Origin of the sequence: Cellulophaga sp. 20_2_10, assembly GCF_023476645.1 — a bacterium.
GTDB lineage: Bacteria > Bacteroidota > Bacteroidia > Flavobacteriales > Flavobacteriaceae > Cellulophaga.
Map to the genome: position 1 here is coordinate 1 of NZ_JAMCOJ010000003.1, position 461,373 is coordinate 461,373.

Here is a 461,373-nt window from a genome sequence, read left to right on the forward strand (position 1 = left end):
GTCCATTTGTGGTATGGATTAGTACTAGAAAAGCAAAAATATTTAGAAATTTCATTGTTCTTATAATGTTGATTTAAATTGCTTACAACTAGTCAGTAACCTCATTTTATTGCGTTTATTTCGCCAATAGGGTTGTGTAAACGCACGTTTTGCATTCCTAGCTATTATTTGGTTGCTATTTTTCTTACAATATAAAAACATTTTTTGTACTAGAATTACGGAAATGTATAATTGTTTTAGTCCTAATTTTTATCAAACAAATCTATAACCAAAAAAGCCTCTAAAAAGAGGCTTCTTTGTGTACATAATTAACTTTTTCTATTCTCTATTCTCTATTATGTGTTATTGGTTTAGGTTCATAATTTCTAAATTGTTCTTACAACGCATTACTCTTCAATAAATAAATAATTTAACTTTAGGTTATTAAAGGCAGTATTAAAAGTAGTAATTTCATCATTTAACACCTTGTTAAAAGCAGTTAGTTGCGTATTAATTTTAGCTGTAAGCTCTTTTTTAACAGCAATATCCTGGTCTGTTGGCGGAAAATCGTCCAAACCAATTAAACTGTTTATATGTGCTAATTTGTTGGTGAGTTTTATAGGGAAATTAAGCGGATCTTGGTTGCTTCTGTTTTTTGTTTGGTACAGCTCTTTCTCTATATTTTCTAACTTTTCTCGCATTGTTTTGGCTTTTTCAACCAGTTCTTTTGTAGCTTCAGTATCCTTGTGTTGTTTTTCAAAAGCAGCAAGTTGTGCTGTTATTTTACGCATTTTTTTAATAGACGTATGTGCTTTGTCTACGGTAGCATTTACTTCACTTATAAATGTATATTGCTTTTGCATATCTGCAACACTAGCCTCTGCTCTTGGGTCTGGCAAAATAGTAAAGTCTTTGCTTTGTGTAGATCCATTAACCACCAATTGTACTTTGTAATTTCCAGGTACAGCTTTTGCACCGTTAAAACTAGCCCACCAAAAAATCATTCCTTCTAATTTTTCTGCGCCTTTGCCACGTGTATCCCAAACAAAAGTATTGCCGCCTTTTTTAGCAGTTAGCTTTTTGTTTTTCTCTTTTGCAGTAGTACTAAATGTAGCTAAAGTGTCTCCTTTTTTATTAAAATAGATAAGCTTAACACTGTCTTTTTCTTCTAATTTATTTAGATAAAAATGTGTAATTACACCATTTGGATGGTTGCTACCTGCCAACTTAGATGGCTTGCTGCTGCTACCACCTTTTGTTCTGTACGTGTCTTTTGGTTTGTATAAGATTGATGTTGCATTTTTGGCATCTTCGTTTAATTGATGCAATACAGACAAATCATCTAAAATCCATAAACTTCTACCTTGCGTAGCTACAATTAGGTTGTCGTTTTTAATGGTTAAATCTGTTATTGGTACAATAGGTAAGTTTAACTGAAAAGGTTTCCAATTAGCACCATCATTAAAAGAAATATACATTCCTGTTTCTGTGCCGGCGTATAACAATCCTTTTTGTTTTGGATCTTCGCGAACTACACGTGTAAAGTGCTCATTGTTTATACCGTTTGTTATTTTTGTCCACGTTTGTCCGTAATCTGTAGTCTTGTATAGGTACGGAGCAAAGTCGCCCAACTTGTATTTTGTAGCAGCTACATAACAGGTACCCTCATTAAAAGCAGAAGGTTCTATACTGTTTACCATAGACCATTCTGGCATATTTTTAGGCGTAACATTCTCCCAAGTTTCGCCTCCGTTTGTAGATACGTGTACCAAACCATCATCACTACCAACCCAAAGTAAACCTTCTTTAAGCGGACTCTCATTGGCTGCAAAAATGGTGCAGTAATATTCTACACTTGTGTTGTCTTGTGTAATTGGTCCGCCACTAGAAACTAGCTTACTGGCGTCATTACGAGTTAAATCATCACTTAATAATTTCCAAGACTGACCTTCATTTTCTGTTACGTGTACGTGGTTAGAAAAAGTGTATAGTTTTTTAGGGTTGTGTTTGCTAAATAGTATAGGAAAGTTCCATTGAAAACGATATTTCATACCGTCTGCACCATACCCCATAGGATTGTCTGGCCATACATTAATAGCTCTTGTTGTACCTGTTTCGTGGTTTTTTCTAGTTAAAAATCCGCCATAACTACCACCATACACAATATCGTTATTTGTTGGGTCTACAGCAATATGTGCAGACTCGCCACCTGCGGTTTCCTCCCAATCATTAGCGCCAATAGAACGCCCATCACTTCTGTGGTTTATACGTATGGTAGAATTGTCTTGCTGTGCCGCATAAATTCTGTACGGAAATGCATTGTCTGTAGTAACTCTGTAAAACTGTGCTGTAGGTTGGTTGCTGTACGTGCTCCAAGTATCGCCACCATCATACGTAATTTGTGCGCCACCATCGTCACCAATAATCATTCGCTTTGGGTTTTCTGGAGCTATCCATAAATCATGATGATCTCCGTGTGGTGCATTAAACGTATTAAATGTTTTGCCACCATCTGTAGATTTGTGGTACTGTACGTTAAGTACATAAACAGTATTTATGTCTTCTGTATCTGCATACAAACGGGTGTAATACCAAGCACGTTGCCTTAGTTTACGCTCTTGGTTTACTTGTGTCCATTTTTTGCCACCATCATCACTGCGGTACAAACCGCCTTTTTCTTTATTTTCTACAATAGCCCACACACGTTCCGAGTTTTTAGGCGAAACAGTAACACCAATAATGCCTAATGTGTCTTTTGGGAAACCTTCGTTTTTAGAAATCTCTGTCCAGCTTTCTCCGCTATCTGTACTTTTCCATAAAGCAGAGCCATTGCCACCACTGCTTAAGCTATAAGGCGTTCTTTTTGCGCGCCACGTAGATGCATATAAAACACGAGGATTATTGGGGTCTAGCATTAAATCTACAGCGCCTGCATTGCTATTTACAAAAAGTGTTTTACGCCACGTTTTACCACCATCTGTACTTTTATAAACACCACGTTCTTCTGTAGGTTTGTATATGTTGCCCAAAACTGCTGCATAAACAATGTTAGGATTTTTAGGGTGAATTTTTATACGCGGTATGTGCCTGCTTTTACTTAAGCCAGCAGAAGTCCAAGTTTTTCCTGCATCTTCAGTTTTCCAAACACCGTAACCTGATGATACATTACCACGAAGTGTTTTTTCTCCGCCTCCTACATAAATAATATTAGGATCGCTTTGTGCTACTTCTATAGCACCAATACTACCACCAAAGAATCCGTCAGAGATATTACCCCAACTTCTACCACCGTCTTCAGTTTTCCAAACACCACCACCTGTGGCACCAAAATAAAATAGGTTTGGCTTGTTAGGTACGCCGGTTACGGCAGCAGATCTACCACCTCTAAAGGGTCCAATTAAGCGGTATTGCATACTGCTGTATAACGCTTCTGGATATTGATCTACTGTAGATTTTTGTTTTCTTTTTTGAGCAAAAGAAATTTGAGAAATGCATAAAAGCAGCAACAAGAGTGTGCTGTTTTTTAAGTAAGTGAGTTTCATAATGTTCTTGGTTGTAATTAGTCTCTCTAAAAATAGGGAAAAACTACTAGCCAAGGAAATTAATAGGGGTAGATAGGGGCTAACTTGCTTGTTTTCAGTGTTTTTTAAGCATTGGGGTTTTTAGTTCTAATACGCTTGTATAGCTTAATTCCTAGCATTAAAAGTAAGGCTAAAGCAAAAATACCAAGTACACCATAGATCCAATTAATAGCGTTCCTTACAATAACTAAAAACACCACAGAAAAAAGAATAAGCGTAGAGGCTTCATTCCAAATACGCATAAATTTAGAGCTGTACCTTATTTGGTCTTTTTGTAATTGGTTTACTATTTGATGATTTTTTAAATGGTATAAAATCAATAAAAAAACAAACCCCAGTTTTACGTGCATCCAAGGCAGTTGTAAGAACGATGGGTTAATTATAAGTAATAATACAGCAAATAACACAGCTAAAACGGCAGATGGCCACGTAATAATGTACCACAGACGTTTGGTCATTAATTTAAACTGTGTTATTAATATTTCTTTTTCTGGTGATGGTTTAAAACTAGCTTCAATATGGTAAATAAATAACCTTGGTATATAGAACAAACCAGCAAACCACGTAATTACAAAAATTAAGTGAAGTGATTTTATATACAGGTAATATTCGTCCATAAGTACAATAGTTTATTTAGCTAGGTAAGCTACCGTCTTTTTCCCAGTTGTTAACCCAGTCTGCCATAACAGCAACCCAGTTTTCATCAGTATTTAAACAAGGTATATGTTTGTATTCTACACCACCAGCTTCTGTAAATTGCTCTTTACCTTCCATTGCAATTTCTTCTAGTGTCTCTAAACAATCAGCAACAAATGCAGGTGTAATTACAGCTAAGTTCTTTTTGCCTTCTTTGGGAAAACGCTCAAATTCAAAATCTGTATATGGTTTTAACCAAGGGTCGTTTGGTAAACGAGATTGGAAAGAAACACTTATTTTATCTTCTGGAATACCTAAATATTTGGTTACTCTTTTTGTAGCTTCATAACATTGGTGGCGGTAACAAGTGTTGTGAGCAACAGAGTTTGTGCTACAACAAGAACCATCTATTTTACAATGAAACTTAGTTGGGTCAGATTTTCTAATATGACGCTCAGGAATACCGTGGTAAGAGAACAATATATGATCGTAATTAAAACCTTCTAAGTTTTTAGCAATACTTTCTGATAGTACTTTTATATAGTCGTCATTCTTGTAGAAAGCCTGCAATGTAGTAATTTTCATTTCTGGAAAATACTGCTCTTTTTGTTCCATCGTTTTTACAACTACGGTTTCAAAAGAAGACATTGCATATTGTGGGTACAAAGGAACTAACAATACCTCGTCTACGCCTTTGTCTTTAAGTTCTTGCAATCCGTTTTTAATAGTCATACTACCATAACGCATACCCAAAGCAACTGGCATTTTTGTGTGTTCTTGTACTTTTTTGCTAAAACGTTCAGAGATTACAACAAGCGGAGAACCTTCTTCCCACCAGATTTTTTTATAGGCTTCGGCAGATTTTTTAGGTCTGGTACGTAAAATAATTCCACGTACAATAATATTACGTAACCAATTAGGTACATCTATAACTCTTTCGTCCATTAAAAACTCATCTAAATATGGTTTAACATCTTTAGCGGTGGGACTATCCGGTGATCCTAAATTTACTAATAAAACTCCTTTCACAATTGTATCTTTTTAGAAGTGCAAAAATAAGGCTTGTAACTCAACTTTAACACTTTTGGCTATAATTTATACTTATTCTTGAATAGTAGTAATAGTTTTAAAAATGTCTTATCTGCTAATGTAACGTTAATTAGTTGCTATTTTTTTTACAGTAAATTATTTTAATGCAACTTACGTAAGAATTTTACGTTGTTATTTTATAAAAAATAAATGTTTATGCGCATTTTAATTTGTTCTGTTTTACTAGTTTTTTCTTTTTTATCTGCAAGGGCACAAGAAGAAAATAGCTTGCTTTGGGAAATTTCTGGTAACGGATTAAAACAAACATCTTATGTATACGGAACAATGCACGTTAGTAAAAAGGTTGCTTTTAGGTTAGATGATGTTTTTTATGAGTCTTTGTTAAAGAGTGATATTGTTGCTTTAGAATCTGACCCAGCTACTTGGCTGGAAGAAGATTTAAAAGAAAATAAAACCTCTGGGTATAGTTATGTTCCAGACGGCTTTTATTCCAAATCTTTTTTAATGAATAATCCGCAAACCGAAGACTTAGGTGCTTTCTTGTCTTTGGAAGATAGAGTGCTTAACGGATTGTTATACAGAACCAACTCTAGCAACCAAGATTTTGAAGAAGAAACCTATTTGGATATGTTTATATACCAAGCGGGACAAAAATTTAATAAACAGATTGTAGCCTTAGAGGATTTAGAAGAATCGTCTACACTTGTAGGTAGAGCTAGTCTTAATTCTATGAAAGAAAAACCAGATGATTGGTTGCTTAAAAAGATGCAACAGAAAGGAATGGGTTTTTTATTGCAAGATGCATACAGACAACGAAATATAAATTTAATTGACTCTTTAGACTCTGGAATATATACCGACCATTATCTTAAAAATATGCTCTATATTAGAAACGAGAATATGGTTAAAAAACTAGATTCTCTATTGCCCAATAATAAGGTTTTTACAGGGATAGGAGCGGCGCATTTGCCAGGTGAAAATGGTGTTATAGCCTTGTTGCGTACCAAAGGGTATATTGTAAAGCCACTGACTTCTAAGGCAGGTGCTAAAGGCAAGCAACTTAAAGAAAAAATTGAAAGAACATTTAAACCAAATACATATATAGAGCAGTCACCTGATGATGCTGTTTTTACGGCATTGCTGCCAAATAAATTGTATGCCGTTAGAGATAGAAATACGACAAGTTATATTGTGCCAGATTTAGCAAATGGTAGTTATGTAATGATTACCCGTGTGCCTACTTTTTCGTATTTAAAAAAAGATAGAAGTTTCGATTTTAAAAAGATTGATGAGCTATTGTTTGAAAATATTCCTGGAAAAATTTTAGAGAAAAGTAGAAAAGAAAAGGATAGTGTTCCTTTTATTGAGATTAAAAACGTACTTAAAAATGGAGATCATCAGCGATATCAAATTTACATTACTCCTTTAGAAATTATTATTTTTAAAATGGGAGGTGAGGGTGCGTATGTTCAGCACTATTCAGATACTATATTTAATGCCATATCGTTTAAAAAAGATCTCTTAAAAAAGGTAAAGGTTACTTCCGGATTTAAAGATTTCTCAGTTCAAATGCCATCTAATTATACTTTCGCAAATAAGTATAGAAAAGGAAACAGGCTGGTGCAAGGGGTAGATGTAAAAACAGACGATTATTTTTTTCTAAGAAGAGTAACGCAGAACGATTTACGCTTTATTGAAGAAGATACGTTTGAGTTAAAGCAAATTCATAAACGTTTTTATCAAGAGCTAAAAATTAAACCAACATATAATAGTATAGAAAATAAGGCGCTTACATCTAATGCAATATTAGACGTGGTTACAGGTAAAAAGCTGTATTTAAAATCGGTTATAAATGGGGTTAATTACTATTTATTAGGAATGGTTGGTACAGATTCTGTTACTGCAAAAACCTTTTTTAATTCATTTAAAACAACACCTCCTAGTTATAAAAAAGAATTTGTTACAGTTAAGGATACAGCCTTGTTTTTTACAACAAAGACAATTGTAAAACCACCTAGTTTTTCAATAAATAATTACAATTATAGAGTAGGAGGTAAAAAACCGAAAGCATATGAGGCATACAAGAAAACCAATCTCTATGAAAATAGTAATGGCGAAGTAATACAGGTATCTGTGCACAAGGCACACGATTTTTTAATGTTGCCTAGTTTAGACTCTTTGTGGTCTTTGCGAAAAAAAATATATGCTAATGATAGTTTTATAATTACAAATGAAGAGCGTTCTGTAACTCCGGATGGTTACAATCAATTACAACTTGTTTTGGCAGATACGGCAAGTACAAGAGGTATTTTAGTAAGGAATCTTTCTAAAGATGGCTTGTTGTATGAAATTAAAACAGCTGTAGATGCAGATGAAAAGCCAAGTAAGTTTGTAACTGATTTTTTAAGTAATTTTAAACCGAAAGATACTGTTATAGGTAGGTCCTTTTTGGAGGATAAAACAGCTGAATTTTTTGCGGCCTTACGTAAAAATGATAGTATTGTTTTAAAAGGTTACAGCTATATAAATTTTGAGAATAAACATTTGGATTCGCTTCAGTATTATATCGCTAATTTTAAATTTAAAGAAGAGCAGAAATTTGTTCAGGCGCATTTAATACAGCAATTGGGTAAATTGAAGAATCCAAAGGTTGCGCCTTTCTTTTCTAATTTTTATGAAGACTCTTATAATAATTCTAATGCGCAGACAAAGATATTGCAAGCCGTTTCCTCTAAGGCAAATACTGCCTCTATAAATGAACTGTTAAGTCTAATGTCTAAAGACTTGCCTTTGGTTAGTAACAGCTTTGCTATTAGCAGTATTTTTAAACCTTATGTAGATAGTTTGTCTTTGGCAAAACACCTGTTTCCAGAGATTTTAGAATACAGCGCTATAGAAGAATATAAAGAGCCTATTTTTTCACTCTTGGCACGTTTGCAGTTACACGGATATTTAAAGTCCAATGGGTATAAAAAATATAAGAAGCAGATTCTAAATGATGCCAAAATTCAGCTTAAAAGACATTTAGGGAAAGATAAGAATAAACGAAACAATCTAAATTATACCAATAGAAACGTTACTTATAATACACTAGAAGACTATGCTATTTTACTTTTTCCGTTTCGTAAAGAAAAAGAGGTTCAGTGGTTTTATTCAAAGTTGTTGTTAAGTAAGGATGCCGCAGTTAAAACTACATATGCTGCTTTATTGGCTAGATCAAATTCAGCTATACCAAATGGTATTTTAGATTCATTAGCATCAGACCCTAAAACTAGAAAATTACTTTTTGATAAGCTAGAAGTCGCAAAGAAATTGCAGATTTTCCCTAAAGAATTTTACACAGCAGAAAGTCTTGGGGAGAGTATTGTCTGTTGGAGAAATATACATAATACCAATAAGTATAAAGTTGGTTTTATTCAGATGCAAGATATAGAATACAGAGGTAAGGACTATGTGGGTTATTTTTATAGATTTACTCAGGAGAGCATTTATGATAACGCTTCTAAATTATACCTAATAGTATATCCAAAAGGTGCCAAAATAGGAGGGAAACCATTTTATCAAAACAACGGAATTTCTATGGACGATATTTATACGGAACAAGAGTTATTAGATATGGCTATAGATGGGTTTATTTTAAAAGATAGAAAAAGAGCATCGATATTTAAGCCAAATGCCTATCACGGAAATTACAGACTTTATAATAATTAATTTTTGATTATTTTTGATGACGATGAAACAACTCTTCCTTTTTTTTAGCCTTCTATTTGTTACTGCAACTTTTGCGCAAAATATAAGCTGTTCTCCAGAAGATGGAATAGCGTTTAATAAGAAAACTAAAGAAATAAGTTTGTTGTCTCAATCTGTCAATTTTGGGGACTCTTTAACGTCAATAGGCAAAACGTTTTTAAAAATTCCTTACGTTGCTAAAACATTAGAAGTTGGAGAAAAAGAATCTTTAGTTGTAAATTTACGCGGTTTAGACTGTACTACTTTTGTAGAAAATGTACTTGCTTTTGGTTTAATTTCTAGAGCGGATAATTTAGAGTTTTCTTCTTTTACAAATGCTTTAGAAAAAATTAGATATAGAGACGGACAATTAAATGGTTATGGCTCTAGATTGCATTATTTTACAGAGTGGATTTCTAACAATGAAACCAAAGGCTTGGTTAACAATATAACCAACGACCTTGGTGGTAAAATTGTAAAAAAGGAAATTAACTTTATGGGTACCCACAGAGATTTGTATCCGTTTTTAAAAGATGATGCCAATTACAATACGATATTAAAGTCTGAAGCAGAACTAAAGCAAAATGAGTTTTGTGTAGTGTCTCAAGAAGATATTGCCGCTAACGAACACCTACTACAATCAGGAGATATTATTGCATTAGCAACCTCTATAAAAGGTTTGGATGTTACGCATACGGGTATTGCAATACGCGCAGAAGATGGTCGTATACATATGTTACATGCTTCTACAGGTTCTATGCAAGTAGAGATTACAAAACTGCCGTTGGTAGATTATCTTAAAAAGATAAAAAGTAATATTGGTATTATGGTGGCTAGGCCAATGTAGTTTATCTATTTACCCATTAGTTAAAGACATTAAGTACTTTTTTGGTGTTGTTCCGTATTTCTTTTTAAAGGCGGCAATAAAATGACTTGCGGTACTGTAGCCTACTTTTAAGCCAACTTCGTTTACGTTATGTTGCCCTGTTTCTAACATTTTGCGGGCATAATCCATTTTGTGTTCAAACAAAAAGCTGTAAACCGAATCCCCGTAGATTTGCTTAAAACCTTCTTTAAGCTTTTTTAATGACAAGCCAATTTCATCAGACAGTTCTGCTAATGTTGGTGGTTCTGCCATTCTTGCAATAACAATCTCTTTTGCCTTTCTAATGCGTTGTACGTTGTCTTCATCTACCAAAAACGGACATTGTTCTATATCTGCGTCTTCACTCATATTAAAATACAGCGCTATAAGCTCATAAACCTTAGCTTTTATGTATAAACCTTTAATGGATGAATGTAGATTGTAGTTCATAATCTGACTAAGAACAATTGCCGTAGCCGGACTCACATTTTCTTGTGAGTAGTATTTTTTATCTTTAAAATCCGAGCTTAAAAACGGAATATATTCTGCTTCTTTAGAAAATAAAGAGTGAAACTTGCGTATGGTCATTACCACAGAAACCATCCAAGAGTTAGGGCTTAACTCCAGGTTTAAAGGTAGATCTTTTTGAGTGTTGTATAGTAAAAGCGAATTTTCTTCAGAAACCTCTAATGCATAGCTGCTGTCATTAAAAATAAACTTTCCGTTGCCTTTTAAGCAGTAATGAAACTGAATAAAAGAACTGTCTATTTCGCGCTCAACTTTTTGATTTTCAATACTATCGTTTTGTATTTTAAGTACATAAAACCCATCTTCAATTAGCACTTCTTCAAATGAACCTTTAGCGGTATTTTTTGCTTCCATATTAAAAAATATTACAACACACATCTATTTAGAAAGGTTCTAAATAGATTTTTAAGAATCGTTCTTATTTCAACAAATATAGGCATTTAGCAGTTTTTAAGCGTCAATTATTAGGTAAAAAGCGGTAATCGACACTTATTGTTCCTCTAGCGTTACTTTTATTGTAATGCTAGAATTATTTTTGTAATCGATTTGAAAAATTCCCCATGAAGAATTATCATATTTCTAAATACAGTTCCTTTTACACCATAGGTCTTAATTACGAAAAGGCAGATGCAGTTGTAAGAGGTAAATTTAGTTTGGATGAAAAAGCAATGAATGCATTGCTGGTAGAGGCGGTAGAAGAAGGTATAGACGGTTTGTTGGTGACCTCTACGTGTAATAGAACAGAACTTCACGGTTTTGCAAAGCATCCATTTCAATTAATAAAATTGTTGTGTGATAATGCTTTGGGTACCGTAGAAGAGTTCCAAGAGGTTGCTTATGTATACAAAAATAACGACGCTATTAGTCACCTATTTAAAGTAGGTACAGGTTTAGATAGTCAAATTCTAGGCGATTTTGAAATTATAAGTCAGCTTAAACAAAGTTTTGTTCGTTCTAAAAAGCACAATTTGGCAAACCCTTTTTTAGAGCGTTTGTGTAATGCTGTTATACGTGCAAGTAAACGTATTAAAAACGAAACAGAAATATCTAGCGGGGCAACATCTGTGGCTTTTGCATCTGTTCAGTATATAATTAAAAACGTTCCTAATATATCAGAAAAAAACATTTTACTTTTTGGAACTGGTAAAATAGGGCGTAATACGTGTGAAAACTTAATAAAGCATACGCAAAACTCGCACATTACCTTAATAAATAGAACTAAAGATAAGGCAGAAAAAGTTGCTGGTAAGTTTAATTTGGTGGTTAAGGATTACGGAGATCTGCAAGCGGAAATTAGAAATACAGATGTATTAATAGTTGCTACAGGCGCTGCACAACCTACAATTTCTAAAGAATTAATTTATACAAAAAAGCCTCTTTTAATATTAGATCTTTCTATTCCTAAGAATGTTGCCGAAAGTGTAGATGAGCTAGATAATGTATCGCTTATTCATTTAGATCATTTGTCGCAAATGACAGATGAAACATTAGAAAAAAGAAAACAATTTATACCGCAAGCAGAGGCTATTAATGATGAAATTAAAGGTGAGTTTATAAAATGGTTAGAAACCAGAAAATTTGCTCCGGTAATAAAAGCATTAAAGCAAAAGCTAAACACAATTAAAGAAGAAGAGCTAGATTTTCATAGCAAAAAGGCTGCTAACTTTAACTTAGAAGAAGCAGATATTATAACAGATCGTATTATACAGAAGATTACAAAGCAGTTTGCAAATCATTTAAAAGATGAAAATACAGACGCTAATAATAGTTTAGATTTAATACAGAAAGTTTTTCAATTAGAATTGAATTCAATAAAATGAGCAAAATAATACGCATTGGTACCAGAGATAGTGAACTTGCATTATATCAGGCAAACAGAGTAAAATCTGAACTAGAAAAATTAGGTCACAAAGCAAAAATTGTTGCTGTAAAATCTGCAGGAGACTTAGAGTTAGATAAACCTCTTTACGAATTAGGAATTACAGGTATTTTTACTAGAACTTTAGACCTAGCTATGTTAAATGGCGATGTAGATATTGCTGTACATTCTTTAAAAGATGTGCCAACTGTTTTGCCAAACGGTATTGTACAAGCTGCTGTTCTAGAACGTGGTAATGTAAGAGATACTTTGGTGTATAAGAATAACGAAGAATTTTTAGGTGCTCGTGATGGTGTTATTGCTACGAGTAGTTTACGCCGTAAAGCACAGTGGTTAAACCGTTACCCAACGCACACCGTAGAGGATATACGCGGAAATATAAACACACGTTTGCAAAAACTAGAAGACAGTGAAACTTGGCACGGTGCTATTTTTGCAGCTGCAGGTATTGGACGTTTAGAGCTAAGACCAGAAGAAGCTGTAAATTTAGATTGGATGGTGCCTGCTCCAGGGCAAGGTGCAATTATGATTGCTGCTAGAGAAATAGACGAAGATATTTTGGCTATTTGTGCAGAAATTAATCATGAAGAAACAGAAATTTGTACTACAATAGAGCGTACATTTTTAAATAAATTAGAAGGTGGTTGTACTGCTCCAATAGGTGCTTTAGCTTACATAAAGAGTGAGCAAGTAGTTTTTAGAGTTATACTTTTAAGTCCTGATGGATCTAAAAAAATTGAGGCAGATAGAGTTGTAAAATTAGGGAAACACCAAGATTTAGCTGCTACGGTTGCAGAGTTTGTTTTAGATCGTGGCGGGAAGTATATTATGGAAGGTTTGCATAGTGAAGAAAAGAAAACTTCTGTTTTTTCTACAAAGCTACTTACCAACGATCAAAAGGATAGGTTTACAAAAGGTATTACAGTAGAAAGTAAAGACTTTATTAAGGTAAGTCCTAATAGATTGCCACCTCGTATCTTTAAAAAGGAAATCGAAAACGTAATTATTACCAGCAAAAATGCGGTAGAATCTATTGTTACAAATTTTCCTGGATCAGAATTGCAATTCAAGAATATTTACTGTGTTGGTCGTAAAACAAGACGTTTTATAAAAAACAATATTGGTCCGGTTGTTCACTTTGAAAAAACTGCAAAAGAACTGGCTCATTATTTAGTTGATAATTTAGAAACCAAAGAAGTAACTTATTTTGCGAGTAACTTAAGGTTAGATGAGTTGCCAACAATACTAGAAGAAAACAATATAACAATAAACGAGTTTGAAGCTTACCAAACTAAGTTTGATACTAAAAAATTAGACGATACTATAGAGTCTGTTTTGTTTTATAGTCCGTCTGGAGTAGAAAGCTTTTTGTTAGAGAACACACCTAACGTTATTGCATTTTGTATTGGAGATACGACAGCAGTAGAAGCTAGAAAAAAGTTTTCAGATGTTAGGGTAGCAAAATTACCAACAGTAGAAAGTGTTATAGATTTAGTAAATGAACATTATAAATAACAGTAGGCTTTTAGCCTTTAGGTTATTATAAAGTTGAGTATAAGTTAATACAAATTCCATCTCCAACGGAGAGGGTTAGGAATAGGATATGATAAAAAACGATTTATTTTTAAGAGCTTTAAAAGGAGAAACTGTAGACAGACCACCGGTTTGGATGATGCGTCAGGCTGGTAGATACTTACCAGAGTTTATGGAAATCAAGAAGAAATACGATTTCTTTACACGTTGTCAGACTCCAGAATTGGCATCAGAAATAACAGTGCAACCAATACGTAGATATGGTATGGATGCTGCTATTTTATTTTCTGATATTTTAGTTATTCCGCAGGCAATGAATATTGAGGTAGAAATGAAACCAAATTTTGGTCCGTATTTACCAAATCCTATTCGTACTTCTAAAGACTTAGAATCTGTTATTGTACCAGACATAAATAGCACATTAGGTTATGTTATGGATGCTATTAAAATGACAAAAGAGAAGTTAAATGATGATATTCCTTTAATTGGTTTTGCAGGTTCTCCTTGGACAATTCTATGCTATTGTGTACAGGGTCAAGGTAGCAAAACGTTTGATAAAGCAAAAGAATTTTGTTTTACAAATCCTGTTGGAGCTCACCAATTATTACAAAAAATTACAGACACTACAATTGCTTACTTAAAAGAGAAAGTTAAGGCTGGTGTTAACGCTGTTCAGGTGTTCGATTCTTGGGGAGGTATGTTATCACCAACAGATTATCAAGAGTTTTCTTGGCAGTATATGCAGCAAATTATAGATGCATTAAAAGACGAGGCTCCAGTTATTGCTTTTGGTAAAGGATGTTGGTTTGCTTTAGATGAAATGGCTAAATCTGGTGCGTCTGCATTAGGTATAGACTGGACGTGCTCTGCACGTAATGCAAGGTATTTAACAGGAGGTAACATAACGTTACAGGGTAATTTTGATCCATCTAGGTTGTTATCGCCACCTGCAGACATTAAAAAAATGGTACACCAAATGATTAATGAATTTGGTAAAGACAAATACATAGTAAATCTTGGTCACGGTATTTTACCAAACATACCACTAGAGAATGCTAAGGCATTTATAGATGCTGTAAAAGAGTATAAAGCCTAGTTCGTGAAGGTCTGGACCAGAATAAAGAAGTTAAGCATAAGACAGTTTTTTAAACTGTCTTTACTGTTTTTAAGAAACCCGTTTTTGCTGATTCCTAGTATAAAAGCTACAAAACAAACATTTGTACTTTGCAATACGTATTATCCTGGTGGCCATAGTAAAAGTAATATAGGAAACGCATTTAGACACGCTGTGTGGAATGCACTTTTGTGTACATATACCTTAAAACGTACCAAAGACAAGCAAAAAAGTGTTTTTTGGGCTCAAAAAGTAACCGATTTGTATGAAAAGGTTACAAATAACAATGAGTTAGATGAGCAAATGGATCTTCAAAATAATGCCGTAGGTAGATTGTATTTCTTTAATTACGCCAACAAACCTGAAGAAGAATTAATAGATTTTATTTTAAATAAAAGTAAAGTCGCAGAAAAAATTAATGTACAAAAAGACATTAAAACTTACCCCGCAAATATGGTGTATATCGTATCTTAGTTTTAGAAACTAAAAATGAATACTATATGTTAAAAAACATACTAAAAGGAATAAAAGCATACGGAGGTAGTTTTGCTTTAATTTCTAAGTTAAAACTTTGGAAATATTTTTTTGTTCCTATATTAATTAGTCTTGTAACAGCGGCAATTATTGGGTTTTTGGCTTATGGTTTGTCAGATAATATAGGTGCTTTTATAGCTCAAATTTGGGTTTGGGACTGGGGAAAAGAGGTGTTTACTACAGTATCTAGTTTTATAGGAGCAACAGCAATTATTGTAATAGGATTGTTGTTATACAAACATATTGTAATGGCACTTTCTGCACCATTTATGAGTCCTGTTTCAGAAAAAATTGAAGCACATTTAACGGGTATTCCTGCTCATAGTCATACAGACACATCTTTTAGCGAACAATTATGGCGTGGTATACGCATAAACGTTAGAAACTTAATTAAAGAAATTTTATTTACGATCCCAATTATACTTCTCGGTTTTATCCCTGTTGTAGGGGTAGTGTCTACTATATTATTATTTTTAATGCAAGCATATTACGCGGGTTTTGGTAATATGGACTATACTTTGGAGCGTCATTTAAAATATAAAGAAAGTATTCGTTTTGTTAAGAAAAATAGAGGCTTAGCAATTGGCAACGGTATAATTTTTATGTTATTTTTGTTTATTCCGTTGGTGGGTATTATTCTAGTTTTGCCCTTGTCTGTAACGGCAGCGACTTTAAAAACTGTTGAGGTTTTAAAGAAAGACACTTTAGTTGCTTCGAAATAAACAATCCGTATGCTTTTAAATTTTCAATCTTATTACATAACTCCTATTCAAGAAATAGATGCTTGGGCTTTGTGTAATTTTATGGTTGCAAATGAAGACAGGTTTAAATTGTATATGCCTAAAACATTGGAGCAGAATTTAACTCCCGGTTTATCTAAAATATTTGCGGCTAAAAAAGCAAAAGAATATAAATTAGCAACAGAACTTCTTTTTTTGGTAAAAGAGAAAGAATCAGATGCTTTGGTAGGTTTAGTGTATTTAAAAAACTTTGACAGGAATAAAAGAGAAGCCGAATTTGCTTACTGTGTTAGTTATCAGTTTAAAGGAAAAAGTGTAATTGCGCAAGCTGTTAAGGAATTGTGCTGTTATTCTTTTGGCGAGTTAAATTTAAACTCGTTGGTAATCATCACACATAAAACAAATAAAGCAAGTGTTACTATTGCAGAGACTAACGGTTTTATTTGGCAGAAAACACTAATTAACGAATTTACTCCAGTTGGCAGCTTGCCATTAGATATGGAATTATATAAATTAAATCGATAATATTTATGGTGAAAAAAATAATACTTACTCCAATTCAAAAATTTGTAAAAATTGAAAGCTCTAGTGGTATATTGCTGCTAATAGCTACAATTTTAGCTCTTGTTTTTGCAAACTCTCCTTTGGTAGAAAGCTACCAGTCTCTATGGGACTATAAAGTTGGTTTTGTAACGGATAATTTTGAGTTAAAAAAACCACTTATTTTATGGATTAATGATGGATTAATGGCAATCTTTTTTTTGTTAATAGGATTAGAAATTAAACGTGAATTTCTTATTGGTGAACTTAACTCATTAAAGAAAATTGCATTTCCATTGTTGGGAGCTATAGGAGGTATTGTTATTCCCGTTTTATTTTTTTTTATTTTAAATGATAATCCAGAAACAGCAAAAGGATGGGGTATTCCTATGGCAACAGATATTGCTTTTTCTTTAGCCCTTTTGAAGGTCTTGGGAGATAGAGTGCCGCTAAGTCTTAAAGTTTTTTTAACGGCCTTTGCAATTGTAGATGATTTAGGTGCTGTTTTGGTTATTGCATTATTTTATAGTAGCAACATACAACTAATGTTATTGGGAATAGCGCTTTTGCTTTTATTAGCATTATACCTAATTTCTTATGTTGGTTATTATTCTAATTTTATTTTAATTTTCTTAGGTATAATTATTTGGACTTTATTTTTAAAGTCTGGTATACACCCTACTTTAGCTGGTGTTTTGTTGGCTTTTGCTGTTCCAATTCGTCAAAAGATAACTACTCCAGAATTTGTAGATAACTTAGTGGAGATTACAAACAACATTAAAAAAGCATCTGTTTCTAAAAAACCAATTTTATTGAAAGGGCAGATAAGCGAGATTGATGATTTGGGAGAATGGACAGACAAATACCAATCTCCATTACAAAATTTGGAGCATAAATTACATAATTGGGTTGCTTATCTTATAATACCTTTGTTTGCTTTTGCGAACTCTGGGGTTGTTTTAAGTAGTGGTTTGGACTTGGAAACTGCATTAATAGTAAACATAGGTATTTGTTTAGTGTTGGGTAAAAGTATAGGGATAAGTTTAATTATTTTTGTGGCTAAAAAGATTAAATTGATAGAGGTTCCTTCAGATATTAGTAACCAACAAATTATTGGAGTATCGTTTTTAGCTGGAATAGGTTTTACTATGGCAATTTTTATTGCAAGTTTAGCTTTTGCAGACAGTCCTAAGTATATAGATTCCGCTAAAATTGGGATTTTAATAGGTTCTATTATTGCGGCAATTATTGGCTACCTTATTTTAAGATTTAAAAAGTAATAATGAAAGATAAATTTTATACATACATACAAGAATTACAAGATACGATATCTAATAAATTAGCGGCTGTAGATGGCGTAGCTACATTTAAAGAAGATATTTGGGAACGTCCAGAAGGCGGTGGTGGTAGAACTAGAGTTATAGAAAACGGTGCTGTTTTTGAAAAAGGCGGAGTGAATATTTCTGGTGTACATGGCGAATTGCCAGATAGTATGCAGAAGTATTTTGGTGTAGAAGATGCTAATTTTTTTGCGTGCGGTTTAAGTCTTGTTTTACATCCTAAAAATCCAATGGTACCTACTGTGCACGCAAATTGGCGTTATTTTGAAATGTATGATAAAGAAGGTAACATTGTAGATCAGTGGTTTGGTGGTGGACAAGATTTAACACCTTATTACTTGTTTTATGAAGATGCTACTCATTTTCATACTATATGTAAAACAGCTTGCGATAAACACAACCCAGAATTTTACGCTAAATACAAAGCACGCTGTGATGAGTATTTTTGGAATGCACATAGAAACGAAGCGCGCGGTATTGGTGGGTTGTTTTTTGACTATTGTAAGGCCACTGAGAGTATGTCTATGCAAGATTGGTACAATTATGTAACCGAGGTTGGTAATAGTTTTTTGGAGTGCTACGTGCCTATTGTAGAGAAGAGGAAAGACTTACCGTATACTAAGGAACAAAGAGATTGGCAAGAAATTAGACGTGGCCGTTATGTTGAGTTTAACTTGGTACACGATAAAGGAACCTTGTTTGGACTAAAAACCAATGGGCGTATAGAGAGTATTTTAATGAGTTTGCCACCGCATGTACAATGGGTTTATGATCATAACCCAATAGAAGATAGCGAAGAAGATAATTTGCTTCAGGTTTTAAAAACACCTAAGGAGTGGGTGTAAGATATAGGGTGATGTAAAAAGTATTGAAATGTAAAATGGTGTCTAAAGTAATTTAGACACCATTTTACATTTGGAGAAAAATCAATCAAACTAATAAACTATTTCATTGGTAAAACTACCGTATCTACTACGTGTATAACTCCGTTAGACTGGTTTACATCTGCGATTGTAACTGTAGATATAGTACCAGCAACATCTTTTAATTGTACTTTTCCTTTAGTAACCATTGCAGTTAATTTTTCGCCAGCAACAGTAGTAAATTCAGCTTTTCCTTTGCCCATTTTTATTGCTTTCATTATATCTGCTGCAGAATGTTTACCGGCAATAACGTGGTAAGTAAGTACCTTTTGTAATGTTGCTTTGTTTTCTGGCATTAATAAAGTCTCTACAGTACCTTTTGGTAATTTTTCAAAAGCCATATTTGTTGGTGCAAAAACAGTAAAAGGACCTTCTCCTTGTAAAGTTTCTACTAAATCTGCTGCTTTAACAGCAGCAACAAGTGTTGTGTGGTCTTTAGAATTTACCGCATTAGATACAATATCTTTTGTTGGGTACATTTCTGCACCACCAACCATTTTAGTTTCAGCCTTCATCATTTTATCTTGTGCAAATGTGTTTGCTCCAATTAAAAGTACAATAGCTAGTGAAGTCGATTTTAATAATTTAGCTAATTTCATTTTTGTGTGTTTTAATATTTGATTACGACCTTACCTACGGCAAAAAATAAAAGAGGGTTTTAAAAAAAGGTATTTTTTTTAGAATGATTTGTTTATGGTTCTAAAAATTAGAAAACAGACTACTTAGTTTATTTTGTTTAGTCGTTTTTACCATGTTTTAAACTTTTTGGCAGATATATTGGCCAATTTTAGGGCTAAAAAGTACTTTTTAGTACTGTTTGTAGCTATTGTGTAGCACGTAACAAACTAGGTGGTTTGTTGACTTAAAGAGTTTGTGAAAACAAAAACGCCCCAAAAGGAGCGTTTTAATAGCTGTAAAAGTATGTGTTTTGTTTATTCTAACACTTCTTTTAAGTTGTCACTAGACTTACGGTCTATTAATTTATTGTACGGATCTATACCTGCTTTTTCAGGCTTTTTGTCTGTTACAATTGTAAATGTATTGTCTCCTGGAGTCAGCCATTTTAATTCAAAATAATATGGATCCTTAAGAGTTACGTTATCTTCATTTTTAATGTCAGGTCCAAAAAGGCCAACATCAACTAAATTCTTTTTAGTATCTGTTTCCCTTTCTTTTCCTTTATCATCATAATAAATTTTAGAAGAGTTTACGGTAAATGTAGTTTCCCATTTTCCGTTGTCTAATTTTTTAGTTTTAGCATCTACTACTTTGTTTTCGTATAAAACAATTTCTTTAAAACCATCTGTCACCTTATACTTTAAAGAGTCTGGTGTAACAGCGTAAATAGCATCATATAAATTCTCTGATGTTGCATAAACACCTTTGTTAAAATACTTATACTCGTTTAAAAATTGTTTTAATGCACTATTAATCTTGTCTTCACCAATAACATCTTGCAGCTCGTACATAACCATAGAACCTTTACGGTACCAAATATGCTGACCAGTTTCTACATTAAGCAAAGAGCGTTCTGGTTTAAAACTAAATTGTCTACTTCTTAAATATTCATCTAATGAGTTTTTTAAGAACGATTTTATTCCGTTTTCACCATACTCATTTTTCATTGTCATTAAGGACACATACTCTGCTAAGGTTTCAGAAATAATATTAGCGCCAGATGTTTTACTTGGTGTTACAATATGTCCCCACCATTGGTGCGCAACCTCATGCGATGTTACTCTAAAGGCATAATTAAAATCTTCAGCTTTTGAAAAATCTGCCACAAAACCAAAATCTTCAGAATAAGGTATTGTTGTAGCAAAAGATTGTGCAAAAGTGGAGTATGCAGGGAATTCTACAATTCTAATAATAGAATACGGATACTCATAAAAGTTTTTAGAGTTGTAATCTAAAGATACTTTTACCCCATTTATAAAGTGTTCTAAGTTTCTTTTGTGTTTAGGAGAATGATAAACTTCTATAGCAACTTTCTTACCGCTTGGTGCAGTCCACGTGTCTTTTTTAACGTCATAGGCAGCAGAAGCAAAATTGAAGAAATAATCTGTTTTTTCTCCTAATTTATACGTAAAGTAGCTTCTGTTGTCTTTATCCCACTTTTTAATAAGCTTACCAGGGGCAATTGCTGTTTGCCCTTTAGAGGTGCTTACAGTAGCCTCAAAGTTCATGTAGTTCGCATCTTCATTAAAAAGGTTTTTACGTAATGCAATGGTATCTGTTCTAGGCGATAGTAAATAATCCATTTCTTCTAAATCATACTTTTTACGAGTACCATTATCGTTTAAAGCAATTTCATAATGAAAAGAAGGGAAAATGTCATCTCTAAAAAATGTACCGTTATTTAATACATTTGTCTCTAATCCGGTAGAAAACCCCTTAGTAATAGCTCTAGTATTTATAACTAAAGAAGCAGTATCCTTTGGTTGTAAAGGCTCTGGCAACTTGTATATAAATAGCCTGTAAATACTGTCTTTTAAAAATGGTTGTAGTTCTTTGCCATTGTAAACAACCTTTGTTATTTTAGTATCTGCCACACCAAATTTAACCTCCATTAAAAGCGTGTCTATTGGAGTGTCAAAGTTATTAACGGCAGTAAAATTACCTTCTGCATAAACGTCTCTTTCTTCTGGGTAAATATCTACTTTAGCCTTAAGATCTATAATTTGTATATGTGGTTTGTTTAAATACTTTACGTATTTTTTTTCTGCATCGGCAGCATTTTTATTGCTGTAATCTGCGCTTTCTATACTGTTTAAGATTTTTAAGTTATAATAACTGTAAGCGCCAACTGCTATAAATGCAATAGTAAAGACTAAGAATACAGCTATTGTTTTCCCTTTAAAACGAGAAACAGCTAAGCGAAATCTTTCTTTAAAAGAAGAATAAAATCCTCTGCTCCAGAAAACATAGCCCACTATAGCTAAAATACAACTAAATAAAATCCAATATAGATTTAACCAAAATCCGCCATTTAAGTAATGTCCAAAGCCATTTAAATCACTTAAAAAACTACTTGGTACACCACCGTATATAAATAGTGGGTTGTTTACTTTAAAAATTAATGTAATTAGTACAGGCAGGCCTAAAGCAATTACAATAACTAAAAAGTGACCTAAGAATTTATTATTTGCTAGTACGTGAATAAAAAAGGCAAGTAGTACCGTTGTTATGTACGCAGGAAATATATTGGCGAAATTAAATGTAAGGTACATTCCAATTTCATAATTAAAATACCCATTATATGTTTGGTATAACATACCTACGACTATGGTAATTATTGTAAGAAGTACTGCTACACCAACTAAAGATATAATTTTAGAAATGTATAGGGTTGCGTTGGTCACTGGCAATGCATCATAAAACTCAAAAGTTTTATTACTTCTTGTTCTGTGTACAGCTTCACCTGCATAAATAACAAGTATAATTATAGAAAAAACCAATAGGCCAGAACTTAACTCTTGTACCATAAAACGAGTTAGAGGTAAAGATGGAGTGCCATATGTTTGGGTAGATTGCGTAGCTAGAAATACAGAGAAAATAATACCAACTAGAATAAGAATTCTAAAAGCATTCTCTTTAACAATAGATAAAAATTCAATTTTACTTAAAGACCATAAGTTGCCCCAATTGGCTTTTTTAGTAAAAGCTTGTTTTATAGTTTCTATTGCTATAGCACTTTGTGGTGCTATGCTATCTTCTTTTAATTTTTTAGCTTTTTTAGGAATTAAAAAACTAGGGTATGAAAATTTAAATAATGTAAAAACAAAAATACCAATACTAATAGCAAACCACAAAACACGATTTAGTAAAAACTCACCATACATTGGTAAATACAAGGTGTTAACCTCGTTTATAGACCAATATTTTTTAATAAATTGATATGCCTGAGAACCAAACGGATCTAAATAAATACTTAGCCATTGGCTATCTAAATCGCCCAATAAAGTGCCAGCTATGTTGCTTAAAATGAATATTAAGATTCCTCCTAAATATAAAATAGACATCCTTTTAAAAAACGTCATTAAACTAAAGAATAATGCACCAATAAAAAGTGAATTAAGCGTAAGGTAAAATATAAAAGGAAGAAAGTATGCCGTAAAATCAAAGCCAGTATAGGTACCATAATCTGGCCTGTTTAGCATAGCGCCAATGGTAAAACCAATTATTGCGCCAAGTACAGCACCAATATTCATTATAGTTACAATAGTGAAACTACCTAAAAAACGACCTAAAATGTAATTTTTCTCTGTTATAGGAAACGTAAAATAGGTTTGTGCTGTTTTGTGTTCTTCATCTCTATACACTGGTACGCCCATAATTGCGGCATAGAAAAACAAACCAAGAATGCTTAAACTACCCAGTACGCCTGCAATTGCGTTAGGACTATTGGTAAACTGTGCTGTTCCAGAATCCTGAAAAACTGAAATTAGCAACGGAATTATAAACAACAGAAAAATGTAAATGTATGTTACGGGTCTGCGTAACCTGTATTTAAGTTCAAATAAAAATATCTCTTTCATAATTACACAGTTTGTTTAGCCTTTTGGTTAATACTGTAAAAATAAAAGTCCTCTAAAGTGTTGTTTATGACTTCAAAGCCTTCACCAGGGTTACTTTCAGCATACACATTTATATTTAAATTTCCGCTACGTAAATAAGAAGACAATACAGTGTGACTTTCTTCAAAAGCGGCAATTTCTTCTTTTTTAATACTTTTTCTAAAAACCTTGCCGTTTAAAGAATTGGTAAGTTCTATAGGATGGCCTTGTACTAGTACTTGACCCTCGTTAAAAACAGCCATATTTGTACAAAGGTTAATAACATCGTCTACTATATGTGTAGATAAAATTACCACAGCATCTTCTCCTAGCTCACTTAATAGGTTATGAAAACGGTTACGCTCTAAAGGATCTAAACCAGCAGTTGGCTCATCTACAATTATTAATTTAGGATTACCAATAAGTGCTTGTGCTATACCAAAACGTTGACGCATACCACCAGAATAATCACCTAAGTTTCTTTTTCTAAACTTGTATAAATTTACCTTGTTTAATAAGTCGGCAACATATGCTTTGCGCTCACCACTGTTTTGTATCCCTTTTATTTTTGCAATATGATTTAGCATCATTTCTGCAGAAACTTTAGGGTATACACCAAAATCTTGTGGTAGGTAACCTAAAGCCTTACGTAATTCTTCAGGCTCTTTAAATACATCTGTGCCATTAAATTCTATACTGCCACTATCTGCTAATTGTAAGGTAGCAATGGTTCTCATTAAACTAGATTTACCAGCGCCATTTGGACCTAAAAGGCCAAACATACCCTTGCTAATTTCTAAATTTACATTGTTTAACGCTTTTGTTCCGTTAGGATACGTTTTGTTCAGGTCTTTAATAGATAGCATATGTGATTTTTTTAGTTTTAGTGATGTTGCTAGGTTAGTAACTAGAAGTGTTAAATTGTTACACTTTTAAGTCATTATTTTAAGAATTAACCTACTATTTTATAAATTATCTCCAGGTAGTTGCTTTTTTAGATGCATCTTTAAACTCATAAACAATGTGGGCTAACCTTGCTTTAATTAATTGCTGTCTGCCGTATTTTGTTCTGGTATATACTAAGGAAGAATTGCCCACAAACTCTTCCCAATAAAAATGAAACTTTTTGGCTTCAGCCTTGCGTTTGCAAAAAATGGTTGGTACTACATAATAGGTGCGTAAGTTCCATTTTCTTTTTAGCCAAGAGCTGTTGTCTATTAGGTATTTTGGATTTTCTACTGGTGCAATAATCTCTTCTAAGGTTGCAATAAATAAAGAACTCTCATTAGTAGTTGCACCTGTTATATAAAATGTAAAAATGCCGTTACTGTAGCGGTCGGTTTCTAGTTTAATAGTATCTAAAGGAGTTGTAATTTTATCCAATGCAGCTAAAGAATGCAATACTGCTTGGGCAATTTTTTGTGTCTTGCGTTCCATATTGCCAAACAAAAAATAAAGCTTTAGTGCTTTGTAAGCCTTAGGTATAAAACCTAGAAAAACAGCGCCAAAAAATAACGAAATAAATTGCGTTATACCCTTACTTAAAAGTATGCCAATATTTTTTAAAATAAATTCTGGTATTATGGCAAACGTGCCAACTAACACTTCTAAAACAAGATACTTAGAAGCGTTTACACTTTTTAATTTTTTTTGCTTGGTATACGGTTCTTTATAAGGGTATAAAATGTTCAATTCTCTAATAAATACATCTCCTTTACCAATGGCTTTTTTCCATCTTTTAGCAATTAGATCTCTTTGGGTTGCAATTGCAAAAGTGTCTTTGTTTAAAGTGTCTAAATCTATTTCTGGTGAATATTGTAAAGGCAAACCTAGCCTGTCTAGGCCATTAACAATATAAGGTTCTCCTTTTAGGGCAACACCCATAAAAGCATTAAATCTGCGAGTTAGTTTCTCAAGATCCTTACCGCCTTCTGGGTCTGTAGGATCTATACAGGCTAAGTGCCAAATATTACCTGTTTTGCTTTTATTGCCAACTTGAGTTCTAATTGCTCTGCCTCGCATTTGGTTAGACGATACAAACGAACCAACATAAGATGCTAGCACCAATGTGTTAATTGCAGGAGCATCCCAACCCTCTCCAAGTAATGCTTTTGTGCCAATTAGTATTTTTACGGTTCCGTTTTCAAAGAGAGTTGTAACCGCAGAAACCACAGTGTTTTTACCTTTTGTAAACGATGTTATTATAACAAAATCTTCATCTACTTCTAAAGGTTTAGCCGTAAACTCTGTTTCGTTTACTATTTTTTTTAGATTGATGATTGCACTCTTATGTAGAATTACAATAGAGCCAGTTAAAACACCTAGTTGTTCTTTTTGTTTGCTTTGCGTACGTAAATATTGAAAGATAGAAACAACACCAAGTTTGTTTAATTCTTCAAGCGCAGTACTCGTAAAAGAAAGAAATTCTTTTCGTATAAAATCGGTTAAAACAACAGCCCTTAAATCTTCTTTTAGGTTGTTGCTTTCTTCAGTAATAATAGCATTTATACTTTTTAATTTACTGGGACTATTAGCTAGTGTTCTATACAAATCTTCTACACCAACAAAATCTACTCGCTTTTTATCAAAAGCACCAATTTTGCGTAAATCTCTTTCAATGGAGTGTAGTTTTTCTTCAAAAGGTAAAAGTTGCTTTTGTTCTACAACAAGTAGTTCTTGTAGTAAAACTTGTAGCCAGTTGTAGTTTAAGTTTGGAAACTCAATTTTGTCATCATTAAAACCTAAAATTGCTATTTTTTCTTTTGGCACGACTACTTTTGCCGCATTTAAAAATATAATGATAGAGGAATAAAATAATGGTTTGCCGTAAATATTCTCTAGCTCTTCTTCTGTGTTTTTGTAAAACGGATGCTCTTGTAAAATAGTGGCGAACTCGGCATCATCTACAAGTGTATTTGTGAAATTTAAAATGTTTTCGCGGTAGGTAACAATGTACTTTATCTGCTCTTTACCTGGCTTAGAAAAATGCACATAATCTTGGTGCGGACATAAGTCTCCGTTTTTAACTAAATCCGGAACCACAATCTCATCATCTATTGGTCCGCATAAATCAAAATACTTTTTTACCTCACTAGGTTCACTATCATAAGGTGGTGTAGCAGTAAGCGATATTACCGTAATATCTTCTGCCTTTTTAATTTCAAATAAACATTTCCACCATTCATTTTTTAGGTGATGTGCTTCATCTAAAACAATAGTTTTTATGTTATTTTTCTTTATAAAATTTACTAAAGTTTCTGGATTGTCTTCCTTTTTAAAATCTTTATGCAAAGCGTGTAAAGCTTGGTAGGTCGTAAATGTAATTTGCTTTGGCTTTTTAATATTTAGAGAATAGTTTGTGTACAAATCATCCTTTAAAAAAAAGGTGCGCATCCTGTCTTTCCATTGATTTCTAATGGTTAAAGAAGGTGATAAAACCAAGGTAGTTTGGTTTACACGTTTTAGCATTTCTAAGCCTAAAATGGTTTTTCCAGAACCGGGAGGTGCAACCACATGCAAATGTTTGTCGCTTATGTGTGTCTCAAAATTATCTAGGAATTTTTTCTGATAAGTACGCCAAGTAAACTTAAATTGTAAAATGTTGTTAATAGTACTCAAATGAAGGCTGTGGTTTCTTGATCTTTGGTTGATATTAAGTAACTTTGACTCTACTAAAGTAAACAAAATTATGTATCCAATTATTAGAAACAGAAGATTACGTAGTAATGAGGTAATCCGTTCTATGGTTCGTGAAACCATTATATCTCCAGATGATTTTTTAGTGCCGCTTTTTGTGGTAGAAGGTAAAGGTATAAAAGACGAAATACCGTCTATGCCAAATTACTTTAGGTTTAGTTTAGATTTATTAGAGAAAGAAGTAAAAGAGCTTTGGAAAATGGGCCTAAAGTCGGTTTTACTTTTTGCTAAAGTCCCAGATAATTTAAAAGATAATAAAGGAACAGAAGCTTTAAACCCAGACGGATTAATGCAACGCGCTGTAAAAACAGTAAAAAATGCGTGTCCGGCTATGTTGGTGATGACAGATGTTGCTTTAGATCCTTACTCGTCTTATGGTCACGATGGTATTATAGAAGATGGTTTGGTGTTAAACGATGAATCTGTTGAGGTACTTACAGAAATGAGTGTTTCCCATGCAGAAGCAGGTGCAGATTTTGTTGCTCCTAGTGATATGATGGATGGCCGTATTTTAAGCATACGTGAAGCTTTGGAAGATGATGGTTTCCATAACACCGGTATTATGAGTTACAGTGCCAAATATGCTTCAGCTTTTTATGGTCCTTTTAGAGATGCTTTAGATTCTGCGCCAGTAGATGTAAAAGACATACCTAAGGATAAGAAAACATACCAAATGGACTATGCAAACCGTTTTGAAGCAATTAGAGAAACAGAAATGGATATAGACGAAGGTGCAGATATTGTAATGATAAAACCGGGACTTTGTTACTTAGATATTGTACGTGAAATTAAAAACGAAGTAGATGTGCCAGTGGCGGTTTACCAAGTTAGTGGCGAGTATGCAATGGTAAAAGCAGCAGCAGAAAAAGGCTGGTTAGACCATGATGCAGTGGTTATGGAACAACTTACTGCAATAAAGAGAGCAGGAGCAAATATTATTGCAAGCTACTTTGCTAAAGATGCAATTCGTATTTTAGGATAAAAATATACCTTTTATGAAAAAACAACAGCAGACTAAAATAGTGTTAACAATACTACTTTTTAGTGTGCTGTTTTCATTTGCACAAGACTTAACTACGGGTAGTATAACTAAGGCAGGGTTAGATTCTGTTTTGGTTTATAAAAAGGTGGACTCTATTATGAAACTAGGAATTGACAATGACGCTTTTCCTGGTGCACAACTTCTGGTAGCTAAAGACTCTAAAATTATTTTTCATAAAGCATATGGGTACCACACGTATGACAGTCTGCAAAGAGTACAATTAACAGATGTGTATGATATTGCTTCGGTGACAAAAATAACAGCTGCTTTACCAGCATTAATGAAGCTTTATGATGAGGGTAAGATAAACTTAGACGTGCCATTTAGTACCTATTGGAAACCTTGGAAGCATAGAGCAGATAAAAAGCATATTACCCTAAGAGAGATACTAGCACACCAAGCAGGTTTAACCCCTTATATTGTTTTTTTAAATGATGTTTTAAAGAAAAACGGGAAGCTAAAACGTAGGTTTGTTAAAAATAAGCCTAGTAAAAAATTCTCTAAAGAAGCATATAGCGGTTTGTATGTAAAAGATAGATTTAAGAATAAAATGTATCGTAAAATAAACAGATCTAAAGTAGCAGAAGAAAAAACATACAAATACTCTGGGCTCACTTTTTTGCTATATCCAGAGCTAGTACAGCAAATCACTGGTGTTAGTTATAATACATATTTACAACAAAATTTTTATACTCCTTTAGGACTAAATACAATGGGTTTTCTACCCAAAAAGGGAGGACATAGTTATGCAATTGTACCCACTGAAATAGATACCGTTTTTAGAAAAGAACTTACTCGTAATTTTGTGCATGATGAAAACGCAGCACTTTTAGGAGGTATATCTGGTAATGCAGGTTTGTTTGCTTCTGCAACAGATTTAGCTAAAATTATGCAGATGTATGTGAATTACGGAGTGTATAACGGCAAACGCTATTTTTCTGAAGCTACGGTAAAAGAATTTACACGAGTACAGTACCCAGAGAACAACAACAAAAGAGGCTTAGGTTTTGATAAGCCTACATTGGGTAATGATACATTGCCATTAGCAAAAGCATATCCTGCACCAGAAGTTAGTAAAGAGAGTTTTGGACACGCTGGTTTTACAGGAACATTTGTTTGGGCAGATCCTAAAAACAAACTCGTTTTTATTTTCTTGTCAAACAGAGTATACCCAACCAGAACCAACAGAAATTTATATACACTAAATATTAGACCAGCACTACAGCAGGTTTTTTACACTTCAAAAAAAGAGACAAATTAGTCTGTTTTAACTATTAAAAATACTTGCGCTTACAACGAATAAAGGTTCAAGTCTACCAGAAATACATACACACTATAGTATTCTAAAAATATTATATAGTTTAGTTTTATAAATAACCTATTTAACCAAACTATATATGATACAGTTTTTAAGAAACATTCTAGGACTTGGTCCTGCAGAACCAACCAAATTGCGTAAAAAGCCAGAAGAGGTAGTAGTAAAGTCAGCAGTGAAGGAGATGGTTGAAGATGAGTTAGAAATGGATTTCACTAGTATTTATCCGTATTTGGTTTCTCAAAAAACACAAGAGCTAGATTTGGGAGGTGAATTAGTCTCAGTTTTTCATAAAACAGAAAATAGTTATGCTCCTATTGTTCAGGCTTTTGTTATGATGAATATAGGTAAGATTGATGAAAATGGAGAGGTAGATATTTTTCATTTAAAAACAAGTAATAAAACGGAAGATGATTACGAAATGTTTGATAAGCATAGTCTAATCAATTTAGATAATTTAGAATTACCTTTTGTGTTTTGGGATTTCTCTGATGAAAAAATAGAGTATGATATTTTATCAGTTAAAATAGCTGCACTTGCTAGTGAAAAAATACTAAGTAAAAAACACATGTTAGAGGCGCATAAAATGCTAAATTCTAAGGAACTTTTGGTTTCAATACCAAGAAAAGGACTCATTTTTGTGTGCTCTAATTTACTAGATAAAGAACATATTACACATTTTATGAATTTACATGCATACGCTATCTTATCTGATAAACATGACCTTGAAGTATTATGTGAAGATCTTTTTGTGGTTGAAGAAGGAGAGGTAGTCAATGTTATAGGTATTACTCAATTATCTGATGTTCTTAGAGAAGGGAACTCTTAATAATCCCGTTAAACAGGGTATAATTGTATAAATTATTCTTTTAATTTTACACTTTACTGCATCAACCTTAAAAATTATCTATGAAAAAAATATTACTACTATTAATTGTAATACTATTTAATAGCTGCTTTGGCGGAGAAAAAACAGATGAAGAGCTGTTGGCTATAGACAAAGAAATGCTTGCAGAGAGTATGGAATCTGATAAGGTTTTGTCTTATAAATTTGCGAAAATAATAATTAGGGCTTCTGCTGCAGAAGATTCTATTTCTCCTGAATTTACAGAGTTTAAGTCGGACTTAACCAAGATCTTTAATACAATTTCTGAGCATAATGTAGAGGGGTCAGAAGGTTTGTCTGTATTGGATTATATTTCTATTTACAGAGATTATAATAAAATGAAAGATTTTATAAAAGAGGCAGATGAAGATGATTTTCCAACCTTGTTAGAAGTTTTTAGTGCTGCAGATGCTAAGTCATCTGGACAAAAAATTAATGTGCCAAAAGGAATAGCTAAGGATTACCTGCAGAATATTGAACATTCCGTTTTAAGTGCAATTGTAGTATTAAGTAGGGATATTGGTAAAGATGTGTCTTTGTACGAGTGTTTTAAAACAAAACCAGAGTTACTTCCAGATTCAGAAGTAAAAACACTTTTACAGTATTTTAGAGGTTTTGTGTTTTTTGAAAAAAAATTACATTATTTATCAGAAGATGAAATATCTAGAAATATAGATTGGCTAAACGCTAATGAAGGTATAGACTTACCATTAACAAGACTAATGTTTCAATGGGGTAACTTAAGTAATAAAGAAACGTATACTGGACTTCATTCTTTAAATTATCTATTTAGAGGTTGTAATAGGTTAATGATGGAGCGTGATATTGATGAAGAACGTGCTTTAGAAGATTTTGAAGTCTTTTTAGACGATTCTAAAAAGATTGGATTGGATAACGAGGTTATATGGTCTGTAGAGTCTTATTTGTATCTTAAAAAAGAGAAAAACGATAAGGCAATTGCCGCTTTAAAAAAATTGAAAACTAGTGATTTACTTTCCTCAGATGAAAAAGAAAGGATAGATGAATCTATAGAATATGTAAAAAATAGAGAGTCCGGTAAAGTGTTAAACGGTTTTTACGATAAATATTTTTTAGGTAAAATAACTACAAAGTATATGCTATCTCTTTTAGCAGAAATAGATTGGCAAAAAATAATGGAGGAGCAAAACGTGCCGTATACTAAAGAAATGTTTGCCACTGTAGATAATTTTAAAAGCTTTATAGAAAACTACAATAAATACACAAGCTCGGAAAACCTAGAAAAGGCAGGAGACGAAATTATGAAGCAAGGAGAAGGACTTTGGGATAAAACCAAAGGTTTATTAGATTAGGTAACTATTTCCCTAATTCCATTTTTTATTATAAATGCCCAAAATGAGCTAAAAAACACATTTTGGGCATAGTTTTTTCATAAAAGTATCAATATCTCACCGAATATAACAATATAGTGTTTAGTAATATTTCTACTTTCGTAGGTGTTAAATTCTTCAATCTATTCTAAATTACACGGTATGAAAACTACTTTTTTAAAGTATCTAATCGCTTCTAGTATTGTATTTGCCTCTTTTGGTGGTGCTTCTTTTACGACAATAAAAATGGCTGGTAACACTGAAAAGTCAATCACAAAATTTAGTATAGATAGCACCGATAATTTTGATCCTAATTTTCATATTTACCTGTGTTTTGGACAATCTAATATGGAGGGTTCTGCAACAATAGAGGAGCAAGACTTAATAGGAGAAGATCGTTTTAAAGTATTACAATCTTTAGATTGTGATAATCTTAAAAGAGAAAAAGGAAAATGGTACACCGCTGTACCTCCTTTAACACAGTGCTACACAGGATTGTCTCCTGCAGATTATTTTGGTAAAACTATGGTTAAAAACCTGCCAGATAGTATTAGTGTAGGGCTAATAAGTGTAGCTGTTGGTGGTTCTGATATTAGATTGTTTGATAAAGATATTCATGCAGATTATGACGACACTTATAAGGAAGATTGGTTTACAGATAAAATTAAAGCTTACGGAGACAATCCTTATCAGCATTTAATACAACTAGCAAAACAAGCGCAAAAAAGAGGTGTTATAAAAGGCATTCTTTTGCATCAAGGAGAAAGCAACACGGGTGATGAAAATTGGCCATTGTATGTAAGTACTATTTATAATAATATGTTAGCAGATCTTGGGTTAGATGCTAGTAAAGTTCCTTTGTTGGCTGGTGAAATGGTACATAAAGAGCAAGGAGGTAAGTGCGCAAGTATGAACCCAATTGTTAATACGCTTCCACAAACTATACCAACAGCCTATGTAATAACCTCTAAAGGCTGTGAAGCAAGGAAAGACAGTGTGCACTTTAACTCTGCTGGAGTAAGAGAACTAGGAAAGAGATACGCACTTAAGATGCTTTCGTTAAAAGAAGAATATTAGTGTAAAAACCTTGTCGTACTTATCTAATATGTTAATCTAAAAAAATAACATACTTTTGGTTTTTTAGATTAACACAAGGACAGGTGGCATCAGATATACAAAAATACGGTTTTAAAGAGGGGTTGCCGCACGAGTTTGAGCTTGCTAACCTTGGTGAGTTGTATGCTAATTTCTTTGATGATTTAATTGTACCGCATAGAACAGATTTCTATCAAATTATATGGTTTAAAAAGGGTAAACCTAGACATATGGTAGATTTTAACCCAATAGAAATACAACCAAATTCCATACTGTTTGTAGATAAAAATAGCGTTCAATGTTTTGATGAAAATGAACCTATAGATGGTGAAGTACTTTTGTTTACAGATAATTTTTTCTGTAAAACAGAAGATGACACAAAGTTTTTAAGAAGTAGCATGCTTTTTAACGACCTGTATTCTATATCTACTATAGAGATTAAAGAGTTGAGGTCTATTTTTGATAGCTTTTTTAAACTAATGAAGATAGAGTTAGAGAACGATTTAGATAATTATCAGTCAGATATTCTTAGAAATCAGCTAAAAAATTTACTGCTAATATCAGAAAGAGAAAGACAAACTCAAAATAGTGCTATTATTAATAAAGGACCAGATTTAGATTGTGTAATTAAGTTTAGGGATCTTTTAGACAAACAGTTTCAGTTACAAAAATCTGTAGCGAAATATACAGAGCAGTTAAACGTTACTCAAAAACGTTTAAATTCTGCTACATTAAAGGTAATGGATATTACTCCAAAGCAAATGATAGACGCTAGAGTTATCTTAGAGGCTAAGCGTTTATTGGTGCATACTTTAGATAGTGTAAAAGAAATAGGGTATACACTTGGTTTTGAAGAGCCTACAAATTTCGTGAAGTACTTTAAAAAACACCAAACAGTTACGCCAATAGAATTTAGAAATAAGTTTGGCAACTAGTTTTTATGGCGCAAAAATACCATTTTAAACTGCTTTTTTATCATAATTAATTAATTGCCTTAACGCAAATTTGCTTCTTAGTTTAATCACAATAAAAGAAACAAATTTGAAGAAATGAAATTGTTAATAGATGTTATAGGGTGGTCAGGTTCTGGCTTTTTAATTCTTGCTTACGGACTAACATTAGTAGAGCATAATAAGTATGTTAATTACGCGAAATACTTAAATCTTTTTGGAGCGCTTTTAATAGCCATAAACTGTTATTACTATAACGCAATACCTTCATTTGTTTCTAATTTAATTTGGTCGGTTATGGCTACTTTAACCATATATAAAACAAAAAAGCGAGAACGTTATTTTGTTAAAGCTAAGTTTAAAATGTAAGTTCTTTTATTTAGTTAGTGCGCTGTTTATTAGTGAATTGTTCTTTGCTAAAAATTACCATACTATGGATTTTTTGTATCATCATATATCTTTTTTGTAGCAACATCTTTGCATCAAAATAAAAACAATTATGAAAAAATCTATACTTACAGGAACTGTGGTGTTGGCAATTTTAGCTACGTCATGTAAAACAACTGAAAACACCAATTCAGAATCTAAAAAAGAAGAAAAAACGATGGATGTATCTAATCAAGAAAAGACCTTAGCGGTTTTAAAAAGCATTGAAACAGGGGCTCAAGAGCCAGTAGCATACATTAACCCAACTACATATATTCAACATAATTTAGGTGTTGCAGATGGTTTAGCAGGTTTTGGTGCTTTATTGGAAGCGTTACCTCCTAATTCTGCTAAAGTGAATACAGTGCGTGCTTTTACAGATGGTGATTTTGTTTTTGCACAAACAGAATATGAGTTTTTTGGACCTAAAATTGGCTTTGATATTTTTAGATTTGAAGACGGTTTAATTGTAGAGCATTGGGATAACTTACAACTAAATACGGGCAAGCCAAACCCAAGCGGACATACCATGATAGATGGCGCAACTGAAATTACGGATTTAGATAAAACTGATGCGAATAAAGAAATCGTAAAAGGTTTTGTTACCGATATTCTTATGAATGGTGATATGACAAAAATTTCTGGTTATTTTGATGGAGATAACTACATACAACATAATCCAAATATTCCTGATCAGCTTTCTGGTTTAGGAGCAACCTTAGAAGCATTGGCAAAACAAGGTATTTTTATGAAGTATGACAGAATACATAAGGTATTAGGACAAGGTAATTTTGTATTAACAGTTAGTGAAGGTCACTTTGGTGAAGATCATAATTCTTTTTACGATTTGTTTAGAGTAGAAAATGGCAAAATAGCAGAGCACTGGGATGTTGTTGAAAAAATAGCACTTAAAGAAGATTGGAAAAATCAAAATGGGAAATTCAATTTTGCTAAGTAATTTCTAGACTAAACTATGAATCTAATTATACCTTAAAAGATGAAGGGTTATGAAGAAGATTTGGTGTAATTTGAATAGTAGTCTGTAAAAAATGCAGCCCTTGGGCTGCATTTTTTTATTTTCTAGATTCATTTTTTGTTTATTCGTCAAACAAAAACTCACCTTTTGTTTCTGCGGCGTGTAAACCCCATTCAACTATTAGGGTTAAAATAGGCGTAAGCGTTTGACCAAATTCGGTAAGGGTATATTCCACTTTTAAAGGTGGTTTTTTAGTGTAAACTTTTCTGCTTACAATACCATCAGCTTCTAGTTGTTTTAATTGCAAACTTAGGGTGCGTTCTGTAATACCCGGTATTTCTTTACGTAACTCGTTATACCGCTTCTTATTACTAGTTAAATGTGTAAGTATAACACTCTTCCATTTTCCACCAATAAGTTGCATAGCTGCGCTTGTTGGGCAAAAGGATATTTTATCGTTGATTTTAATCTTTGGTTTTTTTTCAAACAGTTCTTTTCTGTCCATTTCTAAAGTATTTAATATGGCACAAAGGTAGTATGCTTTAATTTAGTATGCAACTATACTTTTTATAGTAAAATATTTTTATTATATTTCATTGTATATCAGTGTTTTGTGTTTTTATGTTTGTGCTATACTTTATGACCGTTATTGCGCAATTGTTAAACTATATATACATTTGCGCTATAATTTTGATAGTATTAATAATCAGCAACTTAAAATATAAAGATATGAATCTAACAGAAGCCTTAAACAGCCGCTATACCGTAAAAGAATTTGATGCGACAAAAAAAATATCTAATGAGGATTTTGAACAAATCAAATCTTTGTTGCGTTTAAGTCCATCTAGTATAAACCTACAGCCTTGGCATTTTATAATTGCTGATACGGCAGCTGGAAAAAAGCGTATTGCAAAAGGCACAGAAGAAACCTTTCCTTTTAATACACCAAAGGTTTTGGATGCTTCTCATGTAATTGTAATTGCAGCAAAAACAAATGTCGATGAGAATTATATAAAAAGCATTCAAGATAAAGAAGACGAAGATGGGCGTTATGCAAAACAAGAATATAAAGACCAAGCTTACGCAGGACGTATGATGTTTGCAAATCTGCATCGCTATGATCTAAAGGATGTACAATCTTGGATAGAAAAACAAGTGTACCTTAATATGGGTTCTTTATTAACAGGTGCTGCAGTTTTAGGCATAGATGCTTGCCCAATGGAAGGTGTAGATGTAAAAGCTTTAGATAAAGAGTTTGGCTTACGTGAAAAAGGGTATACAGCATTAGCTGTTGTGTCTTTAGGATATAGAAAAGATACCGATTTTAATGCGAAGCTTCCAAAATCGAGATTTTCAGAAGAAACCATAATTACCAAATTATAAAATAAACAAGAACACTATAAAAACACATAATTATGAAAAGCACAATAGTAAAATTCACAGCAAAACCAGAACACGCAACTAGTTTTGCAGCAACCTTAAAAGAAGCACAAGCAGCAACACAAAAAGAAGCTGGTAATAAAGAAATTAAAGTATTTGTATCGAATACAGATGCCAATGTATTTTTTGTTTACGAACGTTGGGCAGACAAAGCAGCAATAACATCTCACGATAACGAGCCGCACACAAAGAAGTTAATGAAAGTAGGGCAAACAGCATTAGCAGGTGCTCCAGATTTTTATTTCTTAGGTGATACTAATCCGTTACCAGACCATTCTAAATCTGCAAATCCGGAAGATGAAGTATTTATCATATTCTTCATATTTAAGTTGAAAACAGAATTTAGAGCACAACTTTTAAATCAGTTTGAAGATCATATTACAAATACCAGAAAAGAGGAAAAAGGAAATATTCTTTTTGACTTATACACAGTAGACGACCAAGAAGATACATTGGCTGTTTATGAGCATTGGAGAAAAGAATCTGATGTTTGGGATATTCATTTTCACCAACCTTACGCAGAAAAAACAGGTAAACTTATGGAAGAAGCTGTTGTTGGAGATTTAAAACAGTATATGAATTTTGTAACTGAAATTTAAAATTTTTTTAAAATGAAAAATATAATTACAGCACTAGTTTACGGAATTATCGTTGCAGTTGGTATTCAGGAGATTTCTGCTCAAGAACCTAGTATGAGAACTTTTAATGAAAACACAAAAGCAGTACAATTAGATAAGGGTATGATGCAAATTTTTGATTACGGTGAAACTAAAGTTCACGTTTACGAAACCAAAGGTTTTTTTAATACACACGCTTTTTTTATTGAAAAAAACGGAAAAGGAGTATTGATTGAAACACCACCAATGAAAGATAATTACAAGGAGCTTGTAAATTATATTGTTGGTTTAGGTTACACAAATATTGATGTGATGGTTTCTTATCATTTAATAGGAAAGCACTTTTTTGATACGGATAAACTAAAATTTAACCATATATATTCTAATCAAGAATCTTTAGATTATATGACGAATTCTGGTAATGAATCGCTCTCAAAATTAGCAGAAGTTTCAGGTGAAGATCTAGACGAAACTACAATAGTACCAACCGATTTGCTAGAAGCAGGAGCACAAGAAATTTCAGGAATTCCTTTTATTATTACGCCAACTGGTTTTGGTTTTGATGTAGAAATGCCAGAAATAAAGGCTGTTCACTTGCATATGGTTGGGCACGATAACCATACTATGATTTTTAATTCAGAATTTATAGATACCGTAATTAACGAGCTTTCTGCTTTTCAAGAAAAAGGGTATACCACCTATTTTTCTTCACACAGTGCACCCGAAACTTCGGGAGATGTGACCATTAAAATCAACTATCTTAAAGAGATGAAAGCTATTCTTTCAGCTTCTAAAAATAGCGAAGAATTTATTCAGAAAATGGATAAAGCCTATCCTAATTTTGGATGGAGAAACTACTTATTAGGAAGTGCAAATATGTTGTTTACTGAAAACTAATTCAGTTAAACAAAAAAAACTACTATTATGAAAAAACTAATACTACTATTTTCGTTGGCGCTTTTAGCAAGCTGCGGAAATGAGACTAAAAAAGAAGCAACGTCAACTTCGGAAGAAGGACACGGACATTCACATTCTCAAGTTACGGACGAACACGGTTTGGCGCCTCATACCGAAAATACCATTCACCAATATGCACCAACGGTTGCCTTATTAAATAGTATCTACGAAGGTAATATTACGCCGCAACAAATGGTACAACAGGGTAACATTGGTATTGGAACCGTAAATCATTTGGCTGGCGAATTGGTTGCTGTAGACGGAGTTGTCTATACAATTGATGCCGAAGGCGGAATAGCAGAAGCACCGGAAGATTTAGAATCTCCGAATATGACGATGATAAATTTTCAACCGAAACAAACGGTAACTGTTGAAAATATTGAGTCTTATGAAGACTTAACTAGAGAACTTCAAAAGTATTCAACCTCTAAAAATAGCTTTTATGCTTACCGAATTAAAGGTGAATTTAAGCACTTAAAAATGGCTTCGGCGCATAAAGTAGAGAACGAAGATGTGTCTTTATTTGAATATTTAGACACACGTGTAATGTATACTAGAGACAACATTAAGGGGACTTTGGTTGGCTTATTTACACCAGATTATTTAGGAAATATTGTAATTCCTGGAATGCATTTTCACTTTTTATCAGACGATATAAAATTGGGCGGACATTTAGAAGACATCAAATTTGATAAACTTTCCATTGAAATTCAAGAAGTAAACCAAGTTAATTTACAACTTCCAGAAACAGAAAAATTCAGGAATAAAGATTTAAAACAAGGTGCAGCACCAAAGGCTACAGCAAAACAAAACGGAAAATAATAAGATTATGAAAAAGTACATAATTTTAGTTTTAGCATTGTTTTTCTCTTTTGCGAGTATTGCACAAAACACAAAAGAAGACAACTATAAAACAGGCGTAAAAATTGTAAATGAGGTAAATGGCGATGGCGCTTCAAAAGGTTTGGAAGCCGCTTTTAAAAGCGTGTCTCCAGATATGGCAGATTATATTATTCGTTATGGTTTTGGAGAAATTTATAGCAGACCGGATTTAGATTTTAAGACAAAAGAATTACTAATAATAGCTAGTCTTACTACACAAGCCAATGCAAAATCGCAATTAAAGTCGCATATGAAGGCTGCACTTAACCTTGGTGTAACTCCAAATGAGATTTCTGAAACGATGATTTTGTTGAGTCTCTATACTGGTTTTCCGGCTGCAAACAATGGAATCTTTGCTTTGAAAGAAGTTTTAGATGAAACTAATTATGTTGCCTCTTCTAAAATAAATTCTACGGATCAATTAATTAAAAATTGGGAATTAGAGGGTTTTGCTATGCCAGAATCTATAGTAGCTTCTCCAACTGAAGATTGGTTGTATGTTTCTAACGTAAATCAGAATGAAAAAGGATATATAAGCCGAATTACAAAAGCTGGTAAAGTAGATAATTATAAATGGGTAACAGGGTTAAACAACCCTGCTGGTTTAGCTTTATACCAAGACAAATTGTATGTAGGTGATGGTAAGGAACTTCATATAATTGATGTAAAAAAGGGTAAGCTGATAAATAGCTTTACATCAACAGATGTGGTTTCATTAAATGATGTTGTAGTTTCTAAAACAGGACAGGTTTTTATCTCTGATATTGCAGGCGGAAAAATTTTCACTTTAGAAAATAACAAACTAGTAGTTTGGTTTCAAACACCAGAAATTAAGCATCCAAATGGAATTTTCATCCAAGATGATAATTTAATTATTGCTGATTTTGGTGCAGAATTATCATTAGAGTTAACTCCAGATAAGTATGGTAGTTTGTATAAAGTCAACCTAAAAGACAAAACAGCTACGATGATTAAAAGTGCGTATCAATTAGGTGCTTTAGATGGTTTAGCAGCAGTTAAAGATGGGTATTTAGTTACAGGCGGTACGGTTAGCGATTTGTTTTTTATTAATAACGATACTCGCAAAAGAGTAGGAACATTTCCTAAAGGATTAGCAGATATAAGTATTGAAGGTAATACGCTATATGCGCCAATTCTTTTTAGTAATAAAATTGAATCTTTTTTACTTCCTATGGTTTACGATAAAAAGTAAGGCGTGCTTTGTTAATTAAATCATAAAATATTGATATTAAATAAATTACGGACACAATACACCATTAAAGGTACATTATTTACCATTACTAAACTACAAGACATTTATAGATTTGTAGTGTCATTAAAATTAACAAATAACTAAAATTAAAATTAAAATTATGAAAAAAGTACAACTAACAGTAGTCTTAATTGGTGCTATCTTATTAGCATCTTGTTCTGATAATTCTGGGGAATTAAAAAAATTAAATGAAAACATTACAAATTTGGAATCTAAAATAGAAGTTCAAAATCAGGAGCAAGCGACTTTAGAGGCAAACAAAAAAGTAGTAACAGATTTTTATCAAGACCTCTTCGGAAACCAGAATTATCAAAACATAGATAAATATGTTGGTCCGGTTTACATTCAGCACAACCCTAATGTTGCAGATGGTAGAGAAGCGCTTAAAGAAATGTTACCTATTTGGTTAAAAGATGCTCCTAAATTTAAACTCAACTTCAATCTTATTGTTGCAGAAAAAGACCTAGTTTTTGTACAAGTAATTACAAATAAAGAAGGTGATAGAACCTCTACAATGGATGTTTTTAGAATTACAGACGGTAAAATTTCTGAACATTGGGATGCGTTTAACACCTTCAATAAAGGAGATAAATCTGCGAACGATAATCCTTTATTTTAATCAAATTCATCAAATATAATTTTTTAAAAAACACACAATATGAAAGCTATAGTATTAACAAAAGCAGGAGGACCAGAAAACCTTCATTTAGCAGAAGTAGAAAAGCCAAGCATAAAAGAAAACGAAGTGTTAGTTGCTGTTAAAGCAATTTCATTAAACCCTGCAGATGTAAAACCAAAGTACGCTGACAAAATGTTGGATTCAATGTACGGTAAAAATCGTCCAGTTATTTTAGGATGGGATATTGCAGGAACAGTAACTGAGGCTGGTACAGCCGTTACCGATTTTAAAGTAGGTGATACTGTTTTTGGGATGGTAAACTTTCCAGGAGCAGGTAAAGCATACGCGGAATTTGTTGCAGCTCCAGAAGCTCATTTAGCACTTATGCCAAGCAACGTTTCTTTTGAAGAAGCTGCTGCGACCACTTTGGCTGCTTTAACTGCTTTGCAAATATTATCTGGTAAAGTTAATAAAGGCGATAAGGTATTAATCCAAGCGGGTTCTGGTGGCGTAGGTCATTTTGCAATTCAAATAGCAAAATGCTTCGGAGCATATGTAATTACAACTGCTTCAGCAAAAAACAAAGAATTTGTATTATCTATTGGAGCAGATGAAGCTATTGATTATCATACCCAAAATTTTGAAGAGGTGTTGTCTGATATAGACTTTGTTTTGGATACTCAAGGTGGTCAAGTATTAGTGAACTCCACTAAGGTTTTAAAAGATGGAGGAACAGTAATTACCACTTTTGGTATGGATATGCCCGAGGAAGCTAAAGCTATAGCAGAGAAAGAAAACAAAACGGTTTCTAATATTTTAGTGCATTCTAGCGCTAAAGATATGAACACTTTAAAAGGAATGTTAGAAAGCGGAGCTATTAAACCAAACATCTATAAAACGTTTGCTTTTGAAGCTATGGCAGACGCACATAGAGAAGTAGAAAAAGGAAGAACGGTTGGCAAAGTGATTGTTACTCTTTAGAATTAATCAATAATTTAAAATCAAGTAAGATGATAAAAATTATAGGTCAGTTTGAAGTAAAACCAGCATTCCGTTCTCAATTTAAAGAGGCTTTAATTGCTGTTAAAAAGGGAAGTGCTACAGAACCAGGATGTTTGGGCATTCGCTTGTTTGAAGACAAGCAAAACCCTAATATGTTTTTTGGATATGAATTGTTTACCGGAGAAGAGGCTGTGGCATTTCATCGTTCTCAACCCTACGAACTAAAACTAGCAGAATTAGCAAATGAAGCACTTGTAAACCCACCTAAAGCTTATGTTTTGGTTGGTGAAGTTTCCGAAGAAAAAGGAGTTGAAGAGTTTAGCAGTACTGCAAATTCAGCAGAACTACGTGTTATTGCTTTGTTTGATATTAAAGCAGATGAAAACAAAAAACTGATCGCACAATACGAGAAGCAAATTCCGAATGTGCGAGCACAAGATGATTGTGTTTCTTTCAATGTATACACGGTTTTAGAAAATCCAAATCAGTTGGTAGTTATTGAGGAATGGAAAACGCAAGAATTTGCACAAAAATTTTCTACAACAGACGCACTTTCTATGGAAACTGGTAAAGTGTTATCAGAAATAGTAGAACGTCCTATCCCAGAATATTTACATCAAGTAAACGAGATATAATAATTATTGGTTATTAAAGATAGTAATCAAAAAAAACACTAAAAATGAAAACACAAGAAGAATTACCTAATTACACCAAAAAAATATTTGTTGGTGGCGAATGGAAAGACGGAAAAGGACCAGTAATAAAAGATATTAACCCTTGGAATCAAGAGGAATTATTTTCTTTAAGTAGTGCAACAGAAGACGATGTAAATGAAGCTTTTGAAACAGCTGCTATTGCACAAAAAAAATGGGCTGCAGTATTACCTCCAGAAAAGAGCAGAATGATGCAAAAACTAGCTACGGTTGTTAGAAATCGTAAACAAGAATTTGCAGAATGGGCACGAAAAGAAGTAGGAGCAACTTTGGCAAAAGGCTATTTTGAAGCTGAGTTAGTAGCTAGTGTTTTTGAAAGCGCTGTGCATTTACCATTATTAGTAGAAGGTAAAATTTTACCAAGAGATATAGAGGGTAAAGAATCTATTGCAGTTAGAAAACCATTAGGGGTTATCGGGTTAATTTCTCCTTGGAATTTCCCAGGACAATTAACAGCTCGTACTTTAGGTCCTGCCTTAGCAGTTGGTAATGCAGTGGTTTTAAAACCAGCATCAACATCTATAGTTACTGGAGGATTAATTTTTGCTTCATTTTTAGAAGAAGCAGGTTTCCCTAAGGGATTATTAAGTGTATTGCCAGGTGGAGGAAGTACTATTGGTACTGCCATTACAAAGCATCCAATCTCAAAATTAATTTCGTTTACAGGTTCAACTCCCGTTGGTCGTCAAGTAGGGCAAAATGCGTTGAGTGCTGATATTATTAAAAATATCGAATTAGAATTGGGAGGTAATAGTCCGTTTGTAGTACTTGAAGATGCAGATATTGATCAAGCTGTAGAAGCTGCTGCTTGGGGTAAATTTATGAATCAAGGTCAGATTTGTATGGCGATTAACAGAATTATTGTAGAAGATAAAGTTTATGATGAATTCACAGAGAAGTTTATCGCCAAAGTAAAAACCTTAAAACGTTTAGATATGAATGATCCAGATACGTTTGTAGGACCAATTATCGATCAAGCACAATTTGACACCGTTAAAAATTTAATAGACGAAGCTAAAGCACAAGGTTATAAAATGGCTTTAGGTGGTGAAGCAGATGGTTTACATATGCACCGCACGTTTTTGTAGATACAGATGAAAACTGTCCGTTGTTTAAACACGAGATTTTTGGACCTGCAGTATCGATTACACGTGCTAAAGATATGGAAGACGCATTGCGTTTAGCTAATGCTACGGATTTTGGTTTGTCTAGTTCTGTATTTACACAAGATGAAGCTAAAGGAATGGCGTTTGCACAAGGCATTGAAGCTGGTATGACGCATATTAATGACCAACCGGTTAATGATAGTGCTTATGCACCATTTGGAGGCGTTAAAAACTCAGGATTAGGTCGTTTTAATGGACAATGGGGCGTAAAATCGTTTACTGTTGCACATTGGATTACTATTCAGAAAACACCAAGGAAATATCCTTTTAAAGCATCTGATTTTCAATAGAAACTTGTAAAATTTTATTTATAACATTAGATCGCTCTATTCTTGAATATCTACATCAAATAAGTGTATTGTAAACACTATTGAACATTAAATATAAGATCTTTTTTTACTAAACTGACTTATGTCATATGACATACTCTTTTAGGAGATTATTTTTACTAAATCAAATTGATAAAATAATTTAAAAAAGGTAAAATGAAAAAGATGTTTATGTTTCTCGTAATTACATTGATTTGTTGTAATTTATTTGCGCAGCAACTCCCACGTATTAAAATACTTGCCACAGGCGGAACAATTGCAGGAAAAGGTACGTCTCCTAATGCTGCGGGTTATCAAGCAGGTGTAACACCTATTAATGATATGATAGATGCTGTTCCAGGAATTGATAAATTAGCGACGCTAACAGCAGAACAAGTGTCTAACATTGGTAGTCAAGATATGACTGTTGCGATTTGGTTAAAGCTGGCGAAACGTATAGATGAAATTTTTAAAAATAATGAAGCAGATGGTATAGTCATTACTCATGGTACCGATACGATGGAGGAAACAGCCTATTTTTTGAGCCTTACCAACCGTTATAATAATCCGGTTATTTTAACCGGCTCAATGAGACCAGGTACAGCTATGAGCTCAGATGGCCCAAAAAATTTATACAATGCAGTTCAGGTTGCGGCAGACCCACTTTCGAAAGAGAAAGGAGTTATGGTTGTTTTTAATGGTAATATTTTAGACGCACGTGAAGTCGTAAAGACAAATACAACACATGTTGATGCCTTTACTTCACCAAATACTGGGCCTATGGGACAAGTGCTTGGTGAAACAGTAAAGTATTATACTAAAGAACTGAGAGATGCTAATAAAAATACACCCTTTGATGTTACAAAAATGGATAAACTTCCGAATGTTGCTGTAGTTCTATTATTTGCTGATGTATCAGATGTGGCTATTAATGCTTATGTAAAAGCAGATGTTGAAGGGATTGTTACTGCAGGATTGGGTGATGGAAATCTTAACGAGATAAATACTTCCGCAGTAATGAAAGCCACAAATAAAGGAGTTGCTGTCTGTCGAGCTTCAAGAGTCCCTACGGGAAGAGTTATTTTGAATGACGAAACCGATGATAAAAAGATTGGTTCAATTGTAGGCGACGATCTTAATCCACAAAAAGCTAGAATATTATTAATGCTTGGACTTACGCAGACTAAAGACAAAGAAACGTTACAGAGTTATTTTTTCAAATATTAAATCTAGCAATCTAAATTAAAATATTATGAAAAAATTTATATTTTTATGTGTTCTTATATTTATATCTATTGATGTGAATGCCCAGTTACATAAACAATCCGATACATTGAAATTTGGGTCTAAGCCAATCATATCAGTCGATAAGGCAAATATATTAGAAAATGTAGATGTTATTGCTAATATGCAATATGCAAATAACAATGATTTTCAGGATGGTAAATATACTAGCAGTAATTTTGCAATGAATCAATTTCGACTTGAAGTAAAGGGTATGGTTTTAGATAGTACTGTGTTTTTTAGGTTTCGCGATAGGTATACTCGGACCCCTACTGTTCAATCTGTAGATAATGTTGATCATTCAGTTGATATGGCTTTTGTGGGTATTAATTTATCAAATAGCTTTAGTATAGCTTTTGGTAAAATGTGTGCAGATTATGGAGGATATGAATTTGATGCGAATCCCATTGATATATATCAATATAATGATATTGTTGAGGAGGCAGATAATTTTTTGACAGGGGCACAGTTCACATGGAATACACATAATAATCAACAATTTACATTTCAAGTTCTTAATGCTAGAACTAAGACTTTTTCTGAATTGTATAATAGTGTTCCAGATGTTAATTCTACAAAATTTCCTGCTGCCTTTGTAGGCAATTGGAGAGGGAGTTTTGCAGATGGATTGTTTTCTACATTTTGGAGTTATTCCTTTATAACGGAAGCAAGTGAAAAGCAAGTACAGTATATTGCTTTGGGTAATCAATTAAACCTAAAAAAAGTATTGATTCAATATGATTTTAAGTATATGAAGGATGACCTTGATAGACTTGGTGTAATAACTAGTCTAATTCCAGAAAGCTACTCTCCCTATACAGCCCTGAAAACTAGTTATGTTGAACATTGGTTGCGAGTACAATACAATTTTTCTCCACAATGGAACTTCTCATTAATAGGTATGGTAAGTGATTCTTATTGGAAAGGTAATCCAGACGAAACTGTTAGTAATGATCATATTCGTACGGCATGGGGAGTAATACCATCTTTAGAATTCTATCCCTTTAAAAAATTGAATCTAAAATTTTTCGCATCATACGTAGGAAGGGATTATAACTATTCTAACACTGCTAAATCAATATATGATTTAGAAGATTCTACAACTGGTAAGGTGATGCTTGGTTTTATTGCACCACTAAAATTTTTATAAGAGTCTTGTAAACCTTATGAAGTAAGAATATGTTTAAGGAACTCTTAAGTCTAGGGTTTCTTAAACATATTTTAATTATTTAAATAAGAAAGACATTATGGATCTATAAATATCACGTAAATCAACAAGTACTTAGGGTTGATTGATATAAAGTTAGCGTTATATTCAGTGTTAATTACTATTACTATAAATTTTGAAAAGCAACCCAGCGCTATGATGGAAGCTTATTGGTGGTGGAAGTCAAAATAAATCAAAAGATAATGGTTTAGGAAATAGGGCTTAGTTCATGGCGATATACCACCTTTAATCCAACTACAAATCAGAACTAAAATTAAAATAAATTATGGAAATTATTTACGATACACTCAGAAATTTTCCTTATCTCACCTTGTTTTTAGCAATTGCTATTGGGTATTTTGTAGGGAAGTTTAAAATTGGAAAATTTACACTTGGTGGTGTAGCGGGTACATTAATTATGGCTGTAATTATTGGTCAAGTTGGCGGGTTTGAAATTAGTGGAGAAGTTAAAAGTCTCTTCTTTGCTTTGTTTATTTTTATGGTAGGTTATTTAGGTGGTCCGCAATTTTTTGCTTCATTAAAATTATCCTCCTTAAAGTTTTTAGTAGCCGCATTTTCAATGACCGTTTTAGGATTATTAGCTGTAGTCGGTCTTTCAATGTGGATGGGGCTTGACAAAGGTATGGCTGCCGGATTGGCTGCAGGAGGATTAACTCAATCTGCAATAATTGGTACAGCAGGAGAAGCGATAGATAAATTGGGATTAGCCACAGAGGCAGCTAAAATCATGAAAACAAACGTAGCTGTTGGTTATTCTATTACCTACATCTTTGGTTCTATTGGTCCAATTTTAATGGTCTCTTTTATTCCAATAGTAATGAAATGGGATATTAGAGCAGAGGCTAAAAAACTAGCAGCAAAACTTGGTGGTAGTAAAGAAATGGTAGAAGGCGAATTTGATCCGATCAAAAGAGTTGATACTAGAGTATTCAAAACTTCAAAAACATCAAAGTATTTGAGTAAAACGATTCAAGATTTTGAAGCTGAATTTAATTTTAATTTAACGGTAGAGCTTGTTATTAGTGATGGTAAAAACATAGAGCCTACTGCAGATTTTCAAATTAAAGAAGGCGATATTTTATTTGTAACAGGATTAATAACCGCCTTTTCTAATGCTAGTAATACTTTAGGTGAAGAGATTTCAGAAATTGGAGCAAACATTGATTTTACAGAAGAGCAAAGACACGTTATTATTTCAAATAAAAAACTACAAGGCAAGACTTTAGCTGAAATTCGTAAGCAATTAGGTCTAACTAAAACACACGGTGTTTATATAAATAGCATTGTTAGAATGTCTCATGAATTAGCGGTTTTAGATAATACTGAAATTCATGCTGGTGACGAAATAACATTGGTTGGTAAGACCAAAGACTTAGATAGAATAGAAAAAGAAATAGGATACAAGCCAACGTCAATCAATAGTACAGATTTTATAGTCTTTGGTTTAGGTATGGTCGTTGGTTATTTAATCGGCGAAATTAATTTTGATATTAATGGAACAAACGTTGCGTTAGGCTCAGGATTAGGCTGTTTAGTTTCTGGTTTAATCATTGGTTTTTTAAGAACAAAACACCCAAAAATGGGAGGTATAAACGTTGGTGCTGCTAGTTTTATTCAAACTTTTGGACTTGCTGTTTTTGTAGGTATCGTTGGTTTAAATGCTGGAGCACCTGCTTTTCAAGCTATTTTAAAAAGTGGTATTACCTTATTTCTTTTAGGAATTTTAGTGACAATGATACCTATGATTGTTCAGTTTATTATGAACTTCTATCTTTTAAAAATAAAAAATCCTGTAGAAGCTTTAGGTGTTCTTGTGGGTAGTAAAAGTGCCAATCCAGCATTCTCATCTCTATTAGATAAAACACAAAACGCAACATCAACGCCAACATTTACAATGACATACGCGGTGGCAAATATATTTTTAACACTTTGGGGTCCAATAATTATTGCATTGATGCCTTAATTTATAAAATGCATTATAATGAAAAAACAAGAAGAAGTAGAACTTAATACGTTAAGTCCGTTTGAAGTAAAAGATACACTAATAAAATTAGCGAAATCTAACCACCAACATTCTACGATTAATGCGGGTAGAGGTAATCCAAACTGGATTGCAACAAAGCCTAGAGATGCCTTTTTTCAACTTGGTCTATTTGGATTAGAAGAAAGTAAAAGACAATTTCAGGAACTAGATGGTTTTGGTGGAATTACAGATAAAGATGGTATTACCAAAAGATTTCAAGCGTATTTAACTTTAAATAAAAATGTTATTGGATTACGTTATTTAAATGACTTATTTCAATTTGCTGTCGCTAATTATAGTATTGATTCAGACGATTTAATGTTTGAATGGGTTAATGGTATTATAGGAAATAATTATCCAGAACCAGGACGTATGTTAAAGCATTCTGAAACCATTGCTCATGCTTATTTAATGAAAGAAATGAGCGCAGGAGCAACACCTCCAAAAACAAAATATGATGTATTTGCTACAGAAGGTGGTACAGCTGCAATGGTTTACATATTCAATTCTTTAAAAGCAAACAAGTTTTTAAAAGCAGGAGATACCATTGCTATTGGGACGCCTATTTTTACGCCTTATTTTGAAATGCCAGCGTTAAAGGATTACGATTTAAAAATGGTTTTGATTAATGCAGACGAAAACGATAACTGGCAAATTCCAGATTCTGAAATCGATAAACTAAAGGATACCAAAGTAAAAGCATTCTTTTTAGTGAATCCAAGTAATCCGCCATCAGTAAAATTAAGTGAGCCTACTTTAGATAAAATTGCCAAAATAGCTAAAGATAGAGAAGACTTGATTTTATTAACTGATGATGTTTATGGATCGTTTACGGAAAACTTTACATCACTAGCAATTAAAGCTCCAGAAAGTACCATTCTAGTGTATTCTTATTCTAAATATTTTGGAGCTACAGGTTGGAGACTTGGAGTAATAGCATTAAATGAAAATAATAATTTTGATAAAATGTTAGCCAAACTTCCTGAGGAAGATAAAGTAGAATTGCGAGAGCGTTATGGAACTATTTCATTAAATCCAGATGGCATAAAAATGATAGATCGTTTTGTTGCTGATAGTCGCAGTGTAGCTTTAAATCACACTGCTGGTTTATCTACACCACAACAAATTCAAATGTCTTTATTCTCTTTAGCAACTTTAATTGATACTGAAAACAAGTATAAAGAAGATGTGAAAAAATTGGTTAGAAATAGATATGATAAGCTCTATAAAGACTTACCTGGTAAACCATTAATATCTGAAGACAATAAGAATGCAGCATATTATTACACTTTGGTAGACTTCTTGAATTTAGCTAGAGATAAATATAATGAAGCGTTTAGTAAATGGGTTGGCGAGAATTATAACGCTTTAGATCCAGTAATTCGTTTGGCTGAAGAAGAGTCTATTGTAGCTATGCCAGGTGGTGGTTTTGATGGACCGGACTGGACGATTAGATTCTCACTAGCAAACTCTTATTCTGAAGATTTTGAAAAAATTAGTATTCTAATAAATAATATTATAGATGAATATTATAATGAATTTCAAAAAATTTAAAACAGTCTATTAAAATCATATAAAGCATACCGAAAAAGGAAATTTAAGACTAAGCTTTGCACATTGGATTACTATTCAAAAAACACCAAGGAAATATCCTTTTAAAGCATCTGATTTTCAATAGAAAAAGTTTAGTTGAATTGTTAGTTTTTCTGCGTGTTAAGGTTGCTATACGAATCAATTTTAATGCGCAGATTTTTTGTTTTAGTACAGATATCAATTTATATTGGCATATAATAGCAGTGAGTAGTACGCTTCTATAAGTTAATAACTTAGAACTGCTAACTTTTTGCTATTTTCGTACTTTAAATATATACTATGGGTCTATTATTATTTTATGCATTTATTTCAGTTTTCTTCTCTTTTTTATGTTCTATTCTAGAGGCTGTTTTATTAAGTGTTACTACTACATTTATAAACGTAAAAAAGAAAGAAGGTAAAAGCTTTGCTCTAGGTTTAGAAGCGTTAAAGAAAGACGTAGATAAACCACTAATTGCAATTTTAACGTTAAATACCATTGCACATACTGTTGGTGCAATTTTAGTTGGGGTACAAGCAAAAGTAGCCTATGCAGAAATGTATGGTAGTACAACAACAAGTGTGTTGGGAGTTACTTTTACAGAGGATTTAATGGTTGGTATTGTTTCAACTTTAATGACAATTTTAATATTAATTGCATCAGAAATTATACCTAAAACTATTGGAGCAACATATTGGAAGCAACTTGCGAATTTTACAACCAAGGCTTTAAATATTATGGTCTTAATTTTAAAGTGGACAGGACTTTTATGGATTCTACAAGTGTTTACTAAATTGGTAGGCAGCAAAGAACACCATGGTAGTGTATTAAGCAGAGAAGACTTTACAACAATGGCAGATATTGCTCATGAAGAAGGTGTTTTTCAGGAATCTGAATCTAAAATTATACGCAACTTATTAGAGTTTGATGAAATTTTAGCCAAACATATAATGACGCCACGTACGGTTTTAAAATCAGCGGCAGAAACAGCAACAATAGGTGAGTTCTATGCTGCTAATCCTAAAATGCGTTTTTCTAGAATTCCTGTATACAGTGGGTCTTTAGATAATATTACAGGTTTTGTTTTAAAAGATAATATTTTAGAAGAAGTTATTAGTAAAAATGGCGATTCTCCTTTATCTAGTATAAAAAGGGAAATTTTAGCAACAGAACGCAATACACCAATTCCGCAATTGTTTGAGACTTTTATAAAGAAAAGAGAGCACGTTGCTTTGGTTGTAGATGAGTACGGATCTGTTAGTGGCCTTGTTACTATGGAAGATGTTATAGAAACCTTGTTAGGAATGGAGATTATGGATGAGAGCGATCACATCGCTGATTTACAATCCTTAGCTAGAAAAAATTGGGAGACCAGAGCAAAAAAAATGGGGTTAATTGGTGAAGAAGATGGTAAAACTGATAGTTCTGATACAAAACCAGGTTCTGCCGAAGATATAAAATGATAGAAACAGCTTACATAAAGACTCCGTTGGGTATAGCCAAAATAGAAGGCGATGAAAACGGACTTTCTGTAATTTCTGTTTTAGATGATGCCGAAATAACGGAAGTAATTCCAGAAGTGCTTGAAGATGCTGTTTACCAACTACAAGAATATTTTAGTGGGGAACGAGCAATATTTAGTATAGAGTTAAATCCAGAAGGAACAGATTTTCAGAAAAAGGTATGGAAGGGCCTTTTAGAAATTCCTTACGGTAAAACGTGTTCTTATTTAGAGCTCTCTAAGGTTTTGGGAGATCCTAAAGCAATAAGGGCTGTAGCCGCAGCTAATGGTAAAAACCCCCTGTGGATTATTGTTCCTTGCCATAGAGTAATTGGTAGTGATGGATCTTTAACAGGCTATGCGGGTGGCTTACACCGTAAAAAATGGCTGTTAGAACATGAGAGTCCGGCTAAACAAACATCCTTATTTTAAAATATAAAAAAACCGACTTAATACGAAGTCGGTTTTTTGTTTTATACTGATAATTAACTCTTAGTTTTTACATGTAATTTCACTAGACTTTACATCATCTGCTGTAGCGTCAGACTGATTAACAGAGTCTTTAAAAAGAACAAACTTGTCTATGGCGTGGCCCGCAGAACGGGCAGATATTTCCATAGTATAAACTGCAGCTTTATCAAACGTAACAAAAATAGGGTGACTATCATTATCAGATGTGCTTGCTTGCCATTTAAAATCTAAATCACCACCGCTTCTGTATACTTTAAACCAGCCGTCTTTAGATGCGCCTTTTGGATTTGGTGTTTTGCCAGTATCTTGTGGGTATACAATACTACCGTCTTTCTCTCCAAAAAAGTCTTTTGCATCTGCAAAACGCAACCACGAGTCATTATGGTCAGCTCCATTGTTTCCTTTTTTAACGGCAGATTTCCATAAAAAACGATATGTTCCAGGACTATTTATTTTAATGCTATACGTTGCTAAACCTTCACCTGGTTTACCCAAATATTGATCGCCTTCCCAAACCATATATCCTTTTCCAGATATATTATTTCCATCTTTTTTTAATTTCCAGTTGTTGGTAAAAGCAGCATCTTCAAACTCAACGCTAACTAATCCGTCTTTTTCAACAAAGACAAAGTTTTCAACCTTATCACAGCTTGTTACTTGCTCCTCAGATTTTTCAGGATCATCAACATTGTTGTCATCTGCGCTGTCGTCATCACTAGAGCAAGAAAATATAGTAACTGCAATTAATGCTAACGGTAATAATTTTAATTTCATAGTAGTAATTTGTTTTTGTAGCTAACGGTATTTGTAGGATTTTATTGGTTGCGTATGTTGTATTTCGATAAACGGTAATTTATACTTATATTCAGTTTTCTTTTTAAATATTAAATCATTATTATGCTTCATAAAATTAATCTAGAACATATTCTTTTCTTAGATATAGAAACCGTGCCTGAGTATGAGGGTTATAGTCAGATGAGCGATGAAAAGAAAGAATTATGGGCGGGTAAAACAGCGTATAAAAGGCAAGAAGATTTTACGCCAGAAGAGTTTTATGATAGAGCAGGTATTTGGGCAGAATTTGGGAAAATTGTATGTATTTCTGTAGGGTATTTTAACACAAAAGGAGCTATGCGTAACTTTAGGGTCACTACTTTTTTTGGAGAGGAAGATACGCTGCTTAAAGAGTTTAAAAATCTTTTAACCACGCATTTTGCATCACCTAAATATGTATTATGTGCACATAACGGTAAGGAGTTTGATTTCCCGTACATAGCGCGTCGTATGGTTATTAATCGTATAGATTTACCTCCAAAACTTAATTTATTTGGAAAAAAACCTTGGGAAGTACCACATATAGATACTATGGAGCTTTGGAAATTTGGCGATTTTAAGCATTATACCTCATTAAAACTAATGACCAATGTACTTGGGATACCATCACCAAAAGAAGATATAGACGGTAGTATGGTTAGAGATGTTTTTTATATTGATAACGATATAGACCGTATAGTAAAGTACTGCGAATTGGATGTAATTGCAATAGCCCAAGTTTTTCTTAGGCTACGCAATGAAGAGTTGTTAGATGCTGATGAAATTAAACGAGTGTAAAACGGTTACTATTCGTTGTATTTAAATTGCAAAAATACAGGAAAATGATCACTATAACCACCAACATATTTACGACCAACATAAGTTCTAAATGGCGTGCCTTTAAACTTACCATCAAACTCAGTTAAAAAATGTTCGTCAAAAATATTAGCCTCTACAAAACTGTGGGTTCCTTTTTCATAATTTAAAAAACTATGAGATATAATTATTTGATCAAACAAACTCCATTTTCTTTTATAACTAGCGCTACCTTTTTCAAAAGTTAATAAATGGTCACTAGGGTTGTAAAGTACATTGGTGTCCATTAATACTTTTATACTATCAGATTTAGGACTATCGTTAAAATCGCCCATAATTATATAGTTAGGATTAGGATACTTTTCTTCAATTTTAGCCATAAAGCTAGTTAGTACTTTTGCAGCTTCAATTCTTTTATAGTCTGTAGCTATATTACCTTCTCTTTTAGATGGCCAATGGTTTACAAAAACGTGTACTTCTTCGCCATTTAATTTACCGTGTACATAAAGTATGTCTCTGGTATTGTCTATAGCACCATTCGTATTTATAATATGTACATGTATAGGCTCAGAATGTAAAACCGTAAAATGATCTTTGTTGTAAATAAGACCAGTATCTATACCACGCTCATCCGGAGAATCGTAATGTACATATTCATAATTTATATTGTCTAAATTACTATTGTTCACAAGATCTTTAACTACAGTCTCATTTTCTACTTCTGCAATACCAATAAGTACAGGAGGCTCATCAGTGTTGTGAGTTCCTATTTCTGATATGGTTTTTGTTAATTTAAAAACCTTCTTTTTGTATCTGTTGTTTGTCCATCTTTTTTCTCCTTTAGGCGTAAAATCGTCGTCTAGAGTTGTAGGATCATCAATAGTGTCAAATAGGTTTTCTAAATTATAAAAGGCAATTGTAACCAAATTAATTTTATTTTATTATTTTAAAGTAGTAAAAAAAGCGCTCACTTTTTAATATTAGATGCTAAAATACAAAAATAGCTTAGCAAGTATTGATTAGATTTGCATTATAAATTAAACATATGCTAGAGAAGATAGTCGTAGAATATGAAAAAACTGTTCTTATAGGAGTTATAAGTAGCACACAAACAGAGCAAAAGGTAACAGAATACTTAGATGAATTAGAGTTTTTAACCTATACAGCAGGTGGCGAAGTATACAAGAGATTTGTACAGAGAATAGATAAACCAAACCCTAAGACATATATAGGAAGTGGTAAAATGGATGAGGTTGCTCTTTATGTTGAAGAAAATGAAATAGGTTCTGTTATTTTTGATGATGAACTTACACCAGGGCAACAACGTAATATAGAGCGTCATTTAAAATGTAAAATAGTAGATAGAACCACACTAATTCTAGATATTTTTGCGCAGAGAGCACAAACAAGCTACTCACGTACACAGGTAGAATTGGCACAATATCAATATCTACTGCCAAGACTAACAGGTTTGTGGACTCACTTAGAGCGTCAAAAAGGGGGTATTGGTATGCGTGGACCTGGAGAAACGGAGATAGAAACAGATAGGCGTATTGTACGCGACCGTATTACATTACTTAAGAAGAAGCTAGGTAAAATAGACAGGCAAATGGAAACCCAACGTGGTAACCGTGGTGCTTTAGTTAGAGTAGCTTTGGTGGGGTATACCAACGTAGGTAAATCTACTTTAATGAATGTAGTTAGTAAGAGTGAAGTATTTGCAGAAGACAAACTTTTTGCAACTCTAGATACAACTGTACGTAAAGTAGTTTTGGGGAACTTGCCGTTTTTATTAAGTGATACTGTAGGTTTTATTAGAAAACTACCTACGCAATTGGTAGAGAGCTTTAAAAGTACATTAGATGAGGTGCGTGAGGCAGATTTACTGTTGCATATAGTAGATATATCTCACCCTAATTTTGAAGACCATATAGCTTCTGTGCTAAATACACTTGAAGAAATAAAAGCACAAGACAAAAAGACAATTATTGTATTTAATAAAATAGATCAATTTACACACGAAACTATAGATGAAGATGATTTGGTAACAGAGAAAACTAAAGTACATTTTACGTTAGACGAGTGGAAAAAATCTTGGATGCAAAAGGTAGGCGATAGGGCTTTATTTATTTCGGCATTGAATAATGAGAATTTAGATACGTTTAGAAAAAGGGTTTATGATGAGGTTAGGGATATTCACGTAACTCGTTTTCCTTATAACAATTTTCTTTATCCAGAACACTTAGATGAGTACTAAATAATAACGTGAATAGTTTACTATTCATCTATGAAAGTGCACTTTATCGAAGAAAAGTGACAACTTATTTTTTATACAACAGAATAGGGCAGGTTCACAACATAAATTGTTAGAGTTTTAAGTTACCTCATATATTTGCATTGTAATTAGGAAATAACGATTGTAAAATCCGAATTAAATAATTGCAAAAACGATATTAAAACGCCTTTTTTCCCAAATCTGGCATTTTCATAAAATGATATAAAATGATATAAAAAGATCCCAAATCTTATTATCAAATTTGACCTATGAGCCCTCTTTAGAGGGCTTTTTTTATTTTATGCGATTCCTTACATATTTTTTTACTGTTTACTAGAAATATTTTTATAGTTTTGAGGCACTAAAATTATGAGAATGAAACAGATAATTACGGCAGTTGTGTTGCTTTTTGCTTTAAGCATAAGTGCACAAACAAAAAGTGACTTGTTAACGCACTATGAAGCATTTTACAAGCAAATGAAATCTCAAGGAGATACTCAAGGAATAATTAACGCAATAACACATTTAAATGTATTAGCCCCGAACGAAGCACGTAAAGATACTCTTGCTTATTTATATGTAAACAACAACCAAAATATGCAAGCATTGCGCACTATTGGCGTAGATACTAAAGATACAGATTCTGATATGGCTGTACAGGTAAGAGCATTGGCTTTAAAAGATCTTGGTGATTTAAAAAGGGCTATTGCTCAGTTCGAGATTTTAAATAAAAGAGCACCTAATGCTTTTTTAGCATACGAGTTAGCAGATTTAAAAATACAAACAGGAGATAAAGCAGGAGCTAGTACTAATATTGAGTATGGTTTAACAAACGCTAAGGATGATATGAAGTATGCTTTCTATGAAAGACAACAACCTTACGAGGTGTCTTTAAAAGCAGCATTTTTACATTTAAAAGCTTTGGTACAGTACAATAACGACCAGGCAAACCCTGATGCTGCATTGGCTATTATTAATGAAGCTCTGGCAATAGCACCTAATTTTAATTTAGCTAGCCTAAGCAAGCAAGCTATAGAGGCTAGAAAAACAGAGGCTGCTGAGCCAAAAAAATAATTGCTATTTACTACAAAACTAAAAAAGGAGCGCTTTTGCGCTCCTTTTTTAGTTTTGTTTTAATTCTTCCTTTAACAGTTGGTCTTTCTCTTTTTTTAAGTCAACCACCTTGTCTACGTTTTCATTTGGTATGGCAATAGAAAGTACATAATGTGCAATTTTCCATTCTCCTTTTACTTTTTTTAGAACTCCAGAACCACGACAAATTTCCATTTGGGTGTCTAGTAATTCATCAAACCAAGCAATTTTTTTAGATTTATCTATATAAATGTTTCGTTCTAATGCTGTAAAGCTCCACGCTTTTCCTTTGTCAAAATAAGGTTTAGAAAAAGCTTTAAAGTCTTTGTTTTGCCAGTTTTCTGTGGCTTCTGTGCCTATAAACACACCATCCTTAGTCATAAAACCAAAGTACGCGTCAAAATCTGCATCCGATGCCGCTTTGTGCCAAGCATCTACAACCGTGTTAATTTCTGTTTTTTGTGCAGTTAGCTGTAAAGTTGCAACAAGCGTAAAAAGAAAAATAAAGGTCTTATTCATTTTGTAAAATTAAGTTAGTGTCTAAAGTGTTATTTGCAATAATATTAAACTGATTTCTAAAATTATTGTAAGCATCTATCATCTCTGATGCAGGTTCTAAAATAACTAAACTATATTCTATAGCTGCTTTAGTTTTTAAAGTATATGTTTTTATAACCGTTAATCTGCTTTTAATATGCGGTTTATTATATTCTTCAGGAAAAGTAGATGCTTCTAGCTTTTTCTGAGCTTCTATAATTTGGTCTAGTGTTAAGCGCAGATCTTCATCATTTTCTGCTTTATACATACCATCTATAGCTGTGTTAAAATTCTTGTACTCTTGCCAGTTTTCTAGAACAGCTACTACTTTTGGATCTAGTTTATTCTTTTTAGGAAGCTTTTTAGCGTTAAAAGTAATTTTACTAGCTACGAGCTCTTCTTTTACGGCTTCTTTCTTTGTTTTATCACAAGAAATAAAGGTAAAAATCAATATAAAAAAAAGGGAAAATCTTTTCATAAGACGAAAGTATAAAAAAAGAATAAGATAAGAAGTTTGTTCACTTTGTATTCATCTATAAAATTAGTTAAATAAGTAGTAAATATGTAATTGACACTAAAGTTAATTTAATAAATATATCTTTGCAGTCTAATTTTAGAACACCAATTATTGTGCAAAAATCTATCTTAATTATAGGTGCCTGCGGGCAAATAGGAACAGAGCTTACATTGGCTTTGCGAGAAAAACACGGTAACGATAATGTAGTTGCTAGTGATATAAGAGAAGGAAGTGAAGATCTTATGGCAAGTGGCCCTTTTGAACTTTTAGACGCTACAGATTATAAGGCTATAGAAAATGTAGTAATGCATTATGAAATAGATGAGGTGTACCTTATGGCAGCAATGTTAAGTGCTACTGCAGAAAAATTTCCTATGCGTGCATGGGACTTAAATATGGGGTCTCTTTTTAATGTTTTAAATCTTGCTAAAGATAAAAAGATAACTAAAATATTTTGGCCTTCTAGTATTGCGGTTTTTGGACCTAATACACCAAAAGAAGATACGCCACAAAATACGATTATGGAACCGAGTACAGTTTATGGTATAAGTAAGCAGTCTGGTGAACGCTGGTGTTCTTATTACTTTAATAAATATGGTGTAGATGTACGTAGTTTGCGTTACCCAGGTTTAATTAGTTGGAAAACACAACCAGGTGGTGGTACTACAGATTATGCTGTAGAAATTTACCATAAGGCTTTAGAAAATAAAGAATACACTTGTTTTCTGTCTGAAAACACAAAGTTGCCAATGATGTTTATGGACGATGCTATTAGAGCAACTATAGCCGTTATGGAAACTGGCGCAGAGAAGATAAAAGAACGTTCTTCTTATAACTTAGCAGCAATGAGTTTTACACCAACCGAAATTGCAGCAAGTATACAAAAACAGATACCTGAGTTTAAAATTGATTATAACGTAGATTTTAGACAAGAAATAGCAGATTCTTGGCCGCAAAGTATTGATGCTTCTGTAGCAGAAAAAGATTGGGGTTGGAAAGCAGAATTTGATCTAGAAAAAACTACAGAAACAATGTTGAAGAATTTGGCTAAATAAATTAGTCATCATCATCTGTATCTAAACTAATGTCTGGGATGGCTGTGGGGTCATCATCTTTAAAATCCTCATAGTCGTCCTCGTCATAGTTTTCCATAGTATACTCTAACTTGGCGCTAATTTTAACAAGATACTTTGTGTCTTCTGTAATTACTTCTACAGCCTCAATAGTTTCCTTTTTGGCATTTTTAAAAGTAAAAATATCTTTATCACCATATCCGGCAGGATATTTTTCGACCAAGAGTTTTAATACTTCTGGAGTAAGTTTTTTAAAATCTACAATTACCCGTTTAAGATTGTCCATAGTAGCTATTTTTTAGAGAATTGTAATACACGCAATATGCGAGTTATTAAAATTAGTTTATTCTCTTAAAAACGCAAAACCAATAAAGTTAATTGCTTGTAAATTATAAAAAATAATATTTTACTTATTGGTAATATCAGACTTACCACCTGTTTTCTTTAAAAGCTTTATACGGTGTATCTCTATGCCTTTGTCTATTGGTTTTAGCATATCGTACATATTTAGTGCAACAACACTTGCGCCATGCATAGCTTCTACCTCTACGCCAGTTTTGTAGTTTGTTTTTACAGTAATGAGAACAGTAATCTCTAAGTCGTTAATTTGGTATGTAATATCTGTATACTCAATAGGTATAGGATGGCAATCTGGTAATAAATCTGGTGTTTTTTTTACACCAAGTAAACCTGCAGCTTTGCTCATAGCAAAAACATCTCCCTTAGGAACAGTTTTGTTATTTATAGCATCTATAGTTGCTTGTGTACTTACTTTTACAACAGCTTGTGCAATTGCAGTTCTTAATGTAATTGCTTTTTGTGTAATATCTACCATTGTTATTTGTTTACTTTCCATTGATAAGAGCTGTCTTCAAAAATTTCTTTGCCAAAAACAGGAACTTGGGCTTTAATTTCTTCTACAACATAATTAAGTGCATCAAAAACTACTTGTCTGTGTGGTGCAGAAACAAAAACGAACAAACAAATTTCGCCAATATTTACAATGCCTTTACTATGGTAAATGTGCATGCAAGTAATATTAAACTTAGAGAATGTTGCTTCTTTTATTTCGTGAAACTTAAGGTTTGCCATTTCTTCATACGCAGTATAATCTATAGCTTTTACAACTTTATCGTCTATTTTATCTGCTCTAACCTGACCTAAAAAAATATTATGTGCTCCTATTTGTGTTTTACTCTGGTGCTTGGCAATTGCTTCGCCTATAAAAGCACTAGAAATAGCACCTTCTTTAAACACATTTTTTATTTTATCGTTCTTCATAAATCTTATTCTACGTCTGTTCTTGACTTAAAAAGTAAAAATACCATTTTTTTAATGATAGTAAATACTGTTTTAACCTTTGTTAGAACTAATAAGTATTGAAAATACCCTTGTAAAATATAATGTTTTGGAACTAAAAATGTAATTAACACACAAAATGAAGCTTTATTTTATCTTTTCCTTATTTTTGTGTAGAGACTAAGTCAATTAGGATCAAAGACTAATTTAACAATTTAAAAACTGAACAATGAAAATTACTAACAAATCACTACTTATGGTAGGTTTAGTTGGTGCTCTTGCGGTTACCTCTTGTAAAGAAGGTAAAAAAGAAGCGGCAACAACTGAAACAGAAACTAAAGAAGTAGTAAAAATTCCTGGTATTGCACTAGAGAATATGGATACTCTGGTTAATCCTAAATCAGATTTTTACAACTATGTTAATGGTAGTTGGATGAAAAATACAGAGATTCCTGATGACAGGTCTAGCTGGGGTGGTTTTTCTGTATTACGCCAGTCAACAGATGCAGATGTATTAGAGATTATTGCAGAAGCTAAGGAAAGTGGTAAGTACGGTGCAGATACAGACCAAGCCAAAGCATTGGCTATTTTTGAAACTAAGTTAGACACCGCTGCTAGAAACAAAGCAGGTTTAGCACCAATTAAATCAGCTTTAGAGGCAATTGCAGGGGTTAAGAACTTGGCAGATTTACAAACAATTTTAGCTAAAAACCCAGCGGTTTCTTCTCCGTTTATTGGGTTTAGTGTACGTGCAGATTTAAATAATTCTGCAATGAATGCGGTTTATATGGGTGGCGCTGGTCTTGGTTTACCAGATCGTGACTTTTATTTAGAGCAAGATAGTAAGTCTAAGGAAATTAGAGAAGAGTATAAAAAGTACATCTCTAAAATGTTACAAATGTTGGGCGACTCTGAAGAGGTTGCAAACAAAGCAGCTGTAACGATTTTAGATCTAGAAACTAAATTAGCAGAGCCACGTTTAGACAAAGTGCAAAGTCGTGATGCAAGAAACTTTAATAATCCTAAAACTGTTGCAGAGGCAGACGCTATGCTTACTTCTTTAGATATTAAAAAGATGATTGCTGATTTGGGAATGACTAAAAAGTTTGATACTATTTTGGTTACACAATTAAAGTACACTGCTGCTTTAGATAAGTTATTGAAAAACACACCTATTGAAGATTTAAAAACACTTGTAAGGTGGGACACTTTTAATGGTGCAACAGGTAGGTTAACTACGGCTACGGATGTTGCTAGCTGGGAATTTTATAGCAAATATTTAAGAGGCGATAAGAAACAACGTCCTGCAGATGAGTTAGCATTGGCTACTGTAAATGGTACTGTTGGTGAAGCTTTAGGTAAATTGTATGTAGACGCTAAGTTTCCGCCAGAAGCTAAAGTAAAAGCAGAAAAAATGATTGCGAATGTAATTACAGCTTATAAAAACCGAATTAAGAAATTAGATTGGATGAGTGCTGATACAAAAGTAAAAGCAATTGAAAAGTTAGATAAGTTTACTGTAAAAATAGCTTACCCAGATTCTTGGGAAGATTATTCTGCTATGGAAGTAGCAGCAGACAAGTCTTACTTTGATAATATGATGGCTGTTGGTAAATGGGGTAGAGCTAAAAACTTTTCTGAAATTGGTGAGCCTGTAGATAAGAGCGAGTGGGGAATGTCTCCACAAACTGTTAATGCATACTTTAATCCAATGAATAACGAAATTGTTTTTCCTGCTGCAATTTTACAACCTCCTTTTTACAACTATACTGCAGATGATGCTGTAAATTATGGTGGTATTGGTGCTGTAATTGGACATGAAATTTCTCATGCTTTTGATGATAGTGGTGCTCGCTTTGATGCTGAGGGTAACCTTAAAAACTGGTGGACAGATGAAGATTTAGCTGCTTTTACAGAAAGAGGTGATGCTTTAGCTGCACAATACAGCAACCTAGAAGTTTTAGATAGCGTTTATGTAAACGGTAAATTTACTTTAGGTGAAAATATAGGTGATTTAGGTGGTGTTTTAGGTGCTTATGACGGTTTGCAATTGTTATTTGAAGAAAACGGAAGACCTGAAGATATTGATGGGTTTACAGCAGAGCAACGTTTCTTTATGTCTTGGGCTACAGTTTGGAGAACTAAGTCTAGAGATGAAGCTTTACGTAACCAGGTAAAAACAGATCCGCACTCTCCAGGAATGATTAGAGCGGTACAACCATTACTTAACATAGATTATTTCTACGATGCTTTTGATATTAAAGAAGGAGATAAAATGTATGTTGCTCCAGAAGAAAGAGTGCGTATTTGGTAGTTTTAAACGAACAAAGAACATTATTTTATAAAAGAAAGGCTGCTCCAAAAGAGTAGCCTTTCTTTGTTTCTAACAATCAAAAACTATAATTTTAGTTTTTTAACTATAAAAATAGTTGCGTAACTAAAAAAATAGGTTTAAGTTTGATTTCTGATACATACGAGTTGTAATACATACAAGATGAAAAAGTTAACAAACAAAGAAGAAGAAGTGCTTAAGATTTTATGGAAGCTTGAAAAAGCTTTTGTAAAAGATGTCTTGGCAGAATTTAAAGAAGATAAGCCGCATTACAATACGCTATCTACAATGATTAGGCATTTAGAAGAAAAAGGATACGTTAGTCATACTGCATATGGTAATACACACCAATATTACCCTATAGTAGAGAAAGAAGTATATAGAAAAGGATTTATGAGTAGGGCAATTACAGACTTTTACAGCAACTCTTACAAAAGTTTGGTATCTAACTTTGTTACTGAAGATAAAATTAGTTTAGATGAGTTAAAAGAGATTATCAACCATATAGAAAACAAGAAATAATGGAGTATTTAATTTTTGTTGCTAAAAGCAGCTTGGTAGTTGCGCTGTTTTTTGTTTGTTTTCAGTTGTTTTTGCGTAGAGAGACTTTTTTTAAAGCAAACCGATGGTTTTTAATAGTGGGCGTGGTTGTAGCTCTAGTATTTCCGTTTTTAATTATTACTAAGGTTGTATTTGTAAATGCTCCTGAAGTAGATTTTAGTTCATTAGAACAAATAGTTGCTAATAACCCTACAGAAAATATAAATTGGTGGTCGGTAGTTTTTGCTATCTATGGCATAGGTTGTGTGTTTTTCTTAGGTCAGTTTTTAGTGCAATTGGCGTCTTTATTTAGTTTAATAAAAAAAGGGACAACTAAAAGAGTAGGTCGTTTTAAAATGGTTGAGGTTACGGAAGATACAAGTGCTTTTTCATTTTTTAATTACATTGTGTATAACCCAAGTTTGCATACGGCAGATGAGCTTAAAACAATTATTAAGCATGAAGAGTTACACGCCATACAAAAACATTCTTTAGATATGTTACTTACACATTTGTTGTGTATTTTACAATGGATAAATCCATTTGCTTGGTGGTACAAAAAAGTGGTTTCTGTAAACCTAGAGTACCTTGTAGATGATGCAATTGTGTCTCATCAAAATAAAAAAGAATACCAGTATTTATTGTTGCAACAATCTGTACATAGTGTAGCATCTTTATCGCTAACCAATACATTCTTTAACTCATTAGTGAAAAAACGTATTGTAATGCTTAATAAAAGTAAGTCTAGAAAAGAAAGTATATTAAAAATGGGGTTCGTAATACCTATGCTATTTTGTGCTGTTCTTTTATTCAACACAAAAACAATTGCGCAATCTAAACCTGTTTCTAATAACTTAATTAATGGTATTCCTAAAATAACTATTGTAAAAAATAGCGAAGCCGTAATTACAAAAGACACTATTAAAACAATAGTAAATGAGGCTAAAAAACCAACTAAAACTGTTGATACACAATCAAAAGAAAAACAAGAAAAAGTAAGTGATACATATAACTTTCAAATAGAAAATAATGCATCGGCTACTATTACCCCTGTTTCTATGACCACACCAATTGGTACTGTTTCTGCTAAAGGTTCTAATTTTAGCAGTAAAAAACCACTAATAATAGTAAATGGTGAAGTAATGCCGAGCTCTTTTGATATGAACCTTATAATTCCAGAAAATATTGAGAATATATACGTCTTTAAAAATCAATCCGCGATAGACAGGTTTGGTAAAAAAGGGGAGAATGGCGTAATAGAAATTAAAACAAAAAAATAAATATCAATCTTTAATCAATAAAAAAACGATCAGTTATGTTACAAAAAATGAAATCGGTAAAAATTAAAATTAATGCAGCAGTTATTGCATTATTACTTTGTATGTTAAGTGCAAATCTACAAGCACAATCCAATAGCTTTACATTTTCTAAAAAAGAAGGGAATGAAAACTTTAAAATTTTAAAGCTAGATATTAATTCTGCTACTACAGAAAATGATTTAGCGAGTTATATTGCTGATGCCAAAAAGGAAAAGGTAGACTTATCTTTTAATAATGTTGAGCGCGATACTAAAGGTAATATAACAAGCATATCTGCAGTGTATAAAACAAAAGATAATAAAACAGAAACACATAAGGAAGAAAGTGCAATAGCAATTAATTCTTTTTATTTTTATGTGACTACCTCAGAAAAATCTAATGCAATTGAAAAAATTGGCTTTAGATTAGAGAACAAGAAAGGAGTAGAGAAAGCATTATTTGTTGTAAATGGACAAGAAATAGATAATCAGTTTAATTTAGATATGATTGATCCTGATGAAATTGAGTCTATTAATGTTTTGAAAAATGAAAGTGCGACAGCAAAATACGGTTCTAAGGGTAGAAACGGTGTTATTGAAATAACTTTAAAGTAAAAAATGAAGATAGTATGTAATACAGTACAGAAATATATTTGTGTTTCTGTACTTTTTTTATGTTTTGTATGTAGTTTTTCTGTCTCTGCACAAGATAAAAACGTAGTAAAACCAAAAATGATTTTTATTGTAGACGGTCAAGAGGTCACTGAAGAATCTCTTACGGTTTTACAAAAAGAGAATAGAATAAAGGCTATGCATAATGGCGTTTCTAAAAAAGAGAAAAAAGCTATTGTAGAACGTTTTAAAGAAAGATTGGATAACAACTTTGTAATGAAAATTGAAATATTTTCTGAAGAAGAAATGTTAGCCAATAAGAACAAGCAACCAATTAAAGATAAGTCTAAGACTAAAGACGTAAAAATTATAAAAAAAGAAGCAGTAGTTGCTTCTAAAATTAAAGTTGGTGATACGATCGCTGATTTTGCACTAGAAGATATTCATGGGGACTTATTAAAAAAGTCTGACTTAAAAGGAAAAGTGATTTTGCTAAATTTTTGGGCAACATGGTGTGTACCTTGTTTGCGTGAGTTTTATGAGATTTCAGAAGTAATTTTGGAGCCCAATAAAGGCAAAGACTTTCTGTTTATTCCTGTCTCTGTAGGAGAAAAACGCTCTACGGTACTTAAAAAAATGGATGAGTTAAAGGGAAGAGGAGTGGACTTTAATGTGTATTTAGATCCTAAAAAAGAGCTTTATAGTGCTTACAAAAAGCAAGGTATACCCCTAAATTATATAATAGATAAAAACGGGGTAGTTGTTTATATTTCTATGGGGTATAATGAAAAAAATCTAAATAAATTGGCAGCTAAACTTAAAGAATTAGTGGACTAATATTTTAATATAAAAAAGCTTCAAACTATTAGGCAAACCTTTAGTTTGAAGCTTTTTTTAGGTCTTTTAAGATGTATTATTTAATATAAACGGTCTTTTTGTTTACAAACTCTAACATTCCTTCTTTGGATAACTCTCTACCATAACCAGATGCTTTAGTTCCTCCAAAAGGTAATCTTGGGTCAGATTTTACCATTTCGTTTACAAAAAATGCGCCATCTTCTATCTGGTCTATTGCTTCTCTTGCAGCATCTATATCTTCGGTAAATAACATAGCTCCTAATCCAAATCTTGAATTAGCTGCTAGCTCTAAGCTATGTTTTTTATTTTTAGCTTTTATTATTGTTGCTACAGGTCCAAACGTTTCTTGACTAAAAACGGGCATATCTTCAGTAATGTTTGTAAGTATTGTGGGAGCGTAATTCGCATTTGTAAGCGTATTACCCATGAGTACTTTGGCTCCTTTTTGCACCGACTCATCAACTTGTTTCTTTAATTCTTCAGCTAAGTCTGTACGTGCCATAGAGGCCATAAAAGTATCTTCTTCTTCCGGATTTCCAATTTTTAAAGATTCAACCTCTTTCTTAAATTTTTCTAAGAACTCCTCATATATGCTGTCTTCAACTATAAATCGTTTTGCTGCAATACAACTTTGTCCTGTATTTTGGAATCTTGCTTTTACCATTGTAGGTATGTAAGTATCTAAATCTGCATTATCCCAAACAATACAGGAATTGTTACCGCCCAATTCCAATACTGATTTCTTTAAGTTTTTACCAGCAATACCGGCAATCGATTTACCAGCTTTTTCACTACCGGTAACACTAACAGCTTGTATAAAATTACTTTCTAAAACTGTCTCTGTTGCTTTGTGGTCTGCAATAATTGTCTGAAAACAACCCTCTGGATAGCCAGCATCTGTAAATAAATCTTGTATTGCTAACGCACAACCAGTAACATTTGCAGCGTGTTTTAAAATACCAACATTACCAGCGGTTATTGTTGGTACTGCAAATCTAAATACTTGCCAAAAAGGATAATTCCAGGGCATTACAGCCAATACCCCACCAATAGGGTCATAACTAATAAAGCTTTCTTGTGCTTCTGTATCTATAATTGCATCGCTTAAAAAGTTGTCTGCGTTTTTAGCGTAAAAGTCGCACAACCAAACACATTTATCTATCTCTGCTCTACTTTGTACTATTGGTTTGCCCATTTCTGCAGTCATTAAAGCAGCTAAGTCTTCTCTTTTATTCTCTAACTGTTTTGCTAATTTTTTTAATAAAGAAGTGCGCTCTTTTATACCTGTTTTTCTCCAAGTTTTAAAGGTCTTTTCTCCTGTTAGTAAAACAGAATCTATTTCTTCTTTTGTATGTAAATTGTATGTTTTTATGTCTTTTCCGGTATACGGATTTACTGTTGTGATTGTAGTGCTCATATTGTGATTTTTTTAATTGTACTATATTTCTCGTTTTCAAAAATACCCAAAGGTATCAAAGTAGTTTAATGCAATCCATTAAATTATTAACTGTACTAAAGTTACTTGTTTTTCTTCTTTTTGTTGTTCTCATCCGCACCTTTTTCTGCATCTTTAAAAGTTACGTTGTCATCTACTCTACCTTTAAAGGCAGATATCCAGGCGTTTTTAAAAATATTAGTTACAGTAGGAAAAATTTTGGTTTTAACATTGGTTAAATCTCCTTGAACAGGAATTTTAGTAGCTAGCGTATTTTGCTTTTGGTTTTTAAGAATAAACTTAAAAAAGCCAACAAAGCCTTCCCATATAGTTTCAAAAAAACTATCTTCTTTATTAATAAGTTTTGCATCCTTTAAAATAGGTTTAAAGTAGCCTGTTAAATACCCGTCTGCAATGGCAATTTCACTATACAGTCCAAAATTACCTTTGCTAAAGTCTATGCCTGCATAATGGTTTGTAAAACTGTTTAGGGCCTTTGCATCTGCATTTTCTAGCGATAAAGAGATATCCATATCTGGAATTTCTTTTACCAAATCCATTTTGCCATCTAATTGTACTTTTCCGTTACCTATAGAAACAGCAGTAGCCGTTAGGGTAGAAGGTAAATTTCTACTCTTTTGTGCTATGTTTTTTAAGTTTGTTGCTTGTAAATTAATAGAGTTTAAATGTAAGTCTATGTTTGGGTTTGTGTTTATTTCTACAAAACCAAGCTTTCCGTTTTTAATAGTTAAATGGTTTATGTCTATAGGGACTAAATCTGTTAAGGCTTTAGACCAATCATCTATATTTGTGCTGTCTTGTTCTTCGTGGTCTTCAAAAACATAGATAAAACTAGGCTCATCCAAATTTACCTCACTAACTATTTTTCCATTTAAAAGTGCTTTCCATTGTATAGAAATTGCTGTCTTTTTTATGGCAATAAAGGGCACTTGAGATTTAGCTTCCTGTTTGTTTAAGTACAGGCCATTAATTACATAGGCGCCCTTAATTAAGGAAATGTCTATATCTTTTACTTGTCCGTAATACCCAGGTATGTCTGCTAAAACATTGTTTACATAATTTTTTACAAGCGTAGGTAAAAGCAAGCGTGCTACAAAAACAATAACTAGGATTGCTATTGGTATGGCGTACCTCTTCTTTTTATATATTTTACGCTTTTTCATTTTTTACTGATTGTTAGTATTTGTTTTTGTGTCTAAATGTTTTAATACATCTGATGGTGTTTTTATCAAAGCAAAATCATTACCATTAATTAAAATTGCATACGCCAATGTTTCTGGCTTGTTTTGCAGCACTTTAATGCAATCTTCGTTAGATATGTTAACCTCCTTATCTCCATATTCTTTTGTGAAATTTGGATGGTTTTGATCTACTAAATCACGTATATCCATTTTTAATTTATCAGCAATTTCTGCCCATTGAGTGCCTGTTATTTTTGTTTTAGAAGAATCTATAGTTAAAATATCTTCTGTAGCAGAAGATATATAGCCAAGTGTTTGTTTGCCTATAGAATTCTCTGCACTATAAATTAGTGTTATTTTATTGTTGTCTGTGGCAATTACTCCCATATTATTTGTTTTTATGTGTTAAACTTTATTTTTGTGGTGTTTTACTCTTCTTTAATTCCTTTGCCAGTTAACGCATCTAAAAGTCCGCCCTTAATGCTTATCCATAGATAATTAAAGAACGATTTTGTGGTGTCTCGTTCAACTTTAATTTTACCATATCTAAAATTTTTAGGGTTTGATTTAGAGCCTTCTTTAATAATTAAATTACCCAGTTTGGTCAAGAGTTTATTAACTCCTAAACGGTCTTTTTTTAGTATTTTAAATTTAAAATTGTTGTACTTAATTTTTAAATCTCCTGTAGCTGTTTGTTTTGTGCCGCTAAATGTAAAATACATACGCTGCATATCTCCTTCTGCTGTTACACGTAAGTTTGTATTTAAAAACGGATTTATACTGGCTATATCTAAGTTTGTGAAACTTCCCCAGGCAGTAAAAGAATCAGATTTTTTATGTATGTCAAAACTCCAATTTAACGCTAGCGGAGTTTTATTCATTAACAAAGAGTTTGTGCGTACTATAGTTCTTTTGTTACTGTCGTTATTTAAGTTACTTATGGATGCATTTACTTTGTTAAAACTCAATTTTTCCGGCTTTATATGTTGCTCTAACTTTTCTTGGTACGCAATTTGGCCTTGTTTTATTAGAACAGAGTCTACGCTTATTTTTAGGGGCAACTCTCTTAGCATTTTACTGTACATTGGCTTGTAACTAAGGTCATCTGCAATCAGTTTATCCCTGTATACTTCTAAATTGGGTTCTATTATACTTATTAAGGGAATTCTTAAAATAGAAGTTGATTTGGCATAGTTAAAAGATGTGTTTTCTAACTTTAATTCTTCAATTTTTAGATTGATAAAATCTCTTTCTGTTATTATATTTTTTGATAATTCTTCTTTGGTATATTTTGTTTTTAGTTGAAGATTATGAACCATTACTAATTCATTTTTTACGACTAAACTTTTTGCATAAAATGCTTCAAACTTTCCTAAATTACTATATAATTTTTGAGCAGTAATGGTGCCGTTGCTATACTTTATGGGGTTGTTATTTTCTTTTTTGTCAGTTTTAAAAGCAACATCTTTTAAAGTAATAAAAATGTGTTCTGCGCTAGCAACAGTTTCTTCTTTATCATTTAAAAAGATAATGTTGCCGTTTGTACTTTTAAATTCGCCAATAGAGATTATGTTTTCTAAAGCACCTTCTTTTTTATGCTTAAGGTGTGTCTCTAATCCTGTGTAGTATGTAAGCTCTGGATTGTCTATTTCTAGCTTACCTAAACTTATTTTGTTGTGGAATAAAAGAGGTATATAACCAATGTTTTTAACAGCGATTTTATCTGCTTTTACGACTGTTTTAGCCTTGTTATTTGTACTAAACTCTTTAAAAACAATTTTATCTAAGCTAACATTACCTACTAAGAGATTAAGGGAAATGCTGTTGTAATTTATATTTAAATGTTGCGGTAAATTTTCTTGTAAATGTTGCTTTATTTTATATTTAACAAAGCTGTGAGCGCACAACAAACTAAGTAAGCCTAGTACAACTATAGCTATGCTAATTTTAAATAGATTACTTTTTTTTAGAACCATAATTTGTAGTGATATTGGCAACTATTTTACCACTACTAAATTCCGTTAAAAATTGAAAAAGGTGTAACGCATGCGATTAAATCTTTGACTTATTCAAGAATTAGCACATAAAAAAAGCCCTTTAAAAAATTTAAAGAGCTTCGTTATTTCATAATATAGAGACTACATTTTTATAGTAAAACCATTTGCATGTTCAATAGTGTAGTATGTATGGTCCGGATTATCTCTGTTTAACTTTAAAGTCCCTTTTACAGAAATAAGGTCGTCCATAGAAAAGCTAGGTCTAGAATCAAAATACAATTCTATAATAGTTTCTGGTCCGCCGTTACCACAAAAGAAGCAAGATGCCATAGGATTATTAGATAGCATAAAAGAATCTTTTTGCCCCTCTAGAACTAAAAAATAGCCAGTAATAGATATTTCTTGTCCTTCTAAATCTAACATTTTTTTCTTGTAAGTTGGTGTTAAAAATTCACCTAACTCAGCTCCGCCTTCTGGAGTTGTATATGTTACGCCTTGTATCATATCTTCCCAGTCTAACAATGCTTGTGCAGATGTAAGCTGAGCAAAAAGAGCAAAAAACAATAAGAGACTTAACTTTTTAACCATAGTATTAATTTTTTTCAAAGATAGCAATCCAATAATTGTTCCAAATACGTTTTTATTTTTCTGCTGATAGAATTTTAGAGACATTCAGTTTAAAAACGGATAAGGACGCCAAGACAGAAGCTAAAACAGTAATGCCTAAAGTAGCGAGTAGTAGTAGGGCTTCCCATTTAGTAGGTGTTGCTAAATTAAAGGTATAACCATAACTATTTTGTGCGTAGGTAGATATTACCCATAGTCCTAACCTGCCAATTAACCAACCTAAAACGTATCCTATAAAACCTAGAAACAGACCTTCTAAGAGAACTAACCATAATAATTGTCCAGATGTTGCGCCATAAGTACGTAACAGTGCAAGCTCTTGTCTACGTTCTCTAATCGCTTTTAAAAGACTAATAAATATACTTAAACCAGAAACTAATAATATTGCAATAGCTATAAGTTGTATGGTTTGTACGCCAACACCTAGTAGCTTAACCAAACGATTAATCTCTAGAGAGGGTAGTGCCGCTTGCATATTGGTTTTGTCGTTAATATATCTAGGCAACTGCATCATTGCCATTGGGTTGCTAAATTGTATAAGTAAAGAAGTTACTTCTAAATCGTCATCATGGTGTTCCTCTCCTGGGTGACTATGAACATCCCAAATACTTTCTAAACTCGTAATAATTAAATTGTCTACTACGCTGCCCGTTGTTTTTAAAATACCGACTACTTTAAATGGGTGTCCGTGATGTTCTTCTAAACTTTGGTCTGCCAAACCGTGAGAACTTAAAAAGGTGTCACCTAATTTTAAGTTTAATTTTTTTGCGGTTGCACTACCTAAAACGACCTGATGAGATGTATTAAATAACGTGCCGTTTTCTAGCTCGGCATGGTATAATTTTAAGTAACTAGTTTCTGTGCCTAAAATGCGAACTCCTTTGTAGTTATCGCCATAAGAGACAGGAACGGCCGCTTTTACAAGTCTACTTTTTCTTAGCTTTTCGGCGTCTTTTAGTTTAATGTTTCCTGTAGGTGCATCTATATGTAAGACGGATGAAAGCACTAGTTGCAACGGGCTTCCTTTTGCGCCAACAACTAAGTCTACCGGTTTTATGTTTTTATCTAAATTGCCTTTAACCTGTGCGCTTAATTGAAGCATAAATGTAACTAAGGCTACACTTAAAACTAAAAGTAACAGGCTTAATACAGCATTAAGAGGTTTAGAAATTAGATTTTTAAAACTGAGCTTTACAAGATTCATAAATACAAATGGTTTTTGAACATTGTTTTTACTCTTTGGTCGTGCGTAATTATAAGCAAATTAGCATTGCTGTTACTTGCTTCTTCTTTTAAAAGGGCAATAACTTTTTCGCAGTTTTTATCATCTAGACTGGCTGTTGGTTCGTCTGCAAAAATAATTTTCGGCTTGTTTATTAAGGCTAAGGCTATAGATAAACGTTGGCGTTGCCCTTCGCTTAAGGCCGTAACTTTTTTAGGTAGTAATTCTAAAATCCCGAGTCTTTCTGCTAATTCTTTTATTCTTGTAGGATCTTTTTTCTTGTCAGGAAAATACAGGCGTAGCGCTAGATTTTCACCAACAGAAAGCGCATGTATAAAATAATCGTTCTGAAAAATTATTCCCATTTGTCTGCCTCTGAAAGCATCTAGTTTTTTTCTAGATAATTGCTCTAAAGCAGTATTGCCAATAGTAATATTGCCAGAACTTGCAGGCAATAAACCCGCTAGTAAATGCAATAAAGTTGTTTTGCCAACACCAGAAGATCCTAATATTAAAAGGTGTTCTCCTTCTGGTAAAGAAATATCTGGAAAACCAAAAGTGTTTTCAGTAGAATAAGAAAATTGAAGTTTACTTGTTTTTATCATAAGCCTACACACAAATATAACAAGTAGATAAATACCGTTTTTATATTTGTGAAATTATTATGAAACCTACAGTAATATTTAAGATATCAAAAGTGCAGAAACCTAAGCCATAATAGCTCTAACCTCTATACTTTCTTTAAATTCGCTAGGGCTAATATTATACTTGTTTTTAAATATTTTAGAAAAATAACTTCTACTACTAAAACCAATAGTGTACACAATTTGTGATATGTTCATTTCTGTAGTTCTTATATAGTCTCTAGCTTCTTCTAAACGTACATGTCTTATGTACTCTGTAACGGTACGGGTGTATAATAACTTAAAGCCTTCTTGTAGTTTAGCCTGCGATAGCCCAGATTCTGCACTAAGCATATCTAACGAATAATCTTTAGATACGTCTTTAAGAATCATTTTAGACATATTTCTCACAATTTTAAGCTCACTTTTAAGTAATGTGGTTTTTGGAGCTTTGTTTTTTAGAGCTCTATCATACTGTGAAATATGCATAGAAAGTATATGGTATACCATACCTTCTATTTGCATAATACGGATCATTCCTTTTGTTTTTGACTTACGTAAAGCACTAATTTTATCTGCTAACCTTAGATTGTAATTTCCAAAGTAACGGAATGTGTTTTCGTGGTCTGTATCTAAAAATACCTCGTATAATTTTTTATTAAGTTCGTCTACATTATTAAGACGCTTTTTTAAGAATTTTTTTCTTGTAATCTGTATTACGTTTATAGCTAATTTAACTCCTTTTGGAAAATAACCATAGTTGTAGCCACCGTCTTTGCTTGTGATTATTACAGATTGAAACTGCTCCATTTGTCTTCTTGTGGTTTCTTCTTCATAACCAAAACGATGAAAACAATGGCCCTCTAAACAATAAGTAAAGTGTATAGGGTTGTATTCTGATGCATCCATTTCTATGGTAATATCATCATGAAAAGTAATGTCGTATTCTAACAAATTTACACCCCAATCAAATGTGATAAAACGGATATTTCCTGTGGCTAATTTAGAATCTACGTGTAAGACATATTCTCCCCAACGTTCTTCTATATTTCCACCAATTACCTCTTGGATTTGCCTTACAGTACCTTCTGTACTTTGAGCATCAACAATAATTTTAATCATATTTTTTTTGGGTTGACCCATAAAATTGTGTTTTAAAAAAGACAGTCAACAGTCAAAGGTAATAAATTAATTTTTATTTTTTGTAGCGTGTGCTAGGGCTAGGCTGTTATTTTAAAGCAAAAAAAGGCCTCTTTATAAAAAAGAGGCCTTTTTAGTCACCACAAACCAAACAAATAATATTGAATAATTTCTTATTCAACAACAATAATATTGTTCATTTTTTTGTGTCTCGTAGCGTTCATGTCTGCTTCCTAGTTTTTAGAGGCAAACTCTCCGTTTTGTGTATTATTTACATTAAGTTTATTGTTAAACTCAAGGGTTCTAATAGGGAACGGAATATTTATATTATTTGCGTTAAAAGATTTTTTAACTGCCTTTATGGCAACACTTTTAGCGTCTAATTTATTTTTTGCGTTTTCTGCATCGACCCAAAATCTACATATAAAATTTATAGAGCTGTCTGCAAATTCTGTGTAATAAAACTCTATTTCAGAATCATCATCAGATTTATAAAGGCCAGCAACAGCTTCACGTGTTAACTTTTCTACCTTTTCTAAGTCCGACTCATAACCAACTCCGCATTCTACTACAATTCTCATTTTAGATGTTAGAGAGTAGTTTTTAAAAGGGTTTTCTATTATAGTTTTATTGGGTATTACCACTAAATTGTTATCGAACTCTTTAAGTACTAGACTACTTAAATTAATGTCTATAACTTCACCGGAGAAACCATTTGTTTCTATCCAGTTTCCTATTTCTATCTTTTTTCTAAAGGACAAAACAACACCAGATAGTAAGTTAGATAATGTGCCTTGTAGTGCCAAACCTATAACTAAACCAGATATACCTGCACCTGCAAGTAAGGTGTCTAAGGTTTTGCTTAGATCCATTGCGCCTAAGGCTAAAAATAAACCAATGGAAACTACAATAATGGCGCACATGCGCCCAATTAAGTTAGATATACTACTCTGTGGTATGCGTTTAGATGCTAGTTTTGCAGCCCATTTGTTTACAAAACGGGCAATGTAAAAAGAGATAACCATTACAATAATGGCTACAATTAAATTGGGTAAGTTTTCTATAAAAGAACTTACCCAACCTTCTATTTTGTCTATAATATCAACAAAAGAGGTTTGTATTTTATTATTCATAATTTGGATTTTTAAGGTTCATAAATGTTTAAAACATTTAACCTTAAGAAATCATCTCCTTAGATCTAATTTTTAATTGATCTTCTGTGTTTTTTCTCCAAGCATCTAGCATCCAACTAGATTTTTCTAGTTCTGCAATATAAGAGCCCATCATATCTATAGTACCTTCATCACCTGCTTCTTCTGCTGCGTCTATAGTTACTTTCATTTGCTTCAATATTTTCTGGTGGTCCCCTAAAATTTCGCTAACCATTTCTTTGTCATCTATTAACGGAGATACTTCTTCTATAGAAGATATTTTTAAGTACTTACTAAAGTTACTTACTGGGTGGTACCTTAGAGTTAATACTCTCTCTGCAATGTCATCTACTTTTATTCTTGCATCTGTATATAATTCTTCAAATTTCTCATGTAAATCAAAAAAGTTTTGTCCTAATACGTTCCAGTGAAAACTTCTTAACTTCTGGTAATACACGCTGTAGTCTGCTAAAAGCATATTTAACTCTCCTACTACAGGTACTAATTTGTTATCACTAATATTTAAATAATTCATAATGTTTGTGGGTTTTAAATTATTCTTGGGATAGACTGTCTATTCCTTTTCTATTATTGTTCCACACAAAATTACTTAAGCTTTACTGTCGGCCTTTGCTCATTTAAAATGATTCTTGACTCAAATACTACAGTCAAAAATTTATACCTATTATATATACCGAGGCTTGTATTTATTTGTTTTTAAATGAGTTAATGTTTACAGCATTTGTGTTAAAGCTACTCGTAAACAAGTCACATCTTTGTAGTATAGAATTTAAGTATTCAAAAAATAATAATAACCTTTAAATTAAATAGTATGTTAAGATGGACAGTTACATTTGTGGTTCTAGCAATAATTGCAGGAATCTTCGGATTTGGAGGTATTGCAGCAGGAGCTGCCAGTATCGCAAAAATTTTATTCTTTTTATTTTTAATACTCTTTGTAGTATCATTATTAACAGGAAAGAAAAAGAATATTTAGCCTAACACTACCACAAACAGTTAAGCGAGAATAGTAATACATAAAAAACAACAATATGAAAAAGATATTATATTTAGGATTATACATATTTGCAATGGGCGTAGCCTTAACAAGTTGCAGAGATACTAGGACATCAGGAGAAAAAGTAGAAGACGGAATTGAAGAAGTTGGCGACGGAATTGAAGAAGGAGTTGAAGAGGTTGGAGATGAGATTGATGATGCCACCGACGATAACGAATAACTAAAATTAACATAATTTTAGTACAAAAAGACAACGTCATAGTTGTCTTTTTTTGGTGTTAACACCGTATATTTAATAATTAAAACAACAAACAATGAAAAAGATATTAGGTTTATTTTCAATTTTAGCGCTTACTGTATGTAGTATGCAGGCGCAATCAATTTCTGAAAATGCAATTGGTTTACGTTTAGGAGATAATGATGGTTTTGGTGGTGAGATTTCTTATCAGCGTCATTTATCTGACAACAACAGACTGGAGTTTGACCTTGGTTGGAGAAATTCTAATGATGTAGATGCTTTTAAATTAGTTGGTTTGTACCAATGGGTAATGCCTATAGAGGGTAATTTTAACTGGTTTGTAGGTGCAGGTGCAGGTTTAGGATCTTTTGATGCTGGTGAAAACGATGGTACTTTTGCTTTGGTAGCAGGTGACATAGGTATAGAATATAACTTTGATTTTCCTTTAATCCTATCTCTAGATATGAGACCGGAATTAGGTTTTAATGACGAGTATTCTGATGACTTAGACTTAGATATAGCATTGGGTATTAGATACCAGTTCTAAACTGATAATAACACATAAAAAAAGGAGGCAATTAACTAATTGCCTCCTTTTTTATTTAAAATAAGTGCTTTACTTTTTCTACAAGTTTTAATGGTAAATTATAGGGCGGATAACGCAATGGTGCATCTAGCCAGTTTGCTCTTTTTATAATTGCTTTTTGATGCGAAAAAATATCAAAAGACGTTTTCCCATGGTATGCACCAATACCACTAGAACCAACACCTCCAAACGGAAGCTTTTTATTGGTTATATGTATAACTGTATCATTAATTGCACCACCGCCAAAACTGTATTTATGTATTATTTTTTGCTGAAATTTTCTATTAGTAGAGAATACATAGGTTGCTAACGGTTTGCCATATTGCATAATGTATTTTTCTATGTCTGCTTCTGTGTTGTATGCTATAATAGGAAGAATAGGCCCAAAAATTTCGCCTTGCATTAATTTACTATCCAGGCTAGGCTCGTTTACTAGAGTAGGAGCTAGGTAATTATCAGTTTTGTTACTTTGACCGCCAAAAATTATATCTTGACCAACTAACATCTCTTTTAAATTATTAAAATGATTGGCACTAACAGTACGTGCGTAATCTTTAGAAGCTTCTATATCTGTGCCATAAGCATCTTCTATACTTTTCTGTAAAGCAGCCACCAATTTAGCTTTAACGTCTTTGTGTACCAAAATATAATCTGTGGCAATACAGGTTTGTCCTGCATTTAAAAATTTACCCCAAACAATACGTTTTGCAGCTAGTTTTATACTGGCTGTATTATCTACTATTGCTGGGTTTTTTCCGCCAAGTTCTAAGGTTACTGGTGTTAAGTGTTTAGCAGCACTTTGGTAAAATATTTTACCAACATTGGTGCTTCCTGTAAAGAAAATATAATCCCATTTTTGGTCTAATAAACTTTTAGAGACTTCTATGCCACCTTCTACAACAGCAACATATTCTTCTTTAAAAGTAGTAGTTATGATTTCTGAAATTATTTTTGATGTATTAGGTGTTATTTCTGATGGTTTTATAACAGCTGTATTACCAGCAGCAAGAGCGCCAATTAAGGGAGCAATTGCTAATTGAAAAGGATAGTTCCAAGGGGCAACAATAAGTACGGTGCCATAAGGCTCTTTATACAACCAATCTGATGACGGGAAGTTTAATAGTGATCCAGATACTTTTTCTGGCCTAGCCCATTTTTTTATATTTTTAATAACATAGTTAAGTTCGGCTAAAACAAACTGTGTCTCTGCCGCCATAGACTCAAACCTAGGTTTTTTAAAATCGGCATAGATAGCATCACAAATGTCTGCTTCTCTTTTTATAATTTCTTGTCTAAGTTTTTTTAAAAATTCTCTTCTGTAGGTAACATCCTTAGTCTGCTGAGACTTAAAAAAAGCGTGTTGCTTTTGTAGTATTTCCATCATATTATGCAATATAATAATAAGAGATTTAGCGATGTATTAAATAAGTTAGTTGTCTATACTTTGCGTATTCTCTATGTCTTTATCTGTAAAGTTCTCGTCTGTTAGCTCTAATACTTTTCTTAGCATTGGGTCCGACTTACTTTTAATTTTAGCATATGCATTAGCATCAAACAACTGATCTGCTAATGTGGCTTTTAGAAACCTTTTTATGCTAATCTCATATTTGTAAAAGTCTAAATTTACATTACTCTTTTTGGCGTAAGAAATAAAATCTGTAAACAAGTTGTCATCAACCTTAAAGCCGTTTATAAACTCTTCACGAGTAAACATATTGTATTTAGATCTATCCTTATCTAAGTGTTCAAAAATAAAGTACGACATAAATCCGTAGCTATCTAAGTCTAAAATAGCTTCTTGTTCGTTATCTCCAATAGGCACAAACTCATCTGGTATTATACCGCCGCCGCCGTATACAATTTTACCCTTAGGTGTTGTATATTTTAACGAATCTGCTACTTTAATACTATCTGCTTCTCGCATTTCTCCTCGGGCGTAACGTTTCATTAGCTCTTGGTAGTAATCTGCATTTCCTTTTTTGTAATCGCGTTGTATAGATCTTCCTGTTGGTGTATAATACCTAGATATGGTTAAGCGAACAGCAGAGCCATCACCTAAATCCATCTCTCTTTGTACCAATCCTTTACCAAAAGAACGTCTGCCAACTATAGTCCCTATATCATTATCTTGTAGCGCACCAGCAACAATTTCACTTGCAGATGCAGAACGCTCATTTATAAGGACAAAAACTGGTTTGTCCTCAAAACTACCTTTGTCTGTAGCAAATGCTTTTTCTACTTTTCCTTTTTTATTTTTGGTAAATAATATAAGTTTTCCATCTTTTAAAAACTCATCTGCCATTTGCTCGGCAATACCTAAATAACCACCTGGGTTATCTCTTAAATCTAGAGTCAATTTTGTAGCTCCTTGTTTTTGTAAATCTTTAAGGGCAGTTTTAAACTCTTTGTAGGTAGACTCTGCAAACCTGTTTACTTTTATATAACCAATATCTTGGGTAAGCATGTAATAACTATCTACACTTTTAAGAGGGATAGTATTTCTTTTTACTGTTACAGTAAAAGTACGATCTTCTTTTTTTCTGTAAATTTCTAAATCTACGGTAGAACCTCTTTTTCCTTTTAATTGATCTACAACACTACCACTCGCTAAATCTTTGCCAAATAATTTGTTTCCGTCTGCGCTTAAAATACGATCGCCAGCTTCTATACCTTTGTTATAACTAGGACCATTTTCTACCGTTTTTATAACCGAAATTGTATCTTGGTACATGTAAAAATTCACGCCAATACCCACAAAATCACCTTTCATATTTTCAGATACTTCTGCCATTTCTTTTTTAGGAATGTAAACAGAGTGTGGATCTAATTTACCTAAAATGTTATTTACGGCGATATCTACAATACTATCTGTGTTAACCTCGTCTACATACTCGTAATCTATGTAATCTATAAGTCTGTTAAGTTTGTCTTTTTTAGAATTGGTAGTAAAAAGACGTTCAGGAGAGTCATTAAAATTTAATTTACCACCAAGTAAAATCCCAATTGCTAACGCAAGAGCAATTACAATTGGCCATATGTAATACATTTTATTTTTCATACTGTCTTTACAATGGCAAATACGTTAGTTTTATGCCTGCTTTCTCTAAAAATCGTAATCCGGAATCATCTTTGTACGCATTTTGATATACAACACGTACTATGCCAGATTGGTGAATAAGCTTACTACATTCTTTACAAGGTGATAATGTAATGTATAAAGTTGCTCCGGTACAAGATTGTGTAGAAGATGCTACTTTAGATATTGCATTGGCTTCAGCATGTAAAACATACCATTTTGTATAACCTTCTTCGTCTTCGCAGGTATTTTCGAAACCAGTTGGTGTACCATTGTATCCATCAGAAATTATCATTCTGTCTTTTACAACAATAGCGCCTACTTGCTTACGTTTGCAATACGATAGTTTGCCCCATTCCTGAGCCATTCGTAAGTAAGCTTCATCGTATTTTTTTTGTTTACTGTCTTTCATTTTTAATGTAATGGCCACAAGATACAGGCTTTAGCTAAAGCACACAATCAATAAAGGATAATTTTAACACTGCGTCTTAATAAGGAAACGTGTCTATAAGCATTGGTATTGTAATGGCAAGTACAATTACAGAAGCTATAACTACATATAACCATTGTTTTAGTTTTAGTAAATGCACCATAATAAAAGTTAACCCTAAAGCAAATACTAAAATTAATATCTGAGACATTTCTATACCTGTAGCAAAACCAAGAAGCGGTAAAAATTTGTTTTCTTCTTCTGCCATTAACATTTTAAAGTAGTTAGAAAAACCAAAACCGTGAACCAAACCAAAAAATGCAGTGGCTATAACGTGTAGTTTTATAGATGCTAAAGTTTGCTTGTTTTTAGCAGCGTAAATATTAAATAATGCAGTTATAAAAATAGTTACGGGGATTAAAAACTCTATTAAACCTACATCTGGTGTTACGTAACCATAACTAGATAAACCTAAAGAAAAACAGTGAGTTACAGTAAAAACAGTTGCTAATAATAATATTTTGGGCCAATCTTTAAATGAAAACGGAATTGCCAGTGCTGTTAAAAACAAAATATGATCATAAGCACTAAAATCTAAAACATGATCTAAACCTAAACCAACGTAAAATAAAAACTGTTCCATTTGCTGTAATTTAATTAATGTATAACTCTGCTTTAAGGTAAGCTTAGCCTATTCCTCTTTCTTTTTGTATTGTTTCGTAGGCTTTTTGGACTTCTTTAAATTTTTCTTCAGCACCTTTTTTTATAGCTTCATTTTGGGTAATTACCTTATCTGGGTGGTATTTTTTAGCCATTGATCTGTATGCTTTTTTCACCTCATCATCGGTAGCAGTTTTGGCAATCTCTAAAATTTTATAAGCGTTATCTGCAGATTCTACAAACATTGCTTTTACGCTCTCATAATCTTTTTTCCCTAGTTTAAAGTATGCGGCAATATCTCTAATAACTTCTACTTCTGATGTGGAAACATTACCATCTGCTTGTGCTATACCAAATAAGAAATGCACTAATTGTAAACGCACCTCGTAACGAACCCGTTGGTTTAGGTAATAACAAATACGTTTTGCAGAGATCTCATGCTTTTTATTTACCTCGTTAAACGTTCTAAAAATGGCATTTGCTTTTTCTTTACCGTATGTCTGTACAAAATATTGGCGTACATAATCTAGTTCTGACTGGCTAACTTTACCATCTGCTTTAATAACTATAGAGCAGAGCGATATTAGCTGCATTTCAAAATCTGCAGGAGATACTTTTTGACGCGTCATATCACTAAAAACAGTGTTTCCGCTTCTGTTACGGCTACTTCCGCTAAGATTATCTAAAAGGCTACCAATAAAAAAACCGGCAATACCTCCAGGGATTTTAAAAAATATGCTGCCCAGTATAGCAGCGATCCATTTTAACATGCTTTTTATAAATTTTTTCAAAGATAAAGGTTAAGATTAAATGAAAAGTTAAGGTTTACAGAAAAATGCGACAAATTGGTTACTTTTGTAAAACGCTTATTAACATAAAAATATAGAATATATGTACCCAGCAGAATTAGTAAAACCAATGAGAGAGGATTTAACCTCTGTAGGTTTTGAGGAATTATTTACAGCAGAAGCTGTAGAAAAGATAGTAAATGCAGAAGGTACTACTTTAGTAGTAGTTAACTCTGTTTGTGGTTGTGCTGCTGCTAATGCAAGACCAGGCGCAAAAATGAGTTTATTAAACGATAAAAAACCAGACAATACTGTTACAGTTTTTGCTGGAGTAGATACGGATGCAGTTAACGCAGCAAGAGGATTAATGGTTCCTTTTCCTCCTTCATCGCCAAGTATGGCTTTGTTTAGAAACGGAGAATTAGTACACATGATAGAACGTCACCACATTGAAGGAAGACCAGCAGAAATGATTGCTGAAAATCTTAAACAAGCGTATGACGAATTCTGTTAATTAATAGAATTAAAATTATCTTTGAAAACCGCTCTAAACATAGGGCGGTTTTTTTATTTTTGTAGCATGCAAAAAATCTTATCATATCCGTTAACGGCGTTGTATTTTTTCTTTTTTGGGTTATCACTAATTGTGTTTCATCCAATACAATGGATCTGTTTTAACGTCTTTGGCTATACCGCACACAAAAAAAGTGTGAGTATTTTAAACTGGTTTTTAATGCGTAGCACTCATTTTTTGGGTACGCACTATGCATTTAAAAAAGAAGTAGAGATACCAACAGATAGACCAATTATTCTAGTGGCAAACCACCAGAGTATGAATGATATTCCGCCACTTATTTGGTTTTTTAGAAAGAACCACCCAAAATTTGTAAGCAAAAAAGAATTAGGAAAAGGCATACCAAGTGTATCTTATAATCTAAGGCACGGTGGCTCTGCTCTAATAGACCGTAAGGATGCTAGGCAAGCACTTTCAGAGATAGCCAAGTTGGGTAAATACATAGAAAAGAATAACCGTTGTGCTATCATTTTTCCAGAAGGAACAAGAAGTAGAACAGGTCATCCTAAAAAGTTTCAGCCAATGGGACTTAAAATTTTAATGAAAAATGCGCCATCGGCCTTAATTGTTCCTATTAGTATTAATAATTCTTGGAAGCTTTTAAAATATGGTAAATACCCATATGGTTTGGGGAGTCACTTTACTATAGACGTGCATGCACCTATAGAAATTAAGGGCAATGCAGACGATATTATAGCACAAGTAGAACAGACAGTAACCAAAGGTGTAACTTCTTTTAAATGATAAATTCTGATATAATTGCACAAACTAAAGTCTTTGTAAAAAAAACCTTAGAAGGTGCAGAAGGTGGTCACGACTGGTTTCATATAGAGCGTGTATATAATAATACAATGCTTTTGGCTAAGGATGAAGCTGTAGACCAATTAATAGTTGCTCTTGGTGCTTTGCTACACGATATTGCCGATGCTAAATTTTATAATGGCGATGAAACTGTTGGTCCTAAAATGGCAACAGAATTTTTAGAATCTATAGAGGTTGATGCAGAAATTATAGATCACGTTGTGAAAATTATAAATAATATTTCTTTTAAAAGTAGTTTAAAGGTTGATGGTGCAAGCGTAGCAAAACCTTTTACTTCTCTGGAGTTGCAAGTGGTACAAGATGCAGATAGGTTAGATGCTATTGGTGCTATTGGTATAGCGCGTGCTTTTAATTATGGCGGATTTAAAAATAGGGAAATGTATAATCCCGAAATTCTTCCTAATGTAAAAATGACCAAGGAGGAATATAAAAAATCTACTGCCCCAACAATTAATCATTTTTATGAAAAATTGTTACTTCTCAAAGACAAAATGAATACCGAAACAGGTATAAAGCTAGCGGCACAAAGGCATTTGTATATGGTGGCTTTTTTAGATCAGTTTTATAACGAGTGGAACGGTAAAGAATAATAGGTTTTACTACAACGTTATAGTTCTTCTTTTAACATATTTGGTAAAAGTGTTGGTGGTATTTTTTATGTATCTTCAACCAGTAAACTATAAGCAACCTTTATTATGGAAAGAAGAAAATTTATAAAAAATGTAGCTGCATCATCTGCTGCATTTTCTATTGTTCCAAGTTTTGTACTTGGTAAAAATCACGTGCCACCTAGTGATACACTTTACATAGGAGCATTTGGAGTAGGAGGAAGAGGATCATCTGTTATTAAAGAACTTACAGATACGGGTAAAGTAAAGTTTGTTACCCTTTGTGATGTAGATGAAAGAGGCGTTGCTGCTAGTCATAAATTACACCCCAAAGCAAAAAGATATAAAGATTTTAGAGAAGTGTATGATAAGCATTTAAATGAAATGGATGCTATTATGGTGGCAACACCAGACCATACACATGCTACAATTGCATTGCCATTTATGCGTGCTAAAAAACACGCGTATGTAGAAAAACCTTTGGCACACAATATACAGGAGGTGCGGTTAATGACTAAAGTAGCTAAAGAAAATGGAATTATTACTCAAATGGGAAACCAAGGAGCATCTAGCCCAGGTAGTAGAACTGCCAAAGAGTGGATAGATGCCGGAGTAATTGGAGCTGTTACTAAAGTAGATTGTTGGACCAACAGACCTGTGTGGCCGCAAGGTGTAAAAACACCAGCAGGCGGACACCCAATTCCTAAAGAGTTAGATTGGGATTTGTGGTTAGGGCCAGCTGCAATGAGAGATTATAATCCTGCTTATTTGCCATTTAAATGGCGTGGTTGGTGGGACTTTGGAACAGGAGCCTTAGGTGATATGGGTTGCCATATTATGGAAACTCCGTATAGCGTTCTAGGACTTGGATCACCAACAGAAGCAGAAGCAAGTTGTACAACCACTTGGATAGGAGACTTTGTAGAGGCAGATTACTCTAGCTCTTGTCCGCCTTCATCTGTAGTGCGTTTAAAAGTAGATGCACCAAACCAGGGAAGTATAGATTTAAATTGGTACGATGGCGGAATTATGCCAGATATACCAAGTGAATTAGCCGATGGAGAAAAATTAGGAAACGGCGATGGTGGTGTAGTTTTTCACGGAACAAAAGGCATTATTGTAACAGATGTGTATTCTGCTAACCCTAGATTATTACCAGCAGATGTTAATAGTATGTTTAATAAACCAAAAGAAACATTGCCAAGAATAGTAGGTGGTTCTTCTGGACACCAAAATAACTGGGTAGAAGGTTGTTTAAATGGTACTACAGCATCGTCTGATTTTGTAACTAAAGCCGGACCATTAACAGAAGGTGTGCTTATGGGTAATTTAGCCATAAAAGCATACCAATATAAAACATTAAAAGCCGGTAAAAAATCAGGAGATTGGGATCCTTATAATTATCCTGGTAGACGTACCATAAAATGGGATGCTGCCAATATGAAAGTTACAAACTTTGATATGGCTAACGAGTGGGTTTCTCGTGACTATAGAAAAGGATGGGAACTAAAATAAAAGTATTTTAAAGTACAAAAGGCGCTATAACAATTGCTAATAGCGCCTTTTTATTTGTTTGAAATTGTAAATTAATCACAATTGCCATCTACATCACAAGATTCTCCGCCTGTTGTAGGTAAAATTGTTAACGACTCTTTTTGGTGTTTTTCCCAAGCTTGTTCTAAAGCCTCAGTAAAAGCTTCTACTGGTTGTGCTCCAGAAACTCCGTACTTGTTATCTAAAACAAAAAAAGGAACGCCGCTAACGCCTATATTACGAGCTTCCATTTCGTCTTGTCTAACTTCATAGGTAAAAGCATCTGTTTTGTATATTTCTTCAACAGAAGACTTATTCATACCAACAGAAACTGCTGTGTCCACTAAAAACGCTATATCATCTATATTTTTACCATCTTCTAAATGTGCTTTTAATAATGCTTCTTTAGTGGCATCTGCAAAATTTACTGTTTTTGCATATTGTAATAAGCGGTGCGCATTTAAAGAATTTGCGGTAACAATGTCTTCAATTTTAAAATTAAGACCAACACCACTTGCCATTTCTGTAACCCTGTTAAACATACCTTTGGCATTAACCTCGTCTACACCTTTACTTTGCATAAACTGGTCTATAGCATTAATGTCTGTTTGCGTTTTTAAGTTAGGGTCTAACTCAAAACTTTTCCACTCTACAGTAGTTTTATCTTTGTGCGGAAATTTATCTAATGCAGCTGTAAAGTTACGTTTACCAATGTAACAAAACGGGCATCTAATATCTGACCATATATGTATTTGCATAACTATTTTATCTTTTAGTATTAATGTATTGTTAGACGAAAATACGGTAGAAAACTTTCAAATTAATAAGTCGTTAACAGATTTTTAGGAGTTGATTAATTCACTTGTATTTCTTCTACAGTACATTTTTTTTCAAAACCATCTATAAAACCATTTGTGCTAATGATTTCTAATGGGTAGTATTTGTCTAAAACTTCAGATAAATTTATAAATGGGTGATACTTAAATTGTATTTCCTCTGTAACATAAAGTATTTGTTGGGAAGTAGGCTCTAAATAATCTATATATTTTTGTTTAAATTCATTAGAAACATAATCTTCTATTGAGTTAAAAGGTTTAAAAAAAGGCTCTGTTCTTGTAACTATTATTTTAAAACAGTTAAAACCTTTAATATTTTTTGTAACCTCTCTGTACTCTTTTATTTTGAGATTTTTATTACTATCTTTTACAGGTACACTAATGGTAAACTCATCCAGGACCAGAATAGAATCTTGTAGCATATAATTTTTTTGTATGCCAGTACTTCTGTTAATTACCGTAACCTGATTATTTTTATCTAAAGGAGAAGTTTTTATTTGATATTTTATTATAGAGTCTTCTAATTTATAAATGTGCTTCTGAGCAGGTTTTATTGTTTTTCTGGGATCTAAAATAAGGTCTAATGAGGGTAATATTTTTGTCTCAATACTTTTGTTTAAAGCTATTGTATCAGGCGTAAGACCTTGTGATAAAGAAATTTCATTGTACATTTCTTTAAACATATTTATAATTACAGGCTTTTTAACTTGTATTGAAGAATCTAATTTTTGATTGTTGTATACATTTTGTTCAACAGAGAAAATTATTTTCCCGTTTTTAGGACTAGTTTTTTTGTTTTGTCCTTGTAAGAAAGTAAAAGTGAATAATACAACAAGATATAATGTTTGCTTCATAAAATAAAGTTTAAAGTCAGATTACAAAATAATCTGACTTTTTATTTTTAACGGTTTTACAAGTTAATCCATTTCCCATCATCCCCCATTATTTTTTCAGGTTGCCAATGGTCTATGAATAATTCCTTTAATTTTTCCTTGTTCTCCTTTATTAGATAATGCTCATAAATTTCTCCTTCATAAGGAAAGGATAGAGAACAGTTGTTGTTTCCGAAATTTGTTTCCTCACGCCCTAAGGAAGCCCTAATTCCAAAAGCTTCTGAATCTTTTTTTGCGCCATTCCATAAGGCTATCCGGAATGAATGCTCAGGGTATTCATCATCTTTACATGTTTTACATATTTCATTTTTAATGGCATCATATTCCAGAGGGATTTTTTGTTCTAAAGCTTCTTTTTTACTCCATCCTTTTTTATACCATATGTCAAAACGTGAATCTAATAGCTTAAGCCTCTCCATAAAAATGATGAATGATTCTGTACATTCTTTTAATGTTTCCCTTCTATTATACCAGCTTACCCCTATGTCTTCTATTAATATCATTAATTTCTTGGTGTGTGTATTAGAGTTAAATTATAAAGTAATCTGACTTGTTATATCCTAAATAAGTTTACTGTTAAATGCTATTTTCTTTTTTAACTTCTAAAAAAATAATCTATTTAGCTTTCAGATAAGTTAATAGAAGAGACTATTTGCCACGTTCCACTTTTCTTTTCTAAGCTAAATAAACTTGTATAACCAGCTAGTTCGTGAGTATAAGATCCAAAAATTAATGTAGCTTTGTTTAATTTTTGATTAAAATTTATATCCGAAACATATACTTTACCCATTACGTTATACTTCTTTTTTATCTCTTCTATTTTTAAAATATTCTCCTTTTCAATTACTACAATTCTATTACCGTTTACATCTTTTAAGTTTGACGGAAGTATATTTTTGAATGAAAATATGTAGGAGGGATTAATTTGTATATTTTTGTATTCCTGTGCTGTAAAAACCTCCTCATTTTTAGGATTATCAGTTGATTTAAAAAACGAAATCACATACTTGTTTTTAAGAAATTGTTTATCTGTTAATTGTTTTTCAGGATGTTCAATTTTTGAACTACCATCAACTGGTGGTAACGGAACAGGGAACTTGTTTAATTCATTATTATATAACAACCTAATAATAGACATACTTTCCAACTCAAGGGTAGTTTCTTTATTCTGACAAGAAACATAAAGAACAGTAACTACACTTATTAAGAATAATATTTTTATCTTTTTCATAGTTTAATATTTAGTCACATATTTCACTTTTAATGGCATCATTTCTTGTGATATTATTTTATTATTGGTTCTAAAGTCACCAACTTTCATTGCTTCTTTACTTTTTTTATGACTTTCTTCTATTACTATTAGAGCTTCTTGGGGGCTAGTAAAATTCATATTTTATTCAATTTTTATGACTTCAATTTGTTGTCAACTACTATGATTAAGTTTTTTTGATAAATTATACTTAATAAGCCTAGATATTTCATTCCCATCAAAACTTTTTACGCCTTTGATTACCATATTCATATTAAAATGAAAAAAATAAGGTAGATGGTTAATGTAGCAATGTATATGTTACTTCGCTTGAATTACTATTGTATCTAAAAAAGAACTTTATTTCATAATCTTCTTTTGTCCAAACTATAAATAATGGGTTTTCATCAAATTTTCCTTCCCTTAATTGTATATTGTTTTTCCTTAGTTTTTGATTAAATGGCTTACCTTCCAAAAATCCTTCGCTTGTAGTTTCTGAAGCTTCAATAACTAGAATATTATTTGGTTTCTTATAATCTTCAATAAAAGATTCATAAAAATATTTATTTATGGTTTTATCAAAATGAATACTTATTGATTTAATGTTATCTTTTTCATCAGTTAAAACAGTTACTGAATTATATTGCATTCCATATAAATTCTTTTTTGTTGATTCATTTTTTATGTAATAAAAACTACTATCAAATAGTTCGTTTTCAAACTCTTCACCAATAATTTTACTCAATTTTGAAATATTTTTTCCAAGTAAATTCTCTAATTGTTGACTCTTCATCTGGTATGAATGATTAAATGCTATAACGAACACTAAAAATTTAAAAATATTATTCACAATCATACGGGGTGCTTAATCCTAAAATACTAGTAATGTAAGGTGCTGGACTTGGGATGTTAAAAGGAGGGGGAATAGTATTAACCTCCCTAAAAGTAATCTAGCTTTGTTTTTTATTATTGCGTTCTTGTTAAATTCATCACAATATTACTAAATTAAAGCAGGAGAATACATTATAAAAACCTTTAAAAAAGTGAGGTTTTGGTTTTAATTGTATATGTAAAACAAAAAAAATCCTCTTACTAGAAAGCAAGAGGATTGTAATATATAAGATGTGTTTGTTTAAAAAGCTACTTCTACCAACTGCTTTTTTGTACCTCGTTTTGCGTAAAACAAAACATTATTTTCGTTAACCAAAGGTTTAGAAATCATTAGTGGTAATCTGGCAGTTTTGCTGTCTATAATTTTATCGTACGTCATAAAGCCTTTAGCATCTAACTTAATTAAAAATATGTTTCTGTTTCTGCTTAAACCTTGTCTAAAAACAATACGTTCGTTATTTATTAATTGTGGATTTTCTGCAGCTGTACTAATAAAAAAGTAAGTGTTGTCTCCTTTTGTAAACGTACTGTAAGATGCATAGGCAGCGTCACCCTGTGTAACCTCTGACTTATTAATGTTACGCACCCAAATAAGGTCGCCATCATCACTTAGTTTAGCACCAACCATATCATTGTAATGGTACCTGCTAATTTTAACTCTAGAGCCACCACCAGGATTACTTTGGTAACCAGAGGTTACAAAATACTCCTCTGCATTAAATAAGATAGAGCCATCATCAGCAATTTCTGCATTTTTAAACACTAAGTTTTTAACTTCTTTACTATCTTCTTCTTTACCAAATTTATCAGCCATAAACTGTGCAGAAAACGGAATAAACTTCTTGTCTTTAATGTCTAAAGAACCTTCATCTAGCTTAAAATAACTAAGGCCGTTGTACCTATTGTCTTTACGTGTAGCATAAAAGCCTACGCAAATAAATTTTTCATCTGTAAGTATTGGCTTTAATGCTTCTAAAAATTTACCTGGCTCATCAAAAGTTTTCATAACTCTTTCTTCTTCAGAAACCTTAAGCAACTCGTACTGGTATCTACGCTCTAAGGCAGAAAAACGTCTTTTTTTAAAGTAAGCCTTGGCAACAAGAAAAACTTCTTTTTTGTTTTTAGTAATTTCTACACTTTCAAATGCATAGTTTTTTTCTTCAACTTCAGCAGAAAAATCGTGCGTAATTAACAAATCTAGGTTGTTATCAAAAACATAAATAAAATGCTGATTATCTTTCGCTTTTTTAAAATGAGCACTTATTACAAAAGCATCTTTACGTTTGTTAAATAATACAGAGGTTGTAAAACCAGATGCAAAATTACGGTTGTAATAATTCTTGTCTAACGGACTTTCTACAGGCTTAGATGCTACAGACAATATTACTTTTTGGGTAAAAGCAAAATTATCTAACGGGCTTTGGTGTGCAACATAATCGTATGTTCCTTTTGCATTGTTATATTCTAAAAATATAAGGTACAACTGTCCGTTACTAATAAAACCATTTACAAAATCTTTGTCTTTAAGCTTGTAATTAAACTCGCTTACCAAATCTAAATTCTTATTGTAGTGTTCTATGTAGTATCCTTTAGGTTTTAAAATTAAACCGGTATAGTAAGAGCGTACAAGTATTGAACCATTATCACCATCACTATCTATGGTAAGTAAATTAGAGTATTTATACCTGTCACTATGTTTTTCGCTAAACTTGTATGTTACTTGCATTTTCTGCGCTGTGGCGGTAAAGCCCACAAGTAACAAGAGTAGCATTGTAATTTTTTTCATCATGTGTTCCTTAAGATTTACCTAATAGTAACGCTTTGTATTGGTAATTGTTATTTATTAAGTAAATATATTATTTGTAAAATAGCAATTGTTGTTGATTTATTTTAAAGTATAAGTTGAACTACATCGTTTTCGGTTGAATTTATAATAAAAGATATATAAATGATGTCTGTGTTATTTTTTAAACAGAAATTAATCCAATATATTTATGAACTTAATCCAAACTTATTATAACTATGTTCTTAACGTTAGCGTCTTTTGTGGGCTTTACAGTTTTGGTAGCCGTTGTTTCTTATTTTGCTACAAGAAAAACAAATGAAAACTCTTCTGATGGATATTTTTTAGGAGGAAGAAGTTTAACTGCTGGTGTTATAGCGGGTTCTCTTTTATTAACGAACCTTTCTACAGAGCAATTAGTAGGTTTAAATTCTGATGCTTATACAGACGGCTTGTCTGTTATGGCTTGGGAAACGTTAGCAGCAATAGCAATAGTTATTACCGCTATTTTTTTATTACCAAGATATTTAAAAGGAGGTTTAACAACTGTACCACAGTTTTTAGCTGAACGTTTTGATGTTGCTACTAAAACAATAACCTCTGGTTTGTTTTTAACAGGCTACGTGGTTGTGTTGTTACCTGTAATTTTATACTCTGGATCTGTAGCAATTAGCGGAATGTTTAATGTGCCAGAAAACTTGGGAATTAGCCATACTGCATCTATATGGTTGTGTGTTTGGGGTATTGGTATAATTGGTGGTATTTATGCCATTTTTGGGGGCTTAAAGGCCGTTGTGGTTTCAGATTCTATTAATGCAATAGGGTTGTTAATCGGTGGTATTTTAATTCCTATTTTTGGATTAATGTATATTGGTGATGGTAGTATTATGGATGGTTTATCTATTTTAACTACACAGAACCCAGAGAAATTTAACTCTATGGGAACAAAGACAAATTCAGTTCCTTTTGCAACTATTTTTACAGGGATGATGTTGGTAAACCTATTCTATTGGGGAACAAACCAACAAATTATACAAAGAGCTTTAGGAGCTAAAAATTTAGCAGAAGGACAAAAAGGATTGCTATTAGCTTCTTTTATTAAAATATTAGGTCCGTTAATATTAGTACTACCAGGTATTATAGCATATCACGTTTTTGAAGGAAAAATAGAAGCAAAAAGTGCGTATCCAGAATTAGTAGGCTTAGTGTTGCCAGATTACTTAGTTGGCTTTTTTGCAGCTGTTTTATTTGGTGCAATCCTAAGTTCTTTTAATAGTGTTTTAAACAGTTCTGTAACATTATTTGGTTTAGATATTTACAAACAGCATATCAATAAAGATGCTAGTGAGATGAAAGTTGTTAAGAATGGTAAAATATTTGGAACCATTTTAGCTTTTGCAGCAATGTTTATAGCTCCTTTTATTGCCAATGCAGATAGTTTATTTGGATACCTACAAGAGGTAAACGGTATTTATAGTATTCCTATCTTCTCTGTAATTGTAATAGGATTTTTAACTAAAAGAGTACCAGCAATAGCGGCAAAAATTGGTATTATATCTGGTTCTGTATTGTATATAATAAGTCAGTTTTTTATGCAACCTTATTTTGTAGGTTCAGCCTTAGATAAGGCAAAAGCGGCTGGCATTATGGATGCAGATGCATTGGCTGTAATTAAAGCAGATGCTTATCCGCACTTTTTACACGTAATGGCAATATTGTTTGTAATAAACTTTGTAATAATGCTAGTTATTGGCAAGTTTATGCCACGCGATACACCATTTAAGCAGAAATACACAGAGCAGGTAGAAATTAAACCTTACAAATATGTTAACCAGATAGGTATTATGGTTTGTTTAATTGTAGTAGCAATCTATGTATATTTTGCAAACTAAGTAAATACATACGATAATAAAAAAGAGGCTAGTTTTTACTAAACTAGCCTCTTTTTTATTACAAGTTTTTTGCTTGTATGTTATGGAAAGCATCAGTTTGTTGCTTTAACAATTTTTCTGCTTGTTGTTTTTTATAAGTATAAATTTCGTTTTCTTGTTCAATATCATCGTACACTTTTTTATGTATAGCGGCATCAGTTTGCATTAAAGTGTTGCGTTGCGCTACTTTTTGTGTTACCCATGTTTTTATTACGCTTTCCTCTTCTTCTAATTTATAATCGTACATAGCTTTAGGTGCGAGTAACTTTGCTATTATGGGAGACGTTTCAATAGCTAAAAACAATAAAAATATAAAGAATGATGGCAACCAAGGCAATTTGTTTAAAGCGGTAATACGTGCCATTAAACCGTCAAAACCATCAATAATTGGTTGCGACTCTCTAACAGTTGTAGCATATTGGGTATCTAGTATGGCAATCTCACGTTCTAAAGCTGTAATTTTTATGCTATTATTTTCTTTTAAGGTTTGTAATTCTTGTAAAGCAGCATCGTGTTTTTCTCTTTTTTCTTTGTAAACCGGGCCTTTGCCTAATAATTTAGTGCCTTCTCTACCTTCAGCTTCAGCAATAAATGTATTGTATAATGCATCTGTTTCTTCTTCTTTAGAAGTTATTTCTTGTTTTAATTTTTCTATAGATTGATGAATGCTTTCCTTTTTTGGATTGTACTGTAACGCTAACTGATCTTTGTTTGCAAGCGTTAAGTCATTCTTTTGTTCTAGTAAAACCTGATTGATTTCTTTTTCAAAAATCTTCATCTCTAAAGGTTTTGAAATTACAATAGCAATAATAACAGCTAAAATAATACGCGGTGTAGCCTGTAACAATTCACTTTTAAAGTTGTCTCTTTTTTTAATGGTTGAAACAATAAAGCGGTCTAAATTAAAAATTAATAAGCCCCATATAAGGCCAAAGAATGAGGCGTAATAAACATTGTCAAAAACAGTATAAAGTGCATAAGAACTAGCAATAAAAGCCATAACAGCTGTAAAAAATACAGTTGCCCCTATACCAGCGTATTTGTTCTGTTCTCCGTTAGAGCAAGTTTCTAGTATAGCAGTATCTGCTCCGGAGCAGAGTATAAAAAAACGTTTAATCATAATGTGTTCTTTTTTTGATGATTGATGTACCTATAAGAACGCATTTTGCAATGATTTGTTACAGAAAAAGCCTCTAAATGAGGCTTTTTATTACTTTTTTAAGACATTATTATGAAAACTATTCCTTTATTGGTGGAGCAGGAGGTGGCGGTGGTGGTAACGGAGCTGCTCCTTTTTCTTTTTTAATTAGAGCACTACATTTCTCATAGCTCTTCATTGTTTTCTTATACAACTTATTTAATTCTTCTTTAGTTCCTTTTCCTTGTTTTCTGTATTTACTAACGGCAGTACCATATGCATTAGCATCTTTTTTAAAAGCAGCTCTGGCTTTTGCAAGTTCTTTAGAATCTTGTTTGTGATTTGATGCTGGTAATGGTGGTGGTGGTGGCGGAACTATATTAGACCCTATTTTTTCTTTTTTTGCTATGGCATTGTATATAACCAGAGTCTTCATTGTTTTGTCATACAATTTTGTTAACTCTTCCTTGGTTATTTTTTCTCCTTTAGAATATGCTTCAACAGCAGCACCATATTCAGTAGCATCCTTAGTCCAATCTGCCCAAGCTTTTTTTAGCTCTTTAGAGTTATGTTTTAAACTAGCATTAGCTGCAGGTGGCGGTGGTGGTGGTGGTAATAGTTTTTTGTCTTCTGCCGTTAACTCGCTTCTTTTTTTGTATTCTGTTTTACCATTCTTAATCAGCATAACGTATGGTAGAATAGGAGGATTAGCTGTTTTAACCTTAGCTCTATCTTCTTTGCTTAAGCTAAAGTACAGGCTTCCTAAAAGTGTAAAAAGATCATCTATTTTCTTTTTCTCAGCTTCTGACCTATGTATATAATGTGGCTCTTGTTTAGTTAAGGTTACATATGTATTGTATTCTTTTTTATAGGTTTCTAAAGGATCTTGTTTTTCTTCTTTTATAACTAAGCCTAACTGTTCAGAATTTTTAACGGGGATACTTTCCGGGAAAACAATGTTGTGTTTTTCTATTTCTTCTTTGCTAAACTCAGCATAAAGTTTTTTTAATTGAACATTTTTTATCTCTAAATCATCGTTATAAATTTCGCTGTTATTTTTAAATACATGTAACTCGCTATTATAATTTTGCAGTATACTATTATAGGTATTTACATCAGCTTTAATGTATGTATTGGTAAATCCTTGTTTGGTAAATAAATTTACTTGATGCTCTTGCGGAAATTTTGAGCTGCGTGCATTTTTGTACACATAGCTATTGTTAAAATGTACAATATCTGATGCCGTATATTTGTTTAATACAGAATTAGGAACGTATTTGTTATCTATCCAAATGGCAAAGTTTTCTTTGTTTTTCCAAGAATTAAATTCTGATGGTGTTGGTGCTTTTTTTGTAGTATTTTTTAAATCTATACTAGGAAATTTAAGAATTGTTTTATGGTCTGTAACGCTTGCACGTTGTTCTTCTGTCATTAGATCATAAATGGAAACTATACGCTGATAGTACGTCATATCTATTACTTTCTTCTTTGCATTGTTGTATTTTTTAAAAAATGTACGATATTCTTGCATCATTTTTTCTGAAGCACCTTTCCCTATATTTTTATTGGTGTGTGAGGCTTGATTGTCTACTAAGACTTCTTCTGTTTTTTGGTTGCTAAAACTGTAAAAAAGCAATGCTGCTAAAGGTATAAGTAGCATACTTCTTAATACAACCGACCGTTTTGAGGTTCTTTTTTTCATAACTGTAAATCGTTTTTTGATTGATGAATAATTAATTGAGTTTGCCATATGTGGCTCTGTGGCATTTGATGAAAATGCGAGTAAAATTTTTCTGTAATTAATAGTGTCCGCACCTTGGCTTAATACGGCTTGGTCTGCTAAAAATTCGTGATTTAATTTAATAGCGTGCTTTATAAAATAGATAAGCGGATTAAACCAGAATGCAACTTGTAAAACCTCTATAAGTAACACATCTAAAGAGTGTTTTTGCTTTGCGTGCGTAATTTCATGCAGCAACACTTCTTTTGGTATTTTTTTATGTTGATAGGCTTCTTTATTTAAAAATATGTAACTTAAAAAAGTATGAGGTGTCGTTTTTTCAGACAACAATACATTGGTATGGTTTTGTAACCTTTGCTTAGGATTTTGCTTTATCTTGTTGAATAAATTAGTGCTGTTTTTAATGAATTTTATACTAAAAATTAAAACGCCTAAACCATAAATACTCCAAATAATATATGGCCAGTAATTGGTAGGTTCTGCACTAATTTCTGCAGTGTTTATGTTGCTATACTTCAATGGTGTTTGGTACATTGTTATTGGTACTTGTATGTAAGTAATAAACGTTACTAACGGTATAGCAAAACTTAACGCAATAGCTGCAAGAAGATAAAAACGTTTAAACTTGTGCATATTTTGCTCCTCTAAAAACAGTTTGTAAAAGACAAATAAAATGGCTAAGCAAGCAGTCGACTTTAATAGGTATATAAGCATAACTATTTGTTTTTAAGTTCTTGATCTATTAACTCTCTTAAATGTGCCAACTCTTCTTTAGTTAGGTTGGTTTCTTTGGTAAAGAACGATGCAAATTGTGATGCGCTATCGTTAAAAAAGTTCTTTATTAATCCGTTTACGTGCTTAGAGAAATAGGCTTTCTTTTTTACGAGCGGATAATATTCTCTGGATTTGCCGTATAGATTGTAGGCTACAAAATTCTTGTCTGCCATACGTTTTAACATTGTGGCCACAGTAGTGGTTGCAGGTTTAGGGTCTGAATACTGATCCAGCAAGTCTTTTAAAAATGCTTTCTCTAATTTCCAGAGGTGGTTCATTAGTTCTTCTTCGGACTTTGATAACTGCATAGTTCTACATTGTTAGAATGTTCTCTACAAACGTAGAATAAAAAAATGAATTCTACAAGTGTAGAGTATATTTATTTTGTCTTTTAATTTTTGTTAAGGTCTTAAATCGTGTGCTTTAGGTTGTTTTTGTTGGCTGTTTAAGTTGTTTTGTAAACATAAAAAAAGTCCGTTTCTGTATTAGAAACGGACTTTTTAATATGGTAAATAGTAGCTTTATGCTGTTTCTTTCTCGTCTTCGTCTTTACCAAAGTAGCTAGAATATATTCCGTAAAGAACAATTAAACCTATTAGGCCTAAAATTATTTTTCCACCTAAACGGTCAAAAAACGATGCAGATGCAGTTTCCGGAATTTCTACCTTTGCTACTTCTGCTATTTCTTTTAAGTTTTCTGCAGTTAACTCTACATACGTATCATCATCTACGTAACCTGTTATTATAGGTTCTGTATTGCTATAAGGTAACCATACAATGTGACTTATGGTATACATTTTACCTATGTCAAAATAAGTACCGTCGTCTAACTGAAAATCTTCTGTGTCTGGTAGGTCTACTATTTTAACTATTTTTTGCTCTTCTCCGTAAGGTATTGGAATTCCTCTACCGATAAGATTACTTATTCCGAATATCGAAATAGCTAAAAGAGATAATACTTTTAATTTCATAATTTAATTTTAAAGGTTGGTTTGTAAATGTACTATTTTATTTGAAAGTAATTACGTTAGTTTTTGCGTTAGGGATAGTAGTGAAAAGCCCACAGCGCAGCGAGGACTTGCAGCGCATAGCCTGCCCGTAGGAACGCCCTAAAATAATTGTTAGCATAAAAAAAGTCCGTCTCTGCTAAAAGAAACGGACTTTTTAAGTATTGTTTTTATAGGTGTTAAGAATTCATTTCTGTAAAATTCTTGTAAAAATAAGGAATGGTTTCTATGCCTTTTAGGTAGTTCCAAACTCCAAAATGTTCGTTAGGCGAGTGTATAGCATCACTATCTAGACCAAAGCCCATTAGTATGGTTTTGCTTTGTAATTCTTTCTCAAACAAAGCAACTATTGGTATACTACCGCCACTACGTTGTGGTATTGGTGTTTTGCCAAATGTGGTTTCGTATGCTTTAGATGCTGCTTTGTACCCAACGCTGTCTATTGGTGTTACATAACCTTGACCACCGTGGTGTGGGTTTACTTTTACTGTTACGCCTTCTGGAGCTATATTTGTAAAGTGTTTAGAGAACAATTCTGTTATGTTTTCCCAGTCTTGGTTTGGAACCAAACGCATAGATATTTTTGCGTATGCTTTACTTGCAATTACTGTTTTTGCACCTTCGCCAGTATAGCCGCCCCAAATACCGTTTACGTCTAATGTTGGGCGTATAGAGTTGCGCTCGTTTGTGGTGTATCCTTTTTCTCCGTAAACAGAGTTTATACCTATAGATTTTTGGTAGCCTTCTAAATTAAAAGGTGCTTTCGCCATCTCTGCACGCTCTTCTGTAGATAACTCTTCTACATTATCATAAAAACCAGGAATGGTAATATGGTTGTCCTCATCATGTAAAGAGGCAATCATTTTTGTTAGTATGTTTATTGGATTGGCAACTGCGCCACCGTATAAACCAGAATGTAAATCTCTGTTTGGACCTGTAACTTCTACTTCTACATAGCTTAACCCTCTTAAACCTGTTGTTATAGATGGTACGTCTTTAGAGATCATACCCGTGTCACTAATTAAAATAACATCGTTTTTAAGTTTTTCTCTGTTTTCTTTTACGAATATAGAAAGGTTTACACTACCAACTTCTTCTTCGCCCTCGATCATAAATTTTACATTACAAGGCAATTGGTTGGTGCTTACCATAAACTCTAATGCCTTTACGTGCATGTACATTTGACCTTTGTCATCACAGGCACCACGAGCAAAAATTGCGCCTTCTGGGTGTAGTTCTGTTTTTTTAATTACAGGCTCGTATGGTGGCGAGTCCCATAAGTTAATAGGATCTGCTGGTTGCACGTCATAATGACCATAAACCAAAATTGTTGGTAATGATGGGTCTACTAGTTTTTCTCCGTAAACAATAGGGAAACCTTGTGTTTCGCAAATTTCTACTGTATCACAACCTGCTTTTTCTAAAGCAGCTTTTACGGCATCTGCAGTTGTAAGTACATCATGTGCATAAGCTGGATCTGCACTAACAGACGGAATTTTTAGTAGTTCTATAAGTTCGTTTAATAATCTGTCTTTATTGCTATTTATAAAGCTTTTTACGTCTTGCATAGTATGTTTTTAGAAGGTATAAATGTACAAAAAAAGAAGTTTTTATAATTAAGTATTTCAAAATTGATTTTTTGCATTATATTTGCAACCCAATTAACAAAATTGTTAGTTGCCTAATGCAAGCGTGGTGCCCCCGAATGGTCGGGATGTAGACACGTAAGACTTCTAAAATTTATTTTTCTTAAGTCGATAAAATGCAGGCGTGGTGGAATTGGTAGACACGCTAGACTTAGGATCTAGTGCCGCGAGGTGTGAGAGTTCGAGTCTCTCCGCCTGTACAAACAAAAAGCCTTTCAGGAAACTGAAGGGCTTTTTTATTTTAAAAATCTTCGGTTATAGTACTCTTAATGACCACTTGTCTTTTTAAGTAAACTAATATTAACATTTTTTAACAAGGGGGCAGTTGGTTAAAATGCTTCATGGTAGTAAACGTATAAATATATTATTACAAACTAACTCACTTAACTTTTAAAAAAGTTAAACAAATAACTACCTAACAATATGAAAAAAATAGCAGTATTACTTTTATTTGGTTTAATGACCGTTACGGTATTCTCTCAAGGAATTAATTTTGAACACGGTACTTTGCAAGAAGCTTTAGATAAAGCAAAAAAAGAAGATAAATTGGTTTTTGTAGATACATATACTACTTGGTGTGGACCTTGTAAGTGGATGACAAAGGAAATTTTTCCGCAAGAAAAAGTAGGGGAGTATTTTAATGAAAACTATGTAAGTATAAAAATTGATTGTGAAAAAGGCGAGGGTATTGGCATTGCAAATAAATACGGTGTTGCTGCTTTTCCTACTTTATTATTTTTAGATCCTAACGGAGAAATTGCGCATAAAATAGTTGGAGGTAAAGAAGCCGATGATTTAATACAAGGAGGTAAAGATGCCCTTGATCCTAATAAAAGAATTACAAATATTGCCGCTCGTTACGCAAACGGAGAAAGAGATTTTGATTTTGTTATAGGATACATTAATACATTGGATGCCTCATACAATAAAGGAAAAAGTGCAGAAGTGTCTAAAGAATTGTTAGGGACTATGCCTATTGAAAAATTTGCAAATAAAGATTTATTTGTAGTTGTAGCCAATGCCAAAGTAGATTACAACTCTAAAGAGTATAACTACATTTTAGATAATAAGGAAGCTATTTTACAAAAAGTAGATTCTACCTTATATTTTAGAACCTTAGAGTGGGCAATACAAGGACACTTAAATACGTTGGCAGAAACTACTACTAGTTTAGTTACTTTAGAAACTGAAATTAAAAAATGCAAGCAAGACTTTGTCTCTAAGTATCAAGAAGATTTGGAAAAGGGGTTAAAGTATTCTTTTTTCTTAGCTCAAAAAGAATATGATACCTGGTTTGATTTAAAATTAGCAGAGGCAGAAAAATCTAAGGGAGAGCAGAACTATTTGTATCAAATATACGACATAGGAAATGAGGTTTATATAAATCCTAAGTTTAATGGTTCTAAAGAATCTTTAGATAGAGCTATAGCATTAGGAGAAAAAATGATAGCCGATACTGATGGTCTAATAATGGGTAATTTGTTACTTTCTAAATTGTATTTAAAAGCAGGTAATAAAGAAAAGGCATTAAAACATTTTAATGTATTTTTTGAAACAAATGAAAAGTCTGGAGGCTTAAACGATCATCCTTCTGTAACGAGTATTAAAAACGGAATAGATAATTTATAGAGCTTAAACTTTAAGTTTTAATAGATGATTAAAAAGCCTTTTGGGAAACTAAGAGGCTTTTTTTATGCTAATTTTCTATAGTTCTAAATGTTAAGTTTATTCTTGGAGTGCTTACTTTTTTAGTTGGTGGCAGCCTATGTAGCCAGTTGTATACCGACTGGTTAATAGTTTGTTTTCAAAATAATAGTAATTATTTAATCTATGTTATCGTTTTCATAAACTTCTTATCTGCACAGTTGGGCATATGTATATGTTGATTATAAAAAGTATGGGCTAATTGCAAACTGGGACACTTAAAATAATGTACATAAGGTTATATTGTAGTAAGGCGCTGTTTTAGTTTTATTGCAATTCAGAAAAATGATTAAAAGATTATCCAAGTTTATCACAGAAAAGCCAAAAAGTATTTTTTTTGGAAGGAATGAAATGGAATAGAATTGCGTTGCAAATAAAATCAATAGAAAATTGAATTATTAGGATTGTAAAGTTTATTTAAATAATCGTTTTAGTTTTTCTTATTTTTTAATCTGCTTCCCATCGATTGTAAGAGATAATTTAAAATTTCTCCTTGTTAATAGGGTATTTTGCATATTCTATAATACATCATGCACGTTTTTTGTTATTGGCTTATTGGGTTTAAAAGTAATTTTATTACTCGATTAAAGGCTTAAGAATTATAAATTGTGTTAAGCCGTTTTTTTTAACTTAAAAACAAGAAGGTTTGTATTATTTAGGATTAGACATTGGGAGTTCTTCTATAAAAGTGGCTTTGGTAGACGTAGAAACAGGAAAAAGTTTAGGAGTTGTACAAGAACCTAAAGAAGAGATGGGGATGTTTGCTCAAAAAAATGGTTGGGCAGAGCAAAAACCAAACGATTGGTGGCTGCATATTTGCAACGCAATTACTAAGCTAAAAAAAGAATACAATATAAGTAGAACCCAAATTAAAGGTATTGGTATTTCGTATCAAATGCACGGTTTGGTTTTAGTGGATAAACAAGGAAATCCACTTCGTAAAAGTATTATTTGGTGCGACAGTAGAGCTGTAGAAATTGGTCACAACGCATTTGCTGAAATTGGAGAAGAAAAATGTGCGGCACATTTATTAAACTCCCCGGCCAACTTTACAGCATCAAAATTAAAATGGGTTAAAGAAAATGAACCAGATATCTACAGCAAGATTCATAAATTTATGTTGCCAGGAGATTATGTTGCTTATAGATTTTCGAACAAAATAAATACCACAATTTCTGGTTTGTCAGAAGGTATCTTTTGGGACTTTAAAAATAATTCGGTTGCAGATTTCCTTTTGGAATATTACGGAATAGATGCATCTTTAGTTCCGGATATCGTAGACACCTTTGGAATCCAGTCTTTAGTTGATGAAAAAGGGGAAGAAGAAAGTGGTATTGCCGCTGGAACTCCAATTTATTACAGAGCAGGAGATCAACCCAATAATGCACTTTCATTAAACGTATTTAATCCAGGAGAAGTTGCTGCAACAGGCGGAACATCTGGTGTTGTGTACGCAGTAACAGATAATTTGTCGGGTAAAGAGAGTACCCGAGTTAATAATTTTGCACACGTAAATTATTCCAAAGAAAATAAAAGAATTGGTAAGTTATTAAACATTAATGGAGCAGGAATCCAATATCGTTGGTTGCTAAACAATCTTGCTGTAGACTCTTATGAAGAGATGAATAACTTGGCATCAGAAATTTCTGTTGGTTCAGATGGTGTTTGCTTAATTCCTTTTGGTAATGGAGCAGAACGTATGTTAAACAATAAAGAAATTGGAACTCGTATTGTAAATATGAACCTAAACAATCATCATAAAGGACACATGTGTAGAGCGGCTTTAGAGGGCATTGCTTTTTCTTTTGTATACGGAATGGAGATTTTAAAATCAGACGGTATTCAGCCCAGTGTTATTAGAGCAGGAAACGATAATTTATTTCGTTCAGAAATTTTCGCAAATACAGTCGCAACTTTAATTCAGCAAGAAATAGAGATTTACAATACCACAGGTGCCATTGGTGCTGCAAGAGCGGCAAATTTACATAAAGGAGATTTTCAAGCTTTCGGCAAAGCTATTATGGACAATGATCACGTTATGACATTTATGCCTTTTAAAGACCAAAAGCCATATTTAGAAGCCTATGCAAATTGGAAGAAAGAACTAGAACTCGTATTAAATAATCAATAAAAGTTTTTGAGCATTCCCTAAAAAGGTCGGGCTTTACGCACTCGCTTTTTTTACTTAAAAAAGTAAAAAAGAGCTCAAACAGATGCTTCAATCCCTAACGCAGCATAGCGTAATAAAATAAGTACACGTATAAACAATTAAATAACATTTTAAGATGGCAAATAAAGAATATTTTAAAGGAATTGAAAAAATTCAATTTGAAGGAAAGGAATCAGATAATCCATTAGCATTTAAATACTACAATCCAAACCAAGTAGTTGCAGGAAAAAAAATGAGCGAATGGTTTAAATTTTCAATAGCATATTGGCATACATTCTGCGGACAAGGAGGAGATCCTTTTGGACCAGGAACACAAAGTTTTGCTTGGGATAAATCTTCAGATGCAATTCAAGCAGCAAAAGATAAAGCAGATGCCGCTTTTGAGTTTATTAATAAAATGGGCTTCGATTATTTCTGTTTTCATGATTACGATTTAGTGCAAGAAGGCGCAACCTTGGCAGAATCAGAAAAAAGATTAGATACTATTACAGATTACATTAAAGGTAAGCAAGCAGAAAGTGGTGTAAAATTATTATGGGGAACAGCAAACTGTTTTTCTAATCCACGTTACATGAACGGTGCTGCTACAAATCCAGATTTTAATGTAGTTGCAAGAGCAGGAGGTCAAGTAAAATTAGCTTTAGATGCGACCATTAAATTAGGCGGTGAAAATTACGTTTTTTGGGGCGGAAGAGAAGGTTACATGTCTTTATTAAACACAGATATGGGACGTGAATTAGACCATATGGGACAATTCTTAACCGTAGCAAGAGATTATGCAAGAGCACAAGGTTTTAAAGGAACTTTCTTTATTGAGCCAAAGCCTATGGAACCAACAAAACATCAATATGATTTTGATTCTGCAACGGCAATTGGATTCTTAAAAGAGTATGGTTTAGACAAAGATTTTAAATTGAATATTGAGGTAAACCACGCAACCTTAGCACAGCACACTATGCAACATGAAATGGCAGTTGCAGCTAAAGCGGGAATGTTAGGAAGTATAGATGCAAACAGAGGGGATTACCAAAACGGTTGGGATACAGATCAGTTTCCAAATAATATTCAAGAAACAACCGAAGCTATGTTAGTTTTCTTACAGGCAGGAGGATTACAAGGAGGTGGAGTTAATTTTGATGCAAAAATCAGAAGAAATTCTACTGATATGGATGATGTTTTTCATGCACATATTGGTGGAGCAGATACATTTGCAAGAGCATTATTGACTGCAGATAAAATTATGACTTCTTCTGCTTATAACTCTTTAAGAGAGAAGAGGTATAACTCATTTGATGCCGGTAAAGGTAAAGATTTTGAAGGAGGTAAATTAGATCTTAAAGATCTATATAATATTGCTCTAGAAAATGGGGAATTAGCATTACAAAGCGGCAAACAAGAATTATTTGAAAACATTATCAATCAATATATATAAAAAAAGCCTTTCAGAGTTTAAACTCTGAAAGGCTTTTTTTATAAGCTTCTATTTAATAGTATAACTTTAAACTAACGAAACACACTGTGGGGAAATCAATAAATTCAGGATATCTTATTAAATTGACATTAGTGGCTACTCTAGGCGGATTGCTATTTGGATATGATACCGGTGTAATTTCAGGAACTGTAGGTTCTCTAGATAGTTTTTTTGTAACTCCCAAAGGTTTATCAGAAACAGCAGCTAGTGCTTTTAAAGGTTTCTTAGTTTCTAGTGCATTAATTGGTTGCATTATTGGTGGTGTTTTTGGAGGGTTAGTTAGTAAAAAACTAGGCAGAAAAAAAGGATTAATACTTGCGGCCATTTTATTTTTAATATCTGCTTTGGGTTCAGCAATGCCAGAAATGTTTATTGGTACTTTAGGAGAATTAGATCATACTTTTTCATCCATTTTTATTGTGTATAGGGTTATTGGAGGAATTGGAGTAGGTTTAGCATCTATGTTATCCCCGTTATATATAGCGGAAATTGCACCAGCAAAAAGTAGAGGTAAATTGGTGTCGTTTAATCAACTGGCTATTGTTGGAGGTTTTATGGTAGTTTATTTTGTAAACTATTTTATCTCAAGAAGTGGAGGTTCAGATGCTTGGTTAAATGAAGTTGGTTGGAGATGTATGTTTGGTTCAGAAGTAATACCTGCAGGTCTGTTTTTAATACTTTTATTTTTTGTTCCGGATACACCTCGTTCTTTAATGTTACGAAAAAAACCAACAGAAGCCTTAGATGTTTTAGTGAAGGTAAACGGCCAAGAAGAAGGGAATAGAGTTTTTAAAGAAATTGAAAGCTCTATGAATCAAAAATCTTCAGGGCATATTTTGTCTTTTGGCTGGCTGGTAATTATAATTGGTGTTTTCCTTTCTATTTTTCAACAATTTGTGGGCATAAACGTAGTGTTGTATTACGCTCCTGAAATTTTTAAAACCATTTCATCTGGTACCGATAGTGCCTTATTGATGACTATTATTGTAGGTGTTGTAAATTTCTTATTTACTATTGTCGCTGTAAGAACAGTAGATAAATATGGTAGAAAACCATTAATGATTATTGGAGCAGCAGGTATGGCAGTAGCTATGGTAAGCTTAGGTTTTGTTTTTTATTTAGGAGCAACAGGCTATTTCGCATTATTTTGTATGATGTTGTATGTTGCAAGTTTTGCTATGAGTTGGGGACCTGTTACTTGGGTTTTATTAGCAGAGATTTTTCCAAATAAAATTAGAGGTAAAGCTTTGGCAATTGCAGTTGCAGCACAATGGATTTCTAACTATTTAGTGTCCTTAACATTCCCCGTGATGAATGATAATTCTTATTTAACAGAACTATTTAATCATGGATTTGCGTATTGGGTATATGGTGTAATGAGCATTTTAGCGATGTTATTTATTATGAAATACATACCCGAAACTAAAGGAAAAACTTTAGAAGAGATGGAAGGTCTTTGGAAGAAAAAATAAGTATAAAATCAATTTAATAATAATAAACCCAATTGATGACCTTTTTTGTGAATTGGGTTCATTTATAAATAAGTAAAAATGAATAAAAAAATAGACCAACAATCAGCAGACAATATTAGAGCCTTAGCTGTAGCGATGGTAGAAAAAGCAAATTCAGGTCATCCAGGAGGACCTATGGGAGGAGCAGATTTTATGCACATCTTATATTCAGAATTTTTTAATTTTGATCCTTCAGATATGACTTGGGCATTTAGAGATCGTTTTTTTATGGATGCAGGGCATTTATCAACCTTAATGTATGCACAATATTATCTTTTAGGAAACTATAAAAAAGAAGATGTAGCCAACTTTAGACAATGGGGCTCTATAACTCCTGGACACCCAGAAGTAGATGTTGCAAGAGGAATAGAAAATACATCTGGACCTTTAGGACAAGGCCATACAATGGGAGTTGGTGCAGCAATTGCAGCGAAGTTTTTACAAGCTCGCTTTGGAAATTGGATGGATCATAAAGTTTATGGTTTTATTTCAGATGGAGGAGTGCAAGAAGAAATATCACAAGGAGCAGGAAGAATTGCAGGTCATTTAGGACTGAACAATTTTATTATGTTCTACGATTCTAATGACATTCAATTATCTACACCAACTGATGAAGTTACTTCTGAAGATACAGCTATGAAGTACAAAGCTTGGGGTTGGAAAGTAGTTACTATTGATGGTCATAATCATGATGAAATAAGAAAAGCATTAAAAGATGCGAATGCAGAAACTGAAAAGCCAACCTTAATTATTGGTAAAACAATCATGGGTAAAGGTTGTGTAACATCTGATGATAAAATTTTTGAAGGTGAATGTGAATTACACGGACAACCAATTGGAGCTTCAGGTGCAGATTACATAAAAACTTTATTAAATTTAGGTGCAAATCCAGAAAGTCCTTTTGATATTTATGAAGATGTTAGTGTCTTTTATAAAGAATTATTAGAGAGAAAAATAATTGAAGCAAAAGAGAAAAAAGTAGATATTTCTATTTGGAGAGAAGCAAACACAGAATTAGCAACAAAATTAGATTTCTTCTTATCAGGAGAATTACCTGAATTAGATTTTGAAGGTATTGAACATAAAGCAGGTTTAGCTTCGAGAGCAGCTTCTTCTGGGGTTTTAGGGTATTTGGCTGAAAATGTAGAAAATATGATTGTTTCCTCTGCAGATTTATCAAACTCTGATAAAACAGACGGATTCTTAAAGAAAACACATGCGCTTAAAAAAGGTGATTTCAGTGGATCCTTTTTACAAGCAGGAGTTGCGGAGTTAACGATGTCTTGTATTGCAAATGGAATTGCATTACATGGAGGAATTATTCCCGTAGTAGCTACTTTCTTTGTGTTTTCAGATTATATGAAACCAGCTATTCGTTTAAGCGGTATTCAAGAATTAGGAGTAAAATATGTGTGGACTCATGATGCTTTTAGAGTTGGTGAAGACGGACCAACACATCAACCCGTAGAGCAAGAAGCGCAAATTCGTTTGTTAGAAAAATTAAAAAACCATAGTGGAAATCCAAGTTTCTTAGCTTTACGTCCTGCAGATTCTGCAGAAACAAGTGTGGCTTGGAAAATGGCTTTGGAAAATAAAAATTCGCCAACAGGTTTAATTTTATCAAGACAAGGAATTAAAGATTTACCAGCCAAAGGCGCATCATCAAGATATCAAGAAGCATTAGCTGCTGAAAAAGGAGGTTATTTGGTAAAAGAAGTTGAAAATCCGGATATTGTTTTAATAGCAAATGGATCTGAAGTAGCAACTTTAGTAGCTGCAGCAACCATATTAGAACAAGAAAACGGATTAAAAGTAAACATTGCTTCAGTAATTTCTGAAGGAGTATTTAGATTACAGTCTAAAGAATACCAAAACAGCATCATTCCAAAAAATAAACCTTTATTTGGTTTAACAGCAGGTTTACCAGTAAACTTAGAGGGTTTGGTTGGGGATACAGGAAAAGTGTTCGGGTTAGATCATTTTGGGTATTCAGCTCCGGCATCTGTACTGGATGAAAAATTTGGATTTACAGGAGAAAAAGTAAGTATACAAGTATTAGAGTATTTAAAAACAGTATAAAATTAAAAACAAATGAAATTTTTTATAGATACAGCAAACCTTAATGATATTGCAGAAGCAGAAGCGTTAGGAGTTTTAGATGGTGTTACAACCAACCCATCTTTAATGGCAAAAGAAGGAATTACAGGAGCAGAAAATATTTTAAATCATTATAAAAAAATCTGTGATCTTGTAGAAGGAGATGTTTCTGCAGAAGTAATTGCTACTGACTATGATGGAATGATAAAACAAGGAGAAGAATTAGCTGCTTTACATCCACAAATTGTAGTGAAATTACCTATGATTGCAGATGGTGTAAAAGCATGTAAATATTTTTCTGATAAAGGAATTAAAACGAATGTAACCTTAATATTTTCTGCAGGTCAAGCATTATTGGCTGCAAAAGCTGGGGCAACGTATGTTTCTCCTTTTCTAGGAAGATTAGATGATATTTCTACAGATGGATTAAATTTAATTTCGGAAATGAGATTAATATATGATAATTATGGGTTTACATCTAAAATTTTAGCGGCATCCGTAAGAAACACAATGCACGTTATCAATTGTGCAAAATTAGGATCTGATGTTATGACAGGTCCATTATCTTCAATTACAGGTTTATTAAATCACCCATTAACAGATAGTGGTTTGGCAAAATTTTTAGAAGATTACAAGAAAGGAAATTAGTATTGACTGTTCTGTTAAAAAAAAAGTAAAGGGTGAATTCTATTTAGGGTTCACCCTTTTTTTATGGAATAAATAATTAAGGAGTTGGTTTTAGTAATATTTGCAGAATCTATAACATATCATGCACGTTTTTTGTTATTGGTTTTTTTAGTTTAAAAGTATTTTTATTCATAATAGAAATTCTGAAGAACTATTTATTTTCGAGTCATGAAAATAGTTTTTTACAAAATCAAAATTTAATTTTATGTCAGTAAGTAAAAGGAATTTAATTTTATTTTTTTTAGTGTCCATTTCAAATTTCACTATGTTTTCTCAAGTGAAAATTGAGGGAAAATTGGAGGAGTGGAACAAAGTAACAATTAGTTTTAATTATGAAGAATTTCATGAAAACGATGAAGACAATCCATTTTTAAATTATAGATTAAATGTTACTTTTAAAAATGGTGATGAAGAAATAATTATTCCTGGTTTTTTTGCTGCTGATGGAAATGCTGCTGAAACTAGTGCTAAAAAAGGTTTGGTTTGGCAAGTGCGTTTTATGCCAAATAAAATTGGAAAATGGACGTATAAAGCTTCTTTTAGAAAGGGAAATGAAATAGCCATAAATGATGATGAAATAGCTGGGAAATCTGTTGGTTTTGATAATGAAACTGGAAGTTTTGTAGTAAAAAGGAGTGAGAATAGAATCGATGGACGATTAATTTATAAAGACGAACGTTACTTACATTATTCTAGATCTAATAAACCATTTTTAAAAGGTGGAGCAAATAGTCCAGAAACTTTTTTGGCATATTATGAGTTTGATGAAACACCAGCGACTCACAAATATCAACCGCATTTTAAGGATTGGAAAAAAGGAGATCCAACTTGGAAAAATGAAAAAGGGAAAAACATTATTGGAGCACTAAATTATTTGGCTTCTAAAGGAATGAATTCTGTCTTTTTTTTAACAATGAATGTACAAGGAGATGGTGATGATGTTTGGCCTTGGACGACTAAAAATGATAGAACTCGTTTTGATACAAGTAAATTAGATCAGTGGGAAATTGTTTTTGATCACATGGATAATTTAGGTTTGATGATGCATATTGTTACTCAAGAAACAGAAAACGAATTGCTATTAGATATTGGTGAGTTAAAAACGCAACGTAAATTATATTACAGAGAATTAATTGCAAGATTTTCGCACCATTTGGCAATTACTTGGAATCTAGGTGAAGAAAATGGACCCGTACATTGGTCTCCAAAAGGACAAAGTGATGCGGATAGAAAAGCGATGGCTACCTATATTAAAACACATGATCCTTATCATAATTTTGTGGCTTTGCACACTCATTCTCTTGCAAAAGAACAAGATTTGTATTTAGAACCTTTATTAGGTTTTGAATTTTTAGATGGACCGTCTATGCAAACTAATAGTCTAGATTCAATTCATAATATCACAAAAAAATGGATTTCTGAATCTCAGTTAGCGGGCAAAAATTGGGTGGTTTCTCAAGATGAAATAGGACCTGCAGATGCGGGTGCAAAACCAGATGTAGATGACCCAAATCATGATACTATAAGAAACGAAGTTTTATGGGGAAATTTAATGGCTGGAGGAGCAGGAGTAGAATGGTATTTTGGTTATAAATATGCGCATAACGATTTAAATTGTGAAGATTGGAGATCAAGAGAAAATGTTTGGAACCAAACAAAACACGCATTGGACTTTTTTAATAAATACTTGCCTTTTGATAAAATGTATGCTGCAGATGGTTTAACAGATAACCCAGACGATTATGTTTTTGTAGAAAATGATAAAATTTATGCGATATACTTACCGGAAGTAAAAGAAACTAAAATCAATTTATTTGGTTCAACAAAAAAATACACTGTTAAATGGTATAACCCAAGAACTGGTGGAAAACTGATAAATGGTTCTATTAAAAAAATTATAGGTGGGTATGAAAAATCAATTGGTTTTCCACCAAATAAAGATAAAGATTGGGTTGCACTTATTACATCAATCAAAAATGAAAAAGAAAAGTTTAATAAGAAGGACCAAGAAGTCATCAGTTTAAATGGAATTCAAGATTTTGATTTAGTAAAAAATCAAGGTTTTGGGTATTACAAAGATTATACAAACAATGTATTAGCAATTAATGCATCAGAAAGAGATAATAGAGCTAAATTTGCAACCGCAACTACTAAATTTAAAGGTGCTACAGGTGCATATAATTTTACTTTTGTTACAACTGCAGAAAATGATGGTGAATCTACTTACGTTATAAAAATTAATGGATTAGCTTTAGATACTATCAAAAACCCTAGAGTTTCTGAGTCTTTTAAAAGTATTAGACATCTAGTTAATAGTGTTTTTTTACATGAAAATGACATTATAGAAATAACATCTAAAGCGGTTACTAATGGTTTAATACCAGAAGGAAATGAAACGGCTTGGTCTAGAGGAAGATGGAATTCTATCACTTTTACACCTAAAAATTATTCACTATTAAAAACGTTAGCGGATACAAAGCCATTTGAAGAAAAAGAAGGCATGTTAGAAATTGAAGCAGAAAACTATCATTATAAAAATAATAATAGCACAAAAAGAAATTGGGTTGTAAGATATTTAAATGATAAAGTAAATAAAAATTTATCTACTACAAATTATAGTAAATCTGCGAATAAAAATAGTTATATTGAAGCTTTGCCAGATACTAGGGTTACCCATGATGATGCACTTATTTTAGGTGAAAATTTTTTCCCTGTTTCTGGTACAGGAGGTATTGTTTCGTATAAAATTAAAATAAATGATCCAGGAAAATATTATATTTGGGTAAATGCACTTTCTACAGGTACAGAAGATAATGGTGTACATGTTGGTTTTAATGAAAATTGGCAAGAAAGTGGAGCAAGAATGCAATGGTGCGATGGTAAAAATGAATGGACTTGGTCTTCTGCACAAAGAATGACAGATAACCATTGTGGTAAAGAAAAAACTGTTTACTTAGAGTTTGATAAAGTAGGTGAATATGTTTTGTCTTTTTCTATGAGAGAAGACGGTTTTAAAATGGATCGTGTTATTCTAACAAAAAACAAAAATTTTAGTCCTAATTAAAATCCCAAATTATGCAACTTAAATGGTGTATTGCTTTTATGTTGTCTTTATGTACATTTTTCTGTGTACCTATTGAGGCGCAAAATAAAACGCAAAATTTTAATTTTGAAACCATAAAAGAAGGTATTTCTAAGGTTGGTATTTATACCATTATTCAAGATAATAATGGGTTTATTTGGATAGGAACCAATGGGTCTGGTTTGTATAAGTTTGATGGTCTTGATTACATTTCTTATAAGTTTAAGCAAGGAGATTCAACATCTATAAGTAGTAACTTGGTTTTTTCTTCATATTTAGATAAAGATAATAACCTTTGGGTGGGTACTGAAGATGGTTTAAATTTGTATGATAGAGATTTAGATCAGTTTAAAAAAATATCTATTGGAGAATTAAAAGGCGTTAATATTTCAGTACTAAGCATTTTAGAGCATAATGGAAATTTATACATAGGAACTAGAAATTATGGGCTTTTTAGTTTGAATTTGAAAACTAGAAAAATTAAAAGATTACGAATAAAAGATGATAGTAGCCCCGCTATAAATAGTATACAAAAAAATAAAAGCGGAACTATATTTCTTGGTACAAGTTTAGGGTTAAGGAAATTAGATACTTTAAATTCTTTAATTGTAAAACCTAAAAAGTTAGAAGGTTTTAATACCTCAAATTTTGAAATTCCTATTCAAACTTTATTGGTAGATAGTAGCGATAATTTATGGGCAGGAAGCTATACAAAAGGTATTTTTAAGTATCAACTTCAAGGCAATAATATTATTGGTTTCTCACAATTTTCTATCACTGAAAAACGCATATTATCTTTAGTGGAATTAGCAGATAAAACCTTTTTGTTTGGTTCAGAAAATGATGGTCTTTTTCATTTGGATTCTAATGGAGTTTTAATAAAAAACTACCTCTATAATAAAAAAGACAAAAATAGTATTCGTTCAAATTCAATTTGGTCATTGTTTGTTGATAATAATCAAAGAATCTGGATGGGATATTATAATAGTGGTGTTGTTGTTAGTGATCATTTGTTTGATAAATTCGGCAACATAGAAAGTTTAGAAAATAACCCTAATTCATTACAAACGGGTTCTGTTACAGGTATTATAAAAGGCAATTCTAATAAGTTATGGATAACAATGGATGGCGGAGGTGTGGATGTTTTAGATATGGAAACATCTGTAGTAAATCATATTAATATTTCAGATAGCACTTTTTATAAAGGTTTAACAAGTAACTATATACAAACTATTTTATTAGATAGTAGAGGTGATATTTGGGCTGGTAGCTGGGATAGTGGTATTTATATTTTGAAAAAAGGAGAAAAAATATTCACAAATATTAATATTCAGAATTCAAAAGGGAAATTATTGTCTAATGCCATTTTAAGTATTGCAGAGGGTAAAGATGGCGTAATTTGGATTGGAACTTTTTATACGGGGTTATATTCTTTTAATCCAGATACAGAAATCTTAACGCACCATAATTCACAAGAATTTTTAGAAAAAGGTTTAGCTACTAGCGATGTTAGAAAAATATTAATAGATTCTAATGAGACTATTTGGGTTGGTACAACTGCAGGTCTTTTTACCATAGATAAGGATATTAACGGTAAATTAGGTATTACTTCGTTTGTAAAACCTATGGCTAAGGCTAATAATAACCAAAAAAGCTCAATTCATATTTTATCATTATATGAAAGTAAGGACAATTATATTTGGATAGGAACAAGAGGAGCAGGTCTTTGTAGGTATGATAAAAGAAATAAGGAATTTAAGTGGTATAACAAGTCTTCTGGTTTAGAAGAAGAAAATGTTGCAAGTATAATAGAAGACAATTCAGGTAATATTTGGGTTAGTGGAAATTCTGGAATTACAAAATTAGATTTAAAATTTAACAAGGTTATAAATTACAGTACCAATGATGGTTTATTATCTGATGATTTTAATTTTAATGCAGTTCTAAAAGACGAAGAAGGAAAACTGTTTTTTGGTAATTACAAAGGTATAGATTACTTTAATCCTAAAGATTTAAATACAAATTCTAGTAAGCCTTCGTTGTACTTAACAGGCTTAAAGATTTTTAATAAAGATGTTATTCCTAAAGAAGAGAACTCTCCTCTTTTTAAAACAATTACAGAAACAAAAAGTATAGAGTTTAATTACAAACAGTCTGTATTTACTATAGATTATACGGGTATTAGTTACACTAGACCAGAAAAAAATCAATATGCTTATTATTTAGAAGGATTTGAAAAATCTTGGAATTATGTTGGAAACCAAAGAAGTGCAACATATACGAACTTAGATTATGGTGATTATGTTTTTAAGTTGAAAGCAGCAAATAATGATGGTCTTTGGAATGAAACACCTTTAGAATTAAAAATAAAAATTTTACCGCCTTGGTGGAAAACAAATTGGGCGCTAACATTATATGTCTTACTATTTATTCTAGGAGTTTTACTTTTAAATAAAATAACAAAGAATAGAATAAAAGAGAAAGAACTTATAAAAAATGAAAGAAACCAGAGAATTCAGCAAGAAGAATTAAATAAAAAAAAGTTACAGTTTTTCACGAATATTTCTCACGAATTTAGAACGCCATTAACACTTATTCTAAATCCTTTAAAGGATATAATGAGGGATGAAACTTTAAATTTACCTGAAAAAGTTAAATCTAAACACAGTACTATTTATAGAAATTCTGATAGATTATTTAGGCTTATAAACGAGCTTATGGATTTAAGAAAGTTAGAATTTGATAAAGTAAGAGTAAGAGCATCAGAATTAAACTTGGTAGATTTTACTAAGAATATTGTTCTTTTCTTTAAAGAAGAAGCTTCAAATAGAAATATATTTTTGACTCTAGATACAGAAATGTCGTTGATAAAAACATGGGCGGATCAGAATATGCTTGAAAAAATTATTTTCAATATTTTGGCAAATGCAATGAAGGTGACTCCAGATGATGGTGTGATTAATGTAAATTTAATTGATAATGATGAAGACTATATTTTGCCTCTAATTTCATCAACCGAAGCTGTAAAAGTAGTCGAAATTGTAATATCTGATACAGGTAAAGGGCTTGAAGAAGATCAGGTTGATAAAATATTTGAAAGATTTTATCAAGTAGAAAGCCTTAATAAAACGTATTATGGAGGGACAGGTATAGGATTAGAAGTAGTTAGTAGTTTTGTTAACTTACATAAAGGGAAGATAGAAGTAACTAGTAAAATAGATGAAGGAACTACCTTTAGAATAATTTTGCCAAAAGGAAAAGAGCATTTTTCCAAAGATGAAATTAAGAGTTTTAAATTAGAAGAAGATCTTCCTAAAAAAGAGATAAATTTTATTCCTGAAAATAAAATTTCAAGAAAAGAGGAGGAAGATGAGAAGGAAAAAACAACCTCTAAAAAGTATACTATCCTTGTTGTTGAAGATAATACGGAGTTAAGAAATTATTTAAAAACAGAATTAAGTAAAACCTACAAAGTTTTAGTAGCAAATAATGGTTTAGAGGGTTTAAGTGTAGCAGAAAAATCTTTTCCAGATGTTATTTTAACAGACGTTATTATGCCAGAAATGGACGGTTTTGAGTTTTGTAAACGTATTAAAACAGATATTAAAACGAGTCATATTCCTTTATTAATGCTTACTGCAAAGGCTAGGATAGATGATCGTATTGAAGGAATAGAACATGGTTCCGATGCTTACATGACCAAACCATTTGACATGCGCTTACTTACTTTAAGACTGTCTCAATTAATTACCAGTAGAAAATTAATTTTTGATAAATACTTTAGTGAAGTTAGTGGTGGAAAAGAGAACACAAATGCTACTTCTATAGACAAAGAGTTTATTAATAAAGTTTTAGCATACATAGGTGAGAATATTAGCAATTCTAGTTTAAGTGTAGAAGAATTAGCTAATGAATTAAATCTAAGTAAAAGTCAATCATACAGAAAAATAAAATCCTTAACAGGCCAAACTCCAAATGAACTGTTAAGAAGAATTAGATTAGAAAGAGCATATCAAATATTAGAAACCGGTTCAGCATTTATAAGTGAAGTAGGTTTTAAAGTTGGTTTTTCTTCTGCATCCTATTTTACAAAATGTTTCAAAGCACATTTTGGAAAACTACCAACCGAGGTTGTAATCAAGGAAAAATAATAATTCTTTTCATTTTCCTTAACAGGACAAACTCCAAATAAACTGTTAAGGAGAATTAGATTAGAAAGAGCATATCACATATTAGAAACAGGTTTAGCATGTGTAGGCCAAGTTGGTTTTAAAGTTGGTTTATCGTCTATATCTTATTTGCAAAATGATTCAAAGCACATTTCGCATAACTAGCAGTCAATGTTGTCATTAAAGAAAATAATACCGTTTTTCACTTTCCTTCTTAAATGTAAAATTAGCGACTAAAAGCTAATTCAGATAGTGCGTATGTGCTATTTTACCCCAAAAAGAGCCAAAATTAACATCGCATGCATTCTTTCTTTTACTCAATAGCATATCAACTTTCTATATTTGAGATGTAGTAAGAGTTAATTATGCAGAAAAAATATCCAATAAGAAATATCATTATAGAAATCTTAATCGTAGGTATTTTATTACTGTTACTAATTTTAATCTTTAATTAATGACCTTGAGGAAAAGTAAAATAAATATCAAAAAGCTAAAATCTAATGTTGCATTTAAAATATGCCTCGTTTCATTACTTCTTGTTTTTTCGTGTGGTAAAGAAAAGACTGAATTTAAATTTCAAAATCAATCTTTATCAATAGAAGAAAGAGCGGTAGATTTAATTGGTCTAATGACATTGAAAGAAAAAATATCTCAAATGAGATATGATGCACCCGCAATAGAAAGATTAGGTGTGCCAGAATATAATTGGTGGAACGAATGTTTACACGGAGTAGGTAGAGCTGGCGAAGCAACTGTTTTTCCGCAAGCAATAGGAATGGGAGCAACCTGGAACCCAGATTTAATTTTTAATATGGGAACAGTTGTTTCTGATGAGGCAAGAGCAAAATACCATAAGTTTATAAGTGAAGGTAAAAGAAGAATGGGACAAGGTCTTACTTTTTGGACCCCGAACATTAATATTTTTAGAGATCCACGTTGGGGAAGAGGACAAGAAACTTATGGAGAAGATCCTTATTTAACAAGTAGAATAGGGGTTAATTATATAAAAGGTTTACAGGGTGATGATGAAAAGCATTTAAAAGTTGTAGCAACGGCAAAGCATTTTGCTGTTCATAGTGGTCCAGAAAAATCTAGACATCAAGACAATTATGTTACTACTAAGAAAGATTTGTACGAAACTTATTTACCAGCTTTTGAAGCTGCTATAAAAGAAGCAAAAGTACATTCTGTTATGTGTGCTTATAATAGGTATAATGATAAGCCTTGTTGTGGTAGTGATTTATTGCTTCAAAAAATATTAAGAGAAGATTGGGGCTTTAAGGGATATGTGGTTTCAGACTGTTGGGCAGTAACAGATTTTTGGGAAGAAGATAAGCATGCTGTTGTAAAAACACCAGAAGAAGCAGCTGCATTGGCAGTAACAAGCGGTACCGATTTAAATTGTGGTAGTGTGTATGATCCTAACTTAAACGAAGCGGTTTTAAAAAAGTTAATAAATGAAGAAGAATTAGATGTTGCTTTGGTAAGATTGTTCTCTGCTCGTTTTAAATTAGGAATGTTTGATGATCAAAACAATGTTAAATGGTCTAAAATACCATACAGTGTTGTTGCTAGTGATAAACATTATAAATTATCAGAACAAATTGCCAAGGAATCTATGGTGTTGTTAAAAAATGACAATAATATATTGCCTTTAAATAAGAATATCAAATCTATCGCAGTAATTGGGCCAAATGCAGATTCTAAACAAGCATTGTTAGGTAATTATCATGGAACACCAAATAACTTTATTACGCCGTTAAAAGGATTGCAAGAGAAATTGCCAAACACAACTATTAATTATGCATTGGGTTCTTATATAGCAAAAGAATGGCCAACATTAAAGGCAATACCTAGAGAGGTTTTAAAAAATGGAAATGGTACAGGTCTAAAAGCTGAATATTACAACAATAGTAATTTAGAAGGAGAACCTGTATTGGAAAGAAACGATCAAACTGTAAATTTTATTTGGACGCCAGTTAGACCTATCAAAGATTTAAAATCGGATGATTTTTCAGTACGATGGTCAGGAGAAATTGTGCCAGAAGAGGCTGGAGATTATAGAATTGGTTTAAAGGCAAGTAGCTATGCAAAGCTATATATTAATGATTCTTTAAAGGTTGATTACAGTGCAGATTATGAGCCAAAATTAGAATATTTTGAAGTAAAATTAGAAGCGAAAAAAGCTTATAAAATAAGAATAGAATATAGCAATACACTTTCAGATCCTCAAGCCCATTTAGTTTGGGCAAAATTAAATGAAGATTTATTGTCACCAGCAATAGAAGCCGCAAAAAAATCTGAAGTTGTAATTCTTTGTTTGGGATTATCACCCGAAATAGAGGGCGAAGAAATGTCAGTTGCTATAGAAGGTTTTGACAAAGGAGATCGGTCTAAAATTACATTGCCAAAAACACAGTTAGAATTAGTTAAAAAGATTCAGAAATTAGGCAAGCCAACAGTTGTAGTTTTAATGAACGGAAGTGCTTTAGCTATTAATTGGACGGCAAAAAATATTCCTGCCATTTTAGAAGCATGGTATCCTGGTGAATTTGGTGGTCGTGCAATTGCAGATATTCTTTTTGGAGATTATAATCCATCGGGGAAACTGCCAGTAACTTTTTATAAATCGGTAAAAGATCTGCCAGATTTTAAAAATTACGATATGGAAAACAGAACTTATAAATACTTTAAAGGAGAGCCGTTGTTTCCTTTTGGTCATGGTTTAAGTTATGCTAAATTCGAGTATTCAAATTTAGAAATATCAGATAAGATTGCTAAGAATGAGGATATTGTAATTTCTGTTAATGTAAAAAATAACAGTAAGTATTCTGGAGAAGAGGTTGTACAATGTTATGTTACGCATAAGAACAAAACAATTAAAAACAACCCAATAAGAAGTTTGGTAGACTTTAAGAAAGTACTTATAAAATCTAATGAAACTAAAAGAATAACATTTAAAATTCCGTCTGCAAAATATGCAAGAATATCTGAAGAAGGAAAAAAAGTAATAGAATCTGGAACGATGAATATTAGTATTGGTGGCAAACAACCAGATGTAAAGTTGTCATCAGAAAGTAATGTATTAGTAACTAATGTTCTAATTCAATAAATAAAACCAATTCAATTAATTTAAATTACTCAAAATGATGAAAATGAAAATCGCTATCATAGCCTTAGTTATGATATGTTCTCAGAGTATTTTTTCACAATCCAAGACCGTTAGTGGGTCGGTGAAAGATAATTCAGGAGAATTATTACTTGGTGTAAGTGTAATAGTAAAGGGAACCCAAAGAGGAGTACAGACAGACTTTGATGGTCTTTATAAGATTGACGATGTTCAGTCTACAGATGAGTTAGTCTTTTCTTATATTGGTATGACAGGTAAAACTGTTCTTGTAGGTGAAAGTACAAGAATTGATGTTGTTCTAATAGAATCTTCAGAGCAACTTAACGAAATCGTTATTGTAGGTTATGGAAAACAAAGTAGAACAACAGTAACAGGGGCAATATCTACCGTAAAGTCTGAAGACATTTCGGCATTACCAGTAGCAAATGCAGAATCAGCTTTGCAAGGTAGAGCAGCTGGACTTACAATTACTAATAGTGGTGTTCCAGGGTCTTCGCCATCTGTATTAATTAGAGGTTTAGGTTCAGTAGGTAATAATAGTCCACTATATGTAATTGATGGTGTTATTGTGGGGAACCTGTCTGGTATTAGTCCAAATGATATAGAGACAGTATCTATATTAAAAGATGCTTCTACTACAGCAGTCTATGGTGCACAAGGTTCCAATGGTGTAGTGGTTGTTACCACAAAGCAAGGTAAAAATGGAAAAGGAAGATTAAGTTTTAATACTTATACAGGTTTTCAAACAGTAGCAAAAAGATATGATGTTTTAGAAACTATAGATTATTTAAAATATGCGGGTGAATTAGGGGTGTTTCCTAATAGACCTTTGTCAGCTTACAAAACCAATACAGATTGGCAAGATGAAATCTTTAGAGTAGGTATGATTCAAGATTATAATTTAAGTTATTCTGGAGGTACAGAGAATTCATCACATCTTTTTTCTGCTGAATATTTAAAACAAGATGGAACTTTAATTGATTCAGGTTTTGAAAGATATTCCTTTAGAGCAAATAGTAGTGCTCAATTTGGAAAGGTTAAAGTGGGAGAATCTATGTCTATTTCTTTTGGGAAGCAAAATCCTGAAAGAGATGAAGAAGGCAGATCACTTATAGAGCACGCTATTAAATCGGCACCCTATTTATCTGTATATAATTCAAGTAACTTAGGTGGTTTTCAAGGGCCTTCTTCATCAGCAGATGGACAAGATGCTGTAAACCCAGTAAGAGCTCAAACAATTGGTAATGCAATAAATAAAACATTAGGAATTATAGGTAATGTGTATGCAGAAGTAGAAATTATGGATGGATTAAAATTTAAATCTCAAGTAGGTTTAGATTATTACTCATACGATAATAGTAGTTTTAAACCGTCATATAGTGATGATAGTGTAGAGGGAAGTACAACACACGCACAAAATTACGCAGCAATTACACGTAATACTGGTAGCGGTCAAACAATCATACTTGATAATAGTTTAACATATAATACAACAATTGCTGATAAGCATAATATTGAAGCATTACTATTGGTTGAAAAATATCAAGGTCAAAATAAAAACCTAAATGCAAGTAGTAGAAATGCTGTTACCGATGAAGTAAATCAAGTTTCTAATGAAGATTCAAGTATTAGCTCTGGTTCTTCAGAAGTTAATAAAATTGGATACTTAGGACGTGTAAACTACAATTTTGATGGTAAATATATTGCATCTGCATCTTTGAGACGTGATGCTTCATCAAGATTTGGAGCAAACAGACGTTGGGCTAACTTTTACTCAGCATCTGCTGGTTGGAATATTGCAAAAGAATCTTTTATGGAAGATTCTAATTTCAGTAACTTAAAATTAAGAGCTAGTTACGGTACTGTAGGTAGTGATGCTATTGGAGATTATTTATATGCACCGTCTTTAACTGGTGGTTTTGAATATCCTATTGGTGGTGCAGTTGCATTTGGTGTAACAGCTAATGGTGGTTCAAATCAAGATTTACAATGGGAAACCAAAGAAGTTGTGAACATTGGTTTAGACGCAGGTTTATTTAATGAAAAATTTACAGCTTCTTTAGAGTACTACCAAAATACAAGTAATGACTTATTAATTTATATACCTTCTGTATTATCTAGCGGTATTAATGCAGGTAGCTTACCTGTAAATGCAGGTTCAGTAGAAACTAAAGGTTTTGAATTAGTATTAGGATTTAATGATTATGAAGGAGACTTTACTTGGTCTGCAAACTTAAACTTAGGAACTTCTAAAAACGAAGTATTAAGTTTAGGAGCTAGAGATGAGATTACAGGATCTCAATACAAATTAGGAGGAGGAGATGTTACACGTACCGTAGTAGGAGAATCATTATTCCATTTTTATGGTTTAGAATCTGACGGAATTTACCAAAATCAAGATGAGGTAGATGCTGTATTTACTGCAAACCCAAATCAACCTATTGTAAAGCCAGGTGATGTTCGTTTTAAAGATTTAAATGGTGATGGAACAATTAATTCTGAAGACAGAACAATTATTGGTAATCCATTTCCAGATGTAACATATGGTTTAAATTTAGATGCCAAATATAGAAACTTCGATATGAACCTATTTATTACAGGTGTTGCAGGAAACGAAATTTTTAATACAAATACGTACGATTTAGTTGGTGGAGCAAACAGATTATTTAATGTAAGTCAGTCTTATTACAATAACAAATGGTCTGCAGCAAACCCAACAGGGACAGAACCTAGAATTTTAGGAGCGCCTCAAAACAATGGAGTTTCTGATCGTTTTGTGGAAGATGGATCATATACTCGATTAAAAAATATTTCTTTAGGGTATACATTGCCAAGTGAAATGTTTGAAAAATATTTTTCAAAGTTACGTCTGTATGTTAGTGGTCAAAACTTAGTAACTATAAGTGATTATTCTGGTTTAGATCCTGAAATTGGAGGCGGTGAATTTGGAATTGATAGAGGTAGATATCCACAGCCTAAATCTTTTTTATTAGGCTTACAAGTTTCATTTTAAAAATTAAACAATTATGAAAAAATATATATTAATAGTTTTAGCACTTTTCGGAATTACTTTAATTAATTCTTGTTCCGAAGATGATTTGGAGTTGTCAAATCCAAATCAATTATCACCAGATACTTTTTTCTCAAATGAGTCTCAGGTAGAATCATCAGTAAATGCAGCGTATGCCAATTTGCAACCATTTGGATTGTATGGTAGATTAATATTTTACATGATGGACAACATGTCTCACGAAAATTCTGGTAACGGACAACAAGAAGGGGATAAAGTAACTTTTTCGGATTTTTCTTTTGATTCAAGCCTGCCTTCTATTAAAGATTATTGGGATGGATGTTATAGAGGAATTAACAAAGCAAATTTTGTAATTGCTAATACTGAAAAAATTAATGCATTGTCTGAAGGTGCATTAACTGACGCTAAAAAAGCAAAATACATTGGTGAAGCACGTTTTTTAAGAGCACATTATTATTGGCTTTTAGTAAATCGTTATGGAGGAGTTCCTATTTATTTAGGTGATGGTACTGATAATGCAGAAGGGCAACCAAGAAGCACAAAGGCGGCAGTGATTGAATTAATTATAGACGATTTAAAATATGCGGCTACTAATTTATTAGATAAAAATGCTGAAACTCCAGGTAGAGCAACTAAAGGAGCAGCTCATGCTTTTTTAGGAAAAGTATATTTATATCAAGAATCTTATGACTTAGCTTTAGTAGAGTTTAATAAATTAGTAGGATATGATCTTGAAACTAACTACTTCGATAATTTCAAGGAAGAAACAGAGCATGGTATAGAATCAATTTTTGAAGTTGAATACGATATAGCTTTAGGAACTGAGCAATTTTGGTGGTCTCCAGTTAATGGAACAGGTCCAAATCATGCAACTAAAAGAGGTCAAGATTATGGTGTGTTAGATTGGTTTAATACATATCCATCAGATGATTTAGTAGCTGAATTTGAAACAGGTGATAATAGATTTGCTAATAGTTTTTACATAGCAGGAGATACGTATAACAATGGTGATAATACGTTTATAGCATCTGATTTTGCTGAAAACGGAGGTAATATTAGACCAGCTGCTTGGAAAAAATATCAAAATTATTACAAACAACCTTCAGAAAATGGAGAATCAGGAATAAACGTAAAAGTACTTCGTTTTTCAGATGTTTTATTGATGATGGCAGAGTGTGAAAATCAAAGACCAGGTGGTTCTCAGTCAACTGCAGTTGGTTTTGTAAATAGAGTCAGAGCAAGAGCAGGAGCAACAACCGGAGGTACTTTTCCATTGTTATCAACATCACTTTCAAAAGAACAAGTTTTTAACGCTATTGTGCATGAGCGTAAGGTAGAATTGAGTGGAGAACAAGTTCGTTTTGATGATATTTTACGTTGGGGAATTGCAGGAACAGAATTAGCTGGTACTAATTTTCAAGTAGGGAAAAATGAATTGTGGCCAATACCAGATGCTGAGATTAGTTCAAATGTAAATATTAATTCAGAAGATCAAAACCCAGGTTTTTAATACTCGAGTTCATTAAAGTAAAGTTTAGTTTAGTTCAGTTTTAGTTTAGATAATGGTGTGTGTAACAATGCACACCGTTATTAAACTAATTAAAGTTAGTCGTTTATAAAATAGATTGTATTGTAATTAGTTGACTTAAAGCAACTTACAATTTTATTTTACAGTATTAAAATAATTATAATAAAAATACAATTATGAAAAAAAATAAAATATTAGGTTTATTATGTTTGTTCATGGCCTTTTGTTCATGTACAAATAAGGATGAAGATGTTGCAGTATTAACACAGCCAACATTTACAGTAACAGAATCTACTGACAATTCAGGTATTTATTATTTTGAAAATACAACACCAAACAAAGACGAATTTTATAGCTACTGGGAGTTTGAAGTTGCAGGAAGTAAGGGAACAGATGGAGCAGGTGCCGTAGAATACACATACAAAGAGTCTGGAAGTAAATATGTAACACTTACAATGGTTAGCGAAGGAAATGCTTTGCAAACGTCCAAGACTGTTGAAGTAACTGTGCCAGTAGATGAAGTATTTTTAACAAATCCAGAAAATTTATTGGTAAATGGCTATTTAACCGAAGGTAGTGGCGATGATTTTACAAACTGGAGTGCATATAATGGAGAAGATAATATATTCTCTACAACAGATGCACTTGTAGGAGGTAGAGCAGCTACCATATCAAATTCTGCAGATTCAGATCCTTGGAGTGTTCAATTTGTAAGTGATGCTATTGAAACCGTAGTAGGAGATGAGTATACTGTTTCATTTTGGGGTAAAGGAAATGGAGAAGTAGTTCGGTTTTCAACAAAACCAGATGCATCTGCTCAATATGGGCCAGATTATACATTAACATCAGAATGGCAACAATACACTTGGACAATTACTGCAAATGAAGCCGCAACTAATATCTCTTTGGATATGGGTAAATCTGCAGGTACATTTGTAATAGATGTTATTGAAGTTGTAAAAGGAGACACAGCACCAGCACTTCCTTCTGATTCTAGTTTAATTTTAAACGGTGGTTTTGAAGATGGTTCTGGTAATGAATTTACAAATTGGGGAAAATATAATGGAGGAGATAATATTGTTGAGGAAACAAGTGATGTGTTAACAGGTTCTAGGGCAGTTAAAGTATCAAACTCAGCCGCTGGAGATCCTTGGAGTGTACAATTTGTAAGTGATGCTATGGAAACAGAAGTAGATGCTGAATATGTAGTGACTTTATGGGCAAAAGGAGATCCTGCGGTGATTCGCTATTCTACAAAACCAGATGCAACGGCAAAATATGCGCCTGACTATACAATTACTGAAGATTGGGAGAAATATACGTGGACTTTTATAGCAAATGAAGCAAGTACAAATATATCTTTAGATATGGGTGCGTCAGCAGGTACATTCATTATTGATGATATTAAAATGGAAAAAAAATAATAATAGAACCTTAGTTAACGAAATATAAATATTATGAAAATAAATAAACTAATACTATTATTAGTCTCAGCGCTATTCTTTTTCTCTTGTTCAGATGATGATGAGATTATCAATAGGTCTGAAGTTGAAACTCCAATTACTGTCAAAGCTTCATTTAATTATACAGTTTCAACAACCGATCCTTATATCGTAGTATTACAAAGTACTACAGAAAGTTCGGTTGAATATCAAAGTTTTTGGGACTTTGGTTTAGGAGGTGGAGTTGTAAGTGATGACGCAGGTATTGATGAGGTTAGGTATAATGAAGCGGGAGAATATACTGTTACATATTACACTATATATGATGGACTTACAACAATAGCAACTCAAACAATTATAGTTGATGAAAATGGAGTGTGTCCAGATGGATTTTGTGGTTCAGGAGAAACAGGAAGCTTAAAGGATGCCGCAGCTACTTTTTCAGTAGGTACAATCACTAGAGCATCTTGGGTAAAAGCAGGAGGAAAACATACAGAAATCTTAAAAAAGGAGTTTAATAATATTACTTCAGAGTATGAGATGAAAATGAATGTGATGTATCCATCGCAAGGAAACTATGATTTTAGTGCAGCAGATGCTATGGTTAATTTTGCGCAAGAAAATGATATGAATGTTCACGGGCATGCATTAATTTGGCACAATGCAACACCTTCTTGGGTTGACGATTTTGCAGGAACTAATGAGGAATTTGAAGTAATGGTGAAAGATTATATTACAACCACTTTAACAAGATTCAAAGGAAAAGTTCGTTCTTGGGATGTTGTAAATGAAGCTTTTGAAGATAGATCAGGTAATCCACTTAGAAATTCCGTTTTTAGACAAAAAATGGGTGATGACTACATTAAAAAATGTTTTCAATGGGCAAGAGACGCAGATCCAGATGTATTGCTTTTTTATAACGATTACAACATGGCTTCTAGTACAACAAAAAGAGCAGCAATGTTTAAATTGGTAGATGAACTAGGTGATTTAATTGATGGTGTTGGGGCACAAATGCATATTTCTTATGAAGGGCCATCAAAAGCTAATATCCAAGCAGTGGCAGATGGTACTGTATCTAGAGGATTAAAATTACACTTTGCTGAATTAGATATTAGAGCAAATCCAAACGAGGATATCACTTCTTTAACAAATGATAGAGCTCAAGAACAAAGAGCAAAATATAAGGAAGTGGTTCAAATATATAATTCAATTCCTTTAGAAAATAAATTTGCTCTAACAGTTTGGGGAGTCCGAGATAACGAATCTTGGTTGATAGATTTCTGGGGAAATGCAGATTGGCCTTTATTGTTTGATTCAAATTATAATAAAAAAGCTGCTTATTTTGGCTTTTTAGAAGGATTGCAATAAGTAATTATTAATTGAAGTTTTGAATTGGAAAGCAGTTAAGCATCTAAAAATGTTTAACTGTTTTTTTATCAAAAATAACTAGCTAATATTTTAAAATTCATACTATGAACTATAGTCAATATTTCAACTCAATAGTTATAATTATAACCATTTCTTTTTTGTTTTCTTGTAATAGTGGTGTAAAGAAGGAAGAATTAAAAGGGTTGAAAATTTATGCGGATTTTCCTATAGGAACTGCTATCAAAATAAATACATTATTAAAAGATACTGTACTACAAAAATTACAAAAGAAAAATTTTAATAGCATTACTTCTGCGAGTGATATGAAAATGAATAGCATTATGCCTAAAGAGGGTGTGTATTCTTGGAAAATAGTAGATAGTATTGTTAATTATGCGCAGGAAAATAATCAAAGGTTATTTGGACATAATTTAATTTGGCACAGTTCTACACCAAATTGGGTTCAAGAAAAAGCATCAAAAGATAGTCTGTGGTTGGGTGTTTTTATGAAAGAATACATAACAAATTATGTTACAAGATATAAAGGAAAAGTTGCTGCTTGGGATGTAGTTAATGAAGGTTTAGAATCTCATGGAGGTGAAGTTAGAAAAACAATTTGGTACAACGCAATTGGTAAAGATTATATCGCAAAAGCATTTCAATATGCGCATGAAGCAGACCCGGAAGCTATTTTATTTTATAATGATTTTAATATTGAAAGAGATACGCTAAAATTGAACAGTACTCTTAATATGATTAAAGAATTACAAGCAAAAGGAGCTCCTATATCTGGTTTAGGATTTCAAATGCACATTAGAATGGATACCCCTGATGAAGTAATTGCTAATTCATTAAAAAAAGCAGTAGAGACGGGTTTACAAATTCACATATCTGAGTTAGATATAATTTTTAATAAACACGATGATACTAGAGAAGGAGGTATACAGGTTTATGAAAATCTAACGGAAGAAATGAGAAAAGAGCAAGCCGCGAAATATAAAAATTTGGTTAAAATGTATAAGTCAATTGTACCGAAAGAACAACAATACGGAATTACTTTTTGGGATTTTACAGATAGAGATACGTGGATTAAAGGATTTTTTAATATAAATGATTGGCCAACTATTTTTGATGAAAATTTAAAGCCTAAACCTGCATATTTTAGTTTCTTAGAAGGACTAAAAGAAACTTTATAAATTACATTTTTACTATGACAAAGATAATCAAATGGGGGATATTGGGTCTTGGGAATATTGCTCAAAAATTTGCAGAAGACTTATCTTTAATAGAAGGCGCAGAGTTGGTAGCTGTAGCCTCTAGAAGTAAGGTTAAAGCCAATGATTTTTCTTCTAAATTTAACGTAAAACAGGCATATGATTCTTATGCAAATTTAGCAAAAGATCCAAACGTAGAAGCTATTTATATTGCTACTCCTCATTCTTATCATCAAGAGCACGCTATTTTATGTATGAAGCATAAAAAGGCCGTTTTATGTGAAAAACCTTTTGCAATGAACCTAAGTGAGGTTAATAAAATGATTACGGTAGCCAAAGAAAATAATGTGTTATTAATGGAAGCTTTATGGACATTTTTTCTACCACATTATAAGTACTTGTTAGACACCATAAAGAACCAATCTTTAGGGAAATTAGAAAAATTAGAAGCAGATTTTGGTTTTAAAGCAGCTTATGATTTAGAGAGTAGATTTTTAAAAAAAGAAATTGGTGGAGGAAGTCTATTAGACATAGGGATCTATCCAATTTTTGCGGCTTTATCTACTTTAGGTTATCCAAAAAGTATAGAAGCAAATGCTTCTTTTTATAAAACCGGAGCAGATTCTGAATGTAATATGTTTTTTAATTATGATGATGCAACTGCGGTTTTAAAAAGTACATTATTACAAGAAACAAAATCTGAAGCTATTTATACATTTACTGATGGAGTAATAAAATTAAATACTAGGTTTCATGAACCTACCGCAATTACAATAACTAAAAATGGTAAGGAAACTACAAAAGATATATCCTTTAAAGGTTTTGGATATTATTATGAAATTTCACATTTTAATCAGTTATTAAGAGACAATAAAAAAGAGAGTGATGTTATGAATTTTGAGTTTTCTAGAGTTTTAATTAAAACTATAGATAAGGTTAGGAATTTAATAGGATTGGAATATTGATGGTAAAGAAAATAGTTATATTAATTTCTCTTATACTGTTTTTTAGTTGTTCTTCTAAAAAACAAAATAAAGATGTTTTAAAAAGGGCTACATTTTCAAATCCTGTTTTAAAAGGCTTTTATCCAGATCCAAGTATTTGTAAAGTAGATAGTAGTTATTATCTAATAAATTCAACATTCGCTTATTTTCCAGGAATACCTATTTTTAAAAGTGATGATTTGGTAAACTGGAAACAAATAGGAAATGCTTTAGACCGATCAGAACAATTAGATTTAGAAGGTTTAGAGGTTTCTCAAGGTGTTTTTGCTCCTGCAATTTCCTTTAATAATGGTGTGTTTTATATTATTAACACAATTGTTGGTGGTAAAAATAATTTTATTATTTCTGCTACTAATCCATCAGGACCTTGGTCTAATCCAACTTGGTTGCCAAAAGTGGAAGGTATAGATCCTTCTATGTTTTTTGATCCAGATGATAAAACGTATGTTATTTTTAATAGCACTCCTCCTAATAATTCGCCAGAATACGACGGACACAGAACCATTAAAATTATAGAGTTAGACGTTGAGAATCTAAAAACAGTGGGAGAACCAAAAATAATTATAAATAAAGGTGCAAAACCAGAAGACAAGCCTATTTGGATTGAAGGGCCGCATATTTATAATAAAAATGGGTTTTACTATGTAATGGCCGCAGAAGGTGGTACAGCAGAAGATCATTCTGAGGTTGTTTTTAGAAGTAAAAATATTTTAGGCCCTTATAAAAGTTTTAAAAATAATCCGATTTTAACACAAAGAAATTTACAAAGAGATAGAAAAAATCCAATTACATCTACTGGCCATGTAGATATAATTGAAGATAATTCAGGAAATTGGTGGGGCGTTTTCTTAGGATGTAGACCTTATGATGTTGATAACCACTTTAACACGGGAAGAGAAACTTTTATGGCTCCCGTAAAATGGAAATATGATTGGCCAGTTTTTGATTTAGGAGGAGATGCTGTAAGAGATAATTATCAAATAACATTAAGAAAACCTCTTACAAATGTAGAGTCTGTTAATTCAGATTTTATAGACGAATTTAATACGGATACCTTAGCTTACGATTGGCTTTTTTTAAGAACACCAAAAGAAAAATGGTATTCACTTTTAAACGGTGAATTAACTATAAATACACGTTCAGAAACTACCTCAGGAATATCAAACCCGAGTTTTATTGGGTATAGGCAAAAACATTTGTTTGGAAATGTAACTACAAATCTATCTTTTAAAGCAGTTGCAGAAAATGAAAAAGCGGGTTTAATTGCTTTTCAAAATGAAACGCATTATTACTATTTATGTAAGAGTTTAAAAAACAATACGCCGGTGGTTCAATTATTAAAATCTACAGAAAACGGAACAGAGGAAATCACCTTTAAATCAATAAAAGAGCGGGATGAAATATCTTTCAAGATAGAAGCCAAAGGAGCATACTACAATTTTTACTATTCAATAAATAATACAGATTGGCGAGTTCTAAATGAAAATGTTGATGCTCGCTTTTTAAGTACCAAAAAAGCAGGAGGGTTTGTTGGAACAATTTATGGTATGTACACAACTTCTTCAGGTGAAAAAAGCACAAACAAAGCCGTTTATCATTGGTTTAGAAACAAGAATATAAATTAATAATAATCTGTAAAGTAGTGTGGAACAAGCTCAATAATTACTAACATTTATGTTGATTTAAAACACTATTTACAATAAATTTTAAAAAATGATAAAATTAATAGGTTCATTATTTATACATAAAGCAAGTTTACTAATTCTTTTGTTTTTTTTACAAAATGGATTTAGCCAAGAGGTAAAACCTCGTTTTAATTATAATGCTAAATACGAACCAGAAACAGGAATTTACCATGGTGCTGGTCAGGATAAAAATGGATTTGATGATTATGTAAATGCTTTAGGTGATGATAAAATGCCAGCAATTTACATGACGTATGTTAATATAACGTCATCTGTAAAAAGGATTGAACGTTGGGGGAAAGATTTAAAACAGGTTTTAGATAGTTTGCCCAAAGGGATAATGCCCCAAATTGGTTTAGGATTTACTGGCGGTAAGGATACCGGATCGGGTTTGGATAAAGAAGTAGCTGATGGGAAGTATAACAAGCAATTACAAGCATTTTATAAAGTGCTTTTAGATTTAGACAGATCCTCTTTTACTAGAATTGGTTATGAGTTTGAAGGCGATTGGAACGGCTATTCACCTGAAAGTTTTAAAAAAGTATTCATCACTATTTCAAAGGCATTTAAAGAAAAAAAGATAAAATCGGCTACGGTTTGGTGTTCTGGTGGTGGCTCTGCAGACTTTATAAGTCTTGATAAGTTGATGGAATACTATCCTGGTGACCAATATGTAGATTGGTGGGGTATTGATATTTTTAGTCCTGAAGAATTTGATCATATTGGCTTGCAAAACTTTTTTGATGCAACGCATATGCATAAAAAACCAGTGATGATTGGCGAAGCTACACCACGATATGTGGGTGTTTTAGATGGTAAAACTTCTTGGAATAAATGGTTTAAACCTTTTTTCGAAATGATTTATTCAAATCCTGGTATAAAAGCATTTTGCTACATCAATTGGGATTGGGAATATTGGTCTAACAGAAATGGTTTTCCATGGCATGATTGGAAAGATGCACGTATCGAAAAAAATCCATTTGTATTAGAGGCTTATAAAAAAGAAATGGAGAAGCCATTATTTATTCACCTTAATAATAAATAAGTAAAGATGAAAAAGGTTATATTTTTAGTTATTTTTCTAATGACATTTGTCGGTTTTGCTCAAGAAAACTACAGTATTACTTCTCAAAAAGATCGACTCATGCAATATTCTGGTCAATGGGTAAGTGCTATGAATCCTAGTACAGATAGTGTCGCAAAATTTCCAGAGATAAAAATGAGTAGTTTGAGTAATTTCAATAATCATTCGCTCTCAGTTAAAGTTTTACAAAAAGATAGTAGCAATCAATACAATTCGATACTTCAAGAAATTATTGGTTATGATAGTGTTACTGATACTATTTTTGCTGCAGGTCATAATGCACAAGGCGCCTTTTTCACTGGAAAAGGAAGTTTTGCTTCAGAAAAAAAATGGACGATGCAAGATAAAGATCTCAACGGTAATAAAACAATGAAGGTTGATTTTAACTTTCAAAATTATACGGATGTTATATTAGAAGGGTTTGATACTAACAACAAATCCTTATGGAAAACTAGATACATTAAAAATAATCCTAAAGACAAAAACATTGGTGTTCAGCTCGTTTCTGTTCACAAAGAAATGCTTAAAAACCCAGAGCAAACCTTAATTCAGTTAGGCAGAATTGGGTACAGCTATGTGGAAACCTTTGTATATAAAAATGGCGGTTTTTACGGACAAAGTCCAACGCAATTTAAGAATATGGTTGAAAAAGCAGGTATGAAATTTTTGGGTTCTATGACTTTTTTCGATCCGGAAGATAAAAATGATGATACCGCAATAAATACATGGTGGAATAAAACGATAATAGACCATAAAAAAGCGGGTGTAGCATATCTATCTACCTCAAATAGTAAATTAAAAGGCATCAAGACCATGAAAGAACTTCAAGAGTATTCTAATTATTACAATAAAGTTGGAAAACTATGTAAAGAGAACGGACTTAAGTTTGTGTATCATAATCATGCTGATGAATTTCTAAAGGTTGAAGGAGTAACTATTTATGATTATTTCCTTAAAAATACCAATCCTGAGTATGTCTATTTTCAATCGGATGTATATTGGATGCAAATGGGAGGTGTAAATCCTGTTCATTATTTTAAAACCTATCCTAAACGTTTTATTAGTTGGCATGTGAAAGATTATAAAGAACTAGGCGAAAGTGGTAAAATAGATTTCAAGGATATTTTTAATTATCAAGAAATGGCTGGAGTTCAATATATTTTGTCTGAAGTTGAAGACTATAGTTTTCCTCCTATGTATAGTGTTAGTTTAGCATGGGAATATATTTATTATGAATTATTAAAATAAACGTTTGATTATGAAACCTTTTACAATGAAGTATCTTTTAGTAACTATATTTTTTCTTACAATGCTCAAAACAAATGCGCAAGACCAGTTTAGTGTTTTATTGTTTACCCAACATGATACTTGGCATTACAATACAATCCCGGTTGCAGTTAAAGCTTTTGAAGATATGGCAGTAGAAAATCAATTTAAGTTTGATTGGACACAAAGACCAGATGATCTTATAACTAAATTACCAGAATATGATGTTGTACTATTTATGAACGCCAATGCCAATTTTTTGAAGCCAAAACATATGGATGCTTTAAAGGCATTTATGAAACGAGGCGGAGGCTTTGTTGGTATACACGGAACAGCAGATGGTGAAAACGATAATGCTTGGTTTGATGGTCTTGTAGGGGCAAAATTTGTGAATCACCCAAAATTACAAGCAGCAATTGTAAAGGTGGAGAATAGTGATTTTCCAGCAACATATCATCTGCCAAAGAAATGGCTTCGTAGTGATGAGTGGTATAACTTTAAAAATATGAATTTAGATAAACTAACTATTCTAATGACTGTTGATGAAGCTTCTTATGATTTTACTGCTGGTTATGATGATATTCCGTTAAAAGGTATGGGAGAGAAACACCCTATTGCATGGTGTCAAGAATATGAAGGAGGGAAATCGTTTTACACTGCTTTAGGGCATAAACCAGAATCGTTTAAAGACAAAAACTTTTTGAATCATATTTTTGGTGCAATATACTGGACAGTTAGTAAATAAATTATTCATAAACTTTGTTAGAACCTATTTACAGTATCTAATGCAAGATATGTTTGATAATATGCCTATTTAGTTTTATCAATAATTTTCAGCAAATGATATATTTACTTTAAAATATTTATTCAAAAAAACAAAACAAACAATTAGCTCTACTTAACTAGAAAACCATTTGTTTAAGAAAAAATGTTTTAAAATAAATAAGATATGATAAAAAATATTACGATCATTTTAATGGTCCTTTTTTGTGCTATTGGCTATAGTCAAACGAAACAAAAGGCAAAATATGTATTTCTGTTTATTGGAGATGGTATGGGAGCAAATCAAGTTTATGCTACCGAAATGTTTTTAAATGCAAAACCGAACGAGATTAAATCTAATAAACTATTAATGAATAGTTTTCCGGTTAACTCGAATATGACTAACTATTCAGCTAGTTCTTATGTTACTACATCTTGCGCAGCAGCAACAGCAATGTCAACAGGATTTAAAACTAGTAATGGTATTATAGGAAAATCACCCGACCAAAAAATAGCATATGAAAACATCTCTCAAAAAGTAAAAAAAGAAGGTTTTAAAGTAGGGATATTATCTAGTGTAATGATAGATCACGCTACTCCAGCGTCCTTTTATGCGCATCAAAATTCGCGTAATATGTATTACGAAATTAGCATGGAGTTACCCAATTATAATATTGATTATTTTGGTGGCGGAGGCTTTCACTATCCTACCGGAAAAAAAGGAGATCAACCGGATTCATATCAAAATGCTATAAATAAGGGCTATACCATTGCAAACTCACAGGAGGAAATTAGAAATTTAAAAAATGGAGATGAAAAAATAATTGCCATAAATCCAGACATGTATCCTTCAGGAGAATTTCACTGGGCTATCGATCAAAAAGAAGAAGCGCTTTCTCTTGCCGATTTTACAAAAAAGGGAATTGAAGTGATAGATAATGACAAAGGTTTTTTTATGATGATAGAAGGCGGTAAAATTGATTGGGCATGTCATGGAAACGATGGTGTATCTATGGTTCATGAAGTACTAGCTTTTAATGATGCTATTCAAGAAGCCTATGAGTTTTATAAAGAACGACCAGATGAAACATTAATTATAGTTACTGCAGACCATGAAACTGGTGCCCTGTCTACAGGGATAAATTATGCCACATATCCTGAATTGTTGAAATATCAAATAATTTCAGTTCAAGAGTTCAAAAGAAAAATGGAGGAACTTAAAAATACGAACCCAGAAATTTCTTTCAATATTATTTTAGATGTAGTACAGGCAGATTTTGGCCTGGGAAATAGTGATATAGGTTTGTCTTTAGATGATAAAGAATTGACTCTATTAAAATCTGCCTACAGGAAACAATTTAAAGGACATAATAAAGTAAATGCAGATGCCGATTATTTAAGTAAAACCGAGGTAAAATCTATTGCAGAAACAGCAGCCTATATTTTGAATAAAAAAGCAGGATTAAGTTGGGGTTCTGGCGATCATTCTGGCACACCAATTCCCGTTAGAGTTATTGGCAAAGGGCAAGAAGAGTTTTCGGAATATTTTGACAATACCGATTTACCAAAAAAAATCCTGAAACTTATGGGTATATAAATGAATCATTTTAGATGAAATTCTTTTAAGAGTATCCTCAGTTAATAGGTTATAAAAAGTAATAAAATTTCATTATTGAAGTTCTACTATACTTTTTGTCAGATAACAAAATCAGAAGCATTAATTTAATAAATACATAATAAATACATAATAAATCTAAAATTTATAAAATATGAAATACTCATTATTTATCGCATTATTCTTATTCCATATCATAGGTTATTCCCAATCTGCTGATGTAAAAACTAGTTCTGAAAAAGTTGATGACAAGCTGTTGCTCACAGTTTTTCTTAAACATGATCAAAGTATGAATTTAAATGAGATTGAAAAGATAAGGACAGGTCAAGGGTTTTATGAAAACTTTCCGCCAGAAGGTGTTTCTGTAGTTAATTGGTTTGTGGTTATGGGAATTGGCCAAATGGTTGTATTGGAACTGCCTGCTTCAAAATTATCAGCTGTAAATCTAGCGATTGAAAGAACAGCATGGAAAGCTTTTAAATCAGAGATGTATCCAACCTATGATCTATACCCTATTATGGAAAAAAAGTTAAAGAATAAGTCAAAGGTAACTTATTAGCATTTTTGTTGTTGAATTGCGTATTCTGAATGCTCTTTTTTAATGCGGAAAAAATAAAATAAAGGTTTAATAATATATCACTAAAAATAAATATGAAACATAAAATAATATTATTAGCTATTGGCTTAATTTGTTTTCTTGCTGCAGATGCGCAAAACATTGTTTATGTATATGGAGATGTTGCTGCTGATGGTACGTTACCATCCGGAAATAAAGAACCATTTCACCAAATGCGTTTGAATGATGAAGGTGATTTAGGTATGAGCGGTTTTAAAAAAGCATTGGAAGCTGTTGGGTTTACTGTAAGCGAAGTTTACGATCAAGAAATCGTAATTAATGCCGAATTTCTAAAACTGATTGATGTTTTAATTTTAGGCTCAAATCAGCGAGTTTTTCTTGAAGCAGAAGCTAAAGCCTTAAAGCGCTGGGTAAAAAGTGGAGGCGGAGTAATTACTTGGTCGGATAGTGGATTTGGCGGAGAGTATAGCATTGTAGGTGTAGATAATGAAGTAGGGCGAATTTCTGACAATGTTTTAATGGCGCAATTCGGTATGTATTTTTTAACTGACAATGGAGCTGGTAATTATTTGGTGAATGAGTATACACAAGATCATTTTATTAATAAAAACAACAAACATAAAGGCGTTGCTTTTAGGGGAGAAGGCGTAAGTTTTGTTCGTGTTTCTAAACCAGCAGTAATTTTGGCTAAAGCGCAAGAAGGTGGATTAGGCGGTAGGTTAGTTGTAAATTCAAATGATGGTAAATTTAATGAAAATACCGATGTAGCTTTGGCAATAGCCGAAGTAGGTAAAGGTCGAGTAATAGGTGTTTTTGATCGTAATTTATTTTGGAATGCCGGTGCTGGTACCCGTTTAAGTCATTCGGATAATAGGTTGTTTGCACAACGTATTGCACTTTGGGCAGCAGGTATTGAGGAAGAGAAACGCTTTGAAAATGATACCAATGCTTTAGTTTCTGCAATAAATACACCTCCGACTATTACTATAGATTATACCTACTCAAAAGCGGATAACACTCTTGCAGTTATCACTGTGATTACTGATGAGGATAAAGATGCCATTAGCCCGGAAATAGTATGGTATCAGGTAGAAGGTCCTGCTAATTGCGAGTTCGAAAATAATAATCCCAATACTACAACACCACGTATTTTTATTCCCAAAGCAGGGAAATATGTTTTTAAAGCAAGTGTTTTAGATGGTGAGTTTGAAATTATTAAATTCTTAAACTATGAAAGGGAGTAAATGTTTTTAGAACCTTTTTAGACTTTAAAAATATCATTTTGTTTATAGTCTTATCTGTCACAAATATTATTATGATGCTATTCCCTTAAAAGGTGTAGGAGAGAAACATCCTATTTTGAGCAATCAAGATTATGAAGGAGAAAGGTTGTTTTACTGAATCAATTTGTTAAATGAAATATGAAATAGTGAAATATTTAGCTTCTAAAATGAAAAGAATAAATACAAATGAATTAGAGAGTAGATCTTCAAAAATTCTGATAAATGCCGTAAATCTCTTATACTTATGTGTTTTTCCTTTTCTGGGATTTGGCCAAGACAACAATGAAGGTAATAATTCAAAGGAAATAATTGCGCATTCGCTCAATGGCAAAGAGCTTTATTTGGATGGTGTTGTGGATGAAGAGTTTTGGTTGAAGAGTTTTGGTTGAATATTCCTGCCAAGGACGATTTTCTAATGCAAGAACCTAAAGAAGGAGGTCAACCAACAGAGCAAACACAAGTAAGAATCGCATTCGATAACCAAAACCTTTACATTTCAGTAATTTGTTACGATAGTAATCCATCAGGTATAAAGGCTTTCCAAAAAAAGAGAGACGCATCCCTTGAAACAGACGATGGTTTTAAATGGATTTTTGACACATTTATGGACAAACGAAGTGCTTATTTTTTTGAAATCAATCCATTTGGATTGCGGGGTGATGCCCTCATTTCTCCTGGTCAGAGTGGAACCTTTAACAAAGACTGGGATGGTATTTGGAAGGCATGGACCCATATTGGTGATTTTGGGTGGTCGGCAGAAGTAAAAATTCCCTTTCGAAGCATAAATTTTGATTCTAAAAAGGACGTCTGGGGAATTAATTTTCAAAGGACTATACGACGTAAAAATGAAGAGCTATTATGGACAGGTCATCGTCGTAATTAGGGATTGTTTCGGCCCCAGAATGCAGGTGTTTTAACGGGTCTTACAGATCCATCGCAGGGCTTAGGATTAGAAGTCATCCCCTTTGCCATTACTCAATTTAGTAAAGAATATGATATGGAGAACGATGACTCTATGAGTACTACTTCTGCCGATCTGGGGTTTGATATTAATTATAATATTACATCTCAATTAAAAGCCTCTTTTACATACAATACTGATTTTGCGCAAGCCGAGGTAGATAATCGACAAATAAATCTTACTCGTTTTCCATTGCGTTTTCCTGAACAAAGAGATTTTTTTCTAGAGGGGTCCTCTATTTTACAATTTGCACCATCAAGTGGAGTTGATCCTTATTTTAGTCGTAGGATTGGTTTGGTGAACGGAATGCGTGTACCTATAAAGTATGGCGGACGTATTATAGGCAATGTAGGTAAGAATAACATAGCACTACTCCACGTACGAACAGGAAAGGAGGGAGACCTTAATTCAGAAAGTTTTACTGTAGGTAGGTATAGGCGAAATTTTTGGAAGGAGAGTTCTATTGGTGTATTGTATACCCATAGAAGCACTGAAGATGATATGTTACTTGGTAATCCAGTCCAGGATAGGAAAACATGGGGAGCCGATTTAAACTTAAGTACTTCAGAATTTTTGGGTAATAAAAGACTGCAACTTTCCGCCTTTTTTGTTGCTCACAACCCTGTTTCCCCTTTTGATAATTCTACTTCTATATAGGATAGATCAGTCCGGGGTTTTCGTCTTAATTTCCCGAACAAACCGTGGTCTGGTAATGTTTCGTATAGGGAATTTGGAGATGAGTATGATCCAGCCGTAGGGTTTAACCAACGTAATGGTTTTAAAAGGTTACAACCAGGAATAGGATATGCTCCTCTGTTTGAAAACAGCAAATTCATTAGAGAAATAGAATGGGGTATTGAATATGAATATCTCACTTCTTTAGAAAATAAACTTCTTACCGAGAACCTTACCTTTAACCTGGGGACTATCCGACTTGAATCTGGAGATAAATTAGGTGTTCAAGTATCTAGGGGTTTTGAATTTTCGGATAAAGATTTTGACATACTCAATGATGGTTCTGTTGTAGTACCTACAGGTGAATATGTGAACTGGGGCTACCAATTGGAGGCATCATCTGCATCCTTTCGTATGGTATCCGGATCAATTGGTTATGAAGCCGGAGGGTTTTGGACAGGAAATATTTCTAGCTTGGTGTTAGGTTTAACCATTCGTCCAGTGCCCGGAATTAATCTGAGCAGTGGATACACACATAGCAAAGTAACAGCTGAGAATAGTGGGTTTAATACAAATTTATTCCAGTTAGATCTTGGCCTTGATTTTACGCCTGATATTTCGTTTTCGTCAAACATTCAGTTTGATGATGTAAGTGATATTCTGGGGTCCAATACCCGTTTTCGATGGATTATTACACCTGGCACCGATATTTATTGTGTGTACAACCACAATTGGCTGAACAATTCGACATTGAATAGAAGACTTTTTACGATACAACAAGGAGCGATAATGAAGATAATTTATAACTATCGTTTTTAGATATATTTAGATTTTTACCTAAATCAAATAAATGATGTTATTTTCTGGGTTCAGTTTATCGATTAAAGGAGCAGACGGAAAATTATGATTACTCTTAGAGGAGATGATTTTTAAAGCTATTTTTTTAACCATATTTTTTCAGACATAATGTTGGTCTTGAAAATAATAGTTTAGACGATAAAAAGAATATGTTGTATAAGAAAAGAGCAGTGTTTTTGTTTAGAAACACAACATTTTTCAAATAGTCCTAATCCAACCAATTTTTCATCAACTTTATTATTACTAGAAGAAAAATATTTTTCAAGAACTATTTATAAGTTTAGTGTTTATAAGTGATTGCTAGAATTTAGTATCACTTTTAAAACATGAATTAGTTCTTGTTATGCAAGAATTGTTCTACTAAAAGCAGTATTTGTTTTATAGGAATCTACATATTACAGTTAATTTTAGTCCAATAACAAGTGCTTTTTTTTAAAACTACCTATTGGTGAATTTATTAAAAAAAACTCACGTAATAGCGGTAAGTGGCATTCATAGAAATTTACAAATAAATACAATATAAACATGTTTAATAAAATAAATACGACTTTACTCTTATTATCAATTTGCTTTCTAAGCTGTAAAGAGACAAAAAAAGAAGCTGTTAAAGAAACAACTCAAGACAAGACATCTTTAAAAGATAGTTTTAAAGAAGACTTTTTACTAGGAACAGCACTTAATACAGGTCAAATTAAAGAAGTAAATGCAGTGCAAACAGCTTTAATAACTAATGAGTTCAATGCTATTACTCCAGAGAACGATTTAAAATGGGAGCAAATTCATCCTAAAAAAGATACATTTAATTTTGAGGTATCAGATGCTTATGTTGCTTTCGGGAAAAAAAACAACATGCATGTTGTAGGTCATACCTTGCTTTGGCATAGTCAACTTGCTCCTTGGGTACACGAAATTACAAATAAAGATACTTTAGTAAACAATATTACAAATCATATAAATACAATTGCAGGTAGATATAAAGGAAAAATTGATTCTTGGGATGTTGTAAATGAAGCTTTAAATGAAGATGGATCTCCAAGAGAGTCTATTTTTTATAAAATTTTTGAAGGAGAAAGCTATTTAGAATTAGCTTTTAAACTTGCTGAAAAAGCGGCGCCAGATGCAGATCTAGTTTACAACGACTACAATCTTTGGAAACCAGCAAAAAGAGAAGGAGTTATTAGAATTGTGAAAAATTTACAAGCAAAAGGTATTAAAGTTGATGGTGTAGGTATGCAAGCACATTGGAGTTTAGATGGCCCATCTTTAGAAGACATTGAAAACAGTATAATTGCATACTCAGACTTGGGTGTAAAAGTAATGTTTACAGAGTTAGATATTACGGTTTTGCCAAATCCTTGGGAATTGGATGGAGCTGCCGTAGAGCAAAGCTATGAAAGATATGAGAATGACCCTAAAATGAATCCTTATCCAAATGGATTAACAGAAGATATTAAACTAAAAATAGCAAAACGTTATGAAGATATTTTTAATCTTTTCTTAAAACACAAAGATAAAATTAGTCGTGTAACTTTTTGGGGAGTTAATGATGGTCAATCTTGGTTAAATGATTGGCCAATTAAAGGGAGAACAAATTATCCATTACTTTTTGGAAGAGATGATAAGCCTAAAGAGGTATACAATAATGTAATTGCACTTAAAAATAAGGCAAACTAATAACTCCTAAAAATGACAACTATTTCACACAAATTATCTGTAAAAGAAAAAGTAGGTTATGCTCTTGGAGATTTAGCAGCCAATTTAGTTTTTCAAACTTTAGTAACCTATCTCGCCTATTTTTATACAGATATTTATGGTTTAAAGCCAGAAGATGCTGCACTAGTAACTTTAATAGTTGGTCTTATAGCTGCGTTTGGTTTTAACCCTATTGTAGGTGCTTTAGCAGATAGAACAAATACTAAAATGGGTAAGTTTAGGCCATGGATTTTATGGACGGCAATACCTTTAGGAGTAACTGCATTATTAGCTTTTAGTACGCCAGATTTTGAGTATCAAGGAAAGGTTATTTATGCTGTAATTACCTATACTTTACTGTTGTTGTTATACTCAGCAAATAATTTACCGTATTCTGCTTTAAGTGGTGTTATTACAGGAGATATGAAAGAGCGTAATAGCTTATCTGCATATCGATTTGTAGGTGTTTTAGGAGCACAGTTTTTTGTGCAAGTTTTTATGTACGATTTAATTTTAAAAGCAGGTCATGGCAACAAAGCAGCGGGTATGGAAACTGTAATGACCTATTTGGCGATTATAGGAACCATAATGCTAATGATTACGTTTTTTACAACAAAAGAAAGAGTAATACCTAAGCCAGAACAAAAATCTAGTTTAAAAGAAGATTTATCAGATCTGTTTAAAAATAGACCTTGGGTAATTATGTTGGTGCTTACCACTCTAATATTTATCACATTAGCAATGAAAGGTGGTTCTTATGTTTATTATTTCGAAAACTTTGTCAATGAAGATAAATTAAGATTGTTTTTAGATCCGTTTAGATCAATTCTACCCACATTTGAAAATGAAACTTCTTTTGGTTTAGGAGTGTTTAATGGAGTAGGTATTTTAGTTGGGTTAATAGGTATCGTTCTTTCTAAACGTTTGGCAGATAAATATGGGAAACGAAATGTTTTTGCCATTTCGCTCTTTATTTCAACCCTATTTATCATTGCTTTTTATTTTTATCAACCAGAATCGATAGAGCTTATATTTATTACTCAGATTTTGCACATGTTTTTTTACGGAATTGGTACCCCAATCCTTTGGACTATGATAGCCGATGTAGCGGATTTTTCTGAATGGAAAACAAACAGAAGAGCAACTGCCATTATTTTTTCTGCAATGATGGTTGGATTAAAAGGAGGAATTAGTATTGGTAGTGCTTTGGTTTCATCAATATTAGGTTTTTATGGCTATGATTCTCATTTAGAAATTCAAACAGAAGCAACCGTTAATGGAACTAAACTATTAATAAGTATGTATGCTGCCATTCCCTTTTTAATAGGTGTAGGTTTATTATATTTTTATGAAATTGATAAAAAAATGGAATTGAAAATAGAAAAAGAATTAAACGAAAGAAGAGCAAATTAAACAAGATAATAATGCCAGAAAAAAGTACAGAACACATCAACTTTGAGGAATTAAATAAAAAAGCTGTTTCACAACCATTAGTATCACATATGTATACAGCAGATCCTTCTGCCCATGTATTTAATGGTAAAATATATATATACCCTTCCCATGATATAGATGCAGGCGAAGCTTTTGACGATTTAGGAAGTCATTTTGCAATGGAAGATTATCATGTAATTTCTATGGATACTATAGATGGTAAAGCCGTAGATAATGGTTTGGCCTTACATGTTAACGATGTTCCTTGGGCAAAACAACAAATGTGGGCACCGGATGCAAACCAAAAAGATGGCGTTTATTATTTGTTTTTTCCTGCAAAAGCCCATGACGGCATCTTTAGAATAGGAGTTGCAACAAGTACCTCTCCAACAGGACCTTTTAAAGCAGAACCAGAAGCGATTAAAGGAAGTTTTTCTATCGATCCAGCGGTTTTTAAAGATGATGATGGAAGTTATTACATGTATTTTGGTGGTCTTTGGGGAGGACAACTGCAACGCTGGCGAACAGGAGAATTTAATGCAGAACAACCAAATAGTCCAACAGCATTTATTCCAGAAGAGAATGAGCCTGCCTTATTGCCTTTTGTAGCAAAAATGACAGCTGATTTGTTAGAATTTGAAGAAAAACCAAAGGAAATAGAAATTATTGATGAAAAAGGAAAATTATTATTAGCACAAGATATAGACAGACGTTTTTTTGAAGCAGCTTGGTTACATAAGCATAATGATAAATATTATTTTTCTTATTCTACGGGAGATACTCATTTTATTTGTTATGCTATAGGAGACAATCCTTATGGGCCATTTACATATGCTGGCAAAATTTTAGAACCTGTGGTAGGTTGGACTTCGCATCATTCTGTTTGTAATATTGATGGAAAAGATTATCTATTTTACCATGATTCTAGTTTGTCTAAAGGAGTAACTCATTTGCGTTCTATAAAGGTTGTAGAAATTAATTATAATTTAGACGGTACAATTCAAACCATAGAACCTTACAAGTATTAATTTTGAGAAGTTGCAATTTTTTGACCAACAATAAACTATCAGATGTAGCCTTTGTAATTGAATTTTTCAGTTTAAAATAACGAATTATCACTTAGTTATAAAAATTTTATAGAAGTATTTAGTAGAACATAGGTTTATAATTTATGAACTTTTTTACTTAGTATACGATGTCGTTCATTAAATAATTTATTATAAAAAAGCCTTTTGGGAAACTAAGAGGCTTTTTTTATGCTAGTTTTCTATAGTTCTAAATGTTAAGTTTATTCTTGGAGTGCTTACTTTTTTAGTTGGTGGCAGCCTATGTAGCCAGTTTTTTTGAGTAGTTCCTGTCATAATCAACAGACTTCCTCTGTCTAAATTAATGTCTAATCTTTGTTTGTTTTCTTTATGTTTAAAAGAGAATTTGCGTTCTGCACCAAAGCTTAAAGATCCTATTGCTCCGTTTTCTTTTAAATCTTTTTCACCATCACTATGCCAAGCCATACCTTCTTCTCCGCTATGGTATAAGTTAAGTAGACAAGAATTAAATGTTTCTCCAGTCTTTTCTTCTACAAGTTTTTTTAATGCTACAAGCTCTTTGGTCCAAGGTAAAGCCGTTTTAGTAATTTTAGAGTATGTGTATGTAAATGGTTTGGTAGCGTACCAGGCAACTTTACGTTTTGTAGTTATCGTTTTCCCAAAAATAATGGCTTTATCGTGTTGCCATTCTATGGTACTTAAAAGTGCTTTGTAATATTCTTGGGCTTTATTAATGGACATTATTCCACCGTAATAATACACTTCACCATCATAAGGAAGTATGTTTTTGTAGGTATTTGTATTAAATAAGTCCATTTTTTAATAAAAGTTACAGATAATAAGAAAAAGTCATTTGTTACAATTGTAATATACAACTTTGCTAGTTGTGATAAAAAAGCACTTTTTAACTTTTATTAACAGTAAAATGTTGCCTAGTAAATTTGTGTCGCATTATTTTGCAAACTGTATGAAAGTAGCGTATAAAAATAGTTTTATTTTAACTTTAGTGTTGTGTATTGCAACACTGGGTAATTTATATGCGAATGTTACTACAGAAAGCACAAACTTAAGTGAGCTATATGCTATTGGCTCAGAAAATAGTTTAGATTTTAATACCAATGATAATTTAGGATTATCTATCTCTGTTAGAGATAAACATTTTGCAACTGAAATTTTAGAAGGAAATGAAGAAGAGTTTGCAGAAAATGTTGCAGCAAGAAAAATAGATACAGATAATGGCGATTCTAAAATTGCCTTTTTTTATGCTCAAAATTTCGGTTCTTTCTATGCAGAACCTAAAAGCAGACTGCAGCTTAAGCACATTATTTTAAATAATGCAGCAAAAATCTATATAAGGCATCAAGTACTACTAATATAGAAAATTAAAGAAGCAGCACTATCTAAAACCACTGCTTTTACACCACACTTTTATTTATTTTGTCCAAGGACAACGGCTTCGTTCGTTTAGTATTTCTATGCGTTTGTGCCACACTTTTAAACAATCAATTATTTAAAAAAATCAATCGTATTATGAGGAGAACTTCTACACTCATAGGTTTACTACTTGTGCTTTGTTTTGCCAGTTGTGAGTCTAAAAAAGAAGAAAAGAAAGAGGAATCTACATTTCTTGTTACCAATCCTATTCAAAAAGACACCATTATTAAAAAGGACTATGTGTGTCAAATTCATTCTATTCGACACATAGAATTAAGGGCTTTAGAAAAGGGGTATTTAAAACATATCTCTGTAGATGAAGGTCAGTTTGTTAAAAAAGGCCAACGATTATTTAATATAATGCCAAACGTATACCAGGCCGATTTGGCTAAAGCGAATGCGGAGGCAGAAATAGCAGAAATTGAATACAAAAACACAAAACTATTAGCAGATAGTAATGTCGTTTCTACAAATGAATTGGCAATGTCTAAAGCAGAATTAGATAAAGCAAAAGCAGAGGTTTCTTTATCACAAACACATTTAGGGTTTACAGATATTAGAGCTCCTTTTGATGGTATTATAGATCATCTAGAAGTTAGGGAAGGTAGTCTTTTAGATGAGGGTGAAAAACTTACTACTTTATCAGATAACAGTAAAATGTGGGTGTACTTTAATGTGCCAGAAGCAGAGTATCTAGACTACATTACCAATACTGGAAAAGCTAGAGCTAAGCAGGTAGACTTAGTTATGGCAAACAACAAAATGTTTAATCAGCCTGGCGTTGTAGAAACAATAGAAGGTGAATTTAACAACCAAACAGGAAACATTGCCTTTAGAGCAACATTTCCTAATCCAGATAAAATTTTAAGACATGGAGAAACAGGTAGTGTACTAATGTCTGTTCCTTTTAATGATGCTTTGTTAATTCCGCAAAAAGCAACCTTTGAGATCCTAGATAAAAAGTTTGTGTATGTAATAGACGCTAATGGCATTGTTAAGCAAAGAGAAATAGAAATTGAAGCAACTTTACCTCACTTATTTATAATTAGCAAAGGCCTTTCTACAAAAGATAAAATATTGTTAGAAGGCCTGCGTATGGTAAAAAACAACGAAAAAATACATACAGAATTTTTAGAACCAAATACTGTGTTAAATAAATTAGATCTGTACGCAGAGTAATTACAAAATGTAACTATAAAAAATATGTTTAGTAAATTTATACATAGACCGGTATTGGCTATTGTTATCTCTGTAATTATCATTTTTACAGGGTTATTAGCAATAAACCAATTGCCTATATCACAGTTTCCACAAATTGCACCTACCACGGTAAATATTTTTATTGCTTATCCTGGAGCAAGTGCAGATGTGTTGGTAAAATCGACCTTAATTCCCTTAGAGACATCAATAAATGGTGTACAAGGAATGCGTTATATCGCTTCTGATGCAACAAGTGCTGGAGAAGGAACTTTACGTGTAATTTTTGAACCAGGTACAGACCCAAGTGAGGCTGTAGTAAAGATAAAAACACGTGTAGATCAAGTTATGCCTTTGCTACCAGAATTGGTACAGCGTGAAGGTGTAATTATTACACCAGTACAGCCAAGTATGCTTATGTATGTTAACTTATACAGTAACGAAAAGCATACAGACGAAAAGTTTTTATACAATTATGCTTATACCAAAATGGTGCCCGAAATACAGCGTATAGACGGTATTGCAAGTGCTAAAATTTTGGGTAGTCGTAAATATGCTATGCGTGTGTGGTTAAAGCCAGATCGTATGCGAGCATACAATGTATCTGCCGAAGAGGTTTTAAAGGCAATGGAAGACCAAAGTATTTTGGCTAGACCAGGTAGAATTGGTAGAAGTTCTGGTAAAAAATCTCAAGCTTTAGAATACACATTGGTCTACCAAGATAGGTATAGTGAACCGGACCAGTACAAAGACATTATAATTAAAGCCAATGAAGATGGTGAAATGCTTCAGCTAAAAGACATTGCAGATGTAGAGTTGGGAAGTGAGTTTTTTGATATTTATTCTAATCTAGATGGTAAACCATCGGCATCTATTGTATTAAAGCAAACCTTTGGTAGTAATGGTAGTGATGTAATAGCATCTGTAAAAGATAAACTTAAAGAACTTAAAGCAGATTTGCCTCCGGGTATAGATTATAAAATTAGTTATGATGTATCTAATTTCTTAGATGCTTCTATAGAGCAAGTATTGCATACACTTAGAGATGCATTTATTCTTGTTGCAATTGTAGTATTCTTATTTTTAGGAGATTGGAGATCAACTTTAATTCCAATTATAGCCGTACCAGTTTCTTTAATAGGGACCTTCTTTGTAATGCAGTTGTTTGGGTTGTCTATAAACTTAATTACCCTGTTTGCTCTGGTGCTCGCCATTGGTATTGTGGTAGATAATGCCATTGTGGTGGTAGAAGGTGTGCACGTTAAAATGGAAGAAGAGAATCTAACGCCATTTAAAGCATCTTATGCCGTACTTGGTGAGCTTGGTGGCGCTATTGTAGCTATTACACTGGTAATGACATCGGTTTTTATACCAATTTCATTTATGAGTGGCCCAGTAGGTGTTTTCTATAGACAGTTTTCTATAACAATGGCTGGGGCAATTGTAATTTCTGCAATTGTAGCACTTACATTAACTCCGGTTTTATGTGCTATGATGCTTAAAAATAACCACGGTAAACCTAAAAAGAAATCACCCGTAGATAAGTTTATAAATTGGTTTAACAATGGTTTTGAGAAATTAACAGGTAAATACGTAGGGATTTTAAAATACATTGTAAACAGAAGGGTTGTTACTTTTGGTATTCTAATTGCTTTTTGTGTAGGTATTTTTATAACTAATAAAGTGTTGCCAGCAGGTTTTATTCCTAATGAAGATCAAGGGATGATTTATGCCATTATACAAACACCTCCTGGAGCAACATTAGAGCGTACCAATGAAGTTGCTAAAAAGTTGCAAGCCATTTGTGAAGAAGTAGAAGGCGTTGCATCTGTTTCTTCTTTAGCGGGTTACGAGATTATGACAGAAGGTCGTGGCTCTAACTCTGGTACGTGTTTAATTAACCTTAAGCCGTGGTCAGAAAGAGAAAACTCTGTGCACGATGTAATGGAGAAATTAGAAGAGGAAACAAAAAATTTAGGTGCGGTTATAGAGTATTTTGAGCCACCTGCTGTTCCTGGTTTTGGTTCTTCTGGTGGTTTTTCTATGCGTTTGTTAGATAAAACTAACGGTACAGATTATCACGAGTTCGAGAAAATAAACAACAATTTTATGGAGGCTTTAGGCAAACGTAAAGAGTTAAGTGGATTGTTTACTTTTTATGCTGCTAACTATCCGCAGTATAAACTTAATATAGATAATAAAGCAGCAATGCAAAAAGGAGTATCTATTGGTGCTGCTATGGAAAACCTAAATATTTTAATAGGTAGTACGTACGAGCAAGGATTTATTCGTTTTGGTAGATTTTTTAAAGTCTATACACAGGCAGCTCCAGAGTACAGAAGTATACCGTCAGATCTAGAAAAGCTTTTTGTTAAGAGTGAAGAGGGTAAAATGGTACCGTATTCCGCTTTTATGAAGATTGAAAAAGGTCTTGGTCCTAACGAAATTACCAGATATAACTTGTACAATTCGGCGGCAATTAGAGGACTTCCTGCTCCTGGTTATACTAGTGGTGATGCTATTAACGCCATAAAAGAAGTAGCTAAAGAATCTCTACCACGTGGGTATGATGTTGCTTGGGAAGGATTGTCTTATGATGAAGCTAGTAGAGGTAACGAATCTATCTACATTTTTGCTATTGTTTTGGTGTTTGTATACTTAGTATTAGCAGCACAGTACGAGAGTTTCTTACTTCCATTGGCGGTAATTCTATCGTTACCAGTGGGTATTTTTGGTTCTTTCTTTTTATTAAAAGTGATGGGACTTTCTAATGATGTTTACGCGCAAATTGGTATGATAATGCTGGTCGGTTTATTAGGTAAAAATGCCGTGCTTATTGTAGAGTTTGCTGTGCAAAAACGCAGAGAAGGTTTGTCTATTTTAGATGCGGCCATTATAAGTTCTAAAATGCGATTTAGACCTATTTTAATGACATCTTTTGCCTTTGTAGCTGGTTTAATACCCTTGGTAATTGCAAATGGCGCTGGGGCTATTGGTAACAGAACAATTGGTGGTTCTGCTTTAGGAGGTATGCTTATAGGTACCGTGTTTGGCGTACTTATAATTCCTGGGTTATACTATGTTTTTGCGAAAATGGCAGATGGTCGTAGTCTTATAAAAGATGAAGATACTGAGCCATTATCTGAAGAGCTTATTGAAATGTCTGAAGGAGAAAGTCAAACAAAAGCCAATACAGAAAGCATTAACAAGCTTAGAAGGATCCTAAATAAATTAAGAAAAAACAATAAAAATGAGTAACATCAAATTATTAAAAATAAGGTTTGAGCATTTATTTGTGTTGGTTTCATTTTTAGGAGTATACTCTTGTGTACCAACAAGAGAAATAAAAAATGAAAACACCACAGTGCCAAATGCATATACTAATGCAACTGCAGATACTATAAATTCTGCGACAATGAAATGGGATCAGTATTTTTCTGATCCCAATTTAAAATCGATTATAGATACTGCTTTGGTTCATAACCAAGAACTTAACATTATGCTACAAGAGGTACAGGTAGCAAAAAATGAAATTAGGGCGCGTAAAGGTGAGTATTTACCATTTGTGAACCTGCAGGCAGGTGCAGAAGTAGAGAAAGTTGGACGATACACTAGTCAAGGTGCTAGCGATGCTAATACAGAAATTAGAGATGGTAAGGAATTTCCGGAGCCATTACCAAATTATTCGTTTGGAGCGGTAGCTTCTTGGGAATTAGATGTTTGGAAAAAGCTTCGAAATTCTAAAAAAGCCGCTGTTTTAGAATATTTAGCATCAGAAGAAGGTAAAAATTTTATGGTTACTAATTTGGTTTCAGAAATTGCATCTTCCTATTATGAGCTTTTAGCACTAGACAATCAACTTAAAATAATAGAACAAAATATAGCCATACAGCAAAATGTACTAGGTATTGTTAAGTTGCAAAAGCAGGCAGCTAGAGCTACAGAATTGGGTGTAAAAAGATTTCAGGCAGAGGTGCTAAAAAATCAAAGTAGCAAGTACAAAATTCACCAACAGATTACAGAAGTTGAAAACAAGATTTGTTTTTTAATGGGCTCTTATCCTAAGCATGTTAAAAGAACAACTGCGGCTATTGTAGATATTGTTAACGATCCTGTTTATGAAGGTATTCCTAGTCAATTATTACTAAATAGGCCAGATGTTAGACAGGCGGAGTATGAGTTGGCTGCACATAAGTTAAATGTAAAAGTAGCAAGAGCTAATTTTTATCCTTCTATTGGAATAAAAGCAGGTGTAGGTTTTCAAGGTTTTAAGCCTCGATTCTTAACTAGAACTCCAGAGTCTGTTGCGTATAACTTGGTAGGCGATGTTGTAGCTCCTTTAATTAACCGAAATGCTATTAAAGCAGCTTATAAAAGTGCAAGTAACAAGCAAATTAAGGCTGTTTACGAGTACGAGAAGGCTATTTTAAATGGATATATGCAAACAGCCAATGAATTGTCTAACATAGAAAACCTTAAAAAGAGTTTTAATTTAAAGCAGGAAGAGGTTAATGTGTTAACAGAATCTATAGCTATTTCTACGCGTTTGTTTAGATCTGCTAGAGCAGATTATATGGAGGTATTGCTAACCCAACGTGATGCGTTAGAAGCAAAAATTGAGCTTATAGAAACCAAAAAGGAACAAATGCTAGCGCATATAAACATATACCACGCTTTAGGTGGTGGTTGGAATTAGTTTTTTTAATTGTTTTGTTTTTTAGTTCGTTGTTAAAGTTTTTTAGTTCTCTACTTTTTCAACGAAAAAGCCCTTCAGGAATGAAGGGCTTTTTTTATTATAAATTGCAGATAAATTATTAATATTAGCATATGGAAAAAATATTACAACTTATAGACAAGTATAAATATTTAGTTTTTGCTTTTCTTTTACTGTGTGTCATTATATCTCCTTATTTATTTACAAGGGAAAGTTTTTTAGGAATCTCTTTTGATGAAACAGGTGCTATAGGTGATACAATAGGAGGTATTACAAGTCCTTTTGTTAATTTACTGGCTGCTTTTTTGGTTTATTTGTCTTTTAGGGAGCAAACAAAATCAAATAAAGAGCAAATAGAGAATAATAACCAAAGCTACATTTATAGATTGTTAGATGATGTTTTGAAAAATAAAATTTATACTGAAGAAAATTTTTTTGAAGGTTATAAAAATGCATTGAGTTCGGTTAATCTCCAAACAAATAGTCAGTCTTCAGATGACCTTAAAAATATTCATTTTCATAAAGTTGATGATTTAATAAATAGTGTAAATTTTTTAATTTTTGAAATAGAAAACAAGCTTAAGGATGAGAAATTACAGAAGTTTTATCTTTCTAAAATTTCTTTATTTTTATCTCGGATGAAAGTAAACGACTTGATAGACGAATTTAAGAAAATTAAGAAACAAGAAAATAAGAATTCTGATTTTCATAAGTATATAAGCAGAATTGATACTGAGCTTAATAAGTTAAATGAAAAATTAAAATTTTCAAAAGTTTCTAATACCTTTTTTACCTTTTGATATGAAAAAAGCCCTTCAGGAATGAAGGGCTTTTTTTATTATAATTTATAGCTTTTTAAAACTAAGTTCAAAAACAAGACGTGGGGAAAGTGCTTTCTGTCTTTTACAAGACGCCAACGGCGGTCAAAATTAAGCATCCTACTACGGCAATTAATATTGCAACAAGTACAACAACCATTACTGATAGGAAACTATTTAAGACCTTTGTGCCTAAAGTTAATTCTCTCATAATCCAAATAGTTTCTATTAAAGTACAAATTATTTTTTACTTTAACAATTATTAGGTATTGAAAATCAATGAATTAGATTTTATTTTAAAGAGTTCTAGAGCGCATTGTGTCTAATTCTTCTTTTTTTGTTAGCTTTTTGGGTACAACGTTTTGGATGGAGTCGTTCTTCTTAAGTAATTTTTCTAGGCTGTCTATTTTATGATTGATAATTTTTTCTTCAGGACTAGCCTTTGTTTTAGATGTATTTGTACAAGAAAGTACAAATGCAGTAGCAGCTGCTATGAGCAGTACATTAGGATTAAATTTCATATTGTAACAAATTTAGGGTTACAACAATGTACGTATGTATGTCACTATTTGGATGCTTGCACCTATGTTCTTGGCTACGTAACTTTTGTTAATCTCAGCTGTAGTTTTATAAAAAGTATCCTGTGAAAGTAGTTGGTTTAGCTTCTCTGTAAACTCTTCTTTGTTTGCAGCTGTTAGGACACCTTTTAATTGTACTAAATCCTCGGCCTCTTTAAAACCTTTGTAAATTGGGCCAATTATAATTGGTACACCAAAAACTGCAGGTTCTAAAGTGTTGTGTAACCCTCCTTTAGTAAAGCCGCCACCAACATATGCTATGTGCGCATAGCTATAGATTTTGGTTAAAATACCAATAGTATCTACAATTAAGACATCAAAAGAAGAAATGTCTCTCTTGTTAATTTCGGAAAATAGAACGACTCTTTTTGTTATGCTTTTCTTTAATTCTTGTATTTGCGTTGGTATTATATTGTGCGGGGCAATTACAAATTTTGTGTTTTGGTAACTGTTGTTATTTATAAAGTTGGTCAAAAATAAATGACCTTGTGGCCAAGTGCTACCCGCTACAATACAGGTTTTTCCATTTGTAAAATTAGACATAAAGTCTAATGTGTTATCCCGCTCTAAAATTTTAGAAACCCTATCAAATCTAGTGTCGCCACCAATGGTACAATTTGTATAGCCAATACTTTTAAGCAACTCTTTAGAGTTAGTATCTTGCACAAAGAAATGGGTAAATGCAGTTAAGCTATTTCGCATAAAGCCGCCATACCATTTAAAAAAAGATTGTTCTTTTTTAAAGAAAGCCGAAACCAAAAGTGTAGGTATTTGTTTCTCTTTTAAAACTTTAAGATAATTAGGCCAAATCTCGTATTTTACAAAAATAGCAAGTTTAGGATGTAATGTTTGTATAAACTGTTTAGCGTTTTTTACTGTGTCTAAGGGTAAGTACACAATGGCATCTGCAATAGGATCATTTTTTTTAACCTCGTAACCAGACGGAGAAAAAAAAGTAACAACAATCTTATAATCAGGATACTCAACTTTTAATTTTTCTATAACAGGTAAGCCCTGCTCGTACTCACCTAAAGATGCGGTGTGCACCCAAATAACGTTGTCATTTTTAGAGATGCTGTTAGTAAGCCTGGTGTATATGTCTTTACGACCTTGTACAAAGAGTTTAATTTTTGGACTAAAATTGGCTATAATTTTAACCAAGATAGCGGCAATATGTACTACAATGTTATATAAAAGATGCACCTAATGTTTATTTGTCGTAAAAATACGTTTCTTTCCCTAAATTAATTGTTGTCCAAGGGTATTTTTGTAAATTTACGACTCAAATTACGGCAATGAAAAAAATTCAGATGGTAGACCTTAAAGGTCAATACCAAGATATAAAAGAGCAGGTGAATACTACTATCTCTCAAATATTAGACACATCAGCATTTATTAACGGTCCAGAAGTACACGCACTACAAAAAGAAATGGAAGACTATTTGGGTGTTAAACATATGATACCCTGTGCTAATGGTACAGATGCATTGCAAATTGCAATGATGGGCTTGGGATTAAAACCCGGTGATGAGGTTATTACAGCCGATTTTACCTTTGCAGCTACTGTAGAAGTTATTGCGTTATTACAATTAACTCCTGTTTTGGTTGATGTTGAAGCAGATACATTTAATATAGATCCTATTGCTATAGAAAAAGCAATTACGCCAAAAACTAAAGCAATTGTACCAGTACATTTATTTGGGCAGTGTGCAAATATGGATGCTATTTTAGAAATAGCAGAAAAGCATAATTTATACGTAATAGAAGATAACGCACAAGCTATTGGAGCAAGTTATATAGGTAAAGACTGTAGCAAGAAAAAAGCGGGTACAATGGGACACGTTTCTGCAACTTCTTTTTTTCCTTCTAAAAACTTAGGTGCTTATGGTGATGGTGGAGCTATTTTTACAAATGATGATGAATTAGCACACACATTAAGAGGTATTGTAAATCACGGTATGTACGAGCGTTACCACCATGATGTGGTTGGCGTAAATTCTAGGTTAGACTCTATACAAGCGGCAGTTTTAAGAGCTAAATTACCGCATTTAGATACGTATAATCAAAAAAGAAGAGCAGCAGCATTAAAGTATTCTATGGCTTTAGCAAACCATAAAGATATTATTACACCAAAAATGGCTGTATGTTGTTCTTCTGATACTTGTGTATGTGATTGTCACGTTTTTCATCAATATACATTACAAATAAAAAATAAAGATAGAGATGCGCTTGTAAAGTATTTACAATCTAAAGATATTCCTTGTGGTGTATATTACCCAATTCCGTTACACTTACAAAAAGCATATAAAGACAGCAGATACAATGAAGCAGATTTCCCAGTAACAAACCAATTGGTAAAAGAGGTTATTTCTTTGCCAATGCATACTGAGTTAGATGATGAGCAAATTACATACATTACAAATGCTATTTTAGAGTTTTTAAATAACTAACCATAATAAGAAATAGATGAAAATATTAGTAACAGGCGGATTAGGCTTTATTGGTTCGCATACTGTAGTAGAATTACAAAGCAAAGGTTTTGAGGTTGTAATTATTGATGATTTATCTAATTCTTCGGAAAAAGTAATAGATGGTATTGTTGCAATAACAGGTATAAAACCAACATTTGAAAAGTTCGACCTTAAAGAAAAAACGAAAGTTCAAGATTTTTTTAAGCGTCATTCTAATATATCAGGTGTTATACATTTTGCAGCATCTAAGGCAGTAGGTGAAAGTGTAGAAAAGCCACTTTTATATTATGAAAACAACATAGGTACGCTAGTATATATGTTGCAAGAGTTATCTGCAATGCAAAGCGCTAATTTTATTTTTAGTTCTTCTTGTACCGTATATGGGCAAGCAGATAAAATGCCAATTACAGAAAGTGCTCCCGTAAAAGAGGCCGAGTCTCCTTACGGTAACACCAAGCAAATGGGTGAAGAAATTATAAGAGATACGTGTAAAGTTGTACCTGCTTTAAATGCTATTGCGTTGCGTTATTTTAACCCAATGGGGGCACACCCAAGTACAGAAATAGGAGAGCTGCCAATAGGAGTGCCTCAGAATTTAGTGCCTTTTATTACGCAAACAGGAGCTGGTATTAGAGAGCAGTTATCTGTTTTTGGAGGCGATTACCCTACGCAAGATGGTACGTGTATTAGAGATTACATACATGTTGTAGATTTAGCAAAGGCACATGTTGTTGCTTTAGAACGATTAATCTCGGGTAAAAACACTGAGAATTACGAAGTTTTTAATGTAGGTACAGGTACAGGAAGCTCTGTATTAGAAGCAATACAAAGTTTTGAACGTGTATCTGGTAAAAAACTGAATTATAAAATTGTAGATCGTAGAGCTGGTGATATTACAGCTGCTTATGCAGATACTACAAAAGCAAATACCGTTTTAGGCTGGAAAGCAGAATCTACTTTAGATGAAGCTATGAAATCTGCCTGGGATTGGGAGCAGAAAATTAGAAAATAATGTTAAAAACAGTAAAGTGTGGTTTAGAAATAAACCATACTTTATTTTTTTGCGTACATAAAAGAGATGACTTTTAATTACCCAGACAGTACAACTCTTTTAGCCTCTGTAGAAGGCAAAAAACTATATACTAACTTAGTTGTGCAACTACAGAAAGACTTTGGTCTTGCTAATATAGAATTTAGCTTATTAGATGACAATACATCTATAGCGCCGCAAGACTTAGTGGCTGCTTTACGAGAGAAAATTTATCAATTACTTTTAGAACGTTTTACAGAATATTTAAATCTGTTATATATTATAGATGTTCCTGAACAAATTTTTAGAAAAATAAAAGCGACAGATGCAGTAGATGTTGCAGATCAAGTAGCTTTTTTAATTTTAAAAAGAGAGTGGCAAAAAGTTTGGTATAAAAATGAATACTCTAGTGAATGAACTTGCCTTTTAAGAAGTAATCTTAGCTGTTAAATTTGGCGTAATAATTGCTATATTTGAAGGTAAATATTAGATTCTTGTTTAAAAAATTATCACTTAGGTCGCGTATCTTTATTACTATGATGTTTTTGGTGCTTATGGCATCAGTATTAATCGCAGGGGTAACTATTTATCAATATAGAGAACAGTCTAAAGAATACAACAGAGATAGACTAGACCGTAAGGAGGCACAGATAAAAGAAAGTGTAAACCTTACCATTAGAAAAACATCTTTTGAGCGTATTACAGAAAAACTTCAGCTTATTTTTAAAGAAGAGATTTTTGAAATAGCAGAAATTCAAAATGTAAATTTTAGTATTTATGATTTAGAAGGGCAGTTAATTATAGATTCACACCCTTTATTAAATAAAGTCTCTGTAGTAACATGTTTAGATGCTTTGGTGTTGCAAAAGCTAAAAACTAGTGATAATCAACGTTATGTAGAAGAGGTAAGTCATATAGAAAAAACATCTAATCAGGAAAAGGTGTTTAGATCATCTTATACATTTATAAAAGATTTAAAATTTAGAGATATTGGTATTCTAAAATTAGAATATGTAGAGGATACTTCTTTTGAAGATAAAGAATTGCCAGAGTTTTTATTGCGTTTAGGTTTGGTGTATGTTTTTATGTTTGTAATTGCTATTGTGTTAGCATACTTTACATCAAAATATATAACAAGATCTTTAAAAACAATTTCTGATAAACTTAATCAGACCGATTTAAGTATAAGAAACCCTAAAATTTTTATCGATAACCCTAGTGAAGAAATTGGCCGTTTAGTAGATGCTTATAACGGTATGATTGATGAGCTAGAGCAAAGTGCTGTAAAATTAGCAAAGAGCGAAAGAGAACAGGCGTGGCGAGAAATGGCCAAACAGGTGGCTCACGAAATTAAAAATCCGCTTACACCAATGCGATTAAGTGTACAGAGCTTTGAACGCAAGTTTAATCCTGAAGATCCAGATATTAAAGAAAAATTGGCAGAATACTCAAAAACACTTATACAACAAATAGATACTATGAGTAGTATTGCATCTGCGTTTTCTAATTTTGCGCAAATGCCAGCGCAACAAAACGAGACGTTAAACGTAGTTAAAATTGTTAAATTAGCTGTAGATATCTTTAATGAAAGTTATATTCACTTTATAGCAGAAGAGGAGCATATTGTTGCGAAATTAGACCGTACCCAATTGGTGCGCGTAGTAACTAATTTGGTGAAAAATGCAATACAAGCGGTGCCAGAAATAGTGAATCCAAGAATTTTGGTATCTGTTGCTTCAGACGGAGATTTTGTAAAAATATCTGTAGCCGATAATGGTATTGGTATTGCAGACGAGTTTAAAGATAAAGTTTTTGAACCCAAGTTTACAACCAAAACTAGTGGTATGGGCTTAGGTTTAGGAATGGTGAAAAATATTGTAGAAACGTATAAAGGAGACATTACACTTACATCGCAACCAGACAAGGGAACAGTGTTTGTAGTTCGGTTTCCAAAAGAAAATAAATAAAAATTAAGGATATGGAGTTTGATACTATTTTAGTTGAACAGGTAGAAAGTACAGCAATTGTAACTATTAACAGGCCAAAGAAATTAAACGCTTTAAACAAGGCTACTATTTTAGAGTTACACACAGCTTTTACAAATTTAGGAGCAGATAAAAGTGTAAAAGCCATTATTTTAACGGGTAGTGGTGATAAGGCTTTTGTTGCAGGTGCAGATATATCTGAATTTGCACATTTTACCGAAGAAGAAGGAGCTAGATTAGCAGGTAAAGGACAAGATGAACTTTTTAATTTAGTTGAAAATTTAAGTACGCCAGTTATTGCGGCCGTTAATGGTTTTGCACTTGGTGGCGGATTAGAATTGTCTATGGCTTGCCATTTTAGAGTAGCTAGTGATAATGCAAAAATGGGATTACCAGAAGTATCTTTAGGTGTAATACCTGGGTATGGAGGTACACAACGTTTACCACAATTAATTGGTAAGGGTAGAGCAATGGAACTTATAATGACAGCAGGGATGATAAGTGCAGATAAAGCACTTAGCTATGGCTTGGTTAATTATGTGGTTACACAAGAAGAATTAATGCCGCTTTGCCATAAGTTAATAGGTAAAATTACAAATAACTCATCTGTTGCTATTGCTGCAGCTATTAAAGCCGTAAACGCAGGTTTCTCTACAGAGGGGTATGCTGCTGAAATTGAAGCTTTTGGTGCTTGTTTTGGAACAGAAGACTTTAAAGAGGGTACTTCTGCGTTTTTAGAAAAAAGAAAAGCAAACTTTCCAGGAGCCTAAGTCAATGCAAAATTATTTAAAATTAAGTTTTTTATTACTTCTAGTTAGTTGTGGTAATTACGGGCAATTAAGTGTTGTTGCCAATATTCCTGATGAGTTTAAGGAAACCTCTGGTTTGGTTGTTTTAAATGAAAAAAGCATTTGGTTAATTGAAGACAAAGGAAATGAGGATGAGATCTATAAGATCGATGCTAATGGGAATTGGCTAAAAACATTAAAAGTAAAGAATGGTAAAAATCACGATTGGGAAGATTTAACCAAAGACAAAGAAAATAATGTTTATATCGGTGATTTTGGAAACAATAGTAGTGATAGGGATAATCTTAAGATATTAAAAATTCCCAATCCAGATAATGAATCAGGAGATACTATTGAGGCCGAGCAAATAGAATTTAGTTATCCGGAGCAAACAGATTTTTCACCAAAGAAAAAAGGACTGCTATATGATGCAGAATCAGTTTTTCACTGGAAAAACAGTTTGTATATTATTACAAAAAATAGAGCAACACCATTTACGGGAGAAGCTTATATTTATAAGGTCCCTGCTATTAAAGGAAAATACAAGGCCAAACTAGTTGGTAGTTTTATGGCTGGCACGGACGAGCGTACAAGTAGAGTAACTTCTGCAGCTATTTCTCCGGACGAAAAAACCATTGTGCTTATTGGTAATGGTATGCTTTGGAAGTTTACAGACTTTAAGTCTGATAATTTTACAGAAGGAACCGTAAAGTCTATAGATTTAGGTGTTAGAACACAATTAGAATCTGTTTGCTTTGTAACTAATACGACCTTGTATTTAGCTGATGAACAAAGCAATAAAACTGGCAATAACCTATATGTTTACAAACTAAACTAGGGTTTAAAAACCAAACCCTAGTCCAAATGTAAATCTTGGTCCTTCGTCAGCGTAAAACAAAGCAATTCGTGCAGATATTACGTCTGCTCCGTTTAAAAATAGGCCACCACCATAAGATGTTTTCCATTGATCAGAATCTTCTGTTGGTAACCAAATACGTCCGTAATCAAAACCAGAATAAACGCCTAAAGATATAGGGACAATGTTGGTTTTCATTTTTCTAAGACTAAAACGTATATCTGTATTTTGGTAATATGCTTTTTTACCCGTAAAACGTTGGTTTCTGTAGCCTCTTAAGCCATCTATGCCACCAACTGTTGCTCCTTGGTAAAATTCATAATCGTCTCCTATATTAAAATGTGCTTTCCATTTTGTAGCTAATACTAATCTGCCGCTAGGTATTAGTTTATAGTCAAAAGCAAGACTTGGAATTATATAAGCATAGTTTTGACTATCATTTACTAAAGATTGTTTGTAGCCAGCTTTTATCATTGTAGACATTCCCATTGTAGGAAAAGCAGCATTGTCTTTATTTTCATAGGTGTATGTAGCGTCTAAACCTAAAAAAGTATTACGAACGTCTTCATTATTTGCCACATAAAATGTGTTTATAAATCTGTCTTCTGTTTCTTCTACCTCTATAGTTTCTAGACCAATACCAGCTTTAAATTTACCGCCTAATTGGCCATTGTAAACAATAGATGGGATAACTTTTATTTGTTCTAGTTTAACACGATTATAATCCATTCCTAGATTGTCATCATCATTAATACTTTTGTTTCCAAGTCCAAAAAAGTTAACACTAAAGTTGGGACTTGTAAATCTTGTTTCAACTTCAAAATTCCAATTGCCAAATATGTTGGCAAACTCACCCGTATAGCCAAAATCAAACCCTTGCGTAGCAAAATAGAAAGATGCGTTAAACGTGTGTTTTTCTGTAAACGGATTTAGTCTAAAGCCATTGTAGGTATATGTGTTTGTGAATCCAATTTTTAAACCATCATCCGGGTTAAAACCAATTGTTGGTATAATTTGATTAACGCTATTGCGAATGGCTAAAGGATTGTAAACATTTGTGTTGTAATCATCCGTAAGTTTTATTCTAGCTTTATTAGTTTCTTTAAACGTATTTTTTTTAGACTTATGGTCGTAAATAGTTATTTTTTGTCCTTTTGTAAGGTTGTAAATATCATTATTTTGTCCACCAATAATTCTAATTCTTATGTTGTTACGGGCGGTGCCGTTATCTTCAAAATAATCATCGTCGTCTAAGCCGTAAATCCAAATTTCTCTTGTGACATCACTACTAAAAGTTTTATCAAAAAACAGTTTGTCTTTTTTACCTTTAATATTACGGTAAACTTTTATTTGTACTTCTTTTTTATTTAAGTGATTAATCTCAAACCAATCATCCTTATCTGTACCCGTAACTACAGCAAATTTGTTTAATATTCTGTGGTATTCCTTAGCGTATTCTTGTAGGTGAGAAATACGAGATAATAATATTTTTTTAAGTTTGGGTAAAGAGCTGTCTTGTATTTCTATAGGAAAATCTTTAAAAGATGCATCTATAACTTCTGCTGTTAAGTTGTTTTGTATGTATTCTGCTTGTTCTAGCCAATCGTCTAAGTTTGTTTCGCTTAATAAAGCTATATCTAAGACGTAAGTTTTAGGAGAAGAGTTAAATCCTCGTACGCTTCTTATTTCTTCGTTAAAACCTTCCATTAAGCGTAAAGAAGGAACAATTCTGGAAGCTAAACTCATTAAAGGCCCGTCTCCCATATTAGAAAAAACTTGATCTCTATCTCTAGGTACTGGCTTGTAAATTATTTTCTTCTTTTCTTTGTTTTCTGCCCAACGCCATTGGTCCGTGTGTCTGTCCCAATCGCCAATGGCCATATCAAAAAGACGTGCTCTTAAGTACAGTTTATCGTCAACAGTATATTTTTCGTCATCACGCAAATCTTCAAGCATGCTATCTGTACTTTTAAGTTCATTAGCATAACCAAAACTTTTTAAATCTCCATGATTATCTCCAGCATGTTCTTCAAACATATATAATTCATCTCCATAATTTACATTAAAATCTCCTAATGCTTTTTGCTTGGGAATGTAATATAATTTAGGGTTAGTGTGGTAAATATCTATGGCGTCTGATAGTTTAGAAACAATATATGGTGCATACGGGTGTGAGCCTGTATAGAAATCCATTAATAATTTCTCTATGGCAGTATCTTCAAATTCACCAACAATGTATTGTTCTTTAAAGGCCATAGACTGCAAATACAATTCTGCACTTTTACGCATAGAGCGCATTACGTATTCCTTACCGTCTTTGTCTGCTAAACGCAACGATTTAGATTGGTGTCCGCCACCCGCTCTAACGGGAGTTAGTCCACCGTAAATAGTATCTAAGCTCAATGTTGGTACGGTAACAGGTGTGCCGTAGTACTTGCGGTAACGATCTCCCCAAACAAAATTGTGAAAACCTGTTTTTTTAATTTCATCCTGCGTGTAAATAGAGGCGGTTGTAGTAGCCGGAAAAGTACTTTCTAATTCTTTAGTAAATAGTTTTTTGTCTTCTGGTAATACTTCCGAAGTAAATAAAAATTTCTCATCATTATTTTCATCTAAACCAAAATAACGTACTCTAGAGGAGCCGTCTTTATAAACTTCTAAAGTGGCATAGCCTTTTTCTCCAGTAGAAAATTTACTACCATTAATAAGTCTTGTTTCTCCACTTTTAGCACCTGCACCACTAACAATTTGCGGTGTGTTTTCTTCTACAATATATTGTAAAGAATGTTCGTGACCAGATACAAAAATTACTTTATTGGAGTATTGGGCTAGTGTAACCACGCGGTTTCTTAATTCTCGGTATCTTTTTCCTTGTAAATCTTCAGAAGAAGGTCCTGCCGTTTTTCTAAGGATATTTAAAAAAGTGCCTAAAATTGGTACTGGGCCAACACCTGGTTTTGGATAAAAATGCTTTTTAAATGAATATTGTCCGCCGTGAGAACCGTAACTGAACATAGGGTGGTGCATTGCAATTACCGTAGTTTTTTGTCTGTTTTTAGAAATTAGACTTTCTAGTTCTATTAAAAATTTTTCTCTACTTTTTATATCGCACTTATCATTAATATCTGGGCGTTTGTTCCAGTTGGTTAAATACCACTCTGTATCTATTGCAATAACTATAAGATTATCATTAATCTCTATAGTTTCTAGTGGACAACCATCCTCTGGTAAAAACACATCTTTGCTGTCTAATGCTTCTTGTATGTATTTTTGTTCTCTTTCTAGTCCCACTAATCCTTCTGTATACCAATCGTGATTACCAGGAATAAATAGTGGACTTCCTTTGTAGTTTTCTAATGTTTTTAGCTGTGCATCTAAATGACTTTTTGCTACTAAATATGCAGCAGTAGAATCTTTAGGGTCTGGCATTCCTGCAGGGTAAATGTTGTCACCCAAAAAGAAAACAGAGCTATTTTTCTCTGCTTTGTCAATTCTTTTTTTGAATGATTTTAAAACAGGATTCATTCCCTTAAGAGGAGATTTCCCTGCATCACCAATTAAATAAAACGTATGTTCAATTTCTTTTTTAGTTGTAACGTCTATGCTTTGCTCCTTATTATCGTATTTGGTTTTTACTGTTGCACAGCCCGTAAGGATAAAAATACTTAACGACCAACAATATTTACTAATAGAAGTATTCATAAAGATTTTAATTTTGTAATTTGTGATGCATCTTATATTAAAGCTATGGCAAATATTATACAAGAAACAGAAAGTTATGTTATTAGTCTATTAACTAATGAGTTAGATTCCAATTTTTTGTACCATAACATTAGGCATACCCAACGTGTTGTCAAAAGTACGCAAGAATTATTAGATTTTTATACGTTAGACGCAAAAGACGCGGAAGACTTACTGTTAACAGCATGGTTACATGATACGGGCTACACCAGAAGTGCAAAAAATCATGAGGAAGAAAGCTGTGTTATTGCGCGCCAATTTTTAAGTGGAAAAAATTTAAGTGAAGACCGTATTAATAATGTTTGTGACCTAATAATGGCTACAAAAAAGGGGTACGATCCTAAAAACCTAAATGAAGAAATAATTGGAGATGCAGATTGCTCACATTTAGGAAAGCAAAGTTACTTAGAAACAACGGAAATGCTAAGGGAGGAATTGGCTTTGTTGGGGATAGCAGATTACTCTGCTGCAGATTGGAGAAATGCTAATATTAAAATGTTTCAGACGGAACATCGGTTTTATACTGAATTTGCTATAAATAAATGGCAAGAGAATAAGGACAACAATTTGTCTAAGCTTATTAAGGCTAGGAAAAAGATGAAGAAGTTGGAGAAAAAAGAGAAAGTAAAGGCGCAATATAAAGCACAAATAAAGGATAAGAGTCCGGAAAGGGGTGTACAAACTATGTACAGGGTTACTATGCGTAACCATCTAAAATTAAGTGATATTGCAGATACTAAAGCTAATATTTTATTGTCTGTAAATGCTATTATAATTTCTTTAGTGCTAGCAGATCTAATGCCTAAATTGGATAGTCCTTCTAATAAATATTTAATATTGCCAACGGCTCTTTTTATGTTTTTTAGTGTAATTTCTATGGTCTTGTCTATTATCGCTACAAGACCAAATATAACATCTGGAGAATTTACCAAGGAAGATGTGAAAAATAAAAAAGTAAATTTATTGTTTTTTGGAAACTTCCATAAAATGAAATTAGAGGATTACGAATGGGCAATTCAAGAGCTTATTAAGGATCAGGCTTATGTGTATTCATCTCTAACTAAGGATTTATATTTCTTAGGTCTGGTGTTAGATAGAAAGTATAAACTACTAAGGATAACTTACGCTATTTTTATGGTTGGGATGATTGTCTCTGTATTGTCATTCTTTTTGGCTTTACATTTTTATGGACCAAGAGAAGCAGTACTGCTATAAGGCTAAATTAAAGCATAAAAAAAGGCGAATTTTTAAAATTCGCCTTTTTTTATGCTTTATAATTAACGATTCAATTCGTGCATTAAATCATCATATGTATATGTTTCTTTTGCTTCTTTGTCCTTTTTGTATAGAATCTCTACACGTATCGCTTTTAAGCCAGAAACACCTTGTAGGCCTTCTAGTTCTAGTACCTCTACATTTTTAGAGAAGTACCCTTTAGATCGTAAAAAACGTATGTAGCGTAAATACTCTAACTCATCTTTTTTCTGAGAGTAAACAATAGAGAGTTTGCCTTTCTGGGTTAATCTCTCATTAGTTCCTTTTATGTAAGACTTGTCTATACGTTTTTTAATAACCTCGTATCTAGCATTGTATGTACCATCTACATCAAAGCGTTTTTCATCCATTCTAAATCTAATAGAAAGAGATGTATTGTATACAAGTAATAGAGAAGCTACATCTAATTGTACTGGCAACTTTGGTTTTAGGTTGTAGTATTCATTTTCCATATCATACATTACCTGCAACTGCCACAATCTCAAGTTTTTTAAATAAAACGGATTGTATTCTTTGCTTTGCGATATAGATTCACCTATGTATATGTTATGCTCTATACCATCAGTCTTATAGCGCTCAAAATAATGAGGAAACATTTCTTGTGCTTCTACCTGTTTCTTGTCTAAAACCTGAGCAAGTTTTTCATTAATTTTCATTACACTACTATCATAGTTTTTTCTATGATCGTAATAAGAACCTGTATTAGGGTCTATACCCGCTTCGTATGCTGTTATTAAATCTACAACTTTAGATTCTGTGTTTTTTAAATGTTTAAATACAGGAGAAATCTCATCCTTAATAAACTCTAAAATTGTTTGCTCACTGCTAGTGTTTAAAATTTCTTTAACGTCATCTAAGTAGCTATTACTTCTAAACAATAATTCTTCATAAATATGAAGTTTATTAATTTCCCAAGCTTTAGTAAGTATTTTATTTGCTTCAGATAATTGAATTAATAAATCTTTCTGAATAGAATTATTTCTAAACGCAGATGAATCTTTTATGTCTATTTGTCCGTAAAGTGGGTGTACATCTTTAAAAACAATTTCTTTAAATGTAGGGTCTAAGCCTTCAGCATTTGCTCTAATAAAGCGTATTGCTTCATTTTCAAATTTCCATAGAACAGAAGAGTGTACTGTTGTACATTCTTGTTGTATAACAGCTTCAATAAGATTTTCTTCTTCAGTCTTAGATCGTAGTACAGCAGTAACGATGTATGGCATTACATCCTGTAGCTTTTGAGCGTTTACATTGTTTAAGTTGTATCTTTTTGTAGAAGCTAGTTCTAAAACTCCCAGCAATTGTTTCCCGTCAGATATTGGTGCTATAATAGCACTTTTAATATCTTGTTCTGCAAGTGTAGCGTATAAATTATTTTCTGGAGCTTGTTTGGCATATTTATCTATGTCTGAAATTACATAGTATTTATGCTCTTTTAATATAGCGTCATAAGAGTTTTTACACAGTGCGGTTTTACAATCTACATTTGCGCTTTTGTTAAGAATAAAACTTTCCATTCCTATTCCATGTACTCTCTCAAATGTATCTTCTTTACTATTGTGAACAGAGAAGCCAACTTTTAAATTAGGAAGACCAAATAACGATTTAAACGTATTTTGGAAGTCTTCCATAAAAAAGTCACTACCTCTTTTGTCATTAGAGATAAGACTAGACTTTATTTCTGATATAGAATGTTCAGCAGTAACATCAAACATATTAGAAATTACAAACCCTTTTGATGTAAAACTATTAGGCGGAATTTTTTGTTTCCATAGTTCTAAATTATCAAAGTTTTCTAGTAACTCATCAACATCTTCTTGCGTTAATTCCTTGGCAGTTTCATTAGGTATAATGTCTATAAAATCTGCATTGTATAAAATTCGGTAATGTTTCATAACTCCATTTTTATCTGGAATTTCATAAAACATTGGTCTTCTAAAATCTAAATTAAAACCATAATGAAAGTTTAATATTACGGTACTGGCCATAATATAATTTAATCTTTCTTCTACATTTTTAATCTCAAGCTCAAAACCTTCACCGGCATCTTCAATAATTTTTTTAAATCTTTCAGAAGAATTAAAAATTACATTTGCGTATGGTAATGATGCTGCTTTAATTTCATTCTTGGTTAATACTTCAGAAAAAGTATCTTGTAGAATTACATTAATAACATCTTTGTGTTTTTCTAATAAGTCTAAATCCGTAAAACCATCTCTTAGTTCCGGGTAAGATTTTTGGTAGTTTAAGATAAATCTAGCTTTTTGGGCAAGAAACAAGTCATTACCAACAGCCATTTTATCGTACTGTCTAAGTAGCTTGTCAAAACTAACAAGGCTTTTAAGCGGTAAATCTATTTCGTGTTCAAATTTCATTGTCCTTGCTTAGTCTTAAGATAGCGTACAAAATTACAAAATTATTATGACTTTTTATTTGGTAAGAGTTCAACTATTGAACCCTTTTTTAGATATTTATACAAAAATTAAAAGTATGTCCTCTTTTACAAGGTTAACCAGAGCGTATAAAAAGTCTAAAACTGTACCTTTTGATGATAGTTCTAAGTTCATACTTTTTAGCGATTGCCATAGAGGTGATAATAGTTTTGCTGATGATTTTGCAAATAACAGAAACATTTATTACCACGCGCTTCAGCATTATTTTAAGGAGGGTTTTAGTTATTTTGAGTTGGGTGATGGTGATGAACTTTGGGAGAATACATCGTTTGATTCTATTTTTACGGCACACAAAAATATATATGGTTTACTAAGGGAATTTCATCTGCAAAACAGGTTGTATATGATCTGGGGTAATCATGATATGGTGTACAAAGATCCTAGTTATGTAAAAAAACATTTATCTAGTTATTTTGAGCCTATAGATGGTAAAGACAAAGACTTATTTATGGGCATTACTTATCATGAAGGCATAGTACTTAAACATAAAAATACAGAACAAGAGTTATTTTTAACACACGGTCACCAAGCGGATTGGTGGAACTATACTTTTTGGCGTGTAGGCAGGTTTTTAGTGCGTGTACTATGGAAACCATTACAGGTATGGGGAATTGCAGATCCTACTAGTCCCGCTAAAAATCATAAAGAGCTTATAAAAGTTGAAAAAAGAATTAAACGTTGGATACTGCGTAATGATGAAAAACTCACAATAGTAGGGCATACACATAGACCGCGATTTCCAGAACCAGGTGATATTCCCTTTTTTAATGATGGAAGTTGTGTGCACCCTAGAAGTATAACGGGAATAGAGATTGAAAACGGTAAAATTTCATTGATAAAATGGCAAATTTCTACAGCAGAAGATGGTACGTTGCGAGTAGTTCGAGTTTTGCTAGAAGGACCACAAAAGTTAATAGATTACCAGAAGGCAAAGAACTAGTGTTTTAATTTTTATACTTTTACACCACCATTAACTATAAAAACACATATGAAAAAGAGTATTGCACTATTGGCATTATTACTAACCGTATCTTCTTGTTGGAAGAATAAAAGCCCAGAAGATTTAATTAGGTTAAAAGAGAAATTTAAATCGCAAGTGTCTTCTTTTGAAAAGAAAAAGATTACTGCTAATAAAAATGTAACGAAAGGATTAACCTCTTTAAGTGCTTTAAAAGGAGCTTTGGAAGAAGCTAAGAATGAAGATAAAGAGTTTGCTAAAGTTTATGGCGACTGGGAAAAAGTAAATAAACGCGTAGAAAACTTAAATAAAGAGTACGAAGATTTAAAAACTAAGGCTTCTAACTTGTTTACCGCTATGGAAACCCAAACCAATAGTTTAAGCGATGCTCAAAGTAAAAAAACGCTACTAAGTGCTATTTCTAAAGCACGTACCAAATACAATGCAACTTTAACGAATACATCTAAGGCAATTGCGAAGTTACGTTTATTGCACGGGGATGCAGTAGAAGTGGTAAAGGCACTAGAGGTGGCTGCAGCATTAAATTCTTTTGATAACATAAACAATCAAATGGAAAGTATAGAAGGCCGTGTAGAGGGTATTATGCAAGAGTTAAATGTTGCTGTTGTTGAGAGTAAAAAACTATACGAAAAGAAAATTACAGAATTAGGAGAGTAATCTAAACTATGGTAGTAAAAGAACAATTGTTACGTATTGAAGATGTTGCATTAGAATTAAATGTTTCCCAGAAAATTATTAGGAAACATATACATTCTGGTGCGTTAAAATCTACAAAAACAGTTGGTGTACATTACTTAAGTCCAAAAGATGTAAAGGCTTTTGCAAAAAGCAATGTACTTACTAAAGCACCTAAGAAAGAGGTGAAAAATATAATTTCAAAGTCAATAAAAACAGATGATGTAAATTGGATAGCTATTGTTGATAGCTGGGAAAAGCCGTCTAAGACGGAGCTTACATCTGCAGATTTGTTTTGCGGTGCTGGTGGTATGGCAAAGGGTTTTGAAATGGCAGGTTTTAAACAGGTTGGGGGTTTAGACTGGTTTAAAGAAGCTGGTATGACCTACCGAGAAAACTTTAATCACCCACATATTTTAGGAGACATTACTCAGAAAGAAGTAAAAGATAAATTTATAGAAACCGTGCAAAGCTCTTTAAAAGGGAAGTCTTTAACAGTATTGTCTGGTGGCTTTCCTTGTCAAGGTTTTAGTATGTCTGGTAGTCGTATTGTAGAAGATGATCGCAATTCTCTTTACAAAGATATGCTGGAGATTATTGATGCTTTGCAACCTGAATTTATAGTAGCAGAGAATGTAAAAGGTTTGCGTTCTATGCTAAAAGGTAAGGTAGAGGATAAAATAAAAGAGGATATAGCAAAACTTGGTTACAATGTAAATGTTACGGTTTTAAATGCAGCTAATTATTATGTGCCTCAAAAAAGAGAGCGTATTATTTTTGTTGCAAATAGAATAGGGAAGAAGAACTACCATCCTAAACCATTGTTAACACCAAAGAATTACGTAACCACAAAGCAAGCAATACAAGATTTAGTAAAACACAAAGACGATGTTAATTTTAACCACGTGCGTACCAAGCATAGTGATGATATGAAAAGTCGTTTAGCTAAAGTTGAAGAAGGTAAAAGTTTGTATGATAATTATTCTGATTCTTGGAAAAAGTGTCCTTGGAATGAAGCTAGTTGTACTATAAAAGAAAACCACGGAGGTGTTAATATACACCCTATAGAACCAAGAGTTATTACGGTTAGGGAAATGGCTAGATTGCAGTCTTTTCCGGACGATTTTATTTTTAAAGGTGCTAAAGGAAAACAGATGATGCAGATTGGTAATGCCGTACCACCATTATTAGCTAAGGCAATTGCTTTGGCGGTAAGAGAAACCCTGGCAGTGTAGTTTATTGGTGTAATCGTCAAAATTCTAACAGTGCGTTTTAATCTTAATAGCTATTACAATGAACGCATTAGAATTTGATAACCTTAGTATAGAACTGCAAAAACTTGCTCCAGAAATACCACTTCAATGGGGGAAAATACAAAACAATAGTACAGATAAAAAAGTACATCTTTTTAGGTGTAAAACACTTAGCTCTTTAGAAGCTGAGATTGATTCTCTAAATCTAGAAGATAAAAACTATTTTAGACGCAGATGGTTTTTATGGCAATGCTCTAGATGCGATGAATATCTTTTTTACATAAATGATGAGGTTACTAGAAACCCGAATAGTAAAGATCAGAATTACGATATTGAATTTTATAATAATTTAGATTTGCGGTTTGATGTAAAAGGGACTTTAGTGCCAAAAGAGCTTAGAAGTAACTTTAGTTTACAACACCCAGAAAAAATTGTAAATTTTTATTACAGTAAGCAAAGTACAGGTAAACGTAGTCATTTACAAAACCGATTATTTATAGTGCATCATTCTTTTAGGGAAGCTAAAAGAGCTTTGGAGTTGCGATGTGCTTGGGATTACAAGCGCATAGTGTACCGTGCTCTTATTCATCGACTTAAAACAAATAAAAAATTTATTAGTTATCTAAATGTATCTGCAATAGTGGTGTTTGTTATAGAAAAACAAGACGGATCGCTTTGTTATAGTATTGCGTAGCTTATTTTAAAATCTGATAAGCAATAAGTGCAACTATGTAAGCAAAACTACTCATAAAAACCAGTTGAGCAGCAGGCCATTTCCAGCTGTTAGTCTCTCTTTTTACAACGGCAAGAGTACTCATACATTGCATTGCAAAAGCATAAAACAATAATAAAGAAACACCAGAAGCTAAGTTAAATAAAGGTTTCCCGTTCCAAGGGTTTACCTCGGCAGCCATACGGTTTTTAATAGTTTCTTCTTCGTCATTACCAACACTGTAAATAGTGGCTAGTGTGCCCACGAAAACCTCACGAGCAGCAAATGATGTAATTACTGCAATTCCAATTTTCCAATCGTACCCTAATGGTTTAACAATAGGTTCTATTGCTTTACCGGCATAGCCAATAAAAGAGTGTTCTAATTTAAAACTTGCAATTTCTTCATTTTCTGCTTTTTGGTGGAGTGCAGCAGCACGCACGGTAACAGAGTCTTTTATGTTTGCAATGGATAATGTTGGGTTATTTGTTGTTAATATTTCTTTGTAGCTTGTAATTTCTTCTTCAATATGATTTTGGTTAAACTCAGAAAAACCAGCGGTTTTAATTCTAGTTTTAACAATGTCTTCCGCATTTTTAAAATTATCAGAAAGGCCATAAGACCCCAGTACCCATAGTATAATAGATATTGCTAAAATAATTTTACCAGCTCCATATACAAAACTTTTTGTTTTCTCCCAAACGGTGTAAGCTACGTTCTTAAATAATGGTAGTTTGTAGCTTGGCATTTCTATGACAAAGAATGTTCTACTATTAATTTTTAATATTTTATGTAGAACCATCGCAGAAAATATAGACATACCAAAGCCAAGTAAATACAATAGCATTAAAGTTAAAGCTTGGTAGCTAAGACCTAAAAAGGTGCCTTCTGGTATAACAAGAGCAATAATTATTAAGTACACAGGCAAACGAGCAGAGCAAGTTGTAAAAGGTGTTACTAGTATAGTTATAAGTCGTTCTTTCCAGTTTTCTATGGTCCTAGTGGCCATTACAGCGGGTATGGCGCAGGCTGTACCAGAAATTAGCGGCACAACACTTTTTCCACTTAACCCAAACGGACGCATTAGCTTGTCCATTAAAAATACGACCCTACTCATATATCCACTTTCTTCAAGCAGCGATATAAACAAGAATAAAAATGCAATTTGAGGAATAAAAATAACAATACCTCCAATACCTGCGATAATACCTTCAGCAAGTAAATTTGTAAATGCACCAGGTGGTAAGGTGTGCTTTGTCCACTCGCTCATTTGAGCAAAGCTTTCGTCTATAAAATCCATTGGGTAGCTACTCCAAACATATATGCCTTGAAAAATGGTTAGCAGAATTAAAAAGAAAATAAGGTAACCGTAAACTTTGTGGGTAAGAACTTTATCTAGTGTAGCTCTAAATCCCTTTGCAATAGCTAGATCTACCTTATAGGTTTCTTTTAAAATGTTATTTATAAATTGATATCTTAAAACAGTTTCTCTGTGCTGAAGCTTTTTAAGTTCGGTATTAGATTTTGTAGAGAATGAAGTGGCGTCTTTTATTTTCTTCTTCTCTATGGGCATAAAGTTTACATCTTGTGTAATAACTAGCCATAGCTTATAAACTTCTTCTTTAGGGAAGGCAGTTCTAAGTTTATTAAAATATTCTGGGGCAATTGTAGTGGTGTCTATATTTGGTTTAATAGACAGGTTCTTGTAATCTGCTATAAGTTCTTTTAAGGTGTCTATACCAGTTCCTTTTCTTGTGCTTACTAGTGCAATCTTTGTATTAAGTTTAGCTTCTAATAAAGAGATATCTAGTGTAATCCCTTTTCGGGTCATACGATCTGCCATATTAATGACTAAAATAGCAGGTATTTTAAGGTCTTTTATTTGTGTAAATAAAAGTAAGTTACGTTTTAAGTTTTCTACATCTGTAACAACAACTGCAACATCTGGAAAATCTTTATCGTTTTTGTTTAATAGTAATTCAACAACCACACTCTCGTCTAAAGAGGTTGTGTTTAAGCTGTAGGTTCCTGGTAAATCTATTATGTGTGCCTTAACACCACGAGGTAATTTACAAATACCTTCTTTTTTCTCTACGGTAATACCTGGGTAATTACCTACTTTTTGTTTTAATCCTGTAAGCTGATTAAAAACAGATGTTTTTCCGGTATTTGGGTTACCAATTAAGGCTACATTAATATTCTTGCTCATACTCAATTACATTCATTCAATTAAATCTACTTCTATTAAGCTTGCTGTAGATTTTCTTATCGCTATATGTGAGCCATTTACATTAATGTAAATAGGGTCTTTTAGAGGAGCAATCTGTACTAGTTCTATGATGTTACCTGGTAAGCAACCCATTTCTAGGAGCTTTATAGGTAGCGTGTCCTCGGAGAAATCTTTTATAATTCCTCGTTGACCTTGTTTTAGTTGTGTTACAGTAATGCCCAATTTTTATTTAGATTGATTTTAAGTAAGAGCAAAAGTACGGGAAAAAAAGTAAACGAATAGAACTCTATATTAATTTTTTAAAATCTTTAACACAGGGTAATTATTCTGCGTATGAAGCTTTTAGAATTTTAATATCTTCTAGTAATTTTTCAATCTCTATAGGATCTGTACCGTCGTAAGTACCACGGATTCGTTTTTCTTTATCAACCAAAACAAAATTCTCTGTATGTACCATACTGTAAGGGTTGTTTAAATCTGTTTTTGCCGCCATATAAGATTTTCGGGCTAAGTCGTATATTTCTTTTCTGTCACCAGTAACTAAATTCCATTTACGGTCTATAACACCTTTTTCTATAGCGTACTTTTTAAGCTGAGCAACAGAATCTATTTCTGGAGTAACAGAATGAGATAAAAGCATTACCTCTTCGTCATCCTTAATAGACTCTTGTACCCTTGCCATATTTTTTGTCATTACTGGACATATAGTTTGACACGTGGTAAAAAAGAAATCGGCAACATAAATTTTATTGGCGTAATTATCTTGAGTAATAATTTCACCGTTTTGGTTGGTGAGTTTAAAATCTGCTACAGTGTGGTACTTTTTTTTGTGTAACAGTGTAACATCTACTAATTCTGCATTAAAGTCTGCAGGTTGGTAAATTGGTAGTTTTACTTCTGGTTTTAGCGCACTATAAAAGAGCGTAATAATAATGGCAGAGATTATTAAAAGAACAATGCCAAAAACTTTAAATCTACTAAAAAACGACCCCATACTTTTTTATGCAAATTTACAATAGACACGGGTAATAATCAATACAATAAGATATTAAATAATTCATAAAAATGATCCTGTTAGAACTATAATTTTTTGTAAGAACTCGTAAAAGTGTACTTTTGGACGATTTTAAAAATTAAAAAAGATTTAATGGAATTATTTATTCAGATTGTTCAGTTTATATTAATTATATCAGTGCTTGTTATATTACATGAGCTGGGGCATTTTATTCCTGCCAAGTATTTTAAAACCAAGGTAGAGAAGTTTTATTTGTTTTTTGATGTAAAATTTTCGCTTTTTAAAAAGAAGATAGGCGATACCGTTTATGGTATTGGATGGCTGCCTTTGGGTGGTTATGTTAAGATTGCAGGTATGATAGACGAAAGTATGGATACTGAGCAAATGAAGAGCGAACCACAACCGTGGGAGTTTAGAAGTAAGCCGGCTTGGCAACGTTTAATTATTATGTTAGGTGGTGTAACTGTAAACTTCTTTTTGGCTTGGTTTATTTATACTATGCTGTTATTTAATAATGGAGATACATATATTCCTGCAGATAATTTAAAGCACGGAATTTTAATAGATTCTATTGGTGAACAATTAGGTTTAAAAACAGGAGATAAGATTTTAGCTATAGACGGTAAAAAGAGTAAGAAATTTACAGATGCTGTTTTAGATATTATTTTAGGTGATGATGTTACTGTAAATCGTGACGGAAAAGAAATAACTGTGCCGCTAAGTCCAGAAGGTAAAGAGGCAGTTTTTAGTACACAAGGAAGAAACTTTTTAGGATACAGACAAAAGGCTATTATAGATAGTGTTTTACCTGGTTCGGCTGCGGATAACGGTGGTGTGGTTAAAGGAGATGAAATTGTAGCCGTAAACGGAAAAAAAGCAAGTTATTGGAACGAGTTTGTTGGTGTAATACAAGCGTCTCCAGAAAAAGATATAAAAGTTGAGGTCTTACGTAACGGACAAACTAAAAACTTAAATATTACAGTACCTAAAGAGGCTGCGATAGGTGTTGTTTTAAGTAAAAAAGATTTATTTGTTACAGATGAGTATAGCTTTTTTGGAGCTATACCAGAAGGTTTTAATAAAACTATAGCTGTGTTAACTATGCAGATTAGACAGTTTAAAGTCATCTTTAATACTAAGACAGGTGCTTATAAACAAGTTAAAGGGCCAATTGGTATTGTAGAAATGATGCCTAAACAATGGGATTGGACTTTTATTTGGTCTTTTATGGCAATGTTCTCTGTTTGGTTGGCTTTTCTTAATATTTTACCTATTCCAGCATTAGATGGCGGACACGTAATGTTTTTATTATACGAAATTATTTCTGGACGCCCACCAAGTGAAAAAGTGTTAGAGAAAGGGCAAATAATTGGTTTTGTAATACTTATGGGTCTTATGGCAATTGTCTTTGGAAACGACATCTGGAATATTATAAAGAAATTTATATAAGTTTTAATTTTTTGTTTGCAGATATTAAAAAAACTTATATATTTGCACCCGCTTACAGATGTTATGTCTGTTAACATTCCTCCTTAGCTCAGTTGGTTAGAGCATCTGACTGTTAATCAGAGGGTCCTTGGTTCGAGCCCAAGAGGGGGAGCAAAACAAACCTCAACTAGAAATAGTTGAGGTTTTTTGCTTTTATAGAGTTAACAAACTAACTATTTCTTTCTATCCCTAATTTTTCCTTTATCTTTTCGGTCTTAAAAGTAAAACTATGTTCGCAATTATTGGTTGGTTAGGCGCATTGCTATTTATAGTGTCTTACTTGCTATTAAGTATGGGGAGACTATCTTCTAAGTCTAGACTATACCATATTTTAAACATACTAGGAGCTGTTTGTTTAATAGCAAATGGATTTGCTTTAAACGACTTTCCTAATATTGTGGTTAATGCTGTATGGGCTGGTATTGGGGTTTATGCTATCTTAAAAATTGTTAAGTAATAGTTTTCTAGCTTTTAAACTCTAATATATTTAACGCATACTTAATGTAAACAGCCTCTTTCTGTTTGTAGTCTTCCGTTTTTTCATTAAAAAGTCCCAAATAATAGTAAGCCCCATCTATTAAGGCAAATATTATTTCTGTTACCTCATTGATGTCTGTGTTGCCAATAACATCATTTTCTTTTGCCTCGGTTAGCTTTTTGTTTAAAACGCTGTGTAGCGCCTGTAAGTAGCTCTTAAAGCTCTCGTTAAAGTCTTTTTTTCTATAAATTAAAGCATAACAACTGTAGAAAACACCATCATCAAAATACGTATTCCAATTTCTAGAGAAAAGTGAGGTTATTAGATTGTGAAGTTTTTGTTTGGAGTCTATTACATCAATTTCATTGTTTTGTACAATATTTAAATGCTGTTCTAGTATAAATTCATTTAGCCCAAGTAGTAATTCGTCTTTGGTTTTAAAATAGTGCATTATTAATCCATTGCTTATGCCTAGATGCTCTGCCACCTTTGCTATAGAAGAGTTTTCTAGTCCAATTTCTTTTGCTACTTTATAGAACGCTTTTATTATTTCTTTTCTTCTTTCTACAGATACACTTTTTCTTCCCATGTAAGATTTTTATTTAGACAAATGTAACATTTTAAGATAATTACACTCCTGCCAATCCTTTTGCAAGTTAACGTTTATTTAAAGTTTTATTAATTGAACATTCATTCAATTTATAATTTATAAAAATACTTTTGACGCAGATTTTAAAGTAACCAATCAACCTTAGAAAAATGCGACTTCAATTTAAATACGTTTTACTTCTTTCATTTTTAATAGCTCAACTATGTGTAGCGCAAAAAAATGAAAACACTTCAAAAGAAAAGAAAGTAGTTTTTATTATAGTAGATGGTATTTCTACAGATATGCTACAAAAAGCACCAACACCTTTTTTAGATAGTATAGCTGCTAGTGGTAGTTATTCTAAAGCTTACGTTGGTGGCAAAAAAGATGACTATTCTGAGACCCCTACAATTTCTGCAGTAGGTTATAATAGCTTACTTACGGGTACTTGGGTAAATAAACATAATGTTTATGGTAACAGTATTAAGAAGCCTAATTATAATTACCCAACAATTTTTAAGGTTTTTAAAGATCAATACCCGGAAAAAAGGACAGCTATTTTTTCTACTTGGTTAGACAATAGAACAAAACTTATTGAGGGTGAGGGAGAAGTAAAAAATGTAACTCTTGATTATGCTTTTGATGGTTTAGAGGTTGATACAATTAATTACCCGCACGATGCTTACAAACAATACATAAAAAAGATTGATAATGATGTAGCTGTTGAGGCTGCCAGATATATTACAGCTGAAGGGCCAGATTTATCTTGGGTGTATCTAGAGTATACAGACGATGTAGGTCACGGTTTAGGAGATAGTCCACAATTAGACGCAGCAATTACCTATGAAGACGCTTTGGTTGGTAAGATATGGAATGCCATTAAAGAACGCGAAGCAAATTTTAATGAAGATTGGTTGTTGGTGGTTACTACAGACCATGGTCGTAGTCCAAAAGATGGGCGTCACCATGGCGGACAAACAGATCGCGAGCGTGCTACATGGATTGTAACTAATGAAAAAAACACCAACAATTACTTTGCTAAAGAAACAGTGGCAATTACAGATATCTATCCTTCAATGTTGCGTTTTTTAAATATAGATGTTTCAAAAGAAGTACGTTTTGAAATGGATGGAACTGCGTTTATAGGCGAGATAGATGCTTACGATTTATCTGCTACTCAAGAAAATGATAAGATTGTCATCCGTTGGAAAAATAACTCAGAGAAAAACCTAAAGGGTACCATCTACACTTCTAACACCAATCAAATTAAAGAAGGAAAAAAAGAAATTTATAAGCGTGAAGCTAAAGTGAGTTTGGCTAATGAAGAGACTACGCTATTGCTTAATCAGCATACAGGCAAGATGTTAAAAATAGTATTAGAAACTCCAAACAATGTACTTAATACGTGGTACATAAACAATAACTAAAAACCAATTTAACTTAACATTAAAAGAAAATGAATCTTAGAATTACTTTGTTTGTATTACTGTTTATATCTTATTTAGGATATGGGCAACAACCTATAAAAGGTAAGGTTGTAGACGAGAATAACATACCCTTAATGGGCGCAAGTATTGTTGTTGCTAATACTACTAATGGCACAACAACAGATTTTGACGGGAACTATACGATTACCGTAGCAAAAGGGGAGACACTAACGTTTTCTTCTATGGGTTTTAAAACAAAACAGTTTACGGTTGCAGATGCTACTACTATAAATATTACGCTTATAGAAGATGCTGCTGCATTAGAAGAAGTGGTGGTAACTGCATTGGGTATAAAAAGAGAAAAAAAGGCGCTAGGTTATGCAGTGCAAGAGGTACAAGGTTCGTCTTTAGAAAAAGCAAAAGAACCAAATTTAGTAAACTCATTAACGGGTAAGGTTGCTGGCTTAAATATTAAGAACTCCACAGATTTGTTTCAGAGTCCGGAAATTAGTTTAAGAGGTGCTAAACCCCTGGTGGTTATAGATGGTATACCAGACCGTTCTGCAGATATTTGGAAAATTAATTCTGATGATGTAGAAAATATTAGTGTGCTTAAAGGAGCTACAGCTTCTGCGTTATATGGTTCTGCAGGTAGAAACGGAGCTATAATGATTACCACTAAAAAAGGAGAAAAAGGAAGACTGACTGTGACGATTAATAGTTCGGTACTTTTTCAGCCATCTTTTATTAAAGTGCCAGATGTGCAAACAGTTTATGGTAATGGTAACCAAGGACAATATGCATACATTAATGGTCTAGGTAGTGGTTCTGAAGGTGGTGGTTGGATCTGGGGACCTAAAGTAGATCAGTTAAACCCAAGCACAGCAAGTGGTTTTTTTGAAACTCCGCAATACAATAGTCCTAAAGATGCTGCAGGAAATTTAATGCCGCTTCCGTTTACATCAAGAGGAAAAAATAATATTAAAGATTTTTTTCAAACGGGGTCTATACAAACCAATAACGTAAGTGTAAATTGGGGTAGCGATAAGGCTAGTTATAGGATGTCTGTTTCTAATGTGTACCAAAAAGGGATAGTGCCAAATACAGATTTAGGAAATACATCTTTTACAATTGGCGGTACATTAAATCCGTCTGATAATTTTAAAGTAAGCTCTAACCTAACTTACAATAAGCAGTACACAGATAATTTTCCTGAGGTTGGTTACGGACCAACAAACTATTTGTACAATTTGGTTTTATGGACAGGTGTAGATGTAGATGTTAAGGATTTACGTAATTATTGGAGAGAAGATCAAGAAGGCTACCAGCAAAGACATTTTAATGTGTCTTATTATAACAATCCATATTTTCAGGCATATGAATATGAGCGTGGCTATGATAAAGATAATGTGTTTGGTAATATTGCATTTGAATATAATATTACACAAGAGTTTAGTGTTAAGAGTACAAGTGGTATAAATGTAAATAGTTTAAATAGAACCTATAAAGAGCCTAAGAGTTATGTGGGTTATGGTAATAAATCTTTGGGTAATTTTACAAATGCAGATAGTAAGTATTTTGATATTATTACAGATTTAGGGTTAAAGTACGAGAAGAATTTTTCTGATGATTTTACATTAAAAAGTGAAGTTGCTGTCTCTAATTATTATCGTAATTCTAAATGGGCTAGTACACAAACAGATGGTTTAAATATTCCTGGTTTTTACAATTTAGCAAATAATGCAGGAGCTAGCTATATAGCTTCTAATAGAGAAGAAGAAGAGGCAATAAAAAGTGTTTATGGTTTTGTAGATATGTCTTTTTATAATGCATTTTATTTATCTGTAACTGGTAGAAACGATAAGGTGTCTACCTTACCAAAAGAAAATAATTCTTTCTTTTATCCGTCTGTATCTGGATCTTTGGTTTTATCTAGTCTTTTTGATATGCCAAATGCTATAAGCTTTGCTAAATTAAGAGGTTCTTGGTCTAGGGTGTCTGAAGGTAAAATAGGCAGCGATCCATATAGTTACATACAGGCTTACGATAAAGGCACTACTTGGAATGGTAAAACATCTGCGTCTTTTGGATCTAGTTTATTAGCGCCTGGTTTAGAGCCAGAAACATCAGACACTTGGGAAGTTGGCGCAAACCTAAGATTGTTTAACAATCGTTTAGGTCTAGATGTTGCTTATTTTGAAGCTAGAGATTACAATAACTTAATTTATAGTCCAATTTCTGATGGTACAGGGTACGAGAGTATGTTGTTAAATGGGGATGAATACAAGCGTAAAGGGATAGAATTTGTTTTAAATGCTAAGCCAATTGAAACAGCCAATTTTAGCTGGGATATGCTAGTTAACTTTAGTAAATTTCGAAGATATCAAGAAGAAATTTACGGAGATAGAGAACAAACAGAAGGTTTTATAAAAGTAGGGGAACGTACAGATAAAATTTATGCAGATGTATACCAAACTAATGAAAACGGAGAAGTTGTTTTTGAGAATGGTTTCCCTGTAAGCGATCCATACCAAAGATATATTGGAGAAGACGATCCAGATTGGACATACGGTATTACAAATACATTAAAATATAAGAATCTTAATTTATCTTTCTTATTTGATGGTAGAATAGGCGGATTGTTATATTCTACAACAAACCAAAAAATGTGGTGGGGTGGTAAGCATAAAGGAACTGTTAATCAATTTAGAGATGATGCTAATGATGGTGTTAGTTCTTATGTAGCTCCAGGAGTTAAAGTAGTTAGTGGTGCGGTAGCTTATGATGTTAATGGTGTAATAACTAATGATACTAGAGTTTATGCTCCAAACGATGTTGCTGTAAACTATATCAACTTTATGCAAACTACAAGTAATGGTCATACTAAAAACTATCATTATTATAAGGAGTCATTTGTAAAGCTAAGAGAGGTTACACTTACCTATAATTTTCCTAAAAAAGTATTAGACCAAACGCCAATACACGAGTTTAGTTTGTCTTTAATAGGTCGTAATCTTTGGTTAAATTCAGATGTTCCTAATATAGATCCGGATTCGGGTGTAGATGCATTACAGGCACCATCAACTAGGAATATTGGACTTAACTTAAATGTAAAATTTTAAATAAAAAATAAAAATGAAAAAGTATAGTTTATATTTTCTGTGTGCCCTTTTCTTTACGGTAAGTTGTACTAAAATAGAAGAGTTACAAGACGATCCTAACAGGGCAACTTCTGTTAGTCCAGATTTGTTATTAACAAATATAGAAACAAAGGCTTTTGATAATGTTAGCTTAAATAGCGCATTAGCGAGTAGGTATTTAACATTTACCGATGGTGTTAATGAAAATCAATACTACAACTGGCAACAAGCATCATTTGCAAATTATGACAATATAAAGCAGGTGCATAAAATGATAGAAGAAAGTAAAAATGCAGAAATAGAGGTCTATGCAATTTTAGGGAAATTCTTTAATGCTTATTTTGCTACGGAACTTACATTAGTCTTTGGAGATGTTCCATTTAGTGAAGCCGTTTCTGTAGAAAAGGAAAATTATACTCCTGCTTACGATTCTCAAGAAGAAATTTTTCTAAAGGTTTTGGGAGATTTAAGGTCGGCTTCAAATGAGCTTGCAGCTAATGATGAGCTTATTCTTGGAGATGTAATTTATGATGGTGATAAAACAAAATGGCGTAAATTAATTAACTCGTATTATTTAAGAGTGTTAATGCTATTGTCTAATAAAACAGATGTTGCGTCTTTAGATGTTATAGGTAGGTTTAAAGAGGTTATAGAAAACCCAACTAAATATCCAATTTTTAGCTCTAATGCAGATAATGGTGTATTGACTTATGTAAACATTCAAGACAACAGATACCCTTTATTTAATAATAATAGTTTGCAAACGGCTTATTATATGGAAGCGTCTTTTGTAGACAGACTTAAAACATTAGGGGACCCTAGATTATTTGTGTTTGCAGAAAAAACTCCTACATCATCAGCCTTGGCAAATGATGACTTTACTGCTTATGACGGCCTGTATGGCAGTGCAATTTTTAGTGATAACGCCGCGAAAGCAGTTGCGGGTAATGCATCTAGAATAGCACCAAGATTTTATAATGACCCCGTAAATGAGCCTAGCTTGCTAATTGGGTATTCTGAGCTACAGTTTATTTTGGCAGAAGCAGTCGCTAGGACGTGGATTTCTGGAGACGTAGTAGTGTATTATAAAGAAGGTATTAAGGCTTCAATGACTTTTTACGGTATTACAGACTCAGATACTTATATAGCAAAGTCAGAAGTTCAGTTAAGTGCAAGTAACCCAATCAAAAGTATTGCTACGCAAAAGCATATTGCTTTATTTCTAAATACAGGATGGCAAATGTTTTACGATCAGCGCAGAACAGGATTCCCAGAGTTTAATGTAGATGGTGGTGGAACTTTAAATGAAGGTAGAATACCTAAAAGATGGTTGTACCCTTCTAGCGAGGCTATAAATAACGGAACAAGTCTAAGCGAAGCTATAAACAAACAGTTTCCTTTAGGTGATGATATAAATTCACAAATGTGGATTTTAAAATAAGGGTATTTACAGTTTAAATATCGTTTTTTAGTTTGTTTAACTAGCGCCCTAGGCGCTAGTTTTTCATTTTCAAAAGGGATTACATCCTGTTTTTAATTGTAACTATTTGTTTTTTAGTCAATTACTATATCGTTGTAGTGGCGGTTTTGGGGTGATATAACAAAATTTTAACACTTTTAACTTGGAATTGGACGCTAATAATGTATGTTGTAGCAAAACAATTTCAATATGAAGATTATACAAGTCAAAAGAAAAAGCAAAGTAGAAAAGAGGTACACCAAGAGAATGGGACAGCTTGCAGCTAAAGTGACTTACGTTAAGAAATACGTTTTTGGAGTGCCTATAAAAACACTATATAAGTACAGACAGACTTATTATGGTGAAATTAAAGATTGCAAAGATTGTCATCTGTTTGTTTAAAATAGAGCAGTTAGCTACAACTAAAAAATCCCAGTGTATTTAAATACACTGGGATTTTTTTATAACTAGTTTGGTGTGTTATTAGTTCTTTACTAATGTACCTTCACTTTTCCATTTTGTTACATTAGCAATTTTGCTGCCTTCAAAGTCAACTTCATTAAGTGCTGTGTCATTCCAAAAAAACCATTTACCAACTTTTTTTCCTTCAGCATAGTTTCCTTTTGCAACTTTTCTTCCTTCTACATTAAACATTGTCCATTCACCATCTAACTTACCGTCTAAAAAGTAACCAACTTGCGATACTTCTCCATTAGTATGGTAGTATGTAGCTTTTACTTTGTTGTTTTCTTTTTCAAAAACTGGTTTTGTATTTTGTGCATTAACTAGTGCTATAGAGAATATAAATGCGAATATTAGAGCTGTCTTTTTCATTATATGTAGGTTTTAATTATTATTTACTTAACATTAACGTTATAAATATACGTTTTATTTTACGATAAATACGCATTAAGTTAACATTAAATTTACATTACGAATATAAATTGCTCTTTTTCAGTAATTTAGTTATTTCGATTAATGGTGTTACGGTATAAAAAAAAGCGACCCTAGGGTCGCTTTTTAAAAAAGTAATAAGAAATTTTATTAGAATTGGTAGTTCATTCCTAAGCTAAAATTCATTCCAAATTGTCCTCCTTGTTGTACCTCAGAAGAGTATACAAATCTATTTCCGGCTTCGGCTGTATTTGTGGTAGCTAAAGTTTTGTCTGGATAAACATCAAATAGGTTATTTATAGTACCCGTAAAACTAAGCTTGTCTGTTATTTTGTAGCTTAGGTTTAAATCGGTAACCAACATTGAAGATAATTCTTGATCTATACCACCAGTTTCTGGAGCAGTAACGGTTACCTTACCAAAAAGAGTGTTATTTAGGCCAATATTAAATTTATCAGTATCATAATCCATTCCTAAGATAAATTTAGATTTAGGTCTAGAGTTTATAATTAAACCTTTTTCTTCTCTTGTAAAAATGTTGTATCCATTATCTGCAAGTACCTGTGGTGTGGCAACAGCATCAATAGTAGTTTTGTTTACGTTGGCAGCAAGGCTAATGTTAAATCTGCCTGCTTCACCCATATTTATACCTCTGTAGTTAAGTACAAAATCTGCACCTGTAGTTTTGGTATCTCCTGCGTTAATAAAATATTGTACCGCTACCACATTGTTGTCTATAAGAATTTGTTCTACAGGATTTATATCTTGTAATAACTCATCACCTTCTACATCACCATCAGCATCAGTATCTACATCTCCTGGATCTTGTTGGTAGCCTTGTTGAGAAGAGAATAAAACTCTATCATCTACTTGTATTTGGTAGAAATCTATAGAAGCAGAGAATTTAGGGTTAATTTTATATGTAAAGCCAGCAGAAATGTTTCTAGAAGTTTCAGCAAATAAACTTGGTACGCCTAAATCTTTAACGGCTTGGTTGTCATTCGCTAAAGTACCTTGTAATAATGGTTCAGAAGAACCAGGTACTATAATGTATTGACTGTTTGTTAGGTAACGTTGGTGTAATGTTGGGGCTCTAAAGCCAGTACTATAAGAACCTCTAATTGCTCCTTTGTCTCCTAATTTGTAACGTCCAAATACTTTCCAAGAGAAGTTATCTCCAAAATCAGAGAAATCTTCATATCTACCTGCAACACCTAAAAGTAACTCTTCTGTGATGTCAAAATCTAAACCAGCATAAAAAGCTAAATTGCTTCTATTCCATTTACCAGCTTCATCTGGTTTAATACCCGCAAAAGAATCTGCTCCTCCTTTATAGTAAGAAAGAGGGTTACCTTCTCTAGCTTCGTAGTATTCTTTTTTGTATTCTAAACCAAAAGAAGAAGATAGTTGATCTGAGTATACGTTAGCAAAGTCTAAGTTAAATACAACATTACTTAAGCTGTATCCACCTGGTTTAAAAGTTGTTGGAGAAGTTCCGTTATCTGCTAGATAATCTCTGTTTACAGAGTTGGTTATGGTGTAATCTACGCTGTTAGACCCATAAGTAACACTAGCATCTCCATTAAAAGAGTCAGTAATATCAAACTTAATACCTAAAGCGTTAATGTGGTCATCAATTTGTGCTTCAAAACTTGGTTGGTACCCAACAAAGTCTTCTGTTCTTGTTAAAAATTCAGAATCTGCAATATCTCTTCTCCAATAAGGAGCTCTGTAATACGCAAAACTACGTCCTTTTCTAGTTGAGTAACCGTGAAAAGAATACAGTTCAGCATTATCTCCCAATGGGTGTCCTAAGTTTACAAACAAGTCGCCTTTTTCCAAATCTGGTTGTCCAACGTGCATTCCTAATTCAGGATTATCAGTGGCCCACTGTGTTTCATAAGGTCTAGCATCAGCAGGTAAATCTGCAATACCTGGTGAACCTGCTCTGTTTGTAAGTTGTTGGTTGTAGTATCCTAATGTTAGGTTTATATAACCGCCATCTCCAAAGTTAAAAGAAGAATTCATATCTGCTGCAAAATTAAAACCATCACCTTCAGAGGTAATACCTGTTCTTGCAGATACTGTTGTGTATTTTGCATTCTTTTTTAATACCATGTTAATTACACCAGCAATGGCATCAGAACCATATTGTGCAGATGCACCATCTCTTAAAACTTCTACTCTTTCTATAGCAGCAGTTGGGATACTTTTTAAATCTACACCAACTTCACCTTTACCAGGTGTTCTGTTAAGGTATACTTGAGCACTTTGATTTTTACGTTTACCGTTTACTAAAACTAAAGTTCTACTAGGGCCTAATCCACGTAGATCTGCAGGATCGTAATGTGCGGTAGCATCAGAAATAGCTTGTGTTTGTGCGTTAAAAGAAGGTACTTTAAAGGTAAGCATTCTGTCTACCGTAGGTTTGCCACTACTAGTAAGTTCTGCTACGCCTATATTATCTATTGGCACAGGAGAATCTAGAATAGTCCTAGGTTTAGATCTGTTACCTGTTAATACCACTTCATCTAAAGCTAATCCTTCTTGCAAAGACATATTTACTTTTCCTGCAGCATTTACAGTCATTTCTTTAGTGTTAAAACCAACTGAAGAAAATATTAAGGTCGCCGGGAAACTTTGTGCCGTTATGGTGTAGTTGCCATCAAAATCGGTTGTAGTGCCCGTTGTAGTTCCTTTAATTACAATGTTTACTCCAGGTAAAACGTCATTGTTTTGGTCTGTAACTGTTCCGCTTATTTCACCCTGAGCCATAGCAAACAGTGGTGTTATAAGGAAAATTAAACCAAGTACTTTTCTTGATAAATAATTTTTCATTTAATTAAGTGTTTTATTAGTTATATGACAAGATAATAACATTTAAACGATAAAAGCAAATAAAAAATTAACAAACGTTAGTTTTTAACATACAAAAATTAAGTTTTTCTTTATAATATTTTTCTTACTAAACTCTCTGGTTTTTAATAGTGATATAGTTTTTAAGTTAATGAGATACTTTTATACCTTTGCTTTTTTAAACTTTAGCTAAAGAAATGTACAGAAGTCATAATTGTGGAGAATTAAATGCAGGCCATATTAACAAAGAGGTTACTCTTTCTGGTTGGGTGCAAAAATCAAGAGATAAGGGGTTTATTGTTTGGGTAGATATACGTGATAGATACGGAATTACTCAGTTGGTTTTTGATGAGGAACGTACAAGCAAAGAAATGTTAGAACGCGCTCAGAAATTAGGACGCGAATTTGTAATACAAGTTAAAGGTAAGGTAATTGAAAGGGCTTCTAAAAACCCTAATATGCCAACCGGCGAAATAGAGATTTTAGTTTCTGAGTTAACTATATTGAACAAGGCTTTAGTGCCACCATTTACTATTGAAGATGAAACTGACGGTGGTGAAGATGTACGTATGAAATATCGTTACTTAGATATTCGTAGAAATCCAGTTAAAAACAATCTTATTTTTAGAAGTAAGGTTTCTATGGAGGTTCGTAATTTTTTATCAGGTAACGGATTTATAGAAGTTGAAACTCCTTATTTAATAAAGTCTACTCCAGAAGGAGCAAGAGATTTTGTTGTGCCTAGTCGCATGAACGGGGGGCAGTTTTATGCGTTGCCACAATCTCCACAAACTTTTAAGCAATTGCTTATGGTTGGTGGTATGGATAAATATTTTCAAATTGTAAAATGTTTTAGAGATGAAGATTTGCGCGCAGATCGTCAGCCAGAGTTTACGCAGATAGATTGTGAAATGGCTTTTGTAGAGCAAGAAGATATTTTAAATATTTTTGAAGATTTAACACGTCACTTACTTAAAAATGTGAACGGTGTAGAGGTTGACAAATTTCCGCGTATGTTATATGATGATGCTATGCGTTTGTACGGGAATGACAAGCCAGACATTAGATTTGGAATGGAATTTGGCGAGCTTAATGATATTACACAACACAAAGATTTTAAGGTCTTTAATGATGCTGAATTAGTTGTTGGTATAGCTGTTCCAGGAGGTAATGCATATACAAGAAAAGAGATAGATAAATTAATAGATTGGGTAAAGCGTCCACAAGTTGGTGCTTTAGGTATGATTTATTCTCGTTGTAATGATGATGGTTCTTTTAAATCTTCTGTAGATAAATTTTATGATCAAGACGATCTTGCTAAATGGGCAGAAAGAACAGGGGCTAAATCAGGAGATTTAGTTTGTGTATTATCTGGATCTACAAATAAAGTGCGTGCACAATTAAGTGCTTTGCGTATGGAGCTAGCAACACGTTTAGGTTTACGTGATCCTAAAGTATTTGCTCCATTATGGGTTATAGATTTTCCTTTATTAGAGTTAGATGAAGAAACAGGTCATTACCATGCAATGCATCATCCATTTACGTCTCCAAAACCAGGTCAGTTAGAATTGTTAGATACAGACCCAGGAGCAGTAAAAGCTAATGCCTATGATTTAGTTTTAAATGGAAACGAAATAGGAGGTGGTTCTATACGTATACACGATAAAGAAACACAGGCTACAATGTTTAAGCATTTAGGCTTTACACCAGAAGAGGCAAAAGAACAGTTTGGCTTTTTAATGGATGCTTTTCAATATGGAGCGCCACCACATGGAGGTTTAGCTTTTGGTTTAGATAGATTAGTTTCTATTTTAGGCGGACAAGAAACTATTAGAGATTTTATTGCATTCCCTAAAAATAATAGTGGTAGAGATGTAATGATAGATGCTCCTGCTCAGTTAGGCCAAGAGCAACTAGATGAATTAAAATTACAGCTTAAAACAAAATAATTAAGAATATTAAAACACCGCGTAATGTTTAATAAAAAATTGCTTAAACGAATATTAGTCTGGAGAGCAAAACACATTACAAATAGGCAATTTATATACATTCTTAGTGTTATTGTAGGTATAACATCTGGTATTGGCGCAGTGTTGTTAAAAAATGCTACGCATTTTATACAACATGCTTTAGAAGGTAAGTTGGTGGCTAATTACCACCATGCATTTTATTTTTTATCGCCAATACTAGGTTTTTTCTTAGTATACCTATGTGTAAAATATATTATTAGAAATAAAGTTAGTCACGGTATACCATCTACTTTGTATGCTATTGCTAAGCGGAAGGGACTAATGAAGAGGTACCAAATGTTTGGTTCTTTAATTACAGCACCCATAACTGTTGGTTTTGGTGGTTCTGTTGGTTTAGAAGGGCCAACGGTAGCAACGGGAGCTGCAATAAGTTCTAACTTGTCTCGGTTTTTTCATTTAGACCAGACTACACGTAATTTACTTATTAGTTGTGCTGCGGCAGGTGCCCTCTCTTCAATATTTAAAGCGCCTATTGCAGCAATTGTTTTTGCTATAGAGGTTTTTAGTTTGGATCTTACCATAGCTTCTATGTTGCCTTTACTATTGGCATCGTTATCAGCAATAATTACTTCTTATTTTTTCTTTGGTGATGATGTATTACTTCCTTTTAAAATAGAAGATAAATTTGTTATTGCTGATGTGCCTTTTTATATGGCATTGGGTGTAGTAGCAGCTTTAGTTTCTATGTATTACACAGAAGTTTATGATCGTATTCAGCAATTTTTTGATAAAATAGAGTCGCCCATAAAACGTGTTTTAATCGGAGGTGTATCTATTGGTGTCTTGGTTTATTTTATTCCACCACTTTATGGTGAAGGTTTCGATGTTATAAATCACCTTATAGCAGGGCATCCAGAAAAAGCACTGGCAATTAACTCGCTACACTTAGATCTAGAAAATGTTTGGGTTATAATTGCACTTTTAGCCGGATTGGTCTTTTTTAAGGTTATCGCAGGTTCGCTGACTTTTGGAGCTGGTGGTGTAGGTGGTATTTTTGCCCCAACCTTGTTTATGGGCAGTATTATGGGGAACTGTTTTGCAAAGATTATTAATAATAGTGGTTTAGTTAATGACCCTGTGTCCGAGAGTAATTTTACACTTATTGGTATGGCCGGACTTATGGCTGGAGTACTGCATGCGCCATTAACTGCAATATTTCTTATTGCTGAGGTGACGGGTGGTTATGAGCTTTTTGTACCGTTAATGATTACTTCAACATTATCTTTTGGTATTACGAAGTACTTTTATCCGCATTCTGTATATACTATGGAACTTGGGCGTAAAGGGGAATTGTTAACCCATGACAAGGATCATGCGGTACTTACATTAATGGATATAGATACGGTTATAGAGACTAATTTTATTCCGTTAAATAAAAAAATGACTTTAGGTGATGTTGTACATAGTGCTATTGTTAAGTCTAATCGTAATATTTTTCCTGTTCTTGATAAAAAAGGACATGCGTTAGAAGGTATTCTACTTTTAGATGATATAAGAGACGTTATGTTTAAACAAGAACTTTACAAGACGCTAAAAGTAGCAGATTTTATGCGTAGTGTGCCAGATGTAATCGTTTATGAAGAGGATAATGTACAAGCGGTAATGAATAAGTTTCAACTTTCTGGCGCTTGGAATTTGCCTATAATTAAAGAAGGTAAGTATATTGGGTTTGTTTCTAAATCTAAATTGTTAACCGCTTACAGGAAAAAATTAATAGATTTTACAAAATAATAAGTATGATGAAATATAGTAGTGGTATAGTGGCGCTTATATCTATTGGTTTAATAATCTACGGTTTTACCTTATTAGAGACCAATGAGCTTGTAGCTCATAAATGTATTGGCTTTGGAACGGTTGGAATATTTTTTATAGCAATGCCTCTTTTTTTAATCAGAGTTAGTAAGGGAAAGAAGGTTAAAGATTACATGTTAAACGAAGAGAATATTAGAAAAATGCAAGGAAAGCACCTGGAAAAGACTAAGGATCAGTGATTTTATGTCGATTTTAAGTTCTGTTTACATTGCTCTAATTAAAATATGTTATATTTGAGTATTAACATTTTTTATAACTTATTTTAATGACTGGAACAGTAAAATTTTATAATGACTCTAAGGGATTTGGATTCATTACAAACGACGAAACAGGAAAAGATATTTTTGTTCATGCAACTTCATTGAACGGAACTGAATTAAACGAAGGTGACAAAGTAGAGTACGTAGAGGAAGAAGGAAGAAAAGGAGTGGTTGCTGGCCAAGTGCAAGTAATCTAATAAAGTATATTTATTTTGATTAAGAAAAAAGCCTTGCAATTTGCAAGGCTTTCTGTTTTATAGGCTTTTCTAATTTAAGTTTCGTTTTTGTATAAAGAAGCGCTTTAATAGGTCGGAAGCCTCTTTTTCTAGCAAGCCACCTGTCATTTTTGTTTTTGGGTGTAATTTTGTACCCATAGCTCCACAGCCCCTTTTAGGATCGTTTGCAGCATATACTATTTTAGAGATCTGACTCCAATATAACGCCCCTGCGCACATTTGGCAAGGTTCTAAGGTTACATATAGCGTGCAATTTTCTAAGTATTTTCCGCCTAAGAAATTTGCTGCAGATGTAATAGCTTGCATTTCTGCATGTGCAGTAACATCGTTTAGTTGTTCTGTTAAGTTGTGTGCTCTAGCAATTATTCTGTTGTCAATTACAATAACGGCGCCAACGGGCACTTCACCTTTATCAAAAGCTGCTTGTGCTTCTTCTAAAGCTTTTTTCATAAAGTAATTATCGTCAAAAGGATTTATCATAAAATCAAAAGTATAAAAATTAGCAACACCGCTTGTTATCTAATTCACGGTTTTTATCCACTTTTAAAAAACAAAATACATGCTTTATGTATAACAATTGGCTGTAAACGTATAACTCTTTACTTATTTCTTTATTTACTCATAAATACCATTTAAATTTGTTATTTAAATGACATATTTAGACAACATTACAACTCCTGAAGATTTGCGTAAAATACCTGCGCAAGACTTGCCTATTGTGGCGCAAGAGTTACGAGATTTTATTATTGATATAGTAGCAACTAAGGAAGGTCATTTAGGCGCTAGTTTGGGTGTTGTAGAGTTAACCATTGCATTGCATTATGTTTTTAATACACCTGTAGATAAGTTAATCTGGGATGTTGGTCATCAAGCATACGGACATAAAATACTAACAGGGAGAAAAGCTGTTTTTGATACCAATAGAAGACTAAATGGTATAAGTGGTTTTCCTAAAAGAGGAGAAAGTATATACGATGATTTTGGAACAGGACATAGTTCTACATCTATTTCTGCTATTTTAGGTATGGCAATTGCTTCCAAGTTAAAAGGCGAGACTATTAAACAGCATATTGCAGTAATTGGGGATGCGTCTATAGCTAGTGGTATGGCTTTTGAAGGTCTAAATCATGCGGGGGTTACAAATGCCAATGTATTAATAATTTTAAACGATAACGCTATTGGTATAGATCCAAGTGTTGGCGCTTTAAAACAATACCTTACCAATGTAAAAAAAGGTAAGGCAAAACAGGATAATATTTTTGAAGCTTTAAATTTTGATTATTCAGGTCCAATAGATGGTCATAACCTAACGAAACTTATAGCTGAGTTAGAACGATTAAAATCTGTTTCTGGACCTAAGTTTTTGCACATTATAACAACAAAGGGAAAAGGACTTAGAAAAGCGGAAGAGAACCAAGTTGTATATCACGCTCCAGGTAAATTTAATAAGCTTACGGGAGACTTATTGCCTAAAAGTAATGGTGATGGTATTCCAAAATATCAAGATGTTTTTGGGTTAACTATTGTAGAGTTAGCTAAAAAAAATAAGAATATTGTGGGTATTACACCCGCAATGCCAACAGGAAGTTCTTTAAAAATTATGATGGAAGAAATTCCGGATAGAGCTTTTGATGTTGGTATAGCAGAGCAACACGCAGTAACATTAGCAGCTGGTATGGTTGCAGAAGGTTTAATACCGTATTGTAATATATATTCTACTTTTTTACAGCGTGCTTATGACCAAGTTATACATGATGTAGCCTTGCAAAATTTACCAGTAATATTTTGTTTAGATAGAGCTGGGTTGGTTGGTGAGGATGGAGCTACACATCACGGAGTTTATGATTTGGCGTATTTACGTTGCATACCAAACTTAATAATATATGCTCCTATGAACGAGTTGGAGCTAAGGAATATAATGTATACAGCTCAATTAGGTTTGTCAAACCCAATTGCTATTAGATACCCTAGAGGAAGAGGTGTAACCAAAGATTGGAGGCAACCTTTTAAGAAAATTAAAATAGGAGAAGCACAAGAATTAAAAAAAGGCACAGAAATTGCGGTCTTGTCGGTTGGGCACATCGGTAATATGGTAGCGTCTGTTTTAGATAATTTGGGTAATGTTACAATTGGCCATATAAATATGGGTTTTGTTAAACCTTTAGATATTAGTAAATTAATGTCTATTTTTGACAATTACTCAAAAATTATTACTATTGAGGATGGCTGTAGAATAGGTGGTTTTGGAAGTGCAATTTTAGAGTTTGCAAACACCTATAATTTCGACAATAAAATAACAGTTTTGGGTATAGAGGATGTTTTTGTGCAGCACGGTAGTGTAGCGCAATTGCATGAGCTAAATAATATAGGAGAAAAAAGTTTTAGAAATTATATAGAATCATTGTATACTAATGAATAGGAATATGTTTAAAAGGGTGATTGTACTTTTGGTTTTGGTCTTCTGTTTTAAAAGTGTTAATGCGCAAGTTAGGAATCCTTTAGAAGTGGACTCGGTAAAAGTAGATACCACTATTGTTGGTACTATTGTGGTTAGAAGAAATCAAGATAAAATAAAGCAAATTCCAAGAGGGGTTAAGTTAGCTAACCCACGTATTACGTATGAAGCTAGCCCAAGAAAAGAAAAGTTCGATTGGTTTAAAATACCTTCTTTTTGGGATAAAACAAACCATTTTGGAGTTGCAATTAATGAAGTTGCTTTTGTTAATTGGAAAGCAGGTGGTAATAACTCTGTCTCCGCTATTGGTGATGTTAAGTTTGTTAGAAATTATAAGTTTAGATACGTACAATGGAACAATAGTTTGGATCTTAGATTTGGACTAAGTGCAATTGAGGGTGAAAAGCTTAGAAAGGCGGATGATGCCATACGTTTTAGTTCAACTTTTGCATATAGAAGAGATACTATAAGTAATTGGTATTATTCTGTTAAGGCTAATTTTAATTCGCAATTTGCGGATGGTTATAAATACCCAGACACGGAAAATCTAATTTCTAAATTTATGGCTCCTGGTTATCTATTTTTAGGTGTAGGTACATCGTATATCCCAGAAGGAAAAAAGTTTAATTTATATATTTCTCCAATAACTCAAAAAGCAACATTTGTTTTAGATGATAATTTGGCAAATTCGGGTGCTTTTGGTGTTGAAAAAGCAGAAAGGGATGCTGATGGAAACATTACTAAAAAAGGGGAGAAATCATTAATGGAGCTAGGCTTCTTGGTAACTAATACTTGGAAAACAGAAATATATACAAATATGACATTGGAGCATGAGGTGTCTTTGTATACAGATTACCTTAATAGTTTTGGCAATGTAGATGTAGATTGGGAGCTACGACTTGGTATGAAAGTAAACGAGTATGTAAAAGCAACCATTGGCACCAATTTGTTATATGATGATGATATACTTTTTGATGAAGTGGTGACAGATGGCGTAGTAACTACACGCGGAAGGCCTAAAATACAGTTTAAGCAATTACTTGGTGTAGGTTTATCTTATGATTTTTAAAGTTGTTTACCCATAATCTTATTATGTATGTGTACTGCACTACTGTCTGATAGACTTGCAACATAACAGCACGTATTTAATAAAATAGAATACAAAGATCCATTTATTTTTTGATAACTTTCTGGTAGTGTTTGTAGTATTATTTTGTCGTAATTAGAGGCTGTACCGTCTGCTGTTTTTACTAATGCATTTGCGTAAACATCTAATATATCTGATATTATTTTGTAACCTGCTATTTCTTTTTCTATTACCTCTTGTGACTTATACACTTTAGATATGCTTAAAGAGATAATATCTTTTATCTGGGCAATGTAACTGCTTTTGTCTAATAATGAAACGCTAAAAGAACCGTCTAAAATAGCTTCTTCGTTTTCTAAGAAAATGGCAACAGCATCTGTTATTAATGTGTTTATAGCAAGAGCTCTTAAATAACTAAGACGATCTTGCATATAGAGCATTTCGTTGTATTTTTTAGTGTTAATTTTGTCTTTAACCAGTTTTATTAGATATTCTAAAGCGTAGTCTTCAGATATTAACCCAAGGTTAATGCCGTCTTCAAAATCTATTATTGTATAACAAATGTCATCTGCCGCTTCAACTAAATGAGTAAGTGGGTGTCTAGAGAATGAAATGTCTTTACCATCGCGAGTTTGCAAGAGGCCAAGTTCTTCTGCTACTTCTGCAAAGAATTCCTTTTCAGTCTGAAAAAAACCAAACTTTTTGTCTGCAATATGTTTTGTTGGCTTCTTTGGTAATGACTCTTTTGGGTATTTCATAAACGTACCTAGTGTAGCGTAACTTAGACGTAAACCGCCTTCTGCGCCAACTCTAGACTCGGTTAAAAGCTTAAATCCGTTTGCATTACCTTCAAAATCTATAATATCTTGGTATTCTTTAGCAGAAAGTTGGTCCTTGTATTTTTGTCCGTTTCCTGTTTTAAAATATTCGCCTATCGCTTTTTCTCCACTATGCCCAAATGGTGGGTTACCAATATCATGCGCAAGAGATGCAACAGCTACAATAGCGCCAAAATCGTTGTAATGATATCCGTGAACTTCTTTTAAGTGCGGATGTTTTTCTAGTATTTGTTTGCCAACAATACGACCTAAACTACGGCCAACAACAGAAACTTCTAAACTATGCGTAAGTCTGGTGTGTATAAAATCTGTTTTAGAAAGTGGTATAACTTGGGTTTTGTCTTGCAAACTTCTAAAAGAAGAAGAGAATATAACACGGTCATAATCAACTTCAAAGCCTAAACGAGTTTCGTCTTGCTCTTTGCGTAACCTTTTGTTGGTGTCTCCAAATCGTTTTAAAGATAATAATTGTTCCCAGTTCATGCTGCGTAATTTAGAGTTGCAAGATACTTAAATAGCTTTTTAATAAAGTGTAGAGCATTAAAAAAAACAAACCAATTCTTAATGATTACTTAAAGATAAGGTTACAGTAGTTTTAAGTTTAAAGCTTTTATTTGTGTTTACTGGATTACATATCATTAGATATTGGTTTTTGTCGACTTATCTTCAAAATTATGTTTCCAATGGCTGCCTCTACTAAGGGGCAGCTTTTTAGTATAGTTATTTCAAAGATAATATTATAGAAACATTAACTTAACATTAAGATTGGTTATTTGCAATGACAAAAATCAATACTTATGAAAGTTAAGTTTATAATCCTTGGGTTATTCTTATGCGTTTCTGCGTCTTCGTTGGCACAAGAAACAAATGCGCCTAAATTTGGGAAAGGTATATTAAACCTTGTAGGGCAAGATAGTACTTGGACTATGAAGGTGGCTGCGCGTATGCAATTTTTAGGAATAGGGCAGTGGGGAGAAAACGAACAAGGAAATTTAGCTTCTGTTGGTTCTAATTTTTTAGTAAGAAGAGCAAGGTTAAAATTTAATGGATTTGCCTATTCTCCTAAATTTAAATATAAGATAGAGTTAGGACTATCTAACCGAGATATTTCTGGGGCATCTGAGTTTACACACGATGCGCCGCGTTATATTTTAGATGCTTTTGTAATGTGGAATTTTCATAAAAATTTTGAATTATGGATTGGGCAAACTAAACTTCCTGGTAATATAGAGCGCGTTGTATCTTCAGCTAATCTTCAGATGGTAGATAGATCTTTATTAAATAATAGATTTACAATAGATAGAGATATGGGTGTGCAACTACGACATAAGTTCAATATTTCAGAAAAATTTATAGTAAAAGAAGTTTTGGCGATATCGCAAGGGGAAGGACGTAATGTCACTAAGGGTAATTTAGGTGGATACCAATATACTGCTCGAATAGATTTTTTGCCTTTTGGAAGCTTTACGGGTAATACGGAGTTTGTTGGAAGCGATTTAAAAAGAGAAGTAAAACCAAAATTAATGATTGGTGCTGCTTATGATTTTAATAATAATGCGGTTAAAACAAGAAGTAATCAAGGAAGTTATATGTTTACGGATACGGGTTTTTATGAGACAGATGTAAAAACGTTATATATAAACTCTATTTTTAAGTATAATGGATTCTCTTTTATGGGCGAATTTGCAGATCGAAATGCAGGTAATGCTGTAGCAAGGAATGAAGATGGTACAGCTACAGGGGATATTGTGCAAGTTGGATATGGTTTAAACGTAATGTCTGGCTACTTATTTAAAAACAATTGGGAAGTGTCTGGTAGATACACGTCAGTTGAGCTAGATAAAAGTATTACAAATAAAAATAAAGAAACTCAATATACATTGGGAGTATCTAAGTATATTGTGGGGCATAAGCTAAAGGTGCAAACAGATGCTACTTATTTAAATGAAATTAATGGTCCAGAAGGACTTATATATAGACTACAATTAGAGGTTCATTTTTAATCAAAAAAAATAACCTTAACATAACGTTAGACAGTTTAAAACAAAGCATATTTGCAAATTGAATTTTTATAAATTATGGAGAGTAATATTTATTTAATAATGATCATAGCTTTAGCTGTTTTGGCTATTGCAGATCTTGTGGTTGGTGTTAGTAATGACGCAGTCAACTTTTTAAATTCAGCTATAGGATCTAAAGCTATTTCTTTTAAGACTATAATGATTGTTGCCAGTGTAGGTATTGCCTGTGGAGCTATATTTTCTAGTGGAATGATGGAGGTTGCTAGAAAAGGTATTTTTAATCCAAGTGAGTTTTACTTTAATGAAATTATGTTCATTTTTATGGCCGTAATGATTACTGATATACTGCTGTTAGACTTTTTTAATACCTTGGGTATGCCTACGTCTACAACGGTTTCTATTGTTTTTGAGTTGTTAGGAGCTGCTGTTGCAATGGCATTAATTAAAATATTACAAGCAGGAGGTAGTGTATCAGACGTAGTAAATTATATTAATACTTCTAAAGCTACAGAAATTATAGTAGGTATTCTCCTCTCTGTCGTCATTGCCTTTTCAGTAGGTGCAATGGTGCAATGGTTTTCTCGTTTGCTTCTGTCTTATGATTTTCAAAGAAAAGCAAAATGGGTAGGTGCAGTTTTTGGTGGTATTGGGTTATCTGCTATTACGTACTTTATTTTTATGAAAGGAATTAAAGGGACTGCTTTTGCGGGTGAGAGTATAGACTTTATTGGTGATATGACTATTAAGCACTTTTTGGAGGTTAAATGGTTTCCTATAGTGCTTGTAAATTTTGTTATCTGGTTTGTGGTATCCTATATATTAACTGTTTTTGCTAAGCTTAATATTTACAAAATAATTATAGGAGTTGGTACTTTTGCACTGGCATTAGCTTTTGCAGGGAACGACTTAGTAAACTTTATAGGTGTGCCAATTGCTGCATACCAATCTTACACAGAGTGGTCTGCTTCAGGTGTTGAAGCCTCGGCATTTAGTATGTCTATATTGACAGAAAAAGTGCCTACACCAACCTTGTTATTATTTATTTCAGGGATGATTATGGTAGCAACATTGTGGTTTTCTAAAAAAGCACGCTACGTTGCGGAAACTGAAATTAATTTATCTAGGGAAGGTGAAGGTAAAGAACGTTTTGAGCCAAACTTTTTATCTAGAGGAATTGTTAGAATAGGAATGGCTATTTCTGCATACACATCATCTGTAGTACCTAAATCTATTTCAGTTAAGGTAGAAGAGAGGTTTCAAAAGCCACAAATAGCGCTTGCTAAAGACAAGACATATGATATGCCTGCTTTTGATATGGTAAGAGCCGCTGTTAACTTAGTCGTTGCTGGTATATTAATATCTGTGGCAACATCATTTAAATTGCCACTATCTACTACATACGTAACTTTTATGGTTGCTATGGGTACTTCATTAGCGGATAGAGCTTGGGGTGCAGAAAGTGCTGTATATAGAGTGGCTGGTGTTTTAAATGTTATTGGCGGATGGTTTGGTACTGCAATTATTGCATTTACGGCTTCTGGTATAATATTAACCTTGATTAACTTTGGAACAGGTGCAGCAATTGCAATACTATTGTTTGTAGCAATATTGTTATTGGCAAGAAACTATATCTCTTACAATAAAAAGTCTAAAGAAATTAAGGCGGAAGATAGTTTAAGAAGAGCAGAAAGTAGTTCTATACAAGGAGTTATAGTTGAAAGTGCTAAGAATACAGCGAATGTTGTTAAAAGAACAAATAAAATATATACTAACGCCATAGATGGTTTGGCTAAACAAAATCTAGATATTCTTAAAAAGAATAAAAAGGGTGTTGTAAAGTTAACAGATGAGGTAGACGATTTAAGAGATCATATTTTTTACTTTATTAAAAATCTAGATGATGCAAGTGTAGGTGCTAGTAATTTTTATATTAATATTTTAGGCTCGTTACAAGATATGACTCAGTCATTAGAATATATTACTAAGATATCATACAAGCACATTAACAATAATCATAAGAAATTAAAATACAATCAAATTAAAGAATTAAAAGAAATAGATTACAAGCTAGAGCATATTTTTAATGAAACTCAGACTGCTTTTGAAAATCATTCTTTTGATAAAATTGGAGCTATTTTAAGTGAGAAAGATGAGTTGTTTGCATTATTATCACAAAAAATACAAAAGCAAGTAGAGCGTACTAGAACAGAAGAATCTAGTCCAAAGAATACTACGCTTTATTTCTCTCTACTGCTAGAGACAAAAGATTTAATGACGGCTACAATGACCATGTTAGAGTTGTATTACAATGAGCACGACAGTAGTGTGCCACCAGCAACAATATCATAAGTAGTTAAAGGATAAATAAAAAGCCCAGCACTAAGTGCTGGGCTTTTTTGTTAAAGGCAGTAAAAAATACTTTTTTATACATAAAGCTTTTATTGTAAATTGAAGAAAAATATAATTAAATGATAAATAGATTTTTACTGTTGTTTTTATGCCTTTTTACCTTTGTAGGTGTGTCGGCGCAAGATATTAGCGCTTCAGAATTTTTAAATACGGTAATTGCGCGTCATGATCCAGGTAATAATTGGGAATCTTTTAAAGGAGATTTAGTGGTTACTATGAGTACGCCAAATAAAGAAGATCGCGTTACAGATCTGCATATAGACTTGCCAGCAAGCACCTTTGTTTTGTCTAATGTTGTAAAGGGAAAGAAACACACAACGAAGGTTGTTAAGGATAGTGTTAGCTTTTTTGTTTACGATAAAGAGATTAAGGATAAGGAAGAGCAAAAAACGCTCAAGTTTAACAAAGAACGTGCGCTCTTTATGAGAAACTATTATACATATTTGTATGGTTTGCCAATGAAATTAAAGGATAACGGTACCATTATAGATCCAAAAGTAGTATCTAGAAAATTTAAAGGAAAAGGTACATGGTATAATGTTATAAAGGTCACGTACAATAAGGAAGTAGGCAAAGACACTTGGTACTTTTATTTTAATCCAAAATCATTAGATATGGAAATCTATCAGTTTTTTCATGATGAGTCTAAAAACGATGGTGAATACATTATGCTGTCTAATACAGAAATTATAAATGGCGTAAGAATGCCTGCAATTAGAGCTTGGTATACCAATAAGGAAGATAAACTTTTAGGTACAGATGTTTTAACTGCTAAATAAAAAAGAAGGGTAATAAAAAAGCACAATCTTTGGTAAGATTGCGCTTTTTTTTGTTTTGTAATGACTCTTATTTAGGGTCTAATGCTTGCTCTATTTTTGCAATTGCATCTTCATAATGGTAACGAGTTATTGTGTTCACGTTTCCATTTTTAGCAAGTTTTAATTTAGAACGTAATGTTTTTAATTCACCACGAACCAAAGCGCTAACATCAGATGTTGAGACATCAAAACTAGATCTTCTGTCATTTTCAGCAGTTAATAAAGCTTCCATACGTTCTATGTATGTGCGTTGTATGTTTCTGCGGTAAATATCCGCACTTTTACCTGTGTATGCTTCTTTCCAGATACCTTTGCGTAAATCTGAAAGCATTTCTAATGCGCTATAGTACGTTTTGCTCGTAGTTTCTGCATCTAATAAACGTCCAATGCGGTCTGCATTTAAAAGGCTTCCTAAGTGTCTAGCTTGCACTTTGCGTAGGTTTTCTGGATAACCAGCATAATCTATGTTTTGTAAAATACTATTATCTACTAACCAAGACTGAGTGCTAAACACATTGTCTTGTAGCCATTGCATAGATTTTTTTTGTTTTGCTTTGCTTAAAGGTGTGTAAATAGATCCTTCTTGTTCTGGTGTTTTTAAGTTTTCAAAAACGCCGCCAATATTAGTTACTACGTGTCCAGTATATCTGCTATATACGCTTAATAATTCGCCGTATAATTCCTCTAGGTCATCATAATTATTTGTTTGGTCAGATGTCCAACTACTAAGATTATTTGCCACATACTTTAAGTTTTTAACTCCGTAAGTACTCGCTTTTACGGGGTCGTCTCCTAAACCTTCGGTTTGCGACTGAGGATCAAAACTACTAGACTGCTTTCCAAATTTATAAATAGGATCATTTGCTTTTTCTAAAACCCATTTGTTTAGTGTTGCAACTTCTGCTTCTGCAGAGTTAGCTGCTAAATAACGGTAACCCCAGTTGGTTACGTAATGGTCGTATGGTCCCATTTGTCTAATAAAACGAATTCCTTTGTCTCCTGGTTGTGCTATGTAATTGTAACGAGCATAATCCATAATACTAGCAGCAATACCATTTTTTTGTGTAAACTCTCCGTTTCGTAAAGAATCTACAGGGTATGCGTAACTAGCAGCCATATTGTGAGGAAAACCCAATGCGTGTCCTACTTCATGGGCAATTACCATTCGCATCATATCTCCTATTTCTTTTGGCGCTGTTTTAAGAGTTCTAGCACTTGGGTTAGCAGCTCCAGTTTCTAGTAGGTATCTGTTTCTATAGCTACGCAAGTGGTTGTGGTACCAAATAATATCACTTTCTATAATTTCTCCACTTCTAGGGTCAGACACACTTGGTCCTACAGCATTTCTTGTTGTGCTGGCTACATAGCGTATCATAGAATATCTAATGTCTTCTGGGCTAAATTCAGGATCTTCTTCTGGAGTAGGAGCATCGCGAGCAATAATTGCGTTTTTAAAACCTGCAGTTTCAAAAGGTTTTTGCCAATCTTCTATACCTTGCTTAATATATTCTTTTAAGTTTTCAGGAGTACCTGGATCTAAATAGTAAACTATAGGTTTAACAGGTTCTACTAATTCTCCTCTTGCGTATGCAGCAGGGTCCTTAGGTTCTAATCTCCAACGGCGTATATATGTTTTTTCATCTGCCTTTAATTCATCGCTACCAAAATCAAACTGACTAACAGTAAAGAATCCAACTCTAGGATCAAAAATACGTGGTTGCATTGGTTGTTCTGGTAATAAAATCATAGACTGGTTCATCTGCAAGCTAATAGATTCTGTAGACCTTAAAGTAGACGGTTCAGATGCAGAATAGGTAAAATCTTGTTTTACTTCTATGTTTTCAGGAAAACTCCTAACGCTGTTTATAAAACTACGTTGCGGGTCTAACCTTTTTACTTTGTATGTTTTTCTTAGTCTACTAGATAATCCGCTTATTGCAGGTACATCTGTACTAAATAAGGTAGTTACATCGATAACAACGCTAGTAGAATCTGTACTAAAAGCTTCAATATCAAAAGCAAATAAAGTAGGTTCGTAATTGTTAACACGTACAGATGCGCTAATAGCTTTGGTGCTGTCTGCAATGTTGTTGTACGATTTTACTTTTAATAATATCTTGTCTTGAAAACGTACCCAATGTACCATTTGTTCATTGGTCTTAGAGCCGGCATTCATATAACCGCCGCCTAAACCAGTTGGTATTTGCGAAATTCTGGTAACCCAAAGCATATCTTTTTCTAGCCTGTTAAAAGGAATTTCGTAAAAGTATTTTTTAGCGACCTTATGTACTTTAAAAAGTCCTTCATCTGTAACAGCATCTTTGGTTACTACGTCACTATAGTTTTTAATGTCTCCTTTTTTGGTTTTCTTAGCAGGAGCTACTTGTTCTGTTTTGCCTTTTTTAGATTTTTTCCTTTTTTGGGCAGAAATGCTTTGAGCAGACAAGAAGGTGACTGCTAAGCTAAATAAAAGTATTTTTTTCATTAGTGGTTTGTTAGCTTCACAAGATAATAAATGTATAATGGGGAATTTGTTAGTGAAAAGTTAATAAATAGCAGAATTGTTTATAATAACCTAAATTATCACGGTAAGTCGTGATAGTTAACGCAATAACTTTGTTTATTTTTGCACGACACTAAAAAAAAAATATGAAGAACTACCTTGTACATACCTATTTAATTGCTTTTGTTTTTGTGAGCTGCAAAGATGTAAAGCAAAAAGAGGAGGACAAGGAGTTGCATACATTTACAAGCTCTTTAGAGCCTTTTTCTTCTAAAGAGAAAAATATTAAGGTTGTAGATGAAGAGGTTTTTTATAATTCTACTGCATTTGTAGCAAAATACAATACGTACATAGATTTTTTTAATACCTATGATGATAAAGTTCGTAAGTCTTATGCTAATTACCTAAGTTGGCAAAGTCTTAGTGATGAACTTAAAAGAAGCAACAAGCTTATAGGTAAAATAAGATTGCCTTTAAAGCCTTTAAACCTGCTAAAATCTGCTATTGTTCAAAAACCAGCAATAAAAAAGGTTGATGCTAATATGCTTATGGTTTATAGAACATCAGAAATTTTAAATAAAGAAATTAATAATTTAGAGACTTTTTTTAATAAAGACAAATCACAAGAAATAGATTTAAATTCTAGCCAAAAAGCCAAAATTAGTTTGTTAGAGGCTTATAGAAATTACTTTGTAGCTTTTGATACTATGTCTGTAGCTTTTTATAGATTACAAGACAATGTAGAGAAGTATGAAAAAGATAAGTATAAAGCACAAGAACTTGTTGTGCAATACAATCTTTTTACTGCAATAAACGCTACAGAGGCTATTTTAAATGAAATAGGAGGTAGAGATGTAGATCAGTTATTGACGTTGGAGTTTGGTCTTATAAATGAAAAAATAAAAGAACTTAGAAGCGCTTATGTAGCCTTGGAAGATTTAAAAAGTAATCAAGATTTAATAGTAAAAGAATTTGGTAAACCAATGCCTGTTATCTCTAAGTTTAGTAGTCATCTTGGTAACATACTTCAAGGTTTAACTAGTTTAAAACTACGTATTGCGAATAACGATTTTGATTATGGGGATGCGCATCCAGAAGTTGCGGCAGAAGGGTCACCTCTTAAATTAGAGTTAGAATTTATAGCAATGGTTAATGAATACAGAAGTATTAATTAAGCACTTACCTATAGAAATTCATCTCATCCATATATTTAAAAACAGCCTTAGGTAATAATGGGGTAATGTTTTTTCCTAGTTTATGATTTTTACGAATAAAAGTTGAAGAAATTTCCATAATAGGGGCATCTTCTACAATTTTTATTTTAGAATGATTCTTAAATTGATGCTCGATATTACCACTAGAAACTCTTGGATACACATAAATGTCGTGGTTATTTAAGATAACTTCGTAGTTTTTCCATTTATGAAAACTCTTTAAGTTGTCTTCACCCATAATTAAGGAAAAATTATAACCGCTAGGGTATTTCTCTAACAAATGAACCAATGTATGGGTAGTGTAGTTTGGCTGCGGTAAATTAAATTCTATTGTAGAAGGTTTTAGCTTTGGATATTCTTCCGTAGCCTCCAAAACCATTTGATGTCTATGATGGTTGTCTAGTAAGGATTGTTTTGTTTTAAACGGACTTTGAGGTGTTATTACAAACCAAACTTCGTCTAAATCTGTAAACTCCACTAAGTGGTTTGCAATAACTAAATGTCCTATGTGTATTGGGTTAAATGTCCCAAAATACAACCCTACTTTTTTCATATTATGCTTCTTTTTCAGGGTTTGGTTTACTAATAAAATCAGCAACCAATTTTTCTGCTTCAGCTAAAGCTGTATCTAAGTCATAGTTTTTAATAACAGAATCAAACTGTGGCGCTGTAGCTAGTTCTACAGATGCTTTTGCTATGCGCATGTTTATTTTGTCATCGCTTTCTGTGCTTCGTTTTTTTAACCTTATTTTAAGCTCATCTATACTTGGTGGCTTAACAAAAACAGCTAGAGTTTGTTCTGGAAATTTCTTTTTTATACGCAGGCCTCCAACGACATCAATGTCAAAAATGACATTTTTCCCCTCAGCCCATAAACGTTCTACTTCTGTTTTTAAAGTACCATAAAAATTATCTCTGTATACTTCTTCCCATTCTAAAAAGTCATCATTTTTAATGTGATTTTTAAACTGAGATAAAGAAAGGAAATAGTAATGCTCTCCGTGTTTTTCTTTACCTCTTCTTGGTCTGGACGTTGCAGAAACGGAAAAAGCTAAGTTTAGTTCTTCTTTTCCTAATAAATGTCTTACAATAGTTGTTTTGCCACTACCAGATGGCGCTGAAAATATAATAAGTTTGCCACCTTTCATTATAAAACATTTAGCATTTGTTCCTTGATTTTTTCTAGCTCATCCTTCATTTGTACAACCAGTTGTTGCATAGGTGCATAATTAGCTTTAGAGCCAATTGTATTAATTTCTCGTCCTATTTCCTGAGAAATAAATCCTAATTTTTTACCATTAGAATCCTCCGAGTTTATAGTTGTAGTAAAATAAGTAAGGTGGTTTGCTAAACGTACTTTTTCTTCAGTAATATCATACTTTTCTAAGTAGTAAATTAGCTCTTGCTCAAACCTGTTTTGGTCTACTTCTGTTTTTAAGTCGGTTACAGCCTTATGTAATCGTTCGCGTAAAGCAGTTTGTCTTTCTGGGTCAATTGCAAGTACCTGTTCTAATAAGCTTTCTAAAGAAGAAATACGTTGTTTAAAATCTTGTTCTAAAACAGAACCTTCTTCGGTTCTAAAAGTATTAATTTCCTTTAAAGCTTCAGTAAGTGTATCTTGTATGGTTTTGTATTCTTTTGCGTCAATCTCATCACGTTCAGTTTTCATAGCATCTGGTAAACGTAAAGCCATTTCTAAAAGCTTAACATCATCACCATTAGCAATGTTTTTTAACTGTTGCATATACTGCTTAACAACTACTTCATTAATCTGTGAAGAAGTATCTGCGCCAGTACTTTCAATATAAAGATTAAAGTCTATTTTACCTCTTTGTAAACCGTTGGCAATAGTTTTGCGCAACTCTAATTCTTTCTCTCTGTACGCAGATGGCATACGAGCGTTTAGGTCTAAACTTTTACTGTTTAAAGATTTAATTTCAATGGTAATCTTTTTTGTTGGAAGTTGCACTACGTGTTTTCCAAATCCGGTCATGGACTGAATCATATATTGTAAATTTTATGCAAATATAAATAAACTATACTAGTTGAAGCTAAGACCTTATTTTTATAGCTTTTTTTGTCACTTTTTATATAAAAGGTCTTATGGGGAGTTTAAATGTTTTTTTTTAAAATAAAAATTCTGCCTAAATGTATAGGCAGAATTTTAGCTTAAACGTTGTATTTGTATCATAAATACATTACAATTCTCTTACCCATATATTTCTGTAGCTAACTCTACTGTTGTCTCCGTGATCTTGTAATCTAATAGGAGCTTTGCCATGTGCTTCGTTTTTAGGCCATCCAATATAAGGTGTCGTTCCTTTAATTTCTACATGGTCTAAAACAAGAATTCCGTTATGTAAAAGTGTTATTGTACCAGATTTTATTTTGTTTCCATCTTCGTTAAATACAGGTGCATGGTACACAACATCATAGGTGTTCCATTCTCCTGTAGGTACAGATGCTTTTGCAAGCGGAATGTGTTGCTTGTATATAGAGCCAACTTGTCCGTTTACATACGTATCATTGTTATTGTTATCCAGTACTTGGATCTCGTATCTGTCTTGAAGAAATACGCCGCTATTTGCACGATTTTGCCCGTCTCTTAAAACTTCGGAAGGTGATCTCCACTCTATGTGTAACTGTATACTTCCAAACTCTTTTTTTGTTTTAATATCTCCAGATTTATCCTTTACAGAGAAAAAGCCTTCTTTTTCTACAATCCACGGAGCCGGTTCTTCCTCGGCATTTGTCCATTGGTCTAAGTTGGTGCCATTAAATAAAACAATAGCATCACTAGGTGCAGCATTGTTTTTTGCAGGTGTTACTGTTGGGGGAACTGGTTTGTATAATTCAGTTTCTTCAGGTTTTGTAGGTTCTGTTCCATTGTATTCTTCATATACAATATAGTCTACTTCTTTTGGTGCTTCTGCAGTTTTATCTGTTGCATTTGTTGCTTTTTCCTGACAAGATAAAAACAATGTTAAACCCAAAACGGATAGTAAAATCTTTTTCATTCTTAATCTAATTCTTTAATTTTTATATTTCTGTAAGCCACTACATCTCCGTGATCTTGTACACCTATTTTCCCCGTTTTGTATGCAGCATAGCCATCCCAACCATTAAATTTAGAATTTTTTAATAGACTATTCCAATCAGCTCCATTTAAAGGAAATTCTGCGACAGTAACACCGTTTAATACGGAACTTCCGGTATTGGTTTTGTGGTTAATTGTGATTACAGCAGTGTTCCATTCGCCAATTGGTTTTGTAACATCTTTGCTTGGTGCAACCATGTCATACAAAGCACCTGCTTGGCGATCTGTACCATTTTTGGCATCAGGGTGTTTTTGGTTGTCTAGAACTTGTACTTCTAAGCCCGTTTCGTAAGGCTGCCCGTATGTGCCATCGTCTTTAATTCCCCAGAAAATACCACTATTTCCTCCTTCAGATATTTTCCAATCTATAGAGAGTATAAAACTGGTGTATTCTTTTTTAGTAACCAAGTTGTAATATGTATCTTTTGGGCGTTCTGTTGGTGGATGGAAAACTAACGCATCTCCTTCTATTTTCCAATTCTCTATAGAATTATCGTTTCCATATAATTGCAAATTATCTAGGTTGGTGCCGTCAAAAAGTACAGTCCATTCGTTTTCTTTAAGTTCTTCCTTTGGGGCAACTTCTGCCGTTTCTTTTGGGTTTTCAGAAGAATTCTCTGCTTTTTCTTTACAGCTAAATGCCAGCACGGAAAAGGATAATAATAAAAGATATTTTTTCATAAGTAGTAATTGTTTGTTATTATATTAAATGCCTAACATTTTTTTAAGCATTTCTTTATCCGTTTCAGTTCCAGCAAAATCATCAAATGTTTTTTCTGTAGCTTCTATAATATGATCCTTAATAAATAGAGCGCCTTCTCTTGCTCCTTGTTCAGGACTTTTAATACAACATTCCCATTCCATAGTTGCCCATACGTCGCAACCATACTGTGTTAGTTTAGAGAAAATAGTTTTAAAATCTATTTGTCCGTCTCCTAAGGAACGGTATCTCCCAGCTCTATCTATCCAGTCATTATAGCCTCCAAAAGCTCCTTTTTTTCCTGTCGGATTAAATTCAGAATCTTTAACGTGAAACGATTTTATGTAGGGATGGTAATGATCTATAAATGCAATATAATCTAGTTGTTGTAGTATAAAATGACTAGGATCATATAAAATATTTACACGTTTATGGTTGCCAGTAGCTTCTAAAAAACGTTCAAAAGTATCACCATCATGCAAGTCTTCTCCTGGGTGAATTTCATAACAAACATCTACACCTTCTTTGTCAAAGTGGTCTAAAATTGGAAGCCATCTTGCCGCTAGTTCTTCAAAACCCAGTTCTACCAATCCAGGAGGTCTTTGTGGCCAAGGGTGCATTGTGTGCCAAAGTAAAGAGCCAGAAAATGTAGCGTGCGTTTTTATACCTAATCTTCTGCTAGCAGTACCAGCTTTTTTAACTGTTTCTATAGCCCATTCTGTTCTTGCTTTAGGGTTGCCCTTTACATGTTCTGGTGCAAAACCATCGAACATAACATCGTATGCAGGATGTACAGCAACTAATTGTCCTTGTAAGTGCGTAGATAATTCTACAATTTCTAAACCATAAGAATTTACTTTTGCTTTAAGATTATCACAATATTCTTGACTTTCAGCAGCTGTATCTAAATCTATTAGAAAAGATTCCCATGTTGGTATTTGTATTCCTTTGTATCCTAAGTTTGCAGCCCATTTGCAAAGTCCCTCTAAGGAATTAAAAGGCGCTTTACTATCTACAAATTGTGCTAAAAAAACTGCTGGACCTTTTATTGTCTTCATTTAATGTGTTTATATTATGTAATTTAATGCTATATTTAACGTTCAGTTTTTATGGTTCTTAAGAAGAAGAACTCAAGTCATAAATATAATAATTAGTAAACGATTTGGAGTATCTTTTTATACGAATTGAGTGGTTTTGTGCGACGAACAACATAAAATCTTAAATAGAATAAAAATATAAATGTATATCTGTGGAAAACAATAGATCGGCTAAAAGTTTATGGGGAGATTATTTAGATAAGCATTTGGAAGATGCTTTTGTACAAGCCCCGAAAGTGGAACATTTTTGTGACAATGAAAAAGACGCGAATGAATGTGTTGCTCTTGTTGAAAAAGGTGTAAAAAAAGCAACTACTCATTCTTTATTGGGTTTGCAATTGCGTAAAGAATCTTTGCCTAAAATAGGGGATTTTAGGGTTGTTACCGATTGGGACGGACAAGCAAAATGTATAATTCGTACTACGGCGGTAAAACTAAAACCTTTGTTTAGTGTAGATGAAGTATATGCGCAAAAAGAAGGAGAGGGCGATAAAAGTTTAACATATTGGAAAACGACCCATTTAGAATATTATAAAAGAGAATTAGCGGAATTTAAACGCCAACCAACAGAAAGTATGATTGTTGTTTGTGAAGAGTTTGAGAAAGTTTTCTAACTAAAATAAGTTTTATTTTCATAAAAAAAAACCACACTTAACTAAGTGTGGTTTTTTGTTTTTAGTATGTGGTAGTTTTAATCTAAATCTACCCAAACATTTCCTTGGTTATGAGAAGCTACACTACTTTCTATAAAATTAAGACTTCGTACACCATCTAACATAGTTGGGAATTCGCCATCATTATATTTTTCACCTCTAATGGCTCTAGATACGCCTAAGTAAATATTTGCCATTGCATCAAAAATACCTTCTGGATGTCCTGGTGGTAATTTTGTGCCGTCTAAAGATAAATCAGAATTGTAAGCGTGTCCTGGCTTGTATATTTGTAACGGTTTATCTTCACTTAAAACATATAAATAATTAGGGTTTTCTTGTTCCCATTTTAAGCCGCCTTTGTTGCCGTATACTTTTATAACTAATCCGTTTTCTTCACCCGTAGCAATTTGACTTGTTCTTATAACACCTTTAGCGTTGTTATTAAAACGTATTAGTGCAGTGCCGTCAATATCCATCTTGTTGTCATCATACAAATAATTTAAATCTGCCAGTAAAGATTTAATTTGCATACCAGTGGTGTATTCTATCATGTTAAATGCGTGTACACCTATATCACCCATACAACAGCTAATTCCAGATTTTTCAGGATCTAGACGCCAGGTAGAAGTCCTTTTGTCTTTTTCGTGTATAATTGGGTTAATCCAACCTTGGTAATATTGAGCATCTACCTTTTGTATGTTTCCAATTGCGCCAGTTTTAATCATTTCTCTCATTTGGCGTACCATTGGGTAGCCTGTATAAGTATGAGTTACGGCAAATACGGTCCCAGCTTTTTCTAGGGTTGCTTGTAATATCTTAGCCTCTTCATAAGTGGTTGTCATTGGCTTTTCACAAATAACATTAAATCCATTTTCTAATAGTTTTTTTGCCATCGGAAAATGTAAAAAGTTAGGTGTTAGCACAGAGCAAACCTGTATTCTTTCTTCTTTAGGAAGCTTTAATTCCTCTTCAATAAGAGTGTCAAAATCTTTATAGATTCTGTTTGTAGGAATGTCTATTTTTTTAGCGAAATTAACACTAGATTCAAAATCTGGATTAAAAACAGCTCCTACTATTTGATAGTTGTCGTTAATAAAAGAAGCTACTCTGTGTAAAACTCCAATTAAAGAATCTCCACCGCCACCAAGTATGCCTAGTCTAATTTTTTTACTCATAAAAATTTCTTTTAGTGTATCTTCTTACTTTAAGTTTTTTGCTGCGTTAACTAGTAAATCTCTAGTTGCAATAATACCATCTTGTTCGCTTTTTTCATCACCTTCATATTCAACGCCAATAAAACCAGTATACCCTGCATCTTTTACAATTTGCAACATTTTGGCGTAGTCTATTTTAGTCTCGTTTCCGTCAGCATCAAAGTTATAAGACTTAGCGCTTACAGCTTTAGCGTATGGCATTAACTCTGTAACTCCTTTGTAAATGTCATACATCTCATCGCAGCCAGTTTCAGATTTTTTAATACAGAAATTTCCAAAGTCAGGCAATGTGCCAACGTTGTCCATATTAACTTTGCTCATAACGTTAGAAAGTAATTTTCCGTTAGATGATAGGCCGCCGTGGTTTTCTACAATCACATTTATATTGTGTTCTTTTGCAAAAGTCCCAAGTTGTTTTAATCCATCCACAGAATTAGCAATCCATTCTTGCTCTTCAGATGCACCAGCAAGATTTACTCGTATTGCATGGCATCCCATTTCTGCAGCTGCTTTTACCCATTTAAAATGGCTTTCTACTGCTTTTTTACGCTCTTCAGCATCTGCTAAAGCAAGATCTCCTTGTCCGTCTATCATTATTAACACGTTCGTCATTCCGTGTTTTTTGGCTTCTTCATTAGATTTGGTAACAAAATTAGCCATTGCTTCATCAGAATAGTTTGCTTCTTTTACGTCTTTGTAAAGAGCGCTAACATATTCTAAACCAGAAAATCCTAGTCCTTTAGCTTTTTCAGCAAAAGAATATGGGTCAGCACCATTATCAAACACTTCTTTATGTAAGGACCATTGTGCTAGAGATAATTTGAAGAAAGGTTTTTTGTCTGCCTCTGCATTGGTTGCAACTTCGTCTTTTACTTCTTCAGCTTTTTTTGGAGCATCCTTACAAGACGCAAAACAGAAGACAAGTAAAATTAATGGGTATTTTACACTTTGATTAACTAGGTTTTTTACTCTCATTTTTTAGGTATTTAATTTTTAGGAATTTACATCAACTATAACGTTATAGTACGTTACCCTCAATATTTACAGGGTTTAAATGTAGAAAATTTATTTTATATTTGAGAAAATTATGAAATAAACAACGCAAAGAATGGGCAAATTTTATTATAATGAAGAACAGGAGTCTTATGATGCTATAGTTGTAGGAACTGGTATAAGTGGTGGTTGGGCTGCCAAAGAATTATGCGAGTTGGGATTAAAGACTTTAATTCTGGAAAGAGGTAGAATGGTAAAACATAGAGATGATTACCCTACTGCGTTTAAGGAATCTTGGGATTTTCCGAATAATGGAGCTGTTTCTCCAGAGGAAAAAGCTAAGCAGTTAAAACAGTCTAGAACCGGTTACACTACAAATGCAGATACAAAGCATTGGTTTGTTAATGATTTGAAACATCCTTATAATGAAACGAAGCGTTTTGATTGGATGCGTGGTTACCATGTTGGTGGTAGATCTATAATGTGGGGTAGACATAGTTACCGTTGGAGCGATTTAGATTTTGAAGCCAATAAAAAAGATGGTCACGGTGTAGATTGGCCTGTTCGTTATAAGGATATTGAGCCTTGGTATACTAAAGTTGAAACTTTTATAGGTGTTTCTGGAGAAAGTTTAGGCTTGCCACAGTTACCAGATAGTACGTTTGAGCCAATGATGCCTCTTAATTGCGTTGAGGAAAAATTAAAAGAAAGCGTTGCCGAAAATTTTAATGGCCGTGTCATTACCGCTGGTAGAGTTGCCCACATTACCAGTGATAAAAAATTTGGAGGTGACGGAAGATCTAAGTGTCAGTACCGTAATCGTTGTAGTAGAGGTTGCCCATTTGGAGCATACTTTAGTAGTAATTCTTCTACGTTACCTACTGCAGAAGCAACAGGTAATTTAACACTTAGAACAGATGCTATAGTTAGTGAGGTTATTTATGACCCAAAAACCAAAAAAGCAACTGGAGTTAAAGTTATAGATAAAGAAACTAAAGAAGAAATAGTGTTTAAAGCCAAAGTGGTTTTCTTATGTGCTTCTGCTATTGCTTCTACGGCTATATTAATGCAATCTAAGTCAGATACTTTTCCTAATGGAATGGGTAATGAGTCTGACCAGTTGGGTAGAAATATTATGGATCACCATTTAGGTTGTGGGGCAAATGGTAAGTTAGATGATTTTGAAGATAAATATTATTCTGGACGAAAAGCAAATGGAGTTTATATTCCAAGGTTTAGAAACTTAGGAGGAGATACAGATCGTAAAGATTACATAAGAGGTTTTGGTTACCAAGGAGGAGCAAGTAGAGGTAATTGGGAAGAGGTAATTGCAGAAACAGCATATGGTAAAGATTTAAAAGAAGCGGTATTAAAACCTGGTGGATGGACAATGGGTATTATGGGCTTTGGTGAAGTTTTGCCTTATGAAGAGAATAGATTTACGCTAGATTATAATAAATTAGACGACTGGGGATTGCCAACAGTAACTTTTGATGCAGAGTTTAAAGAAAATGAACTTAAAATGCGAGAAGATATTAAGGAGCAAGCAGCAGCAATGTTAAAATCTGCAGGACTTAGAGATGTAAGCGTTTATGATAATATAGGAGCTTTAGGTTTAGGTATTCATGAAATGGGTACTGCTCGTATGGGTAAGGATCCAAAGACATCTGTACTTAATAAACATAACCAAGTACATGCTGTGCCAAATGTATATGTTACAGATGGCTCTTTTATGACATCGTCTTCATGTGTTAATCCATCATTAACATATATGGCTTTTACTGCAAGAGCAGCACACCACGCTGCAGAACAACTTAAAAAAGGATTATTATAATGGATAGAAGATTAGCACTTAAAAACCTAGGTTTGTCGTTAGGCTATGTTGTAGCTGTGCCAACCCTAATTAGTATAGTACAAAGTTGTAAGAACGATACCGGAATTGCTTTTACTCCAGAATTTTTTTCGCAAGAAGAGGGTAATGTTGTGGTAACTCTTATGGATATTATACTTCCTAAAACAGATTCTCCATCTGCATCAGAAGCAAAAGTTCATCTTTTTGTAGATCAGTACATCAATGTTTCTAATACTCAAGTTGAAAAAGACCTTTTTAAAGCTAAAATGGCTAGTTTTATAGCTTTAGCAACTAAAGAAGCGGGAAAAGAAACAGTGTCTGACGTAACTGCAGAAGAGCTTGAAAAAACGTTGGCTAGCTGTTTAAAACTTACAGATGCACAAATAGAAGCTAAAGACTTGGCGTTTAAGAATTATAACAAAGCGATATCCAATGGAGAAGTTGCCAAGTTAGATGATAATTCTGCCGCTATTGCATTTGCACAAGAACTTAGGGGGTGGACAATTCATGGGTATAAAACTACTGAGGAAATTGCTAAAAACTTTTTAGATTTTGATCCAATACCGGGTAAGTATGTTGCTTGTGGTACTGTTGAAGAATTAACAGGAGGTAAGGCTTGGGCTTTATAATTTAAAATAGCTAAAAATGAAGAGAAGAAGTTTTATTCAGAAATCGGCATTAACTACTGGTGCAATTACTTTAGGTAGTGCCTATGGTTATGCTTCTTCTTCTGATAGTTTAGCTAAACATAAATTTAATTTAAAGTATGCGCCACATTTTGGAATGTTTGTTGGTCATGGAGATAGTCTAGAAGAGCAGTTGCGTTTTATGGCAGATGAAGGTTTTACTGCTTTAGAAGATAATAATATGCGCAAGCGCGATGTGGCTACTCAAGAAAAATTGGCTAGAACAATGCAGCGTTTGGGTATTGATATGGGGGTATTTGTAGCGCATGAAATTTCTTGGAAAAAACCAAGTTTGGCTTCTGGAGACCTAGCTATTAGAGAAAACTTTTTAGAAGAGATTAAAAGTTCTGTAGAGGTTGCTAAGCGTGTTAATGCCAAGTGGATGACTGTAGTGCCTGGTCACGTAGATTTAAGGCTTTCTATGGGGTATCAGACAGCAAATGTTATAGAGTCTTTAAAGCAGGCTGCTGCCATTATAGAGCCGCACGGTATAACTATGGTGTTAGAGCCTTTAAACTTTAGAGATCATCCAGGATTGTTTTTAACAGAATCTCCGCAAGCATTTGAAATTTGTAAAGCTGTAGATTCACCATCTTGTAAAATTTTGTTTGATATTTATCATCAACAAATACAAGAAGGTAATTTAATACCTAATATGGAGGCTAGTTGGGACGAGATTGCATATATACAAATAGGTGATAATCCAGGGAGAAAAGAGCCAACTACAGGTGAGATAAACTATAAAAATGTATTTAAATTTATTCACGAGAAAAAGTTCAAAGGTATTTTAGGTATGGAACACGGTAACTCTAAGCCTAATAAAGATGGAGAGCGTGCCGTTATAGATGCTTATAAAGAAGTAGATTTGTTCTTGTAGACTATAATATACATCCTATATAATATAAAGCTATGCCATACGGTGTGGCTTTTTCTTTTTCCTTTAAACTTGAAAATGGGTTAAAAAGAGTGAGCAAAAGTTAAATTTTGCTAAAATTTATCGATTAAGTGCGGTTTTGTTTGGTTGTATGTAATCTTTTTGTATTTTCATAACGAATATTTAACCTGTTGTTAACTTGATACCTGAATTAGCAACATTAAAGACCTACTACTATGGAGAATTATTTTATTTTATTAATCGTTTACACGTCAGCTTTGGTTTATTCTACAATTATTAGACCTAGATTGAAAAAAGAATAGCAATAGCAACTGCTTAGCTTTTTATATAGTTATAAAAAAAGCGTTATTAAAAACTACTGTTTAAGTGGTTTTTAATAACGCTTTTTGTTTTCTGCTTACCACCTTAAGGAAGGTGAATAAAAAACCTCAAGCTATGCTTTATAGGGGGAAGAGCATAGTTGAGGTAATTCTTTTCTCGTCCATAACGAGAGGTGTTCATAGATCTTTAGATATTAAGAGCCACACATTAGACAGTCGTCATCTGCTTCGCCTGCTTTAGCTTGTTCTATAAGCGCCTTCATTTCTGCTGCGCTCATAGGAGCTACATCTACGTCGGTTGCAGTTGCTGTTGGGCTAACTTTTACTTCTGTAGCAGTGGTAACAGGTGTTGGTGCAGGAGCTGTAACAGCTGTTATTTCAACTTCTTCAGCAACGCTAATTGGCATCTCTTTTTTCTTGCTGTTATCTAGTGTAAACTTAATTGCATCTACGGCAGCTTTAGTTCTTAAGTAGTACATACCTGTTTTAAGTCCGCTTTTCCAAGCATAGAAGTGCATAGAAGTTAACTTAGAGTAGTTTGCATTCTCCATAAATAAGTTTAAAGACTGACTTTGATCTATAAAATATCCACGGTGTCTAGACATATCAATAATATCTTTCATGCTTAGCTCCCAAACAGTTTTGTAAAGCTCTTTTATGTCTTGCGGTATAATGTCTATGTTTTGTACAGATCCGTTAGCACGCATAAGCTCTTGCTTTAAGTTTTCGTTCCAAAGTCCCAGTTGTACTAAGTCTTCTAGTAAATGCTTGTTTACAACGATAAACTCTCCAGATAATACTCTACGAGTATATATGTTAGATGTATACGGTTCAAAACACTCGTTGTTCCCTAGTATCTGAGAAGTAGAAGCTGTAGGCATAGGTGCAACTAAAAGAGAGTTTCTAACTCCGTTTTTCATCACACTTTTACGTAATTTTTCCCAATCCCAACGACCAGATAATTCGTCATCTTTAATACCCCATAAGTTGTGTTGGAAATCTCCTTGAGAAATTGGAGACCCTTCATAACTAGAGTATGTACCTTGTTCTTTGGCCATTTCCATAGAAGCGGTAAGTGCAGCAAAGTAAAGAGTTTCAAAAATTTCTTGATTCAACTTTTTAGCTTCATCACTTGTAAAAGGCATACGCATTAATATAAATGCATCTGCTAAACCTTGTACGCCTAAACCAATTGGTCTGTGACGCATGTTAGAGTTTTCTGCTTCTTTTACTGGGTAGTAATTACGATCTATAACTGTATTTAGGTTTCTAGTTACGTGTTTTGTTACACGGAAAAGTTCTTTATGATCGAACTCGCCATTTTTAACAAACATAGGTAATGCAATAGAAGCTAGGTTACATACAGCAACTTCATCTGGAGCTGTGTACTCCATAATTTCTGTACATAAGTTAGAAGAACGTATTGTTCCTAAGTTTTTCTGGTTACTCTTACGGTTAGCTGCATCTTTGTACAGCATATAAGGCGTACCAGTCTCTATTTGAGATTCTAATATTTTCTCCCAAAGATCACGAGCTTTTATTGTTTTTCTTCCTTTTCCTTGTGCTTCAAAAGCAAGGTAGGCTTCTTCAAACTCTTTGTCGTGTTTTTTGTATAAATCAGGGCATTCGTTAGGGCACATAAGTGTCCATTCTGCATTGGCCTCAACTCTTTGCATAAATAAATCTGGAATCCACATTGCATAGAAAAGATCACGCGCACGCATTTCTTCTTTACCGTGGTTCTTTTTAAGGTCTAGGAACTCAAAAATATCTGCATGCCATGGTTCTACATAGACAGCAAAACTACCTTTACGTTTTCCTCCTCCTTGATCTACATAACGAGCAGTATCATTGTACACACGTAGCATAGGAACAACACCGTTAGATGTACCGTTTGTACCTGCAATATAAGAACCTGTTGCTCTTACGTTGTGTATAGACAAGCCAATACCACCAGCAGACTGAGATATTTTTGCAGTTTGCTTTAATGTGTCATAAATACCATCTATACTATCATCTTGCATTGCTAATAAAAAGCAAGAAGACATTTGTGGTTTAGGTGTTCCTGAGTTAAACAATGTTGGAGTAGCGTGAGTAAAATATTTTTTAGACATTAACTCGTACGTCTCTATGGCAGCATCTAAATCGTTTAAATGTATACCTATAGAAACACGCATTAACATATGCTGTGGACGTTCAGCTATTTTACCGCTTAATTTTAATAAATAAGAGCGTTCTAATGTTTTAAAACCAAAATAATCGTAGCCAAAATCTCGGTTGTATATAATAGTAGAATCTAATTTTTCTGCATTGTCTTGTATCACTTTAAAGACTTCGTCAGATAAAAGAGGGGCTTCTTTTCCTGTTCTAGGGTTTACATATTCATATAAATCTTTCATCACCTCGGAGAAAGACTTTTTGGTGTTTTTGTGTAAGTTGGATACAGAAATACGCGCAGCTAGTTTTGCGTAATCTGGATGAGACGTTGTCATTGTTGCTGCAATTTCTGCTGCTAGATTGTCTAGTTCCGATGTTGTAACACCATCATATAAACCTTCTATTACACGCATAGCCACTTTTAATGGGTCTACTAGTGCATTAAGTCCATAACAAAGCTTACGAACTCTTGCCGTAATCTTGTCAAACATTATTAATTCTTTTCTGCCGTCTCTTTTTACTACATACATGCTACAATTGTTTTTAGTGATACGTTGGTTAGGTCAAGTCGTGTGGGGCTCAACAATTTGGTTATTTATATATGGTTTTTAGGGGTAAAGCCTAAAATATTTTGATTAAATCTAAAAGTCTGCGTCGAAACTAATTTTCTGTGCGTCGTCGCCATCTTTATTGTTAGCAACACCAGATTTTTGGTATTCAGCTACTCTTTTTTCAAAGAAATTTGTTTTCCCTTGAAGAGATATCATATCCATAAAGTCAAATGGATTTGTAGAGTTGTACACTTTATCACAGTTTAACTCTACTAGCAAACGGTCTGTTACAAATTCTAAATATTGTGTCATTAATTTAGAGTTCATACCAATTAAACTAGCAGGTAAAGATTCTGTAATAAATTCTCTCTCTATGTCTAAGGCATCTATAAGTATTTCTGTAATACGTGCTTTAGGTACTTTATTTATTAAATGGTGGTTATGCAAGTGTACTGCATAGTCACAATGTAAGCCTTCATCTCTAGAAATTAATTCGTTAGAAAATGTAAGTCCAGGCATTAAACCTCTTTTCTTAAGCCAGAAAATAGAACAGAAAGATCCTGAAAAGAAAATTCCTTCAACAGCAGCAAAAGCAATTAAACGCTCTGCAAAACTTGGAGATTCTATCCATTTTAAAGCCCAATCCGCTTTTTTTCTAATAGCAGGGAAGTTTTCTAATGCGTGAAATAAGATATCTTTTTCTTTTTCATCCTTTACGTACGTGTCAATTAATAACGAGTATGTTTCAGAATGTATGTTTTCCATCATAATTTGGAAACCATAGAAGAACTTAGCCTCTGCATATTGTACTTCGCTAACAAAGTTTTCTGCTAAGTTTTCGTTTACGATACCATCAGAAGCAGCAAAAAATGCTAAAATATGTTTTACAAAATAACGTTCATCGTCATTAAGTTTATTATTCCAATCGTTAAGATCTGCGTGTAAATCTATTTCTTCAGCGGTCCAGAAACTAGCTTCACATTTTTTGTACCAGTCCCATAAATCGTTATGTTTTATAGGGAAAATTACAAATCTATCTTCGTTTTTCTCTAAAATAGGTTCTATAGCTGTTGACATAATTTAAATCTGGATTATAACTGTTTTAAAATTTAAGGAGAATATTTCCTTAACCTTGGGGGACTACAAAGATTGTAAAATATGGGCACATATTAAAGGTGTTTTTGTTGTTTTGGACTCAAAGTTTTTAACACCAATTGTTGACATGTGTGCTCGCTAGTGATGTTTGTTGCCTTTGTAGAAATTATATATTTTTTCAGTTTTTTAAACTTAAAAATGGAGTAAAAAAATAAACCAAAAAGTATATTATCTGGAAGTGTTGTTTGTTAGTGAAGTAGCAATTTATGACGCACCAAACTTTACGATTCCGCTCTAAAATGAAAATGAAAATTAATATGATTCAGGTAGTTCCCCCCGAAACCTTTAAACCATTTGCAATAAAAACCATTTAACACTTATAATTAGAGTCAGGCTGCTTTTACGCAGTTTTATGTTCTGTTTTTTAACATAAACCCCTAAAGAATCGTAAACTCTTAGTTTGGTGGTATCATACTTTTATTTATTTGTATTTGCTAATAAAGAATCTAAACTGCTATTTGTTGTCTTAAATACAGTTTCCTCTTTAGTTACTTTATTTTTTTTCTCTGTTATAGAAGCAATAACTATTGTTACTATTAATAGACTAAACATAAGAACACACTTTTTCATAACATTCTAATTATTAATTTTTGATAGAAACAAGACCATTGTCTAATTTTAATGCTAATTTATAATCATTTGTTAATTTTTATGTTGACAATGTATAAATGGCTAGAAAAAATGTGTGAATTGTATGTTTTATACATTTTTTCATACAAATGATACTTTATATCTGTCCAAGCACACATAAATAAATTTGTTTTAGGGAATAGATTGTACTTTTACTTTTATTAAATCCTACCGAATATGATTGAAGCTGTTATTATTGACGATGAAATAAAAGCGATCCAAAGTTTAACATGGGAATTAACCAACTTTAGTAATGAGATTAAAGTTGTTGCGTCTTTCACAGATCCTTATGAAGCTTTAAATTATTTAGAGACTAGTAATCCGGATTGTCTTTTTTTAGATATTGAAATGCCTGTTATGGATGGTTTTCAGTTTATGCAAAAAATAAAGGAGAGAGATTTCCCCGTCGTTATTACCACAGCGTATAACCAATATGCAATTAAGGCACTTAAAAACGAGGCTATTGATTATCTTTTAAAACCTATAGATACAGATGATTTAAATGATACCATTGCTAAAATAAAAAAACACAACCAAAAGAACGGGACAATAGATAGATTAGAACGTTTACTGTTAGACTTTAATTCTAATGTGATAAACAAAAGAATTACCTTGAATACAGATGGCAAATTATTGTTTTTAGATAGTGATGAGATTTTGTACGCTGAGTCTGATGGTAATTATAGTACAATATATTTAGAAGAAGGAAAAAAAGTGGTAATTACCAAAAAACTGAAAGAGGTTGATGAGTTGTTGCCCTTAGATAATTTTTTTAGAGTTCATAATTCTTATATCGTGAATATTAATAAAATAAAAGAATATGTAAAGACTGATGGTTATTTAGTGCTAAAGTCTGATGATCAAATACCTGTTTCTAGACAGAAGAAATCTAATTTTTTAGATCTGATTTAAATTTTTATGAGTGTTAATTTAGTGCACAGTTTAAGGTTTTCCTTTTTTTGTAAGCCACAAAGGCTAGTCTTGTTCTTTCTGTTTTTTTGCTGTTTGTCTATGTTTGGGCAAGCAACAATGCAAGAATATAAAGTTAGAGTAGATAGTCTTATTGTTAACCAACCTAAGACATATGAAGAAATTTCTAGTGTTTTAGGCGCGAAAAAGAATGATACTTTATTACTTAACTATTTTATTAAAGGAGCACAAGAAAAGAACTATTTAATAGGCTTGTCATTTGCGTATAACCAATTAGGAAGAAAATACAGAAAGCTATCTAAATATAATAAATCTATAGCGTTACATAAAAAAGCGTTAGAGATTGCTAACGAGGTTAATAATATAGAGTTTAGAGTGTATAGTCTAAATATGTTAGGTGTAGCTTATAGAAGAATAGATGCTGTACGTACAGCTTTGAATTACAACCAACAAGCGTTAGAGTTAGCAGAAAGTATAGTAGAACCTAGTGCGGGTCTACAGCGGGGTATGTATGTGTCGTTAAATAGTATAGGTAACCTTTACCATACTTTAGAGCAGTACAATTTAGCAATAAATAGGTATGAAGCTTCTTTAAAATTGCAACAAGAGCTAGGTGATACATTAGGCCTTGCTATTAATAATCAAAACATAGGAGAAGCTTTAGAAGCTCAGGGTAAACTGGAGGAAGCCTTAGAAAAATATAAAATTTCTTTGGCATATAATGAATCCATAAACTCTGATAAAGGACGAGTTATTTGTACCAATAGTATTGCTCAAATTTATTTAAAACAAGATAAGGCAGAAGAAGCAATTGTTTTGCTAGAACCAGCACTTAAAAAATCCATAGAATTAGGAGATAAATTTACAACGGCTTTTATAGAGGCCAATGTGGGCTGGGCCTATATGCAATTAAATAGGCTTAAAGAGGCAGAAGAACATATTAGTCGGAGTTTATCTATTGGTAAGGAACAAAACATTTCTAGAATAATTTCTTTGGGAGAAAGGCATATGTCCGATTTGGAATTGTTAAAAGGAAATTACAAAGAAGCATTAGATTATTATAAGAAGGCAATAGATTTAGAGAAGAAGATTGCCAGTACACGTAACTTGCGTTATGCTAATGATGTAATTTTAAGGTATGAAAGTGAGAAGATTAATAATGAAATTGAGAGTTTAAGAAAGGATAATGAAATTGTAAAACTTAAACTGAAGAAAAACAGAGCTACGTTGTTAATAATATGTATTTCTTTAGTGCTGTTGGCTGTGGTACTTTTTGTTTTTTACCGTCAAAGTCAACTTACTAGCGATAAAAAATTACTTACACTAGAACAGACGATGTTGCGTAGTCAAATGAATCCGCATTTTTTATTTAACTCACTTAATTCTATTAAATTATATATTATTAATAACGAGAAAAAGAATGCCGTACATTACCTTAACAAGTTCTCTAAATTAGTGCGTAAAATACTTGAAGCATCATCTTTAAAAGAAATATCGTTAGCAGATGAGTTAGAAACCGTAACCTTGTATATGCATATAGAAAACATACGTTTTTCTAATAAAATACACTTTGCGGTAGATATAGACCGTAGGGTAGATGTTAATCACGTAAAAATACCATCACTAATTCTTCAGCCTTTTTTAGAAAATGCGTTATGGCACGGGTTGTCTTCTAAAGAGGGAATTAAAAAAATAAATCTCTACATAACTAAAGAAGATGAAGAGTTTATTAAAATAAGTATTAAAGATAATGGTATTGGCAGAGCAGCATCAGAAAAAATAAAAGAAAACAAAGTTCTTAAAAGAAAATCTTTAGGTATAAATATAACCAAAGAACGTTTAAAAAATTTCTCTAAAGATTACTTAAACTCTTACAATGTAGAATTTATAGATATAAAAGATGATAAGGATGTTGCTCTGGGGACAGAGGTTGTGTTAACTATTCCTATTATTTAATTTATGGTGTTCTTGCGCAACTATTTCTAACTCGCTATACCACTCTTCTCCAAATTTACGCACTAAAGCTTCTTTTACAAATTTATAAACAGGAACCTTTAACTCTTCTCCTAAAGAACAAGCAGGATCGCAAATTTCCCATTTATGGTAGTTTACACCAGTAAATTCTGAATATTCTCTAGTTCTAACAGGGTATAAGTGACAAGAAACAGGTTTTTTCCAGCTCGTAATACCTTCGTTGTAAGCATCTTCTAAGCCACATTTTGCAGTTCCGTTATCAGAAAAAACTACATAAGCACATTCGCTACCATTTACCAAAGGAGTTTCCCATTCACCATCCTCACCTTTAACAAAGGCACCTTGTTCTTCTATCGCAGCAATACCTTCTGGTCTTAAAAAAGGTTTTATGTCTTGGTAAATGTCTACCAGTATCTCTGTTTCTTTATCTTCTAGCGGTGCGCCAGCGTCACCATCTATACAGCACGCGCCTTTACAAGCACTTAGGTTGCAGACAAAATCATTTTCAATAATTTCTTCAGATACTATGGTTTTTCCTATTTGAAACATATGCTAATTATAAGGGTGCAAAGATACTTCTTTAACGTTAATAAGCTATTAATTTTGATTTTAGTAATTTAAAACTGTTTTAGAAAGTGTAAGTTTGCACCGATTTTTAAAAAGTAGTGTCGTATGTTTTTAAGTTTTTTTAATTTTAAAGAAATTGCAACAGCAAGTATGATTCTTTTTGCTGTGATAGATATTATAGGTAGTATTCCTATAATAATAAGTTTAAGAGCAAAGGTTGGACACATACAATCTGAAAAGGCATCTCTTGTGGCAACCTTAATTATGGTGGCTTTTTTGTTTGTGGGTGAAGAAATCCTGAACCTAATAGGTATAGACGTTAATTCTTTTGCTGTAGCGGGTTCTTTTATTATTTTCTTTATGGCAATAGAAATGATTTTAGGTATAACCTTATATAAAGATGATGTTCCAGAAACAGCATCTGTTGTGCCAATTGCTTTTCCTCTAATTGCAGGTGCTGGTACAATGACTTCTTTATTGTCTTTAAGGGCAGAGTATCAAGTCCAGAATATAATAGTAGCAATAGTAATAAACATCCTATTTGTTTACGCAGTGTTAAAATCCTCTAAAAAGATAGAGAAAGTACTAGGAAAAAGTGGATTAAGTGTAATTAGAAAAGTTTTTGGCGTAATTTTGCTGGCAATAGCGGTAAAATTATTTGCGGCAAATATTAATGAACTCTTTTAAAAAGTAGTTAAAATGAATAAAATAATATTTATCATCTTATTTTTGATAGCGGGATTGCTAATTGGGTACAATGTTACTCAGATAGATTTTAATGATCCTTTAAACGGACAAAGTACAATAGCATTAATTTGTATAGTAGCTGCTTTATGTGCAATTGTATTGTTGGTAATTTTTATGATTTCTAAAAAGATACAAGAAAAAATAAAAGAATAACTTTTATAAAATATTAAAAAACGAAAGAGGCGCTATATAATATAGCGCCTCTTTTGTTTTTATACGGTTTAGCTTTATGCTTCACTTTCTATAGTAGCAGGCTTTTTTGCAAACCTTATTTTTAGTCTGTATGTAATATTAAACAGTGCAGGTACTATTATAAGCGTAAGGAATGTAGCTACAATTAATCCAAAAATAACTGTCCAGGCTAAAGGTCCCCAGAAAATTACGTTATCACCACCAATGTAAATATGAGGATTAAACTCAGAGAATAGAGTAAAGAAGTCAATATTTAAACCAATTGCCAACGGTATTAATCCTAATACAGTTGTTATAGCCGTTAAAAGTACGGGTCTAAGTCTAGCTTTACCACCGGTTACTATTGCTTCTGTAGCTTGCTCTCTAGTTAAAACATCTGCTTCGTCTAAGTCTAGTTTCACTTTTTTGCGATCTATTAAAATCTGGGTATAATCTAGCAATACCACACCGTTATTTACAACTATACCGGCGAGCGATATAATACCCATCATTGTCATCATAATAACAAAAGACCAGCCAGTTACCATTAAGCCGCCAAATACACCAATAAAACTTAAGAAAATAGCTATCATAATTATTATTGGTTTAGAAATGCCACCAAATTGAAAAATTAAGATTAACATAATTAAACCCAAACCAGAAAAGAAAGCACCTACTAAAAATGTCATTTGCTTGTTCTGTTCTTCTATTTGCCCAGTATAATCGATCTTTACAGTAGAAGGTAGATTTTTATACTCTTCCATTTCTTTTTGTATCTCGTCTACAATTGCAGCTGCATCTGTAAATCCTGGTTCTAAGCCAGAGTAGATAGTAACAACTCTTTCATTATCTCTGTGTTTAATTGCGCTAAAACCAGATGTGTTTTTAACACTAGCAACGGCAGATACGGGAATCTCTTTTATTTGTCCGTTAGAAGGGTCTCTAAAAATTATATTCTGATTAAACAATGCATTTGTATTGTAACGCAAGTCTTCATTAAAACGAATGTTAATATCAAAATCATCTCCATCTTCTTTATAAACTCCTGCTTTTTCTCCAAAAAGAGCTCTACGCAATTGATTGCCAACCTGACTAACAGATACCCCTAATTCACCAGCCTTTTCACGATCTACAGAAACTTCCATAGAGGGCTTACTTTTATTTACATCAATCTTTATTTCTTCAATACCAGCAATATTTTTGGTGTTAATGAAGTTTTTAATGTTTTCTGCTGTGGCAATTAATTCGTTATAGTCCTTACCTTCAATCTCTATATTTATAGGGTAACCCACAGGTGGGCCATTGCTATCTTTTTCTACAGAAATGTTTACACCAGGGTAAATACCATTTAAAGCACTCTGTACTTTAGCACGTATTTCTTCTGTATTAACTCCTCTTCTAAACTTAAACTCACTAAAGTTTACTGTTATTTTTCCTTTGTGTGGCATTTCTGCGCTAGAACCACCATCTGTTTGTGGGTTTCCAGCTCCTTCACCAACTTGAGAAACAGCAGAAGAAACAATAAAGTTTTTTCCCTCGTGTTTGTAAATGTCATCGTCTAAAAGTTCGTAAACTCTTTTTTCTATAACCTTAGTAATAGCATTTGTTTTTTCTATGGCGGTACCTTCTGGGTACTCTACGTATACGTTAATTTCGTTAGGAATGTTGTCTGGGAAAAATTCTATTTTAGTTCTCTTGTTGCCAATAGACATACCAAATAACATAAAAACAACGATTAGTAGTAAAAAAGTAATACTTACATACCAATATACATTTCCGCCACGTAATGCGTGTTTTAGTCTGCGCTCGTACCAGTTTTCAAAAGAAACCATTGTGTTTTTCTGAAAACGAATTGCCCATTTTTTAATAAAATATTTGTATGCCCAGAACATTACGGCTGTAATTATCATTACAGTTCCTAGCCCTTTCATAGCACCTCCAAAAATTAGAATTAAACCTCCAAAACCACAAAGAATAATACTTAAACGTATTAACTGTTTTAGGGTTAATTCTTTTTCTCCTAGTTCCATGAATTTAGAAACTAACATAGAATTCATTAATATGGCAACTAGTAAAGAAGATCCCAATACTACAGATAGTGTTATTGGGAAAAATTTCATAAACTGTCCCATTACTCCAGGCCATAAACCAAGAGGTACAAAAGCAGCTACTGTTGTTAGTGTGGATACAATAATAGGAAAAGCTATTTCGCCAACCCCTTTCTTTGCGGCCTCTACTTTAGATAAACCTTCATCCATTAATCGGTATACGTTTTCTACAACCACAATACCGTTATCTACAAGCATACCAAGACCCATAATCATCCCAAACAAAATCATAGTGTTTAGAGTGTAGCCAAGCCATGATAAGATCATAAAAGACATAAACATAGACATAGGTATAGCAAAACCTACAAATAAGGCGTTTCTAAATCCTAAAAAGAACATTAAAACGGTTACTACTAGTATAATACCAAAGATAATATTGTTTACAAGATCGTCTACTTGGTTTAATGTTTTGGTAGATGAGTCGTTTGCTATTGATATTTTTAAATCTGGCGGAAAATAATTAGCCTTAGCCTCTTTAACTAATTCTTTAATTTTTTCTGATGCAGAAATAGAGTTTTGTCCGGCTCTTTTTTTAACGTCTAGCATTACAACGCTTTCTCCAAACTCTCTTGCAAAGGTAGTTTTATCTTTTTCTGAAAATGTAATTGTAGCTATGTCTCTTAAGTACGTAGCCCCATTTTCTGACTTAACAACAAAGTTATTTAATAATTGAGGGTCTTTTACTTCTCCTAAAATACGTATTGTTCTTCTTTGTTCTTTGGTCTTCAGGTTACCAGCAGACATTGTAACGTTGCCGCCTCTTATGGTGTTTAAAACATCATCAAAGCTAATTTTAGCAGCCATCATTTTATACACATCTACAGCAATTTCTACCTCTTTTTCTTGGGCACCGCGTATATCTGCTTTTTTAATTTCAGGTAAATCTTCAATTTCATCTTGTAAATACTCGGCAAAATCTTTCAGCTTTTCTACAGGGTAATCTCCTGTAAAATTAATATTCATGATAGGCACTTCTTCAGAAATGTTAAGATCAAAAACATTAGGTTCTACTTTTGCACCGTTAAAAGTAGGCCAATCTTCACTGGCTTTTTCCGCATCTACTTCATCTTTTATTTTTTGTTTTGCCTCTTGTACAGAAATAGCCTCGTTAAACTCTACTACAATCATAGCATAGTCTTCTTGCGATGTTGAGGTAACTTCTACAACATTACTCACGTTCTTTATCTTGTCCTCTAAAGGATCCGTAATTAAACGCTCTATATCTTCTGCAGTGTTGCCAGGGTAAGGAGTGCTAATGTATATTTTAGTCTCTATAACCTCAGGGAAATCTTCTCTAGGCATAGCTATGTATGCAGAAAAACCAATCCATAAGAATAAACCAATTAATACATAGATAACCGAGGGGTTGTCTATTGCCCACGAGGAGATTTTAAATTCCTTGTCGGTGCTTTTTTGTAATTTACTCATAGAACTATTGGTTTAAAATTTCTACTTTTTGTCCGTCTTTAACACTTCTAGCACCTTCTTTAATTACGTGCTCATCAGCTGTTAATCCTTCTAGAACTTCGACTAGAGCACCTTGACTTTTTCCTGTTTTTATAATTTTCTTATGGGTCATTGCGTATTTATCTTCACTCGTTTTTTCGGCTACATAAACATACTGTTCGCCATCTGCATTTTCAGAAATTACACTCTGCGGTATAAGAATAGCTTCTTGACTTGTATAATCGTTTAATTTAACTTTAGCTGTAAGGTTAGGTTTTATGTTTCCGTTTTTATTAGCAACAGGAATTTCTACTGTGAAAGAACGGTTGCTAGGGTTAATAAAATTACCTGTTTGGCGAACTTTAGTTGCAATACTGTCGTTAAGAATAGGAAAGTAAACCATTGCTTCTTTACCGTTTTGAATACTTTTTAGATATGTTTCTGGCACCTCTACATCGATATACATGTTAGATAGGTTTACTATTCTAAAAACCTCTGCGCCCATACCAGGGGCAACAACAGTTCCTTGATCTTTAATTACATCATCTATGATACCAGAAAAAGGAGCTCTAATTGTAGATTTTCCTAACTGACTTTCTCCTTGTTTAATAGCATTTACTTGAGCTTCGTAGTTTGTTTTTGCTTGTAAGTATTGTATTTCTGACCCTATTTTTTGTTCCCAAAGTCTTTGCTGTCTTTCAAACGTAGTTTTAGCTAATTCTGCTTGTGTTTTAAGTTGCGCAAGTTGGCTGCTCATACCTCCGTCATCTATTCTCGCAAGTAGTTGTCCTTTGGTTACTTTTTGACCTTCTTTTACGTATACTTTTTGTAAAGTACCTGCCATTTCTGGGTAAATCAGAACATTTTGTTTTGTTTGCACATTCCCCTGCAACTCTAAAAAGTGATTAAAAGTTTCGGTTTTTGTGGTGAACGTACTTACTAATGGTAGATTTTTGTTTCCTTGTATTTTTGCAATCGTAGAGTCTAATAGGCTCATTTGCATCTCTAATTTTTTATGTTCTTCAGAGATGCTACTTTTTTTAGCTCTAATCTTTTCTAAATTTCCTTCAGAAATAATACTCTCTACAGAAGTGTTTTTACTTCCGCAAGCAGCTAAAACTGCTGTTAGGGTTACTATGTAGAATATTTTTTTCATATTATTTATGTTACTATTTGTTGTGTTGGGGTTAGTTATTTAGAATTACTTCTAATGCTGTTTTTTTGTTAATTACATTTACCATAGACTGCAAGTACTCTTGCTGTACACTGTAAAGCTGAGTTTGCGCTTGTCTCAAATCAAAACTGGTAGCTAAACCTTCAAAATACTTTACTTGGTTTTTTTTCTCTATACGTTCTGCTAAACCTAAATTATTTTGGTTTGTTTGGTATTCTTCAATAGCAAGTGTGTATTCACTTTTTGCATTTTCCCATTGTAAACGTAGAGACTCTTCTGCTTCCGTTTTTTGTGTTTTAGCTTTGTCTAATGCAATTCTAGCACGTGACGTAGATGCACTTCTGCCTAAAGAACTAAAAATAGGAATATTAAGATCGAACCCTAAAATTGAAGAGTTGAACCATTCTGTTTCTCTTTGTAAAAAATCAAACTTTTCACTATAACCCGTATAACCAAAATTTATAAAAGCATTTAAAGTAGGTAGCGCTTTACTTTTTTCTAATTTTAGCTCTAGTTCTCGTTGCTCATTTAAATTAAGCGCCATTTTGTAGTCTACATTCTTCTCTAAGTTTAATTCAGTTTGTAATAAATTTAAATCTATCTGCTTCTGAGTTAAAACATCTAAATCTTCAGTTAATATAGTTTTGTGCTCTAGTTCTAGGCCCATAACTAGATTTAACATTTGTAGCGTTATTGTTTTTAGTCTAATTGCATTTTTTAATTGGTTGTCTACAGATGATAGTGTAATTTGTAACTGCTCAACATTTTCTTCTTCGGTTAAACCGTTATCAAAAATCTTTTGAGTCTCGTATAAGTTCTTTTCTAATGCTGCTTTATTTTTTTCTAAGATTAATGTGCTTTCTCTAGCTAAAAGAACATTCCCGTAGGCTTCTACTACAGATTTACGAACATCAAGAGCTGTTTTTTCTTTGCTGTTTGCACTGTAATCTATAAATGTTTTAGTGGCTTGTACACCAACAATGTAAGAACCATCAAAAATTTGTTGTCGTAATGTTGCTGTTGCGGTGGCAGATTGTTTTTGGCCAAAAACAACAGGGATAAAAGTTCCCGGTGCACCACCTGCTAACTCTCCAGGTATTAAAGAAACGGGCTGCTTTAATTGGTTTTGATACCCTATTGCACCATCTATTTGTGGTAATCCGCCAGCAATAGTTTGCCATTTTTGTTTTTGGGCATCTTCAATATCACGATCGGCGTTTATAGCACTGTAATTGTGTTCTAAAGCATAATTAATTGCTTCCTCTAACGTGAAGCTTGAAGGTTTGTCTTGCGAAAATCCCATTTGCAAGCCCAAAAGCAAAATTAGTAATGTTAAACTTCTTTTCATTTATGATTGATTTGATTTGATAATATCAGTTAATATTTTTTCTCCTTTTATGGTTACTATTCCTCTTAAGTGGTATTCTAAATAATTGTCCATTAATTTAATTTTAGAAAAATTTTCTGGCGGAAAAAAATCATCATCCTTAATAGCCGTCATTCCAGAAAAGTATATTCTAGAAATAAATTCGGTATCTAAGTTTTCTCTAAATAAACCTAGTTCTATGCCTTCTTTTAAATTAGCTACTACACATTTTTGCATAAAAGCAAATTGCTCTTTTTTTAAAGATTGATGTATTTTAGGGTAATACTTTTGTAATTGATAAATTGGAGAAGAACTTTCGTCTTTTAAGTTTGCGATTATAAATTTTCTAATCTCAAACATTTCTTCAATAGGGTTGTGGTCTAAAGCGCAAATGTTATTTATGCCTTCAGTTATATTGCAAAACAAATGAGTGGTGCTTTCTTCAATTAACTTTGTTTTATTGTCAAAGTAGGTGTAAATGGTTTTTTTAGACATACCCAATTCGTTGGCTAAATCATCCATTGTGACACTTTTATAACCTAGAGTTAAAAATAAATCAGAGGCCTTTTCTAAAATTTTTTCTTTCATAATAAGCGGCAAAGATAAGTTAGGAAACTTAGAAAACAAAAAAAGTTTCCGAAGTTTTAAGATTACTTAACCTAAGTTTAAAATGAATGTTACATTTATAATTGCTTAAAAAGTATTTCATGTATTTTTGAAAAAAAATTATAGATGCATTCCATTGACCAGTATAGAGACGCTTTTTTAAAAGAATTAAGTGAAATAGCAATAGATAAGGAGCCTAAAAACTTATACCAACCAATAACGTATATATTAAATTTAGGTGGTAAACGTTTGCGTCCAATATTAGCATTAATGTCTGCTGATATTTTTGGTGCAGACTTTAAAAAGGCTATTCCTGCGGCAATGGCTGTTGAGGTTTTTCATAATTTTTCTTTAGTCCATGACGATATTATGGATGATGCACCTTTACGTAGAGGTAAGGAAACCGTGCACGAAAAATGGGATATAAATACAGGTATATTATCTGGTGATGCTATGTTAATTGAAGCATATAGGTTTTTAGAAACGTATGACGGAAACCAATATAAAAAGCTAAATTCTCTTTTTAGTTTAACTGCTTTGCAGGTTTGTGAAGGTCAGCAATATGATGTAGATTTTGAAGTTAGAGATGATGTTACCATAGCAGAATACTTAAAAATGATAGAGTATAAAACTGCGGTTTTGGTTGCGGCAGCTATGAAAATGGGTGCGGTAATTGCAGAAACTACAGTAGAAAATGAAGATTTGATTTATGATTTTGGTAAAAACTTAGGTATTGCTTTTCAATTACAAGACGATTATTTAGATGCTTTTGGTGACCCAAAAACTTTTGGGAAACAAGTTGGCGGAGATATAATTGAAAATAAGAAAACATACCTATACCTCAAAGCATTAGAGTTGTCTTCTAAAGCAGAGCAAAACTCATTAGATCAGCTTTTTTCTATACAACCAACAAATACCGATGATAAAGTAGCAACCGTTAAAGCTATTTTTCAGGAATCTAAGGCAGATATTGCAACAAAGCAAGCTATAGAGGAATACACCAATAAGGCTTTTGTTGTTTTAGATAAGTTAGTTATATCTACAGATAAAAAAGAAGCTTTGAAGCAGTTTGGTCTATGGTTAATGAATAGAAAGGTTTAGCCTTTCTATTCTACTAAATAAGGTTGCTTTTTTGTTGTAATTATAGGTTTGCTTAAAAGCTGTTCTATAGTTTGTTGTGTTTCTGTAATGCAGATTATTTCTATACCTATATGTATACCGTAAATATTGTCTGGGTTGTTTAAACCAAGATAAAGTATATTGTTTGGAGAGTTTTTTACATTAACAATTCCAGATTTGTAGTTCTCTCTAGAGCCAAACAAAAACGGACTGTAGTCTTCTTTGTTTTTAAAAAGCAATGCATTTTTCTCATCCAATAAGTAAATGTCGCAAATGTTTGCTCCTGGAGGTGGATTCAAATTTTCTACAGCACCAGAAAAAGAGTTTTCGGTATCTATGTAATTAGATAATGTAGATGCTAGTCCAAAACTTTTTATAGTATTTTTAATGTCTTTCTCTTCTCTGGATGCAGTAAATGCATAATACCAAGAAACTGTATTTTCTGGTAATGCAATTGGTACTAGAACTCTGCTTTTTCCTCCTTTTAATAAATCGTTAGACTTACTATTTAAGTAAAAATTATCTTGTTGAAGTGTAACTGTTTTTAGCTTTCTTACTTCTGTTTCAGTTTTTTCAGGAGTGGCATATGTAGTGTCTGCGACTTCTTTATAAGCGATTACCGGTGCTTTTTTGTTAAAAGAATTTACATTAAGTTTTATGCTTATTTTACTCTCTTTGTCACTAGTGCTTTTTATAACTAGCTCGTAAATATCCTTTTCAGGGGCTATCAACCATAAAGACTCTTTCTTGTTTAGTTTTTTAAAGATTGGTTCTTTATCGTTATAGTATTTACCAAGAGTGTAAACTATATTTTCTTTTCCTTTTGACTTAATGTAAAGGTGAATCTCGTCATTTTTATTTGCCGTAAATACCAAAGAATAGTCTTTGTCTTTGGTGCTTACAATAGTAGTGTCTTGTTCTTGTTGTGCTTGTATTGAGTTAATGCAGAACAGTAGGGTTAAAAAACAGACAATTTGTTTCATAGTTTTTTTTGGTAAATGTAGTAAAAGTTACTTTTTTTAAACGAAAGAAAGTGTTATTGTATTGTCTTTAAAAGTTGTTTAGCATCTAAATATTGAAAATACCTTGCAGTAGCAGTGAAATTTTCATCTAGTATAACAATTGCAGGTAAAGAAAATGATTTGTTTTTTCTGCTCGCCATTAGTAAAGGTATTTGATGAATAGAATTTATTTTTTTCGCATTTTCATTTTCATAAGTTGTACCACCAAAAGTTATTTTATCTGTTGTTTCAATATTCATTTTTACAACATAGTAGTCTTTGCTTAATGTGTTAATTACGTTAGAGTTTTTGTATGTTTTTTGGTCCATTGTATGACATAAGCCACACCAATCTGCATAAAAATGAATAAAAACCTTTTTTGGTTTTATGGCTAAGGAATCTTCAAGCTGATTAAAACTTAACCAGTTTACCTCATTGTTTTGCGCTGCTAACTGGCCACAGTTTATGTAGCCAATTAACAAGCAAATAATTATTTTTTTGTAATGTAATTTCATTCTTATTACAAGCTTTTTATTCTTAATCCCATAAAAATAGTTCTTGGTAAAGATGGTCCATAAACATAGTTGCTATCTCTGTTTTTGCCTAGGTCAAAATCATCTTGATACGCATTTGTTATATTTTTTACGCCACCAAAAATTTCCAACCCTGTTTCTAACTTTTCACTTTTAAAAGTGTAACCTAATCTAAGGCTGGTTTCTAAAAAAGACGGAGTCTCTTTGTATTCATCTATAGCCTGACCTGTATTTTCTCCTCCAAAATGTGCAATATCCATACGACCTGTATATACCAAGTTTGCAGAGGCATTAAACCTTTTTGTTGGTGTGTAGGTTAGTGTTGCAAAACCATAGGTATTTGGTGTTCTTAAAAATTCTTTTTTGGTTGGCAAACCTTCAATATTTTCTACTGCCTCTGTAAACTTACTAGACTGTAATGTAATACCAGCATCAACCTGAAAAACATAATCAAAATTTGCTCTTGTTTCTAATGTTAGTCCCTTTACAATGGCCCCATCACCATTTCTTTTCTCAAATAATTCACCAAAACTATCTTCTCCTAAAGGAAAAAGATAAAAGGCATCATTTAGTTTTGTGTAAAAACCTTCTACGGTAAAACCAGCAATTAAATGCTCTGTAGCTTTGTCATAATTAAAAGATGCTGTGTAGCTGTTAGAGCGTTCTTCAAATAAATTATCAGATAAAGAAATCCTAGAAATTCCTCCTCCTGCAAAAGCAATGTGCAAATCCGTGTCAAAAGCTTGTGGTGCTCTAAATCCTGTTCCCCAACCTAATCTAAACTGCGATTCTTTATTCATTTTATACAATAATGATAGTCTAGGACTTGCAATTACATTATCTAACAGGTTGTGTTTGTCTATTCTTATTCCTGATAAAAAATTAATTTTAGGCGTAATGTCCCAATCGTTTTGTAAAAATGCGCCCCAATTTCTGGTGGTTTGGTCTATTTCATAGTTATACGCCTCTATTACATCTAAAACATCATCATAAACATACTCGGTACCAAAAGTAAAAATTGCTTTTCCGCCTATAAATGAATCTACTTTATGGTTTAGTTGTACGCCAGCTTGGTGGGTTTCTACTTTAGAGGTTCCGTATGGTGGGTGTATCAAAAAAGAGTTTAGTTCATCTTCATCATCAGGTTGTATACCTGTATAGTGGTCTCTGTCTGTAATTTGTCCGCCATAGTAAGCAATAAAACTATTTTTGTCTTCATTAAAATTAAGCTGATAATCTAAGCTACCCATTAAAACATTATGTGTGCGTTCTTCAGATTGTTTTGCTAAATGTGCTGCTTTGTCTACTTGTTCACCGCCATATCTATATTCATATATACTACTAATACTAGCTTCTATTTTTTCATTTTCAGAAGGTAAATAAAATAAATTAGCACCAAAAGAATTGTTTTTTAAACTAGGTAATTCAGAGTAATTGTCTCCGTTATCATCATACGTATCTCTATCTCTTTTATTGATAAAAAAAGTAGCGCCAGCAGTTCTGTCTTCATTAACCACAGTAGCATTACCAAGTAAAATATTGTCAGATGCGTTGTTGTTTATACTTTGGTATGTATAGGTTAAATTGTATTCGTTTTTAATAGGTATTTTGGTAATTACGTTAACTGTTCCGCCAATAGCACTAGAGCCGTAGAGAGCAGATACGCCACCTCTAACAACTTCAATACGCTCTATCATATTCACCGGAATTTGCTCCATACCGTAAAGACCTGTTAACGGACTAAATATAGGTCTTCCGTTTATTAGTATTTGGGAATAACCACCCTGTAAACCATTTATGCGTAATTGGGTATAGTTACACGTTTGGCAATCTGTTTCTACTCTTAAGCCTGGCTGAAAACGCAACCCTTCAGATAAATTTGTTGCGACGACGTTATCTAGTGTTTTGCTATTTATGAGGTTGACTATTACGGGAGAATCTGTTCTTCTTTTTTCTGTTTTAGTACCAGTAACTACAATTTGATCTAGTCCTAGTACATCTTCTTTTAAGTTAAAGTTAAGTGTTTGATTGTTATTGTTTACAGTGATTTCTTTTTCAATTGTTTTGTAGCCTATGCTTTTGCATACTAGCGTATACTCGCCTTTAGAGAGTTTCAATGTATAGAAACCATCTTTTTTAGATACCGTTCCGGTTGTTTTTCCTTTTATATGAATAGATGCATATTCCAGGGGGCTATCATCTGTGCTCACTTTTCCTTCAATCAATATTTCTTGAGAAAAGAGGAGTGTTGGTAAAAAGTATATTATATAAAATATTTTTTTCATTAGTGTAAATTTAAATTTAGACAAACCTAAAACTTTATTTTTAGAAATAAAAATGTATTTTTGATAAAAATTAAAATTGATGACGCATTCTGAGGAAAATTATTTAAAAGCAATTTTTCATATTGGAAAAGGAGGAGCTAACGAAATCTCTACAAATGCTATTGCAGAACAGATGGAAACGAAACCGTCTTCTGTAACAGATATGATGAAAAAGCTATCAGAAAAAAACCTGGTAAATTATAAAAAATATAAAGGTGTTTCATTAACGGCTATAGGTAAATCTATGGCGTTGTCTATTATTAGAAAACACAGATTGTGGGAAGTTTTCTTAGTAGAAAAATTAGATTTTTCTTGGGATGAAGTACATGATGTTGCAGAACAATTAGAGCACATAGAGAGTGAGAAGCTAATAGATAAGCTAGATAAACTTTTAGATTACCCTAAATATGATCCACACGGAGATCCGATACCAGATAAGAATGGTAATTTTAAAGTGATGGATAAAAAGTTATTGAGCGAACTTTCTGTAAATGATAAAGGTATTTGTGTTGGGGTAAAAGATTCTTCAAGTCAGTTTTTAAAGTTTTTAGACAAGAATAAAATTGCTTTAGGAGATATTATAGAAGTTATTGATAAAGAAGATTTTGATGGATCTTTTCAATTAAAAATTAATGCTAACAGTTTTAACGTGTCTAGTCAAATTGCTTCTAATTTGTATGTACAGATAACAGAATAAATACTAAAATGAAAAAAATAACATATACAATTGTGGTAGCCGTAATACTTAGTTTATCTGCGTGTAAAACGGATGCTAAAAAAGCAGATAACGGCAAACTAAATGTAGTTACAACAACTACTATGATAACAGATTTACTACATAATATTGGTGGTGATGCTATTAATGTTGTTGGTCTAATGGGGAGTGGTGTAGATCCTCACTTGTATAAAGCGAGTGAAGGAGATGTTACCAAGTTGGTAGATTCCGACGTTGTGTTCTATGGTGGTTTGCACTTAGAAGGTAAACTTGTAGAGGTTTTTGAGAAAATGGAAAAGACCAATAAAAAAACGGTCGCTGTTTCTGATGCTTTAGATAAAAAAGAACTTATTGGGTCAGAATATTTTGCATCTAATTATGATCCGCATATTTGGTTTAATGTTATATTTTGGAAACAAATAACTACTTACGTAGCAAATGAGCTTAAAAAGTTAGATCCTAAGAATGCTGCCGTTTATGAAGAGAATAGTAAAGTGTATTTAGAAAAGTTAACCAAGTTAGACTCAGATTTAAGAGAAACCATTAGTCAGCTGCCAGAAGAAAAAAGGGTTTTGGTTACTGCGCACGATGCCTTTAATTACTTTGGAAAATCATATGGGTTTAATGTTGTTGGTTTACAAGGTATTTCTACAGCAACAGAAGCAGGTGTGCAAGACGTGCAAGAATTATCTAAATTTATAATTGATAACAAGGTGAAAGCTATTTTTGTAGAAACTTCGGTTCCTAAAAGAACAATAGAAGCACTACAAGCATCGGTGCAATCTAAAAATCATAATGTAACTATTGGCGGTACGTTGTATTCTGATGCTTTAGGGGATAAAGGTACTGTAGAGGGTACTTATATTGGAATGTTTAGATACAATGTTACAACAATTGTAACTGCATTAAAATAATAATTTATGGAAACAAAATATGCTATTACAGTAGATGACCTTACGGTTGCTTACAACTATAAACCAGTTTTGTGGGATATAGATTTGGCCATACCAGAAGGTGTGCTTATGGCTATTGTTGGTCCTAATGGGGCAGGTAAATCGACCTTAATAAAATCTATTTTAGGCATTATTAAGCCTATTGCTGGTAGTGTAAAAATATTTGGTAAACCATATAAGAAACAGTTTAAAGAAGTTGCCTATGTACCACAAAAAGGGAGTGTAGATTGGGATTTTCCTACCACTGCATTAGACGTGGTGATGATGGGGACTTATGGTAGTTTAGGGTGGATAAAAAGACCCGGCCAAAAAGAGAAAAAAGCAGCATTAGAGGCTTTAGAAAAAGTAGGAATGTTGTCTTTTAAATCGAGGCAAATTAGTCAGCTTAGTGGTGGCCAACAACAACGTATTTTCTTAGCAAGAGCTTTGGTGCAAAATGCTAGTATTTATTTAATGGATGAGCCTTTCCAAGGAGTAGATGCTACAACGGAAAAAGCTATAATTAATATTTTAAAGGAATTGCGTAAAGCTGGTAAAACACTAATTGTTGTACACCATGATTTGCAAACGGTACCCGAGTATTTTGATTGGGTTACCTTTTTAAATGTGAAAAAGATAGCAACTGGGCCAGTTAAAGATATTTTTAATGATGGTAACCTTACCAAGACTTACGGTATAAACTATAAGGTAAGTGTACAGGAGTAAATTTTAGCTAAAACAATTGGATTGTGGAAATAACAGAATATTTTAATCTTCTTTTTACAGATTACACCTTGCAAACCATAACATTGGGCACTGCTGTTCTAGGTGCTTTGTGCGGTATGTTAGGTAGTTTTGCTGTTTTACGTAAGCAGAGTTTATTGGGAGACGCAATATCGCATGCGGCATTGCCTGGTATTGCTTTGGCTTTTTTAATTACAGGTTCTAAGGATAGTAATACATTGCTAATTGGCGCTTTAATTAGTGGGTTAATTGGTACTTTTTGGATTCGTGGAATAGTTAAAAAAACGCATTTAAAATCTGATACAGCTTTAGGTTTAATCTTATCCTTGTTTTTTGGATTTGGAATGTTGTTGTTAACCTTTATTCAAAAGATGCCTAATGCTAATCAGGCTGGTTTAGACAAATATTTATTTGGTCAAGCTGCTACTTTAGTTAGTAGTGACGTTTGGACTATGTGCATTATTGCTGGCTTAAGTTTGCTTATTTTGTTGGTATTTTGGAAAGAGTTTAAACTACTTCTTTTTGATGCAGATTATACCAAGTCTTTGGGCTTTAATGTAAAATTTTTAGACGTTTTAATCACCTTTTTTATAGTAATATCTATAGTCGTTGGGTTACAAACTGTAGGTGTTGTTTTAATGAGCGCTATGTTATTGGCACCGGCAGCAGCAGCAAGACAATGGACAAATAGTTTAAGTGTAATGGTGCTTTTGGCTGCTATTTTCGGTGCTTTTTCAGGAGTATTAGGAACTGCAATTAGCGCAAGTTCTAACAACTTATCTACAGGGCCAGTAATTGTTTTAATAGCAGCAGTTTTTGTATTGTTTTCGTTTATTTTTTCGCCAAAAAGGGGATTGTTGTTTCGTGAAATTAGATACCAAAGCAACCGTAAAGATTTGGAGTTGCATAAAACATTAGCATTTATGTATCATATTGTAAAAACGCATGATAATATAAATCATCCACATGCAATTAAAATTTTAAATAATTTTCACGGATTTACACGTAAATCACTTCAGAAATTAGAAAGCAGAGAGCTAATAACGGTAACTAAAACAATGTGGTCCTTAACTGAAAAAGGATTTAGTACGGCCGCAAATTTGTATAATCAACAAGAAGAAAATGAGTAGTGCACAAATAGAAATACAACTTATTGCTTGTCTGGTAGCTATTGCTTGTGCTATACCTGGTACTTTTTTAGTGTTGCGAAAAATGGCAATGATTAGTGATGCTATTAGTCATTCTATACTGCCAGGATTGGTTATAGGTTTCTTTATAACAGAAGACTTAAATTCACCTTGGTTAATTTTATTAGCAGCTGTTACTGGTGTAATTACTGTAATCATGGTAGAATTTATACAGAAAACAGGCTTGGTAAAAGAAGATACAGCCATAGGCTTAGTTTTTCCTGCATTGTTTAGTATTGGCGTTATTTTAATCGCTAAAAATGCCAATGATGTACATTTAGATGTAGATGCTGTTTTGCTAGGTGAGCTTGCTTTTGCGCCCTTTGATAGGTTGTCTGTAAATGGTGTAGACTTGGGAGCTAAATCTATTTGGATTATAGGAACCATAGTTGTTATAACACTAACGCTATTAATTACATTTTTTAAAGAATTAAAGGTTAGTACGTTTGATAAGCAATTGGCAGCAACATTAGGTTTTTCACCGCTTGTAATACATTATGGTTTAATGTCTATAGCCTCTGTAACTACGGTTGGTGCTTTTGATGCCGTTGGTGCTATATTGGTGGTTGCATTAATGATAGCTCCCGCAGCTATGGCTTATTTGCTAACGAACGATTTAAAAAAGATGCTAATTATAGCAATTTTAGCGGGTATTGCATCTGCCTTAATAGGGTATTGGGTTGCACATTATTTAGATGCTTCTATTGCAGGATCTATGACCACCGTTTTGGGATTCTTATTTTTATTGGTGTATTTATTTGCGCCTAGTAAGGGTTTAATCTCTGTGTTGTATAGGCAAAAAAGACAACAAGTAGAAGTGTATTTGCTTACTTTTATGTTGCATTTGCAAAATCATTCTGAAGAGTCAGAGCGACATATTAACCACTTAGGAGAACATATTAATTGGGGTAAAATGCAATCTAAAACCGTTGTGGATTTGGCCCTAAAAAACAATATGATTGTAATTGATAATAATATTATATCGTTAACAGAAAAGGGTCAGGGATTTACGCAAAAAGCGATAGATTATATTACAACCAATAGTACTGTGGCTATAGAAGAAATGAAAGATGATTTCTTTTTATTTAGAGGTTGATAAGTGTGTAATATTTTTCTAGAAATCTATTCTGTTGTACATTCGCGTTTAAGATGAAAAATAAAACAAGACATTGGCTTTGGAATATAGCAATAGCATTAACCCTAGTTTTGGTGGTAATTGCTTTTTTAGCGCATTATAAAAACTGGATAAAGGTTGAAAATGATGAGTTTAAAATATTATCTGGTATATATTACAAGGAACTTAATTTTACAGATGTAAATACGGTAGAGATGGTAGATAAAATACCATCTTTAGAACGTTTAAATGGTTTTTCTGTTAAAGAAACAGAAAAGGGTATCTTTAGAGATTCTATATATAATACAGAGGTTTATATTTTTGTAGATAAATTATCTAGACAAAAAATAAAAGTTACCTACAACGATTCTCTACAGTTGTTTTTTAATGTTTCCGACTCTTTAGAAACGGAGAAAATGTATACTTTGTTTTCAAGTAAATTAGATAGTTTATCTCGTTTAAAATAACCCTCTATTTAATTCTATCATTTTATGATTATCACAATAAAAGTATTTGCTGCCTTATACGGTATGTTAGCCGTTATATTTGGTGCTTTTGGTGCTCATGCACTAAAAAAGATATTCACAGACGACCAGCTCAAGAATTTTGAGACTGGCGTAAAGTATCAAATGTATCATGCTATTGTATTGTTAGTATTAGGTTTTAATTTCAATTTTACAACTACTCAAGAAATAGTAATGGGTTACGCTTTTATAATCGGGATTTTCTTATTCTCATTTAGTATATATGGCCTCTGTATATCATCAGCTAAAGGAAAAAAAATTAAATTTCTTGGGCCAATAACGCCCCTAGGAGGTTTAGGATTAGTCCTAGGTTGGGCGCTTTTGTTGCTTAACTTTCTTAAATTATAGTCTTAAATTTTATTCTTCTGCAGTAAACTCTCTTATAGCTTGGTTAGGCTCTATAATGTTATATCCTTTCCAAAATTCAGGGTCGTACTTTTTTAAGTATTCTGGTTTAATAATCTTTTTTTGCTCAAAATTGTCGTACGTGCTTTTTGTTATGTTTTCGGCATCAAAAACAACAATTTCGTATTTAGTTACACTTGTAATTGCCATGTCTAACTTTACATAAAGCTCGTTTTGTTTATTTCTTCCTTTTACAACCTTGTTCTTTTCAATTATTTTTAAAGGTCTTCTTATACCTGCTTTACTTCCTGCTTCTCGTTCTAAATATTGTAGGTCGTAGGTGTTATTTTCATTTTTAGCAAAAATCATTTTACCTCTAGATAAGTGTTCTTGGTAAGAAATTCCGAATAGCTTAATACTTTTTAGTGTTTTTACATTGTCATAATCTATACGGATAACAGCAAAATCATCTGCGTTTACATATATGGTACCCTCATAATCTGCACCTCTCTTAGGTTCAAAATTTAATATATACACAGGTATGTTTCCCCAGTACGTGTAGTCTTTTATAGTAAAGTTGTAACGTCCAGATTTTGTTATCACGTTTAGTTTAGCATCATCCATATAAAATAGATTATTAAACTGATTGCCTATAGTTGTTTTTTTATAATCGGCATAACTAGCTCTGCGTGCTTCTTCTAATTTTTTCTTTTCCTCTAGCTCTTTTTTTAATGCTATACTGTCTTTTTTTACGTCATTAGGGTTGTTTAATGCGCCATCAACTTTAACACCAACAAGACCCGATTTTATTTTAAAGTACGAATCTGGTTTTACATTGTTTTTAATAATCTCGTTAAATTTTTCTTCAAGCTTAGTAATATCTAACTCAGAGTTTTTATCGTATAATCTACATGCTTTTATAGGATCTATTTTTAATGTTTCTTTATCGTAATTTCCGTAAATATCACATAAAACCTCAGAATAACTATTGTCTCTTTTTGGCAAAGCAGTTATAACGCTATCTAAAAAAGGCTTATTTAGTTCCTCTATAGTAGATTTCATAAATGTATAGTTTGTTTTATCTAATCCTTGGTAATTAGACTCTCTAAGGAATATTTTTTTCTTAGTTAGGTCTTTGCTATAGTTTTTGTCTAAACTATCTTTAACCATATCTATAATCTCTTCTCCGGTGTAATTTTTATTTGAAACCAAAACCTCATTAAGTTCTATGGTCTTTGGTTGCATGTAAATAATACTATCCTTAAAAGTGTGTATGGGTTGCGCTATTGATTCGTAGCCAATACAAGAAATAAAAATTGAATCTATTGCAGTTGTGTTTGTAGTGCTTAATGAAAATTTACCTTCACCATTTGTAATTACTCCTTTTTTATTAGAGAGTACAACCGAAACATACGGTATTGCTTCTTTATTAGCTGCATCTTTTATACTAGCATTAAGTTCTTGTGCTGTTGTGATATTGCTTGCAATTAAAGTGATGATTAAAATTACAAGTTGAGTCGTTTTACGCATAATTAGTTTTTTGGTTTTTGTTTCTTATTAGTATAGACAACATAAACTTGGTTGTTGTTGCCTGCTGTTGCTAAAAAAAATGAAAATAAAACGTAAAACTTTGATTGCTAGATTTTTGAGTCGTTTTATTTTAGAGTTACTTTTTTAGCCGCTGGCTAAATAAAGTAATCTAAGTACTACAAGAGAGGGTTTTTGGATAACTTTAGTATAGTATTCTTATTTCTTTAACGAAATTGTGAATACTTTAAGATAATGTAGCAAGAATTATAAAGAAGAATTAGCTGCAACCACAGTCGTCAGAGCCACATGATTTTTTATTCTTACTATTAGCAAAAAGAGATTTAGGAAGAAAAAATTTCTTAGCTACATAACCAAATGCTACTGCAGCAGTAATAAATACTAGGATGTGTTGTAACGTTTCCATAACCTTAATAGTTTTTATAAAGGGTTGTTTTTGATTGCAACCCTTATTTAGACTATGTAAAGATAAAGAATTAATTATTATTTAAAGGCATTAAGACCGGTAATGTCCATTCCTGTAATAAGTAAGTGTATATCATGCGTACCTTCATACGTAATAACACTTTCTAAGTTCATCATATGTCGCATAATACTGTACTCGCCAGTGATACCCATAGCACCTAAAACCTGTCTTGCTTCTCTGGCAATGTTTAAAGCCATATCTACATTGTTACGTTTGGCCATAGATATTTGTGCAGTTGTTGCTTTGCCTTCATTCTTAAGCTGTCCTAAGCGTAATGCTAGTAACTGTGCTTTTGTAATTTCGGTAATCATTTCTGCTAATTTCTTTTGTTGCAATTGGTATGCGCCAATTGGCTTACCAAATTGTATGCGTTCTTTTGCATAACGTAAGGCAGTATCATAACAATCCATTGCTGCGCCAATTGCACCCCAAGCAATACCGTAACGAGCCGAATCTAAACATCCTAATGGAGCGCCTAGTCCGTTTTTATTTGGTAATAGGTTTTCTTTAGGAATTTTTACATTATCAAAAATAAGTTCACCCGTTGCAGATGCTCTTAAAGACCATTTGTTGTGAGTTTCTGGAGTAGAAAAACCTTCCATTCCGCGCTCAACAATAAGTCCGTTAATTCTACCTTCTTCGTTCTTAGCCCAAACAACAGCTACATCGCAAAAAGGAGAATTAGAGATCCATAGTTTAGCACCATTTAAAAGGTAATGGTCTCCCATATCTTTGTATTTGGTTTCCATACCGCCAGGGTTAGATCCGTGGTTTGGTTCTGTTAAACCAAAACTACCCATAAACTCCCCGCTAGCTAATTTAGGTAAGTATTTTTTACGTTGTTCTTCTGTACCGTAGGTATAAATAGGGTACATAACCAAAGAAGATTGTACAGATGCAGTAGAACGTACGCCACTATCACCACGTTCTATCTCTTGCATAATTAAACCATAACTTATTTGGTCTAAACCAGCACCACCGTATTCTTCAGGAATGTATGGGCCAAAAGCACCAATCTCTGCTAATCCACTAATTATTTGCTTAGGAAACTCAGCTTTTTGAGCGTATTCTTCAATTATTGGAGATACGTCTCTTTTTACCCATTGGCGGGCGGCATCTCTCACCAATTTATGTTCTTCGGACAATAAATCGTCTATATTGTAATAATCTGGTGCTTCAAATAAATCTGGTTTCATAGCTATGTATTAGGATATGTAACCAAAGATAGGCAAAGAAATATAACAATACAAAGAGTAAATGTTACATTTTTAAATAAAAATCTTTTGTTAGGTTGATGTATTCTTCCGTGTAGATATGTCTATCTTTCTCTATAACAAGCTCTTCAGTTTTTAAGTTTGATGAAGGCTCTTTTGTAAACTCCAACAGACTTCGTTTTATCGCTACGTCAGCGTTACCTTTAACTCTCGTAATTCGTTTTGGATATAGTTGAAAATTTTTGGCAAGTTTTATAAATTCTTCTTCTTCTTTAAACGGAATTATAGTTGAAAATACGCCATCTTTAGATAGTAATTTTGATGCGCCACTAAGCAGCTCATTAAATGGTAAAGATGTGTTTTGGCGAGCATTATCTCTAGCTTCATTACCAGTAGTAACATCTTCCGTGTAAAAAGGAGGATTGGATACTATTAAATCATACAACTCATCTTGATCAGTTTCGTCTGTAGCATATTCATCTACAAACTCATCAAAACCAGCGTGAAAACAAAACAAGCGATCTGCCCAGATAGATGATTCAAAATTTTCTGTGCATTGTTCGTAAGCAGCATCATCTAACTCAATAGCCTCTATATTATCTGCAATGCTACGTTGAGCTAGCATTAAAGAAATAATACCAGTACCACTACCAATATCTAAAATAGAGTAGGGGTTGTGGTCTATAGATGCCCATGCGCCCAATAAAACACCGTCTGTGCCTATTTTCATAGCGCAACGGTCTTGGGCAATAGTAAATTGTTTAAATGTAAAAGGTTTGCTCATGATATAAGTTTAAAAAAGAAGAGGCAAGCTTGTAAAAAAAGCTTGCCTCTTACGTTTGCAAAATTAAGGAGTTTATCTTACTCTATTTCTAATATTTTGTAAAGAATCATCTACAAGTAATTTACCATCTTTAAATACTACTTTTAGTTCTCCTGTTTTTTCTTCGTCCCAGGAAACACTATCTGTAAGTGTAAATACGCCGTTTTTCTTTTCAACTTTAAGTAATCCTTTAGCAGATTTTTTAGTTCCATCGTCAGTAATAGGATCTTTAAAAATTTCTCTTCCTTCTCCGTTTACTTCTCCGTATGTTGCTTTCATTGCAAAACCAAAAGTATCTCTAGTGTTGTATTGGTAAGTAAAAGAGCCAATACCTAAAACTACGTTTGTAGATGCAAACCCTTTTTGTTTTAGGCGCTCGCAAATATCTGTAGCACGGTCTGTAGTAATGCTGTCTCCATAAATAGCACCAATATGACTGTCTAATTCTTTGTATCCTTTATCGTTTGTTTTTCCGCCAAAGATCTCCCAAAGCAGTTCTATAACACCTTTTTTCTCTTCTGCTGTTTTTCCATTAGGATTGCCACAAATAATATCTGCAGGATCTCCACTATCTGGTCTAATAACAACCTTACCATCTCTTGCTAAAACTTCTTCTTTTAGGTTGGGTAAGTACTCTGTAAGTACTTTCCATAAGTCCCAAGTGTCAGACACAATAGAAACAATGCCATTAGGGTATACTTCTGTAATTAGCCTTTTAAAAGTTTCTTCTTCGCCTGTGTTTGTGCCCATACACATAACAGAGTGTTCTGTAGCTGCAACTGAACCACCAATAAGTTCTGTGTCAGAATTTGCATTGTAGTATTCTTCTAAAAAATCTATACATGGTATAGTGTCTGTGCCAGAGAAACTAAGTAAGTGAGCAGATGCACTCATTACTGCAGCTTCCATACCAGCGATGCCTCGCATAGAAAAATCGTGTCCTTGCCAGTCTACAAATTCTGGAGTAGAAGAAGTTTCGTCAGCATATTTGTCTAGAATTCCTCTGTACTGTTTTGCAATAGTTGCAGAAGTACAAGGCATCCAGATGGTTGTACTTAATATAGTTTCAAAATAATTAGTTAGCCAAAAGAATTCTGGTAATGTGTTGTACATTGTCATCATAGGGACACGTATAGGAACAGATGAACCTTCTGGTAGTGCTTTAATTACCATTGGCAAATAACCAAGATCATGTAAAGCTTCTATATGTGCTATGCCAACAGCATTTTCTCCTAAATAATTATTTATTCTTCTGCTATATTTTTTAGCAATTTCTTCTTTGGGTTTACCAAAAAAGTTAGCGTTAAAATCTTCTATAATGTATTTTTTAATAAAATACTGAAGTCCAAAAAATACGATTTCATCAATAGCTTCTATTCTACTTTTTCTTGGTGTCCAGTTAGAGTATACTAATGTTGTGCCTTCTGGATATTGTCTTCTGTGATCTACCTTGTAGCCGTCTGTATATAGTAATGGATTCATAATATCTATATTTTGTAATTATTATCTTAGTCTAGTAAGTCTGCTATTTTTATTTGTGTAATCTTTGGTTGTTCTGTAATGGTGTTAAAAGAATCGGTTGTAAAAATGCCATCGTAATAGCTGCTTAGACTCTCCAAACCTTTACTAAAAATACCGTGGCTAACAGCAAGGTATAAATTGCCGGCATTCTTGTTTCTTAATTCTTGTGCTAAGCCATTAAAAGTTCCGCCACCATCGCAGATATCATCTACAACCAAACAATCTTTACCTTGAAGGTCATCTGTATATACTTTAAACCCCGATAATTTACCAGTCTTTACGTCTCTAGACTTAGAACATTCTACAACCTCTTTACCTCCTAAATATTCAGATACTTTGTATATTTTTTTAAGAGCACCTCCGTCTGGAGAAATTAAAACTATAGTGTTATTTAAGGTCGATAGTACTTTTTCTATAAACGTGTAATTTGTAACGGTAGTACAGTTGTTTAATAGGGCAGGAGTAACCTCTGAGTGTGGGTCGTAAACAGTAACTTCATCTAATTGAAGGCTATTTATAAGATCTGCATATACTTTTACAGATAGTGATTCACCAGAGACCATTAATCTGTCTTGTCTAGCAGCCGGAAAATATGGGATAAAAACTTTTATAATCTTTACGCCCATACGTTTTAGTGCATCTACGGTTATTAGCAGTAAGCCTACATCGTTAAAAGATTGGAGTCTGTGTGTTACTGTTGTAGTTTCTTGGATATTAAAATTGTCTTCAATTTTAATATGTGGCTCTCCACCAGAAAATAAAAACGACTTATATTCGATGCTTTTCTGATTTGGAAACGGATTAAACTGTGGATCTAAATTTAGTATCATTTGCGTTATTTTTACACAAAGTTAAATAAGTAAATGGATTAGCAAAAACATTTTGTGTTAAAGTTACGCAAACTTAATTTCAAAATGCATCCCTTTCTTCTCTAAGGCTTTGTATTTGTTAGTGTCAAAGGTGAATAATTGTGCGGGTCTACCACTTCCTGCTTTTTGTTTTTCATCGGATTTTTTAATAAAATCGAAACTTAATATCTTTTTTCTAAAGTTTCTTCGATCAATTTCTTGTTCCAAAATGGTAGCATATAAATGCTCTAAATCTGAAAACGGAAACTTTTTTGGAAGCAAATCAAAGCCAATTGGTTGGTAGTGTAGTTTAGCTTTTAATCTCTTAAAAGCAGTGTTTATAATTAAATTATGATCGAACGGTAAAGCTGGTGTATTGTTTATGTTTTGCCATTTTACATCTTGCGCATCTGTGGCTGCACTTAATTTAAATTTCTCTGGATTAACTAGGGCAAAATAGGATACAGATATTACCTGGTTTCTTTGGTCACGATTAATATCGTCTCCAAACGTATATAGTTGTTCTAGGTAGTTTACAGTAATACCTGCCTCTTCTTGTAGTTCTCTGTGTACTGCCGTGGTTAGTGTTTCACCATTTTGTACTAAGCCTCCTGGTAAAACCCATTGGTCTTTGTAATGGCCATATTTTTGTTGTACTAATAAAATATAAAGTGCGTTATCTTGATAGCCAAAAACAACAGCATCTACAGCTATTTTTATGTTCTGATTGTTCTGCATAATATGTGTAGTATATACGCAAAAATACAGGTTTTATTATCTGAGAAAAAAATAAAGAATACTTTGTTTAAAAATAGGTTGACTTTAATGTGCAGTGCTATTTGAAAAGAAGTTCATTATAATAACACCAGCTACAATTAAGCTTATCCCTAAAATAGCAGGAAAATCTAAAGTTTGTTTAAAAATTACAACCGAAATTATTGCTGTAATAACAATACCTAGGCCTCCCCAAATTGCATATGCAACTCCTAGCGGAATATATTTTAATGCCTGTGAAAAAAAGAAAAAAGAAATAACATACGATACTATTGTTACAATAGTCGGTATTGTTTTTGTAAACCCGTTTGAGGTTTGCATAAAGCTAGATCCAACAATTTCAAAAACAATTGCTAGTGCTAAAAATAAATATTTCATTATTTAACCTAGGTATAAGTCTACTAAGCCTGTTGGAGTGGTCACAAAAATAGTTTTGTTCTCGCGATCTACTTTTGTAATAATTTCGTCGTTAATAGGTATAAGAAGCTGCTTGTCTCCTTTTTCAACTTCAAAGAGTGCTTGTGATGTGGTGTCGTTAACACTGGTAATTTGTCCAATGTCTCCGTGTACATCATCTTGTAATGTAAAGCCTATAACTTCGTGGAAGTAAAATTTGTCACCAGATAATTTAGGTAACATTGTAAGTGGTAAGTAGAGTTTGGATCCCATTATTCGGTCTGCGTCAGACTCGTCTAAAACATCTTCAAACCTAATACGTAATAAACTAGACTTGTGTAATCTACATTTATCAATAAAAAATGGAACCAGGTTATTTCCTAAAGAAATAAACACTGATTCCATGTTTTCGTAAACTTCAGGTTCGTCAGCATCAACTTTAATTAATACTTCGCCCTTAAAGCTATATTTAGAAACGATTTTACCTAAGTAGAAACAATCTTCCTTTTGCATATCGTTCTTTATATAAATTTATTCTTCTTCAGAAGCTGCTGCTTCTTCTACTGCTGGAGCTTCTTCTGCTACTGGAGCTGCTGCCGCTGCTGCATCTGCAGAACGTTTTTCGTTAATTGCTTTTTCAGATTCAAAAATCTTAGCTGCTTCATCAGCTTTAACTTTATCTAATCCTTCAACTTTACCAGCTACAGATTTTTCTTTTTCAGCGATCCAAGCGTTAAACTTTTCAGTTGCTTGCTCTTCAGTTAATGCACCTTTACGTACACCACCTTGTAAATGATGCTTTAATAAAACACCTTTGTAAGATAAAATTCTTTTAGCAGTTTCTGTTGGTTGTGCACCATTAGATAACCATTGTACAGAACCATCAATATCTAAAGTAATTGTTGCTGGGTTTGTGTTTGGATTGTAAGTTCCTAATTTTTCTAAGAATTTACCATCTCTTTTAGCACGAGAATCCGCTGCTACTACCCAATAGAAAGGTTTTCCTTTTTTACCGTGTCTTTGTAATCTAATTTTAACTGGCATATCACATTAAATTTGTAGGGTGCCCGACCCTTGTTATTAATTCTTTCGTTTGCTTTTGGCTTAAAAGCGGGTGCAAATATACAATTTCTGTTTAATTGACACTACTTTGTGGTGTAAAATTATCTTTTTTAAAGAATAATTTTCAATTATTCTTTTCAGCTAATTTTTTTGACTTCGATAAATTGAAAATTATTCCTAATAAATATACAATGCTAAAAATAAAAGGAAAGAAAATAATAATCAATGTCCAGAATAATTTTGAATTTCCACTCTCATCACGAAAAACAAAATAAATTGATGAAATGGTTACTATTAAGTAAGTAATTATTAATGTAATTACACTGTAAGGGCCAAAAAATAATCTTATTATCATCTTTTTAATGGAATTTGATTCAAAAATAGGATTTTTATCCAAGCGAAAAAAATTTACTTTTTATAGGTTTTTTCTTCACAAAAATAGCAGGCAATTTATCGTTTGCATAAGCAAAGGAAAAAATAACAACTTAACATTTATTAAGAATTGGCGTTAAACTTAGGCTAAACCGCTTTATTATTTTGTAATTGGTTCCTTATCTATCTAATTTAGAGGAGCAAGATTGTTGATAATCAGCAAGGTTACTTAATTTAAATGATAAGAGATAGTATGAAGTATACAGAAAAAATTACAAACAGATTGAACAGTTTATTAGAGAAAACGTACGATGCGGAAAAGGGATATAAACTTGGAGTAGAAAAAGTAGAAAATCCTTCTGTAAAACGGTTTTTAGAAAACAAAATAGAACAACGTTATAATTTTGGACATCAACTGAAGTCAGAAATTTTAGCGTACGGAGAACTACCAGAAAAGGGTGGTAGTTTAAAAGGCGATTTACATAGAACTTGGATGAACCTAACGGCTACTTTAGCTTCTAATGAAGATGAGACTATTTTAAATGAAGTAGAGCGAGGAGAAAAATCTTTTATTGAGGAGTATGACGAAATTTTAAAAGATAAAGATATGGTGCTTGCACCGTCTACAGAAAACCTGTTAATAGCACAGCGTGATAGTGTGCAGTCGTCACTAAATACCGCTAAAGTGTATCAGGAGATGGTTTCATAATTATCTTGTATGTTTGGTTAATTGTTGAGGAAGCAGGGCAGATGCCCTGCTTTTTTATTTTAACCATTTATGTAAAATATTGTTATTGTTTTTTTAACCGAAGGTTATGATTTAAACAACTCGTTAGCATTTACATTCTCTTGCTGTTCTTTTGTTGCATATTGCCATTGGTAGTTTTTAAATCCAAATAGCTTGGCTACAGTATTTGCAGGGAATGTGCTAATAGAATTGTTATAATCTGTGATAGAAGAACTAATGTATCTTCTGCCTGCTGCAATTTGTTCTTCAGACTCGTTCCAACTATACTGTAAGTTCGTAAACTGGGTATTGGCTTTAAGTTCAGGATAATTTTCTACCTGGATCATTAAATTTTTTAATGCCTGACTTCCTTCCTTTTCCATCGCTGGGTCAGAGTTAGATTTAGAAGTTCTTAGCGCCGTTATTTTTTCTAGGGTGCCTTCTTCATACGTCATATATTGCTTAACTGTTGCAACCAAATTTGGTATAAGATCGCTTCGTTTTATGTATGATGCGTCTAATGATGAGATTGAATTTTCAATCTGGTTTTTAGCCCTTGTCATTTTATTGAAAATTGAAATAAATGCAATGACTATAATTGCAAGTACTACTACTGTTACTATTATTCCTGTTCCCATTTTAGTTGTTTTTATTCCAGATGTTAATATTTAATTTTAAATCGTCTATAATTGATAGTTGATTGTGTAAATCGGTATAGAAATCTAACAATAGCTTATTGTCATTTTTGCTTATTGAATTAAATTGTCCTGGTTCAAAATTATTAATACCACTATTGTTTAAAATAGAAATTCTATTATTTTTAAAAGACATAAATAAATCTCCTTTTGTTCTTGTTGCTAGTGTTTTTATTCTTTCCATTAAAGCTGGAGTTAAAATATATCTAGCTTCAGTCTGATCATAACAATACACATTAAATAATTTAGAAAATTCGGGGTCTTCTAATATTACTTTAGGGCCAAAGTCATTACTGGTGTACATATCTATATCTGTAGTTCTTGTGCCAGCTAATCCAAGAGTTAAGGTTTCGGACACAGAATCCATTACCTTCTTTTTGGTGGTTTTCTTAGGAACTAAGTATAACTCAGAGCTAAAATTTTTATTAAACTTAGCAACAAAAGCTTGTCCAAAAAATACTTGATCTGGACCCTCTTTTTCACTAGAGAAATTTCTTTTATACTCTATATCAAGATCACTCATTTGAAAAGGAACTCCTTTGTGTGACCCCATTATTTGGTCATTACCAGTTATAATATATTGTTTGTTTTCTAATAGGCCAGTTTCTAATACTTCTGGTAAACTAAGATGTCCGTGAAGTACAAAATGAAAATTAGGGTTTATAAATGCAATCATAGGTTTTAAAATTTTGGTTTTAAAACTATTTCCAGAGTTCATTGCAATTCCTGGTTGCCCCTTATGCTTGCCCAAAGCATAGAAAAGGGTATAAAAAAGTCCAAAACCTCCAAACACAACATAAATCAGATATTCTGATTTAAACGCAATATCGGAGAATTGTAAGTATACATAACCGCCTACAAAAAGAAGAATAACTAATACCGAAAATATAAGATATTTTATATAGTTGGTTTTACCAACACTTCTCTCTTGGTCTAACTTATTAATGTCGTTAAAAAGCGTTGTGTCTATAAATTTCTTGAACTCTTCTTTAGGTTTTAATGGGTACTCTTTTTCTTGGGTTTTAGTATCAGAACTACTATATAGCTCATCCCAAGCTTTGTTTATCTGTTCTGTATTAGCACCACTTAACACTCTTTTTAGATCTGGAATTACATAAGCCTCAATTGGTAAGTCATACGGTTTGTATTTGGTGTCTTCGTCTAAAACTATAGTGACATATTCTACAGGAGCCAATCTTATATTGATTTTTAATAGCGGAATAATAATTTTATATACAGTTCTTTGGTCAATAGAAGACGCTATAGACCCTTTATCAATCTTTAAAATAAGTTCGTCTATTAACTTTGGTCTTTTTGTTAATTTAATAATTTTTAGAAGCGGAAAAGAGAGCATTGAAAGTAGTACTGCAGGAAAAATTAACTTATAGTAAAAAGGAGTTTCTTCACTATTTAACATTCCTGTAATTCCACTAAAAGCATTTTTAATGTAATTAGATACGGCTTCAAAAGCATAAACGTAAATTAAAGTCGATACAATGGCTATAAAAATTATAATTAAAATAAAGCCTAGTATGGAAAGCTTTTTATCTCTTTGGTGTGCACTTAGCAATTGCTGTTTTAGTTCGGCTGTTGTCATTAGTCTAATAGATAGTTTTTAATTAATAGTTGGTGTATGTTGCTTTATTTTTATAATATATGTTCGTCTCAAAATCGTACGTAAATACGTGATTTAAATAGTGGTTTTACTGTAGGGTAATTTAGAGCTATTTTTTTACCTAGCCAAGAACTGAATAAGTTTTGCTCTCCTTACACAATACAAAAAAGCCAGTCTTTCTTAATTCAGATCTATGAGTGATGATTGCCTCAGTTAGATTTGAGAAATAACCTTAGTTTCTAATAAATTAACTCTTGATTTAATTGTGCTGTAATTCTGTGTATATGAAATTAAGCACATAAAAATAACGTCGACTATAGATAACTACGTCATATGAGTTTAATGCTATTGTATCTTTATAGATATAGGGATTAAAAATCTTTATAAGTTTATTCTTGGTTCTCTTCTTCTTTTTTTCTCCAAACAAAATAACATACGCCAGCCCATATTAGGTTAACGGCTACTATTGAAACAAAGAAAACATCTTTTCCCGAGTCTAAGGAGTAATCTGCAATGCCTAATATAATATAAGCAACTAAAGCAAATGATGCTGCTAAGCCAACAAAATAAGCTATTTTGCCTTTTTTTGTTAAATGTTTTAATAATAATCTCTCTAACATCTTCTATTTTTTTAAGTTGATATAAAACCATTCTTCGGTTTTATTTGTGTTAAAAGTAAATAAGTTAGTCTTTAAGTGAATTACCAAATGCATAAGTGTAGCTGTAAAATATATATTCGTTAAAAATTTGAAGACTTGTGTAAATAGCGAATAATGTTTTAGATAAAGAATCTAAATAAGGAGTTAATTACAGATTGTTGTAGGCTGCTGTTTGCTTTAGCAAGGAGACTAATATCTATACGATATTAGTTTTCCGTTTTTGAGGAATAGAAACTTAATACCTAATTAAAATAGGATTTTTTCATTACAGTTGGCCGTTGTTTAGTATAGCGGTAATTTCTAATTTAAGGCTATTAAGTTTTACGGTATTTCTCATGTCTTCTACTGGTACATTATTTAATTTGTCATTAACTTTAAAAGCCATAGATAACTGTGTGCTCGTGTATATAAAATAAGAACTTTGTCTTAGAACGTAAAAACCTTTAAAAACATCTAAATTGAATTTTTTTTTAAGCAATCCCATATAGTGAGATGTAATTAAATGGTTGTTTTTTATATTAATTTCAATTTTAGTGCTTGCACCGTAAAGCCAAAATAAAGGAACTACAATAGACATTATTCTATAGATAATGGCATATTGTCCTAAAGCATTATTATTGTAATAAAAGTTAAACACAAAGCCAAATAGTATAAGGAGAACACAGAATACTGAAAGTATTTTCTGTTTCAAGGGGAAATATATAAAACCAGTTTCTGTAGCTTTAAAATAGGTGAGGTTTTTCATAAATCCTATATTGTTTTAGTATTGATGTAGCTTTTAAGTCTAATTAAAATTTTTTGATTAAACTCTTCTAATTGTTTTTGATCAAAGCTAGTTTTAGAGTATTTAGGAGATATTATTTTATGTTTTCCTAATGGATCTTTTTTTAAAACCATTTCATAATAGGTTAGATTATTAAGGGAAACAAGTTGCACACGCTCTATTGATTTAAAATCAATGGTATATAATTTAATGAACCAGCTTCTTTTAATAATAGTTTTAGAATTAGCGTTAAAAGTTATTTTTATATCACTTAAAAACCAACACGGAACAAAACCAATTAATAAAGAAATAAAATATACTTTAAACAGAATAAGCCCCTCTAATAACGTAATAGAAAGTGTAGGGAACAAAAAAAATAAAGACAAAAAGAGGAATGAAAATGAGAGTAGTACTAGTATTCTAATTTGCAAACCTGTTTCTATTGTAATTTTTTTATTTTCGATTAAAAATCTATTCTTCTTTATTTTAATCATTATAATTTTGACTATTCTTTGTTCTTAGATATTTTTACAGTAGTAGCAAACATAAACCCTTTGTGTACATCTTCAGTCATATTCAATTGCGGACAAGGCGCGCCATTTACAATTGCCAACGTATCTTTTTCACTAAAAGATACAGACCTATGTTCACAACCAAATATTTCGGTAGGCTACTGTTTTCTAATCATCCAGTCATTAGTTGATTTTAAAAATAGATCTGCATTAAATCTTCCGTTAGATTTATAATCATCTAAGGTGTCTTTTGCGAACATTGAATTTTTTAGAAGAGTTTAAATTTAATCAAATATCCCTAGTACTTTTTCTACAAAAGAAGTTGATCCAGATAGATCTGAAACACCTAAATCTTTAAGAATTTTAGTTGCCTCTGCCTTTACACTTAACTCGTCATTAGCTGCTAAGTCTTTTATTGGGTTAATCCAGTTGTTAAACTCTAGAATGTCATCATCTTTATTTACTTCTATTAAATAATAATCTATAACAGATAAAAGTTCAATTTTGTAATTGCTGTCTGGGTTAGACGAAAGATTTTCAGTTAAAAAGTTCATTATTTTTATATAAATATCTAGAGACTTTAAATAGATACCCTGCATATCAATATCTGTAAGTATATTTAAATTTTCAGAATCAATTTTGTTATTTATGGCAAGGTTAATTACCCTCTGTATTTCCTCATATAAAAACTCATTGTGGTCTAAAGAGAACTCAGATAATGACTCATATACAATGCTTAAGCTTGAAAAATCTGTAGGTTGTATCTGTAGACAGTATTGTTTTATTTCGTCAAAATTATCTTTGGCATAACTTGCTATATCTCTTCGGAATTTACGAGTCGTTTTATTATCGGTATCTAACCACTTGTCTAGTTGGTTATCTTCATGGTATTTTAATTTTTCAATGATATTCATAATCTCGTACGATGTTATTTAATTAAGATTTACGTTTCTGAAAAGATGCACTATTGTCTTTTCAATTCTTAAAGTGCGTTGCATTCATCTAAAACCTTTCTTTTGTTTTAGCTCCTTGTGTGCGGTAAAAGTATCGTAATTGAGACCGTCCTAATATGCTGAACATATAACTGTAGCTGTAAAATATATATTCGTTCAAAAAAACAGGAGTTAATAGCGTATTGCTATAGTGTCTTTGATTTGTTTATTGGTAGGTTTTTAGTTCCAAGCCGAATAAACGCCCCATTTATTTCCTTTTTTCTCAAGAATATGAAGTATAATAAAATCTCCGTATTTACGTGGGGAGTCTTCTTTTGGAATGAAACAGACAAAATATCTATTCTCAGTTAATTCTATTTTAGGGTTCCATTTTTCAATAACAGCCTGTCTCATTTTTTTATGATTATTGGTTTTGTTGTACCCTTTTTCAATATCTTCTTTCGTAAAAATAAGTAGGTTAAAATCGTTGTAAAATTGTTTGAATGGTGTAGCCATTACTCGTTCAAAACTAAAATAGTCTTCCTCTTTTTTTAATTTTAGAGCTTTTTTTCTTAATCTCATAGAACGTCTAGACACCCTTCTACTTCTGTTAATTTTTTCATCTTCAAACATATTTACAAATTCATCTCCATTGTAAAATCTTCCATAATATTTTTGGAGCTTAAGCTGGCGTAAAGATTTAGCTTCCTTTTTTATGAACGTATGTATTTCTGCCTCGGTTTTAGCATCTAGTTTTTGTGCTTTACATAAAAAGGAGCACAAGCTAAACAGTATAATTAGTGCTGTTTTTTTATTCATCAATTTAATTTTTCAATTTGCTCATTAATTTCTAGATGTATTTGCTCTAGTTGTTGATCGTAAATTGCTGTATCTTCTTTAATTGCTTTTTTATATAATTCAAAAGCTTTTAGTCTTAATTCTGAGTATTTAAGTAAGATCTTATTTTGCTCTAATAACTCAGAAGGTAAGTTTTCTATAGTATTAGAATTTTTTATTATTTCAATATTTTCTTCCCATTTAGGAATTGTACTGTTTTCTAATTCTTGAAGAAGCGAATTGTCTGTTTCTGTTTCATAGTGTTCAAAAAAGAGTAATGATTCAGTTTCGTTTTTAGAAAACTTAGCAATTTCAGCATCATATTTTTCATATTCATCTCCGCCTACCGAAAGATATGCATATCCAAAAATTCCAATTAATAGTACAATTAGAGATACAAAACCAACCCCTGCTGCTTTCCATCCAGAGTAAAAATTATTCTCATTTTCTTTATGCTCATTTAATATTTTTCCGTGGATTTTTTCAACAATTGAATATATTATTGCCGTATAAATTGCAGGTATAACAAAGCTTGGAATTTTTTCAATTATCGCCTCAGGAATCATAAAAATTCCTGTAAACAAAAGGATAGTAGCTACAAATCCTATTAATAAAGATTTTTTTCCTTCATCAGGTTTATTTAGGCTTAGGTAATTTTCTCTAATTAAATATCCTGCGGCTAATGGCCCGCCAATAAAGGTTGCAATTGCTATGGATTTTTGAGAATAAAATCTTAAGTCTTTAGTGTCTTCTTCTTTTTCAATCATAATTTTTTAATCAATTCAAAGATGTTCTTTGGTCTTTGTATCTCATAAAATTATAATAATTGATTCTAGTTTAGAATACTAAACCTATAACTGTAGTGGTTAAATCTATATTCGTTTAAAAAAAATGAAAACGTATATGAGTAGACCATGCATTTTTTATGCAAAGTATATCATCGTATATTTTTATATGTATAGTTAGTATTGGTGCCTCTAAACCTTTCTTCAATAGAGCACAATAAAGTTTTGCTTTTTCTTATTAATTCTAATGTTTTTTAAAGACGATGCAATCTTTATTTTTTTGGAGTCATAATTCCGTCACTATTTTTATTCAGCTTCATTTTTACCAATATCTCATGTAGTGTTTCTGCAGAAAGACCATGTAAAACCAATCTGTAGGCTACACTGTACGTAGTTGCAGGTACCATAGGGTGTTTGTTATTAACTAACCCTAAATGACCAGGAGTATTTAAAATTTGTGATGTATAAATAGCTATTGTTTCATCTAATTGCAATGAGTTTGATGCTCTTATAAAATCATTAGAGGTTAAAAATAGTTGGTAAAAAGGTGTAAAAAGCTCAATAGCTGAGCGTAAGTCTAAAAAGTTAGTCCATTTATTTGGGAAGCTGATATGATTAAACTGATCTTCAGTAATCATATCTAAGTTTATATTTTCGGGAGAAGAAATTGTTATATTTTTCTCTTTTAACTGACTGTTTAAGTGAATAACAAAATTATATAAGTTTAAATCATGCTTTAGGAATAAATCATCTTTTACGTCTTTAAAATCTTTAGGTTTTAAAGGGTTTCCTTTTACGTCTACATTGGGAATATTACCTGCTATAAACTGTAAAATCTCTGTGCCTATATGAAAATGACGAAATATAAGTAAGTTGGCATCTGGGCTAACAAACCTTTTAAGTCCCCATGCTAAAATATGATGTAAAACCTTTGATGAGTTGATTAACTTAGGAAAGAAAAATTTGAATATATGAATAAAAAACATGGTCATTTTAGACCAGAATTGCACCATTGGTAAAATGTATTTTACCGACCTAGACGAGTTATCTCTCATCAAGGCTAATTTTGTTGTTTGGTTAATAGGAATACTATCATCTAAAAATAACGCTAGCCAAGGATTAGGGTCCCTTTCATCGTGTGCAGATATGTCCATGTTTTCGTTTATCATATTTTTGTTTAATAATTACCTAATTCTTCTAACTGCATTTTGTATAATTTGGCTGTGGTTTTAGCTGTCTTCACTATTTTTTTAGCCACTTCCATATTCATCTTTGGATGATTTAATGCTTTTTCTAAGTTATGAAAATGATTTTCATCTGCTACGCCATGATAAGTAAAAAAAGATACTTGGTTATCCTTTAGGTTTAATTGATCCTTAATCATTTCTCCCCAATAACCAGATAGTCGCTTGCCAATACCTTCTATAATAAACATAGAGCCTAACAAATCTATAGGGTTAGCTTTGCTTGCTTGTTGAAACATAAAATTGGTTAACGCCATACTACCTATGTTTTTTTCGCCAGTTCTTATGGTGTTTATATTTTCTCCTAAGGCTTCAAAATTTTTCTCTAGCATTTGGTAATCTTTGTGCTCTGCTGCTGTATGTTTTATAAAAGCAGATCGTAGCTCAAACAAATCTATATCTATGTTTGATGCTGCACGAGATATCCACTGAGAGCCATCTATTACTTGTTGTCTAAGGTCTAGTAGTAATAATTTATAATCAGAAAGACTTAGCTTGCCATCATGTATTTTTGTAACAATAGGTACTTTAAGCAATTCTGTTTCAAAGTCGATCCAGATTTGAGAAAGGTTTCTAATTAACCATTCAGAAGTTTCATTTTTATTAATAACTAACTCAGGAGGTTCAATTTCTCGCAATGGATAACTCTTGGTAGCCGTGTTTGTATTTCCCGTTACAGTTAACTGCATAAAAGATGTAACAAAACGACCACTTTCTGGAACCATGCAAAGTATTTTGTCGTCTAATTTTAACTTGCCAGAATGCATTAATTCATCTAACATTATAAAAATAGAAGCTGCTCCTGTATTTCCTTTTGATGTAAGGTTGCTAAACCATTTCTCATCTGTAATTTCTCCGCCTCCTTTTAGCATTAACTCTTTTATAGGTTCTTTAAAAACCTCAGAAGAATAATGACAGCATAACCAATCTACTTGGTCTTTGTTAATTTTACCTTGGTCTATGAGATCAAAATAGTGCGCTACGCCAGTTTTAATTACCTTGTCTAATAGTCGTGTGTCTTGCTTTAAATTAATTGCGCCTGCTTTAGAAGCTTCCTCGTAACTAGGATAATCTAGCCAAGTTTTTTCGTCTTCATTTTTATTGTCAGTTTTTCCTGTGTACATACAAACAGGAAACTCATTTGCATGCGATTTTATATCAATCCAATCAATTTTTAAAGAAATTCCGTTTTCGTTTTTCTTATTTTGAAGTACAAACGCACCAGCGCCATCAGACAACATCCATCTTAAAAACTCGGTATCAAATGGTAATGAGCTCGTATTCTGGGCTTCAAAACGCGATGCCTTAAACAATCTACTTGCTAACTCGCTACCTACGCAAACTGCATTTTGCTTTTCATCACTTTTAATTTGAGCATATGCATTTTTCAAGGCCATTATTCCACTAGCACATACACTTTGGAAACTAGCAACTTCACATCTATTAAAATCTAAACCTGCGTGTACCATACTTGCAAAACCAGGGATGGGTAAATCTGCTTGTGTGGTTCCAGTACATAATAATTCTACATCTGTACTTCTTAAACTACTGTTCTGTAACGCATCGTTTACAGCATGTACGGCTAACTGTGCATTAGAGTGTGTTGTTTCTTGGTTTTTGTTTATAGCATAGTGTCGCGTTTTAATACCATTTTGTTTTAATACACGCTCTTTTGCTCTACTATCTTTGCCGTTTATGCGCCCCAAGAAATCTTCCATTTCTTGATTAGAAACAGGCTTGTTTGGTAAAAAAGTTCCAGAACTTGTTATATATACCTCGTTCATTTATTATTTGTTATGCTTGGAAAATAATTTATCCAAGAAGTTAAGAGAAAAGCCATAATTTTTTCGGCCTCTACTATGGTGTTCGTTATGGTATGTTCCAAAAAGTCTCCAACTAGTACCTTTGCCTTCTCCAAATCTATAATTGCAATGTCCTGCAAAATTTAATAGAATACTTACTAGTGGATATATAAAGACCGCTACGATAGAGAAAGGAATAAACGGAACAATTGTTAGTGGTATGGTGCTTAGTAAAAGAGCTTCTATCCAATGAAAACTGAAAACAGAATACACTGTAGAAACTCTAGATTTATGATGTATATAATGTACGTTTTTCATCATAAATTTTTGGTGCATTATTCTATGTACTATATAAAAATGGACTTCGTTCCATAGTGTTAGTAACGTAACTCCTGCTGCTATATTAAACCAGGTATTTGGGACTAGTTCTACAACATTAATCCTAATTAAATAAATAATGGGCATAATTGAAAACCCAAAAACAACTATTGATTTTATAGAGTGTTTTATTTCAAAAGCAATCTGTTTTTTAGATACTTCTTTCGATTCAATTTTATTAAGGAAGTGCTTTTTTTCTAAGGTTTTACAGATAAACAAGAACAAGGATCCTACTCCAAAATATAGAAATATAAAGTACCCAAAAGTCAGCCAATATAAAGTAATATAGGAATAGTTAAATAAGATGTCTTTAATAAGAAAATCCAATGTAATTATTTTAGTTATAGTTAGTTGAGTTTTTATAACGGTTTATGTATAAGCCGTAGTATGTTAAAAGCTCTATTTCACCTATAAACATAGAGCTAAATCTTTATATGTTTTAAAAGTAGATGAGTTTTTCTTAAAATAGATTGCCAAACGTATAAGTGTAGCTGTAAAATATATATTCGTTAGAACTTGAAGACTTGTGTAAATGGAATAAATAATTTTAAAGAAGAAGCCAAAAGAGGAGTAGTTGGGGGTTCCTTATTAAGCGTTTTGGTGGTTATTTAATTATCATGTTGTACTTTGTGTATATGGTATTTTTCCAATCTGTACAACTTGCTGTGGTACTATTATCCAAGTCGTTTTCTATGCTATTTAAAATCTCTTCAACCCATTTTAAGTTTAAAACATCTCCATATTCTAAAATTCGGTTTTTTTCAACATCGCACTCCCACCAAAAAAGAATGTCCGATACAAAAATTCCGTCCCAAGTAAAGCGTTCCGTTTTTTCAATTGCATCAGGTGACTCAATATCAAAAGTTAAAAACCCATTTCTTGTAGTGTCGTAAGCGTAAATTTTATAGAAACTTGGGTCAGATAAAAAGGGAATTATAACATCAACATTATAATGGTCTTGCTCATTTTTTGTCATTAAAAAATATTCAGAGGGACACCGGTAGAAATCATCTAACTCTAATTTTTTAGATTTCTCATTTTCCACAAACAAGTCATTAATTATTGCAGGCAATTCTATTTTCTTTAATAAAGACAAGACATCTTCTTTTTTTAATCTTTGGGTATCCATTTCCCATTCGGTTTTTTTTGAAGCCATTTTTTGGATAGTAGCATCTGGTAGTTTAGGGAACTTTTTCTTGTAAAATTCAGTATACTTTTCGGTGAAATCACTTTTTATTTTTTCCTGATTCTTTTTTCTCTTAAAAATTCCGAACATTATGCCTGTTTAAGTTTATACTATATTGATACAGATTTGGTAAAGAATGATAATTTTCTCTATTTAAATTTAGTAATAAATTGTCAGCTTTCTTGATGAGGTTTTAATTCTTCTTAAAAGCTTAAATATTTATTTTATATTTTTCCTTTAATACCATTGCAGCTCTGGTATATCCGCTATTTCCACCATCAATAAAATGAATATGTTTTTCACTTCTATTTTGTACATAACAAGACATTATACTTCTTTTGCTAACATGAATGCCGTAAACAATTAATCCATTTTTTTCTAAATCATCTAGATATTCAGTTAGCAACTGTCTTTGTTTTGGGCTGCCAGTGATAACCATATTTATACGCCCATCCATCACTAGGATATCAGATAATTGTTTTAGCTCATTTAAGTATTTTTGACCTTTCTGGTTGGGCAAATAGACATATTTACCAATTACTCCATTTACCCATACTTTCAAAAAGTTTATAATTCCAATTTTCTTATTACTTGCTTTTAGCTCTGTTTTAATTTTTTTGAAATTAAATTTTAACTCTAATTTATCTATAGAAATAGGGTTTCTATTGCTTAAAGAACCATATATTTCATCTGTTTTCTCTAATATTTTTTGAAAATTAAATGCCTGTTTAGATTCACTAATTGAATTAATTAATAAAGAAACTACCTCATTTGAATTTTGTGGCGGTGCAATTTTATTCCATCTGCACTCCATACCCTCTAAATCTAAATTAACATCTTGTTTATTGGGGATAGTAAAATCTACATCTTTAGATTTTATTATTTTTTCGGCAAAGAGTAGGCCATTACCTAATACTACGGGGATCGTATGCAGCTTATTAATACGTACCTTGATAATTTTTAACTCTTGTTTGTTTTTATAAACATTAGAAATAGGCATATTTCCAACCCTTAAATTAATATTAAATTCTTTTTTAATGTTTTTCTGATATAAGACTAAAGCCTCCATAGTTTCTTGTAACAAAATAGGAGGTATTAATAGCGTTGCACCATCTCCACCAAAGAAGAAAGGAATGTCAATAGTATGTTTTTTAGCAATATTTAACGAGGCGATAATACTTCCTGTTGCTATTAAATTTACTATTTCAGATAATCCTTTTTCTACAGACGCTGTTGAGCCCTTTATATCTGTTACTATAATGTACCATTCATCAGGGATGCGTTTAAAAAGATCAGTTTTTGAAAGTAATTCCGTAACTGGTTTCTTATAATTTATGAGGTTGTTGTAAAATAAAGTGCTTTCCATAAAATTGTTATTTGGGAACTATTTTAAGTAGGCTAATTGTCTTTTGCATTAAAAATTATTGAGAGAAAAGTTGTATATCCTAAGCTTAAAATTGATTTGGTTTAGCCCTTCTATGGTTCGTAGGTACTTATTTTTAATTTATTGTTTTTATGTTCTCTATGCTAAAAGCCAAGTTTAAAAGATTTTGCGGACCTTATAAAAATACACAGAACTTTTGATTTATTCCTTAAGTCTGAATTATGTATAGGTTTTGTTGTGGTGCGTTTTTATTTCATTAACTTTTTTAGTTCAATGATATCTTTTTCCGAGTATTTAATATGACGCGACCTATCTCCACAATAAATATAAGGGTCGGAATGTCCCAAAAACCTTTTTGCCCGTTTTGATACTTTTTTTGCATAAATCAAATATTCTTTGTCCAAAATTAATAAGGGAGAAGTACTGCTGTAAATTCTTGCGAATACTTTGATTCGTTTTTTATTCTTTCCTTTAAATTGTTCAGAAACTTCAAAAACATACCAGTAATTTTGAATTGGACGAAAATCAGTTGGTCCATTTTCGTCAATATCGGAATATTTTAAAGTCTCTTTTCTGATGATTTCAATTACTTTTCCAGTGAAGACATATTCAGATTTTTCAAATTCATCTGAAACTGTTGGAATACCAACTATTCCTGGGTATGCAACACATAATCTTTTTGAGTGAATACTGTCAATTACTTCTCTTTTTCTTTGACCGTAACCAAGAAAAGAAATTAGTAATATGAATAATGTAATGTTCTTCATCTACTGTATGGTAACGGTTTGTGTTATGTTTTGTAGCGTGTTTAAGTACCTAATTTAATAAATAAAAACTGAATAGAAAGTCCGTTAGTCCCGACGCTTCGGGATTCGTAAGTAGGCGAGAACTAGCAATAAATTATTTACGGAGTTACCTGCAGGCTTTATTCGTTCATTACAGATTTCGTTTGTTTTTCTAAATCGTCAATTCCATTATATTTTCTAAATTCTAAATTTTTTTCGAGCGTTTTCAATTCAGTTATTAGTTCTAATATTAAGTCTAAAGGTTCAGATTCAAATCCGAACATATTTTGGTCAAATTGAGTTCCGATTAAAAGTCCGTCATTTTCCATTCCAACACAAAAGTTTTCCATAAATTCAGACAATTTAATTTCAGCAACTTGATATTTTTTCCAACCATCTTTTATGCAAGATTTAGCTCTAGCTTTTTCCGCCCAAAAACAAATCATTCCAATTGGTTCTCCATCTTCGTCATCAGAATGTACAGAACTTGAAGTCGCATATCCGTTTTTGTTTTCTAAAGCGTAAACTATTTCAGATTCGCATACAGTTTTTACGAATTTCAAATGTCTATTTTTAACTGTAATATGGTTTTGTATCATAGTGGTTTTTCAGCTTGCAGGTAACGGTTCGGCTCGTATGTTTGTCTTATAGTTTGAAGATAGTATTTTTTTTGGTGATTATTTTTCTTTTTTAATTGCCAAATCCAAAAGATTTGGGGGACTCAACAAATACGCCCAAGCTATTAAGTTATTAATTTTTTGCCCTATTTTCTATAGCCATTGTTGTGCTTAGTTTTTCTATTTCCATTCTGTTTTTGTCCAGAAATGTAATTTTGAACCTCTTGTAAGGTCTTGGATTATGAATTATTAAATCAGGATGTTCTTCTTTTACTTTTTCCCAAAATTCTTCTTTGAAATTCTTTGGGTAGAAAATTTCCGCTATTCCGGATTTACTGTTGTAAGTCCAAGTGGCTTCAACAGTCTTATATATTACGGGACAAAGTGCATCTTGAATAACTGCTTGGAAAATACATTTGTTACCGGCTAGTAAAGTAATTTCAGAATTCCTTACCTCAATTTTTCTATTTGATTTTTCGCATGAGTTATAAATCCTTTTTTTTATTCCATTCTCTTTTTTATTACGTTCTAATTTCCAGCAGCCGTATAAATCGTATTCCAAAATTGGTTTGTCCTGTCCATTTGCAATTGGTCCGACCGCAAGAAAAATAAAGAGTAAAAAGGTTAGTTTTCTCATATTAGTTGAAGTAGCAAAAATTGCTCCAAAATTAAGCACAACGGTTCGTATATGGTTTGTTGCGATTGTCTCGCAACTAATCTAGTAAGAATAAACCGAACGTTAGGGAAATCCATAGGATTTTCCGAGTACACACAGACCCAAGCGATAAATTATACATTGTTGTCAAACGTTTTTTAACTTGTTCCGAATAGATTTTGAAAGACTGGTTCTAAAACACTTCCAATTATATATCCTAGAATTGACATTATTATTAAAAGCCAAGGTGTTTCTTTAATTAAAGTTACTATTCCAGAAAAAGTCAAACCATAGATATGTTTTTTCTTTGCATTAACCTTTAGTTCTTCATTTTCTACTAAAGAAATTATAGTTTCTATAATATCAACTTTTCTTAATGTAGACATATGAAGTTTTAGATATTCTTTATTTTCAAATGCTTGCGCTTCTTCGGCTCCTGTCATTGCATTTACTGTTGAAATATTATTTCTACTTGCTAAATTTAATAATCTTCCTTTAGGTCTGTTTTTTTTCATAGCCGTAAGTATAAATTCGTCCTAGAATTCTTGGAAAGTCATATTTAAAATCATCGGGAATTTGAAATGGTGTTCCTTGTAGAATTCTAATTCTGTTGTTTATAGCTTCAAATCCGTAGTTAGAGTCTCTCATATTCCAATGTATCCATTTATGAGTCGCATTCAAAGCAACAAATGCAGAAAAGTCTTCCAGCATTATTTTTTCTAAATTATCATATTCCGATGAAGACAAATTATTAAAATCCAAACCTGAAAATTGTGCTTGTAAATGAATTGAGAATGACTTTGTTTGAGATGTTCTTAAATTCATAACACAAATAGAAGTCACTCTTGGTGTGTTTCCGTGATTAGTGACAAAAGATTCACAAGAATAATGTATGATATTACACTTTACCTTTTCTTTTAAAAGTTCATTCAGTAAATCAAATCCTTGTTTTCTTTCTCTTATTCTAGGTGAGTTGAATATATTCAATTAGTTTGGTTTTTAATGTTTGGCAACTAGTTAAGAAACGCAATTTATTGCATTTATTCCGCCAATATGGGTGTATAAACACAGTTTTGCCGTTTTTAAAATTAAGTCTTGTTCCTAATTTTCTTACAATGTAAAACTATTTTTTAGACTGCAATTACGTATATGTGTAATTGTATCTGTATTTTATATAGTTGGTGTAAAAACGTGTGTAGTTGCTTTTCGTAATCAAAAAAGCCTTGAGTTTTACGTCAAGGCTTTCTCTGTTGTATGGCTACAATTGAGCTTGGAAAAACCAAGCATTCTTTTTTATTTTTTAAGGCTAAAGCTAAACTTAGCTCCTTCATTAATTTCTGATGTTACTTCTATGGTGCCACCAGATTTTTCTACAATCTTTTTTACTGTTGCCAAGCCTATACCATTACCACGAACACCGTATTTGTCTTGGTTGGCATTTACTTCAAAAATTTTAAATACTTGTTCTTGTTTTTCTAATGGTATGCCTGGGCCATTGTCTAAGACATAAAATTGGTAATGCGTATCTGTACTAGATACACCTAATTCTATTTTAACTTGTTCCTTGTCACTGTATTTAATAGCATTGGTTACAAGGTTAATTAATATTTGGTCTAAGGCTGTTTGGTTTACAGTTAAGTCGGTTAGACTGCTTTTTAACGTAAAGTCTATATTCTTCTCAAAAGAGAATAGGCTAGAGATGGTGCTTTTTACAGCCTCTACCTTAATCTCTACTTTGCTTTTGCTTAAAATAGTATCGCTTCTGCTGTAGTCTAATAAGCCTTCAATTAGGCCTTTTAGCTTGTCAGACGAGTCTACTATCATCTTTAGTATCTGTTTGCCTTCTTCATCTATTTTAGCATCGTACATTTCTAAAAAGAGAGATGTTAAGCTAGATACATTGTTTAAAGGCGATTTTAGATCGTGTGCTGCTATAAAAGCAAAGCGCTCTAGATCTAAATTTTTATCTTCTTGTTTTGCTAATTCTTCTTTAAGTCTTTTTTTGCTTTTTCTAAGGTTAAGCAAGTTCATTACTTGATTAGACAAAGCTGTTAAAGATTTAATTTGGTGGTCTGTAAGTGTATTTGGTTTTTGATCTGCAACACATAAAGTACCTAGCGGAAAACCATCTTCTGTAACAAATGGTACGCCAGCATAAAAAAGAATGTTTGCTTCTCCTGTAACAAAAGGGTTGTCATGAAAACGATTGTCTAAACGTGTATCGTTCACCATAAAAGCTTTGTCCTGGCTGTTTATGGCGTGGCCACAGAAAGAGACAGCCCTATCGGACTCAGAAATGTCTACACCTATAGTAGATTTAAACCATTGTCTGTCTTTGTCTATTAAGGTAATCATAGCAATAGGCATATTGCATATTTCTGCAGCAATTGCGGTAATATCATCATAGTCCGACTCTGGTAGCGAATCTAAAACAGAAAAAGAATTTAAAGATTCTAGACGTTCTTTTTCGTTTATGTATTCTTTAGGTGCTATCATGATAAGACGCTTTTATTGTTCTATTAAATATAGAACAAAGATTATATTTGTGTATTTCACGGAATTTTACTTACACTTTAACGGTGATAATAAAAATAAATTGCACAAAAAACCACTAATTTTTTAGTAGTACACGCTTGTTTCTGTTTTAGATTATGGGCATTAACTAGGAGTTAAAAAAATGTTCTTATATTCTTTATACTCATCTGTTCTACCTTGTTTTAAATACAGACGTAATAATTTTTGTAAAGATCCTTTAGATGCAATGTGATTTTTGCCAACGGCAGATTTCCAAACTTTTTCTGCGTTTTTTAAATCTCCTTTTTGGTAGTACGCTTCGCCTAGTAAGTTTTTTGTAAAAACAGAGGTAGAGTCTTTGGTAAGGTATTTTATGGCCTCATCGTACTTTCCTAGGTTTAAGTATGCGTCTCCTAAATTGTAGATTACGGCTAAATTTCCGCTATCTGCTAGTTTTTTACCATACGTAATTGTGCCTTGGTAGTCATTATTACTGGCGCATAAAGAAGCTAAAATCTGAGCTGCAGATTCGTTGCCTTTTTCAAAACTCATTTGGTAGTACTTTTTGGCCTCGTCTAATTTATGGTTGTTTACATATAGTAAAGCCAATTTGTTCATAGATTTTACGCTACCTTCTTCTATTGCTAATTTGTAGTGTGCAATAGCTTTTTCTGTGTCTCCGTTCTTTTTGTATGTATCTGCTTTAGACTCGTTAGATGGGGTACAACAAGTTAACAGAAATACAAAGACGGAAGCCTTTAGTAAGTTGTTCATTTTCATAGGTTATGTTCTTAGGTTTGTATTTCAATAATTTCTTTTTAAGTGCTATATAGTGTTCAGTTATATCATCTTGGGGCAAAGACGTATACTTTTAAAAAGAAACTTTATTTTTTATTTCATTTAGTCTTTTGTTTTAATGGTTGTTAAATTTAAAAGGTTAGCTGTAAGTTATTTAGAGTGCAAAAATAAGTTAATTCTTTCAAACCAAAGAATTCTTCTTAATTAAATAAGGTACAGTATATTAGGTTTAGTTGTTTTAACATATTTTTCTTAATTCTTTGTTTTTTTGTGCCAAAAAACAATAAAAATCAAAAAAAACGCATTATACTTTACCTAAAATACAAAGCATTTTTAACATAAACCAGTTAATTACTAGTTATTTAGCGCTTCTGATACTATTTTAAGGTCTATTATTTACTCAAAACTAACTATTTTCTTCTTTTCTAGTGTCCAAAGGTTTGCCACACGTGTACTAAAAATAGTGTCGACTTTTTTGTAAGTTCCTGTGTACGTTGCAATAACAACAATAGTATTGCAATCTGTAAACAAGTGTCAGAAGTAAATGTATAGTGTACCTACGCAGTGCCTAATCTTTTAAAACATTTTTTGAATTTCTTCTAGACCAATGTAAGCGCTATCGTAAGGAAAATCTTTAGCTTCTGGCTGTTTTTGGTATTTGGAAAATACGTATCCTTTGTTGTACTAACTACTCTTTTGTAGAGAGCGTGGAGTTATTGGATCTATTTTGTTTTAAATACAGTCGTATTAATTTTTGGAAAGAACTTTTAGATGCAATATGATTTTACCAACTGGAGATTTTTAAACTTTTTCCGTCTCTCTGTTCTTTTTGTATGTCTCTTCTTTACACTTGTTAGCGGGAGCAACAAGTTAACAGAAATACAAAGAGGTAAGTCTCTAGTCAATTATTTATGTTGATAGTTAGTTCTTCATATATTGGCAATAGAGGTGAAACTTATATCTTATTTTTATACAAGTTTTTAAACATTATAACTTTTTGGTTCTGTGTGTTTGTTAGTTTTTTGTTTGATAGAAACCAATACACACGTCTTGCTGTTAAAAAATCTGCGTTTAATAAAGGAATTAGATTGTTTGCCGTTTGTTCTGAAAAATGCTTTTTATCTTCAAGCATATTTAGTAAAGCGACTACTTCTTGGTAAGATTGTAATGTATTGGCATAACTGCTAATACGATCTAAATAAAGGGGAGTTGTAGGACTGTCTGTTTTTGCAATAGATTTTAATGCAGCTATTTTTTGCTCTACATTCCCTTGGTAAAACAATTTTTTTATATACTTTAAATAGTCCTTTTCTGTTGCCGTTTCTAAGTAATTAATTGTCGGTTTTGTTGGACTTTTTTTGCTTTTAAGAGTTTTAAAAATGGCTTCTAAATATTTTTTTTGATATAAATTTCTCTGTGTAAGTTGCTCTAAGGCTAAAGTGTAATGTGTGGTACTCTTTGTGTTTATAAAAACAATTAATTGTTTATTGGTAGCAGTAGTAGCTGTTAGTTGCTTTATTATTGGTGTTATTTCTCCGTTAGCCCAATGCCAAAGTGTAAAACAAGTTAGTGCAGCCCCCGGTACAGTATCTTCAGGATCTAATTCTAAAGCCGTGGCACCAGATATGGCATCTACGTTATCTGCTATTTCATTTTTTACGGTGAGTATATCTTCTATATACACCTCTTTAAAAGGCGAATTTTTATTTTGAAGTATAGTATGTAGTTTTTTGTAATCTTCTGTTGCAAATACATCTGCTTCATACTTTTCTAAAGTTGCTCCTTGTTCTAAAGTGTACCGTTGGTATTCTCCTATTTCATTCCAATACAAACGTACAGGAATTATTTTACATACATTTTCTAAGCATATTACAGATTCTACGTCCATAAAATATCCTGTAGTAAAACCAGTCTTATCTTTTACTTGCGTTAATAACGCCTTAACCGGCATTTTTTCACCAGGATGATGTAGTACAACCTTATGTTCTATGTTGTTATCGTTATCTTGATAACTGTGATTTTCTTTTTGCAAAATAGACAAAAAGAAAATCACAATACACATATGTATGTTTAGTTTGCCTAGCATAATTAGGCGTAACAACGAACCTCAAATAACTTTACGTCTTTGGCTCCGTAGGTTTCTGTTATTGTTATTTTAATGGCCGTTACTTTGGTGCTTAAAAACTGAAATTTAATTAATCTTGTTTTGTTTAATTCTATAGTGCCTAAGTCTTTCCAGGTTCCGTTTACTCGTCCTTGTATACGAACTGCTTTTACCATTTCTTTTGGTACTCCATTTGCGTATAGCTTATCATTTCTACTGTCTTTACGCATCATTATATTACGTTTTACATTAGTATCGCACTTTAATTCTACCGCAGAAACCATTATTGGTGTGTCCCATTCTAGCTGCAATTCTGCAGGTAAACCTTTAGACATCCAATGGTTTATTTGGCCATCTATATCTCTGGATATTCCGTTAGTAAGTAGTTTTACATCACCGGAAGAAGTTGTAGAGGCAAAAATTAAATTTACTTTTTTAGCTAAATCATTAGGGTCGTTTGCAGGTCTTTTAGGGATGTAAACATCGTCTCTTAATAATTGTTCTTGTAACTCATTTATGTGTTTTTTACCAACCTCTTTTGGTGTTACATTTTTTTTGATGCAAATAGCTGCTGCGGTCCCTACCGCCTGACCTTGCAATGCACAAGTGGCCATAATTCTTGATGATGATAATGCAATGTGAGTTTGACTAGCATTACGCCCTGCAAACATTAAATTAGAAATGTTTTTAGAGTATAAACTTCTAAAAGGGAATTCATAAATATCATCAAAATGATGATGAAAATACGTGGGTTGTTTACTAATGCTATCTATACCTCCTGGAACATGCTCATCTATGGGCCACCCGCCATAAGCAATTGCATCGGGGTAGTGTTTGTGTTCTGTTAAATCTTTTTCAGATACAATGTAGTCTCCCATAAATCGACGAGATTCTCTACGACAAGGCAAAGAACCTACCCAGTCTAATGCTAAGTTTTCTGCTTCTGGAAATTTACCCGAGTTTTTTATAAAATCCCAAACACCATGTAAATACCCCATTAATCGATGTCTGTTTTCTTCAAAACCTGCAATAATATCATCGTCACTACCTAACTCAATCCACCAAATTCCGTCTTGGAAACCTGCAAATTTTCGTTTAGGATGTGCCCTCTCAAAATCATACTTTATAGCAAAAGAAGGTGCAGTATACTTCATAGGTCTGCCCATATCTTTAGAAGACATAAGTAGGGTAGCACCCATTTGCCAACCGTCGGCAATTTTTGGGGCATAAGATTCATTAAATTCTGATGCAGCTTCTCTCCCTGTTCTGTATTCGGCTCCTGCAGTTGCTGCTAATAAGCCATCGCCAGAGCAGTCTATAAAAATTGGAGCATTTAATGTGTATAACATTTCTGTTGTAGCTTGCCAACACAGTGCAGATTTAATTTTAGAGCCAGACATAACGGCTTCTATGGCTTGCGTATTTAGCATTAATGTTAAGTTGGGTTCACGAACCACATACTCATACAAAACGTGATCAAAAACAGGAAAAGCTTCTTGCTCGTTATCAAACCTATTTAAAAGTAGCATTTCCTCAATAATGCCAGTTTCTCTTTCTGCTTTACCGCTATTTAATCTGTTTACACCATTTAAATGCACGCGCATTTCGCTAGAAGCATTTCCGCCTAAAACAGGTCTGTCTTGTACTAAAACAGTTTTAGATCCATTTCGGGCAGATGAAACCGCAGCACTAATACCAGCTGCGCCGCCTCCAATTACTACAACATCATAGTCAGCTGTTTTTTTACGGTTTGGTATTCCCGTTTTTCCACTGCCTAAATTGTACCATTTGTCTGTGTCTCTGTTGTAAATAATATCTTTTGGTCCTGCGTGGGCGGTTGTGATCATAGGTATAACACTTGCAGCAACTGCTGCTTTAGTACCTTTTTTAAAAAAATCTCTTCTTTCCATAGTATTGTATTTTGTAAATGGTTTGCTTGGCTTTATTTGTTTTTTGGCACGTTTCCTTACCATCCTCTATTAAATTGTAACATTAATTTTTTTACTAATTTGGGTTTTGTGCTAGCAATATTTATAGTTTCTGATGGGTCTAATTTGTGATTGTATAATTCTATAAAAAGAGGATTTTTTTTAGGCTCATTTCTATCTTTCCATACAATTAAGCGGTACTGTTTTGTGCGCATAGCATACCCCATAAGTGTGTTTTCAAACAATTCTCTATTCCAGTTATTTTTTTGTTGATGAATTATTCTGTCTTCTACATCTTTAATTAGCGGTCCAAAAAAAGTTTCTCTCATCGCTGGGCGTAGTGGGTAAGCTCCCCATTCTCTTAGGGCTGGTGTAGGAAACTGACTAAAAGCAGCAGTTTTCCATTTTTTAGAAGGGTTTTCTACTAGTGGTTTAAAGTTTTGGCCTTCTACATAATCTGGCACTGGTATATTTGCATAGTTGCATAAGGTTGGGTAAATATCTACTAACTCTACTAGAGCATTGGTTTTTTTACCTCGACTTTTTTTAGGCATATTTGGAGTCCAAATTACTAAAGGTACGCGAGTAGCAATTTCATAATTGGTAGCTTTGCCCCAAATTCCCATATCACCTAAATGGTAGCCGTGATCACTCCAAAGGATTATAATGGTATTGTCTCTTAACCCTTCTTTTTCTAGCTCATCTATAATTTTTCCTATTTGGGCGTCTACATAACTTACGCAAGCCAAATATGCTCGTTTTAATGAAATAGATAAAGTTGTATCTATTTCTCCTTCTTTTGGAATTCCGTATCTAGTTCTAAGTTCAAAAGAAGCGTGTAGCCCCATTTCTGCACCTCCTTGGGGGCCTTCTTTTTCTAATGCTAACTTTATTTTATCAGCACTGTATAAGTCCCAGTATTTTTTTGGTGATGTCCAATTTAAATGTGGCTTATTAAATCCTAGTCCTATAAAAAAAGGTTTGTCACTATTTGCATTCATTTCTTTTATGGTGGCGATCGCTAATTCGGTATTATATCCATCTAAATATTCATTGTCTGCTACATCTGCGTTTTCATAAGCTGGCCCCATTGCTAATCCGTATTTGGCAACTTCACCATATTTGGCAATCATTTTAGCTCTTTGTTCTTTTTTATTTTCATTATTTTCTGCTAGAGCAAAACCGCCAGGTCTTTTAATGTTTTTTGCAAGCATACTATCTATTGCAGGCTGTCTGCTCCATGATAAGTCATCGTCTAGATCGCCATGATGAAAAATTTTGCCACAATACACAGTTTCGTAGCCGTTATTTTTAAATTGTTGTGGTAACGTAATTACATCTGGATTTACATCTCTAAATTTTATGTAGTTATGATAAATACCACTTGTCTCTGGCCGTATGCCTGTTAGTAAGCTTGCTCTAGATGGTCCGCATATAGCTTGTTGGCAATACGCATTGTTAAAAAGTAAACCCTGACTTGCCAACTTGTCTATATTAGGGGTTATAGCAATGTTAGATCCATAGCATCCTAACTCTGGTCTTAAGTCATCTACTGAAATAAAAAGGATGTTCGGTTTTTTTTGAGAATAACAGCTAGTAGTTATCAAAATAAAGCAGATTACTTTAATTAGCTTTTTCATTTTAAATTTAGTTTTTGGATCTTCTCAAATTTAGAGTAAACTCATATTAAATAAGTGATATATGACCTTACAAAAACTTAACATTGTTATTTTAGTGCCTTTTTTTACTTAACTTTAGAATAGTTTTAATTAGAAATGAAATAACATTAAATAAATGATTGTCAGATTGTTAAACTATAATTCGAAACGTGTTCTTCTTTTGTTTTTGCTTAACGTCATTGTTTTTAGCACCTTACAGGCTCAACAATTTATGTCTTTTAAAAAAGAGGCAATGCGCATAGATGATTTGTCGAGTAATAGTTTGGTTCTGCTTAAAGAGAGTTATGCTTCTTCTTTAAAAAACAAAGATTCGTCTAAGGCAGTACAAAGCCTTTTAGATTTGTGTTTTTTAGAGCGAGTTAATTTAAATTACAGTAAGGCATTTAAGTATGCCGGCAATGCTTTGTTTATGTCAGAAGAGTTAAAAGACACTCTTTTAATGGCTAGATCTAATGAAGAAATGGGCTATTTAAATTACCTTTTTAAACAAGATGACTTAGCGGGACAAAACTTTATTACAGCGCATAATTGTTTTAAAATTTCATATCAGAAAAATCAGATTCCTTTTTCTGACTTATATAGTTCTAATTATAATTTAGCATTATACTACCAGCGAATATCTAATGAAAAATTGCTTCAAAAGTATATTTATAATTGTAAAGCAATTGCAATTAAGGCGGGTATAGATCCTATTTATACTGTTTATTTAGATGAAAAAAGGGCATCTATTTTAGAGCAAAATAATAAAATTGATGAAGCAATAGTATTGTTAAATAATAGTATTAATACTATAAACAAGGAGCAAAAATTAATACATAAAAGTTTTTTAATTGTGCTGTATGCTAGGTTAGGTAAAATATACAGGAATACCGATAATTTAAAACTAGCGAAGGAAAACTACGAAAAAGCTTTAGCTATTAAAGATGTTCAGGGTGAGTTAACATTTTATAGAAGTTATGTTTTTTCTAGATATGCAGATGTTTTGTATAAACTTAAGGAGTACAAAAAGTCTTACATGAATTTAGCTGAGGCTAATACTATTAATGAACGTTACCTTAACCCAAGAAACGATAATAATCAGGGGTTTTTAACAATACACAATCATTATAAAGAACAATTAACTACGAAAAATAGGCAATTAAATATTCAAAAATTTGAATTGGCGAGTCAGACCCAAAAAATACTTCGTTTTAGGATTTTATTTTTTGTAGTTCTATTTTTAGCGATAATAGCATTTTTGATAATTAGATCAAAAATTAGGTCTTATAAATATGAAAAAAGACAAAAAGACTCTAAAGAACAACTGAATATAAAGAATAGTGAACTAACCATAAATACGCTGCAATTAATAGAAAGAGAGAAGGTAATAAAAGAACTAAGTGATTACATAAAAGAAACAGTCCCTAATACTCGAACAATTTCTGTTTTAAAATCTATAGATAAGCGTTCTGTTTCTCTTTGGAAGTCTTTTAATAAAAGGTTTTTGGCTCAGAATGAGGGATTTTATGATCGCTTAAAGACTAAAGTGCCTAATTTAAGCTCTGCAGATTTAAAAATTTGTGCTTTAATTAAACTAAATTTTAGTGGAAAAGAGATGGCCTATTTGCTTGGGATATCTATCGGTAGTGTACACGTAGCAAGACATAGGTTGCGTAAAAAAATGAAAATAGAGAGAGATATTAACTTGGTGAATTATATAAATTCTATATAGAATAGTGTAGAAAAGCAAAAGAGCCGTACTATATGTACGGCTCTTTTTACTTGCAAATAAACTAACTCAAACAATTGTAAACTAAACGAACTTGTGTTATTAATAGCCAAAGTTTTGAGACATTGTTGGTGCCTTTTCTACTTCAGAAGCAGGTAGTGGCAGGTAGTAATGTTGTGTTAACCATGGTCTTTCTACTACAGTAACTTCTTGGCTAATTTCTGTGCCATCTATAGCTTTATTCCATTCTAGGCCTTTAACATTAAATCCTAAATGACTTTCATTCATCCATCTTCTTTCATCAAAAAAGTTATGCCCTTCAAAACAAAGTTCTATACGTCTTTCTCTTTTTATAGCTTCTAATAAATCTGTTCCAGAAGCAGTTATTGTTGGCTGTAAAGCTCTGCTAGAAATCTTATTTAAAAAGGTTGTTGCAACACCTTCATCACCCAAATGGTATTGTGCTTCTGCGTAGTTTAAATATATTTCTGATAATCTGTATAAAATATATGGACGCTCCGGGGATATACCTGTTAAACCGTCTACCATACCTTCTTCATTTAAAGTTCCTATACTTTCGTCTTGAAACTTTCTAATGTTATATCCAGTTTTAGATGAATGTTGTTTGTTACCTAAACCTTCCTCTGAATCTAATCCATGTGGATTTACACTTACGTCATCAGAATTAAAGTATTGTACCTTACGGCCTCTAAACTCTGCTCCGTTATAATTAAGATCTGCATAGTATCTCATTTCTCTACCATCATTAGGGTTGGCGGCATCAAAAGTAGCATCGTTAGTTGTGGTACCATCAGCCATATTAAACTGTAATGCAAAATTGTGTGTTGGTGCAGCTAATGCCCAACCACCGTAACCACTAGGTGAAAAGGTCTGGTCTGGAAGCGAATTAGCATCTGTACCAAAATCATAATAAAGAGCACTATAAGGTCTGGCAAAAAGAATATCATCATTAGGAGATAAAAATAATTTTTGATATTCCGTTGCGTTTGCAACAGCGATTAAATCTCTAGCGCCAACTATATCTATTACTGCTTTTGCTGCATCGGCGGCATCTTGCCATTTGTTTGGTTTTGTGTATATATAAAGCGGATCGTTACTTGGTGCAAATGCAGGATCATGTAATTTACTAGCAGCATATAATAATGTTCTAGATTTTACTGCTAAAGCCGCTAATTTTGTAGCTCTGCCAAATTCCCCTCCAGGTCTTGTTTCTGGTAAAACTACAGCAACATCATTAAGTTCACTTACAATAAAATCTACGCACTCTTCATAACTGTTACGCGTTAATGCAAAATCATCATCTAAGCCTAAAGCATTTTCTAAAATTGGCACACCACCATAAAAGCGAATTAATTTACTGTAAATATTTGCACGTAAAAAACGCATTTCTGCCTTTAAAAGGGTTACAGTCTCTGGGTCTTTTTCCATTGCAGCACTATCATCTACTTTGTCTAAAAACTCATTAGCTAAACGTACATAATCCCAATAGTTATCCCATTTTCCGTTTAGCATACCAACAGTACCAGGCGTCATCCCTGCTCTAAGTCTAAATTGGTCTAACAGTTTAAAGTTAAAAATAGCCTCGTAAGAACCTACTTCTAAGTTAAATCTACGTCCCCACCATTGTCTTTTGTTTACGCCCCAGCTTTCTGTACTGTTATAAACAGTGTATACTAGTCTTTCTAGTTGCTCTGGATCATTGTATATTAGATCTTCTGCAAAAGCATCTCTAGCTTCTACATCTAATACATCATTACAACTAGATAAGCTAAATACGGCAATTGCCAATAACGCGTATATTAATTTTAAATTTTTCATATCTGTATTTTTTTATATTAGAAACTAAAGTTTACACCTAACGTATATGTTTTTAAAGAAGGGTATGTACTTTCTCTAAAGTTGTTGTACCCTGTTGCTTCTGGATCTAACCCTAGTTTATGAACATCAGAGAACATTGTAATTAGGTTAAGTCCTCTTGCAAAAACTTTTATATCACAAAATTTAATTTTGTCTTTAGGTATAGTGTAGCCAACCTCTATTTCTTTAAGTCTTAAGAATGATGCATCATGTAAGTATAAATCTGCTCCCTGAAAATTAGCAGGGTCACCACTTTGGTTTCCGCTAAATTTATCATCTTGTCCAAAAGCTCTTGGATATTTAGAGTCTCTGTTTGTTGGTGTCCATCTTTGGTCAAATACATATTCTGGTTTAGCCCCAGTTTGGTCAAAAAACACTAACATTTTAGCTTCTGCTTGTCCTTGCAATAAAAAGCTCATATCAAAATTCTTGTATTTAAATCCTCCAAAAACACCAAATTGTATTTGTGGTATGTTAGAGCTAAAGTCACGAACTCTATCGTTAGAATCTATTTTTCCGTTACCATCTGTATCTACATAAATAGGTTCTCCTTCTATAGTGCCATTTAATTTTACTGGTGTAGCATCTACTTGTGCTTGGTCTCTAAAAATACCCGAAGTAGGGTAGGTAATATAAGAATCTATAGAATATCCTTCTCTTTTTCTCCATTCAGGGACATCCTCTGCTTCGGCTAAATAAACAACCTCATTTTTAGCTTTGGTAACGTTACCACCTATGTTATAACTAAAATTATCATTTACTTGTTGGCTCCAACCTAATTCTAATTCCCAACCAAAGTTGTCTACCTTACCAATATTTTCTTGTGGTAATGTTAAACCTGCTGCATCTGGTATAGCAGCTGCTCTTGTAACCAATATATCTTCTCTGTTTTGGTAGAAATAATTAAAATCACCTGTAAGTTTACTATCGAACATAGAAAAAGCCAAGCCAATATTTTTCATATAAGCTGTTTCCCAAGTAATGTCAGGGTTAGGTACGTTGTCTGGTGAATAACCATTGTAACTAACTCCAGGTGCGCCAAATACATAGAAATTAGGATTAGCAGTATTTGTTGGTCCTCCATAATCAAAACGAGTTAAATACTGGAAAGCTCCAATACGGTCATTACCCATTTTAGCCCAAGATCCTCTTAATCTTAAATCTGTTAGCCAATCTACATTGTCTAAAAAAGATTCTTTGTTAATTGCCCATGATGCAGCAATACCAGGGAAGGTACCATATCTTTTACCAGGACCAAAGTTACTAGAACCGTCATGGCGAATTGTAAAATCTACAAAATATTTCTTTTTGTAATCGTAAGAGAAAGACCCAAAGTAGTTAACTCTTCCCCATTCTTGAGAGGTTCCAAAAGATTGTTGTCCGTCATCGCTACCAGCAAACAACTCCGTATGTTCTTTTGTTGGAAACCCTTGACGCTCTGCCCAAAACTGTCTTTGTTCAGACTGTGCTTGCTCATAACCTACAAAGGTGCTTATAGAATGGTTTTCTCCTAGTTTTTTCTTGTAATATAAAGTGGCGTTTGCTTGTACTTCATCAAACTTCCAGAAACCTTCTCTAAGTATTCTTTCTCCACCTCTTTGAGATTTACCTGTAGATGGTACGTATTCTCCTGTATCTCCTTGGTATGTGTATATTGTCCATGGGGTATACCATGATTTCTGATCGTTATTTTGTCTGCGTATACCAACAAAAGTTTTAAATGATAATCCTGGAGTTATCTTTTTTAAATCCCAGTCTAAAGAAAAACGACCGCGTAATGTGTTGTCTATTCTTTTTACAAAACCAGATTCGTTACTAGACATTACGTATGGGTTTGCTCCGTTTTCACCACCCCATCCTGGTAACCCATTTGGGTAAATACCTACTTCTGTAGGCTCATTGGTATAAATATGCTTGTATATAAAATTGGCATCTATACCTGGTTCTTGGGTGTTTCCAAATCTTCCAGAAATATCTACACCTATTTTAATATCATCTGTAAGCTTAATATCTAAGTTAGATCTAACTTGGTTTTGTTTAAACTTTAAATCACCAGACTTAAATAAACCTACTTGCTTTATAAAATCACCACTAACAAAGTACTTTACATTTTCACTACCACCAGAGATAGAAATTGTATTTCTAGATTCTGGAGATGTTTTAGCAAAAGTTAAATCGCTCCAATCTGTACTTGGAAAGTTTATAGGGTCTGTACCTGCGGCATAATTATTTATTTGTTCTTGAGAAAAACGAGGAGCTTGTCCTAATCTGTCTGTAATTTCATTCTCGTAAATTGCATATTGCTCAGACGACATAAGGTCTGGTCGTACAGAGAAAGACGATAAGTTGTATGATGATGAGATGTTAATTTTTGGTTTCCCTGATTTACCTCTTTTTGTTGTAACTAAAATTACACCGTTTGCTGCTCTAGCACCATAAATTGCAGCTGCACCATCTTTTAATATTGTTATAGATGCAACATCTTGTGGAGATAGTTGAGAAAAAGATCCTGATACAACACCATCTATCAATATTAATGGTGAGTTGTTGTTTAATGTAGATTTTCCTCTTATTAATAAAGATACGTCTCCTGTAGATCCAGGATAGCCACCTCTATCGTTCACAATTAAACCAGAAACCTTACCAGCTAAAGACTTTGCTAAATCTTTGTTTGATGTTTTTTCTATGTCTTCACTTTTAATAGAACTAACAGATCCTGTAACTTCTCCCTTTTTTCTAGTTGTATATCCTAAAACTACAACCTCTTCAAGGTTTTCTGCATCTGCAGCCATTGTTAAGTTAATGGTACTTTTACTACCAACAGTTACTTCTTGTGCTTTATAACCGATATAGGTAAATACTAAAACAGTAGCATCATTATCTACTGCGATACTATAATTACCATCAAAATCTGTGGTTGTACCAGTAGTTGTTCCTTTTACAACAATACTAACACCTAGCATTGGTCCCATTTCATCAGAAACTGAACCTGTAATAGTTCTTTGTTGTGTATCTATAGGAGTGTTCTCTTTTGCACTTGCGTGTAAAGGTATAGCCAAAAGGCTACATAGTATAAGTTGTATTGAGAACAACTTATTAAGCATGGAAAAATAATTTCCATTTTTTTTACTTTTTGGTTTTTTCATAATTCTGAGTTGTTACGTTAGGAGTTTTTAGTGACATAGTGTTCTGTGTTTAGCATTAGGAGCTTAAACATTTTTTCTTGTAGTTTTTTCTTTAAGATGTGATGCACTTGTTCTTTTAAAAAGTATAAATGTTAAAGGAAAAAATGCGGACATCGTAAAAATTAGTTTCATATCCCAAAAGAAACGTAAAAAACAGGGTCTCTATTTATCAATTTTACCTTTCGATAACATTATTTTAACCTTTTTGGTTAAAATGACTCGTATTTTGGGTAATGAGATGTGTTTTGGGGTAGGTGGCCTTTATAAGTTGATTTTTTCATCCTTAAAAGCTTTGGTTCTAGCGCTTAAGGATGGGCATAAAAAAAACTCCTTAAAAATAAGAAGTTTGGTAATTAAAATTTTATGTGGTTACTATTTAGGTAAGGAAAATGTGTTATTAAAAGTAGCCATTGTACTGTCTTTCCATATTTTTTGTAAATACGTAGGGTCAAACCAAAGTGGTTCTACATGTGTTTTACTCCATTGTTCTGCATCACCTACAAGTCCTTTTAATATTTCTGGATGTGTAGAGCTTAAGTCATTTTCTTCACTAATGTCCTCTGTAATTTTAAAAAGCTTCCAAGGTTGTCTGCTTACTTTTAGTGCTTTCCATTCATTTTTTCTTGCAGATACATCTGTGTAACCTTCTCTATGGCGCATAGCAAATAAAGTTTCTTTTGCGTGCGGATCTTCATTGGCTAATATAGATTCCCATACGTTTTTACCATTTAAAATTTTGTTACTAGGTAGCTCTGCTTTTCCTATATGAGCCAAAGTTGGGTAGAGGTCTAAGCTGTTAATAGGGTAGTTGTTTTTTTCTCCTTTTGTAATGTGCTCTGGCCAATACATAAACATGGGTACACGATAACCACCTTCCCAGGTATCTCCTTTTCTTCCGTGCAGAGGGAAATTGGTTGCGCCGTGATCGGTGTTTCCGCCATTATCACTTAAAAAGATAATTAAAGTATTTTTTAATTGATTTGTTTCTTTTAGTGTGTTTACAATAGCGCCAACTCCTCTATCTACGGCATAAACCATAGCGGCATAGGTTCTTCTGTCTTTATCTTTTATGTCTGCAAATTTTTCTAAATCTTCTTCTTTAGCTTCAAGTGGTACATGTGGTGCATTGTAAGCTAAATATAAAAAAAATGGTTTCTTTTTGCTTGAAGCCTCTTTTACAAAACGAGAAGCTTCTCTAGAAAAGGCATCGGTTAAATATTCTGTTTCTTTTACTTCTTTACCATTATGCTCTAATGGTAAAATGTAATCCCTAATTACTTTTTTATTGGCTTTTTTTTGTTTCTCATATTGAGTTCTATATTGCTCTGGGAAGTAATTGTGTCCACCTGCTAAAAAACCATAGAAGTCCGCAAAACCGCGTTGGTTGGGGTGAAATTCTTGCGTTGCTCCTAAGTGCCATTTTCCAATTGCACCGGTGTAATAACCGGACTCTTGCAATGTTTTAGCTATAAATTGTTCATTGGTAGAAATACCTTGCCCGGTAGATTTTCCGTTAGCTGCTAAGTTAAATTGGGATCCAATTGTATGCGGATACCTACCTGTTAATAATGCCGCTCTACTGGGGCCGCAAAACGGATGCGCTACATAGGCAGAGGTAAACATAGTGCCTGCGCCGGCTAGTTTGTCTAGCTCGGGTGTTCTAATGTCTTGGCTTCCGTTAAAACCAACATCGGAATACCCTAGATCATCACAAAGAACAAGTAAAATATTAGGTTGCTTTGTTTCTGTTGTAACTTCTGGTGCTGCTTGTGCTACTTTTTTAGGCTTGTTCGTACAGCTTAATACTAATAGTGACGTTGCAAGAAAAATAGCCTTGGTGTTTTTATATAAAATCATATGTTTTAAGAACTAGTTAAGTTGCGCTAAATTGCCTTTCCAACCTTTGTTAAATTGCACTAATAATTCAGATACAATTTCGGGGTTTTCTTTTGCGATATTTACGGTTTCAGTAGCGTCGTTATTGTGGTCGTAAAGTTCAATGAAAATAGGATCAGCATTCTTGTCAGTGTAATCTTTCCAGACTATAAATCTGTAGTTTTTAGTTCGCATAGAGTATCCCATTAATTTATTTTCAAATAGGTCTCTATTCCATTTATCTCCCTGTTGTTTTTTAATTCTCCCTTCAACTTCCTCTATTAAAGGACCAAAAGATGTTTCTTTCATTCCTTTAGATAAAGGGTTTGCTGCCCATTCTCTTAAAGCAGGTGTAGGAAACTGACTAAATACTGCGGTTTTCCAGTCTTTTGCAGGGTTGCTTAATAAAGGTTTAAAGCTTTGTCCTTCTACTGTGTTAGGTACAGTTACCTCTGCTAAGTCACAAAGAGTAGGGTACATATCTACCAATTCTACTAAGGCATTTGTTTTTGTGCCTCTAATTTCTTTATCCATATCTGGAGTGGTAATTATTAAAGGTACTCTAGTTGCAATTTCATAATTGGTTGCTTTTCCCCAAATGCCCATATCTCCTAAGTGCCAACCGTGATCGCTCCATAATATAACTATAGTGTTGTCTCTTTGACCAGACTCATCTAATGCTTTTAACATGCGACCTATTTGTGCATCTATGTAACTAACGCAAGCTAAATATGCGTGTTTTAATTTAATAGCTTGCTCGTCACTAATAGCTCCTTTTTTAGGAATATTAGCTCTTGCTCTTAATTCAAAAGAGGCGTGTAGGCCCATTGCTGCGCCATCTTTAGGGCCATTTTTTTGCGCAGCTAACTTTATATCCTCTTCATTATATAAGTCCCAGTATTTTTTTGGAGCTTGCCAATCTAAGTGTGGTTTTTTCATTCCTAAACCTAAGAAAAATGGTTTGTCTGGATTTTTACTTAGCATATCTTTTAAGGTAGCAATTGCTAAGTCCGTATTGTAACCGTCTTCATATTCATTGTCGGGATAGTCTGCAAATTCATAAGCAGGACCTTTTCCTAGTCCGTTACGTAGTGCATTTTTACCGTATTTGGCAATCATTGCAGCACTGTTTTCCTTTTGCATCTTTATATTTTCTGGTAACTTGAAACCAAATTTCGGTTTTTTTTCACTGCTCATTGCACTATGCGGCACAGGCTTTCTACTCCATGACAGCTCTGGATCATTGTATTTTCCGTGAAAAATTTTACCAGTATGTACGGTTTCATATCCATTGGCCCAAAGGTTTTGTGGTAAGGTTACAATATCTGGGTTGGCTTCTCTAAAGTATGTAAAATTTTCAATAACCTTAATGCTTTCTGGTCTTGCACCAGTCATTAAGCTAGCTCTAGAAGGGCTACATATTGCTTCTTGGCAATACGCATTGTTAAATTGTAAACCATTACTGGCCAAGGTATCTATGTTTGGTGTTATGGCAATCTCAGAGCCATATGTGCCTAATTCTGGACGTAAATCATCTACAGCAATAAATAGAATGTTAAGCTTTTGTTTGGGTTCTTTTATTTTCTCTTTTTGTGATTGGCAACTGCTTATAAAGAAAAGTAGTACTATTAATTGCGCGTATCTCATTGTATATATCAAAAAAGTTAATATTAAGTACTATCAAAATAACCTAAAATGAACAACTAAATATTCTTTTAATTTATCCATACCATACACTATTTTACCCTATTTGTAAACGCCGTTGCTATTTTGGAGTATAGTAATTGGTTTTAGAACGAATAAAATCCTCTTTAAAACAAATTTGTATGATGTATTATAGATAAAATAAAGTGTTAATAGGTTAAGTATAGCGGTTTGTTGTCCTTATTTTTGCGTAAATTGAAAACTTAGACATCTTTATAAAACTAAATAAAAGATTTATGACCAAGCTAAAAATTAATGGAGAAATACACACTATAGATGTAGATCCGGATATGCCTTTGTTATGGGCAATAAGAGATATTATAGGTTTTACTGGGACTAAATTTGGTTGTGGTAAAGGTTTTTGTGGTGCTTGTATGGTTTTAATGGATGGCAAGGCAGTAAATTCTTGTCAGCTTCCTGTTTCTTCTGTAGGTGAAAATGAATTAATTACTGTAGAAGGAGAAACAGAAAATCTTCAGTTGTTACAAAAATCTTGGGAAGAGCACAATGTCCCTCAATGTGGGTTTTGTCAGTCGGGTCAATTAATAACGGCAACAGCTTTGTTAAACGGTAATAGCAACCCGTCAGAAGAGGATATTAATAATGCTATGGTGCGTAATATTTGCCGTTGTGGTACATACCCTCGTATAAAAAAGGCTATTAACCATTCTGTAGAATTAAAAAACAAAGGCTAGTATGAAAGATGTAAAAAATGTAAGTCGTAGAAGCTTTTTAAAAGGTTTAGGTTTGGCTTCTGGAGGATTAATAATTGCTTCTGGAACAACTCTTTTTGTTGCTTGCGAGCCAAAAGATATAGTAGAATTTAATCCTAATTTATTTGTTCAGCTTAATTCTGATGGAAATCTAATTTTGGTGGCATCAAGATCAGAAATGGGACAAGGGGTGCGTACTTCTTTAACATCTGTAATTGCAGATGAGATGGAGGCAGACTGGGATAGAGTTAGTATTTCTCAGGCAGTAGGTGATGTGAAATATGGCGATCAAAATACGGATGGTTCTAAAAGTGTACGTCTTCTGTTTGAAGAAATGCGTAAAATAGGCGCAGCTACAAAAGCAGTACTAATTGCTGCTGCAGCTAAAAAATGGGAAGTACCTGCATCAGAATTAAGAGCAGAAAATCATTTTGTTATAAATGCTAATGGTAAAAAAATAGGATTTGGAGATTTAGTAGAAATTGCTAAAACACTAGATGTACCTAAAGATGTACAGCTAAAAGACCCTAAAGATTTTAAATATATAGGTAAGTATTTACCAAGTAAAGATGTTGTAACATTATCTAATGGTAGCGCAGTTTTTGGTTTAGATAAGCGTGTAGATAATATGAAGTTTGCAGCAATAAAACGTTGTCCTGTTGCTTTTGGAACTGTAAAATCTTATGATAAAACAGCTGCCTTAAAAATAAAAGGTGTTATAGATGTTGTAGAAATTCCTATGTTGCGTAAGCCTTTTGGTCCTTTAGGAGGTGTTGCTGTTGTAGCAACAAATACTTGGGCAGCTTTTAAAGGCAAAGAAGCATTAAAAGTACAGTGGGATCTGGGTGATAATAACACTTATGATTCTGAAGAGTATATGAAGCAATTAACAGCTAACGTACATAAAAAAGGAAAGGTTGCAAAAACGGTTGGAGACGTAGAAGACGCATTTAAAAAAGCATCTAAAACCATAGAAAGTACATACCAATTGCCACATTTAGTACATGCGCCAATGGAAGTTCCAAATGCGGTTGTTTGGGTTCAAGGAACTACCTGCGAAGTATGGGCGCCAACGCAAGAGCCGCAGCGAACAAGAACAGAAGTTAGTGCCTTTTTAGAAACTGGAGAAGAAAATGTAACAGTTAATGTTACCTTTTTAGGTGGTGGATTTGGTAGAAAATCTAAGCCAGATTATATTGTAGAAGCTGCAGCTGTTTCTAAAGCCATTAATGCTCCTGTGCAAGTTGTTTGGACAAGAGAAGATGATATACAACATGGTTACTACCATACCGTGGCGGCACAATATATGAAAGGCGGTTTAGATAAAGAAGGTAAGGTAACTGGTTGGTTGCATCGTTTTGCATTGCCTTCTATAGCGTCTACTTTTGCTCCAGGTACTGTAGATCCTGCTCCTTTTGAATCTGCAAGTGCTACAAACGTACCTTTTGAGATTCCTAACATGCAAGTAGAAACAGGTGAAGCGCCAGCACACGTTAGAATAGGTTGGTTGCGTTCTGTAATTAATATTCCACACGGTTTTGCTATAAATGTTTTTGCTGATGAATTAGCGAATGAAGCAGGTATAGATCCGTTAGAGTTTAGATTAAATCTTATTGGTAGCGACCGTATTGAAGAGACAAAAAATGAATATAAATACGATACTGCTCGTTTAAAACATGTGCTAAAGCAAGCTGCTAAAAACGCAGAATGGGGTAAAAAATTACCAGAAGGTCATGCAATGGGACTTGCAGTACATTACAGTTTTTTATCTTATGTAGCTTCTGTAGTTGAGGTATCTGTTATAAACAATAGAGTAAAAGTACACAATATACATTCTGTTATAGATTGTGGTTTGGCTGTAAACAAAAATACAATTACGGCGCAAATGGAAGGTGCTGCTATTTTTGGTATGTCTCTTGCTTTTTATGGTAAAATAACGGCAAAAGACGGAGCTATAGAACAAACCAATTTTGGTGATTATCAAATGTTACGTATGCCGCAAGCACCAAAAATACATGTAGAGATTGTTGAAAATAACGAAAAACCAACAGGTGTTGGTGAGCCAGGTGTGCCAGTTATTGCACCCGCAATTGTAAATGCAATTTTTAAAGCAACGGGTACTAGGTACAAAACATTGCCACTTAAAGATCATAAGTTAGTTTAATACACTAGAATTAATACAAATTAAAAAGGGGATAAGTTGTAAAACTTATCCCCTTTTTTCATAAAAATTAACTTATTTTTTATTCCCAAACAACTGGTAAAAACACAGTCATTTCGCTTTCTTTTTCATTATTTCTGTTAGACCAAGCGTAATAAGGAACAAAGGTAGTATTGTATGTTTCCCATTGCGGTTTGTTTACTTTGTGGTACATTTTATCAGCTTTACTGGCATCTTTACGTAATAAAACGTTTCCTGTGATGGCAGACACACCGCCTAAGAAATCTGGTCTGTATTCAGATGTAAGTTGTGATGCATCACCTTTAATAAACACATCTAAAATACTAGTATCCTTAGGTAAATCTGCAGATTCTACGCAGTATACAAGAGGACCTCTTTTTATAGCTACCTGGTTACGTACTTCTTCAATACGCTCATGGCCTTCTACAAAGTTTATGTCTAATGGCATTGCAATGCGTAGTACATCATCTTTTTTCCATTCGCGTGTAATCGTAGTAAACTCACCAGCTTTTATAGTGGCATCAACTTCTTTACCATTTACTAAAACCTTTGTGTTTTCTGCCCAATCCGGAATTCTAACAAGCATATCAAAAGGAGTACTTTTACAGGCTTGCATTGTTATTTTTACATCTCCATTCCATGGGTACGCCGTTTCTTGTTTCAATTCTATTTTAGAACCATCTGTAAGTGTCGATTTTAGTGTGTTGCCACCATAAAGGTTAACGGCAATACCATTTTTAGATTTGCTGTATGCCCAGCCAGATACTTTTGCAATGGTACGCACAAGGTTAGGAGGACAACAAAAACAATCTAAATACGCTTGTCTTGTAGGGAATTCCGTGTTCATTTTATCATAATCTCTAGAACCGTGAATTACTCTAAGTGGGTTGGCGTAGTAATACCTATCTCCTTCTAAATTGATACCAGATAAAGCACTGTTGTACAATACCGTTTCCATAATGTCTGCGTATTTAGATTCTCCATGTACGCCTAACATACGGTAACTAAACATTGAGTTACATACATTAGCGCAAGTCTCGTTATACGCGGTCATATTAGGCATCATATACTCGTCTATAAAGCCTTCTTCTATTTTATCTCTGTTGGTAGATGCTCCGTAGTGAGTTTGACCTACAGCACCAGTTACATACATTTTTTTAAGTGCAACATTCATCCATAGTTTGTCTAAAGCATCAATTAAAGCTTGTTCTCCGGTTTCAGCATAAACATCTGCCGCTCCTGCGTAATAATACAATGCTAACACAGCATGGCCAACAGCTTCGTCAGACTTGCGTAAAGGTGTGCGTTCTTGTACCATATCTCCAATAGGATACCCTTTTGTTTCTGCTGTTTCTGCAACTTTGTAAGATCCTCTGTTGTTAATAAATTTCTCTGCTAACTCTAAATAGCGTTTGTCATTTGTTGTTCTGTACAATTCTACCAAGCCCATAATTTGGGTTTGGTTAAATCCAAATCGACCATAACGCTCATCATCTGTCATAAATAACGAGTGCAATAAGTCTGCGTGTTTAACAGCAATGTCTAAAAAGTTAGTCTGACCAGTAATTCTGTAATGAATACAAGCACTAGTTAATAAGTGTCCAGAATTATACATTTCATGAAACTTTCGGTTTTCATACCTAGAACGATCTTTGTTTAATTGTATCTGTGTTTGTAGGTAGCCATCTTTTTCTTGTGCTTTTCCAATGATATCAATATAACTATCTATTTCTTTTAATAAAGCCTCATCTTTATTTTGAGCGTAAACATACATTGTAGCTTCCATAAACTTATAAAAGTCACCGTCATGCCAATGCATTCCTTTGTGCTCACCTTCTTTTAAGCCAGCAGCAATTTTAAAGTTGTTTAAGGCGTGGCCAGTATCACCAGTCAACAGACTACGCATATAGGGAACCATTTTTGTTTCGGCAATTTTAAATTTATCTGCCCAAAAGCCTTCTGTCCATTGGCAATCTCCCATATCTATGCTTTTAAAAGCAACATGCGGACTATTGGCATTATTTATAATACCTGCATTAGGATCTAAGTTTAGAGCTAGATCTTTACTTTCTGTATTTGCAGTTGCTTCCGGAACCTTTGCTTTTTTATCTTGTCCACAAGAGGAAAGTACCAGAGTACTAAAGGCTATAAGTGTAAAGTGTTTCATATTTTTAAATTGAGTATAAGTTAGTTTGTTATTTGTTGTCTTTTTCAAATTGACGCTTCTCTTTTAAGGGAGTAGTGTATTGTTCCATTTCTTTTTTTACCATTTCTGGAGTTCTATAACGATCCATACGGTCTATATCGTAATTCTCAAAACTTCTTTTTAACATCCAAAGTGGTCGCTGTAATGTAGACTCCCATTCAAACATTTTTTTAAACATAGATTTTACTTTGTCTGGATGTTTAAATGCAATATTGTTTTGTTCTGCAGTGTCTTTAGATAAATCATATAACTCTGCGGGTCTGTCTGCAAAGCGTATTAATTTCCAATCGCCCTCTCTGTAGGCAAGTCTTACTTCTTTTTTCCAAAATAGAGTATTGTGCGGTCTAGCATTATTTTCGCCATTTATAAAAGGCAAAAGATTAACACCGTCTATATCTTTTAAATCTTCAGTTTTTCCACCTCCTGCTGCGTAAAAAGTAGGTAATAAGTCTAAAGTGCTAACAGGGTAATTGTATTCAGATTTTGATTTTATCTGTTTTGGCCAACTGATTAAATAAGGCACTCTTATGCCGCCTTCTAGATGGTTAGATTTTGTACCGCTTAACGGTAAGTTTAAAGATGCATTTTTATCTGTTGGTCCGCCATTATCGTTAGAGAAAACTATAATTGTGTTTTTATCTAATCCAAGTTCTTTTAATTTGTTTATTACTTTGCCACAGGCTCTGTCGAGTGCTAAGGTCATAGCAGCTAACTCTTTTCGTTTACCGTATAAGTTAGGAAACTTTGCTAAATCTTCTTTTGTTGCTTGCATTGGTGTGTGTACAGCATTAAAAGCTAAGTATATAAAAAAAGGATTGTTTTTGTTTTTTTGAATAAACGAAACTGCTTCGTTTGCCAAGGCATCTGTTACGTACTTTGTTGGTTCTTGGTAATTGCCAAAACCTCTTTCCATTCTGTTATCTAAATTGGCTTTAGAAACATCATTGTAGCCAAAGTAACTACGCGCGCCACCTCTAAATCCGTAAAATTCATCAAAACCTCTTTTTGTTGGGTGGTAACGGTCGGCATCACCTAAATGCCATTTGCCGTACATAGCAGTTTTGTAACCTAATTTTTTTAGGTAATCGGCAATCGTTAATTGGTCTAAAGGCAAACCCATATCGTCTGCTACATACTTAGAGTTGTTGCTCATGTACCCAGGGACATTTATTTCTTCATATCCAAAACGTTGTTGGTATTTACCTGTAATTAAGCCCGCTCTAGATGGTCCGCAAGTGGCATCTGTAACATAGCCTTGGGTAAATTTTGCCCCAGACTTTGCTAATTTATCAAGGTTTGGAGTCTTCATTACTGTACTGCCTTGAAATCCGAAATCTGCATAACCAGCATCATCAGAAAACAAGAAAACAATGTTTGGTTGTTTTTGTGCTTGTAGCTGTATAGCAACAAAAACTAATAATAGGTATAAAATACTTTTCTTCATTTGTGTGTGTCTCACTGTTAGGAATGAGTGAATTACAACAAATTAAAAGAAAAATATGATAAAACGATTAATGCAAATTACCTTGTTGTGGTATTATTTTAACTGTATTGATATGTTAAATAGATAAATTGGAGTTATTTAAACGTAGTTTGTTAATCTTTTATCTCCATAAATTCTACTGGTGCACCGTTGTGTTTTATAAAAGCTACACGCACGCCTTCGCCAGGAGAAAAAGTATCAACTAAAATATCTTTGCCTTGTAAAGCATCTTCCATGTTGTCTACAAAGTAAGCTATGTGTGGTACGGTACGCATTAACTCTGGCATTGGACTGTCAGCATCAAATTTCACCCATTCTATACTGTACTCGTCTTTATCAAACTCTGTGTAATGTATTTTTCCAGGTTCGTAAAAACCATCCCAATCTTTTTCTTCTGTAGTTGGTATTCCAATATGACTAAATTTATATTCCATTTTATTTTTATTAAAATTATTTAATCGATTTAATTAAGAATTGAAAATTGTATTCGCCAGATTTAAGCCTGTATTCGGGTAGTAAATGCGATAATGTTCCGCCTAAACCTGCTTGCGCATAATCTATATTAAGTGTGTAGAAGCCTTCTTCTTTTAACTCAAATGGATGCTTTGCTTCTTCTATATTATTTGCAGAATACGGCCAAATTGAAAAATTAAATTCAGGAGTTCCCGTAATTTGTAAGCCTGTTTTTTGGTTATTCGTTAGTTGTAGCCAACTTGTTTCTGTTCTGTTTCCGTTTTCTTGTGGTAATACATAATTTGTAAACATAGCATCTGTTTTAGAGTGGTATTCTCCTATTTCTGAATTTCGTTTGCGATCACTATAGTTTTCAAACGGACCATTGCCATAGTAAACAGTGTTTTTTAGTTGTTTACTAACGCCCATTGTTAAGCCAATTCTAACTGGTTCTGGTAGGCTAGTGTCTGCTTTTATATTAAAATTAACTGCTATGGTTGCATCACTATAAAAAGTGTAATTAGTATTAAAACTAAGTTTTTTATTCACAAATTGATTGGTTGTAATTGTTATAAACGTTTCGTTTTTAGAGCTAATTTTAGTTTCAGTAGTTTTTATACTATCTGCTATATTTTTCCAAAACATTCTTCCTTTTTTTAAGGTTTTACTGCTGGCACCTCGTATGTCGTTATCTATTGGGGGTCTGTAGAAATTAGGTTTTAAAGGAGAACTAATTTGCTCTACTCCTTTAATTTTGTATGAGCTTAGTAGCCCTTTATCTTTGGTTATTATAGCCGTAAAATTAGAACCGGTAATAGTAAAAGCGTTGTTGCCTTCTAAAGCGTTAATACTTTTATTAGAGGTTGATGTGTAATTTAGAATAGGTTTTTTAGCTTGTAATAGTAATTGTTCTTTAGCTACTTCGTATCCTTTATTTGCCCATAAACGATCTGTTTTTTCGTGAAGTGAAATACGCAGCCAATAATCAGAATTAGAATTAAATTTTTTATTGCTAAATGGTATTGCAACTATTGCAGATGATGACGCGGCAATATCTTGTTTTGGGAGTTCTCCAGATTGAAGCTCTTTTCCGTTTTCTGATAATGTCCATTTAATAACGTACTTGTCTAAATTTGTAAAAGCAAACCGATTTATAATTCGCACTTGCTTATTTTGTAAGTCTGCAGCTTCAAAAGCAACTGGTTGAAAAACATATTTTGCTTCCCAAGCGTGTGGGTTTGGAGTTCTGTCTGAAGCAAAAACACCGTTAATGCAAAAGTTATGGTCATTAGGAGTGTCTCCATAATCACCACCATAAGCGTAAAAGGTATTGCCATTTGGGTCTTTTTTTTCTAAGCCTTGGTCTACCATATCCCAAATAAAACCGCCAATTAAGTTTGGTTTAGCTCTAATAACATCCCAAAATTCTCCTAAACCACCCATAGAATTTCCCATAGCGTGCATATACTCGCACATAATTATGGGTCTGTTTATATGTGCACTGTTTGCAAGATTTTCTAGTTGAGATTGATCTGGATACATTCTGCTAATGACATCAACAAATGGTGGGTCTGTTGGGTTTGCCATAGACGGCCAATTGTTAGATTGGTACCCTGCGTTTTCTATATAAGCAGGATCGTTTGGATCTCCTTGTGCGCCTTCGTAATGAATAAATCGAGACGCATCATAATCTTTTACCCAGGATGCCGCAGCGGCAAAAGCCGGACCAGTACCAGACTCGTTACCTAGAGACCAAGAAATAATACTAGGGTTATTTTTATCGCGTTCTACCATGCGGTATACTCTGCTTAAAATAGGAGCAGCCCAAGAAGGTGAGTAGGGAATAAAACTACCTAAATGGTGGCACTCTATATTGGCTTCTGCCATTACATAAATTCCGTACTCATTACAAAGCTCTAAAAAGTATGGGTCGTTAGGGTAATGAGATGTACGTACGGCATTAAAATTAAATTGTTTCATTAATTCTACATCCTTACGTAAATCTGCTCTGCTTAGTGCTTTTCCGTTTTTTGGGTGATGGTCGTGCCTGTTTATACCCATTATTTTTATGGGTTTGCCGTTAATAAGTAACTCATTTTTGGCACTAAATTCTACAGTTCTAAACCCTATTTTTTGACTTCTAGATTCTGTAATATTCCCGTTAGGATCTTTTAAGTTTAAAACAACGGTGTATAAATATGGGTTTTCTGCTGACCATTTACGGGGTCTTTTAATGTTGGCTTCTAATAAGGCAAATTTAGGAATGTCTCTAGGTGGCCAGCGTTCATTGTAAATAGTATTTACGTCTGCAGATAAGTCCTTGTCTAGTACTTTTTTGTTATCTGCATTATACAGCATTGCTGTAATTGTATAACCTTTTAAGTTATCTTGGTTTTCTTTAATCCAAACTTTAGGTCTAATTTGTAATTTGGCATCTTCAATATTGGCATCGAACTTAGTTTTTATATAAAAATCATTAATGGCAATTTTTGGTTGTGCTAATAATAAAACCTCACGGTGTATACCGCTTAGTCGCCACATATCTTGATCTTCCAAGTAGCTACCATCACTCCACCTAAAAACTTGTACGGCAACTCTATTTTTAATGCCTTTTTTTACGTAATTGGTAATGTCAAACTCTGCAGCCAAACGGCTTCCTTGACTATAGCCTACTTTTTGGCCGTTTAACCATACATAAAATGCAGATGAAACACCGCCAAAATGTAATATTATAGACTGATTATTCCACTCTGTAGGAACTTCAAAATCTCTGTAATAACTACCAACGGGGTTTTCTCTGTATATTTTAGGTGGTTTAGGTGGTTGTGGCCCTTTCCAGTCATACTTTAAATTGGGGTCTTGTATGTTAGGTGTAAAAGGGTATGTAATGTTTGTGTAAATAGGTTGCCCGTATCCTTGCAATTCCCAGTTAGAGGGTACAGGGATATCTGCAAAGTCTTCACCTTTAAAATTAGTAGCAATAAAATCTGTTGGTCTATCTGTAGATTTTGCTGTGTATTTAAACTTCCAAGTTCCGTTTAAAGACTTTATTCGGGCTGTTTGTCTATCGCCTTTTAAGGCATCATTATCATTTTTATAAGAATAGCTAGCAGCCCGAGCTTCCATTTTGTTAATTTCAAAAATATGCTCGTTTTCCCAATCATTTTGGGCTGTTATGTTTTGGCAAACTACAAAAAGTAGAAGCGCAAGTAATAATCTTTGTCTCATAAAAATGCTTAAAAATGCCTTAATAATTTAGTCTTCTAGCAAGCTAACTTGATAGCTTCCTTTATTAATTTCACCATTTTCTCTGGTAACGTAATAGCCATAACCAGGAATCGTTTGTCCGTTTTCAATTTTCTGATCTACATTACCTACGTTAACAATTACAGTAGTGCCATTAGAAAATTTTGTGCGCTGTACTTTAAAATCTTTGCTTAGGTATTCGTGACTAACTAATTCTGCATAAAATGTTTCTTTGTGTATTGGTGCTACTAATTTGTTGGCCATTTTAATCATACTAGCCATGCCATTAAACTCATATGGAGCAAAGAAAATAGTTGTTCCTCTACCAAAAAGTATGCTACGTAATGACTTTATTCTAAAATCACCATTGTTAGTAACCTCGTTGTCTGGATCTTGTATTTTGCCAAATACGGCAATAGCATCATGATACACAAGACTAAAAAGTGGTGCTTTTTTGGATATATTTCCAAGTGGAGGATTACCTAAATAAGTCATACCTTCAAACATATCAAAATAAGGAATCCAAGCCTCTTGTCCATGTTCTGTCCCGTTTACAAGGTTTAAAGAATCTATATATTGAGCTAGTGCAATACGTCCCTCTTTCCCTTTTTCTCTGTACGCAGCAAATGTAATATCTGTAATATCTGCTTTTAAGTTTAACGCTTTTATTTCTTCAGTAATGTGTTTTTTTGCTAAGCCTAATTGATATTTACTATCTACACGTGCCCATCTGCTATTGGTTTCTTGCAGGTTTCCTTTAGCATCTTTCCACATAAATTCTGTTGAAAAATTTGGATCGTTCTCTAACAAAGCAGAGTAGGAGTGGTATGATGAGTATAAGTAACCATATTTGTTAGTTAAGTCTACTGCTTCTTTAAGTTTTTTAACGCCACCAAGTTCTTCACTTATTGGCCAATTGTTAGGTACGTAGTTAGAGAAAGTTCCCCAAGCGTGTATAAAAGCATTGTCTACTTTTAATGTGTCATGTATTGTAGTAATCATATCTTTTAAATCGTCAAAAGTAAAAGCCATACCAGGCATATTTACATAATGAGGATAGCCACCGTAAATACCAAAATAGATAGAACCCGGTAGTTTATCTACATCTGGGTTTCTTGCTAGTTTATCTTTTAAAGAAACAAAATGACCACGTTTTTTAGCTTCTTTTCTGTATTCTTTAGCCATATCTACGTAATCTCCATTTGGAATAAAAGAGTAGGTTATACCGCCAATTGTTTGGTTGGGTTTTGATATGTCCCATACAGGATCTAAAAACTGTATTCTTTGGTAGGTAGACATTTTACCATCTGCATTAAATAAATACTGACCGTTATTATTAATGTTAAAAAATAGTTTTGGTCTTACGTCTTTATCAATAATACCAACAACAGCAGATTTTTTATTGTAGGTTCCCCACCAAGGCATAGATAAACCAGTGCCATTGTTAAAAAGATCTAAAGTGCCAATAGATTTACCGTTATATGTGGTATCATCCCACTTACAAAATCGACCTCCGTTCATTGGAAAAATATAAGACGGACAAATAACGCCTTGCTTTTGTGGTATTACTGCAGCTCCTATATCTTGGTCTGTTTTTAAACTAAAGTGACGAGATGGATACCTTAAACTTATTAGTTTGTGGTTGCTAGAATTGTAGCTTATAATTTCTGCTCTTAATTTAGATGTTTTGGTGTCTAAACTTAATCTAGTTTGTAGTGTTACACCTTTGGCTATAGAGCCATCGTTAAAAGTAGGATTGCTAAATGTGATGACAACCGTATTCTTATCTTTTTTAGTCAGTTCAATTTTTTTACTGTTAGATATGTTTACTGTTTGCTTGGCTTTTTTGCTATCTAAAAGTGTTAATAGACCAGCAGCATTTTCCCAAGGATCTGGATTCCAAACTTGACCTGAATTTTTTTCAACCACGGTAAAATTTCCTGTAGTATTATCTACGGTAACTTTAACTTTGCTATCTTCTAGTACTACTGGATTTTGTGCATGTAAAAAACCTGAATGTATCAATAAGATAATGGAGGTTAAGAGAATTTTTTTAATAATTTTCATAGTTTGGTTTTTGTAGTTCTCAATTGTAAGTATGCTTTAATCTCTGCTTTAATATTTTTAAAATGTTCTGCTAAACCATTAAAATCATTGTTTTTGATAAGCTCTTTGTCTAGTAGGGAGCTGCCCATGCCAACACCAGTTGCACCTGCGGCAAAAAATGAAGCAATATTTTCTTTAGTAACACCACCCGTAGGTAGTACTTTTATTTTATTTAATGGTGCTAGTATGTCTTTTACAAAAGTAGGACCTAGCTGTGTAGCAGGAAAGATTTTTACCTCGGAAGCACCCAAAGACCAAGCTTTGTAAATTTCTGAAGGAGAGTAAGCGCCCGGGAAAATAGGAATACCATCTGCTACTGCTTTTTTTATAACTTCTTCATTAATTATAGGGGTTACAATAAATTGTGCCCCTGCAGAAATAGCATTGTTATAATCTTCTATAGAGCAAACTGTACCTGCGCCAACATTTAAATTTGGAAATTTAGATTGTATTTCTGTAATAATTTCTGTAGCGCCAACAGTGTTCATTGTTATTTCTATGGTAGATAAACCAGCTGTAACGTACGCGTTGGCGATACCTATAATTGTTTCTAAAGGTAGGTTTCTAACAATACCTACAATTGGTGCTTTGTTGTGTAATTTCCAGTTAAAGGGTTTGTGCGTTTTCATATTGTAATAAAATTTTCTTTTGACCTAATAACAATGCATTCTCTAATATTTTATCATCTAAGAGAATTAGGTGTTTTGGATTAATTATTTGCTTTAAGGCTATTTTGTATAGGCTAAAAACGGGATCGGGTGCTACTAAAAATATGTTTTCGGTAGTTTCTTCTAAGTAGCTAATTTCATCACCAATTAAAAGTCCACTTAAAAAATAATAATTTTCTTCTTTTGTTCTAATTTGAAGTAAATCCTTAGCTCTAATTGAAAATAAACTAACACTTAATTGTGCTTGTAGTCCAAGTTGAACACCTTCTAGAAAAGGTTTTTCTAGAACAGTTGATGAGGTAGTGCTAACCGAATTAACTAAGATGCTTTTTTTAGAAAGTATCTCAAATAATTCACCAGTCATATAGTTCTTTAATTCAGTGTAAATTCCGTTGTTGTATGTAATGTGTTTACTGTGTGTTCCTGGTAGTAAAAGAACTCCTTTTTTGTATTTTTTTAATTCTTGTTCTAATCCTATGGCCTGTATTTCTTCGCCACGCATCATTCCGGAACTGGTTTTAGCTCCAGAAACTAAAAGTACTTCTAGGTGGTTGTTAAAAATTAAATGTTTCCAAATTAAATTATTTCCTGAAGCATTTAAAGGAAAATCGGCATAGTTAAGCTCAAACAAACCAATATTGGCAGATGCCATACCTGCGGCAACAATTAAATGTTTTTGATGCTCCTTAGGTAGGCTAGATACTTGTTCTTTTAAGTAATCTGCAAAAAACTGTGTTTGCTCTTTTTCTCGTTGTTTGGAGAATTTTTCATAGAGAGATTTTATTCCACAATCTGTTTTGTGCTCTACAATAATAGTAAGCGTATTTGTTTCTATAACACGCAACCTAAAGTTAGATGTTCCCCAATCGCAACTAATAAAATAATCTGGTAGTGCCATTTAGTTTAATGCTTTAGTAACTCTTTTTTTAATTAAATAATCATCTAATGCATAGGTAGAACAGTCTACACCAATACCGCTGTTTTTTACACCACCGTGTGGCAAGTAAATATCATACTTAACTCCGTTTAGTTGTACTTCTCCAAATTCTAATTTGTTTGCAAAGTAGGCAAGAGTTTCGTCGTTTTTAGAAAATACATACGATGCTAAACCTGCATCTGTATTGTTAGCTAATTCTATAACTTCTTCTTTTGTCGTAAACGGAACAATAAATGCTACAGGCCCAAAAACTTCCTGTTGTAGAATTTCTGGATTAGAGTTTTTAAATGTTATTGCTGTAGGTTCAAAATAATAACCAGGTTGGTCTATTGTTTTACCACCGTACTGTATTTCTCCGCCTTGTTTAACAGCTTCGTTAACTATGTGTTGTACTTTAACTACAGATTGCCTGTTGGTTAAAGGTCCCATTTGTGGCTTATTTTCTTTACCAAAACCAATAGTTGTATTTTTAAATTTATCTACAATACCTTCTGTGAATTTTTTGATCACAGACTTGTGAATGTAAAACCTGTTTGGAGCAACACATATTTGTCCTGTATTGCCAACTTTTAATGCTGCACCTATATTAATTGCAAGTTCTAAATCTGCATCGTCAAAAACAATAAAGGGGGCGTTGCCACCACACTCCATACTGTATCTTTTTATAGACGTTTTACTGCTTTGCTCTATTAATTTTTGAGCAGTTTCTGTAGAGCCAATCATTGTTATTAAGCGCGGAATTTTACTTTCGCAGAGCGGAATGCCTACGTTAGATACATCACCACAAATAACTGTAACGACACCTTTTGGAAAGTCAATTTCGTGACAAATTTCTCCTATAATATATGCAGATAGTGGTGAGAATTCTGAAGGTTTAAGTATCACACTACAGCCAGCAGCTAATGCAGGTCCTAGTTTAAAACCTAAATTTAATAAAGGAAAGTTATAAGCTAAAAAGGCAACGCCAACACCAAGAGGTTGTGAAACAATTTTATGTTCGTGTGAGCCTTCTTTGTCTTCTATTTCTATATCGTGGCGTTTTGCAATTTCTTCAGAATAGTATTCTAGAGAATTGGTAATACTTGTTAGGTCTTCTTCACTTCCTTCCCAAGTTTTCCCCATTTCATGCATTATACTACTGCGCAGTACATCACTTTTTTCTAGAATTTTAGTTCGTAGTTTGCCTATCCAATTTAAGCGTTCTGTTAAAGGTAGGTTAGACCAGTATTTAAATCCTTCTTGTGCAGTTGTTAAAGCTAATTCTGTATCTTCTTTGCTTGCCCAGGCAATGTTTGCAACAGGTTTTTCATCAGCAGGACATATTACATCAAAAGATGCCCCATTAGAAGCATCCCTTAATTCTCCATTTATATATAATTTTTTATTACCGAATTCCAAATCTTTTTTCATTGTAGTGAGTTTCTTTGTCAAGGTATTTTTCTAATTCGTCCATATTTACATCCACACCTAAACCAGGAGTATTAGGAACGGTTAATAATCCGTTATCTACCGTAAGATCGCATTTTGTAACTATATCTCGCAGTGCATTTTCAGACCTATCTAATTCCATTGTTGGCAGATCATTGTACATTCTGCCAGGATTCTTATCTAGATTACCAACAAAATGAGCTGCAGCACTAATAGCAATCCAGGTACCCCAAGAATGTGGTACAATATCTTTATTAAATGCTTGGGCAAGAGTCGCAATTCTTTTGGCTTCTGTTAAGCCTCCGGAAGCACAAATATCAGGTTGTGCAATGTCTACACATTCATTTTCTAATAATCTTTTAAATCCAAATTTTAGATACTCGCACTCGCCGCCAGCAATTGGTATTGTTGTATTTTCTCTTAGTTTTCTGTATCCTTCGTAATCTTCAGGAGATACTGGTTCTTCAAACCAAGAAATATTATATTTTTCTACTTTTCTGCAAAGTTCTATGGCTTCTTGGTAGCTATAGGCGTGGTTGGCATCTATCATTAATCTAATATCATTGCCAATTGCATTACGTATTGCAGCTACATATTTTACATCTTCTTCAATGCTTAAGCCAACTTTCATTTTTATCGCTTTAAAACCTTGAGACTTGTACAGCTTTGCTTCTTCGATTAAAACTTTTTCTAAATTATCTACGCGAGTAAAATACAATCCGGTAGCGTATGGTTGTATAATAGGGTTTTTTAATCCGCCTAAAAGAACGGCAACAGACTTATTTAGTATTTTTCCTTTAATATCCCATAAAGCAACATCAATAGCACTTAGCGCTGCTTGTAGGCTTCCGCTTCTGGCATAATCCATAGATCTTCTATACATTTCTTGCCATAAAACCTCGTGTTCAATGGCTTGTTTGCCTATTAAAAAAGGTTTAAAAAACTCTATACCTGCTTTAATTACGCCTGCAGGCCCATAGCCTTCTCCCCAACCATAAGTGCCGTCTTCTAATGTAATTTTTACAAGACATATTTTCCTAGTGTTGTACTGCCATTGCGAAAAGTAAAAGGGAGTATCCAACTCATGGCTGATTACGTAAGGCTCTATGTTTTTTATCTTCATACCAAAGTGGATTTTTGTGATCCTAAAAGTTTATAAAACGATTAGGGCTGTGTTTTTATAATTATGGTTAATGTGTATTGTCTTTAATAATTGGCGTATCCTAGAATACATATTGCTGTAATAAGGACTGCTAGTCCGCCCATAAGAATTTTAAAAGGGCCTTTCGCATTTTTCCATTCTCCTGCTCTGTATGCCCAGATATTACTTATTATAAGAGCTAGGCCTAATAGAATTGGCCAGCCAATAACAGGACCTAAATCTCCCATTAAAGCTGCGCCTTGGCCATATACGCCAAGTGCCGCAAACCAGAAAACACCAGTGGCAATGGCCCACAGATATGCTTTTTTACTATTTTTTACTTTAAAAGAACTCCACGTATTGTTTTTTGCTAATCTGTAAATAGCATAACCGCCATTCATTGCAAATGCTCCTATTAAAACAACAACCCAAGATGCTAAACTTGCATTTTGTGCACTTGTTCCATAATTGTCTACAGCTATTTTTGCTACTGGAGCAGCATTAGAGAAGCCTACATTTAAAAAGGCAGATAGTACACCCGAAGCAACAGCGATTAGTACGCCTATTTTTATAGATTTATTATTAGAGTCTGTGTTCTTATTTTTAAGTTTGTCTCTTTTTACGCCAGCAATTGCGGTGATGCCCACGCCAATAAGAAGTAATAGAACACCTGTTAATATAATTGGAAATGATGGCTGAGAAAAAGCACCTTCCATTTGAAATAATGGAATAATACAGCCCATTGAAGCCGCTAGTCCCATAACAATACCATAGGTAATAGATATTCCTGTTTTTTCTACGCTAACACCAAAAAGAATACCTCCAATTCCCCATAGGAAACCATATAGAGCAGCTGTCCAAAAAGTGCTAGAATCTGTGCTGGCTATAACGCTAAATAAATCTGGAATAACAATTAAAGCCCATACAAGAGGAATAAGAATCATAGCAACAAAAGCTTGTATAAGCCACCAAGCCTCCCATTTAAGTGGAGCCATATATTTCATTCCTAGTCCAAAAGTTCCTTGAAAAAAACTTGCAAATACAACGAGTATAATTGCTAGTGAGTATGCATCCATTTTAATGTGGTTTTTTGTGTTAGTTGAAGGTATGGCAAGCGTGTGAGTAAATAACTCGTCATCCTTGTATCACAAAGAAACCCTAATATTAAATGTGCGTATTGAAGAATTTTACCTTAGAGCGGCATTATTTTACCCTATAAGCACAAAATTGACAATTGTTTTAGTCTCTTAGAAGTATGTGGGCAATAAAAACCATTAATCCGCCTGACAGCGAAACGATAGCTGTAAGTAGGCTAAAAGATTTTAGTAGTTTTGGAACGGATACATTGTGTATTTCTTTAAATAACCAAAAGAAGCTACTATTTACGTGTATAATTCCTAGCGATCCGGCACAAATTGCAGCTGTTGTAAATGTAGGGTCTAGTGTGCCGTTGCTAATTAGTGGTGCAACAATAGAGGCTGTGGTGATTAGAGAAACGGTAATTGAGCCCGTAACAGTTGTAAAGAGCATGCTGAGTAGAAACGGTACAATTATACCCATGGAAGAGATTGACTCTGCATTGGAGAATAAAGAGCTAACAATGCCAGTGTCTTTTATTACTTGTCCAAAGGCACCACCTGTTCCCGTAATTAAAATAACGATGGCTGTTTTAGAACCTGCACTATTAAAATACGAATTTAATTTGGTAGAGAAGTTCTGTTTGCCAAGTAATGGTAATGCAAAAAGAATTCCGATTAGTAAGGACCATATTGGGTTTTTTATAAATGCTATAAAAGCATTTTCTTCTGTAACAATTGCTCCTATAGACATTAATACAAGCGGAACTAATAAAGCGGCAAAAGGCAGTATCTTTTTATAGCCAGATAATTTCCTGTGTTCTACCTTGTTTATTTTGCTGCTATCTATGTCGCTGGCAGTTTGTAGATTTTTTTTATTGAATTTTAACCAAGTTAATCCTCCAATTATAGCTGCAATGGCTACAGCAACATTTAGGGGTATAATTTCGCCTACATTTATGTTAAAGGCAGATGCTACGGCTAATGGTCCAGGTGTTGGTGGTATTAGGGCGTGTGCAACGGTTAAACTCATGGCTAAAGATAATCCAAGGACTAAAATAGAGTGTCCAGATTTTTTAGATAGTACGTGTAAAGTGGGCAGTAGTGTTAGGTAAGCAACATCCATAAAAACTGGAATCCCAATTAAAAAGCCTATTGCGGCCATACTTAATGGAAGGTATTTAGTTCCGAAAAGGTTAATTATACTATCTGCAATTACGTCAGATCCGCCAGTGTTAGATAATATTTCCCCGAGTAAAGCACCAAAAAGGATAATTAAACCAATCCATTTTAGTGTATTACCAAATCCATTTAGTAAGCTTTCTGTTACGGTCGTAACCGAGCCTCCAGAAGCTAAGCCTAGAATTAGACCAAATACAAGTAAAGCAGGTATTGGGTGTATTTTAAAAACAGTAACTGTTACAATTAATAGAACTATACAGATTACTAAAATAATTAAGGCATGCATAAGTTGGGGCGATTGTTATTTGTTTTAAATAATCAAATGTAATTTTTTAAACTAGATTTTGGTATTTGTGTTTTTATCCTATGTTAGCATTATTATACCATCTTCTTATCAACTATTTTATTGAATTAAATAGCTGTTATTTTTTGATTGTATTTTTCCATGTACTCAGAAGGAGTAACCTTCATTAACGTTTTAAATTGTCTGTTAAAGTTGGTTAGAGTGTTAAATCCGGATTGATAACAAACTGTAGATATTTGCATTTCGCCCTCTATTAATAGTTTGCATGCGTGTCTTAGTCTAATTTCGTTTAGGTATTGTGTGAAGGATTTATGTGTTCTTTTTTTAAAGTATCGGCAAAATGCATTTGGAGTCATAAAAGCTATAGATGCAACCTCTTCTAACTCTATCTTTTTCTCAAAATTTTCAGTTAGGAATAAAATTACCCTAGCCATACGATCTTTTTCATTTTTGTTATAAGTGTTGGTTATAACTTCTGAGCACAAAGGCTTGTGATTTTCACTTACAGATAAAATGTCTAATATTTTTAATAAGCCAATTATTCTAGAAAGACCCTGATTGCCCACTAGTCCTAGGATGTGGTTATGAGCTAGGTAGGTTGCTGCTTTAGAAAATTGAAGTCCCATATTTGCTTTCTGAAAAAGAGCTTGTAAACGTTTGGCTTCTGCTAAATCTAAGAAGTTTTCGCCTAAAAAATTATGTTCAAACTTAATAACAACTAAATCAACAGCTTCGTCTTCTAACTTGTCTGCATAGTATTCTTTGTGATTTTTAAATAAATGAGGTACGTTACTTCCAATTAAATAAAGCTCTCCAGGAGCAAAATTACCTATGGAGTTACCAACATAACGTGTCCCTGTGCTTTTTATAAAGTATATAAGTTCTAATTCTTTATGAAAATGCCAATTTTGTTCTATACAAGGCATTCTGTCTTGGCGCGCAAGAAAAGAATTTTCAGGTCTTTTTTCTGTTTGTTTGTATGTTAGTTTCATAGCTCCTTAGTTTTTTATATAAAAAAGTATAGGCTTTTTCCTTTTAGTCGGGTTATAAATATAGAAAAATTAACCTTAAATGTATTCAATTTGACTTTTTTAGATAAAATAGTGCTACTGTGTGCGTCAAAATTAACACACAACCCTTTTAAGGAGTATTTTTTAGTTTTAATAAAAAGCCTTAGTTCTTACGGTAATTTTGCGTCTATGCTGTTCACTTGGTTAAAAAATTGTAAATTTCGCCTAGAATTCAATTTTTATGCAAAGAGCAGCTTTATTTCTTATGATATTTCTTTGTGTTTCTTGTGATTTTTTCGATTCTAGAGCAGTTAGGACTCAGAAGTTAATAGAGCAAGAAATGGAAGGTATAGATTGGAATACCGTAGATCAATTTCCGTTGTTTGAAGGGTGCGATGAGTTAGCGTCAAAAGAAGAACAAAAAAAGTGTTTTGAGGAAATGCTACTATTGCATTATTCAGAGATACTGGGAGATTTTGAATTTGTATTAGATAGAAGTATAAAAGATACCATACGTATAGATTTCTTGATAAATGATAAAGGTGTAATATCTATCCTAGATATAGAGCAAGATTCTATAATTACAAATCAGATACCTGGATTTAATGGTATTATTTCTCGTGGCATTAGAAGTTTGCCAAAAGTGAGACCTGCATTAAAAAGAGGAATACCTGTAAGGGCAAAATTTAGAATTCCGTTAATCATAAATACCAAATAACGTTTTAGTGTCTAAAGAGAGAATAATTTTAGGGGTAGATCCTGGAACTACAATTATGGGTTTTGGACTTATAAAAATTGTAGGTAAAAAAATGGAATTTTTGCAAATGAACGAGTTGTTGTTGCAAAAATACAAAGACCCGTACACTAAGTTGAAATTAATTTTTGAGCGTACTATAGAGCTTATAGATACATATCATCCTGATGAAATGGCGTTAGAAGCTCCTTTTTTTGGTAAAAACGTACAGTCTATGTTAAAGTTAGGTCGTGCGCAAGGTGTGGCTATGGCTGCGGGTTTGTCAAGAGAAATACCAGTAACAGAGTACATGCCAAAGAAAATTAAAATGGCAATAACGGGTAGTGGTAATGCAAGTAAAGAGCAAGTTGCGGGTATGTTGCAAAATCTGTTAGGTTTAAAAGAGTTGCCTAAAAATTTAGATGCAACAGATGGGTTGGCAGCTGCAGTTTGTCATTATTATAACAGCAATAAAATAGAAACGGGTAAGAGTTATTCTGGCTGGGATTCTTTTATAAAGCAAAACCAAGATAGAGTAAAAAAATAAAATTTAATGGCAGGCATTTATATTCATATTCCGTTTTGTAAGCAGGCGTGTCATTATTGCGATTTTCATTTTTCTACCACAATGGGGAAAAAAGAAGAAATGCTAGAGGCTATTTCTAAGGAGCTTGTTTTGCGTAAAAATGAGTTTGCTAATACCAAAGTAGAAACTATATATTTTGGTGGTGGTACACCATCTGTTTTAGAGACTGAAGAAATTAATAAACTTATAGAAACGGTGTATGCAAATTATGCTGTAACTGTAGATCCAGAGATTACTTTAGAGGCAAATCCGGACGATTTATCAACCCGAAAAATAAAACAATTAGCAGCTTCTAAGGTGAATAGGCTAAGTATAGGCGTGCAGTCTTTTTTTGAAGATGATTTAAAATTGATGAATAGAGCGCATAGTGCGACAGAAGCAGAGAGTAGTATAGCAGAAGCTACTACTTATTTTTCTAATATATCTATAGATCTAATTTACGGTATTCCAGGAATGTCTAATAAAAAGTGGTTGCAAAACATACAGAAGGCATTGTCTTTTGGATTGCCGCATATTTCTAGTTATGCGCTTACTGTAGAGCCAAAAACGGCATTAGATAAGTTTATTAAAAAAGGAGAAATAGCACCGGTAAAAGATAGTGTTTCTCAAGAGCATTATAAGATATTGGTAGAAGAGTTGGCTAAAGAAGGATTTGTAAATTATGAGTTTTCTAATTTTGGGAAGCCAGAATTTTTCTCTAAAAATAACACCGCCTATTGGTTGGGTAAAAAATATATTGGAGTGGGGCCGTCTGCACATTCTTTTGATGGAGAAAAGAGGAGCTGGAATATAAATAACAATCCTAAATATATAAAGGCTTTAGCCAAAGGGGAGTTTCCAAGAGAAATTGAAGAGTTGTCTGTTGTAGATCGATATAATGAATACGTAATGACAGGTTTGCGAACTATTTGGGGTGTTTCTGTTGCAAAGGTTGAAGTAGATTTTGGTGAAGATTATGTTGCTTATTTAAAAAAAGAAGCAGAAGGTAAAATTAAAAAGGGTTTGTTGGAGTTTCGTGATAATACACTTTTTGTAACTGCAAAAGGAAAGTTTTTGAGTGACGGAATTGCGGCAGATTTATTTATTGTTAATGTGTAAGGTTTAATATAGAAAGAGATAGATGAAGGCAGTTATAAAAGTAAGAACAAAGAATTATACTATTAATTTAAGTGAAGGTTTAGATATTTCTATGCCTTTACAGGGCAGTGAGTCTAATGTAAATGCGTGGTATGTAGATGCACCTGTTATAGAACCGCATACAGAAGAGGGTTTTGTAGGAGCTGTTAAGCAGGGGGCATCGGTTAATTTTAATAATATTAGTTTTAATCCGCATGCGCATGGTACACATACAGAATGTGCTGGTCATATTACAGAAGAGTTTATGTCTATAAACCAAAAGCTAAAACAGTTTTTCTTTTTAGCAGAGGTAATAACTATTGCGCCAGAAAAAATAGGAGACGATTTTGTAATTTCTAAAAAGCAATTGCAATATGCGTTAGGTAATAAAAAGAGAGAGGCTTTAGTTATACGTACAATCCCTAACTTGTCTGATAAAATTAGTATGCAATATTCTAATACAAATCCACCTTATTTATTAGAAGAAGGTGCTACTTTTTTAAAGGAAAAAGGAGTAGATCATTTGTTAATAGATTTGCCTTCTGTAGATAAAGAAAAGGATGATGGATTGCTAGTTTCTCATAGGGCTTTTTGGAATTTTGGAGGTAAAATAAGAGAGAACGCAACGATAACGGAATTTATATATGTTGCAAATACCATAGTAGATGGTTCTTATTTTTTAAATTTGCAGGTAGCTCCTTTTGAGAATGATGCAAGTCCTAGTAGGCCAGTTTTGTATAAAATTGAAGAATAAAACAGTAAAACAATGCTGTTTTTAATACGAGATTATAAATGAATGGTATTATAGAAGTTTTTTTAGGTTTAATATTAGGTGCAATATTAATGTATTGGGTCTATTCTTTTTTTAGAACCAAAAAGACAAAAGAGGTGACGCACAAACAGTCTACCGTGTTGTTAGAAAAAATAAAGAGAGTATGTAAGCTAATTTCTGTAGAAGGAGATTTTGCTGAGGTTTATCAGTACCATAATACTAAGGAGCATTTTATGAGCTTGGTAAGTAGTAAAAAGAAAGCATTGGTTATTATAAATGCCAAAGTACAGATTGGGTACGATCTTAAAAAGATACTTTTAAACGCAGATGATGTAAATAAGAAAATTGTACTTACTAATTTTCCTGAGCCAGAAGTACTGTCCATTTCTCCAGAGTTGCAATTCTACGATATTAAAAACGGGTTATTTAATTCTTTTTCTCCAGAAGATTTAACCAACGTAAATAAAGAAGCAAAAGAGCATATTTTAGATAAGATACCTGTAAGTGGTCTAATGGAGACAGCTCGTAAAGAAGCTATGGAAACTATACTTTTAGTAGAAACTATAGTGGAAACTATTGGTTGGAAGCTAGATTATTCTGCTTTAAGGATTGAAGACAAAAAAGAAGTAAAGCAAATAGAGCAAGAAATTAATAGGTAATATATTTTTATGAAGGTTGATACTAATAATTTTGAACCAGTATTTGTACACACTGTATTCTTTTGGCTAAAAAACCCTGATAGAGCAGAAGATCGGGAGGCGTTTGTGGCATCTCTTCGTAAATTTTTAAACGCTTCGAAATATGCACATACTAATTTTATTGGTACACCGCCAAAAGCAACAAGAGACGTTGTAGATGGTAGTTTTACTTTTAGCTTGTTGGTGTCTTTTACGTCTGTAGAAAATCAAAATAAGTACCAGGCTGAAGATGTTCATTTAACATTTGTAGATGAGGCATCTCATTTGTGGAATAAGGTTGTGGTATACGATTCTAATGAGGTGTAAACGTAGTGAACAATGAATATAGAAGACTTTAGGGAGTATTGTATTTCTAAAAAAGGAATAACGGAAGAATTTCCTTTTGATGAGCATACTTTGGTTTTTAAGGTGATGGGAAAAATGTTTGCTTTGGTAGCTTTAAGACGTCTGCCATCGCAAGTAAACTTAAAATGTGATCCGGAGTATGCAGAAGAACTAAGAGAGACACATGATGGTGATGTTATTCCTGGGTATCATATGAGTAAAAAGCATTGGAATACAGTTTTAATAGAACGTATTTCCCCTCAATTAACAAAGAAATTTATAGACCACTCTTATGATTTAGTGGTGTGTGGTCTTACTAAAAAACTAAAAACAGAATTAGAGAATTTGGAGTAATAACTAATATCTTTACATTTTTCTGTTTACACAATTTTACGCAACAATACATGGAAGAGCTTACTGCATTTTATACAAATAACATTGCCGCATATAAAGAAGAATCTAAAAAGGTTAAGTCTAAGTTGTTAAGGTCTAGTTTGCTTAGGCTGGCTGTTTTTTTAGTGGCCGCTTTTGGAATTTATTTTTTTATGGGTAATGCTAAAATTGTAATGGCAGTTATATTAGGTGCTATTATATTGTTTGTGTATTTGGTTTCTAAGCACTCGGATTTACAATATGTATATCATAAGTTTCTAGCGTTAATTAAAATTAATGAAATAGAGATAGATGTTCTAAATCGTAAATTTCATAACCTTCCAGATGGGGAGGAATTTAGTAACCCCATACATTTTTATAGTCAGGATATAGACTTATTTGGTAAGGGGTCTTTTTATCAGTTTAGTAATCGAACTGCATTAGAGCAGGGCAGTGAAACCTTAGCAAAGCAGTTTACAGATAATAATATAGACAACATAGAGCAAAAACAAGATGCGATCAAGGAATTAGCCTCTAAACCTAAGTGGAGACAACAATTTGCTGCCATTGCAACACTTGTAAAAGCTGAGGTTTCATATAAGACTATTGTTTCTTGGGTGGAGAAACACACCTCTTTTATTCCTCAGGTAATGCAATACATACCAACTGTATTTGCAATAGTTTCTGTAGCTACTTTTGTATTGTACTTTTTGGGTTTAATTTCTGGATTTGTTATCGCAATTTGGTTTTTTGTTGGGATACTAGTTACTGGATTTTTCTTTAAAAAGGTAAGTAAACTTGCAGCTGATATGGGAAAAATACAAAGTACTTTTCAGCAGTATCAAAAGCTAATTGTAGAGATTGAAAACATAGAATTTACGTCTAATTTGCTCAAAGAAAAAAGGAATGTTATTGTAAAAAACAGCAAGAAAACATCAGTTGTACTTCATGAGTTTTCAAGGATTTTAGGAGCTTTGGATCAGCGTAATAATATGATTTTTGGATTTCTAGGCAATGGTTTTTTACTGTGGGATATTCTTCAATCTTATAAGATAGAACAATGGATAGCTAAGCATGGTAGTTCTGTAGAAGAGTGGTTTAATGTAATTGCGTTTTTTGATGCGTACAATAGTTTGGGTAATTTTGCTTTTAATAATCCATCTTATGTATACCCTAGAATACATGATGCAGGAAAAGTTCTTAAAGTAGAAAATGCTGCTCATCCTTTATTAGATCCTGCAAAAAGCGTAAAGAATAATATAGATATAAATAATGCAGAGTTTTTTATAGTTACAGGAGCTAATATGGCTGGTAAAAGTACTTTTTTACGTACAGTGTCTTTGCAAATTGTAATGGCTAATATGGGATTACCTGTTTGTGGTACTGCGGCAGAATATTCGCCTATTAAGTTAATAACAAGTATGCGTACAACAGACTCACTTACAGATGATGAGTCTTACTTTTTTTCAGAATTAAAACGATTAAAGTTTATAGTTGATGAAATACAAAACGACCGTTACTTTATTGTTTTGGATGAAATTTTAAAGGGTACAAATAGCACCGATAAGGCTATTGGCTCTCGTAAGTTTGTTGAAAAACTGGTAGCCTCTAAATCTACTGGAATAATTGCAACACATGATCTAAGTTTATGTAAGGCTGCGGATGAATTACCAGGTGTTAAAAATCATTATTTTGATGCCGAAATTATTAATGACGAGCTGCATTTTGACTATAAATTTAAAGATGGTATTTGTAAAAATATGAATGCTTCCTTTTTGCTGAAAAAAATGGAAATAGTAGATTAAAAATAGACTCGAACAAAAGGCATTAAAGCATCAAAATTTATACTTTTTTCATCGTCATGTAAAACATCATAACGTACACCAATTGTAACATTTTGGTTGCTGTAGCCTAATCCTAAATATAAGGCAGGGTTCCAGTAGTCATCATCTATTGTGCTGCCATTAAATCCAAATTCTCTATTTATTCTAAGTTCTTCAAACTCTGCAGATAGTTGTATTTGTGGTATTACATTAAATAGCGTTAATGCGCTTGCTCCATAGGCTATAAGCTTAGAATCTCCATATTTAGAGTAGTTAAAGCTTAGCCCTGTTCCAACGGCAAGCATTGAGTTTACTTGGTATATTGCACTTGGTGATACTGCGGCATTAAAAGAGTCGTTGCCAAAGCCAACACCTAATCCACCTCCAAAATGTACATTCTCCCAAAAGTCTGAAGAGGAATTTGTTAGCTGAGATGTTGCTTTATTCGTAGTAAAAGCGGTTATCAAAATGCTAAAAACGAATATTTTTGAGAAGAAGTAGTTGTTTTTTATCATTCTTGTTATTTTTTTTCATTATTACGCACTAAGATATGCTTATAAAAGCTAAAAGTTGTATTTTTGAATAAATTTTGTTTAAAAGACAGAGAAGAATTTTCAATGGATAAATATTCGTTTTTAAACGCAGCGCATACATCATTTTTTGCGACCTTATATGATAAATACTTAATTAGCCCTGATAGTGTAGAGCCAAGTTGGCGTGCCTTTTTTCAAGGTTTTGACTTTGGTCAAGAGACGGCACTAGAAGAGTTTTCTGAAAATGGACCGGCAGTAGAAGCTGCAATGCCACAATCCCTTCAGAAAGAATTTAAAGTAATTAAGCTAATAGATGGGTACAGAAGTAGAGGGCATTTGTTTACTAAAACAAATCCTGTTCGCGAAAGAAGAAAATACACACCAACATTAGAATTAGACAACTTTGGTTTATCTGAAGCCGATTTGGAAACTGTTTTTACTGCAGGAGAAATCCTTGGTATTGGTGCAGTATCTCTAAAAGAAATTATAAGACACTTACAAAATATATACTGCGAGGCTATTGGCGTGGAGTATATGTACATTCGTAAGCCAGAGAGAGTGGAGTGGATTCAGAATTGGCTAAATGTCAATGATAATCATCCGCGCTTTAATGCAGATAGAAAAAAACATATTCTTAAAAAATTAAATCAAGCTGTTTCTTTTGAGAGCTTTTTGCATACCAAGTACGTAGGTCAAAAACGTTTTTCGATTGAAGGAAACGAGTCTTTAATACCTGCTTTAGATGCCGTTGTAGAACGTGCAGCAGAAATGGGAGTAGAGCAGTTTGTAATGGGTATGGCTCACCGTGGTAGACTTAACGTGCTTACCAATATTTTTGGTAAAGCGGCTAAAGATATCTTTAGCGAGTTTGATGGTAAAGATTATGAGCAAGAGATTTTTGATGGTGATGTAAAATATCACTTAGGTTGGACGTCTGAACGTAAAGCTAGTAATGGCAATAAAATAAAAATGAATATTGCGCCAAACCCATCTCACTTAGAGACTGTTGGTGCGGTAGTAGAAGGTATTGCTAGAGCTAAACAGGATGCGCATTTCCCTGAAGATTTTTCAAAAGTATTGCCAATTGTTGTACACGGAGATGCTGCTATTGCGGGTCAAGGTTTGGTGTATGAGGTTGTGCAAATGGCAAACTTGGATGGGTATAAAACAAATGGTACTATACATATTGTTGTTAATAATCAAATTGGTTTTACAACAAACTATTTAGATGCGAGATCTTCTACATATTGTACAGATATTGCAAAGGTAACTTTAAGTCCAGTATTACATGTTAATGCAGATGATGCCGAAGCTGTAGTGCATGCGTCTTTATTTGCATTAGAGTATAGAATGCGTTTTAATAGAGATGTATTTATAGATTTATTAGGCTACAGAAAATACGGTCATAACGAAGGTGATGAACCTCGTTTTACGCAACCTAAATTATACAAAGCAATATCTAAGCACGATAATTCTAGAGACATCTATGCAGAGCGTTTGCTTGCAGAAGGAGTTATAGAAAAAGGTTTTGTAAAAGAATTAGAAGATGAGTATAAGGCTTCTTTAGAGGAGGAATTAGAGGATTCTAGAAAAGAAGATAAAACCATTATTACGCCTTTTATGGCTGATGAGTGGAAAGGTTTTGACTCTGTCAGAGAATGGGAGATGATGAAAACTGTAGATACCACTTTTGATAAAGGTAAGCTTACAGAAATAGCTAAGGTGATTACAGAATTGCCAGGTGATAAAAAGTTTTTACGTAAGGTTGAAAAGTTGATAAGAGATCGTAAAAATATGTTCTTTGAAACTGATAAGCTGGACTGGGCAATGGGTGAGCTTCTAGCTTACGGTACATTGTTACAAGAAGGTTACGGCGTAAGAATGTCTGGGCAAGATGTAGAGAGAGGTACTTTTTCTCACCGTCATGCAGTTATGAAGGTTGAAGAAAGTGAAGAGGAGATTATCTTATTAAATCACTTGTCTAAAGAGCAAGCTAAGTTTCAAATATACAATTCACTCTTATCTGAATATGGTGTAGTTGGTTTTGATTATGGATATGCAATGGCAAGTCCAAGAACACTAACAATTTGGGAAGCGCAATTTGGTGACTTTAGTAATGGAGCGCAAATTATGTTAGATCAATATATTTCTGCTGCTGAAGATAAATGGAAACTGCAGAATGGTTTGGTAATGTTATTGCCTCACGGTTATGAAGGTCAAGGTGCAGAACATTCATCTGCTCGTATGGAAAGATATTTACAGTTGTGTGCTAGAGATAATATGTTTATTGCAGATGTATCTACGCCGGCTCAAATGTTCCATATTTTGCGTCGACAAATGAAAGTTAATTACAGAAAACCTTTGGTTATATTTACACCAAAGAGTTTGTTAAGACACCCTAAAGCGGTTTCTTCTGTTGAGGAATTTGCAAACGGATCTTTTCAAGAAGTTATAGATGATGTTTCTGTAGATGTAAGTAAAGTAAAATCTTTAGTTTTCTGTACAGGTAAATTCTATTACGATTTATTAGCCGTAAAAGAAGAACAAAACAGAGAAGATGTTGCTTTGGTAAGGGTAGAGCAATTATTCCCGTTACCATCAGAAAAAATGACAAAAATTATTGGTAAATATACAAATGCAGACGACATTGTATGGGCTCAAGAAGAACCAAGAAATATGGGGGCTTGGAGTCATATAATGATGCATTATGGAAATGCTAATAAATTAAGGGTTGCTTCTAGACGTTTTTATGCATCGCCAGCTGCTGGTAGTGCAGTACGTTCTAAACGTAGACACCAACAAGTAATAGATTATGTCTTTGATAAAACCAAAGACAATATGACAAAAAGATAAACACAATAACACATCAAATAAAGTAGGATGATTTTAGAAATGAAAGTCCCTTCACCGGGAGAATCGATAACCGAAGTAGAAATAGCGGAATGGCTAGTGCAAGACGGAGATTATGTTGAGAAAGATCAAGCTATTGCAGAGGTAGATTCAGATAAGGCTACCTTAGAGCTTCCAGCAGAGGAAAGCGGAATTATTACATTAAAAGCAGAAGAAGGTGATGCTGTTGCAGTAGGTGCCGTTGTTTGTTTAATAGATACGTCTGCCGCTAAACCAGAAGGTTCGGCTGATGCTCCTGCTAAAGAAGAGAAAAAAGAAGAGGCTGCGCCTAAAGCAGCAACTCCTAAGCCTGCAGAAGCAGCAAAAACATATGCAACAGGGACAGCGTCTCCTGCGGCAAAGAAAATATTAAGTGAAAAAGGAATAGAAGCATCTACTGTATCTGGTACAGGTAAAGATGGTAGAGTTACTAAAGATGATGCGGTAAATGCCGTGCCATCTATGGGTACGCCAACTACTGGTGGTAATCGTGGGGAAACTCGTTCTAAATTATCAATGTTACGTCGTAAAGTGGCAGAGCGTTTGGTTTCGGCTAAAAATGAAACTGCAATGCTTACTACATTTAACGAGGTAGATATGTCTCCTATTTTTGCATTGCGTAATCAATACAAAGAAGCTTTTAAGGCAAAGCATGGTGTTGGTTTAGGATTTATGTCTTTCTTTACTAAGGCTGTTGTTCGCGCATTGGAGATGTACCCATCTGTAAATGCAATGATAGATGGTAAGGAAATGATTGCTTACGATTTTGCAGATATTAGTATTGCTGTTTCTGGTCCAAAAGGATTAATGGTACCGGTAATAAGAAATGCAGAAAACTTATCTTTTAGAGGTGTAGAGGCAGAAGTAAAACGTTTGGCTATTAGAGCTCGTGAAGGTGAAATTACTGTAGATGAAATGACAGGTGGAACATTTACGATTACAAATGGTGGTGTTTTTGGTTCTATGTTATCTACACCAATTATTAACCCTCCACAGAGTGCTATTCTAGGAATGCACAATATTGTAGAGCGCCCAATTGCTAAAAATGGCGAGGTTGTAATTGCTCCTATTATGTATGTTGCTGTATCTTATGATCACAGAATTATTGATGGTAAAGAATCTGTAGGTTTCTTAGTTGCTATAAAAGAAGCGTTAGAAAACCCAGAAGAATTATTAATGAATAATGATGTTAAGAAAGCGTTAGAAATGTAATTTTAATAATATCTTAAATAAATAAAAAAGGGCCAAAGTTTTAACTTTAGCCCTTTTTTATTTTAGTATCCTTTTGTTAGTTGCAACCCATATCTGTTTTGGATTCGCTATCTGCGTTAGGAAAACAATTTCCAGAAGGCAAACTTTCTGGCGTATATCTGCTTAAATTAGAATCGTAAAGTGCATTTTCTACAAAAGTAGTTAAGTCGTTAATTTCTTCTGTTGATAAATTAAGGGGAATAAAATTATCTGATAATTGACTTTTTGGTACATCAATATTTTCAGGAATGCCCTTATTTTTGTATTCTATAACTTCTTTTATGCTTGTAAAACTTCCGCCGTGACCAAAGTTTGCTGCGTCTTTTAAATTGTATAGTGTTGGTATTTTAAATTTATAGTTGTCTTCAGTTTTACCTGTAAATCCGCCTCTACCCTTTTTTGTAGCTTCATCAATAGTAATATGAGAGCTACTAGGATCTAAATCCTTCATGCCTAATGCATAAAAACCAGTTTTGTTTAATCCTGGTCCGGAATGACATGTGTAGCATTCAGCTTTTCCAAAAAATAAATTTGCACCTTTTAATTCATTGGGTGATAGTGCATTTTGGTCTCCTCTTAGCCATTCTTGAAAAGGTGCTTTGCTAGAGAGTACAATTCTTTCATAAGCTGCAATAGCTAAGCCTGCGTTAATGGTAGAATACCTGTTGCTTTCTTGGATTTCAGGGAAGGCGTCATCAAACATAGCTTTGTATCCATTGTTTTCTAAAAACGCTATATCTATTAATAGACGGTGAACTCCTAGTCCTGCAATTGCTTGTGTTTCTATGCCTTCAAATCCAAGAGTGTTTCTTTCTTTAGGTGTGTTTGGTGTCCAGTTGCTTTCTGTGCCTGTATTTTCTGATGTTCCACCAAACTGACCATTCCAAAGCATTACTTTTTGGTAGGCTGTATTTAAAATAGTAGGGGACTTTATAGGTTGTACGTCTAAGTCTGTCTCTAAGTAATCTATAGACATATGTCTTGTTTCGCCTTTTGCTCCGTAGCCAAAACCACCTTCGCCAATACCTTGTAAATTCCCGCTTTGAAAACCTGCTGCTGCGTGGTGACAACTAGCGCAAGAATAGGTGTTAGTTCCAATTTCTTTTATTGGATTAAGGGCAAGTCCAGTTTCGTGAAATAATAATTTACCCAATGCTACCTTTTCTGGTGTTAAAGGGTTTTTAGGGTCACTTGGTATGTTGTTTAAGTCGTTTTCTAAGGGTATTTGTAGGGCTTCTAAGGAGCCATAAAGAGAGGTTATATTTTCTTGTAAAATGCTTTCTTCTGCTTTTTGGTAGTCATTATCGTCGTTAGCGCAGCTGGTTGTAAATACTATAAATACTGAAGCTAAACAGTATAATATTATTTTTTGAATTGTCATGGTTGTAGTATTTTGTGCGCAAAAATCTACATTTTAATAAAATCGAGCTTCAATTAATCGTTACAATGCGAATAAAAAGGATGAGATTATCTTATAATTTAAAGTACACACATTTCTTATCGTAATCTATAATCGCTTTTGTTTTCTTTAATATATCTGCTCCAATAATACCATCTACAGGCAGCGCATTGTGGTTTATTAGGGCTTGGTTAACGTGCACAAGATCAAATAAAACAATTTTAAGTTTTTTATATTTCCAAGCTCCAATTTTTATGGTGTTTTTAGTCGAAATTTGAGTTTCCATTTCTGTGGCGCCTGCACCGGCAGCTTTTATTTCTGACTCTTCAGGAATTAGCTTAAAGTTTTCAATTTTATCTATGCCTATGCAAGTGTTAGATGCTCCTGTGTCTAGAATAAACCGACCTGAAATAGTGTTGATCTTTCCTTTTATTTCAAAATGATTAGTTGGGGTAAGCGTCAGGTTAATTTTGGTATACCCTTTTTTAAGTAGAATTTTTTTTAAGCTAGACATGTATTCAGTTTTTGTACAAATATATATCAATCTTTAAGAGATAAAGGAAAATGAAACTATATCGTTTTAAAAACAATAAAATCTATAAGATAATTCTATTTTTGTGGTATGATTTTAACAGATACACATACACATTTATATAGTGAAGCTTTTGATGAAGATAGGGGTGAAGCTATAGAAAAGGCAATACAAAGTGGGGTAAAGCGTTTTTTTATTCCTGCAATAGATTCGACTTACACAAGTGCTATGCTTACTTTGGAAGAAGCTTATCCGGATAACGTTTTTTTAATGATGGGACTTCATCCAACGCATGTGAAGGAAAACTACCATGTAGAATTGGTACATATTGAAGAAATGTTAGCACAACGAAAATTTTATGCCGTTGGGGAAATAGGAATAGATTTGTTCTGGGATAAAACGTTTTTAAAAGAACAGCAAGACGCCTTTAGGCATCAGATTCAATTGGCTAAAAAGTATAAATTACCTATTGTAATTCACTGTAGAGATGCCTTTGAGGAGGTTTTTGAAATTTTAGAAGAACAAAAAGGTGATGATCTACGGGGTATTTTTCATTGTTTTACGGGTACATTGGAACAAGCAAAATTGGCTATATCTTACAATATGAAGTTGGGTATAGGTGGTGTAGTTACTTTTAAGAATGGTAAAATTGATAAATTTTTAAACGAAATAGATATTGAAAACATTGTTTTAGAAACCGATGCTCCTTATTTGGCGCCAACACCATTTAGAGGAAAAAGAAATGAAAGTGCTTATATCGTAAACGTGGCGCAAAAACTTGCTGAAATATATAATAAGGATATAGCCGAGATCGCAGAAATAACAACAAGGAACTCTGAGTCGGTGTTTGGAGTGTAAAAATGAAGATGACTATGGCAAATAAGACAAAAATATTACTTGTCTATACCGGAGGAACAATTGGTATGGTAAAAGATTATAAAACAGGAGCTTTAAAGGCTTTTAATTTTAATAATCTAATGAAAAGTATACCAGAATTAAAGCAGTTGGATTGCTCTGTTGATAGTGTTTCTTTTGATGAGCCTATAGATTCGTCTAATATGAGTCCGTCTCATTGGGTATCTATTGCTACTATAATAGAAGAAAATTATGATGCTTTTGATGGTTTTGTAATTCTGCATGGTAGTGATACGATGAGTTATACAGCTTCTGCTCTAAGTTACATGTTAGAGCATCTTAGTAAACCGGTAATTTTAACAGGTTCTCAATTGCCAATAGGCGACTTGCGTACGGATGCCAAAGAAAACTTAATTACGTCTATACAGGTAGCAGCTTTGAGAGATGGTGATAGGGCTGTTATACAGGAAGTGTGTTTGTATTTTGAATATAAGTTATATAGGGGTAACCGTACTACAAAAATTAATGCTGAACATTTTGAAGCTTTTGCTTCATTAAATTATCCAGAATTAGCAGAGTCTGGTGTTCATTTAAAAGTAAATACAGAATATTTAAGGAAAAAGAGGTATCAGAAACCGCTAAAAGTGCATAAAAATCTAGACGATAACGTTGTTATTCTTAAATTATTTCCGGGATTAAACAAGAATGTACTAAAAAGTGTGTTAAATATTCCCGATTTAAAAGGTGTAATATTGGAAACATATGGAGCTGGTAATGCGCCTACAGAGAAATGGTTGTTAAATGACATAAAAAATGCAATAAAAAGAGGATTGCATATTGTTAATGTTACACAGTGTTCTGGAGGTAGTGTTTTGCTAGGGCAGTATGAAACCAGTGAGGAGTTACAGAGCTTGCAAATTATTAATGGTAAGGATATTACAACGGAAGCAGCTGTTACTAAGTTAATGTATTTATTGGGTGCAGGTGTGTCTCCAAAACTATTTAAAACACTTTTTGAAACTCCTTTGCGAGGAGAATTGCAATAAAAATAACATATATAATTTCTTTAACTAATATTTTTTTTGTTATTTGGACCCGTTAAACTTATGAATAGAGAGGTGGCCGAGTGGTCGAAGGCGCACGCCTGGAAAGTGTGTATACATCACAAGTGTATCGAGGGTTCGAATCCCTTCCTCTCTGCAGATAAGTTTATTTTAATTTTATTATAACATTTTTTTTTTATCTTTAACCCTATTAACTAACTAAATTAAGTTTCGAAAATGAAAAGATTATCATCTATCCTAGCTGTAGCTGGGTTGTTTGTTTTTAGTACAAATACAGTAAATGCAGCTACTTTATTACAAGAAGCAGCAGAAAAAGACGCTCCAAAAGGATTTGTTCAAGTTTTAAAAGAACAATTTATTACTGGTGGCCCTGCATTTATGGGTATTGTACTTTTATGTTTAATTCTTGGTCTTGCAGTGGCAATAGAAAGAATTATTTATTTAAACATGGCAAGCACAAACACTGCTAAATTAAAGCAAAGAGTTGAAGACGCTTTAGCATCTGGTGGTGTAGAAGCAGCTAAAGAAGTATGTAGAAACACAAAAGGACCTGTAGCGTCTATTTTCTACCAAGGATTAGATAGAGCTGGTGAGAGTATAGAGTCTGCTGAAAAAGCAGTTGTAGCTTACGGTGGTGTACAAATGGGTCAGTTAGAGAAGAATGTTTCTTGGTTGTCTTTATTTATCGCTATTGCACCAATGCTTGGTTTTATGGGTACGGTAATTGGTATGATCCAAGCCTTCCAGAAGATTGCAGCAGTAGGTAACTTAAGTGCATCTTTAATTGCAGGTGATATTCAGGTTGCATTATTAACAACTGTATTTGGTCTTGTTACTGCCATTATTCTTCAGGTTTTTTACAATTACATCATTGCTAAAATTGATAGTATTGTAAATGATATGGAAGATTCTTCAATCTCTTTGATTGATATGTTGGTAGATCACAAAAAATAAGTCGGACCTTAATACAAAAGCATTATGCAAAAAATAATTAAAATAGCCTTAATCGTAATAGGCCTTATATCGGCTGTGCTATGGTATTTTTTACCATCGGGGGATTTTACTATTCCTGAGGTAGCAGCTGAGGCGGCGAACAGTAGTGCAATGAACTTTATGTTTATTATTACATATATCTTGTTGGGTATAGCAGTAGTGGTAGCTTTGGTTTACACACTTAAAAACTTGTTTTCAACTCCAGAGAACCTTAAAAAAGCCTTATTTGCTTTAGTTGGTTTTGCACTTGTAGTAATTATTTCGTACTTTTTATCAAACGGAGAAGATTTAGATCCTCAGTTTTTAACAGATATGAATGCTACAACTAGTACAGTTAAAAATATTGGAACTGGTATTTACACGTTCTTAATATTAGCAATAGTTGCTGTTGTACTAATGATTGTACCAAGTGTAAAAAAATTAATCGGTAAATAAAAAACAATAATTATGGCAAGAAGAGGTGGAGCACCAGAAGTAAGTGCCGGTTCTATGGCAGATATCGCTTTCTTACTGCTTATCTTTTTCTTAGTAACTACTACTATAGAAACAGATGCAGGATTAGATCGTATGTTGCCTCCTAAAGAGCCGCCTACTGACGAAGAAATAATTCTTAAGAAAAAAAATATCTTTACCGTTCAAATAGGTAAAGATGGTCAATTGCTGGTAGAAGAAGACCTTTTAGATATTAAAAAGCTAAGAGAAAAAGCGGTTGCTTTTTTAGATAATGGTGGGGCAGTAAAGGGAGATCCTAATTATTGTGACTATTGTGAAGGAGAAAGGAGTCCAGAGTCTTCTGATAATCCAATCAAAGCAGTTATTTCATTAAAGAATGATCGTGAAACTAAATATTCTGTATACATAACAGTTCAGAATGAGTTAGTGGCAGCATATAATGAATTGCGTAATAGAACGGCTAAAAAGTTAGGTTATAATATGTCTTTTACAGAAATGGAAGCGGCATATGCAGACCAAGAAACTCCAGATGAAACTAAGGAAAAGTTGAAAGTTAGAATTAAGAAAATTCAAGATCTTTATCCTCAGAAATTATCTGAAGCTGAAACTAGCACAAATTAATAACATTTAATACAAAGGAATATGTCAAAATTTAAAAAGAAAAAAGACGGAGAATTACCTCCAGTTTCTACGGCTTCTCTTCCGGATATTGTATTTATGCTTTTGTTTTTCTTTATGACGGTTACTGTAATGAAAGATAGCGAACCAATGGTAGCAAATGAGTTGCCAAACGCTACTGAGTTAAAGAAGTTAGAAAAGAAAGATAGGGTAGTTTATATTTTTGTTGGTCAACCTACAGAAAAATATCAAAATGCTTTTGGTAAAGAGCCTAAGATACAGTTAAACGATAAGTTTGCTAATGTTTCTGAAGTAGGAGATTACGTTTTAGAAGAAATTGCTAAAAAACCACAAGAGGTTCAAAGTTCTATAACAACTGCTTTAAAAGTTGATAAGAATGCCAATATGGGTATTATTATGGATATTAAAGAAGAGTTAAGAAAAGTAAATGCTTTAAAGGTAAATTACACTACATATGATGGTGATGCTTTTAAAAACTTACAATAATTTAGATAGTTAAACTATTATAAGCGCTTCAGATAGGTAATACTATTTGGAGCGTTTTTTTTGTACCATCATTTTAAATACTTATTTATGTTACGCAATAGCTTTCTTGTAATTTTCTTCTTGTTTTTCTTAGGTATGTCGGCTCAAAATAGTACTGTAGATAGCCTTTATTTAGAAGATCAGTTTTATCTTGGTTTAACCTACAATACTTTTGGTAGTTTACCATCTGAAATGACGCAGCGGAACCTTCCCTTTGGTTTGCAATTTGGATTTATAAAAGATATGCCTATTAATGAAAGTCGCACTGTATCTATTGGTGTAGGATTGGGGTATGCTTTAAATAATTATTACTCTAACCTAGTAGCTACAAAAGAAAATAATGTGATTTCATATTCTTTTGCAGATGATGATACGGATTATAAGCGTAGTAAAATTGAAACTCATTTAGTTGAGTTGCCAATAGAATTTCGTTGGAGAAAGTCTACACCAACAGATTATAAGTTTTTAAGAATTTATGGAGGTGTTAAATTAGGGTATGCATTTTCTGCCAGGTCTAAATTTATTTCAGATGATTTAAAAGAATCTTTTTCTAATAAGGATATAGATAAAATTAGATATGGTTTGCAGTTTAATATGGGTTATAATACGTGGAATGTCCACGTCTATTATGGTTTAAATAGTTTATTAGATGGAGCAACAGTGAATGGGGAGGATTTAAGTTTAAAACCGATAAGGGTTGGTTTTAACTTCTATATTTTATAACCAGTACTTTATTGTAATCAGTTGAGAAACTAAACCGATTAAAAAACCAACTATAATTTCTGCACTGTTATTTGCTTTAAGGTAGAGTCTACTTGTCGCTACAATTCCTGTGCAAATTATTGCGGTAGCAATTGCAAAAATAATATTTACTTCAAAATGAACGCTAAGGTTTATTAATAGCATGGTTAATGTTCCTAGTCCCATTAAATGCATACTACTCTTAAAACGCATAAAAAGCAGCACTAAGGTGCTGAATGTTGCTGCAACTAAACCTAAAAAGAAAAAGAATAGTTCTTTTGAGTAGTTGTTGGGTATTACTTTATATACAATAAGTAATAAAAGGCCTAGGCTTATGTATAATGGGTATTTTCTTTCCTCTAATGAAGGTGCCGAAAAAGAGGATAATGCACCTATGCTTCTTAATATAATGTAACACACTAGTGGTACAATAACTGTTAATATAAGAATAGGTAATAGGTTGCCCATAAATAGATTGGCAGTGTAATATTGCGGTGTAATTTTAAAGTAGCACAAAGTACCAATTACAGGAGTAAATAAAGGGTGAAAAATAGAGGATGCTAATTTAGAAAATCCTTTCATTAAATTTGTTTTCTTAACCTTGCTACAGGAATGTTTAGTTGTTCCCTGTATTTAGCTACTGTACGGCGAGCAATAGGGTATCCTTTTTCTTTTAATATAGCAGCTAGTTTGTCGTCCGTTAATGGTTTTCTTTTTTCTTCTTCGCCAATAACAGTTTCAAGTATTTTTTTTATTTCCTTTGTAGAAACATCTTCTCCTTGCTCATTTTTCATAGACTCAGAGAAGTATTCTTTTATTAATTTTGTGCCGTAAGGAGTGTCTACGTACTTGCTATTGGCGACCCTAGAGACGGTAGAAACATCCATACTTATGGTGTCTGCAATATCTTTTAAAATCATAGGTCTTAACTTGCGCTCGTCCCCTGTTAAAAAATATTCTTCTTGGTAGTTCATAATAGCGCTCATTGTAATAAAAAGCGTTTGTTGCCTTTGTTTAATAGCGTCTATAAACCACTTTGCAGCATCTAGCTTTTGTTTAATGAAAAATACAGTGTCTTTTTGAGATTTAGATTTTGTTTTAGAATTTTTATATCCTTCAAGCATATTGTTATACTGTCTAGATACGTGTAGCTCTGGAGCATTTCTTCCGTTTAAGGTAAGTTCTAATTCACCATCAGCAATTTTTATAGAAAAATCGGGAACAATGTGTTCTATCATTCTTGTATTGCCTGCGTAAGATCCACCTGGTTTTGGATTCAATTTTTCAATCTCAGAAATAGCACCCTTAAGTTCTTCTTCTGTTATATTGTGTTTCTGTATTAATTTCTTGTAATGTTTTTTTGTAAACTGATCAAAAGACTTCTCTAGAATTAATGTAGCTAATTCTATTTCTTTATTTTCTTCTTTTCTAGATAGCTGTATAATTAAGCATTCTTCTAAGGATCTAGCAGCTACGCCAGGTGGATCCAAATCTTGAACTAGTTTTAAGACCTTTAGTATGTCTTTTTCTTCAGCAAATATGTTTTGTGTAAAAGCAAGGTCGTCCATAATATCAGTTATGGGTCTACGTATGTAACCACTCTCATCTACACTACCAATTAAAAATTCTGCAATAGACCAATCTTGATCGTCTAAATAAACAGTGTTTAATTGTGTCATTAAGTATTGGTGAAAAGATGTTCCTGCAGCATATGGTATGCTCTTTTCGTCATCATCTGCACTATAATTATTAGCTTGGGTGCGATAGTCAGGAACTTCATCATCAGAAAGATATTCATCTATGTTTATATCTTCTGCTTCAATTTTTTCAGTATCATTATCATACAAATCATCAAATTCATCCTCTATAGAATCGGCTTCATCTTTACCAGTTTCTAAAGCGGGGTTTTCTTCTAACTCTTGTTTTAAACGTTGTTCAAAAGCTTGAGTCGGAAGTTGAATTAACTTCATAAGTTGTATCTGTTGTGGAGACAACTTTTGAGATAACTTAAATTGTAGGTGTTGTTTAAGCATTAATGTTAATTCTTTTTATGACTATTTTTGTTGTTAATACTACTAAAATTCTGCGTTTTGTGGTGTTCTTGGAAAAGGAATAACATCTCTTATGTTGCCCATTCCTGTAGCAAAAAGCACTAAGCGTTCAAAACCAAGACCAAAACCACTGTGTACAGCGCTACCATATTTTCTTAGGTCTGTGTACCACCATAGTTCTTTTTCGTCTATGTCTAAGTCTTTCATTTTTTCTAAAAGAACATCTAAACGCTCTTCTCTTTGCGAACCGCCAACTATTTCTCCAATGCCTGGAAAAAGAATGTCCATTGCTCTTACGGTTTTACCATCTTCATTTAAACGCATATAAAATGCTTTTATTTTAGCAGGGTAATCAAACAAAATAACGGGACATTTAAAATGCTTTTCTACAAGAAAACGTTCGTGCTCACTTTGTAAATCTGCTCCCCATTCGTTTATAGGGAACTTAAACTTTTTCTTTTTGTTAGGTTTGCTGTTTTTTAAGATATCTATAGCTTCTGTATAAGTAACTCTTTTAAAGTTATTTTCTGTAATGAACTTTAACTTTTCAATTAACGGCATTTCACTACGTTCGGCAGCAGGTTTTGATTTTTCTTCATCTAATAAACGCTTTTCTAAAAATTCTAAATCGTCTTTACAGTTTTCTAAAACGTAAGATAATACGCTTTTTATAAAGTCTTCTGCTAGATCCATGTTTGCATCTAGATCATAAAAAGCCATTTCTGGTTCTATCATCCAAAACTCAGCAAGGTGTCTAGAAGTGTTAGAGTTTTCTGCTCTAAAAGTTGGTCCAAAAGTATATACTTTTCCTAAGCCCATTGCATAGGTTTCCGCTTCTAATTGTCCGGATACAGTTAGGTTTGTTTCTTTTCCAAAAAAGTCTTTTGAGTAATCAATAGTACCATCTTCTGTTAAAGGTGGGTTTTTGCTATCTAGTGTAGATACTTTAAAAATTTCTCCAGCTCCTTCAGCATCAGATCCTGTTATTATTGGGGTGTGAACGTGAAAAAAACCATTTTGTTGAAAATATTGGTGTACCGCAAAAGATAACGCAGAACGCATACGCATTACAGCAGAAAAAGTATTTGTTCTTACACGTAAATGTGCCTTTTCTCTTAAAAACTCTAAAGTGTGTTTTTTAGGTTGAATAGGGTATGTTTCTGGATCTGCAGTACCGTGAACATCTAAGGAAGAAACTTGTATCTCCATAGATTGCCCTTTTCCTTGACTCTCTACAAGCGTTCCTTTAACTTTTATAGCGGCTCCTGTAGAGATTTGCTTTAATAGGTTTTCGTCTAACTTTTCAAAATCGACAACACATTGTATATTTTGTATCGTGGAGCCATCATTTAAAGCAATAAATCTGTTGCTTCTAAATGTTTTTACCCAACCATTAATGGTTACTTCTTGTAAAAGTTGTTTCCCTGACAGTAAGTCTTTTATGCTGTTTATGTTCATTTCTTGTAAAATATACTTCTTATTTTAAGTGATAAAGATAACTTTTTTGAATTGTCTTTAAAATACTCAAATTAATTTTGATTATTGATTTGATTTTTTTTCTTGATTTTTACCTCGTCTTTTGGCAAAATATCTATTTGTGGCTTTTTTAAAACCTGTTTGTTTGCAATACTACGCTCCAAAGATAATAGTAATGATGGTAATAAAATTAAGTTTGCTAGCATTGCGAATAATAGCGTTGCAGAAACTAATGCTCCTAATGCTACTGTACCGCCAAAGTTAGATATAACAAATACAGAAAAACCAAAGAACAGCACTATAGATGTGTAAAACATACTAACTCCTGTTTCTCTTAAGGCTGCATAAACAGATTTTTTAATGGCCCATTTATTTACTACGAGTTCTTGCCTGTATTTGGCTAAAAAGTGAATAGTGTCATCTACAGATATACCAAAAGCTATACTAAATACTAATATTGTAGATGGTTTTATTGGGACACCCACAAAGCCCATTACACCAGCTGTAATAATTAAGGGTAGCAGGTTGGGAATTAAAGAAATTACAATCATTCTAAAAGACCTAAATAAATAGGCCATAAATAGCGCAATAAGTGCAATTGCCAAAGCTAATGATAGTACAAGGTTATTAACTAGGTATTTTGTTCCTTTTAAAAATAGTAGAGCCTTGCCTGTTAAAAAGGTATTGTATCTTTCTTTCGGGAAAATTTTATCTAAATTCTCTTGTAATTCACCTTCTATATCTTGCATCCGCTCCGTATCTACATCTCTCATAAATGTAGTGATATGAGCTGTTTGTCCTGTAGAGTCTACAAAGCTTTTTAGTAAATCACCCTCACCCTTGGAGTTGCGAACAACGTCCATAATAAAATTATTCTCTTGTGTGGTAGGTAATTGATAGTATTTAGGAATGCCATTGTAAAACGCTTGTTTAGAGTATTTTACTAAGTTTACAATAGAAATTGGTTTCGATAATTCCGGAATTTCATCTATAACATCGCCAAGCCTGTCCATTCTTTTTAATGTGGCTGGTTTTAATACTCCGTTTTTTCTTTTGGTGTCTATTACAATTTCAACGGGCATTATACCATTATACTCTTTTTCAAAAAATCGAATATCCTTAAAGAATTCTGCTTTCTTGGGCATATCTTCTATAGGACTACCAGATATTTTTATCTGATAAATTCCAATGATACTTATAGTTAATAAAAGTACAGAGACAATGTATACTGAGATTCTTTTGTTTCTAACAATATTCTCCATCCAACTTACAAACGTGTCAATCCATTTGGTATTTAAATGCTTTAAATGCTTGTCTTTTGGCATTGGTAAAAAGCTATAAACAATAGGGATAATTAATAATGAAAGAATAAAAATACCAATGATGTTTATAGAAGCAACAATTCCAAATTCTTTTAATAATTGACTGTCTGTAATTATAAATGTTGCAAATCCTGATGCCGTTGTAATGTTGGTCATTAAGGTGGCATTTCCAATTTTAGAAATAACACGCTGTAAAGACAGTGCTTTGTTTCCGTGTTTTTTTACTTCTTGCTGATATTTATTTATCAAAAAGATACAGTTAGGTATACCTATTACAATAATTAACGGTGGTATTAAGGCTGTTAAAACTGTAATCTCATACTGTAGCAATCCTAAAATACCAAAGGCCCACATTACGCCAATAATAACGACGCACATAGATATAAATGTGGCTCTAAAACTTCTAAAGAAGAAAAAGAATATTAGCGAAGTAACACCAAGCGCAGCAAGTATAAACTTATTTATCTCGTCTATAATGTTCTTAGAATTCATTGTGCGTATATATGGCATTCCAGATATATGCAAATTCATCTTAGTTTCTTCTTCAAATCTGTCTGTAAGGTGTAAAAAATCTTTTAAAATAAAATCTTTTCTAACAGAGGTGTTTACGATGTCTTTGTCTAAGTAAACTAAAGTTCTAATTGTTCCTGTTTCCTTGTTGTAAAGCAGGTTTTCATAAAACGGCATATTTTCAAAAAGATGCTGCTTTAAACTATCTATTTCTGCTTTAGTTCTAGGTTTGGACTTTATAAAATTTTGAAGTAAAAATTTCTGCCCATCTTCAGACTTTACCAGCTCTTTAAGGTTGTCTGTAGATAATACAAAATCTACCTCCGGAAAAGCATCTAATTGTTTGCTAAGTTTGTTCCATCTATTAAATTTTTCAGGAGTATATAGGGTACTGTCTTTTGCAGCTATAGCAATAACGTTACCTTCTTCTCCAAATAATTTTAAAAATGATTGGTACTTAATATTAACCGGATGATGATCTGGTAATAAGTTAGCTTCTGAGCTAGAGAACTTCATGTTTTTCCATTGAAATCCAAGGAAAACTGTAAAAGCTATGATGAGTAATATAATGAGAATTCTATTTCTTAGAATTATCCGAGCGGTTTTAGCCCAAAAACCTTGCGTAATCTTTGCAACCATTATAAATAATTAAGGTGCGCAAAGGTAAAGAATGTATGTTAGTGTTCCCAAAAAATGGGGTTTAAATACGGATTAATGGTAAAGAAACATTAATCTTCTATTTTGATATTGTGTTCTTTGCAGAAATTCACAAATTCTTTAACTGTTTTATTCAGTTTATAGAGGTTTAGGTCTCTGTGTTTTCCGTTAGCAAGTTGTAGTTTGTACTTTTTGACGTTGAGTATTTTTGTTGTTTTAAAAGACTTTATTTCTTTAGAGGTATAAAACTCTTTGTAAGATTTTTTGGTTAGCATGTAATATGCGTAGCCAATAGCACAAATAATTAGTGCTAATGACATATAAAAAAGAATATTGCCTTGGTTGTTGAAGATGTTTAAGGCGGAGCTTAGTATTATAAGTACAGAGAAGGTTTTAGCATTACTTAGTTGACTTTTAATATCGTCTATAAGTTGTATTTTGCCTAAATCTTCTCTGTATAGTACTTTCATTAATGATTCATTTTTATTAAACTTTCATTATCTCAACCTCTTTTGTAGCTAGTAAAGTATCTATTTTTTTAGTGTAAGAGTTTGTAAGTTCTTGTACTTCTGCTTCTGCGTTCTTTTTTAAATCCTCGGATGCATCATCTGAAGATCTTATTTCTTTGTTTGCTTCTTGTCTAGCATTTCTAATGCCAACTTTTGCATCTTCTGCTTCTCCTTTAGCTTGTTTCGCTAAATCTTTTCTTCTCTCTTCTGTTAATGGTGGAACATTGATAATAACAAAGTCTCCATTGTTCATAGGATTAAATCCAAGATTGGCATTCATAATAGCTTTTTCTATTTCGTGAAGCATATTTTTTTCCCATGGCTGAACAGATATAGTTCTAGCATCAGGTGTATTTATATTTGCAATTTGAGCAAGAGGTGTAGATGAGCCATAATAATCTACCATTACGCTAGATAGCATAACCGGACTAGCTTTACCTGCTCTAATTTTAATAAAAGCTTTTTCTAAATGGCTAATTGTACCATTCATACTTTCTTTTGTGCTGTCTATTATAAAATTAATTTCTTCGTTCATTGTGTTAGTCTTTAGTCTAGGTACGTCAGAAATTGTACCACTATAAGTTTACTTCTGTTCCTATATTTTCTCCTGATACTAATTTAAGTAAATTCCCTTTTGTGTTCATATCAAAAACTACAATAGGTAATTCGTTTTCTTGACTTAGCGTAAAAGCAGTAGTATCCATAACTTTTAAGCCTTTGTTAAGTACGTCTTGAAAAGATATTTTGTCAAATTTAGTAGCGTTAGCATCCTTTTCAGGGTCAGATGTGTAAATCCCATCTACTCTTGTCCCTTTTAATATTACATCAGCTTCAATTTCTATTGCGCGTAAAACTGCAGCAGAATCTGTTGTAAAATACGGATTTCCTGTCCCTCCACCAAAAATTACAACACGACCTTTTTCTAAATGTCTCATTGCTTTTCTTCTTATGAAAGGTTCGGCTACTTCGTTAATTTTAATTGCTGTTTGTAATCTTGTTTGTATTCCTGCATCTTCAAGAGCACTTTGTAATGCTAGGCCGTTTATAACGGTAGCTAACATTCCCATATGATCTCCTTGTACGCGGTCCATACCGTTACTTGCTCCAGAAACACCTCTAAAGATGTTTCCGCCACCAATAACAACTGCTACTTGAATACCTTTATCTACGACTTCTTTGATCTCTGAAGCATATTCTGCAAGTCTAATAGGGTCTATCCCGTATTGTCTGCTGCCCATTAAGGCTTCTCCACTAAGTTTTAAAAGTATTCTTTTATAATGCATATTGGCGTTGTTTATGGTTAGCAAAAATAATCAAAAAAATCAACGGTATTGTATCTGTTAAATTTAATTCTGACATTTTGTTAGTGTAACTAGTTTTGTAAAATAAAAAAGCCGTTTTCTTGAAAAAGAAAACGGCTTTAAATAGACTTAATGTCTTATGTTCTTGTTATCCAAGAGCAACTCTTTTAAAAGATGTTACAGCTACATCGCCGTAAGAAGAAACGTAAGTTGCTACGTTAATTTTTTCATCTTTAATAAAGTTTTGATCTAATAGACACTGCTCTTGATCAAGAGTCGTGTTGTCAGATACAAATCTTTCCATTTTTCCTGGTAAAATTTTATCCCATATTTGTTCTGGCTTACCTTCTGCTTTAAGTTGTGCTTTAGCATCTTCTTCTGCAGCAGCCATAACTTCTGGAGTTAATTGAGCCATAGAGATGTATTGAGGTACGTTTTTAAGAGTTTTTCCTAAACGACCTAACTCAATATTATCTTTTTCAATAACTGCAATTCTAGCTTCTGTTTCAGAAGCTACGTAAGCTGAATCAAAATCTTTGTAAGATAATGTAGTTGCACCCATAGATGCAATTTGCATAGCTACATCTTTACCTAAAGTTTCGATGTTATCTACTTTAGCAGAAAAACCTACTACAGCAGCAAGTTTATTAATGTGAACGTAAGAACCAACGTAAGGAGCCTCTACAGTCTCAAAAGCATTAATTTCTAATTTCTCACCAATTACACCAGTTTGTTCAACCAATTTTTCAGTAACTGTCATACCATCAAAATCAGCAGCTAAAAATTCTTCTTTAGAATTGTAGTTAAGTGCTAAATCTCCTAATTGGCTAGCAAGAGCTAAAAAGTTATCGTTTTTACCAACAAAATCAGTTTCACATGCTAATACGAATGCGACCCCTTTGTTAGCTTCTGCGTTAACTTTAGCAACAGCAGCACCTTCACTAGAGTCACGATCTGCTCTTTTTTCTGCTACTTTTTGACCTTTTTTACGTAATACGTCAATCGCTTTGTCAAAATCACCTTCAGCTTCAACTAATGCTTTTTTGCAGTCCATCATTCCTGCGCCAGTAGCTTTTCTAAGCTTGTTAACTTCTGCAGCTGTAATTTTTGCCATTTTATGTAAGTTTTAAAATTGCTCTAAGAAAATACTATTTTCTTAGAGCGATGTTAAATTAATATTTTGTTTTTAATATGTAAAAGGTTGGTTTTAGATTACTCTATACCACCTTTAGTATTGTCTTGCCATACTTTAAGCTCATCCCATTTACCTTCAGCAGCCATTTTAGCTTGCTTTGGCCAAGAACCAGGATTTTTAGATGCAAAACTAGAACCAGCAGCAGTTAAAATTGTGCTTAATTCTTCAACAGACTTAGCAGCTAAATCAGCAAAAGTGTTAATTCCTTCTTTTTGGAAAATCTCTCCAATTTTAGGACCTATTCCTTCAACTTTAGTTAAATCATCTGTAGCTACAGCTTCAGCTTTTGGAGCTTCTTCTGTTTTTGGAGTTTCTTCTGTTTTTGGAGCTTCTTTTGCTTTTGGAGCAGCAGTTTCTTTTCCTTCTTTTTCAGCTTGTTTGTCAGACTTACGATCTGCTAAACCTTCTATAATAGCATCAGAAACATGAGATAATACAGCTTCAATAGATTTAGAAGCATCATCATTAGATGGGATTATGTAATCTATAGGTCTAGGGTCAGAGTTTGTATCTACCATAGCAAAAATAGGAATGTTCAATTTTAAAGCTTCTTTTACCGCAATGTGCTCTCTCATTGTATCAACAATAAATAAAGCTCCTGGTAAACGAGTCATATCAGAGATAGAACCTAAGTTTTTCTCTAATTTAGCTCTTAAACGATCTACTTGTAAACGTTCTTTTTTAGATAAAGTTAAAAAAGTACCATCTTTTTTCATTCTATCAATAGAAGCCATTTTCTTAACAGCTTTACGAATAGTAACAAAGTTAGTTAACATACCACCTGGCCATCTTTCTGTGATGTAAGGCATATTTGCTTTCCCTGCTTTGTCTGCAACGATATCTTTTGCTTGTTTTTTAGTAGCTACGAAAAGTATTTTTCTACCTGATGCTGCAATTTTCTTAAGAGCTTCATTAGCTTCTTCAATTTTTGCAGCTGTTTTGTACAAGTTAATAACGTGTATACCGTTACGCTCCATATAGATGTATGGGGCCATATTCGGGTTCCACTTTCTTGTAAGGTGTCCAAAGTGTACACCTGCTTCTAATAAGTCTTTTACTTCAATTTTGTTTGCCATTTTGTTTGTAATAGTTTACGTTCCGTTTTACTTAGCAATGCTAAAGTAGTGCGTATGCAGTCTTTAACATTTAGATGCTAAACTAGTGCCATCTATTATGGTAATAGAGGACAACGACAACTTGTTTTAATTTTATGCTTTAGATAAATTCTAAAGACTATCAATGAACTTGTTTTGTTGGCAAAGCCAACGGGTATATAAATCAGAAAAAATCTGATGTAAAAAAACCGGAACAAAGTTCCGGAATATATTCTTAACGTTTAGAGAATTGAAATTTCTTACGGGCTTTTTTCTGACCGAATTTCTTACGCTCTACCATTCTTGGATCTCTTGTTAAAAGACCTTCTGGCTTAAGTATTAATCTGTTTTCTGCATCTACCTCGCACATTGCTCTAGATATTGCTAACCTAATAGCTTCTGCTTGTCCAGTGATACCTCCTCCGAAAACATTTACTTTTACATCAAAGTTTTCTTCATTGCTAGTTAAAGCAAATGGTTGTTTTACTTTGTATTGTAAAGTAGCTGTAGGGAAATAATCGTTTAAATCCTTTTTGTTGATTGTGATATTACCGCTTCCTTCAGAAACGTATATACGTGCAACAGCAGTTTTACGTCTGCCTATCTTATGAATTATCTCCATTATAAGTCCTTTAAGTTTATTGCTCTTGGTTTTTGCGCCTCTTGGTTGTGATCAGGACCTACGTAAACTTTAAGGTTACGAAAAAGTTCTGCTCCCAATTTATTTTTAGGTAACATACCCTTAATAGATTTTTCCACTACACGTGCTGGGTTCTTCTCCAGCATTTCAATAGCTGTCTGAGACCTTTGACCACCAGGATAACCTGTATGTCTTATATAAGTCTTAGTTTGCCATTTATTACCGCTAAGGGTAACTTTTTCCGCATTGATAACAATTACGTTATCCCCACAGTCCACATGTGGTGTAAAATTAGGTTTGTTCTTTCCTCTTAAGATTTTTGCAACCTTAGAAGCGAAACGACCTAATGTTTCTCCTTCAGCATCTACCAATAACCATTCCTTAGAAACGGTTGCTTTATTGGCTGAAATTGTCTTGTAGCTTAATGTATCCACACTAATATTTTTTTATTATTTACTTAATCCCGATAAACGGGGTGCAAATGTACAATTATTTACTTGAAATACAAATGCTTATTTCCGTTTATTTTTTTTGTTTACTCTAAAAGCTGTAATTTTCTTGACTCTCGAAGCTTTATATTTTTCGATTTTAATAAAAAAAAGTGTTTTTAAGAGATAATTACGCAACAGTAGTGCTATTTTTACACCATCTATTAAATAATAACCATAATCACCAATGTTAAAGTTTAGTCTAACTAGTGTAATAGTATTTTTTACTTTTTCACTTTTTTCACAAGAAAGTGCAAATATACAAGTTCCAAAAAGGGTATACACTACAAATAGCGTAGAAAATAAAAAATCTCCAATTATTGATGGCTATTTAACAGATGATGCTTGGCAAAATTCTGAATGGCAAGGCGATTTTGTTGAGTGGAGGCCAGACGAAAATACAGCGCCAACACAACCGACTAAATTTAAAATTGTTTACGATGATAAATTCTTATACATAGCATTTAAATGTTATGATAGTGAGTTAGATAAAATTGAAAAACGTTTGTCTAGAAGAGACGGTTTTCAGGGAGATTGGGTAGAAATTAACATAGATAGTTACAACGATAAACGAACCGCTTTTTCATTTACATTTACGGTTGCAGGTGTAAAAGGAGATGAATTTATATCTGAAAACGGAAGTAGTTGGGATAGTAGTTGGAACCCTATTTGGTATGGGAGTTCTAAGTTAGATGAAGAAGGTTGGACGGCAGAATTAAAAATACCATTTAGCCAATTAAAATTTGGTGATGCTGCAGAACAAATTTGGGGTTTGCAGGTAAAAAGAAGAATTTTCAGGGAAGAAGAGCGGTCTATTTGGCAACGTATTCCACTTGAATCGTCTGGTTATGTAAGTGAGTTTGGTGAGCTACGAGGATTGCTTAATATTAAGCCGCAGAAGCAATTAGAGATTCAACCTTTTGTTGTTAATCAGTACGATAGTTACCCAAAAGAGCCTGATAATCCCTATAGAGACGGTTCGGATTTTGATTTTAATGGTGGGTTAGATGCAAAAATTGGTATTACTAACGACTTAACTTTAGACCTTACTGTAAATCCAGATTTTGGTCAGGTTGAAGCTGATCCTGGAGCAATTGCTTTAGATGGTTTCCAAATATTTTTTAAAGAACAACGTCCGTTTTTTGTTGAAAACAAAAATATTTTTGATTACGAATTTGCGAGCGGCCAAGACAATTTGTTTTACAGTAGACGTATAGGTCGTAACCCGCACGGTAGGCCTCAATTGCAAGATGGCGAATTTATTGATGTGCCAAAAAATACTACAATTCTTGGTGCCGCAAAATTTTCTGGGAAAACAAAAAGTGGTTGGTCTCTTGGTTTGTTAGAGAGTGTAACTGGAAAAATGTATGCTGAAATAGATAACAATGGAGAACCAAGAGATGAGCTTGTGGAACCGCTAACTAATTATTTAGTAGCAAGGGCTCAAAAAGATTTTAATAATAGAAACTCTTACATAGGAGCAATTTTTACTTCTACAAACAGAAAATTAGAAGATAATTTAGATTTTTTAAGAGAATCCGCTATGTCTGCAGGTGTTGACTTTAAACACAATTGGAAAAATAGAGCCTATTATATAGAAGGTAATGTGGTTGCAAGTACTGTTTCTGGCTCTAAAGAATCTATTGCGAGAACGCAAAAGTCTATTACTCATTTATTTAATAGGGTAGATGCTGGTCATGTAAAATTTGATGAAAATAGAACATCTCTAACTGGTACTGGTGGTAAATTAGAATTTGGTAAGGCTGGTGGCGGTAATTGGCGTTATGAAGGTGGTGTACTTTGGTATTCTCCAGAGTTAGAACTTAATGATATTGGATTTTTACGTCAGGCAGATAAAATTACTCAGTTTGCAGAAGTGCAGCGCTTGTATTTAAAACCAACTAGTTTTTATAGAAATATACGATTACAATTGGGGCAGTATTCTACTTTTGATTTTGATGGAAACTACAATGAAATGTCATACCAATTCAATGGAAATATAAGTTATAAAAACAATTGGTGGACAGAGTTTGAAGTTACTCATAACCCGATAATGTATAGTAACTCTAATCTTCGTGGTGGTCCACGTTGGCGTTTTGCTAAAGAAAATGGATTTGCTTTGTTTTCTGGGTCTGATAAAAGAAAAAAGTTTAATGCGACTTTAGGTTATGTTTTTAACAAGGCTGCAGAGGGCACATTTACTTATAGTAGGTATGTTTTTAGGTTAGACTACCAGCCTATAGATGCTTTTAGTTTGTCTATGGATAATGAGTTTTCTACCGAAAATAGTAAAACTCAATATATCTCACAGCGCACAATTAATACAGGAACTAGGTATATTTTAGGTGAAATTGATCAGAAAACATTTAGTAGTTCAATACGTTTAAATTATAATTTAAATCCAAATTTAAGTTTACAGTATTATGGCCAACCTTTTATCTCTAGGGGTCGATACTCTAACTTTAACTATGTTGCAGATCCTACAGCGAGTAGTATAGATGATAGAATTACAATGTATAATGATAACCAAATAACTAAGACTGATGATCTGTATGTTGTTGATGAGGATTTAGATGCAGCATCTGACTATGAGTTTGGGGATCCTGACTTTTCTTTTGTGCAGTTTAGGTCCAATCTTGTATTGCGATGGGAATACATTCCTGGGTCAGAAATATTTTTGGTCTGGTCACAAGGGCTTACAGGAAGGGCTAATCCATCTGATGCTTTAGGTAGAAGTTTAAATCAGCAAATATTAGATCGTAAAAAGGATAATACTATTTTATTAAAGGCCACATATAGGTTTATTTTATAAGTTGAGTTTCTGTTTTATACTATAAAACAGTAATTTGCGTTTTTATTTAGAATTAATAACTCAAAAAAGATGATTAAAAAAAGTATATTATTTATAGCGGCCATTTGTTTCTTGAACTTTTCTTGTTCTACGGATAGTGATAAAGAAATTTTTTCAGAGAACAGTTTGGTTGGTACTTGGGAAATTTCTGATGTTACTAGAGAAGAGTCTTCTAGTGTAAGTTTACCTCAAGAAATTGCTAAGGATTTAATAAGTCAAGGATGTAATTTATTTACATATACATTTAATGCTGATAATACGGTTGTTGGAAAAAGTAAATTAAATCACATTGAGGTTAATGCTACGGCAACGGGCTTAGAGGTAGATTGTCCAGAACAGACAGATACTTTGGCTGGCCTTTGGGAGCTAAATGAAGATGAATTAACTATTACGGATCCTAATGGAGGTAAAACGGTTACAAAAATAGCTTTAGATGGTAATACATTAACTATTGCAGGAGAAGATATAGATGAAGATAATTACGCAGGTTTAAATGTCGTTTTTACAAAAAAGTAACACTATTTAAATTTGTACCAAAAAAGGCTCGATAGAAATTTCTATCGAGCCTTTTTTGATACAATAAATTATTTAATGGGCAACTAGCCAGTTTTCTCCAATGCCTATTTCTACATCTAATGGCACAGTAAGTTTGTATGCGTTTTCCATTTCGGTTTTAATGAGCAGTGTTACTTCTTCTAGTTCTGTTTTATGTGCGTCAAAAACCAATTCATCATGTACTTGTAAAAGCATTTTTGTTTTAAAATTACCTTGTGTAAGTTTTTTATGAATATTAATCATCGCAATTTTTATAATATCTGCTGCGCTACCTTGTATAGGTGCGTTAACCGCATTTCGTTCTGCTGCACCACGAACAACTGCGTTTCTAGAATTAATATCTTTTAAATATCTACGTCTCCCAAGTACAGTTTGTACATAGCCATTATCTCTTGCAAAATCTACTAACTCAGCCATATACTTTTTAAGTTTAGGGTAAGTCTCGTAGTATGCTTCTATAAGTTCTTTAGATTCGCTTCTGCTTAAATCTGTTTGGTTGCTAAGTCCAAATGCAGATACACCGTAAATAATACCAAAGTTCACTGTTTTGGCATTGCTACGCTGTTCTCTTGTAACTTCTTCAAGTGGTACGTTAAAGACCTTAGAGGCGGTAGAAGCGTGAATGTCTTCTCCATTTTTAAAGGCTTCTATCATTGTTGTTTCATCGCTTAAAGCAGCAATAATACGTAGTTCTATTTGTGAATAATCCGCAGCTAATAAAGTATAGTTTTCATCTCTTGGTATAAAAGCTTTTCTCACTTGTCTACCGCGTTCAGTACGTATAGGTATATTTTGTAAGTTAGGGTTGTTGCTGCTTAATCTTCCTGTTGCGGCAACGGTTTGCATGTAGTCCGTATGTACACGCCCAGTAACCTCTTCTACTTGACCCGGTAATGCATCTATGTATGTGCTTTTTAATTTAGCTAATCCTCTGTATTCTATAATATTTTTAATTATTTCGTGGTCTTTTGCTAAATACGATAAAACGTCTTCTGCAGTAGAATACTGACCAGTCTTGGTCTTCTTAGGTTTGTCTACTAGTTTTAGTTTTCCAAATAGTACCTCTCCTAATTGTTTAGGCGATGCAATGTTAAATTCTTCATCAGCAGCTTCGTAAATTTTAGTTTCCAAGTTTTTAATATCAGAATTTAGTTCTTCGGATAAAGAATTTAAAAAAGCTACATCTAAGTTTATGCCTTCTAGCTCCATATCGGCTAAAACACTTAGTAGGGGAATTTCAATATCTTTAAATAGGTCTTCTGTTTTGGCTGCTGTAAGCTCTGGTCTAAAATGACTGGCTAATTGTAGGGTAATATCTGCATCTTCAACCGCATATTCTGTTTGTTGTTCTAAGGGAACTTGACGCATAGACAATTGGTTTTTGCCTTTTTTACCAATTAGTTCTGTTATAGAAATGGGACTGTAGTTTAAATATGTTTCGGCTAAGACTTCCATATTGTGTCGCATATCTGGATTAATCAGGTAATGGGCAAGCATGGTGTCAAAGTATGTTCCTTTTACAATAAGGTTGTATTTACGAAGTACTTTAATGTCGTACTTTAAGTTTTGGCCTATTTTTTCAATTGTTTCGTTTTCAAAAAACGGACGTAATTGTTCTATTAATTCTTGAGCTTGGTCTCTGTCTTCTGGAAAAGGAATGTAAAAGCCTTTACCTGCTTCCCAAGAAAAGGCAATGCCTACAAGCTCTGCTATAAGTGGGTTAAGACCTGTTGTTTCAGTGTCAAAACAAACAGAAGTTTGCTTCATTAAATTTTGTAAAAATAACTTCGTAGCCATACCGGGGGCAACGCTTTGGTATACGTGAGGTATGTCTTTACTTGTTTTTCTACTGGATAATTCTTGCTGTACTTGTGTCGCAGATGGTGCATCGCCACCACCAAATAGGGAAAATTGGCCAGCACCTGCTGTATTTGTTTTGTCTTGTTTTTTTGTTGATTTTTCAGTACTACTATCTGTGCTGTTTGTTGTTGCTTCTGTGGCAAATGTTTTTATAAGGTTATCTGCAAGTCTTCTAAATTCTAAGTCTTCAAATATTGCTGTAACTTTTACTAAGTCCGGCTGATCTAATTCGTATTCTTTTTCGTTAAACTCAACAGGAACATCTAGCATAATACGGGCAAGTTTTTTAGAAAGTAGCCCTAACTCTTTATTTGCTTCTATCTTCTCTTTCATTTTACCCTTTAGTTCGTGGGTGTTTTCTAGCAAACCTTCCATGCTGCCATAAGCAGCTAAAAATTTCTTAGCAGTCTTTTCTCCAACTCCTGGTAATCCCGGTATGTTGTCTACGGAATCCCCCATCATACCTAAAAAATCTATGACTTGTTCAGGTCTTTCAATTTCAAACTTTTTTTGAACTTCAGGAATACCCCAGGTTTCATACCCGCCGCCAAACATAGGTCTGTACATAAAAATATTTTCAGATACTAGCTGTGCAAAATCTTTATCTGGTGTAACCATAAAAACTTTATAGTTTTCTTTTTCTGCTTTTTTAGCAAGTGTTCCTATGATATCATCTGCCTCATATCCTTCTTTTACAATAACGGGTATGTGCATTGCTCTTAATATTTCTTCTATATAAGGTATGGCAAGTTTTATTGCTTCTGGCGTGGCATCACGATTTGCTTTGTAGGCTTCGAACATTTCTACACGATCTTTACTGCCGCCACGATCAAAACAAACTGCTAAATGGTCTGGCCTTTCTCTTTTAATTACGTCTAATAAAGAGTTTGTAAAACCTAATATCGCCGATGTATCTAATCCTTTAGAGTTTATTCTTGGGTTTTTTATAAATGCGTAATATCCTCTAAAAATTAAAGCGAATGCATCTAGTAAAAAAAGTCTTTTTTGATCTGCCATTTTATATTCTATAATTAAGTGTCAAAACTACTAATTGTTGTTTTGTATTTAGTCTTTCTGGTAAAAAGAATTTACGTGTTCGTTGGTGTTGTTTTCTGTAGTGGCTTTACGGTATGTAAAACCTGGATGTACACAATAGCCACCTGTTTCTCCTTTTTTGTTCATTGCTAAAAAGCCTATCTGAAAATCTTCTCTATCTTTGTTTTTAGCCATAATTCTTTTAACTCCTTCTTCGCAGGCTTCTTGTGGTGATTTTCCTTGGCGCATTAATTCTACAATTAAAAAACTACCTACTGTTCTTATTACTTCTTCTCCAACACCAGTTGCTGTTGCACCACCAATTTCATTATCTACAAATAAACCAGCGCCAATAATAGGGGAGTCGCCAACACGACCACCAACTTTATATGCCATACCACTTGTGGTGCAGGCTCCAGAAATGTCTCCATTTTTGTCCATTGCTAACATTCCAATAGTATCGTGGTTTTCTATATTAATAATGGTTTCGTATTTAGAAGTCTTTTTCCATTCTAGCCAATCGTTTTTAGATTTCTCAGTAAGCAAGTTTTCTTTTTTAAATCCTTGCTCATATGCAAACTGTTCTGCGCCTTTACCTGCTAAAATTATATGTGGAGTTTTTTCCATTACTTTACGGGCGACAGAGACTGGATGTATAATGTTCTGTAGGTAAACTACAGCTCCGCAATTTCCATCTTTGTCCATAATGCAAGCATCTAAGGTTACATTACCATCACGATCTGGTCTTCCGCCAATACCTACTGTGTTGTTGTTTATGTCGGCCTCTTCAATCATTACGCCTTGCTCTACTGCGTCTAAAGAATTTCCGCCTTTGGCTAAAACATCCCAGGCTTTATCATTGGCATTTTTAAAATTCCAAGTGCAAATAGCGATGGGTTTAACTGTTTTTGATTCTGCTATGACTGCAACTGGCTTTTTGTTTTCACAAGAAGCTAAAATTGGAGCGGATATAAATACGGCTGTGCTTAAAGATGAATTTTTTAAAAACTTTCTTCGATTCATAATAGTAGGTTGACTAATTTTAGGCTTTAAATATAATGAATATGATTTTAGAAGTGTGTGCAAATTCGGTGGAATCTGCCTTAAACGCAGAAAAAGCGGGTGCCAATAGAATAGAGTTGTGTATGGAGCTTGGTGTTGGTGGTGTAACTCCTTCTTATGGTTTGTTAAAAGCTGTTCTTAGTGCATTAACTATACCTGTACATGTTTTAATTAGGCCAAGAAGCGGTGATTTTACTTATTCTAACACAGAGTTTGACGTTATGCTGCAGGATATTCGAATGTGTGTAGCGTTGGGATGTGGGGGCGTAGTCTCTGGTGTTTTGCATAAAGATTTTACGTTAGACGCTATAAGAACTAAAGAATTAATTAAGGAGGCTAAGGAGTTGAAGTTTACATTTCATAGGGCTTTTGATTGGGTTGTAGATCCTATTATAACATTTCAGAAATTACAAGATATGGGGGCTGATTATGTGTTGTCTTCGGGTCAAGAGGTAAGTGCACCTTTAGGTTTTTCTCTGCTGTCTAAATTAAATAAAATGAGCACGACTTGTTTAATTATGCCTGGAGGGGGTGTAAAACCGGATACTATAAATAAGTTTAAAGAAGCGCATTTTAAAGTGATACATATGTCTGGGGTAAAGTTTTATAAAACATTAGATTCTAATGTTCCTTTATCAATGAATTCAGTTTCTTTTTTAGAGGAAAACCAAGTTGCTATTTCTAGCGTAGATTCCATAGGGCAAGTTGTTGCTTTGTTAAATAACTCTTAAATAAGGTAATCTCTTTATCAAACAAATACCTTTGTAAAAAAAGTAGACTATGCTGCGTTGGATTATTTTTGTAATTATTTATACTGTTTTTGGACTCTATGCTTTTCAAGCTTTAAAAGCAGCAACTAAAATTAATTGGATCCATTATTTATATATAGTGGTTTCTTTATTAGCTGTAGGTAACTTTATATACAAGTTTAGTGTAGGTAATGAAGGGCGTGTAATAAGTTTATCTATGAGTTATGCTTTTGGCCTTTTGTTAAGTGTTATGGCATTTAACTTAGTATTGCTTGTTTTTCTGTTTTTTGAAGATATTGTACGAGTTTTAGTAGGTATATACTCTAAGTTTTTTGGAACTTCTAAAGAGTTTGCGTTGCCAAGTCGCAGACGTTTTTTAAGTTTAATAGGTTTGGGTCTCGCTGCTTTGCCGTTTGGTGCATTGTTGTATGGTATGGTAAAAGGTAAGTATAACTTTAAGGTTTTAAAGTACGAGTTGGCTTTTAATGATTTGCCAGATGCTTTTGATGGATATCAGATTACGCAAATATCAGATATACACAGTGGCAGTTTTGATGATGAAGAGAAAATAAAATATGCAATAGATTTAATTAATGAACAGAAGAGTGATGTCTTGTTATTTACGGGTGATATGGTAAATAATATAGCTGATGAAATGGAGCCTTGGAAACATGTGTTTTCTAAGTTAGAAGCTAAGGATGGTAAGTTTTCTATTTTAGGAAATCACGATTATGGTGACTATGTAGATTGGGACACTGAAGAGTTAAAAGAAGAGAACCTGGATAAGTTAAAAAGTATTCAAAATGAAATTGGTTTTGATTTGTTGTTAAATGATAGTCGATTTTTGCAAAAAGGAGATGATAAAATAGCTTTAGTAGGTGTAGAAAACTGGGGTGTAGGTGGTTTTAAAAAGGCTGGTGATTTAAAAAAAGCTAGTTCTAAAGTGTCTAAAGAGGACTTTAAAATACTAATGAGTCACGATCCTTCTCATTGGGAGCATGAGGTTATTAAAGATGATTATCATTATCATTTAACGTTAAGTGGGCATACACATGGTATGCAATTTGGAATTGAAATTCCTGGATGGATTAAATGGAGTCCTATTAAATGGAGGTACCGCTATTGGGCAGGTATTTACAAAGAGATGGGGCAGTATATAAATGTAAACCGCGGTTTTGGTTATTTAGGATATCCGGGTAGAGTAGGTATATGGCCAGAAATTACTGTAATAACACTAAAAAAGAAAGAACTGGCGTAGTTTTTGCCACTTGTAAAAGCGTAATAATAGTTGCTAGGCTTTTTGTTTTAACAATTTTTCTTACTTTTGATTAACAACCCTAAGATTTATTTATGTCTAAATTTGGAGAACTTATAGATTTAAACGTACCTGTTTTGCTGGATTTTTATGCGGAATGGAATGAGCAGTCATCGTTAATGCACCCTATTCTAAGGGATGTAGCCGCTGCTTTAGGTGATAAAGGTAAAATTATTAAGATTGATGTAGATAAGAATAAAGAACTAGCACAAGCATTGCGAGTTAAGGGCTTGCCTACATTAATGATCTACAAAAACGGAGAAATGGTATGGCGCCAAAGCGGTGAGCAAGACGCCAATACACTTATTACTTTGCTTAACGATTATTTGTAAAAAAACAATCTTAAACGTATTCTATTATAAAAAGAAGCTGGCGCTAATTAGTTGCCGGCTTCTTCTTGTTCTGTGTTGTTTGTATCAATTATTGTATTAGAATCTTGCAAGTCGGGATCTACCATAGGCTCTTCTCTTGGCTTTTCTTCTTGTAATTGTAACCTTTTAGATCCTCTTAGGTGATCAAATTTTCTTAGGAGTTCCTTTGCAATTAACGCTTCTTTTTCAGCGTCAGGGTCATTGTTCTTCTTTAGTATGTCAACCAATCTAAAGTAGCTTTCTAGATCGCCAAGTATTTCATTCTCTCTATCGTACTGCAGATTTAAATCTAGCGTCTTGTAATACGCTAAGTTTTCTTGGTACTTAGTTTTAAGTTGGCGGTATAAATCTTTTGCTTTTTTGGTTTCGCCAACTTTATAATATCCGTCTACAAAAGGTTCTACAAATGCATAATAGCCAAAATAGTCTACAGGCATATTAGTCATGGCTATATCAATAATTTCTTTAGCTTTCTCTATTTTGTTTTCTTCTAGAAGCTGTTCTGTTAGTCTAGCTAAATTACCTCTAAAGCTAATAGATTGAGATCTTGTTTGTGGGTCATGGTATATTTTAGGACTGCCTGAATTGCCCCATTTCCATTTTTTAACAATGCTATACATTAACTCACTATCTATACGGCCCATATCATAAGGATTTGGGTTTTTAGTTTTAATAGGTACTAACTTGTATGCTAAGCCATCTAGTTGTAAATAGTCTTTCATCCAAATATATTCCCCATTATCAAAACTACCTCCAGAGAAGTATATAGGACGTTTCCAGTCGTTATTGGCAAGTAAGTCTAGCATTAGTAAACGGTTCTTGCTTAGGTATCCTGGTAGGTCTATATCTATATAGTCTACAATTAAATCTGCGTCTTCTGGTTTAACAATGCCACTAGCTAAAACGTTTGCTTTGTTAACGGGTACGCGTATTTTTTTTGTTGGGTAATATACTAGATCTAATAAATTATCTGGATATTGACTAAGATCTGCTCCTTGTTTTGCGTAAATATATCTTAGCTTGTTCTGTGGTTTATCACTCCCAATCCAGTTCATAAAATCTTTTATGTCTAACCTCTTATCTTTAAATTGTGGTAAAGGTTGTTCGTAAACAACATCTCGCGAGCCATATTTATATTTATCATGTGTTAATTGAGATGGTATAGGGTCGCTTGTGTATGCTTTCTTTTTCATTTGGTCTATGTACCAATCTGTAGCAAATAAACTTGTGTTTACTACACGTACATCTGTACGGTAGCCTTCAATCTCTTGTAGGTACCATAGCGGGAATGTGTCATTATCTCCAATAGTAAATATAATAGCGCCTACGTTTTCATCTGTAGAGTCTAAATAAGATCTTGCTGTACTGTTGGCTGTAAATTTGTCTGATCTATCATGGTCGTCCCAGTTTTGAAAAGCCATTAATGTTGGTACTGCTAATAAGCATACAACAGTTATTATTGGAGCTATAATTTTAGCTGAAGTTAATTTTCTTAATTCATCATACAAACCTGCAACTCCAAGTCCTATCCAAAGTGCAAATACATAAAAAGAACCAACTAATGAGTAATCTCTTTCTCTAGGTTGAAATATAGAGGGGTTTGTGTAAAATTGAATGGCTAAACCGGTAAATAAAAAGAAAACTAATAATGCCCAAAACTGTTTAGGGTCTTTTTTAATTTGAAAGAAAATACCAATTAGTCCTAGTATTAAAGGTAAAAAGAAATAGGTATTTCTTCCTTTGTTGTCTAGTATGTCGCTAGGTAAGTTTTCTTGACTGCCAACAAGGCTGTTATCTATAAAGTTAATTCCGCTTATCCAATTTCCGTGGTTGTTGTATCTACCCTGTATGTCGTCTTGCTTGCCAACAAAATTCCACATAAAGTAACGCCAGTACATATAGCCAAACTGAAAATCTAACATATATCTAACATTATCCCAAATGCTTGGAGGTAGTACTTCTATGTAGCCTTCATCAATAAATTCTTTTAATACTTTTATGTATTGGTCTGTGCCAATTTCTCCGTTTGCGTGACCACTTTTAAGTTGTTGGCAAACGTCTCTTAATTCTTTAATTCCTAAATGCTTAGGTTTTATCTTAAAATCAAGAGCGCCATAATAGGTCATGTAATTCTCGGCATTTTCTCTAGACCACATTCTAGGTAAAAGACCCATATGCTTTTTATCTGCACCTTGTTCTGCGTCTTTGTAGTTGTTTACAATTACATATTTTCCAAGAGCTTCATTTTTTTCATACTTAGGTTTTCCATCTTTTTTTTCTCCTCCAGAAGAGAATGCATCAGAATAATAAGCTCCAAAAATAGGGCTGTCTACGCTAGGGTATTGTTCTCTATTGTAGTATGCTAGTAAAGATCTTGCGTCAGATGGGTCATTCTCGTTTATAACCACATCTGCATTAGCGCGTATTGGTAGCATAAGCCACGAAGAAAAACCTAAAAACAAAAACATTAAACATAGTACAATAGTATTAACGGTTTTAAAGTTATTTTTTCTAGTGTAATTTAAACTAGCGGCAAAAACGGCAATAAAAACAAGTCCCATAATTATAGAACCAGAGTTAAAAGGCAGTCCAATGCTGTTTATAAAGAAAACTTCACTCCAGCCAAATAACATTAGTACATATGTTAAAGAGAATTTATAAACCAACATTAAAATAGAAATAACTGCTATGTTTGCTATTAAGAAGTTTTTTACTGTTGTGTCTTTGTATTTTTTAAAGTAGAATAATAATCCAATCGTAGGTATGGCTAAAAAGCCCATGAATTGTATTCCAAAAGTAAGACCTACAACAAATGAGATCATAATTATCCAACGGTTTCCTCTTGGGTCTTCCAATTCATCAGTCCATTTAAGTCCTAGCCAAAGTAATAAGGCCATTACAAAACTTGCCATTGCATAAACCTCTGTCTCTACTGCATTAAACCAAAAGCTATCAGAAAAAGCAAAAGCTAAAGAGCCAACTAAGCCACTACCTAGAATTGCTATTGCTTTGCTGTTTGTTAATACGCTATTTGCTTCTTTAAGAATAAGCTTTTTTGCTAAATTGGTAATAGACCAGAACATAAACAGAATTGTAAATGCACTAGAAGCTCCGGATACAAAATTTACCATACTAGCAACTTTAGTCTCGTCTGTTGCAAACATGGCAAAGAACGCGCCTATCATTTGTAATAATGGTGCTCCTGGTGGGTGACCAACTTGTAGTTTGGCAGATGTTGCTATATATTCTCCAGCATCCCAAAAACTGCCTGTAGGTTCTACAGTTAATAAATAAGTAATTAAAGCGATTAAAAAAGCTGCCCAACCTAGGGTAGTATCCCATTTTTTAAAATTCTTAGAGAACATACAGTGTTTTGTTTATGAATTAAGGCGAATTTAGTGATAAATTGAGATACGAAAGATAAAATTTTATAAAGGTTTAACAAAGTTTTTAAAATTTTTACGAAAATGTTTTGTGTAAACGAAACTTTATTATAAATTTGCATCCTCTTAACAGAGATTGGCCCATGGTGTAATTGGTAACACACCGGTTTTTGGTACCGACATTCAAGGTTCGAGTCCTTGTGGGCCAACTAAAATTAAGTAAAAACCCGATATCATTTGATATCGGGTTTTTTGTTTTTTAATGATTTATGTGATTGTCGTTGTCAAGGCTTTCTTCTTCAGGTAGTTCTAGATCTGTATTGTTGCTTATGTCGTTATAATCTTCATTTTCATTCTCGTCATGTAACTTGTCTAGTTCATCTATATCTTCATCAATCTCATCTAAAAGAGTATTCATTTTTCGCTTATCCTTGATCATTGCAGCTGTCATAATTAAGCTAGTTCCGATAATAACAAACAGTAAAATACCAGAATCAAATGCTTCTATTTCTGCTTCTTTGGGTATAGCGTAGAATAATAATACTGTAATTAAGCCTCTTGGAGCAATAAATAATTGAGGTAAAATATCACTGCCGATAAAAACGCGCAATACTATAAATCTAATAATATATATGGATGCAATAATTAAAACACTTGTTATGGCTACGTTAACGCTAAATAAAGATGATATTACTATGGTGATACCAAAAATGACAAAGAAGAATGTACGCACAACAAAAGCGGTCTCTAGTGTTATAATATGTAATTCATGGTAAATTTGTTCTGCGCGTTCCTTGTTTAGATACTTAGATAAGAAGCCTCCGAAAAATAGATTCATATTGGCTATGATAAGTCCAAATATTAAAATTATGATTAATGATGATAGGTGTAGTTTTTTACCTAGCGCATATAATAATAGTAGAACGGCAATTAGTAAGAACTGCTTTGCTTGCGATTTTATTTGTTGAAAAACTAAGATAATAGCGTAACTCGCAATTATAGAGATAACAATTGTTAGTCCAATGTTACCTGCAAAACCAGCAGCTCCGTTACCGGCGCCTTCTGTTGGGTTTAGGTTTCCTGTTAAAAAGTAAAACATCATAATTCCCATAATGTCAGAGAATGTACTTTCGTAGATATGAAATTCCTTTTTATTTTCAGACAAGCCACTAACACTTGGGATAATAATAGCGCTAGATAATATAGATAGGGGTGTTGCATATAGCCAAGCAGATTGCATTGTCATGCCTTCTATAAACTCATGCAGAATTAGAGCAGCCACGTATGCGGAGGCAACTAGCCCAATAAGGGCTATGGCCATAGATTTTAATATGGGTACAAGTTTTTCTCGCTTTAATTTTAGTTCCAAGGCAGCTTCTAGTACAATCATAATAAGACCAACAATACCAAGAAGTTCTAGTGAAGGGAAAAAATTAATGCTGCCTTCGCCTATAAATTCTAATACATATTTAAGTATTACACCTAAAATGATAAGCATTAGTACAGAAGGTATATTTGTTTTTTTTGAAATTCCGTTAAATAGAAAAGAGATGATAATAATAACTGATGCGGCAATAATAAGGTTGTAAGAAGATAATATTTCCATTTTAGGATGTTAGTTTGTGTTTAGAATTTAAAAATACTACATAATTAGTTAAACAACAGTTAGGATGACTTTATTTTGTGAAAAAAAATATGTACCTTTGCAGAACTGAAAGAATATATTGTATTCATGAGGGGACTTAATAGTCCCCTCTTTTATTAGCTATACTTTTTTTGGTTTAATAAATTTCTGTAAAAAGAGTTATGTTTAAAAAACAAGTTACAGCGCTATTAGAGGGCTTTTTAGAAGAAAACCCAACATTGTTCTTAATAGATTTTACTATAGCACCTGATTTTAAAATAAATATTGTTTTAGATGGTGATAATGGAGTTACTCTTAAAGAATGTATGGCTGTTAATAGAGCTATAGAAAACAATTTAGATAGAGAAGAGCAAGACTTTTCTTTGGAGGTTGCTTCTGCAGGTGCTACGTCGCCATTAGTTTTACCTAGGCAATATGTTAAAAATATTGGAAGAAATTTAGAGGTTAAAACGACAGAAGGTCGTAAATTTGAAGGGCTGTTAACTGCCGCTTCTGAAGAGACTGTTACATTGGAGTGGAAGGCAAGAGAACCGAAGCCCGTAGGTAAAGGAAAAGTTACCGTTCAGAAAAAAGAAGAGATTCCTTTTTCTGAGATTAAAGAAGCAAAAGTTATATTAAAATTTTAATAAATAAATCAATATGGAAAATATTGCGCTAATAGAATCTTTCTCAGAATTTAAAGATGATAAATTCATTGATAGGGTAACGTTAATGGCAATTTTGGAAGAAGTATTTCGTAATGCTTTGAAGAAGAAGTTTGGTTCTGATGATAACTTTGATATCATTATAAATCCAGATAAAGGGGATTTAGAGATATGGAGAAACCGTATTGTTGTTGAAGATGGTGAGGTCGAGGAGCCTAATGAGGAAATTTCATTAATAGATGCGCGCAAGATTGAGCCAGATTTTGAAGTTGGTGAAGATGTATCTGAGGAGGTAAAGCTTATAGATTTGGGTAGACGTGCTATTTTAGCATTACGTCAAAATCTAATTGCTAAAATTCATGAGCATGACAATACAACAATATACAAGCAGTTTAAAGAATTAGAAGGTGAAATATATACAGCAGAAGTTCACCATATTAGACATAGAGCTGTAATTCTAGTAGATGATGAAGGTAACGAGATTGTGATGCCAAAAGATAGGCAGATACCTTCAGACTTTTTTAGAAAGGGAGATAATGTTCGTGGTATTATAGAGAGTGTAGAGCTTAAAGGTAATAAGCCTTCTATTATAATGTCTAGAACATCACCTAAATTCTTAGAGCAATTATTTTTTCAAGAGATACCAGAAGTTTTTGATGGTTTAATTACAATTAAAAAAGTAGTTCGTATCCCAGGAGAAAAAGCAAAGGTTGCTGTAGATTCTTATGATGATCGTATAGATCCTGTTGGTGCCTGTGTAGGTGTTAAGGGTTCTAGAATACATGGTATTGTTAGAGAATTAGGTAATGAAAATATCGATGTTGTTAACTGGACTGGTAATCCGCAATTATTAGTTACAAGAGCATTGAGTCCTGCTAAAATATCATCAGTTAAGTTAAATGATGAGAAAATGACAGCGCAAGTTTATCTTAAGCCGGATGAAGTTTCTAGGGCGATAGGTAGAGGAGGTCACAATATTAGACTTGCAGGGCAATTAACTGGTTATGAGATTGATGTATTCCGTGAAGGAGTAGAAGAGGATGTTGAGTTAACAGAGTTCTCTGATGAAATTGAAGGCTGGATTATAGAGGAATTTAAGAAGATTGGTTTGGATACTGCGAGAAGCGTATTAGAGCAAGATTCTGAAGATTTAGCAAAGCGTACTGATTTAGAAGTTGAAACTATTTTAGAAGTTGTACGCATACTTAAAGAAGAATTAGAAGATTAAGCTATATATTAGCAAAAATTTAAGAATACGAATACTTGTTTATGGCAGAGAATGCAACAATAAGGCTCAATAAAGTCCTCAGGGAATTAAATATTTCTTTAGATAGGGCTATAGATCATCTTTCGTCCAAAGGACGTGAGGTGGAGGCAAGGCCTACTACTAAGATTTCCAATGAGGTGTATCAAATTCTTTTGGATGAATTCCAGACGGATATGAGCAAGAAAGTTGCTTCTAAGGAAGTCGGCGAGGAAAAACGTAAGGAAAAAGAAGCGCTTAGATTGCAATTAGAGCAAGAGCAAGAAGAAAAGCGTTTGGCTAGAGAAAAAAGAGCGGCTGCTCAAGAAGTTATTAAGGCTAAAGCCGAATTGTCTGGTCCAAAGACAGTTGGTAAAATAGATCTTGATGCTGGTAAAAAGAAGCCTGCTCCTGTGCAACAAAAGGTAGCTCCAAAAGAGGAGAAGCCTGTGCAGCAAGAAAAGCCAATAGTTAAAGAAGAATCTAAGCCTGTTGAAAAACCTGTGGTTAAAGAGACTTCTACTATGAAAAGTACTAAGGTAGAATTGCCTGGTCCAAAAACTGTTGGTAAAATAGATTTGGATGCGGTGAAGAAAAGATCTGCCCCAGTGAAAAAGAAACCTGCTCCGGTAGTTCCTGTTAAAAAGGAAGAGCCAGTTAAGGTTGAAGTGGATAAAAAATCTGTAGAAAAGCCTGCAGAGAAACCTGCTGAAGAAGTAACAGAGACAAAGGAAAACGATGTAATTACTACGCAGTATCAAAAACTTTCGGGACCAAAGCTTACGGGTGCTAAAATTGATTTATCTCAATTTAATAAGCCTAAAAAGAAAGAGGCTCCTAAAGGTGCTGGTGCTGATAAGAAAAAGCGTCGTAAGAGAATTGTTAGTAGTAATAAAGGCCCTGGAGGTAATCCAAGACCAGCAGGTCAAGCTGGTGGTGCAAGAAAACCTGTTGCTGCTAGAGGAAGATTTAATAGTGCTCCTATTGTAAAAGTTGAACCAACTGAAGAAGAGGTTCAAAAGCAAGTTAGAGAGACTTTGGAGAAACTTCAAGGTAAATCTAAAAAAGGAAAAGGGGCAAAACATAGAAGAGATAAAAGAGATCAACACCGTCAGCAGACAGAGAAGGATCTAGAAAAACAAGAATTAGAAAGTAAAATCTTAAAAGTAACTGAATTTGTTACTGTTGGAGAAGTTGCTACGATGATGGAGGTTTCTAGTACTCAGATTATTTCTGCTTGTATGTCTTTAGGTATTATGGTGACGATGAATCAGCGTTTAGATGCTGAGACATTATCTATAGTAGCAGAAGAATTTGGTTATGAAGTAGAGTTTATTGCTGCAGAGATTGAAGAATCTATTGTAGAGGATGTTGATGCTCCTGAAGATTTAAAAGAAAGAGCTCCTATTGTTACTGTTATGGGTCACGTAGATCACGGTAAAACTTCATTGTTAGATTACATTCGTAAAGAAAATGTAATTGCAGGTGAGAGTGGTGGTATTACGCAACATATTGGTGCATACGGTGTGAAGTTAGATAATGGACAAAAAATTGCATTTCTAGATACACCAGGTCACGAAGCTTTTACGGCGATGCGTGCACGTGGTGCTCAAGTTACCGATATTGCAATTATTGTTATTGCGGCTGATGATGATATTATGCCACAAACAAAAGAAGCTATTAGTCATGCGCAAGCAGCTGGAGTTCCTATTGTTTTTGCAATTAACAAAATAGATAGACCTGCAGCTAATCCTGATAGGATTAAGGAGGGACTTTCTCAAATGAATTTATTAGTAGAAGACTGGGGTGGTAAAATACAATCTCAAGAAATATCTGCTAAAAAAGGTACAGGTGTTAAGGAGCTTTTAGAAAAAGTATTGCTAGAGGCTGAGTTGTTAGAGCTAAAAGCTAATCCAGATAAGTTAGCTTCTGGTACAGTTGTAGAGGCATTCTTGGATAAAGGTAGAGGATATGTTTCTACGATCTTAGTTCAGGCAGGTACATTAAAAATAGGAGACTATGTTTTAGCTGGTACTTGTAGTGGTAAGATTAAGGCGATGCAAGATGAGCGTGGTAATAATCTTCAAGCAGTTGGTCCTTCTACTCCTATATCTATATTAGGTTTGGATGGTGCGCCACAAGCAGGTGATAAGTTTAATGTGTTAGAAGATGAGCGTGAAGCTAAACAGATAGCATCTAAACGATCTCAATTACAAAGAGAGCAATCTGTGCGTACACAACGTCATATTACTTTAGATGAAATAGGAAGACGTATTGCTTTAGGTGACTTTAAAGAACTTAATATTATACTTAAGGGTGATGTTGATGGTTCTGTAGAGGCGTTAACAGATTCTTTCCAGAAACTGTCTACTGAAGAAATACAAATAAATATTATACATAAAGCTGTTGGTCCAATTACAGAATCTGATGTGTTGTTAGCTTCTGCTTCTGATGCAATTATAATCGGATTTAATGTAAGACCAATGGGTAATGCAAGAATGATTGCAGAGAAAGAAGAAATAGATATTAGAATGTATTCTATTATTTATGCTGCAATTAACGATCTTAAAGATGCAATGGAAGGTATGCTTTCTCCAGTTATGAAGGAAGAGATATTGGGTACTGCTGAAATTCGTGAGACCTTTAAAATATCTAAGGTTGGTACAATTGCAGGTTGTATGGTATTAACTGGTAAGTTGGTTAGAAGTGCTGGAATGCGTTTAATTCGTGATGGTGTAGTTATCTACACTGGAGAGCTATCATCATTAAAGAGATTTAAAGATGATGCTAAGGAGGTTGCTAAAGGGTATGATTGTGGTCTTCAGGTTAAGAACTACAATGATATTAAAGAAGGTGACATAATTGAAGCTTTCCAAGAAGTAGCAGTAAAGAAGAAGTTGAAGTAAGACTTTTAGTTTAGATATAAAAAAAGCGACTCAGAAATGAGTCGCTTTTTTGTTTTGCATTGTTTGTTAGATTAATCTTTTTGATTGGAGATTAATGTTGCGTTTGGATATGTCTTTTTGATTATTTTTAATGAATGCTGTGCTTCTTCTAAGGTTTTATATTTGCCTAAAGTAATACTGTATCTTTTATTGTTTAGTCTTAGATAGTTTGTAATTCTTAGGAAGTCTCTTTTTGCATCTTCTTTTGCTTTATTTGCTTCTGTTAGATTTTTGTTATTGTTTATTTGCACAGAAAATGGTGTGGCAATTAGTTCTCCAGTTTTTATTTGTTGCGTTGTGTTATTTTCTTTTAGTTATTGTTTCTCCTTCTTGATAGTGCTTAGAGTTAAAAGAAGTATCGAGCTGTAGATTTTCTTTGTTTTGATATGTTTTGGGTTTTGTTTCTTTATAAAATTAGAATTTTATTTTATACTTTAAAATTTTGTCTAAATGTGTACTTTTTAAAATAAAAAAAAGCGACTCATTCCTGAGTCGCTTAAGTAATTTAATGGGTATTTATTTTTTCTCCCTTTGATTTGCAATTAAGAAGGCATTAGGGTATTTTTTGTGAGCTTCTATTAGCTTCTGTTGTGCTTCAAACTTGGTGTTAAATTTTCCTATTCTAACTTTGTAGTTGGGCTGGTCAAAGCTAATTTCTGTAAACCAGTCTGGGAAATTTCCTTCTGCATTAGATTTTTCGCTATTTGCTTTAGATGGACTTTGGCTCGAGTGTATCTGTATAGTGTAGTATTTAGATGTTTTGTTGCTTTCTGTGTACAGGTTTAAAAGCTTATCAATGTTTTTATCTTGATTAATAGTTACTTCTCCCTCTTGTGCAAAGCTAAAAGCGCTAAAAGTAAGGAGTAGTAAGCTGCAGTAAAGTGTTTTCATTGGTAGTATATGTTAATGTTAATATGCTACTACAAATGTAAAATATTATAAATCAAACATAAGGCATAAATATTATTTAGAATTATTATAAATTATAAATTATAAATCCCTGAACATTTCCAAATTTAAGACTATGTCGTATTTTTGCCTTCAATTTAAGAAGCGATAAATGGCGTGTGTCCATTGAATAGTAAATATCGTGTCAAGATTTCGATAGAAATATTTTAAATATGAAAAAGGTTTTATACCGTAATCAACTTTCTAAATTTTTGGGTGTCAATCTGATAGCTATAATGCTATTTTCAGTATCCCTATTTTCTCAATCAGAAAACGCTGATCCTGCGAAAGGGAAGCAGATCTTTAATCAGAATTGTGCATCGTGTCACTCTTTGGATAGAAAAGGTACTGGTCCTGCTTTAAGGAATATAGAAGCGCGTATCGAAGAAGAAGGTTTAGATCGTGAGTGGATTTACGCATGGGTGAAAAATAGTGCGGGTGTTATTAAGTCGGGTGATTCTTATGCGAATAAGATTTTTGCAGAGTATAACAATACAGCAATGACTCCATTTCCGACATTAAGTAATGAGGATATAGATAATGTATTAGCTTATACAGCGGCAAAAGAAGAGGCGCCTGTTGCGGCCGCAGCGGTTCCTGGAGCTGTAGGAGGTTCTGCTGATTCTAGTGGTGTTTCTAATGAAGTTATATTAGGGGCTTTAGCTTTGGTTTTTGCTTTGTTGGTTGCTATGTTGTTTATGGTGAATATGACTTTGCGTAATATTGCTAAGGCAAATGGTATTGATGTTGAACGTGAAAAGGCAGAAAAAAGAATTCCAATTTGGAAGGCTTTTGTAAAAAATCAATTTTTAGTATTGGTTTCTGTTGTGTTTTTGTTGTTGACAAGTGCTTATTTTGTTTATGGGTTCTTTATGCAGGTTGGTATAGATCAAGGTTACGAGCCTGTTCAGCCAATTCATTTTTCTCATAAAGTGCATGCTGGTGATAATAAGGTAGATTGTAAGTATTGTCACTCTTCAGCAAGAGTTTCTAAAACTTCGGGTATACCTTCGTTAAATGTCTGTATGAACTGTCATAAATCTATTTATGAGTACAAAGGGAATGCAGAAGGGCCTTCTCAGTCGGATATAGAAAATGGGTATACAAATGAGTTTTATACTAAAGAGATAAAAAAACTTTATGCAGCCGTTGGTTGGGATGAGGAGAATCAAAAATATACTGGTGATTCTAAACCTGTAGAGTGGGTTAGAATACATAATTTACCAGATTTTGTTTACTTTAATCACTCTCAGCATGTTAGTGTTGCTGGTGTCGAGTGTCAGACTTGTCATGGTCCAATTGAGGAAATGGAAGTTGTTAGTCAACATGCTCCATTAACTATGGGCTGGTGTATTAACTGTCATAGAGAGACAAATGTTAAGATGGAGGGTAATGCTTATTATGATAAAATTCATGAAGAGCTTTCTAAAAAATATGGTGTAGAGAAGCTTACGGCTGCTATGCAAGGTGGTTTAGAATGTGGTAAGTGTCACTATTAATTGATTGTAAAAGAAGATAATTTCAGATATATCGTATGTCATCAAACAAAAAATATTGGAAAAGCGAAGCGGAGTTAAATCCTAACGATTCCATTGTTGAGGCGCTAAAACAAAACGAATTTGTTCAGGAAATTCCTGTTGAAGATTTCTTAGGTGATAAGGAAGGTTTAGCGGCTAGTTCTACTAATAGGAGAGATTTTTTAAAGTATGTAGGTTTTAGTACTGCTGCTGCAACAATGGCTGCTTGTGAGGGGCCGGTTGTAAAATCTATACCTTATGTGGTTCAACCAGAGCAGATTATTCCTGGTGTTGCTAATTATTACGCAACAACAATAGCAGATGGTTTTGATTTTGCAAGTGTTTTGGTTAAGACTCGTGAGGGTAGACCAATAAAAATAGAGAATAATACAGATGCTAAAGTTAATGGATCGGCAAATGCTCGTGTTCAAGCTTCTGTTTTGTCTTTATATGATAGTAAAAGGTTACAAGGTCCTTTGGCTAAGGGTGAAGCTGTAGAATGGTCTGTTTTAGATACTGCAGTTAAATCTAAATTAGCTTCGTTAAAAGGATCTAGTAAGCAAATTGCATTGTTAACTCAGACTTATGCTAGTCCGTCTACATTAAAATTAGTAGCGGAATTTAAAGAGGTTTATGGTGGTAATGTAAATCATGTTACTTATGATGCTATTTCTGCTGATGCTGCTTTAAATGCTTTTGAAGAAAAGTATGGTGAGAGAGCTTTGGCTGATTATGACTTTAGTAAAGCTGGTTTAATAGTTTCTATTGGAGCAGATTTCTTAGGGGATTGGCAAGGTGGTGGTTATGATAGTTCTTACTCTGCTGGTCGTATCCCTAAAAATGGAAAAATGTCTAGGCATATACAGTTTGAGGCTAATATGTCTTTAACTGGTGCTAATGCAGATAAGAGAGTTCTTTTAACTCCGTCGCAACAAAAAGTAGCTTTGGCTAAGTTGTACGGTAAGTTGATGGGCGTTTCTGTTGGTGGTGAATTGACAGAAAATATTTCTAAAGTGGTAGATGCTACTGCTAAGGAATTTAAGAAAGCAGGTAAAAATGCAGTTCTTGTTACTGGTTTAGATGATAAAGATGCTCAGGCTATTGTTTTGGCAATTAATGAGTCTATTTCTAGTGTTGCTTTTGATGCTAAGGCTCCTAAGTATGTTAGACAAGGTGATGCAAAAGCTGTTGCTAAGTTAGTTGCAGATATGAAATCTGGTAAAGTTGGAGCACTTCTTATGGATGGTGTGAATCCTGTTTATACAATGCCTAATTCGGCAGAGTTTACGGATGCTTTATCTAAGGTTGATTTGTCTGTTGCTTTTGCACAGAATAATAATGAAACTGTAGCGGTTTCTACTTACGCTGCAGCGGCTCCAAATTATTTGGAATCTTGGGGAGATGTTCAGATTAAAAAAGGACATTACTCATTGATGCAGCCTACAATTAAAGAAATTTTTGATACGCGTCAATTCCAATCTTCATTATTAATGTGGATGGGTTCTGATAAAACGTATTACGATTATATTAAAGAAACTTGGAGTTCTTCTATCTTGGGAGATGGTGAGTGGAATCAAGCATTGCACGATGGTGTTTATAAAGCCTCATCTTCAGTTGTAGATGTAGTTGAGGAAACTGTAGCTTCAGTTATTTCTGAAGAGCCAATGGTTTCTTCATTGGTAGATTTATCTATGGCGGCTACTAAGTTGTCTAAATCTGCTTCTTCAGATATGGAGTTGGTTTTATATTCTAAAGTTGGTATGGGGGATGGTCAGCAGGCTAATAATCCATGGTTGCAAGAATTTCCAGATCCAATTACAAGAGTTTCTTGGGATAATTATGTTACTATATCTAAAGCAGATGCAGAGAAATTAGGTCTAATTAATGATCATGTTGCAAATGGTGGTTTAGATGGTAGTAAGGTAAATGTTAAGGTTGGTGACTCAGAGTTAAAAGGAGTTCCTGTTATAATTCAACCGGGTCAAGCACCGGGATCTGTTGGTCTTTCGTTTGGTTATGGTAGAAAAGCAGGGTTGCAGTCAGAAATGCAAACTGGTGTAAATGCTTTTGCATTGTACCAAGGCGGTGTTTCTAATCAATCTGTTTCTATCTCTAAGGCTGATGGTATGCATGAGTTTGCATGTGTTCAGCTTCATAAGACATTAATGGGTAGGGGTGATATTATTAAGGAAACTACATTAGAGATTTTTAATACTAAAGATCATGCTGAATGGAATCCTTCTCCTAAAGTATCCTTAAATCATGAAGAAGTAGATGCTGTTTCAGTTAGTTTGTGGGATGATTTTGATCGTTCTGTTGGACATCACTTTAACTTGTCTATAGATTTAAATGCATGTACTGGTTGTGGGGCTTGTGTTATAGCTTGTCACGCAGAAAACAATGTGCCTGTAGTTGGTAAAGATGAAATTCGTAAATCTAGAGATATGCACTGGTTGCGTATCGATAGATATTACTCTTCTGAGGAGACTTTTGAAGGTGATAATATTAAGAAAGATGAGTTTGATGGTTTAACTGGGGATAAAGGTTCTTTAGGTGGATTTGGTGAGTTAGAAGATCCTTCTGCTAATCCACAAGTTGCTTTTCAGCCGGTAATGTGTCAGCACTGTAATCACGCTCCGTGTGAAACAGTATGTCCAGTTGCTGCAACATCTCATAGTAGACAAGGTCAAAACCATATGGCGTATAACAGATGTGTAGGTACAAGATACTGTGCAAACAACTGTCCTTATAAGGTGCGTCGTTTTAACTGGTTCTTGTATAATAACAATGACGAGTTTGATTACCATATGAATAATGATTTAGGAAAAATGGTAATTAATCCAGATGTAAATGTTCGTTCTCGTGGGGTAATGGAAAAATGCTCTATGTGTATCCAAATGACTCAAAAGTCAATTTTAGATGCTAAGAGAGACGGGCGTACAGTTAAAGATAGTGAGTTTCAAACGGCTTGTTCTGCTGCGTGTAGCAGTGGCGCAATGGTATTTGGAGATATAAATGATACCGAAAGTGAGGTTGCAGAATTAAAAGAAAGCGATCGTATGTATCATTTATTAGAGCACATTGGTACAAAGCCAAATGTTTTCTATCATGTTAAAGTGAGAAATACACAAGAATCATAATTAATTAACGGAACGTAACTATAACATAAATTATGGCGTCGCATTACGAAGCACCTATACGAAAACCCCTAGTAATTGGAGACAAAGGATACCACGATGTAACTGTGGATATCTCTGCTCCTATTGAAGGTAGAGCAAATAAGCAGTGGTGGATAGTTTTTACCATAGCATTGATAGCATTCCTTTGGGGAGTTGGTTGTATAATTTACACGGTATCTACAGGTATAGGAACCTGGGGATTAAATAAAACAGTAGGCTGGGCCTGGGATATTACCAACTTTGTTTGGTGGGTAGGTATAGGGCACGCAGGAACATTGATTTCTGCAGTACTACTGCTCTTTAGACAAAAATGGAGAATGGCAATTAACCGTTCTGCAGAGGCAATGACAATTTTCTCTGTAGTGCAGGCTGGTTTATTCCCAATTATTCACATGGGTCGACCTTGGTTGGCATATTGGGTATTACCTATTCCAAATCAATTTGGTTCGTTATGGGTTAACTTCAATTCGCCTTTACTGTGGGATGTATTCGCAATTTCTACCTATTTATCTGTATCATTGGTTTTCTGGTGGACAGGTCTTTTGCCAGATTTTGCAATGATTCGTGATAGGGCAGTGAAGCCATTTCAGAAAAAAATATATAGCTTATTAAGTTTCGGTTGGACGGGTAGAGCTAAAGATTGGCAACGTTTTGAGGAAGTTTCTCTTGTGTTAGCAGGTTTAGCTACGCCACTTGTACTTTCTGTACATACAATTGTATCTTTTGATTTTGCTACTTCAGTAATACCAGGATGGCATACTACTATATTCCCTCCTTATTTTGTTGCTGGTGCAATTTTCTCTGGATTCGCAATGGTAAACACGCTTCTTATTATAATGAGAAAAGTGTGTAGCTTGGAAGATTATATTACAGTACAGCATATAGAGTTAATGAACATAGTAATTATGTTAACAGGGTCTATTGTGGGTTGTGCATATATTACAGAGCTGTTTATGGCATGGTATTCTGGTGTAGAATATGAACAATATGCTTTTTTAAACAGAGCAACTGGTCCTTACTGGTGGGCGTACTTGTTAATGATGTCTTGTAATGTGTTTTCTCCACAATTTATGTGGTCTAAGAAACTGCGTACAAGTATTATGTTTTCTTTCTTTATTTCAATTGTAGTAAATGTTGGAATGTGGTTTGAGCGTTTTGTAATTATTGTAACATCATTACACAGAGATTACTTACCATCTTCATGGACAATGTTCTCTCCTACGTTTGTAGATATTGGTATCTTTATTGGTACAATAGGGTTCTTCTTTGTTCTGTTTTTATTATATGCTAGAACATTCCCTGTAATAGCACAGGCAGAGGTTAAGTCAATATTAAAAGCATCTGGTAGTAGGTTTAAGAATTTAAGAGATTCTGGAAAGCCAATGTATGAAATGCCAAAAACAACAATCTATAATAATACTACTACTTCTGTGGTAGCACAAGAGCAGGTTGTTCAGGTAGAGACAAAGGGTGATGCTAAAGTATCAGACTTGTTAAGTTCTTTAGGTAAGTTTGATGTTAATACGGACACTCCTGATGATCTAAAGAAGGTGAAGGGTATTGGGCCTCAAATGGAACAAACATTAAATCAGATAGGTATCTATAGTTTTGCTCAAGTGAGTAAAATGACTCAGAAAGAGTATGATTTATTAGATTCAATTACTGAATCGTTCCCAGGAAGGGCACAAAGAGATGATTGGGCTGGTCAAGCCAAGAACTTAAATAACAAGAATTAATTATGGCATCTAAAGTTATTCACGCATTATATAATGATGATGATATATTGATGCTTGCTGTTAAGAAAGTTAAAGCAGCTAAGCATCATATAGAAGAGGTATATTGTCCTTTTCCTGTTCACGGACTAGATAAGGCTATGGGTCTTGCTCCAACTAGAATTGCCATTACAGCTTTTATTTATGGTTGTATCGGTTTGGCTGTAGCTACGGTGATGATGAATTTTATTATGATTCAAGATTGGCCTCAAGATATAGGTGGTAAACCAAGTTTTAGCTACCTAGAAAATATGCCAGCATTTGTTCCAATTATGTTTGAGCTTACAGTCTTTTTTGCGGCTCACTTAATGGTTATTACTTTTTATATGAGAAGTAAATTATGGCCTTTTAAGCAAGCTGAAAATCCAGATGTAAGAACAACGGATGATTTGTTCTTAATGGAAATAGAGATACACGATAACGAAGAGGAGTTAATAGCTTTGTTAGCAGATACGGGAGCAGTAGAAATTAATATTTCAGAAAAGTAGTCTTAATAGTTATGAAGATATTTAAAAATATAGGATTGGTACTAGGATTAGTTATTCTTACTGCATCATGTGCAGATAAGAATAGTCCCAACTACCAATATATGCCAAATATGTACGAGGCAGTAGGATACGAGACTTACCAGAAAGTAGATTTTTTACCTAGTGGTATGGAAGCAGGTTTGCCTGTTGAAAATACAATTTCAAGAGGTCATATTCCTTATGAGTTTGCTAATGATATTGAAGGGAAAGAATTAGCACGTTTACAAGCTAGTCCTTTAGATTCTTTAAAGGCAGAAGTAAACTTAACCAAAGGTAAAGAGCTATACAATATTAACTGTGCAATATGTCACGGTAATAAAGGTGATGGTCAAGGAAATTTGGTTAAAAGAGAAAAGATACTAGGAGTTCCTAGTTATGCAGATGCAGGAAGAAATATTTCTGTAGGTGACGCTTACTTTACTATTTATTACGGAATAAATACAATGGGTTCTTACGCAAATCAATTGAATCACGAAGAACGTTGGCAAGTTGCAGAATACGTAATGCAATTGAAACAAGACTTAACTAAATAATACATAGATTAAGAATATGTACACTTTTTCAAACAGACTAAAAATAGCTTCATTTATATTAATGGCTGTAGGTTTATTAGGTATAGCTGCAGGCTTTATCTCTATGCCAAGTACAGTAGAAGATGCTAAAGCTATGGTGGCTAGCCATGACGGTGGTCATGGAGAACATGCTACTACAGAAGAACATGTTAAGGATACTCATGGTGAATCTGCTCATGCAGAAGGTAGTCATAGCAAACATGATGAGCATTTATTACATCAATTAAAAAACAAGCCTTGGGCAGCATTATATGTAGCGGCTTTCTTTTTCTTTATGATAGCATTAGGAGTATTGGCATTTTATGCAATACAACGAGTAGCGCAAGCTGGTTGGTCTCCTTTACTATTTAGGGTGATGGAAGGTATAACAGCTTACTTAGCTCCAGGTGGTATTATTGTAGTTGCTATACTAGCGACATCTGTGGCTCATATGAATCATTTGTTCGTTTGGATGGACGCTGATGTTGTTGCTGACGATAAATTATTACAAGGGAAAGCAGGTTTTTTAAACGGAACATTCTTTTTAATTAGAGCAGTTATTTTCTTAGGGGGATGGATTGCTTATAGAACTATATCTCGTAAATTATCTTTGGCTCAAGATGAGTCTAATGACAATTCTAACTTTGTTAAAAACTTTAGATGGTCAGCAGGTTTCTTAGTATTCTATTTAGTTACAGAATCTATGATGTCTTGGGATTGGATTATGAGTGTAGATCCTCACTGGTTTAGTACTTTGTTTGGATGGTATGTTTTTTCTAGTATGTTTGTATCAGGTATAACTGTTATAGCAATGGTAACTATCTATTTAAAGTCTAAAGGTCATTTAGAAGAGGTAAACGATAGTCATATTCATGATTTAGCTAAGTTTATGTTTGGTATTAGTATTTTCTGGACATATTTATGGTTTTCACAGTTCATGCTTATATGGTACGCTAACATACCAGAGGAGATTACATACTATATTACAAGAATAGAGGATTACAATCTTCCTTTCTTTGGTATGGTAGCGATGAACTTTCTTTTTCCTTTATTACTGTTAATGAATAGTGATTACAAAAGAGTTAATTGGTTTGTTATTATGGCAGGTGTTGTTATCTTAGCGGGTCATTATTTAGATATATTTAATATGATTATGCCTGCAACAGTAGGTGATCAATGGTCAATAGGAATTTCAGAAATTAGTTCTGTGTTATTCTTTTTAGGATTGTTTATTTTTGTTGTTTTTAGAGCTTTAACAACTGCTCCATTGCAACCAAAAAGAAATCCATTTATTGGCGAGAGCAAGCATTTTCATTATTAATAAGGAAGTTTACTAAAGCATAAAATAAATCATACAATGATTACAGTTTTAACTATAACGGTTTTAGTCTTAATAGCCATTGCAATTTGGCAAATGACCAAAATTTTTGAATTGTCGCAATTAAGAGCGACTAAAAATGAAACAGCAACAGATAAAGATAACAAGGTTAATGGTTATCTAATGTTTGCTTTTCTAGTATTTATTTACGGTATTACAATCTTTAGTTTTTATAAATACACTAAAGTTTTGTTACCAGAAGCAGGTTCTGCTCATGGTGCTGAGTACGATGATTTAATGCTGTTAACTATGGCTATAATCTTCTTTGTGCAAACTATTACTCAGTTTTTACTACACTATTTCGCGTACAAATATCGTGGTGAAAAAGGGAAGAAGGCATTATTTTATGCAGATAACCACAAATTAGAATTTATATGGACTATTATCCCTGTAATTGTTTTGGCTGGTTTAATCCTTTGGGGATTATACACATGGACAAACATTATGGATATTAATGATGATGATGATCCATTAATAGTTGAGCTTTACGCACAGCAATTTAACTGGACTGCTAGATATGGTGGTGAGGATAATGTCTTGGGTGAAGCTAACGTAAGATTGATTGACATTGATAACGCTAATGTTTTAGGTTTAGATGATTCTGATCCTAATGCTACAGATGATGTTATTGTTAAAGAATTACATTTGCCAGTAGGCAGAAAAGTTAATTTTCACATGCGTTCGCAAGATGTATTGCACTCGGCCTTTATGCCTCACTTTAGAGCGCAAATGAACTGTGTTCCGGGTATGATTACTCAATTTTCTTTTACTCCAATTAGGACTACTGCAGATATGCGTCTAGATCCAGATGTAATTGATAAAGTAAAAAGAGCGAATAAAATTAGAGCTAAAAAAGCAGCTGCAGGTATTCCTAATAATGATCCTTGGGAGTATGACTATATTTTACTTTGTAATAAGATTTGTGGGAAGTCCCACTATAATATGCAAATGAAAATTATCGTAGAAACTCAGGAAGAATACGATAAGTGGATGGCTTCTCAAAAAACATTTGGTGGTAATACTGCTACTGGAGTTGCAATACAATAATTGATTTAAGAAACTAAGTTAACTAACAAAAATTATAATATCTGATTATGTCAGGAACACACGAACACGACGACGATCACGGACATCATCATAAGGAGACTTTCATTACTAAATATATATTTAGTATGGATCACAAGATGATTGCAAAACAGTATTTAATTACTGGTTTAATAATGGGTTTCATTGGTATAGCAATGTCATTATTATTTAGAATGCAATTGGCTTGGCCAGGTGAATCTTTTCCTATATTTGAAGCGTTATTAGGTAAATGGGCACCGGGTGGTGTTATGGATGCCGATGTATATTTAGCATTGGTAACTATGCACGGAACAATAATGGTATTCTTTGTGCTTACAGCTGGTTTAAGTGGTACTTTTAGTAACCTTCTTATTCCATTGCAAATTGGAGCTAGAGATATGGCTTCAGGATTGTTAAATATGATCTCTTATTGGTTGTTTTTTACGTCTGCAGTTATAATGGTTATTTCTTTGTTTATCGAGTCAGGACCAGCAGCAGCTGGTTGGACGGTTTACCCACCATTAAGTGCATTGCCAATGGCTCAATCAGGTTCTGGTTTGGGTATGACGCTTTGGTTATGTTCAATGGCTATATTTATAGCATCGTCTTTATTAGGATCATTAAACTACATAGTAACAGTAATAAACTTAAGAACTAAGGGTATGTCTATGACTAGACTTCCATTGACTACTTGGGCATTATTTGTTACCGCTATTATTGGTGTTGTTTCTTTCCCTGTTTTATTCTCAGCAGCATTGTTGTTAATAATGGATAGAAGTTTTGGAACATCATTCTTTTTATCTGATATTTTTATTCAAGGAGAAGTTTTACACTATCAAGGTGGATCTCCCGTATTATATGAACACTTATTTTGGTTCCTGGGTCATCCAGAGGTATATATTGTAATATTACCTGCAATGGGTATGGTGTCAGATATTATGTCGACAAACTCTCGTAAACCAATTTTTGGTTATAGAGCAATGATTATGTCTATTTTGGCAATTGCATTCTTATCTACTATTGTATGGGGTCACCATATGTTTATTTCGGGTATGAATCCTTTCTTAGGTTCTGTATTTACATTTACAACCTTATTAATTGCAATACCTTCTGCTGTAAAAGCATTTAACTGGATTACTACGATCTGGAAAGGTAACTTACAAATGAACGTTGCAATGTTATTTTCTATTGGTTTTGTTTCTACATTTATTAGTGGTGGTTTAACTGGTATTGTTTTAGGAGATAGCACATTAGATATTAACGTTCATGATACTTATTTTGTAATTGCTCACTTCCACTTGGTAATGGGTATCTCTGCATTATATGGTTTACTAGCAGGTGTGTACCACTGGTTCCCTAAAATGTTTGGTAAAATGATGAATAAGAACTTAGGTTATGTTCATTTCTGGATTACAGCAGTTTGTGCTTACGGGGTTTTCTTCCCAATGCACTTTGTTGGTATGGCAGGTGTACCAAGACGTTATTATGAGAATACAGCATTTCCTATGTTCGATGAACTTACAGATCTTAATATCTTAATTACAGTATTTGCTTTAATTGCAGGAGCTGCTCAGTTGATATTTGTTGGTAACTTTATCTATAGTATTTTCTATGGTAAAAAGGCTGAGCAAAACCCTTGGAAAGCTACTACATTAGAGTGGACAACTCCTGTAGAACATATTCACGGTAACTGGCCAGGTGCTTTACCAGAAGTTCATAGATGGGCTTACGATTACAGTAAAACAAATGAAAACGGAGAGTATGTACTTCCAGGACAAGATTTTGTTCCTCAGACAGTACCGTTACAAGATGGTGAAGAAGAATTAGCTCACTAAACGTTATTCAAATTATATAAAGCCTTTTAAATTTATTTTAAAAGGCTTTTTTTTTGCATCATTCTTGGCTAACTTATATTGCTAAGTACTATTTTAGTATCTTGTTTAACAACAAACACAAACCATTAAATACACTATATTTTGAAAAAAATTATTCTAGGCATCTTGCTACTGGCTACAGTGGTGAGTATGGCACAAAAAAAACCTAAAATTAAAGGAAGTAAAACGGTAATAGAAGTAACCAATGAGTTACCTCCCTTTAATGCCATTTTAGTTTCAGACGGTATTCTAGTAGAGGTTAAAAAAGCCAGAGATGAAAGTTATAGTTTTATTGGCGACGACAACCTTATGGATGTTTTAAAGTTTGAAGTTGTAGATAGTACGCTACAGATTAGTTCTTTTTATAGAATTGTCTCTAAAAAAAAATTGTTACTAACTGTAAACTATATAAACCTTAATACGATTACAATAGTTAATGGGCGTATAGTAATGAAGGATATACTCACGACAGATAATTTGCAACTTAATTTACAAGAAGGCTCTCGATTAACTTTAAATACATTGGCAGACAATGTTGATATTTCTATGACTGGTAATAGTTCGGCAGAGCTAAATGTTGATTGTGATGCTGTTACAATTAATCAAGATCAAAAGAGTGATTTAAGTATTTATGTTGTAGCCCAAGACGCTAGTTTAACAATGCACGGTGGAGCAGATGCTAAAATGCAAGGGGCAATCTCTAATTTTAGTATTAATCTTTTTGGCAATGCTCAATTAAGAGCAGAAGAATTAAAAGGCGCAGCTGTTCTTGCGAATTTAGATGAGTCGCCAGATGCAAGAATTTATGCATCTGAAAAGTTTGAGCTTTCTTCTAAAGGAGGTTCTAGAACTTATTTATACGGTACACCTATAATTACTATTACAGACTTTTTAGGAGCTTCTCAATTAATAAAAAAAGAATAGTTATTTTTAGATTGATATAATTTCAATTCAATTACTTCCTAATTCTAGTATCTTTGTTAGATTATGAATGAAAACCTAGACCCTACATCAGATAATTTTTCTTCTGAAGATGTTGATATCGAAAGAGCATTAAGACCCTTGAGTTTTGATGATTTTGCGGGTCAAGATCAAGTATTAGATAATCTTAAAGTATTTGTTGAAGCTGCAAACCAAAGAGGAGAAGCACTAGATCATACATTATTTCACGGACCTCCAGGTTTGGGTAAAACAACCTTAGCTCATATTTTGGCTAATGAGTTGGGTGTTTGTATAAAAGTTACTTCTGGTCCAGTTTTAGACAAGCCAGGAGATTTAGCTGGTCTACTAACAAATCTAGATGAAAGGGATGTTCTTTTTATTGATGAAATACATAGACTTAGTCCAATTGTAGAAGAGTACTTGTATTCTGCAATGGAAGACTATAAAATAGATATAATGATTGAGTCAGGGCCAAATGCACGCTCTGTACAGATAAATCTTAATCCTTTCACTCTAATAGGTGCAACTACCCGTTCAGGGCTTTTAACGGCTCCTATGAGAGCTCGTTTTGGTATTCAGAGTAGATTGCAATACTACACAACAGAATTACTATCTACCATAGCAGAACGTAGTGCAGAAATTTTAAATGTTCCTATAGATTTAGAGGCTGCAATAGAAATTGCAGGAAGAAGTAGGGGAACACCTAGAATTTGTAATGCCTTATTAAGACGCGTAAGAGATTTTGCTCAAATTAAAGGAAACGGAAAAATAGATGTTGAAATTTCTAGATTTGGACTGAATGCACTTAACGTAGATGCTCACGGTTTAGATGAAATGGATAACAAAATATTAACCACTATCATAGATAAGTTTAAAGGCGGACCAGTAGGTATAACCACACTTGCTACTGCTGTTTCTGAAAGTGCAGAAACTATTGAAGAAGTATATGAGCCCTTTTTAATACAACAAGGTTTTATTATGCGTACACCTCGTGGTAGAGAAGTAACAGAATTAGCATATAAGCATTTAGGAAGAGTAAAAGGAAGTGTGCAAGGTGGTTTGTTTTAACTACCACGCACTTTCCCAATCTTTCCAAACAACTTCAAAACCCTTTTCTTGTAGCATTTCGGCAATAAGTTCTGTGCTACGTTCATCAGAAATTTCAAACTGTTCTAAAGATTGTGGTTCTACAACATAACCACCTGGGTTAGTTTTAGACTCGGCACTTATAGAGGTTATTCCTAAGTTAATAATGTTGTTTCTAAATTTTTCGCTTTCTCTGGTAGACATAGATAGTTCTACATCCTCGTCTAACAAACGATAGGCACATATTAATTGTACCAAATCTGCATCTTCCATAATTACTTTTGGTTCCAAGCCTCCAGTATGTGGGCGTAACCTAGGAAAAGAGATAGAATATTTAGTTTGCCAATATGTTTTTTGTAAATACTGTAAATGCAAAGCTGTAAAAAAACTGTCTGCTCGCCAATCTTCCAATCCAAATAAAGCGCCTACGCCAATTTTATGCACTCCGGCTTTGCCTAAACGGTCAGGGGTTTCTAATCGGTAATCAAAATTAGATTTTTTGCCTTTAGGATGGTGCTTTTTGTATTCGTCTCTATGGTATGTTTCTTGGTACACCAATACGGCATACAGACCATTTTTAACAAGCAATTCATATTCATCTTGGTCTAGTGGCTGTACTTCTATAGTAATATTAGCAAACTCTTTTTTTAATAGTTTAATGGCATTATTTATATAATCTACACCAACGGTTTTATTTGCTTCACCAGTAACCAGTAGAATATGGTTATATCCTTTGCTTTTTAAAAAGGCGGCTTCTTTTAAAATTTCAGTGTCAGTTAAAGTACGTCTTGGTATTTTATTAGTTAAGCTAAAACCACAATACGTACATATGTTTTGGCACTCATTACTTAAGTACATTGGTGCATACATTTGCATTGTATTGCCAAAGCGTTTTTTGGTTAGCATACTACTCATTTGTGCCATTTGTTCTAAGTAGGGTTTGGCTGCAGGAGAAATTAGAGCCTTAAAATCTTCTAGGTTTCTGCTATTACTTTGTAAAGCAGCCTCTACATCTACGGCTGTTTTGTTATAGATGTCTAAAACTATTGTGTCCCAATTGTAACTATTAAAAAGCGAAGTGAAATTACTCATTTAAAAAAGAGGTTAGAGGTGAACTTGCTTCTGCTGTTTGTTTAACCGGAGCTAGTTTTGCATTGTATGCTAAACGGCCAGCTACTACTGCAAGTCTAAAAGCATTTGCCATAGCAATAGGATTTTGTGATACTGCAATTGCGGTATTTACTAATACGGCATCCGCGCCTAGTTCCATTGCGTATGCAGCATGAGAAGGAGCGCCAATACCTGCATCTACAATTACAGGAACATTACTTTGCGCTATAATTATTTCTAAAAAATCTACGGTTTTTAAACCTTTATTACTTCCAATTGGTGCACCCAAAGGCATTACACATTGTACGCCAACATCTTCTAGACGTTTACATAAAACAGGGTCTGCGTGTATGTATGGCATAACTATAAAACCTTGTTTTACCAATTCTTCAGCAGCTTTTAAAGTTTCTATTGGGTCTGGTAGTAAGTATTTTGGATCTGGATGAATTTCTAACTTTACCCAGTTTGTCTCTAATGCTTCTCTGGATAATTGCGCCGCAAAAACAGCTTCTTTAGCTGTACGTACTCCAGATGTGTTTGGTAAAAGGTTTATTCTAGAATGATTTAAATGAGATAAGATATCGTCATTTTTATCGGCTACGTCCACACGTTTTAAAGCAACAGTTACCAGCTCACTTTCTGAGGCTAATAAAGCATCTTTCATAACTGTTGAAGCGCTAAATTTTCCGGTTCCAGTAAACAAACGAGATGTAAATGTTTTGTCTCCTATTTTTAAATTATCATTCATCGTTTTTCTTTTGGTCAAATTTGTACACTTGTTCTTGGGTAGCAGGTGTACTAAGTATGTTGTTTAAAGTAGCAATATTATTAAAGTTGCTTGTAATTTCTCCGGATACGGCAATACCGTAAATTCCTGTTTTTAATAATTCAGGTACATCTGGTATTGTTATTCCGCCTATTGCAATTATTGGCGTGTCTGTTTTTAACTCGCTTAAAATTGCTTGGTAACCTTCTAAGCCTAAAGTTGGACTTAAATTTTGTTTTGTTTTTGTGAACTTATATGGTCCTAAACCAATGTAGTCTACCTCTTTTTTTAGTAAATTTTCACAATCTTCCAAGGTGTTAGCAGTACCACCAATACTAAACCATTTTCCTAAATACTCTCTTGCTTCTAAAGGGCAAGCATCGGTTTTACCTAAATGCACACCATCTGCTTTTACTTCTTTAGCAATTTTGTAGTGATCATTTATTAATAATCTTGTTTGAAAATGTGCTGTAATTTCCCTTGCTTTTAATGCTGTTTGTAGCACTGTTTCTTCATCTACATTTTTTAGACGTAACTGAATCCAATCTGCGCCAGAAGAACACGCGTTTTGTATGTTTGCTAAATGTATTTCTGGAGTCTCACCTTGACTTATATAATGTAATTTACTAATCATTATTTTCTGTTTTTTGTGCTAGATAAAAATACGTTATCTATTTGTTTAAATTCCTCTACGGGCTTTTCTGTGTTCCAAATTCCACCTAAAACACCAACACCTTTGTATCCTAAATCTAGGGTTTCTTTTATGTTTTTTGATGTGATACCACCCATACCAATAGTAAACTTATCTATACCGTTTACATTAAACTCTTTTCCTAGGTATCCCTTTTTAGAGATTGATGAAAAAACAGGGCTAAGTAAATGATAATCGAACTCCAATTCACAATTCTCTAGCGCTTTTGGGTCGTGAAACGAACTACTTATGGTTTTGCCTGACATTTGCAAACCATTAAAATATCCTTTACCATTTTCTATAACGTCTATTCTTTTTTGCTCTTGAAAATGAATGCCTTTTAGATTAAAACTATTTACTAGTTCGTGAAAATAATGCACCACAATACGGTTGTGATATTGGGGCTCTATTTTATTTAAATAGGCAGTGTGTTCTTGTAGATTTTTAAGGGGTTTTCTAAAATGATAATACTGCAAGCCAGCCTTAAATAACTGATGAAGTATTTCTATTTCATTAGGTACGTCTTTTTCTGGAGCTATTAGTACAATCATTTTTTAAGGGTTTTGTTTTAAATGTTTTTGAAACAATTTTTTATGGCTCAAAATTACTAGAATTGATAATGATTACGCTGGTATAATTACTTTATTCTTTTATAAAATAAATTGGAGTAAACTGGTAACATAGAGTTAGGGATTGTAGTGGCATCCTTTTGCTTTTTTTTGCAAAAGATATAAAGGAAAGCCTGCCTACGCCTTACTTAGTAAAAGGCGTAGGAACTTCCACTTTATATTACAAATACACTTCTGATCCTTTTTCTTTAAACTCTTTTGACTTTTCTTCCATTCCTTTTGCAATTACCTCGTTGTCTACAATGTCATTAACGGCTGCAAAATCTCTAACTTCTTGAGAAATTTTCATAGAACAAAATTTTGGTCCGCACATAGAGCAAAAATGAGCAATTTTGGCTCCAGCTGCAGGCAAAGTTTCATCGTGGTACTCACGAGCACGCTCAGGGTCTAAACCAAGATTGAATTGGTCTTCCCAACGGAACTCAAAACGAGCCATACTTAACGCATTATCTCTGTGCTGAGAACCTGGATGGCCCTTTGCTAAATCGGCCGCATGCGCTGCTAACTTATATGTAATTACACCTACGCGTACGTCTTCTTTATTGGGTAGGCCTAAATGTTCTTTAGGTGTTACGTAACATAACATTGCGCATCCGTACCAACCAATCATTGCTGCTCCAATACCCGATGTAATGTGGTCGTAACCTGGTGCAATATCTGTTGTTAAAGGGCCTAATGTGTAAAAAGGAGCTTCGTCGCAAAGTTCAATTTGCTTCTCCATATTTTCTTTTATCATGTGCATTGGCACGTGTCCTGGTCCTTCAATAAAACACTGAACTTCGTGCTTACGAGCAATTTGTGTTAACTCTCCTAAGGTTTCTAGTTCAGCAAATTGTGCTTCGTCATTAGCATCTGCAATAGATCCCGGACGTAGACCATCTCCTAAAGAAAAGGCAACGTCGTATTGCTTTAATATCTCGCAAATATCTTCAAAATGAGTATATAAAAAACTTTCTTTATGGTGTGCCAAACACCATTTAGCCATAATGGAACCACCACGAGACACAATACCTGTAACACGTTTTGCTGTCATTGGTACGTAACGCAATAAAACGCCTGCGTGAATGGTAAAGTAATCTACGCCTTGCTCGGCTTGTTCTATTAAGGTGTCACGGAAAATTTCCCACGTTAAATCTTCGGCAACTCCGTTAACTTTTTCTAATGCTTGGTAAATTGGCACGGTGCCAACTGGTACTGGTGAGTTACGAATAATCCACTCGCGAGTTTCATGAATATTCTCTCCTGTAGATAAATCCATAATATTATCTGCACCCCAACGACAAGCCCAAACTGCTTTTTCTACTTCTTCTTCTATAGACGATGTAACAGCAGAGTTTCCAATATTTGCATTTATTTTAACTAAGAAGTTACGCCCTAAAATCATAGGTTCTGCTTCTGGGTGGTTAATGTTTGAGGGTATAATTGCACGACCTCTAGCAACTTCACTACGTACAAATTCTGGCGTAATTTTATCGGGAATATTAGCACCAAAGTGTTCTCCTTTGTGTTGCTTTCTAATTTCGGTCATTTCATCTATTCGCTGGTTTTCACGAATTGCGATGTACTCCATTTCTGGGGTGATAATACCTTTTTTAGCATAATGTAATTGTGTTACATTTTGCCCCTTTTTAGCGCGCAAAGGATTTTTTAACAACTTAAAACGCATATGATCTAAACTGGCATCGTTTAGGCGTTCGTTGCAATATTCAGAAGAAAATTGGGTTAATTGTTCTACATCTCCACGGTCTTTAATCCAAGGTTCTCGAATTCTTTCAATTCCACTATGTACGTCTATTTCTTTGTTTGGATCTGTATAAGGCCCTGACGTATCATAAACCGTTACTGGTTCATTTGGTGTTTTCTTTTTGGTCATAGAATCTACCGTGTCACTCAATGCAATTTCACGCATAGCAACCTTAATTTCTGGATATATTTTACCAGAAACATACACTTTTTTAGAACTAGGAAATGGCTGTCTTGTAATACCGTTTTGTTTAGGTGCGGTGTCTTTTTTTTTCATAATAAGTCTTTTAATGTTTTTAGGTTACCCTCCTTGAGCTGGTTGTATTAGTAATACATTGTCGTTGGGTTGTAAAAAGGTAGAGCTCCAAATAGCTTTAGGTACTACAGCGCTGTTAATAGCAATAGCAATACCTAGAGTGTTTAAATCTAGAGTCTGTATTAATTGCAACACGTTGGTTTCTCTGGGAACTTGGTGTTGCGTGTTATTTACGTTTATGGGTATCATAGAGATACATTTTAAGTGCTAGGTTATAGCGTTAAAAAATCCAATTAAATCGTAAACTGTGTGTGAAAATGCATTTTCCCGAAACGGAAAGACATTAAAAGATAGAAATCATAAAAAGAATTCAACTTTTCCCTTCGGCTGTACTAACAGCATCAGGTTCAAAGGGTATTTCTCAGTTCTTAAAAAGAACACCCCTAAAGTTTACACTCCAAATGTAAGCTCTATTTTTTAACTAGCAATAGCTATGCTAAATAATTTTTTGGTTATCTGTAAACCACTAACTTTGCTTTGTGATGCTACCTATTGTAAATAAAGAAAAAGTAACCGCTTTACTAAAAGAAGAAGCCAAGCGCCTTGGATTTTTATCTTGTGGTGTGTCTAAGGCCGAATTTTTAGAAGAGGAAGCACCACGATTGGAAAATTGGTTGAATAAGAATATGAATGGTCAAATGTCTTATATGGAAAACCATTTTGACAAACGTTTAGATCCTACAAAACTTGTAGAAGGTTCTAAATCTGTGATTTCATTACTATTAAATTACTATCCTGAAGAAACTCAAGGTGATGATGCGTTAAAGATATCTAAATATGCATATGGGCAAGATTATCACCATATAATAAAATCTAAATTACGAGAGTTACAAGAATTTATGACAGATACTATTGGCGAAGTTGGCGGTAGGGCATTTGTAGATTCGGCCCCCGTTTTAGATAAAGCTTGGGCGGCAAAAAGTGGTTTGGGTTGGATTGGTAAAAACAGTAATTTAATAACTCAGAGGGTTGGTTCTTTTTATTTTATAGCGGAGTTAATTGTAGATATAGAATTGGCTTATGATAGTGTTGTAACAGACCATTGTGGCACGTGTACAGCCTGTATAGATGCTTGTCCAACACAGGCAATTGTAGATCCTTACGTGGTAGATGGCAGCAAGTGTATTTCTTATTTTACAATTGAATTAAAAAATGAAATACCAATAGAAGTAAAGGATAAGTTTGACGATTGGGTTTTTGGATGTGATGTTTGTCAAGATGTTTGCCCTTGGAACAAATTTTCTAAACCGCACCAAGAGCCATTATTTAATCCGCACCCAGATTTACTATCTATGACAAAGAAAGATTGGGAAGAAATAACGGAAGATGTTTTTAGAAAGGTTTTTCAGAAATCTGCCGTAAAACGTACCAAGTTCTCGGGGTTACAGCGCAACATAGAATTTTTAAAATAATAGTATAAGTTAATTGACGGGATACTCGTAAATTTGCATCTTAAAATTAGAAACAATGAGCAACGAGAAGAATAGAAGAGAAGCTTTAATTTATCATGCGAAACCGCAACCGGGTAAAATTAAAATTGTTCCTACTAAGCCTTATGCAACACAAAGAGATTTGGCATTAGCGTACTCTCCAGGTGTAGCAGAGCCTTGTTTAGAGATATTTAAAGACAAAGAAAATGCCTACAAATACACCTCTAAAGGTAATTTAGTAGCTATAATTACCAACGGTACTGCGGTATTAGGATTGGGAGATATTGGTCCGGAAGCATCTAAGCCAGTAATGGAAGGAAAAGCATTGTTGTTTAAGATTTTTTCTGATATAGATGGTGTAGATATAGAGATTGATACTAAAGATGTAGATAAGTTTGTAGAAACTGTAAAAATGATAGCACCTACTTTTGGTGGTATAAATTTAGAAGATATTAGTGCTCCTGCTGCCTTTGAAATAGAACGTAGGTTAAAAGAGGAATTAGATATTCCTGTAATGCACGATGATCAACACGGTACTGCAATTATTTCTGCTGCTGCATTGTTAAATGCATTAGAGATTGCAGGAAAAAAAATTGATGAAGTACGTATTGTAATAAGTGGTGCTGGTGCAGCCGCTGTTTCTTGTACAAGATTGTATAAAGCATTTGGTGCTAAGGACGAGAATATTGTAATGCTAGATAGTAAAGGTGTTATACGTTCTGATAGAGAAAACTTGTCTAAAGAAAAATTAGAGTTTGCATCTGACAGAAAAATAGATACACTAGATGAAGCAATGGTAGACGCAGATGTATTTGTAGGTCTTTCCGTTGCAAACATTGTATCTCCAGAGATGTTAGTATCTATGGCTAAAAAGCCAATTGTTTTTGCTATGGCAAATCCTAATCCGGAGATAGAATACAATGTGGCCGTAGCTGCTAGAAAAGACATTATTATGGCTACAGGAAGATCTGATCATCCTAACCAGGTAAATAATGTTCTTGGTTTTCCTTTTATTTTTAGAGGAGCTTTGGATGTTAGAGCAACCGGTATTAATGAGGCTATGAAAATGGCAGCGGTTAAAGCAATAGCGAAATTAGCGAAAGAGCCAGTACCAGAGCAAGTTAATATTGCATACGGAGAAACAAGATTAACTTTTGGTGAAGATTATATAATTCCAAAACCTTTTGACCCTAGATTAATTGCTGAAATTCCTTTAGCTGTAGCAAAAGCTGCTATGGAAAGTGGTATAGCAAAACAACCTATTGAAGATTGGGATAAGTATAAAGAAGAATTAATTAGACGTTCTGGAAACGATAATAAAGTTGTTCGTTTACTGCATAACAGAGCAAAAGCAAGTCCTAAAAGAATTGTTTTTGCAGAGGCAGATCATTTAGATGTTTTAAAGGCGGCGCAAATAGCATATGAAGAAGGTATTGCAGAGCCAATTTTATTAGGTAAAAAAGAAACAATTTTAGAGCTTAAAGCGGAATTAGAATTTGATGCTGATATAGAAATTATAGATACTAAAGCAACCGAGTCTAAGGGACAGCGTACTATATATGCAACTAAGTTTTGGGAAAATAGAAAACGTAAAGGAGTTACGTTTTACTATGCTAAAGCTAAAATGAGAGAGCGTAACTATTTTGGTTCTATGATGGTTGAGACAGGAGATGCTGACGGAATGATTTCTGGTTACTCTAGAGCATACCCAACAGTTGTAAAACCAGTTTTTGAAGTAATTGGTAGAGCTTCTAATGTGCAAAAGGCAGCTACAGTGAATATAATGGTTACAGAAAAAGGGCCATTATTTGTTGCAGATACCTCTATAAATATTAACCCTACAGCAGAAGAGTTAGCAGAAATAGCTTTAATGACGGCTAATGTTGCTAAAACTTTTGGTTTTGATCCTGTTATAGCAATGACATCTTATGCAAACTTTGGTTCTTCTAGTGCACCAAATGCTGTAAAGGTTAGAAAAGCGGTAGAAATTCTTCATAAAAATCATCCAGATATGATTGTGGACGGTGAAATTCAAATGGATTTTGCTTTAAACAAAGAATTGTTACAAAGTCAATTTCCTTTTTCTAAGCTAGCAGGAAAAAATGTAAATACATTTATTTTTCCAAACTTAGAGTCGGCCAACATTACCTATAAACTTATGAAAGAATTAAATAATGCAGATTCTATTGGTCCTATAATGCTAGGGTTAAGTAAGTCTGTACATATTCTTCAACTAGGAGCAGATGTAGATGAAATGGTAAATATGACGGCAGTAGCAGTTATAGATGCACAAGAAAGAGAAAAGAGAAAAAAAGCGAAATCATCGACTAAATAAATAAAAAAAATCAACCTATACCATTCATATGATTACACATTTAAGAGGAAAACTAGTAGAGAAAAATCCAACATTTTTAGTAATTGAGTGTAATGGTGTAGGTTATTTTGTAAACATATCACTGCATACCTTGTCTAAGGTGTCAGATGCAGAAAGCATACAATTGTTTACGCATTTACAAGTAAAAGAAGATTCGCATACACTGTTTGGTTTTGCAGAAAAATCTGAACGAGAAATTTTTAGACTTTTAATTTCAGTTTCTGGAATTGGTTCTAGTATTGCACGCACAATGTTATCGTCGTTATCACCTGCCCAAGTGAGAGATGCAATTGCAAGCGGGGATGTAGCAACTATACAATCTGTAAAAGGAATAGGAGCAAAAACCGCACAGCGTGTTATTTTAGATTTAAAAGATAAAGTGCTAAAAATATACGATATTGATGAAGTTTCTACTTCTTCAAACAATACAAATAAAGAAGAAGCGTTATCTGCTTTAGAGGTTCTTGGTTTTGCACGTAAGCAAGCGGAAAAAACCGTTGACAAGGTTGTTAGTCAGGACTCAACATTAAGCGTTGAAAACATTATTAAGTTGGCGCTGAAAAATTTGTAATAAGTTTGAAAACAGGGGCAAAAAAAAATCTTTCACCATTATATAGATTCGTAATATTATGTGTGCTTTTCTTAGGTGCTGCGCCGTTTGCGTTTGCGCAAGAGGTTGGTGAACAAGAGACAGATTCTACAAAAACAGGAGTGGCACTAGGTAAAATAGTATTGCCAAATCCTGATAGCATTATTTCTAAGTATACCTACGATTCTACTTTAGATAAATATGTGTACACAGAAACCGTTGGTGGCTTTAGTGTTAGCTATCCTATATACTTATCTCCGGACGAATATTTTGAGTTGGCCCGTAAAGAAGGAATGAAAGCTTACTTTAAGGAGAAAGCAGATGCATTTTCTGGCAAAAAAGAAGGTAGTGAAGAAGCTAGGAAAAACTTATTACCTAACTTTTATGTAAACAATAATTTTTTTCAATCTATTTTTGGTGGTAATACTATAGAGGTTATTCCAACAGGTTCTGTTGCAATGGACTTAGGTGTTATTTGGCAAAAAAATGATAATCCGTCTTTATCTCCAAGACAACGTACTAATATGTCTTTCGATTTTGATCAGCAAATACAGTTAAGTATGCTGGGTAAAATTGGAGAAAGATTACAGGTTAGTGCAGATTACAACACAGAGGCAACTTTTGATTTTCAGAACTTAGTAAAATTAGATTATACGCCTACAGAGGACGATATTATACAGAAAATAGAAATTGGTAATGTAAGTATGCCGTTAAATAGCTCTTTAATAACAGGAGCTCAAAGTTTATTTGGTGTAAAAACACAATTACAATTTGGTAAAACATTAGTAACCGCAGTCTTGTCTGAACAGCGTTCGCAAAATAATACAGTCGTTGCGCAAGGTGGTGGTACTGTAGAAGAGTTTTCTTTTTCGGCTTTAGATTATGATGAAGACAAGCACTTTTTTTTAGCACAGTACTTTAGAGATAATTATGATGTTGCCCTAGAGAATTACCCATACATACGTAGTCAGGTACAAATTACAAGGCTAGAGGTTTGGGTAACAAACAGAAGACAAGAAACATTAAATGTAAGAAACGTAGTAGCTGTACAAGATTTAGGTGAATCTGGATCTGATCAAACAAGGATTGGAAAAAGTGGCGGTGCTCCTGCCGGATTTTTCAACACTAGTGCTGCAGCGGGTAATTTACCTTTAAACAATGCCAATGATTATGATCCTGCGTTAATTGGTAACGGAGGAGCATTAACAAATCAAATTAGAGATATTGCAACAGTGCAAGCTGGTTTTAATGTTCCAGGTTATACAGTAAATCAAGGATTTGATTATACAATTTTAGAAAACGCTAGAAAATTAGATATTAGTAAAGGTGAGTATGTATTTCATCCTCAATTAGGTTACATCTCTTTAAGTCAGCGCTTAAGTAATGATGAGGTTTTAGCTGTTGCTTTTCAATATACCTACCAAGGTCAGGTATATCAAGTAGGTGAATTTGCCAATGGAGGATTAGAAGCAACTTCTGTTTCTGCTGGTGTTACACCAGTGGTAGAAAACAATACGTTGGTATTAAAGCTTTTAAAGAGTAACATTACTGCAGTACAAGATCCTATCTGGGATTTAATGATGAAGAACATCTATAATACGGGTGCATATCAATTAAGTCAAGAAGATTTTAAACTTAATATATTATACACAGATCCAACACCAAGAAACTATATTACACCCGTAGCAGAAGGTCCTGGTACTGGTTGGCCAACAACTCCAAAACCATTGCAAGAGCGTATACTTTTAGATGTGTTTAATTTAGATAGATTAAATGCTTATAATGATATACAGTCTGGTGGAGATGGATTTTTTGATTATGTAGAAGGCTTAACAATAGATTCGCAAAACGGAAATATAATTTTCACCAAAGTAGAACCTTTTGGAGAGTATATTTTTGAAGAATTAGGTGGTGGTACTTACGATTTAGATAACGATCAAGGGTATAACGACAACCAGAAAAAGTATGTATACAGAAATATGTACTCTCGGACTAAGTCAGCAGCTTTAGAAGATGCAGATAAAAATAAATTCTTAATAAAAGGGAAGTATAAATCACAAGGTATAAATGGTATTCCTATTGGAGCTTTTAATGTGCCAAGAGGATCTGTACGTGTTAATGCTGGTGGTAGACAATTGCAAGAAGGTATAGATTATACAGTAAATTATCAGGCTGGTACGGTGCAAATTCTAGACCCTAGTTTAGAAGCTAGTAATACACCAATTAATATATCGGTAGAAAACAATGCAGTTTTTGGACAACAAACAAGGCGTTTTACAGGAGTTAATGTTGAGCATCAATTTAATGAGAAATTTGTTTTAGGCGGTACTTTTTTAAACTTAAACGAACGTCCTTTAACTCAGAAATCATCTTACGGTGTAGAGCCAGTTAACAATACAATGTTTGGTTTAAATGGTAATTTCTCTACAGAGGTACCGTACTTAACTAGATTGGTGAATAAATTACCGAACATAGACACAGATGTGCCATCTAATTTATCGGTACGTGGTGAGGTTGCTTTTTTGCGTCCTAACTCTCCTAAAAATGCAAATTTTGAAGGGGAAACTACAACGTATGTAGATGATTTTGAAGGCGCACAGTCTTTAATAGATATTAGATCTTCTTTAGGTTGGTATTTAGCGAGTACACCATTGGAGTTTGGAGATCCTAGCGGACAATTATACGGTAGTTCTCCAGATGATTCAGACAACTTAAGAAACGGGTTTGGAAGAGCTAAAATGGCTTGGTACTCTATAGACCGTACATTTTATTCTAACCAAAGACCATCTGGAATTAATGATAATGATGTGTCGTTAAACGCAACTAGAAGAGTTTTTATAGATGAGATTTTTCCTAAAGTAGAAATTGCACAAGGGCAAACAACAACACAAGGAACATTAGATTTAGCGTATTACCCTAACTTAAAAGGTCCGTATAATAATAATGCCGATTTTAATACAGCACCTTCGGATCAAAAATGGGCTGGTATTATGCGTCCAATGAGTAGTACAAATTTTGAACAGGCAAATGTTGAGTTTGTTCAGTTTTGGGTATTAGATCCTTATGTAGACGGAGAAACAACAAGTCCAGGAGAATTGGTTTTTAATATTGGTAATATTTCTGAGGATATATTAAAGGATGGTAAAAAACAATACGAGAATGGATTGCCTGGTGTAGCAAGCAACGATTTAATTTCAGAAACATCTTGGGGGCAAGTGCCAGCAACCCAATCTTTAGTTTATGCTTTTGATGCAGATGAAACAAATAGAACATTACAAGATTTAGGTTACGATGGTTTAAGTGATGCTGAAGAGGCGTCAATATTTACAAATAACCCAGCTAACGATCCTGCTTTAGATAACTATGAGTATTATTTAAATAAAGACGGAAGTATTTTAGAACGCTATTTAAATTACAACAACCCACAAGGAAACTCTCCTGTGCAGGTAAGTAATTCAAATAGAGGTTCTACAACTTTACCAGATGTAGAAGATATAGATCGTGATTTAACTATGAATACAGTAAATAGTTATTATGAATATAGAATTCCTATTAAATCGGGTACTACAATTAATGATAAGTATGTAACAGATATTAAAGAAGGGCAAACGCCAACATTACCAAATGGTAGCGTATTAAATAGAAGATGGATACAATATAAGATTCCGTTAAGTGATTTTACAGATGCTGTTGGTGGTATAGCAGATTTTAGATCTATTAGTTTTATGCGTATGTATTTAACTGGTTTTTCTGATGACGTTGTAATGCGTTTTGCAACTTTAGATTTGGTACGTGGAGATTGGCGTACTTATACAAAATCTCTTGAGCCAGATGTAGATAATAACCCTGCAGATGATGGTACTTTTGTAGATGTTGCAACAGTTAATATTGAAGAAAACAATACGCGTTCTCCTATTATATATGATTTGCCTCCTGGCTTACGTAGAGAGCAGTTAAATAATAATAATACTATTGTACAGCAAAACGAGCAATCGCTTTCTTTTAAAATAGAAAATTTAGAATCTCAAGATTCTAGAGGTGTGTTTAAAAACGTAAATATTGATATAAGACAATACGAGCGTCTTAAAATGTTTATTCACGCAGAAGAAATTATAGAAACAGATTTTCCTGATGGTGATATGCCGTTGGTTGGTTTCTTAAGAATAGGAACAGATTTTAGTCAGAATTTTTATCAAATTGAAGTGCCTTTAGAATTTACTGCGCACGGAGAAAGAGATAGAGAAAGAATTTGGCCAGAAAATAACGAGTTAGAAATTAATTTGCTGGATCTAAATAAAATAAAATCTTTTGGTATTGCCGGGCAAACACTAAATCAAATAAATTATTATGAGATTATAGATGGTGAAGTTGTTGCGGTAAATGAGTTTGATGCTCGTACACCTGGTGTTATGCGTATAGGTTTAAGAGGGAATCCTTCTTTAGGTAGTATACGTGGTATGATGGTTGGTGTTAAAAACACTAGCGATTTTCCTGCTCGTGGAGAGGTTTGGTTTAACGAGTTGCGTTTGGCTGGTTTAGATAACAAAGGTGGTTGGGCAGCTATAGCAGCTGTAGATTTAAACTTTGCAGATTTTGCAGATATATCTGTAACGGGTAGTAAAAGTACATCTGGTTTTGGTAGTATAGACCAAATGCCTAACGAACGTGCAAGAGAAGATGCAATGTCTTACGACGCTGTAACAAATGTAAACCTTGGTCAGTTATTGCCTAAAAAACTAGGGATACAATTGCCATTTAATTATGGTATCTCTGAGCAATTGGTTACTCCTGAGTTCGATCCTGTTTATGATGATTTAAAATTAGAAGACAGAATTGCAGCAGCGCAGACACCAGAAGATGCAAAAGCAATAGAAGAACAAGCAGAAGATTATACAAAGAGAACAAGTATTAACTTTATAGGAGTTCGTAAAAATAGAAGTGAAGAAGCGGAAGCTAATTTTTACGATGTAGAAAACTTTACGTTTAACTATTCTTACAATGAAATAAATCACAGAGATTTTGAAATAGCGAAATTAAAAGATCAAAATGTAACAGCAGGTTTGTCTTATGCGCATAGTTTTGAGCCTGTAGAAGTTGCTCCTTTTGCTAAAAAAGATTCACTATTTACAGGGAAGTACTTAAAATGGTTAAAAGATATTAATTTAAATTTATTGCCAACAAGTATTGCTATTAACTCTAATGTTAATCGTCAATTTAACCAGCAGCGTTTTAGAGATGTTTTAGAGCCTGGCGTACAAGCATTAGAATTGCCAGAATTACAACAACGTAATTACATGTTTAATTGGCAGTATAATGTTAATTACAGTTTAACAAAGTCATTGCGTTTTAATATATCAGCATCTAATAATAATATTATTCGTAATTATTATAAGGATGATACAGCCTCTACTTTAGAAATAGATGACCAAATGAATATTTGGGATGGCTTTTTTGATATTGGAGAACCAAACAGACATGCGCAGCAATTTGAACTGAATTACGAAATACCTTTTGATAAAATACCAGCATTAGATTTTATAAATGCACAATATGTATATACTAGTAACTTTGATTGGCAACGTGGTGGTGATGCTCTAAAAGAGGTTGCAGGTGAAGATATAAACAGAATTCAGAATGCGAGTACGCATACGATAGCTGCTAACTTTACAATGCAAAAATTGTATGATATGGTTGGCTTAAAAAAATCTAAAGGAAAAGCAAAAGAGACAGGCCGTAAAGATAAGGCAGGCAATACGCCAAAAGCTAAAAATGGTGGTGTTGGCAAATTTGCTAAAGATTTAGTAACAATGGTTAAACGAGTAAATGTTAACTATACAGAAACTAGAGGTAAGCAATTGCCAGGTTATACAAGGTCTATTGGTTTTATTGGGACAACTAAACCTAGTTTAGGATTTGTTTTTGGTAGTCAAGAAGATGTGCGTTACGATGCTGCTAGAAGAGGTTGGTTAACAACTTTTACAGATTTTAACGAGCAATTTGTACAAGAAACAAATAGGCAGTTAGATATTACGGCTGTTGCAGAACCAATAAGAGATTTAACTATTGATATTACAGCAAATAGAAATATTTCTGAACGTTACCAAGAAAGTTTTAAAGTAGAAGATTTAGGTAGTGGTCAATATGAATATCAAAACCTTTTAGGAAATAACTACGGTAACTTTGGAATTTCTACTATAATGATAAAAACTGCTTTTGCTAAGAGTGATGAATTTGAGTCTTCAGCATTTGATCAGTTTAAAGAGAATAGATTAATTGTAGCAAACCGTTTAGCGGGTAATACGGGGAATAGAGACTCGGAAGGGTATCCTGAACGTTACGGTAAAACAAGTCAGAATGTATTATTGCCGGCATTTATTGCAGCATATACAGGTCAAGATGCATCTAAAGTAAAGTTAGGGGCTTTTAGAAATATACCAATTCCCAACTGGCGATTAAAGTATACTGGTTTAATGCGTAATTCTTGGTTTAAAGAAAAGTTTAAACGTTTCTCTATTAGTCACGGTTATAGATCATCATATAATATAAACTCGTATCAAACAAATTTAGAAAGAGAGAATACATTAATAGATCCAGAAACTCAAGACTTTTTACCAGAGAATATAATGGCAAACGTTGTGCTTACGGATCAATTTAATCCGTTAGTGCGTGTAGATTTTGAAATGAAGAACTCTATGAGTATTGTGGCAGAATTGCAAACAATGAGAGCCTTAACAATGAGTTTTGATAACAACTTGCTAACAGAGCTTAATAGTAAGGATTATACGGTAGGTTTAGGTTATAGATTTAAAGATGTAAACTTTGTAACTAATATTGGTGGCGATAAACATAGGTTTAAAGGCGATTTAAACTTAAAGTTAGATGCTACTTTAAAAGATAATATGACTATAATTAGAAATCTAGAGTTAAATAATAATCAAATTACTTCTGGGCAAAACGTTTTCTCTTTAAAGTTTGGTGCAGATTATGCTCTTAGTAAGGCATTAGAGGTTGCTTTTTTCTATGATCATTCTTTTTCTAAGTTTGCGGTATCTACAGCATTTCCTCAAACAACAATAAATACAGGTTTTACTGTTAAGTATAATTTTGGAAACTAAAACACGGTTTTAATTAGTTGTTTTTTAAAAAAGTTGAGAATAACGTAATTTTTCAAATTAAATAATTTTCAAATCATATTTTATCAGTTACATTTGCGGCATTAATTAAAATAATACTAAAATGAACATACCATCAGAATTAAAGTATACTAAAGATCACGAGTGGGTTAAAATAGATGGCGATATTGCTACTGTTGGGATTACTGATTTTGCTCAAGGAGAATTAGGAGACATAGTTTATGTTGAAGTAGAAACATTGGATGAGACCTTAGATAAAGATGAGGTTTTTGGTACTGTTGAAGCTGTAAAAACTGTTTCAGATTTATTTTTACCTTTATCAGGAGAAATAATAGAATTTAATGAGTCTTTAGAAGATGAGCCAGAAAAGGTAAATACAGATCCTTATGGAGATGGTTGGATGATAAAAATTAAATTAAGTGATGCTACTCAGGTTGAAGAATTAATGAGTGATGTAGATTATAAAGAGTTAATTGGTGGTTAAGAAGCCAATTTTTACCATATTATTTGTGAGCTGGGTAGTGTTTATAACATTACTCAGCTTATTTTCTTTTAGCAATACAGATCTTCCTTCTGTTAAAATACCAAACCTAGATAAATTAGTGCATTTTACTTTTTATAGCGTTGCAGCTGTGTTAGGAACTCTTTCTTTAAAGGAGTTTTTTGTAGTTAATAAAGGTAAAACTCTTGCTTTATGGTATTTAGCTTTCTTTTTAATTGGGTATGGCATACTTATTGAAGTCTTACAAGATAGATTTACTGTTACAAGAAGCGGTGAGTTTTTAGATTTTGTAGCCAACACAATTGGTGTTTTAACAGGTCTATTTACAGCAAAAACGTTTTTTTTAAGAGAAAGTAGATTAAAATGAAAAAATTAATTGTTTATTTAGATAATATTTATTTAAATTAGCGAACACTAAATTAAAACCTATGGAACCAAAGAAAAATCCAAAAGCTGACTTAACAACAAACAGCGGTCTTTATTTTGCAATAGGACTTGCAGTTGTTATGTTCTTTGTTTGGCAGGCACTAGAGTACAAAAAGTACGACAAAGATAATGCATATGATATAACACAAAATGTGGATGATATGCTAGATGAGGAAGTTCCAATGACAGAACAAATTAAAACTCCACCACCTCCACCACCACCACCAGCAGCTCCAGAAGAAATTGCTGTTGTAGAAGATGATGTAGAGATAGAGGAGTCTGTTATAGATGATACTGAATCTGATGAAGATACTGAGGTAATTGAAGTAAATGATGTTGTAGAGGAAGAAGTAGATTTAGATGTAGATGTACCTTTTTCTGTAATTGAAGATGTTCCAATTTTCCCAGGATGTGAAAAAGAAAAGAGTAAAGGAGCTAAGGCTTTAAGAGATTGTTTTAATGAAAAAATGAACAAACACATTAGAAAAAACTTCCAATATCCTGAAATTGCTCAAGAAATGGGTATTCAAGGTAGAGTAAGTGTTCGTTTTGTAATTCAAAAAGACGGTTCTATTGGTCAAGTTCAAATGCGTGGACCGGATAAAAACTTAGAGAAAGAAGCTGCTAGAATTATTGGTAAACTTCCTAAGATGACTCCAGGTAAACAAAGAGGTAGAGCTGTACGTGTTCCATTTAGCTTACCTATTACATTTAGATTACAATAAGCAATATTAGCTTTTAAGAATATAAAAATCCGAACCATTTAGGTTCGGATTTTTTTTATGTCATTTTTTAAGAAAAAAAATAAGCCCCAAGCATTTGCTTGGGGCTTTTGGTACGCTTCTTGTGTTTTAACATAACTATAACAAATAAAAAATAGTATTATGAAAACAAACACAGAAAATTCTGTTGATTTCCACGGCAATGGAAATAACAGAGCGCTGGCCAATGCTAGCCCTAAAAAGAGTAAGCATGATGCAAATCTACGAAAAAACAGCTTCTTGAACTTTCAAATAGGTTTGGTTGTTGCAATGGGTCTTGTGTACTTGGCACTAGAATCGTCTTATGCTTTTGTAGAGGAGGAGTCATTTACTCCTTCTGAAACAGAGGTAGAGCTGGTAGAGTATCATCCTGATCTAGATAATTTTAAGGTTGAAGAAAATAAGCCTAAGGAGAAAATTTTAGCTAAAGCCATTATTAATCCAGATAAAATCAAAATTGCTCCTGATGATACAAAGTTACTAATTACAGAAATTATAAAAGACACAGAGGCTAGTCCAGATGAGCCAATTGATGTAGGTAGCGTTGTAGATGCAAAAATAATAGAAGAGCCTGTTATTCCTTTAGATGTAGTGGAGGAGGTTCCAATTTTCCCAGGCTGCGAGAAGGTGGCTAAGAATAAAAGAAAGGATTGTTTTAATGAAAAAATGCAAAAACATGTTAAACGCTACTTTAGGTATCCAGATGCAGCTATAGAAATGCGTGAACAGGGTAAAGTAAGTGTAATGTTTAAAATTGGTACAGACGGTATTGTAAAAGACGTGCAAATGAGAGGTCCGTCTAAAATACTAGAAAAAGAAGCTCAGCGTATTATAGCTAAGCTACCGCAAATGACTCCAGGAAAGCAAGGTAATAGTAAGGTTGTAGTACCATATTCTATTCCAATAAATTTTAAGTTGCAATAATATAAATACAATGCCAATAAAAAGAGCCTGTTAGTCTCCTTGCTAACAGGCTCTTTCTTGTTTTATATCAGTGATGTAGATTAAGAAGATAAACCTTCTTAATTGGTTGTAAAGAAATCAATTAGGTTATATCTTTGCAATCCATAAAAATTGAGGATGAAAACTGCGGTTGGTACAGTAAAAGAAGCTACAGATGTTTCGGCATTTACAGACTTTAAAGAAATAACAAAGGCGAGACTAGCTGTTAGTGTAGTTTTTTCTTCTATAGCTGGTTATTTTTTAGGCGCAGATAATATAGATTTTGTAGTTCTGCTACTTTTGGCTTTTGGTGGATATTGTATGGTAGGTGCGTCAAATGCATTTAATCAAATAATAGAAAAAGATCTAGACGCTTTAATGGATCGAACAAAAAATAGGCCAATACCTGCCGGAAGAATGACAGTTACTACTGCTTCAATTGTAGCAGTGGTTATGACTTTAGCTGGTTTAGTTTCTCTATATGTTATAAATCCCAAAACAGCAATGTTTGGAGCTATATCTATTTTCTTATACACTTGTGTTTATACGCCTTTAAAAACAAAGACACCACTAGCTGTTTTTGTTGGTGCTTTTCCGGGCGCCATACCTTTTATGTTAGGTTGGGTTGCTGCAACAAATGAATTTGGAATAGAACCAGGAACATTATTTATGATTCAGTTTTTTTGGCAATTTCCTCACTTCTGGGCTTTAGCTTGGATGTTAGATGAAGATTACAAAAAAGGAGGATTTAAAATGCTACCAACTGGGAAAAAAGATAAAGGAACTATTGTGCAGATTATAATGTATACAATATGGATGATCGTTGTTTCTGTTGTGCCAGCCTTTGGTATTACAGGTGCATTGCAGTTATCCGTAGTAGCAGCTGTGTTGGTCTTTTTAATGGGTGGTGCAATGTTGTTTTTTGCCTTTCGTTTGTTTGATAATAGAGACAATGCCTCTGCAAAAAAATTAATGTTGGCAAGTGTTACTTATATTACGCTAATGCAGATTGTGTATGTTGTAGATAAGTTTGTGTAATTAAATGTATGGGCAATAATTTAATTTGCCTTTTTAATATTAATAAGTGTTTACTAAATGGATTTAACTCAGAGATCAGATAAGGAAAAGTCGGACAATGCTAAAAAAATGATGCTTTGGTTTGGTATCGTTAGTTTAATAATGGCATTTGCAGGTTGGACAAGCGCATATATTGTAAGTAGTTCTAGAGAAGATTGGTTAAAAGATTTTGATCTGCCATCGGCATTTTTCTGGAGTACTTTAATTATTGTTGTAAGTAGTGTTACTTATTTTTTAGCTGTACAAGCTACTAAAAAAGATAAAAAATCAATGGCAAGCACTTATTTATGGGTGACATTGGTTTTGGGTGTTGCTTTTATATTTTTACAATTTGTTGGTTTCTCGCAATTAATAGGAAATGGTTTTTATTTTACGGGCCCAACAAGTAGTATAACAATGTCTTATATCTTTTTAATTGCTGTAGTGCACGTTGCTCACGTATTAGCAGGGCTTATTTCTTTAATTGTTGTTATTGTAAATCAGATGAAAGGTAAGTACTCGTCATCAGAGGTAAACGGATTGGAAATAGGTGCTACTTTTTGGCATTTCTTGGATTTGTTATGGGTTTATTTAATCCTATTCTTCTATTTATATCGATAATAAATAGAAATAAAGTTAATTTCGGTTAAATTTTGGTTTTTGAATAGCCGAAAAAAATGTAAATTTGCGGAATCTATTTAAACTAATAGGTTTGTTTAGGTGTTTTAAGAAATAATAGAACGTAGTTAAGCGTTCTTAGTTTATAAATTTTAAATTGTATATGGATACTACGGTAACAACAGGTACAGCAGAAAGTGTTTGGAGCGGAGGAAGTAAAAATAAACCTTTAGGCGCTAGCTATGGTAAAATGATGATGTGGTTTTTCATCGTTTCTGATGCATTAACTTTTTCAGGCTTTATAGCATCTTACGGATTTTCTAGATTTAAATTTGCAGATAGCTGGCCTATTGCAGATGAAGTTTTTACACACGTACCTCTGTTTCATGGTAACTATCCAATGATTTATGTTGCAATAATGACATTTATCTTAATTATGTCTTCTGTAACTATGGTGCTAGCTGTAGACGCAGGTCATAAATTACAGAAAAATAGAGTTGTATGGTATATGTTCTTTACAGTAATAGGTGGTATTATTTTCTTAAGCTCACAAGCTTGGGAATGGGCTACTTTTATTAAAGGAGATTTTGGAGCTATTGAAACAAAAGGTGGTAGAATACTACAGTTTGTTAAAGCAGATACAGGCGAAAGAGCAGCGATTAGAGATTTTGCTACGCCCTTACATGAAGAAAGAGTAGACCATACAAATAATAAAGGTGTTTGGTTCTTTGGCGAAAGCACATTGCCAGCATATTCTGTTAATGAAGTTGTAACTGGTTTTAAGGCAGATTCTAATATTTTAGTTAGAGTAGAAAATATTAATGAAGACGGGCATAAAATAGTTTTAACTAGAGATGAGTCTTTAAAAAGATTAGCTGGTTCTAAATACGTTGTAGAAGGAGCAAACCTTATACACAATGAGTACGGAAGCAGATTGTTTGCAGATTTCTTTTTCTTTATTACAGGTTTTCACGGTTTTCACGTTTTTACTGGAGTACTTTTAAATGTTATTGTTTTCTTTAATGTTATTATAGGTACTTACGAACGTAGAAAACATTATGAAATGGTGGAAAAAGTAGGTCTTTATTGGCACTTTGTAGATTTAGTTTGGGTATTTGTATTTACCTTCTTTTACTTGGTATAATAGCAGTTTTAAAAAAAAATTACATTACGTATAATAATATAGTATAAAATGGCACACGAACATAAATTAGCGATTTTTAGAGGAAGATTAAAGTTTAAGGATAACATCCAGAAAATTTGGGGCGTTTTAATATTCTTATCATTAGTAACTTTAGTAGAAGTTATTTTAGGTATTTATAAACCATCAATTTTAATGAAACCATTAATTTCTGCTTTTGAGCCTGGTTTATTAGGTTCTACAATGAATTTTTTATTATCTCCGTTTATTTACTTAAAACCCCTAAACTTAATATTTATAGTATTAACTTTAGTAAAAGCATATTACATTGCTTGGGACTTTATGCACTTACGTGATGAGAAAAAAGGATTTCGTAGAGCTATTGTTTGGATTCCAGTATTTTTAATTAGTTACATAGTATTTATTCTATTAACTGAAGGAAGTTATATTTTTGATATTTACCATAGTGGTTTCGTTAAGTGGAACTTCTAATATTATGCATCATTTAACAATATATAAAGACGGTTTTTAAGCCGTCTTTTTTATTTTTGTACTATTATGAAAAAAACATTTGTAATGGTAGTTTTATTTATACTACCAATTCTTGCTTATCTATTTTTTGCTTCGGGAATTCACGAATTTGGTAGGCTCCCAGTACTTACTTCTAAGGTGGGGGAGCTAACTGGTTTTGCTACAGAAACCCAGCTTAAAAACAAAATAACTATTCTTGGTTTTTTAGGTACTAATGTAGACCAGCAAAAAGGGACGGCATTTAATTTAAATCAGAAAATATACAAACACTTTTTTGAGTTCAAAGATTTTCAATTTGTAATGGTTGTTGGTAAGGGACAAGAACAAGAGGTTGAAGAATTAAAAAAACAACTAGCTGTTTTAGCAGATATTAAGAATTGGAAGTTTGTTTATGGTGATAAAGATCAGATTCAATCTTTCTACGGTCAACTAAAAACGGATATTACCTTAAAGGACGATTTAAGTACGCCTTATGTGTTTATTATAGATAAAGATTTAAGTCTGCGTGGTAGAAGAGATGATGAGGATGAAGGCACTAAATATGGTTTTAATACTGTTTCTGTGGCAGAGCTTAATAATAAGATGGTGGATGATGTTAAAATTATTTTAGCAGAATACCGTATGGCTTTAAAGAAAAATAACGCGGAGCGTAAGTAGAACTAAACTCTATTTTTATGAAAAAGAATAATTACAACTACATCTGGATTTCGTTTATAATATTAGTTTTTGGAATAATTTTTATACCAAAGATTATTGATAGAATAAATAGTGGCCAGGTTGTGGAAAATGACCGTATGAACAAGAAGGATAATAAAGGTAATTTGGCTTATGTAGAAATTGACGGCAATAAAAAAAGAGTTCCAGATTTTACATTTATTAATCAGGATAGCTTGGTGGTGTCTAATAGAGATTACTTAGGTAAAGTTTATATTGTCGAATTCTTCTTTACTTCTTGCCCTTCTATTTGTCCTATAATGACAAAAAATTTAGTTCAAATACAGAACGATTTTAAAGGGTTGGAAAATTTTGGTATTGCTTCTTTCTCTATAGATCCAGAACATGATACACCAACAAAGTTAAAAACATATTCAGAGGCCAATGGTATAACTAATTTAGATTGGCATTTAATGACCGGTGATAGGGATGAGATATACGAATTAGCAAACAAAGGTTTTAATATATTTGCACAAGAAAATTCTAGTGTGCCTGGAGGTTTTGAGCATTCTGGTTTATTTGCTTTGGTAGATAAAAGAGGATTTATACGTTCAAGGGTAGATGAGTTTGGAAACCCTATTATCTACTATAGGGGAACAATCTCTGAGGAAGAAGGGGCTAATGATGAAGGCGAAAAAGAACAAATTGGTATATTAAAAGAGGATATTAAAAAATTGTTGAATGAGTAACGTTGATCATTTAAACTCTAAAGAGAAAAGATTTAATAAGATAATTACAGTTGTCTCTATTATTGTACCGGTGGTTGTAGCTCTTTTATTTGGTTATAAAATACCTGACGCAGAGCCTTTGTCTTTTTTACCTCCAATTTACGCATCTGTTAATGGTTTAACTGCGGTGTTTTTAATTGCAGCAGTTTTGGCTATAAAAAACGGTAAGCAAAAATTACATCAAAATTTAATGACGAGCTGTATCGTGTTTTCACTGGCTTTTTTAGTAATGTATATTGCTTATCATATGACATCTGAATCTACATCGTTTGGTGGCGAGGGTGTTGTTAAATATATTTATTTGTTTATCTTAATAACGCATATAATATTATCTATTATAATAATTCCATTAGTTATGAAAACCTACGCTAAAGCATATTTAAAGCAATATGATGCGCATAGAAAATTAGCTAAAATAACATTCCCTATATGGCTTTATGTTGCTGTAACGGGTGTTGTGGTTTATGTAATGATATCTCCGTATTACGTTTAAATTTAATTGTAATGAAAAAACTATTCTTTTTAGTGTTTGTAGCTGCACTCCTAGTGCCACAAGTATCAGAGGCACAATGTGCAATGTGTAGAGCCGTTTTAGAGAGCGAGGGTAATGTTGCTGTAGCACAAGGAGTAAACAATGGTATAAAATACCTGATGGCAGTACCTTATGTTTTAGTTGGAGTTTTATTTTACTTTGTTTATAGAAAAATGAAAGCTTAGTTTTAACATTGTTTTAGCATTGGTTTACTATTAAAATTAGTTTCTTAGTGTTTCATTAGTAGTATGTTACTGTATTTTATTGCCTTCTTAATTACTTGTTAATTGTAATTATTTAAGATGTTTGATCAGGTTGTTTCTTAATTTTAACATTTTTTTCACATTTTAATTGTAACTAAATATAAGTTGGGTAGTCTTACAGTTGTACAAACGTGCATAGCCAAAAAAACGAACACCAATGATAGAAATTAAAGACCTTCATAAGTCTTATAAAATGGGTAACAATTCGTTACATGTTTTAAAAGGTATAAATTTTAATGTAAAAGAGGGAGAACTTGTTGCCATAATGGGTTCTTCTGGATCTGGAAAATCTACACTTCTAAATATCTTAGGAATGTTAGATGTTTTAGATGAAGGATCTTACACGCTAGATGGTGTGCCAATCGTTGATCTTAACGAAACAAAAGCGGCAAAATATAGAAATAAATTTTTAGGATTTATTTTTCAATCATTCAATCTTATCAATTATAAAAGTGCAGCAGAAAATGTAGCACTTCCTTTATACTACCAAGGCGTTGGAAGAAAAGAACGTCAAGAAAAAGCACTCAAATATTTAGAACAAGTAGGTTTAAAGCAATGGGCAGGTCACTTGCCTAGCGAGCTTTCTGGTGGACAAAAACAGCGTGTTGCAATTGCAAGAGCTTTGGCTGCAGAACCAAAAGTTTTAATGGCAGATGAGCCTACTGGTGCTTTAGATAGTAAAACATCTTACGAGGTTATGGATCTTATTCAAAAGATTAATGACGCAGGGAACACTATCTTAATTGTTACTCACGAACCAGATATTGCAGATATGTGTAAGCGTATTGTGCATTTAAAAGATGGTGTAATAGTAGAAGATAAAATAGTGGACCAAGTAAGAGCTTCGCAATATGTTTAGTAGAGACGCTTGGAAAGAGATTTTTGAAACCATTCAGAAAAATAAACTTAGAACATTTTTATCTGGTTTTACTGTAGCTATAGGTATCTTCATTTTTGTAGTACTCTATGGTTTTGGTAACGGATTAACAAATACGTTCGCTAAATTTTTTGGTGATGATGCCACCAATGTATTTTTTATTTTTCCAGGTAGAACCTCTGTGCCATATTCTGGTTATAAGGCAAACAGACAAATTGAGTTTGATAATGATGATCTAGCGGACATTGAAAAAAACTTTGCAATGTTTGTAGACTATATAACACCTAGAATTAGCAGAAATGGTCTTGTAAAGTATAAAAACGAATCTAACAATTATGGTAATATGGGTGTTGCCCCTTCTCATCAATACAGTGAGAAGACTATAATGATGAAAGGGAGATATATTAACGATCAAGATTTAAAAGATAAAACCAAATATGCTGTTATTGGTAGACTGGTAGAACGAGATTTGTTTAAGGATGAGGATGCTCTTGGTAAATATATAGATATTGGAGGTAGTTCTTTTAAGGTTATTGGCGTTTTTCAGGATGATGGCGGAGATAATGAAGAACGAAAAATTTATATTCCCTACACCACAAGACAACTTATAGAGAAAAATACAGATAAAATAGATCAGATGGTTTTAGGCTTTAAGCCACAGATAGGCTATTCTGGGGCAATGTCTTTAGAGCGTAGTTTAGAAAAATACCTAAAGAGTAAAAAGTTTATCAATCCTAATGATGAAAACGGAATTTTTATAAGAAACATTGCGGATCAGTTAAAGCAGAATCAGCAATTGGCAAGTGTATTACAATTAATAGTTTCTTTTGTTGCATTTGGTACTATCATAGCAGGGATTATTGGTATTAGTAATATTATGGTTTTTGTGGTTAAAGAGCGTACCAAAGAGTTAGGAATACGTAAAGCGTTAGGAGCAACTCCAAAATCTGTAATAAGCACTATTTTATTAGAATCTATTTTTATAACCACAATTTCTGGTTTTATAGGAATGTTGCTCGGTACGGTATTGTTAAATGCTATGGGAGATACCTTAGAAGATTATTTTATAACCGACCCATATATTGATACCGGTATTGCAGTTTTTGCAACTATATTATTAATTATATGTGGAGCACTTGCAGGATATGTGCCAGCTAGAAAAGCTGCCAAGATTAAACCAATTGTAGCATTAAGAGACGAATAGTATGAAATTTATATTTAGTAGTAATACTTGGCAAGAAATTTTTGGTTCTATCGGAAAAAATAAAACCAGAACAGCAATAACTGTAATAGGTGTATTGTGGGGTATATTTATTTATATAGCCCTTGCGGGTGCAGCAAAAGGCTTAGATAATGGATTTGAACGTGCTTTTGAGAGTACAGCAATGAACAGTATGTTTGTATGGGCTCAAAGTACAAGTATGCCATATGAAGGGTATAAGACAGGTCGTTCTTTACAACTTAAATTGTCAGATGTAAATACATTAAAAAATAGAATCCCTGAGATACAATATATAGCGCCAAGAAATGCAAAAGGTGTTTTTGGTGGTAGTCAAGCTGCTGTAGTAAGAGGTCAAAAAACGGGCAATGCACCAGTGTATGGAGATTTTCCGATCTACACTAAAATAGCAACTAAAAAAATATATGATGGAGGTCGTTTTATAAACGATGAAGATATAGAACAGGCAAGAAAGGTTGTGGTTATTGGGGAGCGTACACAAAAAGAAATTTTTGAAGAAGATGAAAATCCAATAGGGGAATTTATTAGAGTAGATAATATTTATTTTCAAATAGTAGGAGTGCATAAATTTGTTCCTGGTGGTGGTTTTGAAAGCGATACAGATATGTACATACCATATTCAACTTATAAAAAATTATACAATACTGGAGAAAATGTAGATTGGCTTACTATTGCTGCTTATGATGACGCAGATGTTATACAAGCAGAAAAGGATGTTAAGGCTGTTTTAAAAAGCATACATAATGTTAATCCTGAGGATGAAAGAGCTATTGGAGCCTTTAACTTAGGAGAAATATTTAATAGAATTACTGGTTTTGCAAAGGGACTTACGTTTTTATCACTTATAGTAGGTATTGCAACAATTTTAGCAGGTGTAATTAGTATTGGGAACATCTTACTAATATCAGTTAAAGAGCGTACTAAAGAATTGGGAATTAGACGTGCATTGGGAGCAACGCCAAAAGAAGTGCGTAACTTAATTATATTAGAATCTGTTTTTTTAACAGTTATTTCTGGTATTATGGGTATTGTATTAGGAGCATTAGTATTGTATGGTATAGATGCCGCCACGCAAGATACAGATATGCCGTACACCAACCCAACCCTGCCAATATCTTATGTGTTAGGTGCATTGGGTATTATGGTGTTTTTAGGAACACTAATAGGATTAATACCTGCGCAAAGAGCAGTAAGTATTAAACCAATAGATGCATTAAGAGAAGAGTAAAAAAAATCATAAACTAAATATAACTAAATCAATCAAAATGAATAAAGTGCTAAAATATATACTAATAGCAGTAGCTGTATTGGCTGTATTGTGGGCGGCTGCCTTCTTTATTAAAACAAATAGTAAGTCTTCAATTTCTTATGAAACACAAAAGCCATTTATTGCTAGTATAGAAAAAAAATCTGTTGCAACAGGTAAGGTTGTTCCAGAAGAGGAAGTAGAGATTAAGCCTCAGATTTCTGGTATTATAGAAAAAATATATCTAGAAGAAGGTGTAGAAGTTAAATCTGGCGATTTAATAGCGGTAATTAAAGTTGTTCCTAACGAGCAATCTTTAAACCAAGCTAGTGGTAGAGTAAAAACTGCTCAGTTAGGTTTAAATAATGTAAAGTTAGAGTTCGAAAGAAATAAATCTTTGTTTGAAAAAGACGTAATTTCTAAACAAGATTATGATAATATAAAATTAAGATACGACCAAGCAAGACAAGATGTATCCAATGCACAATCAGATTATCAAATTATAAGAAAAGGTTCTGCAGGTGGTTCTTCTAGTGCAAATACAAACATTAGAGCAACTGTAAGTGGTACAATTCTAGAGATTCCTGTAGAAGAAGGTGATCAGGTAATTGAAAGTAATAACTTTAACGATGGTACAACTATAGCATCTATTGCCGATCTTAAAAAAATGATTTTTGAGGGTAAAGTTGATGAGGGAGAAGTTGGTAAACTTAAAGTTGGTATGCCATTAAAGGTTAGTTTAGGAGCTGTAGATGATAAAGAGTTTGATGCTAAACTTAGATTTATTGCACCAAAAGGAGTTGAAGAAACTGGAGCTGTACAATTTAAAATTGAAGGTGAAGTAGTTATAGATGATAGCGTAATGATACGTGCTGGTTATAGTGCAAATGCATCTTTTATTTTAGAAAAGAAGGATGATATTTTGGTTTTGCCAGAGGCTTTATTACAATTTGATAAAAACACTGATAAACCTTTCGTACAGGTCGCAATTGGAGATCAAAAATTTGAACGTAGAGAAGTTAAAATAGGTATTTCTGATGGTGTTAATGTTGAGATTCTTTCAGGTATAACAGAAGAAGATGCTGTTAAAATTTGGAATAAGACAGAGCCTATTAAAAAAGGTGATGATGACGAAAAAACTACGGAAGAGTAGTCGTACATAAAAACTAAAATCATCAATACAATACATATGAAATTTAAAATATCAATAGTGTTACTTCTATTTGTTGTTGGGCTAACTACTGCTCAAGAAAAAAGATGGAGTATTGAGGAGTGTATAAATTATGCTTTAGAGAATAATATAGATGTAGAGCAGTTAGAGATACAATTAGAAAGTACAAAATTAGGAGAGTCAGATGCTTTTGGAGCCTTTTTGCCAAGTTTAAATGCGTCTACTAATGGTTCTTGGAGTAAAGGTTCTGGTTTTGACCAGACTACCAATCAAAGGGTTTCTGGAACTTTTTTCTCTTTAAATGGAGGCGTTTCTTCTGGTGTTACTCTTTTTGATGGCTTGCGTAACATACATCGTTTTAATAAAGCGAAGCTTAATAGTATAGCTAGTCAGTATAGGTTAGATGGCATTAAGGATAATATAGTGCTCAATGTAGCAAATGCATATTTAGATATATTAGCAAATAAGGAGTCTTTAAAAGTTGTAAAGTTACAAGCAGAGATAGCTAGCAAAGATTACGAACGTACTAAAATGTTAGTGGAAGCTGGTACTGTGCCAAAAGGGGATTTACTGGAGTTAGAAGCTACAATGGCAGACTACGATCAGCAAACTGTAAATGGCGAAAATAACATATTGCTTAAACGTTTGTTTTTAGCGCAGTTATTGCAAATAACAGATTATCAAAATTTTGATATTGCTGAAGATACATACGAGGTGCCACCATCAGAAATATATAACTATTCTGCTAAAGAGGTGTATGATAAGGCACTTACAATTAGAGGTGATATTAAGTTGGCAGAAACTAATATAGATATTGCAGAGAAAGATGTTAAAATAGCAAAAGGCGCATTATACCCTAGTTTAAGTGCTTCTATAGGTTATAACACGAGTTACTCTAGTTTTGTGAAGAAAATTACGAATGCTAGTTTTACAGATCAGTTGGCAGAGAATGATGGTATTGGTTATGGTATGAGTTTAAGTGTGCCAGTATTTAATGGCTTTAGTGTGCGTAACAATATTAGAAGGTCTAAGCTTAATTTAGAACAAACAAAATTACAAGCAGAACAAGAAAAGTTAGCGTTAGAGTCAAGGGTAAATCAGGCTTATTTAGATGTCAGATCTTTCGGAAAAAGATATGAGGCAACACAAAAAACATATGATGCTAGAAAGCAAGCGTACGATTTTGCTAAAGAGCGTTTTGATGTAGGTCTTATGAATGCTTTTGATTTTAGTCAGTCGCAATCTAGATTAGACAATGCTGCAGTAGACGTAGTAAATGCAAAATACAATTACATTTTTAGAATTAAAATATTAGAAATTTACTTTGGTATACCAGTTACCCTGGAGTAAACATAATACATAATTTTAAAAGTCCATTAAGCTATATGTTTAATGGACTTTTTTTATGTTATAACTTGTATCTTTGTAGGCTATGGCAATTATCTTAAATATAGAAACGGCTACCACTAACTGCTCTGTAAGTGTCGCTAAAGAAGGAGAAATGTTAGGGTTAAAAGAGTACAATAGTGCTAGTTTTTCACATGCAGAACAGTTGCATATTTTTATAACTGAAGTTTTGGAAATGGCGTCGTTAACTTTGGCAGATTTAAATGCAATTGCGGTAAGTAAAGGTCCTGGGTCTTATACGGGATTAAGAATTGGAGTTTCTGCTGCTAAAGGCCTTTGTTTTTCTTTAGATGTGCCATTAATAGCTGTAGCTACATTAAATAGTTTAGCACATCAAATAACACCAAATAAAGAAGAAGCTATTGTAGCGGTCTTAGATGCTAGACGAATGGAAGTATATTCGGCTGTTTTTAATTCGAATTTTGATCAGACTATAGAAACAGAAGCTAAAATAATAGATGAAACTTCTTATGAAGATGTATTAAATAAATTTAGTAAGATTTACTTTGTAGGTTCTGGAGCTGAAAAAATTAAAGATACTATACGAGCTAAAAATACAGCGTATATTTTAGATGCTGTACCTTCCGCTAAAGAAATGTGTGCATTATCTTTTGCAAAGTTTCAGGTTTCAAATTTTGAAGATGTAGCTTATTTTGAACCTTATTATCTAAAAGATTTTATGATTCAGAAACCAAAATCAAAAAAATAACCTCATCTAATTTTTCAATTAAATGAGGCTTTATGTTTCGTGTTTTTAATTTAAATACTATTTCGTATTGTGCATAACACGCTGTGGAAAAGGTATTTCAATATCATTGTCATCAAACCTAAGTTTCAATTCTTCTAAAACGTAAAAGTGTGCTGCCCAAAAATCTTCATTTTTAGCCCAAAAACGCAATGATAAGTTTACAGAGCTATCTCCAAGTTCGCCAACATAAACTTCTGGCATAGGATCTTTTAGTATTGTTTCTTTTTCGTTGCAAATTTGAAGCAGAATATCTTTAGCTACTTTTATGTTAGAGCCGTATCCAATACCAACAGTAATTTTATCTCTTCTTGTTTTTTCTATATTGTAATTTACTATGTTATTGTTAGATAATTGTCCGTTAGGAATAATAGCAATCTGGTTTCCAAAAGTAGTTAGCTTTGTTGTAAATATTGATATTTCTTTTACGGTACCATCTACACCTTGGGCGGTAATAAAATCACCTACTTTAAAAGGTTTAAATAGTAAAATTAATACACCACCAGCAAAATTTGCTAAAGAACCTTGTAGCGCTAAACCAATAGCCAAACCTGCGGCACCAATTATTGCAACTAATGATGATGACTGTACACCAAGCTGTGTAATAACCAAAACAAACAAAACTACTTTAAGTGCTATTTTTATAAAGCTTTGTAAAAAGGATTCTAAGGTTGGGTCGTATTCTTTTACTTGAAAGAATTTTGTTACCATTTTATTAATAAACTTGGTAACCCAAAGACCAACAAGTAATATTAACGCTGCGGCTATTAGGTCTGGTAAAAAATCCCAAAATTTTCCTATAAACTTTTCTGCGTACTCTTCGTAATCTGTTAAGATGTCCATCTTCATATATCTTTTTGTTTTATGCAAAGCAAAGAAAAAAAACAGCAAAACAAATAGGGTTTAACATTATATTGCCTATTCTTTCTTTGCTACTATTTAAGCTCTTCTGTGATTGTTTTAAGGTTGGTTAGGTTTACTTATAGGTCTGGTTGGCTATAGTTGTGTTTAAAATCAATTTTAAGACTGGAAAAGCTTTTAAAGAGCTTTGTGTTAGGTGTCTTTTGTGATGTTTTTACTACTATTTTTAATATCAGTTTTTTTGCATAAAAAAAGCGCCTTAAAAAGGCGCTAATTAAAACTGTTATTTGTGTAGTTTAAATGTTACTTAATTTCAAAGGTAATTTTAACATTTACTCTAAATTCTGATACCTCACCATCCTTTACAATTGCGCTTTGTTCTTGTACGTAAACAGATTTAATGTTTTTTACAGACTTAGCGGCTTGTGCAACAGCTTTTTTTGTTGCGTCTTCCCAACTCTTATCAGAGTTAGCTAATACTTCAATTACTTTTAAAATTGCCATAATTATTAGTGTTATAGGTTTCTATAAAAATAGCAAAAATTATTTGTAATTAAAACATTTTTAACCATTTAGGGCAACAACTTCATTTATTTTATCGCCCATTAAGTTTTTTAGTGTATTTTCTATACCGTTCTTAAGGGTAAAAGTAGATGAAGGACAACCGCTACAAGCGCCTTGTAAGACAACGTTTACAGTTTTTGTGCTTTCGTCATAAGACTTAAACATTATGTTGCCACCATCACTAGCAACTGCTGGTTTTATGTACTCTTCTAAAATATCTATAATTTGTTTAGATACGTCGTCTAAGTTTTCATCTTGTAATTGTGTAGCTGGTGCTTCTTCTTTTTGCTTGCTAATACTGTTGGCAGAAACTATTTCTTTGCCTTCGGTTAAAAACGCTTGTATACTTTCTCTAACTTCTAACGTAATCTCGTTCCAGTCTGCAGCTTCTATTTTAGTAACAGAAACATAGTTTTCATCTAAAAAAACTTCTTTTACAAAAGGAAATTTAAATAACTCTGTGGCTAACTCAGAATCTTTTGCTTCTTCTTTGTTTTTAAATTCAAAAATTGTTGGTACAATTAATTTATTTGCAACAAAACGCATAGCTGCAGGGTTAGGCGTGTTTTCTGCATAAACAGTAGCAGGTACACTTTGCGGGTCTTCTTGTTCGTGAACAATAACTTCTCCGCTGTTTAAATATTCTACTAACTGCTGTGCAACCTCATCTTTAACATCTTCCCAAGCAACTATGTCAAAACGCTCTAGCGCTATAAAATTCCCAGAAATATAAACTGTTTTTATAAATGGTAAATAAAATAATTGTTGTGCTAAAGGAGAGTTTTTAGCGTCATCAATATTTTTATATTCGTAGCTATTATTTTTAGTAATAAAGTGATTAGTTTCAAACTTTAATATAGCAGGATTTGTTGTTGTATATATAGTAATATTGTGCTCTTTCATCTTAAAAAAAATAATTTTTACAAAAGTACAAACAAATTCAATGCTAGCTACATAATAATAGTATGGTTGTAAACGTTTTAATATAAATTTAATACTTTTGGATTTTAGCACTTATTTATGAAAAACACATTCTTAGCCTTGTTTTCTTTCTTGTTACTTGGTATTTCTAGTTTAACAGCACAAGAGGGAATACCTGTCTATTTTGATTATTTATCTGATAACTACTACTTAATACACCCATCAATGGCAGGTATTGGAGAAGGAGGAAAGATTAGAGCAACTATTAGGAAGCAGTGGTTTGATGTTGAAGAAGCGCCAAATTTACAAACGATAAATGGACATTATAGATTGAATGAAAAAAGTGGTGTTGGAGCTATTATCTTTAATGATGCAAATGGGTACCATTCGCAAACAGGTTTAAAGCTTACGTATGCGCATCATTTGCGTTTTTCTAGAGATTTAAAGAATTTAAATCAGCTTTCTTTTGGTATTAGTGCAGGTATGATGCAAAGTAACTTGGACGAAAGCGAGTTTAATTCTGTTATACCCGATCCAATTATAACGGGCGGTAATATAAGTTCGTCTTATTATAATATGGATATTGGAGCTTCTTATAATTTCATGGAGTTCTATGCACATGCTACTATTTTAAATGTTTTAAATAGTAAGCGTAATGTGTATTATAAGGATAGAGCAGATGCTGCTAATGTTGCGGTTGTAGATAACCTAAGAAGATATTTGGTATCTGTGGGTTATGTCTTTGGAAAAGGAGACTGGCAACTAGAGCCTTCTGTAATGTTACAAATGACAGATTTTACAAAAGAAAAAACTATAGATATGAATGCTAAAGTCTACCGAAAAATGGATTTTGGTACACTTTGGGGTGGCGTATCTTACAGACGTAGTTTTGATGGTGCTTTGTACCAGAACACTAGCGGTGATACTAAAGAACAAAGATTACAACTTGTAACACCTATTGTTGGTGCTAATTATAAAAACTTTTTAGTGTCTTATAATTACTCTTATCAAATGGGAGATATTAGGTTTGATAACGGAGGTTTTCATCAGTTAACATTAGGATATAATTTTGGTCAACAGTCTGAAAGAAGGTATGACTGTAAATGTCCTGCCGTAAATTACTAGACAATATAAAACAACAAAAAAGCCTGTGATAATTAATTATCACAGGCTTTTTTGTTTAAAAAATAGAATCTTAGTTATCCCAACTGTAATTTTTAGTTGCCGCTTGTTTTACTATTGCAGATAACATAGCATTTTCTAATTCTCCCTTAGACCCTTCTTTTTGATTTTTGGCAATAAAAGCTTCACGCTTTGTATTTGCTTCTTTTATTTGTTGTTGTATTGTTGCTCTTTCTTGGTTTTTGTTTTTAATGTATTCTTCAATTTCCTTTGTAGATTTAGACTGTAGTTCTTTTGGTAGTTGTTTTTTATCAATCTTAGAAACACTAAAATTTTTGTTTTTAGATGCATCAACTAAATCCCAAGAAGCATTATTATACAATCTAGAACTCTTGCTCACCGCTCTTTTTACCATAACAGCTTCTTCCATTTCTGCGGCTTTTTCATCTTGTACAGATTGTAATTCCATTTTAGAATTACCTAAGCTACCATAAGACACATACGTAGTATTTAATTTTTTATTTAGCTTAATAATAACTTCGTCATAAGGAGTGTCTATGTGTATTACTCTTTTATTGTGGTCTATGGCAATATATTCGCCATTTGTTAACTGTGCTCCATTTTGCCAATAGCTATTTATACCTTGGTTGTAATTACCACAGAAGATGGTGTTTACTACAATGCCTTTTTCTTTTGCGTTTACTGTAGCATCTTTGTAATCTAATTTACCTTGATTAAAAGGTTCGTTACCAGCAATAAAAATGAGCTTTAGATTGTCTGGGTTTTTACCCCAATCTAAATCTTTAATGGAGGTATTAATCACTTCGCCGCAATACTCATCACCGCCATTTGTAGTTAAAGAAAATAGTTTTTCAGAAATTTCATCCAAGTCCCCACTAAAATTAATGACCTGTCTTATATAACCGTTTTTAGCATCTAAACTGCTGTTGCCATATTCGTATAACGCAATTTCTAATTCTGGTCTTGACTCGTTACCGCATTTTACATAACTAAACTTATTTACAATATCCCACAATTGAGCTTTTGCTTGGTTAATTAGTCCGTCCATACTATTACTAGTATCTAATAAAAGTGCAATTTTAACTACATTTTTTTCCGGTTTTTTAACGTCTGTTATCGCTTGTGCTATTATAGTTGTTTCGGGGTCTATGGTAGTTTTTAATTTTGGTTTTGCTTCACAACTAAAAGAGCTGCCTATAAAAAGTGCTACTAAGCCTATACTTGCTATCTGTTTTGCGTTTTTCATTTTATCTATTTTTTATTTGTTACAGGGTAAAAGTATTTTTAAAGTTTTTTATAAGAAATAGGGAATGAGTAAACTGTCATTTTGAATGAGTAAACAAACCAAAGCAGTTTGTGAGACGCGTAAAACCTTTGTTTTTTAGAGTGATTTCTCATTTTTGGCATTTTTTAGAATCAGATAAAACAACTAAGTTTACCATATCTAATTGTAAGAATGAAGCTAAAAAAATACATATTGTTATTGTTGCTGTTTACTACGGCAATAACTTTTTCTCAGATTAACAATGCCAAGGAATTAACAATCAAAGGCACAGTTAAGACAAAAGTAAAAGGGAATCCAATTACTGGGGTAGAGGTTTCTGCTTCTAGTGGAGCTACGGTGTATACAGATGTTTTTGGTTCGTATAAAATTAAGGCTGTTATAGGAGATTATCTACTGTTTAAAAGTAGAGATATAGAAACCGTAGAATATCGTATTATTAATGATGAAGATGTAGATGTTTTAGTAGAAGGTTTAGATGGTGATGAAGTAGGAGTAAGCAAAAGTCAATTGCACGGAGCTTACTTGGATTCTGCCAAACAATATAAAAAGGAAGATATAGGTAGGAGTATAGATTACATTAGAATTTCTTTAGAGCAGTTGGGTAAAAGAGGAAATAATAAAGAGCGTGCAGCTTCTTTTTCTTTGTTAGGTGAAATTTACCAGTACCATAAACAGTACGATCTTGCTGTAGATAATTACAATGAATCTCTAACCACTTACGAAACCTTAAAAACTAAGATTCTATTAGGTAATGCTTATGTGTTAAATAAAGAATATAAAAATGCCGAGAAAATATTTTTAGAGTTAAAGGATCATAAAAAATTATCTAGCTACCAGAAAATACAGGTGTTTGAGGGTTTGGGTGATGCCTATAAAGCAATGCAAGATGCTAAAAACGCTGTAGCTAGCTATAATAGCGGTTTAAAGGTTGCTAAAAGGGAATTGGTGTCTCCTAAAATAACAGATTTAAATAGCAAAATTGCCGAAACTTACGATGATGTAAACCAAACAGATGAAGCAGAAGCTTATTTTGATAGTTCTTTAGAATCTGCAAAAAGTGAAGCGCCACAACGTTCTTTAGAAGTTAAAGAAAGAGCAGCAGATTTTTATAGTAAAAATAATTTATACGACAAGGAAATGGAGTTGCGTAAAAAGAGTCTAAAAGAAATAGACCTCTTAAATAGCAACAAAAAAAAGTCGGCTACTCTTAAAACAGAAGCTATAGAAGTACCTATTACCAGACAACGCATAAACTATAAAATAGCAAATACTTTAATTGTACAAGATAAATTAGATGAGGCTATACCGTATTTAGAAGAAAGTATATCTGAGGCAGCTAGTGAAAATGATTTGGTGGTACAAAAAGATGCAACACGTAAATTATCTGAGCTTTATGATGATAAAGGAGATTATTCTAAAGCTTTAGAAACCTATAAAAAATACGCCGCAGTAGCAGATACTTTGTATGCGCGTAAAGAACAAGAGATTTCTAGAGCGGAACGATTAAGTAAACAAATTGCAGCTAAACAAAATCGTATTACAGGTTTAGAGAAAGACAAGGAGTTGTCTGAGAGTAAATACAGTTTAGCGCAAACAAAACAAGACTTATATACTACAACAACAAAGAAGCAACGGCTTTTAATATACTCTCTAATTTTAGGAATGTTACTGTTTGGTGTTGCTGCTTTTTTCTTTTACAGAAGTAACAGACAACAGAAATTAGCAAATAATCTGTTGGCATTAAAATCGTTGCGATCACAGATGAATCCGCATTTTATATTTAATGCATTAAACTCTGTGAATAATTATATTTCTAAGAGCGATGAGCGAAGCGCAAATCGTTTTTTAAGTGAGTTTTCAACCTTAATGCGAGCTGTTCTAGAAAACTCAGAAGAAGATTTTATTCCGCTTACAAAAGAGTTAGAGTTGTTAGAGTTGTATGTAAAACTAGAGCACTCGCGTTTTCCAGATAAGTTTAACTATAAAATAGAAACAGATCCTAGTATAGATGTTGCTGCTTTTCAAATACCCCCAATGTTGCTTCAGCCGTATATAGAGAATGCTATTTGGCACGGATTACGATATAAAGAAGATTTGGGTTTTTTAAACATCAGTCTAAAGCAAAAAGATAAAGAGGGTATAGAAATAACCATAGAAGATAATGGTATAGGTCGATTAAAGTCGGCCGAGTTAAAAACCCAAAATCAAAAGAAACAACGTTCTAAAGGGATGGGAAATATTAAAAAAAGAGTCGCTATTTTAAATAGTATGTATAAAGATAAGGTTACAGTTTTTGTACAAGATTTAAATGAAGATGGCTCTGGAACTAAAGTAGTATTAACCTTAAAAAAGGACTAATACAAGTTGCTTATTTTTAAATAGTAGAGAATGAAATTAAACGCAATTATAGTTGAAGATGAAGCTAATAGTAGGGAGATTTTAACCAACTATTTAACAAAATATTGTCCTGCAGTAAATCTGTTAGGTGAAGCGCCATCTATAAAAGAGGGTTTGGCCTTAATTGAAAAGCACCAACCAGATTTAATTTTTTTAGATGTAGAAATGCCTTTTGGTAATGCTTTTGATTTACTAGATCAGGTGCCAGACAGAACTTTTGAAACCGTTTTTGTTACTGCATACAACCAATATGCTATGGATGCTTTAAATAGTCACGCTGCATATTATTTAATGAAACCTATTAATATAGACGAGCTAATTAAAGCAGTAGATTATGTAGTAGAGATTCGAAGTAAAGAAAACGCATTGGAAGATCGTATTTTACAACCAAAGACAAATAAGATAAATGGTAAAATTACTTTGCCGCAACAAGACGGATTTCAGGTATTAAATGTAGCTGATATTTTGTATTGTAAGGCCGATGATAACTATACAGAGATTTATTTAGAAAACAAGAAGATTTTAGTGAGTAAAACACTAAAGTACTTTGAAGAAGCAATGGCAGATTTTCCGTTTGCGCGCATACACAAGTCGTACTTGGTAAACGTAAATGCCGTAGCAAAATATAAAAAAGGAAAAGGCGGTAGCGTAGTTTTGCATAATGGTAAAGAACTATTGGTTTCGGCCTCTAAAAAGAAAGATTTTTTATCTTATTTTGAATAAAATTTAAATACACAATTTTAGAATGATACTTAAAGAAGTAAACGGAAAATCCCCTCAAATAGGAGAAGATTGTTTTATAGCAGAAAATGCAACTATTGTTGGTGATGTAGTAATGGGGAGTCAATGCAGCGTTTGGTATAATGCTGTATTGCGTGGCGATGTTCATTATATAAAAATGGGAAACAAAGTAAATGTCCAAGATGGCGCAGTTATCCATTGTACGTATAAAAAAAGTCCGACTACTATTGGTAATAATGTTTCTATTGGCCACAATGCGATAGTGCATGGATGCACCATAAAAGACAATGTATTAATTGGTATGGGTAGTATTGTTATGGATGATTGTGTTGTGGAGAGCAACAGTATTATTGCGGCAGGAGCAGTAGTTACTAAGGGCACACATATACCTTCTGGAACTGTTTTTGCAGGTATGCCGGCAAAAAAAATTAAAGACATAAGTGTAGCATTAAGTGAGGGTGAGGTAAACCGTATTGCAGATAATTATGTAACTTATTCTAGTTGGTTTAAAGACAAGGAATAAACTTTAGAGCAACCAATATGTTCTCTAGATAAGTTTTACTTATTTTTGTCAATCAATTTAAAAATTAAAAGAATGAATGCATATATATTTCCTGGTCAAGGAGCACAGTTTGTAGGTATGGGGTTAGACTTGTATGAGAAGTACCCTTTGGCACAAGAATTATTTGAAAAAGCAAACGATATATTAGGTTTTCGTATCACTGATATTATGTTCGAGGGTACACCTGAAGATTTAAAACAAACAAAAGTGACGCAGCCTGCAATTTACTTACACTCTGTAATTATGAGTAAAGTAATGGGCGATACTTTTAAGCCAGATATGGTTGCTGGGCACTCGTTAGGAGAATTTTCTGCTTTGGTAGCGAATGGTACATTAACTTTTGAAGACGGATTAAAATTAGTGTCGCAAAGAGCAATGGCGATGCAAGAAGCCTGTGAAATGCAATCTAGTACAATGGCTGCAGTTTTAGGATTAGAAGATGCGGTTGTAGAAAAAATATGTGCAGAGACAGAAGGTGTTGTTGTGGCGGCAAATTATAACTGCCCTGGTCAATTAGTTATTTCAGGAGATGTAGATGCAATTACTATTGCTTGTGAAAAAATGAAAGAAGCAGGAGCAAGGAGAGCTTTGTTATTACCTGTAGGAGGAGCATTTCATTCCCCTTTAATGGAGCCAGCAAGAGAGAAATTAGCTGCAGCAATTGAAAATACTACGTTTAGCGAGCCAAGATGTCCTATTTACCAAAATGTACCAACCACGGCTGTACAGAATGCAGAAGAAATTAAAAAGAATTTAATATCACAATTAACAGCTCCGGTAAAATGGACACAAAGTGTGCAAAATATGGTTGCAGACGGTGCAACTTTATTTACGGAAGTTGGTCCAGGTAAAGTTTTACAAGGATTGGTGAAAAAAATACACAAAGAATCAGAAACTACATCGGCAGTATTATCTTAAATCCTTGAAGAATAAATGACTATAGTTAATGACTATAGTTGTAACTGAGAGGTGAAATATGTTATTTGTCGATTATGTTTATCGACGAATAGCATTTTGATTAATATTGTAGTCTATCTGTTATAAATTATAGTTGAGTAACACTATCTATAAAAGAAAATGAAAATTAAACAATTAGGCAGTTTCCGTTTTATTAAAAAACCCAAGGCATTTTGCTTTCTAGTGGTGTTTTTGTGTTTAGGTTTTTCTGGTTTCGCTCAAGACGTATCAATAAACGCTATTTCAAATGCTAAAGAAGAGGGGCAAGAGAATGGAAGTTTTGTTATTAGAGCTAGAAACTTTCCCTTATTATCGACCTCAACAATAAATTACATTGTTTCAGGAACAGCTACTGAGGGTGATGACTATGGGACCTTGAGTAGATCAGTTTCGTTTACAGGTAGTAATCAGAATATAACGATTGATATTTCTGGAATAGTAGATGACACATTAATAGAAGGAGATGAAACTATAATTATAACAATTTCAGAAAACTCAAACTATGATATAAATCCTTTAGCAGCATCTGCTAGGATTATTATTGAAGATAATGAGCCAGTTTGTGCTACAACTCCTAATGCGCCAGAATTTAGAACAGGAGAAGAGACTACATTTTGTGATAATTTTACTCAGGATTTAAATGATTACGTGGCTAGTGCTACACCATCAGGAACAGTGCTTACTTGGAGTAGTAGTGAAGATTTATTAGATAGTTCTTCGTATTTACCAGGTTCGGAAATTGGATATTCTGGGGAGTTTTATGGCTTTTATTTAGATGAAGCAAATGGTTGTACTAGTCCACCTTTAAAAATTACCATTGTACAGAATAATAGTCCAACAGTTATGGGAACTTCTGCATCTAGATGCGGAGAAGGTTCTGTGACATTAACAGGAACCACAACAGATGGTACCTTACTTTGGTATGATGCTGAAACAGGTGGTACTCTTGTACACACAGGATTAAATTTTGATACCCCTTCTTTAACGGCTACAACATCTTATTTTTTAGAGGCAACAGCCAATGGTTGTACATCAGAAAGAGTAGAGGTTATTGCAACAATAAACAGCCAACCATCTTCTGGTACAGGTACAGACGTTACTGCTTGTTCATTGTCAGGAAGCGGAAGAGTAACTATAGTTAATTTAGATGAGCAGTTAACTGGTCAGGATGCAGGAGAGTGGACCTTAATTTCTCAGCCCGCAGGTAGTGCTATTACAATTGATTCTAATACAGTAGATTTTGTTGGTCAGCCATTAGGAGCCTATCAATTTACATATACAACAACAGGTTTTGTTGCACCTTGTACTGTAGAAACTACTACCATAACGGTTACTGTAGTAGATTGTTCACCCACAGAAACAGATTTAGCTATTGTAAAAATAGTAGATAAAGATGAGGTTTTTACAGGGGAAGAAGTAACTTTTACAATTACAGTAGAAAACTTAACTGGTGATCCAGTTACAGCTATAGAAATTACAGATGTTTTAGATGCTACTACTGGTTTTGAATATATATCTGATATTCCTCAATTAGGTAGTTTTGATAATGCTACTGGTATTTGGGCAATTCAAGAATTGCTAGCAGGAGAAAGTACATCTATAGAAATTACAGCTATGGTTATAGATGGAGGATCTTATATTAATACAGCAGAAATTACAAATAGTACTCCTATCGATACAGCTACAGAGAATAACCAAAGTTCTGTTGAAGTTATTATTAAGCAAATAGATTTGTCAGTAACAAAAAGAGCAAATAAGATGTTAACTGCTGTTGGTGAAGAGGTTACTTTTACAATTGTTTTAACCAATGAGACAGATGGTTTGGTAACAGATATCAGTGTTACCGATTTAATAGAAGATGCTATAGGTTTTCAGTATGTATCACATACTGCAACAGCAGGCGCCTATGACCCTATTACTGGTGTTTGGCAGCTAGCTGAAATATTGGGTAACGAAGAACAAACACTAGAAATTACAACAAGAGTTATAGAAGAAGGTACGCATGTTAACTCAGTGGAAATTACAGATTCCTTTCCGTTAGATGTAACTTTTACAGAAAATAACAGTGCAGAGGTAACTATATCTATAGCAGAAAGAACATCTGACAAATGCGGCTTTTTGTTTAATCAGTTTTCTCCAAACGGAGACGGTATTAATGATTATCTGCGAATAAACTGTATAGAAACGTTCCCAAATAATACACTTACTATTTTTAATAGGTTAGGAAGTGAAGTGTATAGTGTAACTAATTACGATAATAAATGGGACGGTACCTGGAAAAAAGGCGACTTGCCTAACGGAACTTATTTTTATGTGTTAGATTTAGCAGATGGTTCTGAAGTTAAAAAAGGATGGATTCAAATCATAAGATGATAGAACAAAAAAATAAAAAATCCATAAAGGTTTTTAAGTATCTAAGTGTTGCTATGGTATTTTTTGTAGCTACAAGTATGTATGCACAAAAAGAGCCACAGTATACACAGTATATGTACAATATAGGGAGTTTTAACCCTGCTTATGTTGGTAGTGTAGAAGATACTGAAATAATGAGTTTATATAGAGCTCAATGGTTAGATGTTCCTGGTGCGCCAACAACAATAAGAATTGGAGCTAATATTCCGTTTTCTAATGAAAAAACAGGCTTAGGATTTAATGCGTATTCAGATAAGTTAGGGCCAATGAGTCAGACTTTGATTAATATATCCTATTCTTATCAAGTTAAATTATCAGACAATGCAAACTGGTCTTTTGGTATTAATGCAGGAGGCTCTTCTTTAGATATAGATTTTACAAAAGGAGATTTTGAGTTTGAAAATGAACCAGCAATAAAAGGAAATCAATTCAATACCTTTTATCCAATTATTGGTGCGGGTACATTTGTGTATGCAGAAGATTGGTATTTTGGACTTTCTGTTCCAAACTTATTAACGAGCACATTGTATGATGATGAGGTTGCTGTAATAGAAGAAGATAAAACTCAAGTTAATTTTATTGGTGGATTGGTATTTGATTTAAGTGACGAATTAAAATTTAAACCAGCATTTTTGGTAAATTATATTACCGACTCTCCTGTAAATGTAAACTTGTCTACCAACTTTTTAATCAATGAGAAATTTACATTAGGGGCGTCTTATAGGTTTGATAATGCAATGAGTGGTTTAGCTGGTTTTCAGGTTTCTAATTCCATGTTTATTGGGTATTCTTATGATTACTCAACTAATGCATTTAAAAATTACAACGATGGTTCGCATGAGGTTGTTTTAAAATTTTATTTGGGCAGGTCTGGTGGTTCAAGTTCTAAAAATAGAAAAAAAGATAGCAAGAAGCCGAAACAAATAGATACTCCAAGATTCTTCTAACACAAAACACTATGAAATTTAAGCTTAGCTTTTTACTATTAAATTTATCTATAATTTCATTGTATGCTCAAAATTTAAAGTCTGATGGAGATCGTTATTTCTTTCAATATAAATATGAGCAAGCAGCTGAAGAATATGCTAAAGAAAGTCTAGAGACAGTATTAACTACACAGCAATTTTTAAATTATGCTGAGTCTTATTTTAATACAGATCAGTATCAAAAAGCTTGGGATACATATAAAATGATACAAGAGAGTGACGCCGTGTTGCCTCCTTTTCATTACAATAAGATGCTTCGTAGTTTATATATCCTATCTGGGAAACAAAAAATGAACAAGTTTTTGGAAAATGATACTATTTTAAAAGAAGCTTCCTGGGCAGAGAATGCAAAGTTTAATTTTGACATTGCACATACAGACGATATTACAATACCTAATTATAATGTTTTTAATGTAAAAGGAAATAGTATATCAGCAGATTTTTCTCCATCGTTCTATAAAGATAAGTTGCTGTTTACAAGTGATAGGAGAGTTACAATTGAGAAGAAAAAGAAAAAACCTGAGCGCGTATACCTAAATATCTATGAAAGTGAAATAGAGGAAGATGGAGACATTACAAATGTAATCCCTTCTACAGTAATCCCTTCTTCAAAATTTCATCAGGCCACACCTTACTATTCCTCAGAATTAGACAAAATATTTTATGTGTTATCTAATGAAGAAGATAACGAAATGTTATTTGATGAAACGGGTAAGAATGCATTATCTATAGCTAAGGTAGATGGTAATAGGAACTTCAATTTTATTTTAAAAAACCTAAGTACTAGTTTTTTCTATCCTTTTTATGATGAAAATTCTCAACGTTTATATTTTGTAGCTAATTTTGATGATGGTTATGGAGGTACAGATATTTACTATGTAAATACAAATCAAGGACAAATTATGTCTGCACCTATTAATCTAGGTCCAAGAGTAAATACACCAGGGAATGAAATTTCTCCTTTTGTTTTTGAAAACGGACTATATTTTTCTTCTGATGTTTTTTATGGTTACGGCGGTATGGATATTTACAAATCTAATTTAAAGGCAGACGGCGCTGTTGGGGTCCCTATTAATTTAGGAGAAGGAATAAACTCTAGCGAAGATGATTTTGGTTTTATTGTGAAAAATAATACTACAGGAGGCTTAGAAGGCTATTTTTCATCTAATAGAGAAGGTGGTAAGGGTAAAGATGATATTTACGGTTTTAAAGTAGCTGAAAAGCCTAAATTAAATACAATTGTATTACAAGGAGCAACTCTAAATCCAAATACTAATATTAGAATAGGTGGCGTAACTATTAAGGTTTACGGAAAAGAAAATTCACTTATTAAAGAAATCGTTTCGGCAGAAGACGGTAGTTATGAAATTGAGTTGCCTTGGCAAGAAAAAGTAACAGTTATTGCATCTAAAAATTTACATTCGTTATATAGACAGTATTTTATAGCAGATGATTTAAAGAAAAAAGGGCAAACCGATATTTATTTAGAGCCCGCAGCCGATTATGTTGTAGAGAAGGAGGATAAAACAATGCTTAAATTAAATAAGTTTATATTTAATACAAAGAGCTCTAAGTTAACTTCTGCAATTAAGGCAGAGTTAGACAGGGCTATTGAGATAATTAAGAAGTTTCCTGAATTTAATCTTCAAATAGAATCTCATACAGATAGTAAAGGTGGTAGTTCATCAAATTTTAGGGTGTCACAAGGCCGTGCAGATGCTATAAAAGAGTATTTGTTAAGTAACGGAGTACCTTCAAAAAATATATTATACACTATTGGTTATGGAGAAGATCATCTACTTAATAAGTGCGCAAATGGAGTGTACTGTATAGATTATTTTCACGCAGAAAATCGTAGGTGTAACATTGTAATATTAAACTATAAAGAGCTGAATTAGTACAGCTCTTTTTTACGCTCAATTAATATTCTTCAAATTTATTGAGTATTACTATATTTTTTAATACATATTTAATTAATTTCTTTTCAAGATTTCCTATATTTAATAATTCATATAATTTTATAGTAATTCAATCTGTAAAAGGCAGTTTTCTCTAGAGTAAACTCACCTATTTAGCAATTTTGTTATGTATGTGTTTTAGTCTTTTTAGGTTGATGTATTTTACAATCTAATGTAACAGCGTACTTAAATTAGAAATTATGAGTATTAAATAGATCAAAAGAAATAGCAAATGAGTAATTATCACATTAAACATTTAGAAGAGTACTTTCAAGTATATCGTAAGTCTGTTAGAAACCCCGAAGCTTTTTGGGAAGAAATTGCAGAAGAACATTTTTTATGGAGGAAAAAGTGGGATAATGTTTTAAGTTGGGATTTCTCTAAACCAGAAGTAAAGTGGTTTGAAAATGCAAAACTAAATATTACAGAAAATTGTATAGATAGACATTTAACCACTAGAGGAGAAAAAACAGCTATTCTTTTTGAACCCAATGACCCTAAAGAAGAAGCAGAGCATATAACCTATAACGAGCTACATAAAAGAGTTTGTAAAATGGCAAATGTGTTAAAAGAAAACGGAGTTAAAAAAGGAGATAGAGTTTGTGTTTATTTACCTATGATTCCGGAATTAGCAGTTTCACTGCTCGCTTGTGCTAGAATAGGAGCTATACATTCTGTTGTTTTTGCAGGTTTTTCTTCTAATGCTTTAGCAACACGTATTAACGATTCTGATTGTAAAATTGTAATTACGTCAGATGGCTCTTTTCGTGGTAAAAAAGCTATCGATTTAAAAGGTATTGTAGATGTTGCTTTAGACGATTGTCCTGGTGTAAAAACTGTATTGGTTGCTAAACGCACCAATGCAGAAATAGAAATGAAGGCAGGTAGAGATAAATGGTTACAACCATTATTAGACGATGCCTATGGAGATTGTGTTCCTGAAATTATGGATGCAGAAGACCCTCTTTTTATTTTATATACATCTGGTTCTACAGGTACTCCAAAAGGTATGGTGCATACTACAGGAGGTTATATGGTGTACACAGCGTATACATTTAAAAATATTTTTCAGTATAAAGAAAATGATGTGTATTGGTGTACAGCAGATATTGGGTGGATTACAGGTCATTCTTATATTGTATACGGACCTTTGGCAAATGGAGCAACTACTGTAATGTTCGAGGGCGTACCGTCTTATCCAGATTATGGTCGTTTTTGGGAGGTAATAGAAAAACACAAAGTAACGCAGTTTTATACAGCTCCAACAGCAATTAGAGCTCTAGCAAAAGAGAATTTAGATTTTGTAGAAAACCACGACTTATCTTCTTTAAAAGTATTAGGGTCTGTAGGAGAACCAATAAATGAAGAAGCTTGGCATTGGTATAATAATAACATTGGTAAAAAAAATAGTCCTATTGTAGATACGTGGTGGCAAACAGAAACAGGCGGAATTATGATTTCTCCTATCCCTTATGTAACGCCAACAACGCCAACTTATGCAACATTGCCTTTTATTGGTATACAGCCAGCATTAATGGATGAAAATGGACAGGAGTTAAAAGGAAACCAAGTTGAAGGGCGTTTGTGCATTAAATATCCATGGCCATCTATAGCTAGAACAATTTGGGGCAATCACGATAGGTATAGAGATACCTATTTTTCTGCATATAAAGATAAATACTTTACTGGAGATGGTGCATTAAGAGATGGTGTGGGTTATTATCGAATTACAGGTCGTGTAGATGATGTAATTATTGTATCTGGTCATAATTTAGGAACAGCTCCAATAGAAGACTCTATAAATGAACATCCGGCAGTTGCAGAATCTGCTATTGTAGGTTTTCCGCATGATGTTAAAGGAAATGCATTGTATGGTTACGTTATTCTAAAAGAGTTTGGAGAAACTAGAGATAGAGACAACTTGCGTAAAGAGATTAATCAGCAAATAACAGAACATATTGGACCAATTGCCAAATTAGATAAAATACAGTTTGTAACTGGCTTGCCTAAGACTAGAAGTGGTAAAATTATGAGGCGTATTTTACGTAAAATAGCTTCTGATGATACAAGTAACTTAGGAGATATAAGCACATTATTAAATCCAGAAATAGTACAAGAAATTATGGATAATTCACTTTAAAAATAAAAAATATAATTACAGGCCGACTTTTTATAAGTCGGTCTTTTTTATGCAATTAACTCAATATAGCAGTAATAAACAGCAAATAAACTCAGAAATAAAATACCCGCATATGTAAGCAGTTGTAACCATTTTTTTGGCTGATACTCTTTAGGGACATCTGTACTCATAACATTTTTTAAATTCATATACCCAACAACTGGGGCTACAATAAAAGATACAGAGGTTGCTAAGGCAACAACTTTGCCCATATTAGAATTAAAAAATACAATAACGGCTAAGTTTACAACAGTTAATACAAGTATAGCTACGGTAAAATTAGATTTACTCTGTGTTTTTATTACTTCAGTTTTAGGAGCTGATTTGCTTCTTAGTTTCTGTATAACATCAATACTCACCCTTGCAATTGCATCGTGTGCCGTCATGCAAGAACTAAACATTGTGGCAAAAGCTGCTGTCGCAACAAAAATGGTGGTCCACTCGCCAATATGTACTGTAAATAAATTTATTAGTTGGTCTGCAAAATCCACAGCGCTACTGCTCATTTTAGTATTGGTACCATAAAGAGACATGCAGCCAATAGTCATAAAGAAAAAAGCAAGAATAGCTGTTACCAGATAGCCAAAGTTAAATTCTGATAACGCTTCTTTAAGGTTTGGCTTTTTGTTCGTGAGTTTCTGTTTTTCAATGGTCCACATACTTAACCAACTAGAAGTTTCAACCGCAGTAGGCATCCAACCAACTAAACCAATAATAAATAAAATGCTGGCATTACTAAAAAGAGGTGTTGGTTTAAAGTTGGCAACTTCATCAACCTTACCCTTAAAAACAACCACAATAGTTGTAACTACAAGTGCAATTCCTAAAATAGATACTACAATTTTTAAAGACTTCTCTAAAAAAACATATTTACCAATAATTAATAGAGCAGAAATAAAACTGAATAAAACAAAAGCAACTACTGTAATAGATACATTTGTTAGGCTAAATAGGTTTATTAATATTCCGGATGTTACTAAATACAAAGCTGCTAAGATGGTAAAAGTAGAGACTAGGGTAATTAGTGCGTAAAACCATAAGTACCCTTTGCCTCTGTTTAAATAGCCTTGTATAAGTGTTTTGTTTGTTGCGTTGGTGTATCTAATTCCGAATTCAAAAAAAGGATATTTTAAAATATTTGCCAGTACAATTGGTACTAACATAATCCAACCATATTGTGCGCCTGCTTTTGTAGATAGTACTAGATGAGATGTGCCAATAGCCATACTAGCAAAAAGCAATCCAGGACCTAAATTTTTAAATAAGGTTTTAATTTTTTGCATTGTATCTATGTACTATTCTATGGTTATTTTATTGCCATAAAACTTAGGTTCTGTATTTAAAAGTATGTCTATAAATACTTTTACACGAGCTAAATATTCTCTTGTTTTTACTTTTAAACCAGCTTTGCCTTCTAGATCCTTTGCATTAAAACCAATAGCTTTTAAACCTTTATTGTTTGCAATGTAAATGGCTCTTTCGGTATGGAATTTCTGGGATATTACGGTAACACTATCTAAACCAAAAATTAAGTGAGCACGGACCATAGAATCTAATGTTCTAAAGCCAGCATAATCTAAAAATATTTTCTCTGCAGGTATGCCTTGCTTTACAAGTGCTCTTTTAAAAGTATCTGGTTCGTTATAATATATGCTTCCGTTATCACCACTAACCAAAACAAAATCTATTTTTTTTGCATTGTAAAGTGCTATAGTTGCATTTATGCGATGTACATAATAAGGGTTAGGACTACCGTTTACTAATTTGTTTGTTGTACCTAAAACCAGACCAACTTTATTGTGAGGTATAGCGATAACATCATCATAGTTTTTTTCGCTAGTTGCATTTTTAATAATGGCATTAGAGCAAAAAATTGCCAATAAAGGCAATAGAATTAGTATAGAAATAGTTATGATAAGTTTTTTCTTCATACAAGTTAAAGGTACAAAATAGAGCTATAGAATAGTTGAAAATAAAATATTGTTAAAAATATATTTTAGGTCTACGCAATATTTTAACTTTAGTGGCATAAAATGTGCTGTGTTTCTTATAATTAGAGAATTATAGTCCAAACCATAAAACCACAACCCTTGAGAAAATTATTGTTTTACCTTTTGCCATTACTACTAATTACTTCATGTGCTAGTGTAGCTAAATACAATCAACAAATAACTAAATTACATAGCGTAGATCAGCTGCATAAAGATGTTGATGTAACCTATAGAAAACTACAAAAATTACATCCTCAACTATATAAATACACGCCAAAAAAAGAGTTAGATGCAAAGTTTGCTACTTTAAAGGAGAATATTACAGAACCTATGACAACGTATGCCTTTTATGAAAAATTGACTCCTGTTGTGGCAGAGGTTAGGCAAGGACACGCAGGTATTTCTGTACCAACAAAAAAATACACACGTAAAGAAGATAAAGTTTTAAATAAACTAAAAAACGAATGGTCTTATTTAAGGTTTGAGAGCGTAGAAGATGCTGTGCGAGTTAAAAATACACTTGGTGAAGACAGTACAATGGTTGGGAGCAGAGTGGTAAAGTTAGGAGATGATTCTGTTGATGACTTGTTAAAAAGGTATAAAACTTATTTTTCTTCAGACGGATATAATACAACTTTTCATAATAAATATGCTGCGCAGAAACTAGCTAGATATTACTATCAAGATAAAGGAAGGTTAGATAGTTTACAGGTTACGTTTTCTAATAACGATAGTTTATACACCAAAGTTTTTAGAAGAATACCAAGAGACTCTACAAGGTTCCCTAACGCAAAAAAAGATAGCTTAAAAGATAAAAAACGAATTAAAAAGACAAAAGAAGAACGTAAACTTGCCTCAAAAAAGTTAAAGAAAAAGCTAAAGGATTATCACAAATACGGATATAATTATTCGGAAAAAAATAATAACAGAAATTTAGATTTTATAGGAAAAGATAGTACCGTTGCTTATATGAAAATTAGAGGCTTTAGCAGTGGTGACTACGAAGCTTTTTATGAAGAAGCTTTTAAAAAAATAGACTCTGCAAAAACAAAAGATTTAATTATAGACTTGCGAGATAATGGAGGAGGTAGATTGGTAGAAATTCACGATTTATATTCTTACTTAGCAAAAGAAGAATTTAAGTTTGTTGAAGAAGCAGAAGTAAACACAAGATACCCAATGATAAAGTCTTATATGTCTCGCGCTAAAACAGTATATGGAGCAGCATACGAATCTTTATTTGTACCAGTTATATTTTTTAAAGAAGTTTTTAAGGCACGCAAAAAAAATGGCAAGCTGGTATATAAGTTTAAGGAATCTAACGTAGCAGAACCTAAAGAAAATAATTATAAGGGTAACGTGTATGTATTAGTAAATGGTCGCTCTTTTTCTGCATCTTCTGTATTTTCTAATGTTGTAAAAGCACGTAAAAGGGGTATTATTGTTGGTGAGGAAACAGGAGGTGCTTACAACAGTACTGTGGCAGGACAAACAAAATTGGTAAGACTGCCAAACTCTAAGCTAATGCTATACTTTGGGTTAATGGTTTTAGAAACACCTTATAAAACAGAAATAGATGGTTATGGTGTTAAACCAGATGTGACTATTACACCAACTTTAAAAGACCGTGCAAACAATTATGACCCAGAATTAGAATGGATTTTACGTACAGTAAATAAATAGTAATCTCGCTTACATACTGGTAAACATATGTTCTACAACTGTAAACAAGTGTTTTGCAACATAAATTGGGTATGTTTTATATAAGAGTTTAGTTTTGGCCATAAATAACTAAACCCCAAAGAAAATGAAAAAAATTGCACTACTTATTGTTTGTACTGTTATGGCAGCTAATTTGTCTGCACAAGAAGGATTAAAAATAGGTATTCAAGGTGGTATACCTTTGGACGATTTTACAGATGATGTAAGTTTAATGCTTGGTTTAGATGTTGGCCATATGTGGGCTTTAGGCGAAGTTGTAGATGTAGGTGTAACAGCTGGTTACATACACGGCTTTGCAGAAAAATACCATACAGGTACTATTACAAATGATTTGCCAAGTATTCAGTTTTTAAAGGCAGCAGCTTCTGTGCGTGTTTGGACATCTAATTCCTTTTCTTTTGGGGTAGATGCTGGCCAAGGCTTTGGTTTAAATGACGGTAATGATGGTGGCTTTTATTACAGACCTCAATTAGGTTATTTAATGGGCGAAAGTACAGAGCTTAATTTATCTTATACAGGCATACAATTAGGAGATAACACAGAATGGTCTACCGTTTCTATAGGTATTATGTACACCATAAAAACCATAAAAAGATTTTAAATAGATACTACAGTTGCGCTATACTTATATAGGTATAGCGTAATTGTGTTTTATTTCTCCCATTACAAACGTGCTATGTGTGCTGCCAACGCTTTTTACAGAACCCAAGCCGTTTAAAACAAAATCCTGGTAGTGCTTCATATCTTTTACTTGTACTTTTAGTAAAAAATCAAAATCACCAGAAATATTATAACATTCCGTTACTTCTTTTATAGACATAATTTCACGAACAAAATTATGACCTATATCTTTAGTGTGTTGTTTTAATTTAATATTACAAAAAACAGTTAATCCCTTTTCTAGTTTTTCTGCATCCAAAACTGCAACATACTTTTTTATGTAGCCATTTCTTTCTAGTCTTTTTATTCTTTCAAAAACCGGTGTAGTAGATAAGTTTACTTTGTTTGCTAATTCTTTAGATGTTAGGTTAGCGTTTAATTGTAGCAATCGCAAAAGTTGTACATCTATCTTGTCTAGGTTACTCATAGAAAATTTGTCTAAAAATTGATGAGAAACAAATATATAAAAGTTTATTATTCTTTTTACTACATTAATTGTAGTTCTTATTTCTAAAATTGAGCACTTATTTAGCTAAAATATTTATTATTATAAACTTTGCTTAGAATAATAAATTTATAGTGATATGAAAACTAATGTTTTAGGTTACCCAAGAATTGGAGCTAAAAGGGAGTTAAAAAAAGTAAGCGAGAGGTACTGGAAAGGCACAGCTACTAAAACCGAATTAGTAGAGATGGGTAAACAGTTAAAACTTTCTAACTGGAAATTAATGCAAAACGCAGGTATAGATCTTATTCCGTCTAACGATTTTTCTTTTTACGATCAGGTTTTAGATGCAACCTTAACCTATGGTTGTATTCCTGCAAGATATCAGAAAATAAAAGAAAAAGAGTCTCAGCTAGATTTGTATTTTGCAATGGCAAGGGGCTTACAAAACAATGAGTTTGATGTTACTGCAATGGAAATGACAAAGTGGTTTGATACCAACTACCATTACCTCGTGCCAGAGTTTACTGCCAATCAGGAATTTGAATTATTCTCTTTAAAACCAGTTCATGAGTTTAAAGAGGCATTGGCACATAATATTACCACCAAACCAGTAGTGTTAAGTCCGGTTACGTATTTGCTTTTAGGTAAGGAGAAAGAAGGTGGTTTTAATAGAATAGATTTATTAGATAATCTTTTACCCGTTTTTTATAAGTTGATAGAAGGTCTTGTAGACGCAGGTGCTACGTACATACAAATAGACGAGCCCTGTTTGGCACTAGATATTACAGACAAAGACAGGGAAGCTATTAAAAAACTCTACTCAACATTAGCGTATAAGTTTCCAGAGTTAAACGTTATTTTAACTAGTTATTTTGATTGCTATGGTGATAATCTAGAAACAGTATTACAATTACCAGTACACGCCTTGCATTTAGACTTGGTCCGTTGTTCTTTGCAATTAGATGACATTTTAAATGCAACTAATTTTAAAAATGATAAAATACTTTCTCTAGGTATAATTGATGGACGTAACATTTGGAAAACTAATTTTGAAGATACTATTGCTACAATTAAAAAGGTTGAAGCACAAATAGGCAAAGACAATGTTTGGCTAGCTACTTCTTGTTCTTTGCTGCACTCACCGTACGATTTAGATTTAGAAGAGAGTGAAGAAGCACTACCAGTAAGCGTAAAACAATGGTTGGCTTTTGCCAAACAAAAAGTAGACGAGTTGGTAACACTTAAAAAACTTGCTGCAGGAGATGCGAGTAAAGAGGTGTTGACTAAATTAGTAGACAATACTAGAGCGCTTAAAGCAAAAAAGGAATCTTCAATTATACATAACGCAGCTGTTAAGGCAAGATTAAGTTTGTTAACTGCAAAGGATAGTGAAAGAAACGCTGAGTTTTTATCACGTCAAAAAATACAAAAAGATCAATTAAAACTGCCTGCATACCCAACAACAACTATAGGTTCTTTTCCGCAGACAAAGGAGGTAAGGAGTTGGCGTTCTAAATTCAAAAAAAAAGAACTTAGTTTAGATGCTTACAACCAACTTATTAAACAAGAAATTGAAGAAACGATACGTTTTCAAGAAAAAATAGGGTTAGATGTTCTTGTGCACGGAGAATGCGAACGTAATGATATGGTAGAATACTTTGGTGAAAAATTAGAAGGATTTGCAATTTCTAATTTTGGTTGGGTACAAAGTTATGGGAGTAGGGCAGTAAAACCACCAATATTGTTTGGAGACGTATCTAGACCAGTGCCAATGACTGTAAAATGGTCTGACTATGCACAATCTTTAAGTTCAAAAGTAGTAAAGGGCATGTTAACTGGCCCAGTTACTATTTTGCAATGGTCTTTTGTGCGTAACGACCAGTCAAGATCTGAAACTTGTAAGCAAATTGCATTAGCAATTAGAGATGAGGTTAACGATTTAGAAGAAGTAGGTTTACAAGCCATACAGGTAGACGAGCCAGCTATAAGAGAAGGTTTGCCATTGCGCAAAGAACATTGGAGTGCTTACTTGTCTTGGGCAGTAGAAAGCTTTAAAATAGCTACATCTGGCGTAGCAGACAAAACTCAAATACACACCCACATGTGTTATTGTGAGTTTAACGATATTATACAACACATTGCCAATTTAGATGCAGATGTAATTACCATAGAAACGTCTAGGTCTAAAATGGATTTATTAAATGTATTTGTAGATTTTAAATACCCTAATGAAATTGGACCTGGAGTTTATGACATACACTCGCCACGTGTACCAGAAGTATCTGAGATTGAAGAATTGTTGCAAAAAGCAAGCAAGTTATTACCTGTAGATAATATTTGGGTGAATCCGGATTGCGGACTAAAAACTAGAGATTGGCCAGAGACTAAGCTAGCTTTGGAGAATCTAGTACAAGCAGCAAAAACAATGCGTTCTAAATTAGAAACTGCATATTAAATTAATAGTATAAAAAAAGCCTTTAGAAAATGTTCTAAAGGCTTTTTCTTAATTTTGTATAGTTAGTTTTTGGCTAGTAATTCAGCTACTACCTCTTTTAACTTAGTTGGGTCGTTCGCAAACTTTTCTAAATTTACTATTTCTACTTTTCTAAAATCTACAGGATGACTCTCGCTTTGTAAAGAAATACTGCCACTAGTTAATAGTTTGCCTTCTTTTGCTCCATTTTTTGGATCTAGCTGAGGTCTTGTATAACGTAAAACTTCTTCTCCGTTTACATAATGAACTATTAAAGAGTCTCTTAGGACTAATGCTTCTGCACGTACCCATTGGTCTCCGTGAAAAGTTTTAGAAGATGAGTTTGCGCAGTGTTGTTGTATAATTTCATCGTTAAAAACATACTGTGTTCCTGGTGTGCAAATGTTTGCCGTAGTACGCTCATCTTTACCATTGCCTCCTAAAAGTTGCATTTCAATAGAATTAGGGAAATCTTGGTCTACGGTCATACTATTAGGCGATTGCCCATGTAACATAAGTCCACTGTTTCTAATAGCCCAACCTTCGCCACCTTTTGCCTGCTCACCCACAAACCTGTATTCTACTCCAATTAAGTAAGCGGTATATGGTTTTTTGTAAAATAGGTGTCCGTATTGCTGATTAAAATCTCCGTAGTTGTTATAGCGCACTTGTATGTTGCCATCTTTTACGCTAAATGTATTTGCGTAGTTATCGTTTAAAGGATGTGTTCTAATTTTTATTTGCCAGTCTTTTAAATCTTTTCCATTAAAAAGTTGTTTCCATTTGGGTTTGTTGTTATTGCAACTTACTAGAAAAAGCGCACACACAAGAATAATTAATGCACTATAGGTTTTGGTTTTCATATTTGGGTAGATTATTTAGGATCTGCTAAAGTATAAATTTAGAACGGAGATGCAGGGTATTAAGTATTTAAATTCGATGTAAAATCTTACGAAATTTTATTTTAAGTTAAATTAATGTATAAGATAATACTTCTTCGCAATAGTTATTAAGAGTAGAAAAGGCTAATAAGTAGTCTCAAGAGTCCTTTCAATTTCTAATATAATTAAAGAAATATCTTTTTCATTGGTAGACAAATTTACAAAAGAAGCTCTTATTCCTTTAGTGTTTTTATACACTGTAGACGTTTTATACACCTTGCCTTTTTTTAAAATTGAATAATTTAGTATAAGGTATCTTCTTGTTTTTTATACACGCCACTAATTAGTTCTAATTTGTTGTCTTGTAAATGTTGTAATAGGTTTGTGTGCTTAGAAATTGTGGTAGTGCCCATTAGCAGTTCTAAGCTAATTTTAGGTGCGCCAAATTCTTTTATTTTGGGTAAAAGAGTTTTAAAAAAAGCAATACCGTCTTGTGTTTGGTTGGTGTGTTGCACTTTTGTGAGTCCTAGTTTAGTGGTTGTATTTTGCATTTCATCAACCGGAAAAAGAAAACTATGTGTAGCCTCATTAGCCCAAGGCATAGGGTAGGTTATTAGCTCTGTTCCTTTTTTAAAAATATCATAAAATAAAAAATGACCACCAGGTTTTAGAACTCTATTTATTTCTGAGTATAATTTTTCCTTGTTAGGAATATTCATTTGTACGTGCTGTGTCCAAACTACCGAAAACGAATTGTCTTTATATGGTAATTCTGTGGCATCTCCTTGTGTAAAAGTTGTTTTGTTATCTAGACCTACTAATTTCGATAATAGCGTAGCAGTTCTAATATACTCTTTACTAAGATCTATGCCTGTAGTACTGCAATTGTAAAGGTCTGCTAACATACGGCACGGACCTCCTAGACCACAGCCAACATCTAAAACTATTTGGTTGTTTAAGTTTATGCTCTTGGCTAATTCTTTAGATACAGCAGCACCGCGCACGTGAAACTCGTCTACGCCAGCTAGGTTTGCTCTTGTTATTGCGTTTAAATCTAAATGTTGCTCAGTTAATTTTTGAAGAATTTCCTCGTACAAGCCTTCTCTGTGGTAGTGGTTTTCTATGTGTTGGTTCTGGTTTTTCATTGGTAGAACTAAAATACATAAAAGTAAAGCCCACTCTATAATGGCCTGTGTTAATTTTTAAAACGGATATAGAAAGAGACACATTAGTTCTAAAATATAGCGTATTAGTGCTGTATCGCTCGTTCTTTTTTAATGTTGTCTACAATGTTTATAGCATCTGAATATGTTATTTTTCCGTTAATATCTATTTTTCCGTCATCAATTATAGACTCTACAAAAGGTGCAATTACAATATTGTCATCAATAAGAATTGCTAAATATCTTTTTTGATTTTTTTGAGTTAAGTATTTAAATTCTCTTGCTCCATCTTTATTAAAAGTTACTGATATTCTGTAGTTTAAACTAGGGTTAGAAGACAGAGTAAAGTCTATTTCCTTTAGGTTGTTAAACGCTATACCTGGTTCATCTTTAATAACAAATGTATCGGTAAAATTAGAACTGTTTCGTTCTTGCTCGTCATAACTTAAGACTTCATAGATGCCATTCGCTTTTTTTTGATGTTTTTTTGATATACCTTTTTTTATGTTTTTAGATTCAGAAGTTTCGTAATTAATTGAATCTAAACGATATATTTTATTTTTAAAGTCTTCAAAAACCAGATCATCTTCTTTTCTTAAAATTTCTAAAGCCTTAAATTTCTTTTCCTTAAGTTCTTTGGATAAGTTACTTGCTCTTTCTTGATAATTGTATGTGTTTATAGTCCTGTCTTGACTAAAATAGTCTTCAGAGTCTTTATGTAATTCATTAATTTCTTTAGTTGTAAAGTTCTCTTTGTAAAGCTCAATAATTTTAGCGTTCAAGGTGTGTTTAGAAATAGAGTTTTGTAGTTTTTCCACTTTATCTTTAGAAATATATGGTAACCTTTCTTTTAAGCCTTCAGTGTCAATCTCATTTACTTTTAAAAAGATTTGATACAAGCTGTCTAAGTCTAAAATTTTAGCATTAGTTATTTCTTTATCTTGACTATTGCAACTAACAAGGCTTATAGTAAATAGTAGTATTAAAGTCTTTATGATTTTCATTTGTTTATTATTAATATCTAAAGCTATAGAATTAGAGTGATCTACTTAAATCGTTATTTGTGCTCTTTACTAATGTTGTCCGCTATAGTATTGGCTTCTTCTAAAGAAAAACCGCCGGTTATCTCTAGCTTACCATGCTCAATAGGACTATTTACAATAGGAGCAATAATAATTTTACCATCTACGACTATGGCTAATGGTTTTTTAAGATTCTTATAAGTTAACTCTTTAAAAGCAATTGTGTTTGCCTTGTTAAAGACCATATGTATAACGTAGCCGTGACCAGTTTCAGATACGCCAACTTTTAGTTTTTTTAGATTTGTTAATAGTATAGCGGGCTCTTTTTTTAGCTGAAGTGTTTTTTTAAACTCTGTATAATTTTGTTGCTTCTCTACGTAGTTTACCACTTCGTAAATACCATTAATTCTATCTCGTTTTTCTGTAGCGGTAATTTCATTGTCTTGTGCATGGCAATTGGTATAGCCAACAAGGATAAAAAGGAATAGTAAAGCCTTACGAATTTGCATCTATTTTAAAATTTAGGTAAGCGCGGTTGTGATTTATTTTAGATCGGCAACAACTACTGGTTAAGGCTAAAATAGACAAATATTTTTTATGAAGTATTTTTACTTACGCTCTAAATCTGTAATTAGCAATGGGTTGCTTTCTTTTAATTTATCTAAAAGGTCTTTTGTTTTATTGGTACTAGGGTTTTCTTTAAGTTCGTGGTACTCTTTAGTGGTTAAACCTACCATTTGTAAAAACTGAACCTCGCCGTGTGGCGTGTCTATTACACCAAGTTCTTTGTCTATAACAAAAGCTAGGGCTGTAATAACTGTATCGTATGCTGTTCTAATTGGCCCGTTTGCCGGTATTAAGTGGTATTCCTCAAACCATTTTTCTTTGTTAAAAACGTACTTTCCTAAATTCTGAATTAAATTGCACGCCCAGTTACTATTATCTTCATCACTGTGTTTTTTAAGTCTAAACGTAAGTTCAAAACCTAGTTTACTGTATTCCTCGCCTACAGATTCCTCATTGTAATAGAGCTCAGAAAACCCATAAGAAATGTAGTGAAAATGAGTTTCTTGCGCGTTACTAATGTAGACACTAATACCATCTATTGGTTCTGTACCTCCTAAGGCAAAAGGTAGCTGCGGAGCATAATGTTGCGGATTCTGCTCTGGATATATTTTTTCTACTACGGTGTCTATGCAATCCCAGCCAACCGAATCTTCTTCTGTGTATTTCTTTTTGTATTCTTTTAGTGTCATCGTTTTTATTTCTGATGTAGGTACTAAAGATACTAGATTCTACGCCATTTCTTTTAAAACTTGTTCGGGAGTTTTTTCTTTGTTAATCATAGTCATTAAACCCGTATCTGAATAGTATAGTATTGGGCCAATTATTTTTTCGAGCTCAAAAAGTACTTTAGTTATTGTTTCCCCATTGCTCTTGTAAAAACTCAATATTTCTGTTATTGGTTCGGTCTTAGATTTAATTTTGTCGGCACTTATAATAGTGTAAGAGCCGTTATCTTCTTCTATGGTGCAACACCAACCATCTTCTTCATTAAAATTTATATTAAGTTCTAAAACGATGTCTAAGTCGGCCGCAATAATGGAATTTTTAAGATCCTGAACTGTTGGGTACCTGCAGTCTATTTCTTTGGAGCAATCTATATCTAAATCAGAAATAAAAGACTCCAGAGGTCCATTTCTTTTTTCATCGCATAATTTTTTTAGTGGTATGCCGTACATCTTATATCCCATAGTTTGTTTGGTTTTAACTTTTGATTAGAATACTGTAATAGATTTGAATTATTTTTTAAGAACTTAAATATTTAACTCTCTGCTTTTATAGATTGAAAATTTTCAATCTTAATTCGGTTAAAATTTAGTTGTTCTATTTTTTAAAAATGTATTGATCCGTTGGTTAGACGTTACAATTACTTCACAATGTATAAACTATTAAAATCACTTTATTACGGAAATCTGTAATTGGTAGGTTTTTATGTATAGTTGGTTCGCTAAAAAGTGTAGTTTGCTTTTTTTTCAAGGGTATTGTATATCTAAATAGTCTATCTCTAACGCAATTGTCCAGTGCTTTTTGGTCTGTTTATTTTTAAGTATTTCTTTTTTAATTCATAATCTCTAATATTCTAACATATTTATCTAAGTCACCTATTTTAACAGTATCTCCAACAGATTTCCCTTTCAGTGCAATACCAAGTGGAGTTTTAATATTTATTTTCTGTATCCCATTTGTTTTTTCCAGTTTAGATACTAGTTGGTCTACTAAATGGACTTTTAAATCTTTATCAATATTCAAATATTTTACTTTTACTTTACTATTAACAGTAATGGTTTCTTTAAATAATGTTGTTTGAACATCTTCTTTTTCACTAACAGCTTCAATGGTTTCTTTTAAATCCTTTTTAAGGTTTGGAGATACTTTAGAAAGCTCATTTTTAATAATGGTAATATTATCTGTAAATGCTAGACCTGTTTTTGATTTATCTTCAAAAATTGATGGACTACTGTTTTCGATACTTCTTATAAATTCGACTAATTTTTTTGTTTCCTTTTGTGGGTTTCTCCACCAATTTGTACTCCATATTCTATGAAATACAAAACCGTGTCCTTCAAGAATCTTTTGTCTGTGACTATCGTGTAAATATGCTTCTTGACTAGAATGATAAGAGGCTCCATCACATTCTATTGCGATTTTAGGAAGTCCAATATGTTTAGTATCGTAAACCATATCAATTCTAAATCCTGCAAATTGAAGTTGAAGAATTATATTTTTTTCGTCAAAATGTTCGGTTAGAGCTTCATAAACTTCCTCCTCAAAAGGTGATTCGAGGTCTTCATTTAAGTTGTCGATTGTAGTACTTTTTGTAGAATTTTCTGCAAGTGTATTTAAAACAGAAATTCTTGCTTCATTGTCTTGTTCACTAACAGCTTTTGAGTATGCTAAATAGGCATATAAAGCTCCTCTTCTGTTATTTGAACCTTCATTGATTAAATGCTCTTTATAATTTAAAAATACATCTTCTGGAATGGAAGAACATACATATACTTTATATTTTGCTCTTGTAACAATAACATTTAAAAGTTTGTATCCTTTTTGATGATTTATTGAGCCAAATCTTTGGGCAAATTTCCCTTCTTTATTAATTCCATAAGTGGTTGATAGAATAATTACATCTCTTTCGTCTCCTTGAATATTTTCTAAATTTTTGACAAAAAAACCGTTTTCTTCGAGTTCAACTATTTTGTTATTAAAATCTCTATATTTTTCAAATTTTCTTCTTTCATTAATCTTACCTAAAACTAAGTTTCTTTGATTGATGTTGAAAGTTGCCACTCCAACTGTTGGATATTCTCCGTTTGGAAGTCTTGAAATATTGTTATCAATAATGGACAGAATTGTCTCAGCTTCTTCGTCATTGGAAGTGTCAGAATATGTGCCATTTACGGGAACATATTTTATTGGAATGTAATCAAAACTGTTTGGAAGTGGTTTTAACCTTTGATTATAAAAGGCATAATTTGAATAATCAATTAGATAAGGATGTCTTGAACGATAATGAAAGTCTAAATGTTTTTTCTCAAAACCTAATTCGGATGCAAAATCAAGAAGTGATTCACAATCTGAAAGTGAATTACTTATGTCGTTTTTAATTTTATCTATTTCATCTTCAAATTCATCTTCATCATCAATCAAACCGTCAAATACTTTGCTGAAATAATTTGAAGGTGGCATTTGGTGTTCGTCTCCTGCAATGATAATTTGTTTCCCTTTTAAAAGTGCAGGTAAATTATCTTCTAATTTTAATTGACTTGCTTCATCAAACATAACAATATCAAAATATTGATTTTTGCCTTTAAAGAGATTACTTGCTACGTCTGGTGTTGTAAGAATTATTGGAAAAAAAGTTGTGAATAAATCCATATCCAACTTTACTATTTCTCGTAAGGATAATCGTTTATGTCTTTTACCTGCTCGTTTGTTGTATAGATTTTCGACAGCTAAATTTAGATTCTTATTGTCAAAATCTCTGGTTGCATCTATTTGTTTTGAGAACCAATATTCTCTAATATATTTAATCTGTTCTTTTTCAAGTTCAGACAAAGATTTTCCTAATTCAATATGGTCGTTATCATTTGTTGGTAAATCTGTATTCGCAGAATTTACAAGCATAGAATTAAGATAGAATATTAAAAATATTTTTCTCCAATTTGTTTTTTCCTTTAATTGGTCAATGATTAGTTTATTATCTGCTGATAATGAATTGTAAAATTGAAACCACTTAAACTCAATTGAAAAAAGGTCATTTTCATTTGCTAAAAATTGTTCTTTTGAATCTAATAAAGTCTGAATTTGAGAACTTAACACGTTGTGAGAATCTCCATTCACTTTTTTGTTAGTCCAATTTTGTTCTTCTATTTTAGTTTTTAAATTACTGAAGTTTGATTTTATTGTTTGTAGTAGTTCTGTGTCAAATTCTTTTTCAGTTGATTCAAGTAAGTTTAAGAATTTGTACTCATTTTCTATTTTTGACTGAAACTCTTTGTCAATTCTCTCCGTAATTAACTTGTGATTTTTGAGAATACCTTGATTTTCTTTAATTGATTTAGAAAAATTAATACTTTCAAAGTCTTTGCTATGATTAGTTTTTAGTGAATAATCTTCAAAAAGTGTATATGTTGTTTTTTGCTCATTAAGTGTAGTTTTCTTTTCTTTTGAGAAGATAGAAATAGTTTTAAATAAAAAACCATTTGTTTTTTCTTCATCAAAAAAATCGTTGTTTGCTTCGTGTTTTGTTAGGATGTTTTGAATAGAATTTTCAATATCACTAATTGAAGTTTTTTGCAAATTAAATTGCTCATTTCTAATTTTATAATATTCTACTTCATAGCTTGAAATATCATCTAATATTATTTTCAACTCTTTTTTATAAATTGAAAAGTCTTCTTCAATTTGTTGTTCTACAATAAATGGATTGTCTCCAACTAATTTTGCAGAGTTGATAAAAGAAAGGTTTATATGAGGTTTAAACTCTTCATATAAATTTTGCCCTTTTCTAATTAGTTCTAATAATTGATTTAGTTCAGATGATTCATAACTGAATGTGTCTTTTGCTAAATCAAGATTGTATTCTTCTGAATTGTCTTTTAATTCTGACAATAGTGATCCGACAATGTGAGTCCAATTTTTATTACCGACTAAATTTGCACCTAATTTTTTGTGTTTCTTGTTTATTGAATCAATTAAGTTTTTTGACTTTTCAATTATGTTGTCTAAAGTTTCTTTGGAATGTGTATATCTATATCTGCGATATGAGGAATTATCAATTCTATCTCTTACCGAATCAACTGCGACTCTTCTGTCTTTAACAATATCTTTTAAAAGTACACATTGATAATTAAGACCCTTTTCATTTAGGGCGTTGTGCAATACTTCCAAAGCTGTCCGTTTTTCACAGACAACAATTGTCTTTTTTTGATTCTCTAGAGCATTTACTAAAATAGCTGTAAGCGATTGACTTTTTCCTGTTCCTGGTGGTCCTTGAATTAAAATGTTTCGAGAAGCTTTTAAAGAATGTAAAATTCCTTGTTGTGATGGGTCAGTTTCGACTGATGATATTGGTTGAAACGTATGTTCTTCCATATCCTCAAGGTCAATTGTAGCACCTTTTAATTCTAGTAAATTCGAATAATCGTGTATAATATTTTGCTTCTGAACCTCAAAAATTGAAAAAAGTCCGCCAAAATCTATAAATGAATTATTAGATGTTAATGGTAGCTTTTCGTAATATTTCTTTTCTGGAATAGATTTTACTTTATTTAGTTTTTTCTCAAATGTTTCACGAAGGTCATCTGGAATTGAGCTATTTATGGATTCAATGATATTTACACAAATATCTAAAAGTTCACTTTTATCAATTAAACCATCATCTAAAAACTCACTAGAAATTTGATTGATTTCAATTTTGGAATCATTTTGTAAATGATTTATTAGAACCTCATTGATATAAATTGGGTCGTCTTCTGTTCGTAGTATTTCCCAAGTATTAAATTCTTTTGTTCTTCTTATTCTTAATGACCAAATTAAAATTGGTGCAACAGTTAATTTATTGTCTGATTGGTCACGTCTTACAAGTATTGGAAAACCAAAACCAAATGTATTTATTCCTTTTTCTGATTCTATTGCATCTGTTTGATTGATAAGATTTTCAAAAGATTTTGTGATTTTCACCAATTGTGTTTGGTCATCTTCAAAAAGTGAATTCAAATCGGGAACATTATCTTTCCAACTAATTTTAAATTTTAAAGGTAATTCGGTTAATAATGCATTAATAAAATTTGTAGGAAGATTTTCGTCAATGTGAGATAATCGTGTTAGATCAAACTTGTACCTTGAACGAGCTGGAATTGCATTTAAATGTACTCCTCTTCGGCTACCAACTTTTAGTCGGTTTTGTAATTCAATTAATAACTTTTCGGTTATCTCCATATTGCTAATATTTTAAATTATAACTTCTTAGTCATCCCCACAATGTATAAACTATTAAAATCACTTTATTACGGAAATCTGTAATTGGTAGGTTTTTATGTATAGTTGGTTCGCTAAAAAGTGTAGTTTGCTTTTTTAGTGTAACCTAAGATGCTTAAAAAGCTGTTTTTCTATTCTTTTTTTAACTGATATTCTCCCCATGGGTATTTCATTTTTAGGGTGTTTTTATCGAGGGCAAAACTATATCTAGCAAAATTTGTAATTGCATACCTAGATAGGCTGTCTATAATTACTTGTCCTGTATTTTGGGGTATGTTTATCTCTAGGTAATTGTCTTTGTGTTTGGTATTTGGAATATACATTTCTATTTTTACAACACCCATATTCCTAGGTATTTCTAGTATGCCGCTATAATTGTAATCTACCTCTATTTTATTATTGTTTGCGTCGTAAAAAAAGAGTTGTCTCCCTGCTGTAAATTCTTGTTCTCCAGAATCATAAAAATAGTCACCTTCTTTAAAGAAAGTTTTTTCATTGGCTCTATTAAAAAACACTGTTAGAATTCCTTTTTTTAAGGATTCTTTTTTAAAGCTAACTTTGGGTTTTATTAGGTTAGATGGGTGTAAGTATATGCTATCTCCTTTTTGGGTGTAGTTGCCATACGAAAGTGTAATAGTCTCGTAGCAAACTTGGTCGTTTGTAAATTTATAACTAAAACTTTGGTCTGTATTTAATGTTAGTTGTACGTCTTGCGAAAAACCGTCACTAGTACTACCGCTATAATAATGGTAGGTATTATGTTGTGCTTGCGATTGTATGGCAACTATGTAAATAATAAAGAGAATCAGTTTTGTTTTCATACTATAGTTTTTACGTGCCTTTAATTATTTCTAGGGCTAAGTCCTGTATTTCTTCTGCAACCTCTTCTGGTGTTGGCTGTGTGGCAATACGTTTAAATTCTGCTAGTAGTTTTGGAGCAATTGGTGTTGTTGCATTTGCACCAAAAACTAAAAGAAGCCAGTATTTCCAGACTTCGTCGTTACCCTTTAAAATCACAATAATATCATCTGCAATATATTCTGCTATAGATTGTAAATACAGAGCAAGTGGACCAGCAACGGGCCAGTTTAAATCTTGCAGCCAAGTAAGTAATTCTGGTACTATTGGTTTAATATCTTGATAGCTGTAATTTTTTAAAAGAGCTATAGCCTCTAAGTCTCCTTTATGTTTGGGTAATGGCGGTTGCACTATTAATTTTCTTTTTTAAACCCTTTGTTGGTCAGCTTCCATTGGGCTAGTGTTTGTTCTCTTTTGTAAAAACCTCTTTCTTCATCTTCTGGGTAACTAAAATAAGACAATATTTTTTTTTCTGCGTCGTACTTTATTTTTATGTCTTGCCCGCGGTTTGCTTCTGTAAAAATATAATCTTTGCCAATAAAGGCAGTATTGCTTTTTTGTAATACGCCATCTACTATTTTGTACACTGTTGCTGTACTGTGATGTTTACCGCCACAACAAGTTCCCCAGCCCAATATTAAGTAGTGGGGTTGGTTGTTAATTTCTATGCTGTGCAAGCCAGTAATAAAAATATCTATTCCGCCAGTATTTGGATCTTTTAAGTTGGTGTATTTAATAGTGTTATTCTCTGTTTTGTATTGTGCATATACTACAGAAGAATGGCAACAGCCAGAGTCTCTCTCGCCCCAAGTATATGTTTTTACCACACTGTCTAAGCTGTATTGTATGCTTATGTGTTTGGATAAACTATCATAAGGGTTTGTAAAGCTAGTGGAGTCTTTTAAGTGTTCTAAAAATCGTTCTTTTACAAAAGGAAACATACTGTTTGCCATTTGAAAATCTACTTCTTGGTAGGCTTTAAATGTAGTGGTTAGCAGTACATCAGAATAATTGTATTCTTCTTGGGCTAACGTACTATTGCATATTACAAATGCAAAAAATAATATTTTAAGTTTTTTCATTGCTTTAGTTTTATTATTAGCTCGCTTTTCTAACAATTATATTTTTCCACTTTAAGGCAAACATAACAGTTATGCCAATTAGACCAAGACTAAAAACATAATAACCAATACCTATTGCCTTGTGCATACAGAACGATGTTAAAAACAAGAAAAATAGAATACGTAATACGTGCCATATTGATGAGCTAATCATATCAGATGTTTTTATAACTTCAATGTTGAAATCATTTTTGCCTAGAATTTTTATTGGAAAAGCATTGCTTTTTTTATCGCCGTATTTGGCATAAATGGTTTTAGAACTCTCTGTTAATTCTACTTCTATTTTATCTGTAAGTATCCCTAGTTCCTTATTATCTAAAAAAAGAGTAATGGGCTGGTTAACTTTTGACTTTAGATTAATGTAAATAGTTTTCATGCATATATTTTTAGGTGTAATCCCTATAAGAGATTTCTAATTTTTTAATTTGTTTAATTATATTTTCTTCTCTTTTAAGACTTATAAAATCTATAGGTATCTTAAAGTCTTTATGGTACACAGTATGTATAATTATTAATGTAGTTCTGTTTCTTCCGCCTCCTATAATTTCTTTAGAGGCATAGGTTATATCTTCTATTGATACTACAGTTTTTATAAACGGATTTATTAATTTTTTAATTATAATGTAATTTTTAGAACTTTCTATATACCCCATATTAAAAGTGAAAAGAAGCATAAACAAAAACGTACCTATACTAAATAAAAAATAACCAGGATCTAAATAGTTAGTGGTACATAGGTCTATTAAGAATATAAAAGTAGCTAGTACTGCAGTTGCCATTAGTATTCTAATACCGAAAATATAAAATGGTATGGGTGTGGTTTTGTTGGTAATATTAATTCTGCTGTTCTCTAATGACTTACTTTCTTGTACTTGTTTTTTACCAAGTTTATTGTCTAGGAACAAACGTATTTTCCAAAAATTGGAGTAGTATGTTTCTTTTAAATATAATTTTTTGTTGTTTTTTAAGTGTATGGTTAGTCCTTTTTCATGAATAGTAAAGAACATAAATTTAGAAGGTACATTACTGTAAAGGTCTACACTAAGTACATCATTGTAGTTGTACGTTTTAAATAGGCCTACTCTCATATTTTTAGAATTAGCTCTAAAAAAAACTAGGCTCTTTGCTATTATATAAAACCCGTATAATACAAAAGCGATAAAGGCTATTAAAAATAGTATTAGCTCTTCTTTAGTCACTAAAAGGATGTAAAGAAAAAATAATACAGCAACAAAAAAAAATAACAAGAATACATACAGAAAATTGAATCTGCTTGTTACGGTTGTATTTTTTGAATTATTGCGCATCTTACTTTAATTATAAGCACAAATTATAAAATACAATAAAGATTGTAAAGCTTCAATGTTTATTTGTAGCAGTTAGGTTTATTATCGTACTAAAATAGTAACTAGTGGAAGATAAATTTGAAATCGTTAAATGCGTACATAGGATGTATTATTTTTTTACTTCTTTTCTATAAGCATTTAGTATAAGAACAGCCATAAATAGCCATATGAGTCTATACAGCCAAATATTTACATCTTTTCCAAAAAAGAACACTGTTTCTGTATCTCTAAAAAAACTGTATGCAACATTTGCTAAGGCAAGTGTACCTCCAATAATTAAAATTGTCTTTCTCATAATAGCTACTTTTATTTATTTTTTCTTTGATTGTATTTCCTTTTTGTCTTTATCACTTTGTATCTAAAATCATCATAAAATAGACTTACTAATAAGAGTACAGCGGCAACAATTAAGGTGTTTAGTTTTAAATCTATTTTAGAGTAGAGTAGACCTCCGACTAATCCGCCAGTAAAAAAGAATAGTATAATATAAATTCTAAGTTTAATAGTCGATTTTAGTTTGTCTCTTTGAGTGTGGACTTTTGGAAAAAATAGTTGAGAAATTTCAATTCCTAAATCGGTAAAAAGCCCTGTTAAGTGTGTTGTTCTAACCACGGCATTAGAAATTTTGGTAACATAAGAATTCTGTAAGCCCATTGATAAAAGTAGTAAGCAGGCAATTAAATCTGGATACTTTATAGAAGTAAAATTGCCAAGCATGGCAATAGCTATTAAAATTACCGATTCTAATACCGTGGGTAATACAAAAACATTTAGCTTTTTGTTTTCTCTGTACTTTTCAATTAAAAAACTAGATAAAAAAGAGCCTAGTAGAAAAGAGAATATATAGAGAAAATAGATGGTTCCTTTCCAAAATTTGAAATTAGTGACATCGTACATAAATAATGCAAAATGCCCTGTAACATTGGTCGTTAATTGCTTAAAAGATAAAAATCCTGTAACATTTACTATGCCGGCAACAAAAGATAATACCGTAGCAATTTGTAAATTATGTTTTAACGTTCTGTTTTTTCCTTGATGTCTAAACATATACTCTTTGTTTAACCTTAGGTAATCTTAGAAATGAGTTTTTCTGTTTAATATATTAAGATCTAGTACTATTCATTATACTTCCTTTATAGTTCGCTAGCAGCACCTATAAAGATAACGCCTATAAAAACCATAACATAAAAAGCGATCCATATTAGGGAGATTACTACGCCAGCAATGGCAAGTCCACGAGGACGTTTAAAAAGACCTATTATCGAGAAAATTAGGCCTAAAATCCATATTAAATGTCCAATTATAGGAACGCAGTACAATATGTAAGCAATTATAGATATTATAAAACCGGCAATACCCATACTATTACTACCGTTATTATTATTATTATTATTATTATTATTCTGATTTATAATAATTGGCCGTGCCTGTAATGGTTGCTCTTGGTTGTGTTGTTCGTTTTGTTCTTGGTTCTGTGGTACTAATTCACTCATAAAATGCGTTATTTAACTTAAAGTAAACAAGGTTTTCTTAAGTGTATAGTTGTTTGAGTTTAGGGGTAATTTGCTTTTAAAAACAAAGTAACTAAAATAGTACGTATAAATAGTATCTGTATGTAAAAAATAAAAATCTAGAGGGCAAAGCAATTAGAAGAGAAGGAAATACGAAAGTTGTTAAAAAGCAAAAACCCTTGAAAATCGTTAGATTAACAAGGGTTTTGTACTCGAGATGGGACTTGAACCCATACGGACTAATGTCCATTGGATTTTAAGTCCAACGTGTCTACCAATTCCACCACTCGAGCAAATTAACTGTTATTACTAACAGGCAATTGGTATAATTTTTTCTGAGCGAAAAAAGGGATTCGAACCCTCGACCTCCACCTTGGCAAGGTGATGCTCTACCCCTGAGCTACTTTCGCAATTTTAATGAACGTTACATCTTTGTTAGATGCGGGTGCAAATTTAAGACAATTTTCTAAATCACAAAGCCATTTTCAAAAAAAATATTAATATTTTTTTTATGTTTTATTTTACGTGTTTCAATTGTCGTAAAATGAGCAGTTTACGACTACTCTTTTTTTTGTGCTGAGAGCAATCTTTTTATTTCATTAAGTTTCATAAGAGCTTCTATAGGAGTTAGCGTGTTTATGTCTAGATCTATTATCTCTTCTTTTAGCTCTAACAACAAAGGGTCATCCATATTAAAAAAGCTTAATTGCATTTCGTTTTGGGCATCTGTTAGTTTTGTGGTAAGCTCTTCGCTAGAGTGAGACTTCTCTAGTTTTTTAAGTATTTTGTTTGCTTTAGAGATTACTTGTTGTGGCATACCAGCCATTTTTGCAACGTGTATACCAAAACTATGTTCACTACCACCAGGCGTAAGTTTACGTAAAAACAAAACATTATCTTTTAGTTCTTTTACAGATACATTAAAGTTTTTTATGCGACTAAAAGTTGCTGTCATTTCATTTAACTCGTGGTAATGCGTGGCAAATAATGTTTTTGCTTGTGTTGGGTGTTGGTGTAGGTATTCTGATATTGCCCACGCAATAGAAATACCATCATACGTACTAGTACCACGCCCAATTTCATCTAACAATACCAAACTACGGTCTGATAGATTATTTAGTATAGATGCTGTTTCGTTCATCTCTACCATAAATGTAGATTCTCCCATCGAAATATTGTCACTTGCACCAACTCTGGTAAATATTTTATCTACGTAACCAATTTTAGCTGCTTCTGCAGGTACAAAACTTCCCATTTGTGCTAAGAGTACAATTAAAGCTGTTTGGCGTAATATGGCAGATTTACCACTCATATTAGGCCCTGTAATCATTATAATCTGTTGTTCTTCTCTATTTAGGGAGACGTCATTAGCAATATATGCTTCACCAACGGGTAATTGTTTTTCAATAACTGGGTGTCTACCGTTTACAATTTCTAGATCGGTAGAATTGTCTATCACAGGAGCGGTGTAATTATTTTCTGTTGCTAATTGGGTAAATCCGCAAAGGCAATCTAGTTGCGCTATTAACTGTGCATTGTGTTGTACAGGAGCAATATATTCTTGCATCCAAACTACAAGCTTTGTAAACAACTGTAGCTCTAATGTTTGTATGCGTTCTTCTGCACCTAATATCTTACTTTCGTATTCTTTTAATTCTTCAGTAATGTAACGTTCTGCATTTACTAAGGTTTGTTTACGTATCCACTCTTCTGGAACTTTGTCTTTGTGCGTATTACGTACTTCTATATAATATCCAAAAACATTATTACTTGCTATTTTTAAGGAAGAAATCCCAGTGCGCTCGGTTTCCCTTTCTAGCATTTTGTTTAGGTAATCTTTGCCAGAAAAAGCCAAGCCTCGTAGCTCGTCTAATTCTGTAGAGTATCCTTTTGCAATAGTTTCCCCTTTAAGCATATTTACAGGTGCATCATCGCTAATCATTTCTTTAATTTTTGCGCGTAGCATATCACAACCGTGCAATTGGTCTCCTATAAGTTTTACAGCTTCGTTTTTGCTAGTACTAGTTAATTGTTTAACTGGTAGTATCGCTTCTAAAGAATTTTTTAGTTGTACTACTTCTTTGGGTGATATTTTTGCAGTAGCAACCTTAGAGATTAATCGCTCTAAATCTCCCATTTGTTTTATAGACTGTTGCAATTTATGTAGCGTAGTCTCATTTTTTTGTAAATAAGATATGACTTGGTGCCTTCTTGTAATTTTATCTACATTTTTTAGCGGTAATGCCAACCAACGTTTTAGCATGCGACCACCCATTGGGGATATAGTTTTATCTATAACATCTAAAAGTGTAACAGCATTTGGGTTATAAGAGTGGTACAATTCTAGATTTTTAATGGTAAACCTATCCATCCAAATATATTCCTCTTCGGCAATGCGTTGTAATGTGTTTATGTGTTGTAGTTTGTGGTGTTGCGTTTCAGATAAATAATGTAAAACGGCGCCAGATGCCATAATACCTTGTTCTAAGTGCGCAACGCCAAAACCTTTTAAAGTAGCAGTGTTAAAATGTTTGGTTAAGGTTTCTTGTGCATAGTCTTCTTGGAAAATCCAACCTTCTGTGAAAAAAGTATGGAATTGAGTTCCAAAAATCTTTACGAAATCTTTTTTGTGGTTTTTAGAAACTAAAACCTCATTAGGTGCAAAGTTTTGTAATAGTTTATCAATTTGTTCCTCAGTTCCTTCAGAAGTTAAAAACTCTCCGGTAGAAATATCTAAAAACGATACGCCAATTTTTTTACGTCCAAAGTGTACAGCACATAAAAAGTTGTTTGTTTTTGCAGATAAAATATCATCATTAAAAGCAACACCTGGAGTTACTAATTCTGTAACGCCCCTTTTTACAATAGTCTTTGTTTGCTTAGGATCTTCTAATTGGTCGCAAATAGCAACACGTTGTCCTGCTTTTACCAATTTTGGTAAATAAGTGTTTATAGAATGGTGAGGAAAACCTGCTAATTCTATTTTTTCGCCGCCATTGTTTCTATGTGTGCAAATAATACCAAGAATTTTTGATGCTTTAATAGCATCTTCTCCAAAGGTTTCGTAAAAATCTCCAACCCTAAAAAGTAACATAGCATCTGGGTACTTTGTCTTAATAGCGTTGTATTGCTGCATTAAAGGCGTTACCTTTTTCTCCTTAGGTTTACTTGTTTTTGACAAATTGAAAAAATCTAGTTGTTAGCTTAAAAAATGTAAACGAATTTAAGTTTTTCTCATTGGTTACAAAACCTTTGTTGATATTTGTGGATAAGTTTACCCAGATACAAATAAGAATGCGAAAATTAAAGAACGACGAGTTACAAAGATTAAATATAGAAGAGTTTAAGGGGGCAAAAAAAACACCTATTGTTATTGTTTTAGATAATATTAGAAGTTTAAATAATATTGGTTCTGTTTTTAGAACTTCTGATGCTTTTTTAATTGAAAAAATATACTTGTGTGGTATTACTGCGCAACCACCACATAAAGACATACAAAAAACTGCTTTGGGAGCTACAGATAGTGTTGCTTGGCAATATGTAGAAGAAACGTTGCCGTTGGTGCAACAATTACAACAAGATGGTTATATGGCTTTAGCTGTAGAGCAAGCAGAAAATGCTACTTTTTTAAACGATTTTAAAGTGCAGACAAGTGAAAAGTACGCACTAATTTTTGGAAACGAAGTAAAAGGTGTTGCCCAAGATGTTGTTACGGCTAGTGATGTAGTTTTAGAAATTCCGCAATATGGCACCAAACATTCTTTAAATATATCTGTAAGTGCAGGTGTTGTAGTTTGGGATTTATGGTCAAAACTAAACCAGAAATAAGATAGTAATCTTCAATTTTAGATATAAAAAAAGGCCCAACACTGTTGGGCCAATTATATAGTTTGAGTTAGTTAGTTCCTCTTATAAGAGATATGCAATTAAGGCAAACGTTTTCAATCTTGCAAATAAAATGTGAAATAATTGTTAATTTAATACTTGCGTTTTTCTATAAATTTCTAGAAATATAACCTTGTATTTGATGTATAATGTACTTGTAGTCAGCTTCATTAGCTACAAAGTCAAGATCACTAACGTCTATGATAAAGGTGTTTTGTTGCGGGTAACTTTTTATGAAATCTAAATAACCTTTGTTAATTTTCTCTAGATAATCTGTCTGAATATCCTGTTCATAGTCACGTCCGCGTTTTTTTATGTTGGCTAATAAGCGATCTGTGTTCTGGTATAAGTAAACAAAAACATCTGGTTTTTTAACTTCTTTATACATTAAATCGAACAGCTTACGATACAACTTAAATTCGTCTTGCTGTAAAGTTACTTTTGCAAATATGAGCGATTTAAAAATATCATAATCACTTACCATAAAAGATTTAAATAAATCTAACTGGGAGGTATCATCTGAGTATTGTTGGTAACGATCTGCTAAAAAAGACATTTCTAAAGAGAAAGCATATCTAACCTGGTCTTCGTAAAACTTTGGTAAAAACGGGTTGTCTGCAAAACGCTCTACAACTAATTTGGCATTGTAATCTTCAGATATTCTATTAGCTAATGTAGTTTTACCTGCACCAATGTTACCTTCTATGGCTAAGAATTGTGCTTTAGAGAGTAATTCTTCTATGCTGGCATAGAGTTTTCTTTCTGTGCGCTCTACTTTGCCCTTGTCTTTACATTCCTGAAACAAGTTTCTAGAATCTTTATTAAGTATTGGATGGTAAAACTGAGGGCCAACATCTGCTAAAGGGCGCAATACAAAACTTCTAAACTGTAAGTTTGGGTGTGGCAACACTAAAGTGTCTGTGTTAATTACCTCTTTGCCAAAGTAAATAATATCTATATCTATTGTTCTGGCTTGGTAGCCTTCTTCATTTGTACGTAGTCTTCCTAATTCTGTTTCAATCTTTAAAATAATATCTAAAAGCTCAAAAGCGGTTTTGCTTGTGTTTATAGCAACACAGGCGTTTAAAAAGTCTTCAGATTCAAAACCCCAAGATTCGCTTTTGTATACTTTAGAGATACCGGCAATACTGCCAGCTTTTTCATTTAATTGAAAAATGGCATCTTGTAAATTTGTAATCTTATCTCCTAAATTACTGCCTATGGATAGGTATGCAGTTGTAAAGTTCTTCTTCATTTAAAACAAAGTAAATAAAATAGTTTTTAAGGCGCTATCTTAAAATTAAATATCTTTTTTGTAAAGGCATTAAAAGGTTTACTTAATATCTTTGTAAATTGAATAGTAATTGGGACACTCTAGTGCAAATATGAATAAAACAGATAAAAAATTAGCCTTTAAAATATATTTATACCTAGGTGCTTTGTTTATCACTTCCTTGGTGGTTTCTAATCTTATTTTTCAGAAATTTTTTATTTGGCAACCCTTTGGAGATGTTACCATTTTTGGAGCAACTTTGTTTGAAATCTCTGTAGGTGTGTTGCCTTACCCTGTGACTTTTTTGTTAACCGATTTAATTTCTGAGATATACGGTAAAAAAAGTGCCAACCAAATTGTTGTGGCGGGTATATTTGCTTCGTTCTTTTCGTTAGTAATAGTTTGGCTTGCTTCTGTGTCTAATGCTACAGAGTGGTCTCCGGTAAGCAACACAATGTTTAGCGATGTTTTTGGGAACACAATTTTAGCAGTTACTGCATCTATGATGGCGTATTTGTTTGCGCAGTTTATAGATATACAAGTGTATCATTTCTGGAAAAAAGTAACAAAAGGCAAGCATTTGTGGTTGCGTAATAATTTTTCTACTTTCTTTTCTCAATTTGTAGATACGTGTACTGTTTTATTGCTTTTGTGCTCGTTTGGAGAAATTGGTTGGGATAAATTCACAGGTTTGTTAATTAGTGGGTTTATTTTTAAGATAATTATAGCATTTCTAGACACCCCTTTCCTTTATTTACTCGTATATATTATGCGTAAACGATTTAACTTAAAATTAAACCAAGAAATTACGTTAGAATCATAATAAAAACGACCTTAAACTGTTTTAAATGTAAGATATTTAATACAGACTAGAATTTCACAATTTGTGTGATGTTAAATAAAAGGTTGTATTAATTAATAAAACCGAATAAAAAAGTTCTATATGAAAAAGAAAATTTTAAAAATTATTGGTGTTGTTGTATTGCTTATAGTAGTCTTGCTAATTGCGGCGCCGTTCTTTTTACAAGGAAAAATAGAAGAGATTATTAAAAGTAAAGTAAATAATAATATTGAAGCTACTTTAGATTTTGCCAGTGCAGATCTTAGCTTGTTCTCTAGTTTCCCTAATGCAAAGGTTACTATAAACGATTTGGTTTTAATAAATAAAGCCCCTTTTGCTGGAGATACACTTTTTGCTTCTAAGCAAATAGCTTTAGATATGGCAATTACAGAGCTTTTTAAAGATCCATCAGAGGCTATTGGTATTAAAAGTTTAGCTGTAGATGGTGCTAAGCTTACTATAATGGTAAACAAAGATAGTATTGCTAATTACGATATTGCAAAAAAAGATCCAACTGCAGCTGTAGAAACAGCTGCAACAGAAGAAGAGGGTAGTAGCTTTAATTTAGCTATGGAGTCTTATCAAATTACTAATTCTAGTATTGTTTATGTAGATCAGACTTCTGGTATGGCATTGGCGTTAACAGATTTGCAACATTCTGGAACAGGAGATTTATCTTTAGAGAAATCTGAGTTGGATACTAAAACAAAGGCGCTTGTATCTTTTGGTATGGGTGGTACTAATTACTTAAATAGAAACAGTGTTGGTTTAGATGCCTTAATTGGTATCGATTTAAAAGAAAGCAAATTTTCTTTTTTAAAGAACGAAGCTTTAATTAATCAATTGCCACTTGTTTTTGATGGTTTTGTAAAGTTAAACGATGATAACCAAGAGGTAAATATCAACTTTAAGACATTGTCTAGCGAGTTTAAAAACTTTTTAGCTTTGGTTCCGGAAGAATATACTAAAAGCATAGAAAACGTAAAAACTACTGGAAAATTTACAGTAGAAGGAAAGTTAGATGGTATAGTTGATGAAACACATATTCCTAAGTTTTCTGTAAAACTAAATTCTGATAATGCTTCATTTAAATACCCAGACTTACCAAAGGCAGTAACTAATATATTTATAAATGCTGCTATAGATAATACAACTGGTTTGGTTGAAGATACTACGGTAGATATTAAAAAGCTTGCTTTTTCTATAGATCAAGATAAATTTAATCTTACTTCTAAAATTACGGACTTAATGGGCAATACTAAGGTAAAAGCACATTTAAATGGTAATATGAATTTGGCTAACATATCACAAGCGTATCCTGTGCCAGTAGATTTAAAGTTAAAAGGAATGCTTAAGGCAGATGTTTCTACGGCTTTTGATATGGCTTCCATAGAAAAAGAACAATACCAAAATACAACAACTAGTGGTACGTTGGATTTAAAGGGGTTTGAGTATAATTCTGATGAGCTTAAAAATCCTGTAGAGATTACAACTACGTCTTTAACTTTTAATCCTAAAACGGTTTCTTTAAACGAGTTTCAGGGAAAAACAGGTAAGACAGATTTTTCAGCAAAGGGAACAATTACAAACTTATTAGGGTTTATGTTTAAGGATGAAAAAGTAAAAGGAGATTTTGCTTTAAATTCTAATACGTTTGCTTTAAATGATTTTATGGTTGATGAAGTTGAAACGGAATCAACATCGACAGGTAAGACAGAGTCAAAACCTGTTTCAGCAGAAGAAAAATTAAAAATACCATCATTTTTAGATGCAACAATTACTGCTAACGCAAATACAGTGTTGTATGATAATTTAACGCTTAAAGATGTAAAAGGTACATTGCGTATAAAGGATGAGACAGCAACTTTATCTAATATGACAACTGCTTTATTTGGTGGTAAGATGTCTTTTAATGGAGAGGTGTCTACTAAAAACGAAGCGGCAACATTTGCTATGAATTTAGGGATGAACCAATTTAATATTGGCCAGGCACTTAAAGGGCTAGAGATGTTAGAGGTTTTAGCGCCAATAGCTAAAATTGTTAGGGGTAATTTAAATTCTGATATTTCTATAGCTGGTAATTTAAAAGACGATTTTACACCGGACTTAGCTACCATTTCTGGTAAAGTTTTAGCAGAGTTATTATCTACAGAATTAAACCCAAATGAAGAAAAATTTATGTCTGCAATAGGTGATAAGCTTAGTTTCTTAAAGCCAGAAAAATTAAACTTAAATGGTTTAAAAACTGCATTGTCTTTTGACAACGGAAAAGTGACAGTAAAGCCATTTAAGCTAAACTACGGAGATGTTGTAATGAATGTTTCTGGTAGTCATACATTTGATAGTAAACTGGCTTACAACGCAACTGTTGAGGTGCCAGCGAAATATTTAGGTGGTGATATTAATAAACTTATTGCTAAAATAGATGATAAGCAGCTAGAGAGCTTAACAATACCAGTTACGGCAAACATTGGTGGTAATTTTACAAGTCCAGAGGTAAAGACAGATTTAACGAGTGGTGTTAAAAACTTAACTAGTCAATTGGTAGAGATAGAAAAGCAAAAACTAATTGCAAAAGGCAAGGATAAGGCTACAAGTGTTATTAGTGATTTGCTTAATAAAAATAAGTCTAAAACAGATTCTTTAACTGCTAAGGATGATAAATCTTCTGTAGTACAGGATGTAGTGGGTGGCTTGTTTGGTAAAAAAGATACCACAGCAGTAAAGCAAGACTCTGCCGCTAAAACTAAAAAGGAAGAGCAAAAAGATGCTGCTAAAGCTATTTTAGGTGGCTTGTTTGGTAAAAAGAAAAAAGAAACAGAAAAAGATACTGCTAAGTAATAGTAAGGCTTACGTAGTAGCCTTCGTTGCTTCTAATGTTAAAAACGGTATTGTCCTCAAAAATTAGGTACTGGCCTTTAATGCCTTTAAGCGTACCTTTATAATTAGGTGTTTTATCCAGATTAAGGCTTTTTACTTTTTCTGGATATTGCATTACCGGAAATTCTAAGTGAGTTTCCTGGTTGTCTTCAATAAAATATTGTGAAGCTTCTTCAGGTATGTACTGCTTCAATTTGTTACGCCACTCAATTAAATTTTCATCATCCACAGTGTTGGTAAGCATTTTGCGCCAGTTGGTTTTATCGCCTACATAGTCTTTTAATGCAACTTCAGTAATACCTGCTAAATAGCGGTTAGGTACTTCTACAATTTCTATAGCTTCGTGCGCTCCTTGATCTATCCATCTAGTTGGTACTTGTGTTTTACGTGTAACTCCAACTTTTACATTGCTAGAATTAGCCAGGTAAACAATATGTGGTTGTAATTGCACTTTTTTTTCATAGGCTAAATCGCGATCTTCTTGGTCTAGATGTGCAGTGCTTAGCTCTGGTCTCATAATCCAATCTCCTGCAGTTGGAATCTCAAAAAAACAAGATTTACAAAACCCTTGACGGTATATAGGCTTGTCTAACTTACAGTTAAGACATTGGTGTTTTATAAAGTTAATCTCTATAGATTTGTTTAAAATCTGATTTACATTTAAAAAGTCATTCTCAAAAACTAAATAATATTGTATGGGATTTCCGTTCTCGGTTTGCATTTTTTGTAAAACACCTTGGTACTGCATAAAATGTATTTGAATATTAAATTTGGATAGGCTACTTTTATCAAAATAACCTCTGAAATTTTTCAGGATAAAGATACCTAAAAATGTCAATACCTTTTGTTAATTCTATAGCTTCTTGGTTGCTTAAAAAGCGGTATCACCAAATAGAACTTTTTTTAAAATATCCAGCTGAGGTTCAGGAAGAAGTAATGTTTAAGCTTTTAACTATAGCTAAAGATACAGAGGTTGGTAGAAAATACGATTTTGCTTCTATTACCAATTATAAGGAGTTTGCAGAACGCTTGCCAATTGTTTCTTATGAAGAAGTTGAGCCTTTTATAGAACGGACAAGAAGAGGTGAACAAAATATTTTTTGGCCAACAAGTATAAAGTGGTTTGCAAAAAGTAGTGGTACTACCAATGCAAAAAGTAAGTTTATTCCGGTTAGTACAGAGGCTTTAGAAGATTGCCATTACAAGTCTGGTAAGGATCTGTTGTGTTTGTATCTTAATAATAACGAGAACTCACAATTGTTTACAGGTAAGAGTTTGCGTTTGGGAGGTAGTAAAGATTTGTATGAAGATAATGGTAGTTTTTTCGGAGATTTATCTGCTATTTTAATTGATAATATGCCTTTCTGGGCAGAAATGAGTAGTACGCCAAGTAATAAGGTGTCATTAATGAGTGAGTGGGAAACCAAATTAGATGCTATTATTAATGAAAGTAAATTGGAAAATGTGACAAGCTTGGCTGGTGTACCATCTTGGATGTTGGTATTGCTTAATAATATGTTAGAGCAAACGGGGAAAACACATTTATTTGAAGTTTGGGAAAATCTAGAGGTCTATTTTCATGGTGGAGTTAGCTTTAGCCCTTACAAGGAGCAGTATAAAGCTTTATTGCCTAGAAAAAAGTTTAATTACTACGAAATTTACAATGCCTCTGAGGGATTCTTTGCAATACAAGACAGGAACAATGCAGACGATTTATTGTTGATGTTAGATTATGGTATTTTTTATGAGTTTATTCCTATGGATGCCTACGGTACTTTAGATCAGACAGTAGTTGCACTTTGGGATGTGGAGTTGCATAAGAACTACGCTATCATTATTACAACCAATGCTGGTTTGTGGCGTTACAAAATAGGGGATACGGTTAGGTTTACTTCAGTAAGTCCGTATAGAATTAAGATTACAGGTCGTACCAAACACCATATTAATGTCTTTGGAGAAGAATTAATAATAGAAAATGCAGAAGAGGCATTAAGAAAGGTTTGTATAAAAACAGCGGCTCAAATAAAAGACTATACTGTAGCGCCTATTTTTATGGTAGGCAGAGAAAAAGGCGCGCACGAGTGGATTATTGAATTTAGAAAAGAACCTGAAGATATTGCTCATTTTACAGAATTATTAGATAATGCTTTAAAATCTTTAAACTCTGATTATGAAGCAAAACGATACAATAATATTACCTTAAATATGCCTAACGTGCACATTGCCAGGCAGGACCTTTTTTATGATTGGTTAAAAGTTAGAAGTAAATTAGGGGGGCAGCATAAGATTCCAAGATTATCTAATAAACGGGACTATATCGATGAATTGCTTCTAATGAACAAATAAATTCGTTTTTTTAGTGGTTAAGCTTCATATTGCTAGTATAAACCTAACCAGTATATAAAACTATAAAAATATGAATTCAGAAAGACTAGTTATTTTGTCAGATATGTGGGGAGCCAAGAAGGGAATGTGGATTACTTCTTATTTAGGCTATCTACAGCAATATTACGATATTGAATATTACGATATTCAGCAATTGGCAGATGTAGATTTGTTAGTACAATCCGAAAAAAATATTCACACAGCCTTTGTGGATGGTGGTATAGATACAGCTGTTTCTCAATTGGTAAAAAAAGAAACTAAGCCTGCTCATTACTTAGCTTTTAGTATGGGTGGTACAATTGCTTGGAAAGCGAACCTAAAAGGATTGCCAATGAAATCTTTGTACACGGTATCTGCTACTAGATTAAGAAAAGAAGTAGAGCGTGTAGACGGAGAGGTGAATATGCTTTTTGGAAGTAAAGATTTGTATAAGCCTTCTGTTAAGTGGTCCGAGACTATTGGCGTAAACCTTGAGATTGTAGAGAACTTTGGTCACGAAATGTATTCGGACTCACAGGTAATACAGAAAGTATGTTTAGATCTTTTAGATAAAGTAATGACTAAACCTGTTGAAGAAAAAACAGAGGCTAAAATTAAAGTTTTAGCAAAAAAAATATCCTAAAGAAAACTTCAGGATATTTTAATATAGTAATTGTAAAAGCCGTTTTGTTATGAAACGGCTTTTAGTTTTTTAACTGTTTCATAAGATAGCTTTTGCTCTGCATACTCTTTTGTTACCTTAAATTCTTTGTCTTCGCTGCTAGGTAGTTCAAACATAGCATCTGTAAAAATAGCTTCACATAGAGAACGTAAACCTCTAGCTCCTAATTTGTAGTCTATTGCTTTTTTAACAATGTAATCTAAGGCTTCGTCTGTTATGGTAAATTTAATATTATCCATACCAAACAGCTTTTCATACTGTTTAATAATAGCATTTTTAGGTTCTGTAAGTATAGCGCGTAGTGTTTTCTCGTCTAACGGATTCATGTGCGTTAAAACAGGTAAACGTCCAATGATTTCGGGAATTAAACCAAATTCTTTTAAATCTTTTGGAATTATGTATTGTAAAATATTAGAGTTGTCTACGTTGTCATCTAACTTAGATGCACTGTACCCAACTGCTTGCATATTTAAGCGTTTTGTAATAATACGTTCAATACCATCAAAAGCACCACCAGCAATAAATAATATGTTTTCTGTATTTACTTCTATAAATTTTTGATCTGGATGCTTACGTCCACCTTTTGGTGGTACGTTAACTACGGTACCTTCTAATAGTTTAAGTAGACCTTGTTGCACACCTTCTCCAGAAACATCTCTTGTTATAGATGGGTTGTCACTCTTACGAGCAATTTTATCTATCTCATCTATAAAAACAATACCACGTTCAGCTTTTTCCAAGTTGTAGTCTGCGGCTTGTAATAAACGAGTTAATAAGCTTTCTACATCTTCACCTACATAACCAGCTTCTGTTAAAACAGTAGCATCTACAATAGCTAATGGTACGTTAAGCATTTTGGCAATTGTTTTAGCCATTAATGTTTTACCTGTACCGGTTTGACCAGCCATTATAATATTACTTTTCTGTATTTCTACATCGTCTTCCTCGCTAGAAGGTTGTAATAATCTTTTGTAGTGATTGTATACTGCAACAGACATTACTTTTTTTGTACGTTCTTGACCTATAATAAAAGTGTCTAAAAACGCTTTTATATCCATAGGTTTTTTAAGAACCAATTCGGCAGATAAACTATCTGTTTTAGATTGCTTAGTGTCTTCTATAACAATGCCGTAAGCCTGCTCTATACATCTGTCGCAAATATGCGCACCTTCACCAGCAATTAATATATTTGTTTCTGCTTTGGTTCTTTTACAAAAAGAACATTCTAAATTTTCCTTTGCCATAAGTCTACATCTTCTCTTTAATAGGTTTGTTATTAGTCGGTTATATTACTTTTCCCTAACTAATATTTCGTCTATCATACCATATTTTTTGGCTTCGTCAGCTTTCATCCAGTAATCTCTGTCACTATCGTTGCTAACTTTGTCAAAAGGTTGGCCAGAGTGTGTTGCAATAATAGTATACAACTCGTCTTTTAATTTTAATATTTCTCTAGCGGTAATTTCTATATCACTAGCTTGTCCTTGAGCACCACCTAAAGGTTGGTGTATCATAACACGAGAGTGAGTTAATCCGCTACGTTTACCTTCTGCGCCAGCACAAAGTAATACAGCTCCCATAGATGCAGCCATACCAGTACAAATAGTTGCTACGTCTGGCTTTATAAATTGCATAGTGTCGTATATACCTAAACCAGCATAAACGCTACCACCAGGAGAGTTAATATAAATTTGAATGTCTTTAGAGGCATCTGCACTTTCTAAAAATAATAATTGTGCTTGTACTATGTTAGCAACTTGGTCGTTAATACCTGTTCCTAAAAATATAATTCTGTCCATCATTAATCTAGAGAAAACATCCATTGCAATTGCATTTAGTTGTCTTTCTTCGATAATATTAGGAGTCATATTACTAGGGTACATTGTACTTAAGATTTTATCGTAGTACATACTGTTAATCCCTTGGTCCTTTATGGCGTAGTTTTTAAATTCTTTTCCGTAGTCCATATGTAGTATTTGGTATTTTTAAATAAAAAAGGTGCCGAAAATTTTTACTTTCGGCACCGTAAATATACTTATTTTTTTTAGTGACGACCTATAGTCTAAATTGCTTTTAAGCCTTAAAGCTATAGTTTGATACTAAATTTAACGGAATTTTTTGTTTTACCTTATGTGTACTGGCATTTTTTTAACAGTGCGTGGTAATAAAATTTATTCTTTTCCGTAAACTTCTTTGATAAATTCGTCATAAGAAAGTTCCTTTTCTTTAAGGTTTGCTTTCTCTTTGTATAACGATAGTAATTTTTGGCTCATTAACTGCTCAGATAATCTTTTAACTTCGTCCTGGTTAGACATAATTCTAGCAGCGATGTTATCTAATTCTTCTTCTGCAGGATTTAATTGTCCATATTGTGCCATTTGAGACTTAATAAAACCTTTTGCAAAGTCTTTTAATTCGTCAAAATTAACTTGAAGGTTGTTTTCTTGTATAATTTTACCTTCAATTAATTGGTAACGTAAACCTTTTTCAGATTTTTCAAATTCAGCGCTAGCTTCTTCTTCTGTTAATGGCTTTTCACCTGTTACCTGAATCCATTTTTTTAAGAATTCAGTAGGTAATTCAAACTTTGTATTTTCAATAAAGTTCTCAGTAATATCATTTAACAACTTCTGATCAGATTGTTGTTCAAACTGCTTTTCTGTATCCTCTTTAATTTTGTCTCTAAGTTCTTTTACTGTAGAGATTTTTTCTTCAGCAAATAACTTGTCAAACAACTCTTGGTTCATTTCTGCAGGCTCACGCTCGTTAATCTCTTCAATAGTGAAAGTAACTTCTGTGTCTAGATCTGCAGATTTATCAGCAGCCAAACCTAATGCGCTAGATAACTGGTAATCTTCTTTAAAAAGACCTTTAGTTTTTAATGTAACTACATCACCAACTTTTTTACCAACTAAAGCATCAGTTGCTTTTTTAGCTTTAAGGTTGCTTAATTCTATAGTTGTTTTGTTGTCTATTTCTTCAGCTTCGTTAGAGAAAGTACCAGTTACTTCGTCTTTTTTAGATACTTCTGTTTTAGAGATAAGTTTACCATATTGTTTACCAATACGATCAACTTGTTCGTCTATCATTTTCTTATCTGCAACTATTTTGTATTGTGTAATTGCTTTTTTAGTCTTTATTGGAGCTTCAAATTTTGGAGCTAAACCTAATTCAAATTCAAAGTCTAGGTTTTCTGCATCCCAATTAAAATCGTCTTGCTGCTTTGGTAATGGATTACCAAGAACATCTAACTTTTCTTCAGTTAAGTATTTGTTTAGGTTGTCTTGTATAAGTTTATTTACTTCATCTACTAAAACAGCCTTACCATATTGTTTTTTAATAAGACCCATTGGTACGTGTCCTTTTCTAAAACCTGGTATGTTTGCTTGCTTTCTATAATCCTCAAGAATTGCTTTTACCTTATCTTGGTAGTCCTCTTTAGTTACAGCAACTTTTACAACTGCATTTAATGCATCAATCTGCTCTTTTGTAATATTCATTTTTGAATCTGATTTTACTTAAATAAAATGGGCTGCAAAAATAGTACATTTTAATTACCTCTACAAGTTTTTAAATTGTTGTAATACAAATGGGTATGTTATTTTTCGTTGTCGCTTTTTAAGATTGAAAATAATATAGATTGTAATAGCGATAATAATAAGCTAAATACTATGGCCCACAGCCAACTATCTACTGTAAATCCTGAAACAAAATAGCCTGCTAATTTTATAATACACGCATTTACAACTAGTAAAAATAAGCCCAATGTTACGATGGTTACAGGTAGTGTAAGTATAACTAACAATGGTTTTACAAAAAAGTTTAATAAGCTTAAGACAACAGCAACGATAATGGCGGTTGTGTAACTGTCTACACCAATACCGGGCAAAACTTTAGAAAGTACTACTACAGCAATTGCGCTTAATAGTATGCGTAAAATAGTTTTCATAGCGTATTTATTTAAGTAGTTATTGTTTTATAAAGGTAAGTGATTTTTCTAAGAATTCTTTAGGATTTTCTGCGTGTAACCAATGACCGGCATTCGTTATTGTTTTTATCTCTGCTTTAGGGAAATGAGCTTTTATAATGTCATTGTCTAAAGGCGATATATATTCAGATTTAGAGCCTCTTAAAAAAAGAGTTGACTTGTTGTAAATAGCAGATGCTTCTATGTTTTCTCCTATTTGTTCCATACGTTCTGCTAAAACTTCTAAATTAAATCTAAATCCTAATTTGCCCTTTTCTTCCCAGTACAGGTTTTTTAGTAAAAATTGACGTATACCTGCATTAGATATGTATTTGGCAAGTTCTTCGCTAGCTTCTGTTCTAGATGTAATTGCATTTAAATCTAAAGCTTGTAAGCCATTAATTATTTCTTGGTGGTGTGGCGGGTAAAATTTAGGGGCAATATCTGCAATTATTAGTTTGCTTACTAATTCTGGATAACTACACGCTAATTGCATTGCGGTTTTTCCACCCATAGAGTGCCCTAGAACGATACAGTTCTTTAAATTATGCTCTTCAATATACTCTTTAATATCATTGGCAAGAATATCATAATTGAACTCGTTCGAGTGAAAACTTTTACCGTGATTACGCTGATCTATTAAGTGTACTTGTAGACCTTCTTCAGCGTATTTATTGCCAAGAGTTTTCCAATTATCAGACATTCCTAAAAATCCGTGTAAGATTAACAACGGTTGTCCTTCTCCTAATATTTTAGAATGTAATGTTGGCATTATTTTAATTTATTTAGATACATGTTAACAACATTTTCTAGTCCTAAATATAGAGATTCGCTTATTAAAGCATGGCCAATAGAAACCTCTAGTAGGTTTGGTACATTTTGCTTAAAATATGCAATGTTATCTAGGCTAAGATCATGGCCTGCATTAATGCCTAAATTCAGTTTTTGTGCTAAAATAGCAGCATCTGTAAATGGTTTTATACCTGTTTTATCTCCTAGAGCGTATGCATCAGCAAAACTTTCTGTGTATAATTCAATGCGATCCGTTCCTGTTTCTGCTGCGCCTTCAATCATTTTTAAATCAGCATTTACAAAAATAGACGTTCTAATATTGTTCGCTTTAAAAGTTGCAATAACCTCCTTTAAAAAATCTTTGTGTTTCATGGTATCCCATCCAGCATTAGACGTAATGGCATTTACTGCATCTGGTACCAATGTAACTTGTGTTGGTTGTGTTTCTAAAACTAAATCTATAAACTTTTTAATAGGGTTGCCTTCTATATTGTATTCCGTAGTTACTATTTGCTTTAAATCGCGGGCATCTTGGTATCTAATATGGCGTTCATCTGGTCTTGGATGTATAGTAATACCTTCTGCTCCAAAAGACTCTATGTCAGTGGCTACTTTGCATAAATTAGGTACGTTGCCGCCTCTAGAATTTCTTAAAGTGGCTATTTTATTAATGTTAACGCTTAATTTTGTCATTTTTATCATCTTTTACTACTGCAAAAATACAAATAAGGCATAGCTTTTGCAGTTAGTTTGTAAAGGATTTTTATTTTTATTAAAAGCCTTGTTAAATATAAGCTTGGTCGAATAAATTATTATTAATTTGCGTTATTATTAAAGCTATGCAGATACAATCTCAAATATTAACTACAATTCCGGTATTTTCTACTGATGACAATATGGAAAAGGTGATTCGTTTTTTTAAAACATCTACTTTTTCTCATGTAGCAGTGGTAGAAGATGGTAAATTGTTAGGAATGATTTCTGAAAACGATTTTGAAACCTTTGAAAAAGGGAAAAAAATTGAAGAGTACAAATACAATTTAGAAATGTTTTTTGTTGATTCTGATACATCTTGGTTAGATGTTCTAGAAGTTTTTTCTAAGAATGATGCCAATATATTGCCAGTTTTAGATAAGGATGAAACCTTTTTTGGGTATTACGACTTAACAGATATTGTAAGTCTTTTTATAGGAACTCCTTTTTTTACAGAACCAGGCGGAATTTTAGTCGTGGCAAAAGGATTGTCAGATTATTCTTTTAGTGAAATAGCACAGATTGTAGAAAGTAATAATGCTAGATTATATGGTGCATTTATTACAGAGATTGAAAATGATGTTGCCCAGATAACATTGAAAATTACTTCGGCTAATTTAAACGAAATTACACAGTCTTTTAGGCGTTATAACTATACTATTTTGTATGGTAATGATGATGATCTTTTTTTAGAAGATTTAAAAGATCGTTCTAACTACTTAGCTAAATATTTAAACGTATGAAAGTTGCCATATACGGACAAACTTATAATGACGACGCCACAGCCTATGTGCTAGAGCTTTTAGATGAGTTAGAGCAGCATAATGCAATTGTCTTTTTTGAAAAGGGTTTTTATGATTTTGTGGTGCAATCAGAAGAGATTAATGATTTTTCAACCTTTACAGCATCTAAAGGTTTAGATGCTTCTTTTGATATGTTTGTTAGCTTTGGTGGTGATGGTACTATTTTGCGAGCAATTACTTTTGTTAAGGATTTAGGAATTCCTATAGTAGGTGTCAATACTGGGCGTTTAGGATTTTTGTCGACCTTTAAAAAAGAAGATGTTAGAAAAGTAGTTCAGGAATTTGTAGCCAATGCATATACGGTTGTAGATAGAAGTTTGGTTGCGGTAAGTTCTAATGTGGTTATACCGGAATTTGATTCTATTAATTTTGCTTTAAATGAGGTTACGGTAAGTAGAAAAGATACCACCTCTATGATTACTGTAGAAACGACGTTAAATGGTGAGTATTTAAATTCGTATTGGGCAGATGGTTTAATTGTTTCTACGCCAACTGGTTCTACTGGGTATTCTTTAAGTTGTGGTGGTCCGGTTATAACGCCAACAGCAAAATCTTTGGTTATAACGCCAATAGCGCCACATAATTTAAATGCTAGACCTCTGGTTATTTCAGATGACACGGTGGTTAAATTAAAAGTTTCTGGCAGAGAAAAAAATCATTTGCTTTCTCTAGATTCTAGAATTGTAACTCTGGAAAATGGAACAGAAATAACGGTTAAAAAAGCGGGCTTTACTATAAAAATGGTAGAGTACACGTCAGAGAGCTTTTTAAAAACGCTGCGCAATAAATTATTGTGGGGAGAAGACAAGCGTAATTAATTGTTTTTTAAAACAATAAATAAGGTATAAAACTGTTATTCAAAGGGAGAACAGAGGTGTAGCAATTTAGTTTTGGCTAAAATCTATTATTGTTATATTTGCAAACTTTTAGAATTTATGAGAATATTTATTGCTATTCTATCACTTTTCTTTTTTGGAGTCACTAGTGCGCAAACCTATGAGGTTGGTGTGCTTGCGGGTGGTTTAAATAATATAGGAGACGTTGGTAGTACAAATTATATAAGTCCAAGTGGTTTTGCGTACGGTGGAATCTTTAAGTGGAATAAAAGCAAGCGTTATGCTTGGCGCGCAAGTATATTGCACGGCAAGTTTGTTGCAGATGATTTAAAATCTGGGTTGGCTTCTAGGCAAAAAAGACAACTGAAAATGGAGAATACCGTTACGGAGTTTTCTGCTGGTTTAGAAGTTAACTTTGTAGAGTATAATTTGCATAAGTTAGGACCTGCTTTTACTCCTTATTTATATACGGGTGTAACTTATTTTAGATACGATTACAATTATTTTGAAGTTGGGTTTTTACAAGATTTAGACCAGCGCGAAGGAGATTTTGCAATTCCAATGACTGTTGGTGTTAAGTATAGATTAAATCAATTCTTTATCTTAGGCGCTGAAATAGGTGCTAGATATACGTTTACAGACAATTTAGACGCTAGTAATCCAGAAAAAGCAAACGTTGCAACCCTTATAGATCCTAAGTTTGGAAATATTTTTAGTGATGATTGGTATGTGTTTTCTGGTTTTACGTTAACTTACACTTTTGGTAGAAAACCGTGCTCAGATTGTTTTGAGTAAATTATACTTATGGATACTATAGAAGATTTAAATAAAGAGAATATCCCTGCGCATTTAGCTATTATAATGGATGGTAATGGTAGATGGGCAAAACAAAAAGGAAAACTACGTATATTTGGTCACGAAAATGGAGTAAAAACTGTGCGTAGAGTAGTAGAAAGTTGCGCAAAAATAGGTGTAGGTTACTTAACATTATATACTTTTTCTACAGAAAATTGGAATAGACCTAAGTTAGAGGTAGATACGTTAATGCGTATTTTGGTGTCTTCTTTAAGGAAAGAAGTTAAAACTCTTAACAAAAACAACATAAAACTTAATGCTATAGGTAATTTAGATTCTATGCCTTCTAAGGTAGGTGAGGAGCTAAAGAATGTTATCTCTAAAACAGCCGAAAACACTGGTATGACGCTAACATTGGCGTTGAGCTATGGCTCTAGAGATGAGATAAAAAGAGCTGTTCAAGAAATTAGCATCAAAGTTAAAAATAATATAATTTCTGCTGAAAATATTGATGAAATCATTATTAATAACCATCTTTACACGCAAAATTTACCGGACGTAGATTTACTTATTAGA

At 33.0% G+C, this 461,373-nt stretch carries 392 protein-coding genes, 6 tRNA genes, 1 pseudogene and 1 riboswitch (1 of these 400 only partly in view); of the genes and pseudogenes, 214 read left to right on the forward strand and 185 right to left on the reverse strand.

From position 1 onward, the window contains the following. Window positions 1-386: 386 nt before the first annotated feature. The 3 genes from M4I21_RS06350 to hemH form a co-directional block, all read right to left on the reverse strand. On the reverse strand, window positions 387-3,521 hold the full coding sequence (locus M4I21_RS06350) for a VPS10 domain-containing protein (RefSeq protein ID WP_249558286.1): 3,135 nt from the start codon (window positions 3,519-3,521) through the stop codon (window positions 387-389). A 104-nt stretch (window positions 3,522-3,625) separates the two neighbouring features. After that, a complete protein-coding gene (locus M4I21_RS06355) occupies window positions 3,626-4,177 on the reverse strand; it encodes a CopD family protein (protein WP_249558287.1) in 552 nt (183 codons plus the stop codon). A gap of 16 nt (window positions 4,178-4,193) precedes the next feature. Then, the gene (gene hemH, locus M4I21_RS06360) at window positions 4,194-5,225 is read right to left on the reverse strand and encodes a ferrochelatase (RefSeq protein WP_249558288.1); all 1,032 of its coding nucleotides are present in this window, start codon (window positions 5,223-5,225) and stop codon (window positions 4,194-4,196) included. A 216-nt stretch (window positions 5,226-5,441) separates the two neighbouring features. Between hemH and M4I21_RS06365 the strand changes: the two genes are divergently transcribed. Together M4I21_RS06365 and M4I21_RS06370 are read left to right on the forward strand one after the other, a co-directional pair. Then, window positions 5,442-8,957, forward strand: coding sequence for a TraB/GumN family protein (locus tag M4I21_RS06365; protein ID WP_249558289.1), 3,516 nt, complete (start codon window positions 5,442-5,444; stop codon window positions 8,955-8,957). A gap of 16 nt (window positions 8,958-8,973) precedes the next feature. Next, window positions 8,974-9,822, forward strand: coding sequence for an N-acetylmuramoyl-L-alanine amidase-like domain-containing protein (locus M4I21_RS06370; RefSeq protein ID WP_349628842.1), 849 nt, complete (start codon window positions 8,974-8,976; stop codon window positions 9,820-9,822). 9 nt (window positions 9,823-9,831) lie between these two features. Here M4I21_RS06370 and M4I21_RS06375 read toward each other — a convergent pair whose 3' ends face one another. Further along, window positions 9,832-10,722: a helix-turn-helix transcriptional regulator gene (locus tag M4I21_RS06375; protein ID WP_249558290.1), complete on the reverse strand. Its 891-nt coding sequence runs from the start codon at window positions 10,720-10,722 to the stop codon at window positions 9,832-9,834. A gap of 206 nt (window positions 10,723-10,928) precedes the next feature. On the opposite strand from M4I21_RS06375, the gene hemA reads away from it, so the two are divergent. The 8 genes from hemA (at window position 10,929) to hemF (ending at window position 18,893) form a co-directional block, all read left to right on the forward strand. Further along, entirely contained in the window at window positions 10,929-12,188 is a 1,260-nt protein-coding gene (gene hemA / locus M4I21_RS06380; protein ID WP_249558291.1) for a glutamyl-tRNA reductase, read from the forward strand. After that, window positions 12,185-13,762: a hydroxymethylbilane synthase gene (hemC, locus tag M4I21_RS06385; RefSeq protein ID WP_249558292.1), complete on the forward strand. Its 1,578-nt coding sequence runs from the start codon at window positions 12,185-12,187 to the stop codon at window positions 13,760-13,762. Before hemA ends, hemC begins: the two co-directional genes overlap by 4 nt. Before the next feature lie 88 nt (window positions 13,763-13,850). Beyond that, window positions 13,851-14,876 carry a uroporphyrinogen decarboxylase gene (gene hemE, locus M4I21_RS06390; protein ID WP_249558293.1) on the forward strand — a complete coding sequence of 342 codons (1,026 nt, stop codon included), beginning with the start codon at window positions 13,851-13,853 and terminating at the stop codon, window positions 14,874-14,876. 3 nt (window positions 14,877-14,879) lie between these two features. Beyond that, a complete protein-coding gene (locus M4I21_RS06395) occupies window positions 14,880-15,368 on the forward strand; it encodes a DUF6973 domain-containing protein (protein ID WP_502798712.1) in 489 nt (162 codons plus the stop codon). A gap of 26 nt (window positions 15,369-15,394) precedes the next feature. Next, window positions 15,395-16,150, forward strand: coding sequence for an EI24 domain-containing protein (locus tag M4I21_RS06400; RefSeq protein ID WP_249558295.1), 756 nt, complete (start codon window positions 15,395-15,397; stop codon window positions 16,148-16,150). Window positions 16,151-16,159: 9 nt separating this feature from the next. Next, window positions 16,160-16,693 (forward strand): GNAT family N-acetyltransferase, encoded by a 534-nt coding sequence (locus M4I21_RS06405; RefSeq protein ID WP_249558296.1) that lies wholly within the window; start codon window positions 16,160-16,162, stop codon window positions 16,691-16,693. A 5-nt stretch (window positions 16,694-16,698) separates the two neighbouring features. Next, a complete protein-coding gene (nhaA, locus tag M4I21_RS06410) occupies window positions 16,699-17,988 on the forward strand; it encodes a Na+/H+ antiporter NhaA (protein WP_249558297.1) in 1,290 nt (429 codons plus the stop codon). Between the two features lie 2 nt (window positions 17,989-17,990). After that, entirely contained in the window at window positions 17,991-18,893 is a 903-nt protein-coding gene (gene hemF, locus M4I21_RS06415; RefSeq protein ID WP_249558298.1) for an oxygen-dependent coproporphyrinogen oxidase, read from the forward strand. Window positions 18,894-18,991: 98 nt separating this feature from the next. Here hemF and M4I21_RS06420 read toward each other — a convergent pair whose 3' ends face one another. The 4 genes from M4I21_RS06420 to M4I21_RS06435 all read right to left on the reverse strand — a co-directional run bounded on the left by M4I21_RS06420 (window position 18,992) and on the right by M4I21_RS06435 (window position 27,145). Continuing rightward, a complete protein-coding gene (locus tag M4I21_RS06420) occupies window positions 18,992-19,570 on the reverse strand; it encodes a fasciclin domain-containing protein (RefSeq protein ID WP_249558299.1) in 579 nt (192 codons plus the stop codon). Window positions 19,571-19,903: 333 nt separating this feature from the next. Beyond that, window positions 19,904-23,509 (reverse strand): ABC transporter permease/M1 family aminopeptidase, encoded by a 3,606-nt coding sequence (locus M4I21_RS06425; protein ID WP_249558300.1) that lies wholly within the window; start codon window positions 23,507-23,509, stop codon window positions 19,904-19,906. Window positions 23,510-23,511: 2 nt separating this feature from the next. Next, window positions 23,512-24,393, reverse strand: coding sequence for an ABC transporter ATP-binding protein (locus tag M4I21_RS06430; RefSeq protein WP_249558301.1), 882 nt, complete (start codon window positions 24,391-24,393; stop codon window positions 23,512-23,514). Window positions 24,394-24,499: 106 nt separating this feature from the next. Beyond that, on the reverse strand, window positions 24,500-27,145 hold the full coding sequence (locus M4I21_RS06435; RefSeq protein WP_249558302.1) for a DEAD/DEAH box helicase family protein: 2,646 nt from the start codon (window positions 27,143-27,145) through the stop codon (window positions 24,500-24,502). Window positions 27,146-27,215: 70 nt separating this feature from the next. Here M4I21_RS06435 and hemB point away from each other — a divergent pair, with 70 nt between their 5' ends. The 8 genes from hemB to M4I21_RS06475 all read left to right on the forward strand — a co-directional run bounded on the left by hemB (window position 27,216) and on the right by M4I21_RS06475 (window position 35,244). Continuing rightward, window positions 27,216-28,205: a porphobilinogen synthase gene (gene hemB / locus M4I21_RS06440; RefSeq protein WP_249558303.1), complete on the forward strand. Its 990-nt coding sequence runs from the start codon at window positions 27,216-27,218 to the stop codon at window positions 28,203-28,205. A gap of 13 nt (window positions 28,206-28,218) precedes the next feature. Continuing rightward, complete coding sequence (locus M4I21_RS06445; protein ID WP_249558304.1) at window positions 28,219-29,526, forward strand: serine hydrolase domain-containing protein; 1,308 nt, start codon at window positions 28,219-28,221, stop codon at window positions 29,524-29,526. A gap of 136 nt (window positions 29,527-29,662) precedes the next feature. Next, the gene (locus M4I21_RS06450; protein ID WP_249558305.1) at window positions 29,663-30,409 is read left to right on the forward strand and encodes a hypothetical protein; all 747 of its coding nucleotides are present in this window, start codon (window positions 29,663-29,665) and stop codon (window positions 30,407-30,409) included. Window positions 30,410-30,489: 80 nt separating this feature from the next. Next, a complete protein-coding gene (locus M4I21_RS06455; RefSeq protein WP_249558306.1) occupies window positions 30,490-31,797 on the forward strand; it encodes a short-chain dehydrogenase in 1,308 nt (435 codons plus the stop codon). Between the two features lie 180 nt (window positions 31,798-31,977). Continuing rightward, the gene (locus M4I21_RS06460; protein WP_249558307.1) at window positions 31,978-32,892 is read left to right on the forward strand and encodes a sialate O-acetylesterase; all 915 of its coding nucleotides are present in this window, start codon (window positions 31,978-31,980) and stop codon (window positions 32,890-32,892) included. 83 nt (window positions 32,893-32,975) lie between these two features. Beyond that, complete coding sequence (locus tag M4I21_RS06465) at window positions 32,976-33,845, forward strand: helix-turn-helix domain-containing protein (RefSeq protein ID WP_249558308.1); 870 nt, start codon at window positions 32,976-32,978, stop codon at window positions 33,843-33,845. Between the two features lie 114 nt (window positions 33,846-33,959). After that, on the forward strand, window positions 33,960-34,229 hold the full coding sequence (locus M4I21_RS06470) for a CBU_0592 family membrane protein (RefSeq protein WP_249558309.1): 270 nt from the start codon (window positions 33,960-33,962) through the stop codon (window positions 34,227-34,229). A gap of 130 nt (window positions 34,230-34,359) precedes the next feature. Continuing rightward, the gene (locus tag M4I21_RS06475; RefSeq protein ID WP_249558310.1) at window positions 34,360-35,244 is read left to right on the forward strand and encodes a nuclear transport factor 2 family protein; all 885 of its coding nucleotides are present in this window, start codon (window positions 34,360-34,362) and stop codon (window positions 35,242-35,244) included. A 139-nt stretch (window positions 35,245-35,383) separates the two neighbouring features. On the opposite strand, the gene M4I21_RS06480 is transcribed toward M4I21_RS06475, so the two are convergent. Continuing rightward, window positions 35,384-35,767 (reverse strand): winged helix-turn-helix transcriptional regulator, encoded by a 384-nt coding sequence (locus M4I21_RS06480; protein ID WP_283771756.1) that lies wholly within the window; start codon window positions 35,765-35,767, stop codon window positions 35,384-35,386. A 224-nt stretch (window positions 35,768-35,991) separates the two neighbouring features. Between M4I21_RS06480 and nfsB the strand changes: the two genes are divergently transcribed. The 16 genes from nfsB (at window position 35,992) to M4I21_RS06555 (ending at window position 52,280) form a co-directional block, all read left to right on the forward strand. Continuing rightward, the gene (gene nfsB / locus M4I21_RS06485; protein ID WP_249558311.1) at window positions 35,992-36,645 is read left to right on the forward strand and encodes an oxygen-insensitive NAD(P)H nitroreductase; all 654 of its coding nucleotides are present in this window, start codon (window positions 35,992-35,994) and stop codon (window positions 36,643-36,645) included. Window positions 36,646-36,677: 32 nt separating this feature from the next. Continuing rightward, a complete protein-coding gene (locus tag M4I21_RS06490) occupies window positions 36,678-37,301 on the forward strand; it encodes a putative quinol monooxygenase (protein WP_249558312.1) in 624 nt (207 codons plus the stop codon). Window positions 37,302-37,313: 12 nt separating this feature from the next. Next, window positions 37,314-38,216: a hypothetical protein gene (locus M4I21_RS06495; protein WP_249558313.1), complete on the forward strand. Its 903-nt coding sequence runs from the start codon at window positions 37,314-37,316 to the stop codon at window positions 38,214-38,216. A 27-nt stretch (window positions 38,217-38,243) separates the two neighbouring features. Continuing rightward, window positions 38,244-39,098: an acetolactate decarboxylase gene (gene budA, locus M4I21_RS06500; RefSeq protein ID WP_083477218.1), complete on the forward strand. Its 855-nt coding sequence runs from the start codon at window positions 38,244-38,246 to the stop codon at window positions 39,096-39,098. A gap of 7 nt (window positions 39,099-39,105) precedes the next feature. Then, window positions 39,106-40,371 carry a carboxymuconolactone decarboxylase family protein gene (locus M4I21_RS06505; RefSeq protein WP_249558314.1) on the forward strand — a complete coding sequence of 422 codons (1,266 nt, stop codon included), beginning with the start codon at window positions 39,106-39,108 and terminating at the stop codon, window positions 40,369-40,371. 160 nt (window positions 40,372-40,531) lie between these two features. Beyond that, window positions 40,532-41,050: a nuclear transport factor 2 family protein gene (locus M4I21_RS06510; protein WP_055445952.1), complete on the forward strand. Its 519-nt coding sequence runs from the start codon at window positions 40,532-40,534 to the stop codon at window positions 41,048-41,050. Window positions 41,051-41,089: 39 nt separating this feature from the next. Further along, window positions 41,090-42,031, forward strand: coding sequence for an NADP-dependent oxidoreductase (locus tag M4I21_RS06515; protein WP_249558315.1), 942 nt, complete (start codon window positions 41,090-41,092; stop codon window positions 42,029-42,031). A 29-nt stretch (window positions 42,032-42,060) separates the two neighbouring features. Then, window positions 42,061-42,687: a putative quinol monooxygenase gene (locus M4I21_RS06520; protein WP_249558316.1), complete on the forward strand. Its 627-nt coding sequence runs from the start codon at window positions 42,061-42,063 to the stop codon at window positions 42,685-42,687. A 44-nt stretch (window positions 42,688-42,731) separates the two neighbouring features. Further along, entirely contained in the window at window positions 42,732-43,853 is a 1,122-nt protein-coding gene (locus tag M4I21_RS06525) for an aldehyde dehydrogenase family protein (protein ID WP_283771757.1), read from the forward strand. 20 nt (window positions 43,854-43,873) lie between these two features. Next, window positions 43,874-44,221: an aldehyde dehydrogenase family protein gene (locus M4I21_RS18550; protein WP_283771758.1), complete on the forward strand. Its 348-nt coding sequence runs from the start codon at window positions 43,874-43,876 to the stop codon at window positions 44,219-44,221. Window positions 44,222-44,416: 195 nt separating this feature from the next. Continuing rightward, on the forward strand, window positions 44,417-45,466 hold the full coding sequence (locus tag M4I21_RS06530; protein WP_249558317.1) for a type II asparaginase: 1,050 nt from the start codon (window positions 44,417-44,419) through the stop codon (window positions 45,464-45,466). 25 nt (window positions 45,467-45,491) lie between these two features. Further along, entirely contained in the window at window positions 45,492-46,673 is a 1,182-nt protein-coding gene (locus tag M4I21_RS06535; protein ID WP_249558318.1) for a porin, read from the forward strand. 343 nt (window positions 46,674-47,016) lie between these two features. Beyond that, window positions 47,017-48,714: an aspartate-alanine antiporter gene (gene aspT, locus M4I21_RS06540; RefSeq protein WP_249558319.1), complete on the forward strand. Its 1,698-nt coding sequence runs from the start codon at window positions 47,017-47,019 to the stop codon at window positions 48,712-48,714. Between the two features lie 18 nt (window positions 48,715-48,732). After that, window positions 48,733-50,328, forward strand: a complete 1,596-nt coding sequence (locus tag M4I21_RS06545; protein WP_249558320.1) for a bifunctional aspartate transaminase/aspartate 4-decarboxylase — start codon at window positions 48,733-48,735, stop codon at window positions 50,326-50,328. Between the two features lie 318 nt (window positions 50,329-50,646). Then, window positions 50,647-51,810: a CNNM domain-containing protein gene (locus M4I21_RS06550; protein WP_249558321.1), complete on the forward strand. Its 1,164-nt coding sequence runs from the start codon at window positions 50,647-50,649 to the stop codon at window positions 51,808-51,810. Then, window positions 51,810-52,280, forward strand: coding sequence for a methylated-DNA--[protein]-cysteine S-methyltransferase (locus M4I21_RS06555; protein WP_249558730.1), 471 nt, complete (start codon window positions 51,810-51,812; stop codon window positions 52,278-52,280). Before M4I21_RS06550 ends, M4I21_RS06555 begins: the two co-directional genes overlap by 1 nt. Window positions 52,281-52,340: 60 nt before the next feature. Here M4I21_RS06555 and M4I21_RS06560 read toward each other — a convergent pair whose 3' ends face one another. Next, a complete protein-coding gene (locus M4I21_RS06560) occupies window positions 52,341-53,093 on the reverse strand; it encodes a hypothetical protein (protein WP_249558322.1) in 753 nt (250 codons plus the stop codon). A gap of 123 nt (window positions 53,094-53,216) precedes the next feature. Between M4I21_RS06560 and M4I21_RS06565 the strand changes: the two genes are divergently transcribed. Beyond that, a complete protein-coding gene (locus M4I21_RS06565) occupies window positions 53,217-53,930 on the forward strand; it encodes a 3'-5' exonuclease (RefSeq protein WP_249558323.1) in 714 nt (237 codons plus the stop codon). An 8-nt stretch (window positions 53,931-53,938) separates the two neighbouring features. On the opposite strand, the gene M4I21_RS06570 is transcribed toward M4I21_RS06565, so the two are convergent. Then, window positions 53,939-54,874 carry an endonuclease/exonuclease/phosphatase family protein gene (locus M4I21_RS06570; protein ID WP_249558324.1) on the reverse strand — a complete coding sequence of 312 codons (936 nt, stop codon included), beginning with the start codon at window positions 54,872-54,874 and terminating at the stop codon, window positions 53,939-53,941. A gap of 119 nt (window positions 54,875-54,993) precedes the next feature. On the opposite strand from M4I21_RS06570, the gene hflX reads away from it, so the two are divergent. Beyond that, the gene (gene hflX / locus M4I21_RS06575) at window positions 54,994-56,205 is read left to right on the forward strand and encodes a GTPase HflX (protein ID WP_249558325.1); all 1,212 of its coding nucleotides are present in this window, start codon (window positions 54,994-54,996) and stop codon (window positions 56,203-56,205) included. Between the two features lie 393 nt (window positions 56,206-56,598). Beyond that, on the forward strand, window positions 56,599-57,297 hold the full coding sequence (locus tag M4I21_RS06580) for a tetratricopeptide repeat protein (protein WP_249558326.1): 699 nt from the start codon (window positions 56,599-56,601) through the stop codon (window positions 57,295-57,297). A gap of 48 nt (window positions 57,298-57,345) precedes the next feature. On the opposite strand, the gene M4I21_RS06585 is transcribed toward M4I21_RS06580, so the two are convergent. Then, window positions 57,346-57,834: a nuclear transport factor 2 family protein gene (locus tag M4I21_RS06585; RefSeq protein ID WP_249558327.1), complete on the reverse strand. Its 489-nt coding sequence runs from the start codon at window positions 57,832-57,834 to the stop codon at window positions 57,346-57,348. Next, the gene (locus tag M4I21_RS06590; RefSeq protein WP_249558328.1) at window positions 57,827-58,330 is read right to left on the reverse strand and encodes a hypothetical protein; all 504 of its coding nucleotides are present in this window, start codon (window positions 58,328-58,330) and stop codon (window positions 57,827-57,829) included. The genes M4I21_RS06585 and M4I21_RS06590 overlap by 8 nt, the downstream gene beginning before the upstream one ends. Before the next feature lie 152 nt (window positions 58,331-58,482). Between M4I21_RS06590 and M4I21_RS06595 the strand changes: the two genes are divergently transcribed. Then, window positions 58,483-59,424, forward strand: a complete 942-nt coding sequence (locus M4I21_RS06595) for an NAD-dependent epimerase/dehydratase family protein (RefSeq protein ID WP_249558731.1) — start codon at window positions 58,483-58,485, stop codon at window positions 59,422-59,424. Between the two features lies 1 nt (window position 59,425). Here the strand turns inward: M4I21_RS06595 and M4I21_RS06600 are convergent, their stop codons facing one another. From M4I21_RS06600 to M4I21_RS06610, 3 genes are all read right to left on the reverse strand, one after another. Beyond that, entirely contained in the window at window positions 59,426-59,728 is a 303-nt protein-coding gene (locus M4I21_RS06600) for a hypothetical protein (protein ID WP_249558329.1), read from the reverse strand. 120 nt (window positions 59,729-59,848) lie between these two features. Beyond that, window positions 59,849-60,298: a cyclic pyranopterin monophosphate synthase MoaC gene (gene moaC, locus M4I21_RS06605; RefSeq protein WP_249558330.1), complete on the reverse strand. Its 450-nt coding sequence runs from the start codon at window positions 60,296-60,298 to the stop codon at window positions 59,849-59,851. After that, complete coding sequence (locus M4I21_RS06610) at window positions 60,280-60,723, reverse strand: molybdenum cofactor biosynthesis protein MoaE (RefSeq protein WP_249558331.1); 444 nt, start codon at window positions 60,721-60,723, stop codon at window positions 60,280-60,282. The genes moaC and M4I21_RS06610 overlap by 19 nt, the downstream gene beginning before the upstream one ends. Window positions 60,724-60,970: 247 nt before the next feature. Between M4I21_RS06610 and M4I21_RS06615 the strand changes: the two genes are divergently transcribed. The 5 genes from M4I21_RS06615 (at window position 60,971) to M4I21_RS06635 (ending at window position 66,359) form a co-directional block, all read left to right on the forward strand. Next, a complete protein-coding gene (locus tag M4I21_RS06615; protein WP_249558332.1) occupies window positions 60,971-63,055 on the forward strand; it encodes a M13 family metallopeptidase in 2,085 nt (694 codons plus the stop codon). A 180-nt stretch (window positions 63,056-63,235) separates the two neighbouring features. Then, on the forward strand, window positions 63,236-63,595 hold the full coding sequence (locus tag M4I21_RS06620; protein ID WP_249558333.1) for a BlaI/MecI/CopY family transcriptional regulator: 360 nt from the start codon (window positions 63,236-63,238) through the stop codon (window positions 63,593-63,595). Next, entirely contained in the window at window positions 63,595-64,893 is a 1,299-nt protein-coding gene (locus M4I21_RS06625; RefSeq protein ID WP_249558334.1) for a M56 family metallopeptidase, read from the forward strand. Before M4I21_RS06620 ends, M4I21_RS06625 begins: the two co-directional genes overlap by 1 nt. A 47-nt stretch (window positions 64,894-64,940) precedes the next feature. Continuing rightward, entirely contained in the window at window positions 64,941-65,525 is a 585-nt protein-coding gene (locus M4I21_RS06630) for a TonB-dependent receptor plug domain-containing protein (protein WP_249558335.1), read from the forward strand. Between the two features lie 3 nt (window positions 65,526-65,528). After that, the gene (locus M4I21_RS06635) at window positions 65,529-66,359 is read left to right on the forward strand and encodes a TlpA family protein disulfide reductase (protein ID WP_249558336.1); all 831 of its coding nucleotides are present in this window, start codon (window positions 65,529-65,531) and stop codon (window positions 66,357-66,359) included. 76 nt (window positions 66,360-66,435) lie between these two features. On the opposite strand, the gene M4I21_RS06640 is transcribed toward M4I21_RS06635, so the two are convergent. The 10 genes from M4I21_RS06640 to M4I21_RS06685 form a co-directional block, all read right to left on the reverse strand. Continuing rightward, window positions 66,436-67,797, reverse strand: a complete 1,362-nt coding sequence (locus tag M4I21_RS06640; RefSeq protein WP_249558337.1) for an NAD-dependent succinate-semialdehyde dehydrogenase — start codon at window positions 67,795-67,797, stop codon at window positions 66,436-66,438. A gap of 101 nt (window positions 67,798-67,898) precedes the next feature. Further along, a complete protein-coding gene (locus M4I21_RS06645; RefSeq protein ID WP_249558338.1) occupies window positions 67,899-68,999 on the reverse strand; it encodes a DUF748 domain-containing protein in 1,101 nt (366 codons plus the stop codon). 3 nt (window positions 69,000-69,002) lie between these two features. Next, the gene (locus M4I21_RS06650) at window positions 69,003-69,404 is read right to left on the reverse strand and encodes a hypothetical protein (RefSeq protein WP_249558339.1); all 402 of its coding nucleotides are present in this window, start codon (window positions 69,402-69,404) and stop codon (window positions 69,003-69,005) included. A gap of 41 nt (window positions 69,405-69,445) precedes the next feature. Next, a complete protein-coding gene (locus tag M4I21_RS06655; RefSeq protein ID WP_249558340.1) occupies window positions 69,446-70,993 on the reverse strand; it encodes an AsmA family protein in 1,548 nt (515 codons plus the stop codon). A gap of 162 nt (window positions 70,994-71,155) precedes the next feature. Beyond that, the gene (locus M4I21_RS06660; RefSeq protein WP_249558341.1) at window positions 71,156-71,602 is read right to left on the reverse strand and encodes a hypothetical protein; all 447 of its coding nucleotides are present in this window, start codon (window positions 71,600-71,602) and stop codon (window positions 71,156-71,158) included. Between the two features lie 52 nt (window positions 71,603-71,654). Continuing rightward, window positions 71,655-72,845: an ABC transporter permease gene (locus M4I21_RS06665; RefSeq protein WP_249558342.1), complete on the reverse strand. Its 1,191-nt coding sequence runs from the start codon at window positions 72,843-72,845 to the stop codon at window positions 71,655-71,657. Then, entirely contained in the window at window positions 72,842-73,468 is a 627-nt protein-coding gene (locus M4I21_RS06670) for an ABC transporter ATP-binding protein (protein WP_249558343.1), read from the reverse strand. Before M4I21_RS06670 ends, M4I21_RS06665 begins: the two co-directional genes overlap by 4 nt. Before the next feature lie 102 nt (window positions 73,469-73,570). Next, the gene (locus tag M4I21_RS06675) at window positions 73,571-74,608 is read right to left on the reverse strand and encodes a helix-turn-helix transcriptional regulator (protein WP_249558344.1); all 1,038 of its coding nucleotides are present in this window, start codon (window positions 74,606-74,608) and stop codon (window positions 73,571-73,573) included. Window positions 74,609-74,859: 251 nt separating this feature from the next. Continuing rightward, a complete protein-coding gene (locus tag M4I21_RS06680; RefSeq protein ID WP_249558345.1) occupies window positions 74,860-75,759 on the reverse strand; it encodes a mechanosensitive ion channel family protein in 900 nt (299 codons plus the stop codon). A gap of 43 nt (window positions 75,760-75,802) precedes the next feature. After that, a complete protein-coding gene (locus M4I21_RS06685; RefSeq protein WP_249558346.1) occupies window positions 75,803-76,312 on the reverse strand; it encodes a Dps family protein in 510 nt (169 codons plus the stop codon). 297 nt (window positions 76,313-76,609) lie between these two features. Here M4I21_RS06685 and M4I21_RS06690 point away from each other — a divergent pair, with 297 nt between their 5' ends. The 3 genes from M4I21_RS06690 (at window position 76,610) to M4I21_RS06700 (ending at window position 77,580) form a co-directional block, all read left to right on the forward strand. After that, on the forward strand, window positions 76,610-76,774 hold the full coding sequence (locus M4I21_RS06690) for a DUF1328 family protein (protein ID WP_072303679.1): 165 nt from the start codon (window positions 76,610-76,612) through the stop codon (window positions 76,772-76,774). A 55-nt stretch (window positions 76,775-76,829) separates the two neighbouring features. Beyond that, window positions 76,830-77,015: a hypothetical protein gene (locus M4I21_RS06695; protein WP_249558347.1), complete on the forward strand. Its 186-nt coding sequence runs from the start codon at window positions 76,830-76,832 to the stop codon at window positions 77,013-77,015. A gap of 94 nt (window positions 77,016-77,109) precedes the next feature. Beyond that, window positions 77,110-77,580 carry a hypothetical protein gene (locus M4I21_RS06700; RefSeq protein ID WP_249558348.1) on the forward strand — a complete coding sequence of 157 codons (471 nt, stop codon included), beginning with the start codon at window positions 77,110-77,112 and terminating at the stop codon, window positions 77,578-77,580. Between the two features lie 55 nt (window positions 77,581-77,635). Here the strand turns inward: M4I21_RS06700 and M4I21_RS06705 are convergent, their stop codons facing one another. The 5 genes from M4I21_RS06705 to M4I21_RS06725 all read right to left on the reverse strand — a co-directional run bounded on the left by M4I21_RS06705 (window position 77,636) and on the right by M4I21_RS06725 (window position 82,555). Beyond that, on the reverse strand, window positions 77,636-79,003 hold the full coding sequence (locus M4I21_RS06705; protein ID WP_249558349.1) for an aldehyde dehydrogenase: 1,368 nt from the start codon (window positions 79,001-79,003) through the stop codon (window positions 77,636-77,638). Window positions 79,004-79,048: 45 nt separating this feature from the next. Beyond that, window positions 79,049-80,677 (reverse strand): S41 family peptidase, encoded by a 1,629-nt coding sequence (locus M4I21_RS06710; protein ID WP_249558350.1) that lies wholly within the window; start codon window positions 80,675-80,677, stop codon window positions 79,049-79,051. Between the two features lie 7 nt (window positions 80,678-80,684). Beyond that, complete coding sequence (locus M4I21_RS06715) at window positions 80,685-81,107, reverse strand: deoxycytidylate deaminase (RefSeq protein ID WP_249558351.1); 423 nt, start codon at window positions 81,105-81,107, stop codon at window positions 80,685-80,687. A gap of 76 nt (window positions 81,108-81,183) precedes the next feature. After that, window positions 81,184-81,783 (reverse strand): HupE/UreJ family protein, encoded by a 600-nt coding sequence (locus M4I21_RS06720; protein WP_502798713.1) that lies wholly within the window; start codon window positions 81,781-81,783, stop codon window positions 81,184-81,186. A gap of 28 nt (window positions 81,784-81,811) precedes the next feature. Beyond that, window positions 81,812-82,555, reverse strand: coding sequence for a TerB family tellurite resistance protein (locus M4I21_RS06725; protein WP_249558732.1), 744 nt, complete (start codon window positions 82,553-82,555; stop codon window positions 81,812-81,814). Window positions 82,556-82,676: 121 nt separating this feature from the next. Between M4I21_RS06725 and M4I21_RS06730 the strand changes: the two genes are divergently transcribed. From M4I21_RS06730 to M4I21_RS06745, 4 genes are all read left to right on the forward strand, one after another. Further along, window positions 82,677-83,087 (forward strand): BrxA/BrxB family bacilliredoxin, encoded by a 411-nt coding sequence (locus M4I21_RS06730; protein WP_072303671.1) that lies wholly within the window; start codon window positions 82,677-82,679, stop codon window positions 83,085-83,087. A gap of 66 nt (window positions 83,088-83,153) precedes the next feature. Further along, complete coding sequence (locus M4I21_RS06735) at window positions 83,154-83,891, forward strand: lysophospholipid acyltransferase family protein (protein WP_249558353.1); 738 nt, start codon at window positions 83,154-83,156, stop codon at window positions 83,889-83,891. Continuing rightward, window positions 83,888-84,559 (forward strand): HD domain-containing protein, encoded by a 672-nt coding sequence (locus M4I21_RS06740; RefSeq protein WP_249558354.1) that lies wholly within the window; start codon window positions 83,888-83,890, stop codon window positions 84,557-84,559. The genes M4I21_RS06735 and M4I21_RS06740 overlap by 4 nt, the downstream gene beginning before the upstream one ends. A 105-nt stretch (window positions 84,560-84,664) precedes the next feature. Continuing rightward, a complete protein-coding gene (locus tag M4I21_RS06745) occupies window positions 84,665-86,092 on the forward strand; it encodes a Gfo/Idh/MocA family protein (protein ID WP_249558355.1) in 1,428 nt (475 codons plus the stop codon). Window positions 86,093-86,163: 71 nt separating this feature from the next. Here M4I21_RS06745 and M4I21_RS06750 read toward each other — a convergent pair whose 3' ends face one another. The 7 genes from M4I21_RS06750 to M4I21_RS06780 all read right to left on the reverse strand — a co-directional run bounded on the left by M4I21_RS06750 (window position 86,164) and on the right by M4I21_RS06780 (window position 91,768). Beyond that, entirely contained in the window at window positions 86,164-86,868 is a 705-nt protein-coding gene (locus tag M4I21_RS06750) for a DsbA family oxidoreductase (RefSeq protein ID WP_249558356.1), read from the reverse strand. 95 nt (window positions 86,869-86,963) lie between these two features. Beyond that, window positions 86,964-87,800: a hypothetical protein gene (locus M4I21_RS06755; protein ID WP_249558357.1), complete on the reverse strand. Its 837-nt coding sequence runs from the start codon at window positions 87,798-87,800 to the stop codon at window positions 86,964-86,966. Between the two features lie 56 nt (window positions 87,801-87,856). Then, window positions 87,857-88,342, reverse strand: coding sequence for an Imm52 family immunity protein (locus M4I21_RS06760; RefSeq protein WP_249558358.1), 486 nt, complete (start codon window positions 88,340-88,342; stop codon window positions 87,857-87,859). A gap of 116 nt (window positions 88,343-88,458) precedes the next feature. Further along, window positions 88,459-89,070, reverse strand: a complete 612-nt coding sequence (locus M4I21_RS06765) for a hypothetical protein (RefSeq protein ID WP_249558359.1) — start codon at window positions 89,068-89,070, stop codon at window positions 88,459-88,461. A gap of 3 nt (window positions 89,071-89,073) precedes the next feature. Next, complete coding sequence (locus M4I21_RS06770; protein WP_249558360.1) at window positions 89,074-89,229, reverse strand: hypothetical protein; 156 nt, start codon at window positions 89,227-89,229, stop codon at window positions 89,074-89,076. 160 nt (window positions 89,230-89,389) lie between these two features. Then, window positions 89,390-89,881 carry a hypothetical protein gene (locus M4I21_RS06775; protein ID WP_249558361.1) on the reverse strand — a complete coding sequence of 164 codons (492 nt, stop codon included), beginning with the start codon at window positions 89,879-89,881 and terminating at the stop codon, window positions 89,390-89,392. A gap of 339 nt (window positions 89,882-90,220) precedes the next feature. After that, window positions 90,221-91,768 (reverse strand): hypothetical protein, encoded by a 1,548-nt coding sequence (locus M4I21_RS06780; protein ID WP_349628847.1) that lies wholly within the window; start codon window positions 91,766-91,768, stop codon window positions 90,221-90,223. A 233-nt stretch (window positions 91,769-92,001) separates the two neighbouring features. Here M4I21_RS06780 and M4I21_RS06785 point away from each other — a divergent pair, with 233 nt between their 5' ends. Next, on the forward strand, window positions 92,002-93,654 hold the full coding sequence (locus tag M4I21_RS06785; protein WP_249558362.1) for a solute:sodium symporter family transporter: 1,653 nt from the start codon (window positions 92,002-92,004) through the stop codon (window positions 93,652-93,654). Window positions 93,655-93,712: 58 nt separating this feature from the next. Here the strand turns inward: M4I21_RS06785 and M4I21_RS06790 are convergent, their stop codons facing one another. The 5 genes from M4I21_RS06790 to M4I21_RS06810 all read right to left on the reverse strand — a co-directional run bounded on the left by M4I21_RS06790 (window position 93,713) and on the right by M4I21_RS06810 (window position 99,921). Further along, window positions 93,713-94,813, reverse strand: a complete 1,101-nt coding sequence (locus M4I21_RS06790) for a DUF4407 domain-containing protein (RefSeq protein ID WP_249558363.1) — start codon at window positions 94,811-94,813, stop codon at window positions 93,713-93,715. A 118-nt stretch (window positions 94,814-94,931) separates the two neighbouring features. Next, complete coding sequence (locus tag M4I21_RS06795; protein ID WP_249558364.1) at window positions 94,932-97,286, reverse strand: M56 family metallopeptidase; 2,355 nt, start codon at window positions 97,284-97,286, stop codon at window positions 94,932-94,934. Between the two features lie 2 nt (window positions 97,287-97,288). Beyond that, complete coding sequence (locus M4I21_RS06800; RefSeq protein WP_038505687.1) at window positions 97,289-97,654, reverse strand: BlaI/MecI/CopY family transcriptional regulator; 366 nt, start codon at window positions 97,652-97,654, stop codon at window positions 97,289-97,291. A gap of 213 nt (window positions 97,655-97,867) precedes the next feature. After that, window positions 97,868-98,317, reverse strand: coding sequence for a hypothetical protein (locus tag M4I21_RS06805; RefSeq protein ID WP_249558365.1), 450 nt, complete (start codon window positions 98,315-98,317; stop codon window positions 97,868-97,870). Window positions 98,318-98,532: 215 nt separating this feature from the next. After that, the gene (locus tag M4I21_RS06810) at window positions 98,533-99,921 is read right to left on the reverse strand and encodes a dipeptidase (protein WP_249558366.1); all 1,389 of its coding nucleotides are present in this window, start codon (window positions 99,919-99,921) and stop codon (window positions 98,533-98,535) included. Window positions 99,922-100,117: 196 nt separating this feature from the next. On the opposite strand from M4I21_RS06810, the gene M4I21_RS06815 reads away from it, so the two are divergent. Together M4I21_RS06815 and M4I21_RS06820 are read left to right on the forward strand one after the other, a co-directional pair. Continuing rightward, a tRNA-Leu gene (locus M4I21_RS06815) sits at window positions 100,118-100,199 on the forward strand. Between the two features lie 223 nt (window positions 100,200-100,422). Beyond that, window positions 100,423-101,628 (forward strand): thioredoxin fold domain-containing protein, encoded by a 1,206-nt coding sequence (locus tag M4I21_RS06820; RefSeq protein WP_249558367.1) that lies wholly within the window; start codon window positions 100,423-100,425, stop codon window positions 101,626-101,628. A gap of 67 nt (window positions 101,629-101,695) precedes the next feature. Here M4I21_RS06820 and M4I21_RS06825 read toward each other — a convergent pair. Next, window positions 101,696-101,776 (reverse strand): annotated as a pseudogene (locus tag M4I21_RS06825) (alpha-ketoglutarate-dependent dioxygenase AlkB); the annotation flags it as partial. 573 nt (window positions 101,777-102,349) lie between these two features. Here M4I21_RS06825 and M4I21_RS06830 point away from each other — a divergent pair. From M4I21_RS06830 to M4I21_RS06965, 28 genes are all read left to right on the forward strand, one after another. Further along, a complete protein-coding gene (locus tag M4I21_RS06830; protein WP_249558368.1) occupies window positions 102,350-103,834 on the forward strand; it encodes a xylulokinase in 1,485 nt (494 codons plus the stop codon). A 154-nt stretch (window positions 103,835-103,988) separates the two neighbouring features. Next, a complete protein-coding gene (gene xylA / locus M4I21_RS06835) occupies window positions 103,989-105,305 on the forward strand; it encodes a xylose isomerase (RefSeq protein WP_249558369.1) in 1,317 nt (438 codons plus the stop codon). Window positions 105,306-105,391: 86 nt separating this feature from the next. Continuing rightward, a complete protein-coding gene (gene xylE / locus M4I21_RS06840; protein ID WP_249558370.1) occupies window positions 105,392-106,816 on the forward strand; it encodes a D-xylose transporter XylE in 1,425 nt (474 codons plus the stop codon). Window positions 106,817-106,894: 78 nt separating this feature from the next. Further along, on the forward strand, window positions 106,895-108,934 hold the full coding sequence (locus M4I21_RS06845) for a transketolase family protein (RefSeq protein ID WP_249558371.1): 2,040 nt from the start codon (window positions 106,895-106,897) through the stop codon (window positions 108,932-108,934). Between the two features lie 12 nt (window positions 108,935-108,946). After that, complete coding sequence (fsa, locus tag M4I21_RS06850; protein WP_249558372.1) at window positions 108,947-109,600, forward strand: fructose-6-phosphate aldolase; 654 nt, start codon at window positions 108,947-108,949, stop codon at window positions 109,598-109,600. 316 nt (window positions 109,601-109,916) lie between these two features. Beyond that, on the forward strand, window positions 109,917-112,703 hold the full coding sequence (locus M4I21_RS06855; protein ID WP_249558373.1) for a DUF5060 domain-containing protein: 2,787 nt from the start codon (window positions 109,917-109,919) through the stop codon (window positions 112,701-112,703). 11 nt (window positions 112,704-112,714) lie between these two features. Further along, window positions 112,715-116,872, forward strand: a complete 4,158-nt coding sequence (locus tag M4I21_RS06860) for a hybrid sensor histidine kinase/response regulator transcription factor (protein WP_249558374.1) — start codon at window positions 112,715-112,717, stop codon at window positions 116,870-116,872. Between the two features lie 472 nt (window positions 116,873-117,344). Beyond that, window positions 117,345-120,002, forward strand: a complete 2,658-nt coding sequence (locus M4I21_RS06865; RefSeq protein WP_249558375.1) for a glycoside hydrolase family 3 protein — start codon at window positions 117,345-117,347, stop codon at window positions 120,000-120,002. 43 nt (window positions 120,003-120,045) lie between these two features. Next, window positions 120,046-123,033 carry a SusC/RagA family TonB-linked outer membrane protein gene (locus M4I21_RS06870; protein WP_249558376.1) on the forward strand — a complete coding sequence of 996 codons (2,988 nt, stop codon included), beginning with the start codon at window positions 120,046-120,048 and terminating at the stop codon, window positions 123,031-123,033. 13 nt (window positions 123,034-123,046) lie between these two features. Next, complete coding sequence (locus tag M4I21_RS06875; protein ID WP_249558377.1) at window positions 123,047-124,561, forward strand: RagB/SusD family nutrient uptake outer membrane protein; 1,515 nt, start codon at window positions 123,047-123,049, stop codon at window positions 124,559-124,561. 194 nt (window positions 124,562-124,755) lie between these two features. After that, window positions 124,756-126,003 carry a carbohydrate binding domain-containing protein gene (locus M4I21_RS06880; RefSeq protein ID WP_249558378.1) on the forward strand — a complete coding sequence of 416 codons (1,248 nt, stop codon included), beginning with the start codon at window positions 124,756-124,758 and terminating at the stop codon, window positions 126,001-126,003. A gap of 33 nt (window positions 126,004-126,036) precedes the next feature. After that, a complete protein-coding gene (locus tag M4I21_RS06885) occupies window positions 126,037-127,392 on the forward strand; it encodes an endo-1,4-beta-xylanase (protein ID WP_249558379.1) in 1,356 nt (451 codons plus the stop codon). 104 nt (window positions 127,393-127,496) lie between these two features. Continuing rightward, the gene (locus tag M4I21_RS06890; RefSeq protein ID WP_249558380.1) at window positions 127,497-128,588 is read left to right on the forward strand and encodes an endo-1,4-beta-xylanase; all 1,092 of its coding nucleotides are present in this window, start codon (window positions 127,497-127,499) and stop codon (window positions 128,586-128,588) included. A 14-nt stretch (window positions 128,589-128,602) separates the two neighbouring features. Continuing rightward, window positions 128,603-129,571 (forward strand): Gfo/Idh/MocA family protein, encoded by a 969-nt coding sequence (locus M4I21_RS06895; RefSeq protein ID WP_249558381.1) that lies wholly within the window; start codon window positions 128,603-128,605, stop codon window positions 129,569-129,571. Beyond that, on the forward strand, window positions 129,571-131,235 hold the full coding sequence (locus tag M4I21_RS06900) for a glycoside hydrolase family 43 protein (protein ID WP_249558382.1): 1,665 nt from the start codon (window positions 129,571-129,573) through the stop codon (window positions 131,233-131,235). Before M4I21_RS06895 ends, M4I21_RS06900 begins: the two co-directional genes overlap by 1 nt. Window positions 131,236-131,323: 88 nt before the next feature. Next, window positions 131,324-132,340, forward strand: coding sequence for a glycosyl hydrolase (locus tag M4I21_RS06905; RefSeq protein ID WP_249558383.1), 1,017 nt, complete (start codon window positions 131,324-131,326; stop codon window positions 132,338-132,340). 6 nt (window positions 132,341-132,346) lie between these two features. Then, window positions 132,347-133,627, forward strand: coding sequence for a sugar phosphate isomerase/epimerase family protein (locus M4I21_RS06910; protein ID WP_249558384.1), 1,281 nt, complete (start codon window positions 132,347-132,349; stop codon window positions 133,625-133,627). Between the two features lie 10 nt (window positions 133,628-133,637). Next, the gene (locus tag M4I21_RS06915; RefSeq protein ID WP_249558385.1) at window positions 133,638-134,390 is read left to right on the forward strand and encodes a ThuA domain-containing protein; all 753 of its coding nucleotides are present in this window, start codon (window positions 133,638-133,640) and stop codon (window positions 134,388-134,390) included. 204 nt (window positions 134,391-134,594) lie between these two features. Then, complete coding sequence (locus M4I21_RS06920) at window positions 134,595-136,004, forward strand: alkaline phosphatase (RefSeq protein ID WP_249558386.1); 1,410 nt, start codon at window positions 134,595-134,597, stop codon at window positions 136,002-136,004. A 172-nt stretch (window positions 136,005-136,176) separates the two neighbouring features. Next, complete coding sequence (locus tag M4I21_RS06925; protein WP_249558387.1) at window positions 136,177-136,581, forward strand: hypothetical protein; 405 nt, start codon at window positions 136,177-136,179, stop codon at window positions 136,579-136,581. A 92-nt stretch (window positions 136,582-136,673) separates the two neighbouring features. Next, the gene (locus M4I21_RS06930) at window positions 136,674-137,843 is read left to right on the forward strand and encodes a hypothetical protein (RefSeq protein WP_249558388.1); all 1,170 of its coding nucleotides are present in this window, start codon (window positions 136,674-136,676) and stop codon (window positions 137,841-137,843) included. A gap of 170 nt (window positions 137,844-138,013) precedes the next feature. Further along, window positions 138,014-138,271, forward strand: coding sequence for a hypothetical protein (locus tag M4I21_RS06935; protein WP_249558389.1), 258 nt, complete (start codon window positions 138,014-138,016; stop codon window positions 138,269-138,271). Window positions 138,272-138,297: 26 nt separating this feature from the next. Next, entirely contained in the window at window positions 138,298-138,765 is a 468-nt protein-coding gene (locus M4I21_RS06940; RefSeq protein WP_249558390.1) for a carbohydrate binding family 9 domain-containing protein, read from the forward strand. Window positions 138,766-138,768: 3 nt separating this feature from the next. Beyond that, window positions 138,769-139,500 (forward strand): DUF5916 domain-containing protein, encoded by a 732-nt coding sequence (locus M4I21_RS06945; RefSeq protein WP_249558391.1) that lies wholly within the window; start codon window positions 138,769-138,771, stop codon window positions 139,498-139,500. A gap of 387 nt (window positions 139,501-139,887) precedes the next feature. Continuing rightward, complete coding sequence (locus M4I21_RS06950; protein ID WP_249558392.1) at window positions 139,888-140,337, forward strand: hypothetical protein; 450 nt, start codon at window positions 139,888-139,890, stop codon at window positions 140,335-140,337. A 564-nt stretch (window positions 140,338-140,901) separates the two neighbouring features. Continuing rightward, on the forward strand, window positions 140,902-142,050 hold the full coding sequence (locus M4I21_RS06955) for an endo-1,4-beta-xylanase (protein ID WP_249558393.1): 1,149 nt from the start codon (window positions 140,902-140,904) through the stop codon (window positions 142,048-142,050). A 12-nt stretch (window positions 142,051-142,062) separates the two neighbouring features. Next, window positions 142,063-143,481: an MFS transporter gene (locus M4I21_RS06960; RefSeq protein WP_249558394.1), complete on the forward strand. Its 1,419-nt coding sequence runs from the start codon at window positions 142,063-142,065 to the stop codon at window positions 143,479-143,481. An 11-nt stretch (window positions 143,482-143,492) separates the two neighbouring features. Continuing rightward, window positions 143,493-144,530 carry a glycoside hydrolase family 43 protein gene (locus M4I21_RS06965; protein ID WP_249558395.1) on the forward strand — a complete coding sequence of 346 codons (1,038 nt, stop codon included), beginning with the start codon at window positions 143,493-143,495 and terminating at the stop codon, window positions 144,528-144,530. A 231-nt stretch (window positions 144,531-144,761) separates the two neighbouring features. Here M4I21_RS06965 and M4I21_RS06970 read toward each other — a convergent pair whose 3' ends face one another. Then, a complete protein-coding gene (locus M4I21_RS06970; protein ID WP_249558396.1) occupies window positions 144,762-145,364 on the reverse strand; it encodes an alpha-ketoglutarate-dependent dioxygenase AlkB family protein in 603 nt (200 codons plus the stop codon). 151 nt (window positions 145,365-145,515) lie between these two features. Between M4I21_RS06970 and M4I21_RS06975 the strand changes: the two genes are divergently transcribed. The 5 genes from M4I21_RS06975 (at window position 145,516) to M4I21_RS06995 (ending at window position 152,693) form a co-directional block, all read left to right on the forward strand. After that, window positions 145,516-145,926 carry a hypothetical protein gene (locus M4I21_RS06975; RefSeq protein WP_249558397.1) on the forward strand — a complete coding sequence of 137 codons (411 nt, stop codon included), beginning with the start codon at window positions 145,516-145,518 and terminating at the stop codon, window positions 145,924-145,926. A gap of 152 nt (window positions 145,927-146,078) precedes the next feature. Then, on the forward strand, window positions 146,079-147,161 hold the full coding sequence (locus M4I21_RS06980) for an efflux RND transporter periplasmic adaptor subunit (protein ID WP_249558398.1): 1,083 nt from the start codon (window positions 146,079-146,081) through the stop codon (window positions 147,159-147,161). Window positions 147,162-147,185: 24 nt separating this feature from the next. Beyond that, a complete protein-coding gene (locus M4I21_RS06985) occupies window positions 147,186-150,437 on the forward strand; it encodes an efflux RND transporter permease subunit (protein ID WP_249558399.1) in 3,252 nt (1,083 codons plus the stop codon). Next, the gene (locus M4I21_RS06990) at window positions 150,430-151,875 is read left to right on the forward strand and encodes a TolC family protein (RefSeq protein ID WP_249558400.1); all 1,446 of its coding nucleotides are present in this window, start codon (window positions 150,430-150,432) and stop codon (window positions 151,873-151,875) included. The genes M4I21_RS06985 and M4I21_RS06990 overlap by 8 nt, the downstream gene beginning before the upstream one ends. 131 nt (window positions 151,876-152,006) lie before the next feature. Next, a complete protein-coding gene (locus tag M4I21_RS06995) occupies window positions 152,007-152,693 on the forward strand; it encodes a hypothetical protein (protein WP_249558401.1) in 687 nt (228 codons plus the stop codon). Between the two features lie 314 nt (window positions 152,694-153,007). Here the strand turns inward: M4I21_RS06995 and M4I21_RS07000 are convergent, their stop codons facing one another. Together M4I21_RS07000 and M4I21_RS07005 are read right to left on the reverse strand one after the other, a co-directional pair. Beyond that, window positions 153,008-153,232 (reverse strand): hypothetical protein, encoded by a 225-nt coding sequence (locus M4I21_RS07000; protein WP_249558402.1) that lies wholly within the window; start codon window positions 153,230-153,232, stop codon window positions 153,008-153,010. 18 nt (window positions 153,233-153,250) lie between these two features. Then, window positions 153,251-154,492 (reverse strand): 3-deoxy-D-manno-octulosonic acid transferase, encoded by a 1,242-nt coding sequence (locus M4I21_RS07005; protein WP_249558403.1) that lies wholly within the window; start codon window positions 154,490-154,492, stop codon window positions 153,251-153,253. Window positions 154,493-154,584: 92 nt separating this feature from the next. On the opposite strand from M4I21_RS07005, the gene M4I21_RS07010 reads away from it, so the two are divergent. The 6 genes from M4I21_RS07010 to M4I21_RS07035 all read left to right on the forward strand — a co-directional run bounded on the left by M4I21_RS07010 (window position 154,585) and on the right by M4I21_RS07035 (window position 160,401). After that, the gene (locus M4I21_RS07010) at window positions 154,585-155,739 is read left to right on the forward strand and encodes a DegT/DnrJ/EryC1/StrS family aminotransferase (RefSeq protein ID WP_249558404.1); all 1,155 of its coding nucleotides are present in this window, start codon (window positions 154,585-154,587) and stop codon (window positions 155,737-155,739) included. A gap of 16 nt (window positions 155,740-155,755) precedes the next feature. Next, window positions 155,756-156,772: a UDP-glucose 4-epimerase GalE gene (gene galE, locus M4I21_RS07015; RefSeq protein WP_249558405.1), complete on the forward strand. Its 1,017-nt coding sequence runs from the start codon at window positions 155,756-155,758 to the stop codon at window positions 156,770-156,772. A 66-nt stretch (window positions 156,773-156,838) separates the two neighbouring features. Beyond that, complete coding sequence (locus tag M4I21_RS07020) at window positions 156,839-157,207, forward strand: hypothetical protein (RefSeq protein ID WP_249558406.1); 369 nt, start codon at window positions 156,839-156,841, stop codon at window positions 157,205-157,207. A 119-nt stretch (window positions 157,208-157,326) separates the two neighbouring features. Then, the gene (locus M4I21_RS07025) at window positions 157,327-158,757 is read left to right on the forward strand and encodes a sensor histidine kinase (protein ID WP_249558734.1); all 1,431 of its coding nucleotides are present in this window, start codon (window positions 157,327-157,329) and stop codon (window positions 158,755-158,757) included. Between the two features lie 11 nt (window positions 158,758-158,768). Beyond that, window positions 158,769-159,545 carry an enoyl-CoA hydratase/isomerase family protein gene (locus tag M4I21_RS07030; RefSeq protein ID WP_249558407.1) on the forward strand — a complete coding sequence of 259 codons (777 nt, stop codon included), beginning with the start codon at window positions 158,769-158,771 and terminating at the stop codon, window positions 159,543-159,545. 4 nt (window positions 159,546-159,549) lie between these two features. Further along, window positions 159,550-160,401, forward strand: a complete 852-nt coding sequence (locus tag M4I21_RS07035) for a hypothetical protein (RefSeq protein ID WP_249558408.1) — start codon at window positions 159,550-159,552, stop codon at window positions 160,399-160,401. Window positions 160,402-160,404: 3 nt separating this feature from the next. On the opposite strand, the gene M4I21_RS07040 is transcribed toward M4I21_RS07035, so the two are convergent. Beyond that, on the reverse strand, window positions 160,405-164,121 hold the full coding sequence (locus M4I21_RS07040) for a metallophosphoesterase (RefSeq protein WP_249558409.1): 3,717 nt from the start codon (window positions 164,119-164,121) through the stop codon (window positions 160,405-160,407). A 45-nt stretch (window positions 164,122-164,166) separates the two neighbouring features. Between M4I21_RS07040 and M4I21_RS07045 the strand changes: the two genes are divergently transcribed. Further along, the gene (locus M4I21_RS07045; protein ID WP_249558410.1) at window positions 164,167-165,375 is read left to right on the forward strand and encodes a Pycsar system effector family protein; all 1,209 of its coding nucleotides are present in this window, start codon (window positions 164,167-164,169) and stop codon (window positions 165,373-165,375) included. A gap of 62 nt (window positions 165,376-165,437) precedes the next feature. Here the strand turns inward: M4I21_RS07045 and M4I21_RS07050 are convergent, their stop codons facing one another. Next, window positions 165,438-167,810, reverse strand: coding sequence for a DUF4471 domain-containing protein (locus tag M4I21_RS07050; RefSeq protein WP_249558411.1), 2,373 nt, complete (start codon window positions 167,808-167,810; stop codon window positions 165,438-165,440). A gap of 115 nt (window positions 167,811-167,925) precedes the next feature. Here M4I21_RS07050 and M4I21_RS07055 point away from each other — a divergent pair, with 115 nt between their 5' ends. The 4 genes from M4I21_RS07055 to M4I21_RS07070 are packed head-to-tail and all read left to right on the forward strand — an operon-like array spanning window position 167,926 to window position 171,489. Beyond that, complete coding sequence (locus M4I21_RS07055; RefSeq protein ID WP_249558412.1) at window positions 167,926-168,828, forward strand: metallophosphoesterase; 903 nt, start codon at window positions 167,926-167,928, stop codon at window positions 168,826-168,828. Between the two features lie 48 nt (window positions 168,829-168,876). Beyond that, window positions 168,877-169,524 carry a hypothetical protein gene (locus M4I21_RS07060; protein ID WP_249558413.1) on the forward strand — a complete coding sequence of 216 codons (648 nt, stop codon included), beginning with the start codon at window positions 168,877-168,879 and terminating at the stop codon, window positions 169,522-169,524. An 8-nt stretch (window positions 169,525-169,532) separates the two neighbouring features. After that, on the forward strand, window positions 169,533-170,777 hold the full coding sequence (locus M4I21_RS07065) for a DNA cytosine methyltransferase (protein WP_249558414.1): 1,245 nt from the start codon (window positions 169,533-169,535) through the stop codon (window positions 170,775-170,777). Between the two features lie 58 nt (window positions 170,778-170,835). Next, window positions 170,836-171,489, forward strand: coding sequence for a hypothetical protein (locus tag M4I21_RS07070; protein WP_249558415.1), 654 nt, complete (start codon window positions 170,836-170,838; stop codon window positions 171,487-171,489). A gap of 1 nt (window position 171,490) precedes the next feature. Here M4I21_RS07070 and feoB read toward each other — a convergent pair whose 3' ends face one another. The 3 genes from feoB to M4I21_RS07085 form a co-directional block, all read right to left on the reverse strand. After that, on the reverse strand, window positions 171,491-173,716 hold the full coding sequence (gene feoB / locus M4I21_RS07075) for a ferrous iron transport protein B (RefSeq protein WP_249558416.1): 2,226 nt from the start codon (window positions 173,714-173,716) through the stop codon (window positions 171,491-171,493). A gap of 12 nt (window positions 173,717-173,728) precedes the next feature. Further along, window positions 173,729-173,959 carry a FeoA family protein gene (locus tag M4I21_RS07080; protein ID WP_249558417.1) on the reverse strand — a complete coding sequence of 77 codons (231 nt, stop codon included), beginning with the start codon at window positions 173,957-173,959 and terminating at the stop codon, window positions 173,729-173,731. 100 nt (window positions 173,960-174,059) lie between these two features. Then, the gene (locus tag M4I21_RS07085; protein WP_249558418.1) at window positions 174,060-174,731 is read right to left on the reverse strand and encodes an SCO family protein; all 672 of its coding nucleotides are present in this window, start codon (window positions 174,729-174,731) and stop codon (window positions 174,060-174,062) included. 153 nt (window positions 174,732-174,884) lie between these two features. On the opposite strand from M4I21_RS07085, the gene rseP reads away from it, so the two are divergent. The 3 genes from rseP to M4I21_RS07100 all read left to right on the forward strand — a co-directional run bounded on the left by rseP (window position 174,885) and on the right by M4I21_RS07100 (window position 176,697). Beyond that, complete coding sequence (gene rseP / locus M4I21_RS07090) at window positions 174,885-176,201, forward strand: RIP metalloprotease RseP (RefSeq protein ID WP_249558419.1); 1,317 nt, start codon at window positions 174,885-174,887, stop codon at window positions 176,199-176,201. A 77-nt stretch (window positions 176,202-176,278) separates the two neighbouring features. Continuing rightward, window positions 176,279-176,352 (forward strand) — tRNA-Asn (locus tag M4I21_RS07095). A 117-nt stretch (window positions 176,353-176,469) separates the two neighbouring features. Beyond that, window positions 176,470-176,697: a CBU_0592 family membrane protein gene (locus M4I21_RS07100; protein WP_249558420.1), complete on the forward strand. Its 228-nt coding sequence runs from the start codon at window positions 176,470-176,472 to the stop codon at window positions 176,695-176,697. Window positions 176,698-176,704: 7 nt separating this feature from the next. Here the strand turns inward: M4I21_RS07100 and M4I21_RS07105 are convergent, their stop codons facing one another. Further along, window positions 176,705-177,307, reverse strand: a complete 603-nt coding sequence (locus M4I21_RS07105) for a TetR family transcriptional regulator (RefSeq protein ID WP_249558421.1) — start codon at window positions 177,305-177,307, stop codon at window positions 176,705-176,707. Window positions 177,308-177,477: 170 nt separating this feature from the next. On the opposite strand from M4I21_RS07105, the gene M4I21_RS07110 reads away from it, so the two are divergent. The 4 genes from M4I21_RS07110 to M4I21_RS07125 all read left to right on the forward strand — a co-directional run bounded on the left by M4I21_RS07110 (window position 177,478) and on the right by M4I21_RS07125 (window position 183,735). Next, window positions 177,478-178,734 carry an alkaline phosphatase family protein gene (locus M4I21_RS07110; protein ID WP_249558422.1) on the forward strand — a complete coding sequence of 419 codons (1,257 nt, stop codon included), beginning with the start codon at window positions 177,478-177,480 and terminating at the stop codon, window positions 178,732-178,734. A 29-nt stretch (window positions 178,735-178,763) separates the two neighbouring features. Continuing rightward, the gene (locus M4I21_RS07115) at window positions 178,764-181,856 is read left to right on the forward strand and encodes a SusC/RagA family TonB-linked outer membrane protein (RefSeq protein WP_249558423.1); all 3,093 of its coding nucleotides are present in this window, start codon (window positions 178,764-178,766) and stop codon (window positions 181,854-181,856) included. Window positions 181,857-181,869: 13 nt separating this feature from the next. Next, the gene (locus M4I21_RS07120; RefSeq protein ID WP_249558424.1) at window positions 181,870-183,315 is read left to right on the forward strand and encodes a SusD/RagB family nutrient-binding outer membrane lipoprotein; all 1,446 of its coding nucleotides are present in this window, start codon (window positions 181,870-181,872) and stop codon (window positions 183,313-183,315) included. A gap of 228 nt (window positions 183,316-183,543) precedes the next feature. Beyond that, window positions 183,544-183,735 carry a hypothetical protein gene (locus tag M4I21_RS07125; RefSeq protein WP_072303626.1) on the forward strand — a complete coding sequence of 64 codons (192 nt, stop codon included), beginning with the start codon at window positions 183,544-183,546 and terminating at the stop codon, window positions 183,733-183,735. An 81-nt stretch (window positions 183,736-183,816) separates the two neighbouring features. Here the strand turns inward: M4I21_RS07125 and M4I21_RS07130 are convergent, their stop codons facing one another. Together M4I21_RS07130 and M4I21_RS07135 are read right to left on the reverse strand one after the other, a co-directional pair. After that, on the reverse strand, window positions 183,817-184,167 hold the full coding sequence (locus tag M4I21_RS07130) for a toxin-antitoxin system YwqK family antitoxin (RefSeq protein ID WP_249558425.1): 351 nt from the start codon (window positions 184,165-184,167) through the stop codon (window positions 183,817-183,819). Between the two features lie 210 nt (window positions 184,168-184,377). Continuing rightward, the gene (locus tag M4I21_RS07135) at window positions 184,378-187,065 is read right to left on the reverse strand and encodes a TonB-dependent receptor (RefSeq protein ID WP_249558426.1); all 2,688 of its coding nucleotides are present in this window, start codon (window positions 187,063-187,065) and stop codon (window positions 184,378-184,380) included. Between the two features lie 215 nt (window positions 187,066-187,280). Between M4I21_RS07135 and aspS the strand changes: the two genes are divergently transcribed. The 4 genes from aspS (at window position 187,281) to M4I21_RS07155 (ending at window position 191,382) form a co-directional block, all read left to right on the forward strand. Then, complete coding sequence (aspS, locus tag M4I21_RS07140; RefSeq protein WP_249558427.1) at window positions 187,281-189,032, forward strand: aspartate--tRNA ligase; 1,752 nt, start codon at window positions 187,281-187,283, stop codon at window positions 189,030-189,032. 24 nt (window positions 189,033-189,056) lie between these two features. Further along, complete coding sequence (locus M4I21_RS07145) at window positions 189,057-190,844, forward strand: chloride channel protein (RefSeq protein ID WP_249558428.1); 1,788 nt, start codon at window positions 189,057-189,059, stop codon at window positions 190,842-190,844. 5 nt (window positions 190,845-190,849) lie between these two features. After that, window positions 190,850-191,104, forward strand: coding sequence for a hypothetical protein (locus M4I21_RS07150; protein ID WP_349628850.1), 255 nt, complete (start codon window positions 190,850-190,852; stop codon window positions 191,102-191,104). Window positions 191,105-191,190: 86 nt separating this feature from the next. After that, a complete protein-coding gene (locus M4I21_RS07155) occupies window positions 191,191-191,382 on the forward strand; it encodes a cold-shock protein (RefSeq protein WP_249558429.1) in 192 nt (63 codons plus the stop codon). 69 nt (window positions 191,383-191,451) lie between these two features. Here the strand turns inward: M4I21_RS07155 and M4I21_RS07160 are convergent, their stop codons facing one another. Further along, window positions 191,452-191,901, reverse strand: a complete 450-nt coding sequence (locus M4I21_RS07160; protein WP_249558430.1) for a nucleoside deaminase — start codon at window positions 191,899-191,901, stop codon at window positions 191,452-191,454. A 169-nt stretch (window positions 191,902-192,070) separates the two neighbouring features. Here M4I21_RS07160 and M4I21_RS07165 point away from each other — a divergent pair, with 169 nt between their 5' ends. Together M4I21_RS07165 and M4I21_RS07170 are read left to right on the forward strand one after the other, a co-directional pair. Then, window positions 192,071-193,840 (forward strand): 1-deoxy-D-xylulose-5-phosphate synthase, encoded by a 1,770-nt coding sequence (locus tag M4I21_RS07165; protein WP_249558431.1) that lies wholly within the window; start codon window positions 192,071-192,073, stop codon window positions 193,838-193,840. Between the two features lie 4 nt (window positions 193,841-193,844). Then, on the forward strand, window positions 193,845-194,945 hold the full coding sequence (locus tag M4I21_RS07170) for a DUF3078 domain-containing protein (protein WP_249558432.1): 1,101 nt from the start codon (window positions 193,845-193,847) through the stop codon (window positions 194,943-194,945). On the opposite strand, the gene M4I21_RS07175 is transcribed toward M4I21_RS07170, so the two are convergent. After that, complete coding sequence (locus tag M4I21_RS07175) at window positions 194,942-196,285, reverse strand: deoxyguanosinetriphosphate triphosphohydrolase (protein ID WP_249558433.1); 1,344 nt, start codon at window positions 196,283-196,285, stop codon at window positions 194,942-194,944. The two genes, M4I21_RS07170 and M4I21_RS07175, sit on opposite strands and share 4 nt — an antisense overlap. A 314-nt stretch (window positions 196,286-196,599) precedes the next feature. Between M4I21_RS07175 and M4I21_RS07180 the strand changes: the two genes are divergently transcribed. The 3 genes from M4I21_RS07180 (at window position 196,600) to M4I21_RS07190 (ending at window position 201,011) form a co-directional block, all read left to right on the forward strand. After that, window positions 196,600-197,805, forward strand: coding sequence for a porin (locus M4I21_RS07180; protein WP_249558434.1), 1,206 nt, complete (start codon window positions 196,600-196,602; stop codon window positions 197,803-197,805). Between the two features lie 75 nt (window positions 197,806-197,880). Then, a complete protein-coding gene (locus tag M4I21_RS07185) occupies window positions 197,881-200,172 on the forward strand; it encodes an inorganic phosphate transporter (protein ID WP_249558435.1) in 2,292 nt (763 codons plus the stop codon). A gap of 119 nt (window positions 200,173-200,291) precedes the next feature. Beyond that, window positions 200,292-201,011 (forward strand): DUF6503 family protein, encoded by a 720-nt coding sequence (locus M4I21_RS07190; protein ID WP_249558436.1) that lies wholly within the window; start codon window positions 200,292-200,294, stop codon window positions 201,009-201,011. Window positions 201,012-201,078: 67 nt separating this feature from the next. On the opposite strand, the gene M4I21_RS07195 is transcribed toward M4I21_RS07190, so the two are convergent. Next, window positions 201,079-203,535, reverse strand: coding sequence for a zinc-dependent metalloprotease (locus tag M4I21_RS07195; RefSeq protein WP_249558437.1), 2,457 nt, complete (start codon window positions 203,533-203,535; stop codon window positions 201,079-201,081). A gap of 164 nt (window positions 203,536-203,699) precedes the next feature. On the opposite strand from M4I21_RS07195, the gene M4I21_RS07200 reads away from it, so the two are divergent. Then, window positions 203,700-204,728 (forward strand): DUF3829 domain-containing protein, encoded by a 1,029-nt coding sequence (locus M4I21_RS07200; protein ID WP_249558438.1) that lies wholly within the window; start codon window positions 203,700-203,702, stop codon window positions 204,726-204,728. Window positions 204,729-204,732: 4 nt separating this feature from the next. Here the strand turns inward: M4I21_RS07200 and nadD are convergent, their stop codons facing one another. The 6 genes from nadD to M4I21_RS07230 form a co-directional block, all read right to left on the reverse strand. Continuing rightward, a complete protein-coding gene (gene nadD / locus M4I21_RS07205; protein WP_249558439.1) occupies window positions 204,733-205,320 on the reverse strand; it encodes a nicotinate (nicotinamide) nucleotide adenylyltransferase in 588 nt (195 codons plus the stop codon). A gap of 1 nt (window position 205,321) precedes the next feature. After that, entirely contained in the window at window positions 205,322-205,915 is a 594-nt protein-coding gene (gmk, locus tag M4I21_RS07210; protein WP_249558440.1) for a guanylate kinase, read from the reverse strand. Then, window positions 205,915-206,772: a YicC/YloC family endoribonuclease gene (locus tag M4I21_RS07215; RefSeq protein WP_249558441.1), complete on the reverse strand. Its 858-nt coding sequence runs from the start codon at window positions 206,770-206,772 to the stop codon at window positions 205,915-205,917. The genes gmk and M4I21_RS07215 overlap by 1 nt, the downstream gene beginning before the upstream one ends. Before the next feature lie 193 nt (window positions 206,773-206,965). After that, a complete protein-coding gene (locus M4I21_RS07220; protein WP_249558442.1) occupies window positions 206,966-207,784 on the reverse strand; it encodes a 3-keto-disaccharide hydrolase in 819 nt (272 codons plus the stop codon). 2 nt (window positions 207,785-207,786) lie between these two features. Further along, on the reverse strand, window positions 207,787-208,545 hold the full coding sequence (locus M4I21_RS07225) for a 3-keto-disaccharide hydrolase (RefSeq protein ID WP_249558443.1): 759 nt from the start codon (window positions 208,543-208,545) through the stop codon (window positions 207,787-207,789). 24 nt (window positions 208,546-208,569) lie between these two features. Next, on the reverse strand, window positions 208,570-209,622 hold the full coding sequence (locus M4I21_RS07230) for a sugar phosphate isomerase/epimerase family protein (protein ID WP_249558444.1): 1,053 nt from the start codon (window positions 209,620-209,622) through the stop codon (window positions 208,570-208,572). Window positions 209,623-209,813: 191 nt separating this feature from the next. Between M4I21_RS07230 and M4I21_RS07235 the strand changes: the two genes are divergently transcribed. Continuing rightward, window positions 209,814-210,275 (forward strand): ASCH domain-containing protein, encoded by a 462-nt coding sequence (locus M4I21_RS07235; RefSeq protein ID WP_249558445.1) that lies wholly within the window; start codon window positions 209,814-209,816, stop codon window positions 210,273-210,275. 77 nt (window positions 210,276-210,352) lie between these two features. Here M4I21_RS07235 and M4I21_RS07240 read toward each other — a convergent pair whose 3' ends face one another. Both M4I21_RS07240 and M4I21_RS07245 read right to left on the reverse strand, forming a co-directional pair. Continuing rightward, on the reverse strand, window positions 210,353-211,489 hold the full coding sequence (locus M4I21_RS07240; RefSeq protein ID WP_249558446.1) for a Gfo/Idh/MocA family protein: 1,137 nt from the start codon (window positions 211,487-211,489) through the stop codon (window positions 210,353-210,355). 24 nt (window positions 211,490-211,513) lie between these two features. Continuing rightward, a complete protein-coding gene (locus M4I21_RS07245) occupies window positions 211,514-212,503 on the reverse strand; it encodes a sugar phosphate isomerase/epimerase family protein (RefSeq protein ID WP_249558447.1) in 990 nt (329 codons plus the stop codon). Window positions 212,504-212,636: 133 nt separating this feature from the next. Between M4I21_RS07245 and M4I21_RS07250 the strand changes: the two genes are divergently transcribed. From M4I21_RS07250 to M4I21_RS07260, 3 genes are read left to right on the forward strand one after another with little or no spacing between them, the layout of a single operon-like run. Beyond that, window positions 212,637-214,355 (forward strand): GMC oxidoreductase, encoded by a 1,719-nt coding sequence (locus tag M4I21_RS07250; protein WP_249558448.1) that lies wholly within the window; start codon window positions 212,637-212,639, stop codon window positions 214,353-214,355. Next, entirely contained in the window at window positions 214,355-215,002 is a 648-nt protein-coding gene (locus M4I21_RS07255; RefSeq protein ID WP_249558449.1) for a gluconate 2-dehydrogenase subunit 3 family protein, read from the forward strand. Before M4I21_RS07250 ends, M4I21_RS07255 begins: the two co-directional genes overlap by 1 nt. Before the next feature lie 16 nt (window positions 215,003-215,018). Next, window positions 215,019-215,936, forward strand: coding sequence for a hydroxypyruvate isomerase family protein (locus M4I21_RS07260; RefSeq protein WP_249558450.1), 918 nt, complete (start codon window positions 215,019-215,021; stop codon window positions 215,934-215,936). 532 nt (window positions 215,937-216,468) lie between these two features. Here the strand turns inward: M4I21_RS07260 and M4I21_RS07265 are convergent. From M4I21_RS07265 to M4I21_RS07275, 3 genes are all read right to left on the reverse strand, one after another. Next, window positions 216,469-218,961, reverse strand: coding sequence for a ribonucleoside-diphosphate reductase subunit alpha (locus M4I21_RS07265; RefSeq protein WP_249558451.1), 2,493 nt, complete (start codon window positions 218,959-218,961; stop codon window positions 216,469-216,471). Between the two features lie 111 nt (window positions 218,962-219,072). Next, the gene (locus M4I21_RS07270) at window positions 219,073-220,059 is read right to left on the reverse strand and encodes a ribonucleotide-diphosphate reductase subunit beta (RefSeq protein ID WP_249558452.1); all 987 of its coding nucleotides are present in this window, start codon (window positions 220,057-220,059) and stop codon (window positions 219,073-219,075) included. Window positions 220,060-220,554: 495 nt separating this feature from the next. Then, on the reverse strand, window positions 220,555-220,707 hold the full coding sequence (locus M4I21_RS07275; protein WP_249558453.1) for a hypothetical protein: 153 nt from the start codon (window positions 220,705-220,707) through the stop codon (window positions 220,555-220,557). Window positions 220,708-220,944: 237 nt separating this feature from the next. Here M4I21_RS07275 and M4I21_RS07280 point away from each other — a divergent pair, with 237 nt between their 5' ends. Next, entirely contained in the window at window positions 220,945-221,679 is a 735-nt protein-coding gene (locus tag M4I21_RS07280; RefSeq protein ID WP_249558454.1) for a LytR/AlgR family response regulator transcription factor, read from the forward strand. Between the two features lie 117 nt (window positions 221,680-221,796). Continuing rightward, complete coding sequence (locus M4I21_RS07285; protein ID WP_249558455.1) at window positions 221,797-223,653, forward strand: tetratricopeptide repeat-containing sensor histidine kinase; 1,857 nt, start codon at window positions 221,797-221,799, stop codon at window positions 223,651-223,653. Here the strand turns inward: M4I21_RS07285 and M4I21_RS07290 are convergent. Continuing rightward, window positions 223,633-224,220 (reverse strand): DUF3109 family protein, encoded by a 588-nt coding sequence (locus tag M4I21_RS07290; RefSeq protein ID WP_249558456.1) that lies wholly within the window; start codon window positions 224,218-224,220, stop codon window positions 223,633-223,635. The genes M4I21_RS07285 and M4I21_RS07290 overlap by 21 nt on opposite strands. Before the next feature lie 123 nt (window positions 224,221-224,343). Here M4I21_RS07290 and M4I21_RS07295 point away from each other — a divergent pair, with 123 nt between their 5' ends. Both M4I21_RS07295 and M4I21_RS07300 read left to right on the forward strand, forming a co-directional pair. After that, window positions 224,344-224,925, forward strand: coding sequence for a MarC family protein (locus tag M4I21_RS07295; RefSeq protein WP_249558457.1), 582 nt, complete (start codon window positions 224,344-224,346; stop codon window positions 224,923-224,925). Between the two features lie 12 nt (window positions 224,926-224,937). Continuing rightward, window positions 224,938-225,138 (forward strand): hypothetical protein, encoded by a 201-nt coding sequence (locus tag M4I21_RS07300; protein WP_249558458.1) that lies wholly within the window; start codon window positions 224,938-224,940, stop codon window positions 225,136-225,138. Window positions 225,139-225,212: 74 nt separating this feature from the next. On the opposite strand, the gene M4I21_RS07305 is transcribed toward M4I21_RS07300, so the two are convergent. The 4 genes from M4I21_RS07305 to M4I21_RS07320 are packed head-to-tail and all read right to left on the reverse strand — an operon-like array spanning window position 225,213 to window position 231,838. Beyond that, the gene (locus tag M4I21_RS07305; protein ID WP_249558459.1) at window positions 225,213-228,692 is read right to left on the reverse strand and encodes an efflux RND transporter permease subunit; all 3,480 of its coding nucleotides are present in this window, start codon (window positions 228,690-228,692) and stop codon (window positions 225,213-225,215) included. Window positions 228,693-228,696: 4 nt separating this feature from the next. Beyond that, window positions 228,697-229,866: an efflux RND transporter periplasmic adaptor subunit gene (locus M4I21_RS07310; RefSeq protein WP_249558460.1), complete on the reverse strand. Its 1,170-nt coding sequence runs from the start codon at window positions 229,864-229,866 to the stop codon at window positions 228,697-228,699. Between the two features lie 31 nt (window positions 229,867-229,897). Continuing rightward, complete coding sequence (locus tag M4I21_RS07315) at window positions 229,898-231,232, reverse strand: TolC family protein (RefSeq protein WP_249558461.1); 1,335 nt, start codon at window positions 231,230-231,232, stop codon at window positions 229,898-229,900. Further along, window positions 231,233-231,838, reverse strand: coding sequence for a TetR/AcrR family transcriptional regulator (locus tag M4I21_RS07320; RefSeq protein ID WP_249558462.1), 606 nt, complete (start codon window positions 231,836-231,838; stop codon window positions 231,233-231,235). Window positions 231,839-231,982: 144 nt separating this feature from the next. Between M4I21_RS07320 and M4I21_RS07325 the strand changes: the two genes are divergently transcribed. Next, window positions 231,983-232,957: a polyprenyl synthetase family protein gene (locus M4I21_RS07325; RefSeq protein ID WP_249558463.1), complete on the forward strand. Its 975-nt coding sequence runs from the start codon at window positions 231,983-231,985 to the stop codon at window positions 232,955-232,957. A 5-nt stretch (window positions 232,958-232,962) separates the two neighbouring features. Here the strand turns inward: M4I21_RS07325 and M4I21_RS07330 are convergent, their stop codons facing one another. The 3 genes from M4I21_RS07330 to M4I21_RS07340 are packed head-to-tail and all read right to left on the reverse strand — an operon-like array spanning window position 232,963 to window position 236,794. Further along, on the reverse strand, window positions 232,963-233,958 hold the full coding sequence (locus tag M4I21_RS07330; protein ID WP_249558464.1) for a hypothetical protein: 996 nt from the start codon (window positions 233,956-233,958) through the stop codon (window positions 232,963-232,965). Between the two features lie 53 nt (window positions 233,959-234,011). Further along, window positions 234,012-234,491, reverse strand: coding sequence for a thioredoxin family protein (locus M4I21_RS07335; protein WP_249558465.1), 480 nt, complete (start codon window positions 234,489-234,491; stop codon window positions 234,012-234,014). 5 nt (window positions 234,492-234,496) lie between these two features. Beyond that, window positions 234,497-236,794 carry a TonB-dependent receptor gene (locus tag M4I21_RS07340; protein ID WP_249558466.1) on the reverse strand — a complete coding sequence of 766 codons (2,298 nt, stop codon included), beginning with the start codon at window positions 236,792-236,794 and terminating at the stop codon, window positions 234,497-234,499. A gap of 79 nt (window positions 236,795-236,873) precedes the next feature. Between M4I21_RS07340 and M4I21_RS07345 the strand changes: the two genes are divergently transcribed. Genes M4I21_RS07345 through M4I21_RS07375 form a run of 7 tightly spaced genes read left to right on the forward strand, consistent with a single transcriptional unit; the run spans window position 236,874 to window position 242,397 of the window. Beyond that, window positions 236,874-237,530: a metal-dependent transcriptional regulator gene (locus tag M4I21_RS07345; protein WP_249558467.1), complete on the forward strand. Its 657-nt coding sequence runs from the start codon at window positions 236,874-236,876 to the stop codon at window positions 237,528-237,530. Between the two features lie 8 nt (window positions 237,531-237,538). Continuing rightward, window positions 237,539-238,462, forward strand: a complete 924-nt coding sequence (locus M4I21_RS07350) for a metal ABC transporter solute-binding protein, Zn/Mn family (protein ID WP_249558468.1) — start codon at window positions 237,539-237,541, stop codon at window positions 238,460-238,462. 6 nt (window positions 238,463-238,468) lie between these two features. Then, a complete protein-coding gene (locus M4I21_RS07355; protein WP_249558469.1) occupies window positions 238,469-239,206 on the forward strand; it encodes a metal ABC transporter ATP-binding protein in 738 nt (245 codons plus the stop codon). A 23-nt stretch (window positions 239,207-239,229) separates the two neighbouring features. Continuing rightward, window positions 239,230-240,354: a metal ABC transporter permease gene (locus tag M4I21_RS07360; RefSeq protein WP_249558470.1), complete on the forward strand. Its 1,125-nt coding sequence runs from the start codon at window positions 239,230-239,232 to the stop codon at window positions 240,352-240,354. Continuing rightward, complete coding sequence (locus M4I21_RS07365; RefSeq protein ID WP_249558471.1) at window positions 240,347-241,507, forward strand: metal ABC transporter permease; 1,161 nt, start codon at window positions 240,347-240,349, stop codon at window positions 241,505-241,507. The genes M4I21_RS07360 and M4I21_RS07365 overlap by 8 nt, the downstream gene beginning before the upstream one ends. Window positions 241,508-241,560: 53 nt before the next feature. Beyond that, window positions 241,561-241,992 carry a hypothetical protein gene (locus M4I21_RS07370; RefSeq protein ID WP_249558472.1) on the forward strand — a complete coding sequence of 144 codons (432 nt, stop codon included), beginning with the start codon at window positions 241,561-241,563 and terminating at the stop codon, window positions 241,990-241,992. A gap of 24 nt (window positions 241,993-242,016) precedes the next feature. Next, complete coding sequence (locus M4I21_RS07375; protein WP_249558473.1) at window positions 242,017-242,397, forward strand: DUF423 domain-containing protein; 381 nt, start codon at window positions 242,017-242,019, stop codon at window positions 242,395-242,397. Window positions 242,398-242,406: 9 nt separating this feature from the next. On the opposite strand, the gene M4I21_RS07380 is transcribed toward M4I21_RS07375, so the two are convergent. The 10 genes from M4I21_RS07380 to M4I21_RS18680 all read right to left on the reverse strand — a co-directional run bounded on the left by M4I21_RS07380 (window position 242,407) and on the right by M4I21_RS18680 (window position 251,401). Beyond that, window positions 242,407-243,924: a carboxypeptidase-like regulatory domain-containing protein gene (locus tag M4I21_RS07380; protein WP_249558474.1), complete on the reverse strand. Its 1,518-nt coding sequence runs from the start codon at window positions 243,922-243,924 to the stop codon at window positions 242,407-242,409. Between the two features lie 501 nt (window positions 243,925-244,425). Continuing rightward, a complete protein-coding gene (locus M4I21_RS07385; protein WP_072303577.1) occupies window positions 244,426-245,604 on the reverse strand; it encodes an acyl-CoA dehydrogenase family protein in 1,179 nt (392 codons plus the stop codon). Between the two features lie 64 nt (window positions 245,605-245,668). After that, the gene (locus M4I21_RS07390) at window positions 245,669-246,406 is read right to left on the reverse strand and encodes a tRNA1(Val) (adenine(37)-N6)-methyltransferase (RefSeq protein ID WP_249558475.1); all 738 of its coding nucleotides are present in this window, start codon (window positions 246,404-246,406) and stop codon (window positions 245,669-245,671) included. A gap of 72 nt (window positions 246,407-246,478) precedes the next feature. After that, entirely contained in the window at window positions 246,479-247,927 is a 1,449-nt protein-coding gene (locus M4I21_RS07395) for a nicotinate phosphoribosyltransferase (protein ID WP_249558476.1), read from the reverse strand. Between the two features lie 26 nt (window positions 247,928-247,953). After that, window positions 247,954-248,796, reverse strand: a complete 843-nt coding sequence (prs, locus tag M4I21_RS07400; RefSeq protein ID WP_249558477.1) for a ribose-phosphate diphosphokinase — start codon at window positions 248,794-248,796, stop codon at window positions 247,954-247,956. 63 nt (window positions 248,797-248,859) lie between these two features. After that, a complete protein-coding gene (locus M4I21_RS07405) occupies window positions 248,860-249,552 on the reverse strand; it encodes an NUDIX hydrolase (RefSeq protein WP_249558478.1) in 693 nt (230 codons plus the stop codon). 84 nt (window positions 249,553-249,636) lie between these two features. Further along, window positions 249,637-249,966, reverse strand: a complete 330-nt coding sequence (locus M4I21_RS07410) for a DMT family transporter (protein WP_249558479.1) — start codon at window positions 249,964-249,966, stop codon at window positions 249,637-249,639. 3 nt (window positions 249,967-249,969) lie between these two features. Next, entirely contained in the window at window positions 249,970-250,497 is a 528-nt protein-coding gene (gene rimM / locus M4I21_RS07415) for a ribosome maturation factor RimM (RefSeq protein ID WP_249558480.1), read from the reverse strand. Window positions 250,498-250,515: 18 nt separating this feature from the next. After that, window positions 250,516-251,028: a 30S ribosomal protein S16 gene (locus M4I21_RS07420; RefSeq protein ID WP_249558481.1), complete on the reverse strand. Its 513-nt coding sequence runs from the start codon at window positions 251,026-251,028 to the stop codon at window positions 250,516-250,518. 142 nt (window positions 251,029-251,170) lie between these two features. Continuing rightward, complete coding sequence (locus M4I21_RS18680; protein ID WP_502798714.1) at window positions 251,171-251,401, reverse strand: PLDc N-terminal domain-containing protein; 231 nt, start codon at window positions 251,399-251,401, stop codon at window positions 251,171-251,173. A gap of 270 nt (window positions 251,402-251,671) precedes the next feature. Between M4I21_RS18680 and M4I21_RS07425 the strand changes: the two genes are divergently transcribed. Further along, window positions 251,672-252,127 (forward strand): ferritin-like domain-containing protein, encoded by a 456-nt coding sequence (locus tag M4I21_RS07425; protein WP_249558482.1) that lies wholly within the window; start codon window positions 251,672-251,674, stop codon window positions 252,125-252,127. Between the two features lie 104 nt (window positions 252,128-252,231). On the opposite strand, the gene M4I21_RS07430 is transcribed toward M4I21_RS07425, so the two are convergent. The 23 genes from M4I21_RS07430 to M4I21_RS07540 form a co-directional block, all read right to left on the reverse strand. After that, on the reverse strand, window positions 252,232-252,783 hold the full coding sequence (locus tag M4I21_RS07430) for a LemA family protein (protein WP_249558483.1): 552 nt from the start codon (window positions 252,781-252,783) through the stop codon (window positions 252,232-252,234). A 1-nt stretch (window position 252,784) separates the two neighbouring features. Further along, window positions 252,785-254,437 carry a DUF3137 domain-containing protein gene (locus M4I21_RS07435; protein ID WP_249558484.1) on the reverse strand — a complete coding sequence of 551 codons (1,653 nt, stop codon included), beginning with the start codon at window positions 254,435-254,437 and terminating at the stop codon, window positions 252,785-252,787. 407 nt (window positions 254,438-254,844) lie between these two features. Continuing rightward, window positions 254,845-255,075, reverse strand: a complete 231-nt coding sequence (locus tag M4I21_RS07440) for a hypothetical protein (RefSeq protein WP_249558485.1) — start codon at window positions 255,073-255,075, stop codon at window positions 254,845-254,847. A 304-nt stretch (window positions 255,076-255,379) separates the two neighbouring features. Continuing rightward, complete coding sequence (locus tag M4I21_RS07445; protein ID WP_249558486.1) at window positions 255,380-255,859, reverse strand: hypothetical protein; 480 nt, start codon at window positions 255,857-255,859, stop codon at window positions 255,380-255,382. 5 nt (window positions 255,860-255,864) lie between these two features. Then, window positions 255,865-256,371, reverse strand: a complete 507-nt coding sequence (locus M4I21_RS07450) for a hypothetical protein (RefSeq protein ID WP_249558487.1) — start codon at window positions 256,369-256,371, stop codon at window positions 255,865-255,867. A gap of 302 nt (window positions 256,372-256,673) precedes the next feature. Continuing rightward, window positions 256,674-257,303 (reverse strand): hypothetical protein, encoded by a 630-nt coding sequence (locus tag M4I21_RS07455; protein WP_249558488.1) that lies wholly within the window; start codon window positions 257,301-257,303, stop codon window positions 256,674-256,676. Between the two features lie 258 nt (window positions 257,304-257,561). Next, window positions 257,562-258,140: a hypothetical protein gene (locus M4I21_RS07460; RefSeq protein ID WP_249558489.1), complete on the reverse strand. Its 579-nt coding sequence runs from the start codon at window positions 258,138-258,140 to the stop codon at window positions 257,562-257,564. Then, window positions 258,140-258,925, reverse strand: coding sequence for a hypothetical protein (locus M4I21_RS07465; protein WP_249558490.1), 786 nt, complete (start codon window positions 258,923-258,925; stop codon window positions 258,140-258,142). The genes M4I21_RS07460 and M4I21_RS07465 overlap by 1 nt, the downstream gene beginning before the upstream one ends. A gap of 290 nt (window positions 258,926-259,215) precedes the next feature. Further along, entirely contained in the window at window positions 259,216-260,112 is an 897-nt protein-coding gene (locus M4I21_RS07470; protein WP_249558491.1) for a DUF6999 family protein, read from the reverse strand. An 8-nt stretch (window positions 260,113-260,120) separates the two neighbouring features. Beyond that, window positions 260,121-261,971 carry a beta-ketoacyl-ACP synthase III gene (locus M4I21_RS07475; protein WP_249558492.1) on the reverse strand — a complete coding sequence of 617 codons (1,851 nt, stop codon included), beginning with the start codon at window positions 261,969-261,971 and terminating at the stop codon, window positions 260,121-260,123. Between the two features lie 3 nt (window positions 261,972-261,974). Beyond that, the gene (locus tag M4I21_RS07480; protein WP_249558493.1) at window positions 261,975-262,694 is read right to left on the reverse strand and encodes a sterol desaturase family protein; all 720 of its coding nucleotides are present in this window, start codon (window positions 262,692-262,694) and stop codon (window positions 261,975-261,977) included. Between the two features lie 277 nt (window positions 262,695-262,971). Next, window positions 262,972-263,643 (reverse strand): hypothetical protein, encoded by a 672-nt coding sequence (locus M4I21_RS07485; protein ID WP_249558494.1) that lies wholly within the window; start codon window positions 263,641-263,643, stop codon window positions 262,972-262,974. Between the two features lie 121 nt (window positions 263,644-263,764). Continuing rightward, window positions 263,765-264,919 carry a DUF3095 family protein gene (locus tag M4I21_RS07490; RefSeq protein WP_249558495.1) on the reverse strand — a complete coding sequence of 385 codons (1,155 nt, stop codon included), beginning with the start codon at window positions 264,917-264,919 and terminating at the stop codon, window positions 263,765-263,767. A 266-nt stretch (window positions 264,920-265,185) separates the two neighbouring features. Then, window positions 265,186-265,704 (reverse strand): hypothetical protein, encoded by a 519-nt coding sequence (locus M4I21_RS07495; RefSeq protein WP_249558496.1) that lies wholly within the window; start codon window positions 265,702-265,704, stop codon window positions 265,186-265,188. Window positions 265,705-265,862: 158 nt separating this feature from the next. Next, window positions 265,863-266,285, reverse strand: a complete 423-nt coding sequence (locus M4I21_RS07500) for a DUF2750 domain-containing protein (RefSeq protein WP_249558497.1) — start codon at window positions 266,283-266,285, stop codon at window positions 265,863-265,865. Window positions 266,286-266,472: 187 nt separating this feature from the next. Then, window positions 266,473-266,976 carry a hypothetical protein gene (locus M4I21_RS07505; protein WP_249558498.1) on the reverse strand — a complete coding sequence of 168 codons (504 nt, stop codon included), beginning with the start codon at window positions 266,974-266,976 and terminating at the stop codon, window positions 266,473-266,475. Between the two features lie 176 nt (window positions 266,977-267,152). Continuing rightward, window positions 267,153-267,509, reverse strand: coding sequence for a hypothetical protein (locus M4I21_RS07510; RefSeq protein WP_249558499.1), 357 nt, complete (start codon window positions 267,507-267,509; stop codon window positions 267,153-267,155). Continuing rightward, window positions 267,490-267,981: a hypothetical protein gene (locus M4I21_RS07515; protein WP_249558500.1), complete on the reverse strand. Its 492-nt coding sequence runs from the start codon at window positions 267,979-267,981 to the stop codon at window positions 267,490-267,492. Before M4I21_RS07515 ends, M4I21_RS07510 begins: the two co-directional genes overlap by 20 nt. Before the next feature lie 306 nt (window positions 267,982-268,287). After that, window positions 268,288-269,490 carry a sensor histidine kinase gene (locus M4I21_RS07520; RefSeq protein ID WP_249558501.1) on the reverse strand — a complete coding sequence of 401 codons (1,203 nt, stop codon included), beginning with the start codon at window positions 269,488-269,490 and terminating at the stop codon, window positions 268,288-268,290. A gap of 162 nt (window positions 269,491-269,652) precedes the next feature. Then, window positions 269,653-270,288 (reverse strand): tetratricopeptide repeat protein, encoded by a 636-nt coding sequence (locus tag M4I21_RS07525; protein WP_249558502.1) that lies wholly within the window; start codon window positions 270,286-270,288, stop codon window positions 269,653-269,655. Between the two features lie 973 nt (window positions 270,289-271,261). Then, the gene (locus M4I21_RS07530) at window positions 271,262-272,392 is read right to left on the reverse strand and encodes a hypothetical protein (protein ID WP_249558503.1); all 1,131 of its coding nucleotides are present in this window, start codon (window positions 272,390-272,392) and stop codon (window positions 271,262-271,264) included. Between the two features lie 2 nt (window positions 272,393-272,394). Beyond that, the gene (locus tag M4I21_RS07535; protein ID WP_249558504.1) at window positions 272,395-274,320 is read right to left on the reverse strand and encodes an FAD-dependent oxidoreductase; all 1,926 of its coding nucleotides are present in this window, start codon (window positions 274,318-274,320) and stop codon (window positions 272,395-272,397) included. A gap of 56 nt (window positions 274,321-274,376) precedes the next feature. Continuing rightward, window positions 274,377-275,978 (reverse strand): sulfatase, encoded by a 1,602-nt coding sequence (locus M4I21_RS07540; protein WP_249558505.1) that lies wholly within the window; start codon window positions 275,976-275,978, stop codon window positions 274,377-274,379. A 250-nt stretch (window positions 275,979-276,228) separates the two neighbouring features. Here M4I21_RS07540 and M4I21_RS07545 point away from each other — a divergent pair, with 250 nt between their 5' ends. After that, the gene (locus M4I21_RS07545) at window positions 276,229-277,728 is read left to right on the forward strand and encodes a helix-turn-helix transcriptional regulator (RefSeq protein ID WP_249558506.1); all 1,500 of its coding nucleotides are present in this window, start codon (window positions 276,229-276,231) and stop codon (window positions 277,726-277,728) included. A 99-nt stretch (window positions 277,729-277,827) separates the two neighbouring features. Here the strand turns inward: M4I21_RS07545 and M4I21_RS07550 are convergent, their stop codons facing one another. The 4 genes from M4I21_RS07550 to M4I21_RS07565 form a co-directional block, all read right to left on the reverse strand. Then, complete coding sequence (locus tag M4I21_RS07550) at window positions 277,828-279,564, reverse strand: RagB/SusD family nutrient uptake outer membrane protein (protein WP_249558507.1); 1,737 nt, start codon at window positions 279,562-279,564, stop codon at window positions 277,828-277,830. Window positions 279,565-279,581: 17 nt separating this feature from the next. Continuing rightward, window positions 279,582-282,749, reverse strand: a complete 3,168-nt coding sequence (locus tag M4I21_RS07555; RefSeq protein ID WP_249558508.1) for a SusC/RagA family TonB-linked outer membrane protein — start codon at window positions 282,747-282,749, stop codon at window positions 279,582-279,584. 411 nt (window positions 282,750-283,160) lie between these two features. Next, window positions 283,161-284,645, reverse strand: coding sequence for a sulfatase family protein (locus tag M4I21_RS07560; RefSeq protein ID WP_249558509.1), 1,485 nt, complete (start codon window positions 284,643-284,645; stop codon window positions 283,161-283,163). A 12-nt stretch (window positions 284,646-284,657) separates the two neighbouring features. After that, window positions 284,658-286,310: a sulfatase gene (locus M4I21_RS07565; RefSeq protein ID WP_249558510.1), complete on the reverse strand. Its 1,653-nt coding sequence runs from the start codon at window positions 286,308-286,310 to the stop codon at window positions 284,658-284,660. 293 nt (window positions 286,311-286,603) lie between these two features. On the opposite strand from M4I21_RS07565, the gene M4I21_RS07570 reads away from it, so the two are divergent. Next, on the forward strand, window positions 286,604-287,062 hold the full coding sequence (locus M4I21_RS07570; protein WP_249558511.1) for a (2Fe-2S)-binding protein: 459 nt from the start codon (window positions 286,604-286,606) through the stop codon (window positions 287,060-287,062). A 1-nt stretch (window position 287,063) separates the two neighbouring features. After that, the gene (locus M4I21_RS07575) at window positions 287,064-289,244 is read left to right on the forward strand and encodes a xanthine dehydrogenase family protein molybdopterin-binding subunit (protein WP_249558512.1); all 2,181 of its coding nucleotides are present in this window, start codon (window positions 287,064-287,066) and stop codon (window positions 289,242-289,244) included. Window positions 289,245-289,323: 79 nt separating this feature from the next. Here the strand turns inward: M4I21_RS07575 and M4I21_RS07580 are convergent, their stop codons facing one another. From M4I21_RS07580 to M4I21_RS07635, 12 genes are all read right to left on the reverse strand, one after another. Next, window positions 289,324-291,429 carry a glycoside hydrolase family 127 protein gene (locus tag M4I21_RS07580; RefSeq protein ID WP_249558513.1) on the reverse strand — a complete coding sequence of 702 codons (2,106 nt, stop codon included), beginning with the start codon at window positions 291,427-291,429 and terminating at the stop codon, window positions 289,324-289,326. 28 nt (window positions 291,430-291,457) lie between these two features. Continuing rightward, window positions 291,458-292,912 carry a sulfatase gene (locus tag M4I21_RS07585; protein WP_249558514.1) on the reverse strand — a complete coding sequence of 485 codons (1,455 nt, stop codon included), beginning with the start codon at window positions 292,910-292,912 and terminating at the stop codon, window positions 291,458-291,460. A 152-nt stretch (window positions 292,913-293,064) separates the two neighbouring features. Then, window positions 293,065-293,385 (reverse strand): VOC family protein, encoded by a 321-nt coding sequence (locus tag M4I21_RS07590; RefSeq protein WP_249558515.1) that lies wholly within the window; start codon window positions 293,383-293,385, stop codon window positions 293,065-293,067. A 16-nt stretch (window positions 293,386-293,401) separates the two neighbouring features. Beyond that, window positions 293,402-296,632, reverse strand: a complete 3,231-nt coding sequence (locus M4I21_RS07595; RefSeq protein WP_249558516.1) for a glycoside hydrolase family 2 TIM barrel-domain containing protein — start codon at window positions 296,630-296,632, stop codon at window positions 293,402-293,404. Between the two features lie 27 nt (window positions 296,633-296,659). Then, window positions 296,660-298,717, reverse strand: a complete 2,058-nt coding sequence (locus tag M4I21_RS07600; RefSeq protein ID WP_249558517.1) for a DUF5696 domain-containing protein — start codon at window positions 298,715-298,717, stop codon at window positions 296,660-296,662. Then, window positions 298,714-299,385, reverse strand: coding sequence for a bifunctional 4-hydroxy-2-oxoglutarate aldolase/2-dehydro-3-deoxy-phosphogluconate aldolase (locus tag M4I21_RS07605; protein WP_249558518.1), 672 nt, complete (start codon window positions 299,383-299,385; stop codon window positions 298,714-298,716). Before M4I21_RS07605 ends, M4I21_RS07600 begins: the two co-directional genes overlap by 4 nt. Further along, complete coding sequence (locus tag M4I21_RS07610; RefSeq protein WP_249558519.1) at window positions 299,363-300,322, reverse strand: 2-dehydro-3-deoxygalactonokinase; 960 nt, start codon at window positions 300,320-300,322, stop codon at window positions 299,363-299,365. Before M4I21_RS07610 ends, M4I21_RS07605 begins: the two co-directional genes overlap by 23 nt. Next, window positions 300,323-301,771 carry an aldehyde dehydrogenase family protein gene (locus M4I21_RS07615; RefSeq protein ID WP_249558520.1) on the reverse strand — a complete coding sequence of 483 codons (1,449 nt, stop codon included), beginning with the start codon at window positions 301,769-301,771 and terminating at the stop codon, window positions 300,323-300,325. It lies immediately after the preceding gene. Continuing rightward, entirely contained in the window at window positions 301,746-302,912 is a 1,167-nt protein-coding gene (locus tag M4I21_RS07620; RefSeq protein ID WP_249558521.1) for a mandelate racemase/muconate lactonizing enzyme family protein, read from the reverse strand. The genes M4I21_RS07615 and M4I21_RS07620 overlap by 26 nt, the downstream gene beginning before the upstream one ends. An 83-nt stretch (window positions 302,913-302,995) precedes the next feature. Beyond that, window positions 302,996-304,006 (reverse strand): L-rhamnose/proton symporter RhaT, encoded by a 1,011-nt coding sequence (locus tag M4I21_RS07625; RefSeq protein WP_249558522.1) that lies wholly within the window; start codon window positions 304,004-304,006, stop codon window positions 302,996-302,998. Window positions 304,007-304,169: 163 nt separating this feature from the next. Further along, window positions 304,170-305,474, reverse strand: coding sequence for a GntP family permease (locus tag M4I21_RS07630; protein ID WP_249558523.1), 1,305 nt, complete (start codon window positions 305,472-305,474; stop codon window positions 304,170-304,172). Between the two features lie 125 nt (window positions 305,475-305,599). Beyond that, complete coding sequence (locus M4I21_RS07635) at window positions 305,600-306,484, reverse strand: AraC family transcriptional regulator (RefSeq protein ID WP_249558524.1); 885 nt, start codon at window positions 306,482-306,484, stop codon at window positions 305,600-305,602. 259 nt (window positions 306,485-306,743) lie between these two features. Here M4I21_RS07635 and M4I21_RS07640 point away from each other — a divergent pair, with 259 nt between their 5' ends. Genes M4I21_RS07640 through M4I21_RS07675 form a run of 8 tightly spaced genes read left to right on the forward strand, consistent with a single transcriptional unit; the run spans window position 306,744 to window position 312,908 of the window. Beyond that, window positions 306,744-307,220 (forward strand): hypothetical protein, encoded by a 477-nt coding sequence (locus M4I21_RS07640; RefSeq protein WP_249558525.1) that lies wholly within the window; start codon window positions 306,744-306,746, stop codon window positions 307,218-307,220. Window positions 307,221-307,227: 7 nt separating this feature from the next. After that, a complete protein-coding gene (gene ruvC / locus M4I21_RS07645) occupies window positions 307,228-307,782 on the forward strand; it encodes a crossover junction endodeoxyribonuclease RuvC (protein WP_249558526.1) in 555 nt (184 codons plus the stop codon). Window positions 307,783-307,788: 6 nt separating this feature from the next. Further along, window positions 307,789-308,919, forward strand: coding sequence for a radical SAM family heme chaperone HemW (gene hemW / locus M4I21_RS07650; RefSeq protein ID WP_249558527.1), 1,131 nt, complete (start codon window positions 307,789-307,791; stop codon window positions 308,917-308,919). A gap of 22 nt (window positions 308,920-308,941) precedes the next feature. Then, window positions 308,942-309,691: a cyclase family protein gene (locus tag M4I21_RS07655; RefSeq protein WP_249558528.1), complete on the forward strand. Its 750-nt coding sequence runs from the start codon at window positions 308,942-308,944 to the stop codon at window positions 309,689-309,691. 38 nt (window positions 309,692-309,729) lie between these two features. Then, window positions 309,730-310,368, forward strand: coding sequence for a DUF4230 domain-containing protein (locus M4I21_RS07660; RefSeq protein ID WP_249558529.1), 639 nt, complete (start codon window positions 309,730-309,732; stop codon window positions 310,366-310,368). A gap of 9 nt (window positions 310,369-310,377) precedes the next feature. Next, the gene (locus tag M4I21_RS07665; RefSeq protein ID WP_249558530.1) at window positions 310,378-310,713 is read left to right on the forward strand and encodes a Dabb family protein; all 336 of its coding nucleotides are present in this window, start codon (window positions 310,378-310,380) and stop codon (window positions 310,711-310,713) included. 12 nt (window positions 310,714-310,725) lie between these two features. Continuing rightward, entirely contained in the window at window positions 310,726-311,085 is a 360-nt protein-coding gene (locus M4I21_RS07670) for an MmcQ/YjbR family DNA-binding protein (RefSeq protein WP_249558531.1), read from the forward strand. A 50-nt stretch (window positions 311,086-311,135) separates the two neighbouring features. Continuing rightward, window positions 311,136-312,908, forward strand: coding sequence for a MutS-related protein (locus tag M4I21_RS07675; RefSeq protein WP_249558532.1), 1,773 nt, complete (start codon window positions 311,136-311,138; stop codon window positions 312,906-312,908). On the opposite strand, the gene M4I21_RS07680 is transcribed toward M4I21_RS07675, so the two are convergent. Continuing rightward, window positions 312,905-313,441 (reverse strand): alpha-ketoglutarate decarboxylase, encoded by a 537-nt coding sequence (locus M4I21_RS07680; RefSeq protein ID WP_249558533.1) that lies wholly within the window; start codon window positions 313,439-313,441, stop codon window positions 312,905-312,907. The two genes, M4I21_RS07675 and M4I21_RS07680, sit on opposite strands and share 4 nt — an antisense overlap. 102 nt (window positions 313,442-313,543) lie before the next feature. Between M4I21_RS07680 and M4I21_RS07685 the strand changes: the two genes are divergently transcribed. Both M4I21_RS07685 and odhB read left to right on the forward strand, forming a co-directional pair. Beyond that, complete coding sequence (locus M4I21_RS07685; protein ID WP_249558736.1) at window positions 313,544-316,312, forward strand: 2-oxoglutarate dehydrogenase E1 component; 2,769 nt, start codon at window positions 313,544-313,546, stop codon at window positions 316,310-316,312. A 27-nt stretch (window positions 316,313-316,339) separates the two neighbouring features. Beyond that, window positions 316,340-317,560 (forward strand): 2-oxoglutarate dehydrogenase complex dihydrolipoyllysine-residue succinyltransferase, encoded by a 1,221-nt coding sequence (gene odhB / locus M4I21_RS07690; protein WP_249558534.1) that lies wholly within the window; start codon window positions 316,340-316,342, stop codon window positions 317,558-317,560. Between the two features lie 76 nt (window positions 317,561-317,636). Here the strand turns inward: odhB and M4I21_RS07695 are convergent, their stop codons facing one another. After that, window positions 317,637-318,980: a cytochrome-c peroxidase gene (locus M4I21_RS07695; protein WP_249558535.1), complete on the reverse strand. Its 1,344-nt coding sequence runs from the start codon at window positions 318,978-318,980 to the stop codon at window positions 317,637-317,639. Between the two features lie 91 nt (window positions 318,981-319,071). Continuing rightward, on the reverse strand, window positions 319,072-319,512 hold the full coding sequence (locus tag M4I21_RS07700) for a retropepsin-like aspartic protease family protein (RefSeq protein WP_249558536.1): 441 nt from the start codon (window positions 319,510-319,512) through the stop codon (window positions 319,072-319,074). Window positions 319,513-319,620: 108 nt separating this feature from the next. Between M4I21_RS07700 and M4I21_RS07705 the strand changes: the two genes are divergently transcribed. The 8 genes from M4I21_RS07705 to M4I21_RS07740 all read left to right on the forward strand — a co-directional run bounded on the left by M4I21_RS07705 (window position 319,621) and on the right by M4I21_RS07740 (window position 324,782). Continuing rightward, a complete protein-coding gene (locus M4I21_RS07705) occupies window positions 319,621-320,388 on the forward strand; it encodes a TatD family hydrolase (protein ID WP_249558537.1) in 768 nt (255 codons plus the stop codon). 14 nt (window positions 320,389-320,402) lie between these two features. Beyond that, the gene (locus tag M4I21_RS07710; protein ID WP_249558538.1) at window positions 320,403-321,431 is read left to right on the forward strand and encodes an asparaginase; all 1,029 of its coding nucleotides are present in this window, start codon (window positions 320,403-320,405) and stop codon (window positions 321,429-321,431) included. 66 nt (window positions 321,432-321,497) lie between these two features. Continuing rightward, window positions 321,498-321,585 (forward strand) — tRNA-Ser (locus M4I21_RS07715). 80 nt (window positions 321,586-321,665) lie between these two features. Next, on the forward strand, window positions 321,666-322,403 hold the full coding sequence (locus M4I21_RS07720; protein ID WP_249558539.1) for a MotA/TolQ/ExbB proton channel family protein: 738 nt from the start codon (window positions 321,666-321,668) through the stop codon (window positions 322,401-322,403). Window positions 322,404-322,427: 24 nt separating this feature from the next. Further along, a complete protein-coding gene (locus M4I21_RS07725; RefSeq protein ID WP_072303509.1) occupies window positions 322,428-322,877 on the forward strand; it encodes a hypothetical protein in 450 nt (149 codons plus the stop codon). Between the two features lie 12 nt (window positions 322,878-322,889). After that, window positions 322,890-323,516: an ExbD/TolR family protein gene (locus tag M4I21_RS07730; RefSeq protein ID WP_249558540.1), complete on the forward strand. Its 627-nt coding sequence runs from the start codon at window positions 322,890-322,892 to the stop codon at window positions 323,514-323,516. Between the two features lie 21 nt (window positions 323,517-323,537). Next, window positions 323,538-324,020 (forward strand): ExbD/TolR family protein, encoded by a 483-nt coding sequence (locus M4I21_RS07735; protein WP_249558541.1) that lies wholly within the window; start codon window positions 323,538-323,540, stop codon window positions 324,018-324,020. Window positions 324,021-324,107: 87 nt separating this feature from the next. After that, window positions 324,108-324,782 (forward strand): porin family protein, encoded by a 675-nt coding sequence (locus M4I21_RS07740; protein WP_249558542.1) that lies wholly within the window; start codon window positions 324,108-324,110, stop codon window positions 324,780-324,782. On the opposite strand, the gene M4I21_RS07745 is transcribed toward M4I21_RS07740, so the two are convergent. The 11 genes from M4I21_RS07745 to rplM all read right to left on the reverse strand — a co-directional run bounded on the left by M4I21_RS07745 (window position 324,777) and on the right by rplM (window position 335,989). After that, entirely contained in the window at window positions 324,777-325,382 is a 606-nt protein-coding gene (locus M4I21_RS07745; protein ID WP_249558543.1) for a hypothetical protein, read from the reverse strand. The genes M4I21_RS07740 and M4I21_RS07745 overlap by 6 nt on opposite strands. Next, window positions 325,382-326,833, reverse strand: coding sequence for an RNA polymerase factor sigma-54 (rpoN, locus tag M4I21_RS07750; protein WP_249558544.1), 1,452 nt, complete (start codon window positions 326,831-326,833; stop codon window positions 325,382-325,384). Before rpoN ends, M4I21_RS07745 begins: the two co-directional genes overlap by 1 nt. Before the next feature lie 42 nt (window positions 326,834-326,875). Further along, a complete protein-coding gene (asnS, locus tag M4I21_RS07755; RefSeq protein ID WP_249558545.1) occupies window positions 326,876-328,309 on the reverse strand; it encodes an asparagine--tRNA ligase in 1,434 nt (477 codons plus the stop codon). Between the two features lie 71 nt (window positions 328,310-328,380). Continuing rightward, the gene (locus tag M4I21_RS07760) at window positions 328,381-330,798 is read right to left on the reverse strand and encodes an efflux RND transporter permease subunit (protein ID WP_249558546.1); all 2,418 of its coding nucleotides are present in this window, start codon (window positions 330,796-330,798) and stop codon (window positions 328,381-328,383) included. A gap of 89 nt (window positions 330,799-330,887) precedes the next feature. Continuing rightward, on the reverse strand, window positions 330,888-331,286 hold the full coding sequence (locus M4I21_RS07765) for a hypothetical protein (RefSeq protein ID WP_249558547.1): 399 nt from the start codon (window positions 331,284-331,286) through the stop codon (window positions 330,888-330,890). Between the two features lie 16 nt (window positions 331,287-331,302). Further along, complete coding sequence (frr, locus tag M4I21_RS07770; protein WP_249558548.1) at window positions 331,303-331,860, reverse strand: ribosome recycling factor; 558 nt, start codon at window positions 331,858-331,860, stop codon at window positions 331,303-331,305. A 40-nt stretch (window positions 331,861-331,900) separates the two neighbouring features. Beyond that, window positions 331,901-332,608, reverse strand: coding sequence for a UMP kinase (pyrH, locus tag M4I21_RS07775; RefSeq protein ID WP_249558549.1), 708 nt, complete (start codon window positions 332,606-332,608; stop codon window positions 331,901-331,903). Between the two features lie 166 nt (window positions 332,609-332,774). Further along, window positions 332,775-333,740, reverse strand: coding sequence for a translation elongation factor Ts (gene tsf, locus M4I21_RS07780; RefSeq protein ID WP_249558550.1), 966 nt, complete (start codon window positions 333,738-333,740; stop codon window positions 332,775-332,777). A 98-nt stretch (window positions 333,741-333,838) separates the two neighbouring features. Continuing rightward, window positions 333,839-334,897, reverse strand: coding sequence for a 30S ribosomal protein S2 (gene rpsB, locus M4I21_RS07785; protein WP_249558551.1), 1,059 nt, complete (start codon window positions 334,895-334,897; stop codon window positions 333,839-333,841). A 253-nt stretch (window positions 334,898-335,150) separates the two neighbouring features. Beyond that, entirely contained in the window at window positions 335,151-335,537 is a 387-nt protein-coding gene (rpsI, locus tag M4I21_RS07790; protein ID WP_249558552.1) for a 30S ribosomal protein S9, read from the reverse strand. Then, the gene (gene rplM, locus M4I21_RS07795) at window positions 335,537-335,989 is read right to left on the reverse strand and encodes a 50S ribosomal protein L13 (protein ID WP_249558553.1); all 453 of its coding nucleotides are present in this window, start codon (window positions 335,987-335,989) and stop codon (window positions 335,537-335,539) included. The genes rpsI and rplM overlap by 1 nt, the downstream gene beginning before the upstream one ends. Window positions 335,990-336,230: 241 nt before the next feature. Here rplM and M4I21_RS07800 point away from each other — a divergent pair, with 241 nt between their 5' ends. Together M4I21_RS07800 and M4I21_RS07805 are read left to right on the forward strand one after the other, a co-directional pair. Further along, window positions 336,231-338,855, forward strand: a complete 2,625-nt coding sequence (locus M4I21_RS07800) for a DUF5916 domain-containing protein (protein ID WP_249558554.1) — start codon at window positions 336,231-336,233, stop codon at window positions 338,853-338,855. A gap of 69 nt (window positions 338,856-338,924) precedes the next feature. After that, window positions 338,925-339,410 carry a lipocalin family protein gene (locus M4I21_RS07805; protein WP_249558555.1) on the forward strand — a complete coding sequence of 162 codons (486 nt, stop codon included), beginning with the start codon at window positions 338,925-338,927 and terminating at the stop codon, window positions 339,408-339,410. Between the two features lie 72 nt (window positions 339,411-339,482). Here the strand turns inward: M4I21_RS07805 and polA are convergent, their stop codons facing one another. Both polA and M4I21_RS07815 read right to left on the reverse strand, forming a co-directional pair. Beyond that, window positions 339,483-342,326 (reverse strand): DNA polymerase I, encoded by a 2,844-nt coding sequence (polA, locus tag M4I21_RS07810; RefSeq protein WP_249558556.1) that lies wholly within the window; start codon window positions 342,324-342,326, stop codon window positions 339,483-339,485. A 48-nt stretch (window positions 342,327-342,374) separates the two neighbouring features. Continuing rightward, window positions 342,375-343,367, reverse strand: a complete 993-nt coding sequence (locus M4I21_RS07815) for an isoaspartyl peptidase/L-asparaginase family protein (protein WP_249558557.1) — start codon at window positions 343,365-343,367, stop codon at window positions 342,375-342,377. A 41-nt stretch (window positions 343,368-343,408) separates the two neighbouring features. Between M4I21_RS07815 and M4I21_RS07820 the strand changes: the two genes are divergently transcribed. The 3 genes from M4I21_RS07820 to M4I21_RS07830 all read left to right on the forward strand — a co-directional run bounded on the left by M4I21_RS07820 (window position 343,409) and on the right by M4I21_RS07830 (window position 345,802). Next, the gene (locus M4I21_RS07820; protein ID WP_249558558.1) at window positions 343,409-344,137 is read left to right on the forward strand and encodes a copper homeostasis protein CutC; all 729 of its coding nucleotides are present in this window, start codon (window positions 343,409-343,411) and stop codon (window positions 344,135-344,137) included. Between the two features lie 49 nt (window positions 344,138-344,186). Next, window positions 344,187-345,413, forward strand: a complete 1,227-nt coding sequence (locus tag M4I21_RS07825; protein ID WP_249558559.1) for a metallophosphoesterase — start codon at window positions 344,187-344,189, stop codon at window positions 345,411-345,413. 92 nt (window positions 345,414-345,505) lie between these two features. Then, window positions 345,506-345,802, forward strand: a complete 297-nt coding sequence (locus tag M4I21_RS07830) for a thioredoxin family protein (RefSeq protein ID WP_249558560.1) — start codon at window positions 345,506-345,508, stop codon at window positions 345,800-345,802. Between the two features lie 47 nt (window positions 345,803-345,849). On the opposite strand, the gene M4I21_RS07835 is transcribed toward M4I21_RS07830, so the two are convergent. Continuing rightward, a complete protein-coding gene (locus tag M4I21_RS07835; protein WP_249558561.1) occupies window positions 345,850-349,206 on the reverse strand; it encodes a protein O-mannosyl-transferase family in 3,357 nt (1,118 codons plus the stop codon). 155 nt (window positions 349,207-349,361) lie between these two features. On the opposite strand from M4I21_RS07835, the gene M4I21_RS07840 reads away from it, so the two are divergent. Then, window positions 349,362-349,433: transfer RNA gene (locus tag M4I21_RS07840), tRNA-Gln, on the forward strand. A gap of 50 nt (window positions 349,434-349,483) precedes the next feature. Here M4I21_RS07840 and M4I21_RS07845 read toward each other — a convergent pair. Next, the gene (locus M4I21_RS07845) at window positions 349,484-350,830 is read right to left on the reverse strand and encodes a cation:proton antiporter domain-containing protein (RefSeq protein ID WP_249558562.1); all 1,347 of its coding nucleotides are present in this window, start codon (window positions 350,828-350,830) and stop codon (window positions 349,484-349,486) included. A 200-nt stretch (window positions 350,831-351,030) separates the two neighbouring features. Here M4I21_RS07845 and rimP point away from each other — a divergent pair, with 200 nt between their 5' ends. Genes rimP through infB form a run of 3 tightly spaced genes read left to right on the forward strand, consistent with a single transcriptional unit; the run spans window position 351,031 to window position 355,662 of the window. Further along, a complete protein-coding gene (rimP, locus tag M4I21_RS07850; RefSeq protein WP_249558563.1) occupies window positions 351,031-351,495 on the forward strand; it encodes a ribosome assembly cofactor RimP in 465 nt (154 codons plus the stop codon). Between the two features lie 13 nt (window positions 351,496-351,508). Continuing rightward, window positions 351,509-352,741 carry a transcription termination factor NusA gene (gene nusA, locus M4I21_RS07855; protein WP_249558564.1) on the forward strand — a complete coding sequence of 411 codons (1,233 nt, stop codon included), beginning with the start codon at window positions 351,509-351,511 and terminating at the stop codon, window positions 352,739-352,741. A gap of 41 nt (window positions 352,742-352,782) precedes the next feature. Then, window positions 352,783-355,662, forward strand: a complete 2,880-nt coding sequence (infB, locus tag M4I21_RS07860) for a translation initiation factor IF-2 (RefSeq protein ID WP_249558565.1) — start codon at window positions 352,783-352,785, stop codon at window positions 355,660-355,662. Between the two features lie 71 nt (window positions 355,663-355,733). Here infB and M4I21_RS07865 read toward each other — a convergent pair whose 3' ends face one another. Then, window positions 355,734-355,952 carry a hypothetical protein gene (locus M4I21_RS07865; protein WP_249558566.1) on the reverse strand — a complete coding sequence of 73 codons (219 nt, stop codon included), beginning with the start codon at window positions 355,950-355,952 and terminating at the stop codon, window positions 355,734-355,736. Between the two features lie 265 nt (window positions 355,953-356,217). Then, window positions 356,218-356,592, reverse strand: coding sequence for an SPOR domain-containing protein (locus tag M4I21_RS07870; protein WP_249558567.1), 375 nt, complete (start codon window positions 356,590-356,592; stop codon window positions 356,218-356,220). Between the two features lie 230 nt (window positions 356,593-356,822). On the opposite strand from M4I21_RS07870, the gene M4I21_RS07875 reads away from it, so the two are divergent. The 10 genes from M4I21_RS07875 to ruvB all read left to right on the forward strand — a co-directional run bounded on the left by M4I21_RS07875 (window position 356,823) and on the right by ruvB (window position 370,522). Next, on the forward strand, window positions 356,823-358,148 hold the full coding sequence (locus M4I21_RS07875; protein ID WP_249558568.1) for a c-type cytochrome: 1,326 nt from the start codon (window positions 356,823-356,825) through the stop codon (window positions 358,146-358,148). Between the two features lie 35 nt (window positions 358,149-358,183). Beyond that, window positions 358,184-361,306, forward strand: a complete 3,123-nt coding sequence (locus M4I21_RS07880; RefSeq protein ID WP_249558569.1) for a TAT-variant-translocated molybdopterin oxidoreductase — start codon at window positions 358,184-358,186, stop codon at window positions 361,304-361,306. Between the two features lie 32 nt (window positions 361,307-361,338). Next, window positions 361,339-363,081, forward strand: coding sequence for a helix-hairpin-helix domain-containing protein (locus tag M4I21_RS07885; RefSeq protein WP_249558570.1), 1,743 nt, complete (start codon window positions 361,339-361,341; stop codon window positions 363,079-363,081). Window positions 363,082-363,083: 2 nt separating this feature from the next. Next, window positions 363,084-363,605, forward strand: coding sequence for a DUF3341 domain-containing protein (locus M4I21_RS07890; protein WP_249558571.1), 522 nt, complete (start codon window positions 363,084-363,086; stop codon window positions 363,603-363,605). Between the two features lie 11 nt (window positions 363,606-363,616). Then, the gene (locus M4I21_RS07895; RefSeq protein WP_249558572.1) at window positions 363,617-364,177 is read left to right on the forward strand and encodes a c-type cytochrome; all 561 of its coding nucleotides are present in this window, start codon (window positions 363,617-363,619) and stop codon (window positions 364,175-364,177) included. A 16-nt stretch (window positions 364,178-364,193) separates the two neighbouring features. After that, window positions 364,194-365,516 carry a quinol:cytochrome C oxidoreductase gene (locus tag M4I21_RS07900; protein WP_249558573.1) on the forward strand — a complete coding sequence of 441 codons (1,323 nt, stop codon included), beginning with the start codon at window positions 364,194-364,196 and terminating at the stop codon, window positions 365,514-365,516. 36 nt (window positions 365,517-365,552) lie between these two features. After that, a complete protein-coding gene (locus M4I21_RS07905) occupies window positions 365,553-366,620 on the forward strand; it encodes a cytochrome c oxidase subunit II (protein WP_249558574.1) in 1,068 nt (355 codons plus the stop codon). A 47-nt stretch (window positions 366,621-366,667) separates the two neighbouring features. After that, window positions 366,668-368,473 carry a cytochrome c oxidase subunit I gene (locus M4I21_RS07910; RefSeq protein ID WP_249558575.1) on the forward strand — a complete coding sequence of 602 codons (1,806 nt, stop codon included), beginning with the start codon at window positions 366,668-366,670 and terminating at the stop codon, window positions 368,471-368,473. A gap of 189 nt (window positions 368,474-368,662) precedes the next feature. Further along, window positions 368,663-369,436 carry a GIN domain-containing protein gene (locus M4I21_RS07915; RefSeq protein WP_249558576.1) on the forward strand — a complete coding sequence of 258 codons (774 nt, stop codon included), beginning with the start codon at window positions 368,663-368,665 and terminating at the stop codon, window positions 369,434-369,436. A gap of 63 nt (window positions 369,437-369,499) precedes the next feature. Further along, window positions 369,500-370,522 (forward strand): Holliday junction branch migration DNA helicase RuvB, encoded by a 1,023-nt coding sequence (gene ruvB, locus M4I21_RS07920; protein ID WP_249558577.1) that lies wholly within the window; start codon window positions 369,500-369,502, stop codon window positions 370,520-370,522. Here the strand turns inward: ruvB and thiH are convergent, their stop codons facing one another. The 6 genes from thiH to thiS form a co-directional block, all read right to left on the reverse strand. Further along, entirely contained in the window at window positions 370,523-371,632 is a 1,110-nt protein-coding gene (thiH, locus tag M4I21_RS07925; protein WP_249558578.1) for a 2-iminoacetate synthase ThiH, read from the reverse strand. It lies immediately after the preceding gene. Further along, window positions 371,625-372,398 (reverse strand): thiazole synthase, encoded by a 774-nt coding sequence (locus M4I21_RS07930; protein WP_249558579.1) that lies wholly within the window; start codon window positions 372,396-372,398, stop codon window positions 371,625-371,627. The genes thiH and M4I21_RS07930 overlap by 8 nt, the downstream gene beginning before the upstream one ends. Further along, window positions 372,391-373,050, reverse strand: coding sequence for a thiamine phosphate synthase (gene thiE / locus M4I21_RS07935; RefSeq protein WP_249558580.1), 660 nt, complete (start codon window positions 373,048-373,050; stop codon window positions 372,391-372,393). Before thiE ends, M4I21_RS07930 begins: the two co-directional genes overlap by 8 nt. After that, the gene (locus tag M4I21_RS07940) at window positions 373,050-373,658 is read right to left on the reverse strand and encodes a thiamine phosphate synthase (protein ID WP_249558581.1); all 609 of its coding nucleotides are present in this window, start codon (window positions 373,656-373,658) and stop codon (window positions 373,050-373,052) included. Before M4I21_RS07940 ends, thiE begins: the two co-directional genes overlap by 1 nt. Window positions 373,659-373,896: 238 nt before the next feature. After that, window positions 373,897-375,756 carry a phosphomethylpyrimidine synthase ThiC gene (thiC, locus tag M4I21_RS07945; RefSeq protein ID WP_249558582.1) on the reverse strand — a complete coding sequence of 620 codons (1,860 nt, stop codon included), beginning with the start codon at window positions 375,754-375,756 and terminating at the stop codon, window positions 373,897-373,899. 24 nt (window positions 375,757-375,780) lie between these two features. Then, window positions 375,781-375,984 carry a sulfur carrier protein ThiS gene (gene thiS, locus M4I21_RS07950; RefSeq protein ID WP_249558583.1) on the reverse strand — a complete coding sequence of 68 codons (204 nt, stop codon included), beginning with the start codon at window positions 375,982-375,984 and terminating at the stop codon, window positions 375,781-375,783. A gap of 112 nt (window positions 375,985-376,096) precedes the next feature. Further along, a riboswitch (TPP riboswitch) is annotated at window positions 376,097-376,190 on the reverse strand. A gap of 87 nt (window positions 376,191-376,277) precedes the next feature. On the opposite strand from thiS, the gene queG reads away from it, so the two are divergent. From queG to tsaB, 22 genes are all read left to right on the forward strand, one after another. Then, window positions 376,278-377,207, forward strand: coding sequence for a tRNA epoxyqueuosine(34) reductase QueG (queG, locus tag M4I21_RS07955; RefSeq protein WP_249558737.1), 930 nt, complete (start codon window positions 376,278-376,280; stop codon window positions 377,205-377,207). A 55-nt stretch (window positions 377,208-377,262) separates the two neighbouring features. Further along, window positions 377,263-379,560, forward strand: coding sequence for an NADP-dependent malic enzyme (locus M4I21_RS07960; RefSeq protein ID WP_249558584.1), 2,298 nt, complete (start codon window positions 377,263-377,265; stop codon window positions 379,558-379,560). A 28-nt stretch (window positions 379,561-379,588) separates the two neighbouring features. Next, the gene (ruvA, locus tag M4I21_RS07965; RefSeq protein ID WP_249558585.1) at window positions 379,589-380,170 is read left to right on the forward strand and encodes a Holliday junction branch migration protein RuvA; all 582 of its coding nucleotides are present in this window, start codon (window positions 379,589-379,591) and stop codon (window positions 380,168-380,170) included. Window positions 380,171-380,175: 5 nt separating this feature from the next. Continuing rightward, a complete protein-coding gene (gene sov, locus M4I21_RS07970) occupies window positions 380,176-387,303 on the forward strand; it encodes a T9SS outer membrane translocon Sov/SprA (RefSeq protein WP_249558586.1) in 7,128 nt (2,375 codons plus the stop codon). 121 nt (window positions 387,304-387,424) lie between these two features. Beyond that, window positions 387,425-387,805 (forward strand): glycine cleavage system protein GcvH, encoded by a 381-nt coding sequence (gcvH, locus tag M4I21_RS07975; protein WP_249558587.1) that lies wholly within the window; start codon window positions 387,425-387,427, stop codon window positions 387,803-387,805. A gap of 25 nt (window positions 387,806-387,830) precedes the next feature. Further along, window positions 387,831-388,190 carry a VanZ family protein gene (locus tag M4I21_RS07980; protein WP_249558588.1) on the forward strand — a complete coding sequence of 120 codons (360 nt, stop codon included), beginning with the start codon at window positions 387,831-387,833 and terminating at the stop codon, window positions 388,188-388,190. Between the two features lie 61 nt (window positions 388,191-388,251). Next, on the forward strand, window positions 388,252-388,974 hold the full coding sequence (locus tag M4I21_RS07985; RefSeq protein WP_249558589.1) for an energy transducer TonB: 723 nt from the start codon (window positions 388,252-388,254) through the stop codon (window positions 388,972-388,974). Between the two features lie 159 nt (window positions 388,975-389,133). After that, entirely contained in the window at window positions 389,134-389,934 is an 801-nt protein-coding gene (locus M4I21_RS07990) for an energy transducer TonB (protein WP_249558590.1), read from the forward strand. Window positions 389,935-390,090: 156 nt separating this feature from the next. Continuing rightward, window positions 390,091-390,990: a heme o synthase gene (gene cyoE, locus M4I21_RS07995; protein WP_249558591.1), complete on the forward strand. Its 900-nt coding sequence runs from the start codon at window positions 390,091-390,093 to the stop codon at window positions 390,988-390,990. Between the two features lie 57 nt (window positions 390,991-391,047). Then, a complete protein-coding gene (locus M4I21_RS08000) occupies window positions 391,048-391,629 on the forward strand; it encodes a cytochrome c oxidase subunit 3 (protein ID WP_249558592.1) in 582 nt (193 codons plus the stop codon). 160 nt (window positions 391,630-391,789) lie between these two features. Beyond that, window positions 391,790-392,770 carry a cytochrome c oxidase subunit 3 gene (locus M4I21_RS08005; RefSeq protein ID WP_249558593.1) on the forward strand — a complete coding sequence of 327 codons (981 nt, stop codon included), beginning with the start codon at window positions 391,790-391,792 and terminating at the stop codon, window positions 392,768-392,770. 48 nt (window positions 392,771-392,818) lie between these two features. Further along, the gene (locus M4I21_RS08010) at window positions 392,819-393,259 is read left to right on the forward strand and encodes a cytochrome C oxidase subunit IV family protein (RefSeq protein WP_249558594.1); all 441 of its coding nucleotides are present in this window, start codon (window positions 392,819-392,821) and stop codon (window positions 393,257-393,259) included. A 66-nt stretch (window positions 393,260-393,325) separates the two neighbouring features. Next, window positions 393,326-393,955, forward strand: coding sequence for a hypothetical protein (locus M4I21_RS08015; protein ID WP_249558595.1), 630 nt, complete (start codon window positions 393,326-393,328; stop codon window positions 393,953-393,955). Window positions 393,956-393,972: 17 nt separating this feature from the next. Further along, on the forward strand, window positions 393,973-394,701 hold the full coding sequence (locus tag M4I21_RS08020; RefSeq protein ID WP_249558596.1) for an SCO family protein: 729 nt from the start codon (window positions 393,973-393,975) through the stop codon (window positions 394,699-394,701). Continuing rightward, window positions 394,694-395,233: a DUF420 domain-containing protein gene (locus M4I21_RS08025; protein ID WP_249558597.1), complete on the forward strand. Its 540-nt coding sequence runs from the start codon at window positions 394,694-394,696 to the stop codon at window positions 395,231-395,233. The genes M4I21_RS08020 and M4I21_RS08025 overlap by 8 nt, the downstream gene beginning before the upstream one ends. An 11-nt stretch (window positions 395,234-395,244) precedes the next feature. After that, window positions 395,245-395,457 (forward strand): CAMCR motif-containing small membrane protein, encoded by a 213-nt coding sequence (locus tag M4I21_RS08030; protein ID WP_249558598.1) that lies wholly within the window; start codon window positions 395,245-395,247, stop codon window positions 395,455-395,457. 235 nt (window positions 395,458-395,692) lie between these two features. Beyond that, the gene (locus tag M4I21_RS08035; protein WP_072303791.1) at window positions 395,693-396,394 is read left to right on the forward strand and encodes an ABC transporter ATP-binding protein; all 702 of its coding nucleotides are present in this window, start codon (window positions 395,693-395,695) and stop codon (window positions 396,392-396,394) included. After that, entirely contained in the window at window positions 396,387-397,616 is a 1,230-nt protein-coding gene (locus M4I21_RS08040) for an ABC transporter permease (protein ID WP_249558599.1), read from the forward strand. Before M4I21_RS08035 ends, M4I21_RS08040 begins: the two co-directional genes overlap by 8 nt. 1 nt (window position 397,617) lies before the next feature. Further along, a complete protein-coding gene (locus tag M4I21_RS08045) occupies window positions 397,618-398,880 on the forward strand; it encodes an ABC transporter permease (RefSeq protein WP_072303449.1) in 1,263 nt (420 codons plus the stop codon). A 37-nt stretch (window positions 398,881-398,917) separates the two neighbouring features. Next, window positions 398,918-400,051, forward strand: a complete 1,134-nt coding sequence (locus M4I21_RS08050; RefSeq protein ID WP_249558600.1) for an efflux RND transporter periplasmic adaptor subunit — start codon at window positions 398,918-398,920, stop codon at window positions 400,049-400,051. 36 nt (window positions 400,052-400,087) lie between these two features. Then, complete coding sequence (locus M4I21_RS08055; protein ID WP_249558601.1) at window positions 400,088-401,419, forward strand: TolC family protein; 1,332 nt, start codon at window positions 400,088-400,090, stop codon at window positions 401,417-401,419. A gap of 82 nt (window positions 401,420-401,501) precedes the next feature. Next, on the forward strand, window positions 401,502-402,185 hold the full coding sequence (tsaB, locus tag M4I21_RS08060; protein WP_249558602.1) for a tRNA (adenosine(37)-N6)-threonylcarbamoyltransferase complex dimerization subunit type 1 TsaB: 684 nt from the start codon (window positions 401,502-401,504) through the stop codon (window positions 402,183-402,185). A 57-nt stretch (window positions 402,186-402,242) separates the two neighbouring features. Here the strand turns inward: tsaB and M4I21_RS08065 are convergent, their stop codons facing one another. The 3 genes from M4I21_RS08065 to M4I21_RS08075 form a co-directional block, all read right to left on the reverse strand. Beyond that, a complete protein-coding gene (locus M4I21_RS08065; RefSeq protein WP_249558738.1) occupies window positions 402,243-403,064 on the reverse strand; it encodes a mechanosensitive ion channel family protein in 822 nt (273 codons plus the stop codon). 321 nt (window positions 403,065-403,385) lie between these two features. Next, window positions 403,386-403,586, reverse strand: coding sequence for a dodecin family protein (locus M4I21_RS08070; RefSeq protein ID WP_072303444.1), 201 nt, complete (start codon window positions 403,584-403,586; stop codon window positions 403,386-403,388). A gap of 60 nt (window positions 403,587-403,646) precedes the next feature. Continuing rightward, window positions 403,647-404,549, reverse strand: a complete 903-nt coding sequence (locus tag M4I21_RS08075; RefSeq protein ID WP_249558603.1) for a NifU family protein — start codon at window positions 404,547-404,549, stop codon at window positions 403,647-403,649. Between the two features lie 117 nt (window positions 404,550-404,666). Here M4I21_RS08075 and M4I21_RS08080 point away from each other — a divergent pair, with 117 nt between their 5' ends. Then, on the forward strand, window positions 404,667-405,692 hold the full coding sequence (locus M4I21_RS08080) for a PorP/SprF family type IX secretion system membrane protein (protein WP_249558604.1): 1,026 nt from the start codon (window positions 404,667-404,669) through the stop codon (window positions 405,690-405,692). 70 nt (window positions 405,693-405,762) lie between these two features. Here the strand turns inward: M4I21_RS08080 and M4I21_RS08085 are convergent, their stop codons facing one another. Further along, window positions 405,763-406,956 carry a vWA domain-containing protein gene (locus tag M4I21_RS08085; RefSeq protein WP_249558605.1) on the reverse strand — a complete coding sequence of 398 codons (1,194 nt, stop codon included), beginning with the start codon at window positions 406,954-406,956 and terminating at the stop codon, window positions 405,763-405,765. A 210-nt stretch (window positions 406,957-407,166) separates the two neighbouring features. On the opposite strand from M4I21_RS08085, the gene M4I21_RS08090 reads away from it, so the two are divergent. The 8 genes from M4I21_RS08090 (at window position 407,167) to acs (ending at window position 419,148) form a co-directional block, all read left to right on the forward strand. Further along, a complete protein-coding gene (locus tag M4I21_RS08090; protein WP_249558606.1) occupies window positions 407,167-409,353 on the forward strand; it encodes a tetratricopeptide repeat-containing sensor histidine kinase in 2,187 nt (728 codons plus the stop codon). A 30-nt stretch (window positions 409,354-409,383) separates the two neighbouring features. After that, a complete protein-coding gene (locus M4I21_RS08095; protein WP_249558607.1) occupies window positions 409,384-410,115 on the forward strand; it encodes a LytR/AlgR family response regulator transcription factor in 732 nt (243 codons plus the stop codon). Window positions 410,116-410,137: 22 nt separating this feature from the next. Beyond that, complete coding sequence (locus M4I21_RS08100) at window positions 410,138-410,656, forward strand: gamma carbonic anhydrase family protein (protein WP_249558608.1); 519 nt, start codon at window positions 410,138-410,140, stop codon at window positions 410,654-410,656. Between the two features lie 72 nt (window positions 410,657-410,728). Further along, window positions 410,729-411,613: an ACP S-malonyltransferase gene (gene fabD / locus M4I21_RS08105; protein WP_249558609.1), complete on the forward strand. Its 885-nt coding sequence runs from the start codon at window positions 410,729-410,731 to the stop codon at window positions 411,611-411,613. Between the two features lie 159 nt (window positions 411,614-411,772). Then, window positions 411,773-414,025: a T9SS type B sorting domain-containing protein gene (locus M4I21_RS08110; protein WP_249558610.1), complete on the forward strand. Its 2,253-nt coding sequence runs from the start codon at window positions 411,773-411,775 to the stop codon at window positions 414,023-414,025. After that, window positions 414,022-415,011: a PorP/SprF family type IX secretion system membrane protein gene (locus M4I21_RS08115; RefSeq protein ID WP_249558611.1), complete on the forward strand. Its 990-nt coding sequence runs from the start codon at window positions 414,022-414,024 to the stop codon at window positions 415,009-415,011. The genes M4I21_RS08110 and M4I21_RS08115 overlap by 4 nt, the downstream gene beginning before the upstream one ends. 11 nt (window positions 415,012-415,022) lie before the next feature. After that, on the forward strand, window positions 415,023-416,948 hold the full coding sequence (locus M4I21_RS08120; RefSeq protein WP_249558612.1) for an OmpA family protein: 1,926 nt from the start codon (window positions 415,023-415,025) through the stop codon (window positions 416,946-416,948). Between the two features lie 292 nt (window positions 416,949-417,240). After that, on the forward strand, window positions 417,241-419,148 hold the full coding sequence (acs, locus tag M4I21_RS08125) for an acetate--CoA ligase (RefSeq protein ID WP_249558613.1): 1,908 nt from the start codon (window positions 417,241-417,243) through the stop codon (window positions 419,146-419,148). A gap of 47 nt (window positions 419,149-419,195) precedes the next feature. Here the strand turns inward: acs and M4I21_RS08130 are convergent, their stop codons facing one another. Then, window positions 419,196-420,470, reverse strand: coding sequence for an NRAMP family divalent metal transporter (locus tag M4I21_RS08130; protein WP_249558614.1), 1,275 nt, complete (start codon window positions 420,468-420,470; stop codon window positions 419,196-419,198). Window positions 420,471-420,482: 12 nt separating this feature from the next. Then, window positions 420,483-421,118, reverse strand: a complete 636-nt coding sequence (locus tag M4I21_RS08135; protein ID WP_249558615.1) for a SanA/YdcF family protein — start codon at window positions 421,116-421,118, stop codon at window positions 420,483-420,485. 159 nt (window positions 421,119-421,277) lie between these two features. Between M4I21_RS08135 and M4I21_RS08140 the strand changes: the two genes are divergently transcribed. Together M4I21_RS08140 and M4I21_RS08145 are read left to right on the forward strand one after the other, a co-directional pair. After that, entirely contained in the window at window positions 421,278-422,861 is a 1,584-nt protein-coding gene (locus tag M4I21_RS08140) for a S41 family peptidase (RefSeq protein ID WP_249558616.1), read from the forward strand. A 124-nt stretch (window positions 422,862-422,985) separates the two neighbouring features. Next, window positions 422,986-423,501, forward strand: a complete 516-nt coding sequence (locus M4I21_RS08145) for an outer membrane beta-barrel protein (RefSeq protein ID WP_249558617.1) — start codon at window positions 422,986-422,988, stop codon at window positions 423,499-423,501. 24 nt (window positions 423,502-423,525) lie between these two features. Here the strand turns inward: M4I21_RS08145 and M4I21_RS08150 are convergent, their stop codons facing one another. Then, window positions 423,526-423,987: an Lrp/AsnC family transcriptional regulator gene (locus M4I21_RS08150; RefSeq protein WP_249558618.1), complete on the reverse strand. Its 462-nt coding sequence runs from the start codon at window positions 423,985-423,987 to the stop codon at window positions 423,526-423,528. Window positions 423,988-424,144: 157 nt separating this feature from the next. Here M4I21_RS08150 and metE point away from each other — a divergent pair, with 157 nt between their 5' ends. Then, entirely contained in the window at window positions 424,145-426,463 is a 2,319-nt protein-coding gene (gene metE / locus M4I21_RS08155; RefSeq protein WP_249558619.1) for a 5-methyltetrahydropteroyltriglutamate--homocysteine S-methyltransferase, read from the forward strand. A gap of 62 nt (window positions 426,464-426,525) precedes the next feature. On the opposite strand, the gene M4I21_RS08160 is transcribed toward metE, so the two are convergent. The 18 genes from M4I21_RS08160 to mutS form a co-directional block, all read right to left on the reverse strand. Beyond that, window positions 426,526-427,344, reverse strand: a complete 819-nt coding sequence (locus tag M4I21_RS08160) for a 3-keto-disaccharide hydrolase (protein ID WP_249558620.1) — start codon at window positions 427,342-427,344, stop codon at window positions 426,526-426,528. Between the two features lie 320 nt (window positions 427,345-427,664). Then, window positions 427,665-428,549: a class I SAM-dependent methyltransferase gene (locus M4I21_RS08165; protein ID WP_502798715.1), complete on the reverse strand. Its 885-nt coding sequence runs from the start codon at window positions 428,547-428,549 to the stop codon at window positions 427,665-427,667. 62 nt (window positions 428,550-428,611) lie between these two features. Next, window positions 428,612-429,529, reverse strand: coding sequence for a SecDF P1 head subdomain-containing protein (locus M4I21_RS08170; RefSeq protein ID WP_249558622.1), 918 nt, complete (start codon window positions 429,527-429,529; stop codon window positions 428,612-428,614). Window positions 429,530-429,582: 53 nt separating this feature from the next. Further along, window positions 429,583-430,056 carry a SecDF P1 head subdomain-containing protein gene (locus M4I21_RS08175; protein WP_249558623.1) on the reverse strand — a complete coding sequence of 158 codons (474 nt, stop codon included), beginning with the start codon at window positions 430,054-430,056 and terminating at the stop codon, window positions 429,583-429,585. Between the two features lie 99 nt (window positions 430,057-430,155). Then, entirely contained in the window at window positions 430,156-430,803 is a 648-nt protein-coding gene (locus M4I21_RS08180; RefSeq protein WP_249558624.1) for a suppressor of fused domain protein, read from the reverse strand. Between the two features lie 39 nt (window positions 430,804-430,842). Next, window positions 430,843-431,301, reverse strand: coding sequence for a hypothetical protein (locus M4I21_RS08185; RefSeq protein WP_249558625.1), 459 nt, complete (start codon window positions 431,299-431,301; stop codon window positions 430,843-430,845). A gap of 367 nt (window positions 431,302-431,668) precedes the next feature. Beyond that, window positions 431,669-436,051, reverse strand: a complete 4,383-nt coding sequence (locus M4I21_RS08190) for a PDDEXK-like endonuclease domain-containing protein (protein WP_249558626.1) — start codon at window positions 436,049-436,051, stop codon at window positions 431,669-431,671. 170 nt (window positions 436,052-436,221) lie between these two features. Beyond that, window positions 436,222-436,911 (reverse strand): hypothetical protein, encoded by a 690-nt coding sequence (locus M4I21_RS08195; protein WP_249558627.1) that lies wholly within the window; start codon window positions 436,909-436,911, stop codon window positions 436,222-436,224. Window positions 436,912-436,921: 10 nt separating this feature from the next. Next, on the reverse strand, window positions 436,922-437,299 hold the full coding sequence (locus tag M4I21_RS08200; protein ID WP_249558628.1) for a DUF5071 domain-containing protein: 378 nt from the start codon (window positions 437,297-437,299) through the stop codon (window positions 436,922-436,924). A 2-nt stretch (window positions 437,300-437,301) separates the two neighbouring features. After that, entirely contained in the window at window positions 437,302-438,030 is a 729-nt protein-coding gene (locus M4I21_RS08205; RefSeq protein WP_249558629.1) for a hypothetical protein, read from the reverse strand. A gap of 16 nt (window positions 438,031-438,046) precedes the next feature. After that, window positions 438,047-438,445 carry a hypothetical protein gene (locus M4I21_RS08210; RefSeq protein ID WP_249558630.1) on the reverse strand — a complete coding sequence of 133 codons (399 nt, stop codon included), beginning with the start codon at window positions 438,443-438,445 and terminating at the stop codon, window positions 438,047-438,049. Between the two features lie 10 nt (window positions 438,446-438,455). Then, window positions 438,456-439,157: a hypothetical protein gene (locus M4I21_RS08215; RefSeq protein ID WP_249558631.1), complete on the reverse strand. Its 702-nt coding sequence runs from the start codon at window positions 439,155-439,157 to the stop codon at window positions 438,456-438,458. A 367-nt stretch (window positions 439,158-439,524) separates the two neighbouring features. Next, entirely contained in the window at window positions 439,525-439,710 is a 186-nt protein-coding gene (locus tag M4I21_RS08220; protein ID WP_249558632.1) for a hypothetical protein, read from the reverse strand. A gap of 11 nt (window positions 439,711-439,721) precedes the next feature. Next, complete coding sequence (locus tag M4I21_RS08225; protein WP_072303411.1) at window positions 439,722-440,462, reverse strand: YoaK family protein; 741 nt, start codon at window positions 440,460-440,462, stop codon at window positions 439,722-439,724. An 86-nt stretch (window positions 440,463-440,548) separates the two neighbouring features. After that, window positions 440,549-440,908, reverse strand: coding sequence for a hypothetical protein (locus M4I21_RS08230; RefSeq protein WP_249558633.1), 360 nt, complete (start codon window positions 440,906-440,908; stop codon window positions 440,549-440,551). A 227-nt stretch (window positions 440,909-441,135) separates the two neighbouring features. Then, window positions 441,136-441,219 (reverse strand) — tRNA-Leu (locus M4I21_RS08235). 45 nt (window positions 441,220-441,264) lie between these two features. After that, window positions 441,265-441,336, reverse strand: a tRNA-Gly gene (locus tag M4I21_RS08240). A gap of 149 nt (window positions 441,337-441,485) precedes the next feature. After that, window positions 441,486-444,062 (reverse strand): DNA mismatch repair protein MutS, encoded by a 2,577-nt coding sequence (gene mutS, locus M4I21_RS08245; RefSeq protein ID WP_249558739.1) that lies wholly within the window; start codon window positions 444,060-444,062, stop codon window positions 441,486-441,488. Window positions 444,063-444,220: 158 nt separating this feature from the next. Here mutS and M4I21_RS08250 point away from each other — a divergent pair, with 158 nt between their 5' ends. Further along, window positions 444,221-444,754, forward strand: coding sequence for an RNA methyltransferase (locus M4I21_RS08250; RefSeq protein WP_249558634.1), 534 nt, complete (start codon window positions 444,221-444,223; stop codon window positions 444,752-444,754). A gap of 166 nt (window positions 444,755-444,920) precedes the next feature. Here the strand turns inward: M4I21_RS08250 and folK are convergent, their stop codons facing one another. Next, the gene (folK, locus tag M4I21_RS08255; protein ID WP_249558635.1) at window positions 444,921-446,066 is read right to left on the reverse strand and encodes a 2-amino-4-hydroxy-6-hydroxymethyldihydropteridine diphosphokinase; all 1,146 of its coding nucleotides are present in this window, start codon (window positions 446,064-446,066) and stop codon (window positions 444,921-444,923) included. A gap of 130 nt (window positions 446,067-446,196) precedes the next feature. Between folK and M4I21_RS08260 the strand changes: the two genes are divergently transcribed. Both M4I21_RS08260 and M4I21_RS08265 read left to right on the forward strand, forming a co-directional pair. Beyond that, window positions 446,197-446,907, forward strand: coding sequence for a queuosine precursor transporter (locus M4I21_RS08260; RefSeq protein ID WP_249558636.1), 711 nt, complete (start codon window positions 446,197-446,199; stop codon window positions 446,905-446,907). A gap of 120 nt (window positions 446,908-447,027) precedes the next feature. Then, window positions 447,028-449,766: an AsmA-like C-terminal region-containing protein gene (locus M4I21_RS08265; protein ID WP_249558637.1), complete on the forward strand. Its 2,739-nt coding sequence runs from the start codon at window positions 447,028-447,030 to the stop codon at window positions 449,764-449,766. Here M4I21_RS08265 and M4I21_RS08270 read toward each other — a convergent pair. Beyond that, the gene (locus M4I21_RS08270; protein ID WP_249558638.1) at window positions 449,759-450,553 is read right to left on the reverse strand and encodes a DUF2797 domain-containing protein; all 795 of its coding nucleotides are present in this window, start codon (window positions 450,551-450,553) and stop codon (window positions 449,759-449,761) included. The two genes, M4I21_RS08265 and M4I21_RS08270, sit on opposite strands and share 8 nt — an antisense overlap. A gap of 83 nt (window positions 450,554-450,636) precedes the next feature. On the opposite strand from M4I21_RS08270, the gene M4I21_RS08275 reads away from it, so the two are divergent. Both M4I21_RS08275 and M4I21_RS08280 read left to right on the forward strand, forming a co-directional pair. Continuing rightward, window positions 450,637-452,151, forward strand: coding sequence for a GH3 auxin-responsive promoter family protein (locus M4I21_RS08275; RefSeq protein WP_249558639.1), 1,515 nt, complete (start codon window positions 450,637-450,639; stop codon window positions 452,149-452,151). Between the two features lie 70 nt (window positions 452,152-452,221). Further along, entirely contained in the window at window positions 452,222-452,812 is a 591-nt protein-coding gene (locus M4I21_RS08280) for an alpha/beta fold hydrolase (protein ID WP_249558640.1), read from the forward strand. A 47-nt stretch (window positions 452,813-452,859) separates the two neighbouring features. Here the strand turns inward: M4I21_RS08280 and clpX are convergent, their stop codons facing one another. The 6 genes from clpX to M4I21_RS08310 form a co-directional block, all read right to left on the reverse strand. Then, the gene (clpX, locus tag M4I21_RS08285) at window positions 452,860-454,095 is read right to left on the reverse strand and encodes an ATP-dependent Clp protease ATP-binding subunit ClpX (RefSeq protein ID WP_249558641.1); all 1,236 of its coding nucleotides are present in this window, start codon (window positions 454,093-454,095) and stop codon (window positions 452,860-452,862) included. A 45-nt stretch (window positions 454,096-454,140) separates the two neighbouring features. Next, window positions 454,141-454,818, reverse strand: coding sequence for an ATP-dependent Clp endopeptidase proteolytic subunit ClpP (clpP, locus tag M4I21_RS08290; protein ID WP_249558642.1), 678 nt, complete (start codon window positions 454,816-454,818; stop codon window positions 454,141-454,143). Between the two features lie 204 nt (window positions 454,819-455,022). Beyond that, window positions 455,023-456,351 carry a trigger factor gene (gene tig / locus M4I21_RS08295; RefSeq protein WP_249558643.1) on the reverse strand — a complete coding sequence of 443 codons (1,329 nt, stop codon included), beginning with the start codon at window positions 456,349-456,351 and terminating at the stop codon, window positions 455,023-455,025. Between the two features lie 98 nt (window positions 456,352-456,449). After that, window positions 456,450-456,800 (reverse strand): phage holin family protein, encoded by a 351-nt coding sequence (locus M4I21_RS08300; protein WP_249558644.1) that lies wholly within the window; start codon window positions 456,798-456,800, stop codon window positions 456,450-456,452. Between the two features lie 19 nt (window positions 456,801-456,819). Beyond that, window positions 456,820-457,590, reverse strand: coding sequence for an alpha/beta fold hydrolase (locus M4I21_RS08305; protein ID WP_249558645.1), 771 nt, complete (start codon window positions 457,588-457,590; stop codon window positions 456,820-456,822). After that, entirely contained in the window at window positions 457,590-458,303 is a 714-nt protein-coding gene (locus M4I21_RS08310) for a pyridoxine 5'-phosphate synthase (RefSeq protein WP_249558646.1), read from the reverse strand. Before M4I21_RS08310 ends, M4I21_RS08305 begins: the two co-directional genes overlap by 1 nt. 146 nt (window positions 458,304-458,449) lie before the next feature. On the opposite strand from M4I21_RS08310, the gene M4I21_RS08315 reads away from it, so the two are divergent. The 4 genes from M4I21_RS08315 to uppS form a co-directional block, all read left to right on the forward strand. Continuing rightward, on the forward strand, window positions 458,450-459,106 hold the full coding sequence (locus M4I21_RS08315) for a CBS domain-containing protein (protein WP_249558647.1): 657 nt from the start codon (window positions 458,450-458,452) through the stop codon (window positions 459,104-459,106). Next, the gene (locus tag M4I21_RS08320; RefSeq protein ID WP_249558648.1) at window positions 459,103-459,984 is read left to right on the forward strand and encodes an NAD kinase; all 882 of its coding nucleotides are present in this window, start codon (window positions 459,103-459,105) and stop codon (window positions 459,982-459,984) included. The genes M4I21_RS08315 and M4I21_RS08320 overlap by 4 nt, the downstream gene beginning before the upstream one ends. Before the next feature lie 117 nt (window positions 459,985-460,101). Beyond that, entirely contained in the window at window positions 460,102-460,797 is a 696-nt protein-coding gene (gene porG, locus M4I21_RS08325; RefSeq protein WP_249558649.1) for a type IX secretion system protein PorG, read from the forward strand. Window positions 460,798-460,806: 9 nt separating this feature from the next. Then, a protein-coding gene (gene uppS / locus M4I21_RS08330; protein WP_249558650.1) for an undecaprenyl pyrophosphate synthase crosses the window boundary here: on the forward strand, window positions 460,807-461,373 show its 5' portion. It continues 174 nt past the right edge of the window; only the first 567 of its 741 coding nucleotides appear in the window; the start codon lies at window positions 460,807-460,809; the stop codon falls past the right edge of the window.

Bases quoted from the DNA above. Each gene is read 5' to 3' on its own strand.
- M4I21_RS06350 (WP_249558286.1), bottom strand. From the start codon at position 3,521: ATGAAACTCACTTACTTAAAAAACAGCACACTCTTGTTGCTGCTTTTA.
- M4I21_RS06355 (WP_249558287.1), bottom strand. From the start codon at position 4,177: ATGGACGAATATTACCTGTATATAAAATCACTTCACTTAATTTTTGTA.
- M4I21_RS06365 (WP_249558289.1), top strand. From the start codon at position 5,442: ATGCGCATTTTAATTTGTTCTGTTTTACTAGTTTTTTCTTTTTTATCT.
- M4I21_RS06370 (WP_349628842.1), top strand. From the start codon at position 8,974: ATGACGATGAAACAACTCTTCCTTTTTTTTAGCCTTCTATTTGTTACT.
- M4I21_RS06375 (WP_249558290.1), bottom strand. From the start codon at position 10,722: ATGGAAGCAAAAAATACCGCTAAAGGTTCATTTGAAGAAGTGCTAATT.
- hemA (WP_249558291.1), top strand. From the start codon at position 10,929: ATGAAGAATTATCATATTTCTAAATACAGTTCCTTTTACACCATAGGT.
- hemC (WP_249558292.1), top strand. From the start codon at position 12,185: ATGAGCAAAATAATACGCATTGGTACCAGAGATAGTGAACTTGCATTA.
- hemE (WP_249558293.1), top strand. From the start codon at position 13,851: ATGATAAAAAACGATTTATTTTTAAGAGCTTTAAAAGGAGAAACTGTA.
- M4I21_RS06400 (WP_249558295.1), top strand. From the start codon at position 15,395: ATGTTAAAAAACATACTAAAAGGAATAAAAGCATACGGAGGTAGTTTT.
- M4I21_RS06405 (WP_249558296.1), top strand. From the start codon at position 16,160: ATGCTTTTAAATTTTCAATCTTATTACATAACTCCTATTCAAGAAATA.
- nhaA (WP_249558297.1), top strand. From the start codon at position 16,699: ATGGTGAAAAAAATAATACTTACTCCAATTCAAAAATTTGTAAAAATT.
- hemF (WP_249558298.1), top strand. From the start codon at position 17,991: ATGAAAGATAAATTTTATACATACATACAAGAATTACAAGATACGATA.
- M4I21_RS06420 (WP_249558299.1), bottom strand. From the start codon at position 19,570: ATGAAATTAGCTAAATTATTAAAATCGACTTCACTAGCTATTGTACTT.
- M4I21_RS06425 (WP_249558300.1), bottom strand. From the start codon at position 23,509: ATGAAAGAGATATTTTTATTTGAACTTAAATACAGGTTACGCAGACCC.
- M4I21_RS06430 (WP_249558301.1), bottom strand. From the start codon at position 24,393: ATGCTATCTATTAAAGACCTGAACAAAACGTATCCTAACGGAACAAAA.
- hemB (WP_249558303.1), top strand. From the start codon at position 27,216: ATGTATCCAATTATTAGAAACAGAAGATTACGTAGTAATGAGGTAATC.
- M4I21_RS06445 (WP_249558304.1), top strand. From the start codon at position 28,219: ATGAAAAAACAACAGCAGACTAAAATAGTGTTAACAATACTACTTTTT.
- M4I21_RS06450 (WP_249558305.1), top strand. From the start codon at position 29,663: ATGATACAGTTTTTAAGAAACATTCTAGGACTTGGTCCTGCAGAACCA.
- M4I21_RS06455 (WP_249558306.1), top strand. From the start codon at position 30,490: ATGAAAAAAATATTACTACTATTAATTGTAATACTATTTAATAGCTGC.
- M4I21_RS06460 (WP_249558307.1), top strand. From the start codon at position 31,978: ATGAAAACTACTTTTTTAAAGTATCTAATCGCTTCTAGTATTGTATTT.
- M4I21_RS06470 (WP_249558309.1), top strand. From the start codon at position 33,960: ATGAAATTGTTAATAGATGTTATAGGGTGGTCAGGTTCTGGCTTTTTA.
- M4I21_RS06475 (WP_249558310.1), top strand. From the start codon at position 34,360: ATGAAAAAATCTATACTTACAGGAACTGTGGTGTTGGCAATTTTAGCT.
- M4I21_RS06480 (WP_283771756.1), bottom strand. From the start codon at position 35,767: ATGGACAGAAAAGAACTGTTTGAAAAAAAACCAAAGATTAAAATCAAC.
- nfsB (WP_249558311.1), top strand. From the start codon at position 35,992: ATGAATCTAACAGAAGCCTTAAACAGCCGCTATACCGTAAAAGAATTT.
- M4I21_RS06490 (WP_249558312.1), top strand. From the start codon at position 36,678: ATGAAAAGCACAATAGTAAAATTCACAGCAAAACCAGAACACGCAACT.
- M4I21_RS06495 (WP_249558313.1), top strand. From the start codon at position 37,314: ATGAAAAATATAATTACAGCACTAGTTTACGGAATTATCGTTGCAGTT.
- budA (WP_083477218.1), top strand. From the start codon at position 38,244: ATGAAAAAACTAATACTACTATTTTCGTTGGCGCTTTTAGCAAGCTGC.
- M4I21_RS06505 (WP_249558314.1), top strand. From the start codon at position 39,106: ATGAAAAAGTACATAATTTTAGTTTTAGCATTGTTTTTCTCTTTTGCG.
- M4I21_RS06510 (WP_055445952.1), top strand. From the start codon at position 40,532: ATGAAAAAAGTACAACTAACAGTAGTCTTAATTGGTGCTATCTTATTA.
- M4I21_RS06515 (WP_249558315.1), top strand. From the start codon at position 41,090: ATGAAAGCTATAGTATTAACAAAAGCAGGAGGACCAGAAAACCTTCAT.
- M4I21_RS06520 (WP_249558316.1), top strand. From the start codon at position 42,061: ATGATAAAAATTATAGGTCAGTTTGAAGTAAAACCAGCATTCCGTTCT.
- M4I21_RS06525 (WP_283771757.1), top strand. From the start codon at position 42,732: ATGAAAACACAAGAAGAATTACCTAATTACACCAAAAAAATATTTGTT.
- M4I21_RS06530 (WP_249558317.1), top strand. From the start codon at position 44,417: ATGAAAAAGATGTTTATGTTTCTCGTAATTACATTGATTTGTTGTAAT.
- M4I21_RS06535 (WP_249558318.1), top strand. From the start codon at position 45,492: ATGAAAAAATTTATATTTTTATGTGTTCTTATATTTATATCTATTGAT.
- aspT (WP_249558319.1), top strand. From the start codon at position 47,017: ATGGAAATTATTTACGATACACTCAGAAATTTTCCTTATCTCACCTTG.
- M4I21_RS06545 (WP_249558320.1), top strand. From the start codon at position 48,733: ATGAAAAAACAAGAAGAAGTAGAACTTAATACGTTAAGTCCGTTTGAA.
- M4I21_RS06550 (WP_249558321.1), top strand. From the start codon at position 50,647: ATGGGTCTATTATTATTTTATGCATTTATTTCAGTTTTCTTCTCTTTT.
- M4I21_RS06560 (WP_249558322.1), bottom strand. From the start codon at position 53,093: ATGAAATTAAAATTATTACCGTTAGCATTAATTGCAGTTACTATATTT.
- M4I21_RS06565 (WP_249558323.1), top strand. From the start codon at position 53,217: ATGCTTCATAAAATTAATCTAGAACATATTCTTTTCTTAGATATAGAA.
- hflX (WP_249558325.1), top strand. From the start codon at position 54,994: ATGCTAGAGAAGATAGTCGTAGAATATGAAAAAACTGTTCTTATAGGA.
- M4I21_RS06580 (WP_249558326.1), top strand. From the start codon at position 56,599: ATGAAACAGATAATTACGGCAGTTGTGTTGCTTTTTGCTTTAAGCATA.
- M4I21_RS06585 (WP_249558327.1), bottom strand. From the start codon at position 57,834: ATGAATAAGACCTTTATTTTTCTTTTTACGCTTGTTGCAACTTTACAG.
- M4I21_RS06590 (WP_249558328.1), bottom strand. From the start codon at position 58,330: ATGAAAAGATTTTCCCTTTTTTTTATATTGATTTTTACCTTTATTTCT.
- M4I21_RS06600 (WP_249558329.1), bottom strand. From the start codon at position 59,728: ATGGACAATCTTAAACGGGTAATTGTAGATTTTAAAAAACTTACTCCA.
- moaC (WP_249558330.1), bottom strand. From the start codon at position 60,298: ATGGAAAGTAAACAAATAACAATGGTAGATATTACACAAAAAGCAATT.
- M4I21_RS06610 (WP_249558331.1), bottom strand. From the start codon at position 60,723: ATGAAGAACGATAAAATAAAAAATGTGTTTAAAGAAGGTGCTATTTCT.
- M4I21_RS06615 (WP_249558332.1), top strand. From the start codon at position 60,971: ATGAAAATTACTAACAAATCACTACTTATGGTAGGTTTAGTTGGTGCT.
- M4I21_RS06620 (WP_249558333.1), top strand. From the start codon at position 63,236: ATGAAAAAGTTAACAAACAAAGAAGAAGAAGTGCTTAAGATTTTATGG.
- M4I21_RS06625 (WP_249558334.1), top strand. From the start codon at position 63,595: ATGGAGTATTTAATTTTTGTTGCTAAAAGCAGCTTGGTAGTTGCGCTG.
- M4I21_RS06630 (WP_249558335.1), top strand. From the start codon at position 64,941: ATGAAATCGGTAAAAATTAAAATTAATGCAGCAGTTATTGCATTATTA.
- M4I21_RS06635 (WP_249558336.1), top strand. From the start codon at position 65,529: ATGAAGATAGTATGTAATACAGTACAGAAATATATTTGTGTTTCTGTA.
- M4I21_RS06640 (WP_249558337.1), bottom strand. From the start codon at position 67,797: ATGAGCACTACAATCACAACAGTAAATCCGTATACCGGAAAAGACATA.
- M4I21_RS06645 (WP_249558338.1), bottom strand. From the start codon at position 68,999: ATGAAAAAGCGTAAAATATATAAAAAGAAGAGGTACGCCATACCAATA.
- M4I21_RS06650 (WP_249558339.1), bottom strand. From the start codon at position 69,404: ATGGGAGTAATTGCCACAGACAACAATAAAATAACACTAATTTATAGT.
- M4I21_RS06655 (WP_249558340.1), bottom strand. From the start codon at position 70,993: ATGGTTCTAAAAAAAAGTAATCTATTTAAAATTAGCATAGCTATAGTT.
- M4I21_RS06660 (WP_249558341.1), bottom strand. From the start codon at position 71,602: ATGGTTAAAAAGTTAAGTCTCTTATTGTTTTTTGCTCTTTTTGCTCAG.
- M4I21_RS06665 (WP_249558342.1), bottom strand. From the start codon at position 72,845: ATGAATCTTGTAAAGCTCAGTTTTAAAAATCTAATTTCTAAACCTCTT.
- M4I21_RS06670 (WP_249558343.1), bottom strand. From the start codon at position 73,468: ATGATAAAAACAAGTAAACTTCAATTTTCTTATTCTACTGAAAACACT.
- M4I21_RS06675 (WP_249558344.1), bottom strand. From the start codon at position 74,608: ATGATTAAAATTATTGTTGATGCTCAAAGTACAGAAGGTACTGTAAGG.
- M4I21_RS06680 (WP_249558345.1), bottom strand. From the start codon at position 75,759: ATGAATAATAAAATACAAACCTCTTTTGTTGATATTATAGACAAAATA.
- M4I21_RS06685 (WP_249558346.1), bottom strand. From the start codon at position 76,312: ATGAATTATTTAAATATTAGTGATAACAAATTAGTACCTGTAGTAGGA.
- M4I21_RS06690 (WP_072303679.1), top strand. From the start codon at position 76,610: ATGTTAAGATGGACAGTTACATTTGTGGTTCTAGCAATAATTGCAGGA.
- M4I21_RS06695 (WP_249558347.1), top strand. From the start codon at position 76,830: ATGAAAAAGATATTATATTTAGGATTATACATATTTGCAATGGGCGTA.
- M4I21_RS06700 (WP_249558348.1), top strand. From the start codon at position 77,110: ATGAAAAAGATATTAGGTTTATTTTCAATTTTAGCGCTTACTGTATGT.
- M4I21_RS06705 (WP_249558349.1), bottom strand. From the start codon at position 79,003: ATGATGGAAATACTACAAAAGCAACACGCTTTTTTTAAGTCTCAGCAG.
- M4I21_RS06710 (WP_249558350.1), bottom strand. From the start codon at position 80,677: ATGAAAAATAAAATGTATTACATATGGCCAATTGTAATTGCTCTTGCG.
- M4I21_RS06715 (WP_249558351.1), bottom strand. From the start codon at position 81,107: ATGAAAGACAGTAAACAAAAAAAATACGATGAAGCTTACTTACGAATG.
- M4I21_RS06725 (WP_249558732.1), bottom strand. From the start codon at position 82,555: ATGTTAAAATGGATCGCTGCTATACTGGGCAGCATATTTTTTAAAATC.
- M4I21_RS06730 (WP_072303671.1), top strand. From the start codon at position 82,677: ATGTACCCAGCAGAATTAGTAAAACCAATGAGAGAGGATTTAACCTCT.
- M4I21_RS06735 (WP_249558353.1), top strand. From the start codon at position 83,154: ATGCAAAAAATCTTATCATATCCGTTAACGGCGTTGTATTTTTTCTTT.
- M4I21_RS06740 (WP_249558354.1), top strand. From the start codon at position 83,888: ATGATAAATTCTGATATAATTGCACAAACTAAAGTCTTTGTAAAAAAA.
- M4I21_RS06745 (WP_249558355.1), top strand. From the start codon at position 84,665: ATGGAAAGAAGAAAATTTATAAAAAATGTAGCTGCATCATCTGCTGCA.
- M4I21_RS06750 (WP_249558356.1), bottom strand. From the start codon at position 86,868: ATGCAAATACATATATGGTCAGATATTAGATGCCCGTTTTGTTACATT.
- M4I21_RS06755 (WP_249558357.1), bottom strand. From the start codon at position 87,800: ATGAAGCAAACATTATATCTTGTTGTATTATTCACTTTTACTTTCTTA.
- M4I21_RS06760 (WP_249558358.1), bottom strand. From the start codon at position 88,342: ATGATATTAATAGAAGACATAGGGGTAAGCTGGTATAATAGAAGGGAA.
- M4I21_RS06765 (WP_249558359.1), bottom strand. From the start codon at position 89,070: ATGAAAAAGATAAAAATATTATTCTTAATAAGTGTAGTTACTGTTCTT.
- M4I21_RS06770 (WP_249558360.1), bottom strand. From the start codon at position 89,229: ATGAATTTTACTAGCCCCCAAGAAGCTCTAATAGTAATAGAAGAAAGT.
- M4I21_RS06775 (WP_249558361.1), bottom strand. From the start codon at position 89,881: ATGAAGAGTCAACAATTAGAGAATTTACTTGGAAAAAATATTTCAAAA.
- M4I21_RS06780 (WP_349628847.1), bottom strand. From the start codon at position 91,768: ATGATGAAAAAAATTACAATGCTACTCTTGTTACTTGTGGGCTTTACC.
- M4I21_RS06785 (WP_249558362.1), top strand. From the start codon at position 92,002: ATGTTCTTAACGTTAGCGTCTTTTGTGGGCTTTACAGTTTTGGTAGCC.
- M4I21_RS06790 (WP_249558363.1), bottom strand. From the start codon at position 94,813: ATGATTAAACGTTTTTTTATACTCTGCTCCGGAGCAGATACTGCTATA.
- M4I21_RS06795 (WP_249558364.1), bottom strand. From the start codon at position 97,286: ATGCTTATATACCTATTAAAGTCGACTGCTTGCTTAGCCATTTTATTT.
- M4I21_RS06800 (WP_038505687.1), bottom strand. From the start codon at position 97,654: ATGCAGTTATCAAAGTCCGAAGAAGAACTAATGAACCACCTCTGGAAA.
- M4I21_RS06805 (WP_249558365.1), bottom strand. From the start codon at position 98,317: ATGAAATTAAAAGTATTATCTCTTTTAGCTATTTCGATATTCGGAATA.
- M4I21_RS06810 (WP_249558366.1), bottom strand. From the start codon at position 99,921: ATGCAAGACGTAAAAAGCTTTATAAATAGCAATAAAGACAGATTATTA.
- M4I21_RS06820 (WP_249558367.1), top strand. From the start codon at position 100,423: ATGAAAAAAATAGCAGTATTACTTTTATTTGGTTTAATGACCGTTACG.
- xylA (WP_249558369.1), top strand. From the start codon at position 103,989: ATGGCAAATAAAGAATATTTTAAAGGAATTGAAAAAATTCAATTTGAA.
- M4I21_RS06845 (WP_249558371.1), top strand. From the start codon at position 106,895: ATGAATAAAAAAATAGACCAACAATCAGCAGACAATATTAGAGCCTTA.
- fsa (WP_249558372.1), top strand. From the start codon at position 108,947: ATGAAATTTTTTATAGATACAGCAAACCTTAATGATATTGCAGAAGCA.
- M4I21_RS06860 (WP_249558374.1), top strand. From the start codon at position 112,715: ATGCAACTTAAATGGTGTATTGCTTTTATGTTGTCTTTATGTACATTT.
- M4I21_RS06865 (WP_249558375.1), top strand. From the start codon at position 117,345: ATGACCTTGAGGAAAAGTAAAATAAATATCAAAAAGCTAAAATCTAAT.
- M4I21_RS06870 (WP_249558376.1), top strand. From the start codon at position 120,046: ATGAAAATCGCTATCATAGCCTTAGTTATGATATGTTCTCAGAGTATT.
- M4I21_RS06875 (WP_249558377.1), top strand. From the start codon at position 123,047: ATGAAAAAATATATATTAATAGTTTTAGCACTTTTCGGAATTACTTTA.
- M4I21_RS06880 (WP_249558378.1), top strand. From the start codon at position 124,756: ATGAAAAAAAATAAAATATTAGGTTTATTATGTTTGTTCATGGCCTTT.
- M4I21_RS06885 (WP_249558379.1), top strand. From the start codon at position 126,037: ATGAAAATAAATAAACTAATACTATTATTAGTCTCAGCGCTATTCTTT.
- M4I21_RS06890 (WP_249558380.1), top strand. From the start codon at position 127,497: ATGAACTATAGTCAATATTTCAACTCAATAGTTATAATTATAACCATT.
- M4I21_RS06895 (WP_249558381.1), top strand. From the start codon at position 128,603: ATGACAAAGATAATCAAATGGGGGATATTGGGTCTTGGGAATATTGCT.
- M4I21_RS06900 (WP_249558382.1), top strand. From the start codon at position 129,571: ATGGTAAAGAAAATAGTTATATTAATTTCTCTTATACTGTTTTTTAGT.
- M4I21_RS06905 (WP_249558383.1), top strand. From the start codon at position 131,324: ATGATAAAATTAATAGGTTCATTATTTATACATAAAGCAAGTTTACTA.
- M4I21_RS06910 (WP_249558384.1), top strand. From the start codon at position 132,347: ATGAAAAAGGTTATATTTTTAGTTATTTTTCTAATGACATTTGTCGGT.
- M4I21_RS06915 (WP_249558385.1), top strand. From the start codon at position 133,638: ATGAAACCTTTTACAATGAAGTATCTTTTAGTAACTATATTTTTTCTT.
- M4I21_RS06920 (WP_249558386.1), top strand. From the start codon at position 134,595: ATGATAAAAAATATTACGATCATTTTAATGGTCCTTTTTTGTGCTATT.
- M4I21_RS06925 (WP_249558387.1), top strand. From the start codon at position 136,177: ATGAAATACTCATTATTTATCGCATTATTCTTATTCCATATCATAGGT.
- M4I21_RS06930 (WP_249558388.1), top strand. From the start codon at position 136,674: ATGAAACATAAAATAATATTATTAGCTATTGGCTTAATTTGTTTTCTT.
- M4I21_RS06935 (WP_249558389.1), top strand. From the start codon at position 138,014: ATGAAATATGAAATAGTGAAATATTTAGCTTCTAAAATGAAAAGAATA.
- M4I21_RS06940 (WP_249558390.1), top strand. From the start codon at position 138,298: ATGCAAGAACCTAAAGAAGGAGGTCAACCAACAGAGCAAACACAAGTA.
- M4I21_RS06955 (WP_249558393.1), top strand. From the start codon at position 140,902: ATGTTTAATAAAATAAATACGACTTTACTCTTATTATCAATTTGCTTT.
- M4I21_RS06960 (WP_249558394.1), top strand. From the start codon at position 142,063: ATGACAACTATTTCACACAAATTATCTGTAAAAGAAAAAGTAGGTTAT.
- M4I21_RS06965 (WP_249558395.1), top strand. From the start codon at position 143,493: ATGCCAGAAAAAAGTACAGAACACATCAACTTTGAGGAATTAAATAAA.
- M4I21_RS06970 (WP_249558396.1), bottom strand. From the start codon at position 145,364: ATGGACTTATTTAATACAAATACCTACAAAAACATACTTCCTTATGAT.
- M4I21_RS06975 (WP_249558397.1), top strand. From the start codon at position 145,516: ATGAAAGTAGCGTATAAAAATAGTTTTATTTTAACTTTAGTGTTGTGT.
- M4I21_RS06980 (WP_249558398.1), top strand. From the start codon at position 146,079: ATGAGGAGAACTTCTACACTCATAGGTTTACTACTTGTGCTTTGTTTT.
- M4I21_RS06985 (WP_249558399.1), top strand. From the start codon at position 147,186: ATGTTTAGTAAATTTATACATAGACCGGTATTGGCTATTGTTATCTCT.
- M4I21_RS06990 (WP_249558400.1), top strand. From the start codon at position 150,430: ATGAGTAACATCAAATTATTAAAAATAAGGTTTGAGCATTTATTTGTG.
- M4I21_RS06995 (WP_249558401.1), top strand. From the start codon at position 152,007: ATGGAAAAAATATTACAACTTATAGACAAGTATAAATATTTAGTTTTT.
- M4I21_RS07000 (WP_249558402.1), bottom strand. From the start codon at position 153,232: ATGAAATTTAATCCTAATGTACTGCTCATAGCAGCTGCTACTGCATTT.
- M4I21_RS07010 (WP_249558404.1), top strand. From the start codon at position 154,585: ATGAAAAAAATTCAGATGGTAGACCTTAAAGGTCAATACCAAGATATA.
- galE (WP_249558405.1), top strand. From the start codon at position 155,756: ATGAAAATATTAGTAACAGGCGGATTAGGCTTTATTGGTTCGCATACT.
- M4I21_RS07020 (WP_249558406.1), top strand. From the start codon at position 156,839: ATGACTTTTAATTACCCAGACAGTACAACTCTTTTAGCCTCTGTAGAA.
- M4I21_RS07025 (WP_249558734.1), top strand. From the start codon at position 157,327: ATGATGTTTTTGGTGCTTATGGCATCAGTATTAATCGCAGGGGTAACT.
- M4I21_RS07030 (WP_249558407.1), top strand. From the start codon at position 158,769: ATGGAGTTTGATACTATTTTAGTTGAACAGGTAGAAAGTACAGCAATT.
- M4I21_RS07035 (WP_249558408.1), top strand. From the start codon at position 159,550: ATGCAAAATTATTTAAAATTAAGTTTTTTATTACTTCTAGTTAGTTGT.
- M4I21_RS07040 (WP_249558409.1), bottom strand. From the start codon at position 164,121: ATGAATACTTCTATTAGTAAATATTGTTGGTCGTTAAGTATTTTTATC.
- M4I21_RS07045 (WP_249558410.1), top strand. From the start codon at position 164,167: ATGGCAAATATTATACAAGAAACAGAAAGTTATGTTATTAGTCTATTA.
- M4I21_RS07050 (WP_249558411.1), bottom strand. From the start codon at position 167,810: ATGAAATTTGAACACGAAATAGATTTACCGCTTAAAAGCCTTGTTAGT.
- M4I21_RS07055 (WP_249558412.1), top strand. From the start codon at position 167,926: ATGTCCTCTTTTACAAGGTTAACCAGAGCGTATAAAAAGTCTAAAACT.
- M4I21_RS07060 (WP_249558413.1), top strand. From the start codon at position 168,877: ATGAAAAAGAGTATTGCACTATTGGCATTATTACTAACCGTATCTTCT.
- M4I21_RS07065 (WP_249558414.1), top strand. From the start codon at position 169,533: ATGGTAGTAAAAGAACAATTGTTACGTATTGAAGATGTTGCATTAGAA.
- M4I21_RS07070 (WP_249558415.1), top strand. From the start codon at position 170,836: ATGAACGCATTAGAATTTGATAACCTTAGTATAGAACTGCAAAAACTT.
- feoB (WP_249558416.1), bottom strand. From the start codon at position 173,716: ATGAGCAAGAATATTAATGTAGCCTTAATTGGTAACCCAAATACCGGA.
- M4I21_RS07085 (WP_249558418.1), bottom strand. From the start codon at position 174,731: ATGGGGTCGTTTTTTAGTAGATTTAAAGTTTTTGGCATTGTTCTTTTA.
- rseP (WP_249558419.1), top strand. From the start codon at position 174,885: ATGGAATTATTTATTCAGATTGTTCAGTTTATATTAATTATATCAGTG.
- M4I21_RS07100 (WP_249558420.1), top strand. From the start codon at position 176,470: ATGTTCGCAATTATTGGTTGGTTAGGCGCATTGCTATTTATAGTGTCT.
- M4I21_RS07105 (WP_249558421.1), bottom strand. From the start codon at position 177,307: ATGGGAAGAAAAAGTGTATCTGTAGAAAGAAGAAAAGAAATAATAAAA.
- M4I21_RS07110 (WP_249558422.1), top strand. From the start codon at position 177,478: ATGCGACTTCAATTTAAATACGTTTTACTTCTTTCATTTTTAATAGCT.
- M4I21_RS07115 (WP_249558423.1), top strand. From the start codon at position 178,764: ATGAATCTTAGAATTACTTTGTTTGTATTACTGTTTATATCTTATTTA.
- M4I21_RS07120 (WP_249558424.1), top strand. From the start codon at position 181,870: ATGAAAAAGTATAGTTTATATTTTCTGTGTGCCCTTTTCTTTACGGTA.
- M4I21_RS07125 (WP_072303626.1), top strand. From the start codon at position 183,544: ATGAAGATTATACAAGTCAAAAGAAAAAGCAAAGTAGAAAAGAGGTAC.
- M4I21_RS07130 (WP_249558425.1), bottom strand. From the start codon at position 184,167: ATGAAAAAGACAGCTCTAATATTCGCATTTATATTCTCTATAGCACTA.
- M4I21_RS07135 (WP_249558426.1), bottom strand. From the start codon at position 187,065: ATGAAAAATTATTTATCAAGAAAAGTACTTGGTTTAATTTTCCTTATA.
- aspS (WP_249558427.1), top strand. From the start codon at position 187,281: ATGTACAGAAGTCATAATTGTGGAGAATTAAATGCAGGCCATATTAAC.
- M4I21_RS07145 (WP_249558428.1), top strand. From the start codon at position 189,057: ATGTTTAATAAAAAATTGCTTAAACGAATATTAGTCTGGAGAGCAAAA.
- M4I21_RS07150 (WP_349628850.1), top strand. From the start codon at position 190,850: ATGATGAAATATAGTAGTGGTATAGTGGCGCTTATATCTATTGGTTTA.
- M4I21_RS07155 (WP_249558429.1), top strand. From the start codon at position 191,191: ATGACTGGAACAGTAAAATTTTATAATGACTCTAAGGGATTTGGATTC.
- M4I21_RS07160 (WP_249558430.1), bottom strand. From the start codon at position 191,901: ATGATAAATCCTTTTGACGATAATTACTTTATGAAAAAAGCTTTAGAA.
- M4I21_RS07165 (WP_249558431.1), top strand. From the start codon at position 192,071: ATGACATATTTAGACAACATTACAACTCCTGAAGATTTGCGTAAAATA.
- M4I21_RS07170 (WP_249558432.1), top strand. From the start codon at position 193,845: ATGTTTAAAAGGGTGATTGTACTTTTGGTTTTGGTCTTCTGTTTTAAA.
- M4I21_RS07175 (WP_249558433.1), bottom strand. From the start codon at position 196,285: ATGAACTGGGAACAATTATTATCTTTAAAACGATTTGGAGACACCAAC.
- M4I21_RS07180 (WP_249558434.1), top strand. From the start codon at position 196,600: ATGAAAGTTAAGTTTATAATCCTTGGGTTATTCTTATGCGTTTCTGCG.
- M4I21_RS07185 (WP_249558435.1), top strand. From the start codon at position 197,881: ATGGAGAGTAATATTTATTTAATAATGATCATAGCTTTAGCTGTTTTG.
- M4I21_RS07190 (WP_249558436.1), top strand. From the start codon at position 200,292: ATGATAAATAGATTTTTACTGTTGTTTTTATGCCTTTTTACCTTTGTA.
- M4I21_RS07195 (WP_249558437.1), bottom strand. From the start codon at position 203,535: ATGAAAAAAATACTTTTATTTAGCTTAGCAGTCACCTTCTTGTCTGCT.
- M4I21_RS07200 (WP_249558438.1), top strand. From the start codon at position 203,700: ATGAAGAACTACCTTGTACATACCTATTTAATTGCTTTTGTTTTTGTG.
- nadD (WP_249558439.1), bottom strand. From the start codon at position 205,320: ATGAAAAAAGTAGGGTTGTATTTTGGGACATTTAACCCAATACACATA.
- gmk (WP_249558440.1), bottom strand. From the start codon at position 205,915: ATGAAAGGTGGCAAACTTATTATATTTTCAGCGCCATCTGGTAGTGGC.
- M4I21_RS07215 (WP_249558441.1), bottom strand. From the start codon at position 206,772: ATGATTCAGTCCATGACCGGATTTGGAAAACACGTAGTGCAACTTCCA.
- M4I21_RS07220 (WP_249558442.1), bottom strand. From the start codon at position 207,784: ATGAAAAAGATTTTACTATCCGTTTTGGGTTTAACATTGTTTTTATCT.
- M4I21_RS07225 (WP_249558443.1), bottom strand. From the start codon at position 208,545: ATGAAAAAATATCTTTTATTATTATCCTTTTCCGTGCTGGCATTTAGC.
- M4I21_RS07230 (WP_249558444.1), bottom strand. From the start codon at position 209,622: ATGAAGACAATAAAAGGTCCAGCAGTTTTTTTAGCACAATTTGTAGAT.
- M4I21_RS07240 (WP_249558446.1), bottom strand. From the start codon at position 211,489: ATGAGTAAAAAAATTAGACTAGGCATACTTGGTGGCGGTGGAGATTCT.
- M4I21_RS07245 (WP_249558447.1), bottom strand. From the start codon at position 212,503: ATGAGAGTAAAAAACCTAGTTAATCAAAGTGTAAAATACCCATTAATT.
- M4I21_RS07250 (WP_249558448.1), top strand. From the start codon at position 212,637: ATGGGCAAATTTTATTATAATGAAGAACAGGAGTCTTATGATGCTATA.
- M4I21_RS07255 (WP_249558449.1), top strand. From the start codon at position 214,355: ATGGATAGAAGATTAGCACTTAAAAACCTAGGTTTGTCGTTAGGCTAT.
- M4I21_RS07260 (WP_249558450.1), top strand. From the start codon at position 215,019: ATGAAGAGAAGAAGTTTTATTCAGAAATCGGCATTAACTACTGGTGCA.
- M4I21_RS07265 (WP_249558451.1), bottom strand. From the start codon at position 218,961: ATGTATGTAGTAAAAAGAGACGGCAGAAAAGAATTAATAATGTTTGAC.
- M4I21_RS07270 (WP_249558452.1), bottom strand. From the start codon at position 220,059: ATGTCAACAGCTATAGAACCTATTTTAGAGAAAAACGAAGATAGATTT.
- M4I21_RS07275 (WP_249558453.1), bottom strand. From the start codon at position 220,707: ATGAAAAAGTGTGTTCTTATGTTTAGTCTATTAATAGTAACAATAGTT.
- M4I21_RS07280 (WP_249558454.1), top strand. From the start codon at position 220,945: ATGATTGAAGCTGTTATTATTGACGATGAAATAAAAGCGATCCAAAGT.
- M4I21_RS07285 (WP_249558455.1), top strand. From the start codon at position 221,797: ATGCAAGAATATAAAGTTAGAGTAGATAGTCTTATTGTTAACCAACCT.
- M4I21_RS07290 (WP_249558456.1), bottom strand. From the start codon at position 224,220: ATGTTTCAAATAGGAAAAACCATAGTATCTGAAGAAATTATTGAAAAT.
- M4I21_RS07295 (WP_249558457.1), top strand. From the start codon at position 224,344: ATGTTTTTAAGTTTTTTTAATTTTAAAGAAATTGCAACAGCAAGTATG.
- M4I21_RS07300 (WP_249558458.1), top strand. From the start codon at position 224,938: ATGAATAAAATAATATTTATCATCTTATTTTTGATAGCGGGATTGCTA.
- M4I21_RS07305 (WP_249558459.1), bottom strand. From the start codon at position 228,692: ATGAGTAAATTACAAAAAAGCACCGACAAGGAATTTAAAATCTCCTCG.
- M4I21_RS07310 (WP_249558460.1), bottom strand. From the start codon at position 229,866: ATGAAAAAAATATTCTACATAGTAACCCTAACAGCAGTTTTAGCTGCT.
- M4I21_RS07315 (WP_249558461.1), bottom strand. From the start codon at position 231,232: ATGAAAAGAAGTTTAACATTACTAATTTTGCTTTTGGGCTTGCAAATG.
- M4I21_RS07320 (WP_249558462.1), bottom strand. From the start codon at position 231,838: ATGAAAGAAAAAATTTTAGAAAAGGCCTCTGATTTATTTTTAACTCTA.
- M4I21_RS07325 (WP_249558463.1), top strand. From the start codon at position 231,983: ATGCATTCCATTGACCAGTATAGAGACGCTTTTTTAAAAGAATTAAGT.
- M4I21_RS07330 (WP_249558464.1), bottom strand. From the start codon at position 233,958: ATGAAACAAATTGTCTGTTTTTTAACCCTACTGTTCTGCATTAACTCA.
- M4I21_RS07335 (WP_249558465.1), bottom strand. From the start codon at position 234,491: ATGAAATTACATTACAAAAAAATAATTATTTGCTTGTTAATTGGCTAC.
- M4I21_RS07340 (WP_249558466.1), bottom strand. From the start codon at position 236,794: ATGAAAAAAATATTTTATATAATATACTTTTTACCAACACTCCTCTTT.
- M4I21_RS07345 (WP_249558467.1), top strand. From the start codon at position 236,874: ATGACGCATTCTGAGGAAAATTATTTAAAAGCAATTTTTCATATTGGA.
- M4I21_RS07350 (WP_249558468.1), top strand. From the start codon at position 237,539: ATGAAAAAAATAACATATACAATTGTGGTAGCCGTAATACTTAGTTTA.
- M4I21_RS07355 (WP_249558469.1), top strand. From the start codon at position 238,469: ATGGAAACAAAATATGCTATTACAGTAGATGACCTTACGGTTGCTTAC.
- M4I21_RS07365 (WP_249558471.1), top strand. From the start codon at position 240,347: ATGAGTAGTGCACAAATAGAAATACAACTTATTGCTTGTCTGGTAGCT.
- M4I21_RS07370 (WP_249558472.1), top strand. From the start codon at position 241,561: ATGAAAAATAAAACAAGACATTGGCTTTGGAATATAGCAATAGCATTA.
- M4I21_RS07375 (WP_249558473.1), top strand. From the start codon at position 242,017: ATGATTATCACAATAAAAGTATTTGCTGCCTTATACGGTATGTTAGCC.
- M4I21_RS07380 (WP_249558474.1), bottom strand. From the start codon at position 243,924: ATGCGTAAAACGACTCAACTTGTAATTTTAATCATCACTTTAATTGCA.
- M4I21_RS07385 (WP_072303577.1), bottom strand. From the start codon at position 245,604: ATGAAACCAGATTTATTTGAAGCACCAGATTATTACAATATAGACGAT.
- M4I21_RS07390 (WP_249558475.1), bottom strand. From the start codon at position 246,406: ATGAGCAAACCTTTTACATTTAAACAATTTACTATTGCCCAAGACCGT.
- M4I21_RS07395 (WP_249558476.1), bottom strand. From the start codon at position 247,927: ATGAATCCATTACTATATACAGACGGCTACAAGGTAGATCACAGAAGA.
- prs (WP_249558477.1), bottom strand. From the start codon at position 248,796: ATGATACTAAATTTAGATCCACAGTTTAATCCGTTTCCAAATCAGAAA.
- M4I21_RS07405 (WP_249558478.1), bottom strand. From the start codon at position 249,552: ATGCAGAACAATCAGAACATAAAAATAGCTGTAGATGCTGTTGTTTTT.
- M4I21_RS07410 (WP_249558479.1), bottom strand. From the start codon at position 249,966: ATGAAATATTTATTTTTAGCACTAGCAATTGTTTTTGAAATTGTTGGA.
- rimM (WP_249558480.1), bottom strand. From the start codon at position 250,497: ATGCAAAAGGAAGATTGTTTCTACTTAGGTAAAATCGTTTCTAAATAT.
- M4I21_RS07420 (WP_249558481.1), bottom strand. From the start codon at position 251,028: ATGCCAGTTAAAATTAGATTACAAAGACACGGTAAAAAAGGAAAACCT.
- M4I21_RS18680 (WP_502798714.1), bottom strand. From the start codon at position 251,401: ATGATAATAAGATTATTTTTTGGCCCTTACAGTGTAATTACATTAATA.
- M4I21_RS07425 (WP_249558482.1), top strand. From the start codon at position 251,672: ATGAAGTATACAGAAAAAATTACAAACAGATTGAACAGTTTATTAGAG.
- M4I21_RS07430 (WP_249558483.1), bottom strand. From the start codon at position 252,783: ATGGGAACAGGAATAATAGTAACAGTAGTAGTACTTGCAATTATAGTC.
- M4I21_RS07435 (WP_249558484.1), bottom strand. From the start codon at position 254,437: ATGACAACAGCCGAACTAAAACAGCAATTGCTAAGTGCACACCAAAGA.
- M4I21_RS07440 (WP_249558485.1), bottom strand. From the start codon at position 255,075: ATGTTAGAGAGATTATTATTAAAACATTTAACAAAAAAAGGCAAAATA.
- M4I21_RS07445 (WP_249558486.1), bottom strand. From the start codon at position 255,859: ATGAAAAACCTCACCTATTTTAAAGCTACAGAAACTGGTTTTATATAT.
- M4I21_RS07450 (WP_249558487.1), bottom strand. From the start codon at position 256,371: ATGATTAAAATAAAGAAGAATAGATTTTTAATCGAAAATAAAAAAATT.
- M4I21_RS07455 (WP_249558488.1), bottom strand. From the start codon at position 257,303: ATGAATATCATTGAAAAATTAAAATACCATGAAGATAACCAACTAGAC.
- M4I21_RS07460 (WP_249558489.1), bottom strand. From the start codon at position 258,140: ATGAATAAAAAAACAGCACTAATTATACTGTTTAGCTTGTGCTCCTTT.
- M4I21_RS07465 (WP_249558490.1), bottom strand. From the start codon at position 258,925: ATGATTGAAAAAGAAGAAGACACTAAAGACTTAAGATTTTATTCTCAA.
- M4I21_RS07470 (WP_249558491.1), bottom strand. From the start codon at position 260,112: ATGATAAACGAAAACATGGACATATCTGCACACGATGAAAGGGACCCT.
- M4I21_RS07475 (WP_249558492.1), bottom strand. From the start codon at position 261,971: ATGAACGAGGTATATATAACAAGTTCTGGAACTTTTTTACCAAACAAG.
- M4I21_RS07485 (WP_249558494.1), bottom strand. From the start codon at position 263,643: ATGTTCGGAATTTTTAAGAGAAAAAAGAATCAGGAAAAAATAAAAAGT.
- M4I21_RS07490 (WP_249558495.1), bottom strand. From the start codon at position 264,919: ATGGAAAGCACTTTATTTTACAACAACCTCATAAATTATAAGAAACCA.
- M4I21_RS07495 (WP_249558496.1), bottom strand. From the start codon at position 265,704: ATGAAGAACATTACATTATTCATATTACTAATTTCTTTTCTTGGTTAC.
- M4I21_RS07505 (WP_249558498.1), bottom strand. From the start codon at position 266,976: ATGAGAAAACTAACCTTTTTACTCTTTATTTTTCTTGCGGTCGGACCA.
- M4I21_RS07510 (WP_249558499.1), bottom strand. From the start codon at position 267,509: ATGAAAAAAAACAGACCTAAAGGAAGATTATTAAATTTAGCAAGTAGA.
- M4I21_RS07520 (WP_249558501.1), bottom strand. From the start codon at position 269,490: ATGATAGCACCTAAAGAATACATAAACGAAAAAGAACGTCTAGAATCT.
- M4I21_RS07525 (WP_249558502.1), bottom strand. From the start codon at position 270,288: ATGAAAATGAACAACTTACTAAAGGCTTCCGTCTTTGTATTTCTGTTA.
- M4I21_RS07530 (WP_249558503.1), bottom strand. From the start codon at position 272,392: ATGCTAGGCAAACTAAACATACATATGTGTATTGTGATTTTCTTTTTG.
- M4I21_RS07535 (WP_249558504.1), bottom strand. From the start codon at position 274,320: ATGGAAAGAAGAGATTTTTTTAAAAAAGGTACTAAAGCAGCAGTTGCT.
- M4I21_RS07540 (WP_249558505.1), bottom strand. From the start codon at position 275,978: ATGAAAAAGCTAATTAAAGTAATCTGCTTTATTTTGATAACTACTAGC.
- M4I21_RS07545 (WP_249558506.1), top strand. From the start codon at position 276,229: ATGTCTTTTAAAAAAGAGGCAATGCGCATAGATGATTTGTCGAGTAAT.
- M4I21_RS07550 (WP_249558507.1), bottom strand. From the start codon at position 279,564: ATGAAAAATTTAAAATTAATATACGCGTTATTGGCAATTGCCGTATTT.
- M4I21_RS07555 (WP_249558508.1), bottom strand. From the start codon at position 282,749: ATGAAAAAACCAAAAAGTAAAAAAAATGGAAATTATTTTTCCATGCTT.
- M4I21_RS07560 (WP_249558509.1), bottom strand. From the start codon at position 284,645: ATGATTTTATATAAAAACACCAAGGCTATTTTTCTTGCAACGTCACTA.
- M4I21_RS07565 (WP_249558510.1), bottom strand. From the start codon at position 286,310: ATGAGATACGCGCAATTAATAGTACTACTTTTCTTTATAAGCAGTTGC.
- M4I21_RS07570 (WP_249558511.1), top strand. From the start codon at position 286,604: ATGACCAAGCTAAAAATTAATGGAGAAATACACACTATAGATGTAGAT.
- M4I21_RS07575 (WP_249558512.1), top strand. From the start codon at position 287,064: ATGAAAGATGTAAAAAATGTAAGTCGTAGAAGCTTTTTAAAAGGTTTA.
- M4I21_RS07580 (WP_249558513.1), bottom strand. From the start codon at position 291,429: ATGAAACACTTTACACTTATAGCCTTTAGTACTCTGGTACTTTCCTCT.
- M4I21_RS07585 (WP_249558514.1), bottom strand. From the start codon at position 292,912: ATGAAGAAAAGTATTTTATACCTATTATTAGTTTTTGTTGCTATACAG.
- M4I21_RS07590 (WP_249558515.1), bottom strand. From the start codon at position 293,385: ATGGAATATAAATTTAGTCATATTGGAATACCAACTACAGAAGAAAAA.
- M4I21_RS07595 (WP_249558516.1), bottom strand. From the start codon at position 296,632: ATGAGACAAAGATTATTACTTGCGCTTCTACTTTTTGTAGTTTGCCAA.
- M4I21_RS07600 (WP_249558517.1), bottom strand. From the start codon at position 298,717: ATGAAAATTATTAAAAAAATTCTCTTAACCTCCATTATCTTATTGATA.
- M4I21_RS07605 (WP_249558518.1), bottom strand. From the start codon at position 299,385: ATGAAAACGCACAAACCCTTTAACTGGAAATTACACAACAAAGCACCA.
- M4I21_RS07610 (WP_249558519.1), bottom strand. From the start codon at position 300,322: ATGGCACTACCAGATTATTTTATTAGTTGCGATTGGGGAACATCTAAC.
- M4I21_RS07615 (WP_249558520.1), bottom strand. From the start codon at position 301,771: ATGAAAAAAGATTTGGAATTCGGTAATAAAAAATTATATATAAATGGA.
- M4I21_RS07620 (WP_249558521.1), bottom strand. From the start codon at position 302,912: ATGAAGATAAAAAACATAGAGCCTTACGTAATCAGCCATGAGTTGGAT.
- M4I21_RS07625 (WP_249558522.1), bottom strand. From the start codon at position 304,006: ATGGATGCATACTCACTAGCAATTATACTCGTTGTATTTGCAAGTTTT.
- M4I21_RS07630 (WP_249558523.1), bottom strand. From the start codon at position 305,474: ATGCATGCCTTAATTATTTTAGTAATCTGTATAGTTCTATTAATTGTA.
- M4I21_RS07635 (WP_249558524.1), bottom strand. From the start codon at position 306,484: ATGAAACTAACATACAAACAAACAGAAAAAAGACCTGAAAATTCTTTT.
- M4I21_RS07640 (WP_249558525.1), top strand. From the start codon at position 306,744: ATGCAAAGAGCAGCTTTATTTCTTATGATATTTCTTTGTGTTTCTTGT.
- hemW (WP_249558527.1), top strand. From the start codon at position 307,789: ATGGCAGGCATTTATATTCATATTCCGTTTTGTAAGCAGGCGTGTCAT.
- M4I21_RS07655 (WP_249558528.1), top strand. From the start codon at position 308,942: ATGAAGGCAGTTATAAAAGTAAGAACAAAGAATTATACTATTAATTTA.
- M4I21_RS07660 (WP_249558529.1), top strand. From the start codon at position 309,730: ATGAATGGTATTATAGAAGTTTTTTTAGGTTTAATATTAGGTGCAATA.
- M4I21_RS07665 (WP_249558530.1), top strand. From the start codon at position 310,378: ATGAAGGTTGATACTAATAATTTTGAACCAGTATTTGTACACACTGTA.
- M4I21_RS07670 (WP_249558531.1), top strand. From the start codon at position 310,726: ATGAATATAGAAGACTTTAGGGAGTATTGTATTTCTAAAAAAGGAATA.
- M4I21_RS07675 (WP_249558532.1), top strand. From the start codon at position 311,136: ATGGAAGAGCTTACTGCATTTTATACAAATAACATTGCCGCATATAAA.
- M4I21_RS07680 (WP_249558533.1), bottom strand. From the start codon at position 313,441: ATGATAAAAAACAACTACTTCTTCTCAAAAATATTCGTTTTTAGCATT.
- M4I21_RS07685 (WP_249558736.1), top strand. From the start codon at position 313,544: ATGGATAAATATTCGTTTTTAAACGCAGCGCATACATCATTTTTTGCG.
- odhB (WP_249558534.1), top strand. From the start codon at position 316,340: ATGATTTTAGAAATGAAAGTCCCTTCACCGGGAGAATCGATAACCGAA.
- M4I21_RS07695 (WP_249558535.1), bottom strand. From the start codon at position 318,980: ATGACAATTCAAAAAATAATATTATACTGTTTAGCTTCAGTATTTATA.
- M4I21_RS07700 (WP_249558536.1), bottom strand. From the start codon at position 319,512: ATGTCTAGCTTAAAAAAAATTCTACTTAAAAAAGGGTATACCAAAATT.
- M4I21_RS07705 (WP_249558537.1), top strand. From the start codon at position 319,621: ATGATTTTAACAGATACACATACACATTTATATAGTGAAGCTTTTGAT.
- M4I21_RS07710 (WP_249558538.1), top strand. From the start codon at position 320,403: ATGGCAAATAAGACAAAAATATTACTTGTCTATACCGGAGGAACAATT.
- M4I21_RS07720 (WP_249558539.1), top strand. From the start codon at position 321,666: ATGAAAAGATTATCATCTATCCTAGCTGTAGCTGGGTTGTTTGTTTTT.
- M4I21_RS07725 (WP_072303509.1), top strand. From the start codon at position 322,428: ATGCAAAAAATAATTAAAATAGCCTTAATCGTAATAGGCCTTATATCG.
- M4I21_RS07730 (WP_249558540.1), top strand. From the start codon at position 322,890: ATGGCAAGAAGAGGTGGAGCACCAGAAGTAAGTGCCGGTTCTATGGCA.
- M4I21_RS07735 (WP_249558541.1), top strand. From the start codon at position 323,538: ATGTCAAAATTTAAAAAGAAAAAAGACGGAGAATTACCTCCAGTTTCT.
- M4I21_RS07740 (WP_249558542.1), top strand. From the start codon at position 324,108: ATGTTACGCAATAGCTTTCTTGTAATTTTCTTCTTGTTTTTCTTAGGT.
- M4I21_RS07745 (WP_249558543.1), bottom strand. From the start codon at position 325,382: ATGAAAGGATTTTCTAAATTAGCATCCTCTATTTTTCACCCTTTATTT.
- rpoN (WP_249558544.1), bottom strand. From the start codon at position 326,833: ATGCTTAAACAACACCTACAATTTAAGTTATCTCAAAAGTTGTCTCCA.
- asnS (WP_249558545.1), bottom strand. From the start codon at position 328,309: ATGAACATAAACAGCATAAAAGACTTACTGTCAGGGAAACAACTTTTA.
- M4I21_RS07760 (WP_249558546.1), bottom strand. From the start codon at position 330,798: ATGGTTGCAAAGATTACGCAAGGTTTTTGGGCTAAAACCGCTCGGATA.
- M4I21_RS07765 (WP_249558547.1), bottom strand. From the start codon at position 331,286: ATGAAAGTACTATACAGAGAAGATTTAGGCAAAATACAACTTATAGAC.
- frr (WP_249558548.1), bottom strand. From the start codon at position 331,860: ATGAACGAAGAAATTAATTTTATAATAGACAGCACAAAAGAAAGTATG.
- pyrH (WP_249558549.1), bottom strand. From the start codon at position 332,608: ATGCATTATAAAAGAATACTTTTAAAACTTAGTGGAGAAGCCTTAATG.
- tsf (WP_249558550.1), bottom strand. From the start codon at position 333,740: ATGGCAAAAATTACAGCTGCAGAAGTTAACAAGCTTAGAAAAGCTACT.
- rpsB (WP_249558551.1), bottom strand. From the start codon at position 334,897: ATGGCAAACAAAATTGAAGTAAAAGACTTATTAGAAGCAGGTGTACAC.
- rpsI (WP_249558552.1), bottom strand. From the start codon at position 335,537: ATGGAGATAATTCATAAGATAGGCAGACGTAAAACTGCTGTTGCACGT.
- M4I21_RS07800 (WP_249558554.1), top strand. From the start codon at position 336,231: ATGTTAAAGTTTAGTCTAACTAGTGTAATAGTATTTTTTACTTTTTCA.
- M4I21_RS07805 (WP_249558555.1), top strand. From the start codon at position 338,925: ATGATTAAAAAAAGTATATTATTTATAGCGGCCATTTGTTTCTTGAAC.
- polA (WP_249558556.1), bottom strand. From the start codon at position 342,326: ATGGCAGATCAAAAAAGACTTTTTTTACTAGATGCATTCGCTTTAATT.
- M4I21_RS07815 (WP_249558557.1), bottom strand. From the start codon at position 343,367: ATGAATCGAAGAAAGTTTTTAAAAAATTCATCTTTAAGCACAGCCGTA.
- M4I21_RS07820 (WP_249558558.1), top strand. From the start codon at position 343,409: ATGATTTTAGAAGTGTGTGCAAATTCGGTGGAATCTGCCTTAAACGCA.
- M4I21_RS07825 (WP_249558559.1), top strand. From the start codon at position 344,187: ATGCTGCGTTGGATTATTTTTGTAATTATTTATACTGTTTTTGGACTC.
- M4I21_RS07830 (WP_249558560.1), top strand. From the start codon at position 345,506: ATGTCTAAATTTGGAGAACTTATAGATTTAAACGTACCTGTTTTGCTG.
- M4I21_RS07835 (WP_249558561.1), bottom strand. From the start codon at position 349,206: ATGTTCTCTAAGAATTTTAAAAAATGGGATACTACCCTAGGTTGGGCA.
- M4I21_RS07845 (WP_249558562.1), bottom strand. From the start codon at position 350,830: ATGGAAATATTATCTTCTTACAACCTTATTATTGCCGCATCAGTTATT.
- rimP (WP_249558563.1), top strand. From the start codon at position 351,031: ATGTTTAAAAAACAAGTTACAGCGCTATTAGAGGGCTTTTTAGAAGAA.
- nusA (WP_249558564.1), top strand. From the start codon at position 351,509: ATGGAAAATATTGCGCTAATAGAATCTTTCTCAGAATTTAAAGATGAT.
- infB (WP_249558565.1), top strand. From the start codon at position 352,783: ATGGCAGAGAATGCAACAATAAGGCTCAATAAAGTCCTCAGGGAATTA.
- M4I21_RS07870 (WP_249558567.1), bottom strand. From the start codon at position 356,592: ATGAAAACACTTTACTGCAGCTTACTACTCCTTACTTTTAGCGCTTTT.
- M4I21_RS07875 (WP_249558568.1), top strand. From the start codon at position 356,823: ATGAAAAAGGTTTTATACCGTAATCAACTTTCTAAATTTTTGGGTGTC.
- M4I21_RS07880 (WP_249558569.1), top strand. From the start codon at position 358,184: ATGTCATCAAACAAAAAATATTGGAAAAGCGAAGCGGAGTTAAATCCT.
- M4I21_RS07885 (WP_249558570.1), top strand. From the start codon at position 361,339: ATGGCGTCGCATTACGAAGCACCTATACGAAAACCCCTAGTAATTGGA.
- M4I21_RS07890 (WP_249558571.1), top strand. From the start codon at position 363,084: ATGGCATCTAAAGTTATTCACGCATTATATAATGATGATGATATATTG.
- M4I21_RS07895 (WP_249558572.1), top strand. From the start codon at position 363,617: ATGAAGATATTTAAAAATATAGGATTGGTACTAGGATTAGTTATTCTT.
- M4I21_RS07900 (WP_249558573.1), top strand. From the start codon at position 364,194: ATGTACACTTTTTCAAACAGACTAAAAATAGCTTCATTTATATTAATG.
- M4I21_RS07905 (WP_249558574.1), top strand. From the start codon at position 365,553: ATGATTACAGTTTTAACTATAACGGTTTTAGTCTTAATAGCCATTGCA.
- M4I21_RS07910 (WP_249558575.1), top strand. From the start codon at position 366,668: ATGTCAGGAACACACGAACACGACGACGATCACGGACATCATCATAAG.
- M4I21_RS07915 (WP_249558576.1), top strand. From the start codon at position 368,663: ATGGCACAAAAAAAACCTAAAATTAAAGGAAGTAAAACGGTAATAGAA.
- ruvB (WP_249558577.1), top strand. From the start codon at position 369,500: ATGAATGAAAACCTAGACCCTACATCAGATAATTTTTCTTCTGAAGAT.
- thiH (WP_249558578.1), bottom strand. From the start codon at position 371,632: ATGAGTAATTTCACTTCGCTTTTTAATAGTTACAATTGGGACACAATA.
- M4I21_RS07930 (WP_249558579.1), bottom strand. From the start codon at position 372,398: ATGAATGATAATTTAAAAATAGGAGACAAAACATTTACATCTCGTTTG.
- thiE (WP_249558580.1), bottom strand. From the start codon at position 373,050: ATGATTAGTAAATTACATTATATAAGTCAAGGTGAGACTCCAGAAATA.
- M4I21_RS07940 (WP_249558581.1), bottom strand. From the start codon at position 373,658: ATGATTGTACTAATAGCTCCAGAAAAAGACGTACCTAATGAAATAGAA.
- thiC (WP_249558582.1), bottom strand. From the start codon at position 375,756: ATGAAAAAAAAAGACACCGCACCTAAACAAAACGGTATTACAAGACAG.
- thiS (WP_249558583.1), bottom strand. From the start codon at position 375,984: ATGATACCCATAAACGTAAATAACACGCAACACCAAGTTCCCAGAGAA.
- queG (WP_249558737.1), top strand. From the start codon at position 376,278: ATGCTACCTATTGTAAATAAAGAAAAAGTAACCGCTTTACTAAAAGAA.
- M4I21_RS07960 (WP_249558584.1), top strand. From the start codon at position 377,263: ATGAGCAACGAGAAGAATAGAAGAGAAGCTTTAATTTATCATGCGAAA.
- ruvA (WP_249558585.1), top strand. From the start codon at position 379,589: ATGATTACACATTTAAGAGGAAAACTAGTAGAGAAAAATCCAACATTT.
- gcvH (WP_249558587.1), top strand. From the start codon at position 387,425: ATGAACATACCATCAGAATTAAAGTATACTAAAGATCACGAGTGGGTT.
- M4I21_RS07985 (WP_249558589.1), top strand. From the start codon at position 388,252: ATGGAACCAAAGAAAAATCCAAAAGCTGACTTAACAACAAACAGCGGT.
- M4I21_RS07990 (WP_249558590.1), top strand. From the start codon at position 389,134: ATGAAAACAAACACAGAAAATTCTGTTGATTTCCACGGCAATGGAAAT.
- cyoE (WP_249558591.1), top strand. From the start codon at position 390,091: ATGAAAACTGCGGTTGGTACAGTAAAAGAAGCTACAGATGTTTCGGCA.
- M4I21_RS08000 (WP_249558592.1), top strand. From the start codon at position 391,048: ATGGATTTAACTCAGAGATCAGATAAGGAAAAGTCGGACAATGCTAAA.
- M4I21_RS08005 (WP_249558593.1), top strand. From the start codon at position 391,790: ATGGATACTACGGTAACAACAGGTACAGCAGAAAGTGTTTGGAGCGGA.
- M4I21_RS08010 (WP_249558594.1), top strand. From the start codon at position 392,819: ATGGCACACGAACATAAATTAGCGATTTTTAGAGGAAGATTAAAGTTT.
- M4I21_RS08015 (WP_249558595.1), top strand. From the start codon at position 393,326: ATGAAAAAAACATTTGTAATGGTAGTTTTATTTATACTACCAATTCTT.
- M4I21_RS08020 (WP_249558596.1), top strand. From the start codon at position 393,973: ATGAAAAAGAATAATTACAACTACATCTGGATTTCGTTTATAATATTA.
- M4I21_RS08025 (WP_249558597.1), top strand. From the start codon at position 394,694: ATGAGTAACGTTGATCATTTAAACTCTAAAGAGAAAAGATTTAATAAG.
- M4I21_RS08030 (WP_249558598.1), top strand. From the start codon at position 395,245: ATGAAAAAACTATTCTTTTTAGTGTTTGTAGCTGCACTCCTAGTGCCA.
- M4I21_RS08035 (WP_072303791.1), top strand. From the start codon at position 395,693: ATGATAGAAATTAAAGACCTTCATAAGTCTTATAAAATGGGTAACAAT.
- M4I21_RS08040 (WP_249558599.1), top strand. From the start codon at position 396,387: ATGTTTAGTAGAGACGCTTGGAAAGAGATTTTTGAAACCATTCAGAAA.
- M4I21_RS08045 (WP_072303449.1), top strand. From the start codon at position 397,618: ATGAAATTTATATTTAGTAGTAATACTTGGCAAGAAATTTTTGGTTCT.
- M4I21_RS08050 (WP_249558600.1), top strand. From the start codon at position 398,918: ATGAATAAAGTGCTAAAATATATACTAATAGCAGTAGCTGTATTGGCT.
- M4I21_RS08055 (WP_249558601.1), top strand. From the start codon at position 400,088: ATGAAATTTAAAATATCAATAGTGTTACTTCTATTTGTTGTTGGGCTA.
- tsaB (WP_249558602.1), top strand. From the start codon at position 401,502: ATGGCAATTATCTTAAATATAGAAACGGCTACCACTAACTGCTCTGTA.
- M4I21_RS08065 (WP_249558738.1), bottom strand. From the start codon at position 403,064: ATGGACATCTTAACAGATTACGAAGAGTACGCAGAAAAGTTTATAGGA.
- M4I21_RS08070 (WP_072303444.1), bottom strand. From the start codon at position 403,586: ATGGCAATTTTAAAAGTAATTGAAGTATTAGCTAACTCTGATAAGAGT.
- M4I21_RS08075 (WP_249558603.1), bottom strand. From the start codon at position 404,549: ATGAAAGAGCACAATATTACTATATATACAACAACAAATCCTGCTATA.
- M4I21_RS08080 (WP_249558604.1), top strand. From the start codon at position 404,667: ATGAAAAACACATTCTTAGCCTTGTTTTCTTTCTTGTTACTTGGTATT.
- M4I21_RS08085 (WP_249558605.1), bottom strand. From the start codon at position 406,956: ATGAAAAACGCAAAACAGATAGCAAGTATAGGCTTAGTAGCACTTTTT.
- M4I21_RS08090 (WP_249558606.1), top strand. From the start codon at position 407,167: ATGAAGCTAAAAAAATACATATTGTTATTGTTGCTGTTTACTACGGCA.
- M4I21_RS08095 (WP_249558607.1), top strand. From the start codon at position 409,384: ATGAAATTAAACGCAATTATAGTTGAAGATGAAGCTAATAGTAGGGAG.
- M4I21_RS08100 (WP_249558608.1), top strand. From the start codon at position 410,138: ATGATACTTAAAGAAGTAAACGGAAAATCCCCTCAAATAGGAGAAGAT.
- fabD (WP_249558609.1), top strand. From the start codon at position 410,729: ATGAATGCATATATATTTCCTGGTCAAGGAGCACAGTTTGTAGGTATG.
- M4I21_RS08110 (WP_249558610.1), top strand. From the start codon at position 411,773: ATGAAAATTAAACAATTAGGCAGTTTCCGTTTTATTAAAAAACCCAAG.
- M4I21_RS08115 (WP_249558611.1), top strand. From the start codon at position 414,022: ATGATAGAACAAAAAAATAAAAAATCCATAAAGGTTTTTAAGTATCTA.
- M4I21_RS08120 (WP_249558612.1), top strand. From the start codon at position 415,023: ATGAAATTTAAGCTTAGCTTTTTACTATTAAATTTATCTATAATTTCA.
- acs (WP_249558613.1), top strand. From the start codon at position 417,241: ATGAGTAATTATCACATTAAACATTTAGAAGAGTACTTTCAAGTATAT.
- M4I21_RS08130 (WP_249558614.1), bottom strand. From the start codon at position 420,470: ATGCAAAAAATTAAAACCTTATTTAAAAATTTAGGTCCTGGATTGCTT.
- M4I21_RS08135 (WP_249558615.1), bottom strand. From the start codon at position 421,118: ATGAAGAAAAAACTTATCATAACTATTTCTATACTAATTCTATTGCCT.
- M4I21_RS08145 (WP_249558617.1), top strand. From the start codon at position 422,986: ATGAAAAAAATTGCACTACTTATTGTTTGTACTGTTATGGCAGCTAAT.
- M4I21_RS08150 (WP_249558618.1), bottom strand. From the start codon at position 423,987: ATGAGTAACCTAGACAAGATAGATGTACAACTTTTGCGATTGCTACAA.
- metE (WP_249558619.1), top strand. From the start codon at position 424,145: ATGAAAACTAATGTTTTAGGTTACCCAAGAATTGGAGCTAAAAGGGAG.
- M4I21_RS08160 (WP_249558620.1), bottom strand. From the start codon at position 427,344: ATGAAAACCAAAACCTATAGTGCATTAATTATTCTTGTGTGTGCGCTT.
- M4I21_RS08170 (WP_249558622.1), bottom strand. From the start codon at position 429,529: ATGAAAATCATAAAGACTTTAATACTACTATTTACTATAAGCCTTGTT.
- M4I21_RS08175 (WP_249558623.1), bottom strand. From the start codon at position 430,056: ATGCAAATTCGTAAGGCTTTACTATTCCTTTTTATCCTTGTTGGCTAT.
- M4I21_RS08180 (WP_249558624.1), bottom strand. From the start codon at position 430,803: ATGACACTAAAAGAATACAAAAAGAAATACACAGAAGAAGATTCGGTT.
- M4I21_RS08185 (WP_249558625.1), bottom strand. From the start codon at position 431,301: ATGGGATATAAGATGTACGGCATACCACTAAAAAAATTATGCGATGAA.
- M4I21_RS08190 (WP_249558626.1), bottom strand. From the start codon at position 436,051: ATGGAGATAACCGAAAAGTTATTAATTGAATTACAAAACCGACTAAAA.
- M4I21_RS08195 (WP_249558627.1), bottom strand. From the start codon at position 436,911: ATGAAAACAAAACTGATTCTCTTTATTATTTACATAGTTGCCATACAA.
- M4I21_RS08205 (WP_249558629.1), bottom strand. From the start codon at position 438,030: ATGAAAAAACTTAAAATATTATTTTTTGCATTTGTAATATGCAATAGT.
- M4I21_RS08210 (WP_249558630.1), bottom strand. From the start codon at position 438,445: ATGAAAACTATTTACATTAATCTAAAGTCAAAAGTTAACCAGCCCATT.
- M4I21_RS08215 (WP_249558631.1), bottom strand. From the start codon at position 439,157: ATGAGAGTAGGCCTATTTAAAACGTACAACTACAATGATGTACTTAGT.
- M4I21_RS08220 (WP_249558632.1), bottom strand. From the start codon at position 439,710: ATGAGAAAGACAATTTTAATTATTGGAGGTACACTTGCCTTAGCAAAT.
- M4I21_RS08225 (WP_072303411.1), bottom strand. From the start codon at position 440,462: ATGTTTAGACATCAAGGAAAAAACAGAACGTTAAAACATAATTTACAA.
- M4I21_RS08230 (WP_249558633.1), bottom strand. From the start codon at position 440,908: ATGAGTGAATTAGTACCACAGAACCAAGAACAAAACGAACAACACAAC.
- mutS (WP_249558739.1), bottom strand. From the start codon at position 444,062: ATGCAGCAATACAACGCTATTAAGACAAAGTACCCAGATGCTATGTTA.
- M4I21_RS08250 (WP_249558634.1), top strand. From the start codon at position 444,221: ATGCGAAAATTAAAGAACGACGAGTTACAAAGATTAAATATAGAAGAG.
- folK (WP_249558635.1), bottom strand. From the start codon at position 446,066: ATGAAGAAGAACTTTACAACTGCATACCTATCCATAGGCAGTAATTTA.
- M4I21_RS08260 (WP_249558636.1), top strand. From the start codon at position 446,197: ATGAATAAAACAGATAAAAAATTAGCCTTTAAAATATATTTATACCTA.
- M4I21_RS08265 (WP_249558637.1), top strand. From the start codon at position 447,028: ATGAAAAAGAAAATTTTAAAAATTATTGGTGTTGTTGTATTGCTTATA.
- M4I21_RS08270 (WP_249558638.1), bottom strand. From the start codon at position 450,553: ATGCAGTACCAAGGTGTTTTACAAAAAATGCAAACCGAGAACGGAAAT.
- M4I21_RS08275 (WP_249558639.1), top strand. From the start codon at position 450,637: ATGTCAATACCTTTTGTTAATTCTATAGCTTCTTGGTTGCTTAAAAAG.
- M4I21_RS08280 (WP_249558640.1), top strand. From the start codon at position 452,222: ATGAATTCAGAAAGACTAGTTATTTTGTCAGATATGTGGGGAGCCAAG.
- clpX (WP_249558641.1), bottom strand. From the start codon at position 454,095: ATGGCAAAGGAAAATTTAGAATGTTCTTTTTGTAAAAGAACCAAAGCA.
- clpP (WP_249558642.1), bottom strand. From the start codon at position 454,818: ATGGACTACGGAAAAGAATTTAAAAACTACGCCATAAAGGACCAAGGG.
- tig (WP_249558643.1), bottom strand. From the start codon at position 456,351: ATGAATATTACAAAAGAGCAGATTGATGCATTAAATGCAGTTGTAAAA.
- M4I21_RS08300 (WP_249558644.1), bottom strand. From the start codon at position 456,800: ATGAAAACTATTTTACGCATACTATTAAGCGCAATTGCTGTAGTAGTA.
- M4I21_RS08305 (WP_249558645.1), bottom strand. From the start codon at position 457,590: ATGCCAACATTACATTCTAAAATATTAGGAGAAGGACAACCGTTGTTA.
- M4I21_RS08310 (WP_249558646.1), bottom strand. From the start codon at position 458,303: ATGACAAAATTAAGCGTTAACATTAATAAAATAGCCACTTTAAGAAAT.
- M4I21_RS08315 (WP_249558647.1), top strand. From the start codon at position 458,450: ATGCAGATACAATCTCAAATATTAACTACAATTCCGGTATTTTCTACT.
- M4I21_RS08320 (WP_249558648.1), top strand. From the start codon at position 459,103: ATGAAAGTTGCCATATACGGACAAACTTATAATGACGACGCCACAGCC.
- porG (WP_249558649.1), top strand. From the start codon at position 460,102: ATGAGAATATTTATTGCTATTCTATCACTTTTCTTTTTTGGAGTCACT.